Raw genomic sequence first — 461373 nt, 5'->3', positions numbered from 1 at the left:
CAAGACTTCTGGTTCTGGTGCGGAAGTGTCCGGCTCTACAGTGACGATTACCAAAGCTGGGACTTATGTCTTATCTGGTTCAAGTAAAAATGTCCAAGTTGTCGTTAAAGTTGGCGACCAAGACAAGGTTCAGCTCGTGCTGAATGGGGTCAGGATGACTGGAACAGATGCTGCAATTGTCGTAGAAAATGCAGATAAGACTTTTATCACGCTTGCAAAAGGTAGCAAGAACACGATTTCGGATTCTGCCAATCACAAGAATACAGACTATGACGCTGCGATTTACAGCAAGGATGATCTCACTTTCAACGGTTCTGGTAGTCTGACGGTAGAAGGCAAGTATGGCAATGCTATTGAGTCCAATGATGATTTGCGCATTACAGGCGGAACCTACACGATTAAAGGTTATAAAAACGCTCTTTCAGCGAATGACGCAATCAATATTAAAGACGCGACAATGAATTTGACTGCAACGGAAGATGCCATTCATGCGGATAATGATGAAGATACATCATTAGGCAATTTCTATATCCAGTCTGGAAAGATTACCATTAACGCTGGAGATGATGGTATTCACGCTTCTAATACGGCTCTTATTGACGGCGGTACGATTAAGGTAGAAAAGAGCGAAGAAGCGCTGGAAGGCAAAACCGTCACCATTAACGGTGGGGATTTAGACCTGACAGCCAATGACGACGGAATCAATGCAGCAGACGGTAGCAGTAGCGAGAGCGCTCCGGGACAAGCAACCGCTGGTGTCAGTCTGACCATCACAGGTGGTAAAGTCAAGGTTAATGCCCAAGGTGACGGATTGGATTCTAACGGGGATTTGACCATTTCAGGTGGTGAAGTCTATGTGGACGGGCCGACAAATGGTGGCAATGGCGCTCTTGACTATGACGGAAATGGCACCATTACTGGCGGAACCGTTGTAATGGTCGGCAGCAATGGCATGGCAATGGGCTTTGGCTCAAATTCTAAGCAAGCTTCCATCCTTGCGAATGTGTCTGGTAGTGCTGGGGACAAGGTGACGATTACCGATTCGTCAGGCAAAGAAATCCTCAGCTATACCGCTGCTAAAAATTTCCAATCCGTTCTCGCTAGCTCAGCTGCTATCAAAGACGGTGAAAGCTACACCATTACAGTCAATGGACAAAGCACGACCGCAACAGCTAGCCTGACTACCCAAAATGGAAACGGCATGGGCGGAGGTCCTGGCGTACGGTGACGATAGACAAAAGAGGCTGGAAAACCCAACCTCTTTCGTTTGACCTTTGCTTAATCGTCAAGGTGTGATAGTGTTTTAATCGCTAACCATTGTGATAGGATTAAAACTAAGAAAAATATATGAAATAATAAATCACGTATAATTGGCATATTTCTACAAATAAATAAAGAAATGAAAGGGGAACAAACAAACCAAATAGCTTGAAAAATAACAATCTTTTTTTTCATACTTAATAACTCCTATTTCCATGATAATATAATGGACTGTGGTAACTAGATGTATCAGCAACTCCGACATTAAAGCTACCAACCTGACCAATACCAATTCCAGCTCCGATTGAAGTGGTTGTTGATGTATTTCTATACAAATGACCGTTTAAAGTAAAGTGTATTCTATTGGCATCGGGTAAAGCGTATTGAAAATTTCCTTGGAATATTAAACTTCCAGAATAATAACCTGCATAAACAATTCGTTTTATTCCTCTAAACCAACCGCTTTTACTAACTTCACAATAAAAATAGACATGTCCTGCATTATTTGGAATATAAGAAATTAACGTATCATCTTGATATGTAGCACCACGTAACACTACATATGAAGTTTCTTCATTTAGCTGAGCATTTCTAGCTTGAGAAGTGCTCTTATTGGGGAATAAAGTACGTTCAGCTTCTGCAAAACTAACGCCTGTATTACTAACATAATTGGCTAAGATTTCATCTTTAGTAACTGTTACAACATCAAAATTTTTAACAGTAGTTTCATCAGCTTTTACAGTCGTTCCAATGCCAAAGGCTAGAACTAAGAAACTTAAAAAGCTAATAAACATTAAACCTAAACGCCTCATAGTGTTTCCTCCTTTTTATAAAATCAAATTGATAAAACTACAGCTCTAATTATAAATCCTCCCTTCTGACGAACTGCTTAAAGAATTCCCCTTTTTTCACTTTCAATATATCACAAAAATAAGAAGAAACAAGTCTATTTTTGAAAAAAATTTATGATATAATAAAGTTGATAACGTTAAAAAAACTAGAGCGAAACAACTCTAGTTTTTTGCATGCTCAGCCTAAAATCTCTAGAATCTCTGTCAAATTATCAACAGTCCAATCTGGTGCTTCTGCTGGATTCGTTACGTGGGTCAAGCGGCTAAATCTCTGTCGGATCCAAATGGTTTGCATTCCAAGTTGTTTAGCCGGAAGAATATCATTGTACAAACGGTCGCCAATCATCACAGCGCCTTCAGCTAAGCAGTTCGCTTGTTGGAGAGCTAACTCAAAAATAGCGAGATCAGGTTTTGCCAAGCCAACATCGGCAGAGGAAATCACCAGATCAATCCAAGAATCAATACCAAATCTTCCCAATCTTGCTTGCAAGTTCGGTAACTGGTTGGCAATAATCCCAATCTTGTAGTGCTGGTGGAGAGTTTTCAGCGCTTGCTTGCAGTCAGGATACAGCACCTCTAAATCAGACCTCCAAGACGGACGCTTCAGACCATAATCGTTCAGAGCCTCCGCATCGCCCTTTTTGTTTTCCTTAAAATAGTGAATCATAGTTTGATAAAATGCTGCATAAGAAATGTGAGTATCCGCAATAGCCTGCTCAATCCGATCTTGGTAGGCTTTTTCTTCATTTACCAAAGTTGAGCCAACATCAAAGAATAACCAATGAATCTGTTTCATGCGAAACCTCTAATAAAGATTGATGTCTCCGCTGACAGCTTGGATAGTAAGAGAATCTGTAGAAGTTGATACTTTATGACGGATTGTGTTGCCAACGATTTGGTGGCTCGGCTGGAGCTGATCAGAGATAGAAATGTCTCCGTGCACTGTTTCAAGATCATAGCTGAAATCATGGTGCAGCAGATGAAGTGAAATATCTCCGCTTGTTGTTTGAATAGAGGTTTTACCAGCAATTTCTAAAGAATGCGTGTCGAGATCCCCTGACACGAGAGATAGCTTACAATCCGTTAATTTGACATGTGCTAGATGAATATCACCACTGATAAGGGTAACATTGGTCTGTTGCAAATGGCAATGACGCATGGTCAAATCACCACTTGAAAGCTCAATCGTTCCTTTTTGTGTTTGAAGATGAGATACAGCTACATCACCAGAAGTTGCTTGAAGTGAGAATGACTGAAGAATCTTGCCATTCGGGATTTGAATGCAAATAGGATGATTATCAAAACCGTTTTTCATGACGTTAATAATCCAGTCCAAACCACTATAATGCGTGTTGCCTTTTTCTGTAATGTGCCACTTCTCGTTTTGAACAGTAGAAATGATTTGATTGTTGCCTTTTCCATTATAGTATTTGATGTGGAAAAAATCATCAGGTGAAGGCTCAATCAGAATATCTTGCGTGGTGACATCAATATGTAATTCAGAGATTGTTGCATAGTCTTCAAAGATATAAGCATTGTCGGTATATGATTGGTGATTGTGTGCAGATGACTGGTGTTGAGGACGAGTTGACATTTCTTCTGCTTGATTTGATGAAAGTGAGCGAATAATCTCTTCTGCTGCGTCTTTGGGATCTCCCAACTCCTCAATGACTTGTGCTTCATTTTCAGGTCCGGCTTCTTCAAAGTATTCCGTAAAATAATCCATTGCTTCTTTATAATCTGCTTCTGGCAATGTTTTCAAGTATTTCTCTAGTGCGGCTAAATAGTCAGTTTTTGTCATGGCGAATGTTCCCTTCTATGATACCGTTGACTGTCGCTGTATATAACTCCCACTCCCTTTTAAGGGTGTTTAACTGCTTTCGCCCTTCTGGAGTAAGGGAGTAATACTTCCGTTTTCGACCTTGATATTCTTGCGAGTAAGTCGTTAAATAACGATTTTTTTCTAACTTTTTCAAAATAGGATATAAGGTTGATTCCTTGATATTGGCAATCAATTTAATCGTTTGGCTAACCTCATAGCCATAGGAATCTTCGCTTTCCAAAATCGCTAGAATGAGAAATTCAATCAAGGTAGAAGATGTTGGAAAATACATGAGCACCTCCTATATATAATATTTTTATATATAATTTTTCTATACATAGTATAGTTCTTTTTCTTTTTAAAGTCAAGAAAATATATAAAATTTTTATATATTATCAAAAGTTGCTGTTAGTAGACGTATTTTTTCAGCTAACTGTGTCAAGAAGTATCTGTAATTTGTCTAGGTTTGTTGTAAATAAACCTTAATTCTAACTGAATTCCTCAATTAAAGAATGTTTTGTATTGAAAAATAGCGTTAGAAAATGGTAAAATATACTAAGTCTTATCTAGAAGTAAGACAAAAGTGATGAATATGATGAAAAAACATAAAATAATTTTTAAATTTTTTGGACAGACGCTGCTTTATTTTGTGATATTTCTAGCGTTGCTTTATTTCTTTAATTATCTTGGTCAAGGCCAAGGTGGTTTTATCTATAATGAATTTTAGGAGCAGACTGTGACCAATTCAGTAATTAACGACATGATTGAAACGATTGAGCGCTTTGCTCAGTCTCAACCAGATTTTCCAGTTTACAATGTCCTCGGAGAAGCTCATACTTATCATGATTTGAAAGTGGACTCGGATTCGCTCGCTGCAAAGATTGATAGTCTTGCGCTTCCTGAAAAGTCACCAGTGGTGGTGTTTGGTGGACAAGAATACGACATGTTAGCAACCTTTGTAGCTTTGACGAAGTCAGGACATGCTTATATTCCGATTGATAGTCATTCAGCTCTGGAGCGCGTGACAGCGATTGTGGAAGTGGCACAGCCTAGTCTCATTATTGCAATCAATGACTTTCCGCTGAAAGATGTGACGATTCCGATTCTTGATGTAACAACAGTTCAAGTAGCTTTTGCAGCCAAACATCCTTACGAAATTACACACCCTGTTAAAGGTGATGCGAATTACTATATCATTTTCACCTCAGGAACGACTGGAAAGCCAAAGGGTGTGCAAATCTCGCACGATAATTTGCTTAGCTTTACCAACTGGATGATTACAGATAAGGAATTTGCGACTCCAGCTCGTCCGCAAATGTTGGCGCAGCCACCTTACTCTTTTGATTTATCGGTTATGTACTGGGCGCCAACCTTGGCACTTGGAGGAACACTTTTTGCAGTTCCGTCTGCCATTACGCAAGATTTCAAGCAGCTGTTTGAGACTATTTTGAACTTGCCAATCGCTATTTGGACATCCACGCCGTCTTTTGCAGACATGGCAATGCTGTCTGAAGATTTCAATGCTGAAAAAATGCCAGGCATTACACATTTCTACTTTGACGGAGAAGAATTGACGGTTAAAACGGCTCAAAAATTGCGTGACCGTTTTCCAAATGCACGTATTATCAATGCTTACGGTCCGACAGAAGCAACTGTGGCTCTATCTGCCGTTGCTATAACGGATGATATGCTGACAAATATGAAACGCTTGCCGATTGGCTATACCAAAGCAGATTCTCCAACTTTTGTGATTGATGAAGACGGAAACAAATTGCCAAATGGTGAGCAAGGAGAAATCATTATATCTGGACCAGCTGTATCAAAAGGCTATATGAACAATCCAGAGAAAACAGCCGAAGCATTCTTTGAATTTGAAGGGTTACCAGCTTATCATACAGGTGATGTTGGTACTATGACAGATGAAGGTTTACTGCTTTATGGCGGTCGTATGGATTTCCAAATCAAGTTCAACGGTTTTCGTATTGAATTAGAAGATGTTTCCCAAAACCTGAACAAGTCTCAATATGTGGACTCAGCTGTGGCTGTACCGCGTTACAATAAAGATCATAAAGTACAAAACCTTCTAGCCTATGTCATCCTGAAGGACGGGGTTAAGGAACAATTTGAGCGTGAGATTGACATCACCAAAGCTATCAAAGAAGATTTGCAAGATATTATGATGTCTTATATGATGCCTTCCAAATTCCTTTATCGGGATTCCTTGCCATTGACACCAAATGGTAAGATTGATATTAAAGGTTTGATTAGCGAGGTCAACAACCGATGATGGATTTCATAAGACAGCTTCCTCACTTGGAACCGTACGGGGATCCGCAGTATTTTGTTTATATCATTTTAGCCGTTTTGCCAATCTTTGTTGGTTTATTCTTCAAAAAAAGATTTCCCATTTACGAAGCTCTGGTCAGCTTTGCTTTTATCATTTTTATGCTGACTGGACCGAAGTTAACGCAAATTTATGCGCTACTGTTTTACGTTATTTGGCAGATGATTTGGGTTTGGTCTTACAAAATTTATCGAAAAGCAAGAGACGGCAAGTGGATATTCTACTTGCACATTGCTCTCTCTATCTTGCCGCTTTTCCTTGTAAAAGTGATGCCAGCGATTTATGGACATCAATCACTCTTAGGCTTTTTGGGAATTTCTTATTTGACTTTTCGTTCAGTAGGAATGATTATTGAGCTGCGAGATGGCGTACTAAAAGACTTTAGCTTATGGGAATTTCTACGTTTTATGCTCTTTATGCCGACTTTTTCAAGTGGACCGATTGATCGTTTTAAGCGGTTCAATCAAGATTATGAAAATATCCCTGAGCGTGATGAACTGCTAGATATGTTGGAGCAATCCGTTCAATACATAATGCTTGGCTTTCTATACAAGTTTATCTTGGCACATATTTTAGGCTCAATGATTTTGCCTCCTCTCAAGCAATATGCAGTGCAAATGGGTGGTATCTTCAACCTGCCAACTCTAGGAGTGATGTATGTATTTGGATTGGATTTATTTTTTGACTTTGCGGGTTATTCCATGTTTGCCCTCGCTATTTCCAATCTAATGGGCATTAAAAGTCCGATTAACTTTAATAAACCTTTCGTTTCGCGCGATTTGAAAGAGTTTTGGAATCGTTGGCACATGAGTCTGTCTTTCTGGTTCCGTGATTTTGTATTTATGCGGCTGGTCACAGTACTTATCCGAAATAAAGTATTTAAAAATCGGAACACCACTTCAAGCGTAGCTTATATCATCAACATGCTAGTCATGGGCTTTTGGCACGGTGTGACTTGGTATTACATTGCTTATGGACTCTTTCATGGTCTAGGGCTCGTTATCAATGACGCTTGGGTGCGAAAGAAGAAGACCGTCAATAAAGAACGGAAAAAGAAGAATTTGCCACCATTGCCAGATAACAAATGGACACAAGCAGTGGGGATGTTTATCACTTTTAATGTTGTAATGTTTTCATTCTTAATCTTCTCAGGATTTTTGAATGACTTATGGTTTAAAAAATAAAAAAGGAGTTCTCTAATGGACGTAAAAGCAGAAGTATTAGAAATTATTGATGATTTGTTTATGGAAGATGTATCAGACATGATGGACGAAGATTTGTTTGATGCAGGAGTCCTGGACAGTATGGGTACTGTGGAATTGATTGTTGAGCTAGAAAACCATTTTGACATCCATGTTCCCGTCTCAGAATTTGGTCGTGATGATTGGAATACGGCTAATAAAATTATTGAAGGTGTAACGGAGCTTCGCAATGCTTAAACGATTGTGGCTCATTTTAGGTCCAGTTTTCTGCGCCCTTTTGATGGTGGTGGCTTTACTATTTTTCTACCCAACCAAGCAACAACATGATTACCAAGCTGAAAAGCGCTCAGCCGTTACTTTGACGGCGGGAAGTTTCAAGGGAAGAACACAAAAAGTACGTACTTTGACAGATAAAAAGCACCGCTTTGTTCCTTACTTTGGTTCAAGTGAATGGCTGCGCTTTGACAGTATGCATCCTGCGGTTTTGTCAGAAAAATACAACCGCAATTACCGTCCGTATTTTTTGGGGCAACGTGCCGCAGCGTCTCTTACACAATATTTTGGTATGCAGCAGCTGCTTCCTCAACTGAAAAATAAAACAGTCGTGTATGTGGTCTCTCCTCAATGGTTTACCAAAAAAGGCTACAGTCCAGCAGCATTTCAACAATATTTTAATAGTGATCAATTGACCAGTTTCTTGCGTCAGCAAGAAGGAGATATTGCTGCTCAGTATGCGGCTAAGCGTCTCTTACAACTGTATCCGACAGTGGCTATGAAAGACAATGTAAAAAAAGTCGCTGCTAATCAGAAACTGTCAAATTTTGACAAGCAATATATTCGTCTTATTAGTCGTTTGAATCAGCGGGAGGATGCTCTTTTTAGCTCACTATTTGCCGAACGCAATGCAAATTATGAAAAATTGGTTCAGCCTCAAGTCAAGCGTTTACCAAATAAATTTTCCTACGAGGATTTAGAAAAATTTGCTATTAAAGATGCACAAAAAAACACTAACAATAATAACTTGGGAATTGATAATAAGTTCTATCGTCGCCGTTTGCGAAAGCATTTAAAGAAGCTCAAAGGTGCGCAGGAAAAGCTATCCTATGTCAAGTCTCCTGAGTATAATGACTTACAGCTTGTTTTGAAGCAATTTGCCAAGTCAAAAACGAATCCAATCTTTGTTATTCCCCCTGTCAATGCAAAGTGGATGGCCTATACTGGTTTGAGTCAAGAAAAGTATCAACAAGCGGTGAAGAAAATTCGTTATCAGTTGGAAAGCCAAGGTTTTACCAATATTGCAGACTTTTCAAACGATGGTGGGAAACCTTATTTTATGCAGGACACCATTCACATGGGCTGGCTTGGCTGGCTGGCGTTTGATAAGGCTGTCAATCCTTTTATTTCCAATCCAAAGCCTGCTCCGACTTACCGGATGAATGATCGATTCTTCAGCAAAGAATGGGCAAATTATGACGGAGCAATTGAGAATTTTAAATAAGAAAAATAAAACACGAACACAAATTAACTAGTTGGTTGCTAGTTTGCTTGTCCGTGTTTTATTTTTGGGAACTATATAGCAGTTTACACCAATTACAATATGTAGTATTTTAAAACAAGATTTTGTAAATTTGACAACTATACTTTGCGGTTGTGTAAACAGGTACATAATTCCCTTAATTTTTATATGGAGAACTAGAGAATTTTATGAATCTGTTCGTTTTTCTATTGTATTTTGGAAAGATAGCTGTTAATCCAAGACGTATTGCTCTATTGCTTGAGCGACTCCTCCCTCATTGTTTGTCAGAGTGACTATAGTAGCTTGCTCTTTGACTGCTTTAGGAGCATTTCCCATAGCCACTCCTAAACCGGCCAATTTCAGCATGGGGAGATCGTTGAAGTTATCACCGATTGCCATGACTTGCTGGAGAGGGATTTGGTAAAAATGAGCAATCTCTTGAAGAGCATTTTCCTTAGAAACCTGTTTAGCTGTAACTTCTAGATAATTCTCTTTTGAAAGATAAAAGGCTGTTTTAGGAAAATCTGTGTTTTGCAGATAGTCGTGAAGATTTTGAATGATGACTGTTTCACCTATCAGAAGAAGTTTGTGAATAGAAGCATAATGTTCTACAACAGAAACTAGAGATTGAAGGATAGGATTTTCACCGGTAATATCTGCTTCTTCCTGAACCCATTTGTCAATCTGTTCAGCAAACCAATCCTTTCCTGTATAGAGATTGATAGCTACAGCTGGAAACTTCTCTTGGACGAGCTCTAGCAGACAACGAACTTCTTTTTTATCCAAAGCGTGTTCCATTAAAATATCATAATTCTGAGGATTTCCTTTGATGACAAGAGCGCCATTGTAGCAAGCCAATGGATTGTCAATGAGACCAAGCTGCTGTGCGATTGGCTCCATGCCAAGTGGTGAACGTGCAGATGCCAACACAAAAGGGATTCCTTTTTCCTGCAAAAGAGGAAGCTGTGTTTTTAGCTGATAATCAACTTGGTGTTGGTCATTTAAAATAGTACCGTCAATATCGCTTATGACAAGGCGGATAGGTCGTTTGTTCATAAAATTTCTTCTTTATAAGCATGATATCATTGTGGGGTGATAATCAGAATGTTCATTTTTCTTCTTTGTTATTATTTTAACACAAAAAAGAATTTTTGAAAGCGGTTTAACTGTTTTCTATTAAGACAAATTTAAGCAACACAAGGTATCTTATAACTAATCCTAAAAAAAACTTTTTTCATCATAATCTCCTAAACAAAAAAAGCAGTCTTTCTCGATTGCTTTTTTGTATGGAATTCATGTTATAATGAAATCATGTTATCAAAAGAATTTAAACATATCATGCAGACAGATACAGTCGCAACGGCTAAGTCCTTGTTAGGTATGCAATTGTGCTTAGACGGACAAGTGTTGGGACGAATTGTTGAGACAGAAGCCTATTTGGGAGCTAAAGATAGTGCTTGTCATAGTGCGCATGGCAAACGAACACCGAAAAACGAGTCTATGTATTTATCTGCTGGACACTGGTATGTCTATCAAATCTACGGACATCAAATGTTGAATTTAGTCACAAGAGCTGAGAATGTTGCAGAAGCTGTCTTGATTCGAGCCTTGGAATTGCCAGACGGGACATTGATTGCCAACGGCCCAGGAAAATTAACTAAATTTGCAGGGATTACCAAGGAATTTGATGGTCAAGGTTTGACCACTTCAAGATTGCAATTGGTAGAAAATGCTGTCCCGTTTCAAATTGGCTCGCGCTCTCGAATTGGCGTGACTTGCACAGATGAATGGCGAGCTGTGCCTCTAGGCTTTTATGTTATGGGCAATCGGCACGTTTCTAAAATTTCGAAGGTAGGTTTATTGCCAGATGCTAAGACATGGAAAATAGATAATTAAAAAAAACAGAGTGGAGAAAAGAGTCCAACAACTGAAAAAGGTTCACTCTCCATTCTGTTTTTGATTTTTATAAAATTTTATCAGATTTCTCTACATAAAAGAGGGCAATAATCATAATGATTGTAAGAATGAGCAAGACATATACAGCAGGTAGCCAAGAATGGAAGAAATCGGCACTATAACCAAATAGAGCTGGTCCAAAAGCAGCTAGTAAATAACCACCTGTTTGTGCTAAGCCAGATAGCTGAGCAGTTTGTTCAGGGCTACTCGTTTTTGTTGAAAAAGTAACCATAAGATATGGGAAAAGAGCACTCACAGCTGACCCAATGAGGATATTGGCAATAAGCCAATAAAAGAAATCATTCGTTTGAATTAAGAGCATGCTAATACCAAGGATACCCGCAGCAGAGATAATTGCTAACATTATCATACGATGACGAGGAGACAGCCGTGTTGTCAAGCTAGGAATGGTCATTGAAAAAGGTAGACTAATCAAGTTAAAGACAGAGGCTAAAACTCCAGCAGAAGCATTTGAAATGCCGGCTTGTGTTGCCATAGTTGGTAGCCAGGTTAGGCAAGTATAAAAAAGCAATGATTGCAAGCCACCAAAAATAATAATAGCCCAAACTTTTTTATTTTTCCAGATAGAGTTACCTTGTTGCTCTTTATTTTTGTTCATTAAGAAATGGTTATAAGATGTATTTGGTAGCCAAATCAAAAATGCTAAAAGACAAACCATTGTCAAAAAAAGAACAAGACCTTGCCATGAAGTTGCTTTTGTTATCGGCACTGCAATAGAAGAAGCAATAGCGGTTGATAGCCCCATAGAGGTTACATACATGGTTGTCAAGAGTCCAATCCGATGCGGTTGATTGGCTTGGATGACACTTGGAAGTAAAACATTAAGTACTGCAATGGAAACTCCAATGAGAATCGTCCCCACATAAAGAAGTGGTAGATTAAAAATCCGAATGAAAGATCCAATGGTAAGCAGAGCAAGGACAAGAGTAAAAAGCCGTTCGAGCCCAATTTTGCTCGCTAAATGCGCCGAAAATGAAGAACAGAGAGCAAACATGATTAAGGGCAGACTGGTCAAAAGACCGAGGGAACTAACTGAAACATGAAGTCCGTTGGCAATGTCTGTTAAGACAGTTGGAAGCGTTGTAAAGGGCGTCCGCAAAGCGACACCCACCATGATAATTCCTGGTAATAAAAAGATAGAATGTTGTTTTTTCATAAATTCTCCTAGAAGGGTTCTTAAAAAAAATTATACCATAGAGATAGTCAAAATTATAGCCCTATATTAGTGCATTAGCTCAAGATAGTAGGCTGTAATAGTGGCTTCATCGATTTTATTTCGTTGTCCCAACCACCAAGTAACTGTTTCAATAAAAGTTGTCGTGACATAGTTTTTTAAAAATGGTTCTGGTAAATCAGACTTTTGTATCAATAGCTTTTCGCGAATGAGAGGAAAAAGATAATGCTCTAGTTCTAATTTTAAACGATTGATAAAATAAATATTTTTAGACAATAATAAAGTAGCTATTTTATCTTGGTTTTTCCTGAAATGGTAAAAAATATGAGCTGTTGCGTCAAAAAGTTCACTTGCTTGGTAGCGCTCAACAAACGTATGCTGGAACAAATCTTGGCACATTTCTTCAAGTAGTGCCTCTTTCGTCTCAAAATGAGCATAGAAAGTCGACCGACCGACATCTGCAAGGTCAATGATTTCTTGAACTGTGAGGGACTCATAGCTTTTTTGATTCAAAAGAGTGAGAAAAGCCTGATAAATGGCTGCGCGTGATTTTTTAACTCGTCTATCCATCGTTTCCGAACAAATCTCCTTAAATGTACACTATCAAACGAAGCATTAGATTTGTTTCTTGTTTCCTCCGTTAAAATAGTAGATAATATAATTGAACAAAGTGTTTTGTTTTGAATACATTATACAATAAATAAAATCAAATCTCAATGTGCGATTAGAAGGAGACAATAATGAAATCAAGTAAAAATGTCTGGATTGCATTTCTGTTAAATTTTTCGTTTGCAATTATTGAATTTATCTTTGGAGCTCTATTTAATTCTAGTGCTGTACTGGCAGATGCGGTACATGATACAGGAGATGCCTTAGCGATTGGCTTGTCGGCGTTTTTTGAAAAAATTTCCAATAGACGAGATGATAGAAACTATACATTAGGCTATAAACGGTATAGTTTGCTGGGAGCTATGTTGACTTCTACCATTTTAATAGTAGGTTCTATTCTCATTCTGGTTGAAAATGTTCCCAAGCTGTTTGCGCCTGAACGGGTAAATTACGATGGTATGCTTATTTTGGGAATTTTTGCAATTGTAATCAACTTTGCAGCCAGCAGAGTGGTTAGCCATGGACATACACACAATGAATCCATTCTGAGTCTGCATTTTCTAGAAGATATTTTAGGCTGGTTGGCTGTGATCTTTGTATCCTTCATTCTTCGTTTTACAAATTGGTATTTCCTTGACCCATTGCTTTCGCTCATCATTTCGACTTTTATCTTGAGTAAAGCACTGCCAAAGTTTTGGGAAAATGTTCAAATCTTTCTTGATCACGTACCGAGTGATGTGAACTTGAATGATCTTTATGCAGAGATTCAAACAATCGAGAATATCCAAACAATCACTCAGCTAAATGTTTGGACAACTGATGGGCTAGAAAAATTTGCGATGATTCATATTTGCATGAAACATCCCGAACAACAAGCAGAAACTCAGCAGCTCATTCGCCAACATCTCAAAATGTATGGAATTACAAAAGTCACCATTCAGACAGACGAAAGTTTAGATGAGCACGAAGAATGCTGTATTGGCGAGCAACAGTGAGAAATAAAGAGTTTAAGACAGATGTTTTAAACTCTTTATTTCTATGTTTTCTTTTTTATGATTGTTGAAAATTCTACTTTCATAAGATGGTTGATTATTTTACTTATAAATTAAAATATGGAAACTAGTATCACGTATATTAAATGTAAGAATCAGCAAGGTAGCTCATTGTATCATACAGAAATTTCAATGTTCCTGCAAGGTGGTTCAAGTCAGTCTGCGAAATACAACAAAAAAGTGGAAAACCTTATAAAGATATTGATGACTTAGTTGATTTTGGCAGACCTGTTCACATAGTTCCTCACATGTTTCGACATAGCTTTGTTTCAGTTATGGCAGATAAAAATGTAAGTCTAAACGTGATTCGAAAATTTGTAGGACATTCAGAGGATAGTAGAGAGATAGAAAAAATCTATCTTCATGTTATGCAAAAAGGAAAGGATAAGATTGAACAAGCCATGATAGATTTGGCTGAAATGATTTCTTGATGATTATAAATATTTGATATTTAGTTTGAGATATAAGAAAAAAGCCTTTGAAAGATTGATTTCATCGACTTTAAATATCATTTGCGATTTCTATAAATGAGTATTCCAACAGACAAAGAGATAGTAATCAAAGCACTTATTGATAAAATTTTAATATTATCAGTAAAAATATCTACAACTTCAAGAACAGAGACAGAACCGACAAGGAACAATATGATTTCCATCATTTTATTTTTTTGTAAATCATTAAACTGGTTTCGATCTTTTAATAAGGCAAATTCTTCTTGTTTAATTTTCTCTATATATTCATCGTGCTTAAAATAAGAATTTTGTTGCAAATGGGTAAATAAATCAAAAACTGCTCGATGATTGATTCGATAGATAAAAAGAGAAGATCTTTTATAGTTGTGAATCCACTCATTAAATTTAATCAGTTGTTTATCATTTGAAAGTTTAAATTTTTCGAGTCCATCCATAATAGTTTCATCTAAACACACTAATTGAAAGAACGGAGTAGCAGAAGCTAAAAATAGACCGGCTTGTTGTAGAAAATTAGATTCAAAATCATTAGACTTGTCATCATTCCAAATGATATAATTTGCTCCTTTGTTTATGTAGTTGATAGAATCTAAATCAAAATAGTTTGTTAAATAGTATTTTGATTTCTCTTTAGAAGATAGAGATCATAAAATCCAAGTAATTTGTTGAGGAGTGTGGGAGAATCATTTCGTTATCTTTAGCTAGTAGAATTTCTTATGAAGACAAATTTGTTCTTTTTAGGTTTATAAATAATAATCAGTAGAAATACATGTTATTGGATTGAAAAATATATCGTAGATATAGGAATTCCTTAATAGAGTAAGCAATATAATGATTATCTTAAGCAACACTCTATTAAATATTGAGTTGTCTAAACGATAATAACTGTAATAGATTATTTTGTTCTATAATAAAAGAGAGTATCTTTACACTGAAATAACTGTTGAGCATAACTATTATCACACCCACCTTCGGTATATTTCTAAACAGGCCTAAGATGAAATTATCAAGACGACACATTAAACTAAATTGGCTTCGTTTGAATGAATCTAAAAAACATATTCCTAGTTATTAGCATCTCCTAAAACATTTTTTAATAATATTAAGAGAGTTCAACAAGTTATCTCTTAAAAATGATATAATTCTTGTAAGGACTTTTGATTGTAATGATTACATATCAAATTTTTATGTATAGGGATTGCAAATTCATTTTAATCAAGTTGAGTTCGACCATAATTTAAACATTTATTTTTTATGGAGCATTTTATGAAAAAAACAAAATACAGGAAATATCTGATTATAGCAACGGTAGTTGTAGCTTTAATTTTTATAGCTGAAGGGTGTCTTTATTATAGTGCAGTTGATAATGTTTTTTTTAGATTTTCTCTAAATTTTCAAAATGTTATAAAGGCATATAAACTTGATTCAGATATCAGTCAGGCAGATGCTATAAAATTTTTAGATGAAAATCAACACTTACATGTGGCGATTATAACGTATATTTATTGCCTTGCAGTGATAGCAGCACCTTTTTGTACAATTGGAGCTCTAATTATTTTTGCCAGAACCCCATATTCATATTTTATGTATCTTTTGAAAAGAAAAAAACCAATATCATTTTTAATTTTAGGTAAAGGCGAAAACAGAGATAAGTTTGTCAAATCATTATCCAAAGAGTGCAAAATTACCTTAATTGAAGAAGAAATTCTACAAGGAGATACTAAAAATAGCCTGAGAGAAATGGGAGTTTCGATCATTCAAAAATATCAAGATGAAGGATATGAGAAACTACTTAGAAAAATTCACTTGGAAAAATTTGATTATATTTTACTTTGCGATCAGAACGTACATACTAATTGTGCCTTTTTAAAAAATATAAAAGAGATTCAAAAGAATACTAGTCATTCCAAGAATAGCTCTTCTCACCAAACGATTTATTTCACTTGTAATGACCCCGCTTTCGAAAAAGTAATTTTTCAAAATAATAGTCAGGATAATTTGGATTTCAAGAATGTTCAATTATTAAATATTCAAAGGAAAGCTGTTGAAAATATGTTTGAGAAGTATCCCATTTTTCAACAGTCGAATGGTGATTATCAAACATCAGATGATGTTCATATTGGTATTATAGGATTTGGTGAGATTGGTCAACATACGTTGACTGAAGCATTATCTTTATCGGTTTTATCAGCAGACTCTACAATAATATTTGATGTCTTTGATAAAAATATGAAGAGTAAAATAGGGATTTTTCTCAATAATTTTCACCCAGATATTATTAATGAAGTATCTTATAAAGATCTTAAAATTATTAAAGGGGAAAAAATTAAACAGTATACATTATCGCTATCGAGTAAAGATGACCCTACTGAATCTTCACGCACGTTTGAAGTAGATGGAAAAATGAAAATTAGGTTTTGGGATATCGATGTGGAATCAGTGCAATTTAGAAAAATACTTTCCGACTGCCACCTGGAAGATATCTTTACTTATTTCGTAATTTCTACAGGAAACAATCATAATAAGGTAGGACTGTTAGAAAGTATACGTAAAATAAATACTAATAGTCAATCTCAAGAATTTAAAGGACAAATAATTGTTTTTGGACAACCTCTGTATTTGCAAGATGATGTATTATTCATAGAACCCGAAGAAGATATATTTTCGTATGAAGCCATTCGAAATGAAGATATCCTGAATCAAGCAAAACTTTTCAACTACAATTATACTTGCGTCCAAAATACAGGAAACCATTTGGATTCTTCTCTTGAAAATTCCAATAATATCAACGTAGAATGGGATAAGCTAGAACTGTTCCATAAAGAATCATCTATAAGACAATCAATGCATCAATCTACAAAAAGAAATTATATACTAGCAAAAAAAGAATTTTCTGACATAAATAATATCAGTGTTAAAGAAAAATTGGAGAAAATTGAACATCGTCGATGGAGTCTATTCATGATATCGAGCGGTTATAAATGGGATGCAATTAAAGATCGTTCTAAACAGACACATGATTGTATTACAAATTGGGAACATTTAAAAAAAGAACAAGATGTAAAAATATTAGAATATGATTTTACACCTTATATCATCATCCTCAAAGAAAGTAATAATAGTTAAGTGAGATTTTTTATTTCTCATATTATCTCATTTTTGTGAACAAAAAGCAGGCGATTTATAATCGTCTGCTTTTTTATGAGTTGTTTTCGTCAATAAGAAACTGAGTATAGCCATGTTTCACAAGAAAATCATATGAATTTAAAATCTCTTGTGGAATAGTAACAGGAATTTGAAATCCAAAATTAGGATAAATCATCAATCTTTGGATATCTCCTACCAATAGATTTATCATTCTGTCAATATTTGATTCGTTTTTAATATATTCATCAAAGGAAAGATTAGGAGTCTCTATAAACCATTCTACCTCTGGCCACTGTTTTTTTGCGGTTGCCAATGCTCGGCGGCTTAAGTAGTTTTTACATACAATAGTCCCCGTCGAAACCTTTATATTGCGAGATTCTAGTAATTTTTTTGTAAAATTAAAATTTTCACCTGAATTAGTCGATTTGTTTTCGATTAAGATTTTATCTTTAGGGACACCATTTTCAATACATATTTGAGCGTAAGTTTCAGCTTCAGTATTGTTCCATAACGATTTTGTTATTTTCCCATATCCTCCGCTACAGACTAAAAAGGGAGCTTTACCTTGTAGAAAAAGACTTGCAGCATGATTTGCTACACGTAGATCATGAGAGCCCATTATTAACATGAAGTCAGTACTTATCGTAGTCCTATTTTGATTATGAAAATCATATAAAACTTTAGCATTTTGTAATATTTTTTCCTGCATAATACACCTCTTATAATTCTATTAGCACAGCACTAACATCATCATGTTGTTTAACATCTATATTTTTAGATGACTTTTCCCAATTTCTAAGAGAATGAAGTGCTGAGTAGAGAGTCACTTTACTATCCAGAATATCGGAAATGGAACACAAAGAATTGCTGAAAACTCGTTCGAAACCATCTGAAAAAAGCAAACATTTATTGATTTCTTCAGTTTTATACTGGCACTCGAGAAATTGCGTTTGAAATGCCCCTGTTAGTGCTACTGTCCAGAAACCATCAGTCGTATTCATCATTTTTCGGTTTTGTGTCATTTGATTTTTGACAGCTTTCGCACTATCATTTCCTGATAATAAAGCCTCATTTCTAATTATCCTTGTTAAATTCGAAAAATGTCTAATTCTATTATCGGTTAAAATTTTTATTTCACCTGTATGAAATTGAATGATAAGAGTACAATCTCCAATTACATACCCATGGAGATAATCATCAATCATTTGAATTCCTGCTAAGACAGCACATGGCAAAGTTGCTTCATTAAACTTCTTTAAAACACTAGAGTGAGAAGCATTTAACTGATTTGTAATGTTTTTACAAATATCAGGCAAGCAAGCATTACCGTATAAAGGAATTTTTTGAGCAAGATTCTCTGAAAGCCACTCTGCTTGGGAATGATAAGGCGAAATCGGAATGACGCTGATTGGGCTTGAACCATCAATAACTCCAACAAGATTATTGCCAATAAATATTCTATCTTCACCCCATGATTTATTTGGGAAATGAAGAATTTGATCTATAATTTTCATTTTATTACCTAAAATACACAATTAAACAACATAAAATAATTATAAAAGCTATAAGAAATAAGCTGTTAAGAATGATATATCTTTTTAACCGTTCTTCTAACTTTTTATTCTCCATTTTGTAAATGATTGATTCTTTTGAAGTACTATATTGGAGAATTCTAATGAAAGAATCTGTATTTTCTCTGTCTTCCAAATCAATTGCTCTTTTTATGAAGTTAATTCCATTTGTATAATCACCAGAAAAAGCTAGAAGTTTCCCATGAATATAATGATTTTTAGGATAGTCTTCATTTAGTTGATTTGCTTTATCAATTGATTTTATAGCTTCTTGCACATGTTTCCTATATCTTAAATAATTGTTTTCTAGCCCAATTGCAACAAGCTCTGAATATGTAATGTATACTCCATAATTATTTTGGATCTGCATCCTAGTCTCATTCGCAAAACAAATCGCCTTGTCCAAACTTTCAAAATCATCTATATTTTCATCATATTTAAATTTATAGTACTGAGATAATACGATATTGTTAAAAGGATAATCCTCGAAATATGAGCTGTATTTTTCGATAAAATTATAAATTTTAGACTTTTCTTCTCGTCTGCGATAGAAGGTGAAAATAGTATAGTATGCTAGAAATTTAATGTCATTTGATTCATCAGAATTTAATAATGGGATTAACTGTTTATTGATTTTTTCTTCATTTAGCTTTTTGCAAACGTTTTTGATTTCGTCCGTAAAATGATTTTTTTTATTTTGGGAAATGGTATTAAAAATTTTAACATATTGTCCAAATTTCATATGAGTTTGGGTATTTTGAGAGAGTGAATTTTTAATTTTATTCATTAAAAAATCCCAATCATCGTCATTAGAAACTTTTATATATTGTTTCTTTAGAACAGCTCTAATATCATCAGGAATATATGAAGCCTCAGGAAGTGAGACACCGTTAAATAATATAGGAATAATAGTCTTATTTTGAGAAAGTGCTAGGGCAATTTCTTTTCTAACCCAGTCAGAATCTTGATGTATCATCAGTTGATGATTCAAGTCTTTCTTCCCAAAATAGGATTTAGTTACCACTAAAAGAACATCGTTACATTGTTCAAGATGTGTTTTAATAGCATGATCAAAATCAGCACCAGGAGGTATATTTTTTTTATCAAAAAAAACGCGACAACCAGAATTAGTTAACTTTTCTGAAAGAAAGTCAGCATTTGCTAGACCATCTTCCCGTCTGTAACTAATAAAAACATCTGTCATAAATGAATACCTCTTTTGAAACCTTTAACCATATACCATTATATCAAGAAAAGTGACAATAGAAAAGTTTTATAATCATCTTGTTATCTATTATGCTCGTAAGATTATTTAAATTTGATACTAGTAAGATTTTATGAATTTCTTTTTGACGGAATATCAGCTAATTAAAATTTCGGTACCAACAATCTATTAATATACTAGTATCATCTATATATAAGTAAGTATCGTTTTAAAAATTCAACTTAAACAAATACAATTCGTTAAAAATATCACAAACCAAAATAATTCCACTATCAGATATATACTTTCGCTTTTCTGGATTTTGTCCCTCGCTTGAATCATATAGTGTCAAACTATTTATCTGCTTAGAAATCCATTTAGGAAGTTGCTCTTCTTTAATTCCAAATCGTTCATTAGCTCTTTGAATAAAATGATCTGTCCATACATAGTCTGGTGCATATGAAAGTCCCATGACAATACTCCTCTTTAAAACTTGCGAAAAATACCTATTCTAATTGAGTCTGAAAGTTTTAAATTTCTACTTCAGCAATTGGTTTGCGATAGTTAGGCGCTTGAGCATAGTGACAATAAAGCTTCCCTAGTTCGAGTCTTGGTTGAAATACCTCAAAGTCACTAGCAAGGATATAGCAAGGTTTGTAAGTGCAACTAATTGTGATTGCTACTTCCTCTTTTAGATCCTCTAAGAATAGGTCGAGTGTTTCGTATTCATAGATACGCTCTATCTCTCCCTTACCCTCAAATAATGCCTTGACTAGAATGGATGTTCCATTACCGTAAAAGACGGTGTTAGACGCTATGCTTTCGTAGTTTCTCATTTCCATACGATAGTATCTATCTGCTCTGGTATCTCCGATTTCAATTTCTTTAGGCACGGTATAAAAATATCTGTCTTGGTTTACTGCCAGCGTGAATCGTCTGCGGACTTCAATCTGTTTTAAGTATTCGTCAACCCCACTACCGATAGTTAATACACTTCGGATAATCGAGGATTTATCTGAAGAGTGGTTTTTATCTAGCCATTGTCCTAAAAATCTGTGAAGATATACCATAATTTTTCTCTCCTTCTTATTTGTCTATATTTATATTGTAGACTATTTTTTTAAAAAAGCACAGCTCTCTACTCAATATTAACATTTTGTTATATTCAGTTAAATAGACATTGGGATAAAATTAATTATTCCATACGTTTTACTCTAAGTAATTTTGAAAAACCTAAGTATTAATTATAGTATTCATGTTTTTTCTTCATGGTAGAAACAAAAGCTAACTTTACCGGAACTGCATTTGCTCTTGAATGTTTAAAACTTAAATCTTTTGATTGTGGGATAAATCTTAATTCATTCTCCAAATACTTATACACTCTTTCAGGAATTACTAAATTACAGATGTACTTAGCTTGATCATTGTTTCGAAACATTCGTAGGTAGTACTTCTTATCAGTCTTTCCTATAAACACCTTACACTCTCCATAGTACATAGTCAGATGGTCAGAAACTTCTAATTCATTTAGGAGGAGGGATCTGCGAGGTAAATATTTTCTGATACCATCTTTATTTTCTAGAACAAATTTTAAATCAGAACCCTGGTTATTATCTTTCGAAGAGTTGGCATTCCCTATCCGAGTTGCTCTAATAGTCTTTTCTTCCAAAATACGTTCTAACAATTGCACAGCTAAGTCTGCATCAATTTTCTCATAGTATTCTTTCAACTCCATTTTCGAAGCAGAATCCAGAGTATATTCACATCCGTCACCATGAGGCGATTTGGGATGAGTCGATAAGTAGATTTTCCCTTTTTTCTCATTTATGATTAAATCCACTTTGCAACAACCAGGGCAAAATAATTGGTTTTCATATTTAAGTTTTGTGCTAACTTTATCATTTTGATACTCCTTTTGTAGTTCATGAAGTTCTAGTCTTTCATGATTGTAAATACAGTATTGAAATTTATTTTTTGTAAACGATAAATTGTAAAATATAGTGCAACAAAAAAACTCATAGTGTTTCATTGGTGTAAACTGTAAGTAACCACACAAACAGAACCCGAGGAAAAACTATGAGCTACTTCCATCTTACCATAACTGACCGAATAAAGATAGAAACCTACTTGGAATTAGGTTTGAAACCTTGCCAAATTGCAAGTAAACTTGGCGTCCATAAGTCTACCATTTCAAGAGAGTTAAGACGATGCCAAAATGGTTATTCCGCAACCTCAGCACAGGAACAGTACGATCACAGGGCTAAGCAAAAAGGTCGGAAGTCTTGTTTGACACCAAAGTTGAAAAAGGAAATTGAGAACGGTTTAAAATCCTCCTGGTCGCCTGAACAGATTTGTGGCCGCTATCAGCTTGAACAAAAGCCAATGGTAGCTTTTAAAACCATCTATAACTGGCTCTATGCTGGTTTGATTGATCTGGATTTGAGCGTCCTTCGTCGTAAAGGAAAAACTCGACAACCCAAAGAAACACGTGGAAGATTTAGGATTGGTACGCCAATTTCCAAACGTCCTAAAGAGGTCCGTAATCGTGAAACTTTTGGGCACTGGGAGCTTGATACTGTGGTGTCTTCCAGAGGCAAAAGCAAGGGGTGTTTAGCGACCTTTCTAGAGCGAAAAACTCGTTTTTACTTAGCTTTCAAGATACCAGATAGAACAGCCAAAGCCATGTTTTCAGCCATCGAAAAACTTTGTAGGCTATTTCCAAAAGAGGCTCTTAAAACCTTCACTTCAGACAGGGGAAAAGAGTTTGCCTGCTATCCTCTGGTAGAGAATTTAGGAATTTCCTTTTTCTTTGCGGATGCCTATTCATCCTGGCAGAGAGGAAGCAATGAAAACGCAAATGGCTTACTAAGAGAATATTTCCCAAAGAAAACAGATTTAGCCACTATCTCTGATGAGGATTTGAACAAGGCTTTATATGATATCAATCACCGACCACGAAAATGTTTAGGTTACAGAACTTCTTGTGAAGCTCTAGAGGATGAGTTCGAATAAATGTTGCACTTATTCTTGCAATTTATAAAACATAATAATCCTTTCTAGTTTTCATCGATTCAATCTTATTTAAAGAATACTGGAATGTGTAGTTATCTAAAGCCGCCATCTAAATTTCTTAAACAACACAAAAACGCTCTAGACAGTATGACTAGAGCGTTTTCTATATATCCGAACATCTAATTTATTTCACAAAAAATGTAGTCATCCGGTTGATTTTTATTGCAATACATTGAATTTTGAAAATTCAAGAATCGCGTTAAATCAAGTTTTTTTCGTTTCCACTGAAACGTAATGACCCACTATTTCACTTCTGTAAACACTACATGTTTACGTAATTTTGGTGAGTATTTTTTCAATTGAAGACGGTCTGGAGTGTTACGTTTGTTTTTAGAAGTAAGGTACAAGCGTTCACCAGATGCTTTGTGTTCAAGTGTGATATTTACGCGCATGATAGCTCCCTTCTATTATTCTGCTGCTGCAGCTTTGGCGATTTTACGTCCTTTGTAGTATCCTTTGAGGGATACACGGTGAGAACGTGAGTAATCTCCAGTAGTTTCGTCAAAATGTACAGATGGAGCTGTAATTTTGTAGTGAGTGCGGCGTTTGTTTTTCTTCGCTTTTGAAGTGCGACGTGCAGGTACTGCCATTTTCTTTATTCTCCTTTTAATATAAGTTCGATTCAATCTCTTTGATTTTCATCAACTGTAATAGTATATCAAAAAAATTTTGTAAAGTAAAGTTACTTGACAGATTTTCTTTTATTTTTTGGAAAATAGCAGAGCGTGCTAGCTTTTTAGAGAAAATATACTGAAACTGTCCTCAAAATCTGCTACTTGTGGTAAAATAATTATATTATATGAATGAAGAGGAAAGCTATGAAATTACAAAAACCGAAAGGGACTCAGGATATTCTCCCTCAAGAGTCTGTCAAATGGCAATATGTAGAAGAATTTGCTCGCAAAACATTTAAAAAATATCATTACGCAGAAATTCGCACCCCACTATTTGAGCATTATGAAGTGATTAGTCGTTCTGTTGGAGACACGACTGACATTGTAACCAAAGAAATGTATGATTTTTATGACAAAGGCGACCGTCATATCACATTACGCCCAGAAGGAACAGCACCAGTTGTACGTTCTTATGTGGAAAATAAGCTCTTTGCACCAGAAGTCCAAAAGCCGGTGAAACTTTATTATATGGGCTCTATGTTTCGTTATGAGCGTCCTCAGGCTGGACGTTTGCGTGAGTTTCATCAGATTGGTGTAGAGTGTTTTGGTTCCAATAATCCTGCGACAGATGTAGAGACAATCGCCATGGCAGCTCAATTTTTCAATGAAATTGGTATTCAAGGTGTAACGTTGCAGTTGAATAGTTTGGGGAATGCAGAGAGTCGCGCCGCTTACCGTCAAGCATTGATTGATTATTTGACGCCGCTGAAAGACAGTCTTTCTAAAGATAGCCAGCGTCGTCTAGAAGAAAATCCTCTCCGTGTGCTAGACAGTAAGGAAAAAGAAGATAAACTCGCTGTTGAAAATGCACCCTCTATTTTGGATTATCTAGATGAAGAAAGCCAAACTCATTTTCAAGCTGTGCGTTCGATGTTGGAAGCACTAAAAATTCCTTATGTTATCAATACCAACATGGTTCGCGGATTGGATTATTACAATCATACGATTTTTGAATTTACCGCAGCTGTGGCGGGTAATGAATTGACAATCTGTGCAGGTGGTCGCTATGATAGCCTTGTTGCTTATTTTGGTGGCCCAGAGACGGCTGGTTTTGGCTTTGGAATGGGCGTGGAGCGCCTGCTTCTTGTTCTTGAAAAGCAGGGTGTGGCATTGCCGCTGGAGGATAGCTTAGACGTTTATGTTGCAGTTTTGGGAGAAGGTGCTAATAACAAAGCGTTGGAAATTGTACAAGCACTTCGTAAGCAAGGATTTACAGCTGAACGTGATTATTTAAACCGTAAGTTGAAAGCGCAATTCAAGTCAGCAGATACTTTTTCTGCTAAAGTGTTGATAACTCTTGGCGAAAGTGAAATTGAAAGTAACCAAGTTACCGTCAAAAACAATCACACTCGTGAAGAATTAACGGTTGATTTAAATCAGATCCAAGAAGATTTTCAAACAATTTTTGAACAACTGGGGTTTTAATTTAAAAAGGGAGAAAGCCGGTCAAATGGCTTTTTTTCTCATAACTATAGTAGAATGTTGAAGTAGAAGTGGAGAGAACAATGAAAAAAATAATCATTCCGTCTGTAATTCAGTTTCTAATTGTTTTTTTGATTATAGGAGGAATTGCCTATTTTGTGAGAGGGGATTTCTTTTTTCGGTTTTTAGCACCGATTTTTGGCTTAGCAGCAGGGCTATTGCGCTTAGCATCAAGTTATGTGGTCAAGGTTTTGCATCCTGAATTATATGACAAAGAAAGTAAGAGGTGAGTCGTCATCTTCTTTTGTGAAATATTACGTTAAGATATGAAGATTTTGAAAAGCATGTCTTCTTTTTCATCGCTTTTGTGGTAAAATAGTAAAAGAATTAAAAGTTTGGAGAATAAAAATGAAACGTTCAATGTATGCTGGGCGTGTTCGTAGTGAACATGTTGGTCAAGAAATCACTTTGAAAGGTTGGGTGTCCCGTCGTCGTGACTTGGGAGGGTTGATTTTCATTGATTTGCGCGACCGTGAAGGCATCATGCAGCTAGTTATCAATCCTGAAAATGTGGATAAAGAAGTCATGGAAATCGCTGAAAGTTTACGAAGCGAATATGTGATTGAAGTGACTGGAAAAGTAGAAGCCCGTACGCAGGCGAATGATAAATTGGCAACGGGAACTGTTGAACTACACGTGGAGAATCTGACAGTTCTCAATACGGCCAAAACGACTCCATTTGAAATCAAAGACGGTATTGAAGCGAATGATGATACCCGTCTCCGTTACCGTTATTTAGACCTTCGTCGTCCTGAAATGTTGGCAAATTTGAAATTGCGAGCTAAGGTAACACATTCTATCCGCAATTACTTAGATGAGCTTGAATTTATTGATGTGGAAACGCCGTTTCTTACTAAGTCAACTCCAGAAGGGGCGCGTGATTATTTGGTACCAAGTCGAGTGAACCAAGGTCATTTCTATGCTCTGCCACAAAGCCCTCAAATTACCAAGCAACTGTTGATGAATGCTGGATTTGATCGGTATTATCAAATTGTAAAATGCTTCCGTGATGAGGATTTGCGCGGAGACCGTCAACCAGAGTTTACACAAGTTGACTTAGAAACTTCTTTCCTATCTGATCAAGAAATTCAAGATATTACAGAAGGCTTGATTGCTCGAGTGATGAAAGAAACGAAGGGGATTGAGGTTACACTACCATTCCCACGAATGAAATATGATGATGCAATGGCTTTGTATGGAAGTGATAAACCAGATACACGTTTTGAGATGCTATTGCAAGACTTGACAGATCTTGTCAAGGGAATTGACTTCAAAGTTTTCTCAGAAGCACCAGCTGTTAAAGCTATTGTTGTGAAAAATGCAGCTGACAGCTATTCGCGAAAAGATATAGATAAGTTGACAGAGCAAGCAAAACAGTATGGAGCAAAAGGACTTGCTTGGGTGAAAGTGGCATCAGGTGAACTAAATGGACCAGTTGCTAAGTTTTTGAAAGGCTTGACAAGTGACTTGACAGATGCTTTACAGCTTGAAGACAATGATTTGGTTCTTTTTGTAGCGGATACACTGGAAATTGCCAATGCAGCACTAGGTGCTTTGCGTATACGTTTGGCAAAAGAGTTGGGCTTGATTGATGAATCGAAATTTAATTACCTTTGGGTTGTGGATTGGCCAATGTTTGAATGGTCGGAAGAAGAAGGTCGTTATATGAGTGCACACCATCCCTTCACTCTTCCACAAGCGGACACAGCCCATGAATTAGAAGGTGATTTGAGCAGGGTTCGTGCTATTGCTTATGATATTGTCTTGAATGGTTATGAATTGGGTGGTGGAAGTCTTCGTATTAACCACAAAGATTTGCAAGAACGAATGTTTAAAGCCCTTGGTTTTTCTGAAGAAGAAGCTACTGATCAATTTGGTTTCTTGCTAGAAGCAATGGATTATGGTTTCCCGCCACATGGTGGACTGGCAATTGGCCTCGATCGCTTTGTCATGTTGCTGGCTGGTGAGGAAAATATCCGCGAAGTGATTGCTTTCCCTAAAAACAACAAAGCAAGTGATCCAATGACTCAGGCACCAAGCATAGTTGACGCCAAACAACTTGAAGAATTAAGTTTACAAGTAGAAACTCATGAAGAAAAGTAAGATTTACAAACGATTGCGTTATTATTTGCGCCGTCTAGCCTATGATTTTAAGTTGATACGAGTACTTAAGAGTATTTCTCGTGAGAAATACGATGAAAAGATTTCTGCTTCGCTCATTTATGGTTTTCTATCTGCGGTTGCAGTGAATCTTTTCTTTCAACCGGGACATGTTTATTCAAGTGGTGCGACTGGATTGGCACAGATTTTAGCTGCTTTAAGTACACGTTTTTTAGGATTTACTATTCCTGTTTCTGTGACTTTCTACCTCATCAATATCCCGCTGATGATTTTGGCTTGGTATCAAATTGGGCACAAGTTTACGGTATTTACTTTTATAACCGTTTCCATGAGCTCGCTGTTTATCCAGTTTGTTCCTGAAGTGAGTTTAACAAATGACCCGATTATCAATGCCTTGTTTGGTGGGGTCATCATGGGAATGGGAATCGGCTTTGCTTTGCGTTCCAATATTTCCAGTGGGGGGACGGATATTGTCAGCTTGACGGTTCGGAAGAAAACCGGCAGAAATGTGGGAAATATTTCCTTTATGGTTAATGGCATGATTATGATCATTGCCGGTGTGACTTTCGGCTGGAAATATGCACTATATTCGATGATTACGATTTTTGTGTCAAGCCGTGTGACAGATGCAGTCTTTACTAAGCAAAAGAAGATGCAGGCGATGATTATTACCAGTCATCCCGAAGAAGTTGTTGATAAAATTCATAACAAATTGCATCGTGGTGCAACCATGGTTAATGGTGCAGAAGGAACTTACAATCATGAGAAAAAGACTGTTTTGATTACAGTCATTACGCGTGCTGAATTTAATGAATTTAAACATATTATGCGTAAAACCGATCCGCATGCTTTTGTATCGGTAGCAGATAATGTTCACATTCTTGGACGTTTCGTAGAAGAATAAAATATCAGATTGGTTTGTTTAGCCAATCTGATGTTTTTTGTTATATGACTTTCAGTCTGTCTCGTGGTTTTTAGTGCGAGACAAATAAAACAGATGTTACGATTATTTAAGTACGAGAACTTGTTTTGCAGGGACAGTACAGGAATCTTTGTTAGTATTGAGAGGAACGTCAAGGCTGATCTCTGGGTAGTTGATAAAAATAGCTTGTTTATCCTGATTTGGATAGCTAAATGCTTCGTTTCCAAAGTTAATGAGGATTGTGATTTGATCTTCTTTTTCTTTAATTTTATATTCAACCACAGAATCAGTTAGCCATTCGATAGAACAGTAATCTTTAATTTCTGTTCTTGTTTCCAAACTGAGGAGCGGATTTGCTTTTCTGAATTGGACTAACTGGCGAATAAAATCTACGTCTTTCTCATATTCAATGGAGCGTAGCCAATCAAGACGGTTGATGGTGTCTGGAGCATTATAAGTATTATCCATGAGGTTTTTACTGCGGAAAAACTCTTGCCCGCTATGGATGAATGGTACTCCCTGAGCTAACAAAGTAATATGCAAAGCGAGTCGTGCATCTGCTAACCGCTCATTTAGAGAGATATCTGGCTTTTTAATTGTAAAATAATCAAAAGCCGTTGCATCATCATGGCATTCTACGTAGTTGATAGCTTGCTGGGGTGCAATAAAATGTGCTGTTTCCGTTAATCCAACATTAGCCGTCAATACATTTTCTATTGTATCTATTGGTTTAGGATCTTGGATTTGACTGCCTTCTAAAATCGTTTCTTTGATTGTATTGCGGAAGTGGTCGCTGAAAAAACCATAGTTTGGTAATTGAGCGGCGTTGAATTGATGTGCAAGCCGATTGCTATCCAGTCCGGTAGCCATACGCCACCCTTCTCCATACAAATAAACATTTGGATAAAGAAACTTCAATTCCTCTGCAATCTGCTTCATGGTTTCCATATCTAGAATGCCCATGAGGTCAAAGCGGAAGCCATCCATTCCATAAAGAGTTAGCCATTGTTTGAGGGAATGCTTAATATAGCTACGAACCATTGCCCGCTCACTTGCCACATCGTTCCCACAGAAAGTCCCATTTGTCAAATTGCCGTTGTGATCGTAGCGGAAGAAATAGCCTGGGACGATTTTTTCAAAAGCATAGGCTTTAGGATCGTAGACATGATTGTAAACGACGTCCATGATAACACTAATGTCGGCTTGATGATAAGTAGCGATTGCTTCTTGCAATTCAACGATTCTTGTATAAGGATCATGTGGATTCGTTGCAAAGCTACCGTCAGGAAGATTGTATTGCATAGGGTCGTAGCCCCAGTTATACACGAGTTCTGTATGATTTTCATCAACGCTGCCAAAATCATACAAAGGCATGAGCTGAATGTGGGTTACTCCAAGCTGTTTGATGTAATCCATTCCTAAAGTATGCTCTTGCAATTGCGGAGACTCTGTTAGGGATTTGAATTTACCAGGGTAAGAAAACTCAGCTTCTTTTTGCATGGAAAAATCTCGCACACTCATCTCGTAGATAACAGCTTTTGTTATTGGAATTTGTGTTGCTGCTCGGTGAATTGGGCGAGTAATTTTCTCTGGATTGACAACATAACTAACGCCAGAATTGCTTTCTGAAGATAAGGCATAAGGATCGTGTACTTCCACCCAATGACCATTCACTTTGTGTAGATAGTAATAAGCCGCCCCATCAAAATCTCCAGAGACTTCTGCTTGCCAAACTCCTTTTTCTCCGAGCATCATTGGGTAAATGTCATTTTGCAAATGAAGCAATACTTGTTCAGAAATTGGTGCCCAAAGCTTAAAAATAGTTGCTTGTGGAGTATAATGAGCCCCTAAATCGCTTCCGTTGTAGGTAAATGTTTGGTCAAAAATCGGTTTTCTCACAATATGGCGAAATTGTAAGAAAGTTTTATTGCGATCTTGGTCGTAAATCCAATAATGACTGGTTAAATCTAACGGCTCAAGAGGAGCAAGACGGTATTGCACGAAGTTGTCATGTTCTCCTACAGCTCTTATCCGTAAAGTTTCTGCACGATCAACCGTTTCAATTGTAAATTGTAATGGTTCGGCATAAAATTGTTTTTCTAACTCAATAGTGATGAGACTTTGGTCATCTAAATAGGCTTGGAATGTTCGGAAAGTCATAAACTTCCTTTCTTTATCGTTCGATAATGCGATGTGGAATCAATTGGCGATAGCAAATTTGTCGATTTTCTTTGGTATCATTGATAATTTGTAGAATAGTCTTGAACGAAACCCGCCCTAGCTCTAATGTGTTAATGTCTACATAAGCTGTTAAATCAAGTTTGGGTTTAATAGAGTCAAAGGCTAGAGTGGGAACAGACAATTGATTTTCATTTAAATAATTACAAACTCCTTCTGCCAGCATACTGTCTGTTGTGATAATAGCATCAATTTTTGTATCATGACTGAGAAGGCGCTTGGTAAATTGATATCCTTTGTCTTCCAAAAATTCATTTGCAAAGGCTGTATTTTGAGGGTCAAGCTCTAAGTGATAATCCTCTAGTGCTTTTTGATACCCTTTATAGCGATCTTGCGTTACAAATAGTCTTTTGCTACCACCAATAAAAGCAATATTGTGGCAGTCTTTTTTGATAAAATATTCTGTTGCGTCATATCCAGCTTGGATATTGTCATTATCCACCAAAGGAATAAACGGAGAAAGCGATTTTCCTAAAATTAAGAAAGGAAATTGTTCTTCACTGACCATTTTCACTAGTGGATCATTTTCTTGAGAGTAGAGAAAGATGAGTCCGTCTACTCGTTTGCCAAGAACCATTTGGGAAATGGCTTCCATGCGCTCTTTTTCATTTTTCCCGGTTGCAATTTGGATAGCGTAGTGATGCTCGGAAGCCACCTGAGCAATTCCGCGGAAAACAGAAGGAAAGAACGGATTTTGATAAAAAGTGTCTGAATCATCAGGTAAAACAATCCCAATGACTTGTGTGTAACTGCTAACAAGACTACGTGCATTGAGATTAGGGTGATAATTCAATTCTTTCATAGCCTTGCGGACTCTTTTTTTTGTTTCATCGCTAATGCTGGATTTGTTTTGAATCACACGGGTAACGGTAGAAGGCGAAACTCCTGCCAATTTAGCAACTTCTTTAATAGTAACTCGCATAAAAAACCTCCTACTTTTTCATTTTTTCATCACGGAAATGTGTCCGATAGAAAATAATGACGAGATAAAGAACAAAAAGAATGTTTTGAATGGTAATCATAGTGGTCATGGCTTGACCGAACAATAACCCTACTGCAACAGCAATCAAAGTTGGCAATCCCAAACAGTTCAAAGCAAAGTGATAGCATTCTTTGACTGTTTTAAAGGAGAAGAGACGGGATTTTTTCGTTAAATAAAGGAAAAAAGTAGCACCTAGAAGGATAATAAAGAAGTTTAATGCCAATAGAAATCCTGAAATCAGAATCAAAAATAGACTGACTGTCACACGATTTTGTTGGAACCAGTCTTGAGAAATGGCAGCACTCAGAGCGGCTTTATCTTTCAAAGTAGCTTGATTAATATGCTGGTATTGAATTTCTGCTAGTTTTCTTCCTTTTTTACTAATAACCAATTGCTTTGGCTCAAAAGCAAGCGTTAACTTTTCTTCTAAGGTTGTATTCTCTTTTCCAAGAATGACAGTTCCCGTTTTGCTATTGTGAGTTGCTTGCTGGCCAGAATAGCTAAATTGATGATTTTCTATTTTAGCGTTCTCTGCAATATCAGCCATTGTTTCTTTTGTTAGCGAGTCAAAAACACCGTCTACAAAAGTGGTGAGTGGGTAACTTTTGAGTGAAGAATTTTGAATCGCAATTGGTATCATGGATAAGGAAATTAAAAAGACACTAGTGAAAATCAGCTGAAACCATGTCAGCAATTTCCGATTAGCAAAAGGCTTTTTAAAACCATAAATACTGGAAAAATAATTAAATGGATAAGGTAACATAAGCATTTCTTTCTAAAATTTATAATCAGGTGACGACCAATAAACTGTGTTTATTGGCTATCATACAACTATAAATAAAAGAGGGTGGGACAAGATTATCCCTTGTCGCCACCACTTGTTAAACCAGATACAAAGTTCTTTTGTAGGAAGAAGAATAAGATACAGATTGGCAAGGCAATCAAGATAGCACCTGCTGAGAAGTAGGCAATCTTCAAATTCTTCACATCACTAACAAAGGTTTGTAAACCAACAGCAACTGTATAGAATTCTTTTTCACGAAGTAAGAAACTAGATAAGATGTAGTCTCCGAATGGTCCCATGAAAGCCCAGAGAGCTTGTACAGCAATCATTGGACGAACGAGTGGCAGTACAATTTGCCAGAAGCGTCTGAAGTGACCAGCACCGTCCAATTTAGCGGACTCATCAAGCGAGATAGGCACAGTATCAAAATATCCTTTCATGAGCCAAGCGTTCATTGGGATACCACCGCCGACATAAAGGAAGATGAGGAACCAACTGTGGTTGAGCGCATTTAACATCAAAGCCATAACGAAGAAGGCGGTCAGGGCAGCCATTGTTGGCACCATTTGAATGATTAAGAAGAAGACCAGACTTTGTTTTCTAGCTAGGAAATTATAACGACTATAAGCGTAACCAGCTAGTACAACTATACTTGTTTGGATAATCATTGTCAAGATAGCAATGATTAAAGTGTTAAAGTACCAAGTCCCATAAAGAGTTTCAGTAAAAAGCTTGCTAAAGTTTTCTAGGCTAAAATTAATATCTGTATCTAGCTTAAACGCAAGGACATTCCCTGTCTTGAAAGCAGACATAATCGTAATCAAGAGAGGATAGATAATGATAATAGATAAAGCCACTAGATAGAAATAAGTTAAAAAGTGGTTTAAACGGCGTTTAAATTTAATAGAATTATTCATCTTACACATCCTCCATATCAAATGCATGTAGTTTCTTGAACGCAATCATGGAGATTGAAATCACAATAAGAGAAATGATAAGTGTTACCGCAGCAGCCATTGAGTATTGAGGAGCTGCACCTGTTGTTAAACGATAAATCCATGAAATGAGGATGTCAGTCGAACCTGCACCACCACCAACCGTACCAGGACCGCCATCATTAAAGAGGTACATGATAGAGAAGTTGTTGAAGTTGAAAGTATACTGACTGATGAGTGTAGGAGCAGCAACTGCTAAAATCATTGGGAAAGTGATATTGCGGAATTTTTGCCATGCATTTGCACCATCAATGTAAGCTGCTTCGTAAAGATCGTTTGGAATGGATTGCAAGATACCAAGTGTCAATACATAAATGTAAGGGAAACCAAGCCAACCTTGCATCATAATTAGAGCAATTTTAGTCCAGGTTGGATCTGTTTTCCAAGGAATCAGATGTCCATTTAAGAATGGCAATAGTTTACCAAGAAGCGGAATGACTTGGGTATTGATCGCACCGATACTATCGTTGAACATGTTACTGAAAGTTAAGATAGTGATAAATGCTGGGACAGCCCAAGGCAGTAGGAAGATAACGCCGAAAATGCGTTTTCCTTTAATAAATGGTTGGTTTGCAATAATAGCGGTAAAAATACCAATAACGATTTGGACAGTTGAGGCAGTCAGTGCCCAGATAATAGTCCAACCAAGAACGGCTCCAAAAGCAGAGCGGAAAGTGCTAAGTCGCCAAATATTAGTGAAGTTTGTCACGCCAACCCAATCCAAGAGCTTGGTTGGAGGCAAATGTTGGAAATCATAGTTTGTAAAGGCGATTAAAAGAGTGACCAATACAGGGAAAATGATAGCAAAAGTCATTGCAATATATGAAGGAATAATCAATAGGTAAGGAAAACCATTAGCGTAAATTCCTTTTAACATATCTTTGAAAGTCGTAGGAACTGGATAATCATTATTCCAACGTTTCGCAATAGTATAAGCATCTTTTAGATTGAGAGCATAAAAGATGAAATAAACAATGACAAGAATAAAGTGGAATGCACCACGAATCAGCATGAAAAGAGAGTTATCGCGTCCAGGCACCTCACCGAGAGTAAATAAGTTTCCTAACTCAGGAGCAGCAATGGCGAAAAAGTAAATCAAAAATAAGATGGTAACTCCTAAAAAGATAGCCCCTTTTGCTTTTTGTTTATTATAAATTTGCCCAAGTCCTGGGATGAGGGAGAGCAGCAATGCTTTACGTGGCTGTTGTTGTGTAGTCATCAGAGTCTCCTTTTTCTAAAATATAGAACTCGACTGGTGCTGCCAATCGAGTTCTATCCTACCTCAATCTGTTTTATTTTTTACCAAATTTTTGATTGATAGTATCTTTAATCAATTTAACGGCATCATTTACAGCGGTTTTAGTATCTTTTTTACCACTTACAGCATCAAAGAGCATACTTGCTGCTGGATCCCATACAGTACTCATTTCAGAGATATTTGGCATAGGTTGAGCAGATTGGAATTGTTTAATAACAGCTGAAGTCAATTCATCATTTTTTCCTTCAGCGTATTTACGAGCCTCTGTGTTTGCAGGTACTTCGTTTGTAGCATCATAGAAAGCTTTTTGTTGTTCAGTCGAAGTCAAGAAGTTAACAAACTTTTGAGCTGCTTTGGCATTTTTAGATCCTGCAGGGATGACCCAAGCTTTACCACCACCAAAGGTTTGATAGTTTTTACCATTTGGAAGTGTAGGAATAGTGGCAACACCATAGTTCACTTTAGCTTCTTTGAATGATGCGGCTTTCCAAGGGCCTTCAATGATAGCAGCTGTTTTACCTGATTGGAATTGAGTTTGAATTAAGTTTGCGGCACCTTTAGTATCTTGCATTCCTTTTGGCCATTTTGCATACCAAGTTTTAGCGTATTCAACACCTTTGATAGAACCGTCATTTGCAAGTCCAATGTCTTTAGGATCAGTACCGTTCTTACCAAAGACGTATCCACCATTACCCGCTAACAGACCATAAGTATAATAGAAGTTTGTCCAGTCAGCAAGGAAACCAGTTGTTTTGCCATTTTCGCTAGCAAAAGCATATTTGCTGTCTTTTGCAAGTTCTTCTAATTCAGCAAATGTAGTTGGAGCTTTAGAAACAAGGTCTTTATTGTAGTACATTACTAATGTTTCGATAACGGCAGGTGCGCCATAAGTCTTACCTTTTGTAGTTACGAGTGCTTTTGTTGTGCCATCAGTCATTGAACCTTTGTCAAGTTTCACTTCTGAAAGTTGACCGTCCGAACCGAGACTACCTACGCGGTCATATGGAGACATCATAACGTCTGGAGCCTTGCCAGATTGGTTGTCAAGTGAAAGATTTTCAAGACCTTTAAGTTGGTCACCTGTCTTAATAGTAACTTTTGTACCAGTTTCTTTTTCAAAAGCAGCAGCAGCTTTCTTCATGTAGCCTTCGTATTGTTTTTCTACGTAGGCTGTAATGTTCTTGCCGTCGCTAGAAGAAGAATTACTTGTTTTACTTCCGCAAGCTACTAAAAGCAAGCTAGCCAACCCTACAGTTCCAAGAACTGCAGCACTTTTCAACATTTTACGTTTCATGATTTATTCCTCCTAAAGAATAAAATAATAAGATAACAATTTAAAATAGTTTACGCAAACGTTTTCTTAAACTATACTTAGTATACCACAAACAGAAAACGGTTGCAACACTTTTTTTAAAAATCTTGAAAATTTTTTATTTTCCACTCCAAAAATCTTGATAAAATATAGAAGAAAATGATTCAATTGTCCAAAATATTTTAAAAATTTACAAAAAAACTAGAAAAATGGTTGCACACAGACCGGAATTAAGTTATAATCAAATCAACGCAAACGTTTTCGTTAAATGAATGCAAAATTTAACAGAAAAATTTATTGAGGTGATAAGATGAAAGAGCGTCAAAGTGGTGTTCTCATGCATATTTCTTCTCTTCCAGGAAAATACGGAATCGGCTCATTTGGGAAAAGTGCTTACGATTTTGTGGATTTCTTGGTAAGAACAAAGCAACGCTACTGGCAAATTTTGCCTTTAGGCACGACCAGTTATGGAGATTCTCCTTACCAATCATTCTCTGCATTTGCGGGAAATACACATTTTATTGATTTTGACCGACTGATTGAAGAGGGTCTACTTACTGAAAGTGATCTTGACGGTTTAGACTTTGGACAAGATCCAAGAAAAGTAGATTATGCGAAAGTTTTCAACAATCGTAGACCGGTTTTAGAAAAAGCTGTGAAACGTTTCTTAGAACGCGGAGATTTAGCGGCTTATGAAAAATTTGTAGCAGATAATGCGTCTTGGCTTGAAGTATTTGTTGAATACATGGCGATTAAAGAGCATTTCGACTTGAAAGCTTGGACGGAATGGCCAGATGCAGCGGTACGTCGTCGTGAAGCGTCTAGCTTGGCAACTTATCGCGAAAAGCTAGCTGATCGATTGACCTATCATCGTGTTACGCAATATCTCTTCTTCAAACAATGGTTAGAATTGAAAAATTATGCTAACGAACATCATATTGAAATCGTTGGCGATATGCCAATCTATGTGGCAGCTGATAGTTGTGATGTGTGGGCACAACCTCATTTCTTTAAAACAGATGCACTAGGTCAACCAACATGTGTAGCAGGATGCCCGCCAGATGAATTTTCTGCAACCGGTCAGCTTTGGGGAAATCCAATTTATGACTGGAAAGCAATGGACGAGGACGGATACAGTTGGTGGATTGAACGGTTACGTGAAAGTTTCAAGATTTATGATGTAGTTCGCATTGACCACTTCCGTGGCTTTGAATCTTACTGGGAAATCCCTGCTGGCTCCGATACAGCCGCTCTTGGTAAATGGGTTAAGGGACCTGACTATGCTTTGTTTAAAGCTGTGAAGGAAGAATTGGGTGAACTAAACATCATCGCCGAGGACTTGGGCTTTATGACCGACGAAGTAATTGTTTTACGTGAAAAAACTGGTTTCCCTGGTATGAAAGTGACTCAATTTGCCTTTAATCCAAATGCTGAAAGCATTGATAGCCCACATCTTGCTCCGAATAATTCTGTTATGTACACAGGGACACACGACAACAATACTGTTCTTGGTTGGTATCGTGATGAGATTGATGATGCTACACGTGAGTATATGGCTCAATACACCAATCGCAAGGAATATGAAACAGTTCCTCATGCAATGTTACGAACTATCTTTGCTTCTGTTAGCTTTATGGCAATTGCAACCATGCAAGATTTACTAGAGTTAGATGGTTCAGCTCGCATGAATTACCCATCAACTATCGGTGGCAATTGGTCATGGCGTATGACAGCAGATGAATTGGACCCTGTGATTGAAGCGGAGTTATACAGCTTGACGAAAACATATCGTCGTTTAAATAAAAAATTATTAAAGAAAGAGAATGAATTGTAACGTTCTTTTCTAGGTAGGAGAAAAAATGTCAAATTTACAAGAATTTATCCAACAAACTTATCAAAAGGAAATTGCTGAATGTAGCAATGAAGAATTGTATATTGCCCTTTTAAACTATACAAAATTGGCTAGTGCACAAAAGCCAGTTAATACTGATAAAAAGAAATTATATTACATTTCAGCAGAATTTTTGATTGGAAAACTGTTGTCAAACAACCTCATTAATCTTGGCCTTTATGATGATGTCAAAAAAGAGTTGGCAGATGCTGGTAAAGACTTGATTGAAGTGGAAGAAGTAGAATTAGAACCTTCACTTGGTAATGGTGGTTTAGGACGTCTGGCTGCTTGTTTCCTTGATTCTATCGCAACACTTGGTTTGAATGGAGACGGTGTGGGCCTGAACTATCACTTTGGTCTTTTCCAACAAGTCTTGAAAAATAATGAGCAAACAACAGTACCAAACTTCTGGTTGACAGAGCAAAATTGGTTAGTAAAATCAAGCCGTAGCTATCAAGTACCATTTGCTGATTTCACTTTAACATCAACTCTTTACGATATTGATGTGCCTGGTTACAAAACAGCTACTAAAAACCGTCTTCGTCTGTTCGACCTTGACTCAGTAGATGCAAGTATCATTGAAGATGGGATTGACTTTGATAAGACAGATATTGCTCGTAATTTGACTCTATTCCTTTATCCAGATGATAGCAATAAGCAAGGTGAATTGCTCCGTATCTTCCAACAATACTTTATGGTGTCAAATGGCGCACAATTGATTATTGATGAAGCGATTGAAAAAGGTAGCAATCTTCATGACTTGGCTGACTATGCTGTTATCCAAATCAACGATACACACCCATCTATGGTCATTCCAGAGATGATTCGTCTCTTGACAGAACGTGGCATTTCTCTTGATGAAGCAATCAATATCGTTAAGAATATGACGGCTTATACAAACCACACAATTCTTGCTGAAGCGCTTGAAAAATGGCCACTTGAATTCTTGGAAGAAGTTGTTCCACACTTGGTTCCAATCATCAAAGAATTGGATAAGCGCGTGAAGGCTGAATACGCAGATCCAGCTGTTCAAATCATTGATGAACACGATCGTGTGCACATGGCTCACATGGATATTCACTATGGATATAGTGTCAATGGGGTTGCTGCTCTTCATACAGAAATCTTGAAAAACTCAGAACTCAAAGCCTTTTACGACATTTATCCAGAAAAATTCAACAATAAAACAAACGGAATCACCTTCCGTCGCTGGCTCATGCATGCAAATCCACGCTTGTCAAATTACATTGATAGCTTGATTGGCCGCGATTGGCACCATGATGCTTCAAAATTAGAAGACTTACTTGAATTTTCTGGTAAGGCTGATGTGAAAGCTGAACTTGAAAAAATCAAAGCTCACAACAAACGGAAATTAGCTCGTCACTTGAAAGAGCACCAAGGTGTTGAAATCAATCCTGAATCAATCTTTGATATCCAAATCAAACGTCTTCACGAGTATAAACGCCAACAAATGAATGCTCTTTATGTCATTCACAAATACTTGGATATCAAGGCCGGAAACATTCCTGCGCGTCCAATTACAGTCTTCTTTGGTGGGAAAGCTGCTCCAGCATACACGATTGCGCAAGATATTATTCATTTAATCCTTTGCTTGTCAGAAGTAATTGCTAACGACCCAGAAGTTTCTCCGTACTTGCAAGTCGTTATGGTTGAAAACTATAATGTAACAGCAGCTAGCTTCTTAATTGCAGCCGGTGACATTTCTGAGCAAATTTCCCTTGCTTCTAAAGAAGCTTCAGGTACTGGTAACATGAAATTCATGCTAAATGGTGCTTTAACGCTTGGTACGTCAGACGGTGCGAATGTTGAAATTCATGAATTAGTTGGCGATGACAATATTTATATCTTCGGTGAAGATTCTGAAACAGTTATTGATTTGTATGCCAAAGAAGCTTATAAGTCAAGTGAATTCTATGCTCGTAAAGCAATCAAACCGCTGGTTGATTTCATTGTCAGCGATGCTGTTCTTGCAGTTGGTAAGAAAGAGCGCTTGGAACGACTTTACAATGAATTGATCAACAAAGACTGGTTCATGACGCTTCTTGACTTGGAAGATTATATCGAAACAAAAGAACGCATGTTTGCGGATTATGAAGACCGTGATGTTTGGCTTGAAAAAGTTCTTGTCAATATTGCAAAAGCAGGCTTCTTCTCTGCTGACCGTACGATTGCTCAATATAACGATGAAATTTGGCATTTGAACTAGTTCAATAGCGAATAGGCCCCTTGATTGGTAGTTGAGGGGCTTTTGTTTGAAAAAAATAAAGGACACTAGTGAAACTTTTGTTTATTTTTGTTGCCATTTTTGACTGCGTACGTTATAATAAATAAAACTGAAAACTTTTTCACAACGAGGAGGATTATTGTGAAAAAACGACCAATTTATCTATATGTCTTGCTGACACTATCAGCCATTCTATCATCTTTTACATTTGTAGGAACCTTTTTTGGCAGTGAAAAAATAACGAATACAAGTTCTTATAAAGGACTGTCTGAAACGGTTGTGAAGCAAATCGTGGAAGTAACTGAAAGAAGTCTTGTCTTTCTTCATAATATTCCGCATAAAATATTAGTTGTCCTTTCAATTTTATTGTTGATTGCTGCTATTGTGTTTATCGTCAAGAAAAACATTTTATACGCTAATTTTGCCTATATTGCTTATGTGTTATTAGGAATTATTGGGACAATTTACAATTATATCGGTGGTATGCCACTCAACAATCTTTATAAGGATCAAACGATGCGTGCCACAGCAATCTCATCGACAAGAGTTTTGACCATTATTTATTTTGCATTTAATATTCTTTTCCTTGTTATTGTCTTTTTCAAGATGAAACGGCAGCAACAAGACTTAGCAAAAGAAGAATTACAATAGTTGACAAAACATATCTATCAGCTTAAAATTTTAAGAGAATGATAGATGTGTTTTATTTTTAGAAAGTGAGAAAATATGAAGATTTCCTTAGTTTATATTAGCTTAAGTGGCAACACAGCGAGTTTTATCAAACGTTTGTCTGCTTTTTTGCAAGAGCGACATGAAAATGTTGAGATTGAGCAGGTGGATATAAAAGATATGGTGAAAGAGGAGCGACCATTTTACGCCATGTCTCAGCCCTTTGTAGCCTTTTTGCCAACCTACTTAGAAGGTGGGAATGGTTTGGATAATGGAGATGTGGAGATTCTTACCAATGATTTAGGTGACTTTATCGCTTTTGAAGAAAATTACAAACGCTGTTTTGGCATTGTTGGTAGTGGTAATCGTAATTTTAACAACCAATATTGTTTAACAGCTAAGCAATATGCAGAGCGATTTGACTTTCCAGTCTTGGACACATTTGAACTTCGTGGCTTGAATGAAGATGTCAAACGAATTGGTCTGAAAATTGAAGAATTATACGGAATGTAATAAAAAATCCTATCGTTGTAAATACCGATAGGATTTTTTGATAGGGTTAGAAAATTACATTTTTTCTGGAGCATCAATGCCGAGAAGACGAAGAGATTCTTTTAGAACAACAGCTGTTGCGTAGCTGAGAGCCAGACGGCTGTCACGTTCAGGGCTTTCGTCCAAGATACGAGTGTGTGCGTAGAATTTGTTAAATGCTTGTGCAAGACTGATCGCATATTTTGCAATGAGTGATGGGTCATAATTGTCAGCTGCACGTTTGACAACACGGGCAAAATCTTGTAGCAGTTTAATGATTTCCCAACTTTCAGCATCATCTAGGCTGTATGTTGCTTCAGCACTTGGCCTGAAGTCAGCTTTGCGAAGGATTGATTGGATACGTGCATAAGCGTATTGGATGTATGGACCTGTTTCTCCTTCAAAGGATACCATGGCTTCCAAATCAAAGTCGTAACCGTTGCGACGGTCTGTTTTTAAATCGTAGAATTTAACAGCTCCTACCCCGACAGCACGAGCAACAGCCTCTTTGTTTTCAAGGTCAGGATTTTTGGCTTCAATTTGTGATTTAGCACGACTGATAGCCTCTTGGAGAGTTGGCTCAAGAAGGATGATATTTCCTTTACGTGTAGACAATTTTTGGCGGTTCTTTGTTACCAATCCAAAGTCTACGTGAATCATATCATCGCTCCAGTCAAATCCCATCTTCTTCAAAACGGCTTTTAATTGTCTGAAGTGATTAGCTTGTTCTTGACCTACAGCATAAATGTTTTTAACGAAGTTGTAAGTGCGAGCACGGTACATAGCTGTCGCAATATCACGTGTAATGTAAAGTGTTGCTCCGTCAGATTTCTTAATCATAGCTGGTGGCAGATTAACATCATCAAGGTTGACAATGCTAGCTCCTTTAGACTCTTCCAACAATCCTTTTTCTTCAAGGATTTTGATGCCTTCGTCCATCTTGTCATTATAGAAGGCTTCACCAGCCAGACTATCGAATTCAACGCCAAGCAATTTGTAGATACGGTTAAATTCTTTCAGGCTTTCGTCGCGGAACCATTGCCATAATTCAGTAGCTTCAGGATCACCGTCTTCTAATTTTTTGAACCAGAGGCGACCTTCGTCATCAAGTTCAGGATCTGTTTCGATTTCCGCATTGATACGAACGTACAGTTTTAGTAATTCATCAATTGGATTTGCTTCGACGGCTTCTTTGCTGCCCCATTTTTTATAAGCCACCATTAAAAGACCGAATTGTTTTCCCCAGTCACCTAAGTGATTGATTTTAATGGTGTTGTAACCCAATTTACGGAAAATATTAGAAAGAGCATCACCGATAACGGTTGAGCGCAAATGACCAACTGAAAATGGTTTTGCAATGTTTGGACTGGAGAGGTCAATGGTGATGTTTTCTCCATTTCCTTCATTTTGCTGACCATAGTTATTTCCTTCTTTTACAATTTCTTTGATAACTTGAGCTGAAATTTTTGATTTATCAAGGAAGAAATTAACATAAGGACCAGTTGCCACTACTTTTTCAAAGTTTGTTGAGTCAATTTTTTCTGCAATATCTGTTGCAATCGCTTGAGGCGCTTTTCGTTCTACTTTCGCTAAAGAAAAGGCAGGAAAAGCAATATCACCTAAATCTGAGCTTTTGGGTTTTTCTAGTAAATTTAAAATAGCGTCTTGGTCTAAGCTGTCAATGACCTTAGCCAGTTCACTTGCAATCAATTGTTTATTATCCATGGTTTCTCCTTTGGTCTTTTACTAGTATTTTAACATATTTTTTGACGAATCTTCAATTTTTTTGGTATAATTTTGAGTATAAATATACATTATTGAGGATAAAATGAAAAAGAGTGAACGTCATAAACTAATTAAGCGAATGATTAAGGAAGAAAAACTGAGTACACAAAAAGATATTCAGGATCGTTTAAAGGCACAAGGCATCATTGTAACACAGACAACCCTCTCTCGGGACTTACGTGAAATTGGATTGACGAAAGCCAAGAAAAACAATGAAGTTTATTATGTTTTAGCAGATGAAACAAATAAAATCGATTTGGTTGAGTTCTTGTCTTATCATGTAGAGGGTGTTTCTCGGGCGGAATTTTCCTTGGTTCTTCATACTCGCTTAGGAGATGCTTCTATTCTGGCTAACTTTGTGGATGCCAATAAAGGTGAGCTGATTTTAGGAACGGTAGCAGGGGCTAACACGCTCTTAGTTATCTGTCGTGATACAGCAGCTGCAAAACAAATGGAAGAGCAGCTCCTTGAGAAAATGGATTAAGAGAATGAATGATGAGGCTGGGACAAAGAGCTCAGCTTCCTTTGTTTATGTAGTCAACAAGACGCAGTAGCTGATTGCTCAACAGTCTCCCAGACTGTTGAGCAACCCTGCGGAGGTGAGACTACGAACTGAAAATTTTCAAGATGAGTTCTGTCCCACTCCCAGCTATGCGGATGTGGGACGATGAAATCAAGTTTCTATGCAACTATTGATTTCTATCCCACTCTTATCACTATTAACCAACAGAAAGGATGAGAATGACAAAAGAAAAACTATCTCCAGGAATGCAACAGTATTTAGATATAAAAAAAGATTATCCAGATGCTTTTCTGTTGTTTCGCATGGGAGATTTTTATGAATTATTCTATGATGATGCGACCAATGCGGCACAGATTTTAGAGATTGCTCTGACTAGCCGCAATAAAAACTCGGAGAATCCAATCCCAATGGCAGGAGTTCCTTATCATTCGGTGCAGCAATACATTGATGTCTTAATTGAAGCAGGCTATAAAGTTGCGATTGCAGAGCAAATGGAAGATCCTAAAAAAGCGGTTGGAGTAGTCAAACGCGAAGTAGTACAGGTGATTACGCCGGGGACAGTAGTTGATTCTTCAAAACCAGACAGTCAGAACAACTTTTTAGTGGCTTTGGATAAGCTGGCAGGTATATATGGGCTGGCTTATATGGATGTGGGAACAGGTGAATTTCAAGTTACAACTCTCAGTGATTTTAACATGGTCTGTGGAGAAATCCGAAACCTACGAGCGCGTGAAGTGGTCATAGGGTATGAATTGCCTGAAATGGAGCGTCAAGTATTGGAGACTCAAATGAATCTCCTTTTATCGCAAGTAGAAACTACATTTGATGATGTTCAGCTACTAGGAAAGGACTTGTCGCCGCTAGAGCACCAAGTAGCTGGAAAGTTATTAGAGTATGTTCATAAAACGCAGCTACGTGAGCTTAGTCATTTGAAACAAGTTCATCATTATGAAATCAAAGATTTCTTGCAGATGGACTACTCAACTATGGCAAGTCTGGATTTAACAGAGAATGCTCGGACAGGAAAGAAGCACGGTAGCCTTTATTGGTTGATGGATGAGACCAAGACAGCTATGGGAACGCGATTGTTGAGAGCGTGGATTCAACGTCCGTTGATTGATAAAGAGCGAATCGTCAAGCGGCAGGATGTAGTGCAAGTCTTTTTAGATCATTTCTTTGAGCGCAGTGACTTATCAGACAGTCTCAAAGGAGTGTATGATATTGAGCGTTTAGCCAGTCGGGTTTCATTTGGCAAGACCAATCCGAAAGATTTATTACAACTTGCTGCGACATTGAGTCATGTACCACAAATTAAGGGAATTTTAAAAGGAATTGACAGCCCAGTTTTGGAAGATTTGATTGCTAAATTGGATGAAATTCCTGAATTGGCGGCCTTGATTCAGTCGGCAATTTCATCGGATGCTCCAAATGTCATTACAGAGGGTAATATTATTAAAACAGGTTTTGATGAAACTTTGGACAAGTATCGAGTGGTCATGCGAGATGGAACGAGTTGGATTGCAGATATTGAGGCGAAAGAAAGAGAAACTAGTGGAATTAACAACCTGAAGATTGATTACAATAAAAAAGATGGTTATTATTTCCATGTCACCAATTCCCAGCTTGAACACGTTCCCAGTCATTTTTTCCGCAAGGCAACTTTGAAAAATTCGGAGCGTTTTGGTACGGAAGAACTGGCTCGTATTGAAGGCGAGATGTTGGAAGCGCGTGAAAAATCAGCTAATTTGGAATACGAGATTTTTATGCGCATTCGTGAGGAAGCTGGTAAATATATCAAACGCCTGCAATTCTTGGCGCAAACTCTGGCAACAGTTGATGTGCTGCAAAGCTTTGCAACTGTAGCTGAAAAGCAACACTTTGTGAGACCAGAATTTATTGAGCAGCGCTCTATCCAAATTGATAAAGGGCGGCATGCGGTTGTAGAAAAAGTTATGGGTGCACAAACCTATATTCCTAACAGCATTTCAATGGACGAGAATGTTAATGTTCAGCTAATTACAGGTCCAAATATGAGTGGGAAGTCAACTTATATGCGGCAGTTAGCAATCATTGTGATTATGGCTCAAATGGGCTCTTATGTTTCAGCTGAAAGCGCTCAATTGCCGATTTTTGATGCAATCTTTACTCGAATTGGTGCAGCGGATGACTTGGTTTCTGGACAATCAACCTTTATGGTTGAAATGATGGAAGCGAACCATGCTATTTCTCAAGCAACAGAAAATTCACTCATTCTTTTCGATGAGTTAGGAAGAGGAACAGCGACCTATGATGGTATGGCGCTTGCTCAGGCGATTATTGAGTATATTCACAATCGGACAGGCTCCAAGACACTTTTTGCGACTCACTATCACGAGTTGACAGAACTGTCAACTAGCTTGACACAACTAGAAAATGTCCATGTAGCAACCCTAGAAAAAGATGGTCAAGTAACATTTCTTCATAAGATTGAAGTTGGACCTGCTGATAAATCTTATGGGATTCATGTAGCAAAAATTGCAGGTTTGCCAAATGATTTGTTGACAAGAGCGGATCAAATATTGACACGATTAGAAAGCCAAGCAAATGAGAAGTCATCTCTTGGCATCTCTAATACATTGCCTGCGGATGCTCGTGAAAAAAATCAAGTGGCTGAGCAGATGTCTTTATTTCCAGAAATAACCGAATCACCTATTTTAGACGAGTTACGTCAGTTGGACATCTATAACATGACTCCAATGGAAGTGATGTTGGCTGTGGCAGAGATGAAGAAGAAACTTTAAAATGTTGAAGCTATAGTGGGTGTGGCTGGCTAACAGTCTACTTTGCTGAAATGTCATACCAGAATTGCAGCTAGGGTCTAATCTTCAAACCACAACAATTTAGTAAGCTATGATTGTTTTCTATCAATCTGCATTTTTAGTTGGGTTCAAATAACCGCCGTGAGTTTTTTCACAGCGGTTATTTCTTGCTATTTGCATTGTTCCTTTAAGTGATGATTGATTTTCTCAATTTTCTTTTTAGTCAGATAAGACAGGATTGCCCAAAGGATAAGATAAACAACAGTAAATTCCAAAATCAACTGTAAGATGAAAATGGGTTCACTTGGAAACCAGCCAGCTAAAAGAGCTAAGGGAATGAATCCTAGAATCATAAGCCCATAGTGACAGATAGTTGCTTTGAGGATGCTCCAATCTTTTTTGAAAAGCTCTTTTCCTAAGCTAAAGAGCAAGCCGATTAGACCCCATATTACTGCGCAATAGAGAACGACTAAGGCGCCGTGAATATGATGCTGTTCCATCCAAAGACCAACTGCTGAATAAGGGTTGAGCGGATGATAGACAGGTGCAAAAAAGTAAGAAAAGATGACGGATAAGAGGAGTCCGATAACAATGCCTCCTAGAGCATCTCTGAATAATGTTTTTTTCATAGTTGTAATTTCTCCTTTATAGCTTTGAGATAACGGCGAGATGAATACGTTATCTGACCGTTTTTCATTGCAATCTGAATCAGACCGCTGCCAGTCAATTTCAGATGATCAATCTGTTTGATATTGATGATTTCAGATTGGGAAATCTGTAGAAAATCAGTGGGAAGCAATTCCAAAACTTGATAAAGCGGAAGCCCTAAGAGATAATTGCCTGTCGCTGTTTCAGCCCAAACTTGGCGGTTTTCAATATAAACCCGCTGAATTTCAGCAGTATCTAATAGGTAAATCTCTTCCTCTTTTTTGGCTCGAATAACTTTGTTTTTACCGAGTTGTTGAGCAAATTTCATCAATTGCTGAATGGCATCTGACAAAGCCGGTGCTTCGATAATGACTTTTTCCTCTGAAAACTTTTCGTCAATATACAATTGCACTTTCATAAACATCCCTTCTTTCCAGATGTTGGTTTGTTGCTGATTTTCGTTCATACCAAGAGGTCACTAACTACCTCCCTCTTCCTAAATCTATTAAACATTATTTTGACGAGGAAAACAAGGGCTTTTACCTAAGTGGTTGCTTTACTTGTCTATTTGGTCTTTTCGAGGAAACGATGTGTGTTCCCCTCACACCAGACTTCTGATAGAAAAACAGCTTTATGTTATAATGATAGCTAGAATACTTACGGAGAAAACTATGTCAAAAATTATAGAACTAGGAAATAGATAGTTTTACAACTCATTGACAGCTCTTAACCGTTGGTATTTCTGGGTTTTATCAATATTATGTAATATTAGAAGTTGTTAGAAAATCCTTAAAAGTCCACAAAAAGGTGAACAAAAAATGGCCTTTACAGGTCATTTACAATATGAGTTCAGCAGGCAAGAACTGGCGTAGTGAATAGCTACGCTTTTTAGTTGCTTGTAGCCTTGCTGATAAGATTATTATACCATGTTATCATGCGCATTTCTGTCGCTGCGCATGCTGACTGTATCTAGGCTTGTAATTTTGTTTCTAGGGCTTGAGTTAGCACTTCAGAATAATTTACTTTTTCACGATCTGCTAATCTTACTAACCATTCAGGGACAGTCACATTCTTTCTAATGGCTTTATTGTTGCGAATAAAAGGGGTGGGGTCTGCTTGTATCATGCTAACAAAGCCGCCTTTAACGGTTAAAGTCATGATGTCACTAGGTTTTGGCATATCTAATCCTTCGTCTATGTAAGCAGCTAAAACACTCTCAAGCATTTCACGGGCATTTTTCAAGGCTTCTTCAACATTTGCTCCTTGTGTGCCTCCTCCGAACTCTGGAAATTCTACCCAATAAGAACCGTCTTCCTCTTTATGAAAAATTGCTGGATATGATTTTAACATAGTCTGTTACCTCCAAAAATGAAAGATAAGGGGGATTATTTCAGCCCCAAATCTTTCAGGATTTTGCTTTCTAGCCCTTTCCCTAAATCCTGGTTTCCATGAATTGGGATAGTCACTATATAATCAAAATCTTTATGTTTGAAATGGTGATGACTGCCGTTCTGTCGGATTTCTACCCAACCATTTTTCTCGGCTAGCTTTGCCATTTCTTTTCCTGTAAGTGGCATAGTGTACGTTACCTCCTTACATTTTCTATTATACACATTATGCGCATTGAAAGCAAGTGGAAAGAAAAAGTTTTTTAACTGATAGCATGTATAAAATACTGCAGTTTAGCATTTGGCTATAGATTGATAATAAGGTTCTAAAAACGGAACGATTTTGCGCCAAGTCTCCCTCGCGACTGTTCCCAAATAGTTCGGCGGGTCGCTGGGTAAACGCCCTTTGTTCTGCCGATAGTAAGGATTTTTAACCAAGCAACTTCACCTCCTAATCCGTCCTCCATGACACCCCTTAAAGATCTGAAAAATTAGCGCGTGATGTAAGATGATATCTTGTCGCGGCTCTCTTGCTCTCGCAAGGGTGCGGGGGGTGTTTTAAAAATTATTCTCTCTTTCCTATTGCATTCAAAAATTTCAAAAAGGGAATTTTTTGCACAGAAGAGGGCAGCGTTCTTTCATTCCGAATAAACCCTACCCCGTTCAAAAAAATAGGGGGCAAATAGCCCCTGTATCTTGGTTTGTATAAATACTGTTTCAACCCGTTACGTAAGGTTTAAAGACAAGTAATTCACCAGCTTTATACCATTCTGCAAACTCTAATAATGCCTTGCTTTGTTCTCTGTAAAATTCCGATTCAGACAAATCTAATTCCATGTATATACAGATATTGCTACACTGTCTTGCTTTGCAAAATCTTCTAATCAATATTTCTTTGTACACATCACTAGAAAGCAAACTAATAGCATTGTCTATCTCTGCTATCTCTCTTTCTGCGTCTAGCTTTTTTACTACAAAGGTTTCAAGTCCGTTGCTTGGCTGATTGTTCTTGCTACGTGGTTGGTCTGAAAAAGCACTGGCGCTCCGCAAAGTGTATTCACTCCCAGCAATTCGACACAAACGGCGATAAGCCTGTAAAATCTTTTTAGCCTTGGCTTGAGTTGCTTTTTCGTCAATCTCTCTAAACAATTCCAGCATGTTTAATATCTCCTGTGGTATAATAGTACTATCAAACATTTACCAAAAGGAGCTAGCACAAGCTGGCTTTTTTTGCCATTTTCTGCGCGTGTTCTTTGGATTATCCATAACTCAAATAGTTATTTTCCCTTTGTTCGTTCTTTGTTCAATCACGCGCTATCTTGTTAGATCCTATATTCAATACCTTACCAAAAGCCCGTTTAATTTTCAAGTCTAGCTAAACAATAAAAGAGGCACGCGCCTCTTTGTTATTTCTTAACTTGTTTAGTCTTTAATTGTCGAATTGAATACCGCTTATCTTTGATACTGTAAATCCTGAACGAATTCCCCTCTAAGCCTTTGAGAATGCGGCTATAGTTACGTTCGTTATACACTGTTTTTAATTCATCACCGCTTAGATTGGTATTGATAATTGTATTCTCACGATTGTTAAGTATATCAAATAATAAATCCTGCTCCCAATCATTCTTAGGTTTAATAACCGCATTCTTTGCTCCTAAGTCATCAATGATAAGATAGTCAGGCTTTTTCAAGAGTTCCACGGCATCAAACTTAGTAAAAGCTGCATTCTTACCATAAGTCCAACCATCTTGAATTTTATTAACAATATCTGTAAAGGTTACAAACAGAACGCTTTTAGGCTCATTTTTAGCCTTGCAGTCCTCGTTGATAGCTTTAGCCATAGCGACACTTAGATGACTTTTCCCAACGCCTGTAGAGCCTGTAATCAGCGTATTTCCATTCATACCTTCTAGGTACTTCTTTACCTGATTTTGAGCAAAGGCTAATAGCTGTTTCTCCTCTTGGGTCTCGACTATGAAATTGTCAAATGTTGCTGTTTTTAACTCATCAGGGATTACACTATCACGCATTAGGACATGATAGGTTTTTTGATAGACTTGTTGGTTTGTGGCTTCGTTAGCTAACTCTTGTTCTTCGCGCTGTATATTCTCTCTGACACATTCAGGGCAAAACTCTTGCAACTTACGTTCATCACTTCCCCTAATAGGTGTTGATATTTGCCAATAGTTCACGTTATGAATTGAGCAGACCTTATCAAGTATTTTTCTATTTTGATACTCTTTGAACTGTTCCTCCATGTTTTCACCTCCTTCTAAAACGGGACATCAGGGAAGTTGTCCTGTGTTGGTTGTGCTAATGGCTGTTTCTTAGCCTCGTAAGCTGCTTGATTTTGTTTGACTTGCTCGATAGTCTTTAATCCTTGACCTTGCCAGCGTTCAAGGATTGAGCGCGTGTATCTAATAGACCTACCGTTGTTCAATATGGTTTGTTCAAGAGCATAAAGTAACAAAGTCTGGCCGTGAGTAGCTAGTAAGTCTTCAGCCTCTGTCACCATTGTGCCACTAACAGACATTTCACCAAAAGCCTCTTTTAGTTTTTCAAAGATAATATTTTTACCAACTTCACCAGCTTTTTCTTGCTTTAGCTGTTGCTCTATCTCTTTCTCTATATCTATCTTTATCTCTGTTGGACATGAGTTGGAATTTGTCAAACTTTTTTGGACTTCTTCCAATCCCTCTTTTTTTCTCTGTTCTCGTTTATAACTTGCCCAGTTGGTCTCACTCATTACCATAGCCTTTGCCTGAGGCATTTCTGCATTTTTATCCTTATCAATTTGAATTAAACCGCATTTTGTAAAATATGCTATAGTCATTTCAATATCATCTTCTGAAACATCTAGCTTTAAGGCTAATTCTGCTTTTAAACTATCAAAGTATCCCTCGTAGTAAAGAATGCAGTCACTATCAAGACTTTCAAGCATAAGTCTGATATATATAACTGTCATAGTGTAACCACCCGGTAAAGTTTTAAGTTTTTTGATAAAGATATTATCAAAAAACTTTTTATCAATTTTTAGCCAAAAATAAACTTTTGTTTTTGCCATTGTTCCCCCTAATCTACTCCCAAAAATATCAGAATATCACTTACTTTATAAAAGACTTTGCGAGTGTCTTCTAGTGGTGGGCGATATCGTTTTAAGCCTGCTTTTTCCCAACGTGCCAAGGTTTTGGATTTTATCCCTAGTTCCTCCTTAACCTGTTGGGCTGTCATTAGTCCAAGCTGTCTTGGCTTTGGCTGCGTGTAAGACTGCAGAAAGTTAGAAAGCAAGGTTAGGGCTTCTGCCTTTAGTTGTGTTTCTGTATCTAAGCTAAATAATGCCATACTAACTGCCTTTCAAATATTTGTCTTGTTCGTTCAAGTCCCCATACATGAGGGCGCTGATTCGCTTTTGCTCATCTTGTCGCTGCCTATCTAGTGCTCTGATACCTGCCAGACGTTCGCTGTCATTTGCTGGGATATAGTAACCGCCTGCTAGGTCACGGCTTCCACAAATAGCGATATGATACTTAATTACTAAACCGCGGATAATGCCTCGAACGGTTCGGATATCTAACCCTGTGAGCTTGACAATCTCTTTGCCTGCGCGTGGTCTTTCTGCTCCCTGCGGGATAAGAGCAAGCACGCGTTTATAATTCTCTGGTAAAATTGGAAGCTTCATTCAATCGTCTCTCTTTCTTTGCTGGCTAGGATAATCTGCCCTCTTTCCCACATATCGCAAAAATCCATTAAAGTTTCTAAAACTCGTTCTAGTTGGTTTCGTTCCTCAATACTGTAACAGTCAAATTTATCTTCTAGAGAAAAATCTAACATAGTCTGATAGGCTTCTTCTAGCCAAATACCAAAGTTCTTAGCTCTTTCATTTGCAAGGTCAAACTCTTTTTTATCTGCCATGTTCTGCCTCCATAACCTCTAGCCATTTTTCAATTTTTCTGAGTTGCTTTTTAGTGATATAGCCCCTCCGCTTGTAAGCAATCGCCCAAGCATTAAACAGTTGAGTACAAATACCAGCAAGAAAGAAAAGTAGTAGCGTTAAAATTGCGCCTAGTAGTTCGCTCATTTGTTTAATGCCTCCAGTTCCTTGGGTTTGTCATTGTTTAATAGCAGAAAGGCAATTTTGTCTAGTCTTTGGCAAAGTTTTTCGTTTTGTGCATAAGCAGTCTCAATATATTTCTTAGCTATCCAGTTAAAGGTCGCTGTATCCACTTTTTGCGTTATCTCTAAGGCTTCTAGAGTTAAGTTATTCATTTCTAAGCTGTTCATGATGTCAGTTAGTTCACTACCTAAGTCGATTAGTTTTTCAGTGCTCAATAATACTGTTGTTGTTTTCGTCATGGTGTTTTACCTCGTTTAAATTTTCTTGTATTTATGCCCTTTTTAAGGGGTAGCGCCCTCCGTATGGTCAAAATGTCCTAGATATGGTATAATCTAGCTATAAATCTTTACTAAAACCCTTACGGCTTGCCTGCTGTATTGTTTTAGTATTTGTGTGAAAGGGCTTCCTACTTGGTCGGTTGGTTAAGCCTTTTTGTTTTATTCTGTTTTTAAGCACTCTAATAGGCGTTTTGAGCGGTTGAAACGGTTAGGGATATAATTATATCCTTGAGACATTTCAAGTTGATTTTGGCTATATCTTATTGGCGAAAATCAGCTTAAAATCGATTCTAGCGCTTGCTGCTTATTCAGCTTTTGAGTTATCGTTGTCATTTAAAATATATTCAAGCCCTGTTTTGATAAAATAAAGGCTAGTTAGTGCTTGTTTTTTATCACCTTGTAAAATAGCATTGTTTGCAAGGTCGATCATAGCGTATAGATGAGCTTTTTCTTGTTCGTTTGATAGATACATTTTTTTATCCTCCTTGTTGTGGTCTAAAGACCATGGATTTTATTTCCTGATAAGTCATGCCTAGCTTAATCATAGCAATAGCCATATCTTCTAAGTCTTGAAATCTGGCTAGCTCGGTACTGGTTAGGCTATCAATGCCATTATAGCCACCACGCGCCGCCATCAGTTGGCGCTTATTCATACCGCTAGCACCTTTCAGTAAAAGATTGTTCATTGTACTGTGAGCATGGTTAGGAGCAACCAGCCATATCTCTATACTGTCGTGTAAGGTTTTGCGTTTAGGTCGCTCTAAAGCACGCTGCAGCTTAAACTCTGCCACCTCGTCCCGCATTTCAAAGAATGCTTTGACAAGATTTTCTTTAAAGTTTGCGACTTGCTTGGTGTTTTTTAAGAATGTAATCAGCAAAGTTGCTTGTTGCTCGTTCAGTCGGTAAAGCTTTTCGGGTCTACCCCGCCCATTTAATTTACGCATTTCAAATGCGATTATTCCGTATCTTTCTAAGCGGTCTTTACGCTTTCTAATATGCTCTTATATAGCGTGATGACTAATAGCAGCACATTCAGCAACTATCTCGCTAGTAGTGTACGGCTCTTTCTTGCCGTCCATGTAAACTAATTCCATTGTTTGGCTCCTTTTTATTCTGGTCGGAAATTTCTTCCGAGTAGTTCAATCCCCAGTGGTGAAGCGCCACTTAAGAAATCTGTAAATGTAGTGTAGTATTGCGATTGTGTCTCTCCTTCCTATGTGTTTAAAATACTTTTGCATACTTTTTCTCAAAAAAATATGTCTTCAATGGTTATGTCAGGAAACAATGGTAATAACAAAGTTTTAAACTTTAACTTTTCAGAATCAGAAAAAGAATTTTTTCCACTCTCTTTATTGTAATAAGCTTGCTTACTTATGCCCAATTGTTTTCCTAATTGTTCTTGAGATAAACCCAACATATTTCGATAACCTTTTATCTTATTTACCATTTCACACCTCCTTTACTTTTGCATACCTTGATTGTAACCAATATTTTTTAAAAAGTCAATACTTTTCTTTACTTAAAAACAAAAAATAGTTATAATTTAAATACGAGGTAAAAAAATGGAAGTGAATAATATTGAAGTAGGAAACCGAATTAAAAGTATTAGACTTGACCAAGGTGCAACTATGGAGGAATTTGGCAAAGCATTTAATACCAGTAAGGGGACTGTTAATAATTGGGAAAAGGGGCGTAATTTGCCTAACAAAGAAAATTTGTTAAAAATAGCAAAACTAGGAAATCTCAGCGTTGAGCAGCTATTATATGGCAGTTCTGCTAGAAGTCGATATAACTGGGACTATATCCTAGATTACATGGAAAAAACTAAAGAAGAACTAGATGAAGAAGCTTTTGAAAATACCAAACAAGCTATCGATAGTGCATTTTTTATCAGATCAGACTTGAATGATATTATAAATCTATATAACTATAATCTCCGAAATCCTATTCCTGCTAAGGATTTAAACGGTATGAAAAAATTCTACGAATCACAGGCCAATCTCTTAGAGGAATATATTTCTAGTCTTGACTATACAGAGAATAATATGGATATGATCATGGATTTGGAGATTGAAGCTAACTTTAATCGGAGATATATAGACAGAATTGACCGATATCAAAAAACTGGGATTTGGGCAGAAGACTATCTTGAAGAGTTAGAAAAATTCAAGAAAAGTCAAGAGAATTGAATAATAGCAACAAAAAAGACAAGCTAGTTTAATAGTACCTAACTGAAAATAAGCGAAAAGTTTAGGCAATTACATAACCATTATATCACTTTGGAGTTTAAAAACGATTGATAGCTTACCCACGCACCACACGGGAAAGGAACTGAATCAGCATAAAATTTTACAAAATAAACGCAAAAATATTGACGAAAACATAAAAATATTTTACAATGGAGATACTTAAGGAATAGCTTTCGGAAAAACCTACGGGTCCCGATTGCGGAAGGCATCTCCAGTATAAGGAGGTGTCTTTTTTGGTTCGTCCATTCAAAAACGTACATGAACAACTAAATATTTTACACAATAGAGGACTTAAGCTAACGGATTACCAAAATAATAAACTTTATCTAATGACCAATAATTACTATTCAATTATCAATGGATATAGTCGATATTTTTGGCAAACAACAAATAAGTATTTCCTTGGTACCACCTTCGATGATATTTCCATGTTGTATTTTCTAGATAGAGAGCTTAAGTTTATTTTCTTAAAGGCTATTTTGGAAGCTGAAAAACATATAAAATCAATAACTGCATATACATTAGCAGAAAAGTATAAGGATAATCCCACGGATTATCTATCCACGGACTTCTATACTTACGACTCCAATAGTAGAAACCAAAGTCGAGATGTTACATTTTTGGTAAACAGATTTCAAAAAATCATTTCAAAATATAATAGACAACTTGGAAACAACCCAATAAAGAACCATCAAAGAAATCATGGCGGAATCCCCTTCTGGGTTATGGTGGAACATCTTACATTTGGAGAGCTAAAACTTGTAATCAAATATCTTCCAGCAATTCAAAATACAATTGCCAAACGTCATTACACCTTTATTTCTGAAAAAATGGCAATACAATCATTTTTTACCGGAAATGTACTCTTGTCCTTTATTGAAAACATTTTTGAAATTCGTAATATTTGCGCCCATGATTCACGACTTTTAGATTTCAAATGTAAAAATAACCTTGTTTATTTTCCAACTTTACATGACCGCTACGGAATTCTTCCTAACTCCCCTAGAAGTGACGTATATAATACATTCTTAACATTACAATGTTTTTTAAGTAAAACACAATATGCAATCTTACATAATACGGTATTGAAACGCCTTTTTTATCTGGACAACTACCTTTCAAAAAGAGGGTACCCAATCCATACAAATACTATTCTGAGTACGCTCGGTTTTCCTGATAATTGGCATGTCATCACTATGAAACTACCACAATAATAAACCACAGAAAGGAAGCCATGAACGAATTACAATTTTTAATCTATTCAGCAGATAACAACCAAGAAACAGCTAGCGTTATTATACGCGGGGAAACTATCTGGGCTAGTCAGAAAGAAATGGCTAGGCTGTTTGGTGTTGGTGTCCCTGCCATTAGTAAACACTTAAAAAATATCTTTGAAGAGGGAGAATTAGAAGAAAAAGTGGTTGTTTCCAAAATGGAAATAACCACAAAACACGGTGCAATTGCTGATAAAACCCAAACTAAGGATGTCAGCTATTACAATCTTGACGCCATTATCTCCGTAGGTTATCGGGTCAACTCTCAAAAAGCCACGCGCTTTTATATTTTAAAACGTTAGCAAATGTTAACATTCTATATAGCTCAAGCCTCAACACTCCTCAACAATTAGAAAACACGACCCCTTATGGCATGAAATTAGAATTAAGCAGGCGCATGATTGCTTTTTTGAAAATTTACACAAAATAATTAATCTTCTGGACAAGTTCTTAAAATAAACTGTCGTATGTTGTGCGTCTGTTTAGTTGTGATTTTACTATTCCAATTTAATGCAAACAGAAAGTGTGAAAATATGGATGAATTAATGCAACAAATGGCTGACAAGTTCGGTGATATGGTCCAAGCTGTAATCATTGAAAAGACAAAAGCCATTGATATTGATCAAACACTTCCCTTAGAACTAAATCAAAAGCAGCTAATAAAATTGCTTGGTTGCTCTACCAGTACTCTGGGGCGTTTCTTGCAGTTTAAAGATTTTCCACGAATCGACAGAGGCAGAGGAACACAAATACGCTATCCACGCGACGCTGTGCGAGATTGGTATAACAACAACTGGCATAAGTTATAATTAAAATGTGAAACAAAGCAACTCAAAAAGTTTTAAAATTTCCTGCGCGTGTGCGAATGTGTGTGCGAATAACCTGTTATTAATAAAACCTTTAATAACGCCGTTTCCTAATAGGAGATAAACTTATTTTTCCGCGCGTGTGCGAATGTGTGTGCGAATTGATTGGAGTAAAAATGATAGAATACGATATACAAAAATTGTTATTATCAGGGGAAAGCCAAAGCGTTGAATTTAAAGAAGCTAAAAATTCTTTCCCTAAAGACGGCATGAAAACAATTTGTTCATTTGCTAATACAAATAATGGTCTGCTAATTTTAGGTGTCTCAGAAAACACCAAGAATAAAGATTTTTATATTTCTGGTGTTAATAATTCCGATAAGGTATTGGATGAATTATATAGTTTACTTAATAACCCTAAAAAAATTAATAGAAATGTGGTTAATGAGGAAAGCGTCCAAATCACAAATATAAAAGGAAAAGATATCATCATTATCCCTGTTAATAAAGTAAACTACAAGGAGAAACCAATACATCTCAACGAAAATATAGCATCTACCTATTTTCGTCAAGGAACTGGTGATTTTAGGTGTTCACAAGAACAAATCAATGCGATGTTAAGAGATTCTGCAAAAGAAAGTTTTGATAGTACACTTGTTCAGGATTTCTCTATTTTAGATTTAGATAAAGAAACAATAAATCGATATAGAGAAAAGTTCGACAATATTAATGCTGAGCATCCTTTTTCAAAATTAGATAACGAGCAATTTCTTTTAAAAATAAATGCTTTACGAAGAGATCGTTCAGACAACAAAGTAAAACCTACAGTAGCTGGATTATTGATTTTTGGAACGCATACTGCGATAAAAGAGTTTATTCCTCACTATAATGTAGAATATGTTTTAAAAGAGTTTACCGAAAATAATCGTTTTAAAGACCGAGTAATTTATGACGGTACTTGGGGAGAAGATAATCTTTTTAATTTTTTCTACCTTGTTATTGAAAAATTATATCTAACTTTAAATGATAACTCGAACATTCAAGAAAATTCCATAAATCGAATTGGAATTTCAAAATTACGAATTGCTATTCGTGAAGCATTTGTTAATAGCCTTATTCATAGTGATTATAAGAGTGAAAAAGGGATAATGGTAATTAGATATTCCGACAGATATATATTCACAAATGGTGGAACACTTAGAATTGACCTAAGGGACTTTTTTAGTGGAGCGCATTCTGATCCAAGGAACTATCTAATTCAAGAAATCTTTAGGTTTTTAAATTTATGTGAAAAGGCTGGAACTGGCATACCTAAAATAATGGAAGCAGTTAAGGAAAGTCATTTAAAATATCCCAAATTACAGACTAAATTAGACTCTGTTGAATTTACATTATGGGATACTTCTCTTATAGATAACCTAGATATTGATAATGAATATGAAAAAAAAATATTAGAGTTAATAATTGAAAATCGTTTCGTAACAAGAGAGATCTTGGAAGAAAAATTAAAAATCCATAAAAATACAATTTTAAAATATTTGAAAAAGTTAGTGGAAAAACAAGCCATTGATAAATTCAGATCTGGTAGACAATATGTATATTTTATTGCACAAAACCAGGATCCTGAATTTCAAAAATATAATCATATTGATGCCATGTATTCTCTACTGGAAGAAATGAAACGAAAATAGGGGCGTTCTCGTAGCTCCTAGCATGATATAAACCCAATCTAAAACTTTTACGGCTTGCCTGCTGATAGAAAGGGATATCATGAGAATAACAGAAGTCAAAAAGAAAAACGGTACAACTGTATACCGTGCTAGTGTTTATCTCGGTGTTGACCAGGTAACAGGTAAGAAAGTAAAAACCAGCGTAACAGGACGGACAAGAAAAGAGGTTAAATCAAAAGCTCAACAAGCCCAGATAGATTTTAAACTGAATGGCTCAACCATTCAAAAGGCAGTCATGGTCAAGAATTTTCAAGAGCTGGCTGATATATGGCTAGAAAGCTATAAGCTGACCGTTAAGCCACAAACCTATGAGGCAACATTGAGCAATCTAAGAACCCATATTTACCCAGTTTTTGGGAACAGACAACTAGACAAGATAACGGCTAGTGATATACAAGTTTTTATCAATCAGTTATCAAGATATTTTGAAAACTTTGTGACAATACGGTCAATCATCAGGAGGATTTTTCAGCAAGGAATATTGCTGCAACTTGTCACCAATAACCCAGCTAGAGATATTATACTTCCTAGAAGACAAAAGAAGGCTGATGATAACAAGGTAAAGTTTATTGCTCCAGATGATTTGAAGGCTTTTCTTGATAATCTAGAAAAGAAGCAGTACAAGCGTTATGGTTTGTATTATGAGTATGTCCTTTATCATTTGCTCTTGTCTACAGGGTTACGGATTGGTGAAGTCTGCGCCTTAGAATGGACTGACATAGACCTTGATAAGAGTACAATCACCGTAAATAAAACGTATAACAAAGGCTTAAAGGCGGTTAGTACAGCTAAGACCAAGTCAGCCAATCGAACCATTAGCATAGACAAGAAAACAGTCAATATGTTGCGTCTATACAAGAATAGGCAACGCCAGCTATTTTTCGAGACCGGGGCGCGTGCTCCGTCTGTAGTCTTTGCCACCCCTACAAGAGAATATTTTGATTTGGCAATTAGGCAAAGCGCTTTAGATACCCGTTGTAAAGAAGCAGGTATCCCTCGCTTTACCTTTCACGCTTTCCGCCATACTCACGCTAGTTTATTGCTGAATGCTGGTATCTCATACAAAGAATTACAATATCGCTTAGGTCATGCCAATATTACAATGACCTTAGACATCTACAGCCACCTATCAAGAGACAAAGAAAAAGAAGCAGTAGCTTACTTTGAGAAAGCCATTAGCTCCCTTTAGTCCACAAAAAGGTGAACAAATTGAGTTTTTGATAGCTGTAAACATCATCAGAACCTTATTAAATCAACGTTTAGAAAGGGTAAAACCAAAAACTATGTCAAAAATTATAGAATTACCAGAAAATCTTGCCAATCAGATTGCGGCAGGTGAGGTCATTGAGCGACCTAGCAGCGTTGTCAAAGAGTTGATAGAAAACTCTATTGATGCTGGTGCCACTCAGATTATAGTTGAGATTGAAGAAGCAGGACTCAGGAGCATTCAAGTCATTGATAATGGTGAAGGAATTGAGCCTGAGGAGGTTTCCTTGGCTTTGCGGCGGCATGCTACTAGTAAAATCAAGAAACAAGCCGACCTTTTTCGAATTCGGACATTAGGCTTTCGCGGTGAGGCGCTTCCGTCGATTGCTTCTGTTTCACGCTTGACGATTGAAACTGCGACAAATGGTGGAACACATGGAACGCTTCTGATTGCGCAAGGTGGAGAAATTGAAACTATAGAACCAAGTAGCTGTCCTAGAGGCACCAAAATCAAGGTGGAAGATCTCTTTTTCAACACACCTGCTCGCTTAAAATATATGAAAAGTCAACAAGCAGAACTGTCTCACATTGTAGATGTAATGAACCGTTTGAGTCTAGCACATCCAGAGGTTGCTTTTATCTTGCTCAATGATGGTAAAGAGTTGACTCGGACGGCAGGAACAGGAAATCTGCGTCAAGCAATTGCTGGCATTTATGGACTGACAACAGCCAAAAAAATGATTGAAATTTCAGCATCTGATTTGGATTTTGAAGTATCAGGCTATATTAGTTTGCCAGAATTAACAAGGGCTAATCGGAATTACATTACTATCCTCATCAATGGTCGTTACATCAAGAATTTCCTGCTCAATCGAGCTATTCTTGATGGTTACAGTAGTAAGCTCATGGTTGGGCGATTCCCGATTGCTGTGATTGCTATCCAGATTGATCCTTACCTTGCGGATGTTAATGTTCATCCGACCAAGCAAGAAGTGCGGATTTCAAAAGAGAGAGAACTGATGGCCTTGATTTCGCAAGCCATTTCTGCGAGTTTAAAAGAGCAGGATTTGATTCCGGACGCTTTGGAAAATTTAGCAAAATCAACCATTAACCGAGCAAATAAGCCTGAGCAGACGAGTCTCCCACTCAAAGAAAACCGACTCTATTACGATAAAGAAAGAAATGACTTCTTTGTGAAACCACAAGTGTCAGAAGCTCAACCTTCTTTTGAGGAATCTGACCGATTAGACCAACAATCTGCTGATACAGATAAACTCAATTCAAAAGCTGCTTCTGTCAAATTTGCAGAAAGGCAATCTCCTTCTTACAATCAACTAGATCATCCAGAGCTGGATCAGGCGAGCTTAGAGAGAGCTTTAGATAAGTTGGGTGGAGAAGAAACTTCAACTTTTCCAGAATTGGAATATTTCGGGCAAATGCACGGCACCTACCTTTTTGCTCAAGGAAACGGTGGCCTTTATATTATTGATCAACATGCAGCTCAAGAGCGAGTAAAGTACGAATATTACCGCGAAAAAATCGGAGATGTAGATGCTAGTCAGCAACAGCTTTTGGTTCCCTATATCTTTGAATTTCCAGCCGATGATATGCTACGTCTGAAACAACGAATGTCTCTTTTAGAAGAAGTGGGGATTTTCCTAGAAGAATATGGGGCTAATCAATTTATTCTTCGTGAACATCCCATTTGGCTTAAGGAAGAGGAGATCGAATCAGGTATTTATGAGATGTGCGATATGCTGCTTCTAACCAAGGAAGTCTCTATCAAGAAATATCGCGCTGAGCTAGCTATTATGATGAGTTGCAAACGCTCTATTAAAGCCAATCACAGTTTGGATGACTATTCAGCGCGTGATTTGATTTTTCAGTTATCACAATGTGACAATCCCTACAATTGTCCACATGGTCGTCCCGTTTTGGTCAACTTTACCAAATCTGATATGGAAAAAATGTTCCGTCGGATTCAGGAAAATCATACCAGTCTGAGAGAATTGGGGAAATACTAAATATCCTGAAAACAGAGAGTTACCATATTCTCTGTTTTTTAGCTTTTTTCTATCCAATGTGAGGTTTTTCCAACAGCTTCAATTTTTTCTAGTTGAAAATATGATATACTAAAAGGGTTGAAAAGGAGAAGTCATGTACGAATATTTTAAAGGAATTTTAAGTAAAATCACAGCCAAATATATTGTAGTGGAGGTGGGGCAAATTGGCTATATCCTGCATGTGGCAAATCCCTATGCCTATTCAGGTCAGGTCAATCAGGAGCTTCAAGTTTTTGTTCATCAGGTGGTCAGAGAGGATGCTCAGCTCCTCTACGGTTTTCGCACAGAGGATGAAAAGCAGCTTTTTCTCAATTTGATTTCGGTTTCTGGTATTGGCCCCGTTTCTGCTCTTGCGATAATCGCAGCTGATGATAATGCTGGATTAGTGCAAGCCATTGAGCAGAAAAACATCACCTATCTGACCAAGTTTCCCAAGATAGGCAAAAAGACAGCCCAGCAGATGGTGCTGGACTTAGAAGGAAAGGTTGTGGCAACAGGTGTTGCTCCTAAGCAAGTTGCTGTTGCAGCTACTAGTGACAATCAAGAATTGGAAGAAGCCATGGAAGCCATGTTGGCTTTGGGCTACAAGGCTGCTGAGCTTAAGAAAATCAAGAAATTCTTTGAAGGCACAACAGACACTGCTGAAAACTATATCAAGTCAGCTCTCAAGATGTTGGTGAAATAGGAGGAAGCTATGACCAAACGCTGCGGCTGGGTAAAAATGAACAACCCCTTGTATGTAGCCTATCATGATGAGGAGTGGGGCAAGCCCCTCCATGATGATCAGAAGTTATTTGAATTGCTTTGCATGGAGACCTATCAGGCTGGACTTTCTTGGGAGACCATTCTGAATAAACGCCAGGCTTTTCGGGAAGCTTTTCATTTCTATGATGCTCAGAAAATTGCTCAGATGACGGATGCAGATCTGGATGGTTTGTTGGACAATCCTGACATCATCCGTAACAAGATGAAAATTTATGCGACTAGGGCTAATGCCCAAGCTTTTTTGGCTGTTCAAAAGCAGTTTGGCTCTTTTAATGACTATATCTGGTCCTTTGTCGGTTTCAAAACGATTGACAATGAAATTACGAACTACAAGGAAGCGCCAGCCAAGACAGAGCTGTCAGAAAGCATGTCTAAGGCGCTGAAAAAACAAGGCTTCAAATTTGTCGGTCCTGTTTGTGTCTATTCATTCCTAGAAGCAGCTGGACTTGTCAATGACCATGAAAATGATTGTGATTGGAAGTAGAACAATGAAAACAAGAAAATTTCTCCTCATTTTTATAAGCCTCTATACGATCTTCTTTCTAGGTAGAGGCTTGCAACTGCTTGGGATAAATTGGTTGATTTACCCCGTTTATTTCCTTTTATTTATCTTGGGAATCTTATCTTATTGGGAAGAATTAAAGGAGCAGCTAGCCCTGATTCTGACTAAAAAGAAGGAATTTCTAAAAACGATTTCCCTGTATATGGTTTTCGTTTTTCTCCTGTCCATTGCCTGCAACCTGCTTTCAGTTCTGATTAAACACAGTTTGGGCTTCCACTGCAGGGACAGAATGACGCCAATATTCAAGGTGCCTTGTTGAAAAATCCCTTTCTAATCCTTTTGATCGGCTGCTTGATTGGGCCGATTGTTGAAGAGTTTTTCTTCCGTCGCTTTTTCCTAGGCAGCTTCTTGGCAAAATTCTCTAACTGGTTAGGTATTGTGTTAACCACCTTTCTATTTGCCACCCTTCATATGCACAGCTGGGCCCTGTCAGAGTGGGTGACAGCCATTTCCTATGTTGCCGGAGGTCTTCTTCTCTCGCTCCTATATCTGAGAAAGGACAAAAATATCTGGTATCCAATTGCCCTCCATTGTTGTAACAATATTATTGCTTTCATCATTACTTTATTGTCTATAAACAAATGAAAACCTAGAAGTTCCAGACCTCTAGGTTTTTTGTTATTCTCTTTATATCCTTACTCTCCTTTCTGCATCCAAATCTTTTCCTTGATAAAGATGCGTAATTCATAGAAAAGCATAAAGAGGGTAGATATGAGGAAGCCAGCCATAAAGATATGATGCAAATAGGTAAAAATAGCAATCTCAACCAAAACGGAGAAGAGATAGAAAATGACTAAATAATGCCATTTCTTGGCCTTACTGTCTTCGATAACCTTTTTCTCCAAGCGCTCATCCTCCTTGATGAGTGTGTCCAGACTGATATCGAACTCCCGACTGATAGCGATGAGATTTCCAATATCAGGGATACCTTTTTCGCTTTCCCAGCGGGCAATGGTGGAGCGGGAAACCTTGAGTCTTTCTGCCAAAGTCTCCTGAGTGAGTTGATTTTGTTGACGAATATCTTTGAGAACTTGTGAAATTTTCATGATGCTCTCCTTTCTTCAAATAAAAATATTTAGATGATTTCCTTTTTCATCTTTATTATAAAAATAATGAAACCATTTACCAATAGCATTTCCCTAACAATCCAGTTATTCTGCATAACACCAGTCATTCTTAAAAGTTTTCCACAGCATGTTGACAAGTTTGTCAAGGAACTTGACAGCTCTTTTTATTTCCTGAAATGAAAATCAACTTTTTTAAGATTTTTTGTGATAAAATAAAATCAATTGCGAATAGTAAGGTAGGAGGTTTTATGAAAGCAGAAATTATTGCTGTGGGTACTGAAATTCTGACAGGTCAAATTGTCAATACAAACGCCCAATTTTTATCTGAAAAATTAGCGAGTCTGGGAGTAGATGTGTATTTCCAAACAGCGGTCGGAGATAATGAAGCTCGTCTGTTATCCATTTTAGAAATCGCTCGAAATCGTAGTAATTTGATCATCTTAACTGGAGGATTAGGTCCAACAGAAGATGACTTGACTAAGCAGACTTTGTCAAAATTCTTAAATCGTAGGTTGGTATTTGACCGAATGGCTACGGAGAAATTGGATCGCTTCTTCGCAAGTCGACCGGACTATGTGCGAACACCCAATAATGAGCGACAAGCTCAGATAGTGGAAGGCTCGACCTCTCTCCAAAACGAAACCGGACTTGCAGTGGGGGGCGTGATTGAAGTCAGTGGGGTGACTTATGTCGTTCTGCCTGGACCGCCTAGTGAATTAAAACCTATGGTAAATAATGAGCTGGTTCCGCTCTTAGCAACTGGTCAAAAATTGTATTCAAGAGTTTTGCGTTTCTTTGGTATTGGTGAAAGTCAATTAGTAACCCTTTTAGGGGATTTAATTGATACTCAAACGGATCCGACCATTGCTCCTTATGCTAAGACGGGAGAAGTAACTTTGCGATTGTCCACCAAGGCTACTAGTCAAAAGGAAGCGGATGTTAAGTTTACTCGTTTAGAAAAGAAAATTTTAGCAGTACAAACTTTTGAGAAACAACATTTAGCTGATCTTTTCTACGCTTATGGAGATGATAATTCTCTGGGACAAACAGCTTTTGAACTGCTGAGAAGAGCAGGAAAGACCGTCACAGCAGCTGAAAGTTTGACTGCAGGACTTTTTCAAGCAACTTTAGCAAACTTTGCTGGTGCCTCCAATGTTTTTAGTGGTGGCTTTGTTACCTACAGTATGGAGGAAAAGAGCCGAATGCTGGGCATTCCCTTGGCAGACTTGGAAAAGCATGGGGTGGTTTCAGCTTTTACAGCAGAGAAAATGGCTGAGCAGGCAAGAAAATTGACCGCTAGTGACTATGCGGTGAGCTTGACAGGTGTGGCAGGTCCAGATAGCTTAGAAGGACATCCAGCAGGGACAGTTTATATCGGCTTAGCAACCACAGAGGATGTTCAGTCTATTAAGGTTAATATTGCGGGTCGCAGTCGGACAGATGTACGTAAAATAGCCGTTCTGCATGCTTTCAATCTGCTGCGAAAAACTTTATCAAAAAACGAAAATATGCTATAATGATTAACTAGGCAAAAAAATAATTTATCACTATACAGGAGAAATAAATGGCAAAAAAACAAAAAAAATTAGAAGAAATTTCAAAGAAATTTGGCGAGGAACGTCAAAAAGCGCTAGATACTGCACTTAAAAATATTGAAAAAGATTTTGGTAAAGGAGCGATTATGCGCCTAGGTGAGCGCGCTGAACAAAAAGTTCAAGTCATGAGTTCAGGTAGCTTGGCGCTAGATATCGCTCTTGGTGCAGGAGGGTATCCAAAGGGGCGGATTATTGAAATCTATGGACCAGAGTCTTCTGGTAAGACGACCGTAGCTCTTCATGCAGTAGCGCAGGCTCAAAAAGAAGGCGGTATCGCAGCTTTTATTGATGCAGAACACGCTCTTGACCCGGCTTATGCACAAGCCCTTGGAGTTAATATTGATGAACTCTTACTTTCTCAGCCAGACTCTGGTGAGCAAGGTCTTGAGATTGCTGGGAAATTGATTGACTCTGGTGCGGTAGATTTGGTAGTTATTGACTCCGTGGCAGCCCTCGTACCACGTGCTGAGATTGATGGAGACATTGGAGATAGTCACGTTGGTTTGCAAGCGCGGATGATGAGTCAAGCTATGCGTAAATTGTCTGCTTCTATTAACAAAACGAAGACAATTGCGATTTTCATCAACCAATTGCGTGAAAAAGTTGGTATTATGTTTGGAAATCCAGAAACAACACCTGGTGGTCGTGCCTTGAAATTCTATGCGTCTGTTCGTTTGGATGTTCGCGGAAATACCCAAATCAAGGGAACTGGTGATGAAAAAGATACCAATGTTGGTAAGGAAACTAAGATTAAGGTTGTGAAGAATAAGGTTGCTCCGCCATTCAAGGAAGCTTTCGTAGAAATCATGTATGGCGAAGGAATTTCTAAAACAGGCGAGTTGATTAAAATTGCGACAGACCTTGATATTATCAAAAAAGCGGGTGCTTGGTATTCTTATAATGATGAAAAGATTGGTCAAGGGTCTGAAAATGCTAAGAAATACTTGGCGGATCATCCAGAAATTTTTGATGAAATTGATCATAAAGTTCGAGTGCATTACGGTTTGATTGAGGATGATGCCGAAGATGAAAAAAATTCAGAAGCAACTAAATCAGCAAACAAGGTGGAGGAAGTAACGCTAGACTTGGATGACGCGATTGAGATTGAGGAATAATTTTTTAAAAATAGGTCGCAAGACGGAGGGATTTTGTGGTATAATATAGTATGATAATAGTACCGTGTGGCGAAAGGAGTACTTACATGATTACAATTTATACTGTCTCAAGTTGCACTAGTTGTAAAAAAGCAAAAACATGGCTCAATGCTCACCAGTTAACTTATAAAGAACAAAATCTTGGTAAAGAAGGAATTACAAAAGAAGAGTTATTAGATATTCTAACAAAAACTGAAAATGGGGTTGCAAGCATTGTTTCTTCAAAAAATCGTTATGCAAAAGGCTTAGGTGTAGATATTGAAGAATTAAGTGTGAATGAAGTGATTGACTTGATTATGGAAACTCCACGCATCTTGAAAAGCCCTATTTTAGTAGATGACAAGCGCCTACAAGTGGGCTACAAAGAAGATGATATTCGTGCATTCTTGCCTCGTTCAGTTCGTAACGTTGAAAATACAGAAGCACGCTTACGTGCAGCCTTGTAAAGAGTGGAATTTCCGCTCTTTTTATTTTACAGTTTGTTATGTTTGGAAATGTGGTAAAATAAAAAACGAGGAGGAGTTTAATTATGAAAAGAAGCTTGATTCTATTAACCATTATTCTTACTATCTTAGCTGGATGTAGTCAAAAGAAGGAAACAAAATCAAAAACAAGCAAGCAATCAATTGATAATATGTTGCCGGTTATTGCAAGTGCTGAAAAAGAAACCGTTGTGACAAAAAACTTATCATTCCCTAAAACAGCTGAAGGGGTTCAACAAACACAAACAATTACTTACAAAGGCGATCAATTTTTAAGTTTAACGATTGAGCAAATCATGCCGATGAAAGAAGAAATGAAAAAAGTAGTTGCGGAAGTTGGAGTTGCTGAGGCGCAAAAATTATTGGAGAAATCTTTGTCTGAAGATGAAAAATTTACACAAGCAAAAAGTTTGGAAGGTTTTTCGACCTCTTTGGAAATTATAAATGAGCAAGAATTGAAGCGAATTCATACTTTTGATTTTCAAGTTTTGGATGTTAATAAAGCCGCAAATACTGAGTATTTAAAGAATATGAAATTAAAAGAATTTTTAAAAATGAAACCAAAAGAATATGTTGAAGATCAGATTGCCAGTGGTGCAACGGAAGTCAATCAATAACTTGTTAAACACGAATTGATTTTTTAGACGGCTCTTTTTGACAACGCTTACAAAAGATGGTATACTATTCTTATAAAGCTCTAAAATACAAGGAGGATATTTTTATGAGAAAATCGGTTGTTTTGTTAGGAGCAAGTTTGTTGCTACTCACAGCTTGTGGTCAAAAATCCGGTCAGAATCAGTCGGGGGATAGTAAGACTGGTTCGAGTGTTGTGAAAAAGGATTCTGTTGTGACCAAGTCTTTTCAACAAAAACAGACTGTCCAAGGGATTGAACAAACACTTACGCAAACTATTTCTTATGAAGGAAAAACCTTTAAGAAGTTTGTGATAAATCTTGAACAAATACTTCCTGAAAATATGAAGAGTGCATTAGCGGGTCAAGATTTAGAAAGCACTAAGCCGTACTTGATTTCTGCTTTTGAAAAGGCTGCAGGATTGGATAAATTTAAGTCTTTGGGCGGTGTTGATATTAAAACAGACATTACAAAAGACTATATTATTAAAGTTGCAATCAATATTGATATGAGCAAAATCAACCTTGATGAAGCATCAAAACTGGATACATATGGCTCTATGTTTTCAACTATCAAAAATTTAACACCCAAACAATATATTGAATCTGTCAAAGCAGCTGGTGCTAAAGAAGTTGCAAATCCATGATTTTATAGGTGTATATGAAACAAAAAAAGCTGAATTTATTCAGCTTTTTTCAACCCCTTTCATTTGTGAAAAGCCTTGAAATGTGCTATAATATAGGTATTCTAGTGAAAGAAGGTGTAATTGTGGGATTTACAGATGAGACAGTACGTTTTAATCTTGATGATTCAAACAAAAAAGAGATTAGTGAAACATTGAAAGATGTCTATGTGTCGCTGAATGAAAAGGGCTATAACCCAATCAACCAAATCGTAGGATACGTGCTTAGTGGTGATCCTGCGTATGTACCTCGCTATAATAATGCACGAAATCAAATTCGTAAATATGAACGTGATGAGATTGTAGAAGAATTAGTTCGTTATTATTTGAAAGGGCAAGGCATTGATCTCTAATGAGAATTATGGGGTTAGATGTTGGTTCAAAAACGGTTGGTGTCGCGGTTAGTGATCCACTTGGTTTTACAGCTCAAGGACTTGAAATTATTCCTATTGATGAAGAAAAAGGGGAATTTGGTTTTGATCGTTTGAATGGGCTTGTCCAAGAATATAAGGTTGACAAGTTCGTTGTAGGACTCCCAAAAAATATGAACAATACAAGTGGTCCGCGTGTCGAAGCAAGTCAGGCTTATGGGACTAAGATTGAGCAGCTATTTCATTTGCCAGTTGAATACCAAGATGAGCGCCTAACAACAGTAGCTGCGGAGAGAATGTTGATTGAGCAGGCAGATGTGAGCAGAAAGAAGCGGAAAAAAGTGATTGATAAGCTCGCAGCGCAGCTCATTTTACAAAATTATTTAGATCGAAATTTTTAATAAATAAAGGAGAAAACATGGCACACGATCATAACCATGACCATGAACACGAAGAACGTGAACTAATTACTTTAGTGGATGAGCAAGGAAACGAAACTTTGTTTGAAATTCTCTTGACCATTGATGGAAAAGAAGAATTTGGGAAAAACTACGTTCTATTGATTCCAGCTAGCGCAGAAGAAGATGAAAATGGTGAGGTAGAAATTCAAGCCTACTCGTTTACTGAAAATGAGGACGGAACAGAAGGCGATCTGCAACCAATCCCAGAAGATTCAGATGCTGAATGGGACATGATTGAAGAAGTTTTCAATAGCTTTATGGAAGAATAAAAAATGCGTACACTAGCTTTTCGTATTACAAACAATGAAGAGATTGAAAGGCTGTGTGAATCGTTATTTTATGGTATACGAATGAGTGGTTGGTTTAATTCCTATGTGGGGCAAGAGTGCTAACTATTCAAGTGAGTTGTGGGGTGTGACATGAACCAAAATCTGGTTCTGTTTCACTCCCTTTTTGCTGGGAGAAGAATATGAATGAAATTGAAATGTGGTTGGAAAGTCGCATTGGACTAAACTTTCGCTCTGGTTTAGAGCGAATGAGACAGGCTATAAGTCTTTTGGATCATCCGGAAGAAAATTATCCCATTATTCATGTGACAGGAACGAACGGGAAAGGCTCAACGATTGCGTTTATGAGTCAGCTATTCGTGCAGCACGAAAAGAAAGTGGGAACTTTTACGTCACCTCACATGGCAAGTGTTCACGATCGGATTTGTATCAACCATGAACCCATTTCTGATGAAGATTTCGTTCGACTGGGACGCCAAGTTCGGAAAATGGAAAGACAGCTTCGACAAACACATGCCCCACTTTCTTATTTTGAAATTTTAACCCTTATGGCTTTATTGTATTTCAAAGAAGAGCAAGTAGATGTGGCTTTAATTGAAGTGGGCATTGGTGGGCTTTTAGACACGACAAATGTAGTGGCAGGAGATATTGCGGTGGTGACGTCTGTGGGTTTGGATCATCAAGAAACCTTAGGAGACTCCATAGCCGCCATTGCGGAGCAGAAAGCAGGGATTTTTAAGGAGAAAAAAGTGGCTGTCATCGGACCACTGGCTGAAGAAGCGAGAAGGATCTGTGAACTGCGTGCGAAAAAGCTAGATGTTGTTTTGTACGAATATGGCAGAGATTTTTCGTTTTCAAAAGGACAATTTTTCAGCCCAGATGTGAATATTCCTCATCTAAAGTTAAGCCTAGCAGGTACTTATCAAGAAGAAAATGCCGCTGTTGCTTTACAAAGTTTTCTTTTGTTTATGGGGCAACACAGCTGGCAAGTGCAGATAGAGCTAGTACGAAAAGCTCTGCAAGAGACACATTGGGCAGGGCGGCTGGAATATTTTGAGCGAGGAATTTATCTGGACGGGGCTCACAATTTACCAGCTTTGTCCCGTTTAGTGGAGTTTATTCGTCAGCAAGAACGGAAAGAAATTTTTCTCTTATTCGGTGCTTTGAAACGCAAAAATTATCAGGGGATGCTGTCTTATCTAAAACAAGAATTGCCTCATGTGCAGTTATTCGTAACGACATTTGAGGATGACGGTGCAATAGATAAGCAGAATCTTACAACCGAAACCTACGTTTCCTCTTATCGGGAGTTTATTGAACAATTCATTAAAAATTCTACTGATAATCAGCTTCTTTTTGTGACAGGTTCTCTTTATTTCATTGCGGAAGTTCGTGCTTTTCTTTTGGAGAAAGAAATTGACTGATTAGAATGGTGGATAGTATAATAGAAATGTAAGCAAAGGAGGATAAAAATGGTACAATTAAAGAAATTCAGCTACATCGCATTTTTTCTGATAGGACTTATCATTTTGGCATCATGCGCCAAGTCTAACCAAACTTCACCGTCTTCTCAATCTGTCTCAAGCAGCCAATCAACTACAGTCTCAAGTGAGAGTAGTGCTTCGTCAACTATTGCGGAAAATTCGTCAGAAAAATTAGACGGTACTTATAAAGGTATGGACGAAGAAGATGAGATTACTTTGGTTATCAAAGGAAATAGTGGTACGTGGACAGAAAAAGAGCCAAACGGTAAAGAGAAAGTAAAACAAGTAAGCATTGATTCGACAAATCAGAGAATGACGATTGGTGATGACATTGATCGTTATATGATTGATGGCGATCGGTTAACGATTGAGGATATTGAGCAAGAAAATGGAGAAAATGATACAGTCGTTTTAACGAAGCAATAACCTGTCTAATGTTGGTGCAAAATTTCTTGATCAAAATTTGATATGATCTTGTGAAAACTAGGACGCGTTTGATTTAAGTTTATTGATTCATACAAGTCGATAGGAGAAGTTGCATTTGTTTTAGCGAATTATTCACAAAGGGGCTTGCTTCATGAACTTTATCTGTTGCCTTTAACTGCTTTCTAAATTGGTAGTGGACAACAATCAGTATTCTAGTTAAAATGTAGAAATAGGGAGTAGGAGAGAAAGTTGATGGTTACGAATCACAACTTTGCTTTTACTCTTTTTTGCTCTAATGAAAAAATACTTTGAATATAGAAGAATGAGTGATTCTGGCTTGATTTATTAGGAAATCCCCGTTATACTAGTACTAAGTAAAAGCAGGGGGAGAAAATGAATCTTAGGAAATTTCAGCTATTGATGTCAAAATATGGTTTTAGTATTATTATCATGGTACTAGAACTTGCACTCATTTTTTGGTTTTTCTTTTGGCTTGGTCGCTGGACACCTACTTTATGGATTGTCTTTGTGATTTTATTCAGCTTGGCAACGATTTTAGCGATTGTCAATCGCTCAATGACACCAGAAAGCAAAGTAACTTGGCTCTTGGTAGCGTTTGTTCCAGTCATTGGTCCCTTGCTTTATTTGATGTTTGGTGAGCGCCGATTGTCCAGAAGTGAGCTGAAACAGTTGAAAAATATGGATCAGATGAAATTTCGTGAGGACAATAGTTATGAGTTGCGGTTAGACTTGAAAAAGACAGATAAATCAGCTTACGGGATTATCAAGTCGCTTCTCAGCATGGATCATAATGCGGATATTTACGACGGCACGGAATCGCAATTTTTCCCTTTGGGAGAAGCGATGTTCCAGAAAATGCTGGAAGATTTACGCAATGCAGAAAAATTTATTTTTTTGGAATATTACATTGTAGAAGAAGGTATCATGTGGAATAGTATCTTGGATATTCTGCGTGAAAAGGCAGCCCAAGGTGTTGAAGTGAAGATGCTCTATGATGACATTGGCTGTATGGCAACTCTTCCGGGAGATTATACCAGCCGATTGCAGGCTATGGGGATTGACGCTCATAAGTTTAACAAAGTGATTCCGCGGATGACGGTGGCTTATAATAATCGAGATCATCGGAAAATCCTCGTCGTTGACGGGCAGATTGGCTATACTGGTGGCATCAATCTGGCAGATGAATACATCAATCACATCGAGCGATTTGGTCACTGGAAAGACGGCGGGATTCGTCTGAATGGGCGCGCTGTAAAAGCCTTGACACGGCTGTTTCTGATGAACTGGGATATCAACCGTGGGAAAATCAGTGATTTCGATCGCTATCATTTGGATAACAAAGCTGTAGATGCGCCAGGGCTCTATATTCCGTACGGAAGTGGACCGAAGCCCATGTACAAAGCTCAAGTGGGTAAAAATGTCTATCAAAATATAATCAGTCAGGCGACAGATTATGTGTATATTGCCACGCCGTATTTAATCATTGATTATGATTTGACGGAAGACATCAAAAATGCTGCTATGCGGGGGGTAGATGTCCGCATTGTGACACCTTATATTCCAGATAAAAAAATCATTCAGCTCATTACGCGAGGAGCTTATCCAGATTTAATGGCGGCTGGGGTTCGGATTTACGAATATACACCGGGCTTTATTCACAGTAAGCATGTAGTGGCTGATGATGACTTTGGTGTTGTCGGAACAATCAATTTTGATTACCGCAGCTTAGTTCATCACTATGAAAATGCTGTTTTGATGTATAAAACGCCTTCTATGTTTGACTTGAAGCGAGATTTTGAGGAGTTGTTTGAAACCTCACAAGAAATACATGAAGATACCATTAAAAATACCTGGTATCAACGCTTGATTAAAGAAATTGTCGAATTATTTGCACCGATGCTATAAAATTCTTCTTGCAATGAGAGGAATTTTTTCTTTTTTACGAATAATCTAGTAAAAGGAGGCAGAATGGTTATAGGTTTATCACGTGAAGAAAAGGAATTTTTGAAAGAGTATGTGGCTGTAAGTTATCATCGTTTTCGAGAATTGGAATACTATACTTTACTTTTGCAAAAGATGCAGAACTTGTCAGAATCAAGCTGACAGATAAGGAAGATTTTGATATACTAGATAAGACTGATATCAAGGAGAATCTTTATGTATGATACAACGCCTGAACAAGAGATGAAAGAGACAGTAGCAGAGACGCTTCACGAAGAGAACGAGAAAAAATCGATTTTTATAGAGCCAACGTCGACTCCTTTTGTCGTTTTATTTTTGTGGAGCTTATTATTGAGCGTTTTGAGTGTCGCTAATCCATTGCTAACTAATCTTGCCACAAACCTGCAATCTCAAAATTTATATGCAGGTTGGGCAATGGCGCAAGGGCAGGTTATTTATGGAAATATCTATGGAACAAGTGGTCTGCTTTATTATCTAGCTAATTGGGCGGGGGGTCTCTTCATTGGCAATATTTTCTTTGCGGTGATGCAATGCTTGGCTTTGTTTGTTGCAGGAATTTATCTGTTTAAAATCGTATATCAATTAACGGCTGTAAAAAACACTTCTATCAAAATCCTTTCTTTATTCTATTGTTTGACGCTCGCTTTAGGCTGGGGCGGCTTATACTCTAGTATTTTTGCTTTTCCTTTTGTATTTGGTGCGCTATACTTTCTGATGCGCTACGTGGCAGGAGAAGCTAGTGACAGAGGCTTTATTGGTTTTGGTGCTCTTGGTGCGCTGATGTTTATGACGGACCCAATGACAAGTCTTGTGTTTTATCTGATGGCTTTCATTGCTTTGTTAGTCTATAATATTGGGGCAAAGAAAAAAGCACGTGGTCTTTATCAATTTTTAGCTACACTTGTAGGCTTTTCGCTTGTGTTTTATCCTTTGGGATATTATACAGTTTTAAATGGTAGTTTTGGTCTCGCCATTAGTCAGATTCTTTATCCGTTGGAAAGTCTGCATTTTTCAGGGCAGCACTTGTTGTATAATGGTTTGCTTTATGGTGGACTCATTATTGGGCTTGGCGTAGTTGTGACTTGGGTGAGAAGTTTTTCATTGCCAGCGAATTCTTTGGAGCGATTTCTACAACTCTTTAGTTTTTTAGCCTCTCTCTTTCTTGTTATGTTTGTTTTCTTTTTGCCAGATCGGGGAGCTTATCAACTGTTGCCGATTTTGCCATTTTTTATGGTTCTAGTCAGTATGTGGCTTGGGAAACAGTCGTTCAATAGAGGTGGAAGGCACAGTAGAGCTCAAAAATCTTCGTCTGCTTTCGGAACTTATATCACAAAGAATGCTTTTTTACCGCTTCTAGCAATGATTTATTTAATTGGTTTTCCATTTGTCAATCAGTATGTTTTATCGATAGGTGAAACAAGTGAACGTGTTTCTGCGGCAAATTATATCAAAGATAAAGCGAAGAAGACTGATAAAATCTATGCTTGGGATAAAACAGCAGCGCTTTATCAGGCGAGTAGACACTTATCTGCAGTACCAATTTTAACACCTAGCTTGTACCAAGGAACCGATGAAAACAAAATGGCGCTAGCTAGGAGTCTGAAAGAAAATGCACCAACTTATATTTTAGTGAATAATCAAGTGCCTGTTCTTCAAGATGTGCAAAAACAAATTCAGAAAAATTATGAGAAAACTGACCTGGAACTTCATCATTTCAAGCTTTATAAATTAAAATGATTTAATCAATATCTTGTGTTTAAAATAAAATTTTAAGTTTTTTACCACAAGATATTGATTTTTTTTATGAGAGTGATATAATATGATTTATACGAATGGAGGAGCTCATGATAGCATTAAAAGAAGAAACAGTACAAGGTTTTGCTGATATTTATGTTGAAAAACGTGACGGTCGTCGTGTGGCTTTTGACGCAGATAAGATTTATAAAGCGCTTGTCAAAGCTAGTCAAGAAGTAACGACGATGACGCCGTTGTTAGAAGCAAAACTTGAAGGGATTACCAATAAAATTGTAGCAGAGGTGATTGAACGCTTCCCTGCTGGTGTTAAAATTTATGAAATTCAAAATATCGTTGAGCATGAATTGTTGCAAGCCAATGAATATGCTATTGCGGAAAGTTATATTACTTACCGTACCCAACGCGATTTTGCGCGTTCAAAAGCAACAGATATCAACTTCACAATCGGCAAATTGCTGAATAAAGATCAAGCGGTTGTCAATGAAAATGCCAACAAGGACAGTGATGTTTTCAATACTCAACGTGATTTGACAGCGGGGATTGTTGGGAAATCAATTGGTTTGCAAATGCTGCCGCCGCATGTAGCAAACGCCCATCAAAAAGGGGATATTCATTATCATGATTTGGACTATAGCCCATATACGCCGATGACCAACTGCTGCTTGATTGATTTCAAAGGCATGTTGAAAAATGGTTTTAAGATTGGAAATGCAGAGGTAGAAAGTCCAAAGTCGATTCAAACCGCGACTGCACAAATTTCTCAAATCATTGCGAATGTCGCCTCTAGTCAATATGGTGGTTGTTCAGCTGATCGAATTGATGAAGTTTTAGCGCCTTATGCTGAAAAGAATTACGAAAAGCATTTGAAGGATGCGCGTGAATGGGTCGTTCTTGAAAAACAGGAAGAGTTTGCTTGGGAAAAGACGAAAAAAGACATTTACGATGCCATGCAGTCTTTGGAATATGAAATCAATACCTTGTTTACGTCAAATGGACAAACCCCATTTACATCGCTTGGTTTTGGTCTTGGCACCAATCGTTTTGAAAGAGAAATTCAAAAAGCGATTCTTCAAATTCGTATTAAAGGTCTGGGGTCTGAACATCGGACAGCTATTTTTCCTAAATTGATTTTCACGTTGAAGCGCGGATTGAACTTAGAACCGGATAGCCCAAACTATGATATTAAACAGCTGGCTTTGGAATGCGCTACGAAACGGATGTACCCAGATGTCTTGTCTTACGACAAAATTGTGGAATTAACAGGTTCTTTTAAAGTTCCAATGGGCTGCCGTTCTTTCTTACAAGGCTGGAAAGATGAAAACGGTCAAGAAGTCAATTCTGGTCGGATGAATCTTGGCGTTGTGACGGTCAACCTTCCACGAATTGCTCTTGAATCTGAAGGCAACATGGAGAAATTCTGGGAAATTTTTAATGAGCGGATGAATATTGCTGAAGATGCGCTCGTCTACCGTGTCGAACGCACCAAAGAAGCGACTCCAGCTAATGCTCCTATTCTTTATCAATATGGTGCTTTTGGAAAACGTCTAGGTAAATATGATAAGGTGGATCAACTCTTTAAGCATCGTAGAGCCACGGTTTCTCTTGGCTATATTGGTCTGTATGAAGTGGCTACAGTCTTTTATGGTGGTGAATGGGAGCACAATCCAGAAGCCAAGAAATTCACAGTCGATATCGTTCGTGAAATGAAACGCCGTGTAGAAGAATGGTCTGACCAATATGACTACCACTTCTCTGTTTATTCTACACCGTCTGAAAGTCTGACCGACCGCTTCTGCCGTCTGGATACAGAAAAATTTGGTCTTGTAAAAGATATTACAGATAAGGAATACTATACGAATAGTTTCCACTATGATGTCCGTAAAAATCCGACACCGTTTGAAAAATTAGATTTTGAAAAAGATTATCCAGCAGCGGGTGCGTCGGGAGGCTTTATCCACTATTGTGAATACCCTGTTTTGCAACAGAATCCAAAGGCGCTTGAAGCTGTTTGGGACTACGCTTATGACCGTGTGGGCTATCTAGGAACCAATACGCCGATTGACCATTGCTACAAATGCGATTTTGAAGGAGATTTCACACCAACAGAGCGCGGATTTACTTGTCCAAACTGTGGCAATAGCGATCCTAAGACAGTTGATGTTGTCAAGCGGACTTGTGGTTATCTTGGCAATCCTCAAGCTCGTCCAATGGTGAATGGTCGCCACAAGGAAATTTCAGCTCGTGTTAAACACATGAACGGCTCGACGATTAAATTTGAAGGGCATCATGTAGAAAAGTAGGAATTCTAATGGGAAAATATCAATTAGACGATAAGGGCAAAGCGCAGGTGGCACGCTATCATGAAAAGCATTCCAAAGGCGGAGTCAATAAAAAAGATCGTGTTGCAAATTTGCGAGAACAATTCTTACAAAAAACAAAGAAAAAATAGGAGAAAGAGTGAGGTTTGCATGAAGCTAGTCTCACTCTCTTTCTATCAAGGTGAGAAAAATGGAATTAAGACGACCAAGATTAGAAGATAAAGAGGCGGTGATAGACCTCATACTAGAATTTGAAAGGTCGAATGCTGCACACGATGGCGGTTTTTGGGACAAGGAAAATTTCGTTTATGAAGATTGGATTGCTGGAAACCAAGATGCGGAAATGGGTCTCTATATTCCTAATACATGGGTGCCGGCTATACAGTTTGTTGCCTTTGATAAAGGACAGGCTGTTGGCTTTCTAAATTTACGCTTGCGTCTGAATGAACATTTACGCGGACATGGCGGTCATATTGGTTATAGCGTTCGTCCAACTATGCAGGGGAAGGGCTATGCGACCGCTATGTTGAAAGAAGGGCTTCTTGTCGCTGCTTCAAAGAATATCCACCGAGTGCTAGTTACTTGTGCGGAGGACAATTCTGCTAGTAGGGCAGTTATTTTAAAAAACGGGGGCATATTAGAAGACATCCGACAGGGCACCGAACGCTATTGGATAGATTTGAATTAGGAGTAATTTATGGAATTACGAAGACCAGAATTGGCAGATAAAGAAGCGATACTTGAAATGATTGCAGAATACAAAGAGCAGGAGCTTCTCATGAATGGCGGTGTAGAAAGCACTTGGGCATGTGCAGAAAATTACGAAGATTGGTTGCAAATCAATCGTGATCAAGAGGCAGGACTGAATTTGAAAGAAGGGCGTGTTCCAGCTATTTTGTTTGCTTCCTTTGCAGATGATCGTGCATTAGGTTTTTTAGGGCTTCGTATGACACTAAATGATTTTTACTTAGAGTTGGGCGGGCATATTGGCTATGGCATTCGGCCTAGTGAGCGGGGGAAAGGGTATGGTAAACAACAATTAGCCTTGGCTTTACTTGAAGCCAAAAAATTAGCGCTCTCTCCCGTTCTGATTACTTGCGATATGGATAATGCTGCTAGTCGAGCAGTGATTTTGGCCAATGGTGGAGTGTTGGAAGATGTACGAGCTGGGAAAGAGCGCTATTGGATAGATTTGGGGTAGAAAAATGACATGGAATACACCGAAGCCAGGTGAGTGGAAAAGCGAAGAGTTAAGCAAGGGTCGCATTATTGACTACAAAGCCTTTAATTTTGTAGATGGCGAAGGGGTGCGTAATTCCCTCTATGTTAGCGGCTGCATGTTCCATTGCGAGGGCTGCTACAATGTAGCAACTTGGTCTTTTAATGCAGGGATTCCTTATACGCAGGAGCTTGAAGAGCAAATCATGAAAGATTTGGCAGAGCCCTATGTTCAAGGTTTGACCTTGCTTGGCGGAGAGCCTTTTCTCAATACAGGTATTCTCATTCCCTTGGTTAAGCGGATTCGTAAGGAATTGCCAAATAAAGATATTTGGTCTTGGACGGGCTACACATGGGAAGAAATGATGTTGGAAACACCCGATAAGCTGGAACTGCTGAGTCTTATTGATATCCTTGTTGATGGACGGTTTGACAAAGCCAAGAAAAATCTCATGCTGCAATTTCGCGGTTCTTCTAATCAACGAATCATTGATGTGCAAAAGTCTCTCAAAGCTGGGAAAGTGATCATTTGGGATAGACTGAATGATGGCACAGAAAGTTTTGAACAAGTTAATCGAGATAAAACAGAATAATGAACAAGTGAGAGGTTGGACTTGATTCCAGCCTCTTTTTGAGTTAGTAAAAAATATCAATGGTTGCTTGGTATCTTTGCTCGTATTTTATACTTCATAGACATCTAGGCAATTGTGTGAGAGTACGATTGACGATGGTTTCGACCAGAAATAAGAAAGTGAGAAACGCTTCTTTTAATGTTTTTGAGTTCTCTCTCACTTTCTTTTGCTTGCATAATAACTAAAGCGCTTAGAGAAAACGCATTTATCATTTAAAGTTTTTGTAATTCTTAAAGAATGTTTAACTTTCAGTTATTTTATGCTATAATAGGGATAATAAAATGGATATTTTTGCATAGGAGTTTCAAATGGCCAAAAAAAGATCGCGCTCTTCTAAGAAGAAAAGCAATCGGATCTTAAATATTGCTTTACTAGTCATCTTTGCATTGTTAGCAGCATTGTTGATTTTTTCAATGTTCCGATATAACATTTTAGCCTTTCGGTACATGAATGTTTTGGTATCAATCTTGCTAGCAGTTGTAGCACTAGGGACTGGCTTTTTAATTTTTAAAAACAAAGCGCGTGTCACAACGACGATTATACTTATTTTAGCGATTCTGGCAAGTTCAGGTGCGATGTATGCGGTTAAAGAAGTGCTAGATTTGTCTAATGGCTTAAATTCAACTTCCAACTACTCTGAATATGAAATGAGTGTGGTAGTACCGAAAAATAGCGATATCAAAGATATTAGTCAGGTCAAAAACATCCTCGCTCCGACAGCAAATGACGAAAAAAATATCAAGGCATTGACAGATAACTTAGCGCAAACAAAAAAAGTCAATCTAACAGTTAATCAGTCTTCGTCTTATCTGGCAGCTTATAAGTCTTTGATGAATGGCGAAGCGAAGGCTATGGTGTTAAATAGCGTCTTTGAAAGTGTGATCGAAAATGAATATCCAGATTATGCTTCAAAAATTAAGAAAATCTATACCTACAAGATTAGTAAAAAAATAGATAATGCTCAATCACCAACGACAAATAACGATGTATTCAATATTTATGTTAGTGGCATTGATACCTATGGTCCTGTTTCGTCTGTATCTCGCTCGGATGTAAATATCATCATGACGGTGAATCGCAAGACGAAAAAAGTGTTGTTAACAACAACACCGCGTGATGCTTACGTACCGATTGCTGATGGCGGCAACAATCAAAACGATAAATTGACGCACGCTGGTATTTATGGGGTGGAAGCATCCATTCACACATTGGAAAATCTCTACGGCATCAAAACTAACTATTACATCCGACTTAATTTCACTTCTTTCCTCAAATTGGTGGACCTGCTAGGTGGAATTGATGTTTATAATGACCAAGAATTTACAAGCCTGCACGGGAATTATCATTTTGGCGTAGGAGATGTTCATCTAAATTCTGAGCAGGCTCTAGGCTTTGTGCGAGAACGCTATTCATTGAGCGGTGGAGACAACGACCGTGGTAAAAATCAAGAAAAGGTCATTGCGGCTATTATTAAAAAATTAACTTCGACAAGTGCTTTGAAAAATTACAATGCTATCATTTCAGGACTGCAAGATTCAGTTCAAACCAATATGAGTCTTGAAACCATGATGAGTCTAATCAACACGCAGCTGGAATCTGGTGGTAGTTATACCGTGACTTCTCAGGCGGTTACAGGAGAAGGTCGGACGGACCTTCCGTCTTATGCCATGCCGGATGCCAATCTTTACATGATGGAGTTAAATCAAGATAGCTTGAATGCAGCCAAAGCGGCAATTCAGAAAGTGATGGAAGGGAAATAAGATTGATCGATATTCATTCGCATATTGTGTTTGATGTGGATGACGGTCCCAAGACACGTCAGGACACACGAGAGCTTTTGACAGAGAGTTATCGTCAAGGAGTTCGAACGATTGTTTCAACGTCTCATCGTAGAAAAGGGATGTTTGAAACGCCTGAAGAAAAAATCGCAGCAAACTTTCATGAAGTTCAGCAAATCGCTAAAGAAGTAGCAGACGATCTCACTATTTTGTATGGTGCTGAAATTTATTATACCAGCGATATTTTAGAAAAACTCGATAAGAAAATCATCCCAACTTTAGGCGGAACGAGTTATGCTTTAATTGAATTTAGTATGACGACACCATATAGGGAAATCCACAGCGCTTTAAACAATGTGCTCCGTTTGGGAATTACACCAGTTGTAGCCCATATTGAGCGCTATCATTGCTTGGAGAATGAGACGAAAAAAGTGCAGGATTTGATCAACATGGGCTGTTACATGCAAATCAATAGCTCTAGTGTACTAAAACCCAAGCTTTTTGGCGAAAAATATAAATTCATGAAGAAGCGGGCACAATTCTTTATGGAGCAGGATTTAGTGCACTTTGTGGCGAGTGATATGCACAATTTAGGTCCACGTCCTCCTTATATGCAGGAAGCCTACCAAATTATCTCTAAAAAGTATGGCAAAGCATATGCTGATGCACTATTTCGCGAAAATCAAGAAATATTATTAAAAGACGAATTAATTTAGGAGAAGAAATGAAAAATCAAGATAATCAGACGGTTGAAATTGATGTTCTATCATTAGTTAAGACCTTGTGGAGGCGAAAATTTCTCATCGTTGTGACAGCTTTTGTAATAGCTATTATCGCTTTAGGATATAGCACCTTTATTATAAAACCTACCTACACTAGTTCTACAAGGATTTATGTAGTAAATCGGCAACCCGGTGATAATTCCACATTGACAAACCAAGATTTGCAAGCTGGGTCCTACTTGGTAAAAGACTATAAGGAAATTATTTTATCGCAAGATGTATTAGCTAAAGTGATTTCTGACTTGAAATTAAATATGCAGCCAAGTGCACTAGCTAAAAAGATCACAGTTACTGTTCCGACCGATACACGTATTGTCTCAATAGCTGTTTCAGATGGCGATGCAAAAGAAGCTGCTCGTATTGCCAATAGTCTTCGTCAAGTTGCAGCTGAAAAAATTATAGCTGTTACCAAAGTATCCGATGTAACAACGTTAGAAGAAGCAGAAATTCCAAATGCTCCGTCTTCACCAAATATTAGACGCAATACCTTGATTGGTTTTCTTGCAGGCGGGGTTTTAATCTCAGTTGTGATTCTTGTCGTTGAAGTGTTAGATGACCGAGTGAAAAAGCCAGAAGATGTGGAAGAAGCGTTGGGAATTACTCTTCTTGGAGTTGTGCCAAATATGAATAAACTATAAGAGGGGAAAACAATGCCGAGTTTAGAATTAGCTAAAAATAAAGAAAAAACGATAAAGAAAACAGAAGAATACTACAATGCCTTAAGAACCAATATTCAGCTTAGTGGGGATAATATTAAGGTCATTGCTGTCACTTCTGTACAGTCTGGTGAAGGGAAGTCAACGACTTCTACAAATCTAGCCATTGCTTTTGCACGTTCAGGCTATAATACCTTACTAATTGACGCAGATATTCGTAACTCTGTCATGTCAGGAATTTTTAAAACGCGTGATAAAATCACAGGCCTGACAGATTATCTAGCTGGTGCGACAGATTTGTCAAATGGTTTATGCGAAACAAATATTGACAATCTATTTGTGATTGAAGCTGGACAAGTCTCACCCAATCCAACAGCTTTATTGCAAAGTAAAAACTTTGGAATCATGATTGATATTCTCAGAAACCATTATGATTATATCGTTGTTGATACACCACCGATTGGACTGGTCATTGATGCGGCTATCATTGCTCAAAAATGTGATGCTAGCGTTTTAGTCGTTGAGTCAGGAAATGTAAAACGGAAAACATTGCAAAAGGCAAAAGAACAATTAGAACAAACTGGGACGCCATTTTTGGGAGTTATTCTAAATAAATATGATACACAGTTAGAAAAATATGGCTCTTACGGAAACTATGGCAATTATGGGAATTACGGAAAGAAAAAGTAGAGATTAGCATTTAGGAGTAGGGATGTTTGAAAATAGAAATGAGTTGCAAAAAACAGGAATTGCTTTTATTCAACTAATTGCAGTTTTTGTTGTGATTACGATTATAAATTTAATTTCAAACTTTAGTCTAACTAATAAAGATATTGTGATGTTAATGTTGCTACATATTGTTGCTTTTTATATTAGCAATTATAACTATCATTTTTTTCAACGTGGCTATTTAATTGAATTTACCGAGACACTGAAATACAGTGCTTTTTATGCAGTCATTATCACATTCTCTTCTTTTATGCTGGGAGGCAACTTTTCATTATCCCGTAGCAATCTCATCTTTTTTATCTTGTTGAATGCTTTGGGTGTTTATTGCATTAATCTATTGATCAAGCAATATTATGCACAAGTACATCCAAGATTAAAAAGTAGTAAAAAAGTACTCATCATTACGGTTTCCAATCGTTTAGACAGAATTTTAGAGCAATTAACCGAAGCGCGCACATTTAATGAATGTATAGTAGCAATCTCAGTATTTGATAACTCGCGTTACCAACATCCGACAATCCAAACGATACCAAGAGAACGTCTCATCGAATTTGCAACTCGCTCTGTTGTAGATGAAGTTTTTATTAGCTTGCCGAGCGATTACTATTCCATTGAAGATTTGGTTATTCAGTTTGAGAATATGGGAATCACCGTTAATGTGAATATTAACGCCTTGGATTTTCAAATTGGTGAGAAGAAGCTTCAAGAAATTGCTGGTTTTAGCGTGGTCACTTTTTCAACAAATTTCTACAATTATAGCCACATCATTGCCAAAAGAGTTTTGGATGTCATTGGTTCTCTCTTTGGACTTCTTATATGTGGAATTGCAGCGCTTTTCCTAGTTCCAATGATTCGTAAGGATGGTGGACCAGCAATTTTTGTTCAAGAACGTGTTGGAAAGAACGGTCGGATTTTTAAATTTTACAAATTTCGTTCCATGTATGTAGATGCTGAAGAGCGCAAAAAAGAGCTGATGGCACATAATACCATGAGTGGTGGGATGTTCAAAATGGATGATGACCCACGAATTACGCCTATTGGAAAATTTATTCGGAAGACAAGCTTGGATGAGTTACCACAATTTTACAATGTCCTCAAAGGCGACATGAGCCTTGTTGGAACACGACCACCAACTAAAGATGAATATGAGCAATACACACCGGAGCAAAAGCGGCGATTGAGCTTTAAACCAGGAATTACTGGCTTATGGCAAATCAGCGGTCGTAGTAGCATTACGGATTTTAACGAAGTTGTCAAATTAGATGTCGCTTATATTGACGGTTGGACCATTTGGTCTGATATTAAAATCTTACTTAAAACAATTAAAGTTGTGTTGATGAAAGACGGAGCGAAGTAGTTCTACTTCCTCCTCTCTATTTATGATGGAAGAGAGAATGGCAAAAACAGTTTATATTATCGGTTCTAAAGGAATACCAGCTAAATATGGCGGTTTTGAAACTTTTGTAGAGAAATTAACAGAGTTTCAAAAGGATAAAGACATTCAATATTATGTTGCTTGCATGAGGGAAAATTCAGCAAAGTCTGGCATTACAGAAGATTTTTTTGAGCATAATGGAGCAATTTGTTTCAATATTGATGTTCCAAACATTGGTCCAGCTCGCGCCATTTCCTATGATATTGCTGCTCTAAATAAGGCGATTGAAATAGCAAAAACGAACAGGGACGAAGCACCGATATTTTATATTTTAGCCTGCCGAATTGGTCCGTTTATTTCAAGTATAAAAAGAAAAATCAAAGCTCTTGGAGGAACTCTGATGGTTAATCCGGACGGGCACGAATGGCTACGAGCTAAGTGGAGTTTGCCTGTTCGTAAATATTGGAAATACTCTGAGCGATTGATGGTGAAACATGCGGATCTATTAATTTGTGATAGTAAAAATATTGAAAAATATATTCACAAAGACTATAATCGTTATCAACCCAAGACAACCTATATTGCTTATGGGACTGATACAACTAGATCACAACTAACATTCTCAGATGAAAAAGTGCGTTCTTGGTATGGAGAAAAGAATATCCGTGAGAATGAGTATTATCTTGTAGTTGGTCGCTTTGTCCCTGAAAATAATTATGAAGCCATGATTCGTGGCTTTATGAAGTCTAGCTCTAAGAAAGATTTTGTATTGATTACCAATGTTGAGCAAAATAAGTTTTATGAGAAACTGCGTCAAGAGACTAGTTTTGACAAAGACCCACGTGTCAAGTTTGTTGGGACGGTTTATGACCAAGAGTTGCTCAAGTATATCCGTGAGCATGCTTTTGCTTACCTTCATGGTCATGAGGTTGGTGGAACTAACCCGTCTTTGTTAGAAGCACTGTCTTCAACAAAGCTCAATCTTCTACTTGATGTTGGATTTAATCGGGAAGTAGGTGAAGCTGGAGCGGTTTATTGGAGAAAAGATGAGCTTACGCGTGTGATTGAAGAAGTGGAACGATTTGATGAAGATGCCGTTTCTGAATTGGACGAGAAATCTAGCCAAAGAATTGCGAATGCTTTTACGTGGGAAAAGATTGTTAAAAGCTATGAGAGAATATTCACAAAGGAGAAGAAATGACAACAGTGCTTGTAATGATGTCAACTTATAATGGCGAGAAGTTTTTACAAGAGCAAGTTGATAGCATTTTAAACCAAGAGGACTGTGAAGTTCGATTATTGATAAGAGATGATGGTTCAAAAGATAGAACTATCAAAATATTGGAAGATTATAGCAATAAAGATTCTCGAGTTTCTTGGTATACAGGAGAAAATTTAAGGTCTGCAAAATCATTCATGCATTTATTGATTCACTGTGAAAAATTTTACGATTATTATGCCTTCGCAGATCAGGACGATGTGTGGGATGTAGACAAACTCAGTGTAGCTATTGAAAGTCTCGAGCAACAGGAAGATCCAGCTATATATTGTAGTAACTCTATGTTGGTCGATGAGGAATTAAAAGGTGACGGAGAGTATTTGTATAAGCATGTTCCTAAATTCACTCTTAGTAGAGTACTAATTGCTGGGCAGATTCAAGGGGCTACCATGGTTTTGAATAGGGCTTTTGCTAATTATTTTGAACATAAAGAAATTCCAAATTATATTCCAATGCACGATTATTATGTTTCGGCAGTATGTTTAGCAGTTAGTGGAAAAATCTTTTATGATTCTGATAGCCATATGAAGTATAGACAGCATGGAAATAATGTTTTTGGAATTGATACCTCTTTTTTAGGGAAAGTTAAGAGAAATTTCAATACGGTTTTTCAAACAAATGACTTCTTTGACTTGCAGAGATTTAGTCAAGAACTTATAAATTTAAACCAAGCTTCCCTAGACAGTGATTCAAAAATTTTACTGAATTTGGCGAAAGATTATAAAAAAAGTTTCACAAACCGACTTAAATTGGCTTTTTACAAAGGATTAAGTTTTGGACGACTAAATCAAGCTATTAGTTTTAGGTTAGCTATTCTCTTGGGAAGATTATAAATATAGATGATGGAGATGGATAGATGTCACTAGTGCAGATAGGAATTGCTTTCTGTTTTATTGTTGCTCTAGTAGCGATGAGGGAAGAGAGAACGGTCATCAACCCTCTTTCTGTTTTTTGTTTTGTTTGGATGGCAGTTTTGTTTTTCTCGACAAATACAATGAGATTAGATTATCCTCAGAATGAAACTATAGGATGGATTATAATAGGTGTTGGTGCATATACTTTAGGTTATATCTTTCAAAGAATCTTGAAAATTCGTTTTACTTTTGGGAGTTGGACTACATTAAGAGATCAAGTAGCCATTCCTAGATACAAACTATTATTGTTTTGTGCCAGTGTGTGCATGTTGTTTTTTTTAAGAGATTTGATACTAGTTTTTTTGAATGGTGGGAGTTTTAATTTACGATATATTCAACAGTTTCTGCGTTCAAGTGATTACACTATTGTGAGTAATCCCATTGAAAATGCAATAAATTTATTATTTATCCAGCCGATTGCCTTTGCATTACCAGCTATTTGTGCAGTAGATATCTTTTATGGAGAAAAAAATAAGCACTTAATAACGATAACGGTTCTGATGCTTCTTTTTAAAATGATGTCTACAGCCAATAGAAGTGGCTTCTTATTGTTATTCATATATATATTGATAGTAGGATTGATATTTATTAGAAATAGTCGTTCTTTGAGTTTCAAAAATAATAGATTATTGAAAAGGTATAAATATTTGTTGCTTGCCATCGTAATCATAGCTAGTTTAGTACTTGTTATCACAACAATATCACGCGGAGTTGATTTGTCAACCAATATCTATTTAAATTTAACCATTCCACCTAGAATGTTTGAAATTTGGAGTAAAACAGTTCAAGAAGTAGAGCTACATGGCTATGGTGAGGCCTCATTGATGGGCTTTCTTTTCCCCATTAAGTATATCTTTAACAATATTTTGAAAATATGGGGTGCTACCAATATAAACGCTGTTTATAATATGATTCAACTGACGGATGTTCAATGGGTTTGGCCAGGTCCGAAAATTACGGCAAATGCTTATGTTTCTATGTTTTGGAATTTATACACGGATTTCCGTTATGGCGGTATCCTAGTCGGTAGTTTCTTATATGGAACAATCTCTGCGCAAAGTTTCTGGAATGCCATAAGAACTAATAATCCAAGAATGCTTAGCGTATTTTGTCTCATATTGTACTCAGTATTATATTCTTTTGTTCGTTTCCAATTTTCAGATAGTAGATTTGTATTGGCTATTATATTTATAAGTTTTTTTGCTTATAAAAAAGACTATAAATTATAAGTTGTTTAGGAGAGAAATGAAAGTATTATTTATTGAAAATGCAGGGCACAAGACAGCAGGTGCTTTTAGGAGTTTGGTATCCCTTGCTATTATGTTGAAAAAGCATGGTGTTGAGGCACACGTAGCTTTACCCAAAACGGCAGACGGAGTCTCTTTGTTAGAGGAAAATCATATTCCGTTTATTCAATTGCAAAGCTGTGCATACTCTAGAATGATGTTAGCAGAACCAAGTCTTATTGAGCAAATAAAGATGCCTGTAAAGGATCTTATATTGAAATTTTCTGCTAGAAAAATCGCAAAATATTTGAAAGACAATCAGATAGATATAGTTCATGATAATACTTCGGTTAGTTATATAGGTATGTACGCTGCTAAGTATGCCAAAGTGAAGCATGTTTGGCATATCAGAGAATTCATGGAGGAAGATTTCAATCGAAGATTTTGGAGGAGAACAGCATATTTGCAATTGATGAATAAGTCAGATGCAATTGTTGCAGTTTCTCAGGCTGTTTATGACAAATATAAAGATGAGATAGATAATAATAAGTTTAGCTTGATTTACAATGGTATAGATATTGAAAAGTTTCTCAATACAGATAGAGAGATTTTTAAATCAAATCCCATTAGTGTTCTATGTGTTGGACGCATTAGTCCAGGTAAAGGTCAAGAATTACTTATTAGAGCGGCTGGTCGTTTAAAAACAGAGTATGATAAGTCTATTACACTAAATTTAGCAGGTTCCTATCAAGAAACTCAATATAATCAGATATTGGATCTTGCTCGTTCTTACGGCATCGAAAAGTATGTGAATCTTTTAGGTCAATGTGATGATATGAGTGAAGTCTATAGCAGGAACGATGTGTTTTGTATGGCTTCGAAATGCGAGGCATTCGGCAGAGTCACCATAGAAGCAATGTTAGCAGGTTGTGCAGCACTTGGAAGTAATAGTGGTGGAACGGCAGAAATCCTAACAACGGAGACCGGACTGACTTTTTGTCCAAATGATGAAGCGGACTTGGCAAAAAAACTGAACTATATTATTGAAAATCAATCCTTAATGAAAGTAAAAGCAAAAAATGGTCAAGAATTTGCAATGAAGAATTTCACTTCTAAAAAAAATGCAGAGGAAATTTATCATCTGTACTGCAAGTTATTAGATAATTGTGAGGAAAAAACTAATTAATGTCGAATGTTAAGAAAAATTTTGCATACCAAAGTATATATCAAGTTGCAAACATCATCCTACCTTTGGTTACTTCCCCTTATGTAGCACGTGTTTTAGGAGCAAAGGGAGTAGGGGTTTACTCTTATACTTATGCTATTGCCTACTATTTTTCATTAGTTGCACTACTTGGAATTGCTAATCACGGTAATCGAGTAATAGCGGGTGTTCGCGATAATAAAAAAAAGTTAACTAAAACATTTTCTGAGTTGTTATTAGTTCATTGTATTATTGCCTTTATGGCTGTTGTAGCTTATTATATCTATTTTCTTTTTTTTGTAAAAGAGGATTATTTGTCAGCCTTTATCCAAGGGATATGGGTACTGGCATCATTCTTTGATGTCAGTTGGTTCTTTTTTGGATTAGAAAAATTTAAGCTGACAGTGACAATTAATTTAATTGTCAAGTTTGTGACTACAATATGTGTTTTTCTTTTTGTTCATCAACCACAGGATATTTGGCTTTACTGTCTTATTATGGCAGCTGGTTCCTTATTCAGTCAACTTGCCTTATGGCCATATATTCGGCAATATTTTAATCTTAGACTAGTAACATGGCAAGGTATGAGAACCCATATTATGCCATTACTTACCTTGTTTATTCCAGCGATAGCAGTTAGTTTGTATAAGTATATGGATAAGATTATGTTAGGATTGCTGACGACTAAAGCACAAGTTGGTTTTTTTGAAAATGCTGAACGTGCAATCAATATTCCAATTAGTGTAATAGCTTCTTTTGGGACGGTAATGCTTCCTAAAATGTCTAATCTTGTCACTAAAGGAGATACGGAACGCGAGAGGCATTACATAGGCCTTTCTATGGAATTCATAATGTGCCTTACCAGTGCTATGTCTTTTGGAATATTTGCAGTAGCTCACAATTTTGCGGTTGTATTTTGGGGGGATGAGTTCATTGCTTCGGGGAATCTCATTCAAGTTCTATCGATATCCATTATCTTTGTAGCTTTTGCTAATATTATTAGGATGCAATATCTGATTCCTAAAAGATTAGATGTTCCTTATATCATTTCTATTTTTGCAGGAGCGGTTATTAATTTAGTAACAAATGCCCTATTAATTAGCAGATTTGCAGCATTAGGTGCGGCTGTAGGAACTGCTGTTGCTGAATTTACTGTCTGTGCTGTCCAGGCATTCTATGTTAGAAAGCAGTTAGACATTAAACAATATATTTCAAAAACACTCCTATTCTGTGCTTTTGGTTTATTGATGGCCACTATTGTCTCTCTGGTTGGAGAATTTATTCCAAGCAGAACAGTTGGCTTATTGATGCAGATTATTGTTGGAGCGGTTGTTTACTCTATCTGTTCCTTGTTTTATTTTCGGAAAACTCAAAATAAATATATTAGGTCCTTTATTGAAAAAGTGGGGAAAAGATTTTTAAAAAGTTAAGAGGAATTTTGATAGCAATGAGCGATATTTCTAAAAAGAAGGAAAAGTTTAGATTAGATTACATAGATATTTGCAAGGGTTTCGGTATTCTTTTGATGGTTTTAGGACACATTCCTGTCTCTAAAACACCAATGATTTTGATTTATTCTTTTCATATGCCCTTATTTTTTATTTTGTCGGGCTTGTTAGTGAAGTCAGAGAGTAATTTATTAACATTCATCTCTATCAAAAGGAAATTTCAAAAATTGTTAATTCCTTATGCTTTTTTCTTTGTACCAGCTTATGTCTTATGGTTTATAGAATTAAAGCCCCAAACATTGAATCATGCTATGAAGCCACTAGTTGCTGCTATGTGGGACAATACGAATAACATGCCTATTGCTGGTGCGTTATGGTTTTTACCCTCGTTATTGTGGTGCAGCTTGCTATTTGCAATTATTCATCAAAAGCATAAGAATCCGTATGTAATTGCCATTCAAGTAATGCCTTTTGTGCTTTTTGGTTTTTTTATGGAAGTTCATTATAAAGGAGTTTTACCTTGGGCTTTTGGGATTTCAAGCATAGGCTTGCTGTTCTATTTTTATGGTTACCTATTAAAACATTATTTACAGCTTCTATCTGATAAATATAGTTTGTTTTTGCTTTTGCTTTCCTGTTTAACTGCACCATTAATACTGTCTAATGGTTTGGTTAGCATGCGTACAGGAACCTTTCATAATATTTTTCTATTTATTTACGGTTCTGTCTTATTTGGAACAACTGTAATTGTATTTTCCTATAAGTTGAGCAATAGTTTCCTGAATCAAACCTTTGTGATAAAGTTAGTAAAACAGATAGGTGAGGGGTCTATTGTTTATCTCTGCTTAAATGAAATATTTATAAATATCTATAAAGCAATTTTTAATAAATTGGGCTTGTCTTCGCAACTGATTTTATTGTTCGCTTTTGCAGGTACAATAATCTCACTATTTATATGTGAGAGAATTTTTATGAAGACCAAATTAAAAGTAGTTTTAGGAAAAAAATAAGAATAGCACAAGTGGTTACAGTCCAAAATCTATTTTGCAAGAAGCTGATAATATTTTAGATTACTTGGTAGAAAAGATTGTCGTTATTCAATATGGAAAGGAATTTTTTTATGAGCGTTTTTGCAAAATTGATAAAGACAAAAGGTGGAGATATTCTAAAAGATTTAATCAGATCAAGAGTTCTTTTTAGGACGATAGCTCTTTTACCGTTGGTTGGTTTTTCAAAAAAATCTTTAGAAATAGTTCGTCTAAATAATAGTAATGTGGTTCTTTCAAGATTGAGAAGGAAATATAGGTTAACTATTAAAAAATTTAGGGAAGAAAATCAGTATTCACTTGTGTATCATCAACAACATAGAAGTTCTTCCAAAAAGATATGGATTTGTTGGTTTCAAGGTTTAAATGATGCACCCCATGTAGTTCAAGAGTGTATTGCTTCGGTACGAAAACATCTGGTTGATAGAGAAGTGGTTGTTTTAACAGATGAAAATTACCACCAGTATGTAACTTTTCCAGACTATATAACAGAAAAAATAGAACAGGGGTCTATTTTAAAGGCGCACCTTTCAGATTTATTAAGATTGGAATTGCTAACCAAATATGGTGGAACTTGGATTGATGGGACAGTATTTTGTTCGAGTTCAGACATTCCTTCCTATATGCTAGATTCTGATTTATTTTTATTTCAAAACTTAAAACCTGGTCTTGATGGGCAAGTCTTGGCAATCTCCAATTGGTTTATTACTGCTAGCTATTCTAATCATCCTCTTTTGAATATAACAAAAGATTTGCTTTATGATTATTGGAGGAATCATAATAGTGCCATTGATTATTTTATTTTTCATCACTTCTTTCAAATAGCAATTGAAGAGTTTCCTGAATACTGGAATCAAGTAGTTCCTTTCAACAACTCAACTCCTCATATTTTACAGTTGCGTATGTTTGAGGAGTACGATGAAAAAATATATCGTGCGATTATTGAGCAAACACCATTTCATAAGTTAACTTATAAATTTGAAGACGAAAAGTTGGAAATACCGAACACCTATTATAAAAACTTATTTTGACAAAAATGATAATAGCTATTTTGGAATTGTTAGCAAGAATAGAATCTTATTAAGATATTATAGAAAAGGTATAAAATGAAAGAATTAACTACTCGCGAGATGCAAGAAGTATCATTGGAAATTTTACATATAATTGCTGGCATCTGTGAAAAGCAACATTTTCGTTATGCTTTGATTTATGGGACTTTAATTGGGGCAGTTAGACATAAAGGTTACATCCCTTGGGATGATGATGTTGATATCATGATGCCACGACCAGATTATGATCGCCTATTACATTATTTGAAGGAAAACATAGCTGATTATCCACATTTAAAAGTATTTAATCGTGAAGAGTGCCTAGAATATCCGTATATGATTACTCGAATCAGTGATCAAAGATATCGAATTAAGATGGAAAATGAGAAATCGTTCGGATTGGGAGTTTTTATCGATATATATCCTTATGACGGATTGGGAGATACTAAACAGGAGGCGGTTGCCTTTGGCATGAAGGGAGATCGTTTATCCTCGTTTTGCTACCAAGCGACTAGGGAACATTTTGCTATTGAAACGACAACATCAACTGTTAGGAAGGTTATTAAATATCCAGTTTATCTTTTCTCTAAAATGATTGGGAAAAATTACTTTCAAAATCAATTAGATAAGTTAGCGAGAGTTAAAAATTATGACAACAGTAAATTTGTTGGTTGTGTGATTTGGCTGTCATGGGGAGAAAAAGATATCTTTCCGCGTGAGTGGTTTGATGAGACTATTTTGGTTCCTTTTGAGAAATATGAATTTAGAATTCCTAAAGAGTTTGATAAGGTTCTTCGGCATGAATATGGAGATTATATGACCTTACCTCCAGAAAAGGATAGAGTAGGGCATCACTATTTTAAAGCTTATAAAAAATGATGGTTTACTAGGCAAAGAAAGAAGAAATTATGAGATTATTTTATTTTATATATAATTGGAGTAGGAAATTAAAGGGTGGAGTTTTTCTACTTAGAGTTTTGTATGGTTTTGAGTGTCCACGTAAAGCTAAAATAGGGAAAAATGTAAATTTTGAACATCGTGGGTTAGGAACAGTTGTAAGTAGCAATGCTATAATTGAAGACAATGTGACTATACAACATCATGTAACATTAGGGATTAAAGATGTTGATGATAGAATTATCATAGGTGAAAACTGCTTTATAGGGGCTCATGCATTTATTTTAGGAAATGTGAAAATTGGTGCTAATTCTAAGATTGGAGCAGGAACCATGGTTTTACATGATGTTCCAGCGGGCAGTACAGTGGTTAATCCTGTGGAACTAAAAGTACTAAATTCAAAAGCAATCATTCGTTAATAGAGTAAATTTAAAATCGGCTATTTAGAACAGTTTTTAAGTAGATAAGAATAGTAAGTTAAATAGAAGATAATAAGTAACTTACTACTCCATCAAAGTTTTTGTTCGGTCCTTTCTTGAAAATGAAAAAGGAGTTATTATTAGGTTTCGTAATGATAACGAAGTTCATTGAGCATTGGGGAATTCTTTGAATCAGCTTTCTAAGAATTTAGAGGCTGTTTCACTGTGTGTGAATAAAAGAGTGATCATGAACTTCCACTTATTCTTTTGCGGGAATTTCCAGTGATTTTTCATAGCACGATATTCAATAGAATTCTTGTCAAAGATTTTCACAATGATAATTCTGTGGTATTCTTAAGTTGTTCTATATGAATCCTTTTAATGATGGTTTAGGCACTTTTCATTATAAGTCATATAGGGCTTTTTTTATACACTCAAAAAGCTCCATAACTCCTCATGGATTTATCCACTACAGTAATTACAGAGCTTTATAAATTTAATCAATCTCTCTTAAAGATATCTCTGGTGTAAACTTTTTCTTTTACATCTTCTAAGGTTTCATCAAAACGATTGGCAATAATCACTTGACTAAGGTCTTTAAATCTTTTAAAATCATTGACTATCTGACTGCCAAAGAAAGTAACACCATCCTCAAGCGTCGGTTCATAAATAATAATTGTAACTCCTTTAGCTTTTAAACGTTTCATAACCCCCTGAATAGAGGATTGTCTAAAATTATCTGAGTCGCTTTTCATTGTCAAACGGTAAACACCTACCGTAATCTCTCGTTCCTTAGCTGGCTCATAGGATTCATTACCAACATAAGCTCCTGCAAGCTCTAAAATTCGATCTGCAATATAATCTTTTCTTGTACGATTGCTTTGTACAATCGCTGTCATCATATCCTGAGGAACGTCAGAATAGTTTGCAAGAAGTTGCTTGGTATCTTTTGGAAGGCAATAACCACCATAGCCAAAAGAAGGATTGTTGTAATGGTCACCAATACGAGGGTCTAAACTCACCCCCTTAATAATCGCTTGAGTGTCCAAATTCTTCATCTCAGAATAGGTATCTAACTCATTGAAATAAGATACACGCAGGGCAAGATAAGTATTCGCAAAAAGCTTTACCGCTTCAGCTTCTGTAAAGCCCATATACAATGTCTCAATATCCTTCTTTAAAGCGCCTTCCTGAAGCAAAACCGCAAAAGTTTTAGCAGCACTTATCAAACGCTCATTGCTTTTATCTGTTCCTAAAATAATTCGACTTGGGTACAAGTTATCATAAAGTGCTTTTGACTCACGCAAAAATTCAGGACTAAATAAGATGTTTTCAGTCTGAAATTTTTTCCTTGCTGACTCGGTATAGCCCACAGGAACGGTACTTTTAATCACCATGATGGCCTCAGGGTTGTATTTTAGCACTGTTTTAATGACAGACTCTACAGCAGATGTATCAAAAAAATTCTTTTTTGGATCATAATTCGTCGGAGCTGCAATGACCACAAAGTCTGCATTCTGATAAGCTTTTTCTGCATTTAATGTAGCCAAAAGGTTCAATTCTTTTTCTGCCAGATATTTCTCTATATAATCATCTTGGATAGGTGACTGTTTCTGATTGATCAATTCAACCTTCTTAGGAATGATATCCACTGCTACTACTTGATGATGCTGAGCTAACAAAACTGCGATAGATAAACCAACATAACCTGTACCTGCTACTGCTATTTTCATATAAGTATCCTCTCCATTTGCTTAATCAATTATAATTATACATTATTTATAAGAAAAAAAATAGTTTGCTGGTCAACATCACTTTAGGATTTTTGATTATTTAGATTTTCAAGTTATTGACAAGCGTAAAAAATTAGAGTACAATCATATTGTTCAAAAAATGAACAAAGGAGTGCGCCATGAATGACTTGTTTACTGTTTTATACGAACTCAATCAAAATAGATACTTGTCTCAACGAGAAATATCAGATAAAACTAATATTTCTCTGGGAAAAATTAACAATATCCTTAAATTATTAGAAGAAGAAAACTACTTGTTAATCGAAAAGAGAAAAAAGAATATTTATCATTTGACTGAAGCTGGCTTACAGCTATTGGAACGTTTCTTAAGAGAAGAACAGCAAAAAAAAATTTCATTGAGCAATGATAAAAAAGTTATCACGAATGCTGTCATCCTATTAGCTGGACAAGCACAAGAAATTAATATTCCTGTTGGATTACTACCTCTAGATAATGAAACCATTTTAGATAGAAGTATTCAATTATTGATTTCATCAGGTATTACCAATATCGTATTAGTTGTAGGTTTTGCCAAAGAAATGCTAATTCCGATTGAAAAAAAATATCCTCAGATACACATAGTTGTTAATCAACAATTTAAAACGACCGGAACAATGGCCTCTTTAGCAAAAGCAAAATCCTTTATAAATGATGATTTTTTACTGATTGAAGGAGATCTAGTATTTGAAGAACGTGGGTTAACACAACTCCTTCACTCTAACGATACTAGTAGTATTTTAATTACTAGTGTGCGTGAAAACTATGATGAAGCCATGGTTGAAATTCAAGGAGAACAAATTTCTAAGATAAGCAAAGATATCCATCAATTTAATCATATTGATGGAGAGATGATTGGAATGTCTAAATTCTCTTTTCCTTTTTTTGAAAAAATGTTAACTATTTTTTCAAAAAATGAAAATCCTCTTGTTAATTATGAGTATATCATGATGGATGTTGCTAGAGATTATCGTTTAGGATATGTCCGCGTAGATGATTTTATCTGGGGAGAAATTGATGATCAATCACAGATAAAATCTGTCACACAAATCATTTACCCACGCATTCTTCAAAAAGAAAAACGATTAGAAATTGACACTGTTCGCACGTTCATAAAAGATAAACTAGATGTTACAGATAAAGATATTGATTTATTAGAAAGTGCCGGTGGCATGACCAATAAAAATTATAAGGTCATTCTAAATGGACAATCCTTTATCGTCCGAATTGCTGGAAATGGGACTGATCGCTTTATTGATCGTACAGCTGAAAAAGAAAACAGCATCATTGCTCAAATTTTGGGACTTGATGTCGAGACAACTTATTTTGATGCTGAGACAGGAACTAAAATTAGTCAATTTATCACAGGTGCAGAAACACTGAATCCAGTAACAGCGGCTTATCCTAAAAATATGAAATTAACAACTAATTTATTGAGAAAACTACATCATTCTGGTTTAGAGTTCAGCAATGAATTTAATGTATTTAGAGAAATTGAAAAATATGAGCATTTAGCAGATGAAATGGCTGCCACTTATTATGAAGGATACCAGGTCTTACGGCCTCTCGTTTTATCCTTGGAAAAAGATTTATTAAAAATGGGAATTGAAAAAACCCCATGCCATATTGATACTGTACCAGAAAATTTTGTTAAAGATAGTCAAGGAAAAACTTTTTTAATTGACTGGGAATACTCTGGAATGAATGACCCTGTATGGGACTTAGCGAACCATAGTATTGAATGTAATTTTACAAATGCTCAGGAGCAACAGTTACTAGAAACTTACTATCAAACCAAAGAACTTCCTCCACTGATTGAATTAAAAGTTCTTGCTTATAAAATTTGTTCTGATTTTGTCTGGTCAGCTTGGACAATTTTTAAAGAAAGTAGAGGTGATAACTTTGGTAGTTATGGAAAAGACCGTCTGGAGCGCGCTTGGAAAAATATGACCTTGTATCAGGAAAAAAGAGAGGATTATCATGAACTCTTATCGTAAAGGAATTTTCAGTGGTTTATTATCGGGACTACTATGGGGAGCAGATACAGCCTTTAATGGATGGGTGTTACTCGCCGTTCCATTTTCATTGGTTGACAAACGTTTAGTGGCTGCATCGTTACTTCTAGCTTTTTTCCATGATCTATTTTCTGCTTTATATTTAACAATTTTGCAGGGTATAAAAGGTGAACTACGAACGACTATTTCAAAATTCAAACTCAAAAGTGCTTTATTTGTAATGTTTGCTGCTTTATTTGGCGGTCCTATTGGCATGCGTGCTTATTTATATGCCATTGATACAATTGGAGCTGGATATACTGCAAGTATCTCCGCTCTATATCCAGTTGTAGCTGCCGTTTTAGGAGCTCTATTTTTAAAGGATTATTTAACCAAAAAAGGATGGATAGGACTGCTTCTATCTGTACTAGCTATCAGTATATTAGGATATTCTCAGCTTAACTCTTTAAATGAACAAGCAGTTTGGGGTTTCATCGCGGCCTGTATTTGTGCTGGCGGTTGGGCATCAGAAAGCGTTATTTGCGCCTATGGTATGAAAGATGATATTACTCCAAAAGAAGCACTGTTCATACGGCAATGGGTATCCAGTATCGTTTACTTTTTCTTTATCGTTTTTGAAGGGCATGCTTTGTTTAATTTTTACAGCGTATTAAGTCGTCCTATTACTTTTGCTATCATCGCCTTAGCGCTTATCGGTACTACATCCTACCTTTTCTACTATCAAGCTATTGATACAATCGGACCCGTCAAAGCAACAGGAATGAATGTCACCTACTCTATCTGGGCTATTATTTTTAGTATCTTACTAATTGGTGGACATTTTGACATAAAGTTGATTTTATGTAGTATCATGATTATCATCGGTACTCTTTTCATCTCAAAAGAGTGAACCATAACATTGTATAAATCAGAAAGTAGGTTATTATGAGAGCTATTATTTTAGCTGCTGGCATGGGAACTCGTCTCCGACCAATTACTCTAACGACTCCCAAATCTTTAATCAAGATAGGAGACGAAACCTTGATTGAACGACAAATCCATTTCTTACGAGAAAAAGGCATAGATGAAATTATTATTGTTACAGGTCACTTAGCCGAAAAATTTGAATTTTTAAAAGATAAATATCAAGTAACTTTAGTACATAATGACAAATATGCTATTTATAATAATTTTTATACAATGTATTTAGTCAAACAGTATCTATCAAATACTTATGTTATTGATGCCGATAATTATTTAGTTGATAATTTTTTATCAAACAATCTAGAAACTTCTACTTATTTTTCTGCTTATAAAACAAATTTTAAGCAAGAATGGGTTCTTCACACCAATAGTGATTCTTTTGTGACAGATATCACTATTGAAGATGGAGAAGGACCTATTATGTGCGGAGTTTCCTATTGGAATTCTACAGATGGTGCTTTATTACAAGAAGCAATTGAAAAAAAATTTGAGTTAGGAAATTATGCAGATATTTATTGGGATAATATCGTTCTAGATCAGCTCCCTAACTTAAACGTTAAAATCCAATCTATTTCCCATAACAGTATTTTTGAAATTGATAGTCTAGAAGATTTGCAACATCTACATAATGTATTAGGATACTCCCAATATCAAAGTGATAAATAACGAATTCTTACAGAAAAAGAAGCAGAAAACTGTGTGCTGACTCCAAAATAATTGTTGAAAGGATTTGGTTTTGTATTGAACAGGACTCAATCCTTTTAATTTTGTTTTGATTCGCTTGTGATTGTAAGAATCAGCTTTAAAATAATAGTCATCATCGAAAAGCATCCTCATTACCAAACAACTATAGATTTGATTAAAAATTCTCGTCTTAGCTAAATATAATTTTTACATATAACTTACAAAAAATGCAAAAAACAAATTGAAACACATGATATAATAAATTATATTATAAATTCAAAGGAAATGTTACTATGTCTAAAATGAAAAAAGCTACACTTATCATTGGTGGAGTCGGCTTAGCATTTTTAATGTCTGCAACTCCTGTATCAGCAATCACATCTTCAAACACTTCAAAGTTGTTGCAACATAAACAAAACAACATAAACAAAGATATCACTATCAAAGTTTGGAAAACAGAAGATGAAGTTAAGTCTGGAAAGCCTTTATTTACTTATAGAACAACATTCAAAGGACAATTAGGGCAAAATTATATCACTGAAATTTTAAAAAATATGAAAGGTGATATCTTATCCAAAAAATTGATACGAACTTATGGATATAATGAAGAAACTAAAGATTTCCACTTTTTTCTTGCTGACCTAGGTGGTTTAAATATTGGTGATAATGAGCGTACCCCTTATAAAATTGAAATAAAAACAAATAAGGACGGTACAAAATATCAAGAAGTGAGTTATACCACCCCTACAACATCCCCTCACTATTATTATACTGATAAAACAGGGAAAGAAGTAAGCGGCAAAACAATAGTCTCTCCAGATGATGCTATTTATGATACCTATCTTAATAAAAAACCTGTTCTCTTAACCAAGGATAGCAATCTTGTGGAACCAACTTCAGTTCTAAAAGAAAATCAACAAAAAACTTTCAATCTTAAGCGCGGGAAAGACTTTTCAATCTATTTAGGGTATGGAAAAGATGTTCAAATAGACTGGGAGCAAGTTCGAAAACAGCTACCAGAAGGCTTAACAGTAAAAGTTACGAAAAATGGTGGTGGTTCACAAATAACCGGTTCTCCTAAAAAAATAGGAAACTACACTGTTCCAATTACACTAAGATTACCGAAAAAAAATAAAGTTACCGAAAATACTACTGTCAAACTCGTTTTCAATATTCAAGGAAAAAAGAATAGTTGGGGACAGGATGCTAAAGGTGATTGGTTCTATTACAAAGCAGATGGCACTCTAGCGAAAAACCAATGGATTAACAATACCTATTGGGTCGGGCAAGATGGAAAAATGGCGAGAAATTCTTGGGTTGACAACGGAAAATACTATGTAGGAGCTGATGGTAAATGGGTGAAAGACGCTCATAAACCTGGTTGGCATAAGGATGCCAAAGGTGATTGGTTCTACTACAAAGCAGACGGCACTCCAGCGAAAAATCAATGGATTGACAATACCTATTGGGTCGGGCAAGATGGAAAAATGGCGAGAAACGCTTGGGTTGACAACGGGAAATACTATGTAGGAGCTGATGGTAAATGGGTGAAAGACGCTCATAAACCTGGTTGGCATAAGGATGCCAAAGGTGATTGGTTCTACTACAAAGCAGACGGCACTCCAGCAAAAAACCAATGGATTGACAATACCTATTGGGTCGGGCAAGATGGTAAAATGGCTAGAAACGCTTGGGTAGACAATGGAAAATACTATGTAGGCGCCGATGGTAAATGGATTCCTAACCATCTTAAAAGATCTTAATAATATTAAATAAGATTTACTTTTTTTGCAATATCATAAGCATTCCCTTAGTAGTATTGGTACTTTGTCAATTGTAATGAGTGGCTTATAATGAAACCTTAGAGAGAATCAATCTGATTCTCTCTTTTTGTCTTGCGAAAACCACTAGCTATGCTAGTGGTTCCGTGGAGCTTCCAGCGAGGTAATAAAAATCCCTCCCCAAATGATAAGTATAGAAGTGGTTTCCCCACCACCCCATCAGATCATAAAGGAGGTACCTCATGAGAGAGGATAATGAAAGTTTATCACATAATCGTTGGAATTGTAGTTATCATATCGTTTTCGCACCCAAATATAGTCGCTAAATTATATATGGCAGATACAAGTCCAGTATCGGCAAGATTATTTGTGATTTGTGTGAGCGTAAGGGAGTGACGATTCATGAAGCGAATGTAAGTTCGGATCATATTTACATGTTAGTGAGTATTCCTCCGAAACTCAGAGTTGCAAGTTGTATGGGTTATTTAAACGGTAAGAGCAGTCTCATAATTTGATGTTCAAAACGATGAGAATTTTAGTTGATTTTCTTTCTCTATATTTTTCCGATAGGGAGTTATCTTCTCGTCCGGAAAACAGAACATGAAACGATTTATTATTCAACGACATCTTTGAAGATATTTGAAGGAAGGAAAATGTTGTATCGGCAACGATTGTTGTATTTGGTAGATAGTTGGGTGGTTAAGCAAGGAGTTCATTATTTATGTTATCGGTTGGTGGAGACAGGGGATTTTTATTACTTTATCTGGCAACCTCATACGAACTTATTACGATTAAATGGTGAGTCACCGCAAGACTTTATTCGAGACAGAACCAAGGCTTACATTCGGAACTTAGCCAAAAATTCAGTTACGAGTTTGGAGGGGAGCGGTTTTGAGAATCAAGAGCAGACCAAAGGAGAGCAAGAACCATTTTCATGGAAGAAACGAACGCGAAAGAAACTGTATAAGGACTTGAGGTGATTTGGAAAATCATTTGTCAAATAAAAATTCCTAAACTAAATAGGAATAGTTTAGGAGTTTCACTAGTGAAAAAATAATTTGTGACTGATAGATAAAGTTAATTCAAATCTTACTACAAGTATACTTTTTCATCTTTTAATATCAAAATAGCGGGCATGGGCAGTTGTTTCCAAAAATCATAATGGATTTGTCCATCAAAATAGCTGAGCAGGATACAAATCAGATTGCCGTGAGAACTGATGATGATGTGTTCATCTTAGTGATTTTCTTCTAATTCTTGCAGAAATGATAGAGCTCGGTTTTGAGCTATGAGATTTGATTCGCCACCCGGTAGAGAACTGTCAGGATTTTGCCAAAGTTGCTTGAGTGTAGTTTCAAATGTTTGGTCGGAAACCTGCTGACTGCTTAGTTTTCGTTCAATCAATCGCTTATCAAGTTGAATCGGAAGCCCAAAGGTTAGTGCCAAAGGCTCAATCGTTTCAACTGCTCGTTGGTAAGGACTAGAATAAATAGCAGAGATTGGCTTATTCTCTAGTATTTTTAATTGTGAGAGGGAAGTGAGTCCCTTTTGTGACAAAGGGCGTGTCCATTCGTCAGGTGTGTAAGTTGAGTGCGCGTGACGGACAAAATAATAAATGTTGTTCATGTAATCTAGTATATCACAACATGTGAAAATTCTATAAATAAGCAAGAAATAATGCTTATTTAAGAAAAACTTTAACTTTGTCTTACGGATAGTTAATAAGAGCTTGGTAAACTTTAATCAACCATTAAAAATAATCAAAGGAGTAAATAATATGGTTGACAAAAATCATCGTCCAAATCATGAAAGATATACCAAATGGTCTATTCGCCGCCTGAGTGTGGGTGTAGCTTCGGTTGTTGTAGCAAGTGGGTTCTTTATTCTCATTAGTAATCCTGTAAATGCACAAGTTGGTACGCAAAACAAGGTGGTCACGACAGCCCCGTCAAATAGTCCAACAGAATCTGGGAAATCCATACTTGATTCGAAAGTAGGACAATCTGAAAAACCAACAGCTGACAAGAAAGAAACGCCAGATGCAACTAAGCCCTCACAAGATTTGTCTGGCAGAACAACTCAAACACCAGATAAAAAGGTGCAAGAAAAACAAGAAGTTACAAAAGAAAACAAAGTAGGCAAATCCATTGCAGAAGCTGCGAAAAAAATCCAAAAGGCGTCAGAAACAGTTGTAAAAGAAGCAACTCCAAAAGCGCAAGAAGATCCATCTCTTGCTCAAGCTAAGCAATCTGTAACGGACAATATCAAGGGCAGTACAGATGTTCCTGCTTCCTTCTTACAAAACGCGACCCACCCCGGTCCCTTTACGGCAGGCGTGAACGAAGTCATTCCGTATGAACTCTTCGGTGGTGATGGTATGCTGACACGTCTCTTGTTGAAATCTTCAAATGGCGCCCCATGGTCAGATAACGGCACGGCAAAACACGCTGGCTTACTACCTTTTGCCAACATTCCAAAAGGTAAATATTTCTATCAAGTGTCACTCAATGGTAATGCGGCCGGCAAACAAGGCAAAGTTCTCTTGGATCAACTGAAAGCGAACGGCACACACAGTTATACCGCAACCGTCACAGTTTACGGTGCAACTAAGGATGGTAAGGCAGACTTGAACAATGTTATCGCAACACGTCAAGTAAATCTGAATTTGAATGGTCAAAAAGCGCAAGAAGATCCATCTCTTGCTCAAGCTAAGCAATCTGTAGCGGATAATATCAAGGGCAGTACAGATGTTCCGGCTTCTTTCCTAGCCAATGCGACCCACCCTGGTCCCTTTACGGCAGGCGTGAATGAAGTCATTCCGTACGAACTCTTCGGTGGTGACGGGATGTTAACACGTCTCTTGTTGAAATCTTCAAATGGCGCCCCATGGTCAGATAACGGCACGGCAAAACACGCTGGCTTACTACCCTTTGCCAACATTCCAAAAGGTAAATATTTCTATCAAGTGTCACTCAATGGTAATGCGGCCGGCAAACAAGGCAAGGCCCTCTTGGATCAATTGAAAGCGAATGGCACACACAGTTATACCGCAACCGTCACAGTTTACGGTGCAACTAAGGATGGTAAGGCAGACTTGAACAATGTTATCGCAACACGTCAAGTAAATCTGAATTTGAATGGTCAAAAAGCGCAAGAAGATCCATCTCTTGCTCAAGCTAAGCAATCTGTAGCGGATAATATCAAGGGCAGTACAGATGTACCAGCTTCCTTCTTACAAAACGCGAACCACCCTGGTCCCTTTACGGCAGGCGTGAACGAAGTCATTCCGTATGAACTCTTCGGTGGTGATGGGATGTTAACACGTCTCTTGTTGAAATCTTCAAATGGCGCCCCATGGTCAGATAACGGCACGGCAAAACACGCTGGCTTACTACCCTTTGCCAACATTCCAAAAGGCAAATATTTCTACCAAGTGTCACTCAATGGTAATGTAGCCGGCAAACAAGGCAAAGCTCTCTTGGATCAACTGAAAGCGAACGGCACACACAGTTATACCGCAACGGTAACGGTTTATGGTGCAACCAAAGATGGTAAAGCAGACTTGAACAATGTCATCGCAACACGTCAAGTGAACTTGAATCTGAACGGTACTACGACTGCTGACCAAGTGAAAAAATCCGTAGCAGATAACATCAAAGATAAAATTGATGTTCCTGCAAGTTATTTGACAAATGCAGTCTATCCAGGACCATTTACAGCTGGTGTCAACCAAGTCATTCCGTATGAGCTCTTCGGTGGTGACGGTATGTTAACACGTCTCTTGTTGAAATCCTCAGATGGCGCACCGTGGTCAGATAATGGTAAAGCAAACCATGCAGGTCTCCTACCACTTGTAGGTTTAGAAAAAGGCAAATATTTCTATCAAGTTGCTTTAAACGGTAATACGACTGGCAAAGAAAATCAAGCACTTTTAGATCAATTAAAGGCTAATGGAACGCATTCTTATAAAGCAACAGTCACAGTTTATGGTGCAACTAAAGACGGTAAAGCAGACTTGAACAATGTCATTGCGACGAAATCTGTGACCATTAACCTAAAAGCTGAAAAGAAAGCGGACTCTAATGGGCAATCTCAACAAGATCAAAATGGTCAGGCACAAAACCAAGGTAAAAAAGCAGATCATGACGGAAGCAAACATTCAAATAAAGGTGGCACACCTTCTGCAACAACTTCAAAAGGTGGACAAGCTAGGGCAAGTAAAAAATCGCTTCCTAATACAGGTCAAAAATCTTCTCTTGCTTTAACAGTTTTAGGACTTCTTGGCCTAAGTGCAGCAGCTATTTTAGCACTTGTTGGCATGAAACGCAGAGAAAAGAAGTAATTCTCGCATTTGTGAGCAATAACGCTTGAATCAAGTATAGAAATAGTGTTATACTTTTTCGTGGTATAACACTATTTTTCACAATAGAGGTAAGAAAATGGCAAAGAGAATTTTATTAGTAGATGATGAAGTAGAGATTACCGAGATTAACAAACGTTATTTAATACAGGCTGGTTATGAAGTGAATGTAGCGCATGATGGTCAGGAAGCCTTAGAGATTTTTCAGAAATATTCGATTGATTTGATTATTACAGATATTATGATGCCCAATATGGATGGCTATGATCTGATTGGGGAAGTACAATACCTTTCTCCAGAGCAGCCTTTCCTTTTTATCACGGCTAAAACATCTGAGCCAGATAAGATTTATTCTCTCAGTATGGGGGCAGATGATTTTATCACCAAACCTTTTAGTCCGCGAGAGTTGGTGTTGCGAGTCAATAATATCCTACGTCGCATTCACCGTAGTATGGGAACGGAAGAAACACTACAGCTGGGTGATCTGGTGATGAATCACGAAACGCGCGAAGTAAGTGTTCATGATCGTCCGCTAGATATCACCATCAAATCGTTTGAGTTGCTATGGATTCTTGCTAATAATCCTCAACGTGTTTTTTCTAAAACAGAGCTTTATGAAAAGGTGTGGCAAGAGGACTTTGTGGATGACACAAATACGCTCAATGTTCATATCCATGCTTTGCGGCAGGATTTAGCGAAGTATAGTACTGAAAAAACGCCCACTATTAAGACTGTTTGGGGGTTGGGCTATAAGATAGAGGTTTAAAATGAAATTAAAACACTTTATTATTGTGGGTTACCTCATTTCCACAACCATCACAGTTGTTGCCATTATCTGGTCTGTCAACACCATGCTAATTTCAAAAAGTGATATTTATTTTATTATTGGGATTAGTATTCTAGCAAGTATTACAGGTGCATTGGTCAGTCTTTTACTGTTGAGCCGCGTTTTTCTCTCTTTGGATAAATTAAAACAGCTCATCAAAGGTATTTCAGATAAGAAGTTTGAAACGGTCAATACAATTAAAAATCCAACAGAGTTTAAAGAATTAGCAGATGCTTTCAACGAAATGTCAACGGATTTACAAGATACTTTTGCTTCTTTAGAAGAAAGCGAGAAAGAAAAGGGCTTGATGATTGCTCAGCTCTCACACGATATTAAAACGCCTTTGACATCTATTCAAGCGACGGTGGAGGGAATGTTAGATGGTGTGATTGCAGCTGATGAGCAGCAGTATTATCTCAAAACCATCAGTCGGCAGACCGATCGCCTAAATAAACTGGTGGAAGAGTTGAGCTTCATTACGTTAAATACCATGCATGAACCAGATACACCGATAGAAAAAGAGGAGATTTTTCTTGATAAGCTCTTGATTGATATTATGTCGGAGTTCCAATTGGTGATTGATAGAGAAGGCCGAGATATTCGAATTTCGGTGCAGCCAGAATCAGCAAAAATTATTAGCAATTATGATAAACTTTCACGGATTATTCTCAATCTTGTGAGCAATGCTTTTAAGTATTCGGAAGCAGGCACTAAGCTTACTATTGATGCGGTGGTTGAAAATAAGCGCTTGATTTTAACGGTGGCAGATGAAGGTCAGGGAATTAAGTCAGAAGATTTGGATAAGATTTTTAAACGACTTTATCGGGTGGAATCTTCTCGCAATATGAAAACTGGCGGGCACGGTCTAGGACTCTATATCGCACGTGAATTGGCACGCCAATTGGGTGGTGATATTTTCGTGCAAAGTGAGTATGGACAAGGTAGCAGTTTTTCGCTTGTATTAGATTTATAAAATGAAAGTGAGATAGACTAGAAAAATGAACATTTCGGGTTATCTCATTCTTTATTTTTATTAGTTAGTTTGCAGTCTTTGAAAAATCCGATATTTCCTACTGTATGGCGCATGCTCCGAAGGCCGTCCAAGAAGCAGCTACGTATGTAGTACTTTGCAGATGCAGTGAAACATTTGGAGAAGTTGTTGTATCAAAATAGTATAAAGGCTTAAGAAAATTTTCTTAGGCTTTTTGTGTGCTGCCATTATCCTTAATCAAAAAATTTTTTTGGTTTCATGTTATAATAAACCTATGGAAAACAAGAATAAATTACTGTTGATTGACGGTTCGTCCGTCGCTTTTCGTGCTTTTTTTGCACTTTACAATCAAATTGATCGATTCAAGAGTCCGTTCGGACTTCATACCAATGCTATTTATGGCTTTCACCTTATGCTCAATCATTTAATGGAGCGGGTGCAGCCGACTCATATCTTGGTGGCTTTTGATGCGGGGAAGACCACCTTTCGGACAGAGATGTATGCTGATTACAAAGGTGGTCGGGCTAAAACGCCGGAGGAATTTCGTGAGCAGCTTCCTTTTATCCGAGAAATGCTGGATAAGTTAGGTATTCGCTATTACGACTTGGATCAGTATGAAGCTGATGATATTATTGGAACTCTGGATAAAATGGCTGAAAACACGCCTGTACCCTACGATGTGACGATCGTGAGCGGAGATAAGGATCTAATCCAGCTGACCGATGATAATACTATTGTGGAAATTTCTAAAAAAGGTGTGGCAGAATTTGAGGAATTTACACCAGCCTATCTAATGGAAAAAATGGGAATTACACCAGCCCAGTTCATTGATCTCAAAGCTCTTATGGGTGATTCTTCGGACAATATCCCTGGTGTGACGAAAATCGGTGAGAAAACGGGACTCAAGCTTCTCTTGGAATACGGCTCTCTGGAAGGCATTTATGACAACATTGACCAAATGAAGCAGTCTAAGATGAAGGAAAATCTCATCAATGACAAGGACATTGCTTTCTTGTCTAGAACACTTGTTACCATTGATACCCAAGCTCCCATCGAAATCGGTTTGGAAGATATCCTCTATCAAGGTCCGAATATCAAACAATTAAGCAGATTCTATGATGAAATGGGCTTTAAACAATTTAAGCAAGCGCTGGAAGCGGAAGTAGAGCCAGAAGAGGCGGCCGACATTGCTTTTGAGGAAGTGACGGAAGTCCGTCCAGAAATGCTCAGTAAAGATGATTTTTTCTACTTTGAAATGTTGGGGGACAATTACCACATAGACGAGATGGTGGGCTTTGCGTGGGGAAATGCACAGCAGATTTATGCCAGTCAGGACATCAACCTTTTGCAGCAACCAGCTTTCAAAGAATTTCTGGGAAACACAGCCCTCAAGGTTTATGATTTTAAACGCTCCAAGGTCTTACTCAGTCGCTTAGGTATTGAGCTTTCGCAACCATCGTTTGACAGCCGTTTAGCTAAGTACCTTCTTTCAACCGTTGATAACAATGAAATTGCAACGATTGCTAATCTTTATGGCAAGACTAGACTCGTTGAAGATGAAGTGGTTTATGGAAAAGGAGCTAAGCGGGCACTGCCTGAAAAAGCTATTTTATTGAGCCATTTAGCCAGAAAAGTCACAGTTCTCGTTGAAACGGAAAAGCCTATGACGGACTTGCTACGTCAGCACGATCAACTTAATCTCCTGTACGAAATGGAGCAGCCGCTAGCTTTTGTCCTTGCTAAGATGGAAATTGCTGGTATCAAGGTAGAGCGCGAAACATTGCAAACGATGCAGACTGAAAATGAGGAAGTTTTAGCTCGACTAACTCAGGAAATTTATGACTTAGCAGGGGAAGAGTTTAATATCAATTCGCCTAAACAGTTGGGAGGCATTCTCTTTGAAAAACTGGGTCTGCCAACATCTTTCACTAAGAAAACCAAAACAGGCTACTCTACGGCAGTAGATGTATTGGAACGTTTGGCACCGATTGCACCGATTGTGGAGAAGATTTTGGACTATCGGCAAATTGCTAAAATTCAATCAACCTATGTTATGGGGCTACAGGATTGGATTTTAGCAGATGGAAAGATTCATACTCGTTATCTTCAAGATTTGACCCAGACAGGAAGACTATCTAGCGTGGATCCCAATCTGCAAAATATTCCAATTCGTTTGGAGCAAGGACGCTTAATTCGGAAAGCTTTTGTGCCGGAGTGGAAGGATAGTGTCTTGCTCAGTTCCGACTACTCACAAATTGAGCTGCGCGTTTTGGCGCATATTTCGGGTGATGAACATTTAATTGAAGCATTCAGACATGGAGCTGATATTCACACTTCGACAGCTATGCGGGTTTTTGGTATTGAAAAGCCAGAGGATGTGACACCAAATGATCGCCGTAATGCTAAAGCTGTCAACTTTGGTGTTGTTTACGGGATTTCTGATTTTGGACTTGCCAACAATCTGGGGATTAGCCGTAAAGAAGCTAAATCTTATATTGATACTTATTTTGAACGCTATCCTGGAATTAAGAATTATATGGAAAATGTGGTACGAGAGGCTCGAGATAAAGGCTATGTAGAAACTCTCTTCCACCGTCGTCGGGAGATTCCAGATATTAATTCTCGTAATTTCAATGTCCGAGGATTTGCAGAACGAACAGCAATCAATTCGCCGATTCAGGGCAGTGCAGCTGATATTCTCAAAATTGCTATGATTCGGCTGGATCAAGCTCTGACAGATGGGAATTTTAAAACTAGGATGTTGCTGCAAGTTCATGACGAAATTGTGCTGGAAGTACCTGAAAACGAACTGACCGCTATCAAAACGCTGGTCAAAGACATCATGGAATCTGCCATTGAACTTGTTGTACCCTTGAAAGCGGACGAAAGTGCTGGCAAGACCTGGTATGAAGCGAAGTAGAATCAAAAGTACCCCAAAGAGCTATATCATTCTGATTTTTTAGCTGTGTTCAGTTCAGATCAGAAACTTTCAAGGCAAATACATCAACTTTATAAAATATTTGTGTTTCTGGTTCAAAAAGGGACGGTATGGCTCGTTATACATGAAAGATTACGGAGAAAATTTTATGACCTATCATTTCCAAAATCCCAGCGATGGGGTTATCAAACAGTATTTAAAAAATAGCAAGGTGATTGCGGTTGTTGGCTTGTCGGATCGCGAGGAGGCAACTAGCCATCGTGTATCCAAAGAGATGCAAGAGAGAGGCTATCGGATTATTCCGATTAATCCACGAGCAGCTGGTAGGAAAATTCTAGGCGAGACTGTGTATGCCAGTCTAAAGGACATTCCTTTTTCTATTGACATTGTAGATATTTATCGTCGCAGTGAATTTCTGCCAGATGTGGCGCGTGATTTTCTGGAAGCAGATGCTACAATTTTCTGGGCGCAGTTGGGTCTGGAGAATGAAGAAGCGGAGCAGATTCTGCGGGCAGCTGGTCGGGATGATATTGTCATGGATCGCTGTATCAAGCAGGAGCACACCCGTCTAATTTTCGGAGAATAAATGGCAACATTGGTGATTATCAGAGGTAATTCTGGTTCAGGAAAAACGAGTTTGGCAAAAAAATTGCAAGAATACTATGGCCGAAAGACGCTGCTCATCTCACAAGATATCGTTCGTCGTGATATGCTGAAAGAAAAGGTCAAGCCGGAAAATCTATCAATCTCTTTGACAGAAACGATCGCCCGCTATGGCTATGAGCGAGATTTGTTGGTTATCGTTGAAGGTTTTTATGAAACAGATATTTATGGGCAGATGCTAGAAGAACTGCGTGACCTCTTTTATCCAAAAGTTCTGTCTTACTATTATGATTTGACTTTTGAAGAAGCGGTTCGCCACCATCAAACAAGGAGCAAGAAAGCAGATTTCAGTCCAGCTGATATGAAACGTTGGTGGAAAGAATGTGATTTCTTGGGTTGGGAGGAAGCGATATTTACAGATCAAGTTTCGCTGGAAGATGCTTTTCAAAAAATTTCCAAAAATATCAATTTGTTATAAAAAATTAAGGTTGATTTAAGCTAACTTGGTTATACTATATTTATCAAATGAAGACCTCCTAACTTTGTTTGATAGAAATCCTAAACTTTTTCATAATAATCTCCCTAATAAAGTCACCCAATTGGTGGCTTTTTTGTGTAGAGTTTATGGTATTTCCTGAGGGCAACTTATGTAAAGTGAATTGAAAGCAACTTAAAAGACCTGAACAACTGTCCAAGTCTTTGTAAGGTTAATTTTATTTTTCAGAGTTAGAAAAATTAAGAAAAAATCGGAGTTTGTTCTTTTTCCTTTCTGACAGCTTCATAGAAAAGAGTCTGAGCTGTATAAATGTAGGGATAAACATAAATAGAAGCAATTCCAAAAGTAAGGGCACTTAGCAAGTACCAGCCAATAAAAGTTAAATCAAGTACAAATCGCTTGCCTTTATATCCTTTCATCATCTGGCGGCTTGTACGAATAATTTTAAAGGCGCTCTCATAGCTCTGGTTTTCTAATGTATCACAAAGAATAAATTCTACTTGCGAATAAGCGTAATATTGAGGAAGTGCAATAATAATACCGATTACCATCAAAATAAAACCGATGAGAATATAAAGTAACAATGTCCCAACAGTTGTTTGAAGTGCAGTATTTTGTGAGAGAGCTTGAGAATTGGGGAGGAGTTTTATGACACTAAAACTAGCCAGAATCATCATGCCGCTTCCAATCCAGACGAAAATATTCCACAGAAATAGTAATACACGTTTGAGCAAAAGTGTCATGAAAACAGGACCAATTACTTTACTATCAAAAGTCCGAACTGAATCTGTAAAATGTACCTCTTGCCGTTTTACACGAATGACTTCCAGTAAGGTCCAAAAAGTAGCCGTCAAAAAGAAGGATACGATAAAACTAATCGCGATTGGGAAAAGAGAACGATTGATTCCGTGGACAATCGTCTTTTGAATGCCATATTGTAAGATATTATTGGAAAAGGTATCTGAAGAATAATTGTAAACAACGGAAATAATCGCCGTTAGAATTGGTACTAAAAAGAGTGCATAGATACCTTTGGTTTGACGTTGGATACGACGAGCCTCTGCCCGCAATTCACTTAAATTCATATTTGCCTCCTAATTTGAAACATATTATACCATATTTTGGAGTCAAGTTAATCATAGCTGGCAGAAAACCTTTTGAAATTAAACATTTTTGACTTGTCTTAATTAAAGAAATGTGCTACAATCTGACTAGAGTTATATTTATCAAGATTTCACACTTGTATAAGTATGTAACACAACCAATGATTGAAAGTGCCCAGTGCTAAGAAAGCGTTAACTTGTTTCAGCTAACAAACACCATGAGGGACTCTCGTTTGTTGGGATTTTCTTTTGGGCTTCGTTAAATCAAGGTCCTGAAGGGAATAGCATGACTTCCATACAGAAATAAATTTCATAAAAAGCTGTTTTATGAAATGTTTTAATATATATATATATATATATATTAAATTTTGTCCGGAATATAAAATAAATTTGGAAAAGGAGAGGCAATGAAGAAAAAAGGCAGTATATTTTTAGTTCTGATTCTGCTTATGAACACAATTTTACAAGGAGTGAGTGGTGCTTCTCTTGCCTTCGCACAAGAACAGACTAGCCCGCCTTCTGCTCTAGTAAGTAATCCTGCTGAAACTGCCAAAAAAGAAGACTCAGAAAGTTCTAGTAGTGAAACTCAGAAAAGCACTGTCAACGAGGGTCAGGGACCCCCTAGTAGCTCTTCTAGTCAAGAAAGTAGCAGCTCAACGAGCCAAACGACTCCAGCTGCGACTACATCAGAAGATGATGATGACGAATTGCCGCCGGGACCTCCTCCTACACCGACGGCAATATCGGGTGCTCCCAAAATAACAATAACTCCTAACTCTCAGTCAGCCTATCGAACAGGTGAGGCAATTACCTCTTATGTTAACATTGATGGCTCTACGATAGGCTCCTCAACACCGTTAGAGGGGGCTTACCTAGATATTGAGATTCCAACAGCTCTGTATCAGGGCGGCAAGGTGTTAGAGACCAATGCTTATATAGAGGATATTGCTATAGGAGAACTTAAGAGCGGGAATGCAGCTGACCCGGGTCTGGTGAAAACGACAGAACTGATTAAGAAAAACGACAAAACTATTTTTCGTGTTTATTTCAACACGATCTCCTCAACTGCTCAAATCAATATGCCCTATGTTTTCAGATTTACTAAAGGCCTAGTTCCAAAAGACTATAAACTGCAACCTAAAGTTACGCTGAAGGACAAGGATGGTAATACTTTAGATACGGCAACGGATAAAGAGTATACTCCAACCTATCCAGATATGAACCTAAGGAAGGTGGTTGGTGTTAGCGATCGAGATGGTCAACTTCTCTATGGTGGGACGGCTAAGACTGGGGATCCAACTAGGATTTCTGAAACAGGCGCAGAACCAGTAGCATTCAATTTTACTTACACCGTGCAGCCAAACTCAGGTCAGCAGCGGATGATGCAAAAAGTCGTCATCAAGGACAAGTTGCCGACTTATACGAACAGTAAAGGTCAAACGGTTACTGCTAAATTTGACCAAGCTCTTAATCCTGATTGGACAGATAACGGTGATGGGACAGTCACTTATACAAAGACTTTTTCAGAAAGTGAATTTGATACGGACTTCCGTCATAATATTGATGTCAGCAAGGCTACATTGTACCTGTCTTTCCCAGATGCTCAATACAAAAAGGATAATGGAGACAAACCTGATTTTACAAATAAGGCAGAGATTACAGCAACTCCTTTCAATCCGTCAGCAAATGAGCAATATACTACTAATGACGACATCACTTTTAATCTCATTGCGGATAATTTTGATGGAACAGGAATTCTTGCAAAAAGAACAGAACATGAAACAGTAAACTATGATGTGCCGGGACTTTATGCACAGCGACTAGACTATACAGTTAAGGTAGAAAATAAGTTATCAAAACCACTTAAAGAAATTGTGCTGACTGAAGATGCTAGTAAATTCGACCCAAGGCTGTATTTCACTAGCGTCGGTTCTTTCTTTGAAAGACAAGGCTCAAATAGTAAACCTATCAATGACAAGATAGAAATCCGTGCCTATAAGAGCAATGGTAAGTTTGATACTTTTACGCCAGGACAGCAGATTAATGAAGAAGCACAAAATGAGCTAAATGCCGCTGCCGAAAAGATCCGAAATGGAGAAATGACAGAATCGGCAGCGCCGGCTGTCACTCCAAAATACACTAAAATAACTATCCACTTTATTAACGGATATGAATTACCAGTTGGGAAGTACATTGATGGTTTCGTCTATATGGCTTTCAAAGACCCTTATCATGTTCCCTACTCTCCTGAAAAAAACATTAAAAATGTGGTAAGCCTTGATGCTAAAGTAACGAACTTTAAAAATCAAGATGTTTCAATTAATACATCCGCTGAATGGAGTAAGCAATTCGTACCGTTTCAAGAAAAGATTAGACTTTCAAAAACGACTGACCAAACAGGTAAAACAGGTTTAGTAGGAGAATCACTTTTCTTCTTCTTAGGGTTACATCTTGAACAACTTTCCAAAGCACGCTATCTGAAGAATCCAACGCTTGTTGATCTCCTTCCTAAAGGAGTTAGTATTGCACCAGGTGTAGACAAAACAAAAGCGGAAGATATGCTTGAAGCAATTGGGCTAGCAAATCTGGACATGATTGATAAATTTTCAGTCATTGAAAACTATCGTGGTACTGGTCGTACAGCTATAAAGATAAGGCTAAAATCAGGTTTAGTAAAAGACTTAAATAATGGTGCGGGTTATAGCTTTAAATTAAAGAATTTTGTCATTAATGATGAAATTATCAAATCCACATCGGAGACACCAACTTTTAACAACGATAATGAACTTTATTTTTACCAAGACAATGGGCAACCGTTCCCAGATGCCATTCAAGCAGATTCGGGTCAGATTGTGAATGATGACAAAGATATCAACATGAATGGCGAAACGACGGATAAAATTGTAAAAACAACTTCAAAAGTTTTGGGAAATACAGTATCAAGTCGACAAAGTTTCAAATATATCCGTAGTACGGAACCTCTGGTTGAAGGTGGAGCTTTGTACTATGGCAGGTCTTTCAGCAAGGCTGAGATTGAAACAGATTACAGTGGTGTGACTACTAATTCAGGTCACTTCCAATATGACCTACAAATTCAAAATTATATCAATCAACCTTTGAATAAAGTTGAGCTCTATGATGTTCTTCCCCACGTCGGTGACGGTAGAACGAAGGGAGCTGAAAGTACGGCTTTCTCCAATACCTTGACTGGACCGGTCAAGATGGAAATGGCAGGAAACGACGTAACAGATCAGTTTGATATTTATTACCGGACGGATAAGTATCCAACCATGGACGCCGCTACGGAGATGAATAGTCCAAATTGGACAAAGGCCCCAAGCAACTACAAAGATGTCACAGCAATCAAGATTGTTTCTAAAACGGGTACTGTTATTCCTCAAGATAAATTGCTCCATGCTCTTCTTGATATGAAAGTTCCGGCTTATGATAAGGATAATAATATCGGTGGCAAAATTGCTATCAATACTTTCCACGTAAGATATAATGGCGGGACAAACTTTGGTGAGTCCAATGAGGTTACCAACAGAGTCAACAAGCGGATTACCATTCCGGTTGAGAAGAAGTGGCATGATTCTGAAACAACACATTCTAAAATAACGGCACAGCTCTACGCTACTTGGAAGGAAGACGGTGTTGCAAAAGAAGAGCTTAAAGAAGAAAAAGAGCTCTCTGACAGCAATCACTGGAAAGATTCTTTTGGGCCACATTTAGATGAAGAATTTGCAACTAAGTATCTTCAAAAAAAGGTAGGTGGTAAAAAAATCACCGACTTTAAGTACGTGGTCAGGGAAAAGGTGATTCCGTCTGGATATGATGTCGATTATAGTGGTGACGCTCAGAATGGCTTTGTCATCACCAACACGAGGCATCCGTCGATTAAAATTAGGAAACTCTGGTATGACAAGGACGGCAATCAGATTGCGAATGACCAGCTACCTAAGAAACTAGAGGTTAAGTTGTACCGGACAACGAACGGACAAACTCAAAATGGAGAGCTTGTTGAGACGATTCAGTTAGAGCGGACTGCGACTGCTCCATATCTCTGGGAATCTACAAAACGCTACCCACCTAAGGACAAGACCACCGGTAAGTACTACACCTACTACATTGAAGAGGTTGTTCCAAAGTATTATTTGGAAATCAGTGATGCGTCTGAAAAGAAAGTTACCTTTACGGATGCAAATATCGGAGAAACAGCAACTTTGACGGTGAAGAACAAGGTGAACCCGACTTATCCAAATACGGGTGGCTCAGGTATCCTACCATATATCTTGATGGGAACTTTAACATTAACATTGGCAGTAATTTTACATTATATGCAAAAAAATAGAAAGGCTTTTTAGGAGGCAACACAATGAAAAACGTAAAACGATATTTCCTCTCGTTTTTAGCAGCTCTTAGTATCGTGCTTTTAGCATTTGGGGCAGATAAAACTTTTGCGACTACGGAAGAAACATATGACATCGTCTTGACTAAGGTTAAAATGGCGAACTTAAATGATTGGCCAAAACAAACTGGTGCAGATGGTACAAAATATACAGGGCAACAGTTAAACATCCAAAATTATTTTGGTGCAGGTTCAGAGACACTTGAAGGTGTTTGGTTTGAAGTTCATGAATATGATGAAAGTGCGCCCGGCCATGTTGGTGCAATGGCTACGGGGACTAAAGTTGAAGGCTTGACAGATTCTAATGGTCAGATTACTTTCACAGGTCTTAGAGCTGGCAAGTATATGATTGTTGAGAAGAAAGAAAAATCAACCCTTGCTTCAAAGGAACAACTTGCAAAATCTGCTGCGGTTCCAATGGAAATTGAGTTACCAGTCTTTAAGGCTACCGGTGGATGGTACACAACTGGTAATGATGCTGTTCACGTTTATCCCAAAAATACCGTTGACAAACCAAGTATTGACAAAGTAGTTAGCGAAGACGCTAAACACGATACTGCTCTTGTTGGTGAAACAAAGATCTTCAAGGTCACTTCTACAATGCCAGAAGGTATTAAAGACTATAAAGTTTTAACATTCACCGATAAGTTCTCAGCAGGTTTGACTTACACAGGCAACCTTGTTGTTAAAAATGGTGGCACTGTTGTAGATCCTTCTAACTATTCAACTACTGGTACAGATGCAGTTGGTACAAAAGGAGCAACAATTAGCATTGCTTTCAATGAAAATTACATCAAAACATTAAATCCAAAAGATGTTATCACTATTACTTATGACGCAGTCATCAATGAAGAAGCGGTTATGGGTGCAGCCAACCCCAATGATGTTAAGTTGACTTATGGTACTAACCCTAATTCAACGAAAAAGGTTGAACCAACTACTCCTCCAGAACTCCACACTGGTGGTGCTAAGTTTGAAAAAGTTGACAAAGCGACATCAGCTAAACTTGCAGGGGCTAAGTTTGTTGTTACAAATGAAGCTGGTGACAAGTATTTGAAACAAACAGCTGCATCAGGAACAACTCCTGCTAAAAATGAGTGGGTTGCTAATAAAGCAGATGCAACTGTCATCACGTCAGCTTCTGATGGTACTTTTGAAGTTAAGGGGCTTCCTTATGGTAAAAAAGGAGATGACAACGCCACTGGTGAAACTAAGTACAAATTGGTCGAAGTTGAAGCACCAACTGGTTATGCTTTGTTGCAACAACCAGTTGAGTTCACCATCTCATCAACAACTTACACAGGTAGAATTAACCAAGTTAACAACAACAAAGTCACTATCCCACAAACGGGTGGTATCGGTTCAGCTCTCGTGATTGCAGCCGGTGTCTTGGTTGTTGGTTTAGGTTTCATTGCGAAACGTCGTTCAGCTAAGTAATAAAATGAAGAAGTAAGGACAATCCTTACCTCTTCACTAGGGTATTTAAAACAGTTGAATATCCTAGTGAAGAGTGCAAGTACTATGTTTTAGGAGGATACTATGACAAGAAAAAGAATATTGAGCAGTCTGCTATCCATACTTACGGTCATTATTATTTTGGTAACTTTGCGGCCATTTACAACCGTCTCATCTCAGGAAAATCAAGCCTCATCAGATGCAACCTACGATATTGTTTTAACCTTGGTTAAGTTAAAAGATTTGAATGGTTGGCCCAAAGGTGGAGGAAAAGATAGTTATTCTGGGCAGCCTTTAGATATTGAGAATTATTTTGGCAGTGAAGCCTCAACCATTGATGGCGTTGCTTTTGACATCCACAAGGATAAGGCGGATGGAGAGCTTGTTCAAACAAAGATAACTGAAAATGGCGGTCGACTCACCTTTAGTGGTTTGAAGGCAGGTAAGTACTATATTGTTGTCAATAAAGAAAAATCAAAGTTAGCAGGAAATCAGACGTTGGGTGATGCGACACCAGTTCCATTAGAAGTGGAACTGCCTGTGACAAAACCCGATGGCAGCTATTTCACGGTAGGAAATGACGCCGTTCATGTCTATCCCAAGCAGGTTTTAAAACAGAGAGAGGACAAGACAAGCTTTAAAGTTCGGAAAGAATGGAAAGGTAAAAAGTTAAACAGTATCACTGTTCATCTCAAACAAAATGGGCAAGTCATTGATGAAATTGAGCTGAGTGACAGCAATAACTGGGAACATACCTTTATGAACTTGGAAAAAGCAGATGCGACAGGGAAAGACTACACCTACACAGCTGAAGAAGATGTTCCTAATGGCTATACAGCAACTTATCAAAACATGGCAGATAAAACTGGCACGGTGATTACCAATACTCTGGTGCCACCGACTACGCCAAGAACACCGATTATCAAAACGGGAACCTTAGCCATTTATTGGTTTTTAGGATTTGCCGTCGTTTTAATCGGACTAGGATATAAGCTTTATAAAAGCGAGAAAAAACACTGATTCATCAGTGTTTTTTTATGATATTCCATAGTCGCTTGGTGAAAAAGAGAAAAATCGCTGTTCCGACAATCACAATCAAATAAGGGGCAAGCCTTTGTAATTTGAAACCAAGTTTGATATGTTGGTTGCTAACAAAGGAAATCAAGGGATTAGCAGATACGTTTTGCTTTTTTTCGCTATCTGAAACAATCCTTTTTGCATTGACAAGCAGACGTTTGTCATAGCTTGGTTCGTTCACACAGGTCATAAGCGTGACCATATCCTCGTTTTCAATCGGTTTGAGTTTTTCGCTCTCGTATTCATCGATGACCTCGCTATCGGTCACTTCGTATTCTAAATTTTTCCCAAGAATATCGAAATAAATTCTATCTCCCTTTTTGAGGGAGGGGAGGAAGTAGAAAGACATGCCATTGTAATTAATTCTATGTCCTGCAATAATCGGTCGCTGTCCTTTTATACCCAAGGGGGCAGATGTTCCGACAAGGGTCGCTACTCCCTTTAGGAGCTTATCATAGTCGGCGTCAAGATAAAGGTCGAAATGTTGTCCTAAAGCAGGAATGCTCATGCGTCCCGCAACTTGATTGGTATCTAGCAGATCTGAGTAGGGCGTCTTTTGCTTGGCGTCGGTCTCTTTTTTTGTTAGGAAAATATCTTGGATAGCTCCGGTGACAGTGGTTTGTTCTAAGGCTGTTCGTTGTTTTTGGAATGTTTTCTCGCTGGTCTGCTGATAGGTGCGCTGAGCATTGGATTGCCAAATGTCCTCTTTAATCATAGATAAAAAAGGAAAGAGGAAGAGCGCAATTCCAATTAACAGGAGGCTCAGCCCAAGTAATTGTTTTTTCTTTTTCATGAAAGTGATGTTTCTTTTCCTTTCTTTCTTAACATTTTAAAGAGTAGATAGCCTAAGAGTAGGAGGATGAGTCCGGCAGCAAGAAGGATAAACCATTTGTATTGGGCAAAAAAGTCAATCTTTGTTTTTTCCTTCTTTTCAGCTTCGTGGAAAGGAATGCGCTTGCCTTGAACGAGTAGGCGATGAGAATTGATCATATAAGGCGTGCAAGTCAAAAGAGTGGCACGATCTTCGCCCCCTTTAACCAGTATTGGTTTGAAATCAGTGGGCTCAACGGTTAAAATCTTATCCACCTGATAAGCCAAGGTTTCCTTGAGATTAGTGATGTAAAAGACATCTCCAACCTTCACCTTATCCAGGTCAGTGAAAAGTCTGGCTGTGGGCAGTCCCCTGTGGGCGGTGATGACCGTATGGGTGCTAACTCCACCGACAGGGAGGCTAGTTCCTTCTAAGTGGCCTGCTCCATTTTGCAAGACATTCTCAGATGAACCTGCTCGGATGGGAATTTTTTGATTGATAGAAGGAATCGTGACATAGCCAATTTTTTCTTGCAGTTGCAACATGCGAGCATATTCGGCTACACCTTCCTCTTTTTTTCTGCTTGAGAAAGGGTCTCCTATTTTTTCTGGGGACAAGGTGCTGTTATAGGCTTTAGCGAGTTCAATGCGTTTTTCAACATCTTGATCAGCTAATTTACCTTTCTCGTCGTCAAATTGCTTTGTTTCCTGCATAGTCACATATTGGTAATAAATCTGACTGACAAAGGGATAACAGATCATCAAGCAACCCAGAATGGTAAGTATCTTATAGGTTAGTTGTAACCATTTTTTGTTTTTCTTTTTTCTTGACATGATAGTTCTTTCTATGCTTTTTTCGATTTCCACTTATTCCAAGCCAAAATAATGAAAATGAGGAATAGAATTGCGAAAACGACTAGATAAAGCGGTGGAATAGAGATATGACTAATCGGACTTTTCACTTTTTCTTCACTTGGTTTGTAAGGGATACGGTGGCCTCGCACAAGTAAACGGTGTGAATTGATCATATAAGGAGTACAGGTCAGCAAAGTCACGTAGTCTTTGTCAGGTACAATATTTAGAGAGTCAAACTGGGTCGGCTCGATCACCGTTATGGAATCAACCTCGTAGGCAAGTGTTTCAGCGATATTTTGAATGAAAAATTTATCGCCTACCTTCATTTTATCCAAGTCGGTAAAAAGGCGATTATTGGGCAAGCCCGTGTGGGCAGTTAGAACAGTGTGGGCGTTCTGACCACCAATCGGCAAACTGGTTCCTTCGAGGTGCCCCACCCCTTTTTGTAAGACTTCTTCACTTGAACCGGCATAAATTGGCAGGTCAACATCAATTTTAGGAATGGAGATTCTACCTATTTTTTCATGAACAGTCAGCATTCGAGCATATTCTGCTTGCCCTTTAGCGTTTTCTTCTTTGGTATAGGGATCTGTTATTGTCAAATTTTGTAAAGAGCGGTTGTAAGCAGTAGCTAGTTTTATCCGTTCCGTCACGTCTTCAGAAGTTAATTTTTGTGCAGACGAATCAAAGTCCTTAACCTCTTGTTTGGTCTGGTAATTGTAATAAATTTGGCTAATAACAGGGTAACTGATGATGAGGATACCGGCTATAATCGTTAAGTTTGTCAATAAATTAAAAAATTTTTTCATTATATTCCTTTGATGTTAGCAATTATTTTTGTCGCTGGTAAGACTATTATATTTTTATCTATCTAACCATTATATCATAATTGGCAGCTATATTTGCTGATTCGTTCCTAAAAAAATCCTAGCCCCAATTTCTGCCTCCTTTTTCAAAAAATGCTATACTGGTCATAAGGAAATAAGTGAGGTATTTTATGTACGAATTTCAAAATCCTAGTGATTACATGATTCAGACCTATTTGGAGACGAGTAAAGTGATTGCAGTAGTCGGACTTTCTGACCGCGAGGAAACGACTAGCAATCGTATTTCAAAGATCATGCAGGAGCTGGGTTATCAGATCATTCCAGTCAATCCCAAGTTAGCGGGTCAAAAGATTTTAGGCGAGACGGCTTATGCGCGTTTGCAGGATATTCCTGTTTTCGTGGATATTGTCAATATCTTTCGGCGGAGCGAATTTTTACCGGGTGTGGCGCGTGATTTTATTGAGACAAATGCTAAGATTTTTTGGGCGCAGTTGGGACTTCAAAGTCAAGAGGCGGAAGAGCTTTTGAGGGTGGCAGGTTGTGATCATATCGTTATGAACCGTTGCATCAAGCGTGAGTACAATCGTCTGGTGAAGGAGATTGACTAATGGCGCAACTAGTCATCATTCGGGGGAATTCTGGTTCTGGGAAAACCAGCCTAGCTAAAAAATTACAAAATCATTTTGGTCGTAGGACGCTTGTGATTTCGCAAGACCTTGTCCGGCGTGATATGCTCAAGGAAAAAGTAGAACCAGATAATTTATCCATTTCTCTAACAGAAACGATTGCTCGTTATGGATATGAGCATGATTTGCTGGTGATTGTTGAAGGTTTTTATGAAACGGATATTTATGGTGACATGTTGGAGCACTTGCGTCAGCTTTTTGACAACAAGGTTTTAGCCTACTACTATGACTTGTCTTTTGAGGAGACAGTTCGTCGGCATATGACGCGTTCAAAAGTATCCGAATTTAGCCCTGCTGACATGAAGCGTTGGTGGCTTGATAAAGACATTCTCGGTTGGAAAGAGGAAATCCTGTTTACAGATGATGTGACTTTGAAACAAGCTTTTGAGCAGATATGTTGGCAGCTAGAACGATAAAAAGAGGTTACGAAGTAACCTCTCAGATTGAAGACAAACTGGAATTTTAATCCAGTTTGTCTTTTCTTTTACTATTGTTATCACAATTGGTCTTGATAGGATTACTTTTATGCAAAATAAAAAGACTATTCCAGCCATTATCTTACTATATTTTTTCATATTCAAGCACGCTAAAGTAAGCCCAAGGGTTGCCTCCATTTTGGACTTTCCTTTTAGTCTCGTATAACGTAAGTTGGGATATTCTTTAGCTGTTCCAAACAAGTGCTCAATGGTTTCTTTGCGCTGTTGATAGCGTTCCTTCATCTCTCTTTGGTGTCGGATGTCTTCACAAACCTCTAAATCATCTTTCCATAGATGACGAGTGATTACTTTTTGATGATTTTTTGATTGGGTACAAACCGATAATAAGGGACAATACTGGCATACAGCTGGATTACTTTTATACTCACGATAGCCGTCTCGAGTAGTCGTTGAATAGGATAAGGGGTGATTTTCTGGACAGAGGTAAACATCATAGTACTCATCATACATAAATTCTTTTGGCCGAAGCATGTCTTTTTTATTACGAGGTCTTGTATAAGGAAAAACGGGTATGACACCTAGTGTTAAGAAGTAAGGAGCGATGCTTGGGGTTTTATAGCCAGAATCAGCGATAAGATAGTGAGGATTCAATGCTTTAATCTTGTCAAAGAGTTCAGGAAATGCCTGACTATCATGGATATTCCTAGCGTGGATACTATAGCCTAGTGCCCAGCCATGTTTATCGCAAGCTACTTGAGCATTGTAAGCAAAAACCTCTTTATGGTCACCCTTATGAAACCAGCCACTATCTGGGGCGGTTGGAGAGATTTTCTTACTGATGGGCTCTTTTTCTTTGGCGAGCCCTAGCGACTTTTTTCCCTGTTTGTCCCTGTCTTTGGCAATTTCTTTTTCCAATTGGTCACTCATAAATTTAGCTTGCGCATCAACTTCTTGATTGATGTATTTGTGATTGTTCGCTGCTGCCTTGATATGAGTCCCATCCACAAAGATTTCAGTGGGGTCAATCAAACCAGCATTGAGGCAGAGCCCTAAGATATGAGCAAAAATTGCTTCAATGACTTGTTTATCCTGGAAACGACGACTGTAGTTCTTGCCGTATGTTGTGAAATGAGGCACCTTATCTTCTAAAGTTAACCCAAGAAACCAGCGGTAAGCCACATTGACTTCAATTTCTTTGATGGTTTGACGCATGGAACGAATACCAAAGAGACATTGAATCATTGGAATTTTGACTAACATGACTGGGTCTAAGCTAGGACGACCATTATCCGCACAATAACTGTTTTCAACCAATTGATAAATAAATGAGAAATCAACTGCACGATCCATTTGACGTAAGAGATGATCTTTAGGAACCAACTCATCTAGGCTGTAGAACCCGACTTGATTTCGATTATAGTCAGGATTTTCTTTGTGGAACATAGCAATACCTCCCAGAATACCTTACCTTTATTATAACTCTAGATAAACAGAAAAGTCCTTAGAAAAGTGAATTTCTAGGACTTTGTCTTCAATCTGAGAGGTTACGAAGTAACCTCTTTGTTTTACTGCTCAATCGAACTACTTATTGTATTATCACTGTTAGACTCAAGTGCAGGTTCTATTCCTTTTGTTGAACGTAATTTTTCATAAAATACGGTCGCAGCAAGTGTTTGATAAGGAATGACATAAATTCCCACTAAACCTAAGGTCAGCCCTGTCAAAATGTCCCAACCGATAAAACTAAAGTCTAACTTGAACCGTTTCTACTTGTAGCCTTTCATTAATGACTTACTTTCGCGAATAACCCCAAGCGGTCCTGCATAACGTCCCTCGGAAATCTGATCGTAAAGCACCCACTCTGTTTGAGAATAAGCATAATATTTAGGTAGGTAGATGGCTAGCCCAATCATGGCGAGTGGGATACTAACAATAATTATAATTATCGCTAAAGCAATCAGCCCATTATTTAGAAGGTAATCGTTGTTTAATGCGTTGGGAACTTGTTCAAAAGATTGACGAACTATGCTGCCCCAATGTTCAATTCCTCCATTAGCCGCAACGATAAACCACATCAATACATAGATGAATACCCCAAGGGTAAAAGCTGAGATTGACACTGTCCATACTAGACTCCAGAGAAAAAGTAATACTTATTTAACAAGTACTGTTACAAAGATCTTTCCAATCAAATCACTTTGAAAACCACGAAGAGAATCTTTAAAGCTAACAATTTCTGTCTGCTTACGGACTAGCTTAATTGTTTGGAAAATAATAGACGCCAGTGCAATCGCTAGAACAAAATTGAGGACAATAGAAAAACTAGTGGCACTAGAAAACAGAGCATATAGTTGTCCTGGATTCATAATACTTGTAGGATTCCCTGCCTCTGCCCGACTGTTCATAATTGCAATGGTCACATTTAATAGAGAGACTGCGATTGGTATTAGAAAGAGGGCGTAAATTCCGGGTGTCTCGCTCAATAGTTGTCGTGCTTTAGCACGAATCATTTTACTTGTTGGGAATGGCATTAAAGGTTTCATATTATCTCCTCACTATAAAATCTTTTTTCTAGTATAGCATAATTTACTGACAGCGAGTGTATTTTTTGGTAAAATAGGCTGTTAACACAAACTAGGACTGTCTTTCCTAGTCTCGGAGGTAAAAAATGTCAGATTCGCCGATTCAATATCGCCTAATCAAAAAAGAAAAGCACACAGGAGCTCGTCTGGGTGAGATTATCACGCCGCACGGCACCTTTCCCACGCCTATGTTCATGCCGGTCGGTACCCAAGCCACGGTCAAGACCCAGTCGCCTGAAGAATTAAAAGAAATGGGCTCAGGGGTTATCTTGTCCAATACCTATCATCTCTGGCTGCGTCCGGGAGATGAGCTGATTGCGCGGGCAGGTGGTCTGCACAAGTTTATGAATTGGGACCAAGCTATTTTGACCGATAGCGGTGGTTTTCAGGTCTATTCCTTGGCGGATAGTCGCAACATCACGGAAGAGGGTGTGACTTTCAAAAATCACCTCAATGGCTCCAAGATGTTTTTGTCACCAGAAAAAGCGATTTCCATTCAAAATAATCTGGGCTCAGACATTATGATGTCTTTTGATGAGTGTCCACAGTTTTATCAGCCTTATGACTACGTCAAAAAGTCTATCGAGCGCACCAGCCGTTGGGCAGAGCGAGGACTCAAAGCTCATCGTCGTCCGCATGATCAAGGTCTCTTTGGCATTGTGCAGGGAGCTGGTTTTGAGGATTTGCGTCGCCAATCTGCGCAGGACTTGGTCAGTATGGACTTCCCCGGCTACTCCATCGGCGGTCTAGCTGTCGGAGAGTCTCACGAGGAGATGAATGCGGTGCTGGACTTTACGACGCCCATGTTGCCCGAAAATAAACCGCGCTATCTGATGGGTGTAGGGGCACCAGACAGCCTGATTGATGGCGTCATTCGTGGGATTGATATGTTTGACTGTGTATTGCCGACCCGCATTGCTCGAAACGGCACCTGCATGACCAGCGAGGGACGTTTGGTTATTAAAAATGCCCAATATGCCGAAGACTTTACGGCTCTTGACCATGACTGCGACTGCTATACCTGTCAGAATTACAGCCGCGCCTATATCCGCCACTTGCTCAAGGCAGACGAGACCTTCGGTCTGCGCCTGACCAGCTACCACAATCTCTATTTCCTTGTCAATCTAATGAAGAAAGTGCGCCAGGCTATTCTCGATGACAATCTCTTGGAATTCCGCGAAGACTTCGTCGAGCGTTACGGTTACAATTCATCTAAGAGGAATTTTTAGGATATAAAATAAACTCGTTAAGTCAAGCTTAACGAGTTTTCTTCAAATTACTTATTTTTGGGGAAAAGTTAAAAAATCTTCCTAAACCCCTTGCAATATTGCCGCGCGTGTGGTATCATACTATGGTGCTGTGAAAAACAGTCTATAGCTTTGATGCAAGAGGTTGCGACACGCTCGGTTGCATTGCCACGTGATCGCCTGTCGGTTTTCTTGTGGAGCTAGCCTATTATCTTAAATAGACGAAAAAGGAGAAAAAGATGGCAAACAAAAAAATCCGCATCCGTTTGAAAGCTTACGAACATCGTACACTTGACACAGCGGCTGCAAAAATCGTAGAAACTGCTACTCGTACAGGTGCTGAAGTTGCAGGTCCAATCCCACTTCCAACTGAACGCAGCCTCTACACAATCATTCGTGCGACTCATAAATATAAAGATTCTCGCGAACAATTTGAAATGCGTACGCATAAACGTTTGATCGACATCATTAACCCAACTCAAAAAACAGTTGACGCTTTGATGAAATTGGATCTTCCAAGTGGTGTGAACGTAGAGATTAAACTTTAATCACAAGCAAACAAAAAGCTGAGAAGCTGGTGTTCGATGAAATTGAACACGGGCTAAACTCTGTGTGAAAAAGATAAAATTGTCTAGGCTCGTCGAGCCGTCACCGATTTTCCTATTTTCACTTTGAGTTTGACGCCCTTTGTATCTTGGTTTGAGCATAAAAAACGCTCGTTAAAAACTTTTTGAAAAAACTATAGAAAAGGAAACATTTTCTCATGACAAAAGGAATCTTAGGGAAAAAAGTGGGAATGACTCAAATCTTCACTGAAGCTGGCGAATTAATCCCTGTGACTGTTGTTGAAGCAGCTCCAAACGTTGTTCTTCAAGTGAAAACAGTTGAAACAGATGGTTACAACGCAGTTCAAGTTGGTTTTGACGATCTTCGTGACGTATTGAGCAACAAACCTGCTAAAGGACATGTAGCAAAAGCTAACACGGCTCCTAAGCGCTTCATTCGTGAATTCAAAAACATTGAAGGCTTAGAAGTTGGTGCAGAAATTACAGTTGACACTTTCGCAGCCGGCGATGTTGTTGATGTAACAGGAACTTCAAAAGGTAAAGGTTTCCAAGGTGTTATCAAACGCCACGGTCAATCTCGTGGGCCAATGGCTCATGGTTCTCGTTATCACCGTCGTCCTGGTTCAATGGGACCAGTTGCGCCTAACCGTGTTTTCAAAAATAAACACTTGGCAGGTCGTATGGGGGGCAACCGTGTGACGATTCAAAATCTTGAGATCGCACAAGTTGTTCCAGAGAAAAACGTTATCCTTATCAAAGGTAACGTACCTGGTGCTAAGAAATCTCTTATCACGATCAAATCAGCAGTTAAAGCTGGTAAATAATAAGGAAAGGGGAAATCAGTCACAATGGCAAACGTAAAATTATTTGACCAAACTGGTAAAGAAGCTGGTGAAGTAGTTCTTAATGATGCAGTGTTTGGTATCGAACCAAATGAATCAGTTGTATTTGATGTTGTCATCAGTCAACGTGCAAGTCTTCGTCAAGGAACTCACGCTGTTAAAAACCGCTCTGCAGTATCAGGTGGCGGACGCAAACCATGGCGTCAAAAAGGAACTGGACGTGCGCGTCAAGGTTCTATTCGCTCTCCACAATGGCGTGGTGGTGGTACCGTATTTGGTCCAACTCCTCGTTCATATGCCTACAAACTTCCACAAAAAGTTCGTAGATTGGCACTTAAATCAGTTTATTCTGAAAAAGTTGCTGAAAACAAATTCGTAGCTGTAGACAGCCTTTCATTTACAGCTCCAAAAACTGCTGAGTTTGCGAAAGTACTTGCTGCGCTTAGCATTGATTCAAAAGTACTTGTAATTCTTGAAGAAGGAAATGAATTTGCTGCACTTTCAGCTCGTAACCTTCCAAATGTGAAAGTTGCAACTGCAACAACTGCAAGTGTTCTTGACATCGTAAATAGCGACAAACTTCTTGTTACTAAAGAAGCTATCTCTACAATCGAGGAGGTTCTTGCATAATGAATTTGTATGACGTAATCAAAAAGCCTATCATTACAGAAAGCTCAATGGCTCTTCTTGAAGAGGGTAAATACGTATTTGAGGTGGACACTCGTGCTCATAAGCTTCTTATCAAACAAGCAGTTGAAGCTGCTTTTGATGGAGTGAAGGTTGCAAACGTGAACACAATCAATGTAAAACCAAAAGCAAAACGTGTAGGGCGTTATACTGGTTTTACAAATAAAACTAAAAAAGCTATCATCACTCTTACAGCTGATTCAAAAGCAATCGAGTTGTTTGGTGCTGAAACAGAATAATCTAAGGAGGAAATATCGTGGGAATCAGAGTTTATAAACCAACTACAAATGGTCGCCGTAATATGACTTCTTTGGATTTTGCCGAAATCACAACGAGCACTCCAGAAAAAACTTTGCTTGTTTCTTTGAACAACAAAGCCGGTCGTAACAACAACGGTCGTATCACTGTTCGTCACCAAGGCGGCGGACACAAACGCCACTATCGTTTAATTGACTTCAAACGCAATAAAGATGGTGTTGAAGCAGTTGTTAAAACAATTGAATACGATCCAAATCGTTCAGCGAATATCGCTCTTGTACATTACACTGATGGTGTAAAAGCTTATATCATCGCTCCTAAGGGCCTTGAAGTTGGCCAACGCATCGTTTCTGGACCAGAAGCAGATATCAAAGTCGGAAACGCTCTTCCACTCGCTAATATCCCAGTCGGTACATTGATTCATAATATTGAATTGAAACCAGGTCATGGCGGTGAATTAGTACGTGCTGCCGGAGCTTCTGCTCAAGTGTTGGGACAAGAAGGGAAATACGTCCTTGTTCGTCTTCAATCTGGTGAAGTTCGTATGATTCTTGGCACTTGCCGTGCCACAGTTGGTGTTGTCGGAAATGAACAACACGGTTTGGTTAATCTTGGTAAAGCAGGACGTAGCCGTTGGAAAGGTATTCGCCCAACAGTCCGCGGTTCTGTAATGAACCCGAACGATCACCCACACGGTGGTGGTGAAGGTAAAGCACCAGTTGGTCGTAAAGCACCATCTACTCCATGGGGCAAACCTGCTCTTGGACTTAAAACTCGTAACAAGAAAGCGAAATCCGACAAACTTATCGTTCGTCGTCGCAACGAGAAATAATCTAAAACAATCTATCCGCCAGCTCGGTAGCGCTGATTGTCAGTGCAAGCCGTTGTGGTACATATTTTAAAGGAGAAAACATAAAAATGGGACGCAGTCTTAAAAAAGGACCTTTCGTCGATGAGCATTTGATGAAAAAAGTTGAAGCTCAAGCCAACGACGAAAAGAAAAAAGTCATCAAAACTTGGTCACGTCGTTCAACGATTTTCCCAAGTTTCATCGGATATACAATTGCAGTTTATGATGGACGTAAACATGTTCCTGTTTACATCCAAGAAGACATGGTAGGGCACAAGCTTGGTGAATTTGCACCAACTCGTACTTACAAAGGTCACGCTGCTGACGACAAGAAAACACGTAGATAAGAGAGGAGAAAAACATGGCAGAAATTACTTCAGCTAAAGCAATGGCTCGTACAGTGCGCGTTTCACCTCGTAAATCTCGTCTAGTTCTTGACAATATCCGCGGGAAAGACGTCGCTGACGCAATCGCAATCTTGAAATTCACACCAAACAAAGCTGCTGGCATTGTCGAAAAAGTGTTGAACTCAGCAATCGCTAATGCAGAAAACAACTTTGGTTTGGAAAAAGCAAACTTGGTAGTATCTGAAGCTTACGCAAACGAAGGACCAACAATGAAACGTTTCCGTCCACGTGCAAAAGGTTCAGCTTCACCAATCAACAAACGCACTAGCCACATCACAGTGGTCGTTGCAGAAAAATAAGGAGGTAAAATCGTGGGTCAAAAAGTACATCCAATAGGTATGCGTGTCGGTATCATCCGTGACTGGGATGCCAAATGGTATGCTGAAAAAGAATACGCGGATTACCTTCATGAAGATCTTGCAATCCGTAAATTCGTTCAAAAAGAATTAGCTGACGCAGCTGTTTCAACTATTGAAATCGAACGCGCAGTAAATAAAGTAAACGTTTCTCTTCACACTGCTAAACCAGGTATGGTTATCGGTAAAGGTGGAGCAAACGTTGATGCACTTCGTGCAAAGCTTAACAAATTGACTAGTAAACAAGTCCACATCAACATCATTGAAATCAAATCACCAGATTTGGATGCTCATCTTGTTGGTGAAGGAATTGCTCGCCAATTAGAACAACGTGTTGCTTTCCGTCGTGCTCAAAAACAAGCAATCCAACGTACCATGCGTGCGGGAGCTAAAGGAATTAAAACTCAAGTATCTGGCCGCTTGAATGGTGCTGATATCGCTCGTAGTGAAGGGTATTCTGAAGGAACTGTTCCGCTTCATACGCTTCGCGCAGATATTGATTACGCTTGGGAAGAAGCAGATACTACTTACGGTAAACTTGGTGTTAAAGTATGGATTTACCGCGGAGAAGTTCTTCCAGCTCGTAAAAACACTAAAGGAGGTAAATAACCAATGTTAGTACCTAAACGTGTTAAACACCGTCGCGAATTTCGTGGTAAAATGCGCGGTGAAGCTAAAGGTGGTAAAGAAGTAGCATTTGGAGAATATGGTCTTCAAGCGACTACTAGCCATTGGATCACAAACCGCCAAATCGAAGCTGCTCGTATCGCTATGACGCGTTACATGAAACGTGGTGGTAAAGTTTGGATTAAAATCTTCCCACACAAATCATACACTGCCAAAGCTATCGGGGTTCGTATGGGATCTGGGAAAGGTGCTCCAGAAGGTTGGGTTGCACCCGTTAAACGTGGTAAAGTGATGTTTGAAATCGCTGGTGTGCCTGAGGAAGTTGCTCGTGAAGCGCTTCGTCTTGCAAGCCACAAATTACCAGTTAAAACAAAATTCGTGAAACGTGAAGCTGAATAAGGAGAAGGCATGAAACTTAATGAAGTAAAAGAATTTGTTAAAGAACTTCGTGGTCTTTCTCAAGAAGAACTCGCGAAGCGTGAAAGAGAATTGAAGAAAGAATTGTTTGATCTTCGTTTCCAAGCAGCAACAGGTCAATTAGAACAAACTGCACGCTTGAAAGAAGTGAAAAAGCAAATCGCTCGTATCAAAACTGTTCAATCAGAAATGAAATAATAGACTTGGGAAAGGAGAAATTCTAAAATGGAACGTAATCAACGTAAAACGCTTGTTGGACGCGTCGTTTCTGACAAGATGGATAAAACAATCACAGTTGTAGTTGAAACAAAACGTAACCACCCAGTCTATGGTAAGCGTATTAACTACTCTAAAAAATACAAAGCGCATGATGAAAATAACATCGCTAAAGAAGGCGATATTGTTCGTATCATGGAAACTCGTCCGCTTTCAGCTACAAAACGCTTCCGTCTTGTAGAAATTGTAGAAGAAGCAGTTATCATCTAATCAAACCAGAAAGGAGAAAACTTAAATGATTCAAACAGAAACTCGTTTGAAAGTTGCTGACAACAGCGGTGCCCGCGAAATCTTGACAATCAAAGTTCTTGGTGGTTCAAAGCGTAAATTCGCTAGCATTGGTGATGTCATCGTTGCATCTGTAAAACAAGCTACTCCTGGTGGTGCGGTTAAAAAAGGTGACGTTGTAAAAGCGGTTATCGTTCGTACTAAATCAGGTGCTCGTCGCAAAGATGGTTCATACATCAAATTTGACGAAAATGCTGCAGTGATTATCCGTGATGATAAAACTCCTCGCGGAACACGTATCTTTGGTCCAGTTGCACGTGAATTGCGTGAAGATGGATTCATGAAGATTGTTTCACTTGCTCCAGAAGTACTTTAATCAAAAACAAACTAAGTCCCCTATCTTCGACAGATAGGGTGCCCTTCAGGGCGTAAGAAATCAAAGGAGAAACCAATGTTTGTAAAAACTGGCGACAAAGTTCGCGTGATTGCTGGTAAAGACAAAGGTGTTGAAGCCAAAGTCGTTGCCGCACTTCCAAAAGTAAATAAAGTTGTTGTTGAAGGTGTAAATATCATCAGGAAACACCAAAAACCTAATAACGAAAACCCTCAAGGTGCTATCGTAGAAAAAGAAGCACCAATCCATGTGTCTAATGTTCAAGTGTTGGACAAAAATGGTGTTGCAGGACGTGTTGGCTACAAGTTTGTAGATGGCAAAAAAGTTCGTTACAATAAAAAATCAGGCGAAGTGCTTGACTAATCACGAAGGAAAGGAGAAGTATAATGGCTAATCGTTTAAAAGAAAAATATCTTAAAGAAGTAGTTCCTGCTTTGACTGAAAAGTTTAACTACTCATCTGTTATGGCTGTGCCAAAAGTGGATAAAATCGTTTTGAACATGGGTGTTGGTGACGCTGTTTCAAATGCTAAAAATCTTGAAAAAGCTGCTGAAGAGCTTGCTCTTATCTCAGGTCAAAAACCACTTATCACTAAAGCTAAAAAATCTATCGCCGGCTTCCGTCTTCGTGAAGGTGTAGCGATCGGTGCTAAGGTAACTCTTCGTGGTGAACGCATGTATGAATTCTTGGATAAATTAGTTACTGTATCACTTCCACGTGTTCGTGACTTCCACGGTGTTCCAACAAAATCATTTGATGGACGCGGAAACTACACACTTGGTGTGAAAGAACAATTGATTTTCCCAGAAATCAACTTTGATGATGTTGACAAGACTCGCGGTCTTGACATTGTTATTGTAACAACTGCTAACACGGATGAAGAATCACGTGAATTGCTTACAGGCCTTGGAATGCCTTTTGCAAAATAATCTAGGAGGTAAATAAATTGGCTAAAAAATCAATGATTGCTAAGAACAAACGCCCTGCGAAGTTCTCTACGCAAGCTTACACTCGTTGCGAACGTTGTGGCCGTCCACATTCAGTTTACCGCAAGTTTAAACTTTGCCGTGTTTGCTTCCGCGAGTTAGCATACAAAGGACAAATTCCGGGCGTTACCAAAGCTTCTTGGTAATTATAGCTTCCATTTTCGTCATGAGTCGTTGTTATTCGCTCTTACTTAACTCAAGTTATGCCTACGAGCGAATGCCTAGACTTATCTAAGAAATGAAATCTATAAACAAAACTTATGAGCCTAGCTCAATCATTAACTAGCAAGTGAATTATCAAACTACTAGTAAGAGGAGAAAAATAAAATGGTTATGACTGACCCAATTGCAGACTTTTTGACACGTATTCGTAATGCGAATCAAGCAAAACATGAAGTGCTAGAAGTACCTGCATCAAATATCAAAAAAGGGATTGCTGAAATCCTTAAACGCGAAGGTTTTGTGAAGAACGTTGAGTACATTGAAGATGATAAACAAGGCGTTATTCGTGTATTCCTTAAATACGGTCAAAACGGTGAAAAAGTTATCACTGGTTTGAAACGTGTTTCAACACCAGGACTTCGTGTTTACAAAAAATGTGAAGATCTTCCAAAAGTCTTGAATGGACTTGGAATTGCGATTATCTCAACATCTGAAGGCTTGTTGACTGACAAAGAAGCACGCCAAAAGAATGTTGGTGGGGAAGTAATCGCCTACGTTTGGTAATTGCATGATACAAAGAGCGTGACGGACAAAGTGAAAATAGGAAATCTAGCGATGAATGTCCGCATTCAAGATAGATTTATCTTTTTCACACAGGCCGTAGCTCGTGTTCAGATTGGCAAAACTGATTTGAATGATATATTTGAATAAAACGTTAGAACTATCATACAAACTGTGATAGTTCCCCCGTGAAAACTGGCCGTCCTTGGACGACCTGACAATTTAACAGGAGAAAGAATAACATGTCACGTATTGGTAATAAAGTTATTGTATTGCCTGCTGGTGTCGAATTGACAAACAAAGACAATGTAGTAACTGTAAAAGGACCTAAAGGAGAACTCACTCGTACGTTCTCTAAAGATATTGATATTCGTGTGGAAGGAACTGAAGTAACTCTTCACCGTCCAAACGATACAAAAGAAATGAAAACAATCCACGGAACAACTCGTGCTCTTTTGAACAACATGGTTCATGGTGTATCAGAAGGATTCAAGAAAGAACTTGAAATGCGTGGGGTTGGATACCGTGCTCAACTTCAAGGTAAAAAATTGGTACTTTCAGTTGGTAAATCTCATCCAGATGAAGTGGAAGCTCCTGAAGGTATTACTTTTGAACTTCCAAATCCAACGACTATTGTTGTGAACGGAATCTCAAAAGAAGTAGTTGGACAAACTGCTGCTTATATCCGTAGCTTGCGTGCTCCTGAACCATATAAAGGGAAAGGTATCCGCTACGTTGGTGAATTCGTTCGCCGTAAAGAAGGTAAAACAGGTAAATAATGTTAAACGGTTGTTCTTCAACCGAAATAATTATTTCCAATTTTGTGCTTAGGCACACAATAAAATTAAGAGGTGAAAATTGTGATTTCGAAACCAGATAAAAACAAAGTCCGCCAAAAACGCCATCGTCGCGTTCGCGGAAAACTCTCTGGAACTGCTGATCGCCCACGTTTGAACGTTTTTCGTTCTAATACAGGCATCTACGCTCAAGTAATTGATGACGTAGCGGGTGTAACGCTCGCAAGCGCTTCAACTCTTGACAAAGAAGTTTCAAAAGGAACTAAGACTGAACAAGCCGTTGTTGTTGGAAAACTCGTTGCTGAACGTGCAGTTGCTAAAGGTATTTCTGAAGTGGTGTTTGACCGCGGTGGATATCTATATCACGGACGTGTAAAAGCTTTGGCTGATGCAGCTCGTGAAAACGGATTGAAATTCTAATAGGGAGGACACTAAAAAATGGCATTTAAAGACAATGCAGTTGAACTTGAAGAACGCGTGGTTGCGATTAACCGTGTTACAAAAGTTGTTAAAGGTGGACGTCGTCTTCGTTTTGCAGCTCTTGTAGTTGTTGGTGACCGTAATGGTCGTGTTGGCTTTGGTACTGGTAAAGCTCAAGAAGTACCAGAAGCAATTCGCAAAGCCGTTGAAGATGCAAAGAAAAACCTAATTGAGGTACCAATGGTTGGTACAACAATTCCTCACGAAGTAACATCTGAATTTGGTGGAGCTCGTGTCTTGTTGAAACCAGCTGTAGAAGGTGCTGGAGTAGCTGCTGGTGGTGCTGTTCGTGCCGTCATTGAATTGGCAGGTGTAGCAGATGTAACATCTAAATCACTTGGTTCTAACACTCCAATCAACATCGTTCGCGCAACTGTTGAAGGTTTAAAACAATTAAAACGCGCTGAAGAAGTTGCTGCCCTTCGTGGTATTTCAGTTTCTGACTTAGCATAAGAAAGGAGATTCACATGGCTCAAATTAAAATCACTTTGACAAAGTCTCCAATCGGACGCATTCCGTCACAACGTAAAACTGTTGTAGCACTTGGACTTGGCAAATTAAATAGCTCAGTTATCAAAGAAGATAATGCTGCTGTTCGTGGTATGATTACAGCAGTATCACACTTGGTAACTGTTGAAGAAGTTAAGTAAGCAATCATTTTGCTAACAAAACTTTAAATTGAAATAAACTAGGGGATGAGAGGATTTTCTCAGCCCCTTAAACTAAATATATGTATAGGCGAGTTTATACTGAGGACACCTTTTTCTCAGTATAAGCGCTAGCATTTTACAAAAGAGGAGAAAAAATATAATGAAACTTCATGAATTACAACCTGCTACAGGTTCTCGTAAAGTCCGCAACCGTGTTGGACGTGGTACTTCATCTGGTAATGGTAAAACAGCTGGACGTGGTCAAAAAGGTCAAAAAGCTCGTAGTGGTGGTAAAGTTCGTCTTGGTTTTGAAGGTGGACAAACACCATTGTTCCGTCGTATGCCAAAACGCGGTTTCTTGAATATCAATCGTAAAGAATATGCAATTGTAAATCTTGATCAATTGAATATTTTTGAAGACGGGGCAGAAGTAACTCCAGTTGTCCTTATCGAAGCAGGGATTGTAAAAGCTGAAAAATCTGGTGTTAAGATTCTTGGTAACGGCGAATTGACAAAGAAATTGACTGTGAAAGCAGCTAAATTCTCTAAATCAGCCGAAGAAGCTATCACTGCTAAAGGTGGTTCAGTGGAAGTCATCTAAGCGAGGTGACCTATGTTTTTTAAACTATTAAAAGAAGCATTAAAAATCAAACAGGTTCGTTCAAAAATTCTCTTTACAATTTTTATTGTATTAGTATTTCGAATTGGTACGACGATTACTGTTCCAGGTGTTAATGCAAAAAGCTTGGAAGCTCTTAATGGGCTTTCATTTCTAAACATGCTCAGCCTTGTGTCAGGTAATGCTTTGCGGAATTTCTCAGTATTTGCATTAGGAGTTAGTCCGTATATTACCGCCTCTATTGTTGTTCAATTGCTACAAATGGATATTTTACCTAAGTTTGTAGAATGGGGCAAGCAAGGTGAAGTTGGACGAAGAAAGTTAAATCAAGCAACGCGCTATATTGCCTTAGTCTTGGCGTTTGTTCAATCTATCGGTATTACAGCAGGTTTCCATACCTTGTCTAGTGCTAAGTTGGTGGCAACACCTAACTGGCAAACTTATTTGCTGATTGGATTCCTTTTGACAACAGGTTCTATGATTGTGACTTGGTTAGGGGAACAAATCACGGATAAAGGCTATGGTAATGGCGTTTCTATGATTATCTTTGCAGGTATCGTAGCAGCAATTCCAGGAATGATTAAGAGTATATATGTAGACTACTTTGTCAATGTACCAAGCAGCCGTATTACTTCATCTATCATTTTTGTGACTATTCTGATTATAGCTGTTTTACTCATTGTTTACTTTACAACCTTCGTTCAACAAGCAGAATACAAAATTCCAATCCAGTATACAAAGATTGCGCAAGGTGCGCCTTCTAGCTCATACCTTCCTTTGAAGGTCAATCCAGCAGGTGTTATTCCGGTTATCTTTGCAAGTTCAATTACTGCCGCACCCGCAGCTATTTTCCAATTCTTGACAGCTACAGGTCATAATGCACAGTGGGTTCGAGTGGCCCAGTCCTTGTTTGCAACAACAACCGCAAGCGGAATTGTGATGTACGCACTCTTGATTATTTTGTTTACATTTTTCTATACATTTGTACAAATCAATCCAGAGAAAACTGCAGAGAATTTGCAAAAGAGTGGTGCTTATATTCATGGTGTACGTCCTGGTAAAGGAACAGAAGAGTATATGTCTAAGCTGCTTCGTCGCCTGGCGACAGTTGGTTCACTTTTCTTAGGCTTTATTTCGATTTTACCGATTTTAGCAAAAGATTTGTTTGGATTGACAGATGCTGTTGCTTTAGGTGGTACTAGTTTGCTGATTATTATTGCAACTGGTATTGAAGGAATGAAACAGCTTGAAGGTTACCTTCTGAAGAGAAAATATACTGGCTTTATGAATACAACAGAATAGAAACAGAGTAAAGAAAGATATTCTATACTTTAAAAGCAATTTGCGTTAAAGTACGAACGCAGTGGTTGATGATGAAAATGAGCTTTTGTTTTCATCCTAAATCAACTATGTTGCGGGGTGGGAGAGCAAATCGAAAATCATAGATTTTCTGAAGTCTGTCCCACTCTTTCTATTTTGTTTTTAAACAAGTTTACTAAGAATTTGTAATAGATTTATTTAAAAACAAAAAAGGAGAAGGATCATGAATCTTTTGATTATGGGCTTGCCAGGTGCAGGCAAGGGGACTCAAGCGACCAAAATCGTGGAGGAATTTGGTGTTGCGCATATCTCAACAGGGGATATGTTCCGTGCAGCCATGGCAAACCAAACTGAAATGGGTGTGCTTGCGAAATCATATATTGACAAAGGTGAATTAGTGCCAGATGAAGTGACCAATGGAATTGTCAAAGAACGTTTAGCACAAGATGATATTAAAGAAAAAGGCTTTTTATTAGATGGCTACCCACGCACCATTGAGCAAGCTCACGCACTGGATCAGACACTTGCTGAACTTGGTCTTGCTTTGGATGGGGTTGTCAATATCGAAGTGGATCCTAACAGCTTGCTAGAGCGCTTGAGCGGACGGATTATTCACAAAAAAACGGGAGAAACTTTTCATAAAGTCTTCAATCCACCAGCAGATTATAATGAAGAGGATTATTACCAACGTGAGGATGATAAACCAGAAACCGTGAAACGCCGTTTAGATGTCAATATCGCTCAAGGAGCACCAATTATTGAGCACTATCGTTCTCAAAGCTTGGTTTATGATATTCAAGGAAATCAAGAGATTGATGATGTATTTAAAGACATTGAAAAAGTCTTGTTAAAGTTAAAATAAAAGCGTTTTTTACACTTGCAATATTTGACAAGTAGTGATACAATAAATTAGTCTGACTTATAATTGTTACCTCTGTGCTCAGAGGAATGAATCGAAATTTAGGGGGTGCTTTTGCGTGGCAAAAGACGATGTGATTGAAGTTGAAGGCAAAGTAGTTGATACAATGCCGAATGCAATGTTTACGGTTGAACTTGAAAATGGACATCAGATTTTAGCAACAGTTTCTGGTAAAATTCGTAAAAACTATATTCGTATTTTAGCGGGAGACCGTGTTACTGTCGAGATGAGTCCTTATGATTTGACACGTGGACGGATCACTTACCGCTTTAAATAATCGAAATACTTGGAGGGATAAGAAATGAAAGTAAGACCATCGGTCAAACCAATTTGCGAATACTGCAAAGTTATTCGTCGTAATGGTCGTGTTATGGTGATTTGCCCAGCAAATCCAAAACACAAACAACGTCAAGGATAATAGAAAGGAGAAAAAATGGCTCGTATTGCTGGAGTTGATATTCCAAATGACAAACGTGTAGTTGTTTCACTGACTTATGTATACGGTATTGGTCTTCCAACATCTAAGAAAATTTTAGCAGCTGCTGGAGTTTCAGAAGATATTCGTGTGAAAGATTTAACATCTGATCAAGAAGACGCTATCCGTCGTGAAGTGGATGCCATCAAAGTTGAAGGTGACCTTCGTCGTGAAGTAAACTTAAACATCAAACGTTTGATGGAAATCGGTTCATATCGTGGAATCCGTCATCGTCGTGGACTTCCTGTACGTGGACAAAACACTAAGAACAACGCTCGCACTCGTAAAGGTAAAGCTGTTGCGATTGCTGGTAAGAAAAAATAATATAAGGAGGTAAAAAGTCTTGGCTAAACCAACACGTAAACGTCGTGTAAAGAAAAATATCGAATCTGGTATTGCTCATATTCACGCTACATTTAACAACACTATTGTTATGATTACTGATGTGCATGGTAACGCAATTGCTTGGTCATCTGCTGGAGCTCTTGGATTTAAAGGTTCTCGTAAATCTACACCATTTGCTGCCCAAATGGCATCTGAAGCTGCTGCAAAGTCTGCACAAGAACACGGTCTTAAATCAGTTGAAGTTACTGTTAAAGGTCCAGGTTCTGGTCGTGAGTCAGCTATTCGTGCGCTTGCTGCCGCTGGTCTTGAAGTAACAGCTATTCGTGATGTGACTCCTGTGCCACACAATGGTGCTCGTCCTCCAAAACGTCGCCGTGTATAATCATAAACCATTACACTGCTTTTCGTTTAAGAGGGAGTAACTAAATGATTGAGTTTGAAAAACCAAATATAACAAAAATTGATGAAAATAAAAACTACGGCATATTTGTAGTAGAACCACTAGAACGTGGTTATGGTACAACGCTTGGGAACTCACTTCGTCGTGTACTTCTTGCATCTCTACCAGGTGCTGCTGTAACATCTATCAATATTGAAGGTGTATTACACGAATTTGATACAGTTCCAGGTGTCCGTGAAGACGTGATGCAGATTATTTTGAACGTCAAAGGGATTGCTGTAAAATCTTACGTCGAAGACGAAAAGACAATTGAGCTTGATGTTGAAGGTCCTGCAGAAATCACTGCTGGTGATATTTTGACAGATAGTGATATTGAAATTGTAAACCCTGATCATTATCTCTTTACAATTGGTGAAGGTGCTAGCTTAAAAGCTATTATGACTGTAAATACAGGTCGTGGTTATGTACCAGCTGATGAAAATAAAAAAGATGATGCACCAGTAGGAACACTTGCGGTAGATTCAATCTATACGCCGGTTAAAAAAGTTAATTATCAAGTGGAACCAGCTCGCGTTGGTAGCAATGATGGTTTTGATAAATTAACTCTTGAAATCATGACAGATGGGACGATTATTCCAGAAGATGCTCTAGGTCTTTCTGCGCGCATTTTAACGGAACATTTAGACCTGTTTACTAACTTAACTGAAGTAGCAAAATCTACTGATGTAATGAAAGAAACAGAAAAAGTTTCAGATGACCGTGTGTTGGATCGTACAATTGAAGAATTAGATTTGTCAGTTCGTTCGTACAACTGTTTGAAACGTGCTGGTATCAATACTGTATTTGATTTGACAGAAAAAACCGAACCTGAAATGATGAAAGTAAGAAATCTAGGACGTAAGAGTCTTGAAGAAGTGAAAGTAAAACTTGCTGATCTCGGTCTTGGATTAAAAAACGATAAATAAAGGAGGAAAACATGGCTTACCGTAAACTAGGACGCACTAGCTCACAACGTAAAGCAATGCTTCGCGACTTAACCACTGACTTGATTATCAACGAATCAATTGTGACAACAGAAGCTCGTGCTAAAGAAATCCGTAAAACAGTTGAAAAAATGATTACTTTGGGTAAACGTGGTGATTTGCATGCTCGTCGTCAAGCAGCAGCTTTTGTTCGTAACGAAATTGCATCAGAAAACTATGATGAAGAAACAGAAAAGTATACTTCAACTACTGCTCTTCAAAAATTATTCTCTGATTTAGCTCCTCGTTATGCAGAACGTAACGGTGGATATACTCGTATCCTTAAAACTGAACCACGTCGTGGTGATGCTGCTCCAATGGCAATCATTGAATTAGTATAATTTTTATCAATTTTGTTGAGTGTTATGATGATGGAGTAATGTTACTCTTAGTCTAGCTCTGGTCTACCGCTAGGATTTTTCCTAGCGGGAACACTCATCTTATGATAAGAAACGTAGACGCTTGTTTACGAAATTGCTTTTACAAAAAAACAATTTCGTAAGCAGGCGTTTTTTAGAATTTCATAATCGATGACTCACTACAGAACTTATAGAATTATCATGCTGAATTTATCACAGCTACTAGTTTTAACTTTATCTGCTGAAAAGTATGTAAAAGTACCTGAAGAGATAGATAGGTGTATTAAGAAGTACGAAATAGAAACCAAAAAGAGTAGAATAGCTACCAGAAAACAAAAGGTTTCTCCTTCATGCTATCCTTAAAAGGTAAGAGCAAGGAAGGAGAAGGAAATGGAGTTCAAGGAGTTGTATGGGAAGGTAAGGGGGAGTGTATTAAAGTGCCGTCGGGATTATTATGTTCACCTGTGGGAATTAAGCGATTGGGACCAAGAGGGCATGTTAGTACTCTATCAGTTGGTGAGTCGCTATCCGCAGCTGGTAGAGTCAGAAAGTCAGCTCTATGTTTACTATAAGACCAAGTTCCGCAATCATATCCTGGACATCCTCCGTAAACAGGAAAGCCAAAAACGCAAACTGGACCGTCAAGCTTATGAAGAAGTGAGCGAGATTGGTCACAAGCTCAGTCTAAAAGAACTGTATTTGGATGAATTGGTGATTCTCCGAGACCAGCTAAAGAGCTATCAAGCTCAACTGAGCCTAGAGAAACAAGAGCAGTACGAGCGCTTACTAGCTGATGAACGGTTCAAAGGCCGCCAAGCTATGATTCGAGAATTAAGGGTCTACTTAAAGGACTATAGCGATTAAGATAAGTCAGAACTTTCCCCTTTTCAAAGGTTATAAATTTCGAATGATTTTCTTCGTGCATTTGGCATGAAAAAACAGAAATTCTCTTGTAAAATGGAAGAAATTTTGATATGATAGTAGATGTCGTGTAATCGGCAAATACTCATTTCAGATGAATTGTGAAGCCGTTGCCTACGGGTGGTCTTGCGAGTTGAAATCTGGGAGAGGAAAAAACAAAAAAAGGAGACATTACTCATGGCAGTAATTTCAATGAAACAACTTCTTGAGGCTGGTGTACACTTTGGTCACCAAACTCGTCGCTGGAACCCTAAGATGTCGAAGTATATCTTCACAGAACGTAACGGTATCCACGTTATCGACTTGCAACAAACTGTAAAATTTGCAGATCAAGCATACGACTTTATGCGTGACGCAGCTGCTAATGATGCAGTTATCTTGTTTGTTGGTACAAAAAAACAAGCTGCTGATGCTGTAAAAGAAGAAGCAGAACGTGCTGGTCAATACTACATCAACCACCGTTGGTTGGGTGGAACACTTACAAACTGGGAAACGATTCAAAAACGTGTTGCTCGTTTGAAAGAAATCAAACGTATGGAAGAAGACGGAATTTTTGATGTTCTTCCTAAAAAGGAAGTCGCTCTTCTTAACAAACAACGCGCTCGTCTTGAAAAATTCTTGGGTGGTATCGAAGAAATGCCACGTATTCCAGATGTGATGTATGTTGTGGATCCACATAAAGAACAAATCGCTGTTAAAGAAGCTAAGAAATTAGGTATTCCAGTTGTAGCGATGGTGGATACAAATACAGATCCAGATGACATTGATGTGATTATCCCAGCTAACGATGATGCTATTCGTGCTGTTAAGTTAATCACTGCGAAAATGGCTGATGCGATTATCGAAGGCCGTCAAGGAGAAGACAACGTTGAATCAGTAGAAGCAGAATTAGCTGCAGCTGATTCACAAGCAGATTCTATCGAAGAAATCGTTGAAGTTGTCGAAGGCTCAAACGAATAATCAAGTAACGAACCTATGGGGCGGGGCCTAGCCCTCCCCTTTTTATTAATAAAATCGTAATATCTTAATTGGAGGATCAAAATGGCAGAAATTACAGCTAAGCTTGTAAAAGAATTGCGCGAAAAATCTGGTGCTGGTGTCATGGACGCTAAAAAAGCACTTGTAGAAGTAGATGGCGATATCGAAAAAGCAATTGAATTGCTTCGTGAAAAAGGTATGGCAAAAGCTGCTAAAAAAGCAGACCGTGTTGCTGCTGAAGGATTGACGGGTGTCTATGTAAACGGCAATGTTGCCGCTATCGTTGAAGTGAACTCAGAAACAGACTTTGTAGCAAAAAATGCTCAATTCGTTGAATTGGTAAACGAAACAGCTAAAGTAATCGCAGAAGGCAAACCAGCAAACAATGAAGAAGCACTTGCTTTGACAATGCCTTCAGGTGAAACACTTGAAGCTGCTTATGTTAGTGCAACTGCTACCATCGGAGAAAAAATCTCATTCCGTCGTTTTGCAGTTGTTGAAAAAGCAGATGATCAAGTATTTGGAGCTTACCAACACAATGGTGGACGTATCGGCGTTATCACAGTTCTTTCAGGCAGTGACGAAGATCTTGCAAAACACGTGGCAATGCATGTTGCAGCTATGAAGCCTTCTGTTCTTTCATACAAAGAATTGAGCGAAGAATTTATCCATGATGAATTGGCTCAAATGAACCACAAAATTGATCAAGACAACGAAAGTCGTGCAATGGTTGGTAAACCAGCGCTTCCACACTACAAATTTGGTTCTAAACTTCAATTGACGGATGAAGTGATTGCACAAGCTGAAGAAGACATCAAAGCTGGTCTTGCGGCTGAAGGCAAGCCAGAAAAAATCTGGGACAAAATTATTCCTGGTAAAATGGATCGCTTTATGTTAGATAATACAAAAGTTGACCAAGCTTACACATTACTTGCGCAAGTTTACATCATGGACGACAGCAAGACTGTTGAAGCATTCCTTGAAAGTCAAGGTGTGACAATTGCAAGCTTCACTCGTTTTGAAGTAGGTGACGGTATTGAAAAAGCTGCCAACGATTTTGAATCAGAAGTAGCTGCAACTATGGCTGCTGCACTTGGACAAAACTAAGAATAAAAAAACAAACATATAAAATAACATGAGATAGGATTCCTGCTTTTCCCTGTTTTGTGGTATTTATAAGAAGTCTCATATGAATCTTTCCAAAGCTTTGTTGCTTTTAATGGTGATTCGTATGAGGCTTTTTCTAAATTTGGAATATGTGATAGATTCCTCATTGTCCAGAGCCTTTCGTTTTAATAAAATACTAAGAGTTCTGGGATTAGGGAACCTATTTTAGAAAACTGAAGTTTACATTGTGTCAAAAAAACACTTACGAATATATGGGCTTTCTATTTATTTGAGGTATAATAGTAATTGTAGTATAATATTGATATTTATGCTCTAAGCTTATAAAAAAATTAGAAGAAGGAGAAATTTGTAATGAAGGCAAAGAGATGGATAGGCTTCTTTTTATCTTTACTAACGATTTTTACTGTTTTAGGATTTTGGAACGTCCAGCGGGTTTCTGCTGCTGACGTTACCAATAAAGCCCATTTCGAGAATTTGAAAGTCACAGTTGCTGAAACTGGGAGTGACTCACACATTATTATCGGTCCAAGCACAAAAACTGTTGAACTAAAATACTCGGGCGACTTCTCATTTCCTAATGTAGAGGTAAATGACATCAAGCCGGGAGATTACTTTATAGTAAAAGCTCCTGACAATTTGGATTTACAAGATCAGACGCTAGATCTCATCGATAAAAATTCAAATACAAAGATGGGAACTGTACAGGTAGATAGCAAGAAACACCAGTTGCTTTTTACTTTCAATGACAAAGTCAAGGACAAGCAAAACATCCGTGGGAGCTTTGTTGCGACTGCGCAGCAAACAGTTGAAGGAGTAACTAAGAAGGTCACCTACACTTTGCCAGGAGGCGTGACGCAAGAAATCGAATTTGAGGTGAAAAAGCATCCTGTATTACCCCATACCGGCGAATTGATTCATAAACAACCTCAGAATGATCCGAAATCGCCTAAAATTATATGGAGTGTACGGATTAACCGTTCTAAGACAGATATGGGGAACCACACTATTAAGATTACAGATAATATCGGCTTAGGAGCCTTTGCGTCTTATATTGAGAAAAGCTTTGAGCTATCTGAAGTAGTGTACGAGACGACAGATACCAACTATGCTGGTATAAAGAGTAGAATTAAAGAGTATAAAATAACAATGGATCCTGAGGAGTATAAAAAGGATTCAGACAACACGGCCCTGCTGACTTTTGTCAATGGTAAACGTGGATTTGAATTGCTTATGCCGACCAATATGGGGACCAAGAGTTTTTACCTAAGATATCTCACCACCTCGCCAGCAGACGAATCAGAGGTAAAAAACTCCATTCAGTACTTGCGAGATAACGAACCTCAATTAATTTGGAAACAACGGGAAGACTCAATCAATACAAAAACCTCGCACGATATAACTATTAAAACTGTTAAGTCCGTAGGTGCCAACGTTACTGCTGATATTGCTGGAAAGATCAAAATCACTAAATTCGATGAAGCGGATGCAGATGTTAAGTTGGCAGGCGTTGTCTTTGAAATCCGTGAGAAAACCACTAATAATTTGGTTGATACCGTTACAACAAATGCGGATGGAATTGCTCTTTCAAAGGCTCTCAGTGATGGTAAGTATATTGTTAAGGAAAAAACTCCGAAATCAGGCTATCAGGTAAATAGTCAAGAGTTTGAAGTGGAGATGAAAGATGGAAAAGGTGTTCCCCTTAATATCTCTAACAAACGTGTGACAGTTGACTTTGAAGCAACCAAGACTTGGAAAAACGGAAAAGCAACTGACTACAAAGAAGTCAAACTCGGTTTGTATGTGCACAAAGAAGGACAAACTGTTGCAGATGCAAAACCTGTCTCAGGGAACTATACTCCTGAAGTGACAGAGTCTAACGGTGTCTACACTTATAAGTGGAAAAATCAACTTCCTGAACGTGATGTTGATGGAAGCAAGCTAGTTTATTCTGTTCGAGAACTTGAAGATCAGACGGGTCTTCCTCTGAAAGAAGGAGAGAAAGTCAAAGCAGGAGAGAACAACTACCTTGTATCTTACAATGCAGACAAGACTCAAGTAACCAATACTTACGAAGTTCCAAAGATAAACGTGACGGCTAAGAAAGTCTGGGTTGGCGGTCAGGAACGTGTTCGCCCAACTACCTACTTCAAACTTTACCGCACACTAGAAGGTGGAACTGAAGAAGCAGCACCTAATGCTGAACTTAAAAAAGTTCCTACAACAGATGGTACGGTTAAATGGACAGGTCTTCCGGCTACAGATCAAAACGCTAAGAAGTACACCTATAGCGTGAAAGAAGTTGATGACAAAGGTGAACTGATCACTAAAGTGGATGGTTATACTCCTAGCCAAATAGACCCTCTTACTATCAAAAATACCTATAGCGCTTCACCAGCTGAGGCTGTAATTGAAGCTAAGAAAAAATTGGAAGGTCGTCCAACAGAGCTTCAAGACGAAGAATTTGAATTTATCTTGAAAGATAATGATGGAAAAGAAGTTCAAAGAATCAAGAATAAAGGTACTAATGCTGATGGAACTGGTTGCGTAGTCTTCAATCCTATTAAATTTACAAAAGAAGGACATTATCAGTACACCATTGTGGAAGCAAAAGCAGGTGAAACTGAAAATGGTATCACCTATGATAATAGAACAGTTCCTGTAATTGTACACGTCTATGATAATGGAAGAGGTCAACTGGTTGCTTGGGTTGAGAAATTCGAAATTTCTCAAGTAGCACTTCCAGCAGCTGATTTTTCAACTTCAGCACCTGGTTCTAATCTTGTACCACCAATCTCTGGTGCCATCAACACCATTACAGATGCCGGAATTCAAACATTCACAAATACGTACAAAGCTACCAAGGTCAAAGTGCCTGTTGCTGCGACGAAATCATTCATCAACAAGAACACTGATAAGCCAATTCAGCTTCAAGGTGGGGAATTCGAATTTGCCTTGTTCGAGAAAAATGGTACAGATCCAATTCAAACAACAACAAATGATGCAACTGGAAACATTAAGTTTGAAGATTTAGAATTCAATAAAGCTGACACTTATCATTACACCATCGTTGAAAAGAATGCTGGGACAACTGATAAAGGAATCACTTATTCTAACAAGACTATCGAAGTAACGATCAAAGTTGTTGACAACGGTAAGGGAGCGCTTGAAGCAACTGTTACCTATGACAATAACGACAGCACTTTCGAAAACACCTATAAGGCTGAAAATGCCAAAGCTGTTCTTGAAGTAGATAAGAAACTAAGTAATCGCAATCTCGAAGCTAACATGTTCGAATTTACATTGACAGACCAAGTTGGTAACGTTGAAAAAGCGAAGAATGGTGCTGACGGAAAAGTTAAATTCTCAGAGTTGACATTTGATGAAGCAGGTACTTACACTTACACCATCAAGGAAGTAAACGCTGGCACAACGGAGAATGGTATCACCTACGATGCTAAGACCGTCACAGCTAAAGTAACTGTAACCGATGATGGTCAAGGTAAATTGCATGCGGCTGTTGAATACAGCAGTGATGGTACAGCTAATAGCACAACCTTCACTAATGTCTACACCCCAGCAGGTGACACATCCGTTACTCTTGGTGCGAAAAAAGTTCTTGAAGGTAAAACTCTTGAAGCAGGTAAATACAGCTTTGTCTTGAAGAAAGCAGATGGAACTGTTGTCGAAACAGTAACCAACGCTGCAGATGGAACAGGGACCTTATCAACAATCGCATCTAATGAGAGCGAAGTAGGAACTCACAAGTACACTATCTCAGAAGTTGCTGGATCTGAAACAGGAATCACTTACGATAAGACCGTTCAAGAAGTTGAAGTAACGGTTGAAAAAGTAAGCGCAACTGAATTGAAAGCAACTGCCTCAAAAGAAGCAAAAGATCTTGTATTTACAAACAAATACACCCCAGCAGGTGACACATCCATTACTCTCGGAGCTAAGAAAGTTCTTGAAGGTAAAACTCTTGAAGCAGGTAAATACAGCTTTGTCTTGAAGAAAGCAGACGGAACTGTTGTCGAAACAGTGACAAACGCTACAGATGGAACAGTGACCTTCTCACCAATCTCATATAATGAGAGCCAAGTGGGAACTCACAAGTATACCATCTCAGAAGTTGCTGGATCTGAAGCAGGAATCACTTATGATAAGACTGTTCGAGAAGTAGAAGTCAAGGTTGAAAAAATCAGTGCTACTGAATTAAAAGCAACGGTTTCGAAAGAAGCGAAAGATCTTGTCTTCACTAACAAATACACACCAGCACCAGCAACCAAAGTAAAAATTGCTGGTAAGAAAGTGCTAGAAGGTAAAACACTGGAAGCAGGCAAATATAACTTTGCCCTGAAAAAGACAGATGGCAGTGTCGTTCAAACTGTTACTAATGATGTGGACGGAAACTTTGCTTTTGACGAATTGACTTACGATGAAAACCAAGTAGGAACGCATAAGTATACTATCTCAGAAGTTGAAGGAACAGAAACTGGGGTAACTTATGATAAGACTGTTCGAGAAGTAGAAGTCAAGGTTGAAAAAATTAGTGCTACTGAATTAAAAGCAACGGTTTCGAAAGAAGCGAAAGATCTTGTCTTCACTAACAAATACACACCAGCACCAGCAACCAAAGTAAAAATTGCTGGTAAGAAAGTGCTAGAAGGTAAAACACTGGAAGCAGGTAAATATAACTTTGCCCTGAAAAAGACAGATGGCAGCGTCGTTCAAACTGTTACTAATGATGTGGACGGAAACTTTGCTTTTGACGAATTGACTTATGATGAAAACCAAGTAGGAACGCATAAGTATACTATCTCAGAAGTTGAAGGAACAGAAACTGGGGTAACTTATGATAAGACTGTTCGAGAAGTAGAAGTCAAGGTTGAAAAAATCAGTGCTACTGAATTAAAAGCAACGGTTTCGAAAGAAGCGAAAGATCTTGTCTTCACGAACAAATACACACCAGCTAAAATGCAAATTCCAGTGAAAAAAATCTGGGATGATGCCGATAACCAAGATGGCAAACGTCCAACTAAGATTACTGTTAAACTCTTGGCAGACGGTCAAGATACAGATAAAACCCTTGAACTATCAGAAGCCAATGGCTGGGCAGGTAACTTCACGGATTTAGATGCAGATAAAGGCGGAGCTCCGATTGATTACAAAGTAGTTGAAGTGAGTTCAGTAGCTGGTTATACAAGTGAAATCAGCGGAGATGCTAAGACAGGCTTTACTATTACTAATAAATACACACCAGAAACAATTGATATTAAAGCCACAAAGAACTGGGATGACGCTAATAACCAAGATGGTAAACGTCCGAAATATATTACGGTTAATCTCTTGGCAGATGGTGAAAAAGTAGCTTCCAAAGAAGTGAAAGCGGCAGCTGACGGAACGTGGTCTACAGTCTTTACAAAACTTCCTAAATTCAAAGCAGGCAAGGTTATTAAATATAGCCTGACCGAAGAAGTCGTTTCTGAATATACTAGCGAAATCAATGATTTCAATATTACCAACAAATACACACCAAAAATGATTGATTATCAAGTGACGAAAACTTGGAATGACAATAATAACCAAGATGGCAAACGTCCAGACCATATCACGGTTCACTTGATGAAGACAATTGGTGGTGTGACTACCGAAGTTGAGAAATATGATATCAAAGTCGCTGAAGCAGACCCAGCGAATGGCAATGTTTGGAAACATACCTTTACTAATCTTCCAAAATACGAAGCAGGTCAAGAAATTGTCTATTCTGTCAAGGAAGATGCTGTAGCAGGATATGAAACATCTATCAAGGGTCAAGAAATCACAAACACCCATGAACCAGAAACAATCGTCATTTCTGGTAAGAAAGTCTGGGAAGATGCTAACAACCAAGACGGCAAGCGAACCAAAACAGTCAAGGTTCAAATTCTGAAAGGCGGCACAATCGTTGATGAAATTGAAACTTCAGAAGAAAAAGGTTGGGCCTTTGAGTCAAAACCATTACCGAAGTATGAAAACGGTAAAGAAATCAAATATGATGTCAAAGAAGTTGCCGTAGAATCTTACGAAAAGCCAATAGTTGAAAAATCTCAAGATGGCAAATACACAATTACCAACAAGCGTACACCAGAAAAGGTAAACTTAACGGGTCAAAAGACTTGGAATGACGCCAATAACCAAGATAATATTCGTCCTACTGAAATCAAAGTTCGTTTATTGGCAGATGGCAAAGATACTGGCAAAATGGCGACAGCGAGTGCAGCAACTGGATGGAAATACAGCTTTGAAGGTTTGGATCGTTACAAGGATGGCAAAGAAATTGTTTACTCTGTTGAGGAAGTAGATGTACCAAAAGGTTATCAATCTAAAGTGAATGGAATGAATTTGGTCAATAGCCACACTCCAGAGGTGACTTCAGTCAGCGGTCAAAAGACTTGGGACGATGATAATGACAAAGACGGTCTTCGTCCAAAAGAGATTCAAGTAAGATTGCTTGCAAATGGCAAAGATACGGGCAAAGTAGTGACAGCAGGCGAAGCAACTGGATGGAAATATAGCTTTGAAAAACTTGCCAAATATGAAGCAGGTAAGGAAATCACTTATACGGTGGAAGAAGTTTCGGTACCAGAAGGTTACACACCGAAGGTAGATGGTATGAATATCACGAATCGTCATACACCAGAGAAGCCACAAATTCCACAAACCCCACCAAGTACACCAGAGAAGTCGAAGAAGAAAATTCTCCCTTCAACAGGTAGTCAAAATTCATTCTTTGCATTACTTGCAGGTCTGTTCACCTTAAGTGGAGTTGCTTACTTGTTAAAGAAGAAGGCGTAATTCTATCATCAGATAGATCGAGTAAAGTCCACTAGATAAATCTAGTGGACTTTTAAGGGTTCTTTGTCAATTGAAGTAGGTGACGGTATTGAAAAAGCTGCCAATGATTTTGAATCAGAAGTAGCTGCTACAATGGCTGCAGCTCTTGGTCAAAACTAAGGCAATCAATAGTTAGTGTTTAAATCATAAATAAAAAGGTTAGAGAGCTGATATAACTCTCTAGCCTTTTCTAATAGTGCCTGCGATTATTTTACAATTTTTTTCGTGAATCCCTTGTGAGAAATCACAGAGTCTACAAAGATTAAAACGATTAAAGAAATTAGTAGATAGGTAATTTCGGAGTAGGTAAAAGCGATTCGATATGTTTGTGTAAAGAGAATAGCACAGACACTTACAGCAATGATGGCTAAATCAATTGTCCATTTTGTTTTAGGGTTTATTGAAGACGGTTCAAATAAAAATGGAGCAAATAAGCAGATGACTAACGGGACGACTTGGACATCCACATAATCAGCAGAAATAACTGTAAAAAAGAATAAAGTTGAAACCAACCAAACCAGTACATGACGTGTATATTTGAACCAATCCATTTTCATTCATTTGGCCTCCTTTTATTATTATCGTCAAATTTTCATCTATATTATAACGCTTTAAAATTAAAAGGCAAGCGTTTACACTCGAATTATTCCTATTCTATAAGCTTTTTCACTTGCTTGAATAATCAGACTTTTCAGTTTTTCATTTAGGTCTTTTTCTTTCAAAAACAAGAGATTTTCGGTATAATATTAGTCAAAGATAGTCAATGTCAGTTGCTCATTTATGGAGCAAAAGAAAGAACTGGAAGAAAGGGTTGTCATGAGCCATAAGAATACGTCAGACAGTATTGAGGAATATATCAAAGCGCTTTTAGCTCAAGCTGGGATTGCAGAGTTGAAGCGCAGTGAAATTGCAGATGTTTTTCAGGTTGTTCCAAGTCAGATAAATTATGTCATCAAGACACGTTTTACGGAAAGTCGTGGCTATGTTGTTGAAAGCAAGCGCGGTGGAGGCGGCTACATTCGGATTGGTCGGATTGAATTTTCCAATCACCATGAGCTGCTTTGTGATTTGCTGCATAGCGTTGGAGAGCAAATCAGTCAACAGGTCTTTACAGATATCATTCAGTTATTGTTTGATGAAAAAATCATGACAGAACGAGAAGGGAATCTTCTTTTAGCGACGACAACAGATAGAATATTGGGAACAGATGCTGCACGAATTCGTGCGCGGATGTTGAAGAAAATTTTACAACAAGTTGATAGAAAAGGGAAAAACTAATATATGAAATATTCAAAAGCTTTGACAGAAAGTATTGAGTCGGCGCAGCTGCTAGCAAGCCATTTTGAAACAGATTATTTGGAGTCTTGGCATTTGTTGATTGCCATGGCGAATAATCCTTATAGTGTTGCGGGTTCTGTTTTAAATGATTATCCGCTTGAAATTGATGATTTTGAGAAAGCAGCCTTTCATATCACAGGAAAGATTTATCAACAAGAGGGAAGCTTTACCATTTGGCCATTTTCTCATCGTATGAAAGTGTTGTTTTTGACAGCTAAGCGAATTGCAGAGGCTGTGCATGCTAAGAATCTTGGGACAGAGCATGTGTTGTTAGCTATGCTGTTTGACCGAGGAAGTTTGGCGGCACGTCTCCTTGAATTTACAGGCTTTAGCTATGAGGATAAAGAAGGCGTTTTGCGCATGACCGATCTTCGGAAAAACTTAGAGCATAAGGCTAGCTGGGGTAAAGAAGATATAAAGGCTATTCGCCACTTAAATAAAAATACTGCCGCAGCAAAACAAACGATGGCCAATATGATGGGTATGCCTCCTTCTACCAGCGGCGGGCTAGAAGACTATACCCGTGATTTAACCGAAATGGCTCGTGCTGGTCTTTTAGAACCGGTCGTTGGGCGTGATGAAGAAATTTCGCGTATGCTTCAGATTTTAAGTCGCAAGACGAAAAACAATCCAGTTTTGGTAGGAGATGCAGGAGTTGGGAAGACAGCATTGGCCCTTGGTTTGGCACAGCGTGTGGCTGCTGGTCAAGTGCCAAATGAGCTTGCAAAGATGAGAGTTCTGGAGCTGGATTTGATGAATGTGGTAGCTGGAACTCGTTTTCGCGGCGATTTTGAAGAGCGAATGAACAATATTATCAATGATATTGAAACAGACGGGCATGTGATTCTCTTCATTGATGAGCTTCATACCATTATGGGTTCTGGCAGTGGGATTGATTCGACATTAGATGCAGCGAACATTCTCAAGCCAGCTTTGGCTAGAGGAACACTTAGAACGGTTGGCGCAACGACACAAGAAGAGTACCAGAAATATATTGAAAAGGACGCAGCTCTTTCACGGCGATTTGCCAAAATTACTATTGAAGAGCCGACGGTAGCCGATAGTATTGCGATTTTACAGGGGCTCAAGAAAAGTTATGAAGAACACCACAAGGTGGTGATTACAGATTCAGCGATTGAGACAGCTGTTAAGTATGCTCATCGTTATCTAACAAGCAAACATCTACCTGACTCGGCGATTGATTTGTTAGATGAAGCTGCTGCAACGGTACAAAATAAAGGTCCGCAAAATCATGTAAAAGCAGAATTGAGTGCAGCAGACACGGCTTTAATGGCAGGCGATTGGGAAAAGGTTGGCGCTTTGTTGGAGAAAGAAAGTCAGCCAATTGTCTACAAACTAAAGGTTAAAGACGAGGATATTTTGGTAACACTCAGCGGTTTATCGGGCATTCCTGTGCAAAAGTTGACGCAAACAGATGCGAAGAAATACCTCCATTTAGAAAAGGAACTGCACAAACGGGTCATTGGGCAAAATGAAGCAATTTCTGCTATCAGTCGAGCGATTCGGCGCAATCAATCCGGCATCCGCACCAGCAAACGTCCAATTGGTTCCTTTATGTTCTTGGGCCCAACCGGGGTTGGAAAAACTGAGCTGGCTAAGGCTTTGGCGGAAGTCCTCTTTGATGATGAGTCAGCGCTGATTCGCTTTGATATGTCCGAATATATGGAGAAATTTGCTGCCAGTCGTCTCAATGGAGCGCCTCCAGGTTATGTCGGTTATGAAGAAGGGGGTGAATTGACTGAAAAAGTTCGCAATCGTCCTTATTCGGTGCTCCTCTTTGACGAGGTGGAAAAAGCTCATCCTGATATTTTCAATGTGCTTCTTCAAGTCTTAGATGACGGGGTGCTGACCGACAGCAAGGGACGTAAGGTGGATTTTTCTAATACCATTATCATTATGACCAGCAATCTTGGTGCGACAAGTTTGCGGGACGATAAGACGGTCGGTTTTGGAGCGCGTGATGACCGCTTTGATCATGAAAACATGGAAAAACGGATGATGGAAGAGCTCAAGAAAAGTTATCGTCCGGAATTTATCAACCGGATTGATGAAAAGGTTGTTTTCCATAGCTTGACTAGCGAAGACATGCAAGAAGTGGTAAAAATTATGGTGAAACCACTCATTGTCAGTCTCGCTGAAAAAGGAATTGAGCTGAAATTCCAACCTAGTGCTTTGAAACTTCTGGCTAAAAAAGGTTACGATCCTGAAATGGGAGCAAGGCCACTTCGCAGAACTCTACAAACTCAGGTGGAAGACCATTTATCAGAATTACTTTTAGCAGGTGAGCTAAAAACGGGACAAAGCTTGAAAGTCGGTGTCAAGGCTGGAAAATTGAAGTTTGAAGTGCTCTGAGTTTCTATTCGAAGCATTCATCAGAAAGTAGATAAGGTATTTTAATATGAACATTCGTGAAATGGTAGAAGAAGATTACGACCAAGTTTACCAATTATGGCTGTCATGTGCAGGCATGGGATTGAATGATTTAGATGATTCAAAAGAGGGAATTGCTCGGTTTTTGCAGAGAAATCCTCAAACTTGTCTGGTGGCAGTAGAAAATCAAACGATTATCGGAGCGATTTTAGTTGGTTCGGACGGACGAAGAGCCTATATCTACCATACAGCTGTTCATCCGAACTATCGCAGGAGAGGGATTGCTAGACAGCTGGTTGAGACAGTTTTAACCGTCTTAGATGATTTGAAAATTCATAAGGTTGCCTTGGTTGTTTTTAAAAGAAATACAGAAGGAAACCAGTTCTGGGAAAGATTAGGTTTCTCTGTTCGAGAAGATCTCATTTACCGCAATCAAGCAAGGACTGAAATGACTCGGATAGATACCTAGTAGAAATTGCTCTTTAAATAAAAAGCACCAACCATTTGGAAATAATCTTCCAGATAATTGGTGTTTTTTGATGTTTAAATTTGCAGCAACTCTTCAATTTCTGCAAGACTGTTGGCTTGGGAAATAGCACCGCGGAGTTTGGCAGCACCAGCTGTTCCGCGGAGGTAATGAGGTGCTAAGCCACGAAATTCTCTAATGGCGATATGCTCGCCCTTGAGGTCAATTAGACGTTTCAAATGATCGTAAGCGACTTGCATTTTATCCTCAAAGCTGAGATCAGGCAGGATTTCTCCTGTTTCAAAATAGTGGTTAATCTGATGAAAAAGATACGGATTGCCCATAGCAGCGCGCCCAATCATGACAGCATCTGCCCCCACTTCTTCTATACGCTGTTGAGCATCTTGGACAGTACGAATATCGCCATTGGCAATAAAAGGAATCTTGGTTAAGGCTTGCGCAACATTGTGGAGGGTTTCAAGATCAGCGTGCCCAGTGTACATTTGTTCGCGTGTACGACCGTGCATAGCAAGAGCCGCCACACCAGCAGCTTCAGCTGCAAGAGCATTTTCCACAGCTAGTGAGGCATCTGCCCAACCAGTACGCATTTTCACGGTTAACGGAATATCTAGAACAGAACGAACTTTATTGATAATGGAATAGATTTTTTCTGGATCTTTGAGCCATTTTGCCCCAGCTTCGTTTTTAACAATTTTATTGACGGGACAGCCCATATTGATGTCCACAATATCTGTTTGGGTATTTTCTTGGATAAACTCGGCTGCGCGCGCCAAACTATCTTCGTCACTGCCAAACAACTGAATGGAAACGGGATGTTCTCCTTCATCAATATGCAGCATGTGAAGTGTCTTTTCGTTGTTGTACTGAATGCCCTTGTCTGAGACCATTTCCATGACGACAAGTCCTGCGCCAAGCTCTTTTGCAATCGTCCGAAAAGCCGAATTGGTCACACCTGCCATAGGAGCGAGAACCGTTCGGTTGGGAATTTTCACATCGCCAATCAGAAAAGAGGTGTTAAGATTTGTCACGAATGAGTTCCTCCAAGTCTTTTTCGTCAAAATGATATGTGCTTTGGCAGAATTGGCAAGTGATTTCAGCACCGTGGTCTTCATCTCGCATTTCTTCAAGATCTGACTTAGGTAGACTTGAGAGGGCATTTAAAAACCGATCTTTGCTGCAATCACATTGGAAGCGGAGTTCTTCTTCTGACAATCGTTTGTAAGGTTCGTTGCCGTAGATAGCTGAAAGCAAGGCTTCAATATGGTTTTCAGATTCCAAAAGTGTTGAAATAGCAGGCATTTCTTGGATTCGTTTTTCAAAGCGGGTGATTTCTTCTTCTTTGGCACCTGGAAGGACTTGCAAGAGGAAACCACCAGCAACCTTGACCTTGTCATTGGCATCTAGTAGAACATTCAACCCGACGGCTGACGGAGTTTGCTGGCTTTCTGTTAGATAGAATGCTAAATCTTCGCCAATTTCACCGGATACAAGCGGAGTCATAGAATGATAAGGATTTCCAGTTCCATAGTCTGTAATGACGAGGAATTCGCCATTTCCAACGAATGGTCCGACCAACACTTCACCTGTTGCAGTTTTTTTAATGTCCACACCGGAATTTTGCACATAGCCTTTGACAGTACCTTTTGTATCTGCGACGGTGATAATCGCACCGAGAGAGCTTGTCCCTAGTACTTTGACGGTGATTTTTGTATCTCCTTTTTCGTTTGCGGCAAGGATTTGACTGGCAATGAGTGTGCGGCCTAACGCTACGGTTGAGCTAGCAAGGGTCTGGTGTTTTTCCTGAGCCGTTCGAACAGTTTCGGTACTATCTAGTACATAAGCTCGGAAAGCTCCGTTTTCTGAAATAGTTTTAATAATCTTATCCATACCTTTTATTGTAACATAAAAAAGAAAAGGGAGCGGGACAAAAATCGGTATTTCGTAAGAAAGTGATTTTGTTGTCCTGCCCCACATAATTGACGAGGTTGGTCATTATTTACATGGCAAAGAGTTAGTGCTATATACTGTTACTTTGTTTGGATGAAACAGCATACCACAAGAGTTTATTTTTGTCTTACTTCCATGTTTCAGCCCGTTATTTCTCACTTGTAGTCGGTTCATCCACTTCTTTTTGGATTTCTTTTCCCTGATCTAGCAGAGCCTGGATAATTTTTTGGTCGCGTAGTTTAACAGAGTCATTAATGGTTTCAGCGGATTTGATTACAGTTGCTTCAAGGAGAGCGCGTTTTTCCCGTCCTTTATCAATGGCAGAGATGATTCCTTGGTTTTGAGCGACTAAGCTTTCAGCTAATTTGGTGACGGATTCGACAGCGATTGTTGGATTTTGGGAAATCCTCTCCATTTGTGGAATGACTTCTTTGCTGGTTTCAGCTAGCATTTGCAGCGCTGCATTGTTGGCATTAGAAATAGCGTCTGCTACTTGACCAGATTTCATTGATTGCTGCAGGATTCCTAGTTGAGCGATAGAGAGCTTCATAGTCGGAATGGTATTGCGACGGAGCATGCCAAGTTTTTGGCGCATATCAGAAGATACTTTTACGAGATTACGCATTTGCGGGGTAGTGGCCCAAGCGACATATAGACGGCTGATGTATTCTGTATGTTGTTGTTCTAATGTATTAACAACCTCAGTTAAGCGAGCCAATTCTTGTGATTTGGTTTGGTAATCGAGAGTGGCAGTATCTAATTGTGCCACCTCATTTTGAAGAGTCGAGGCACGCGCACCAGCTTCTTTTTGAGTGGCTTCGATAAAGGAAATGACACCGACTAGATTTTCAATGGATTTGGTGTTGTCTTCAATTAACATTTCGGCAGAAACGATATTGCGTGCGAGCAGATCTTCTTGCTTGACGACAGTGGCAGCCATACTATCCATTTTTTGCTCAATATTTTGTGAATCAAAATAGAACTCTTGCAAGGTGTTCTTACTTTGTTTAAAGAGTTTTTCTAAAAAATTTGGCTTTTTATCTAGTTCTGCAATTTGAGTATCCTTATATTTAGCAACAAAACCATTTAACTCTTTATTAGTATTTTTTAGCAATTCATCGACTTGTGGGATTTGAAGTTTCTTTTGCTCGGCTAAAATGCGATTAACAGTATTATTAACTTCTTCGACTGCAGCCTGCCCAAAATCTAAAAGAGTATTTTGATCGGAAATAAAGTTATCTACCAGCTGAGGGGCTTTTGCTATAATCGCATCTTGTTGTTCAGGAGTTAATTTCTCCAAAAAAGTTAACTGCCCATTTGCTTGAGTTCTGGTTGATTCAATGATTTCGGTGGTTTTATCCGTTTTCGTAATGGCATTGTTAGCGATTTTGTCAATGTCGAAGTTAAATTCTTGGCTCATAAGGTCTCCTTTTGATGTTATAGTTCTGTGTTCGTTTCTTTTTTAGTTAAAATCCGCAAGCTGATGTCAAAATCTCGTAGATCAGCTTCGTTGAGCTGACGGAGTGTTTCGTCCAAGTCTAAATCAAACTGCTCAATAGCCGCTTTGGCGCTGGACAGTCGTTCTTCGGCATTGTAAAAATCTTTCGGGGAAGCCTTGATTTTTAGGTAGCCTTCCAAAATATCCTCATAATGCTCCATTTGAGATTGATGAATAGCGGTTAATTCTTCCTTGTTGTTGCTTTCTGATTGAGAAATTTTCTTGAGAATAGCTTCATGGTCGGTTTGGATATTGTGAATGGTTTCGAGCAATTCTGGTGCTAATTCTTCAAGGCTTGACTTTGTACTCTCAGCATTTTGCGTGCGGAGGTTGTAAAGTTGAGCATGAATGTCTGCTGTTACGTCTTGCACTTTCCGTTGAATCCGCTGGTAAATCTCAGGTGAGATATGTTTTTTCAAAGTATCAGCCCGTCCTTGAATATAGCTTAATTGAGGCAAGAGCTGTTCAGCCAACTGTTGGTATTTTTCATAAGCCTTTTCTTCTAGATAAGCATCTAATTGTTTGATTCGACTATCTGCGGCACCGATTTCCTCTTTCAAATCTTCAATTTGCTGACTGGCGCTAGGTCCTGTGATTTTTTTCGGCTGATGGGTTGCATAGTAGTAAATTCCGTAGCTTACACCGACAGCAAAGAGGATCGGGATGAGGTACTGCATAATAATACCAACTGCGATAAAAATAAGCAATATACCAATCCATCTTCTAGAACGTACATTTCTATAATCTCTTCTGGACATAAATTATCTAATCCCGTTTCTTCTGAAATTTCTAAGTCTATTTTAGCATAAAAAAGCATCAAAGACGGGACTGAACGATATTTTTAATAAAAAGTTTGGCTGAAAATAATCATGGACTGCTCAGATTTTTCAAAAATATCTTGACTTAGAGTGCACTCCAAGGTATATAATAAAAGTGTAAATATTTTATCTTTTTGATGAATGTGGAGCATCATCTTTTTAATAGAGAAAGGAGCAATAAGATGAAAGCAGCAGTTTTTGTAGAATCAGGAAAAATGGAGGTAAGAGAGGTTGCGCGTCCAGGTGCTGTTGTCGGACGCGTCGGTGTGCCACATACAGGAGACATCAATATCGGTGACTACTGGATGGTCAACTTGGCAATGGCTGGTGGATCAGCTTCTTGTACAACTTATGACAAAGAAATCTTGCTAAAAGCAGTTCTAGACGGTCAAATCAATCCTGGTAAAGTTTTCACTCAATCTTACAAATTGGAAAATATTGACCAAGCGTACAAAAATATGGCTGACAGAAAAACAATTAAAGCGATGATTGTGATGAATTAAGAACTCCGAAAGAGGTTGGTAGAATCCGACCTCTTTTATGGTTGTGAATGTTAGTCCAATAGTTCTCAAATACCTTCATTTTTGATAAAATAAAAGAAAAGCAGTTAAAAGGGGAGAAAATCATGTCTTTAACTAGTCAGATTGTTACAGCTGAATTTCCGGATTTAGAAAAAGTAGAACAACTCAATACAGAAGCCTTTCCTGAGGAGGAGCGTGCACCGCTATCCGAGTTGCTACGCTATGGAGATGGGGAATATTCTCATTTTTTTGCCTTTTATGATGGCAATGAATTTGTCGGTTTTGCCTTTTCAGTTTACAATGAAAGAGCCTTTTATATCAGTTTTTTTGCGATTATGCCTCATTTGCGTAGTCATGGTTATGGCGGGAAGATTATTGATAAGTTGGTGGATTTTTATCAAAGAACCATGGTTTTAGAAGTAGAACGGCTGGATGAGCCTTGTGATAATCTAGAACAACGAAAAGCTCGAATGGATTTCTACAAGAGAAATGGTTTTCGCTCTTCGCACGCCTACTTAGAATACGACGGTTTAAGTTTTGAAATTCTTTATAAAGGACCGTTTTTTGATGAAAAAGCCTATCGGGACATTTTCAAAAAGATTCAAGAAGATGGTTATTTTGAATTTGAAATCAAGCATGGACATGGCAGGGACTGGGAATAAACTAAGAATCACTATCGAATATTTCTATTTTTCGTTGATCTACCTAAAAACGAGCTGTTGTTTTCGGCTCGTTTTACAGTGTATCTAGTGTTTAATGGATTTCTGGGAAAAGTTTAGCCAATATTTTAGGTGTAATGCTTTGACCGGGACCTTCTGCACAATAAGTATGCATATACATAGAAGGATTGAAATTGAGCTCAATGCAGGTACAGTTAGGATTGTTTTTGCTGGCTGGAAGTGGGCTATCTGGGATAATTAAATCCACACCGCAGACCCAAGCTCCCATAGCAGTTGCCATTTCTGCTGCCAGTTCCTTATAGGAGGTGTGCATGGTTTCAGTCACATCTACTGAGTCTCCACCAGTGGATATATTAGAATTGCGACGGAGAAAGACTTGAACCCCTTGCGGTAGGATATCATCTGCTTTATAACCTTGCTGGGCTAGCATGAGCAGCTCAATCTCACCAAGCTCAATCATTTCCAGTGGAGAGCGATGGTCGCGCCCTCGTAGGGGATTGGTATTTTTAAAAGCTACCAGTTCTCGAATGGTGTGCCGACCGTCTCCTACAACATTGGCTGCTAAGCGCAGAAGCACCGCCTCACATTTGCCGTCTAGGACAAAGAAACGGTACTCGGTTCCTGCGATAAATTTTTCGACAAGGACAGAGCTGTCCTCTGAAAAGGCAATTTCCAATGCTTTTTGGTAACTGTTTCTGCTGGCTGGTTCCTGAAAAATAGAAATTCCTAACCCGAAGTTGGTGGATTTGGGTTTGACAACAATCGGCATATTTTTGATAAGGGGATAGTAAGCTAGCCCTTCTTCCAGAGTGGAGAATTCAGCTCCAGCAGGAACAGGAAAACCAGCAGCAGATAAAATTTTCTTAGTCACCGTCTTATTTGCCATCGCAAGAGGCACGATATAGTTGTCCTTTGAGGTCATATTGCCATTTTTGACATACTCGATGTGATCTTTATGTTGAAGTTTTAAAAACTGGTCACTTTCGTCCAATATTTCGACCTGCAACCCTTTTTGAATCGCATCAAAGAGCAGCATCTGGGTAGAGAGCTCCATTTCCTCGTAGCCTTTCAGAGCGTATGGAGCAGTCCAGGCGTAGTGGTGATATTCTTTAGCTTTTTCCAAACCAAAGGCTTCTAAGGATTGGTTATAAATATAAGGCAAGAGCTGGGCAGAAAGGGTCAGACTGGGATTAGCAACTGCATCTTTCACATGATGAAGCAGGTCTTGATAATAGGAGCTTAATCCGAACTGGTGGATGACAGCTTGCATGGCTCTAAGGAGCAGATTACTATCAGCTTCAACAGGCAAAGGAGTCAGAGGGTGGCTAAGAGCGATTTTTTCATTTAGATCATGAGCTTGCTCTAGGATTTCATCAGGGTCTGCTATATCATCTAGCCAGAGCAAGGCAAGCAAAAAGAGATGAACCGTGTCCATAGTTTCTTGGCTGATTCCCAGCACCTCAAAAGGATTGAGGTCAAAGCAGCGGAATTCCAAATAGGTAATGCCTTTTTCCAAGTAACGCCGATTTTCTTTTTGCCCACGGAAGCGGACGGGTGTGTAGCATTCTTTCTCGGCAATTAAATCGCCTTGTGCCACGTATTTCTCTATATCGCTCACATAAGACTCTAGTGAAGCATAGGAAATGTGAATCTTTTTATCATTTACATATCCCGAATCACTGTTGCGGATAGAGCGTACAGGCTGAGAAATCTTTCTCGTCAAAACCCCTTCTTCAGCAATTGGTGCTGCCCCGTATAAATAAGTCAGAAACCAGCGGAACCGTAAAAAGTTTCGAGCCAATTTAAGATAGAGGTCATTTTTAAAAAGACGGATATTTTGGTAATCACTGACCTTGAAAAGAGCTTGAATCAAGTCTGGTCCCAACTCCATGTTGTAGTGAATGCCTGAGATAGCTTGTAGTGTTTTTCCATATTTTTTCGCCAACCCCTCTCGATAATGGTGCTCAAAATCATTTTCTAAATGAGCGATTTGAATTTCTGCTGGTGACAATTTTGGAGGCATAGAGAGCGGCCAGATTGCTTCGCTTTTGGAAATGGTGCGTCCAGCTACATCAGTAATGGCAGTGAGAAAACGCCTTGCTTCTTTTGTAGAAGGAGCAATTGGAGTGATGAGTTCTAACTGCTGCTCGCTAAAATCTGTCTGAATCGTTGGATGAAAATTGCGACTGCCAAATGCTTTTGGATGAGAAGTTTGTGCTAATTTCCCGTCTTGATTGACGCGCAAGCCCTCCCTTTCCAACCCGAAAGTAGCTTGTAAAATAGGTGCATCTGCTGCTAATTTTTCGAATAAGTGATTGATGTTCATGGGAAATACCTGTTTGTTTTCTAATACTTTTAGTCTATTATAAAAATGCTCAGAAAACAAATTTCTACTACGTTTTCCGAACCTTTTTTAAAAGAAAACGATTCTATTTTAGATAGGATAAGAATTTTCCAAAAGAGGGGGCCTCAAACTTCGTCATTTGCAAACAACTGCGATAGTCTTATCTTGAAAAAAGAAGGAATTTTTCTTATAATAGAGTGTAAGACATAATTGCAGGTGAAACTCCTGCCATGTAGACAAGAAAGGACGAGCGCTTAGCTCAGACAAGATTATGACATCAGTTGTAGTTGTAGGAACCCAGTGGGGAGATGAAGGAAAAGGAAAGATTACAGATTTCCTTTCAGCTAATGCCGAAGTGATTGCCCGTTATCAAGGCGGAGACAATGCCGGTCACACCATTGTAATTGACGGTAAAAAGTATAAATTGCACTTGATTCCGTCAGGTATTTTCTTCCCAGAGAAAATCTCTGTTATCGGAAATGGAATGGTAGTCAATCCAAAATCTTTGGTAAATGAATTAGCTTATTTGCATGGCGAAGGTGTCACAACAGATAATCTGCGCATTTCAGATCGTGCACATGTGATTCTTCCTTATCATATCGAGTTGGACCGTCTGCAAGAAGAAGCCAAAGGCGATCACAAAATCGGAACGACTATCAAGGGGATTGGTCCAGCTTATATGGACAAAGCAGCTCGCGTGGGAATCCGCATTGCGGATTTGTTGGATAAAGATATTTTCAGAGAACGTTTGGAGCGTAACTTGGCTGAAAAAAATCGTCTCTTTGAAAAACTCTACGACAGCACAGCTATCCAATTTGACGATATTTTTGAAGAATACTACGCTTATGGTCAGCAGATTAAACAATACGTGACAGATACGTCGGTTATCTTGAACGATGCTCTTGATCAAGGTAAACGTGTCCTTTTTGAAGGAGCGCAGGGAGTTATGCTAGATATTGACCAGGGCACTTATCCATTTGTTACCTCTTCCAATCCTGTTGCAGGTGGTGTGACGATTGGTTCCGGTGTGGGTCCAAGCAAAATTGACAAGGTTGTTGGGGTTTGCAAAGCCTATACCAGTCGTGTTGGTGACGGGCCATTTCCTACAGAACTGTTTGATGAAGTAGGCAACCGCATTCGTGAAGTCGGACATGAATATGGAACGACCACAGGGCGTCCTCGTCGTGTTGGTTGGTTTGATTCGGTTGTTATGCGTCACAGTCGCCGTGTGTCTGGGATTACCAACCTTTCTCTCAATTCAATTGACGTTTTGACGGGACTGGATATAGTTAAAATCTGTGTAGCTTACGACCTAGACGGGGAACGTATTGACCATTACCCAGCTAGTTTAGAGCAGCTCAAACGCTGCAAACCAATCTATGAAGAATTACCAGGCTGGTCAGAGGACATTACAGGCGTTCGCAGTTTAGAAGAGTTGCCAGAAAACGCCCGCAACTACGTCCGCCGTGTGAGTGAACTTGTTGGTGTTCGCATTTCCACTTTCTCTGTTGGACCAGGTCGTGAACAAACTAATATTTTAGAAAGCGTTTGGTCAAGTTTGTAATAGAAATTATAGTCGGAAGCGAGTTCAAGCTCGCTTTTTATGCGTAAAAAACAAAGAATTTAAAAAATTTTAAATAATACATCTCTTCTTAAGTTAATTTTAAGCTAGCGGGTTTATACTAACATCATCAGATGAAGACCTCCTAACTTTATTTGATAGAAATCCTAAACTTTTTCATAATAATCTCCTGAAAGTCGCTGTAAGGTGGCTTTTTTTCTTTCTCTTTGTCTTATGATATAATGGAAAGCAGAGTGAAAATGAACTGAAGAAGAGATGAGAAGATGGAATATACTCGCGAAGAAAAAGAAGAATTCATGCTAGAAGCCTTGAAAGAAGCAGAGATTGCGCTTGCTAATGATGAAATTCCGATTGGTTGTGTTATTGTCAAGGACGGGAAGATTATCGGTCATGGGCACAATGCGCGTGAGGAATTGCAGCGAGCGGTCATGCATGCTGAGGTGATGGCGATTGAAGAAGCCAACGCTTATGAAAAAAGCTGGCGCTTGTTAGACACGACTCTTTTTGTCACCATTGAGCCTTGTGTCATGTGTAGCGGTGCTATTGGTCTAGCTCGCATTCCGCAGGTTATTTACGGAGCAAAAAATCAAAAATTTGGTGCTGCCGGTAGCCTCTATGATATTCTAACAGATGAGCGACTTAATCACCGAGTTGAGCTTGAAAATGGGATTTTGGAAGCAGAATGTGCTCAGATGATGCAAGATTTTTTTAGAAAGAGGAGACAAAAATGAAGCGTTTTGTTAAGAAGGCTATGCTCTTATCCAGATAGTAGCAGAGTTAATGTTATTATTGGTAGATTAGCAATTTTTCGCTCTGAACATCTATTCTTTTTTGAGAAAAAGAAAATCTTGATTGGCACAAAAACAAATTTATGGTATAATACTTATCGGAGCAACAATTCTGCGTGAAGCGGGTCAGGGGAGGAATCCAGCAGCCCTAAGCGAGTGTGAATTGTGTGCTCTTTTTATAGTATGAAGAATAGGAACAATTGCTAAAGTGTGTGTTGAAAGAATTTTTCAAAAGACAACATTCAGTGATGAATCAATATCATTTTTCAGTAAAGGAAAGACATATGTATTACATGGGTGAAATTTTTAGAGAATTGCGAACAGGTCGGCACATCTCTCTTAAAGCCGCAACAGGAGAAGAATTTTCCTACTCCATGCTTAGTAAATTTGAAAATGGGACGTCAGATATTTCGGCTTCAAAACTGTTAATTGGTCTAGAGAATATCAGAACAGAATTAGAAGAATTTGTCTATTTGGTGCGTGGCTTCCAGCCCACTTCCTATACTTTGTTAAAAAATAAACTGTGGCAAGCTCAAGAAAAGAAGGATATGAATACATTATGGGAAATGTACCACAATGAAATGATTCAATATCAGTCTGAACAGGAAGAAAAGTATATCCTAAATGCGATTGTCATCAAAGGTCACATGTTTTTCTTAGATGAAACCATTCAAGCAACAGAGATTGAGTTGAATTTTTTATATGATTATTTATTTTCTGTTGAAATTTGGGGAGAGTATGAATTACACTTGTTTTCAGATATTGCCGCCTTGCTCCCTCTTGATCTTTACTTTCGATATGTTCGAGAAATGCTTCAAAAGGTTGATTATTTAGGAGATTTACAGAAGAACAAAAACTATATTTACACGATTCTTTTAAATGGTTTGTTTAAATCCATTGCAGAAAAAAGTTTAACAAAAGCTGCTTATTTTGATAAAAAAATCAAAGAAAAATTTTTTGATGAAAATGATGCATACCTGAGAATTGTCTATTTATTTGCAGATGGACAGCATGATTATATTTTGGGAAAGAGAGATGGAGGTCTTACAAAAATGAAAAATGCTATATCAACTCTTGAAATCATAGGTTGCAAGCAGAGTGCTGATTATTACTCCAAAAATATGTCTGATTGGTTAAAAGAATGTGAATAAATGACAATCGGAACTTTTTTGCAAAAAAAATTAAAGTGAGGAAATGAGTCTATGGAATAAAAAAATAGACTGCTTTCCTTATTTTTTTGCCCAAAAATAGAGTTGAATATATGACAATTTTGTTTTGGAAGTCGCTTTTCAAGTTATACTTAGTGCAACAAAAGTTTGAAAGGAAACTTGATATGAAATTATTCTTCTCAAATGCATTATATAGAAGTATTACGCTCTCTCGGATGCTTAACCTAATGGGGTCTTATTTATACAATATTGTGTTTGTGATTTATGCTGCTAGTCTGCCTTATGCCAATACAGCTGTGTTTATTGCAAATATCATTACAATTATTCCTACACTTTTCACATTTTGGATAGGAGTACAAGCTGATAGGACAGGTAGAAAAGGCGATTTCATGATTGTTATCGGCTTTGTTCAGGCACTTCTATTTACAGGAGTAGCTTTTCTGATTTCTAATAAGACATTTCTTATTTTTGCAATCATCTGTTTGTTGAATGTGATAACAGATATGTTAAGTGACTATGCTGGTGGGTTAAGAATGCCGATTTTGCAAAAGAATTTAGAAAAAGATGATTTATTTGAAGCCTATTCCTTTACGCAATTTATCACTTATTTATGCAGCATTACTGGACAAACAGTAGGGGTCTGGTTGCTCGCAACTTCAGACAATAATTTTGCACTAGTTGCCATAATTAATGCGCTGTCATTTTTAGCTTCTTCTTTAGTGCTTTTGCACAAGCGTCGTCAATTAACTCATGAAGCTGTGGTAGCAACTCCTGAAAAAACTTCTCTTTTTACGCAATTTAAAATGCTTTATCAAAATATGGAGTTGATTTTTCAAGAATCCGAAAATGCTTCATTCATTCACTTGTTACTTGCAATTTTAACCCTGAATATGATAGGAGGAGCTGTTAATAGTATTTACAATTTTTATTTTTTAAAACATGCCATTTTTCACCTGACTTATGCACAATCTCTCCTAATCGTAGAAGTCGTTTTGCTGGTTGGCGCCATTTTAGGAAGTTTAACACCTCACGATTATTTTTCAAAAAAATCATTTTCCTTTCTGCTCATAATGAATAGTTCTTCATTTGGACTAGTTGGTATCAGCAACTTAGTAGGACTGCCACCAATCATTGGGATTATTATCTTAGCTTTTTCCGCTTACATAATAGGGAAATCCACGCCTAAACTGGATGCTATGTTAATGGCAAATCTACCGTCTGATGTCTTGGCTCAAAGCAATAACTTTCTCGGATTGTTGTTTACCTTCTCTTTGCCTTTAGGAACAGTCCTCTTTTCAGTTCTCTCTGCCTACAATATCTACTTGTGCTGGTTTATTTTTGTTGTCTTTTCACTGTTGGCACTTTTGCTGTCTCTGCAAAATAATCGACTCAAAAAAGGAAACATTAGTTAAACTCTAGAACCTAAGATTAGGCTACTATTTATTTTCCTCTATTTTTTATTTTAGAAGTATTCTGTGGGTGATTATTTTTTGATTTACGCAAACGATTGCTTTAAAGGTTGGTATGAGATTGCGATTTTTGAAAGTTAATTATAAAAAAACAATTTGGAAACGTTTTAGTCAAGAAAATTGCTTGATAAAAAAGTAGTAAAGCGGTATCATAGTAGAGAAGAAAAATTGGAGGACTATAATGACACATATTCAGTTTAATTACTCAAACGTGCTTGGAAAATTTGTTGCACCGCATGAAGTAGATTACATGCAAACACAAGTTTCTGCGGCAGATGAACTGTTGCGCAAAGGAACTGGTGCAGGAAGTGACTTCCGTGGCTGGCTTGACCTTCCAGAAAACTATGACAAAGAAGAATTCGCTCGCATTTTGAAAGCGGCAGAACAAATCAAATCAGACAGCGATGTTTTGGTCGTGATTGGGATTGGTGGGTCATACCTTGGAGCAAAAGCAGCGATTGATTTCTTGAGCAATCATTTTGCAAACTTGCAAACCAAAGAAGAACGCAAAGCTCCACAAATCCTTTATGCTGGAAATTCTATTTCATCTACTTACCTTGCAGACTTGGTAGAATACGTTTCAGATAAAGATTTCTCAGTTAATGTGATTTCTAAATCAGGGACAACGACAGAACCTGCTATTGCTTTCCGCGTCTTCAAAGAACTTTTGATTAAAAAATATGGTGAAGCTGAAGCTAACAAACGTATCTATGCGACAACTGACCGCCAAAAAGGTGCAGTTAAGGTGGAAGCAGATGCCAATGGTTGGGAAACATTTGTGGTGCCAGATGACATTGGCGGACGTTTCTCTGTATTGACAGCAGTAGGACTTCTACCAATTGCAGCATCAGGCGCAGACATCAAAGCCCTTATGGAAGGTGCTAATGCTGCTCGTAAGGACTACACTTCAGACAAGATTGCAGAAAACGAAGCTTATCAGTACGCAGCTCTTCGTAATATCCTTTATCGCAAAGGCTATGCGACTGAAATTTTGGTTAACTACGAACCATCTCTGCAATACTTCTCAGAATGGTGGAAACAATTAGCTGGTGAGTCAGAAGGAAAAGACCAAAAAGGTATTTATCCAACATCTGCTAATTTCTCAACAGACCTTCACTCTCTTGGGCAATTCATCCAAGAAGGTGCGCGTATTATGTTTGAAACAGTTGTCCGTGTGGACAAACCACGCAAAAACGTGACGATTCCTGAATTGGCAGAAGACTTAGACGGACTTGGATATCTTCAAGGAAAAGATGTTGACTTTGTTAACAAGAAAGCGACAGACGGTGTACTTCTGGCTCATACTGACGGTGACGTGCCAAATATGTATGTCACTCTTCCAGAGCAAGACGCCTTTACTCTTGGTTACACTATTTACTTCTTTGAGCTTGCTATCGCTATTTCTGGTTACTTAAATGCTATTAACCCATTTGACCAACCAGGTGTAGAAGCATATAAGAAAAATATGTTTGCTCTTCTTGGAAAACCAGGATTTGAAGAATTGAGCAAAGAATTGAACGCTCGTTTGTAATTTGTATACAATGGAACGACTTCTGAAAAGGAGTCGTTTTTTATACGCCAAGCATATAATTGAGTGAAATTTTCACAAAAACAGAAGAAAAAGATAGAAAGAAAGCGCTTTATTGTGTATAATAAAAGCAGATTATACAACGGAGGCGCTTTATGTCACAAGAAACTTATATCATGGCGATTGACCAAGGAACAACCAGCTCACGGGCGATTATTTTCAATAAGAAAGGTGAGAAGGTTGCTACGAGTCAAAAAGAGTTTACTCAGATTTTTCCACAGGCGGGCTGGGTTGAGCACAATGCAAATGAGATTTGGAATTCTGTGCAGTCGGTCATTGCAAATGCTTTTATTGAAAGTGGCATCAAGCCCACAGAGATTGAAGCAATTGGCATTACCAATCAACGGGAGACAACAGTTGTGTGGGATAAGAAAACGGGTTTGCCCATTTACAATGCCATTGTCTGGCAGTCTCGGCAAACAGCTCCTTTAGCAGAAAAGCTCAAGCAAGATGGATATGTAGATTTCTTTCATCAAAAAACAGGTTTAATCATAGATGCTTATTTCTCTGCGACCAAGGTACGCTGGATTTTAGATCAGGTAGAGGGCGCGCAGGAACGTGCAGAGCGAGGAGAATTGCTTTTTGGTACGATTGATACCTGGTTGGTTTGGAAATTAACGGATGGTGCGGCTCATGTGACAGATTATTCAAATGCAGCGCGGACCATGCTATACAATATCAAAGAGTTACAATGGGATGATGAGATTTTATCCTTGCTCAATATTCCTAAGGCTATGTTGCCAGAAGTTCGCTCGAATTCAGAAATTTATGGCAAAACAGCACCCTATCATTTTTATGGTGGAGAGGTACCAATTGCAGGAATGGCGGGCGATCAGCAGGCAGCTCTCTTTGGGCAATTAGCATTTGAGCCAGGAATGGTGAAGAATACTTATGGGACGGGCTCTTTCATCATTATGAATACTGGTCAGGAATGCAATTTATCAAAAAATAATCTTTTGACGACTATTGGTTATGGGATAAATGGCAAAGTGACTTATGCTTTGGAGGGTTCGATTTTTATTGCGGGTAGTGCCATTCAGTGGCTTCGTGATGGGCTTCGTATGATTGCTAGCTCACCTGAGTCTGAGCGATATGCAAAAAATTCCACCAATGAAAATGAAGTGTATGTTGTTCCAGCTTTTACGGGACTTGGAGCGCCTTATTGGGATCCAGAAGCAAGAGGTTCTATTTTTGGCTTGACACGTGGAACGAGTAAAGAAGATTTTATCAAAGCAACTTTGCAATCCATTGCTTATCAAGTGCGCGATATTATTGACACCATGCAAATGGACACAGGTACAGCAATCCAAGTTCTGAAGGTAGATGGTGGTGCTGCCATGAATGATTTTCTCATGCAGTTCCAAGCAGATATTTTGGGAATTGAATTAGCGCGTGCGGCAAATTTGGAAACAACAGCTCTTGGAGCAGCTTTTCTGGCAGGTCTTGCAGTTGGCTATTGGAAAGATATGGAAGAACTCAAAACATTAAATGCAGTTGTGGAAACGTTCCAACCTGCTATGCTAGAAGCAGAGCGCCAAAAATTGTACAAAGGCTGGAAAGCAGCAGTTGCAGCTACGCAATTTTTTGCAAAAGAATCTAGCAAATAGTTGAAAAATATAACTATGAGTTACAAGTGTCGGTAATCATTTAGTATAAGATACAAGAGGAGGGACTAGGAGACAATCTTAGTCGCTCTTCTTTACTTTACTAACTCTTTTAGCATTAAATTTTCAGAATAAAAGTGAATTACATGCGTTCTTGTATCAGTTGGATAGAGTAAAACGGTGAATATGCCTGCTCTTATTGGTTTTTTTGAAAATTATGGTATAATAGATATAATTTTGGTAGATGGAGTTGAGTTTTGAAGAAAAGCTATCGCGTCAAGAGCGAGAAAGATTTTAATGCGATTTTCAAAAGTGGGCAAAGTTTTGCCAATAGAAAATTCGTCATTTATACATTAGAAAAGAAGCAAAAACACTTTCGAGTTGGAATATCCGTCAGTAAAAAGCTAGGAAATGCGGTAATGCGCAATAAGATTAAACGCCGTATTCGACACGTTTTGATAGTTCATCAAGCAGAGTTAGCAACGCTTGATTTTGTCGTTATTGCACGAAAAGGTGTGGAAATTCTGACTTATCAAGAATTAGAGCAAAATTTGCTTCATGTACTAAAAATAGCAAAAATTTATCAGGAAGGTTTGAGTAGTGAAAAAGAAAAGTAAACTGGTGGGGCTTTTAATTTTAGCTTCGCTCATCTTAACAGCGTGTGGGACGAGTGAGGTTACAGCGAGTTCGCCGGATTTATGGGAGAGATTTGTCTATTTCTTCGCCGTAACGATTCGTTTTCTGTCATTCAATGGAAGTACAGGAATTGGGATTATCCTTTTCACATTGATTATTCGGACAGTTCTTTTGCCTGTTTTCCAATTGCAGATTAATGCTTCTCGGAAAATGCAGGAAGCGCAGCCGTTAGTGAAAGAATTGCAGGCGAAGTATCCAGGACGCGACATGGAAAGTCGCAGTCGTTTGGCAGAAGAAACACAAAAGCTGTATAAGGAATTAGGAGTAAAGCCATCGGCATCATTTTGGCCCTTGCTCATTCAAATGCCTGTGTTGATTGCCTTGTATCATGCCTTGACACGCGTTGAATTTCTCAAAGTAGGGCATTTTCTCTGGCTGAATCTGGGCGCGACAGACCCCTATTATATTTTGCCGGTTTTAGCAGCCGTTTTCACCTTTTTGAGTACTTGGTTGAGCAATAAAGGAATGGCGGAACGCAATGGCTTGATGACAGGAATGATGTTTGTCATGCCGCTGTTTGTCTTCTTCTTTGCCATGAGTGTAGCGAGTGGGGTTGCTTTGTATTGGAGCACATCGTACGCGTATCAAGTGTTCCAAACGCTTTTACTGAGCAATCCATATAAAATCATTGCAGAAAGAGAAGCGAAAGCGACTGCTGAGCGAGAACGTGAAGAAAAGAAAAAACGTGCTTATCGTAAAGCACAAAAAAAGAAAAAGTAAGGAGGCGCTTGTATGGTATTATTTACAGGAGCGAGTGTTGAAGAAGCCATTCAAAATGGCTTGCGCGAGTTAGATATTCCACGGATGAAAGCACATATCAAAGTGATTTCTCGTGAGAAAAAAGGATTTTTAGGATTATTTGGCAAGAAATTAGCCCAAGTTGATGTGGAGCCCATTAACGAAACGACGGTGGTAAAGGCAAATCAAAAGGCTGTCAAAGGTGTTCCGGAAGCAATCAATGCTCAAAATGAGCCCGTTAAAAGCGTGAGTGAAGCAACTGTTGACTTAGGACATGTTGTTGCAGCCATTAAAAAAATCGAAGAAGAAGGCAAGGAAATCTCAGATGATGTGAAAGCTGAAATTTTGAAGCACGAAAAAGAAGCCAGCACGATTCTTGAAGAAACAGGCACAATTGACTTATTGAAAGATAGTGACATCGTAAATTTTCAAAAATCGGTCGCTCAAGAAGAAAAGCCAACTGACAAGATTATTGCTTTTGGGCAGGCTGTAGAAAAGCACTCGGAAGTCCAACCGATAGCTGAGGAGCCGGCTGATTTTGAAGATTTGGGCATTCAAGTGGAAGAAGATTATGATGTTGAAGAAGTTGTTGCGAGTGTGACAGGTTATGTGCAAAACATCGTGGACGAAATGGACGTTGAAGCTAGCATTGCAAGTGCTCATAATCGTCGGACAATCAATATGCAGATTGATACCAATGAGCCTGGTCGCATTATCGGCTATCACGGAAAAGTGCTGAAAGCTCTTCAATTGTTGGCACAGAATTATCTTTATAATCGCTATTCTAAGAGTTTTTACATTTCTATCAATGTTAATGATTATGTAGAACATCGAGCAGAAGTTCTACAAAGCTACGCTCAAAAATTGGCTGACCGTGTGTTGGAATACCAGCATAGTCAAAAAACCGACCCAATGTCCAACAATGAGCGGAAAATTATCCACCGTATCATTTCTAAAATGGACGGACTTACCAGCTATTCAGAAGGTGATGAGCCAAATCGTTATGTTGTCGTGGATATTGACAGTGAATAATAAACTGAGGACTGGGAAGAATTTCTTTTCAGTCTTTCTTTCCGCTTGATCTGCTATTTGCGGCACTTGGGATTGAGAAGAAGGGAGCTTATATGTCTATTTTTCTAGCTATTGAAACATACTTAGCATTACAAGGAAATAAATATATTTCTCCTGATAAAGCGGGAGAATTGAGAGAAATGATGCTTGATTTTAAACGGAAAGGTCAGGCAGCACGCGCGGAATTTTCGGACTTGGTTAAGCAATTTCAAAGATTTTATCCAAAATTAACTCTGGAGCGTACCAGCAACTGGATGAATCAAGCACAAATTTTGCGTCCCCATTTTTGGAACTATTTGTGTGGTTATGGCGATATCACAGAACCAATGTTTGCTCTGCGTTTATATGGGAAACCAGGAGATTTTGGAGTATCGTTAGAAGTTAGCTTTATCGAGCGCAAGAAAGATGAAACCAGTCTGACGAAGCAAAATCGAGTGTTGCAGGTGCCAATCACAGCTCCAGTTTATTACTTGACTCAAATAAATGGTATCAGTCAACGATTTGCTGGGGCAGAAGAGAATCGGCAGTATTTGAGCCGACAAGTAAAAATAGGGCAAGTTCGTAAAGTCTTAGTAAAATACGATGTAGATTTAGCCCAAGCCACATCGGTAAGACAAGTGTTGGAGCAACTCCAGAAGGCTATGACAACTCTCATTCCTTTTTATGAGGCAACCAGAGAATTATAAGAGGTTTAAGCAACCTTTTTTTAGATTTAGCAAAAACAATTTCGCGCTGCTATTGACAAAAGGCTTAGAATCATATAGAATAGTAAAGTATGTTTAGTAACTGATCACAATAGCCGGCTAAACGAATACAAGAATCTAAGAGGAGGTATTCAAAGTGAAACGTACTTATCAACCAAGTAAAATCCGTCGTGCGCGCAAACACGGTTTCCGTCATCGTATGGCAACTAAAAACGGTCGTCGCGTGCTTGCTAGCCGTCGTCGTAAAGGACGCAAAGTTTTGGCTGCATAATCCAAACGAATACAAGATGAAGAACCAACGGAAACTCGAGACCGCTGGTTTTTTTGTTGGAGAACAAAGGGACAATCTGCATTTGCTCAGAGATTTTGATATAATAGAAACTGATATAAAGAGGAATGAATGATGAACATTTTTGACACACATACACACCTCAACGTGGACAATTTTGCAGGCAAAGAAGCTGAAGAAATTGTTTTTGCACGCGAGTTAGGTGTTACCAAGATGAATATTGTGGGTTTTGATGCAGAAACCATTGAAAAGTCGCTAGCGCTGTCTCGTCAATATGATGAGCTTTACAGTACGATTGGCTGGCATCCGACGGAGGCAGGTTCTTACACGCAGGAAGTGGAGGACATGCTTGTCAGTCATTTGCATGCTCCCAAAGTTATTGCCCTTGGTGAAATTGGATTGGATTATCATTGGATGACAGCACCGAAAGAGATGCAAGAGCGAGTTTTTCGGCGGCAGATTCAATTATCAAAAGATCTTGACTTGCCTTTTGTAGTGCACACTCGTGATGCCTTGGACGACACATATGAGATTATTAAAAGTGAAGGTGTTGGTCCTCGTGGCGGCATTATGCACTCTTATTCAGGTTCTTTGGAAATGGCAGAGCGTTTTATCCAGCTTGGTATGATGATTTCATTTTCGGGTGTGGTCACGTTTAAGAAGGCTGTAGATGTGCAGGAAGCTGCGCAAAACCTCCCTTTGGATAAAATCCTAGTTGAAACTGATGCACCTTACTTAGCTCCTGTTCCAAAACGTGGTCGTGAAAACCGGACGGCTTATACTCGCTATGTTGTAGACAAGATTGCAGAACTTCGTAGTTTGACTGTCGGAGAAGTTGCGCAAGCGACCTATGAAAATGCGCTGCGAATATTTAATTTGAAAGAAGATTGATGAAAGAAAAAATTTCTCAAGTCATCGTTGTAGAAGGTCGAGATGATACAGCTAACCTTAAAAGATACTTTGACGTAGAAACTTATGAAACGAGAGGGTCTGCGATTTGTCAAAAAGACATTCAACGCATCAAACATCTCCATAACTTGCATGGAGTGATCGTTTTTACCGATCCAGATGTCAATGGCGAGCGGATTCGTAGAATGATTATGACCGCTATTCCTAGTGTTCAACATGCTTTTTTAAGGCGTGATGAGGCAGCTCCCAAGTCTAAAAGTAAAGGAAAATCATTAGGTATTGAGCATGCTTCTTATGAAGATTTGAGGACAGCTCTTTCGCAGGTGACTAAGAATTTTGGGAAAACGACTGATTTTGACATTACGCGCTCAGATTTGATTCGTTTAGGATTTCTAGCTGGAAATGATAGCCGCAAACGTCGTGAGTTTTTAGGGAAAGAACTCCGTATTGGCTATTCAAATGGGAAACAATTGCTTAAACGCTTGGAATTATTTGGGATAAATTTAGCAAAAGTTGAGAGCGTGATGGCGCATTATCAAGAAAGTGAAAAGTAAAGGAATAGTATGAAAAAATGTATCATAACAGGTGGAAATAGCGGGATAGGTTATCAAGCAGCTAAACAGCTAGCTGATAAAGGCTGGCAGGTAACGATTTTTTGTCGTAGTAAAGAGAGAGCTGAGAGCGCCTGTGAGACAATCATTAGTGAAACTGGTAATTCTCATGTCAGCTACCTATTAGCAGATCTTTCTGACTTAACGAGTACCAAAACAGCTATTGAAAATTATATCCAGACTCAAGGAGCGCTTGATGTCTTGATAAATAATGCTGCTGACTTTGATTTATCAATTAAGCAACCAGTTTTAACCAAAGATGGATTGGAAAAGCAGTTTGCGACCAATGTTGTAGCTCCTTTTTTGCTATCCCAGTCTTTTATTCCCTTATTGAAAGAGTCCGAGAGTGGTCGCATTCTCAATATTTCATCGCAAGGTTTACAAGCCTATCCTTTTATTAAATTGAATTTTGATAATCTAAAGGGCGAACAATCTTACACCCATTCAAAAACTTATTACCAGAACAAATTAGCGCTTCTGATGCTGACCTTAGCGATGAGAGCAAGGTACAAAGACGTTACAATTCAGGCTATCAGAGTACCTAGTGTTAAGGTAGATATGAAGCGTTATAGTCACCTTTCTTCCTTTATGAAAAACCTATACAAACTGAAATCTCGATTCTCAATTTCGCCTGAAGAAATGGCACAAACCTATGTCGCTCTCGCCACGGGAAACAGCTATAACGGCTTTTTATACAATGAAAAATGCCAAGAGGTCAAAGCCAATCGCTCGGTTTATGATCAAGAGGCACAAGAGAAACTCTACCGAATTTTGACGCAACTAACCACAGAGAAGACCGGAGAATGATAGTCGAATATTATAGCGTTTAGTATGTTTTTTAAGCATGATGAGTGGTAAGAGGGATTTAGCTGGCGATAATATGTCAACTTTGATATTTACAAAAGATTATGTTTGAAGTGCTTGACAGTGATGATGACTGATGTCACTAATGAAACATTATGTACTACTGGTTTCACATGAAGTTGATGTCCAAAAATGTTGTGAATTCTGAGTTGAAGAATTCTGCATGGGCTATCCAAATGAGAAACAATTGCTCAAACGACTAGAATTATTTGAGATTGGATTGACAGATGTTGAGATGGAATGAAAAAAATACGAAAGGAAGCGAGATGGCAAATAGAAGCTATATTTATTTAAAAAACGGAGATGAGGCACGTGTTTTAGCGGAGGGAATTTATACGATTCCTTATTTCTGGCAACTATTTTGGGGTGAAGAAGAACTGCAAGCAGCCATTGATTTGTGGCAAAAAGCAGAAGAGCTTGAAAAAAAAGATAAAGAGAAGGCAGAAGAATTTTATCGGACACAGGATATGGGGATTGCTCTTTCTGTTGAAAATTTTCATCAGAATGCTCGTCGCAATCGCTCCTTTTTAGAGCAGCATGCTCCACAGACTTTGCAACTGTACGATGACTTTGTGTGTTACATTACTGTAAATATCAAAGAGGGTGATACGCTAGGATTTGACGTTTTAGAAATTATTTCTATGGACGAGTTGCCTATTGCTTCTGACAAACTTTTAAAAAATGTCCGTGCTATTCAGCAAAATCAACCGAAAGATTTGGATTTTTCTTTAACAGATAAAGATTTGCTTGGGATAGCTATGGGTTTCCCAGATGATTATGCTTCAGACATGTTGCCAGTAGATAATATTCTAAATTCGGTTGCCTACCAAGATGAGTTGAAGAAAGGTAAAAATCAAAAAAACAAGCAAATGACTGATGTGACTGAATCTACTTCAACAGAAACTAAACGCCGTATTCATCCGGCATTTTGGATTTTGCTTGTGCTGGGAATTATGCGAATTTTATATATTTTATTCAGATAACAGATAGAAAAGAGATTTATGAGAATTGCGGATTATAGTGTGACGCGGGCTGTGCTTGAGCGTCATGGCTTTACTTTTAAAAAATCGTTCGGTCAGAATTTCTTGACTGATACCAATATTTTACAAAAAATTGTGGACACAGCTGAGATTGATGAGAATGTTAATGTTATCGAAATCGGACCAGGCATCGGGGCACTGACTGAGTTTTTGGCGGAAAATACAGCCGAAGTTATGGCTTTTGAAATTGATGATCGCTTGGTGCCGATTTTGGCAGATACTCTGCGGGATTTTGACAATGTGCGCGTGGTCAATGAAGATATTCTTAAGTCAGACTTGCAAGCCCGAATCAAGGAATTTGCTAATCCAAATCTTCCTATCAAAGTGGTGGCCAACCTGCCCTACTATATTACTACTCCTATCCTCATGCACTTGATTGAGAGTGGCATTCCTTTTAGTGAATTTGTCGTGATGATGCAGCGAGAAGTGGCTGATCGTATCTCGGCGCAGCCCAATAGTAAATCTTATGGCAGTTTGTCAATAGCGGTGCAGTATTATATGACCGCAAAGGTTGCTTTTATCGTACCACGGACGGTCTTTGTTCCCGCTCCAAATGTGGATTCGGCTATCCTCAAGATGGTCCGCAGAGACCAGCCAGCAGTTGGGGTCAAGGATGAAGCCTTCTTCTTCAAAGTCTCAAAAGCTAGTTTTACCCACCGCCGGAAAACCCTCTGGAATAATCTGACCAGTTATTTTGGGAAGTCTAATGAAGTCAAAACAAAGCTAGAGTCCGCTTTGGACAATGCTGAGTTATCTCCAAGTGTACGAGGAGAAGCGCTTGATTTGCAAGAATTTGCGCATTTAGCAGACAGCTTATATGACGAGGGATTCAGATAAGTTGGATAATATTGTAAACAAAAAGCCTCACTAAGTTCATTTTAGTGAGGTTCTTTATAAGGAAAGGACGGGATTTGAACCCGCGCATGAATAAAATCCATTTGCCGGATTTCGAGTCCGGTGCCGTACCAAGCTGGGCCACCTTTCCAAAATTTAGAATAAGGAATTTTTGAATGGGCTCGATAGAAGCATTCAAAATAGGGTATTTCGTTTTAGGAGAGAAAGCAAAGCGCAGCATAAGCTGCAATACCAAAACACCTAACAAAATAAAAATGCGGAAAAAGGGATTTGAACCCTCACGTCCGAATGGACACATGCGCCTGAAGCATGCGCGTCTGCCGTTCCGCCATTTCCGCTCGGTATCTATTATACCACATTGGCAACGTTTTTCATCATTTTTTTGCACTAAAAAGCAAAATACTTGTTTTTTTGATATAATGAACTTATTAAGGTTAAAGGAGTTCATTTGAAAGGAACAATTGTGAAAGCCTTGGCTGGCTTCTATTATGTAGAGTCAGAAGGCAAGGTGTATCAGACCAGAGCAAGAGGGAATTTTCGCAAGAAAGGTCAAACTCCCTATGTGGGAGATGAGGTCGAATTTTCTGCTGAGAAAGATTCTGAAGGATACATTTTAAAAATAGCAGAGCGAAAAAACAGTCTGGTACGCCCACCTATTGTTAATATCGATCAGGCTGTCGTGATAATGAGTGCCAAAGAGCCAGATTTTAATCCCAATCTTTTGGATCGGTTCTTAGTTCTTTTGGAGCAGAAAGCCATTCATCCGATTATTTATATCAGTAAATTGGATTTGTTGGAGGACGACAAGGAGCTAGATGTTTTCCTTGAGGTTTACCAAGCTATTGGTTATGATACTGCCAAAACAGTAGAAGAACTATTGCAGTTTTTAATCAGAAAAAAGACGGTCTTTATGGGGCAGACAGGAGTTGGTAAGTCCACTTTGCTTAATAAAATTGCACCGGATCTGAAATTGGAAACAGGGGAGATTTCAGAAAGCCTTGGTCGCGGTCGTCATACGACACGAGCTGTCAGTTTTTACAATCTTAATGGAGGAAAAATTGCGGATACGCCGGGGTTTTCTTCCTTGGATTACGAAGTGGACAATGCGGAGGATTTAAACCAAGCATTTCCTGAAATTGCTGAAGTCAGTCGCAGCTGTAAATTCCGAACCTGTACCCATACGCATGAGCCAAACTGTGCGGTGAAACCTGCCGTTGAAAATGGAACAATTGCAGCCTTTCGATTTGAAGATTACTTGCAATTTTTGAGTGAAATTGAACATCGTCGTGAAATCTATAAAAAAGCAGTTAAAAAGCAACCTAAATGAGGAGGAAGCCAAATGAAATCTTATAAAATTGCACCGTCTATTTTAAGTGCAGACTATGCAAACTTTGAATCAGAATTGAAAAAATTAGAAGCCGCAGGGGCAGAGTACGCTCATATTGATATTATGGACGGACATTTTGTTCCCAATATCAGCTTCGGTGCGGGTGTGGTAGCGAGCATGCGACCACACAGTAGATTGGTATTTGATTGTCATCTTATGGTCTCCAATCCAGAACACCATATTAAAGATTTTGCTCGTGCGGGTGCAGATATTATCAGCATCCACGCTGAAGCAACACCACATATTCACGGAGCTTTGCAAAAGATTCGGGCAGCTGGTGTCAAGGCAAGTGTTGTTATCAATCCGGGAACGCCTGTTGAAGCGGTGAAAAACGTACTTAATCTAGTTGACCAAGTCTTAGTAATGACTGTCAATCCGGGCTTCGGTGGACAAGCTTTTCTACCAGAAACAATGGATAAAGTACGCGAATTAGTCGTTTTGAGAGAAGTGAACCAACTAGACTTTGATATTGAAGTAGACGGTGGTATTGATGATGAAACCATTCGCATTGCCAAAGAGGCCGGTGCTAATGTCTTTGTGGCAGGTAGTTATGTGTTCAAAGGTGATGTAGCTCGTCAGGTTCAAACCTTGAAAGAAGCATTGCATGATTAAAATTGCTCTCTTTGCTGGTGGGACGATAGATAGCTTTCAAATGGATTTTGACCTCTTTATCGGAGTAGATAGGGGAAGCCTGTTTCTCATTGAACAAGGCATTTGCCCAGATTTAGCGGTCGGTGATTTTGATTCCGTTTCGGAGAAAGAGTTGGCTTTGATTTGTTCTCAATCTAAAGAGGTACTTCAAGCACAACCTGAAAAAGATGATACGGATTTAGAGTTGGCAGTTAAAGCTGTTTTTGCACGTTATCCACAGGCGCAAGTGACAATTTTTGGTGCTTTTGGCGGGCGCTTGGATCATACTTTGGCAAATATTTTCTTGCCAAGTAATCCAGAAATTACTCCTTATATGCAGCAAATTCGACTGTGCAATGCACAAAATGAGCTCCGCTATTGCCCTCAAGGGCGTCACGAGATAAAGCCAGTAGCTGGTATGAACTATTTAGCTTTTATGCCTGTGGACGACGGTCGTTTGACCATTGAAGGCGCCAAATATCCTTTAAACGAATCCAATTATTTTTTTAAAAAAGTGTATGCTTCTAACGAATTTATAGATGAGCCCGTTTTTTTAGAGTGCCAATCAGATTATGTTATTGTCATTTATAGCAAAGACAGGAGTTAGTATGGAGTTTATAATTATCCTCTTATTGCTGGGAGATCTTATTGTGACCTTTCTTTTGTGGCAAAAGAATCAGCAACAGACAGACCAAGCGAAGAAGATTTTTGAAGATCAAGCCGATCAATTATCTGATCAGTTGGATTACCGTTTTGAGCAGGAGCGGCAGCAACGCCTTCTAGCACAGCAACAACTGGAATTGGCTCTGGGAGATCGTTTGGGTGAGGCGCGTACGGATTTACATCGAAATTTAACGGAAATGCGGTTAGAGATAAGCGAGAATCTAACTAAAAATCGTGATAAGACAGACGAACGAATGCGTCAGATTCAAGAGTCAAATGACCGTCGTTTAGAGCAAATGCGCCAAACAGTGGAAGAAAAATTAGAGAAAACGTTGCAGGCGAGATTGCAAACGTCTTTTGAAACAGTTTCAAAACAATTAGAGTCGGTCAATCGTGGCTTGGGAGAAATGCAAAATGTAGCGCGTGATGTTGGCACTCTAAATAAGGTGCTCTCCAATACTAAAACGCGTGGAATTTTAGGCGAGTTGCAACTTGGTCAAATCATTGAAGACATTCTGACACCGAGCCAGTATGAACGCGAATTTGCGACGGTTGCAGGATCCAGTGAGCGCGTAGAGTATGCGATTAAATTACCGGGACAAGTGGAAAAAGAATATATCTATTTGCCGATTGATTCCAAGTTTCCGCTTGCTGACTACTATCGCTTGGAGGATGCTTACGAATCAGGAAACAAAGAAGAGATTGATTTGTATCGTAAGTCTTTGCTAGCGAGCGTCAAACGTTTTGCCAAGGACATCAATAAGAAATACTTAGCGCCTCCTGCAACAACAAACTTTGGCGTGATGTTTTTACCAACGGAAGGGCTTTATTCAGAAGTCGTTCGCAATCCGGAATTCTTTGACAGTTTGCGTCGAGACGAGCAGATTGTGGTCGCAGGACCGTCTACGTTGTCTGCCCTACTCAATTCGCTTTCGGTTGGTTTTAAAACGCTCAACATTCAACGAAGTGCAGATGACATCAGTAAGGTTTTGGGCAATGTCAAATCAGAATTTAATAAATTTGGTGGCATTTTGCTCAAGGCACAAAAACATCTGCAACATGCTTCTGGCAATATTGATGAATTGCTGACGCGCAGAACCAATGCTATCGAGCGAACTTTGCGCCATATTGAAATTTCGGACAAATCGGACTTCAACGGTCTACTAGATTTCCAAGATGAAGAGGAAGAATATGAAGATTAACCAAATGAAAAAAGACGAGCTGTTTGAAGGGTTTTATCTCATCAAATCTGCTGAACTTCGTCAAACAAGGGCAGGGAAAAACTATTTGGCATTCACCTTTCAAGATGACACTGGAACGATTGAAGGGAAATTGTGGGATGCACAACCGCACAATGTGGAAGAGTTTACTGCTGGGAAAGTCGTTCACATGCAAGGGCGCAGAGAAGTGTATAACAACACCCCTCAAGTCAATCAAATTACCTTGCGATTGCCTAAAGTTGGCGAACCAAACAATCCGGCTGATTTTAAGGAAAAACCACCGGTTGATGTCCAGGAGTTACGTGACTATCTCTCGCAAATGATTTTTAAAATTGAAAATCCAGTTTGGCAGCGTGTGGTACGGGCTTTGTATGCTAAATACGATAAAGAATTTTACTCCTATCCAGCAGCGAAAACCAATCACCACGCTTTTGAGGCAGGACTTGCTTTTCATACTGCGACTATGGTGCGGCTAGCAAATGCTATTGGTGAGATTTACCCGCAACTAAATAAGAGTTTACTTTATGCAGGAATTATGCTCCATGATTTAGCAAAGGTACTGGAATTGACAGGCCCAGAGCAAACAGAATACACTGTTCGAGGCAATCTCATCGGACACATCGCTTTGATTGATGAAGAAATAACAAAGGTGTTGGCAGAATTAAAAATTGACGACACTAGAGAAGAGGTCATTATTCTCCGTCATGTTTTGCTAAGTCATCACGGCCTGTTGGAATACGGTAGTCCAGTGCGTCCGAAAATCATGGAAGCTGAAATTATCCACATGATTGATAATTTAGATGCGGAAATGATGATGATGACTTCGGCTCTAGCCTTGGTTGGCAAGGGGGAGATGACCAATCGAATCTTTGCTATGGACAACCGCTCTTTCTATAAGCCTAATTTTGATAAGTAAAAAACGAAAAACGAATGTTATTGCAAAAATAATGTTCGTTTTTTGGACTGATTATGATATAATGAAGAAAATAAAATAAATTGGTGAAAAAATGAAATTAAGAAGAAGTGAACGCATGGTAGTTATTTCTAACTACCTAATCAATCATCCGTACGAATTAACAAGTCTCAATACATTTGCTGAAAAGTATGAGTCCGCAAAATCTTCCATTTCCGAAGATATTGTCATTATCAAACGTGCTTTTGAAGAAATGGAAATTGGGCACATCGAAACCATTACAGGAGCAGGAGGAGGCGTTATTTTTACTCCCTCTATCTCGGATAAAGAAGCTAGAGCAATGGTGGAAGACCTCCGCACGAAATTGTCTGAAAGCAATCGAATTTTACCCGGTGGCTACATTTACTTATCGGATTTGCTGAGTACGCCTTCTATTTTAAACAACATTGGGCGCATTATTGCCAAGACGTTTCGAAATCAAAAAATTGATGCCGTAATGACTGTTGCCACAAAAGGAGTGCCGTTGGCAAATGCAGTGGCAAATGTGTTAAATGTTCCATTTGTCATTGTCCGTCGCGACTTGAAAATCACAGAGGGCTCGACGGTTAGCGTCAATTATGTGTCAGGTTCGAGCGGTGACCGTATTGAGAAGATGTTCTTGTCGAAACGCAGCCTGAAAGCTGGAAGCCGTGTTTTAATCGTAGATGATTTCTTAAAAGGTGGTGGGACAGTCAATGGCATGATTAGTCTTTTACGAGAATTTGATTCAGAGTTAGCTGGTGTAGCGGTCTTTGCGGAAAATGCACAGACAGAACGTGAACATTTGGATTACAAATCATTGTTGAAAGTGACAGCTATTGATGTGAAGTCCAACAAAATTAGCGTAAAAGTTGGCAATATTTTTGACAAATAGATGAGGTGAGAATTTGAAAAATATATTGGATAAATTGGATCAAAGCTCTTTGTGGCTAAGAATTTCGATTGTTACAGCTTTGGCGCTTATTCTTGCTGCTGGATTGTTTTTCGTTAAAAAGCAAGATGACGCGACGCGTGCAGCTGCTCCGACTGTAAGGCAAACCATTTCAACATCAAAATCTTCAGAATCGAAAGCAGAAAAAGAGAAAAAAGAGCAAGCCAAAATTGCACAAGAGGCAGAAGAGGCTGTTAAAAAACTGGAAGCGGAGCAGATGACAGCTAATGTAACGCCTGCTCAAGAAAAAGTGGACAAGTTGAAAGACGAAGCTCAAAAAGCTCAACTTCAACAACGGATTAAGGCAGTTAGTGACGCGATTGCTGCGCGTGCAGCCAGCGAAGCAGCTGCTACAGAAAGTCAAAATGCTGTAACGCCTCAAACAGATACAGGGCAAACGTACCAACAAACTTATCCTCAAACCTATCAAGCTCCAGCAACTTCAGCTACCACAGGACAGGCTGAGACCAATTCAGCTCAAACTCCAACGACTAACGGAAACGGAGCAAGTGTCCCAACCACAAATACTACTGGACAATAGCTGGGATTTCAATAGGAAAACTATAAAAAATATATTGACAAAGAAAGTGCCGTCGTGTTATACTAATAGACGGTACTTTTTACTTTTGGTCTCTCAAAAGTGTACAGAGACGTGCTGACAAATGTTGCAAAAGTACACACAGATGATAGCTGTCACCAAGTGTATCATCACCAAAATTAAAAAAATACAGGAGAAATGTAGATGCCTACAATTAACCAATTGGTTCGCAAACCGCGTAAATCAAAAGTAGAAAAATCTAAATCACCAGCTTTAAACGTTGGTTATAATAGTTTGAAGCGTGTACCTACTCGTGAAAACTCACCACAAAAACGTGGTGTAGCAACTCGTGTTGGTACTATGACACCTAAAAAACCGAACTCAGCTCTTCGTAAGTTTGCTCGTGTACGTTTGAGCAATCTGATCGAAGTAACTGCATATATCCCAGGTATCGGACATAACTTGCAAGAACACAGCGTTGTGCTTCTTCGTGGTGGACGTGTAAAAGACCTTCCAGGGGTACGTTACCATATCGTTCGTGGTGCACTTGATACTGCAGGTGTAACTGATCGTAAACAAGGCCGTTCTAAATACGGTACGAAAAAACCAAAAGCATAAGGAAAGGGGATAAAGATCAATGAGTCGTAAAAACCGTGCGCCTAAGCGCGAAGTATTGCCAGATCCGCTCTACAATTCAAAATTAGTGACACGTCTTATCAACCGCGTTATGCTTGATGGTAAACGTGGTACAGCAGCTTCAATCGTATATGGTGCTTTTGAGCAAATCAAAGAAGCTACTGGAAATGATGCACTTGAAGTATTTGAAACAGCTATGGAAAACATCATGCCTGTACTTGAAGTACGTGCTCGCCGTGTCGGTGGTTCTAACTACCAAGTCCCAGTTGAAGTTCGTCCAGAACGTCGTACAACTCTTGGACTTCGTTGGTTGGTAACTATTTCACGTTCACGTGGAGAACACACTATGCAAGATCGCCTTGCAAAAGAAATCATGGATGCAGCTAACAATACTGGTGCAGCTGTTAAAAAACGTGAAGATACTCACCGTATGGCTGAAGCTAACCGTGCTTTTGCTCACTTCCGCTGGTAAGATTGCTTCTCTTTTTAGAGAATTGCAAAAGCTCTTTCAAAGGCTTAGTACTCTTACTAATTAGCATGAGTAATCAACAAGCGGGTAGGATTTGCCTACTCGCTTTTCTTAAAATATGTTATAATAAACTGTAAATAAAATAATAGGAGAAACAACCAAATGGCTCGCGAATTTTCACTTGAAAAAACTCGTAACATCGGTATCATGGCTCACGTCGATGCTGGTAAAACAACAACGACTGAACGTATTCTTTACTATACCGGTAAAATCCATAAAATTGGTGAAACACACGAAGGTGCTTCACAAATGGACTGGATGGAACAAGAACAAGAACGTGGTATCACCATCACATCTGCTGCAACAACAGCACAATGGAAAGATTACCGTGTCAATATTATCGACACACCAGGACACGTGGACTTCACTATTGAAGTACAACGTTCACTTCGTGTATTGGACGGTGCTGTAACTGTTCTTGATTCACAATCAGGTGTTGAACCTCAAACGGAAACAGTTTGGCGCCAAGCAACTGAATATGGCGTTCCACGTATCGTATTTGCTAACAAAATGGATAAAATCGGTGCAGACTTCCTTTACTCAGTAAGCACTCTTCACGATCGCCTTCAAGCAAATGCTCATCCAATTCAATTACCAATCGGTGCAGAAGATGATTTCCGTGGTATCATTGACTTGGTTCGCATGAAAGCTGAAATCTATACAAATGACCTTGGAACAGATATTCTTGAAGAAGATATTCCGGCTGATTATCTTGAACAAGCCCAAGAATGGCGTGAAAAATTGGTAGAAGCAGTTGCTGAAACTGATGAAGACTTGATGATGAAATACCTTGAAGGGGAAGAAATTACTGAAGCAGAACTAAAAGCTGCCATCCGTAAAGCAACTATCAATGTTGAATTCTTCCCAGTCCTTGCTGGTTCTGCTTTCAAGAACAAAGGTGTTCAAATGATGCTTGATGCAGTTATTGACTACCTTCCAAGCCCACTTGACATTCCAGCTATCAAGGGTGTAAATCCAGATACTGAAGAAGAAGAAACTCGTCCTGCATCTGATGACGAACCATTTGCAGCACTTGCTTTCAAGATTATGACAGACCCATTTGTTGGTCGTTTGACTTTCTTCCGTGTGTACTCAGGTGTCTTGAACTCAGGTTCATACGTTTTGAATACCTCTAAAGGAAAACGTGAACGTATCGGACGTATCTTGCAGATGCACGCTAACCACCGTAACGAAATCGAAACTGTTTACGCAGGTGATATCGCTGCAGCTGTTGGTTTGAAAGATACTACAACTGGTGACTCATTGACAGATGAAAAGGCAAAAATTATCCTTGAATCGATTGAAGTTCCAGAACCAGTTATCCAATTGATGGTTGAACCTAAGTCAAAAGCTGACCAAGACAAGATGGGTATTGCCCTTCAAAAATTGGCTGAAGAAGACCCAACTTTCCGCGTTGAAACTAACGTTGAAACTGGTGAAACAGTTATCTCTGGTATGGGTGAACTTCACTTGGATGTCCTTGTAGACCGTATGCGTCGTGAATTCAAAGTGGAAGCAAACGTAGGTGCTCCTCAAGTATCTTATCGTGAAACCTTCCGTGCCCAAACATCAGCACGTGGATTCTTCAAACGTCAATCTGGTGGTAAAGGTCAATTCGGTGATGTTTGGATTGAATTTACTCCAAACGAAGAAGGAAAAGGCTTTGAATTTGAAAATGCTATCGTTGGTGGTGTCGTTCCACGTGAATTCATCCCAGCTGTAGAAAAAGGTTTGATTGAGTCAATGGCAAATGGTGTTCTTGCTGGTTACCCAATCGTTGACGTGAAAGCAAAACTGTATGATGGTTCATACCACGATGTCGACTCATCAGAAACAGCCTTCAAAGTTGCTGCCTCTCTTGCTCTTAAAGAAGCTGCTAAGACTGCGCAACCAGCCATTCTTGAACCAATGATGCTTGTTACCATTACTGTACCAGAAGAAAACCTCGGTGATGTTATGGGACACGTAACAGCTCGTCGTGGACGTGTTGATGGTATGGAAGCTCATGGTAACAGCCAAATCGTTCGTGCTTATGTTCCACTTGCTGAAATGTTCGGTTATGCAACAGTTCTTCGTTCAGCATCACAAGGACGCGGTACTTTCATGATGGTATTTGACCACTACGAAGATGTACCGAAGTCAGTACAAGAAGAAATTATTAAGAAAAACAAAGGTGAGGCTTAATCAAGTCAAGCCCATACGTCCGCACCGTAATTGCGGGCGTTTTTTATAAACAAAGGAAGCTGGGACAATGTACTCAGCTTCCTTTGTTTATATAGTCAGAATTATAAAACGCAGTAGTTTGGAGAAGCTCTATTGACTTTAGTCAATGTAGAGTTTCCCATGCACAGTTGATTAGGCGCTTTAGCGCCAATCAATCACTGCTGAGTGGGACTCTAATACGTTGATAAATCAACTTGTACAGCCCTACTCAACCGTACAGAGGTGGGACGATGAAATCAAGTTTCTACGAAACTACTGATTTCTGTCCCACTCTCTTTTTGCATATCTTCCACTTAGCTTCCGGAAATGAAAGAGAAATGAAAATCTTTGAAAGAAATGATATTCCTTGTTAATAATGCTGAAATCAGTTGCAATTTTAAGGGATAAAGTATATAATAGATATGTTGAAAGGTGATTTGTAGCAACTCAAGTTACTCTTTTCACATAAAAATTTTTTGATTTTCATAAGGAGGAAATCACGAATGGTAGTTAAAGTTGGTATTAACGGTTTCGGTCGTATCGGTCGTCTTGCATTCCGTCGTATCCAAAACGTAGAAGGTGTTGAAGTTACTCGTATCAACGACCTTACAGATCCAGTTATGCTTGCACATTTGTTGAAATATGACACAACTCAAGGTCGTTTCGACGGTACTGTGGAAGTTAAAGAAGGTGGATTCGAAGTTAACGGTAAATTCGTTAAAGTTTCTGCTGAACGTGACCCAGAACAAATCGACTGGGCTACTGACGGTGTAGAAATCGTTTTGGAAGCAACTGGTTTCTTTGCTAAGAAAGATGCAGCTGAAAAACACCTTAAAGGTGGAGCTAAGAAAGTTGTTATCACTGCTCCTGGCGGAAACGATGTTAAAACAATCGTATTTAACACTAACCACGATGTTCTTGATGGTACTGAAACAGTTATCTCAGGTGCTTCATGTACTACAAACTGCTTGGCTCCAATGGCTAAAGCACTTCAAGACAACTTCGGTATCGTTGAAGGTTTGATGACAACAATCCACGCTTACACTGGTGACCAAATGATCCTTGATGGTCCACATCGTAAAGGTGACCTTCGCCGTGCTCGTGCTGGTGCTGCAAACATCGTTCCTAACTCAACTGGTGCTGCTAAAGCTATCGGTCTTGTTATCCCAGAATTGAACGGTAAACTTGATGGTTCAGCTCAACGTGTTCCAACTCCAACTGGATCAGTTACTGAATTGGTTGCTGTTCTTGAAAAGAATGTTACTGTTGATGAAGTAAATGCAGCTATGAAAGCAGCAGCTAACGAATCATACGGTTACACAGAAGATCCAATCGTATCTTCAGATATCGTAGGTATGTCATTTGGTTCATTGTTTGATGCAACTCAAACTAAAGTTCTTGATGTTGACGGAAAACAATTGGTGAAAGTTGTATCTTGGTACGATAACGAAATGTCATACACTGCACAACTTGTACGTACTCTTGAATACTTTGCAAAAATCGCTAAATAATTCATCAGTATAGAGAAGAGGGGTTCGCCTCTCTTTTTTGTTGTCATTCGCTCCTCGGTTCAGACTTGTGGAAGTTGGGAGTTGAATATATATAAAAATCAAATTAGAATGTTGATAAAACTCCAGAGTTTCCACTCGTTTGGTCGTTATGACCAAGCTACAATAAAAACAACTTGACTTTACCTAAATCAAGTTGTTTTTTTTACTATGTAAGGATTGTATTGTTAGATTTCTTCATCTGGTGTTAAAATCATTGGGATGATAATGGGCTCACGCTCCGTGTTTTCATATAAAAATGGTCTGAGAGCATTTACGATAGCACCATTGACTGACTGAATGCTAGCATCTTTATTTTTTAATGCAATACGAATCGCATTGAAAAGAATACGCTGGCTGTGACGAATGAGATCGCCTGATTCACGCATATAGATAAAACCGCGACTAAGGATATCGGGACCAGCCAAAATCATTTTTGATTTAAAGTCAACGGTAGCTACTGCAAGGACAACGCCATCTTCGGAAAGGTCACGTCTGTCGCGGAGGACTGCAGCACCGATTTCTCCGATACGATTACCGTCAACATAAATATCTTGGGCATTGAAACTTCCTGCGATGCGAGCCGAATTGGCAGTTAAAGCAAGGACGTCTCCATTACTCATGATAAAGATATTCTTTTTAGGGATGCCTGTATCCATTGCAAGTCCAGCATGAACTTTTTGCATGCGGTATTCACCATGGACTGGCATGAAATACTTAGGTTTTATCAAACGGAGCATCAATTTTTGCTCTTGTTGTCCACCGTGTCCAGATGTATGGATGTTATTGATTTTTCCATGGATAACATCAACGCCAGCTTCTGAAATGGTGTTGATGAGCTTATTGACACTAGTAGTATTTCCGGGGATAGGACTAGAAGAGAAAATCACTGTATCACCTGGTTGGAGTTGGACTTGACGATGGGTTCCATTCGCAATGCGTGAAAGGGCTGCCATCGGTTCCCCCTGACTTCCTGTACACATGATTAGGATTTCGTTTGCGGGATAGTCTTTAATTTCATTTGGTTCAATGAACGTCCCTTTTGGGGTTTTGATATAACCTAGTTCAATTCCGTTGACAATGGCTTTTTCCATTGAACGTCCAAAAACAGCAATTTTCCGGCCAGTTTTAACCGCAGCATCCGCAGCTTGTTGGAGACGGAAGATATTTGAGGCAAAGGAGGCAAAAATAATCCGCCCGTGAATGCCTTCAATGATTTTCATGATAGACTGACCAACGACTTTTTCGGAATTTGTGAAAGTTGGAATTTCTGCATTGGTGGAGTCAGAAAGAAGTGCTAAAACACCATCTTCACCAAGTGCTGCCATTCGATGCAAATCTGCTGGCTCGCCAACAGGTGTAAAGTCAAACTTGAAGTCACCCGTACAAACAATTTTCCCTTGAGGTGTGTGGATGACAATTCCCAAAGGCTCTGGGATGGAGTGAGTTGTGCGGAAGAAGGTTGCTTTTAAATTTTTAAATTGAAGTTCGGTATTTTGATTGATTTCGTAGAGTTTAGCGTCACGTAAAAGTCCGTGCTCTTCCAATTTACCACGAATCAGTGCAAGGGCAAGTGGTCCAGCATAAATAGGAACATTTGCTTGCTTGAGAAGGAAGGGAATCCCTCCGATGTGGTCTTCATGACCGTGAGTAATTAACACTCCTTTGATACGGTCAATATTTTCTACGATATAAGAATAGTCAGGAATGACATAATCAATCCCTAAGAGGTCATCTTCAGGAAATTTAATCCCTGCATCAACGATGATAATCTCATCTTGGTATTCAATCCCGTAGGTATTTTTCCCGATTTCTCCTAAACCACCAATGGCAAATACACCGACTTCTTCGGATTTTAAAGTATATGACATGGTTTAGAGCTCCGTAATTGTAAAGTTGCCTGATTCTTTTTCGTATTCTAAATGTTTGTCAGACAAAAGTGTAATCAATTCAACATTGTAAGGTGTTTTTTCTTCGACGAGTTTCCGGGCTTTGATGCGTCCTTCTAATTCGTTTTTGGCGTCAATATCCAAGTAGAGAGAATGCGTGTTTTCCCGACGTGGATTGCGTTCTTTTGTTTCTTGATAAAAAACTTTGTAAATCATTTCAATTCCTTTCTCATTCATGATCAATCTACCAGAAAATAGCCACCTTATTTTCAAGGGCGGTCTTCATCTATTTGATTTTCCGAGTAATAGATTGATTTTGATACGTTACAATTACAATCATTATATCATAAAAAGGTTATTTAGTAAAAGAAAGAAGTGAGAAAATCTAGGAAAGCGATTTTCAAAAGGTCTTGTTTTTTTGGAAATCATATTAAGGAAATCCGTATTTTTTGTAGTATAATAGAAAGTAGATTGTCACAAAGGAAAGATAAGAATGAAAGTTTTAGCTTTTGACACATCCAGCAAAGCCTTAGCAATTGCGATTTTAGAAGATGATAAGTTGCTTGCTGAGATGACGATAAATATTAAGAAAAATCATAGCGTTACATTGATGCCGGCTATTGATTTTTTAATGGAAAGTTTGGATTTGAAACCAAGTGACTTAGGTCGCATTGTAGTTGCAGAAGGTCCTGGTAGTTATACAGGTTTGCGAATTGCTGTGGCAACGGCCAAAACGTTAGCACATACGCTTAAAATAGATTTGGTGGGAGTTTCTAGCTTGCGGATTCTGGTGCCAGAGGACATTGACGGCTTGGTCATTCCTCTCATGGATGCTAGACGAAACAATGTCTATGCTGGTTTTTATGAAAATGGCAGAGCAACTCAGCCGGAAGCTCATTTATCTTTTGAAGAAGTTTTAGAAAAAGCCAAGTCTGCTTCTCAGGTAACTTTTGTAGGAGAAGTGGAAAATTTTGTGGAGCAGATTCAATCCGCTTTGCCAGCAGCTCTTATCAAAGCAACCCTGCCAAGCACTGTGCTCCTTGCTAAAATCGGTCTGCAACTATCAGCTCGTTCTGTTCATGATTTCGTGCCGAATTACCTCAAGCGAGTGGAAGCAGAAGAGAATTGGCTCAAAAACCATCAAGAAACGAACGATTCTTACATCAAGCGCTTATGATTGAGATTAAAAAAGATGAAAAAAAGCGGGTTGCTAATTTAGCGGAGCAAATTTACCAAGTATTGAAAGATGTGTATGCTGTCAGTCCTTGGAATATAGAGCAGATTGAGAAAGATTTACAAAATCCTTTGTCGGTTTATGTTTTGGCTTTAGAAGCCCAAAATTTAATCGGGTTTCTGGCTTTTCAAGAGTCGGACTTTGAAGCAGAAGTTTTACAAATTGCGGTTAAGAAAGCCTATCAAGGACAAAAAATTGCGACCGCTTTGTTTGAACATCTGCCAATTGACAAAGAGATTTTCCTCGAAGTGCGAGAATCCAACAAAGCAGCTCTGCTATTTTACAAAAAAGAGAAATTTATAGAAATCGCTCGGCGTAAGAATTACTATCATGAGCCAATGGAAGATGCGATCGTAATGAAAAGAGAAAACAATGAATGATAAATATATTTTAGCTTTTGAGACCTCCTGCGATGAGACTAGCGTAGCGGTTTTAAAGAATGACGCTGAACTCTTATCCAATGTTATTGCGAGCCAGATTGAGAGCCATAAACGTTTTGGTGGCGTGGTACCGGAAGTGGCTAGCCGTCACCATGTGGAAGTTATCACGGCTTGCATTGAGGAGGCTCTTGCGGAGGCTAGGATTACAGAAAAAGAAGTGACTGCAGTAGCAGTAACTTATGGACCGGGACTAGTCGGTGCTCTTTTGGTCGGGCTGGCAGCTGCCAAGTCTTTTGCGTGGGCACATCATTTACCGCTTATTCCTGTCAATCATATGGCAGGTCATCTGATGGCAGCCCAGAGCGTGGAGCCTTTGGAATTTCCCTTGCTGGCTCTCTTGGTCAGCGGCGGTCATACTGAGCTGGTCTATGTCAGTCGGGCTGGTGATTATCAGATTGTCGGGGAAACACGCGATGATGCAGTTGGAGAAGCTTATGATAAAGTTGGTCGTGTGATGGGATTGACTTATCCAGCAGGGCGTGAGATAGATGAATTGGCCCATAAAGGACAGGATATTTATGATTTTCCGCGGGCCATGATCAAGGAAGACAATCTGGAATTTTCTTTTTCCGGTCTCAAGTCGGCCTTTATCAACCTGCACCACAATGCCCAGCAAAAGGGAGAAGTCTTGTCTAATCAAGACTTGTCAGCAAGTTTTCAGGCAGCGGTCATGGATATTCTCATGGCCAAGACTAAGAAAGCTCTGGAAAAATATCCAGTCAAGACTCTGGTCGTTGCGGGAGGTGTTGCTGCTAATCAAGGTTTACGTGAACGTTTAGTAGCTGAAATGACAGATATCAAGGTAATCATACCGCCTTTGCGTCTCTGTGGGGACAATGCAGGAATGATTGCTTATGCGAGCGTCAGTGAGTGGAACAAAGGGAATCTTGCAACATTGAGCTTGAATGCTAAGCCAAGTCTGGCATTTGACACAATGGAAGAATAAATATGATTGGAAAAAGTTTTAAGGATGGGGCTAAGGCAGCGATGCCAACGGCTCTTGGGTATATTAGTATTGGACTAGCTTGTGGAATTATTGGTGCCTCTTATGTCAGTCCTCTTGAAATGGCACTCATGAGCAGTTTAGTCTATGCAGGAAGTGCTCAGTTTGCTATGCTAGCACTTCTTGCGATTCACGCACCGGTAACAGCTATTGCTCTGACAGTTTTTTTAATCAATTTGCGGTTGTTTTTGCTGAGCCTTCATACATCAACCTTTTTTCGGCATGCCGGTCTATTGCAAAATATCGGTATCGGAATACTCTTGACAGATGAAACATACGGCGTTTTACTAAGTGAGCGTGTCCATACAAAGGATATTTCGCTTCAGTGGATGTACGGCAATAACATTACGAGCTACCTTGCTTGGATTGTCGGATCTGTGGTCGGAACGACATTAGGAAGTCTTTTGCCAAATCCAGAAATGTTTGGCTTGGATTTTGCGCTGGTGGGCATGTTTATTGGGATTTTTTCTTCCCAATTTTTAGTGATGCTCCATAAAACAAAACTTCAAAAACTTTTGGTGATTTTAGTTGTGGTCACTTTGTCATTCTTTGCTCTGATAATGGTAATCTCTTCTTCATTAGCTGTGTTATTTTCAACCTTATTAGGCTGTGCTGTGGGGGTAATACTAGATGATAAATAATTATATATTTGTCGCCATTCTTCTCTCAGCCTTGGTGACGTGGCTAGCGCGGGTGACTCCTTTTATCTTGGTAAAATATCGCGGCTTACCTAAAGTTGTAGAACGATTTTTACAGTATTTACCAGTCTCTATTATTTTTGCATTGATTTTATCCAGCCTTACAAATGGGAAGATAGGGCAGTTGCCAACCTTTAAATGGCTAGATTTAATAGCTGTCTTTCCAACAATTTATATTGCTTTTCGCTATCGTAACTTAGTAGTGACCGTGATTTTTGGTGTGATATTGGTAGCTATTCTGCGATTTATCTTTTAACTTTATAGAAATAACTCTGTCTTAGAAAATCACTAAAGCGGAGTTTTAGTTAAAAATGACCGTTTAAGACCTAAAACAGACCATTCAGAATTTTAATGAGTTTTTTATTTAGATTGGGTACAATGAGAGTTTGTTGTAAAGTAGATTTGCGGTTACTATTTTCATTTCCAAAGGTTTTTTTCCCGAGTCTGCCAAAAGCAGTATTGAGACTTACTTCGCAAACTCTATCTATAACCTCAAGTCAGTGCTTTGAGCAATTATCTACTTCGTTAAGAATTTTGGATATCAAAAAGTAAGGCAGGGATTATATTTTCCCTGCCTTTTACAAGCTATTGTTTTCCCAACAAATATAGTGATTGGAAAAGCGCTTTTGATTTTAATCAATTAGAGTTCCTTGGAACAATTGATTAGGAATAGGTGCCACCCATCACAGCTATCTGTTAGTTTTCTTTTTTGTCTAATTTCTTGCCTAACTCAATAATGTATTGCTTCATATCGTCTTTGACTTGAGGATGTTTGAGGGCATAGTCAATAGATGTTTTCATAAAGCCAAATTTGTCGCCGACATCATAACGGTCACCTGTGAACTCACGAGCGAATACTCTTTGTGTTTTGTTGAGAGTATCAATAGCATCTGTCAGCTGGATTTCATTTCCGGCACCTGGCTTTTGTGTTTCTAAGATGGAGAAGATTTCAGGCGTCAGTAGGTAGCGTCCGATAATGGCGAGATCACTTGGTGCGTCTTCTGGTTTTGGCTTTTCAACAAAAGTTTCAACGCTGTAGAGCCCATTTACTCCTTCACCTTGTGGATCAATAACACCGTAAGAAGAAACTTCGTCGTGTGGCACTTTCATGACAGCAATAGTTGAAGCGTGTGTTTCTTCGTAATCGTTCATCAATTGCTTGGTAAGTGGTACTGCTTTGTCATTTGTAATGTCCATTAGGTCATCACCTAGCATGACAACGAAAGGTTCATTCCCAACGAAAGCTTTGGCTTGTAAAACAGCGTCTCCAAGCCCACGTGGATGGCTTTGCCGAATGAAATGAAGACCGATACCAGTCGTTTCATCTACGAGTTTTAAAAGATCAGATTTACCTTTTTCTTTGAGGTTGTACTCCAATTCAAAATTTGAATCAAAGTGGTCTTCAATGGAGCGTTTGGATTTTCCAGTTACAACCAGAATGTCTTTGATACCGGATTTTAACGCTTCTTCAACGATAAATTGAATAGTTGGTTTGTCAACAATAGGCAGCATTTCTTTTGCGAGCGCTTTTGTGGCTGGCAAGAAACGAGTTCCAAGTCCAGCAGCAGGGATAACAGCTTTTCTTACTTGAGTCATATGACCCTCCTTTTTTGTAGTAGCTAATTACGACCATTCGTTTTCAGCTTTGAATTCATTATTCATTATATCATAAATGGCGTCTTTTATGTTAAGGCTTTCATAAATCACGTGATAGATTGCTTGAGTAATTGGCATATAGACACCCAGTTCTTGTGCGAGTTCGTAAGCAGCTTTGGTGGTGGAAATGCCTTCGATAACCATGCCCATGTTGGCTTCAATATCTTCTAACTTTTCGCCACGACCAAGAGCATCACCAGCGCGCCAATTACGTGAGTGAACGGAGGTTCCTGTGACAATTAAATCTCCTACTCCGGATAAGCCACTATATGTTAAGGGACTAGCACCAAGTTTGACGCCAAGACGAGTAATTTCTGCTAAGCCGCGTGTGATAATCGCAGCTTTTGCATTATCACCGTAACCGAGACCATGAAGGGCACCTGCTCCGACAGCAATGATATTTTTTAGTGCGCCGGCTGTTTCTACGCCGATGACATCTGTATTAGTGTAGAGACGGAAGTAGTGATTGCTGAAAAGTTCTTGAACATATTTTGCTGCTTCTAAGTCTTTTGAAGCTGCTGTGATAAGAGTAATATCACGAACGATAGTTTCTTCAGCATGGCTTGGTCCAGATACGACAACCACTTCGCTTCGTAAATTTGGAGATAATTCTTCTTCTAAAATTATGGAAAGTCGTTTGTGAGTATCGGGTTCGAGTCCTTTTGAAGCGTGCATGATTTTAACTGGATGATCAAGCACCTCGGCGACTTGTTTGGCTACAAGACGTGTAACCTTGGTTGGAACGACGAAAAGGATAGCATCCACGCCATCAAGGGTTTCTTTTAAGTCGTAATACGCTGTAATCTTTTCATCAAGAACAATATCTTTAAAATAACGTTTGTTAGTGTGGTGCTCGTTGATTTCAGTAATTTGTTCAGCAATATTGCCCCAAATGCGAACTTCATGTCCATTGTCATTTAATACTTGTGCCAAGGCAGTACCCCATGAACCAGGGCCTAAAACAGCAACTGTTTGTTTTTTCATGTTCTTCTCCTTATAGAGTTTTCTAATTTCATTTTACCATAGAAAGCGATAAATTTCTTGTTTAGTAGCAGCTTGTTTTTATAAGTTATTATTTTATAAGAATAAAGTCTGATTAAAGTGCATAAAAAGAGTGTAATGAGGCAGGAATTGTAGCTAGTATAAAAACTATTTATCACAACCTTTAAAAAAATCAATTGGACGACTAGCTGAGGAAGTGGTAAGCTTGTGTATATCAATGAGGAGGGAATCGTATGAGCAGACCGATAGTTGGAGTGACCGCTAATCTTTGTCCTGTTGATAAGGAAGGTAAAAATATTCACTCGTCCGTTTCTAGTAAATTTGCTGAGAGTATCAGAATCGCTGGCGGATTGCCTATGATTATCCCTGTTGGTGACAAAAATTTGGTGAGGGATTATGTTGAAAGTATTGATAAATTGATTTTGTCTGGCGGACAACATGTGCACTCCACTTTTTACGGAGAAAAGCAGACGATTGAGAGTGATGATTACAATATGGTGCGAGACGAGTTTGAGCTGGCTCTGTTAGCAGAAACTATTCGACAGGAAAAACCAATTATGGCGATTTGTCGAGGCTTGCAGCTAGTCAATGTTGCTTTTGGTGGAACGCTGAATCAGCATATTGACAACCATTGGCAGGGCTTACCTTTTGGAACTTCTCACTCTATTCAAACTGATAAAGGCAGCATTGTTGAAGAATTGTTCGGTCGTGCTAGTCAGATTAACTCTGTCCACCGACAAAGTATTAAAGATTTGGCGCCTAATTTTCGCGCAACAGCTTTTGATCCTAGGGATAGAACCATTGAAGCGATTGAGTCGCTAGATGATAGTCGCATCATTGGGCTTCAATGGCACCCAGAGTTTTTAGTCAATGAAGAAAAAGGAAATCTAGAACTTTTTCAGTATCTTTTGCAGAAATTGTAAATTTAAAATACGGCTTAAGCTTCATTTAAGAAAATCATTTTATAATAACATCATCAAATGAAGACCTCCTAACTTTATTTGATAGAAATCCTAAACTTTTTCATAATAATCTCCCTATAAGGGCCACCAAAGAGGTGGTCTTTTTTCTACCATTTGTCAAGCAATTCAATGTTTTTCAGTCAAAGAATTGATGATTGATTTGATTTTAATAGTTTATCCTAGCCCTTTTCGGCTCTTTTGATTGGAAAAAGAGTACACAAAAACAACACCTTATCTAGCTATTTTTTTCATAAGGTGTTACAATGATAGAGCATAGACGGCTTTAATGATTTTGGGTTAAAGTGTAATCGTAAAGTTTGTTATGCGTAATGAGGTAATACATTGTCCTTATGAGGCGATGCATTGAGGCAATCGTATGAGGCTTAGTTGAAGTCGTCTGCGATTGTCTTTTTCGTTTCTCATAAAAGTCCGCAATGTGGCAAGGATTGGTATGACTGGCCGAAGCAATGTTGTGAATGGTCTTGAAGAGAATCTTTCTGGCATAAGGATTGCCCCGCTTGGTGATATGTTCTTGAGCCAGAAAGTTTCCAGATTCGTAGTGTCTCAGATCAATTCCAATAAAGGCGTTGATTTGATTGGGAGACTGAAAACGGCGAATATCTCCTAATTCGCCTATGATAGAGGTGGCGGTTGTTTCAGCGATACCAGGGATGGAGAGAAGAATCTCGTATTCTGGTAGAGGTTTGGCCAGCTCTACCATTTTGTCTAAGATAGTCTGTCTGCGTTCGGTCAATCGTTGGAGTTCTCCTGCATAGTAACGAACCTCTTCAATCATTGGAGAGTTTTTCTTGGCAGCACAATAAGACTGTTTGGCTAACCCAATCAGTTTATCAACGAGATATTCCACTCGTTTATCAGAAATCCGCTTTGAAGTGGATTGGTGGATGATTTCGGCTAAGTCCTCCTCGGACAAGTCTAAGACGAAAGCTTTGCATGGGAATGCCCTCACCAGCTGCCAGTATTGTTCACCTGTTGGCGCTGATAAAATAGACTCTATTTCTGGGAAGGTCACTTGCAGTACTTTGTGAAGGCGGTTCTTAGTACGAACGGTATCCTCTGTCAGATTCTGATAGAAACGACTCAAATCCCGCAAGTCTTGATAAACCTCCTCTTGAACATAGGTCGGTTTACGATTGAGCACAAATTGAGATTGTGCTAGTTTTTCAGCGTCAATCTTATCTGTTTTACGAACTCGCAGGCTATCCAGTTGCTTCTTAGTTTCCAAAGGATTGAGCCGTGTATAAGTGTAGCCCTTTTCCTCCAGAAAAGCTTGGAGCCGCTCCTGTAGCTTCAAAAACAATCTCTGGTGTTTGGACTTGCTTCAGGTCTTCCAAGAGACGGCGGAATCCAATGGTATCGTTGGGCATGGTGTAGCCATGAACCGTCTCACTGTTGACTAAAATAGCCACCTCTGAACTTGCCTTGCTCATATCAATTCCAAACACAGTCCGCATGATAATTCCCTCTTTGTCTTGAATGATACCTTATTTTAGTGATGTCATTTTCAATACACGACGTCAAGCGTCCCACATACTTTGAACAGATTCCCACTAAAACAGGTGTCTTGCTAGTTTTTTGTACGACGTCTAGCGTCAAAAACACCCACGACTTAACAAGACACCTCTACTTTAACATAAAGAAAAAGCAGTGAGTACCATCTCCCGTCGGAGATTTCCTCACTACTAATCTTAGTATGTTTTATGTAGAAAAAAAGTCCCATATGACCTATAATGAAAAGCGACGAAACTACTCATTAGAAAGACTCATATGGAACAACTCGATTTTATCACAAAACTTCTTGGAATTGAAGACCAAAATATCAAAATAGACAATCTTTTTGATGCCGGTACTCACAAAGAAATCCTGGCCCACCTTGACTATGATGCCCCTCCATGCCCTGCCTGCAAGGGACAGATGACCAAATACGACTTCCAGAAACCTTCTAAAATCCCTTATCTGGAGACAGCAGGATACAAAACCCTTATCCGACTCAAAAAGCGGCGCTTTCGCTGTAAAAACTGTGGAAAAATGGCCGTCGCTGAAACCTCCCTCGTCCAGAAAAATCACCAGATTGCCGCTGCAGTCAAACAAAAAATCGCTCAATTATTGGTTGAGAAGCAAGCCATGACTGATATTGCGCACAGGCTCTCGATCTCAACTTCAACCGTCATTCGCAAGCTCAAGGAATTCAAATTTGAAACCAACTGGCAGAAACTGCCAGAAATTATGAGCTGGGATGAGTATAGCTTCAAGAAAGGGAAGATGAGCTTTATCGCTCAGGATTTTAATACCAATGAGGTCCTAACCATCCTGGACGGCAGAACCCAAGCGGTCATTAGAAACCATTTTCTACGCTATCCTAGACAGGTTCGTATGAGGGTCAAAGTGATGACCATGGACATGTTCAGTCCTTACTATCAGCTGGCCAAGCAGCTTTTCCCGCATGCCCAAATTGTTCTCGATCGTTTCCACATTATCCAGCACCTCAGCCGAGCTATGAACCGTGTCCGCATCCAAATCATGAACCCATTCGACCGAAAATCTCAGGAATACCGAGCCCTCAAACGCTATTGGAAACTCCTCCAGCAGGACAGCCGCAAGCTCAGCCATAAGCGTTTTTACAGGCCAGCTTTTCGGGCGCATTTAACCAATCAGGAGATTCTCCATCAGCTGCTCAGCTATTCGGACCAACTTCGACAGCACTATGAGCTTTATCAGCTTCTGCTCTTTCACTTTCAGGAAAAGCAAACTAATCATTTCTTTGACCTAATTGAGGAGAATCTTTCAGCTGTTCACCCAATTTTTCAAACCGTCTGTCGGACTTTCCTGAAGGACAGAGACAAGATTACCAACGCCTTGGAACTACCCTACTCCAACGCTAAGCTGGAAGCACTAAACAATCTCATCAAGGTCATTAAGCGCAACGCTTTTGGATTCAGGAACTTTGACAACTTTAAGAAACGCATTCTCATCGCTTTGAACATCAAAAGAGAGAGAACGAATCTCGTCCTCTCTAAAGCTTAGCTGACATCAACCCACTACAGTTGACAAAGAGCTACTTTTTTCTATCATTCTCCAAAAACATTTTGAATATCCTCATCCGTTATTCCAATCATAGGGTTGATTTTCAAGAAATTTTCCTCAGTCAAGATATATTTTTCCACAGTTGTTTCCAAATTATTCACAGAAGTGTGTATAACTTTTTCATCAGTTAGGAGGTCTGAAAAGCGTTGGATTAGATAGGTATTGCGAGCTGTGCCAGTGTTTTTGACAGCAAAGTCAAAGGCAGACTTTTCCCCAAGAAGAATCAATTTGCTCTTGGCACGGGTGATAGCAGTATAGATAAGATTGCGTTGCAGCATACGGTGGCTGCTGGATGTAATCGGTAAAATGACTACAGGAAATTCACTACCCTGAGATTTGTGGATACTCATAGCGTATGCCAGACGAATTTTATACCATTCGCTGCGTGGGTAAATGACTTCATTGCCATCAAAGTTGATAGTCAGCTCGTCCTGTTTAGAGTCCGTATATTTTGCTGGCAGCAAATCAGTGATATAACCCAAATCGCCGTTAAAGACATTGCTTTCCGCATCATTGACCAGATGAATCACCTTGTCGCCTTGTCGATATTGACAATCAGTTGCTTCAAAAATGATTTGTTCTGTTTCGACAGGATTGATTAGATTTTGCATGAGTTGATTGATGTGGTCAATCCCAGCCTGTCCGCGGTACATAGGCGCAAGCACCTGCACATCTTGAGCTGGAATGCCGCTGCGGAGAGCAGCCTCTACGATGCGCTCGATCATCTGTGGAATATGCTCGTTGCGCGCTTCAAAATAAGAACGGTCAGCTTTTTTTTCTATAAAATCAGGTGGCAGAATGCCTTTTTGAATCTGACTGGCTAAGGTGACGATAGTAGAGTCTTTGCTTTGTCGATAAATTTTTTCTAATTTGGTCTGCGGAAGAAGAGGGATTTTCAGCAAATCTGCTAACACTTGTCCAGGACTGACAGAGGGTAGTTGGTCGGCATCTCCGACGATTAGGAGTTTGGTGTTTGATGAAATGTTGCTGAGGAGTTGATTGGCTAACCAAGTATCTACCATTGAAAATTCGTCCACAATAATAAAGTCTGCGTCCAAATAATCGTCTAAATGGCTGGTGTCGTCGTCTCCTGTCATGCCTAAATGCCGATGAATTGTAGCGCTTGGAAGCCCTGTTAATTCATTCATGCGTCTGGCAGCACGCCCAGTAGGAGCTGCTAGCAGGATAGGCAAATCCTGAGATTTGCGCAAATCCAACCCATTCAGCAGAGCATAAACAGCAATGATTCCATTGATGACGGTCGTTTTTCCTGTTCCAGGGCCACCCGTTAGGATAAAAATTTTGTGATTGATAGCGTCACAAATTGCTTGTTTTTGAGTCACATCATAGGAAATGGCAAACTCATTTTCGATTTGAGCAATAGCAGCTTCGATCTTTTTCGGTTCAAACTTGTTTTGCTTCCCTTTTTCTAAAATGCGCAAGAGATTGCTACGAATCCCTTCTTCGGCAAAAAAGAGACTGTTTTCAAAAATCTTTGTATCAATATTTTGAACTTTATCTTCTTCAATCAAATGTGCCAGCTCATCCGCAACAGAACTTGGGTCTAACTCAATCTGACGGGAACTTTCGAGGAGTTCAATCGTATGTTCCAGAAGTTCTTTTGCTTCAAGATAGGTGTCGCCTTTTTCCATAGATTGAGTGAGGAGCGTGTGAAGCAACCCAGCACGAAAACGCTCTGGAGCGGTACCTTCAATCCCTAAGCTTTGTGCCAGTTGGTCGGCAATTTTAAAACCAATTCCTTGAATGTCTTCTACCAATTGGTAAGGATAGTGTTCCACGATTTCTAAGGTTTCTTCCTTGTAGAAATCTTGCACTTGAAAAGCTAGTTTGTTGGGGATACCGTATTCAGATAGCTTGGCAAGGATTCTCTCGGTACCGTAATTTTGTCTTAGTTTCGTGAGAAAGGCTTCGCGATTTTTGGCAGAAAGACCTGCAATATCCTTTAATTTTTCTGGCTCTGCTAAAACTTTGTCAATCGTGTTATCGCCATAGAGATCCACGATTTTTTGCGCTGTTTTTACACCAATCCCTTTAAAATGGTCGCTTGAAAAATATTTGACTAAGCCTTTGCTGGTTGGCTTTGCCCGCTCATAGCGTGTTATTTTGAGCTGTTCCCCATATTTAGGGTGTTGCACGAGGTTTCCCCAAAAAGTATAGTCTTCGCCCTCCATAATATCCGCCATGGTGCCTGTGACAATAATCTCAAAATCATCAAAATCTGCATCGGTGTCGTCAATATCTAACAGCAGAATCCGAAAGAAACTGCTGGGATTTTCAAAAATAATGCGTTCAATAGTGCCTGAAAAGTAAAATTCCATCATCTTCCTGTATCAATGTTAAAAGAATGGGAGTGGAACAGAACTAAAAATCAAAAATTTTTAGTTCGTAGTCCCACCCCCACAAGGTGCTTAAACAGTTGTCAAGCTGTTTAAGGTTGCAAATGAAGAAAACGAAGTTTTCGTCAAAGGTGCTCTTCCAAGCTTGAAAAGCGAACAGCTTTGATACTTGCTTCGCAAGTTTTATCTGCCACCTCAAAGCAGTGCTTTGAGCAATCACGGTGGCTTGCTTCACAAGTCTGATTTCCAACCTTCAACAATTCACTAGATTGTTGAAGCTGCGTTATTCGTTTATTCCTAAATCTGATAGAAGCTGGAACACTTTTTGTCCACCTCCAACGAATCAAAATAGACTTGTTTGGGATTAAAAAGTGCCAATTCTATTCAAAGGCCAGAAGCGGAATTTTGCTTCGCCCTGCAATTGACTGGCTTTAAAGGTTCCTACCTGACGGCTGTCTTTTGAAACAAGACGGTCGTCTCCTAAGAGCAGGTATTCGCCTTTTGGAACTTCAATAGTGAAACTAGTGTTGCCGTTTGCGTCCTGCGTAAAGGCTTGAGCTTTGTCTGCTAAAGATTGGAAGAAACTATTGTAGGAATAGGTTTTCTGCAATTTATCATCTTTAAACTTCGTGAGGTAATTGTTAAGATAAGATTCGTTGGTCTTTTTGCCATTTACATACAATTGGTCGTTTTCGTAGCGGATAGTGTCTCCAGGAAGACCGATCACCCGCTTGACAATTTGCTTGGTTTTTCCATCTTCGTCTTTTTCACTTGCAACGACAATATCAAAGCGATTGACAGGCAGGTGTTTGACAACAAATAAATACTCTCCATTAGCTAAGGTTGGATCCATTGAATGCCCGTCTACCTTGACAGGAACCCAGAAAAAGGCGCGTGATAAGAAAAGAACGGCCATAAAGAGGATAAAAAATCCCCATTCTTTCATAAATTTTGAAAAAGTAGTTGATTTTGCTTGCATAACTTACCTTTCTAGAAGTTTTTTTGCTTTTTCAGTATTTTTAAAATGTAGTTTCGCACTCACTTCTAAACTCTTCATACCATAGGCTTGAAGAAGCTGACTTGCGACTTTATCGGACTTTGCTCCTGCTCCGCTAGGCAATTCGTAGCCGAGCTCTTGGCTTAAATTTTCAAGATTTTCTAAAAAGAGGTCGCGTGCAATCATGGAACTGACTGCTACGGCTAAGTATTTCCCTTCTGCTTTTTTCTCTAATGTAATAGGATTTGAAAAGCGATTGCTTTCCTGCTGGAGATATTTTTGATAATTTTTGTCGCTCGTGAAGGCATCAATGACAATTTTTTCTGGTTGCACTCCCGTTTGTAGTAACAGATAAATAGCTTGATTGTGAAGGGCAACCTTGACAGACACCGCATTGTAGCCAGAAGCGATAACTTGGTTGTATTTTTTCGGGGACAATAGCAGAGCTTGGTGCTGGATTTTTTCTTTCAACAGAGGAACGATTTGCCTGATTTTCTGGTCTGTTAAGGTTTTAGAATCGCCAACGCCCAATTTTCGTAAAAAATCATGCTGCTCTGGTGTGACAAAAGAAGCCACAACAGCGAGCCCGCCAAAATAAGAGCCATTTCCCACCTCATCTGTTCCAATCAGAGGACAATTTTGCCGATGAGATGTCGTTTTTTCTTTGGACGCTTGATAGCCAAAAAATTCTGCTGCCTGTCCGGCTGTTTCCCCTTGAAAGAGGACTTTTCCTGAAGTATAGACGGAGACAGTTGCCTTATCAAGCTTAAAAAGATAGCGAATGTAGGGATTTTTGCTAGCGACAAGCTGTGTCTGATATTGTGTGACAAAATCTTGAATTTGTCTCTCGCTTGGTTGCAAGGTAATACTTTCCATATTGTTATTGTACCATAAAAGTTATAAATTTCTTTAAAAACTGACAAAATCTCTTCCTTTTGGTATAATATTTTGAGGTGATTTTATGGCAAACTTAAATCGATACAAATTTACTTTCGGAAAGAAGAGTGTAACCTTAACAACAGAACACGATAATTTATTCATGGAAGAAGTTGAAAAGGTTGCGACAGAAAAATATCACGCAATTAAAGAGAAGATGCCTGCGGCAGATGATGAAACATTAGCTATTTTGCTGGCGGTTAATAGTTTAGCGACGCAATTGTCACGTGAGATTGAGTTCGATGACAAGGAGCAAGAGCTGGAAGAACTTCGTAAAAAAGTGCTAGAAGCCAACAAGCAAAAGGTAAGTGAGCAAGAGGGCGCCCTATGATTTCATTAGTAATTTTGCTGATTTTAGCTTGGAGTTTTTACATTGGCTATTCGCGCGGAATTGTTTTGCAGGCTTATTATACTGTTTCGGCGGTTATTTCAGCAATTATTGCAGGGCAACTGTACCAATCTCTGGGTGAACAAATCAATCTTTTAGTTCCCTACGCCAGTGCACAGGAAGGAACATTTACCTATTTCTTTCCCAGCAGCCAATTGTTCCAGTTGGATAAGGTTTTTTATGCCGGTCTGGCTTATTTAGCAGTTTATACGATTGTTTATAGCATAGCCCGTTTTATTGGGATTTTTATTCACTTGGTGCCAAACAAGAAAGCCAATGAGCGTTGGTACAATGTTGCTAGTGGTGCTTTAGCTGTTTGCGTCACTTTATTTGGAATTCAAATGCTGCTGACCGTTTTAGCAACGATTCCCTTACCACTTGTTCAAAATCATCTCAATGCCAGTGGTTTAGCTCGTTTTATCATCAGTCACACACCAATTACTTCAGGAATGTTGAAACAACTCTGGGTGACCAAAATCATCGGATAAATACAAAGACTCAGTTGGTGGTGCTAGCTGAGTTTCTTTTTCATCAGGAAAGATAAGAATATGAATAGAAAAATTTTAGAAACATTAGAATTTGGGAAAATCAAGGCGCTCTTTGAACCCTATCTTCTGACAGAACAAGGGTGCTTGGAATTGCAGCAGCTGTTCCCATCCAATAAACAGGAAAGGCTGGAGACAGCATTCTTAGAAATGACGGACATGCAGCAGATTTTTGTACAGCATCCGCATTTTAGTCTAGCTGCGACCCAAGACATTACGGGCTTGACCAAGCGCTTGGAGCTGGAAGGCGACTTAAACATTGAAGAATTTCTCGCTCTGAAGCGGGTTCTGGCTGTCACGCAAGAATTGACTGATTTTTATGAGGATTTGGAAAATGTTGAGTTGCAAAGATTGAACCGACTTTTTGAAAATCTGGTTCCTTTTCCGAGCCTGCAAGGAGCGCTGCAAGCGATCAATGAAGGCGGATTTGTTGAAAGTTTTGCGAGTGATACTTTGGCTCGCATTCGCCGAAAAATTCAAGAAAATGAAGTTCAAGTGAGAGATATTTTGCAAGATATTCTCAAAACCAAGGGCGATATGTTAGCAGATCAAGTAGTAGCCAGTCGAAACGGTCGCAATGTTTTGCCGGTCAAAAATACATTCCGCCATCGTATCTCAGGCGTGGTGCATGATATTTCTGCCAGTGGAAACACGGTGTATATTGAGCCGCGGGCAGTGGTCAATCTCAATGAAGAAATCACCAATGCACGTGCAGACGAGCGCTATGAGATTTTGCGGATTCTGCAAGAGTTATCAGAACGCATTCGTCCGCATGCTGCTGAAATTACCAATAATGCTTGGATTATCGGACATCTAGACTTTGTTCGAGCTAAGGTGCGTTTTATGCAGGAGAGAGGAGCGGTAGTACCCAAGCTGTCTGACCGTCAGAATATTCGACTGCTCCATGTTGCTCATCCCCTGATAGAAAATGCAGTAGCCAATGACCTGTACTTTGCGGCGGATTTGACTGAGATTGTCATCACGGGACCCAATACAGGCGGAAAGACGATTATGCTCAAAACCCTAGGCTTGGCTCAGCTTATGGCGCAGTCCGGTCTGCCTATTTTGGCAGATGAAGGGAGCCGAGTGGGGATTTTTGACCAAATCTTTGCGGACATTGGAGATGAGCAGTCTATTGAGCAGAGCTTATCGACTTTCTCTAGCCACATGACCAATATTGTTGCCATTTTAGAGCAGTCAGACGAAAATTCTTTGGTGCTTTTGGACGAGCTGGGAGCTGGAACCGATCCGCAGGAAGGAGCAGCTCTTGCTATGGCAATTCTTGAGGACTTGCGGCTACGACAGGTCAAGACAATGGCGACGACCCACTACCCAGAGCTCAAAGCCTATGGGATTGAGACTGAGGGAGTGCAAAATGCCAGCATGGAGTTTGATACAGATAGCCTAAGACCGACTTATCGTTTTATGCAGGGAGTGCCGGGTCGCTCCAATGCTTTTGAGATTGCAAGGCGTTTAGGTCTGTCTGATAGAGTGGTCAAGGATGCTCAAGAATTGACTGACACGGACAGCGATGTCAATCGCGTTATTGAGCGCTTGGAAGAGCAGACCTTGGAAAGCCGTAAGCGCTTAGACAATATCCGTGAGGTGGAGCAAGAAAATCTCAAATTTAACCGAGCACTCAAAAAACTTTACAATGAGTTTAACCGAGAGAAAGAAACCGAACTCAATAAGGCAAGATTGGAAGCGCAGGAAATCATTGATGTGGCGCTGACCGAGAGTGATACGATTCTCAAAAATCTCCATGATAAGTCTAGTCTCAAACCGCATGAGATTATCGAAGCTAAAAGCCAGCTGAAAAAATTAGCTCCGGAAACGGTGGACTTGTCACAGAATAAAGTGCTGAAACAAGCTAAAAAAGCACGGAAACCAAAGGTGGGAGACGATATTCTGGTAATTAGCTACGGTCAGAGAGGGACGCTTGTCAATCAGCTCAAGGACGGCCGCTGGGAAGCACAAGTTGGGCTCATTAAAATGACTTTGGAGGAAGCAGAGTTTAACCTGCTCAAAGCTGAAAAAGAACAGCCCAAGAAAAAGCAGGTCAATGTGGTGAAACGAACGACAACAAGTGGGCCAAGAGCCAGACTGGATTTGCGAGGCAAGCGCTACGAAGAAGCTATGCAAGAGTTGGACGCTTTTATTGACCAAGCCTTGCTCAACAATATGGCTCAGGTGGACATTATTCACGGGATTGGGACTGGCGTCATTCGCGAAGGCGTCACCAAATATCTCCGCCGCAATAAGCATGTCAAGAGTTTTGGTTATGCACCGCAAAATGCTGGTGGCAGCGGAGCGACGATTGTGGTGTTTAAGTAATGCAGAGTTGGTGAACAAAACTGTTCATGGTAAAGAAGAAAGATTGAAAAGAGGAAACATTTATGAGACAAAAAGGAATACAAGATTCTTGTACAACGATTCTGGTTGGGAAAAAAGCGAGTTATGATGGTTCAACTATGATTGCACGTACAGAGGATTCGCAAAATGGTGTGTTTACGCCCAAGAAATTTATTGTTGTTAACCCAGAAGATCAGCCGCGGCATTATAAATCAGTGCTGTCAAGTTTTGAGATAGATTTGCCGGACAATCCAGTTCGCTACACCAGTGTACCGGACGCTCTTGCAAAAGACGGGATTTGGGGTGAAGCTGGTATCAATGTCTACAATGTAGCCATGAGCGAGACCGAGACGATTACCACCAATAGCCGAGTGCTGGGAGCAGATCCTTTGGTGGCGACTGGTATCGGAGAAGAAGATATGCTGACCTTGGTGCTGCCTTATATCAAAACGGCACGTGAGGGTGTGTTGCGCTTAGGGAAGATTCTTGAAGAATACGGCACCTATGAGTCAAACGGGATTGCCTTTTCTGACGTGGATGAAATTTGGTGGTTGGAGACAATCGGCGGACATCATTGGATAGCTCGCCGTGTGCCAGATGACGCCTATGTGACCAATCCAAACCAGCTGGGAATGGATTATTTTGAGTTTGACAATCCAGAATATTTCCTCTGTGATTCTGATTTGAAAGACTTTATTCGTCGCAATCATTTGAATCTCAACTATGACGGGGAATCTTTCAATCCGCGCTATGCTTTTGGCAGCCAGCGTGACAAAGACCGTCATTACAATACACCGCGTGCTTGGGATATTCAGCGTTTTCTCAATCCAGAAATCGAGCAAGACCCGCGCTCCTTTTTCCTTCCTTGGTGTCAAAAACCCTACCGCAAAATCACGATTGAAGATGTCAAGTATGTCCTTAGCAGCCATTACCAAGACTCTCCTTATGACCCTTATGGCTTAGAAGGCACACCTCACAGCCAGCGGACTTTCCGCACGATTGGGATTAACCGCACAAGTCAAACATCTATCTTGCAGTTGAGACCCAATAAACCCCAGGAAACGACGGGTATTCAATGGTTGTCCTATGGCTCTATGCCTTACAATACAGCCGTTCCTTTCTTTACTCAAATTTCTACGACGCCGACTTATTTTGCGAATACAGGTGAGAAAGTCTCTACGGATTCGTTCTATTGGACAAATCGCTTAATCGCTGCTTTGGCTGACGCGCATTTTTCTAGTCATCTGGGAGATTTGGATGATTATCAGGAAACGACTATGGCTTTGGGACATGAAATGTTAGGGCGCGTGGATTGTGCCTTGGAAAAGGGAGAAATAGTTGATTTTGAAGCAGAAAATCAAGCCCTAAGCGATAAGATTCAAGAAGCAACGGACCAACTTCTGAATAAAATCTTGCTAGACGCCAGCAATCTGATGACCAATCATTTTTCTTTGAGCGACTAACCTATGGAATGAGAGGAGTTAGCTTTTCACTCCGTAGTAAATTCTGATATTACAGAAGATTTGTCTCAGGTAATTTCCAACGGATAGAAGTTTATTTTCGGAATGATTGAACGCTAATCTGCGGAGGAGCTTTTCGCTCCGTAGCAAATATTTTGCAAATGCTTCCTTTTAGTGTAGAATGATGTCAAGAAATGAAATAGAGCGATGACATCGGTCATCGTCAGAGGAGAATAATATGGTAGCAGCAGTTACAGATGCAAACTTTGCAGAAAAAACAAAAGACGGACTTGTCCTCATTGACTTTTGGGCAGCATGGTGTGGTCCTTGCCGCATGCAGGCACCGATTTTGGAAAAATTAGCCGAAGAAGTGCATGAAGACGAATTGAAGATTTTCAAAATGGACGTGGACGCCAACCCAAATACACCAAGTGAATTTGGAATCATGTCAATCCCGACCCTCATCTTCAAGAAAGACGGGCAAGTGGTGAAGCAAGTTGTCGGTGTTCATACCAAAGAACAATTAAAAGCTATTGTAGCCGAATTAAGTTAAAAAAGAAAAGGCTTGAACGAAAGTTTCAAGTCTTTTCTCTTTTTAAGATTAGAAGAGTATTTTTGACGTAAATTCACTTTCGTCATCCACACCCTTTTGCCAATAGAAAAATGCACAAATCGATGCTATAATGAAAATGAAGAAAGATTGTTTCAATCAGAAGGGGCGGTCAAATTATGGGAACGTTTGGAATAGTAGCTGTATTCGTCATTATTGTACTTTTATTCATTTGTATCTACCTTCTTTTCAAAGTTATCTTCAAAAAATAAAGTTAGAAGTTAAGCAGGAAATAATTGCAAACAAGACAATTTCATTTCGTCCGCGCGGCTGACAAGGCAAACTGATTGTCGTTCACTCCGTCCGCTCGGCGGACGAGATAAACTTCTTTTGATTCATGCTGTCCGCCGGGCGGACGGAGCAAACCAAAAGTAAGGGAGACTTTCCGCCGGGCGGACGAAGCAAACGAAAAGTAGTTGAGGTCATCCGCCGCGCTGACGGAAAAAGGAGAAGTCATTGAAACGGTCGCTTTAAGTGATAAGTAAAAAAGGAAAGAAGGAATTTATGAAGCAAGAAAAGCTCATTGGACTTAAGATTAGTAATCTTCCTTTCCGTGCTCAATAACAGCCGCAAGCACTATGCGGATATTTTTGCCCGCCGCAAGGGGAAAGTGCCTAAGGCAGAATTGGGTTAATTAAAAAATGAGGCTGGGACATTTCCAATCTCATTGTATTACGTTTTTTTCCTTTTTCTCCAAGTACTTTTTTCTGCAACTGCGGTAAAGAGGGCATCCGTTGAGGAATTGAGCGCCGTTTCACAGGAATCTTGGATAACTCCAATGATGAATCCTACCCCAACGACTTGCATGGCAACATCATTTGAAATCCCGAAGAGACTACAAGCAACAGGAATGAGCAAAAGAGAGCCACCTGCCACTCCGGAAGCGCCACAAGCAGAGATAGCGGCGACAATGCTGAGGATTAATGCTGTCGCAAAGTCAATCGAAATGCCTAATGTATTGACTGCAGCAAGGGTGAGCACATTGATGGTAATAGCTGCTCCAGCCATGTTAATAGTGGCACCAAGTGGGATAGAAACGGAATAGGTATCTTTGTTGAGTCCTAGTTCTTCACAAAGTTTCATGTTGACAGGAATATTAGCAGCTGAACTACGTGTGAAGAAAGCTGTTACACCACTGACTTTTAAACACCGCCAAACAAGTGGGTAGGGATTTTTTCTCATCAGAACAAAAGCAATGAAAGGGTTGACGACCAGAGCTACAAAAAGCATGATAGCGATTAAAACTGCTAACAAGCTGCCATAGTTAGCCAACACTGCCAACCCTTTGTCAGAAATCGTTTTAAAGACTAAACCAAGAATTCCAAAAGGAGCCAAATTGATAATCCATTCAACGACCTTAGAGGTTACACTTGCCATAGTTTGCAAAAGCTCTTTACTGCTTTTGCTGGCTTCACGCATGGCAAGTCCAAATACCACAGCCCAAGATAATATTCCAATATAGTTTGCGGTGATGAGAGCATTGACTGGATTGTCCACTACTTTGAGCAACAAATTACTGAGGACTTGCCCAATCCCATCTGGTGGTGTAATCTTGGTCTTTGACGCTGTGAGTGTGATGTGTAAAGGAAAAAGGTAGTTAGCTAGCACTGCGACTAAAGCTGCTGAGAATGTTCCCAAAAGATACAAGATAATGATAGTTTTCATGTTGGTTTCTTGCCCTTTTCGATGTTGTGATAGAGCATTGGTCACCAAAGCAAAAACCAACAGTGGAGCAATGCCTTTTAAGCCACCAACAAATATATCTCCTAATAACCCAATTGCTGATAGCTTAGGAAAGGTCAAGCCAAGGACAGCCCCTAATGCAATCCCGATAGCAATACGCTTAATCAAACTAGATTTTTTCCAAGCTAAAACTATTCTTTTCATATCATATAATCCCTTCATGATCATAATGTCTCCCATTATAGTATAAATATTCTGAAAAATCAATCTGTTTTAGATAGAATACACTGGGGGGAGTTAGCATTCCCCTGATTCAATTAGGCTCAGATATGGTATAATAGAGATAAATACGAGGAGGTGAAGTATGCTCTCAGTAAACAAGAATGTATTCTATCGCTACTTTGAAAAACTCAACTGGTCTCATTTGGTAGATGATGTCTTTAGCAAGCTCGTTTCACTTTTGCTCTTGCTAGCTCTCTTTTACCTTGCTAAAAAGCTGGTACATGTACTCGTAAGAAAGATTATCTCACCCTCTTTGAAACTCTCCAGTCAAGACGAAGGGCGGCAAAAGACCCTCACTCGTTTGATTGAAAATTTGCTGAATTACACTCTTTACTTTTTTTTGATTTATTGGATATTGGCGATTTTAGGCTTGCCGGTGTCAAGTTTACTGGCAGGAGCTGGGATTGCTGGGGTGGCAATCGGGATGGGAGCGCAAGGCTTCTTGTCTGATTTAGTCAATGGTTTCTTTATTTTGTTGGAGCGGCAGTTGGATGTCGGAGACAGCGTTCGTCTGACTAATGGCTCGATTAAAATCGCAGGAACAGTCGTGAGCGTCGGGATTCGGACGACACAAGTGCGCGATGCAGATGGCACTTTGCATTACGTTCCTAATCGCAACATTACCGTCGTCAGCAATCTCTCACGCGGCAATATGCGAGCGCTCATTGATATTCCATTATACGCTCAGACGGATTTGGAGAAGGTCACTCGGATTATCCAGCAGGTCAATCAAGAATATGCGGGCGATCAAGTAGAAATTTTGCAGGAACCAGTGATTCTAGGCCCTCAACTCGCAGACAATGGACAATTTTATTTTCGTATTAGTATCACCGTCCAAAGCGGTAGCCAAAGCACCGTTTATCATCAATTTTACAGACTGTATCATGACGCTCTATTAAAGGGAGGAATTGATTTGCCAACGATTTATGCGCCAGCATAGGCAGAAAGGAGATTACTATGGAAGAACAAGTACCGCATGAAATAACGACCCCTGACGGTCATGTCTATCGCTTGAAACAGCCTTTGTATAAACAGCCTTTGTTTTGGACGACAATCATTAGCTGTGTCATGCTCTTTTGCATCACCCTCATGGTGGCTGGTTTAAGTATTGTCAACCTTGCTTTTCTAGGACATGGCACTCGAACTGAAATGTATCAAGATAATTACAAACATCATCGCCTGGGAGATAGCGTTCGTTTTGAAAATGGTCTGAAAGTTACTGTCCAGTACATTCACGTGGATTCTAAAGAGCGAATGGAAGGTCAAGCAACAGGTGCGATGATTACGGCTAAGGTTATTATCGAAAATACCTCTAGCGAAAAGCTCCCACTCAATGTTTATGACTTTGATTTACAAGACGAAATGGGCGAATCCTATGTAATGGATGATGCCATTTTTGAGGCCAACAAAATCAAAGAGGAACTCGTAGCGGGTGAAAAGGTAGAATGGAAGCTGATGTATGACGGTGAGGACGGCGCGCAGCAGCCTTACACTCTCACTTATGACAATGTCAAGTGGGGAGAAACCCAAAGCGTGAAGTTTTAGAAATTTTCAGCAGAAGAACAATAAAAGGCTGTGGACAAATTCGTCCACAGCCTTTTATCCTGTATATTCGTTTAAACAATTCCTTGAGCAATCATAGCGTTGGCGATATTTTCAAAAGCAGCAATGTTTGCTCCTGCTAGATAGTCTTTGCCAAGATTGTAGTTTTCAGCAGTTGTCTTAGCAGTGTTGAAGATGTTGGTCATGATGTCTTTCAGACGAGTATCTACTTCTTCACGCGTCCATGAGAGACGGAGACTATTTTGGCTCATTTCAAGAGCAGATACAGCCACCCCACCGGCATTGGCAGCCTTGGCAGGACCATAAAGGAGACCATTTTCTTTGTAAACGACAATGGCGTCAAGATTACTTGGCATGTTAGCACCTTCTGATACACAGAATACGCCTTGCGCTACCAAGCGTTTTGCTGCTTCACCATCGATTTCATTTTGAGTGGCACATGGCAGGGCAATGTCAAATGCACCTTCGTAAGTCCAGACAGAGCCTTCGTGATAAGTAGCACTAGCTCTGTCAGCAGCGTATTCTGTCAGACGAGCACGACGTTTTTCTTTCACATCTACCAGAAGATCAAAGTCAATTCCGTCCTTGTCAATGATATAACCATTTGAATCAGACACAGAAATGACTTTAGCACCAAGAGCTGTTGCTTTTTGCACAGCATATTGGGCGACATTTCCGGCACCGGATACAACAACGGTCTTTCCGTCAAAACTTTCACCGTTTGCTTTAAGCATTTCTTGCGTATAGTAAACAAGACCGTAACCAGTTGCTTCTGGGCGAATCAGAGAACCTCCAAAACCAAGTGGTTTACCAGTCAAGACACCAGCATCAAATTGGCGTAGGCGTTTGTACTGACCGTAAAGATAGCCAATCTCGCGTCCGCCAACCCCAATATCACCAGCAGGAACGTCAAGAGAAGGACCGATGTATTTTTGCAATTCTGTCATGAAGCTTTGGCAGAAACGCATCACTTCAGCATCTGTCTTGCCTTTCGGATCAAAGTCAGATCCACCTTTACCACCGCCGATTGGCAGTCCAGTCAAAACATTTTTAAAGATTTGTTCAAATCCAAGAAATTTCAAAATCCCTTGATTAACCGTTGGGTGGAAACGAAGACCGCCCTTATATGGCCCAACTGCGGAATTAAATTGTACGCGGTAACCGCGATTGACTTGAACCTTGCCGTCGCGATCAACCCAAGGAACACGGAAACTAATCACACGTTCTGGCTCGGTAATGCGCGCCAAAATGTTTTCTTCAATGTATTCAGGATGTTTTTCAAAAACTGGTTCAAGCGTGTTTAAAAATTCTTCTACCGCTTGCAGAAATTCTGCTTCGTGAGCATTGCGAGCTTTCACAGCTTCAAAAGTGCTTTGGATATATTCTTTAGCAGTTGTCATAGATTTCTCCTTAAATAAGATACGAGGACGAGTAAAAGTCGTACAAAAATAGGAGGCTAACGCCGTGTTTGATAAACACAAGGAAACCTATCTTTTTTGCTAGACTTTCCATCCGAGTTCAGTTGCAATAAGATACTAAGACTGTAAAAAAACAAAAGCAATCACGTCGCTATGCTCCTTAATATCCACGTCCGTAATTCCCTATGCTCGAACGGTCATGGGAAAAAGAGGTAGCTCAACAAAAGTTGCTTTGCAAGATTTGTTAGACTTGTCTGTTCTAGCTATCAATGGTCTTAGCCCAATCACAGAACGAGACTTTCGTCCTAGTTCTGTGTGTGTTATCTTTTGTTACATGTGCCATTATAACAGAAAACAAAAGAGCTGTAAAGAAAAAAGTTGAATTTTCTGAAAATTCCGACTTAATATTCAAAACAAACTCTTGCTCAGCAAAGATTCAGTTGTTTATCCCGAACGTTTCTTCTTTCTATTCCGTTAAAAGAGTCATATTTCTGCTTTTAGTGGTACAATAGAAAAAATGAAAGGAGCATTTCATGCTATCAACTCAAACACAAATTGCTGGTTTTTCTTTTGACAACTGCCTGATGAATGCGGCTGGCGTTGCCTGCATGACGATTGAAGAACTAGAAGAAGTTAAAAACTCAGCTGCGGGAACTTTTGTGACTAAGACAGCAACCTTGCAAGCGCGAGCAGGAAATCCTGAACCTCGTTACCAAGATGTACCACTAGGTTCAATCAATTCAATGGGACTACCCAATCATGGATTGGATTATTATTTGGAGTATTTGTTAGACCTACAAAAAACAGAGTCCAATCGAACCTTCTTTTTGTCGCTGGTAGGTCTGTCGCTAGAAGAAACCCACATCCTTTTGAAAAAGGTGCAGGATAGTAACTTTAAAGGCTTGACTGAGCTCAATCTATCTTGTCCAAATGTTCCTGGAAAGCCACAAATCGCTTATGATTTTGAGGCGACAGAGAAGATTTTGAGTGAAGTATTTGCCTATTTCACTAAACCGCTGGGCATTAAATTGCCACCATATTTTGATATGGCACATTTTGATCAAGCGGCAGCAATTTTTAACAAATTTCCTCTTTCTTTTGTCAACTGTGTTAACTCAATCGGAAATGGTCTTTATATTGACGATGAAACAGTTGTTATTCGTCCGAAAAATGGCTTTGGCGGAATTGGTGGTGAATACATCAAACCGACTGCCCTTGCTAATGTTCATGCTTTTTATCAACGGCTCAATCCTACAATCCAAATCATCGGTACAGGTGGTGTGTTGACGGGTCGAGATGCTTTTGAGCATATTCTCTGTGGAGCTAGTATGGTGCAAGTCGGAACAACGCTGCACAAAGAAGGTGTAGGAGCTTTTGAGCGTATTACTGAGGAGCTGAAAGCAATCATGTTAGAAAAAGGCTATGAAAGCATAGAAGATTTTCGTGGGAAGTTGAACTATCTGGATTAAACCAGAGTGGTATTTAACAGTTCATTGCCATATCATTCTCAAGAAAGTTCTAATCAAATTCTTATAACATTTTAGGAATTTGTGAGAAAATAAGAACAAAGAAATGAGGTGTTTTTATGGCTGAAATTTATCTAGCAGGTGGCTGCTTTTGGGGCTTGGAAGAATATTTTTCCCGTATCACAGGTGTGACTGATACAACTGTCGGCTATGCCAATGGGCAGGTGGAATCTACCAATTACCAGTTGATTCATCAAACCGACCATGCTGAAACAGTTCATGTGACTTATGATGAAAATTTGGTTAGCTTACGAGAAATTTTGCTCTATTATTTTCGGGTGATTGATCCGCTGTCTATCAATAAGCAAGGAAATGATGTCGGACGTCAGTACCGCACAGGGATTTATTACATAAACGATACGGATGTGTCAGTCATTAGCGAAGTCGTAAAAGAGCAAGAACGGCAATTTGGCCAGAAGATTGCGGTGGAGGTAGAACCGCTGCGCCATTATGTATTGGCAGAGGATTATCATCAAGATTACCTCAAGAAGAATCCTAGTGGTTATTGCCATATCAATGTCAATGATGCCTACCAGCCTCTAGTAGATCCAGGACAATATGAGAAACCGAACGAAGCAGCTTTAAAGGCAGATTTGTCTGAAGAATCCTACCAAGTCACTCAACATGCCGCAACCGAACGACCATTTCATAACGAATATTTTGCAACGTTTGAAGAAGGCATCTATGTAGATGTGACAACGGGAGAGCCACTATTCTTTGCCAGTGATAAGTTTGATGCTGGTTGTGGTTGGCCGAGTTTTACAAGACCGATTGCCAAAGATGTGATCAAGTATTATCAAGATAAGAGTCACGGCATGGAGCGAATTGAAGTGCGATCGCGCTCAGGAAATGCGCATTTAGGCCACGTTTTCACAGACGGTCCACAGGAACAAGGCGGACTTCGCTACTGTATCAATTCAGCAGCGCTACGCTTTATTAAAAAAGAAGACATGGAAGCTGCAGGATATGGCTACTTGCTTTCATATATGAAGTAAGATCAGTAGAGTAAACAGGGACTGAGCTAGACGGCTCTGCTTATTTCGCAACTACTCATAAATGTGTGGATAGAGCGACTAGCAGTTTCAAAACTAATTACAGACTAAACAAATGTTGTAGTGATTGATTGCTCAAAGTATTGCAGATAGGATTTGCGGAGTAAATTTCAATGTTTTTCCTATTTTTTAAAGCTTGCTATTTGGTGTGGATTTTGCTACAATAACTAAAAAATTCAATGAAAACATATAATCTCCATAATAGGGTTGGAGAGTTTCTACCGTCTTACCGTAAATAAGCGTGGCTTTGTCCTTAGTTATGTTGTCAGATACAAATAGAGCATAGGGTAATGTGAAATGATCGTCCCATACGACTTTTGTTTTTGCGATTGCTACGCTGACAAATGCATAGTAATTGAATGCCTTGTGACTCTTATTTAAAGGAGAAGCGATGAAAGCATTTAAACAGGTGAATTTGGTGACATGTGACGTAGATTTTCATGTCTATCGAAATGGGCTGCTGGTGGTAAACGGGGACAAGATTGTTTATTGTGGGAATGAGGACGCTACTTGGGAAGCGCGGGCAGATGAGACAGTAGATTGTGAGGGAGCTTGGCTTATGCCTGGTCTAGTCAATTGCCATACCCACTCTGCTATGACCACACTGCGTGGCATTCGAGACGACAGCAATCTCCACGAATGGCTAGAAGATTATATCTGGCCGGCAGAAAGCGAGTTTACACCAGAGGTCACAACAAGAGCTGTCAAGCTGGCACTTACAGAAATGCTTCAGACTGGGACGACGACTTTTAATGATATGTACAATCCCAATGGTGTTGAAATTGGGCAGATTCATGAAGTGGTGGCACGCTCTAAAATGCGTTGTTATTTTTCACCGACTTTGTTTAGCTCCGATATGGAGACGACGGAAGAAACCTTGGCGCGTACTCGGACTATTATTGAGGAAATTCTGTCCTACAACGATGACCGCTTTAAAGTAATGGTAGCACCACATGCGCCATATAGTTGCAGTAAGGAGTTGCTAAAAGGAAGTTTGGAGCTGGCGCGTGAATTACAGCTGAAATTGCATATCCATGTGGCAGAAACACAAGCAGAAAATGGCATAATTTTAGAGCGCTATGGAAAACGCCCACTTGCTTTCTTGAAAGAATTAGGCTATCTGGAACATGAGGGGATTTTTGCCCACGGTGTGGAGTTAAATGAGCGAGAAATTGCAGAACTAACAGCCTCTAAGATTCATATCGCCCACAACCCCATCAGCAATCTCAAATTAGCATCTGGCATTGCTCCCGTAACACACTTGGTTCAGGCTGGCGTGACAGTCGGACTTGCAACGGACTCGGTCGCTTCTAATAATAATTTGGATATGTTTGAAGAAAGTCGTACCGCTGCTCTTTTACAAAAAATGCGCACAGGTGACGCCACTCAATTTACCATTGAGCAGGCTTTGAAAACAATGACAATTGAAGGTGCCAAAGCACTCGGCATGGATGATCAAATCGGCAGCCTAGAAGTTGGCAAACAAGCAGATTTTTTAATCATTCAGCCAAAAGGAAAAGTGCACTTGTACCCAGAGGAAAATATGCTCTCCCACCTTGTCTATGCTGTCAAGGGAAATGATGTTAAAGATGTCTATATAGCAGGTGAGCAAGTTGTAAAAGACGGACAAGTCCTGACGATGGATGTAGTTATGTAAAAATGAAAGTTCTAAAGGAATCTTTGAAGAACCTCTTTGACACAATAGAGGTTCTTTCTTTATAAATATTTCAGACAAGTTAGTAAGTCCATCTTGTATTGTATAGTAAAAATTAGAGGTTCGTGACAATTGTTTTGACCTCTAATTTTTGTAATAAGTATAACAAGTTTATGAGCCATAATGAAGCTAAATGGATAAAAACTCCTTTTGCAAACAAAGAGCAACGCCAGCGACTGCGCCAGTAAAATCACTATAAGGCTCGATAATGAGTTCAGGCAAGTCTTTGAAGAGTAGTTTTGGTTGTTGTGAGATTTCTTGATAGAAAGCTGCAATGACTTTGTCATCAGTCAAGATGGGACTGTGCAGATAAATTTTCTTTGCATCAATCATCATGCTAAGGTTTAGCAGGGATTGTGCTAAATACTTAAATGCCAAATGAAGGAGATTGAGAATAGCTTGGTCTCCTAGCTTGTAGGCTGTGAGAATGGTTTGAATCGTGATCTCTTCTTTATCTGTGACAAGCGATTTTAAATAGGTCAACTCGGCAGTTTCAAAGATGATTTTTGCTTTTTTTATCAGCCAACTTTCACTAGCATAAGTCTGCAAACAGCCTCTGCGTCCGCAACCACAGACTTCTCCGTCAGGACAAACGACGGTATGACCAATTTCACCGATGACAATATTGCTTTTGCCGTAGATTTTGCCATTGTACATGTAAGAGCAGTGCATACCCCGTGCAAAATGAAAATAGATAAAATTCTCATCCAGCTGGTAAGCAGAAAAAAGGCGCTTTGCTAGTGCCATGCAATTGACATTATTAGAAAAGTAAATTGGAAAAGAAAACTCGTTTTTAATCTTTGCTAGATCAAATTGTTTCCATGTTTGATTGTTTGTTGTAATCAAGTCATTGTGCAAATAGCGTCCAGGGATAGCTACTCCCACGGCTTGAATTGTATAGGAATTGTTCCGAAAAATGAATTGTTCAAGTAAATGACAAAACAAATCAGCGCCTTCTGCTAGAATTTTTTCCGAGGTGACGGTTGCTTTATCTTTATCAATCACATTTCCTGTATTATCACTCAACACAAAAGAAAAGTATTTTTCAGACAGTTCACAGCCGATGAAATAAGAGTGCTGTTTTTTAATACCCAAGAGGATTTTCTTGCGTCCGACTTTTGCGTGTTCTTCATCTTCCCCCAGCTCATACAGCAGTTTTTCTTGGATCAAACTTCCTGTAATCGCACTAACTGTGGCAGGAGTAATGCCAGTCTCTTTTGAAATATCAATGCGAGAAATTGGCCCCTTGGCGTAAATTTTATCTAAAATAATCGCTCGTAACTCAGCTTGTTTTTTTGTTTGATTCATTATCTACCATCCTTCCCTGCATCTATTATATATTGATTATAAAAAATTATCAAATATAAGTGAAAGCGCTTGACTTTCACGGAAAATCGTTTTAAAATATAATTAAAAAGCGAGATAAAGTTGGTTTTGTCTGCTATTTAATAATATATTATAACCAAAGGAGATTGTAAAGATGGACAAATTTTTACAAAAGAAGTTAATGCCCATTGCCATTAAGCTGGGAAATAATAAAGGCTTAGTGGCAATTCGGGATGGAATTACGCTTGCAGTACCATTATTGTTGATTGGTTCTTTGTTTATGGTTATTGCTAGTTTTCCTGTTCCAGGATGGGAAGCGTATTTGACAAAAATTGGGGTTTCTGCCTATCTATGGAAAGGCGTGGATAGTAGTTTTGGTCTGATTGGTTTGGTAGCCAGTTTTGGGATTGCCTACTATATGAGCCGCCAATACAAAGTGGATGGGATTCCTTCTGGGATTATCTCGCTTGCTGCCTTTATCACAGTGACACCATTCCTTGCTACTAAAACAGGAAACGGTGTTCCTACAGCATTTTTAGCTTCACAAGGCCTTTTTGTAGCAATTATTCTTGGTTTGGTAAATGGTTACATCTATCAATGGTTTATCAATCATAATGTCCAAATTAAGATGCCTGATGGTGTTCCGCCAGCAGTTTCAAAAAGTTTCAGTGCGATTATTCCAGGAGCAGTGATTATCACAGGTTGGTTGCTGGTTTATGCCCTCTTGGCTAGCCTAAAACTGCCAAACCTGCATGCTGTAGCGCAGACTGTCTTAGGAAAACCGCTAGGTCTACTAGGTAATAATTTATTTGGTTTGATGATTCTAGTTGCTTTAAATAGTTCATTTTGGTTTGTTGGACTTCATGGAGGCAATGTTGTCAATGCGGTTATGAAACCATTGTGGCTTTCGAATCTCGATGCCAATAAAGTTGCTTATCAAGCAGGGGAAAAACTACCGCATATCTTTACCAGTGTCTTTATGGATAACTTTGTCTTTATTGGTGGCGGAGGTGCTACCATTGGACTTGTATTGGCACTTGGTTATTTAGCGAAAAAGAAAAAATCAAGCAAACAAATCAAAGCACTGGCACCTATTACGGTAGTTCCAGGCTTGTTCAATATCAATGAGCCAACCATGTTTGGTGTGCCAATTGTATTAAATATCTTGCTTCTGTTTCCATTCATTTTGGCACCGATTGCGAATCTCATCGTTGCGTGGTCATCCATGGCAAGTGGTCTTGTACCGTTAACATATACTGACCCAGGTTGGACAACTCCTCCGATTATTAGTGGCTTGTTGGCAACGGGAAGTTTTAAAGCGTCTATTTTACAAGTTGTTCTTATTGTAATTGATATTTTAATCTATATTCCATTTGTAATTGCTATTGAAAACCGCTTTAAAGCAGAAGAAAATCAGTAGGGAGATGAGAATATGAAACGATTAATTAGTGCAAATCCTTCGGAAATTTTGAATATGACAGCCCAAGAGCTCAAGCAAAGCATTCAAGCGAGTGAAGGGCGGGTTGTCTTATCTGAAAATGTGGTCATTCGTGAAACCTTTGTCGGAGACATTACCAATGCTGAAATTGCAAAAGCTTTCGGTGCAGATATGATTTTACTGAATTGTTTAGATGTTTTTCAGCCAGAAATATTTGGCTTAGATTGTAAAAAAGAGCAAATTGTTCACGAATTGCATCGCTTGGTGGGAGCTCCGATTGGAGTGAATTTAGAACCTGTTGATTTGGAAGCTGATATGTTGGAAGAAGTACAAGTGATTGCTGCCGGTCGGCAAGCTAGTCAGACTTCTTTTGAACAAATTGAAAAATTAGGCTTTGATTTTGTCTGCTTAACAGGTAATCCAGGAACAGGAGTTAGCAATAAAGAAATTATTGATGCAGTAAAATTAGCTAAGCAGCATTTTTCAGGTTTGATTATAGCTGGGAAAATGCACGGTGCAGGGGTATCCGAGCCGGTTGCAGATCTTCAGACAGCTGAGAAATTATTAGACGCGGGTGCAGATGTGATTTTGGTGCCAGCCGTTGGAACGGTTCCTGCTTTCAGCGATGAGGAAATGAGAGCTGTCGTAGATTTAGTACATAGTAAAAAAGGTTTAGTTTTAAGTGCTATTGGCACTAGCCAAGAGACATCAGATGTGGATACGATTAAACAAATCGCACTTCGTAATAAAATTTGTGGTGTGGATATTCAACATATTGGGGATGCAGGCTATGGTGGTTTGGCAGTAGTGGATAATATTTATGCACTAAGTAATGCTATTCGAGGGCTTCGGCATACAGTGTCTCGTCTAGCAAGGTCTGTCAATCGATAGGAAGTAATTATTTGATAAAATAGAAGGAGTAAACATGGCTAAAACAACCATTATGTTAGCATGTGCTGCGGGCATGAGTACCAGCTTGCTTGTGACAAAAATGCAAGCTGCGGCAGATGAAAAAGGATTAGATGCAGAGATTTTTGCAGTCCCAGCTCAAGAAGTGGACGATATAATTTTGGAGAAAAAAGTAGATGTTTTGTTATTAGGACCGCAAGTTCGGTATCTATTAGAGCAATTTACGGAAAAATTGAAGGATAAAAACATTCCAATTGGAGTTATCCCAATGGTGGATTATGGCATGATGAATGGTTCAAAGGTATTGGCATTAGCTGAGGAACTGATCGGAGGCTAGAGGTTCGATATGGAAAATTCAAATTTAGAAAGTATCATGTCCCTCATTATGTATGGTGGCGAGGCAAAGAGCAATGCTTTTGAAGCGATTCAAAAAGCTAAAAAAGGCTGTTTTGAAGAAGCGCGTGAAAAATTAAAATTAGCTAACAAGGATTTAATATCAGCTCATAAATCTCAAACCGAAATGCTGACACAGGAAGCTCAAGGTGAAAAGATTGAGCTTAGTCTTTTGATGGTGCATGCTCAGGATCATTTGATGACAAGTTTGACTTTCATTGACTTGGCAAAAGAAGTCGTTGATGTGTACGAGCGGCTGGCAAATGAGATGAAGTAAAAAAACGGTTTTACACATTCTTATAAATCAAAACTTTGGTTGGTGATAATCCAATCAAAGTTTCAGACTGAAGACAAGGCTCTTAGAATTCATTTTCTAAGGGCTTTTCTTCTCGATTTGTGTTACGATAAAGAAAACGCTCGCGAGGTGCTGTTATGTTTCACAAAGAAAGACCAGATTATAACCGTAACCAATATGGTTTTATACGCTTGACCAGCTCGTCCCAGAAGACCACTTTCTTCGTAAGATTGAGGCTGTGATTGATTTTGACTTCATCTATGATTTAGTGGAAGATAGCTATAGTTCTGATAATGGTCGTCCCAGTCTTGACCCTGTTATGTTGGTCAAGATTCCTCTGATTCAATGCTTCTATGGGATTCGTTCTATGCGCCAAACCATTAAAGAGATTGAGGTGAATACGGCTTATCGCTGGTTTCTTGGTTTGACTTTGGATGATAAGGTGCCTCATTTCACAACCTATGGTAAGAATTACAGTCGGCGTTTCCAAGACAAACAGGTCATTTCTGAGATTTTTAATCAGGTGTTGCATCAAGCTCTGATGGCCGGTTTAATTGACCCAAGTGAGATTTTTGTAGATGGCACGCACATTAAGGCAGCCGCTAACAATCACAAGTACCGCAAGGAAATGGTGGTACAACAGGCTAAATTTATGAGTGACCAACTGGAATTTGAGATTGATTGTGATAGGAAAAAACACGCAAAAAAGTTGCTAAAGCCCGCCATAAAAAGCGAAGCTAAGGAGAAGAAAATCTCTACGACTGATCCAGAAAGCGGCTGGTTTCACAAGGGTGACCATAAAGAAGTCTTTGCTTATTACACTGCCCAAGTCGCTTGTGATAAGCATGGCTGGGTACTCGCTTATAGTGTGGAGGCAGGCAATGTCCATGACAGTCAGGCTTTTCCTGCGCTCTTTACCAAACTTGAGCTCTTCAGTCCACAATTTCTTATCGCTGATTCAGGTTACAAGACGCCAAGTATTGCCAAGTTTTTGTTAGAAAAGACCATCACTCCTGTTTTTCCTTACACCAGACCAAGAGGCATCAAAGGGAAGCTTCGCCCTAAAGATTTTGTTTACGATGAGTATTATGATTGTTATCTTTGTCCTGAAAACCATGAATTAACTTACCGAACTACAACTCGGGATGGCTATCGCGAGTACAAGAGTGATCCCCAAATTTGTGTTACCTGCCCTCTATTATCCATCTGTACAGAGAGTCAAAACCATCAGAAAGTTGTCACCCGTCATATTTGGAAGGACGAGATGGAAATCTGTGAAGATATCCGCCACCGTAGGGGGATGAAAGAGCTATATCAGAAACGCAAAGAAACGATTGAGCGACTCTTTGGAACAGCCAAGGAGTATCACAATTTACGTTATACACGAGAAAAAGGCAAGCCCAAAATGGAAGATAAGGTTGGGCTGACTTTGGCATGCTTAAATATCAAAAAATTGGTTAAAATAATGGCGGGTAAGCCTTTTTATTTTTGGAAAATTTGGTTTTATCCCCATTTTTTACTGCAAAGATTAGGAACATCAAAAAAGACAAACCACAAAAGCAAGTTTGTCTTCAGTCTGAAACTTTGGTTGGTGATAATCCAATCAAAGTTTTTTAATTGTCTTACTTCGTTATTGAATGGTAGCTCTATCTCTAGTTTGATAACGATTTTTTCAAATTTTAAAAAAACTTTTAGAAACCGCTTGCATTTTTAGAAACTTGTGTTATACTTAATTCATGGATTGTTACTGGTCATGCAGGCAAAACCTAGACAAATACGAGATATGAAGTAGGGGAACTACTTTCTATTTGGTATGTGTTTAGGTTTTTTTGTTATCGTTGTTCTATATTTATATGTGCAACAACACAGCTGACCTAAAAAATAAAGGAGGTCCATTATGGCAAAAGATTATACTGACTTAGCTCAGGATATTGTTGCTCACGTTGGTGGCAAGGAAAATATCATCAAGTTAGTGCACTGTGTGACGCGTTTGCGTTTTTCTCTGAAAGATGAGAGCAAGGCAGACACGAAATACTTGAAAAATAGAGACGGTATTGTAACGGTTGTAAAAGCTGGTGGACAATACCAAGTGGTGATTGGGAACCATGTGCCAGATGTGTATGCGGCGGTCATTAAGGAAGCAGGCATTTTTGGTGAGGGAAGTATTGATGTGGATGAGGGAGATGTTCCGCAAGGAAATCTATTTGACCGATTTATCGCTTTGGTGTCAGGACTTTTCCAACCAATGCTGGGAGCTCTTTCTGCAGCTGGTATGATCAAAGGTGTAGTTGCCATTATGGCAGCTTGTGGTGTTAAGTCGACAGACGGTGCTTATGTCATCTTAAATGCCGCTGGTGACGGATTCTTCCAATTCTTACCATTGATTCTGGCTTTGACTGCTGCTAAGCGGTTTAAAATGGAAAAATTCACAGCGCTTGCAATTGGCTTTGCCTTGGTCTATCCAAATATCGCAGCTAGCTTTACAGCTGCTAAACCACTCTACACGCTATTTGCAGGAACTTTTATTGAGTCAAAAATCTACGCAACTTTCTTAGGTTTGCCGATTATCTTCCCTGCTTCTAGTTATCTATCAACTGTATTGCCAATCATTCTAGCAATTTGGGTCGGCTCAAAAATTGAAAAATTCTTTAAACGAATTATTCCAGATGTTGTCAAAGTCTTTGTTGTTCCATTCTTTGTTATCTTAATCACGGTACCGTTATCATTTCTTGTCATTGGACCAGTCATGACATGGGCTTCTGATATAGTCGGTGCTATTTTCACAGGTATTTATAGCTTCAGCCCAATTATTTATGGAATTATTCTGGGTGCTTTGTGGCAAGTGCTGGTTATGTTCGGTCTCCACTGGGGATTGGTGCCGCTTGCAATTTTGGAATTACAAAAAGGACCAGGTGTCATTCTTGTAGCTTCTATTGCTATTTGCTTTGCGCAAGCAGGAGCATTGCTCAATATCTTCTTGCGTACAAAAGAAGAAAAAGTCAAACAGTTGGCTATTCCAGCTTTTATCTCGGCTTTGTTTGGGGTAACAGAACCAGCTATTTACGGGATTACCTTGCCAATGCGAACACCATTTATTATGACTTGTATTGCTGGTGCAGTTCAAGGGGCTTATCTCGCTTTCTTTAATGCCAAAATGCAAGTAATGGGAGGAATGGGACTCTTTGCGATTCCGTCTTTCATTGATCCAAAAGACTCACTATTACTCATTCACTTCCTTGTAGCAATTGCAATCAGCTTTGTTCTTGGATTTGTATTGACCCAATTTACAAAGATTCCAACTCTTTATGGTGGGGCACAAGAAGTCGCTGCTGAAGAAATCAGTCAGCCAGTTGAAGAGATTGCTCCTGAGCAAGTCATCACAGCTCCGCTTAGCGGGAAAGTGGTCGCACTCGAAGATACGCCTGATGCTGTTTTTGCAAGTGGCGCAATGGGTCAAGGTGTAGCAATTGAGCCTAGCGTTGGCGAAGTTGTCGCTCCTGCTGACGGTGTGATTCGTCTGCTTTTCCCAACCAACCATGCGATTGGCTTAGCGACTGATGATGGCGCTGAAATCTTGGTTCACGTGGGCATGGATACAGTCGCTCTTGAAGGAGAAGGCTTTATGGCACATGTTACTCAAGGCTCAAAGGTCAAGGCGGGTCAATTATTGCTAAGCTTTGATATAGATGCTATCAAGAAAGCAGGTTATCCTGTTACAACTCCAATCATTGTAACCAATACAGCTGATTATAAGACAGTTGAAGCATTAGCTGGCGGCGATGTGAAACTAGGCGATGATTTGCTGAAAGTAAGTAAATAATCTAAGAAAAGGACAAGCAAAACTTGTAGAGTTCTAAACAGTTGTCGAAAAAATCAACTAGAGCTACTACAAGCATGCCTCGTCCTTTTTATTATTTATCATTTCCTGCGTCATGTCTGCTTTTTTGTGCTACAATAGAGCTATAGGAGAGCAGGAGATGAAAAGATCAGAACGGAAAATACAGTCAGCAACTAATTGGCAGTTTATTTTAGGCTTGCTTTGCGCCGTGTTTGTAGCAGCAAGTGTGATTTTAGTAGCTGAAAAAATAAACGATAGCATTACGATTAAGGGAAAGTCGGCAAAAACAGGTGTTGTACAAAAGAAAAAAATATCTTCTTCCTCAAATGGTGTACAGACGGCTCGTATCATGGCAAACGGAGATCTGCTATATCATGATCTTCTATATATGAGCGCCTTACAGTCAGACGGGACGTATGATTTCACAGAGAATTATCAATATGTCAAATCTTGGTTGAAAAAAGCGGACTTGGTATTAGGAGACTTTGAAGGGACGATTCGACCAAATTATCCTTTGGCGGGCTACCCACTGTTCAATGCACCAGAGTCGGTGGTATCCGCTATCAAAGACGCTGGTTATCAAGTCGTGGATTTGGCGCACAATCACATTTTAGATTCTCAATTGGAAGGTGTTACCACAACAGCGGAGGCCTTTGAAAAACAAGGCATTACACCAATTGGGGTTTACACTCATGAAAATCGAGATAAATCGTCACTTGTCATTAAAAAAGTAAATGGGATTAAAATTGCACTTCTAGCTTATTCTTATGGGTTTAACGGCTTGGAGGAAAATATCTCTCATGCAGACTATAATCATCATTTGTCGGATTTAAATGAAGAAAAGATGAAAAAAGAAATTGAGCGAGCCGAAAAAGAGGCTGACATTACCGTTGTCATGCCACAAATGGGCGTGGAATACCAGTTAGAGCCAACGGAGGAACAAGTCACTCTTTATCATAAGATGATTGAGTGGGGAGCGGATATTATTTTCGGCGGGCATCCGCATGTTGTTGAGCCGTCAGAAGTCGTCGAACAAAATGGACAAAAGAAATTCATTATCTATTCTATGGGAAATTTCATCTCCAATCAGCGTATTGAGACGATGGACGGTGTGGAAAATAAAAAATGGACAGAACGCGGCGTGCTCATGGACGTGACAGTTGAGAAATCACAGAAAGGGACGATTATCAAGAAAGTACAGGCGCATCCAAGTTGGGTTAGTCGTGTGGCGAAAGGAACGTATTCACCAGAAGGCTATCCTCTCTACACCTATCAGACCTATATTTTAGAAGATTTCATTGAAGGTGGAAAATACCGTGACAAACTAGACCAAGCCACCAAAGAACGAATTGACACTGCTTATCAGGAAATGAATGAGCATGTCAATTTGAAATGGAACGAATAAGTTTATTCCTTTAGAAAAAAGACCAGAGATTCTTGCGTTGAGAATTTCTGGCTTTTTGTTTTTGGTAAAATTCAATAGTATAGAGGATTTTTACCATGCATAATTTGGTTCAGTACAACTTACCATTGCATTTAGCAATTCTTCTGGACTCACAATTTTTAACCCTCCATAAACAGAATCTTGGACTAAATAAGATGGATCTAAATAATAGACATAAGCAACATCTGAACCATCTTCTGTTAAGACATATCCTACACCGATAACATTATGCTCTCCACTTTTGCCGGGATATATTTTGCTATTATTGAAAGTGTAGTACATTGGATAGCCGCCATTGATATTTTGAATCAGGCGTTTTTTGAATAATCTCATATCTTCTGAATCAGAATTAGGATTGGTTACAGTTGCTAAACGATATCCTGCTTGATTTCCTGATGGTACATCGTAGCCAAACAAATGGCGATTTAAAACTTTTATAGCATTGCTATTATGAGTTCCAAAAGTTTCATCTGTTCCCATTTCATTGGCTAGCTGGGCTTGGTCAACCTGAAGACCTTGACTTGCCAGTATCATAGATACGGTTGCTGGTGCGCAGTAATTCCACCGTCGTTGGACAATTGTAGAGATATTTAGTTGAACCTTTTCCCCTCCTACATGACTTTTTGGGTCGGTACTATCTATAGATTCAGAGGGGACTGTTTTATTAGTAGCTGAAGAATTGTTTTCTCCAGCAGTTGAGGTTTGAGAAGAACTTGTCTGGCTTGAACTAGAAGAATTTTGTTGAGAGGCAGAAAAATGAGAACGTTGTGTTTGCTTGGCTTTAACAGTATCTGATGGTTTTGCTGGTGCTGTGTTTCCATGAACACACGCAGTAATCACAATGAAGGCTAATAAGAAAACAATTGACGAGTATATGACTTTTTTCATAATTCTTCCCCCCTTATTTCTCAAAACTATAATGCCGTATTTCTAATTTTTGTGAATTCGTTTACATTTTTAGTGTACCATTTATGTTAAAGTTTTTCAATTTTTTCCGAGTTGTAAAAAATCTTATTCAGCCACCCAGAAAACTGCCTCCCTAACCAGAGTGCAAAAAAGAGATTACTGATGACAATGAGAATACCAATGAGACTGAAAAAGAGGAGTTCAACTGTGTTGACATGAAGTAAAGTGGTGGTTTTCCAAATGATAATACTGCTAACAGGTAAACACAGGATAGAGGTTGCAAGAGCTGGTATATAGCGCCTGATCCAGATAGCTTGCAGGATATGAACCACCAGATGAAGAGCAAAAGCGACGAATCCGCCCAGCCAGATGAGATAAAGTAGGCGAGTGTGGCAAATAAGAGCAAAGAACGAGACGAGGAGTACCACGACAAATTCCTCTGCCACAGCTAGCGCGAAGCCTTCTGTGGATAAGCCTTTGTGGGTATTTAGAATGAAAGCAGCTTTTTTCGCTAGCAGTTTTTCGTTTCGTTCTATCCACGGCATGAAGCCGATGATTTCTTCCAAATCATGAAAAATGAATAGTAGCGGAAACAACCAGATAGTATCTTTCATTGAATGTCTCCTTGTTATTTTTTCCGATATTGACTAGGAGTTATTTGGTAATACTTTTTAAACTGACGATTGAAGTTAGAGAGATTGTTAAAGCCAGACTGTGTAGCAATTTCTAGGACGGGCAAGGTAGAGTGTTGCAAGAGTTCAGCCGCTTTTCGCAAGCGAAATTGAATCACGTATTCCATGCAAGACACACCCAGATGTTTCTTAAAGAAATTCATAAAATGGGTATCGCTATAACCACAAATTTGAGCAAGCTGATCAATCGTGAGCTCCTCTTGATAATGACTTCCGATGTAGTCAATAATGGTACGGATTTTTTCTTCCTTGCGATAGCCTTCTAAAGATTGCTCTTTTGAAATCACATAGCCATTTTCAAATAAGAGAAAAAAGAGTTGGTTGAGCTGGGCTTTGAGCTGAAATTCAAAATACTCTGTACGATAATAGCCTGTTTTCATGGCATCAAGTAAACACTGCCGAATGTCTGCATAGGCTGGCTGATTGGGCTTGATGACACGAACAAAATCCAGCTGACCATTATAAAGTGGCTGCAAATATTCAATACTAGCTTGATCCATCGCAGAATAGCCCATTAAGTCTAAATGAAAGTTAATCGCATCCATATAGTGGCGTTGATTTTCAATCGGGTGAATGGAGTGAAGAGCATTGGGACGAATCAGGATAATATCACCTGCTTCACTATTAAAGTAATCATAATCAATGTGAAACTGCGCAGTTCCCTCATGAACATAAACCAGTTCAACATCCGTATGCCAATGAAAGAGAATGTCCGGCTGACCGTTTTTTGTAATAGTTCGTGTGAGAGAATAAGGAGTGCCTTGATTTTTGTAAACGATATCTTTGTGTAATGTTCCCAGATCCATAAGTGTTGCCTCTTTCGTAGAATAATACCAATTTATAAGAGAATTGTGTTAGAAAATACTCTTGTCTAAGATTATAATATAATTAAGTGAAAAATAAAAGAGGTAAAAGTCATGAGTAAATTTCCAGCAGATTTTCTTTGGGGCGGTGCAACAGCTGCCAATCAATACGAAGGAGCTTACAATGTGGACGGGAAAGGTCTTTCGATTCAAGATGTAACACCAAAAGGCGGCATGCCAGCTAAAGCAGGTGATCTCAATCCTTTGATTACAGATGAGCCAACAGCAGACAATCTCAAATTAGAAGGGATTGACTTTTATCATCGTTACAAAGAAGACATTGCCCTTTTTGCAGAAATGGGCTTCAAGGTCTATCGTACTTCCATTGCTTGGTCACGGATTTTCCCAAATGGTGATGAAACGGAGCCAAATGAAGCAGGTCTAAAGTTTTATGATGACCTCTTTGATGAATTGGCAAAATATGGCATTGAGCCTTTAGTGACTTTGTCGCACTATGAAACACCGCTATACTTGGCACGCAAATACAATGGTTGGGCAAATCGTGATTTGATTGGTTTTTATGAGCGCTATGTTCGCACTGTCTTTACTCGCTACAAAGACAAGGTGAACTATTGGTTGACCTTTAATGAAATCAACTCCGTTCTTCATGCGCCATTTATGAGTGGAGGGATTGCAACACCAGTAGAAGAATTGTCCAAGCAAGACCTTTATCAAGCAGTTCATCACGAACTAGTGGCATCAGCTCTTGCAACGAAGATTGGACATGAAATCAATCCAGACTTTAAGATTGGTTGTATGGTACTAGCCATGCCAGCCTATCCAATGACGCCAAAACCAGAGGACGTACTGGCTGCCCGTGAGTTTGAAAATCAAAACTATCTCTTTTCAGATATTCATGCGCGTGGTAAATATCCAGCATATATGAACCGTTTCTTCAAGGAAAATGGAATCGAGATTCAATTTGCGCCGGGTGATAAGAAATTGATGGCAGAACATACCGTGGACTTCATCTCCTTCTCTTATTATATGAGTGTGGTTCAAGCTCATGATCCAGAAAGTTATTCTTCTGGTCGTGGAAATGTTCTAGGTGGTCTGCAAAATCCTTATCTGGCAAGTTCTGAATGGGGTTGGCAAGTTGACCCAATTGGTCTGCGTCTGGTCCTCAATGCTTTCTATGACCGCTACCAGTTGCCACTCTTTATCGTAGAAAATGGTCTCGGTGCTAAAGATGTCTTGGTGGATGGCCCTAATGGTCCAACTGTTGAAGATGATTATCGTATTGATTATCTTAAACAACATTTGCAACAGGTCGGCGAAGCGATTGAAGATGGTGTTGAGCTCTGGGGCTATACCACTTGGGGCTGTATTGACCTCGTGTCTGCTTCAACAGCTCAGATGAGCAAGCGTTACGGATTTATCTATGTTGACCGAAACGACGATGGAACAGGGACTTTGGCTCGCTACAAGAAGAAATCATTTGACTGGTACAAAGAAGTTATTGCAACGAATGGAGGAAAACTCTATGAAGATTGAGCATGCAGCCCTTTATGTTCAAGATTTAGAAGGAGCGAAATGCTTCTTTGAAACCTATTTTGAAGCAAAAAGTAACCAGCTCTACCATAATCAGAAAACGGGTTTTCAATCTTACTTCCTCAGCTTTAACGAAGGGGCGAGATTGGAAATCATGACCCGAAAGGAAGGTTTAGCGGAGAACAACCAAGAACTTCTCTTTTTGGGCTACCATCATTTGGCTTTCAGTCTAGGAAGCAGAGAAAAGGTAGATGAATTGACAGCTAGACTCCAAGCAGACGGTTATCAACTTTTAAGCGGTCCACGTCTGACGGGTGATGGCTACTATGAAAGCTGCATTCTGGCTTTAGAAGGCAATCAGATTGAGTTGACCGTATAATTGATAAATTTGCTCCTTATAAATAGAGAGTGGGAAAAAATCAGTCATTCGAAGAATTTGATTTTTCAGCAAGTCCTAGTTTCTAGTTGCTGACCTAAAACAGTCCAGTGGACTGTTTTACTCCCACCTCCGCACAGTTGGTTAGGATAGCCGCTATCGCCGGTATAACAAGGGATAAGGCTATTCAACCAACCACTGCATCTTGCAAGCTAAACGATAAATGCATGAGGCTGAGATACTTTTTGCTCAGCCTCGTTTTTCATGTTAAACAGATGAACTGAAAGTTGTAACATAGACGTTATTAGAAAGAAAATGTGCAAGTGCAATTCTCTGTTATTTTTACCTTAAAAATTTCTCAATAGAGAAATCATTTTAATAGTATTCTTTTTCAGTGGTATTTATTGCTGGAAATCAAAAAGACAAACCTCAAAAAGAAGTTTGTCTCGCATTTTATAAGGGATCACTAAATAGTCACAAGAGCTGTTGTCGCGTACAACTTAATCCCAAAACTTTTTAGCGATTTCTTGACCTTGTTTGATTTTAGCCCATTGTTGTGGAATAGCTAGTTCATTACCTGAATCGCAGGAAGCAAAACCGCATTGATGTGACAGCAGGAGACGTTCCTTAGGAAGGATGGTGCTGGCTTGTTCTAATAAACGAAGCACACGTTCTTCATCATCAAGATCAGTTGTCTTACTGGAAAGGAGTCCAAGAACAACCTCAGCATCTTTATCTTTAAGAGAAGCAAGAGCCTTCAAGTCGCCAGATACATCACTGTCCCATTCCAAGAAAAAGCGGTCATAGTGTTGATCACGTAAGAATTTTTCCGCAATGGCTTCATAAGTTCCGCCTGAGGCAGAACGGCTTTCATAATTTCCGCGGCAGTTATGTGTCCAAACTTTGAGTCCTAATTGATGCCCGTAATCAGCTACCTCGTTATTGATCGCAATGAATTCATCAGCTAAATCAGCCAGCGCAGCATTACCGTCGGCAAAAAATGAAGCAGGATTTGATTCGTCAAAAAGTTCCCAAAGGCAATCATCAAACTGGATGATGGCCCCGCCAACTTCTTTATATTCTGTCAAGAATTCTTTGTAGGCCTTGATAAGACCGGCCTTTAATTCTTCATTTGTTTTGTAAACTTGATCATCGCCAGCCAGCCCGTCAAAGATAGCCAGTTCAGTATAAGCATGCGCAGGTCCCCAAATCGTTAATTTTGTTTGCGTATCACCAGCTTCTTCCTTGAGCAATTTGTAAATGTCTAAGAAATGATGATTCTTCCCTGAAAGAGGTTCTGTGATGCGGATACCGATGTCTTTGCGGGTCTCGTATTGTCCGCCGTCATGATCTTGGAAAGTGTAACCGTGGTCTGCAATATAGCGTTCAATACCTTTAAGACCCCAAACAAAGTCTAAATGCCACATGGACTTAGAATATTCACCATCTGTCAAAATATCAATACCATTTGCCTTTTCATCAGCAATGATCTTTTTAATCTCTGCTGTCTCCGTTTCAAGATAGCCGGGAAAACTGTCGTAAAATGGATAGTGAATATCATCACGATGTTCGATTTTATTTTTGTAGGCAAGTAGGTTGGCTGGGCGGAGTAAGGAGCCAACGAGCTGGAATTTTGATTGTGTCATGTCAAAAGCCTCTTTCTAAATTTCTTACTTTTTATTGTACACAAGCTAAGCACTTTTGAAAAATAGTTAATTTAGAGGAAGGGATATAGCTTAAAACTATATCTGAAAGACCAATCTTTGCTTGACTACAATTGTTTCCTCTTCACCCCTCTTTTTTGGTAAAATAAAAGAAAAAACTTTGTTTGCTATTTTGCTATTTTTTAAATGTGCTATAATCCTTTTGAATAGGATGTAAATATAGCCAATCCTGTCCTGCATTATCCAAGCGGAATTACAGAAATGGTAAAAGGATAGTTGTACGTCATGAAATAAATGAACGATGGGATTTGAATTTGAAATGAATGATTGTTAAAGGTGATAACATGACAATTAAGATGGTTGTGACCGATATGGACGGAACGCTCTTAGATGAAAAAGGGGAATTCGATCGAGGTCGGTTGAAAAATATATTGGATGAGCTGGACAAGCGGGAGATTCGGTTTGTAGTGGCAACGGGCAATGAAATTCACCGAATGCGCTTGCTATTTGGGGATTTGCTGGAGCGCGTGACCCTGATTGCTGCAAATGGTGCGCGGATTTTTGATAAAAACGAGGTACTGCTGGGTACATGTTGGTCTCAAGACTTAGTTGCACAAGTCTTGTCTTACTTTGAAGGGAGAGAACGTGATGTGCACCTCGTCGTCACAGCTGAAAATGGTGCCTTTGTCAAAACGGGGACGGTTTTCCCTATGATTGAAAAAGTCATGACAGCAGAAATGGCGCAAGAATTTTACCGAAAGATAAACTTTGTTGAAACATTGCGTCCAGACGATTTCCCACAAGTTCTGAAAATGAGCATGGTGGTAAACGAGCAAGTAGCAGTTCAGGCTACTCGACAGCTCAATCAGGATTTTGCAGACACATTAAACGCAGTCACAAGCGGCTATGGAGCGATTGACATTTTGCAAAAAGGAATCCATAAAGCTTGGGGGTTAGAGCAATTGATGCAAAAATGGGAAATTCAAGAGCAGGAAATCATGGCCTTTGGAGATAGTGAAAATGACATTGAAATGCTGCAATTAGCAGGGATTTCCTATGCTATGGAGAATGCAGATCCTAAAACCAAGGCAGTTGCCAATCACCTTGCACCAGCAAATACAGAGGCGGGTGTCCTGACAGTATTAGAGAGCTATTTGAGCAAAGGAGAGAGTTAATGGCTGTCCAATTATTAGATGAATGGCTTTTGAATGAGCAAGAGCAGGTCAGACAAAAGTACCAAGATTTGAATCGTATATCCCTTGAAGACCCTGATGTACTTTTTCTGGGAGATTCCATTGTTGAATATTTTCCATTGCATGAGTTATTAAAAACATCAAAAACACTAATAAACCGTGGAATTCGAGGGTATCGATCCGATTTGTTGCTAGAGCATTTAGAACCTCTTTTATTTGGGCAGGCAGTTGATAAGGTCTTTCTCCTTATCGGTACCAATGATATTGGCAAGGAAATCCCGCAGCAGGAAACAGTAAAAAATGTGGAAAGCATCATCCAAACGATTGCTAGGAATTATCCTCTTGCAGAAGTTTGTCTTTTATCTGTCCTACCAGTCAATGAAACTGCTACTTACAAAAAGCGCGTTCATCGGAGAAGTAATCAAAAAATTCAAGCCCTCAATCATGCTTATCAAGAGTTAGCTTCTGCTTATATGAATGTGACCTTTTTGAATATCTATGACAATCTGCTAGATGAAGCAGGACAATTAAAAGAATCATTTACCACCGACGGGCTGCATTTGACGGTCGCAGGCTATCAAGTGCTGGCAGAGCGAATAGCAGAACAGTTGTAATCTTTGAGTCAACTATAGATTGGCAATTTTGAACTCGTTTCAATAGATATAATACCAAAAAATTATTATTATCATAAAAATTTAATTTTATATATTTTAACTCATATGATATAATGAAAAATAATTATAAACTGTTGAAGGAATAGTATGAGTATATTATTAGCTACAAGATTAAAAAGTAAACGATTGGAATTAGGGTTATCCCAAAAAGAATTAGCCGAAGGGGTATGTGAGCAAGGTCAGATTAGTAGAATGGAAAAAGGCAAGTATATGCCTGGTTCGGATCTTTTATATTCATTATCGAAAAAAATGAATGTAACAATGAATTATTTTTTTGATGATAGTGTACTTGATGAGACATCTAAGTTGGTACAATTCAAAGAGCTGGTAGAATCCTTTCTAGTAAAGCGTGAGTATGATTCATTAAAATATTTATACAGTTTAGAAATTGATAAACAACATAGATTGCCACTATCAGACCAAAATTATCTTGAATGGATAGGGGCAATTGTTTCATTTCATTGTGATAATAAAAGAGAAGAGGCTATTAAAAAATTAGAACAAATGCTTGTGCGATTAAATAAAGATGAGTTAATGTACCTTCGTATCTCTAATACCTTGCTTAATTTCTTTTTAGAAGAAAAAAATAATGATGAATTTGAAAAATGTTATCAAGCAGTACTACCTAAACTTCAAAGTATTGACTTTACTCATATAATAGAGTTGAAAATTTATATTAAAATTAGATATAATTTTTGTCGCTATCTTTGGAAAAGCTCTCAGATTGAAAAGGGAATAGAGGAAACGCTTGATGTTATTGAAAAATGTAATGAATACAGTTGTAGTTATTTATTAGCAGATTTATACTGTATATTAGCAAATATTAGCGAGGATTTTTCTAGCCAAAGTATTGTAAAACACTATTTTACGCTTTCACAAGTATTATATAAACTAAGCGGTAATGAAAAAATGGCGTTGACGCTTGAAAAGTATCTTCGTGATAATTTTCAAAAAGTGTAAGTTAAAGATAAATTTTAGAAAACACGAATAATCTTATGTCCAGTTGATTATGGGGCTAATTTTATTCGTGTTTTATTTTTTGAACTGCTACCTTAAAACTAAGTGAATATATCCAAACATGTGAGATAATTATAGTCATAATTACAAAAAAAATAACTATTTTTATAAAAATCTATTGAAATAGTTTATTCAAAGGTATATAATGTGTACCTAGAAAGGAGATTTAATTCTGTGAAAAACATAAAAAATGTTATCAAAATTTTGTTGTTCCTATCAGGAATATGAGAACAAGGTAATTGTTACAAATAAATTACAAATATTTCTAAAATATGTTGATTTTTACAAAACAAAGTTGTATAATGATTTTGGAATTTAAGGATTCCTGAAAAAGAAGGGAAATACAATGAAAAATTCATATAAATTAGCAAGTGTAACCATGTTGTGCTCTATGCTCTTACTTGGTGCTTGTCATAAAAACGAAGTCAAAAGTGGGACAAATGGACATTCAGTAAAAACAACAAAAAGTAGTAGCTCTAAAAAGACAAAAGCTTCTCAAAATAACAAAACGTCTACTAATGATAATAAAACAACTGATAAAGAGCAAGACAATTCGGTTACAAATGCTCAATCATCAGAGATTAGTAATTCAAATAGCCAAAATAGTGCAAGTAGTCAGCAATCTTCGACTTCTTCAATTGTTCAATCTCAAGGAGGAGGTACTCAAGTGACCTCTGGAACTCTTGAACTGTACCAAGACACGCCAGTTTATGCTTCACCAGATAAATCAAGCGAAGTTGCTTATACTTATCCTAAAGGAAATGTTGATTGGGATCAGTATGTTTTTGAAAACGGTGAAAATTGGTATAGTTTTGTAGTTTCTAATGGAACAGAGTCTAAGCGTTACTACATAGCCTATTCAGATGTAAAACATTAAAGATATTGTTAACCTTTTTTCTTGGACAAGAGAAATATTACAAATAAATTACAAACATTTATAAAATGTGTTAATTTTTACAAAACAAAGTTGTATAATGATTTTGGAATTTAAGGATTCCTGCAGGCATAGCTGATCCTATTACAGGAAATGTCTCTAATACAGATCGTATTTTGATTGGGCAAGATGAAAATGCCAATGCACATACCTTTTATAGAAATTAAGATGATAAACATAAATTAGAAAGTAGGACAAGTGATGAAAAAAAGAATGTTTGATCACGAAGAACAACGTTTTTCCATTCGTAAATATTCGTGCGGTGCGGCTTCTGTTTTGATTGGATGTGTCCTCTTTATGGGCGGTCAAACCGTGTTAGCTGATGAACAAGCCACGACTGGAACAGTACCAGAAGCGGCTCAAGTTGGCACAGTAAATAAGACTCAAAACACAATTGAATCAACTGATGTGTCTTCTCAATCAGCAGCAACTCAAAAAGAAACTGCTGTAACAACAACTGCGCCAACTAGTTCTTCAGCGGATAAAGCTGTTTCTGTAGCTACAGAGACGACACCTTCTCAACCAACGACTGTTGATGCAGCGACACAGACAGAAGACGAAACAACAAATTCATCTGTTGATGCAACAACAGACACAGCTACCCCTTCAACAACTGCAAAAATTGAAAAGAGTCCTGTCGAAAAAGAAGCAGGAAAAGAAGAAATTGATGTTGCGAAATTGATGGATAAAACGCAAACAGCGCACGAAGCACGTCTGGCAGAATCCAAAGTAGCGCAAAGTGTACCTTCTTTACCAAGTCAGGGCTATTACACTTATACGAAACGTACGGAAGTGAAGAATGAACCAAAAGCAAGTGCAGCATTGCAATTTTATGTGAATGCGGGGGATCGCGTTTTTTACGACCAAGTTTTGATTGCAGATGGATACCAATGGCTAAGTTACCGCTCTTATAGTGGAGCTCGTCGCTATGCGGCTATTAACAAGCTGATTCAATCTGAACCTCAACAGCCAGCAAAGCAAACACCTTCTTCAACAGGAACTTTCCCTTCTAGAGGAAGATATATTTTCTCTGGAACGACAGAGGTTAAGAATGAAGCCAAATTGTCAGCTCCGACACAATTTACTTTTAATAGAGGCGATAGCGTTAACTATGATAAAGTGCTGGAAAATGATGGTTATCAATGGATTAGCTATATTTCTTATAGTGGAATGCGTCGTTATGCAGCTGTTACAAAGTTAGCTCAGCCAGCACCTCAAAGACCAGCTCAAAGTCAAGTGACAGGTACGATTCACATTGAAAATAAGACCTCGCAAGGCTTTGATGTGGTGGTGACGAATGTCAACTCGACCAAGGGTGTGAAGACGGTGAAGTTGCCTATTTGGTCTAGCCAAGGCGGTCAAGATGACATCATCTGGTACGATGCCACTAAACAAAATGACGGCACTTATAAATTGAGTGTGGACATTCGTCGTCATAAGAATAACTACGGTGACTATAATGTGCACATGTATTACGTTCAGTCAGACGGCAGCTTGCAAGGTGTGACGGGTACCACGACTAAGGTGGAAGAACCTAAATATAGTGTGACCGGCACGATTCACATTGAAAATAAGACTTCGCAAGGTTTTGATGTGGTAGTGACAGATGTTAGCTCCACCAAAGGCGTGAAGACAGTGAAGCTGCCTGTTTGGTCCAGTCAAGGCGGTCAAGATGACATCATCTGGTACGATGCAGCCAAGCAAATAGACGGCACCTACAAGTTGAGTGTGGATATTCGTCGCCATAAAAATAATCGAGGCGAATACAACATTCACATGTATTACGTTCAGTCAGATGGTAGCTTGCAAGGTGTAACGGGTACCACGACTAAGGTGGAAGAGCCAAAATATAGTGTGACTGGCACCATTAACATTCAAAATAAGACATCTCAAGGCTTTGATGTCCTGATTACAAATGCGTCAGACAGCAATGGAATTTCTAGAGTGAAAGTTCCTATCTGGACAGATAAGGATGGTCAAGACGATATTATTTGGTATGATGCCACTAAGCAAAGTGATGGAAATTATAAAGTTTCTGTCAATGTTGACAAGCACAAGGGGGAATATGGCGAATATAATATTCACCTTTACTACATTGAATCAAATGGCAAAGTAAGAGGTGTTAGCGGTACCAAGACAACCGTAGTGGCACCAAGTTCTGCAAGAGAATCCATTCCGTCTCAAGGAGTTTATACTTTTAAAAAGGAAGTTGAAGTCAAAAATAGTCCCACAATGACGGCTAAGACTGAATTTACCTTTGCAAGAGGAGAAAGAATTCGCTATGATAAGGTATTGGACGCAGATCATCATCAATGGATTAGTTATGTTAGCTACAGTGGTACACGTCGCTATATCCCAATTGCAACCTTAACAAATGAAGAAGCTCCCAAACCTGTTCAGGTGACTGGCACGATTCACATTGAAAACAAGACTTCGCAAGGTTTTGATGTGGTGGTGACGAATGTCAGCTCGACCAAGGGTGTGAAGACAGTAAAGCTGCCTGTTTGGTCCAGCCAAGGCGGTCAAGATGATGTGATCTGGTACGATGCTGCTAAGCAAAATGATGGCAGTTATAAGTTGAGTGTGGATATCCGCCGTCATAAAAATAATCGTGGTGAATATAACATACACATGTACTATGTTCAGTCGGACGGTAGTTTGCAGGGTGTAACGGGTACTACGACTAAGGTGGAAGGATCTCAAACGAGTGTAAAAGAAGTACAATATAATGGCTCTTACTACTTTGTCCAAGGAAAATATGACGAGATTGTAGTGGCAAATAAAAAACATCCGATGGCTGCTAACTACAATCCTGGTGAAAATCCAACTGCAAAAGCTGCCTTTCTTCGATTAAGAAATGATATGATTGCTCAAGGCTATAATGTTGGTTATGCTTACAGCGGATTTAGAAGTTATGATTATCAAAAGGTTCTGTATCAAAATTATGTGAACAAAGATGGTCAAGCTGCTGCGGATCGTTACTCTGCACGTCCGGGTTATAGTGAGCACCAAACAGGTCTTGTCTTTGATTTAACGGATAAAGCGGGCAATCTTTTAGAGGACGCTGCTGCAAGTAATTGGTTGAAGAACAATGCACATCGCTACGGTTTTGTAGTCCGTTACCAACCAGGGAAAGAAGCTTCGACAGGATACATGCCAGAAGCATGGCATATTCGTTACATCGGTAAGGAAGCTGATGAAGTTTACCATTCTGGTTTGAGTTTAGAGGAATATTATGGCTTTGAAGGTGGAGATTACGCTTCATCAGTAACCCCGTCAAAACCAACGACTCCGTCTCCCCAAACACCCTCTATCCCTGCTCAAGGTGTATATCGTTTTACAAAACGCTCCTCTATCAAAGCAGAAGCTAGAATGTCAGCTCCTGAATTGGCTTATTATGATGCCGGGCAATCGGTCACTTATGATAAGGTTTTGAATGCAGATGGTGCGACATGGATTTCTTACATTGCTTTTAGCGGAAAGAGACGGTATATTGCTGTTGCTTAATTCAAACTTTACAACATCTACGGTTGGGAATCCGTAGGTGTTTTTTTATATTTGAAAAGCATTGTTTATTATGTCACAAACTTAGATAAAGCATAAAAGGAAATGCTGTTGTGTATAAGCTTTTTGATATTTTCTGAGATTGTGAAAATCTGTGAGCAAATTTTTTGTAAACGAATTCAAAAAGTATTATGATATTACCGTAACTAAAAAACAGATTTTGAAATTGCAATTCCATTCTCTGAGATGGAGGATTATTATGTCTAATGTGAAAACAGTGCCCGCTGCTGTTGCTATGCTTCGTGTATTAGAAGCATGGGGTGTGGAAAATGTTTACGGTTACCCTGGTGGTTCTGTCAATTCAACTATGAATGCGCTGGATCTGGAAAAGGAAAACATTCACTTTGTTCAAGTTCGTCACGAACAAGTTGGAGCTCTTGCAGCTGCAGCTCATGCTAAATTGACTGGAAAAATAGGCGTAACTCTTGGATCTGCTGGCCCTGGTGCTGTCAATCTTTTAAATGGCTTGTACGATGCGCGGGAAGATCATGCTCCGGTTTTGGCTTTGGTTGGTCAAGTTCCTAGCACAAATATGAATTATGATTATTTCCAAGAGTTTTCTGAATTACCGATGTTTAGTGATGTTGCGGTTTACAACCGAGTGGTTATGACACCAGAAAGTCTCCCCTATGTTGTCGATAAAGCGATTCGTGAGGCTTATAAACATAATGGTGTAGCTGTTGTTATCATGCCAAATAATTTTGGTTATGTAGAAATTCCAGATGTAGATTATGCTTCTCATACAGCAGAAAAAAACTTACCGTTGCCACAAGCAACGGATGCCGAAGTGGATCAATTTCTTGAACTAGTAAAAGCAGCTAAGCGTCCTATTTTTCATGTAGGTTCTGGTATCGGGAACAATGCCCAGTTATTGATAGAACTGTCTCAAAAATTGCAAATTCCGATTGCTGTAGCGGGTCTGGCTAAGGGCAAAATTCCAGATGACTTTGAAGCCAACTTAGGAACATTGAATCGTGCTGCTTCTAAGGTTGGTGATGAAGCTTTTGCGGCGGCTGATCTGGTGATTGCTCTTGGGACAAACTTCCCATTTGCCAACTTAGTTTATCGTTCTCATGATTTTAAGTTTGTTTCTATTGATATTGATGCTGCTAATTTTGGTCGTCATCACTACTTGGATTTAGGAATTTTATCAGATTCTGGAAGTTTTCTGAAAAAAGCCTTGGAACGTAGTGAAGCGGTCGCTCCGCAACCATTTTATCAAGCAAGTGTGGCAGCCATGAAAGATTGGAAAGCTTATCTGGCACGTTTAATGCAAAAAGCAGACGGACCACTAGAGTTTGAACAAGTTTATCGCGAAATCAACCGCATTTCAGATGCCAATGCTGTCTATGGTATTGATGTTGGGGACAATATTATCAATAGCTTCCGCTTCTTAAACTTTACACCAGAGAAGAAATGGACCATCTCCGCTCTTTTTGCCACCATGGGTTATGGTGTACCAGCTTCTATCGCAGGTCAATTTGCTTTTCCGAATCGCCAAGTTTTCAATATTGCTGGAGATGGTGCATTCTCGATGGTGATGCAGGATCTGACGACCCAAGTCAAATACCAGTTGCCAATTATCAATATTATCACTTCTAACAATTCACTCAACTTTATCAAGTCTGAACAGGAAGATCTGGTCATGAACTTTTCAGGCGTAGATCTCTACGAAGTAGATTTTGCGAAAGTTGCAGAAGGAATGGGAGTAGAGGGAATAACAGTTAAAACTTTAGAGGAATTGCCAGCTGCATTTGACCGCGCACTTGAAGTTTCAAAATCTGGGAAGCCTGTTTTGATTGATGCTAAAATCACAGACAAACGTGGTATCCCTGTGGAAGAGTTGGAATTGGATATTGTTGATGGTGACTTTGTAGAAAAAATTTCTGCTGGTTATCAAGAAACACATGGTCAAATGAGTCCAGAAGAATTCTTTGCGGCTTATGATGGGCAAGAGCTGCGACCTATTACAGCTTATTTCAAAGAATATGGTGTCAAGCCATAACGTGAGCCACAGCTTATCTTAATTTTTACGACCTTTATAGTAGTTAGAGTGGGAAGGCATCCCCTCTAACTCTACTATAAATTGCAAAAGCTGTTTCACTTCATTAAATTGGTATAAATTTTATACGAATTCTTATTATTCTGATCTGTTAGATAGACTGATTGAGTTTTTTGCTTCGAGAGAATGAAAGCGCTTGCTTCAAAGGCTCGATTGAATTCTCTCTATGGATATGTGCATATAAGACAGGAGGAAATATGATGTCTTACCAAACTAGTAGTGCTGAAGGCCCAGTTGATTTCATTAACACTTATGATTTAGAGCCCATGGCTCAGAAGGTCATTCCCAAAGCTGCATTTGGCTATATTGCAAGTGGAGCCGAAGATACTTTTACTCTGCGGGAAAATATTCGTGCTTTTAACCATAAGCTAATTGTGCCTCATACACTTCGCAATGTGGAAAATCCAAGTACAGAGATTGAATTTGACGGGGATAAACTATCGTCTCCAATTATTCTAGCTCCGGTAGCGGCTCATAAGCTAGCGAATGTACAAGGAGAAGTGGCTTCAGCAAAAGGTGTGCATGAATTTGGCTCTCTTTATACCACCAGCTCTTATTCAACAGTCGATCTTCCAGAAATTTCGCAAGCTCTTCAAGGAACCCCCCATTGGTTCCAGTTCTACTTTAGTAAAGATGATGGCATTAACCGTCATATCATGGATCGAGTCAAAGCTGAAGGATATAAAGCAATTGTCCTGACAGCCGATGCAACTGTTGGAGGGAATCGTGAAGTGGATAAACGCAATGGCTTTGTTTTTCCAGTTGGCATGCCGATTGTAGAAGAATACCTTCCTGATGGTGCAGGCAAGACAATGGACTTTGTTTACAAATCAGCTAAGCAAAAATTATCCCCTCGTGATGTGGAATTTATCGCATCTTACTCAGACCTTCCTGTCTATGTCAAAGGTCCACAATGCCGTGAAGATGTAGAGCGCTCGCTTGATGCCGGTGCTTCTGGTATTTGGGTGACCAACCACGGTGGACGGCAAATTGACGGCGGTCCGGCAGCATTTGATTCATTGCAAGAAGTGGCTGAAACAGTTGACAAACGTGTACCAATTGTCTTTGACTCAGGTGTCCGTCGTGGTCAGCATGTCTTTAAGGCACTCGCTTCTGGGGCAGATTTAGTGGCTATTGGACGACCTGTGATTTATGGTCTAGCTCTTGGTGGTAGTGTGGGTGTCCGCCAAGTCTTTGAGCATATCAATGATGAATTAAAAACAGTGATGCAATTATCTGGTACCCAAACGATTGAAGAAGTAAAACACTTCAAACTTCGTCATAATCCTTATAATCCAACTTTCCCAGTAGACCCACGGGATTTGAAATTGTACTAAAATGGATAAATTATCATCCAACTCTCTTTGGCGTTTCAAAGGGAGTTTTGTTATGCTAAGCGATAGAGAAATGAAGTCAGATACCCGATTTTAATAACAATATTCAGTTCTAAATGACAAAAGTTAGCAAAAGTCGTTAATGCACTTGGAAAATAGAATAGTATCACTATTTGACAGTATTTTATAAGAAAACTTCTTCTTTGTTTGTTATAATATAAAGTGTAGAAAACGTTTTATATTATAAGGAGGAAGATATGACAGAAAAATTGACTTTTCCAGATGGATTTTTATGGGGCGGAGCGACCGCTGCCAACCAATGTGAAGGGGCCTATGATGTTGATGGTAGAGGTCTTGCAAATGTCGATGTGGTGCCGATTGGTGCGGATCGTTTCCCGATTATTGCTGGTAAGAAAAAGATGTTTGACTTTGAGGAAGGCTATTTCTATCCGGCAAAAGGGTCCATTGATATGTATCATCATTTTAAAGAAGATATTGCGCTTTTTGGCGAAATGGGCTTTAAAACTTATCGACTCTCTATCGCCTGGTCTCGGATTTTTCCAAAGGGAGACGAGTTGGAACCTAATGAGGCAGGCTTGAAATTTTACGAAGACCTCTTTAAGGAATGCCATAAGTATGGCATCGAGCCTTTGGTGACTATTACCCACTTTGACTGTCCTATGCACTTGATTGAGGAGTACGGGGGTTGGCGCAGTCGCAAAATGCTGGAATTTTATGAGCGTCTTTGCCGCACGCTCTTTACTCGTTACAAGGGTTTGGTCAAATACTGGCTGACCTTCAATGAAATCAATATGATTCTCCATGCACCGTTTATGGGAGCAGGACTTTACTTTGAAGAAGGGGAAAATGAAGAACAGGTCAAATACCAAGCAGCTCACCATGAATTGGTAGCCTCAGCTATTGCTACCAAGTTAGCCCATGAGATTGACCCTGAAAACAAGGTTGGCTGCATGCTGGCGGCTGGTCAGTATTATCCAAATACAGCCAATCCAGCAGATTACTGGGCAGCTTTGCAGGAAGATCGAGAAAGCTATTTCTTCATTGATGTCCAGTCCAGAGGAGAATATCCAAACTATGCTAAGAAAAAATGGGAGCGTCTGGGTATTGAAGTTGAAATGACAAAAGAAGACCTAGAATTGCTTAAGACCTATACGGTGGATTTCATTTCCTTCTCTTATTATTCCAGCCGGGTGGCTTCTGGTGATCCAAAGGTCAATGAAAAAACTGCCGGAAATATCTTTGCCTCGCTTAAGAATCCTTACCTAGAAGCTTCTGAGTGGGGCTGGCAGATTGACCCGCTGGGCTTGCGAATTACTCTTAACGTCATCTGGGATCGCTATCAAAAACCCATGTTTATCGTGGAAAACGGTCTGGGAGCAGTTGATACACCGGATGAAAATGGCTATGTCGAAGATGACTACCGCATTGACTACCTAGCTGCCCATATCAAGGCGATGCGTGATGCAATCAATGTAGACGGCGTAGAACTTCTAGGATACACCACTTGGGGCTGTATCGACCTAGTGTCAGCCGGTACTGGCGAGATGAAAAAACGTTATGGCTTCATCTATGTTGACCGTGACAACGATGGAAACGGCACACTCAAACGTTCCAAGAAGAAATCCTTTGACTGGTATAAAGAAGTCATTGCGACTAATGGGGCAAGTGTGAAATAGAGCAATTGGAGCGTGAGACAGAATTTAAAATCATTTTAATCGGCTCTCTTATTTCAAGAATTCGGTGAGAGTGGGACAGAAATCAGTAGCTTCGTAGAAACTTGATTTCGTCATCCCACTCTCTTTTTTGCTTTCCGTTGACTTCCGTCTTTTTCCTTGCTACACTAGGGATAAGAGATTTTGTTGGAAATGGAAGTAATATGGCTACTATTTTAATCATCGAAGATAATAACGATATCCATGAAATTTTAAAAGATTTGTTTCAAGCTGAACATAGAGTCTATTCAGCTTATTCTGGAACGGAAGGACTGCTTGTTTTTGCGCAGCAGAAGATTGATTTGGTGCTGCTGGATATTATGTTGCCGGGAAAAAATGGTGATCAAGTCTTAGCAGAAATTCGCAAAAGCAGTCAGATTCCAGTGGTCATGCTGACAGCTTTGGGTGAGAAGCCGCTGGTTAGTCAGTATCTGTTGGACGGCGCGAATGATTACATCGTCAAACCGTTCGATCTGGACGAGCTTTTTGCGCGTGTGACAGTGCAGTTGCGTAACCACCTTTCACAAGAGCAAGCAACGGAAATTCAAGGGATAAAAAATATCCGTCTTTCACCAGATACATTTGAAGTGGTCAATGGCGAGAAGCGAGTTCGTTTGGGGAAGAAGGAGTATCAGATACTTCAAACCTTGCTTCGTCATCCGAAGAAAATTTACACAAAAGAAGAATTATTTGAATTGGTTTGGGGAGAACCCTACCTGCCGGGAGATAATACACTGAACACTCACCTTAGCAATCTTCGTAAAAAATTGGCCCAAGTAGATAATTCGGAAGAATATATCGAAACGATTTGGGGACTGGGTGTACGACTTAAGGAGGACTGAGAATGCTTGAATTTATACTAATTATGTTCATCGGTCTGCTTGGGTTCTTGCTCGTGCGTTATCATATTGCAGTCCGTAATCTTTCACAACAGATTCGTGAGAAACGGGAAACTGGTAGTCAGATACGCTTAACACCTCAATATCATGGTCAAACAATTATTGAGGTGGCAAATGAAGTGGAAAAACTCTTTCAAGAAGTAGAACAAACACGTTTTATTGCTCGCCAGGAGAAGAAAACTTTGGATATGGCTATTAGCAATATTGCTCACGATATTCGCACACCCTTGACCATCGCTAGCGGTTATACCCAACAGCTTATAAAGGAAAAAGAAGAAAATAAACAGCTGTTGAAAATTGCGACCAATCTGTCCGTTGTTTCCAATCGTTTGGAAGCGCTCATGGAATATCGTCGTCTTATGGAAGGGGCTGTTCGGCCGCAGTTTCGACAAATAGATATTTCCAAACTGGTTGCAAAGCAAATGCTTTCTTTTTATGATGCCTTTCAAAAGCAAGGAATTGAATTGCAAGTAAATTTGCAGGAGGGGTTAGTAATAAAGACAGATCCAGAAATTTTGGAGCGAATTGTCCAAAATATGCTAAGCAATGTCCTCAAGCATGGAAAGGAAACTGCCCAGCTATCTTTAATCCGAAAAGATGCGGCTATTCATTTAAGTGTAAAAAATATAGTCCGTCAGCCAATTCAGCATTTGGAAAAATTAACCAATCGCTTTTATTCTGAAAACCTCTCTAACACGGAAGAATCTTCTGGTTTAGGACTTTATATCACTCAACAACTAGTAGATATTCTTGGCGGTGATTTAACCATGAAAGCTAAAGGAAATTGGTTTGAATTACTTGTCCGTTTGTGAATATTTTATACAGAAAAACAGCTAATCTTTGACTAGCTGTTTTCTTTTGTTATAAATCTTTTCTTTTAAATACCTGTATACCACTAAATGTAAAAAGAAGTGTGATGAGAAGAGCGATGGTTATGGTTTTGAATACCATATCCTGTTTAGAAACCATGTCAAAATAGAATTGCATGTTCAAGTATTTCAACCAGTCAATATCTGGATAAAAGGCAGTTGGCAGACTTAGCAGGGAAACACCGATCAAATAAGTGAAAATAGCAGCTATAATAGAGTTGGTAGCATATAGTACGAAAGAAACAAGACTAACCCAAGCTAGGGTACAAATAAATTGAACCCCTATCGTAATGAGAAAATTAGAAAGAAAATGTTTGGGTGCGGTTCCCATACCATTGATGAGCGTAGCTGGAATAAATGAGGAATAGGTTAGAATCAATTGAAGTACGATGAGAGTTGCCAGAACAAGGAATTTAGATAAATAGAATTCTGCCCGTGAAATACCACTAGTAATAGAATTTTTATATAATTTCTGAGTGAGATCAATTCCAATCAATAAAACAACAAGGATAATAGTAAAGATAATGGTATTACTAAGATTATCAGAGGTTTTAGTGATAGCCTCAAAGCCAGTCCAGCCTCCGTTATCACCCAGTTTTTCAAAAGCTTTTGTATCTGTATGAACTCCGATACTTCCCACAACACCGTAGAGCACACCTAATAAGAGTGTGGTGATAAAAAGGATTTCTGTAATCCAAAAACCTTTTGAACGGAAAAGACGATAAAAGTCTGCTTGAATAATATGAATCATGATAAACCTCCCTCTATTCTACTAGATCTGTAAAGTATTTTTCTAAATCTTGACGAGCATAGTAGATTTCATTGATAGCAATATTCGCCTTTCCTAGCTCTTGAATAATCTTGTTGATTTCGTGCGAGTGAGTGAAAATATGCAGCTCGTCTGTTGCATTTACAACTTTGAGGCGGTAGCCTAGTTGATCGTGAAGAATTTTGCTTGCTTCAGCAAGATTATTTGTTTTCAAAACGATATAATCTTCATTATCTTCTTCAAATTCTACTTTCGTAATTTCTTTGATGAGATGACCATTTTCGATGATGCCGAATTTTGTAGAGACCAAGTATAGCTCGCTTAAAATATGACTGGAGATGATGAAGGTCATATTTAATTCTTTATTGAGGCGTTGCACCAACTGGCGGAATTCTTTGATTCCGACAGGGTCAAGCCCGTTAATCGGTTCATCCAAAATCATCAAATCTGGTTTTGACAGAAGAGCAATAGCAATGCCCAAGCGCTGTTTCATGCCAAGAGAAAAGTCTCGGAATTTTTTCTTGCCAGTATTGGTTAGTCCGACGTAAGAGAGAGTTTCTCGGATAACCTTATCCGCATTTGGGATATGCCGTATCTTGCAGCAATAGTTTAAGTTTTCATAGGCCGTCAAGTGATTGTAAGCAGCGGGTGCTTCAATGACAGAACCGACTCGCTTGAGAGCGTGCGTCCATTCGGATTTATTAGAAGAACCAAAGAGAGCAATCGTACCGCTATTGGGCTGAATCAGCTGGGTAATCACTTTGATAAGCGTTGTCTTACCGGCTCCATTTTTCCCAATCAGCCCGTAAATTTCTCCTTGCTTCACAGTGAGACTGACATCATCCAAAGCGAGTTGTTGTCCAAATCTCTTGCTGATGTGTTTCACATTTACAACAGTTTCCATAACGTGACCTCCATTTTTTCTATCGTAGAGTTTCCCTCTTTTCACTATTTAGTATACAAAATGCTTGTCAAATAAGTCTCAAGCAATTCTCAAATATTTCTAAAATTTAAAAAATCTGAGAAAACCTCAGATTTCACAATTTTGTAGGATAAATCTTTCAATCATAGCGGCCATTTCTTGAGGGTGGTCTGTGTTAAGTGTATGATTTCCACCTGAAAGTGTCACAAAATCTGCTTGTGGTAAAGCTGCAGCTAATTTTTTAGAGGAAGGCAGGTTAGGCCAATCTTTGCTGCCACAGATGATGAGGCTGGGAAGTTGTATTGCACTTAGTTGACTTGATAAATCTAAATTTTTCAAGTCTTTTAACAGGCCAACAAAAGATTTTTTATGAAGCCCCTCTTTTTTGAATAGGGAGTCTGGTAGGCAAGAGAAGATAAGCAGCTGGAGTTTATAGAGTAGATTGGAGCTTAGTTTATATTGAGTTCCTGATAAAACGAGTGCTTGGAGCTGAGGGAATTGTTGCCCCACCTTTAAGGCAAGAGTTCCACCGAGAGACAATCCAACTAGAACAAATGGTTCGTTAATGGCTTGAAGTTCCTGACAAAGGTGTTGTTCTAGCTGAGAGACTGTAATGATGTTGTTATTTGTGTAAAAGAGGTCTAAAGCCTCGGTGTCATATTGTGGCAGAAGTTCACGGACTTTATCCCAAGAGTGTTTATCCTGTCCAAGACCGTGTAAAAAAATGATTTTCATGAGTGACTCCTTTTTATTTTCAACAAAAGAGATGGGAACGATTGTAAGAGTAAACCTATTAAAATCTATCATAAATTGGATTACTTGATATCATTATAGCATAAAGACGGTGCTTGTGTTGCGATAGAATTAGACGATGACCTACTTTAAGTGGATAAAAAGACCTTCTAAAAAATAAAATTGATCGCAGTGTTTTTGTATCAAATTCCTACTTTGGGATAAAAAGGGTTAGATTGATAAGGAGGAAAATCAAGAAGCAAGCAAGGGTGGTACTTTTTGGTGTTTCCAAATGTCGGTAATAGCTTCGCTTGATAGTCTCATCAAATCCGTGGGCGTACATAGCTTCTACATAGGAATCACGCCAGTTAAAAGCGATAAAAATTGCTTTGATATAAAAGATTGGTGACCAGAAATGCAAGGTTTTACCCCGCAAGAGACTAGCTTCGCGAACAGCTTGGATTTCTTTTTGAATAACTGGAATAGCGTTTAAGACAACGAGCAGCCCGTAAGTAAAGTGACTTGGAAATCCCTTCTGATGCCAGTAGCGCAAGAGTTGATTGAGATTGACGCCGTATAAAAAGGTCATTCCCAGAGCCGCTAAAGCAAAGGAACGTGTAAACAGAACGCTTGCTTGACTTTTATCGCCGTGAAGCTGGATAGCCCAGAAATTTGCCAATGCCGGAAGCAACGGCAGAAGGAACACCCAGAGAATGCCCCACCATTTCCTAAGGTAAGTAAGGTAGATAAGTGCCCCTACGACAACAGCGCAGTTGAGCCATGTTGAGCGGACAAAGGAAATTTCTAGCGTCAATACAATGAGAAGGAGCAAGAGTGCTAGGACATTTGTTTCTTCTTTTTTCATAGCGCTCTCCTTTCTATCAGTCCGTGAGATGTCAGCTCTACCAAGTAATCGCTAATGCCGTCCAAGGGTTCTAAGCGATGAGAAATAATAATAAAGCTCTGTTGTGCAGCTTTTTCTCTGATCCAATTAGCAAAAAAAACACAGGCTTTTTTATCTAAACCAGTAAAGGGCTCATCCATGAGTATGACAGGAGTTTCTAAGGTCAAGATAGCCAATAATTGAATGATTTTTTTTTGCCCACCACTCAAGTGGAAAAGACTAGAATCCATTTTCCTGTCTAAACCAAACAAAGTTAAGGCCTCTTGTGTCTTTGCTTGGTTTTCGCTGGAAAGAGAGGGAAGGTTTAATTCCTCTGCGGGTGTCGTCCGAATGAATTGCTTTTCAGCATCTTGAACAACGGCAGTAATATGGCGATACAATTGCTTGTTCTTCTTAATTTTTCGGCCCTGATAACTCATATTGCCTTTGTACTTTTGCAATTGCAAAATGGCACGAAAAAGAGTTGATTTACCGGCACCGTTAGACCCGATGAGAGTCGTAACACCTTGCTGAAAAGTAAAATCCTCAATCGTAAAAAGTATTTTTGAGTCAAATTGACAGGAAACATGTTGCAGCTGTAAGAAAGGGCTTCGCTGAGTATGTTCGCATACCAACTGATAGCTTGGAGGAGCCTTTTTTAAAAGAGCTACATCTCGTTCAAAAAGTTCGCCATTTTTTAACTCAACAAGGTGGTCAACGCAGTCAGCATAGAGACTGCGGTCGTGGTCGCACAGAATCACCGTTTTCCCCATTTTTGTCAAATCAGCTAACAGATGAATCAAGCGCTTGCGTGCTTCTTGATCAACAGAAGCAAAGGGCTCGTCCAATAGAATAATCTGCGAATCCATAGCCAACAGAACCGCCAGAGAGACTTGTTGTTTTTCTCCGCCAGATAAGGTTAGAAAATTACGATGGAGCAGGTGTTCTACTTTCCCAAGAGTGATAGCATGCTTGATTTTTGCATCAATCTGTTCAGCAGGCGTTTGGAGATTTTCCAAAGTAAAAATCAATTCCTCATAAAGGGTTGTCATGGTGAATTGACGGCTTGGATTTTGAAACATCATACTGAGGTAGGTGACTCGTTCATGAATAGGTAAATGAGATAATAGTGTATCACCTAGTTTGACCTCTCCAGAGAAGTCTAGTTCGTTGAAATTCGTTAAAATCCGAAAAAGGGTTGATTTGCCAGCACCGGTATCACCAATCAAGAGCGTCATTTTTCCTGTTTCAAAGGCGAAGGTTAAATCTTTAAAGACATCTCTAAAATAAATGTGCTCTAATGTTAGTTTCATCTTATTTACCAGCAGCTTGGTTAATCTTGTCGTAAAGATTCATAATGATTTTGACTAGAACGGCGCAGAAAAAGAATACAGAGAAGAAGCGAACAATAAGCAATGCTAAGACAAAACCGGGTTTGAAAGCGTAGTAACCAATTTTGAAATATTCATAGGTAAAGCTCAAAAGAGTCGTACCAATGGCGCTATAAGTCAGCGATAGCCAATCATAGCATTTGTATCGCGTCGCTGCAAAACCAAGCTCACTACCAAAACCTTGAATGAGCCCAGAAATCAACGTGCTCATGCCAAATTGGCTGCCATATAGTATCTCTGCGAGGGCTGCAAGCACTTCTCCAATCGTGGCGCTACCAGCTTTGTGAATGAGCATAGCTGACATAGGAGCTGCCATACACCAAAGACCAAACAAGACTTCATTGGCGAAAGGCTCCAAACCTGCTGGTGCTAAAATAGCTGTCAAAATGTTGTAAAGAAAACCTGAACCGACAAAAATCCCACCGAAAAGAATAGCTAAAAGAGCTAAGAGGATAACATCTCGTAAACTCCATTTTTCAAACATAAAAAAAACTCCTTCTAACAGAGCAGATGAGGAGTTTTGGCACGACAAAATAAAATCTAATCACATAAATGATTAGAACGGTTTGGTCTTTCTTATACATTTCCCTGCGGCAGCATTAACTGCATCAGGTTCCATGGGTATAATCTCAGCCTCGGCACCCCAAATGTTCTTTGCTTTTTATTATGTTGCTATTCTAACATCTATTTTTTAAAATAGCAAGCAAAGGATTTCCAAAAATTTTAATGTATGCGACTACCATAGCTTTAAATTATATCAAATCATAAAATGTTAAACGACACGCGATGAAATCAATGTTAAATATATATTTGGAATCTTGTTATAGTTAAAAACTATAACAAGATTCCTAGAAATTCCAATTATACAGAGCTTAGATTTTCTGTTAAGATAGTGTCAACAAGAAATTTTGGAGGATGACTATGTCAACTACGATTATTGGCTTCCCGCGTTTGGGAGAATTCCGCGAATTAAAATTCACAACTGAAAAATACTTTAGGAATGAAATTTCAGCTCAGGAACTCCTGGCTGCTGCCAAGGAGCTGCGCGCCAAGCACTGGAATATCGTCAAAGAGCACGGGATTACAGAAGTACCGTCCAACGATTTTTCTCACTATGATAACGTTTTGGATGCTGCCTTCCTCTTTAACGTAGTGCCGTCCTCTGTTCAGGGCCTGGATCTGTCTGATTTGGAGCGTTATTTTGCCCTGGCCCGCGGCTATCAAGGAGAAAAAGGGGACGTACGTGCCCTGCCCATGAAAAAATGGTTTAACACCAACTACCACTACATTGTGCCTAAGTTTGAAAAGGATACTCAGGTTAAATTGTCCGGCAGCAAGATCTTTTATGAATTTGCGGAAGCCAAGGAACTGGGCCTGGATACCCGTCCGGTCCTGGTAGGTCCCTTTACCCTTCTGCAGCTGTCCGACTTTGAAGAAGGGGTAGAGGCTGCCCAGTTTGTGGCTGCCATGGCCAAGGCCTATCAGGAAGTCTTTGCCAAATTGGCCGACCTAGGAGCTGAGCGCATCCAGCTGGATGAGCCAAGCCTGGTCAAGGACCTGTCCGCCGAAGAGAGGGTCCTCTTCCTTGATCTCTACAGGAAAATCCTGGCTGACAAGAAGGGACTGGAAGTCCTGATTCAGACCTATTTCGGCGATGTTCGGGATATCTACTCTGATTTGATCGAACTGCCGGTAGACGCTATCGGTCTGGACTTCGTCGAAGGCAAGAAAACCTTGGAGCTGGTCAAGTCCGGCTTCCCGGCCGACAAGACCCTCTATGTCGGGATTGTCAACGGTAAGAATATCTGGTGCAATAATTATGAAAAGAGCCTGGCTGTCCTGAAGCAGATTCCGGCTGAAAAGCTTGTGCTGACCAGCTCTTGCTCCCTCCTGCATGTACCTTTCACCACAGCCAATGAAGACTTTGAAGAAGCCATCCTCAAGCACTTTGCCTTTGCGGCTGAGAAGTTGAATGAGCTTCGGGACCTAGATGCCATCCGCAATGGTGGCGGAGCAGAAGCCCTGGCTGCCAATAAGGAACTCTTTGCGACAGAGCGTGTCGGTCAAAATGCTGAATTGGCAACTCGTATCGCTGGATTGACAGATGCAGACTATACTCGTCTGCCGACCTTCGCAGAACGCGAAGCCATTCAGAAAGAAGCCTTCAAACTGCCGGCCCTTCCGACGACAACCATCGGTTCCTTCCCTCAGACCAAGGAAGTTCGGGCCAAGCGCCTGGCCTTCCGCAAGGGAGAACTGTCCCAGGAAGACTATGACAAGTTCCTGGCTGAGCAGATCGACGAATGGATCAAGTGGCAGGAAGAAGTTGGTTTTGATGTTCTGGTTCACGGGGAATTCGAGCGCAATGACATGGTAGAATACTTCGGTCAAAACCTGTCCGGCTACCTCTTCTCCAAGAACGGCTGGGTGCAATCCTACGGTATGCGTGGGGTGAAACCGCCGATTATCTGGGGAGATGTAACCCGCCTCAACCCGATTACTGTTAAATGGTCCAGCTATGCTCAAAGCCGGACCGATAAGCCGGTTAAGGGAATGCTGACGGGACCTGTAACTATCCTCAACTGGTCCTTCCCACGGGAAGATATTTCCATCAAGGACTCTACCCTGCAGATTGCCCTGGCCATCAAGGATGAAGTTCTGGACCTGGAAGCTGCCGGCGTTAAGATTATCCAAATCGATGAAGCTGCCCTGCGTGAAAAGCTGCCGCTCCGTCGTAGCGACTGGTATGAAGACTATCTGGACTGGGCTATTCCGGCCTTCCGTCTGGTCCACTCTACCGTAGCACCGAATACCCAGATCCATACCCACATGTGCTACTCAGAGTTTACCGATATCATCCCGGCCATTGACAACATGGATGCGGATGTCATCTCTTTTGAGGCCAGCCGCTCCAATCTGAAAATCCTGGATGAGCTCAAGGCCAAGAACTTCCAGACAGAAGTGGGACCTGGAGTTTACGATATCCACTCTCCTCGTGTACCAAATGAAGAGGAAATCGACCACACCATCGAAGCCATCCTGACCAAGGTGCCGAACTGCAAGCTCTGGATCAATCCTGACTGCGGTCTGAAAACGCGTGGCATTACTGAAACCAAGGCCAGTCTGGTCCGCCTGGTAGAGGCAGCCAAGGCAGCGCGTGAAAAACTTTAATCAAAAAATAAGAGCTGACAGAAGGGCGGACCTGAACCTGCCCTTGCTGTCTTATACTCTTCGAAAATCAACATGATACTTTGCCAGTTTCAACAGTCCAGTGGACTGTTGAAAGTTGCGGATAAAGGGAATGCAGTTCCTGTCAAAAACTGTCTGGGAGACTGTGAGAGGTTGCAAATAAAGAAAGCGAAGCTTTTCTCTTATGTAACTCCAGTACTTTTGATGCAAACTAGGTTTGCTTTATCTGCAACCTCAAACTCTTTCCCAAAGAGTTTGACCGACTCGCTTTCGCGTCTAATTTTGATTTTCATTGAGTATTAGCAAAGGAATTGTAAAACATGTCTATCCAAAGCCCGTCTCTCTCTTTTGAAGTATTTCCTCCCAATCCAGCAGTAGGCAATGAAAAGATTATGGCGGCCCTGAAGGAAATGCAGGATCTGGTGCCTCATTTCATCAGTGTTACAGCGAGTAATAATAAGTTCAATATTGAAGAAACGACGGTGCGTCTGGCGGACTTTATCCGCAATGACCTGCACATCCCGACCATTGCTCACCTGCCTGCGGTTTATCTGACTAAGGAAATGGTTACAGAAACTCTGACAGCACTTGATAAGGTAGGTGTTCATAAAGTATTGGCACTCAGAGGGGATATCCTCCCTGATGTGGAGCCCCAAAAGGATTTCGTCTATGCAACAGATTTGATTGAGTATATTAAGAAAGAAGCTCCTCACTTTGAGATTGTGGGGGCCTGCTATCCGGAAGGTCATCCGGACTCGCCCAATCAAATCTCAGATATCCAAAATCTCAAAAAGAAGGTGGATGCCGGCTGTTCCAGCCTTTTAACACAGCTTTTCTTTGATAATGAGAGCTTTTACGATTTTCAAGATAAATGTATCTTAGCAGGGATTGAAGTGCCCATCCATGCAGGGATTATGCCGATTTTAAACAGAAATCAGGTTCTTCGTTTGCTCAAAACCTGTGAAAACATTTATTTACCACGAAAATTTTGCTCTATTCTAGATAAATATGAACACGATCCAGAGTCGCTCAGAGCAGCAGGATTAGCTTATGCGATTGACCAAATTGTTGACTTAGTCACTCAAGATGTGGCAGGCGTTCATTTATATACGATGAACAATTCCGATACTGCTCATCGAATTTATCAAGCGACGCATACATTTTTTAATAAGTAAGCATGTCCTGACTTGTTTTGGGAACAGGATGTTCTGACCTTTGTTGTTCTGCAGTTGCAGCTAGAAACTTTGAAAGAGTGCTGAAAATGCGCTCTTTTTGGTTTTCTGATAGATAGGAAATATTAAATAATGAAAGAATAGTATCATTATCTCTGACTATTCTACAAGAAAAGGGTTTCAAAAAAAGAGTATAATAGAAGTAATCAAAGAATGAGGTGAATGAAATGACAGAAAAAAGGTTTCCGAAGGGCTTTTTATGGGGTGGTGCGACTGCTGCCAATCAGTATGAAGGTGGCTGAAATTTAGGTGGGCGTGGTCCGGCTACATCTGGTACAGCTAAAGCAGTGCGACCTGAAGAACGTCAAAATTTAGAAGGTTTCTCTGCGCCCATGACCAAAGCAAAAGTAGAAGCTGCTCTTAATGACAAGGAAGGACTCTACCCTAAGCGCTGGGGCTCTGACTTTTATCATCATTACAAGGAAGATATTGCTCTTTTCGCGGAAATGGGCTTTAAAACCTTCCGCCTCTCTATCGCTTGGAGTCGAATTTTTCCCAAGGGAGATGAAACCCAGCCTAATGAAGAAGGCTTGGCTTTCTATGACGCAGTTTTTGATGAACTCAATAAATATGGCATTGAACCTTTGGTGACGTTATCACACTATGAGACACCGATTCATTTGGCATTAGAGTACGGTGGCTGGAAGGATCGCCGAGTTATTGGCTTTTTCGAGTGCTATGTGTGGACAGTTTTTGAACGTTATAAAAATAAGGTGAAATATTGGCTGACATTTAATGAAATCAATATTATGGGCATTTCTGGCTATGTTAGCGGCGGACTGCTTTTTGAAGACAGGAAACAAAATTTCCAAGACTTGTATCAAGCAGCACATCACCAGTTTGTAGCTAGCAGTTTAGCAGTCAAAGCAGCGCGAGAAATCAACCCAGACTTCAAAGTCGGTATGATGCTTGCTCGTATGCAAGCTTATGCGGCTACCTGCAATCCTTTGGATGTCATGGAGGAGATTCAGAAAGACCATGAAAATCTTTTCTTCTCGGATGTACAAGTCAGAGGGAAATACCCAAGTTATGCTCAACGCTTTTTCAAACAAAATGGCATTGAATTGCAGATAGAAGATGGTGACTTAGAGCTTTTGGCGCAATACCCAGTTGATTTCATGTCCTTTAGTTATTATATGTCCTCTGTGGTACGCGCTCAAGAGGAAGCATCTGGTGAAAAGACTGCTGGTAATTTTTCAATGGGTGAAAAAATCCTTATCTAGAAGCCTCTGATTGGGGTTGGCAAATTGACCCGGTGGGTCTGCGCATTACCCTTAATAAGCTCTATGACCGCTATCAAGTGCTACTTTTCATCGTGGAAAATGGTCTGGGAGCGTTGGATAAGGTAGAAGCAGATGGTGCTATTCATGACAACTATCGAATCGATTATCTCAAGGCGCATATTAAGCAAATGTACGAAGCGATTGAGGACGGAGTGGAGCTTATGGGTTACACGCCTTGGGGCTGTATTGACTTGGTTTCTGCTTCCACTTCTGAGATGAGCAAGCGCTATGGATTTATCTATGTGGATGCAGATGATGAAGGAAATGGAAGTTATGACCGCTCCCGCAAGGATTCCTTCTTCTGGTACCAGAAAGTGATTGAAACAGACGGGGCAGCAGCCTTAGAAGAATAGAAAGGTCAACAGATGAGCAGAAAAATTATCTTTTTAGATGTAGACGGAACTTTGGTGGATTATGACAATCGCATTCCAGAATCCGCTATTCAGGCTATTCGTCAGGCGCGGGAAAATGGGCATCTGATCTATGTCTGTACGGGACGTAGTAAGGCGGAAATGCCTCAGGAAATCTGGGATATTGGTCTGGACGGTATGATTGGCGGGAATGGTTCTTATGTGGAGCATGAAGGCCAGGTTATTATGCATCAGCTGATTCCTTTAGAAGTGGAAAAGAGAGTTGTAGACTGGTTGCATGAGAGAGGATTGGAATTTTATTTAGAAAGTAACAACGGTCTCTTTGCTAGTGAACATTTTCGTGACGCAGCACGTCCGGTCATGAAACTTTATGCCAAGAAAAAAGGCAAAACAGATGCGGAAGTTGAACATCAAGAGGTTGAAGATGTGATGCACGGCATGGTCTTTGGTGGCGAGCTTTACCGAGATGATCTGAATAAAATCAGCTTTATTCTCACTTCTTATCAGGATCACTTGGACTCTAAGGAAGCTTTTCCAGAGCTCAAGGCTGGTACATGGGGTGGTCGTGGAGAGGAAGCTCTCTTTGGCGATCTAGGAGTTAAGGATATTACGAAGGCACATGCGATTGATGTACTGCTAGAGTATTTGGGGGCAAAAAAAGAAGATACAATTGCTTTTGGAGATGCCAAGATTGACATTCCGATGTTGGAATATTGTCAAATTGGGGTTTCTATGGGCAATGGCGGCCCAGAAATATTAGCCATGGCGGATATGGTGACAGATGATGTGGCCGAGGACGGTCTCTACAATGCCCTTGAAAAATTAGAACTTCTTTAGAGGAATATTTTATGACAAAAACACTTTATTTGATGCGACACGGGCAAACTTTATTCAATAAGCGGCATCGGATTCAAGGTTGGTGTGACGCCCCTTTGACGGACTTAGGAGTGTATCAGGCTCAGGTGGCTGGGCAATATTTTAAAAATGCAGCAATTACGTTTGATGCGGCTTACAGCTCAACATCTGAGCGAGCTTGCGATACTTTAGAAATTGTTACAAATGGTAGTCTTCCTTATCAGCGAGTTAAAGGCCTCAAGGAATGGAATTTTGGAACCTTTGAAGGAGAAAGTGAAGACCTCAATCCTCCTTTGCCATATGAAGATTTTTTTGTGACCTATGGTGGCGAATCTCAAGACCAAGTTCGAGAGCGCACGGCTGCAACCATCCTACAGCTCATGCAAGAAACGAAAGGCAAGTCTGTTCTCATGGTATCTCACGGTGGTGCTATGGCTAATTTTGCTCGTGCTTGGAAAGATAATTGGCAACTGGATGAGTTGGGTCACATGACAAATTGTGGTATTTTGAAGTTTACTTTTGAACATGACCAATTTTACCTAGAAGAAGTGATTGGTCACGATTTTAGCGGCTGGGAGGAAGCGTAAATGAAAGATTTATATTTGATGCGGCATGGACAGACTTTTTTCAATCAAGAGGGCTTGGTGCAGGGAGTGTATGATTCACCGCTGACTGATTTAGGTATAGAGCAAGCCAAGCAAGCGCGAGCTTTTTTCGAGAAAAATGGCATTGAATTTGGCGGTATCTACTCTTCCACTCAAGAGAGGGCTTCTGATACCTTGGAAATTGTGACTGGTCGAACAGATTACACCCGTCTCAAGGGGGTGAAAGAGTGGAATTTTGGACTTTTTGAAGCTCAGCCAGAAAGATTGCAGCCCAAGTTTCGAGCTGGTGCGGTGTCTTTTGAAGATTTATACGTGCCTTATGGGGGTGAAGATGTGGCTCAAGTAGGAGAACGCATGCTGACCTCTCTGACAGAAGTCATGAAAAAAACGCCTGCTGTTGAGAATCCAACATTGGTCGTCAGTCACGGTGGCGCTATGTGGGCTTTTTATCTAAAAGTAGGCTATTTGCCTGATCCTAATATTTATTTCAGTAACTGTGCCATTTGTCATTACCAATATGAAAATGACCAGTTTCTGCTTCGACAAGTTATTGACCCATTGGCTAAAACGGTCTATGACTTGTAACGGCAACTTACTTATTATCGTTTGATCTCTTATAGAGAAAATAGCATAGAGTGGCTGTTTAATAGTTGAATAAAAGAAAGAAAATGATGACCAAAACCATCATTTTCTTTCTTTTTATATATAATTTTCTCAAATTTCCTTTTTCTGTAGGTGATTGCATTAGTAAACTATCCTGGGCTCAAGTATTTTACGAAACATCTCGAAGAATTTTTCGAGATCTGCAATATTATAAAAGCTATTCTTCTGTTACCCACACGCTTCTGGTGAAGATCATGGAGAGTAGGGCTAATCCAGCAAGTCCTACTCCTACGTACCAGTAGGGGAGGTCCATTGTGGTGGAGCGTCCAGACAGGTTGACAATGCCACGAAAGAGAACGCCAGTAGCAATGGTTGCAACCGCGGAATTCCAAAGATTGAGACTGAGCCGTGAAAGATTGGGGATGATTTTTTGAAAAATCAGAAGTACCATCCCTCCTACCAGTGGCGCTCCAAAGAGATAATGCATATAAACTGAAGTCTCACCAAAGCTGAAGTGCTCGTAAATACGACTAAAAATGAAGAAAAATATTGTGATTAAGGCATAGACAACGGCTGTCTTTTTGAACCGTTTCTTGCTTGCTTTAGTAACCGATGTAGACAATGTCACTCACCGCCCTTTCTGAAATTGTTCCGTTTGTTGTTGGTTTATTGATGACCTTACCATTGAAGTAAAGAGTAGACGATCCTCCTCCGTCAAGGTTATAAGCTGTTTTCACCCCGTAAGATTTCATAACTTCTGCGAGTTCATAGAGAGAAAGTCCCGCGCTTTCTGAAGTTCGACCGTCTGATACAACGATAATATAGTGATTTTTGTCAATCATTCCAATAGCTGTACGCGGATTGGAAGACATGGATTGCCCCACTTCCGAATTGCTTGAAACAGCAATCTTACCGTTTTCAACCAAAGTTGGACCAAAAGCGAGAAGGTTTACAACACCTTTTTTAACCAAGTCATCAGCAGAAACATCATTTTCGTAAACAATTCCGAAGCTCCCATCTTTATAAATTGCTAAGTCACTGTTGCTAGCATCTTCTCGTACGGTATTTCGATAGACAACACTGTTACGGATGACATAGCCAGTCGTGTTAGCTCCGTAGTAGTCTCCGTTGATAGCAAGAATGGCATTGTTATTGGCTGCTGTGACAGAAGTCTTAGCAGTCACGTTATTTCCATAAGTATTTTGCGCTAGAGCGGTTTTGAGATATTCAGGCGAGCTGACCGTAATATCTGCAATGTACACTTTCGTGTTGCTGACGGTTTTTGTAGTAATCTTTACTGAAATATTATCGTCTTTATAGCTCGTATCAGTCGTTGTAGCATTTGTTGTGGCTTTAGCAGCAGTTGTACTTGTCGAGCTTGAAGAAGATTTTACAGTTGTAATAGACTCTGACAAGACAAAGGTTTTTAGCATTGAATAGGTAAATGATCCTGTTAGCAAAATACCAAAGAGACTGGCATAAGCATAGGATTTTTTAAATAATTTCATAATAAGGTATGAGTCCTTTCCTTGAAAATAATTTTTTTTTGCACGAGCCAAGATAGGCAAAAAAGTAGAGCGCCGACAAGGATTTTAACAATCAGCAAATTGAGACCGAAGCTGGCATAAAAGAGTCTAATCAAAAGGGTGTCAAGGATAAACAGGCCCAAGGCTAAACCGAAATAACCAGTCCCTGTTTTGGCGACACTGTCTTTATTTTTAAAGACCAGTTTTTTATTTGCGGAATAATTGAAAATCGAGCTCGTGACACGAGCCACTCCGTTTGCCAGTAAAATTTTGAGACTAGTTGGTACCGCAGCAAGCACAAAGAGGGCGAGAGCATAGACGATATAGTCAACCAAAAAACTACTAATTGAAGAGAGAGCAAACTTAAACATATCTTTATAAATCATAAGCCCGTCTCGTACCGGTCTAAAGTGAGAAGCTTGATTGTCATTGATATAAACCGTCTCAATTGGAACTTCAATGATAGGGTATTCTTTGGAAGCAGCTAGCAGCATATTCATTTCATATTCATAACGCCGCCCTTCAACCTTCAACATAAATGGAATCATGTTGGTTGTAAATCCACGAAGTCCTGTTTGGGTGTCTGTCACGGAAACACCAGTCTGTTGCTTAAACAGAAATCGTGTTAATTTATTTCCAAAAGCCGAACGTAAAGGAACGTTACCAGAAAAAGATCGAGTTCCCAAAATCAACCGATTAGGGTTTTCTTGAGCCTTTTTGCTCACTCGGAAAATATCCCAAAGTTTGTGTTGACCGTCTGCATCAGCTGTGACCACTGCCCCATATTGACCTAAGGAATCAATATAAGAAAAAGCTGTTTTCAGCGCTTGCCCTTTCCCTTGATTTGTTGTATGGCATAGAATAGTAGCATATTTCTGTGCTTCTCGAAAAATGGAATCATCGTTAGCTGGACTGCCGTCATTTACCACGATGATTTGCAGCGAGCTCTTTTCCTTCACCTTTTGCAACAAATGAATAAGATGAAGGTCAGGTTTGTAAGCAGGAATGACTAAATAGTTCATGGGTTTACTCCTTTCTTAGAAAAGTGATAGAAAATTTACACAACAGTATATAGAGCATAGCTTAAAACTAACTGATATCAGCTTTTTTTAAGGTTTTGAAGTGGAATGGGTAATGGAGTATAGGAAAAAACTGTGCTTTTTACAAAAACAAAAATCGAATTTTTCTTGCTATTTCCCAGAATGTTTAGTATAATAGTTATTCGTGAGAAAACCTCACTTACCCCTTGCAATGTCTGGGGGTCATTAGACCAAAAGGAGGAAAAATCAATGGCTAAATACGAAATTCTTTATATTATTCGTCCAAACATTGAAGAAGAAGCAAAAAACGCTTTGGTAGCACGCTTTGACTCTATCTTGACTGACAACGGTGCAACTGTTGTTGAATCAAAAGACTGGGAAAAACGTCGTCTTGCATACGAAAACCAAGATTTCCGTGAAGGACTTTACCACATCGTGAACGTTGAAGCTGAAGATGCTGTCGCTTTGAATGAATTTGACCGTCTTTCAAAAATCAACGCTGACATTCTTCGTCACATGATCGTCAAACTTGACGCATAAGAAGGGTTACTATGATAAATAACGTTGTACTTGTGGGTCGGATGACCCGAGATGCCGAACTTCGCTATACGCCGCAAAATCAAGCGGTCGCAACTTTTACTCTTGCTGTCAATCGCAACTTTAAAAATCAAAGTGGCGAGAGAGAAGCAGATTTTATCAACGTTGTGATTTGGCGTCAGCAGGCAGAAAATCTTGCAAATTGGGCTAAAAAAGGAGCCCTCATCGGAATTACTGGTCGTATTCAGACACGTAACTACGAAAATCAGCAAGGTCAACGTGTCTATGTGACAGAAGTGGTAGCTGATAATTTCCAATTGTTAGAAAGCCGTGCCAGCCGTGAAGGTCAATCTTCTGGTAGCTATACTTCTAATAACTTCGGAAATTCATCTTCCAATTTTGGGAACTCAACTTCTGTTAACCAAGTCCCCAACTTTTCTCGTGATGAAAATCCATTTGGGAATACCAATCCAATGGATATCTCAGATGACGATCTACCATTTTAATGGACAAACAGAATAAATATATAAAGGAGAAAGAACATGGCTCAACAACGTCGTGGCGGATTTAAACGCCGTAAAAAAGTTGATTACATCGCAGCAAACAAGATTGAATATGTTGATTACAAAGATACTGAGCTTCTTAGCCGTTTCGTTTCAGAACGTGGGAAAATCCTTCCTCGTCGTGTAACAGGAACTTCAGCTAAAAACCAACGTAAAGTAACAACAGCTATCAAACGCGCTCGCGTAATGGCTTTGATGCCTTTCGTAAACGAAGACTAAAATATAAAAATGAGCATGAATTTCATAAAATCATGCTCATTTTTTAAAACTCAATCAGCAACTAAATAGGTTGCTTTTCTTATGCTCAAAATTGTTTGAAACGGTTACTAAAAATATTTATCAGATCTTATTCAAAACATCCACTTGTTGAAACAAGCGGATGTTTTAATAAAAATATGACTAAAGTTGTTTTGGTGCGGTTAAAGCACTGCGGATATTGAATTTCTTTTTGAGATAGAAACGCAGTGCCAACGTTCCACCACCGAACACAAGGATAAATAAGTTCGGCAGTTTTGGATTTAAAACTGCTGGCAACAGGAAGGTTGTTCCGTAAAGAACAACAGCCCACAAAATCGTAGCAGCTGAAATGATAAGAAGCGATTTGAAAAATGGTGGTTTTTGACTTTGGTCTTGGTCAGCATAATAAAAACGGTAAATAAAGTAGTACATTCCGTAAAATACGAGTGCCCCCACCGCGCTACCAAGTACAATCGTCACAACGCCATAATTGCTAGGATTTTTGGAGAATAAGTTAACACTACTATTTAAGATAGCAAATAAACTAAAGACAAATAAGAAAGCATCCATAATCATGAGATAAGGGTTGGTATTTTCTTGAACGGTCTGAGCTTCTTTTTGTTTTGCTTCTGAGAAATTGGCTGCCCAAACAGTAGGTGCTCCATAAAGTCCGCGAGCGGTAATTCCTTTTGCTTGATTTTCAAGAATCGTGGGAATAATTTCTTCTAGTAAAACTTTAATTTCTTCGTCTGTCTTTCCATCTTTGATGAGTTGATGGGTTGCGATGCGGATGAATTCTTGATTCTTTTTGCTGAGTTTATCCAAAGAAACTTGTGTCATAAGATCTCCTTTTAATTAAAATAATTTTTTGTGAATAAGGTAAACAGTCAGAGAAACACTTATCGCAAAGGCGATAAAAATAATAATCCAAAAAGCGTGCGGTTCCCCGTTGAGTGGCAAGTCATTGTTTTTGAAGTTCATTCCATAGGCTGAAAAAATCATGGTTGGAATGGACATGACAATTGTCACCAAAGCCAGAGCTTTCATGATGTTATTTTGATTATTTGAAATGATAGAAGCAAATGTATCGGTCATGCTGTGCAAGATATTTCCATAAATATCTGCCATCTCAATCGCCTGCTGGGTCTCGATGAGTGTATCTTCCAGCAAGTCCTCATCTTCTAAATATTTCTTAATATTGCTTGTAGCGCTAGTTAATTTTTTAATCACACGCTCATTGGTTTTTAAGGACGCTTTGAAATAGACAATCGTTTTTTCAAGCTCCATGAGTTCAATCAATTCTTCATTGCGAGTGGACTTGTGCAGTTGACTTTCAATCTGCTCACTCTTGCGGTCAATGGAGCGCAGCGCTGTCAAATACAGCTCGGCGTTTCGGTAAAGAATTTGGAAAATAAAGCGCGAACGCATGAAAGTATAGAAATTACGCAGTCGTCGATTGATAAAAATATCCAATAAAGGGAGTTTTTCCAAACAGGTGGTAATAATCGCCTCTTCGGTAATAATAATCCCTAGAGGGATGGTTACATAGTAAGTCTGATTATTTCGCTCCTCTGTAATTGGAACATCCACAATAATCAAGGTATATTCATCTTCGATGGTAACACGAGACATTTCCTCTGCGTCAAGGGGTGCTCGTAAGTCCGTAATATCAATGTCAAAGGCGTTGGCAATTTCAGTAGACTCACTTTGAGAAGGGTTGACTAAATTGATCCAAGTCCCCGACTCAAGCGTATCAATTTCTTTAAGTTCAGTTGTTGTTGATAGAAAGACTTGTTTCATGTTTTCCTCCTTCAGTTATTTGCACACCGTACTATTATACTATAAAATTCCGAGTTTTTGGGTAAAAGATTGTAGAAAATTTTGTTATAATAAAAAGAAGTTTAAAATAAAGTGTGGTAAGAATGCAGGATAAAATTATCATTCATGGAGCACGAGCTCATAATTTAAAAAATATTGATGTCACAATTCCGCGAGACAAGTTGGTTGTCGTGACTGGTTTGTCTGGTTCAGGCAAATCTAGCTTAGCTTTTGACACTCTCTATGCAGAGGGGCAACGTCGCTATGTAGAAAGTTTGTCTGCCTATGCCCGCCAATTTTTGGGCAATATGGAAAAACCAGACGTGGATTCAATTGACGGACTTAGTCCAGCTATTTCTATTGACCAAAAAACGACCAGCAAGAATCCGCGGTCAACGGTTGGAACAGCAACAGAAATCAACGATTACCTTCGTTTGCTCTATGCACGTGTGGGTACTCCTTACTGTATCAATGGGCATGGAGCTATTACTGCTTCTTCTGTGGAACAAATCGTCAATCAAGTTTTGGAATTGCCAGAGCGTCAGCGGTTGCAAATCCTAGCACCCATTGTTCGCAAGAAAAAAGGGCAACACAAGACAATTTTTGAGAAAATTCAAAAAGACGGATACGTGCGTGTGCGCGCGGACGGAGATATTTATGATGTCACAGAAGTTCCAGAGCTTTCTAAAACGAAAAAACACGATATCGAAGTAGTGGTGGACCGAATTGTTATTAAGGACGGTGTACGCAGTCGGTTGTTTGATTCGATTGAAGCAGCCTTAAGAATTGCGGACGGTTACGTGGTGATCGATACGATGAATGGCAAGGAATTACTCTTTTCCGAGCATTATGCTTGTCCAGTCTGTGGCTTTACGGTACCTGAGTTGGAGCCTCGCCTCTTTTCTTTTAATGCACCATTCGGCTCTTGTCCTGATTGTGACGGTCTGGGTGTGAAGTTGGAAGTGGACTTGGATATGGTGGTTCCTGACAGTAGTAAAACCTTGCGGGAAGGCGCCTTAGCTCCGTGGAATCCTATTTCTTCAAATTACTATCCTCAAATGCTAGAGCAGGCAATGACCGAATTTGGTATTGATATGGATAAGCCATTTGAGGAACTGACAGAAGACGAGCGGCAGCTGATTTTCTTTGGCTCTGAAGGGCGAGAATTTCATTTCCATTATGAAAATGAATTTGGTGGTGTGCGAGATATTGACATTCCTTTTGAAGGCGTCGTGACCAATATCAACCGTCGCTACCATGAGACCAATAGTGATTTCACCCGTACCCAGATGCGGCTTTATATGAATGAGCTGACGTGTGCAAGCTGCCATGGTTATCGACTGAATCCACAAGCCTTGTCTGTTAAAGTGGGGGGTGAAGGTGGTCTTAATATTGGCCAAGTATCTGATTTGTCTATTGCAGATCATTTAGAATTACTTTCTCATCTGACTTTGACTGAAAATGAAGTGGCCATTGCAACACCGATTATCAAAGAAATCCGCGATCGCTTGACTTTTCTTCATAATGTCGGACTTAATTATCTAACTCTGTCTCGGTCTGCGGGAACATTGTCGGGTGGGGAGAGTCAGCGGATCCGCTTGGCGACTCAAATCGGCTCTAATCTCAGCGGTGTTCTTTATATCTTAGATGAGCCTTCTATCGGTCTTCATCAGCGGGATAACAATCGCTTGATTGCCAGTCTCAAAAAAATGCGTGATTTGGGTAATACCCTCATTGTGGTTGAACATGATGAGGACACCATGCGTGAAGCTGATTGGTTGATTGATGTTGGACCTGGAGCAGGTGTTTTCGGTGGCGAAATTGTTGCGGCAGGCACGCCTGATCAAGTTGCGAAAAACAAAAAATCCATTACAGGTCAATACTTGTCAGGTAAACGCAAGATTGAAGTTCCGCTAGAACGCCGAGTTGGAAATGGGCGCTTTATTGAAATCACAGGTGCGCAAGAGCACAATTTGCAAAATATCACAGCTCGTTTCCCTCTAGGAAAATTCATTGCTGTGACGGGGGTTTCTGGTTCCGGAAAGTCTACTCTGGTTAATTCGATTTTGAAAAAGGCGATTGCGCAAAAGCTCAATCGAAATTCAGATAAACCAGGGAAATTTAAAAAGATTTCAGGCATTGAGCATATCGATCGTTTGATTGATATTGACCAAAGCCCGATTGGACGGACTCCTCGCTCCAATCCTGCTACTTATACTGGGGTTTTTGATGATATTCGTGACCTTTTTGCCAAGACCAATGAAGCCAAAATTCGCGGTTATAAAAAGGGGCGCTTTAGTTTCAATGTCAAGGGTGGACGTTGTGAGGCCTGCTCTGGGGATGGGATTATCAAGATTGAGATGCACTTTTTACCAGATGTTTATGTCCCTTGTGAGGTTTGTCATGGAACACGGTACAATAGTGAAACCTTGGAAGTGCACTACAAGGAGAAAAACATTACTCAAGTTTTGGATATGACAGTTAATGATGCAGTCGAATTTTTTAAGCATATTCCTAAAATTGAGCGGAAACTTCAGACCATCAAAGACGTAGGACTAGGATATGTAACGTTAGGACAACCTGCCACAACTCTGTCTGGTGGGGAGGCTCAGCGGATGAAACTAGCCAGCGAACTTCACAAGCGCTCAACAGGTAAGTCTTTCTATATTCTGGATGAACCAACTACAGGTCTGCACGCGGAGGATATTGCGAAACTTCTCCAAGTGCTATCACGTTTTGTAGATGATGGCAACACGGTTCTTGTCATCGAACATAATTTAGACGTGATTAAAATGGCAGACCACATTATTGACCTTGGACCAGAAGGTGGTATTGGCGGAGGTACTATTATTGCTACTGGTACACCGGAAGAAGTAGCTGCAAACTCTGCTAGCTATACTGGCCAGTATCTAAAAGGAAAGTTAAAATAAGATTTAAAAGACTCTGCTTTTTTAGGCAGAGTCTTTTTTATAATAAATTACGAATTTTTTCTTTTATAAATGGGTTAAGAGGATAGTGTTTATCCAGATATTCTAGGAGTGCTTGAGCAGACTCAGAAATGCGTTCGTAACCTTGCAAAAAGTGAGGCAATTGCTTGGCTTCCTTGGGATAACCTTCTTCAAATCGTTTGTTGGTATTAAAGATATCTATAAAATTAGATCTAGAAGTTGTTTCCAAACTGATTAGTTCAGTCCAAAGCTTGACGGATCTGTTTTGGATGAAATCATAAGTAGCTAATTTTTCGCCTCGCTGATAGCGACCTAGCCCTAAATATAGATTACATGAAATTTCTCCCAACAGCCATTCACGGTCTCTGTTTTCTTTTGATGGCAGTCTTTGTGGCTGACAGATTGTTTCATCAAAACCAACCTCCTTCCAGATAATCTTGCCTTCAGCGAAGGGAATGTTTACTAGTTCATGAGCTTCAAAGACAGCAAATTCACAAAAAACATCATCTTCAAATAGAACTTTATGTCCGTCCACTGTATTTTGGTAGTGAAATGCAATTGGTTCTAGCTTACTTAACCAGGTTAGGTCTTGGATATAGGTCTGCTTGTAGCCATCTTTTACAATAACAAAGAAGTCTAAATCTGAGTATTGATCTAATCGTTCTCTTTCTGTTCCGCAAGAACCAAGTGCCAGCAAAGCTAGTGCTTGTTTCGAATCTTTTAGAGACTGACCAATCTCATCTAGTCTTTGTAACAGTAATTCAGTTTTATTCATATCGTTACCTCATTCTTTCTTGTTTAACGAAAATTATACATTTAGCGCTTTCAAATGTCAATTTCATCTAATCCTAACTATATAGATTGTATTATTTTCGGTATTTTTTTGCTATAATAAATTGAATCATTTTACGGAGGAATTTTTATGTTATCAAGAGTAAATAAATTAGAAGCAGCACTTGCGCAAACGGATTGTGATGCTGTCCTTGTGACCAATCTTAAAAATATCTATTATCTGACGAGTTTTAGCGGAACTGAAGCAACTGTTTTTATCAGCAAGAATCGCCGAATTTTTCTGACCGACTCACGCTATACCTTGATTGCCAAAGGTGTGGTAAAAGGTTTTGATATTGTCGAAACACGTGATGCTTTGTCAGAAATTGCGAAGATCATTGCAAATGATAAAATAGAAACTATTGGATTTGATGACGAAATTTCTTATCATTATTTCAAAACTCTCGAAGAACTTTTTTCAGATTATAAGCTGACAGCAATGACTGCTTTCATTGAAAATCTACGCATGATCAAAGATGAAGGAGAAATTGCCACGATTCGAAAAGCTTGTCAAATTTCTGACCAAGCCTTTCTAGATGTCTTGGATTTTATCAAGCCGGGGCAAACAACGGAGCTACAAGTCATGAACTTTTTAGATGCTCGCATGCGGCAGCTTGGCGCGTCAGGAGCCTCTTTTGACTTTATTATTGCATCAGGTTATCGCTCTGCTATGCCGCATGGAGTAGCTAGCGAGAAGGTCATCCAAACAGGTGAAACCTTGACAATGGATTTTGGTTGTTATTATAATCACTATGTTAGCGATATGACGCGAACTATTCATGTTGGTCATGTGACGGATGAGGAGCGCGAGATTTACGATATTGTATTACGGAGCAACCAAGCTCTGATTGAAGCGGCGAAAGCTGGTATGAGTCGCATTGAGTTTGATCAAGTACCGCGCAAAGTGATTAACGATGCAGGTTACGGACAATATTTCACACACGGGATTGGGCATGGGATTGGTCTTGATATTCATGAGATTCCTTATTTTGGGAAATCCTCTGAGCCGATTGAAGCAGGTATGGTCTTAACAGATGAGCCAGGTATTTATTTGGACGGAAAATACGGTGTGCGGATCGAAGATGACATTCTCATCACAGACACAGGTTGTGAGCTTTTAACGCTTGCGCCAAAAGAGTTAATTGTTATTTGAGAATTGTCAATGTTTATGATAAAATAAAGAGAAATCTATTTTAAAAGAGGTAATAATAATGATTGAAGCAAGTAAGCTGAAAGCTGGTATGACGTTTGAAACAACGGACGGAAAATTGATTCGTGTCCTTGAAGCAAGCCACCATAAACCAGGTAAAGGGAATACTGTTATGCGTATGAAATTACGGGATGTACGCACAGGTTCGACTTTTGACACAACTTACCGTCCTGAAGAAAAATTTGAACAAGCAATTATTGAAACGCGCCCAGCACAATACTTATACCAAATGGATGACACAGCTTATTTCATGGATACAGAGTCATTTGAGCAATATGAAATCCCAGTAGCGAATGTAGAGCAAGAATTGAAATTTATTCTTGAAAATTCAGAAGTGAAAATTCAATTTTACGGAAGCGAAGTTATCGGTGTTACAGTTCCAACGACTGTAGAATTAGTCGTAACAGATACACAACCTTCTATTAAAGGAGCAACGGTGACAGGTTCTGGTAAGCCAGCTACTCTTGAAACAGGTCTTGTGGTCAACGTACCGGACTTTATCGAAGTTGGACAAAAATTGATTATCAATACGCAAGAAGGAACTTACGTTTCTCGTGCATAATTTATGTTGAGAACTAGAAGTTCTTAATTACTATCAAATTCAGACTGAGAGCCTGACAAATATTGAACAGACTCCTTGAATGTCTTTGTGTCTTAAGAAAGGACAAGTTATGGCAACTGAACAATTAGGCGAAATCGTTATCGCACCGCGTGTCTTAGAAAAAATTATTGCCATTGCAACGGCTAAAGTGGACGGTGTTTACTCTTTCGCAAATAAAAGCATGTCTGACAGTCTTGCAAAACGTTCTTTAGGACGTGGCGTCTATCTTCATACCGCCAGTGATGGCGAAGTAACTGTTGACATTTATTTATACTTAGAATACGGTGTAGGGGTGCCAGCAGTAGCTGTTGCTATTCAAAAAGCCGTTAAAAGTGCTGTTTCTGATATGGCAGAAGTTGAATTATCCGCAGTGAACATCCATGTAGCGGGTATTGTGCCTGAAAAAACACCAAAACCAGATTTAAAAGATTTGTTCGATGAGGATTTCCTCAATGACTGATGTACAACTGGAAGCAAGAAGAGAACTACGTGAACGTGCATTTCAAGCATTAATGAGTTTGGAATATGAAAAAGATATTGTAGAAGCGTGTCGTTTTGCATATCTCTATGATAAAGATATGACAAACGATTCTGATGTGGAAATTCCAGCCTTTTTATTGAACCTCGTCACGGGTGTTGAACAGTCTAAAAACGAGTTGGATGACAAGCTTAGCCAGTACCTAAAAGAAGGTTGGACTTTGGAACGTCTTACATTGATAGAAAAAAATATTCTTCGCTTGGGATTGTTTGAGATGACAGAGTTTGATACACCTCAACTAGTCGCAATCAATGAAGCAATTGAGCTATCTAAAAAATTCTCAGATGAAAAATCGAGCAAGTTTATCAATGGTATTTTAAGTAAATTTGTTATAGAATAAATTTTAAGAAGAAATGAATACAGGATTGAGAGGACGAACTTCGTTCTCTCTTTTTCAATTTTATCCGCTAAACAGCTTCAGAAAACCTCTGAAGTGACAGGGATGCTGCTCACTAGACCCAGAAGAGATGCAATAAGATAAAAAATAGATAGAAGAAAACCAAAGGGTTCTCCTTCATGTTATCCTTAAAAGGTAAGTAAAAGGAAGGAGAAGGAAATGGAGTTCAAGGAGTTATATGCCAAGGTGAGAGGAATTGTGCTGAAGTGTCGGAGGGAATATTATGTCCACCTGTGGGAATTAAGCGATTGGGAACAAGAGGGCATGTTGGTGCTCTATCAGTTGGTGAGTCGCTATCCGCAGCTGGTAGAGTCAGAAAGTCAGCTCTATGTTTACTATAAGACCAAGTTCCGCAATCATATCCTGGACATCCTCCGTAAACAGGAAAGCCAAAAACGCAAACTTGATCGTCAAGCTTATGAAGAAGTGAGCGAGATTGGTCACAAGCTCAGTCTAAAAGAACTGTATTTGGATGAATTGGTGATTCTCCGAGACCAGCTAAAGAGCTATCAAGCTCAACTGAGCCTAGAGAAACAAGAGCAGTACGAGCGCTTACTAGCTGATGAACGGTTCAAAGGTCGCCAAGCTATGATTCGAGAATTAAGAGCCTACTTAAAAGACTATAGTGATTAAACTAAGTCAGAACTTTTCCCTTTTTAAAGGTCATTTTCATTTTGCTACCTCTAGAAGATTTAATTCACTTTTTTTCATTTTCCTCTTGACATGAAACGCGTTCCAGATTGTACAATGAAGTCAAGCTAGCGAAGAAATAAGATTTGAACTTGGAGTGGAGCGCAAATCCATAAAGAAAAGGAGAGAAAAATCATGCAAACAAGAACGATTAAACGTATTTTTACTGATATGGATGGGACGCTTTTAAATTCAAAGGGGCAAGTTTCCGAAAGGAATGCCAGATGCATTCGCAGAGCAGCCATTCCGATTACGCTGGTCTCTGCGCGTGCGCCAATGGAGATGCGTGAGGCTATTGAATTGTTGGGTTTGCAAGGTTCGCAAGTGGGCTTTAATGGTGGTTTAATTTATGAGGTTGTCAATCATCAAATTCATCCGCTGCACACCAAGATTGTTTTCAAGCAGACCGCGGCAACGATTTTACAGGCTGTGCGGTAGCATTTTCCACAGGTCAGTCTCAGTTATTATGACTTGAATCATTGGTATTGTGATACAATAGATGAAGGAATTCGTTACGAATACGACTTGACTCATCAGGCACCGACCCAAGTTCATGATGAAGATTGTTTTCTTTCAGCTTGTGATAATCTTTTTAAAATCATGATGATTAGCTTTGAAGAGGAAGAAATGCAAGATTTGCAGGCTTATCTGAATAGTCTAGGACTAACTAGTGTTACAATTCTGCGTTCTGGTCGATTTTATTTAGAAATCACCAGCAAAGAAGCTCGAAAATCATCAGGGATTGATTACATTAGCCGGAAAGAAAATCTAAAAAAAGAAGAAACAGCTGCCTTTGGTGACGGTCACAATGATATTCCCATGCTAGAAATGGTTGGTTTTCCGATTGTTATGGCCAATGCCTTTAAGGATGTGAAGGCACATGCTTTTAAAATTACCAAAAGTAACGATGAGGACGGAGTTAGTTACGGAATTCACAGGTATCTCGTCAGTTAATCTTGAAAATCAGAAAGGAACTCGATGACCAATATTCGAGAAATAGCGAAGTTGAGTGGCTATTCGGTGTCCAGTGTGTCGCGCGTGCTTAACAATCACCCATATGTATCAGACGAGGCACGGGAGAAAATCCTGCAAATTGTCAGAGAACTGGACTATACTCCAAATCTAGTCGCAAAAGAACTGAGTTTGGGCAATACTTATAAAGTGGGTGTAGTCATTCCTCATGTGCGTCACACTTATTTTACCAAGCTCATCAACGGTATGTTGGATCAAGCGCAGAGAAGTGCCTATAATTTGCTGCTTTTGCCGTCTCAGTATGACAAAGAACTAGAGATTCAGTACCTGGAACAATTGCGAGGTCAGGCTTTTGATCATTTGATTTTCACCTCACGAAGCATAGATTTGGAAACCATTGCTTCCTATGCTAAGTACGGAAATATTGTCTGCTTAGAAAAGGTAAACCATTCTCAACTGAGTAGTGTCTATGTGGATCGCAAACCAGCTTGCAGAGAAGCTTTTCGCTGGTTGAAAGAACTGGATTATCAACATTTATCCCTTATTTTCACTCGTAAAGACAAGCGCAGTTCTACCTATCGGATGGTCAAAGACGCTTATGATGAGGTCTATGGATTGGAGCATACTCCGGTGATTATCGAAGGGGTTGCTATAGAAGAAGACGCTTATCAGAAAGCTTCTGAATTGTGAAAACACCCAGAGATAGACTGTATTTTTTCAAATGGGGACGACATAGCAGCTGGATTTATGCGGGCTTACGAAGAAGCTGGGAAACAGCTCCCTTTCATCATGGGGCAAGAAAATATGCTGGCCGGACGTCTCTTGGGTCTCTCTACCATAGACAACAAATCCTATCAGCTGGGTCAGGAAAGTTTCAAGCAGGTTTTATCTGAAGAGAAAAAAACCATTGTGCTCAAATCGGAATTTATAGAACGGTGAAAATTCTGTAGTTTTGCAAAAAGATATTGTTTGTAGTCTAACTTGTATCGTTTTTTATTTGAGGTGATGCAAAGTCTCATTAGAGTGAAGTCAATCCTGATAACTTTGATGTAGGAATGTTGTGTTTGATCTAAGCCTAGAAACGGCTGATATCACGAATTCAGAATGACAGGCATAAACTGGATTTTAGAAGCTACGAAAGGATGTGTTTAGCGAAATTAAATTTAAGAGATAAAAAACGAATCCTTAAAAAGTTTCTTGATTGTATTCTATAGCAATTCCCCCTGGCAGAATACAGAATTCTGTTAGGAGGATTTTTGATATAAAAATGCATGAAATTACTTGACAAATTATATATATAATTTGTACTGGAGAGGTTTTAATTATATTATGAAAATAGGAAAAATTGTACCATTTGTTTTGTTGCTTTTGATTGTCATTCTTTTTCCGCTGAATCCTTATATAGCAGCTTTTATCGCTGTGATGAGTCTAGGGATAGCATTTTTGATTCGGAGAAATAGAATATAAAAATAGTGAAGAATTTCATAAAAAAAGTTTTAGGAGCTAAGATTTACGTTTGGATTGTGTTAGCCGTTCTTGCTACTTTTTTTGTCGTCGCAAAAACTTATAATATTATTGGGTATTTCCAAGGGAAAAATGCTTCAGATGAGCGGAGTCAGATTTACACTCAAATCACGCATCTAGAGAAAGTCAACGAAAGTGTCTTTTTAAATGTCGGAATTCAAAGGGTTGAAACGATTGAGAAAGATAAGAAAATACCTGGAACTAATATCAGCATTCCACTGTCTATAAAGAAGGCTATTATTATTCTTAATTATAATGCTAAATTCGGGATTAAGGAAGCAGTGAAGGTTAGAAAGCTTGCGGAACATCAGTATGAATTAACTATTCCTAAATATAAAGTGATAGGAGTAGAGGTTCCAGATAATCCAAAATATCGATATAAACTATATGATACAAGAGGACAGCTGTTGAGTGGAGCAACCGAAAATATTGATACGGGAGAATATGTATCCAGAGGGCTTAGTAGTAAGGAGCAAGAAGGGTATATCAAGCAGTATAAAAAAATTATCACAGAGTCAGCAGAACATTACTATACAAATATTGTGAGGAGTATTGATCCAGAAGCTAAAGTCACATTTAAAAACGTGAATGGGTGAATGGATAGTAAGAAAATGAGTTTTAATGGCTGGGCGAAGATTAGTATGAAAGCAAAAAAGGCTTAGAATCTGGTTTAAATAAACCTTGATTTTAAGCCTTTTATAGTGTCGTTGGTTATCTATTTATGCCCCAAAATGGCGTTTTTGTCCGATCTCTTTAGAATAAACAGTCTTCTTAACACTGACTAGAATGACGGCGTCTAGGGGATAAGTTAAGTATTAGAAGGTTTAATATTTACTATTTTATTTTACTTTGTTGCATAATTACGGTATATTAGGTATAACATATTTTATTGGAGGCATGCTAAATGAATCATCAATGGGATAAACATAAATTTTTATTTATGATCTGTACAGTATTGCTACTGGTTTTAGGGAGCATAGTCTATTTTCTTGTTCATTCTAGGACAGATGGCACTCCTAATGAAAAACAAGTGGCATCATTTACAACATCTTCGCTGTCGGCTAGTTCTGACAATCAAGTTAACATCACAGGGGATTATATGGCCAATACAGGTGATAAAGCCCGACTTGATAGGAATGGTAAGCAGAATGGTAAGCAATGGACGATTGGCTACCAGACTCCTGATGGTGCTGTTTCAGGACAATTTACGACAGAGTGGAAAACGGAAGGGGATGCTTTAGTTGCAACGGATAAAATGAAAAAGTCAGATGGAAATACAGATTTTACAATAACGATACGTATTTTCAAATATAAAGCAAAAAAGAATCATCTGATTACCATCACTATGTCTGATGGAAACCCAAATCACGAAATGGCTTTTGCAAATCAAAAGGATTTCTTTGAGTCAAGCAAGGAGGGTAAAAAAGAGCCCCCTAATCAACAAGATTTAGATATTGCAGCCATTATGAAAGGTGATTATAGGACTTTGGCAGGATACTGGAAGAATGAGGAAGGCAGAGAAATAACTATAAGCTCAGACGGAAAAACGAACAGAAATGAGAATATCTCTCCCAATTTAATCTCCACTTCCAAGTTTCCAACACTCAATATACGATGGGGTAATACAGGGGCTCTGATTGCCTTATTTAAAATTGGTTTTAAAAATCCGTATGGTGATAAATCTGATACCAGCAGACCAAGATTGTTGCTCGGTCAAAATATCGGAAATGAACCTGCTGATCAGTATTATTATAGGCAATAAGGATAAATACTAAGTTATTTTTCTTTCTTGAAGAAAAGATAATGAAAAGCTCTTGACTTGTAATCAACAATAAGTGGTATAGGGATTCTAGTTTTCCAACAGTTCACCATTTTTTGCGAATCTACTTTTCTCCTACATTTGGTCAGATAATTTGCAAAATTAATATGAAAGCGCTATAATTTTGACAGATTAATATTAGGAGGATTGGTTTTATGAAATCATCTAAAGCCACAATCACAATTTTTTCAGCTCTTGCTTCGGTTATTTTATTGACCAGTTGTGGGACAAAAGCAACTGATAATAAGGCTACGCAAAGCAACACATCTGACAATAAAGTTACGATGACTTATGATCAATTGCGGTCAAGGGAAAACACCATGTCCACTCTTTGGTATCAAAAGTCAGATGAAGCTAAAGCGTTGTACCTGCAAGGTTATAATGTTGCGACGAATCGTTTGAAAGAATTGTTGCAAAAACCGACAGATAAGCCTTACTCAATCGTTCTTGACTTAGATGAAACGGTATTAGACAACAGTCCTTATCAAGTTCAAAATGTCAAAGACGGTACGGCCTTTAATCCTAAAAATTGGGATGCTTGGGTACAGAAAGCTTCAGCTAAAGCTGTTCCTGGTGCCAAAGAATTTCTCCAATATGCACATCAAAACGGTGTTCAAATTTACTATGTTTCTGACCGTGATGCGAGCCAGGTAGACGCGACAATTAAGAATTTGGAAAAGGAAGGTATTCCAGTACAAGGGAAAGATCATTTGATGTTTTTAGAAAAAGGTGTGAAATCAAAAGAAGGTCGCCGTCAGAAAGTACAAGAAACGACGAATTTGGTCATGCTTTTAGGTGATAACCTCGTTGACTTTGCAGATTTCTCAAAAACATCAGCAGAAGAACGTAGTAAGAAATTAGAAGAATTAAAGAACGAATTCGGTGAAAAGTTCATCATCTTCCCAAATCCAATGTACGGTTCATGGGAAAGCACCGTTTATAAAGGTAAAAAATTAGATGCGAAAGGCCAAACTGAAGAACGCCAAAAAGCATTAGAAGGATATAAAAAATAAAAAGGAAAACAGACTCAATGTCAACTGTAGTGGGTAACCTATCGCTAAGTACGAGAGAGAATCAGATTGGTTCTCTCTTTTTTGATGTTCAAAGCGATGAGAATTTTCGTTTTAAAATTGTCAAAGTTCCGGAAACCAAAAGCTTAGCATTTGACGTCCTTGATGAGATGATTGGTTTATATTAAAAACAATGAGGGGATATTCCTTATCTATTTTTTAATCGAAAATTCATTTGTTTTATGGTAAAATAGTTTCATTACAATACGAGGAAAAAAGATGTCATCTACGTTTGAAATTTTAATGAATCAAATCAATATGCCACTTGATATGAGACAATCAAGTGCCTTTTTACATGCAGAAATTGAGCAAGTTTTAGTGCATACCGTCAGTCATGTCTGGGAATTTCAGTTTGCTTTTGGAGAAATTTTACCCATTGAGTTGTTTCAAGAATTAAAAAAACGTTTAAATGAAGAATTTTCTAAGACGGGCAACCAAGCTATTTTTGAAATTAAGGCTGCCAATCAAGATTTTACAGAGGAGCTGTTGCAGGCTTATTACAAAGAGGCTTTTACAGAAGGACCTTGCGCCAGTCAGGGCTTTCGTAGTATGTACCAACAGTTAAAGGTACACGCGGACGGCGATCAGCTCTGGATTGAGGGCCCCTCCAGTATTGATACGGAGCATTTTCGGAAAATCCATTTGCCAAATTTAGGCAAGCAATTGGTGAAGTTTGGCTTTCCGCATTTTCACTGTCAGGTCAAAGCAAGTGATGCCTTGACTCAGAAACAAGTCGAGACTTTCCAAGCTGAAAAAGAAAAGATTGTGCAAGCGGCTAATGATGAAGCTCTCAAAGCTGTCGAAGCGCTGCAACAAATGGCACCACCACCAGCTGAGGAAAAACCAAGCTACTCTGATTTTCAAGCACGAAAAGCGGCTGCTCGACCAAAGCTGGACAAGGCAGAGATTACGCAGATGATTGACATCCAGACCGAGGAAAATCGCATTGTCTTTGAAGGTATGGTCTTTGATCTTGAGCAAAAAGTTACCCGCACAGGGCGTGTGCTGATTAACTTTAAGATGACTGATTATACTTCTAGTTTTGCCCTTCAGAAGTGGTTTAAAAACGAAGAAGAAGCCAAAAAATTTGACATCATTAGGAAAAATTCTTGGTTGCGTGTGCGTGGCAATATTGAAATGAATAACTTCACGCATGACTTGACCATGAATGTCCAAGATGTGCAAGAAGTGACACATTATGAGCGGAAAGACTTGATGCCAGAAGGTGAGAAACGGGTTGAATTCCACGCGCACACCAACATGTCAACCATGGATGCTCTTCCAGAAGTGGAGGAATTGATTGCGACAGCCGCTAAGTGGGGACATAAGGCAGTTGCGATTACTGACCACGGCAATGTACAGAGCTTTCCGCATGGCTATAAAGCTGCTAAAAAAGCTGGTATTCAGCTGATTTATGGCATGGAAGCTAATATCGTGGAAGACCGAGTTCCTATTACCTATAACGAAGTGGATATGGAACTCAAGGAAGCCACTTATGTTGTCTTTGACGTGGAAACTACCGGTTTGTCTGCTATTTACAATGACTTGATCCAAGTAGCGGCAAGTAAGATGTACAAGGGGAATGTCATTGCTGAGTTTGACGAGTTTATCAATCCAGGTCATCCTTTGAGTGCTTTTACGACAGATTTGACGGGGATTACAGACGAGCATGTCAAAAATGCGAAGCCACTCGAGCAGGTCTTGCAAGAATTTCAAGACTTCTGTCAAGATACGGTACTTGTTGCCCACAATGCTACTTTTGACGTGGGATTTATGAATGTCAATTATGAACGGCATGGGTTGCCACAGATCACGCAACCAGTCATTGATACCTTGGAGTTTGCCCGTAATCTCTACCCAGAATACAAGCGCCACGGTTTGGGACCATTGACTAAGCGTTTTCAAGTATCGCTTGATCATCATCACATGGCTAATTATGACGCGGAAGCGACAGGACGCCTGCTCTTTATTTTCATTAACGATGCGGCAGAAAAACGAGGTGTCACCAATCTTCAAAAGCTAAACACAGATTTGGTGGATGAAAACTCCTATAAAAAAGCGCGAGTCAAACATGCTACGATTTATGTAAAAAATCAAACGGGTTTGAAGAATATTTTTAAATTAGTCAGTTTGTCTAATACAAAGTATTTTGAGGGCGTGCCGCGGATTCCACGAACAGTTTTGGATGCGCACCGAGAAGGCTTGATTTTAGGAACAGCCTGTTCAGAAGGAGAAGTGTTTGACGCGGTTGTTTCGCAAGGCGTCGATGCTGCAGTGGAAGTTGCGAAATACTACGATTTTATTGAAATCATGCCGCCAGCAATTTATGCACCGTTGATTGCTAAAGAGCAGGTCAAGGATATCGAAGAGCTTCATACCATTATTAAGAATTTGATTGAAGTGGGAAATCGATTAGACAAGCCTGTTCTTGCTACAGGTGATGTGCATTATATCGAGCCTGAAGAAGAAATTTATCGAGAAATTATCGTCCGCAGTCTAGGGCAAGGAGCGATGATTAACCGTACCATTGGGCATGGCGAAAATGCTCAACCAGCACCACTTCCAAAAGCGCATTTCCGCACAACCAATGAAATGCTGGATGAATTTGCCTTCTTAGGTGATGAATTAGCTCACAAAGTGGTTATTGACAATCCAAATCAATTGGCAGCAACCTTTGAACCAATTGAAGTGGTGAAAGGTGACCTCTATACGCCATTTATTGACAAATCAGAGGAAAAAGTCGCTGAAATGACTTATGCCAAAGCCTTTGAAATTTATGGAAATCCGCTGCCGGATATTGTAGACCGACGAATTGAGCGGGAATTATCCTCCATTTTGGGGAATGGATTTGCCGTGATTTATCTGGCTTCGCAAATGTTGGTACAGCGTTCAAATGAGCGTGGCTATCTGGTGGGTTCACGTGGTTCGGTCGGCTCTAGTTTTGTGGCGACCATGATTGGGATTACTGAGGTAAACCCTTTATCTCCTCACTATGTTTGTGGCAAATGCCAGTATTCAGAATTTATTACGGACGGTTCTTACGGTTCAGGCTTTGATATGCCAGATAAAGATTGTCCGCATTGTGGATATAAGTTGAGTAAAAATGGACAGGATATTCCTTTTGAAACCTTCCTTGGCTTCGATGGTGACAAGGTGCCTGATATTGACTTGAACTTTTCTGGTGAAGATCAACCGAGTGCTCACTTGGATGTCCGAGATATTTTTGGTGAGGAATATGCCTTTCGTGCTGGTACGGTTGGTACAGTCGCTGCCAAAACAGCTTATGGTTTTGTGAAAGGGTATGAGCGGGATTACAATAAATTTTACCGTGACGCAGAAGTAGAGCGATTGGCGCAAGGTGCAGCAGGTGTCAAACGGACGACTGGACAGCACCCTGGAGGAATTGTGGTTATTCCAAATTATATGGATGTCTATGATTTCACACCAGTTCAGTATCCGGCGGATGATTTGACGGCAGAGTGGCAAACGACTCACTTTAATTTCCATGATATTGATGAAAATGTCCTAAAACTCGACGTTCTCGGTCATGATGATCCGACCATGATTCGGAAGTTGCAGGATTTATCCGGCATTGACCCAAATGAAATTCCAATGGATGACCAAGAAGTTATGGCTCTCTTTTCTGGAACAGATGTTCTCGGAGTAACGCAGGAGCAAATAGGTACGCCGACTGGTATGCTGGGGATTCCTGAATTTGGAACCAACTTCGTGCGGGGTATGGTGGATGAAACTCATCCAACGACCTTTGCGGAATTGCTTCAATTATCAGGATTGTCTCACGGTACTGACGTATGGTTGGGCAATGCACAAGATTTGATTAAGCAGGGAATTGCTGACCTGTCCACCGTTATCGGTTGTCGGGATGACATTATGGTCTATCTGATGCACAAGGGCTTAGAGCCTAAAATGGCCTTTACCATTATGGAACGGGTGCGGAAAGGCATGTGGCTCAAAATTTCTGATGAAGAGAGAAATGGCTATATCGCTGCTATGAAGGAAAATAATGTGCCTGAGTGGTACATTGAATCTTGTGGAAAGATTAAGTACATGTTTCCCAAAGCTCACGCGGCTGCCTATGTGATGATGGCCTTGCGGGTGGCCTACTTCAAGGTGCATCATCCGATTTATTACTACTGTGCCTACTTTTCTATTCGTGCCAAAGCCTTTGACATCAAAGTCATGAGTAGTGGGCTAGATGCAGTGAAGCGCAAGATGAACGAAATCGCTGAAAAACGCAAAAATAATGAAGCTTCCAATGTTGAAATTGACCTTTATACAACTCTAGAAATCGTCAATGAAATGCTGGAAAGAGGCTTCAAATTTGGCAAACTCGATCTTTATAAGAGTGATGCGACAGAATTTCTTATTGACGGAGACAGCTTAATTCCTCCATTTTCTGCTATGGATGGTTTGGGAGACAACGTTGCAAAACAATTGGTTAAAGCGCGTGCCGAAGGAGAGTTTCTTTCAAAAACCGAGTTGCGCAAGCGCGGTGGCTTATCCACTACTCTAGTTGATAAAATGGATGAAATGGGGATTCTAGGCAATATGCCAGAAGACAATCAGCTCAGTCTCTTTGATGATTTATTCTAAGATCTTTTCTTTTGATGAATGTGGGAAACTTTCATCAGAGACAGCTGCCATTAAACTAAAATTTTCGCTCGTTTGTTTGCAAAATATGATTGGTTTTGCAGCTTCATGGTAATGACTTCCTGCGAGTAGCTGGCTGTTTTTTGAAAGGTTCTACTAAAATAGTCAAAGTAGAGTGGAAATTTTACTACTTGTAAAGTTTTTTACAAAATTTTATAGATTACGGTTGTTCTTTGTAAGCTATTTACACAAATAGAAAGGATACATTATGAAGTTAATGATTTCAGCTGAAGATAAAAAAGCCCTAAGAGATTTTCATTATTCACTAGAATTTTCTGGAAAAGTAGTACTTGCCTCGGTGGCGTTGGTCAGTTTGGCTGTGTTAGCAAGTCGTGCCTGTTCTTCCAAAAAGAAGAAAAGCTGCTGTTTGCATAAAAATAGTGCAAAAGTGAGAATAATAAAATAATCAGGAAGGATAACTAAATGATTGGGAGTATGTTTGTCGGCTTCATTATTGGTCTAATTGCAGCAGCAATCACCAATCGTGGAGAACGAATGGGCTGTATTGGCAAGATTTTACTAGGTTGGTTTGGAGCCTGGCTTGGGCAAATGCTATTTGGTAACTGGGGACCTCATCTGTCAGATACAGCGATTATTCCATCTGTGTTGGGAGCGATTATTCTTTTAGCTATTTTCTGGGAAAGAGGAAGCTGACTTCTAAAAATAGGAGTGAGACCGATACCTACAATTGCTAGTGCAGTCGCTCACAAAGGAATTAAAATTTGAAAATGTTAATCTCAGCTATCTTATTTCAAAACTTCGGTGCAAAATGTCTCGTATAGTCTCACCCCACAAGGTGACTTAACAGTTTTCCCTACTGTTGAGGTAATGAATGCAGAAAACGAAATTTTCATCAAAATTGCTCTTTGGAGTTTCAAAAGCGAATGAAGATGAGACTTGCTTCACAAGTTCTATTTACCACCTCAAAACGGTGCTTTGTTTTGTGCGATAGCAGTTGCGTTAAAATTGCTTGTCATCCTAAAGTCATGAGTCTGAGACAGATTCACACGATAACTACAAAAAAGAACAACCTTGATTTTCTGTTTATCAGAAGCCAAAGTTGTTCTTTTTATTTGTATTCTTGAGTTATAGTGCTTTTATAAAGAAATTTTAATTGGGAATGCTGTTATATCAGAGATTCCCTTTTATTTATTATTCAATCACTAACATACCGTCTTTGATTGCGAAGGGTTCTTTTTCATTGATGCGGTCATAGAACATGATGCCGTTGGTGTGGTCAATCTCGTGTTGAACCACGATTGAGTTGTATCCTTTGAGTTTGATACGGTGTTTTTCACCTTCTTTGTCAAAATATTCAACAGTGACGCGTGCATGGCGCACGACATAACCAGGCACTTCGCGGTCAACTGACAAGCAGCCCTCCCCTTCAGCTAGTGCGGCATCTTGAACAGAATGTGCCACTACTTTAGCGTTGTACATAACCGTTTGCAAAGCATAGGCTTCCTTTGGTGGATTGCCCTCTTTATCTGGCAGGTTTGGCACCAATACGGCAATAATCCGCTTTGACAGATCTAGCTGAGGTGCAGCTAGACCAACGCCGCCTCGAAGTCCCATTTTTTCAGCCATCACAGGATCTTGTGAATTCCTCAAAAATTGGAGCATTTTTTCACCCAAGATAACTTCTTGCTCGGTAAGTGGAAAGGTGACATCCTTGGCGACTGCCCGAAGCGTTGGATTCCCTTCGCGAATGATGTCATTCATATCAATCAAATGAGCTGGTTTTGTTAATTTTTCAATAACAGACATGTTTTCTCCTTCGTTCTAAAAATGGATTTTCATTCCAAATTAAATTCTTCGTATATGATAAATATAACACAAAATAGAGGAGAAAGAAAGGAATCGAAATAGCGTGTAATGAATATGTGGAGAAAACACGAAATAAATTAGTAAAAAATTAGTCTATTTTGCTTGATATTTTTAGCAAAAATATGTATGATATTTAGTTGGATACCTAAAATATTATTAGTAACAAAATAAATTACTTTTTAGGAGGGACAAAAAATTGAAAATTCTACTATTTGGAAATACGGGATATGTAACCAAAAAGTTTATACAAGAAGCTTTTCCAAAGGATACGGTTTATCTTTTGGGAGAAACAGATTTAAAAAGTTCAAAAAAATTAAAATTGACAGTTTTTCCGAAAACAAAAGAAACCATTTTAGTAGAAGTTTTAAGAACCTATCAATTTGACCAAATTCTTTATTTTTCTAATTTGCTAACTTATAAGAATCAACGAGTAGGGGAGCTAGAACGGCTGCAAACTTTTTTACATCGTACCGAAGAATTATCTCATTCGAAAATTCTTTATGTGACAGGACCAGAAGTGCTTAATGATCCTCAGGAGCTAGAAAGGGCGGCAGAGGAGATTTGCCTCAATTGGTCCAAGACAAATGGGCGATCTCTGAAAATAGTTCGTAGCCCTTATTTGTATTCTTCCAAATTGCCAGAAGATTATTTGTATCAGTTGTTTGACAGTCTTCACCAAAATAAAACAGTTCATATTGGAGAACATCCAGATGAAATTGCGAATTTTATCAATTCAGAAGATTTAGCAGAGCTAATCAGCAAAATTTTTGATAGTTGGAATGACCAAACAGAAATCTTAACTATTTATAACCCCTTTCAGATTACATTTCAGCAATTTGCGGCGAAATTAGAAGAACTGTCTCTCTCTAAAAGTGCCATAGAGATTGATTCAAAGTCAACTGAACCTTATCTTTATCGCTCGACAGATGAAGATAATTTAAGACAACGTTATGGCTGGTTTATTCGTTACTCGGTTCTAGATGATCTATCAGATCTTTACAAAGATTTCGTAAAAGAAAATAAGACGTCTAATCATCTGGAATTCAATCATTTGAAAAAAGCTATTTATCTGATGCGGTCTCATAAGGTTTATCAAAAGGTAGCTGAAATTTTGCTTGCTTTTTTACTATCAGAAGGTTTGAGTACGCTATTAAATGGTTTCAATCAATTCAAAATGATTGATATTCGCTTATTTTTTGTAACCTTGATTAGTACAATCTTTGGAACTTTATATGGCATTTTTGCTGGTCTCCTTTCAATACTAGGGTTATTTGCAGCCAATATCTTCTCGGGAGGAAACTGGCAATCAATCGTCTATAATACCGATAGGTGGATTTCCTTTGCGGCTTATATGTTCGTTGCTCTTATTTGTGGGATTATCCAGATGAAGTACCAAGATGAGAAAGAAATGCTAGAAAAAGAAAATCAGCTGCTAAATGAAAGAAATGAACTCTTATCTATCTCCTATGAGGATGCAGTTTATGATCGTGAAAAGCTCGTTCAGCAAGTCGTTAGCAATCAAAATGGTGCGAGCAAACTATTCTCTATTTTTCAACAATTGGATAAGCCGACAGTAGAAGCCGTTTTAAATGAAACGAAGAAAGTTATTGAGGAGCAATTGGGAGCAAATAAAGTCAACATTTATTCATTATCTAATTCTTCTGACTTCAATCTAAGTAACTACCCGACATTAGCAGAAGAGTTAAAAAATGATGAAGTTTGGATAAATAAGAATCTTCTTCCAGATTATCCATTTTATGCATTAGAAATAAAAGCTGTTTCAGGATTAAAGTACCTCCTGTGGATTGAAGATGTTTCTTATAATCGTTTATCGCTCTCTCGCCTCCACTTTTTGCAAATGATTGGTGGAGTAGCAGCTTCCATGTTAGATAAAGCGGGTTATCATCAAGCATTTGCAAACATTAAAAAGACGATGTCTTTGGAGAATAATTCTAACTCAATCAAACACGGAGGTTGATAAATGGAATACATTATTTCTATTTTTTGTGTGATTTTAGATTTGGTTCTATGTATTCATTCTTACTATTTGCTCCAATATAAAAAAATCAAACTACCATTGTTTTATATTGTTTTTCCTATTGCAATACCGTTTCTAGGTTATCTTTTGCTTTGGCTTTTAAATCTATCCAGACATGACGATAAATCAAATGTGTCTCTTCTGGCAAAAGAGGTAGATGTTTGGACGGAGATAAGTGGAATTGAAAACAAGAACGAACTAGGAAATGCATATGAGGATGTCGAAGAACTCATTCCGTTAGAAGAAGCGCTGTTGTTGCAAGATAAGGAGACAGCACGGTGGATGTTAATGGAAATGGTTAGTCGGACTCCAAATCGTTTTATTGATTTGTTGTTTTTGGCTCGTAAAGATGAAGATACAGAAGTTGTACATTACGCTACAACTTTGATTGCGGAGGTGTCACGACAGTACGATGTTCGTTTGCAAAATTTAAATAAAAAGTATCGTCAAAATCCTAATGATTTCCAAGTTTTAACAGAGTATTGTGCTACCTTAGCAAGTTACTTGCAAAAGGGACTTGTCACTAAACGGTTGGAAACACTACTTAGAACAGATTATTCAAATCTTTTGGAGAAAAAGATACAACAAAAAGAAGAGTTGTCGGATTATCTGAATTTCATTAAAAATGAATTGTTGCTCAAACATTATAATCGAGTTAAAGATTATTTAGATTTGATTTCACAAAAGTGGACACAACAAGAAGACATTTATATGTTATATCTGCAATATTATTATGAAACAAAACAAGGGGAAAGGATAAAAGAATTAGTAAAGGCTATAAAGGAAGATTCAATTTACATCTCAAAAGAGAATCGAGAACAATTAGCTTTTTGGCAGTCTTAAAGGTTGGAAGGAATGAAAAAGAAGAAAAAAACATTGGCTTATTCAAGAGAATCCATTATAGTGGTGGTTATTTTTCTTTTGTTAGCCGCATTTTTATGGATTCAAAAAAGTGGGGAGCGTTATACGGTTGCTACAAGTAAAAATACCTATCTAAAAGGGAATATTCCTACTTCTAAAACAGTTTTTGAAAGCTTGGCAAAAGAAAATCTTGTCCTTTATGATGAGAGCAATGATACCAGTAGACGAGCGAAAGAACAATTCTCGCAGATTCTTAAAGACATGAAGCAAGGCTATCAATTGGTTGATATTTCAAAAGATTCTCTTCCTAGTTTTTCAAATTATAAAAAAGTTATCGTACTTTTAAGCGATTTAGAAACTCTGGGAGAAAAAACGCAGGAAATGGTTGACTGGGTTGAGCAAGGCGGAAATGTTCTCTTTGGTGTTACGCTAGTTAAGGATAATGCTTCTGCATCCATTGAGCAAAAATTAGGAGTAACGAATTCCAGTGCTGAGAATTCTGTGGTAAACAAAATGTATATTGATAAAGACTTCATGATTGGTGGTGGGAAAAGTTATCCAATTGATGGAGGATTTGAATCGGCTTGGACGGTCTCTCTTTCATCAGACACCAAAGTTCACGCTTGGACAGATAATGAAGCGCGTATTCCTCTCGTTTGGGAGAAAAAGTATGGCAAAGGGAAGTTTGTCGTAGATAATTTTGGAATTTATGAAAGAGCAGTTCGTGGGATTTATGCGGCTTCTTATAGCTTGTTGACAGAAGCAACAGCTTATCCAGTAATTAATGGTGCTACGTTCTATTTGGATGATTTCCCTTCACCAGTACCAGCAGGAGATGCTACCTACATTAAGCGAGATTACAATACAAGTATTTCTGATTTTTATACGAATATTTGGTGGCCGGATTTATTGAAGTTATCTGAAAAGTACGGTATCAAGTATACTGGTGGTGTCATTGAAAATTATGAAGATGATACATCAGGAAATGTAACGGCACAAAAAGATATAGAGCGCTTTAAGTATTTTGGAAAATCTCTTTTAGCAAATGGCGGAGAGATTAGCTACCACGGTTATAATCACCAGCCACTTTCTCCAAAGGATGTTGATTATGGAGATGAATTTCCAACATACAAGACTTGGAAAGACAAAAAAGCAATGGAATCTTCTATTCGTGAGTTGATTCGATTTACGAAGGAGCTCTTTCCAAAAGGCGAAAAGTCTGTCTATATTCCACCTTCAAATGTTCTTTCAAAAGAAGGAAGAGAAGTGTTGAGAGCGAAATTCCCAGAGATTAAAAGCATTGCCAGTAACTATTTCCCAGGAAGATTTACCTATTCTCAAGAATTTGAGGTAGCTGATGATGGACTGATTGAGCAACCACGGATTGTTTCAGGTGCATCATGGGACAATTATTCTAAGTTGACTGTTTTTTCAGAGCTGAATATGCATTATGTAATGACCCATTTCCTCCATCCAGATGATGTGATGGACGAAGATCGAGGTGCAAAACTTGGCTGGGCAAAATTATATAAAGATTTTAGTGATGAGATTGCATGGGTTGATAAAATGGCACCTAATATTAGAGATTTGACGGGTTCTGAAATGGCGGGAGCCATTCAACGCTATGGTATTTTAAGTGTTCAGCAACAGAAGACTGATACTGGTTTGGAATTAAATCTTGGGAATTTCCATGATAATGCCTACGTAATGCTTCGGTTGAATGAAGGAAAACCAGGAAAAGTGACAGGTGGGAAATTAGAGCATTTGACTGGTAATCTTTATTTATTGCATGCTACGTCTGCAAAAGTAGCGATTGAATTGAAATAAAAAGAGAAAAGAAAATAAAAATGAGAATCTGTTTGGTTTTAGAGGGCTCTTACCCTTATGTACATGGTGGTGTATCCACTTGGATGCACCAATATATCACAGAAATGAAAGAACATGAATTTATCATTTGGGTTATTGGGGCCAATGAAGAACAAAAGGGAAAATTTGTCTATGAATTTCCTGAAAATGTCGTAGAAGTTCATGAAGTATTTCTGGATAGCTTAGGTAGCTCAAAAATAATAGAGAAAAAAATTGAAGAACTATCTCGTGAAGAGTATGACGCTTTAAAACAATTAGTTTTTTGTGCAAAACCTGATTGGTCTCTTATATTTGATCTGCTACAAGAAGGAAAAATTCAGCGAGATAATTTTTTAGCGAGCGAAGAGTTCTTTTCCATGATTCAAGAGCTATGTGAAGAAAAATATGCTTCACAGCCTATGTCAGATGTCTTTCATACCATTCGTTCCATGCTTTTTCCTCTGTTGAACCTCTTATCAAGCAGTATTCCTTCTGCGGATGCGTATCATGCTATTTCTACAGGGTATGGTGGTATTCTAGCTACATTAGCAAGCACACGTACGCGAAAGCCGTTACTTCTAACGGAGCATGGTATTTATACACGTGAACGTGAGGAAGAAATTATTCGTGCAGATTGGATCTTGCCCTCTATGCGTAAGCAATGGATTGATTTCTTTTATATGTTATCAGATGCTATTTATTCTAAGGCAGATTGTATTACGAGTCTTTTTTCAAAAGCTTGTGAAACACAAATTGCTCTTGGTTGTGATGCGAAAAAATGCCGAGCTATTTCAAATGGTATTGATTATGAAAGCTTTTCTAACATTCCTTTTGAAAAAGATGATGATAGTTGGATTAATATTGGAGCTGCTGTCAGAATGGCTCCAATTAAAGATATTAAAACTATGATTTATGCTTTTTACGAAGTATCAGCGCAGATGTCAAATGTTCGCCTTTATATCATGGGTGGGGTGGATGATGAAGCCTATGCAGAAGAATGCTACACTTTAGCTCGTAAATTAAAATTAGAAAATCTGATTTTTACAGGACGTGTAGATGTCAAGGAATACTTAAAAAAGATGGATTTCATGATTCTAACAAGTATATCAGAAGGACAACCATTATCTATTTTGGAGTCAATGGCTGCTGGAAAACCTTGTGTTACAACAGATGTCGGCTGTTGCAAAGAATTATTAGAGGGGCGCGAGGATGATGGACTGGGAGTAGCTGGTTACTGCGTGCCGCCAACGGATTTAATGAGTTTAGCTCATGCTATGCTTGTTATGGCAAGTTCAGAAGAAAAACGTCTAAAAATGGGACAGATTGCTAAAAAGAGAAGTGAGCAATTTTACCAGTATCATCAAATGATTGAACAATATAGACAATTATATAAGGAGTATGTAAAATAATGGCAGGGTTGGGATTTGAGCTGCGAAAAGTGTATAATAAAGGTAACTTCCTTGCAAAACAAAAAGCTTATGGTTATGCAGGAGTTGTATATGTCGGACCGATGCTTCTTGGGATTTTGCTTATTTTAGCAGTTGTCGGTCTAAGTGTTCTAGGTCACTTCGGGAATGGTGAACGCGATCATTTGCTGGGCTTGATTTCGTATTCTATATTAGCTTCTCTAGCAATTACCAACCTCTTTTCAATGATTGTCACTCGCTATGTAGCAGATATGCTTTATGAGAAAAAGTTTGAAAAAGTGCTATCTTCTTATTTTTCCTCTGGAGTCGTGATGCTAGGTCTTGGAGTTGTGACTTATGGAGTTTTTCTCTTGATTTCAGGGATTCCTTTGTTAGAAATCATCTTAAATTTGGTCTTGTTTAGTGAACTATGCCTAATTTGGAATGCCGTGAATTACTTAACAGCTGTAAAAGATTACCGTAGTATTCTAAAAACTTTTGCTATAGCAGTAGGTATTACTATTGGAGTTGGTTTAGTGGCGCTGGCATCGGCTATTCCATATGGTTTGCTCCTTAGTGTTTGTATATCTTATGGCTTCATTCTTGTACAAATGATTCGTATTTTGTACAGGCACTTCCCCAAAAATTATGCCGCCAATTTTGAATTCTTAATTTGGTTTGATCGATATTTAGATCTTTTCAAAGTAGGCATTTATATGTTTATTGGACTTTTTTCCCATATCGTCATCAATTGGTTTGGCCCACTCGGCAAGGGAATCGGAGGATTGTTTCATACATCACCGGTTTACGATGTCCCTGCCATGTTAGCTTATCTGGTTACTTTAGTATCAACTGTAAACTTTGTGGTCTCTGTTGAGGTGAAGTTTTATCCTAAATTTAGGAAATATTACCATATGTATGAAGGAGTGGGAAGCGTTAAGAAAATCAACCAGAGCGAAATTGAAATGATGAATGTTCTTCGGAATGAATTAAAGTATTTATCATGGAAACAGCTTCTGGCTACTTTATTAGCCATGTTTGTGGGAATTGTTCTATTGACAGTTTTACCGCTCGGTTTTAACAGTCAGATGAAAGGTTATTTTCAAACACTTTGCTTAGGTTACGGGCTTTATGCTGTAGGAAATGTCAATCTATTGATGCTACTTTATTTTGTTGATTATGAAGGGGCAAAGAAATGTGCGAGATGGTTTGCAGGAATCTCTGTTATTTTTAGTATCCTTACCCAATTTATGGATACATCTTTTATTGGATATGGCTTCTTATTAGCTGCTCTTGTACTTTATCTTACGGCGAGTACGCGATTGAGCGAATATACAAAAGATCTTCCCTATCGTATCTTAGGAAGTCAAGAAGTCGTTTATCGTGAAGAGGAAGGCTTCTTTACGAGGTTATTCACTACTTTGAAAGCGAGGTCGAAGGATGGATAATAAATGGACTAAATTTTTACTGGTTTTTGGATTCATGGCACTTGCATTTATTATTTTAGCTATTTCTGATAGTGGTGGAAACAAAACGAAGCAACCAACTACAAAACATGTAAAAAAAGAAAAAGTGGCAAACATCAACGATCGTCATCTTCGAGATAAAGAATCTTTGTATGCCCAAAAAGACCCAGATGTTATTACTATGTATTTGACAGTGAGACGCGGAAATACTGCGGAGAACACCGATCACTCTTGGCGAGAAATCAATCAATATTCTGCTTATGATTATGAAAAAATGGGAGTGAAACGCTATCAGGTTGCAGGGCTTTTACAAGTAGGAAATGAAAAAGGTCCTGTTGCGGGTGAATTTGGATTTGAGGAGCAAGTTCCAAATGCGACCGTTCAAATTCGAGGACAAAGCTCCAGCCGTTCAAAGCAGAAAAGTTATAAGATAGAAATCAAAAAAAATAAAGGGACTTGGGAAGGACAGCGAACGATCAATTTGAATAAGCATCCTTATGAATCTCTTCGTTTTCGAAATAGGTTAGCTTTTAAATTGATGGAGGGCATTCCGCAAATTGTTGGACTTCGCACTCAATTTGTCCATTTGTATGTAAAAGATGAAACTGGTTCAGGTTCAAAGAATTTTGAGGACTATGGACTATATACACAAGTTGAACAACTGAATAAAACAGCTCTTGAAGCGCATGGATTAGATAGAGCTGGTCAACTTTATAAGTTGAACAACTTTGAATTTTATCGGAAGGCAGATGCTATTCGAAAGGAAAATGACCCAAAGTTCGATAAGAAAAAATTTGAAGAACTCTTAGAAGTTAAGGGGGATCATAATCATACCAAGCTTATTGATATGTTGGATAAATTGAATGATAAGTCAACGACAGGCGATAAAATATTAGAAAAATATTTTGATGCCGAAAATATCCAATATTGGTTAGCTTTTCAGATTTTAATGGGAAACATTGACAGTCAAAATCGGAATATGTTCCTTTATAGCCCACAAAATGGAACTCGTTGGTATATTTTACCTTGGGATTTGGACGATTCTTTACGGAAAGGCGAGAGAGAACTTCGTAGGTCGGGTGCGCTGGGACAAAATTCTTGGCGTTATGGTGTGAGTAATTATTGGGGGAATCTCCTTTTTCAACGATTGCTAAAATCTGAAAGATTTAGAACGGGTTTGGATAAAGTGGTTGATAAATTATATAGAAATCAACTTAGTCCTAACAGTATCGGTGACTTGAGCAAGCAATATGCGAATATTGTCAAACCATATTTAAGTCGTATGCCAGATGTGGAGCGTATGCCTATAAAAGAGGAGCAATATGACAAGATTTTAAATGAATTACCAAAGGAAGTTGAAAAAAATTATCAAGATTATAAAAATAGTTTGCAGTCTCCTCAACCATTTTATATTGACCAGCCAAGAGTTAAGAATGGGGAACTGGTTCTTAAGTGGATGTCATCATATGATTTTAACAATAAAGAAATCACTTATCATGTAGAATTAGCTAAGGATCCTAACTTTAAAGATAAGATCCTTGACAAGAAAGGTCTAACAGAGATAAGTGTCACTACAAAACATCTTCCAAAAGGTCAATATTTTATGCGCGTGATTGCTACAAATTCTGATGGTAAATCTCAGGCTGCTTTTGAACAATATCGTGTGGATACTACCAGTCTTTTTGGCGTTTTAAGTTTTTATGTGATGGAAGATGGTAAGATAAAGGTTGATGTTTATGAAAATAAATAAAGAAGAACAGTTTCGTCATGAAGGGAAATACCTGATTGGTCTGAAAGAAAAAGAACTATTGACGCAACGCTTTGGCTCCATCCTATCTTTGGATAGACATGCTCAAAATGGTGGCTATACCATTCGCAGTCTTTACTTCGATGATTATTGGAATAGTGCTTATGAGGAAAAAGAAGCGGGAATTTTGATGCGTAAAAAATACCGTATTCGGATCTATAATTTTAGTGACCGAAGTATCAAATTGGAGCGCAAAAAGAAATTTGGACAGTATATTTATAAGGAAGCTGCACCTTTGACACGAGAAGAAACAGAGAAAATTATTGATGGAAATTATGATTTTCTTCTTCATAGTCCCTATTTGCTGTGTCGAGAATTTTATGTTGAATGTGTGGCAAATATGATGCGTCCTCGTGTCATAGTAGACTATGAGCGAGAACCTTGGGTTTATGATACGGGGACAGTTCGTTTAACATTTGATTCAAATGTTCGTGCTGCTATTGGTAGCTATGATATATTTGATGAAACCTTACCAACTTTACCTGTTTTATCACCGGGGAAGTTAGTTTTTGAAGTAAAATATACAGAATTGCTTCCCCAAATGATAAAAGAGGTTATTCCCCCCCAAGCTTCCGAGTTTCTTGCCGTATCCAAATATGTATTGTGTTATGAAAAAACAGCCTACTTGCATGATTTCGGATACTGGTATGATACAGACTACTAGTAGAGGAGAAAAAGATGAGTGTTCAAGATATCATTAAAAAATCTGTCTTACGATCAGAGAATTTTACTACCCAAAATATTGGGAAAATTGTTGCGACCTTACTATTAGCCATTGCATTGGGAGCCTTTATTTACTTTGTTTATCAACGATTTTTTACCGGCGTTGTCTATTCTAGAAGTTTTGCCATGACCTTGGTTGGAATGTCTATTTTAACAGCGATGGTAACACTAGCTATTAGCTCAAACATTGTTATTTCACTTGGTATGGTAGGGGCGTTGTCTATCGTTCGTTATCGTACGGCGGTTAAGGATCCGATGGACTTGCTTTATCTGTTCTGGGCTATTACAACAGGAATTACCGTTGGAGCGGGTATGTATATTTTAGCCTTAGTAACAGCAGCTGTCATTTTTGGCATGTTAATCATTTTTAGTAAAATGCAAGAACAAGGAAAAGTCTATATTGCTGTTATCCATTATCAAGGAGATGAAGCTGGCGATAAAGTCATTCAGACCTTTGGAAAAATGAAATATTTTGTGAAATCAAAGACAATGCGAGGAGAGACCGTTGAAATGGCAGTAGAAGTCTTTTGTCAAAAAGAGGATTTCACTTTTGTAGAACAAATACGTAATATTGAACAGGTTTCGGACGTAACACTAATCCAATATAATGGTGAATACCACGGATGATGAGAATGAGTAAAATAATATCAATTTGTTTGAGCGTTTTAGCAGCCCTATTTATTTGCATAGCAATTTTTTCCCCGTCCTTGAAAAAAAATAGAAAACGAGTGGAGCAGAATTTCACCTACTCCGATAAAGTGGTGTCCAATCCTTTAATGGGCTACGCTCCTTCAGCGAAAGAACCAGAAGTAACCAAAGATATTCAGTTGGTCTATATGGATGTGACTTGGAAAGAGCTGGAACCTCAAAAAGGAGTATATGCTTGGGAAGCCTTAGAAGAAAAAAATCAGCTCAAACGTTGGCTAAAAGAAGGCAAACATGTTGTTTTACGCTTTGTTTTGGACTATCCTCGGAAAGCCACTCATGAGGATATTCCTTCTTGGTTAATCAAAGAAATGTCTGATCCGGGAGACCGCTATACTTCTTCCTATGGGAAAGGCTTTTCTCCGAATTATGAAGATAAAAAGCTGATCCATTATTATCAAAAAGCGGTTGCTGAAATGGGACGGCGATGGTCTGGTTCTGGACAAATTTCTTTTATTGAACTAGGCGTTTTAGGGCATTGGGGAGAGTGGCATGTCAATGGCGAAGCTAATATTCGGAAGTTGCCAGAAGCTGATGTTCGTGAAAAATACATTACCCCTTGGATAAATGCTTTTCCAGAAGCGAATATTTTAATGCGGCGTCCGTTCGTAGCCGCTAAGAAACATGGATTTGGTCTTTATAATGATGTAGTTGGAGATGAAGAAAGTAAAAAAGTTTGGCTCAATTGGATTCAATCTGGCGGAGATTATGATCAAGAAGATGCAAAAAATGGTTTAGTCCCTATGCCAAATGCCTGGCAAACAGCCCCTATAGGTGGTGAATTAACCAGTTCAGCTACTATGAAAACTCTCATGGGGAAAAAGCTGAAACAGATCATCAAAGAACTTCAGGAATCTCATACTACCTTTTTGGGTCCTAAAATTGCTGAAATGATAGACAATGACGATAGTAGCTATAATGAACTGTTGAAAAATATGGGTTATCGTTTGTGGGTTCCACAGATGACACTTACTTCTAGTAAGAAATCTACTCAGTTATCCATAACATTAGCAAATAAAGGCGTTGCTCCCTTTTATCGCAATTGGAAAGTGAAGATTTACGTTCAAGATAAGTCAGGCGCTATTGTTGAAAGTAAAACTGTACCAATTGAATTGACAAAAATCTTACCTCATAAAGCACAAAAAGTAAAAATTTCTCTTTCAACTGCTAACTTGACTGAGCAGGGAAGAGGTTATAAAGTTGCTTTAGGAATTGTTTCTCCTCTCACCAAGAAACCAGCTGTTCATTTTGCTAACAAAGGACAGGAAAGACAAAAATTGCTGACCTTGTATGAAGATTGAAACTAAACAAACCAACGTTGTATTCTTATTTATGGCGTTGGTTTTTTATGTCAGAATTAGATTGCGTCTTTTCATAAAAAACTGTATGATAGGGATAGTGTGATTTTAGAAAGAAGATAAGATGAAAAGATTCATGGAGAAGGCTAGTATTCTGGCTTTATCATTTGTGTTGACAACGGCATTTTCAATTTCCAGCGCCTTACCGGCAATGTTTCAGTTTTATAAGAATTATTCTTCTAGTCAGGTAGAGTTATTAGTCTCCTTGCCATCTATTGGGATTATGTCTTTATTGCTTTTTAATAGTATTTTAGAGCGTTTTTTATCTGAGCGGCAAATGATTATACTAGGGCTATTGTTATTTTCTCTTTGTGGCCTCATCCCATTTTTCAATCAAGCTTATGGTCTCGTTTTTGCTTCGCGATTTATTTTTGGTTTAGGGCTAGGTATGATGAACCCTCGAGCAATTGCGATTATTAGTGAGCGCTTCCAAGGGAGAGAGCGTGTGCAGATGTTGGGCTACCGTGGGTCAGCAGAAGTTGTAGGGATGGCTTTGTTGACTTTAGCGGTCGGGCAACTCTTGCGTTTTGGTTGGACAACTACTTTTCTGGTTTATACAGTTGGCTTTATTATTTTAGCACTATATCTTTTGTTTGTTCCTTATGAAAAAAGCAAAGTCGATAAACATGAGCATCTCAAGTCTGCTCAGAAAATGACCACAAAACAAGTGCATTTAAGCATATTGTTGGCTTTTATAGCTGGAATGATTGTGTGTACCAATGTCGCTATCAATTTACGTATTCCAAGTCTTGTCTTACAGAATAAAATGGGAAGTGCTGAAACAGCGAGCTTAATTCTCAGCTGTATGCAGCTTGTCGGGATTCTAGCTGGCGTTAGCTTTGCCAGCTTAGTGAGTATGTTGAAAAATCGCTTATTGACAGTAACGGGAATTGTTTTTGGTTTCAGTCAAGTGATGATTGGTTTTTCGAGCCACATTTGGTTCTTAAGTTTAAGTGCTCTGTTGGCTGGTTTTGCTTATAGCGTATCTCTAACAGCTGTATTTCATATTGTATCAGAGAAAATTCCTGCCCATTTGGTCAATCGCGCAATAGCGATTGTTGTCTTGGGTTGCAGTAGTGGTGCTTCAGTATCAACATTCGTCCTATCCTTGATTGGAAGCATTTCTTCTGTTCCAACCTTTATTTTTAGTGTACTAGGGGTTCTCATGATAGCAGTATCCATTTTAGCTGCTTTTGTCACTCATCAACAAAATGAGGAAAAAGATGCGATTAGATAAGTTTTTAGTAGAAATGGGGCTTGGTTCACGAACAGAAGTCAAACGCCTATTGAAAAAGAAGCAAGTTTTGGTTAATGGAAAAATAGAAACATCTGCGAAAATTCAAATAGATGAAAATCAGGACGAAATTTCGGTTAATAACCAAGTTTTGATCTATGAAAGATTTGTCTATTATCTTTTAAATAAACCCAAAGGTGTCATTTCTGCTACCGAAGATGATAAGCATCGAACGGTTTTGGATTTATTGAATGAAAATGCACGCCAGAAAGAAGTCTTTCCAGTTGGACGACTTGATATTGACACTCACGGACTTTTGTTATTAACCAATAATGGTGCTTTGGCACATGCGATGTTGTCTCCTAAAAAGCATGTAGCAAAAGTTTATCGTGCAAAGGTAGATGGGATTATAACTGAAAAAGATGTGGAGCATTTTGAAGCAGGAATAGAGCTCAAGGACTTTACCTGTCAGCCTGCAAAATTGACCATATTAGAAGTGAATGAAGAGCAGCAAACTTCTCTGGTGGAGATTATAATTTCTGAAGGAAAATTTCACCAGGTGAAGCGAATGGTTCAGGCTTGCGGAAAAACGGTAACAGATTTGGAACGCCTTTCTATGGGACCGCTTATGCTGGATGAGCGTTTGGAATTAGTCACTTTCCGCCGTTTGACAAAAGAAGAATTAGAAAAACTCACTATTTTTGGTGTAGAACTCTAAGCCGGAATGTCCCATTTGACAAAACCTTTCCTTCTTGGTAGAATAAGAATGTCGTTAAAGACAAATAACTTTTTCTTGGTATTAGGTGGGCCAAGCCTAACACTCGGATGAAGCGTAAAGAAAAGGAGTCTATCATGGCAATCTCAAAAGAGAAAAAAAATGAAATCATTGCACAATATGCACGTCACGAAGGTGACACAGGTTCAGTTGAAGTACAAGTAGCTGTTCTTACTTGGGAAATCAACCACCTTAACGAACACATCAAACAACACAAAAAAGACCACGCTACTTACCGTGGTTTGATGAAGAAAATCGGTCGCCGTCGTAACCTTCTTGCATACTTGCGTAAGAACGACGTTAACCGTTACCGTGAGTTAATCAACTCTCTTGGACTTCGTCGCTAATCTTGCGTCTAAAACGTTTCTATACTTCGTTGGCTTCGCCTCGATGTACCATCAGTACAATCTTCGGCTTGTCGCCTTGTCTATAAACGTTTTATCCAGCAAGAATCATGATGCTAAGGGCGCCAAAAATCCGTATGAAAATAGGGAAACGATACAGTGTTTGATGAACACAAGGAGTTTCATCTTTTTCACTAGGATTTTAGCCCGAGCTCAAATTAGCTCTCTGATTTCAGAGAGTTTTTTATTTTGTGACTTTTAGTCCGTCTCGCTCCGTAAGGTGCGAGACAAATAAACCACTTGCTATTGATATGCCCCCTGTCAAGTAGACAGGTAAAATATCTAATAATAGTGTCTGTTTTATAAGGTCAGTCGTACAAATAAATGTACGGCTGATTTTTTATGCAGACCACTTGGACTTGTACTGTTCAATTTTGTTATTCTTAGCGATTGGGTATGACAAAGGATGTTCTGATGTTAAGGCAGAGTTTCTTACTTCTCAAGGCGTTTTACAGTCGTATCTGCTTTGTGGTCGTTCATGACTATAAAATCAGATATAATCTTTGATGGCATATCGGAGGGAGGTCTCATCTGAAATATCATACATCTGATACATTTCTGATTTTATAATTCCCCAAAAACCTTCTATTGGGCCGTTATCAATACAATGACCTACTCTTGACATGGATTGAATCATATCAGTATCTTTCAACTTTTTTTGAAAGTTCTTATTAGTATATTGAAACCCTCTATCGCTGTGTAATATAGGCTTAGCTGTGGGATTTTTTTCAATGGCTTTGTCAAATGTTTTGAAGACTAACCGATTATCATTTCGACCACTTATGACAAAAGCAATAGGATAACGATCATATAAATCAAGTATGGCACTAAGATAGAGTTTCTTATGAGAGTTAGGGATCTTAAACTCTGTAACATCTGTTACCCATTTTTTGTTCGGAGCAGTTGTATAGAAGTTTCTTGCTAACTTGTTCTCTGCAGTTTCGTCAGGTTTAACAGTCTTGTATTTTTTCTTTTTCTTACGGATAAGGGCGTGAATATCGAGTTTTTTCATAATTCGGTGAATTCTCTTTCTCGAGTAATTCGTATGATTGAAATGATTAATCCAATCGGTCATTCTTCGGTATCCCAAGATATGTGAGAAACGTTCGTCATATTCTTTAATTAATTCCGCAATTTCTCTGTTTAATTGTTCTTGTTCTGGAACTATTCGATGTTTCCATTTATAAAATGCAGACCTTGTAATTCCGAGCTGATGGCACATCCAACTAATGCTCCACCCTTTGTTTGTGTTAAAGTGTTCGATCGCTAAGTATTTTGATTCATAACGCTGTTTACCTAGTCTCACATCCTTCCGAATTCTTTCACTTTTTTTAAGAGTTCAACAGTCATATCCTTCTCTTCTAACTGACGTTTTAAGCGCACATTTTCTCTTCGTAAACGTTCTAATTCATCAACCTCATCATCTAGTTTGTGACGACCTCTTTTATCAATTAATCCTTCGTCACCATCACTATCATACTTCTTCATCCACGAGTATACTTGGCTATAAGAAACATTATAAAGTGCCGCTGTTTCCTTATAATTGCGATTGTGTTCAATACAATAGTCGACAATCTCTTTGCGTTCATCAAATAGTGGTTTTACGTCTTGCTTTTGCCATATAGACCTCCTGTTTTGGATTGTAATCCTTAAGTTCTATATTGGCATTATACATCCTAATCCAATTTCGTAAAAGCCCTGAAGAAATATCATATTGATGAGCTAAATCAACAGATGAAGCCTCACCACTAATATATTTTCTAACAAGTTCCATTTTAAATTCTTTTGAATAGGAACGATTTTTTGTTTTCTTTGTCAATCCTAAAATCCCATATTTTTTATAAATAGCAGCCCAATCTTGAATCGTCCTTGTGGAAATATGAAGACAGTTACATATTTCGGACCTAGAACGATTACCATTAATATAATCAAGACAAGCTTGTTCTTTCTCGTATGGGGTGAATTTTTCTCTTCTAGACATAAAAATACCTCTTAAGTAGATTTTGGTTATTTACCATGTCTACTTAAGAGGTATCATATCAATAGCGGGTGGTTTATTTGTCTCGCACCTTCGAAGCGAGACGGACTAAAGTCACATAAAAAAAGAGTCTGGGACAATAGTCCCTTTGCTACAAAAAAAAGCAACGGATTTGCCGTTGCTTTTTGCATGGTTACGATAGCCTTGCTAAAATAGAATTGCTCAATAAACCATTTAGAAAGGCTATCCCATGCATATTCACTATAACACAAATCAAACGACTTTACCACTAGAACTTGCTTGCATTTTACCACAAGACCATCTTGTCTTTACCATTGAAAAAGTGGTGAATGCCTTGGAGTATAGTCACTTCCACGCTTTCTATCATAACTTCGGTCGCCCGTCTTATCACCCTAAAATGCTTTTAGCCGCTCTACTATTTGCCTACTCGCAAGGGATTTTCTCTGGACGAAAAATCGAAAAAATGATGATTGAAAATCTGGCTATGCAGTACCTAACAGGACAGTTGGTTGTCAGCTATCGCACCATCAATCGATTTCGAGTCGCTGAAGGAATGGAAGAGCTCATTCGTGATCTTTTCATTGACCTCAATCTTCGTTTGAAATTAGAAGAGTTAGTGACTTTAGATTGTCTGTTTATTGATGGCACTAAGATTGAAGCCAACGCCAACAAGTATAGTTTCGTGTGGAAAAAGGCAACGGACAAGTTTTCCCTCAAACTTCAAGAACAGATACAGGTCTATTTTCAAGAAGAAATCACACCCCTTATCCATCAGGCCATTAGGCTGGACGAAGAAGAACCGATTGCTTCAGAGCAGTTGATTGAATTCGCTCAAGTCCTCGAAGAAGAATTGGAAAAACTGAACCAAGACATTGAGGAGACCCCCGTTAAAGGGAAGGACGAACGTAAAACCCAACGTCGGAAACTCAAGAAAGTCTTGCGTAAAGTCAAGGATGATTTTTCAGTACGTGCTGAAAAATATGAAGGCTACCAAGAGACATTTGAAGGGCGTAACAGCTTTTCCAAAACAGATACAGATGCCACTTTTATGCGGATGAAAGAAGACCACATGAAGAGTGGTCAACTCAAGGCTGCTTACAATCTTCAAATCGCTACTGAAAATCAATTTGTTCTTCATTATGATGTCTTTTCAAATCCGACAGACACCAAGACTCTTCTGCCATTCCTTGAAACCTATCCGCATGACTTGAAGACCGTTGTCGCAGATGCTGGATATGGAAGTGAAGAGAACCTCCTTCGTTTAGATGAAAAGGAGGTGAACCACCTGATTAAATATGCCATGTTTGATCAGGAACAGAAGAAAGGGTATAAACAGTCGGCTAGAAACTTAGCGAATTGGTACTATGATGACAAGGAGGATAGCTACACTCATCCTGACGGGTGGTGCTATCGTTTTCATCATATCAAACATCAGAAAACACAGGCGGACTTTCAACAGGAAATCAAGGTTTACTACGCTGATGAACCTAAATCAGCCCCTCAAAAGGGACTATATATCAACGAACGTTATCAACACTTAAAAGCTAAAGAATGCCAAGCGCTTTTATCTCCCGAAGGTAGACAGATTTTCGCTCAACGTAAGATTGATGTGGAACCCGTCTTTGGGCAGATAAAGGCTTATTTGGGTTACAAGAGATGTAACCTAAGAGGCAAGCGTCAGGTGAAAATTGACATGGGTTTAGTGCTCATGGCCAATAATCTCCTTAAATACAATAAGAGAACGACTCAAACTTAAAAAGTTAGAGTTCCATAATTGGGAATCTCTAGCTTTTTTGTGACTGAGAACTATTTTGTCTCAGACTATTCAGATTGAAGACAAACTGGAATTTTAATCCAGTTTGTCTTTTCTTTTACTATTGTTATCACAATTGGTCTTGATAGGATTACTTTTATGCAAAATAAAAAGACTATTCCAGCCATTATCTTACTATATTTTTTCATATTCAAGCACGCTAAAGTAAGCCCAAGGGTTGCCTCCATTTTGGACTTTCCTTTTAGTCTCGTATAACGTAAGTTGGGATATTCTTTAGCTGTTCCAAACAAGTGCTCAATGGTTTCTTTGCGCTGTTGATAGCGTTCCTTCATCTCTCTTTGGTGTCGGATGTCTTCACAAACCTCTAAATCATCTTTCCATAGATGACGAGTGATTACTTTTTGATGATTTTTTGATTGGGTACAAACCGATAATAAGGGACAATACTGGCATACAGCTGGATTACTTTTATACTCACGATAGCCGTCTCGAGTAGTCGTTGAATAGGATAAGGGGTGATTTTCTGGACAGAGGTAAACATCATAGTACTCATCATACATAAATTCTTTTGGCCGAAGCATGTCTTTTTTATTACGAGGTCTTGTATAAGGAAAAACGGGTATGACACCTAGTGTTAAGAAGTAAGGAGCGATGCTTGGGGTTTTATAGCCAGAATCAGCGATAAGATAGTGAGGATTCAATGCTTTAATCTTGTCAAAGAGTTCAGGAAATGCCTGACTATCATGGATATTCCTAGCGTGGATACTATAGCCTAGTGCCCAGCCATGTTTATGGCAAGCTACTTGAGCATTGTAAGCAAAAACCTCTTTATGGTCACCCTTATGAAACCAGCCACTATCTGGGGCGGTTGGAGAGATTTTCTTACTGATGGGCTCTTTTTCTTTGGCGAGCCCTAGCGACTTTTTTCCCTGTTTGTCCCTGTCTTTGGCAATTTCTTTTTCCAATTGGTCACTCATAAATTTAGCTTGCGCATCAACTTCTTGATTGATGTATTTGTGATTGTTCGCTGCTGCCTTGATATGAGTCCCATCCACAAAGATTTCAGTGGGGTCAATCAAACCAGCATTGAGGCAGAGCCCTAAGATATGAGCAAAAATTGCTTCAATGACTTGTTTATCCTGGAAACGACGACTGTAGTTCTTGCCGTATGTTGTGAAATGAGGCACCTTATCTTCTAAAGTTAACCCAAGAAACCAGCGGTAAGCCACATTGACTTCAATTTCTTTGATGGTTTGACGCATGGAACGAATACCAAAGAGACATTGAATCATTGGAATTTTGACTAACATGACTGGGTCTAAGCTAGGACGCCCCTTATCCGCACAATAACTGTTTTCAACCAATTGATAAATAAATGAGAAATCAACTGCACGATCCATTTGACGTAAGAGATGATCTTTAGGAACCAACTCATCTAGGCTGTAGAACCCGACTTGATTTCGATTATAGTCAGGATTTTCTTTGTGGAACATAGCAATACCTCCCAGAATACCTTACCTTTATTATAACTCTAGATAAACAGAAAAGTCCTTAGAAAAGTGAATTTCTAGGACTTTGTCTTCAATCTGCAGAGTAGAATTTCATTCTACTCTGTTTTAAAGTACGACGGGCATGTCGTACATCTGAGGTGAAAGTCCTCCGCGGGCACCCGCTACCGGTGAACCCAATAGCGACTCCCAAGCCTGACTATCGCGAGGTAGCAAGGAGAGGAAGGGATAGCGAAATCGTGGCTCTACGAACAGAAACGTGATAACAAGGCGTATATAGGGGAAGAGGGGGCTTGAAACCCTAAAGTCCAAAAAGGTAGTCGTAACCTATGTGCGTAAATCACGAGAGTAAACGAGGAAAGATGTACGACTTATCCCGTGAGGTCTCATGAGCGTCAAAGACGTAGTAACAACGAATCATGAGAAGTCAGCCGAGACCATAGTAGTGATGAAACTTCTGTAATAGAAGTGGAGCGAAGGGTCGAACAATTAACCGAAGTATACCTACTTCACACGTGTCTGTAAAACGAATAGTCTGATAGAACTGGATGCGGTCACGTATTGACTAGAGGAAAGTTCACTAATATAAGATGTCCTCAGACACCGAAACAAGAAAGGAATACACACATGTCAGAACTACTAGATAACATTCTATCTCGTGAGAATATGTTAGAAGCCTATAACCAAGTGAAAGCCAATAAAGGCTCAGCTGGAATTGATGGCATTACTGTTGAAGAGATAGACAACTACCTTCGCCAATATTGGCGACCAACCAAGGAACTGATAAAACAGAGGAAATACAAACCTCAGCCAGTTTTACGAGTAGAAATTCCGAAACCTAATGGGGGAGTCCGTCAGCTCGGTATTCCAACTGTCATGGACAGAATGGTTCAACAGGCAATTGTTCAGATTATCAGTCCTCTCTGTGAACCTCACTTCTCTGAAACGAGTTATGGTTTCCGACCCAATCGGTCATGCGAAAAAGCCATCATCAAGTTATTGGAGTACCTTAACGATGGCTATGAGTGGATTGTGGATATAGACCTTGAGAAATTTTTCGATACAGTTCCTCAAGATAGGCTGATGTCACTTGTCCATAACATTATTCAAGATGGTGATACCGAATCTCTGATTCGCAAGTATCTTCATTCGGGCGTAGTCATCAACGGACAACGACATAGAACGTTAGTAGGAACACCACAGGGAGGAAATCTATCTCCACTCCTATCTAATATCATGCTTAATGAGCTGGACAAGGAATTGGAAAGTAGAGGACTACACTTTGTTCGTTACGCAGATGATTGTGTCATAACTGTTGGGAGTGAGGCGGCAGCTAAACGTGTTATGTATTCAGTTAGTCGCTTCATTGAAAAACGTCTCGGACTGAAAGTCAATATGACTAAGACCAAGATTGTGAGACCAAGTAAGTTGAAGTATCTTGGCTTTGGCTTCTGGAAGTCATCTGAAGGTTGGAAAAGTCGCCCGCATCAAGACAGTATACAGAATTTCAAGAGAAAGCTTAAGCAATTGACCATACGGAAATGGAGTATTGACTTGGATAGCCGTATTGAGAAACTCAACTGGCTTATCCGAGGCTGGATAAACTATTTCTCCATGACAAACATGAAATCTGTTATGGAAAGCATTGATGAACGCTTGCGAACACGAATTAGAGTTATCATCTGGAAACAATGGAAGAAGAAATCTAAGCGACTTTGGGGACTTCTTAAACTAGGCGTACCAAAGTGGATCGCAGATAAAGTATCTGGCTGGGGTGACCACTATCAGTTGGTGGCACAAAAGTCAGTCCTAAAACGAGCTATATCAAAACCAGTCCTCATTAAACGCGGACTGGTTTCTTGCTTAGATTACTACTTAGAACGACATGCGTTAAAAGTTAATTGAACCGCCGTATGCCGAACGGCACGTACGGTGGTGTGAGAGGGACTCGAAAGTAGCCCCTACTCGATTTTCCTTCAGCTGCGCACCATTTTCCTTGGGCAAAAGGCAGATCAACTGAAATGGTGATAACCACTGTATTGTCCAAATCAGACAGTCCTTGGTTGAAGTGGCGGGTTTGAGTAGAGCAGACGTCTGTATCAATGGACGGAATGATGCTCAGCACCTTCTTTTTGCCCGCGAAATCAGCCAGCGTCTTTTTGCTGAGGTCGGTTGATGTGAGTGAAAAGTCAGGTGCAGTGTCACCGACTTGAGGTTGCTTCCCTGTAAAAGTAACAGGATTTCCAAGAAAGGTTGTCATAAAAGTCCTCCAAATGAAATTTCTACTCCAGTTGTACTATATTTGAAAGAACTTTCTAAATAATTTGTTTGGAAAATTTAGGTCTTTTATTCTTACAAAAATGTAAGAATAAAAGGCTTTTTGTAAGCTTAAGTTATGGTAAGAATAAAAAGACCGTATTATACTAAAGTTATCAAAATGATAGGAGTAGGAAAATGAGAAATGTGATTGAGTTAAACCAAGTTACAAAAGTTTATGGCGATGCCAAAACAGTTAGTCTGGATAAAATAACCGTTAAGGAAGGAGAGATTTATGGTTTTTTAGGCCCAAATGGCGCTGGAAAAACGACCACGATGAAAATGATTTTATCTCTCATTCAACCGACTTCGGGGGAAATTTTAGTTTATGGCAAATCAGTGAGAGCTAAAACAGACTATTTGAATAGCATTGGATCAATGATTGAGGAACCATCTTATTATCCGAATTTGACAGGGTATGAAAATCTTTTAGTTTTTCAAAAGATGATTGGTTTTGACAAAAGAAATATTTGGCCTACACTTGAGCTTGTAGGCTTAGCTGAGGAAAAGAATAGGAAAAAATTAGTTAAAGCCTATTCTTTGGGAATGAAACAACGATTAGCCTTGGGTTTTGCTCTTGTTAAGAAACCTAAAATTTTGTTATTAGATGAGCCAACGAATGGACTTGATCCTGCGGGAATTCATGAAATTCGTCAATTAATTATCCGACTTGCTAAAGAGGAAGGTATCACTGTATTTATCTCCAGTCATATCTTATCAGAAATTGAACATTTAGCTGATCGTGTTGGTATTATTAACAGGGGGCAACTCGTCTATGAAGGAGATGTTGAAACGATAAAGTCCAATATGTGGATTGAAATTAGTGGAGACTTCTCACAACATAATATGCTTCAATTTTTGAATCAACAGACTAAAGTACCTATTCTTGAGGTTAAAAATGGGCAAATGAAGCTAAAAAATCTACCAGATGATCGAATTGCTTTACTCGTGAAAGAACTAGTCAGAGCGGGATATCCAATCTTTAGGGTTGTCAGAGAAAAAGAAAGTCTAGAAGATATTTTTCTAACATTAACAAAGGAGGCCTAGTATGGTAAAAGCATTGCAAATTGAGCTTCTAAAATCGAAGCGTACAAAATCTTTCGCTATTGCGATTGCGATACTTGGATTTGGATTTTTATGGACTATTCTTGTTTCAAAGGAAAAACTAACTGAGGTAGCGTTTTATTTCTGTAATCAGGATATCTATACCTTCGTTTTACCTCTGGCAATTAGTATATTTGCTTCGCGAATTGTGAGTAATGAGAAAGAAGGACGGACTTTTAAATTACAAGCAAGTAATGGCAGAGGAGTGAGTGGAATTTTTCATGATAAACTTTACTTCTCAACGCTATTCTTTATGGGCTTAGCAGTTATCTTTACAGGGCTTTTGGGAATTTATATAAGCTTGTTTAAGTGGCAGACTGTCTCTTTACAGTTGTTATTACTACAGGTACTCAGACTTTCCTTGTCAAGTTTTGTTCAAATATGTCTTTACATTTCTATCGCGATGTACTATGAAAAGCAAGGGCTGGTGTTATCTATGGGGTTTATTGGTTCCTTTGTCGGGATGATTTTTCAAGCGAGAACAGATCAATGGTGGGCCTTTTTACTTCCTTGGGAGGGAACAGGATTTTTGGCTCCCTATAAGTTTAGCTATAATTCTGTTACAAGTACTGCTGTCTATACACTTGATAATCAGCTTTTATTAAAGATCGGTATCTACATACTTTATGCTACACTTGTCTATGCACTAGCTAGAGGGGCTATTCAAGGTAGAAAGGGGATGATGATATGATAGGATATATATCTGCAGAGTGGCGAAAGTTACATAAAATGCAATTACTTGGAATTGGAATCTTGCTGTTGAGTATATCTAGTTTTATAGGCTTGAGCACTTATTTTCTTAATCGTTCTGTATTTGTGGAAGGAACTCAGACTTGGGTCATGTGGGGGCAGCTTACCTTATTAAATAGCCAGATATTTTATCCAGCATTATTAGCGATTTTTATGGGGATTAGCATGATGCCAGAATTTGAACGGACAACTCTTGAAATGTTGCGTGTCAATCAGGTGTCTCTTTCTAAATTGGTAATAAGCAAGATTCTTACAGTATTATTCGTAACAGTTCCCTTACAACTTCTTTTGGTCCTTATCTGGAGCGTAGCACTGAGCTTTGAACAGATACAGGTTATTCCAGAAATAGCTGTTCACCTCAAATGGGTATTTTTATCCTTGATAGGCTCTATCAGTATAATGATGGTACAGGCTTTTATCCTATCAAAGACTCGAAATTTTGCAAAATCTGTCGCTTTTTCAGCTATTGGCTCCATTGGCGGTTTTCTTCTTTTGTTTGTAGGAGAGGGATTGAGCCGATTTTATCCCTATTCTCAGATTATGATTGCTTTACGTAGTCGTGCTTTAACAGATATGTCATGGATGGAATTGCTTATTTTTGTTTTAATTAATGCAATTTATAGTATATTGTTTTTTGGTCTGACTGTCAGAGAGTTAAGGAAGTAAGCATAATTTAAAACACCTTGATGACTGCTGATATGATACCTCTTAAGTAGATTTTGGTTATTTACCATGTCTACTTAAGAGGTATCATATCATATGCGGGTGCGCAATGTTGGTTATATCCAAAAACTCCAAATGCGATACAATAAAGATATTCAGGATTACGATAAAGCGAAAGGGGAAAATATGACGTAAAAAGGTATATAGTTTATCTTATACAAAATAAAAGGGAGTGAGACAGAACCCATTTTGAAAAAAATCTAGTCCGTTGTCTTACTCCTACGAGGATGATTAGGCGCTCTTCCGAGCTTGAAAAGCAATAGGCTTGAGGACTTGCTTTGCAAAATCCACCAATTCAAAGTCGTGTTTTTGACACATCCTTATGGATGTTTTATTTCCGACATCCAATAATCCAGTAGACTATTGGAGTGGTTAGCTGTAGCATCGTTAATTTATTAAACGGTCTCCTTTGAAGCTAGAAACTTTCGTCCCAGTATCCAATCATGTGTGCTTGTAAACTACTTGTTTGATGGGAATTATGATGGAAAACAATGTCCCTTGTTACAAGATCTCATTTCTCTTTTTAATATATTGTAGAGATGTATTTTACCAAGGCAATCCCGCTTCTGCAATTTCCTTCTTTGAAGCATATTGACCATTTGGGCGATGCCATCTGCCCCTCTTATCTCTAAAATAGCCACTAGCAGCTATAGCCTCTTGTTGTTGAGATGCTGCTTGTCTCTCTGCCTCTTGTCGAGCTTGCTCAGCTCGTTGCTGAATTGCATTTTGTACAAGATTAATTCGATGTTGAAGAGCTCCTTTTTTATTTGGATCGGTAATTTGCTCAACGGCAGCTTGAGCTGGAGCAATGTTCTCGGCTACTTGATTATCCTCAAGTTGTTTAACAGCCTGTTCACCTTGCTGGGTGATGCGCTGAATTTGAGCTTCTTTTTGAGCCTGTTCTTCTTTAGCTTTTCTCTCTGCCGCCTCTTTTTGTTTTCGCTCTTCCTCCGCTTTCTTCTCTTTCTTTTCTTTTTCGAGTTTTTCTTCTTTTTCTCTACTAGAATCGGAGTTTGAGGAGGAACTGCTTGCTTTTGAAGAGTTTGAAGATGAAGTTCTAGATGTAGATGGCACTACTTGGGTTTGACTTTGTTGGCTTTCAGAGGATTCAATATTGAATTTACTTACTGTATAGCTTCCTAGTATTCCTATTATCGCTACAGCAATTGCTATATTTCTTTTGAAAACACTTGGATTTCGCTTGGCGAAATACCAAATACCAAAAACACCACCTAGAAACATTAATGGCATTGTAATTGGAGACAATAAGATGATTAGAACAACACTCATGATAGCAAGAACGATGTTGAGCCTAGAATTATTTTTCCACTTTTTCATATTTCCCTCACATAAATTGGTTTTCGAAAATATCATATCACAACTTGTTATCGCTTTCAATAACTAGGAAGTGAAATTTTTCAAATTACCACAAACTTAAAAATTTTGTTTTAAATCAATTCATATAAAACAGCTTCAAATTGAAATCTGAAGCTGTGTAGATAATCTATTCTCCTAATTCCTCGCTGTAGGTAATAATCTGATCAACTGTATCAGACAAGAACTGAATTGTGTCGCGGAGTGGTTTGTCTGTGGAAATGTCGGCTCCGATGATACGAGCAGTCTCAAGTGGCGTTTTACTTCCACCAGATTTGAGGAAGGTTAGCCAATCGTGAGCGCCATTTTTGTCATTTTTCAAATGAAGATAGCCGGTAGTAGAGATGACAAGTCCAGCAGAGTAGGTATAGCTGTATAGCCCCATATAATAGTGACTTTGCCGCATCCAAGTGAGCGCAGCATCATCGTCGATTTCGACTGCATCCCCCCAAAACTCGGTAAGAACTTCTTTCATAATACTGTTAAGCTTCGTTGCTCCAAAAGTTTCGCCTGCTTCAACGAGATTATAAACCCGGCGTTGGAAGGCTGCTTCCAAGAGATGGGTGATAAAGTTATGGAAGTAAGTGTCCGTTAGACGGTGAGCGAGTGCAAATCGCTTTTGACGTGGATTGTCAAATTGATGTTCCAAATAGTCGCTAAGTAAGAGTTCGTTGAAGGTAGAAGGAGCTTCTACGTAATAGGTCGACATGTGGGTATTGAAATAGATTTGACTATTGTCAGAGAAGATGAACTGACCAGAGTGACCAATTTCATGAATCAGAGTATACACATCACTCATACGGCCTGTCCAGCTCATAAGAACATAAGGATGCACGCGATAAGGATCAGTGGCATAGCCGCCAGAGTCCTTGCCAGCATTCGCTGCAAAATCCACCCAGCGCTCTTTTTGGTAATTGGCAATTTCGCGTGTATATTCTTCTCCGAGTGGAGCAACGGATTTCATCACTAAGTCATAAGCGTCCTCAATAGTGACATCAGGATTGAGTGCACTGTCCAAGTCCAGCTTCCAATCTGCAAAGGTCATTTTTTCGAGGCCGTTGATCTTAGCAACGTGCTTGAGGAACTTTTGTGCAACAGGTGCAAATTCAGTCATGATGAGGTCAATTTGCCGATCGAACATAGAGCGATCTACCTCTTGCTCAGCCAAAAGATAGTCAAAGACAGAGTCATAGCCTTTCATATCTGCTAGAAGCTTTTCAGATTTGACCTGAGCCAGATAGGCAGCAGCAGCAGTATTTTGGTGCTGACGAAGGCCTTCTGAGAAAGAGCGGAAAGCTTTTTCACGGATTTGAGCATTTTCGTGGTTTTGATAGAAATTCTCATAGGTAACAAAGCTGTTTTTATAAACTTTGCCGTTTACTTCGAAGTCAGCCATGGCAAAGTCGCCAGCCCGCATCCTAGTGTAAATATCCTGTGGACTGTAAAAGACTTCACCTAGATTGGTCAAGGCTTTTTCAATATCCGCTCCCAGATAGTGGGCTTTTTTGATTTTAGCTTGGCGAATTGCGGCAGTCAAATGTGTTAGTTGTTCGAGACGATTAAGAATTTCTTCGTCAGCATTGACCAAGGCTGCATCAAAGAAGCTGAGAGCAACGCTAGCTTCTGTTTCGAAATCTGTACCAGCTTGCGCAATCTGTGCAAAGTTTTCATCACCGTAGTCCGTTGTTTGTGGCATAAAACTGTAGTTGCCGATATGACTTCTTTGAATATAGATTTGTTCCAATTCAGCAAAGGCCTTTTCAAAATCCTCAAAAGTATGAAGGTTGTCCTTATAATCCCGTATGAACTGGTTAATGTCTTCACGAGTTTTTTCAATCGCCCGTAGGAAATCTTCACGGTCTTGATAGAGAGCTGTTAAGTCCCACAGTTCCTTTTCTGGAAACTCAGAACGTTGTTTTTGTTCAACCATATCTATTCTCCTTGTTACTAGCTTTCTTTCTAGTATAGCAAAAAATAAGAATAATAGATAACATTTCAAAAATTCTTGCTAAAAAGCTATTTTAAGGCTTTTTCTTTTGGTGTAAAATATGATAAAATAAAGTTTATACGTGCTTGATACAAAGATGAGGATAGACAAAGTATAAAAAACACTTAAACTTTCTATCAACAGTCGTGGCTATGGAAAAAGGTGTGTTGAACAGGATAATGAGTTATTTTATTGAAACAAAGCTTGTGCCTAATTATGCAAGCAGAAATTTTTGGAGTGGAACTCAGGATTCATTTTTAATATCCTAAATCTATCTTGATCTTTGTAGGCAAGACGTATAAAAAATTAGAAATTGAGCATAGACTCAAAGAGGAATAATTATGGTAAAACAAATATTTAAAACCACTTTTGCTGGCAAAGAATTAGTGGTTGAAACTGGACAAGTGGCGAAGCAAGCGAATGGTAGCGTAGTGGTGCGCTATGGTGAAAGTACCGTTCTGACAGCAGCCGTTATGTCAAAGAAAATGGCGACTGGCGATTTCTTCCCGCTTCAAGTCAATTATGAAGAAAAGATGTACGCAGCTGGGAAATACCCTGGTGGCTTTAACAAGCGCGAAGGACGCCCTTCGACGGATGCGACTTTGACCGCTCGCTTAATCGACCGTCCCATTCGTCCCATGTTTGCGGAAGGTTTCCGCAATGAAGTTCAGGTTATCAATACCGTTCTTTCTTATGATGCGGATGCTTCAGCACCTATGGCAGCTATGTTTGGTTCATCTCTTGCGTTATCAATCTCAGATATTCCTTTTAATGGTCCAATTGCTGGTGTGCAGGTTGGCTATGTCAATGGAGAATTGGTCATCAATCCAAGTCAAGAACAAAAAGAAGCTTCGTTATTGGAATTAACCGTTGCAGGAACTAAAGAAGCGATTAACATGGTGGAATCTGGTGCCAAAGAATTATCAGAAGAAGTGATGCTGGAAGCCCTTTTGAAAGGTCATGAAGCAGTGAAGGAATTGATTGCTTTCCAAGAAGAAATCGTGGCAGTAGTTGGAAAAGAAAAAGCAGAAGTTGAGCTTCTTCGTGTTGATGAAGAATTGCAAACAGAAATTGTAGCCGGCTATAATGCTGATCTTCAAAAAGCCGTTCAGGTAGAAGAAAAATTAGCTCGTGAAGCCGCAACGCAAGCAGTCAAAGACGAAGTAATAGCCCTTTACGAAGAAAAATATGCTGACCACGAAGAATTTGACCGCATCATGCGTGATGTGGCTGAAATTTTAGAGCAAATGGAGCATGCAGAAGTACGGCGTTTAATTACTGAGGACAAGATTCGTCCAGATGGTCGTAAGGTAGATGAAATTCGTCCATTGGATGCTGAAATTGACTATCTGCCACGAGTGCATGGCTCTGGTCTCTTTACTCGTGGGCAAACGCAGGCTTTATCTGTCTTGACCTTGGCGCCAATGGGTGAGACGCAAATTGTGGACGGACTTGATCCAGAATACAAGAAACGCTTTATGCATCATTATAATTTCCCACAATATTCTGTAGGAGAAACGGGACGCTATGGAGCACCTGGTCGTCGGGAAATCGGTCATGGAGCTCTTGGTGAACGTGCACTTGCGCAAGTTCTCCCTAGTCTAGAGGATTTCCCTTATGCAATCCGTTTGGTAGCAGAAGTTCTTGAGTCAAATGGTTCATCTTCACAAGCCTCGATTTGTGCTGGGACACTTGCTCTTATGGCCGGTGGGGTACCAATTAAAGCACCTGTAGCCGGAATCGCTATGGGGCTCATTTCAGATGGTAGCAACTACACGATTTTAACAGATATTCAAGGCTTAGAAGACCATTTCGGAGATATGGATTTCAAGGTAGCCGGTACACGTGAAGGAATTACTGCTCTTCAAATGGATATCAAGATTGAAGGAATTACTGCTGAAATCTTGCAAGAAGCATTGGCTCAAGCTAAGAAAGCACGTTTTGAAATTTTAGATTTGATTGAACGTACGATTCCAGCTCCTCGCACAGAACTCGCTCCAACTGCTCCGAAGATTGACACCATTAAGATTGATGTTGATAAGATTAAGATTGTCATTGGTAAGGGCGGTGAAACGATTGACAAGATTATCGCAGAAACAGGTGTCAAGATTGATATAGACGAGGAAGGAAATGTTTCTATTTACTCTAGCGATCAAGATGCGATTAACCGTGCCAAAGAAATCATTACAGCGCTTGTGCGTGAAGCAAAAGTAGATGAAGTGTATCATGCAAAAGTTGTTCGGATTGAGAAATTCGGTGCTTTTGTCAATCTCTTTGACAAGACAGACGCCTTGGTGCACATCTCTGAAATGGCTTGGACGCGTACCAATAAGGTTGAAGATTTGGTGCAACTTGGTGATGAAGTAGATGTCAAAGTTATTAAGATTGATGAAAAAGGTCGTGTGGACGCTTCTATGAAAGCTCTTCTACCACGTCCTCCTAAAGAAGAGAAAGCAAAAAAACATCATCATAAAACACATAAAGAGCATAAAGCTGTTCAAGAAGAAAAGGCGCAAGACTAGACAGGTTGCTAAGTATTTGCCTTCAGTCTAAAGCTAGAAAGGAGTCATCATGGGTTGGTGGAAAGAGACGATAGCGATTGTGAAAGAAAATGATCCGGCAGCTCGCTCCTCACTTGAGGTGCTGTTGACTTATCCTGGGATTAAGGCTTTGGCTGCTCACCAACTTTCTCACTTTCTGTGGAATCATGGATGTAAACTTTTAGCTCGGATGCATAGCCAATTTTGGCGCTTTTGGACTCAGATTGAGATTCATCCGGGGGCACAGATTGCTTCAGGTGTCTTTATTGACCACGGGAGTGGTTTAGTGATTGGCGAGACGGCCATTGTAGAAAAAGGAGTGATGCTCTATCATGGTGTCACTCTTGGAGGAACAGGGAAAGATTGTGGGAAACGTCATCCGACAGTTCGTCAAGGTGCGCTTATTTCAGCTCATGCGCAGCTAATTGGTCCGATTGAAATCGGTGAAAATGCCAAGGTAGGAGCGGGTGCAGTAGTGGTAGCAGATGTACCAAGTGATGTGACAGTTGTTGGTATACCGGCTAAAATCGTCCGTGTGCATGGTCAAAAAGATACTCCAACTATCAAGAATTTAGAAGAAATCCGCGAAGAAAGTTATTATTCGTCTAAATTGTAGTGAGAGATGGTTGAATGTAGGCTCAAAAGAAGGTGTATATAGCGTGCTATTAGAAGAATTTGAAGATGTAGTTGGGGTTATCGAACCAACAGATAGGCAGATTATTGATAAGGGAGAGGTTTGTAAAACTATCATCTTGTCCTTTAACGGGGAAATTTTGCAAGGCTTGATTGAATCAGAAGAAGTCTATCTGGGAGGCTATTTAAAAAATCTTAACGGTCAATTTCCTTGGTATATATATAAATGTGATGGAAATCGAGTGGCGGTCATGACGGCACTTATTGGAGCTCCGATGGTAGTCGGCCAGCTAGAGGAGTTGGCAGCTAGAGGTTTCAAGAATTTCGTCATTTTAGGTTCCTGTGGCGTTTTGGATCGCTCAATTGAGGCGGACAAGATTGTCTTGCCTGCTGCTGCTTTGCGAGATGAAGGGACTAGCTATCACTATGCCCCGCCGGGTGATGAAATCGCCTATGACGAATCCCTGTTGGTTGAGCTGGAAGCTATCTTTGGTAAGCACGATATCGAGCATATCCGAACCAAGTCTTGGACGACAGATGCTTTTTATCGGGAAACACCTGATAAAGTTAAACGCCGTCTAACAGCGGGAGCCCAAGTAGTAGATATGGAAGCTTCGGCTATTATGGCTTGGAGTCAATTTCGTAAAGCTCAGGTTTATCAGTTCTTCTATACAGCAGATTATGTGGATCACCACAATAAAATCTGGGATGCCCGCCGTGAAGAGCGGACGGCTGATGCCATGACTTTTTTCACGATCGCTTTGACAATAGCAAAGGAACTAGAAAGGAACTGAGTAGAAACAGAAAGTTTGACACTAGATGACTGCTTCTGCAGTTGATTTTATCTACTTTCCAGTCACTCTCAGTATCGTAAAATATGATCAAAATCTATGATACTATGACTCGCAGCCTACGTGAATTTGTGCCCATTGAGGAGGGCAAGATCCGCATGTATGTCTGCGGTCCGACGGTTTATAACTACATCCATGTCGGCAATGCCCGCTCAACAGTAGCTTTTGACACGGTTCGCCGCTATTTTGAGTATCAAGGCTTTGAAGTCAACTATATTTCCAATTTCACGGATGTAGATGATAAGATTATCAATCGGGCCAAGGAAGAAGGCATCACTCCCAAAGAAGTGGCGGACAAGTATATCGCCGCATTTCGCGAAGATGTAACCGCTTTGGGGGTCAAGCCGGCTACTCAGCATCCGCGTGTGGTTGACTTTATGGGAGATATCGTCCGCTTTGTGGCGGACTTGATTGAAAAAGGCTTTGCCTATGAGAGTCAAGGGGATGTCTATTTCCGAGTGGAAAAGTCTCACAATTATGCCAAACTAGCTAATAAAACCTTGGCTGATTTAGAGTTAGGCGCTTCTGGTCGGACAGATGAGGAAACCACCCGCAAGGAAAATCCAGTGGACTTTGCTCTCTGGAAGGCGGCTAAACCGGGCGAGATTTTCTGGGACAGCCCTTGGGGAGCAGGTCGTCCAGGTTGGCATATCGAATGTTCCGTCATGGCGACAGAAATTCTGGGAGATACGATTGATATTCACGGTGGCGGAGCTGATTTAGAATTTCCGCATCATACTAATGAAATCGCTCAATCAGAAGCTAAAACTGGAAAGACTTTTGCCAACTACTGGATGCATAATGGCTTTGTCAATGTTGATGATGTCAAGATGTCTAAGTCTCTGGGTAACTTCATTACCGTCCACGATGCCCTTAAAACCATTGACGGACAAGTTTTGCGTTTCTTTTTTGCAACTCAGCACTACCGCAAGCCTATCAATTTTACAGAAAAAGCCGTTCACGATGCGGAAGTAAATCTGAAATATCTGAAAAATACTTACGAGCAACCCTTTACGGGAACGGTCGATCTGACAGACTTGCAGGTTTTTCTGGATAAATTCACCACTGCTATGGATGAAGATTTCAATGCAGCAAATGGCATTACAGTCGTTTTCGAACTAGCTAAGTGGATTAATTCCGGTCACTACAATCAAGAGGTGAAAAGCGCTTTTGCTGAGCTTCTGCAAGTTTTTGGTATTGTCTTTACAGCAGAAGTACTGGATGCGGATATTGAAGCCTTGATTGAGCAGCGCCAAGCTGCGCGTGTTGCCAAGGACTTTGCAACAGCTGATAAAATCCGTGATGAATTGGCAGCTAAAGGGATCAAGCTTTTAGATACCAAGGACGGAGTGAGGTGGATCCGTGATTGATGTCAATCTTATAAATGGTATTGCCTTGGCTTTTGAAGGTGATGCTATTTACTCAACTTATATCCGCCGTCACTTGATTTTCCAAGGATTAACCAAGCCGAACCAGCTACACAGAGAAGCAACCAAGTATGTGTCAGCTCGCGCGCAAGCTAACCTCATTTCTCAAATGTTGGAAGAAAAAATTCTGACCGAAAAGGAAGAAGATATTTACAAGCGTGGACGCAATGCCAATAGCCATACAAAAGCTAAAAATGCTGATATTGTGACCTATCGCATGTCGACAGGTTTTGAAGCCGTTCTGGGATATTTACACATGACCGATCAAATCAAGCGTTTAGAAGAGCTGATTGATTGGTGTATTGTGAGAGTGGAGGGCGCACAGCATGATAAAAACTGATTTTTTAAAATGGTTCCCTCAAGGGAGGCTTCAATCCAATCCAAATGCAAAAGAGGATGAAGTGGCAATTCCCATTTCAAGTAATCAATGGTTGTTATTAAAAAAAAGCAGTCTGACAGAGCGAGAGCAAGAACTTATTTCTTTACTGACTGGGAAAGACTCTGCATTTGATGGTGGACCTTGGTATGATTATTTGGTTCATAACCGTGGCAAAATGCCTCAAAACGTTCAAAAGCTACAGTTCGTCCATTGTCATTTATTCCATTATGAAAAGGAAACGATTGGGTCTTGGTTGGAAATGATGCGAACCATACTGCCTAATAGAATAGCAGATTTTCAGCTGTCCTCTCAGGATTACATCTTTGTGCTAGATCAAACGCAATTAGTCCCTGTAAAAGATGTTCTCCGTGATACTTTATCGGCTATCGAATATGACTTTAGCTTAACTCTGACGATTCAAATCGGGCAAATTTGGCCTCTAATTTTTGAAGAAAGTTATTCAGAACTTTTTCAAGCGGAACATGCTCTTTTTATCAAATGGTGGGAGCAGGTTCAGCATTCCAATGTGCATTCTTTTTCCCAACTCTTTTTGTGGGGGATTGGGCAAAAGGATTTCATATTGCCAATTTTAACGAAGAAACTTCATCAATTGATTGAAAGTCAAGATCAGCTCGTTGATATTATTGCAGCTTTGTGGGAAAACACGGCAGTTGTGACAAAAGCTGCCCAACAGTTGTATATTCATCGGAATACTTTGCAGTATCACATCGATAAATGGGAAGAATTGACGGGCTTACAGCTAAAAGACCTGACAGATTTGACTTTGTGTTACCAAATTGTCATCAATGATTTAGTGTAATGTTTTGTGCACCCTGCACAAAACATTTTTTTTATTTTGTTCACTTTGCCATAGGATAATGAAGCGTTTTCATATATAATAAAATCATAATAACAAAGGAGTTCTATTTTATGGTAGAATTAAATTTAAAAAATATTTACAAAAAATATCCAAACAGCGAACACTACTCTGTAGAAGATTTCAACTTGAATATTAAAGATAAAGAATTTATCGTTTTCGTAGGTCCTTCAGGATGTGGGAAATCTACTACGCTTCGTATGATTGCTGGTCTTGAAGACATCACAGAAGGTGAATGTTCAATTGACGGACGCGTGGTGAACGATGTGGCACCAAAAGACCGTGATATTGCTATGGTTTTCCAGAACTATGCTTTGTATCCACACATGACCGTGCATGACAATATGGCTTTTGGTTTGAAACTTCGTAAATACAGCAAGGATGATATTGAAAAACGTGTAAATGAAGCAGCGGATATTCTTGGTTTGAAAGAATTCTTGGATCGTAAACCAGCTGACCTTTCAGGTGGTCAACGTCAACGTGTAGCCATGGGACGTGCCATTGTCCGTGATGCAAAGGTATTCCTTATGGACGAACCACTTTCTAACTTGGATGCGAAATTGCGGGTATCCATGCGTGCAGAAATCGCTAAAATTCACCGTCGTATCGGAGCAACAACTATCTATGTTACCCACGACCAAACAGAAGCGATGACCTTGGCTGACCGTATCGTTATCATGTCTGCAACGAAAAACCCTTCAGGAACGGGTACAATCGGACGTGTAGAACAAATCGGTACCCCACAAGAAGTTTACAAAAACCCAGTTAATAAATTTGTTGCAGGCTTTATCGGAAGCCCAGCGATGAACTTCATCAATGTAACTTTGAAAGGTGATGAAATTGTAGCACAAGACCTTTCTCTGAAAGTACCAGAAGGTGCCTTGAAGGTACTTCGTGAAAAAGGCTATGAAGGCAAGAAACTCATCTTTGGTATTCGTCCAGAAGACATCAATACAGAAGGTGCTTTCCTTGAAACATTCCCAGATTCAGTAGTTCATGCTAAAATCTCTGTATCTGAATTGCTTGGCTCTGAATCCCACTTGTATTGCCAAGTTGCAGACAATGAATTTATTGCTAAAGTAGATGCTCGTGATTACCTCAAAGCTGGAGCAGGTATTGACCTTGGCTTTGACTTGAACAAAGCACACTTCTTTGATCCAGAAACAGAAAAGACAGTTTACTAATTTACAACGCCTCTAGAATAAATTAATAAGAAAATGCAGGATGCCTTGTTTTATGCAAGACTCCTGCGTTTTTTTATAGAAGTTAACTATAAGGTGATTTATAAATAAGAAGAAGCATTTTAAAATTTATGTTATACTAAAGCTATGGAAAATAACGATATTGTCTACGGTGTACATGCTGTGACGGAAGCTCTCATGGCCAATACTGGGAATAAACTCTATATTCAAGATGACCTACGTGGGAAAAATGTTGCTAAGATGAAAGATTTGGCAGCAGAAAAAAAGGTTTCTATTTCTTGGACAAGCAAAAAAACACTGCAAGAAATGACAGACGGTGCCGTTCATCAAGGTTTTGTCTTGCGTGTTTCAGAATTTGCCTATACAGATTTTGAAGCGATGTTGAAAATGGCGGAGCGAGAAGAGAATCCTCTGCTGCTCATTTTAGATGGTCTAACAGACCCACATAATTTGGGCTCGATTCTGCGGACAGCTGACGCGACAAATGTTACAGGCGTCATTATTCCTAAGCATCGGGCGGTTGGTGTTACGCCGGTCGTCGCAAAGACCTCTACTGGTGCGGTGGAGCATATTCCCATTGCTCGTGTGACCAATCTCAGCCAAGCTCTGGATAAACTAAAACATGCAGGTTTTTGGATTTTTGGCACAGATATGAATGGCACCCCTTCGACTAAGTGGAATACGGCAGGTAAACTGGCTCTGATTATCGGCAATGAAGGCAAGGGCATTTCTGCTAATATTAAAAAGCAAGTTGATGAAATGATTACCATTCCTATGAATGGACATGTGCAGAGTCTTAACGCTAGTGTGGCGGCGGCTATTCTCATGTATGAAGTATTTAGAAATCGCCTATGAAACGGAAAATTTTATTAGTAGATGGCTACAATATGGTAGCATTTTGGCAGGAGACTCGTTCTCTCTTTAACAAAGGGGAATTAGACGCAGCACGAACTATTCTGCTCAACAGACTCAGCAATTATGCTAGTTTTGAAAAGCTAGAAATTATCTGTGTTTTTGATGCTCAGTATATGCCGGGAATTCGCCAGACTTATGATGAATTCAATGTTACGGTTGTGTTCACTGAGGAAGAAGAAACAGCAGACGATTACATTGAGCGTTTGGCAGCTGAACTCAACAACCCTATAAATCAAGTATCTGTGGCAACGAGCGACTTAAATGAGCAATGGACTGTCTTCGCACAAGGGGCTTTACGTGTATCGGCTCGTGAACTAGAAAAGCGAGTAGCTGTTACAAAGTCGGATCTGAATCAAATGAGCCAACAGCTTCAAATGGGAAAACCACCTTTGCGTCCTATGGACAATCCAACCTTGCGCGATTTACAGAAAATGATGGAGAAAAAGAAAGATGACTTTTAAAATTTTAACGGATTCAACCGCAGACCTTCCAGAAAGCTGGGCTTTGGAAAATGATGTTCAAATCCTTGGTTTGACTATTCAGTTGGACGGAATAACTTATGAAACAGTCGGAGAGAAGAAGCTAACGAGTGAGCAGCTCCTCTCTAAAATGGAAGCAGGGAGTCAACCAACAACCAGCCAAATCAATGTCGGTCAGTTTGAAGATATATTTCGTGGTTACGCTGAAATTGGTATGCCAGTTCTTTATATTGCGTTTGCTTCAGTCTTGTCAGGAACTTATCAGAGTGCGGTTATGGCACGGGATATGGTTTTGGAAGATTTTCCAGAAGCGGTTATCCGGATTATTGATACCAAGGCGGCATCTATGGGAGAAGGTATTCTGGTGATGAAAGCGGTGGAAGCGAAAGCTGCCGGTCAAAGTTTGGAACAAGTAGTAGCCTTAATAAAATCTTTAGTGCCAAAAGTGAAAACGTATTTTCTAGTAGATGACCTAAATCACCTCATGCGGGGCGGACGAATTTCAAAGACCGCAGCTCTTATGGGAAGTTTAGTCAATATTAAGCCGATTATTGCTGTGAAAGCCGATGGTAGGCTGGATTCTGTGGCTAAAGTTCGCGGAAAGAAAAAGGCCCATGCTGAAGTGGTGCGCATGACCTTGGAAGGCATTTCTGACCCACGCGTGGTGATTGCTTATGCTGGAGCAGACAGCCAAGAGGTGGCTCAAGTCTTAAAAGAGCAACTTCTTATGTCAGAGCAAGTCAATGAAGTTTTAATTTTACCATTAGGACCAGTCATTTCCACTCACACGGGTCCTGGAACTTTGGGACTATTCAGTATTGCCCATGAAAATCAAGATTAAGCGAAATGAAACCGTTCTTTCATAAATAATTTATCAAATATATTGACTTTTACCCCTAAAATTTGGTATGATAGTAGGCGGTATTGTTTACCCCATTTGTAGGGCCCCGGAACCTTCCAAATAACTTGCGGACCGGAACATCCGCCTTGTAAACAAAAACGATATTCATATAGGAGAAATCATGAACAAAACAACATACATGGCTAAGCCAGGTGAAGTTGAACGTAAATGGTACGTGGTAGACGCTACTGATGTACCTCTTGGACGCCTTTCTGCCGTTGTAGCAAGCGTACTTCGTGGAAAAAATAAACCAACTTTCACACCTCACACTGATACAGGTGACTTTGTGATCGTTATCAATGCTGAAAAAATAAAATTAACTGGTAAAAAAGCAACTGATAAAGTCTACTACACACACTCAATGTATCCAGGTGGATTGAAATCAATCACTGCTGGTGAACTTCGTTCTAAAAATGCTGTTCGTTTGATTGAGAAATCAGTTAAAGGTATGCTTCCACACAATACTCTTGGCCGTGCTCAAGGTATGAAGTTGAAAGTATTCGTAGGCGCTGAACACACTCACGCTGCACAACAACCAGAAGTTCTTGATATTTCAGGACTTATCTAAGGAAAGGAACAAATAAGCTATGTCACAAGCACAATATGCAGGTACTGGACGCCGTAAAAACGCTGTTGCACGCGTTCGCCTTGTTCCAGGAACTGGTAAAATTACTGTAAACAAAAAAGATGTTGAAGAATATATCCCACATGCGGATCTTCGCCTTGTCATCAACCAACCATTCGCAGTTACTTCAACTGTTGGTCAATACGATGTTCTCGTAAACGTTCTCGGTGGTGGCTACGCTGGTCAAGCAGGAGCTATCCGTCACGGTATCGCCCGTGCCCTCCTCCAAGTAGACCCAGACTTCCGCGACTCACTCAAACGCGCTGGTCTTCTTACACGTGATGCCCGTATGGTAGAACGTAAGAAACCAGGTCTTAAGAAAGCACGTAAAGCTTCACAATTCTCAAAACGTTAAGAACAGCTTTACAGCAACGATTACAGACACTCAATGTTTACCTCATTGGGTGTTTTTTCGTGCACTTTTTGAAAAACTCACCTCAAAATTCACCTTATTTTTACCTTATTTATTTTTGAGTTCTCTGTAAGCAGTTTCGCCAGCACTAAGTGGAACAACATTTGAAGTATTAACATAAATCTTTGTTGTACTCAAATCACTATGTGTTAAAGCTTCTGAAATGGATTCCAGAGACATTCCTGCCTTCTTAGCTAAAGTAGCACCAGTATGCCTTAACATGTGAGGAGTGGCATGCCTAAGATTTTTATGGCGACGTTCTACAGATTTCATCTTGTTATTAAGGTAATCTGCATGCAGAGGGCTATTCACATTGCCTTTAGTGTCAATATAAGTAAATACATATTGTTCTGGAGTTTGAATGATACCAAATTTTGCTAATTCTGATTTTTGTTGAATTTTCCATTGATATAAGAGAACAGTTAGCTCTTGAGGAATAGCAAAAATTGTTTTCTTTTCTCCTTTAGTAGACTTAGGCTTCTTATATTTATCCAAGGCTTGGATTAAACCAATTTCAGAGGTATCTAAGGAGATATGTTTCCACTGTAAAGCATAGCTTTCCGATTTACGGTCGTTTAAGATAAAAGTTGTAAAAAATAAAACATAGTCTTTAAGCGACAATTTTTTGTTTTCTAGGTCTTCTTGGAACATTTCAAACCATTCCCGTAACTCACTTAAAGTAAGGTATAAATCTTCATCACGCTTAGCTTCTTGTAATTTGATTTTTTTAGTAGCCTTAATACGACTGATTGTTTTAGATAGGCGATTCATTTCAATATATTCTAATTCCTCTGCCCAGTCAAAAATAGAATTAACATAACTACGTATGACCTTGAAATTGGCATATTCATTTGCTTTAGCAGTCATCAAATTTAAAACAACCGTTTTATTCTGATTTAAAAATTTAATGGAATAATTTCCAAATATTGGTAAAATATGTAATCTAAAAACAGTTTCTGTATTGTTAACTGTTGGAAGAGTGGGTGGTTTATTTGTTGAAGTCGTTTGACCTGCTTTATAGGCTTCCCACCAGACATTATGATAAAAATCTTTGAAGAGAATATCGCCATTGATTGCTTGATGTGGTAATGCACCCCCTTTTTGGATAGTGTTAATATCTATTAAAATTTGTAATTCAGCTTCTTTAGCCTCCTTTTTTGTTTTAAAACGCTTATCGTAGTAATGTCCTGAAATTCCCAAAGAAGGTCTAGCTTCTGTTGGAACATAGAGTTTTAAACGATAAGAACCATTTGAAGTTTTTGTAATTGTCATAGTAATCTCCTTTTTACTGAGCTAGAAAATTACCCTGACTTTATTATAATGAAATCAAAAGTGATTTTCCAGTTGTATCATCCATCTACGGATACTATCTTTATCAAATCGAATTGTTTTTCCAATCCGAATATGTGGCATTCCCTTTCTTATCCAGATATCCAGCGTGTTATTTGAAATTCCCAGATACTGACAGGTCTGCTTTTTATTTAAAAAAGGACTAATTTGTCCTGAATCTTCTTTAACGGTTTCAATCTCATTTTTAATAAGATTTGCAACAAAAAGTTGAATTTCTTTTGTTTGTTCTTCTGGTAAAATAACTTGCATAGTTTCCCCCCCTTTTAGGCAATAAAAAAAGCAAGAGCTATAAAGCCCTTACCTTAAGGAGATTATGAAAAAGAAAAGTTTTAGGATTATTTATAATATAATCGTATAATCTTAATTTTCTCTTAAAAATTTTTCAAATCTCTGTTGGTCATTTTCTGTTAACTTTCCGATTAAGCGAACTTGAACAAGTTCTACGTCTAAATCATAAAGTTGAACGGTATCAATCCAAGATGGTTTCACTAATCCTGCCTCTTCCCATTCTTTTATTTCAAAGTATTTTGAACGGATATAAGATGATTTACGGGAATACTGACTAGTGATACGGTAGGTTCTGATAACTTCTTCATTATTTGCAATGACTAGAGCAGGACGTCTTTTAGCTCCTGTCCCATCACTAAAAGCGATAGTTGCTACCAGAATATCATATGGGTTATAGTTGTCCATGTCTTTCCTCGTATTCTGGATAGTCTTCATCAAAGAAATCTGCGATTGCTTCTGGATTAGAAGCAGTCACTTTGATAACATTTGAGTTTGCCAAAGCTAGTCTTTCTAAAGGATTATCAGAAATAGCATGGACTTGTTTTCTTAAATCAAATGGCAATCCATTCACCTCCTTTGATTTTTGTAAGAACATCACGAAAGCGTCACCTACAGAAGTTCCTAAGGATTTGTATAGTACCGATACTTCATCTAGTAATTCTGAATCTACTCGCTTTTGAAACATTTTTTTAGTCATACAATCACCTCTTTTGTACTTCAATTGTACGACAAATGTAGTTTTTTGTCAAATTTTTACTTCCCAATCACGTATGTAAATTGGTTAGCTGTTGCTTTATCAAATGTGCGGTAAGAAACAACTCCAAGTCCTTTAGCGTTTGCTTCTGAAATGAGAATAGACCCGTCTGATTTGACCTGCTCCACGAAAACTACGTGACCATAGGTTGGGTCAGAACCAGCCTGACCAGGAGAGAAAGATATCGCACTATGCTCTGTTGGTGTATGTGTGGTTTGGTAGCCTGCTTTCTGCTTCCAATCCCCACCATTGCCCATATAAGGGTCAAAGTTAACGCCTACCTCTTTGGCTCGATTATAGACAAACCACGTACATTGTCCCCAAGGATAAGTCGCAGAAGTGTAGTTAGAGGTGTTGATTGCTTTTGTAAGGCTATATCCAGCAGGTACTCCATCAGAAGTTACGCCTCCACCATCTTGTGTTTTGGCATTGGCTGTATCACCTGTTAAAGTGTCTTTGAAGAGGTTATACCATTTTCTCGCATTCTTTTTCAGGGGCTCATTGTCAACTGTAGTGGGTGACTTATCACTAACATCTAGAGAGAATCAGATTGGTTCTCTCTATTTTGATGTTCAAAGCGATGAGAATTTTTGTTTTAAAGTTCTTGAAGTTTCGAAAGCCGAAAGCTTGACGCTTAATGTCCTTGATGAGTTTGTTAGTGGCTTCTAGCTTGGCGTTAGAATAAGGGAGCTCCAGGGCGTTTGCGATGTAGGATTTGTATTTCTTGAAGGTCTTAAAGACAGCGGTAAATATAGGATTGACAAAGGGAAGGTTGTCGTCAATCAGTGCCATAAAATGGTCGGTATTCTTCTCTTGAAAATGGAATAATAAGAGTTGATACAGCTCATAGTAATAGCGGAGCTCCTCCGATAAATCTAGAATTTTCTTAACAATTTCTTTTGGAGTCAAGGTTTGCCTAAAGGTTCGTGAATAAAAGCGTTTGTCAGAGAGTTTGCGACTGTCCTTTTGCAGGATTCTCCAGTGATTCTTCATGGCTCGATAAGGGAGAGAATGCTTGTCAAAGGTCTTCACCATGGCAATTCTGGTCGCCATCATAGCCCTGCCAAGGTGTTGGACGATATGGAAGCGGTCAAGCACGATTTTAGCTTTGGGGAGTGAAACAGTCTGGGGAGAGACTGTTTCAGCCTGAGCCTAAAAATAGGAGAGCGAAGGGTCTTAGGATTGGAATGTAAGCCCCAGACATGTCCACAGTAATGGCTTTAACCGCCTCACGAACAGTTCTAGGATAGCGATAAAAGTAGTTTTTGATGGTGGTTTGTCGGTTGTTTTCAAGGAGAGTGACAATCTTTCTGGTCTCAAAATCTTGAGCAATGAAAGCTAGTTGTCCCTTGTTTCGAGAAAATTCATCTACTGATAGAACCTCAGGAAGACGAGTAAAGTCTTCCTTGAAGGTGAAAGCTTCCAGTTGACGTTGGACAAGAGATACTGAAAGGTGGAGTCTCTTAGCGATGGCAGTATTAGTTAACTTTTCGGTATGGTATTGTGTGATTTTCTGGCGGACAGGCTTTGAGATTTGGCAATGCTTCTTGACTAAGCTGGTCTCAGAAACTGTTACACGACGACAGCCCTTACATTGAAAGCGTCGCTTCTTGAGTTTGAGAACTGTTGGCATGCCTTGGACATCAAGGATTGGGATGGTAGAGGCTCGTTGAAAGTCATACTTGCTCATCTGACTTTTGCAGTGAGGGCAGAGTGGAGGCTGATAGTCTAGGCTAGCCTCAATCGTGATGTGGGTATCGACCTTAAAAACCGTCTTGATTTTGATATTTTTGTCTTTTAATCCGATGAGTTCTGTGGTATTCTTAAGTTGTTCCATAAGGTCTTCCTAATGAGTTGTTTAGTCGCTTTTCATTATAAGTCTTATGGAGCTTTTTTGATACACTGAAAAAGCTCCATAATCTCCGTAGTAGATTTACCCACTACAGAAATTATAGAGCCACTTTTTCAGAGCCTTTTTGTAGGCGTTACTATCTTTTTTATAGTATTCTCTTTTAACTCCCGTTAAATTAGCTGTAAAAACACCATCTTTATAAGAATAGTTTTCAGTTGTTCCAAAAGAAGTTTAAAAGTTTTCTTATCTGTATTTAAAGTGATAGTGAATCCCCATTACTCTCAACAGTTCCACTGTCATAATCTTTTCATTTCGATTATCACTAATCCAATAATAATCCCCATCAAGGCTTTTTTGTTTTGAGCATGGTATTAAGAATATGGTTGCTAAGCCAAATAGAAGGATACTAACTATCTTTTTCATTACTTCCAGTTTCAAATGCCTTAGAATCTGGGAATAAAAATGTCAGGACCTCTCAGTATATAGGACAACAAACTAGCCGTTTGGGTAGGTTAGGACTTATTTAAGCCCACACCTATATATTATAAATAATGCTAAAACTTTTCTTTTTCATAGTCTCCTTGAAACAGTCAATATATTGTTACTAGCTGTTTCTTTTTTTCTTTGATTAAAAAGTATATGATATACTAATATTAACAAAGCGATACTTAAAATAGGAGTTCGATATGAAAGAAATCAGATTTGATAAAGTTTCAACAAAAGTTGCTGAAGAAACATTTTCTAAGATTATTTTACAAAAATTGCAAAATACAGAAGAGGATATCTTTCAAACTTTTTTTCTAAATGGTGTATGGGGGAGTGGCAAAACAACTTTCCTAAAAAAAGTGGAAGGGCAAGCAAAAAGCACTAAATTTATTTACTTAAAGCTTTGGGAAGCACATGATGAGAGAAGTGTGACTGCGATAGCTTTTAGTCTCTTACATCCATTTTTATATTATCTACTTAGATTTTTAATTGTGATTGCAGTAGTTACTAGTGTCTTAATGACTCCTGCTATAAATTTAGGATTACTAAGTTATTTAAAGGACTTATTAATCTTTTTAGGTCTACCAATTTATTTTCACAATTTTCTCATCATACTTAGCACTATAATTGCTTTAATAGTTACGGTTTATCAACTTTTAAAAGTAAAATCTGATTCAATGTATATATGTCTTTTGCCAAAATTTTTGTCAAATAATAAGGTGCTTGTAATTGATGATTTTGATAGAATCACGACTGATAGACAGAATGAAGCCTATAAATTATTTAACATACTACATGGAAAACTTCCAATAATATTTGTAGGAGACTATCAAAAGATTGCTAAAAGTGATGATGAAAGCGGAAAGTTTTTACAAAAAATTATTGATGAATTTTATCAGCTAATCACATCTCTAATTCGTAAAGAAGAAAGGTTAAGTATCGAAAAAGGTGCTTAACCTTTCTTTGCAAAATACTGTTAAGCAACATGAAAAGCCGATATAGAAAAAATGGCTTAAAAATGATAAAATATTATTAGTTAATGTAGACTAACTTCCGTTTGTGAGGTGTTCAAAATGGAATATATTGACATAAATAAAGATAAAGAAAAAATAGTTTTACTCATACATCCGATGCTTTCTTCTGCTGAGGGAATGAAAAAGTTAATTGCCGATAATATTGGAAATGAGTATAGATACATTATTCCGGATCTGTCTGCTCATGGTAAATTGATAGATAGGAAGTATTTGTCGGTAAAACAAGAAAGTGAGAATTTATACAATTATTTTAAAGAAAATGATATTGCTGAAGTTTCTCTTGCTTTTGGAGCATCAATAGGTGGAGTAGTGTTATTGGAATTATTAAAGCATAAGGATATAAAGATAGTTAAAGCCTTATTTGAGGGCTGTAGTTTATGTCAAAATGCGAGTATTTTAGAGTTTATTATAAGAAATATTTTTCTATATGAACGGAAAAAAGCGATTAAAAATAGTGACTCAGCTAATAGAAAAATTATAAGCATATATGGAGAAACAAAGGGACGAATGATGACTGAAAATCTAATCAGAATAGATAAACAAAGCATTAAAAATATCTGCCATGATTGTGCATTTGTAGATCTTCCGAAGTTATCAGAAGCAGAACAAAAGAGGTGCATATTCTGTTATGGATCCAAAGAAGTTAATTTAAAATATGCAAAGAGAGCTATTTCAAAAGAGTATCCATATGCAGCGTTAAGAATATGGAAGGGACAAAACCATTGTACAAAGATAACAACGAATGTAGAAGAGTATTGCAAAATGATAAAAGCTGAGATTGATTAAAACATATTGTTGAAAAGAGGGTGTTAGCAGTGAATGATAAAAGCAATAAAAAGTTTTGGAATAAATTCGCCAAGCTGTACGCTCCTTTTATGAAGAAGGATAAAGGAGTTTATGATAATGTTTGTGAGTATATTCGTCCTTACTTGAATAGAAATATGAACGTACTTGAACTTGCTTGCGGTTCAGGGCAACTGAAATGAATTTGATACATGGAGGGCTTGCACCCATCGGCGTTATGATTGCTTATAAAAAGTAATATTAAAATTGGGATTTTGGAGGAGAGTTAGTGAACATACATGAGTTTGGAGCTGATAAAAATAAAATAATTGTGTTGATTCATCCTTCATTAGTCATGTGGGACTATTTTGAATACATTTTATCTATACTTAAAGAAGAGTATCATATTATTGTTCCTGCACTTCCCGGATATGATGAGGAGAATCCAAACGAAAATTTTACAAGTGTAGAAGAAATTGCCGATAATTTATTAGGATGGCTGAAAGAACATAAAATTGAGAAAGTTGATCTTTTGTATGGTTGCTCTATGGGCGGTTCTATCGCTTTAAAAATGTTCTCCAATCACGGAATTAAAATAAGGAACATTATTTGCGATGGAGCAATAACACCATATCAGCTTCCTTGGATTGTTACAAGAATGATTGCCATAAGAGATTTTCTTATGATTTCTATAGGTAAAATTGGAGGGTTAAAGCTTCTTGAAAAATCATTTTCTACAGATGAATACAGCGAAGAGGAATTGAAGTATGTTGCTAAAGTCCTTAATTTTATTAGTTATAAAACGATATGGAGAACATTTGAATCTTGCAACAACTATGTTATGCCAAAGAACGTGTCAGAACATAGCGATCGTATTCAATATTGGTATGGTGATAAAGAGTCTAAAGCCCGTGCATGGGATATCAAATATATGAAAACTTATTTTCCAAATACTGAGTTTATTAAATTTGAAAACATGGGTCATGGCAGCATGGCAAGTCTTTATCCTGTGAAAATGGCTAATCAATTCAGAGATTTAATGGAAGTTAAGAAATAAAATAATTTGCCATTTTTGGAATTAAGGAGGTATGCATTGTGAGTGTTAAATATAAATTAACGGAATTTTTATTTCGTCATACTGTAAAACCTATGATGAAAAAAGTAATAAAAAATCCGGATGAATGTTTTGCTAAACAAGAAAAGAAACAGAAATCTAAACTCCCTCTTGAAAAACTTCATAAATCTTATGATTTTGAAGAAAAGTGTACAAGCGGAACTTTGTATTATGTCGTCAAACCAAAAAATAAAGTGGCAAATAGGCTTGTATTATATTTCTTTGGTGGTGGATATACCATTCCGGGAGATTCCGGTGATTTTGAGTTTGCTCAAGATATGGCTAATCAAAGTCAGGCTGAAGTTTGGATTGTATGGTACCCGCTTTTTCCAAAAGCAACTGGCTTGCAAATTATCGACGCAGGTCTAAACGTTTATAGCGAGGCACTTAAGGCGTTTAATGCAGATGATATTATATTTTTTGGTTTATCAAGTGGAGCAAGCCTTGCACAAAATATATGTTTGCATATTCTTGAAAACGACATGAGATTATCAATGCCAAAAAGATTGATTATGCACTCTCCGACCTTTCGTATTCCTCCAACTAAAGAACAGATGAAAGAGATGGAGAGACTTGATAAGTTTGATTGCATTATTCCGGCTTGCTACATGAAAGAACAAGATCAAGTAATGCAAAGAATAAATTTAAATAATGTGGAATATATGAAATCGCCAATTGAGTACTCATGGAAGGGGCTACCTGACATGTATATCATTTATGGTTCTTATGAAGTGTTGATAGCAGAGCTGCCGGAGGCAAAAGAAAAAGCTAAAATGGATGGCGTGGTTATGAAAACATACATAGGAGAAAGAATGATGCATGCTTGGGCGGCGGCAGGATTTTTACCTGAGGCAAAGGAAGTAAGAAGAAATATATATGCCGTAATAAGGGGAGATAGAAATGACGGCTTTCTCTTGTAATATTCTACAGGTAGTTTTCAGAAGAAAAGTGGATATTGTGTGGTGATTGATAATTATGTATATGACGATACTGCTTGCCGTTATTATGATGATTGGATTGTTCTTATTGCTGTGGGCAGGAGTTGGATTTATTCAAAACAAAGACTTCTTTTCTTCGTGTCCTAAAGAAGTGTTTGATGTTATTGAACCAAAGGAAAAACGCTTTCGTGGTCAGAGTTTAGTTGGATGGATATTAGCTATTATTGCAATACTATTCATGGGGAGTTCAATTATCGTTGGTGCAGTGGATGGTGTTCAAAATAACTTTACTTACATTCAGTTTTTCATTAGATTTCTGATGATACTTCTTTTGTTGAAAGCCTTTGATATTGTATTTTTTGATTGGATACTTTTGTGCAATCGAGGTTTTAGTTTTTTTGAACATTATTATCCGGAAGTGGTAGATAAGCTTAGTCCTAAACTCTTTGGATATAACAAAAGGGAACACATTATTCAAGTGTTATTTATGATTATCGGATCGTTAGTCATTGCATGGATATGCACATTATTTTAAAAACTAAATTCAAATTAGTAGGAGGTGTTTATACTTGGAAGAAATAAAAATGCAAGAAAAAATAAAACCTATTTTGAATGGTGCTGCGGAAACGATGCTTCAGAGTTTTTATGCAAGAGCACAATATTCCAAGAGCAAAAGACATAAATTTTATGATGCCAAAGCGGTGGAATTGGTTGAAAAAATTGATTACGATTTTACCGCCGCCACAAATGATTCCCTTATGAGTTATGGCGTGATTGCAAGAACGCTTGTATTTGATGAACTGGTAAAAGAGTTTATTGACGAAAATCCAACCTGTACAGTCGTAAATATTGCTTGTGGACTTGACACGAGATTTTATCGCATGGATAACGGAAAAGTCACATGGTACAACCTTGATTTGCCTGAAACAGCTGAGGTAAGGAATCAGATTTTTGCAGAATCCGGCAGAGTTTCAAACATCGGTATTTCAGCAACGGATTCGGCGTGGGCAAAAGAAATAAAAGCAGATGGGAACATTCTGTTTATCATTGAGGGCTTGTCAATGTACTTGACAAGGGAAGACAATGCCCAAATGCTCAGAATTATTCGAGAGAATTTTGACAATGCTTATGTTCTTATGGAGTGCCTGTCAAAAAGGTGGGTGGCGAAAGAAAATGTTGAAAAGTCCATACAAAAAACAGGAGCAAAATTTATATTTGGAGCGGATTCCTTTGATGATATTAAGGATATTGCAAGAGGTTTCCGTAGTGTAAAGGATGATGATATTACGAGGGGGATGTCTGCTATATTTCCAGTGCTTAAGCTTATTAACTGGTTGCCGATTGCTCACAAACTATCACAGAAAATCTTGATATTTGAGAAAGTGTGATGTTATCGTTTTGGTTGCCATCATGAAGTACACACTGCGATAGGTAAATTATAGCTTATATAACTAACAACTAATATGAAAACAGTGAATTGAAAGGAACAGTTTACTGTTTTTTTATTTGAGAAAAATTGAAACGGAGGAATGAAAAATGAAGAAAGAAAACACATTACAGGAAGTACAGGAACAAATTTTTGAACTTCAGCAAGAAAGACAAAAGTGCGATGTAAAGCTGAAACAATTACAAAATCAAGGTAAGAAATTAGAAAAACTTGCAAACGAAAAGGAACGAAAAAGAAGAAATCATAGACTCATATAAAGAGGATTGATAGTAGAAAGAGTGGTTAAAAATCCTCTTATGTTTACCAATGAGGATATAGACCTTTGTAACAGAGATATATTTTGACAAAAAGAGCAAGGAAACATTTCAAGATAAGTTATTCAAGGTAATACATTCAAAGGGTAAATAGTAGTGAGTAGAGAAATATGACAGTAGAAAAATATCGAAAAAAAATGCTATAATATTAGTCAATATAGATAAACAAATCAGAAGTTGAAGAAGTAAAAGATGATGAAGATATTGATATACGGTGCGGGAGTAATCGGCTCATTATATGCTGCATTGCTCTCAGAAAATAAAGATAATGATGTAGCTGTATATGCCAGAGGAAAAAGGCTTGATGAACTCCGTATAAACGGGCTGAGATACAGCAAAAATGGGGAAGTACATACAGCCGATATCGAAGTGGTCGAAGCCGTTAAGAATGATGATATATTCGATTACATTTTCCTAACGGTCAGAGAAAATCAACTGTATAAAGCCTTAGAAGAACTGCGGAATAATACAAGCGGTACGATTGTAACGATGGTAAATTCGCTGGATGATTACAAGAAATGGGAAGATATATGTGGAAGCGGTAGGATAATTCCGGGGTTTCCCGGAGCCGGTGGCAGTATAGATAATGGGATTCTTAATGCAGGATTAACCCCAGCAATTGTGCAGCCGACAACATTTGGGGAAATATCGGGTGAAAGAACCATACGTATTACTGAACTCGCAGATTTATTTCGCAGATCCCGTATACCTTATCAGATCGTTTCGGATATGCATTTATGGCAGCTTTGCCATCTGGCAATGGTCGTTCCGATAGCAGATGCCTATTATGAATCGAAAGAGCCTGAGAAAGCAGGAACAGATTCGACTCTAATGTCAAAGACGGCGGAAAAGATCTGCAGGAATATGAAGTGGTTGAAAAAACATAAAGGCAAACTCAGTCCAGGGAAATTTTACATATTTCTCATATTGCCGAAACATCTAATAAAAATCGGACTGGCGTTTGCTTTTAAAAGTAAGTTTGGAGATGTGTTCATGTATCGCCATTCAATGAAGGCTCCGGATGAAATGAGAGAATTGCACAGACAGTTTTACGGTTATATAAAAGAACGGTCATAAGCGACGAAAATCCCAGTTTGTAGAACTAACAATTTAATAAAAATTACCACAGGAACAGTAAATCAAAAAAAGGTTTACTGTTTTTCTTTACTCAAAATTAGAAAGGGAGGAAACGAGAAAATGAAAAACATTGAAGAAAAAATCTTAATGGCAGATGAAGAAATCAAGCAGTTACAAAACAAAAGGAAAAAGCTCATCAGTCAGCAGAAACAGGAAGAACGAAAAAAGAGAGATAAAAGGATATATGAAAAAGGGGCAGTCTTTGAAAGTATTCTCTGATTTATTAAATTATGAACTTTTTAAAAGAGGAAAGAGAGAACTAGTTGATGTTAAACAGCTAATTACGATAGATTATATTTTTTTATTTTATCCAAAATATTACCTCGAATTGAAGGATTTTGGTATGTTGCTTTTGGATGAAGATATCGAAGAAATTCGTCTTGTTGAAACTATGCATTCCTCACAAAATCGCAAAAAAGATATAAAGGATATTTCTTTGTTAACAAAAGAATCAAATGAAATGCTTCATAATCAAGAAAAATTATCTTCTGAGAAATATAAACCTTATATATACTTTCTAATAACTAGAACTTTTGATGGATACAAAGAAAAGGAAGATGATGTTAAACATTTGATTGATGAGCTACCTGATAACGAGTTCATTCAATATTGGGAATTAATGAGAATGATAAGAGGCAATACTATTTATACAAATTCACTCGATTTTGATACAGGCAATAGAAAAAATTACTACGAAATTTACGAACTAAATAGAGAACGATTTAAAAGCATAGCTGATAGAAAAGGAATTATTTTTAAAGTTGATACTCAAACTGTCTGATGATTTTGATTTGTATATTTCTAATCCACACGAACCTTTATTGTAACAACTGACAGAAGTAGAAGCCAAATGGCATGTGAAACTCCTTTTAATAACAAGAAAATGACCTAGAGAAAATCTCTAAGTCATTTTTTTATATTTTTCTTATAGGCTTCACTATTTTTTTTATAAACTGTTTGTTTATTTCCTCCTGTTAGGAAGTTTCCTGTATCAAATGTTAAAGTCCCATCTTTTTTAATATCATAGGATGCAACATATTCTCTTCCAGAAGCTGAAAAAGTAAATGTTTTATTTTGAGAATCTACATTAGTTATCGGATGATTGTGATTTTCATGATATGTTCCTTGATTTCCTTTAATTTCAAGTACTAGATAATCATATTGGTTATAATATTCTCCGTCAAGAGTATTTTGCTTGGAACAAGATATTAGAAATATAGTAGCAATTCCTAAAAGTAATAGACTAAGTAATTTTTTCATTTTCCAAACCTCCTTTTATAATATTATACTAGAAAAATATTACAATTATGATACGATATGAAAAATAAGCAAGTAGTAGCTACAACTCTTGCTTATTTTTATTCTAAAGAAGAAATTGTTTTAATTCTTCCAATTTTGAATTATTATCATAAACGAATAATGGAATCTTTTCTAATCGAGCAAATTCGATTACTCGCTTTTGTTCTCTGGCTTGAAAAGAATCAATCAAATCTTTGTCCCAATGACTGTTATCCCTCTTCATCAATCGCTTTTGAATAGTGGAAGGAACTTCTATCTTTAAAATGATTCTATTAATTTTTAATTCATCTTCATGAAATGGATAAGCTGCTAGCTCTTGTTTCCATAGCTCTTGATTATTAGCTATGTTCTTTGAGAAGCTTGCCAAACAAGAGGGGATTGAAGTTTTATGTGCAGAACGTTTCTTTACGGGTAGTTTGATAGAGCAATCAACCATACGTATAGCCATTCGCTCTCCAGACACTGTAGAAGAACTGGAGGAAGGATTAATCACCCTAAAAAATCTGTATTCACAATTATAAAAGAGACAGAGCAGTATCAGTCCAAGAAAACTTTGCCCTTCAGCAGTATTGCGACAGATACTGAGGTTCTTTCAACTATTCAATCCTAAGTCTTTCGTCCAATCACTGTGTCAAACTATTTTTCCAAATATATTAAAACAAGGCTGGGTATAACATCCCAACCTCAATTTCTTATCTGGGAACTTTAAATTTTTTAATTAGTGTGTCTTGTCATTATTTTTGGTCAATTTTTAAAATTTCAATGCTATTAAGTAAGTGACAAAGCCCTGCCAACTCTCAATTTTTTTGTTTTAAGCAACTTTATATTTAATCAAAATAAAAAAGGCATCTTGTCTAGTAAGATAACCTCTAGCCCAGTATTCTATTTTTTGAAGTGTTGAGAAATTTACCTTATTTAAATGAAATTATTTGAAATTATATAACATAAAGTGAAAAGTGCATAGTGATAAAAGTGCAGAAATAAAGGCTTTTAGTATTTAAAGAGATGTAGGTGCCACCAACCAGGTCTTAAGAAAGCTCGTAAAGCTAGCCAGTTCTCAAAACATTAAGAACCAGCTACAATACAGCATTTACAACACTTCATGGTTCCCACCAAGGGGTGTTTTTTAGTGATTTTTAGCAAAATTCACACCACTTTTCACACCAAATTCACACCATTATTTTTTTAGGTTTCGGTAGGCGATTTCTCCAACGGCCATTGGAACGATGGTAGAGGTGTTGATGTAGTTTTTAGTTATGCAGTTGTATTTATGAAGTTTTACCATAGTGCTTCCTATTTTACCCATTATTTTTACGCTAATGTTTGTCATCATCAGTCATATAAGTAGTAAATTGTAGTCTGATGATTACTTTAAAAGTAGATAAATCATTTCTTTCTTTGCTGAATTCTAAATTATATGAAAGTCAGAGCACTGTTTAAATGTTGCTGTTACAAACCAAGGAAAAAGAGATACAAAAATAGCCTTTACAAACATATTGATTGTATGGGCTATTCTGTCAAAAATTACCAGCTAGGAAAAATAGCTATATTCTAAAAGCTCGATTTTTCGGGCTCTTTTTTCTAGTCTATATGATTATCTTTGTCTAGTGAGATGTATTGGTCAAGAGAAGAATGAACAAGGGTTAAAAATTTTTCTTTGAAGACTTGTGGTGGGAGTGGCTTTTCTTGGGCTATCCATACTTCAATGTTGGCAATCACATAATGCACCAGTAAAGAGATGATAAAGTCATCTGGCAAATCAATAAGGGATTGATTCGGTTTGATATTTTCAAGTGCCCATTTTGTGTAAATCTTTTTTAAATAATTGGTCCAATAAGGATCCGCTGAGCTAGAATACAGCATTTTTAGCCATTTTCGATTTTCATAAAGAATAGGGAAAATATTATCTGCAATGAAAAGAAAGGGGTCTTTATTTGTTAGTGTATTGTATTCTAAAAAAGCCTCATAAATAGGTTTATCAATGTTCTCATGAATTGATTCAATAATATCGTCAACATTATGGAAATGATGTTTATAAATTGCTTGGCGTGAAATGCCAGCTTTCTTGGCGAGGTCACTCATTGAGAGATTGACTTCATCAGGATTTTGCATTGCCAAGTCATAGAAAGCATCCAAAATCTTTTGTTGATTACCTTTTACCATATAAAACAACTCCTCTCTCTTTTTAGTATAATGAAAATGAAGAAAGAATTCAATTTAAAGCATAAAAATGGCTGTCAGAAAATTTGAGGTGCTTTCTATGTAATTAAAACAGTTCAATTTTTAATAGGGACTTGCTGATTTTTATGAAAAAATAAAATACCGGGCATCTGATGTCTTCTATTTATAAAAAACAAACTTCCTCGAACATTAACTCCGAGGAAGTTTTGAGTTAGAAAAGAGAATTTTTATTCTTCTTTTTTCTTTAAATGGAGCAAGTAGCCACTGACAAGAATGAACATGCTAGCAATGATGAGATTGCTTTGGCTTTCTTTATTTCCAGTTTGAGGAAGTTGAGCTTTTTTAGCAGTGCTCATCATTTGAGGTTGAGGAGTGTAGCGTAGGGTCGTAGCTTGAGCTGCCTGAGGTTTTTGATTGATGATCTCAACAACTTCAGTAGAAGGTTTTTGTTCTTTCTCAAGATCTTTCAGTTGAGCTAATTGACTGCCAAAGATAGCATTGGATACCCAACGGTAGAAATGAATTGTATGAAGACGATTTGTTGGATTACCAGCATAGATAAAGAGTGGTTGTTCTTTGTAGTTACCAGAAATAGCTACAATTTTATTGGCTAGCTGTTCATTACCAGGCCACCAACCAGCGATATAATAATCACTGCCAGCAATTGAAGCTAATGTCTTGAAATTTGCAGGTACTTTAGCAATCCAATTTCCAGAGTTAGAATAGAAAAGATCATTCTTATTGTAACCACTAGTCAACGGATCTTTGTCATCAATGATCGCTTTCATCAAGCCTTCATAATCACCACCATTTTTGAGTTGTTCTGCGTCAAAGCCGTCAACCACACCGAGTTCTTCAAGGCGTTGCATAGCAGTTCCGCCTACTACAATAGTTGGCTTCAGACCAAGGAGGGACTTGTCAAAGTTGTCACTTTCTAAAACAATCACATCAGCTTCTTCAGGGGTATTGACAATGTCAAATCCTAAATTCTTCAAAGCAAGAGCGGTATGAGCAGGAGTATCCACACCAGCCCAATAGTATTGATGAGGCGGTGCATAAACTTTTAGAGCTTTTAAGGTTTGCCCTTGAGGAGTTTTATAAAGGGCATCTCCATAGATTGCATAGTTTTTCAGCAGGTTGGCAAAAGTAGGTGTATCCACGATGTAGCCATCGTCTGTCAAATAAACTTTCTTACCGTCTCGGATTGCACGATTGACAGCGCGAACGGCACTTTCTGAAGTATTGGCAATGACATAATATGGTGCTTTGTGGTCAATTTCGCTAGTCCGAGTAGCACGAAGAGCAGTTACTTTACCGAGTTTACCGTCAAAGAGTTTTTCTTTAAAGACTGCTACTGCTTTGAATCCCCTCATATCCGGGAAATTAACCAGCAATTCTGCATACATAGCAGCCCAAGCAGATTCGTTGGAGCCCTTGTAGAGGATATGGTTGGCATAGCCACGTTTAGCTTGTGCCATGTCAACAACCAAATCACCCTTCTTATAACTGCCAGTGTCTTCCTTCAATTCTTGAATGACAACACCATTTCTCTTGAAGTATTCAATCATATTGAAAGCTTGTTGAGAGTCATTGGATTTGTCAAGTTCCATTGGAATGACATAGTAATCAGGGAAGAATTTCTTTTGTCCATGTTTGATACGACCGACTACTTTACCGTCTGGTCCAACTAATTCATTTTCAGCTTTTGGATCTTCAACCTTGTTGATGCCACGGAGATAGAAGTTGAGGCGCATTTCCATGAGTTTATCAGGATCTTGGGACAGGTAAGAGATACCTCCAAGGACAGCGTGATAACCAGCTTTATAGGATTCTTGATTGCCCTCAGGGATTTCAACGGTATGTCCTAATATTCCGTGGTACATAGCATAGACACCAGTGTAGCCAGAGAAAGAGTCATCCCAGCCATCGCCCCAGTCTAACTTCGGAATGATGTAGTGATCATACTTGGAATTGGTAACACCAGCCCGGCCCATGTGGTGGGCATTTTCCAACATATTTTTTGACAAAAGGTCATATTCAAAGTTTGGATCATGCGGTGGAGTAGCTGGCTCAATCAGGAAGTCCTTGACAAAACCGTGGATGTCGTAAAGTGCAATTGGATTCCATTTGTTGATGAGTCCAGCAACAGTCCGGGTTTCTGGGTTGGCCTGATAGCTAGTATCGCGGTTTGGATCGATTCCGTTAGCTAGGGCACGGGTATTGGCAACATCTCCGTCAGGATTTTCTGTGAAATCAAAGAGGAAAATAAATTTCTTGAGAAGGTCTTTAACGGAGAGGGTTACAATTTTTTGTGTTCCATCTGCTTGAGTTGTTTTAAAGCTGATCTGGTCTTGGGTTGCAAATGTATTGAACAAGCCGGTAATGATATCGATAGCAGGTTGCTCATCAGCATGTGTATTGTTGATGAGAATAGGAAGTTTGTAGTCTAATTTGCCGTCTTTGAGGGCAGCTAACATTTCAGCAGGTTTGGTTAGCGCCATTTTATTGGTTGAGTTTAGGTAATCATCAATGCTTTTTTGATCAGAACTGATAATGCCTAACTTAATTTTCCGTCCTTGAGCGCTGGTACCAATGTCTTCAATTTGAACAAGGCGGTCATTTTTAGCTTCTTGTCGACTTTTTTCGATAGCAGCTAACATTTCTTCGTGAGTATGGAAGTTTTCATATGGTCGGAAAACAAGTGTTTTTCGAATCGTCAGACCGGATTCTTCATCTGTTCCAACGAGTTCATGATTTCCGATGAATTGCCGATAGGTTCTGCGGATATTGTTTGGTGTCCGAAGACTTAAGTCATTTCCAAATAATTCATTGAATTTGAGAGAAAGTTTGAGGTCAGAGCCATTGGTTGTTTCCTCAATGGTGACAAAGGAATCTCCTGAAAAGTCTCCTTTTTCCATATTCCAAGTTTTCCATTCAGCGATTGGCTTATTATCTAATTTCCAAGTCACCTTGCCAGCAGCGGCTCCTTGTTCCTGTACAGTCTCAGTAATGGTAGCTTTTTCAGACATATGGACTGTACTATCAGCTAATTGAACCTTCTTTTCTTCTGTTCCAGCTGCTCGTGTTTCTGGTTTTGCAGGTGTTGCAGGAGTCACTGTTTCGGATTCGTTTGTAGTAGAAGTCGAACTGTCTATTGAAGGAGCACTTTCTGATTTCTGTGCTTCTTCTTGATTGGTTGTTGTGAGAAGCTGAGCTTCAGCTGATGAAGAATCTGGCGTTGCCGTTGCTTCTGATGCGTTTGTTTCTGTACTTGACTTTTCGGCAGGGACCACCGTTTCTGTCTTGTTAGTAATAGGCTGTGTCTCCGTGCTATCTTGCGTATCTGCAGCAGCAGTTCCTTGCGTTAAAACTGCAACAAGAACGGCAGCTGACAAGCTGAGAACATTTGTGTACAACCGTTTCTTATATGAATTTTTCATAAGAAACCTCCTTTATGAAATTTGAGGGCACCAAAAATAACGAAAATAGCTCTTAGTTATTCTCTGTTATTTTTCTCCCCTTATTATTTGAAGTATACAAAGATAGTATACCAGAAAGTGTAAACGGTTTCAATCAAAAGTGTAGACAAAAAATAGAAATGTATCAAAATAAATAGATATGTAATGAATTTTGGCAGGAATTGAATAGCAGAAAATCCCAAAGCACACACTAAAGACTATCAAAGAATAAACTTCACCTCGAAAGTCTGACAATGTTCTAATGAAGAAGGTTAGAGATAAGACTTTTGCAACTGAAATATTCTTTGCCCCTGATAGCAAGGAAATCTTTCAAGATAAGTAGTTAAAGATTATACATTTTAAAAAGAATGAAGAAAAAGTAGATTGTCTTTGTATCGATTTCTGGGAGCGAGTAGGAAATTTGACGATGGGGAAATTGTCTTAAAAGTGGTATGATAGCATATATATTAAAGATTTTAGGAAGGTGGGATATTATGAGAAATTCACTATGTGAAAAAATAGTATGGTATGACTCTCGGTTTTAGAGTTGACAGCAATCAATAAAGAAGTAATAGTGAAGCGGCGTAAATAAATTAGAATTTGTGGGAGGAATCATAGTGAATGAATTTAACGAATATGTACGTGAATGTTTTTCTACAGTTGGTGATATTACCATAAAATCCATGATGGGCGGATACCTTGTATATTTTAATGGTAAGCTGATAGGTGACATTTGTAATAATGAACTGTTTTTAAAGAGAACGCCGACATCGGACAGACTTCTTGCAGATTCAGAACTGCGTTATCCGTATGAAGGGTCAAAGACTCTGATGCACGTATTCGACAAATTTGAGGATGCGAATTTGATTGTAGGATTACTGGGAGGAATGTATACGGAACTGCCCGAGAAGAAACCTAAGAAAGCCAAATGAGATTGACAAACTTCAGTTTGTTGAAATTAAATAATTAAATAAAAACAATAATATAGCAAATTACAAAACAGTAAATCAAAAAAATGGTTTACTGTTTTTCTTGCTCAAAATGGGAATGAGGTCAAAAGAAAAAGCATCAATAAATCAAAAAGATACTTGACAAAACGCTTTAGGACAGAGCAAACCAGTTTTCGGGTAGCCTGTCCGACCCTCGGATGAAGTGAACGAGTTTTCGTTCAGTCCGTTGACCGAGATGACGAGCTTATCTTCGCCGAGTATCACGACAAGGCCAACCAGCTTTTGAAGAAGGCCAGCAGGCAACCAAGATTTTGATTGACCAGATCGAGGGGCGTCATCAAGAAGAAAAACAACAAGTGCTGGATTGTAGTATTCATTGGAAAGAATCAACAATCAATTGATAACGATTAAGCAGAGCTTAAGGGCAAAAGTCGTATTTTTCTCTTTCGGTTTATGCAAATTTCCTTTACTTATGCTACAATAGGAAAAAGGATGTTGATTGGAGTAAAAAAATGAAAGCGATTATTACGGTTGTTGGCAAAGATAGAACGGGGATTGTGGCAGGAGTTTCGAGCAAAATTGCAGAGCTTGGGTTGAATATTGATGACATTTCGCAGACTGTTTTAGATGAATTCTTCACTATGATGGCAGTCGTTTCTAGTGAAGAAAAGAAAGATTTTACAGAACTGCGCAATGAATTTGAAGCCTTTGGCAATACACTCAATGTCAAAATTAACATTCAAAGTGCAGCGATTTTTGACGCTATGTACAATATCTAATAGAGGTGAAAAATGGATATAAAGCAAGTTACTGAAACCATTTCCATGATTGAGGAGCAGAATTTTGATATTCGGACGATTACCATGGGAATTTCACTTCTCGACTGTATTGATACGGATATTGAGCGAGCAGCGGAAAAAATCTATCAAAAAATCACCACGAAAGCTCAAGATTTGGTGGCAGTTGGTGATGAAATAGCTGCGGAGCTGGGCATTCCCATTGTCAACAAACGTGTATCGGTGACCCCGATTTCCTTGATTGGCGCTGCGACAGATAGTGATGACTATGTGCCTCTAGCAAAAGCGCTGGATCGAGCAGCAAAAGAAATCGGTGTTGACTTTATCGGTGGTTTTTCTGCTCTGGTGCAAAAGGGTTATCAAAAAGGAGATGAAATCCTTATCCGTTCCATTCCGCGAGCTTTAGCGGAGACTGATAAGGTTTGCTCATCTGTTAATATTGGGTCCACCAAGTCTGGGATTAACATGACGGCGGTTGCAGATATGGGACGTGTTATCAAAGAAACTGCAGAACTTTCTGACATGGGGGCAGCGAAACTGGTTGTCTTTGCTAATGCGGTCGAGGATAATCCTTTTATGGCTGGGGCCTTTCATGGCGTTGGCGAAGCTGATGTCGTCATCAATGTAGGTGTGTCAGGACCTGGTGTCGTCAAACGTGCCCTTGAAAAAGTTCGCGGCGAAAGTTTTGATGTAGTGGCGGAAACAGTCAAGAAAACAGCTTTTAAAATCACTCGGATCGGTCAGCTTGTCGGACAGATGGCTAGTGAGCGCCTAGGTGTGAAATTTGGAATTGTTGATTTAAGTTTGGCACCAACGCCAGCTGTTGGGGATTCTGTCGCTCGTGTTTTGGAAGAAATGGGATTGGAAACGGTCGGTACGCATGGAACGACGGCAGCTTTGGCTTTGCTTAATGACCAAGTCAAAAAAGGTGGCGTCATGGCTTGCAATCAGGTTGGTGGTCTATCAGGTGCCTTTATTCCTGTATCAGAGGACGAAGGTATGATAGCAGCGGTTCAAAACGGTTCCCTCAATTTAGAAAAATTAGAGGCCATGACCGCAATTTGCTCGGTTGGATTGGATATGATTGCCATTCCAGCAGACACGCCTTCTGAAACCATTGCTGCCATGATTGCCGACGAAGCCGCTATCGGTGTTATCAATCAAAAGACAACAGCGGTACGAATTATTCCAAAAGGAAAAGAAGGCGACATGATTGAGTTTGGCGGTCTTTTAGGGACGGCACCAGTGATGAGAGTCAATAAAGCTTCATCAGCTGATTTTATCGCGCGTGGTGGACAAATTCCAGCACCGATTCATAGTTTTAAAAATTAAAATGAGAGTGGGACAGAAATCAGTAGTTTCGTAGAAACTTGATTTCATCGTCCCACCTCCGCACGGTTGAGTAGGACTGTAAAAGTTGATTTATCAACGTATTAGAGTCCACTCAACCACTGCGTCTTATAATTATGACTATATAAGCAAAGGAAGCTGAGCACTTTTGTCCCAGCTTCTTCTTTTGAAAAGGAGATTGAAATGGCAAAAACGAAATTATACATTATTCGTCATGGAAAAACGATGTTTAATACAATTGGTCGGGCGCAAGGTTGGAGTGATACGCCGCTTACGGCTGAAGGGGAACGTGGCATCCATGAATTAGGAATTGGTTTGCGAGAATCAGGACTTACATTTACAAGAGCTTTTTCCAGCGATTCTGGGCGGACAATTCAGACCATGGGGATTGTCCTTGAAGAGCTCGGTTTAACAGGCAAAATTCCTTATACCTTTGACAAGCGAATCCGCGAATGGTGTTTTGGCAGTTTCGACGGTGCTTATGGTGGCGATCTGTTTCATGGCGTGATTCCACGAGTGCTGGATGTTGAAGACTATAAGAAACTAACCTTGCAGGAATTAGCAGACGGTCTAGTCGAAGTGGATACAGCTGGCTGGGCAGAACCTTGGGAAAAGCTTAGTGGACGTATTCTAGATGGTTTCACAGCTATTGCGCAAGAGGTAGAAGCTGCTGGTGGGGGCAATGCTCTTGTCGTCAGCCACAGCATGACAATCGGTGCCTTTACTTGTTTGATTGATCCGTCTATTATTTTAAATCCTGGCGTACAAAATGGCAGTGTAACGGTCGTGGAGTATGAAAATGGGAAATTCACCATTCAAGCGTTAGGAGACATGTCTTATCGCCAAGTAGGTGCTAAGATATTGGAAGGGCAGAAATAATCGCAAAAACGGGAATGTGAGAAAAGTTGATTTTCACGAATTGTGGCTTTCATCTTACTCCTGATTTTTCTTTCATCTCTCAAACGATTTTCTGCAAAAAATGATATAATATAGTAAGAAAAACGGAGGTAAAATATGGCAAAAACAAGATTATACATTGTTCGCCATGGGAAGACCATGTTTAATACAATCGGTCGGGCACAAGGCTGGTCTGATACGCCTTTGACCGCTGCAGGAGAACGTGGCATTCGTGAGCTAGGAATTGGGCTTCGCGAGTCAGGACTTCCATTCAAAAAAGCTTTTTCTAGCGATAGCGGGCGGACAATTCAAACCATGGGGATTATTTTAGAAGAACTTGACTTGACAGGGCGCATTCCTTATCGCACAGATAAGCGAATTCGCGAATGGTGTTTTGGTAGTTTCGATGGAGCTTACGATGGTGAGCTGTTTATGGGAGTGATGCCCCGTGTTTTCAATGTAGAGCATGTTCATCAATTGAGTTACCCTGAGCTGGCTGAAGGCTTGGTAGAAGTTGATACAGCTGGTTGGGCTGAGAGTTGGAAAAAATTGAGTAGCCGTATTTGGGAAGGATTTTCAGATATTGCCAAGGAAATCGAAGCTGCTGGTGGAGGCAATGCACTGATTGTTAGCCACGGTATGACCATTGGAACATTTGTGTACCTCATTGACCAAACAAGACCACATGGTTTAGACAATGGGAGTGTGACCGTCATTGAATACGAGAATGGTCAGTTTACAGTTGACTGCATTGGAGATATGTCTTATCGTGAGGTTGGCAAGAAAATACTGGATGAGATTGAGTAAGAGTCGTTTTTAGTAGTGCAATTCGTGTGAATTTGCTGCGGTTTTATTTAACATTGAGGAAAGTTTAAGATTTATAACATCTTCTATAAGATATTTTGTAGGTCCTTAGACTGATTTTTAGCACTCTTTTTAAAAGAGTGCTAATTTTTTGAGTTTTTGTCTTGACTTTAAAAATGAACCGTGTATAATAGAATCATAGGTTAGCACTCAGGTGTTTAGAGTGCTAAAAAGAAAATCTCATATTCCAGCTGAAAGCTGAAAGGGGTGATGTCATGGTAACGGAACGTCAGAATGAGATTTTAAACTTGATTATTGACATCTTTACAAAGACCCATGAGCCAGTCGGATCTAAAGCCCTACAAGAATCAATCCAGTCTAGCAGCGCGACGATTCGTAATGACATGGCTGTTCTTGAAAAGCAGGGGCTTTTGGAAAAAGCACACACATCAAGTGGACGCAAGCCAAGTGTTGCGGGTTTTCAATACTTTGTCAAACATTCCCTTTCCTTTGATCGTCTTGCTGAAAATGAACTCTATGAAGTAATCAAGGCATTTGACCGTGAATTCTTCAAACTAGAGGATGTTCTTCAACAGGCAGCAGACGTTCTTTCAATGCTAAGTGGATGTACGGTGGTAGCACTTGATGTAGAACCGAGTCAACAACGCTTGACAGCTTTTGACATTGTGATTCTCAGCCAGCATACAGCTTTAGCAGTCTTTACTTTGGATGAATCCAATACGATTACCAGCCAATTCATGATTCCCCGTAATTTCTTGCGAGGTGATTTGATTCAGCTGAAAGAATTGATACAAGAGCGTTTCTTAGGACAGACAGTTCTTGATATTCACTATAAGATTCGGACAGAGATTCCACAAATTATTCAGCGTTATTTTACAACGACCGATAATGTTATGGATCTTTTCGAGCATATCTTTAGTGATATTTTCAAAGAAAATGTCATTGTATCTGGTAAGGTGAAGTTGCTAAATTTTTCAGATCTAAAGAGTTATCAATTCTTTGACCAACCGCAAAAAGTGGCTTTTGAAATTCGAGATAGTTTAGCTGAAGATCAAATGCAGACGGTGCGCGTGGCGGATAGCAGAGAAAGTAGTCTGGCGAATTTGACGCTCATCTCTAGCAAATTTCTCATTCCTTACCGGGGATTTGGCATGCTAGCGGTCATTGGACCAGTCAATTTAGATTATCAGCGAGTTGTCAGTCAACTCAATGTTGTCAATCGCGTTTTAACGATGAAGCTCACAGATTTTTATAGATATCTGAGTAGCAATCATTATGAAGTGCATTAAGGCGACAAAGCTGATAGCTATAGATAGAAAAATAATCAAAAGATCATAAGGAGGTGCCTAGTGGCAGAAGAAAAACAGCAAGAAGAAGTAAAAAAAGAGGACGTTTCAGTAGAAGAAACGTCTGAAGAAACAACAGAGGTAGCTCCTGAGAAGTCTGAATTGGACTTGGCGAATGAGCGCGCAGACGAATTTGAAAACAAATATCTTCGTGCAGCTGCTGAAATGCAAAATATTCAGCGCCGAGCAAATGAAGAACGTCAACAATTGCAGAAATATCGTAGCCAAGACTTAGGGAAAGCAATCCTTCCTTCGCTGGACAACTTAGAACGTGCCTTGGCAGTTGAAGGATTGACTGATGATGTCCGAAAAGGGCTAGAAATGGTACAGGAAAGTTTGATTGCCGCTCTTAAAGATGAAGGAATTGAAGAGGTTCCGATAGACGGTGAGTTTGATCACAACTTCCATATGGCTATTCAGACGGTGCCGGCAGATGATGATCACCCAGCTGGAAGCATCGCACAAGTCTTCCAAAAGGGCTATAAACTCCATGAACGTCTCCTAAGACCAGCTATGGTAGTAGTAGCAGAATAAAAAATCTCGTCCGAAACGACGGTAAACTATGAAGAAAGAAAATATATTTTCGCTCTGCTAAACCGTGAGCGAAGCGAACAATTAGCGACACTCTTCACCGTGGTGCTCTCTGCGCAAACTTTAATAAAGAGATTGACTTAATCAAGCTCTGATGACGCCGCCACTTAAGAAGAGTATCAAAAAAGAAATTCTAAAATAAAGAGGGAAAAATAATGAGTAAAATTATTGGTATTGACTTAGGTACAACAAATTCAGCGGTTGCAGTTCTTGAAGGAACTGAAAGCAAAATTATCGCAAATCCAGAAGGTAACCGTACAACACCGTCAGTTGTGTCTTTCAAAAACGGTGAAATCATCGTTGGTGACGCAGCAAAACGTCAAGCGGTGACAAATCCTGATACGATTATCTCCATTAAATCAAAAATGGGAACTTCTGAAAAAGTTTCAGCAAATGGGAAAGAGTATACTCCACAAGAAATCTCAGCTATGATTCTTCAATATTTGAAAGGCTATGCTGAAGATTACCTTGGTGAAAAAGTAACCAAAGCAGTTATCACAGTTCCTGCTTACTTCAACGATGCCCAACGTCAAGCAACTAAAGATGCTGGTAAAATTGCTGGTCTTGAAGTAGAACGGATTGTCAACGAACCAACAGCAGCAGCCCTTGCTTATGGTTTGGACAAGACAGATAAAGAAGAAAAAATCCTTGTATTTGACCTTGGTGGTGGTACATTTGACGTGTCAATCCTTGAATTAGGCGATGGTGTCTTTGATGTGCTAGCAACTGCAGGGGACAATAAACTCGGTGGTGATGACTTTGACCAAAAGATTATCGACTATATGGTAGCAGAGTTCAAGAAAGAAAACGGTATTGATTTGTCAACTGACAAGATGGCTCTTCAACGTTTGAAGGATGCGGCTGAAAAAGCTAAGAAAGACCTTTCTGGTGTAACTTCTACTCAAATCAGCTTGCCATTCATCACTGCGGGAGAAGCTGGACCGCTCCACTTAGAAATGACTTTGACTCGTGCAAAATTTGATGACTTGACTCGTGACCTTGTGGATCGCACAAAAGAACCTGTTCGTCGTGCATTGTCTGACGCTGGTCTTAGCTTGTCAGAAATTGATGAAGTTATTCTTGTTGGTGGTTCAACACGTATCCCTGCCGTTGTGGAAGCAGTAAAAGCTGAAACTGGTAAAGAGCCAAACAAATCAGTAAACCCTGACGAAGTAGTTGCTATGGGTGCAGCTATTCAAGGTGGTGTCATTACTGGTGATGTCAAAGACGTTGTTCTGCTTGACGTAACACCATTGTCACTTGGTATTGAAACAATGGGTGGTGTCTTCACTAAACTGATTGACCGCAACACAACGATTCCAACATCTAAATCACAAGTCTTCTCAACTGCAGCAGACAACCAACCAGCTGTTGATATCCACGTTCTTCAAGGGGAACGCCCAATGGCAGCAGATAACAAGACTCTTGGACGTTTCCAATTGACAGATATCCCAGCTGCTCCTCGCGGAATCCCTCAAATCGAAGTAACATTTGACATTGATAAGAACGGTATCGTGTCTGTTAAGGCTAAAGACCTTGGTACGCAAAAAGAACAACACATCGTTATTCAATCGAACTCCGGTTTGACAGACGAAGAAATTGACCGCATGATGAAAGATGCAGAAGCAAACGCTGAAGCAGATAAAAAACGTAAAGAAGAAGTAGATCTTCGTAACGAAGTGGATCAAGCAATCTTTGCAACTGAAAAGACAATCAAAGAAACAGAAGGAAAAGGCTTCGACGCAGAGCGCGACGCTGCCCAAGCTGCCCTTGATGACCTTAAGAAAGCTCAAGAAGATAACAACTTGGATGACATGAAAGCAAAACTTGAAGCACTCAATGAAAAAGCGCAAGCCCTCGCTGTGAAACTTTACGAACAAGCGGCTGCAGCCCAACAAGCTCAAGCAGGAGCAGAAGGTGCAAGCCAAACAAGTACAGGCGACAACAAAGGTGATGATGTCGTAGACGGTGAGTTTACGGAGAAATAAGACGCCAAAGCAGCTCATCTGCTAACGCTTGCCGCTATAAGGCGGTCAAGCTAGGCGGCTTACTAGATCGAAAACAAAGAAAAAATCGTCTTTGCTTTCTCCCATCGTAACGATGAGACAGGAGTGCTTCAGGAAAATCCTGAAACCTCCTTTGTCACATCTTGGCAAGAACGATTGCGGATTATAATTTAGTGCTTGCTCAATCTTACTTGTAGCCGATTTGTAACAGATAAATTCAGGGGTTGATAAACCAACCTCTGTTTTTGGATAAAGAGGAACTGAACCCAACCTAAATATTGGTTTGTTTCGTAACAATAACAGAAAGGAACAAAGAGTGTTCATGGAATTGAACACGAGCGGAAAGCTCGGAAATTAGATAAACCTCTTAAGAAATCAGGATTTCTTGTCGGTTTCCTAAATTTCAGTCGCTTTCTGTTCGCTCTTAGTATCTTATATGAACAATACAGAATTTTATGACCGTTTAGGCGTTTCAAAAAACGCATCTCAGGATGAGATTAAGAAAGCCTATCGGAAATTATCAAAGAAATATCACCCAGACATCAATAAAGAACCGGGTGCTGAAGAGAAATACAAGGAAGTCCAAGAGGCCTATGAAACCTTGAGTGATGAGCAAAAACGGGCAGCCTATGACCAATATGGTGCTGCGGGAGCTAACGGAGGCTTCGGCGGTGGAGCTGGCGGTTTTGGTGGCTTTGACGGTTCTAGCTTTGGAGGTTTTGAAGATATTTTTTCTAGCTTCTTTGGTGGAGGTGGTGCAAGTCGCAATCCCAACGCACCTCGTCAAGGAGATGATCTTCAATATCGGGTCAACCTTAAGTTTGAAGAAGCGATTTTTGGTACAGATAAAGAAATTAAATACAATCGTGAGGCGACTTGCCATACTTGTCATGGCTCTGGTGCGAAACCGGGAACTAGTCCAATAACTTGTAGTCGCTGTCACGGATCTGGTGTCATCAATGTGGATACGCAAACCCCACTTGGAATGATGCGTCGTCAAGTCACTTGTGATGTCTGCCATGGGCGCGGACAAGAAATCAAAGACCCTTGCCAAACCTGCCATGGAACAGGACATGAAAAACAAGCCCATAGTGTTCATGTAAAAATCCCTGCAGGTGTTGAAACTGGTCAACAAGTTCGCTTGTCTGGTCAAGGGGAGGCCGGTTTCAACGGTGGACCGTACGGAGATCTATATGTCGTCGTTCAGGTGGAATCAAGTGATAAGTTTGAGCGGGATGGATCAACCATTTATTATAAGCTCAATCTCAATTTCGTTCAAGCAGCTTTAGGTGACAGCGTGGAAATACCAACCGTTCACGGTGATGTGGAATTAACCATTCCAGAGGGAACACAAACCGGCAAACGCTTCCGCCTGCGTGGAAAGGGAGCACCGAGCCTTCGTGGCGGCAGCATGGGAGACCAGTATGTCACAGTCAATGTTGTAACACCGACAGGACTTAACGACAAACAAAAAGCAGCGTTGAAAGAGTTTGCAGAAGCTGGTGATATGAAAGTCAATCCGAAGAAAAAAGGTTTCTTTGATAAAATGAAAGATGCCTTTGAGCAATAAGAAAAGAGCAGTTTGACGCTGCTCTTTTATATTATAAGGATAAAATTGTGTGTTTTTCATCTTTGGTGATGACGCGCTTGATACCAGTTGGTTGTGTGGAAACAAGTTTTGCTAGAAAATTTGGGTAGGCTTGATACTCATCCATTCGATCTAGTGGAATCCATTCAACTGTTTCACGAGGAGAGAAGCTTGGGAACTGCTGGCCTTTTGACTTCATCAAGTAATAAAAGGAAATTTCATGGCAATTCAGACCAGCTAACTTGCCAGAATTTTGTTGGAAAAAATTTTCGTGAATGAACAGCAATCGATCGATTTCGTAGTCCTGTCCAGTTTCTTCCTTAATTTCTCGAAGAATAGCTTCTTCTGAAGTTTCTCCTAGCTGAACAGCTCCACCTAAAGGATAAAAATAATCCTCGTTTGGATTGGTCATAAAAGCAAGCGCGCCTTCTTCAATAATGACGGCAGCAGCTTTGTAACGAAATCGAGATTTCTTTTTGCAAAAAGTAATATCAGTCATTTATCTTTCCTCCGTATTCTAGTGTAGCATATTTTCAATGAAAACCTGTCCCCGGACAGTTTTGTTTTTACAGTCTTGCGAGGGGCTTTTTTTCTTGTTACAATAAACACATGACACGATATAAAGCGATTATTTCTTACGACGGTCATGGCTTTGCTGGTTTTCAGCGGCAACTTCATGCTCGTAGCGTTCAAGAAGAGATTGAAAAGACTTTAACCAAAATCAATAGTGGGGCATCGGTCGTAATCCATGGTGCAGGACGTACAGACAGCGGTGTTCATGCGCTAGGACAAGTTATTCATTTTGATTTACCACAAAAAAGAGATGGAGAAAAACTACGTTTCGCACTTGATACGCAGACACCAGAAGACATTGATTTTATTAGCGTAGAAGAAGTTAATGAAGCTTTTCATTCAAGATATTGTAAACACAGCAAGACCTATGAATTTATAGTGGATATCGGGCGTCCTAAAAATCCTATGATGCGCTATTATGCAACCCATTACCCTTATCCGCTTGATTTGAGTTTGATTGAAGAAGCTATTGAAAAGTTAGAAGGAACTCACGATTTTACAGGTTTTACAGCGTCAGGAACTAGCGTGGAAAATAAAATACGGACGATTACAGAAGCGAGGCTGGTATTTGATGAAAAACGCAACTTTTTGATGTTTACTTTTTCCGGCAATGGATTTTTATATAAGCAAATCCGCAATATGGTCGGAACATTGCTGAAGATCGGCAACGGTCGAATGCCAGTTGAGCAGATTGATAGAATTTTAACAGAGAAAGATCGTCATTTGGCTGGACCGACTGCAGCGCCAAACGGACTTTATCTAAAGGAGATACGATATGAAGAATAATCTTATTCTGGCAATTTCAGGGAATGATATTTTTAGTGGTGGCGGACTGCATGCTGATTTAGCGACTTACACGGTCAACCAACTACATGGTTTTGTGGCGGTGACTTGCTTGACCGCCATGACGGAGCAAGGTTTTGAGATTATTCCTGTAGACACGACCGTCTTTGCTCAGCAGCTCAACTCTCTCAAGGATGTCCCTTTCTCAGCTATTAAATTGGGGCTTTTGCCCAATGTAGAAGTGGCAGATTTGGCTTTGGATTTTGTGAAAGCTCATGCAGAGACTCCTGTTGTGTTAGACCCTGTCTTAGTTTGCAAGGAAAGCCATGATGTGGAGGTTTCAGCGCTTCGAGATGAACTGATTAAATTTTTCCCTTATGCAAGTATTATCACGCCTAATTTGCCAGAAGCCGAACTCTTGACTCAAAAAGAATTGCGAACATTAGAAGATGTAAAAGAAGCGGCTAGACTTCTACATTCTATGGGCGCTAAATCCGTTGTTATCAAAGGAGGAAATCGCTTAGATGCTCAAAAAGCGATAGATGTTTTTTATGATGGCGAGCGGTTTCAAATTTTAGAATCACCTGTTTTAGACAAGAATAATACTGGTGCGGGCTGTACCTTTGCTTCAAGCATTGCCGGTCAGCTATTATTAGGGAAGTCAACTTTTGAAGCGGTTCAAAATTCAAAAGAATTTGTTTACCGAGCTATCCAACATTCAGATCAATATGGAGTTGTTCAATATGAAAAAGAATCAGACGCATAAACTTGTCCTTTTATCTATGATTGCTGCTTTGACAGTTGTTTTGGGATATTATTTAAAAATTCCAACGCCAACGGGAATTTTAACTTTTCTTGATACAGGAATTTTCTTTGCCGCCTTTTATTTTGGCAGAAAAGAAGGAGCAATTGTTGGTGGTTTAGCCGGATTTCTTATTGATTTGATTTCGGGTTATCCGCAGTGGATGTTTTTTAGCATGATTTTTCATGGTCTACAAGGTTATTTTGCGGGTTTTAAAGGGAAAAGTCGTTATCTTGGTTTAGTATTGGCGACGCTTGTTATGGTAGGGGGGTATGCTGTTGCTTCCACAATCATGCATGGTTGGGGAGCAGCTTTTCCAGAAATATTTCCTAACTTCTGCCAAAATACCTTGGGAATGATTGTCGGAGCTATCTTGAATAAATTGTTGGCAGATGTTTCGAAAAAATAAAGTAAATAAGGGGCATTGTGCCCTTTTTACTTTTAAGAATTTCAGTTTGTAAAAGCAATAAAAATCATTTATAATACAATTAAAACGAGGTGAAATCATGGATTTACAAAAACTTAAAGAACAAACACAAACAATTTTAGCAGATGTTTTAGAAAAATCAGTTCTTTCTGCTGGTGATATTTTTGTGCTTGGACTTTCTTCCAGTGAGGTGATTGGAGGGCATATTGGAAAAAATTCCAGCCAAGAAGTGGGAGAAGTCATTGTCAAAACCATATTGGATATGTTATCCGAGCGTGATCTTTACTTAGCTGTTCAAGGCTGCGAACATGTTAATCGAGCCTTGGTTGTGGAGCGAGAGTTGGCTCAAAAACGAAATCTAGAAATTGTCAATGTCTTGCCCACTCTGCATGCCGGTGGAAGCGGGCAGTTAGCTGCTTTTAAATATATGAACGATCCAGTTGAGGTGGAATTTATCATGGCTCAAGCGGGGCTAGATATCGGAGATACGGCGATTGGTATGCATGTTAAACACGTTCAAATCCCAGTTCGACCAATTTTACGAGAACTAGGAGAAGCGCATGTGACTGCGCTTGCCAGTCGTCCGAAGCTAATCGGTGGAGCGCGAGCTGCTTACCAAAAAGATAAAATTCGGAAAGCATAAAGAGCAAAATCAGCAAATGGACGGAAAATCGTTAAATTTTTCATTAGAAAATTTGTGAAATAACGTGTATTTATGGTATAATTGATTGTATTCAATAAATTTTAAGGAGAAATGACAGAATGTCTGTATCATTTGAAAACAAAGAAACAAATCGCGGAGTTTTGACATTTACAATCAGTCAAGAACAAATCAAGCCAGAATTGGATCGCGTGTTTAACTCAGTTAAGAAAACTCTGAATGTACCAGGTTTCCGTAAAGGTCATCTTCCTCGTCCGGTGTTTAACCAAAAATTTGGGGAAGAAGCTCTTTACCAAGACACACTGAACGCTCTTCTCCCAGCTGCTTATGAAGCTGCTGTTAAAGAAGCAGAGATCGAAGTTGTTGCCCAACCACAATTTGATGTGGCGTCTATGGAAAAAGGTCAAGATTGGACCATTACTGCGGAAGTGGTTACAAAACCTGAAGTAAAATTAGGTGAATATAAAAATTTAGAAGTATCTGTTGATGTCTCTAAAGAAGTATCTGACGCAGATGTAGACGCAAGAATTGAACGTGAGCGCAACAATTTAGCAGAGCTTGTATTGAAAGAAGACAAGGCTGCTAATGGCGACACAGTTGTGATTGACTTTGTTGGAACAGTTGACGGTGTTGAATTTGATGGTGGTAAAGGAGATAATTTCTCACTTGAACTTGGAAGTGGTCAATTCATTCCAGGTTTTGAGGATCAATTAGTTGGACATGCTGCTGGTGAAACAGTAGAAGTAAACGTGACATTCCCAGAAGACTATCAAGCAACAGACCTTGCAGGTAAAGATGCTAAATTTGTGACTACGATTCATGAAGTCAAAGAAAAAGAAGTTCCAGAACTAGATGATGAACTAGCGAAAGACATTGATGAAGATGTTGAAACACTTGACGAATTAAAAGAAAAATACCGCAAAGAATTAGCTGAATCAAAAGAAATTGCTTTTGATGACGCAGTTGAATCTGCAGCACTTGATCTTGCAGTAGAAAATGCAGAAATCGTTGAGTTGCCAGAAGAAATGGTTCACGAAGAAGTTCATCGCTCTGTGAATGAATTCCTTGGAAACATGCAACGTCAAGGTATTTCACCAGATATGTATTTCCAAATCACTGGTACAACGCAAGAAGACCTTCACAAGCAACATGAAGCTGATGCTGAAAAACGTACTAAAACCAACCTTGTGATTGAAGCTGTTGCGAAAGCAGAAGGATTTGAAGCAAGTGATGAAGACATTGAAGCAGAAATTGCTTCACTTGCCGCTGATTACAATATGGAAGTAGAACGCGTTCGTCAACTTCTTTCAGCAGATATGTTGAAACATGATATTGTGATTAAAAAAGCCGTTGAATTGATTACAAGTACTGCAAAAGTAAAATAATCGAGCGATAACATAAGGCAAGTTCAGTCAGAGAATTGGCTGAATTGCCTTTTTGCTTCTTTTTTTATAAAAGCGGAAGTCATTTTGGTAAAAATGGTGATTTTCTTGAATAGAGGATAAAATTCTTTTGACGAAAGAAGATTTTTATCGTACAATAAAAAGTAGCGAAAAATTCAATAAATTAAATATTTGAGAGCCAACAGGGCAGAAGCCCTCAGACTTAAAAGGAGATTGACTTTGGAATTAGAAGTATTTGCTGGACAAGAAAAAAGTGAACTTTCTATGATTGAAGTAGCGCGTGCTATCTTAGAAACACGTGGTCGCAATCATGAAATGTATTTTAATGATCTTGTCAATGAAATTCAAAATTACCTTGAAAAATCAAATAGTGATATTCGTGAAGCCTTGCCGCTTTTTTATACAGAGCTAAATGTAGACGGCAGTTTCATTCCTCTTGGAGATAACAAATGGGGCTTGCGTTCATGGTATGCGATTGACGAGGTGGATGAAGAAATTATCACACTTGAAGAAGACGATGAAGAAACTCCGAAGAAACGGAAGAAGAAACGTGTGAACGCCTTTATGGACGGTGATGAAAATGCTATTGATTACAGTGATGATGATCCAGAGGATGAAGACTCATACGAAGCTGATCCTGCTCTAAGTTACGACGAGGACAATCTGGACGACGAGAAGAGTGAAGTTGAAGCGTATGATGCTGAAATCAATGAAATCGCACCTGATGATTTAGGTGAAGAAGTCGAACTCAATGAAGAGGACGAAGATTATTCTGACGATGAAGTAGATGGAGAAGATGAAGAATAGTCAAATTTAATGATGTATTCTTATTTTCTCATTTGACAAAAGTTTTATTCTGCGATATTATAATATCGGGCACTTCTTTTAAGAAGTCGAAGCTCCCTAGCTCTAGGGAGCTATTTTTGTTTTGCTATTCATGAACACGTCTTAAAAAGCAATGGACGTTGTATTTTAGATAAGGAGTATTTATGGCAACAAAATATATTTTTGTTACAGGTGGTGTAGTTAGTTCGATCGGTAAAGGGATTGTGGCAGCAAGTCTTGGTCGTCTCTTGAAAAACCGTGGCCTTAAGGTGACTATTCAAAAGTTTGACCCATATATCAATATTGACCCAGGAACGATGAGTCCTTACCAACACGGGGAAGTATTTGTGACGGACGATGGTGCAGAGACAGACTTGGATCTGGGGCACTATGAACGCTTTATTGATATTAACCTAAATAAATATTCAAATGTCACAACAGGTAAGATTTATAGTGAAGTTCTTCGCAAAGAACGTAAAGGTGAGTATCTTGGAGCAACTGTCCAGGTCATTCCACACATTACAGACGCTTTAAAAGAAAAGATTAAACGTGCTGCAACGACAACAGACTCTGATGTGATTATTACAGAAGTGGGAGGGACTGTTGGAGATATCGAAAGCTTGCCATTCTTAGAAGCGCTTCGTCAAATGAAGGCAGATGTCGGAGCAGACAATGTGATGTATATTCACACGACCTTGCTTCCTTATCTTAAGGCAGCCGGGGAAATGAAAACGAAGCCCACTCAGCATTCTGTAAAAGAATTGCGTGGTCTGGGTATTCAACCGAATATGCTGGTCATTCGCACTGAAAAGCCAGCAGGTCAAAATATTAAAAATAAATTGGCGCAATTTTGTGACGTAGCACCAGAAGCAGTGATTGAGTCGCTAGATGTGGAACATTTGTATCAAATTCCGCTGAATTTGCAAGCACAAAACATGGACCAAATCGTTTGTGATCACTTGAAGTTGGACGTGCCAGAAGCAGATATGACAGATTGGTCTGCTATGGTTGATAAAGTCATGAACTTGAAGAAACAAGTGAAAATTGCGCTTGTTGGGAAATATGTGGAGTTGCCAGATGCGTATATCTCTGTTGTAGAAGCTCTCAAGCACTCTGGTTATGCCAATGATGCAGAAATCAAGCTGAATTGGGTCAATGCGAATGATGTCACAACGGAAAATGTCGCCGAATTGTTGAAAGATGCAGACGGTATTATTGTGCCAGGTGGATTTGGTCATCGCGGAACCGAAGGAAAGATTGCGACCATTCAATATGCGCGTGAAAATAATGTGCCAATGCTTGGAATTTGCCTTGGTATGCAGTTGACTTGTGTTGAGTTTGCTCGCCATGTGTTAGGATTTGAAGATGCTAATTCTTCAGAACTAAATCCAGATACGAAACATCCTGTTATAGATTTGATGCGGGATCAGATTGATGTAGAAGATATGGGAGGGACGCTTCGTTTAGGACTTTATCCGTCTAAGTTGAAACGCGGTTCCAAAGCGGCTGCAGCTTATGACAATCAAGAAGTTGTTCAGCGTCGTCACCGTCACCGTTACGAATTTAACAATGAATTCCGTCAACAATTTGAAGAAGCAGGATTTGTCTTCTCAGGAGTTTCACCTGATAATCGTCTGGTAGAAATTGTAGAAATTCCAGAAAATAAATTCTTCGTTGCGTGTCAATACCACCCAGAATTATCCAGCCGCCCTAATCGTCCAGAAGGACTTTATACGGCTTTTGTCACAGCTGCGGTTGAAAATAGTGAAAAATAATAGAATGGGACAGGCTTCCATGATTGGTATCACAATCTGGGGCCTATTCCAGTCTTTTTAATATCTTTTATAAATAGAAAGTCTTATCAGTATAACAAATTGGTGCAAGTTTTTAAAGGAAAGCTACAACTAGATTGTCATAAAAAGCAGCAGTTTAGCAATAAAATAAGACTTTTTGCAAAGGATTTAATAGTTAATCAATTCCCTAAATTATTATTTGGAGGTAGACTATGATAAAATTTATACTTGATGAAAGTCTCGTAGCGCTTGGAATTAAAAATGTGGTAATTGGCATTGCCAAAAATGTAGATCCACATACGCCTTTATCCGCTTCATTTTTGGAAAAGCAAAAAGAAATGGAAAAGTGGGTCTTGAAATGCAATGTGGATGAAGTGTCTGATGATGCAGTCATTCAAGGCTACAAAGATTTGTTGCAAAGTGTTGGTCGCAGTGTCAAGAAGAATCCTCCCACTGTTTTAGCGCTTATTCGGAATATTCGACATCGTGGTTCTATTCCGCATATTAATAGTATTATTGATATTTATAATGTTGAATCTTTACATTCTCTATTAGCCATCGGTGGGCATGATTTGGACAAAATAGCAGGGCAAATTGAATTTACGGTTAGTCAAAAAGAAGATGTGTTTCTACCGATTTTATCTACGGAAAAACACGTTTCACAGACTGATTATGTTTATCGTGATCAAAAAGGAATTTTAGCATGGCTAGATGTTCGTGACGGAGAAAACTATAAATTTGATGACGAGACAAAGAATGCTATTTTTATCATTCAAGGAAATGCTCATACATCTGTTGAAATGCGTTTAGAAGCACTGAAGCGCATTGAGAACAATTTAGCAGAATGTATGCCGAATCTGGATTTTGAAACGTATGTCATTCACCCAGAGGGGAAATAACCTAAAAAGCAATGTATCCATCAATAGGATACGAGAAGTGAGTCCGTTGTTTGAAAGCATTTGGAATACAATCACATTTTTTAGTAAAAGATTTGTTTGAAAATTCTTTACTTTTTATGAAGATATAGTATAATTAGAATATATCATACTTTTCGGAGGTAACTATGAAAAAAAGTAAAATCATCGCAGTTGCGGGGCTAGCTCTTTTAACGTCTGGTCTTTTAGCTGCTTGCTCGGGTTCGAAATCGAGCTCAGCTGAAACAAAATTTGGTTATGTGTATTCTAGTGATCCAGAAACTTTGGATTATGTAACATCAGGAAAAGCAACCACTAGCGATCTTGTGACAAATGGAGTTGACGGATTGTTAGAAAATGACAAATATGGAAATCTTGTACCATCAATGGCTAAGTCATGGACTGTATCAAAAGATGGTTTAACCTATACTTATAAACTTCGTAAGGGTGCCAAATGGTACACATCAGAAGGGGAAGAATACGCAGAAGTTAAAGCGCAAGACTTTGTAACTGGTTTGAAACATGCTGCCGATAAAAAATCTGAGGCGCTTTATTTGGTTCAAAACTCAATTAAAGGTTTAGATGCTTACGTGAATGGTCAAACAAAAGACTTTTCAACGGTAGGTGTGAAAGCAGTTGATGATTATACTGTTCAGTATACATTGAACAAGCCAGAACCATATTGGAATTCTAAGACAACCTCTGCCATTATGTGGCCAATCAATGCCGAATTTTTGAAATCTAAAGGAAATAAATTTGGCCAATCAACAGACCCTAACTCAATCCTTTATAATGGACCATTCTTGATGAAAGCTATCACAGCAAAATCTGCGGTAGAATATGTTAAAAACAAACATTATTGGGATAAAGATAAAGTAAATGTTGATAGCATCAAGTTGGCTTATTATGATGGTCAAGACCAAGATTCATTAGCACGTAACTTTAAAGATGGTGCTTATACGTATGCACGTCTCTTCCCAGCAAGTTCAAACTTTTCAACTTTTGAAAAGGACTTCAAAGACAATATCTATACATCAGAAGCTGGTGCAGGAACAGCAGTTTTAGGACTTAATATTGACCGTCAAACGTACAACCACACTGCTAAAAAAACAGATGAAGAAAAAAATTCAACGAAAAAAGCATTGTTGAATAAAGACTTCCGTCAAGCGCTGAACTTTGCGCTTGACCGCGACTCTTACGCTGCACAAGTCAATGGTAAAGAGGGCGCTGCTAAAGCAATCCGCAATATGTTTGTACCGTCTGACTTTGTCCAAGTTGGAGAAAAATCATTTAGCGATGTTGTAGAAGAAAAATTAGCTAGCTATGGTGATGACTGGAAGGGTGTCAAATTAGCAGATTCACAAAACGGTTTGTACAATCCAGACAAAGCAAAAGCGAAATTTGCAAAAGCAAAAGAAGCATTGCAAGCTCAAGGTGTGCAATTCCCAATCCACATAGATGTTCCTGTAATTGAAACTTCTAAAAACTTTGTTGCTCGTATGCAATCTATGAAACAATCTATTGAAAAAGTGCTTGGCAAAGAAAATGTTGTCATGGACTTGAATATGATGTCAGAAGATGATGTAATGAACATCACTTATTATGCTCCGAATGCAGCTAGCGAAGATTGGGATCTCTCAGGTATCGTTAGTTGGACTCCTGACTATCAAGACCCATCTACTTATCTTGACATTTTGAAATCAACATCTTCTGATAATACGAAAACTTGGTTTGGATTTGACTCTGGTAGTGAAAATGCTGGTGCTAAAGCAGTTGGCTTGGACGAATATAATAAATTAGTCGATGAAGCAGGTGCAGAAACAACAGACATTGCAAAACGTTATGAAAAATATGCAGCAGCACAAGCTTGGTTAACAGACAGTTCACTTGTCTTACCAACAATGGCTTCAACAGGTGCCGGAACTTTTGTGTCACGCATTCAACCGTTCTCAGGTGCATTTGCGCAAACAGGTAGTAAAGGTAGCTCAACCTACTTCAAATACATTAAAGTCGGTAACGATACTGTCACTAAGAAAGACTATGAAGCAGCTAAGAAGAAATGGCAAAAAGAAAAAGCCGAGTCTAATAAAAAAGCTCAAGATGAATTAGCTGATCATGTAAAATAATACATTTATAAAAGCAGGTGAAACTCACTTAAAAGTGGGTTTCATCTGCTTTTTTCTATCTATAAAATTGTAAGATTAACATAATCCCTTTGATACTAGGTTTTAAAAATATGTCATAAAATTTAGAAAATTCTATTTACTTTTTATATTTTGTGTGCTAGAATGTATAAAAATAATGATTTTGGGAGGAATATTCATGAAGAAAAGTAAAATCATTACCCTAGCAGCGCTAGCCTTGCTTGCAACAGGAACCCTAGCAGCTTGTTCTAGCTCTAAAACAGGCTCAGGGAACAAAACATTCTCATATGTTTATGAGCAAGATCCAGATAATTTGAACTATTTGACAACTGGGAAAGCAGCTACTGCAAATCTTACCAGCAATGTTATTGACGGACTTTTGGAAAATGACCGTTATGGAAATCTAGTTCCTTCTGTGGCGAAGGATTGGATCGTCTCTAAAGATGGCTTGACTTATACTTATACACTTCGTAAGGGTGTGAAATGGTACACATCAGAAGGCGAAGAGTATGCAGAGGTTAAGGCACAAGACTTTGTAACGGGCTTAAAATATGCTGCAGACAATAAATCTGATGCTATTTACTTGGTGCAAGATTCTGTTAAAGGCTTGGATGCTTACATGAAAGGTGAAAATAAAGATTTCTCTTCTGTCGGTATCAAAGCAGTCGATGATTACACGGTTCAATACACTCTTAATCGACCAGAAAGTTTTTGGAACTCAAAAACAACAATGGGTGTTCTAGCACCAGTTAATGCAGAATTTTTGAAATCAAAAGGCAATAAATTTGCACAAGCAACAGATCCATCTAGTCTTCTTTATAATGGACCATACTTGCTAAAATCTATCACAGCAAAATCATCTGTCGAATTTGCGAAAAATCCAAACTATTGGGATAAGAAAAATGTGCACATTGATAACATCAAGTTGTCTTACTATGATGGTCAAGATCAGGACAAACTTGCTAAAGGATTTAGCGATGGTTCATTTACTAATGCCAAAGTATTTCCAACAAGTCCAAGTTATGCTTCTGTCAGCAAGAAATACAAAGATAACATCGTTTATACTCCGCAAGATGCAACGACTTACCTAGTAGCTACAAACATTGACCGTCAATCTTACAAACATACTTCAAAGACAACAGATGCTCAAAAGACTTCTACTAAGAAAGCTTTGCTAAATAAAGACTTCCGTCAAGCCATTACATTTGCATTTGACCGCACAGCTTATGCGTCACAAGTAAATGGTAAAGATGGTGCAACGAAGATGCTTCGTAACCTCTTTGTACCACCAACGTTTGTTCAAACAGATGACAAGAGCTTTGGAGAATTAGTCAAAGAAAAATTAGTCAGCTACGATGAAAGTTGGAAAGATGTCAACTTAAATGATGCGCAAGACGGACTTTACAATCCAACCAAAGCCAAGGAAAAATTAGCCAAAGCTAAAGCGGCGCTTCAAGCAGACGGCGTTCAATTCCCAATCCACATTGATATGCCAGTTGACCAAACAGCGACTAATAAAGTTCAACGCGTGCAATCATTGAAGCAATCAATTGAAAAGAATCTTGGTAAAGAAAATGTTGTAATTGATATTCAACAAATGTCTAAAGATGATGTAAATAATATTACTTACTTTGCCGAATCTGCAGCGGCAGAAGATTGGGATCTTTCTGATAATGTTGGTTGGAGTCCAGACTTCCAAGACCCATCTACCTATCTTGATGTTATCAAACCTTCAAGCGGGGAAAGCACTAAGACTTATCTAGGATTTGATGCAGGCACGAACAACGCTGCTGCAGCACAAGTTGGTATGAACGAATATGAAAAGTTGTTGAATGAGGCTGAAAAAGAAACCAACAATACGAATGCACGTTATGAAAAATATGCTGCAGCCCAAGCTTGGTTGACTGATAATGCTTTGGTTATTCCGACAACAACCTTGACTGGTCGTCCAATTCTTTCTCGCACAGTGCCATTTACTAATCCATTTGCTTGGTCAGGAAACAAAGGGAATAGTGAAATCATTCTATATAAATATCTTGAACTCCAAGATGAGCCTGTTACACAAGATCAGTACAAGAAAGCTATGACTAAATGGAATAAAGAGCGATCAAAATCTAATAAAAAAGCTCAAGAAGAACTTGCAGATCATGTTAAATAATTGAAAAAAATTAGATAAAATTTAACAGAAAAACAAAAAAAGTTCAATTATGATAAAAATATTCTGACAATTGATTTTACAATTGACCAGAATTATGATATAATTTTAAACAATCAGTTTAAAAATTGAAGGTATTCTAAAGTTGAAAATAGGTATTTGTCGTAGGTATGGCATTTCTCTAACTCTTCCTTCGGTCTTGGCTGACAGGTTATGTTTAATAACTTAACCATAGTTATTAAAGTGGAATATCTGATGTGACTCATGCTGAATCATTAAAATAAAAAAGAATTAGCAGATCATGTAAAATAAACTTCTCATCAGAACTTTCTCTAACAGGAGGGAAAGTTCTTTTGGGATTTTAAAGGAAACGGTAAATGAAGAAATATATTTTTATGCGTATCTTACGCTCTTTAGTATCTATTTTCATGGTAACAACGCTGACTTACACCATTATCTATACTATGGTGCCTAGGAAGTTGATTTTCAAACAGGACCCGAACTATAACAAAATAGCGACAACTCCTGATAAAAAAGCCAATTACGAAAATACGATTTTTGAGCGTATGGGTTACATTGACTACTATGATACGAAGGAATTGCAAGAAAAAGCTAGTAAAGAGAATTCCTCTGTAACAGTAGAACCTACTAATGCAAATAAAAAAATCTATGAAGCTTACATCAAAAAGCTGGGACGCGGTTGGAAATTGCAGCAATTTAAAGAAAGCAAGCAATTTTATGCAACTCGTGAAGTTCCAGTCTATGAACGCGTTCTTGGTTTCTATGGTAATTTGATTCAAATTGACCATACCGGTGCTGTGAAAGATGCTTCTAATCCGAACTTGAAGCGATATATTCGCATTGAAAACGATCCTGCTATTGGTTGGTCCGTTGTTGGTTCTGGAACGAAACATAAATATTTATTGTACTTCAATAGTCAGTTTCCATATATCCACCAAAATTTTGTGAGATTAAATCTGGGAATCTCCTATCCAACCTATGCCAATCTTCCTGTTTTACAGGTTATTTCACAAGGGCAAGGTCAAACAAAAACATCAGAAGTTCAATTCCCAACAGGAAAGAAAACTTCATCTGTTAATATTTATACGCGTACATATAAGTCTCCAAAACAAGCTGATGCACGCGATGTTGCTAATTACGGAAAAGATGACCCTTATACGGCAACAGAGAGCAATTATCAATATCCATCGATGATTGTGAGCTCTTCTATTGTTGGTTTGATTGGATTGGCTTTGTCTTACTTAATTGCCGTTCCACTTGGATCTTATATGGCTCGCTTTAAAAATACGTTATTTGATAGTATTTCAACCGGTGCATTGACTTTCTTGATGTCACTGCCAACTATTGCTTTAGTTTATATCATTCGGCTGATCGGTTCAGCGATTGGCTTGCCTGATTCATTCCCTATTTTGGGAGCAGGTGATTGGCGCTCTTATGTGCTGCCGGCAGTCATTCTTGGACTCTTGAGTGCGCCTTGGACAGCCGTTTGGATTCGTCGTTATATGATTGACTTGCAATCACAAGATTTTGTTCGTTTTGCACGTGCAAAAGGTCTTTCTGAAAAAGAAATTTCAAATAAACATATTTTCAAAAATGCCATGGTGCCACTTGTATCCAGCATTCCAAACTCAGTTATTGGGGTTATTACAGGTGCAACTTTGACTGAAACAGTCTTCGCTTTCCCTGGTATGGGTAAGATGTTGATTGACTCTGTTAAAGCTTCAAATAACTCTATGGTCGTTGGTCTTGTCTTTATCTTTACATGTCTTTCTATCTTCGCTCTTCTATTGGGTGATATTCTGATGACAGTACTTGATCCACGTATTAAATTAACATCAAAAGGAGGTAAATAATGGCTACAATTGATAAGACTAAGTTCCAATTTGTCAAACGCGATGATTTTGCCTCTGAAACGATTGATGCTCCAGCCTATTCTTACTGGAAATCAGTTATGCGTCAGTTCCTAAAAAAGAAATCAACAGTTATCATGTTGGGAATTTTGGTCGCTATTATTTTGATGAGTTTCATTTATCCGATTTTCTCAGATTTTGACTTTAACGATGTCAGCAAGGTGAATGATTTCGGTGCGCGTTATATTAAACCAAATGGTCAATATTGGTTTGGTACAGATAGCAACGGGAAATCCCTTTTTGACGGAGTATGGTTTGGAGCTCGTAACTCTATCCTCATTTCTGTCATTGCAACTGTGATTAACTTAGTTATTGGTATTGTGATTGGTGGTATCTGGGGAATTTCCAAAACCGTTGACCGTATCATGATGGAAGTGTACAATATCATTTCTAACATCCCATCTCTCTTGATTGTCATTGTCTTGACTTATTCAATTGGTGCTGGTTTCTGGAACTTGATTTTTGCTATGACCATCACAGGTTGGGTTGGGATTGCTTATACGATTCGTATCCAAATCATGCGTTATCGCGACTTGGAATATAACCTTGCCAGCCGAACTTTGGGTACGCCAACACTGAAAATCATTGTAAAAAATATCATGCCACAATTGGTTTCTGTTATTGTGACCACGGCTTCACAACTGCTGCCAAGTTTCATTTCTTATGAAGCATTTCTATCGTTCTTTGGTTTGGGGCTTCCTGTCACAGTACCAAGTTTGGGACGGTTAATTTCAGATTATTCACAAAACGTGACAACAAATGCGTATCTTTTCTGGATTCCATTGACAACCTTGATTTTGGTTTCCCTCTCATTATTCGTTGTCGGTCAAAACTTAGCGGATGCTAGTGATCCACGTACACATAGATAGGAGTAAATATGACACAAGAAAAAAATGTAATATTGACTGCTCGCGATATTGTCGTGGAATTTGACGTTCGTGATAAGGTCTTAACAGCTATTCGTGGTGTTTCGCTTGACCTCATTGAAGGTGAAGTTCTTGCACTTGTAGGGGAATCTGGTTCTGGTAAGTCTGTTTTGACAAAGACATTTACAGGAATGTTAGAGGAAAATGGTCGAGTTGCTCAAGGAACGATTGATTACCGGGGGCAAGATTTGACAAAATTGAAGTCTAATAAAGATTGGGAACCTATACGCGGTGTTAAAATTGCGACAATCTTCCAAGATCCGATGACGAGTTTGGACCCTATTAACACAATTGGTAGCCAAATTACAGAAGTGATTATCAAGCATCAAAAGAAAACGCCAAAAGAAGCAAAAGAAATGGCTGTTGACTATATGAATAAGGTCGGCATTCCTGATGCTGAAAAGCGTTTTAATGAATACCCATTCCAATATTCAGGAGGAATGCGTCAACGGATTGTTATCGCTATTGCGCTTGCTTGTCGACCTGATATCCTTATCTGTGATGAACCAACGACAGCGCTTGACGTTACGATTCAGGCACAAATCATTGATTTGTTGAAATCTTTGCAACACGAGTATGAATTCACAACTATTTTTATCACCCACGACCTGGGAGTGGTAGCAAGTATTGCAGATAAGGTTGCGGTTATGTATGCTGGTGAAATCGTTGAATACGGAACAGTAGAAGAAGTCTTTTACGATCCACGTCATCCTTACACTTGGAGTTTGTTATCTAGTCTGCCTCAGTTGGCAGATGATAAGGGTGAGTTGTATTCAATTCCTGGAACGCCGCCATCTCTTTATTCACATTTACAAGGAGATGCATTTGCCTTGCGTTCAGATTATGCGATGGAAATTGATTTTGAGGAAAAACCGCCTCAAATCTATGTGTCAGATACGCATTGGGCAAAAACATGGTTGCTTCATGAAAATGCTCCAAAAGTGAATAAGCCAGCTGTTATTGATGATTTGCACGAAAAAATTAGCTTAAAAATGGGCTTTGCCCATTTAGACGCCTAGGAGGAAGGAAATGCCTGAAAAATTAGTAGAAGTTAAAGATTTGGAAATTTCCTTCGGTGAGGGAAGCAAGAAATTTGTTGCTGTTAAAAATGCTAATTTCTTTATCAATAAAGGAGAAACGTTTTCACTTGTAGGAGAATCTGGTTCTGGTAAAACGACAATTGGTCGTGCGATTATTGGTTTAAATGATACGAGTCATGGAGAGATTTTCTTTGAAGGGAAAAAAATCAATGGCAAAAAATCAAAAGAAGAAGAGTCAGAAATCATTCGTAAAATTCAAATGATTTTCCAAGACCCTGCTGCTAGTTTGAATGAACGTGCGACAGTTGATTATATCATTTCGGAAGGCTTGTATAATTTCCATTTATTTAAAGATGAAGAAGAACGCAAGAAAAAAGTGAAAGATATTATTCATGAAGTTGGATTGTTATCAGAGCATTTAACACGTTACCCGCATGAATTTTCTGGTGGTCAACGTCAGCGGATTGGGATTGCCCGTGCGCTTGTTATGGAACCAGATTTTGTCATTGCAGATGAGCCGATTTCAGCGCTTGATGTCTCTGTGCGCGCGCAAGTTTTGAATCTTCTTAAGAAATTCCAAAAAGATCTAGGCTTGACTTATCTTTTCATTGCCCATGATTTATCAGTTGTACGTTTTATCTCAGACCGTATTGCTGTTATTTATAAGGGTGTGATTGTAGAAGTGGCTGAAACAGAAGAACTCTTCAATAATCCAATCCATCCTTATACGCAGTCATTGCTATCTGCTGTCCCAATTCCAGACCCAATATTGGAGCGGAAGAAAGTATTGAAGGTTTATGATGCTGCTCAACATGATTATTCAGTAGATAAGCCAGAAATGGTTGAAATTCGTCCAGGACACTTTGTCTGGGCTAATAAAGCAGAAGTTGAAAAGTATAAAAAAGAATTGTAAATAGATCTTCAACTTTGTTGACAATTAAAGAGGTTAAATAAGAACTTAGTCTCTAGTTAAAATTAAGGAATGAACGACAATAAAAAAGCTTAAAACCAACGTTTTTGATAACATGGTTTTGAGCTTTTTTACTATTTTTGAGCTTTTATGCTATACTAATTTTAGTAGAAAAAAGGAGAAATGTTATGTATCAATTGATTGCATTTGACATGGATGGAACGCTTTTGACCAGTCAAAAGACGATTGCTAAAAGTAGTATTGCAGCTATTGACAGAGCGCATGCAGCTGGAAAACAAGTTGCACTTTCAACAGGGCGCTCTCTGTCAGAACTAGGTCTTTATAAAAAAGATTTGCGAGGAATTCGCTATGCTATTCTTGCAAGTGGTGCATTGATTTATGATTTGGAGGCCAAATGCGTTTTAGCCAAGCAAACCTTGCCTGCTTTAGCAGTGGATAAGGTGAAGGCGATAGCAGAAGCTCAAGATTTGATGCTGGTTTGTATGATTGACGGACAAGGCTATCTTCAAAAATCACATTTTGAGGATATTGCTAACTACTATATGGAAATCTATACTGAACTTTATGATAAAACAGCTATCTTGGTGGATAATATTTACGATTTGTTAGTGAAGGAAAGAGAACATTTTGACAAAATCAATATTTATCACTTTACGGCAAGGGATCGAGATCAATCTTATGAAACTTTATTGTCTGAAAAAATAACAATGATAAAAGCATGATTCGCGAAGCAGGTTTTGGTGTTGCTATGGGAAATGCCAATGAGAATATCAAAAATTTAGCAGATATTGTTGTGGCAGACAACGACCACGGTGGCTGTGCGCAGGCTATTGATGATGTGCTTCTGGCAGAAAAATATAAAGACAACGAATAGACACTAAAACCCACTTAAGTATTGAGAAATCTTAAGTGGGTTTTCACTATCTTACAGAATTAAATACTCTTTCCTGAAGAGAGGTGCACGGGAAGAAAGTAGCCGGTTGTCACAACTTCTTCACCAGCAATTTTTCGGAGCAACAAATCTACCAGCAAACAAGCTATATCTTTCAATGGTTGCTGTATGGTGGCTAGTTGGGGATAGTAGTTTTCTACAAAATAAGTTCCGTCGTAGCCGATGACTTTTAGATCCTCTGGAATTTTGATTTCCAATTCTTGAGCAACTTTCATGATTAAAATGGCTGTCAGATCATCTGAAGCAAAAATGGCATCAGGCTCTCTATGTTTTAAAATATTTTTGATTTCCATTTCTTTGCGAATAGGAGAGAAGTCACTTGATACATTGATAATTGGTGCATCAGGTAGAATGGAAGCAAAACCTGCATGGCGGAGACCTGTCGGGGAGTTTGAATTATCATTTCCGGTAATCATAATGATATTTTGGGCACCGGATTTGACCAAGGTTTCTGCAGCCAAGACACCACCAGCATAGTTGTCCGAAGATACAACAGGAATGGAAGGGGATAAGTTGCGGTCAAAAGAGATAATGGGAGCTGTTACACGGTCATAATCAGAGATGCCTAAGTTGTGGCTGCCTGAGATAATGCCATCCACTTGATTGGCTTCTAGCATCTCCAGATACTCTTTTTCCTTACTTGAATTGTGCTCGCTATTGCAGATGATTGTCTTGTAGCCTCTTTTGAATAACTCATGTTCTAATTTGTCAATGAGTTCGGCATAAAAGACGTGACTGATATTTGGGAAAATCAGTCCAATCAGCTTAGCGGATTTTCCTTGTAAGCCACGAGCGAGATTATTGGGCTTGTATCCCAACTCGCGCATGGCCTCATTGACTTTTGTAATCGTTTTTTCTGAGAGGTAACCTTTTTTGTTAATTACACGAGACACAGTGGTTGGGCTGACCCCAGCAATTTTTGCAACATCAGTTAACTTCGCGACCATAATCTAACTCATAGTAAGTTCCAGTTGGATTTCCCTCGCTGATAAAAATACCGTTTTGGTTTTCATGAGGGAAAACGCGGCCTGAAAATACTTTTTCTCCTTTGTTAATAAAAATTTCAAAAACTGACTTATCAATGAAGATAGTAGCGGTTGTAGCTTGGTTTTCAATCGTACAACTACGAACGGTACCAAATTCAAGAGCGTATTGCTCACCGGCTTGACTACGGTCAACTGTTACTTGACCATTTTTGATGTCAAAGCAAATGCGTAGCCCCTTATGCTCTTGATCTGCAAAAAGGACGATCTCAGTTTGTGAATCAGTTGTAAATTCTAGTTCTAATTCATAGCAGTTCTTTGTTTGCGCTTGGTTAGCAAACGTTTGGATATTATCTGTGCGTAAGGATGTGATAGCTGGGACAGGGTATTGATAGAGTTTACCGTCTTTTAGGGTTAATTCTTTGACCAAAGAGAATGTTCCTTGGTGGTCGAAACGGTCAGATGGATAGGCAATATCTGGCAAACCCAGCCAGCTGACAGCTAAGGCACGGCCATCTGGAGCATTGAAAGCTTGAGTGGCGTAGCATTCAAATCCATAATCTAAATTTTGCAGAGGACTAGGTTTAATAATTGTTGCTTTCTTTATGTCAAACGATTGACCTATTTTATACATATTTGGATAAATATTGTCATAAGGGACAATTTCTTTTGATAAACCTTGAGGACAGTAGAGCAAAACAGGCTTCTCATCAATAAAGACAAGATTTGGGCACTCCATCATGTAGGCGGTGTTATCATTTTCAAAGTGTAAATTACCGACTTCTTCCCAGTTTGTATAATCGTTGTCAACCGCTTTATAAAGCTTGATATAGCCTTTTTTGTCAAGGTTTTGTCCCCCAACAATGGCATAAAATTGTCCGTGGTAGTTAAAAATCTGAGGATCACGGAAATGATCTGTAGTGTCCTGAGGCTGTTCAATCAAGATCTTGTTTAGTTTTTGAATATGTCCGTCTTTGTCCAGCAAAGCGCCGATTTGGTAAGGGTGACGAACCCAATTCTCATCACGGACATTCCCAGTATAGAATAGGAAAAGTTTGTCGTCAAACTGCATAGCAGAGCCAGAGTAAGCACCGTGACTGTCTAATGGGGTGTCTGGCAGAACACGAACACCGGTTTCTGTGAAGTGTACGAGGTCATTACTTTCCAGTTGTACCCAGGACTTGAGCCCATGAGTTGCACCAAATGGAAAATTTTGATAGAAGGCAATCCATTTTCCGTCAAAATAGGAAAAACCATTTGGGTCATTCAGCAGTCCCGTATCAGGCTCTACGTGGTAGGTAGCACGCCAAGGTGATGTAGCGATTTTATTTTTTATCTGTTGGATTTCGTTTTCAGTCCATTGTTCATAGCGTTTGTAACGTTGTTCAGTAGTCCAAGCCAATCTTTTGTCCTCCAAGATAGTTTTCTTACTTATATAGTAAACGTTTTCTCTGAAAAAATCAACTTTTTAATAGAAAAAAATTAAATTTCTGCAAAACGCTTGACATATTTTGAAATCATGTTAAAATAATAGTCGTAGGAGCGATTAAATCGCTTTCATAAATTTTAATTATTTTCAATAAGGAGATGCAAATGGAAAATAAGGACATTGCAAAAGCAGTCATTGAGGCCATTGGCGGACGTGACAATGTAAGTAGTGTTGCTCACTGTGCGACCCGTCTGCGTGTCATGGTCAAAGATGAAGCTAAGATTGATAAAGACAGAGTTGAGAATCTTGAAAAGGTTCAGGGAGCTTTCTTTAACTCAGGTCAATATCAAATTATCTTTGGTACTGGTACAGTGAATAAAATCTATGATGAAGTGGTAGCGCTTGGTTTGCCTACGTCTTCAACTGGTGAGCAAAAAGCAGAAGCAGCTAAAAAGGGGAATTGGTTCCAACGTGCCGTTCGTACATTTGGTGACGTATTTGTGCCAATCCTGCCAGCAATCGTAGCAACAGGTCTCTTCATGGGGATTCGTGGTGCGATTAATAATGATACGATTCTTGGGTTATTTGGAACAACTTCAAAAGCCTTTGCTGCGTCAGACTTCTATACTTACACAGTTGTGTTGACAGATACAGCATTTGCCTTCTTCCCAGCTTTGATTTCTTGGTCAGCTTTCCGTGTATTCGGTGGGAATCCAGTGATCGGTATTGTACTTGGTTTGATGTTGGTAAATACCGCTCTTCCAAATGCTTGGGATGTAGCTTCTGGTGCTGCAAAGCCAATCATGTTCTTTGGTTTCATTCCAGTAGTTGGTTATCAAAACTCAGTATTGCCAGCCTTCTTCATTGGACTACTTGGTGCGAAACTTGAAAAATGGTTGCATAAGAAAATTCCAGATGTGCTTGATTTGCTTGTTGTACCATTCTTGACCTTCCTTGTGATGTCAGTTCTTGGGCTCTTTGTCATTGGTCCAATTTTCCACTCACTTGAAAATGTCATTCTTGCTGCGACAAAAGCTATTCTTGCCTTACCGTTTGGCTTAGCTGGTCTCATCCTTGGCGGTGTGCATCAGCTTATCGTGGTAACTGGTGTTCACCATATCTTCAACTTACTAGAAGCACAATTGATTGCAAATGAAGGAAAAGATGCCTTTAATGCGATCATCACAGCTGCTATGACTGCCCAAGCGGGTGCAACTCTTGCAGTTGGTGTAAAAACAAAATCTAAAAAACTAAAAGCTCTTGCCTTCCCGGCTGCTCTCTCTGCAGGTCTTGGAATTACTGAACCAGCTATTTTCGGGGTAAACTTACGTTATGGTAAACCATTTGTACTTGGTCTTGTTGCCGGTGCTGCTGGTGGTTGGTTAGCTTCTATTCTTGGACTTGCTGGTACTGGATTTGGTATTACTATTATCCCAGGTACGCTTCTCTATCTGAATGGTCAAGTTCTTCAATATATCTTTATGGTACTTGTAACTACTGGTCTTGGATTTGGTTTGACTTACGCATTTGGTTACAAAGATGCTGAAGAAGAAGTGACTGAAGCAAAAGAAGTAGTAGAAGCTAATGAAGCAGCTGCGCCAGTCCTTTCTGATGAAACAATCGTTTCTCCAATCGTTGGTCAAATGGTTGACTTGAAAGATGTCAATGATCCAGTATTCTCTAGCGGTGCTATGGGACAAGGAGTTGCGGTGAAACCTAGTGAAGGTGTTGTGTATGCTCCTGCGGATGCAGAAGTGACAATCGCATTTGCAACTGGTCACGCTTATGGCTTGAAAACGACAAAAGGTGCTGAAATCTTGATTCACGTAGGTATTGACACAGTTTCTATGAACGGTGACGGATTTGATCAAAAAGTTGCTCAAGGTGATAAGGTGAAAGCTGGCGATGTTCTTGGTACATTTGATGCTGCGAAAATTGCAGCCGCTGGTCTTGATGACACAACTATGGTGATTATTACCAACACAGCTGATTATGCTTCTGTTACTCCTGTTGCAGAGGGTACAGTAGCGAAAGGCGATGCTGTGATTGAGCTAAAAGCCTAACCTTGTAATGTGATAAGAGGCTGAACAAAAAGTTCAGCTTCTTCACTTTTAGTTAACAAAACACATTAACACAGCGGTTGATTGTTTTCTTTGCTCGCTTCATGTCTCAAAGTTGTCAATCAACTGTGCAGGAGTGGGAAACGAACTCTTTCCGGTTCTTTCCCACTCCCTTTTCTTTGAAAAAGAGAAGAAAAAGTAAGATTTTTACTCAGAAGTCATACGAGGATATGCTATAATGAATAGAGAAGAAAACAAAATTAAAAGAGGTTTTGAAATGACAAAATTGTATGGAAGCCTAGAAGCTGGTGGTACAAAATTTGTGTGTGCAGTTGGGGATGAAAAATTTGAAGTAGTTGAGAAAACACAATTTCCAACGACCACACCGATTGAAACGTTGGATAAGACGATTGCATTTTTCTCTCGTTTTGAGAATTTAGCCGGTCTTGCAGTTGGTTCTTTTGGACCGATTGATATTGACCCTAATTCAAAAACGTATGGTTTTATTACAACGACACCTAAACCACACTGGGCAAATGTCGATATTGTCGGTGCTTTGCGACGTGCTTTAAATGTACCGATTTACTTTACGACAGATGTTAATAGCTCTGCTTATGGTGAAGTAGTGGCACGAAATAATGCAGGCGGACGAATTGAAAATTTGGTCTATTATACTATTGGAACGGGAATTGGTGCTGGCGCCATTCAACGTGGTGAATTTGTTGGTGGGACGGGTCATCCAGAAATGGGACATTACTACGTTGCAAAACACCCAATGGATGTAGAAAAAGAATTTAATGGGGTGTGTCCTTTCCATAATGGCTGTTTAGAAGGGCTGGCTGCTGGACCTAGTTTAGAGGCTCGGACAGGTATTCGAGGTGAAAATATTGAACTAAACAGTTCTGTTTGGGATATTCAAGCCTACTACATTGCGCAAGCAGCAATTCAAGCAACGGTGACATTCCGCCCTGATGTGATTGTCTTTGGTGGAGGTGTTATGGCGCAACAGCACATGTTGGATCGTGTTCGTGAAAAGTTCACAGTTTTGTTGAATGGTTATTTGCCTGTTCCAGATGTGCGTGATTACATTGTGACGCCAGCAGTTGCAGGAAATGGGTCAGCAACACTTGGAAACTTTGTCTTAGCTAAAAAAGTCAGCGAAAAAGCCAAAGGATAATTGAGTAATTGAGAGCAAGTGAGTGAATATTGAATAAGCTTGCTCTTTTTTGATGAGAAAGAAAATGATTAAACCAATTGTAAAAGATATGTTGTTCTTGCAGCAGAAAGCACAACCAGCATGTAAAGAGGATGTCGGAATTGGACAAGATTTGTTTGATACCTTAAAAGCAAATCAAGATAAGTGTGTCGGCATGGCAGCCAATATGATTGGAGTTCAGAAACAAGTTATTATTTTTATGTATGGTATGGTGCCTGTTATCATATTCAATCCTATTTTGAAAAGAAAGTTATCTCCTTACCGAGCGGAAGAATCCTGTTTGTCACTTGCGGGTAGTCGTTTGACGACTCGTTATAAGGAAATTACAGTTGACTATTTGGATCAGCATTGGCAAAAGCAAACACTGACTTTGAAAGATTTTCCCGCACAAATCTGCCAGCATGAACTGGATCATTTGGAAGGGATTTTGATTTAATAATCTGACGACTCAGCTTTTATAGAGCTGAGTTTTAATTTGTTTGGAAATTAGTTCTCATAGAAACTTTTTCCTTGACATTCACTTAGAATATAGTAAAATAGTTCTCATGAAAACCATTTGGTTCTCTAGAGAACTATTTGAAAGGAAGTCAAAATGGAAAAACCATTATTGGAATTCAAGCGATTTGGGCGAAAAACGCATCTTATGATTCAAAAGATTGCCAAAGAGCGAGGAATTGAATTTATGGCGGGTCCACAGGGGCAGGTATTGCATTTTGTGAACCACCGCGAAGATTGTGACAAGATGACCTTTATTAAAGATATTGAGCAGGAGTTGGGCATTACTAAGTCCGTTGCCAGTAATTTAATGAAGCGGATGGTGAAAAATGGCTTGATTTATCTGGAAGTGAGTGAGACCGATAAACGCGCTAAGATTATTCGTTTGACGCCGGAATCAAAAGAACGCATGGATAAAATTCGTGATTTCTTTGATGAAATGGATCGTTGTCTGTTAGCTGGCGTTTCAGAAGAGGATCTGGTCATTTTTTTTCAGGTAATGGGAAAATTTTACCAGAATATTGAAAAATTAGAAGAAGGAGAAACGAATGTTTAAATTATTTAAACGTTTAACTGCTAAAGAAGTAGGGATGATTGTCATTAGTATCTTGTTTACTTGTTTAACAGTTTATTTGGAATTAGAGGTTCCAACTTATATTTCAAAAATTACGGAACTCCTACAGACGAGAGGGACAGTAGTTTCTGACCTGTGGAATCCAGGTTTGAAAATGATTGGCTTATCTTTTGCGAGCTTTCTAAGTGCAGTAGTAGTTGGCTTTATAGCGGCTAGATTAGCAGCTAGCTTTACGACGAGTTTGCGGTCGGATATTTTCAATCGTGTACTGGATTATTCAGATGCCGAAATTAAGAGATTTTCTATTCCGAGTCTTTTGACCCGGACAACCAATGATCTTACGCAAATTCAACTTATGATTACAATGGGCTTGCAAGTTGTGACTCGTGGACCGATTATGGCGATTTGGGCGATTACGAAAATCATTGGGAAATCAGAATATTGGCTCTGGGCAGTTATTGTGGCGGTAATTGTGAATATTATCATGACAACAGTTCTGATGACGCTTGCCTTTCCAAAGCAATCCGTTATTCAACGGTTGACTGATAAGTTGAACAGTATTACGCGTGAAAGTCTAACAGGGATTCGTGTTGTTCGGGCTTACAATGCTGAAGACTATCAAGATGACAAGTTTGCAGGAGCCAATGATGAAGTGACTCGTTTGAATCTCTTTGTCAGTCGTCTCATGGCAATTTTAAATCCAATTATGATGGGGATTTCGAGCGGATTGACTTTAGCGATTTATTGGATTGGGGCTTACTTGATTCAAGACGCAGCTTTACCAGAGCGATTGCCTATCTTTAGTGATATGGTAGTCTTTATGTCTTATGCCATGCAAGTGGTAATGGGCTTCATGCTCATGGCGGCTCTTTTTATCATTCTACCTCGTACCTTGGTGTCTGCTGGACGGATTAATGAAGTGCTTGATTTATATTCAACGATTGAGTCTCCAGAACACCCTAAAGAAGCTAAAGATATTAAAGGAGAAGTGGTATTTGACAATGTGTCTTTCCGCTATGCTAAAAACTCTGAGGCTGTCATTGAGCATGTCAGCTTTACAGCAAAAGCAGGTGAAACCGTAGCTTTCATTGGTTCAACCGGTTCTGGGAAATCTACTCTAATTAGCTTAATTCCTCGTTTTTATGATGTGACAGAAGGAAGAATTTTAGTAGACGGCGTAAACGTCAAAGATTATCAGCTAGAAGATTTGCATAATAAAGTTGGCTACATTCCACAAAAAGCTGTCCTCTTCTCTGGTGATATAAAGAGTAATTTGGACTTTGGACAAAGCAATGAAAGTCCATTGGATGATGAAAAAATGTGGGCTGCGTTGGACTTGGCACAAGCGAAATCATTTGTTGAAGAAAAAGAAGGTGGTCTGCACTCAGAGGTCGCACAAAGCGGGACCAATTTCTCTGGTGGGCAAAAGCAACGTTTGGCAATTGCGCGTGCGCTTGCTCGCAAGCCTGAAATTTTGATTTTTGATGATTCATTTTCAGCGCTGGACTATAAGACAGACCGCATTTTGCGGGAAGAATTAGCGAAAAAAGTGAAGGACACAACCAGATTGATTGTGGCGCAGCGGATTTCAACGATTATGGATGCTGATCAGATTTTGGTACTGGATAAAGGAAAAGTAGTCGGTCAGGGTACTCATAAAGAATTGCTGGCAACGAACGCAGTTTACCAAGAAATTGCTTACTCACAATTATCAAAGGAGGAATTGGAAAATGGAAAATAAAAAATCATCTTTATTTAGCCAAGTGAAACCTTATCTCAAAGGTTTTCAGCTTCCATTGCTCATTGCATTTGTGGGAGCGGCAGTGTCTAGTATTATTACAGTTTATGGACCGGACAAATTAAAAGAAATTACCAACCTTATCACAGAGGGAATGCGAAGTCAGATTGATTTGAAAGCAATCTCCAACATTGCTCTTTTCCTAGCGATTTTGTATGCAGCAGGTGCTTTGTTAAATTACGTTCAATCTTTTATCATTTCATCTGTTATTCAGCATTTCTCCAAGCGTTTGCGGACTGCTATTGCTGAAAAAATCAATAAATTACCATTGCGGTATTTTGACAGCCATTCTCAAGGGGATACTCTTTCACGGGTCACCAATGACGTGGATACGGTCGGACAGTCTTTGAACCAAAGTTTAGGAGCAGTCATATCCTCAAGTTTACTTCTTATTGCTGTTCTCTTTATGATGTTTTACAACAATGTCATCCTTTCCTTTGTAACGATTGGCTCAGTCTTGATTGGCTTTGTCTTTGTTGCTTTGATTATGGGCAAATCTCAACGATTTTTTCGAGCACAACAAGAAAATCTTGCCAGCGTTAATGGCTATGTAGAAGAAATGTACTCTGGGCATAATGTCATTGTCAGCTACAATGCCGCAGAGGAATCTAAAGCAGCCTTTCAAACGCTCAATACGAATCTTTACAACAGCATGTGGAAATCCCAATTTATTTCAGGGATTATGATGCCGCTTATGATGTTTGTAGGGAACTTCGGTTACGTTATGGTTGTTTTGGTTGGAGCGAGCATGGCCTTGAATGGCGATGTCACTATGGGAACGATTGTTGCCTTTATGGTGTATGTACGGACTTTCTCTCAACCGTTGTCACAAATTGCGCAAGGGATTACCACTCTTCAACAAGCTAGCGCTGCTATGGGACGCGTGTTTGAATTTTTAGCAGAGCCTGAAATGGAAAACGATGAGCACAAGGCGCAACAACTCACGACCTTAAAAGGCGATGTTGCCTTTGATAATGTATTCTTTGGTTACAATCCAGATCGAACGATTATTCATGATTTTTCTGCCAATGCAAAAGCAGGGCAAAAGATTGCCATTGTCGGTCCGACCGGTGCTGGGAAGACGACGATCGTCAATTTGCTGATGAAATTCTATGAGATTGAGAAAGGGCGGATTACGATTGATGGTATTGATACGAAGCAAATGAAACGCTCTGAGGTACATGATGCCTTCTCCATGGTTCTTCAAGACACTTGGTTATTTGAGGGAACGATTAAGGAAAATTTGATTTACAATCAGAAAAATATTTCTGACGAAGCAGTTGTGGCAGCTGCCAAAGCTGTTGGGGTTCATCACTTCATTAAGACTTTGCCAAAAGGATATGATACGGTGCTGGACGATACTGTGAGCCTCTCTGTTGGGCAAAAGCAATTGCTAACCATTGCGCGTGCCCTTCTTAAGGATGCTCCATTGCTTATCTTGGACGAAGCGACTTCATCTGTTGATACACGGACGGAAGAGCTGATTCAAAAAGCGATGGATAAACTAATGGAAGGACGGACTTCCTTTGTCATTGCTCACCGTTTGTCAACGATTCGTAATGCTGACTTAATTTTGGTTATGCGAGATGGCAATATCATTGAACAAGGCAATCACGAACAATTGATGGAACAAAACGGCTTCTATGCTGATCTTTACAATAGTCAATTTGATGAAGACGCAGAATATGCGTAAAGGAAATGACAAACGATAAATTGCAATAGGGACTCTTTCTAGTCAAAATTTGACCGGAAAGAGTTTTTTGTTATTAAATTTTTTGAAAAGTATAATCTTTATATATAAAAGACTAGACATTTAACAAAAACTGTGCTATACTAATATCAATGATAGGTAATTCGTTAATAAAAAATTACCTAATATACAATATTTTAAGGAGAATTTTCATGGCAAAAGCGTTAATTATCTGTGCGGCAGGGATGTCTTCCTCTCTTATGGCAAAAAAGACAACTGAATACCTTCAAGGTCAAGGACAAGACATTACCGTTGAAGCAATTGGTGCAACAGAAGGAAATAAAGTGATTGAATCTGCAGCGTTTGATCTTTATTTAATTAGTCCTCAAACAAGAATGTATTTCAAACAATTTGCTGACCTCGGTGAAAGAGTTGGACGCCCAGTTGTTCAAATTCCGCCTCAAGCCTATGTGCCTATCCCAACAGGGGTCGCAGCCTTAGCCAAAGTGGTAACGGACAATCTATAAAGAGGGTTTTATGAATACAGAAGAATTACAAGTAGCAGCGTTTGAAATCATTCTTCATAGTGGAACGGCGCGTGCAACAGTACACGAAGCATTTGCAGTGATGCGTCTTGGTCACTACGATGAAGCCTCTCAAAAATTGGAAGCTGCGAATACAGAGTTGGTTGAAGCGCATCACGCGCAAACGAAATTGTTGCAAGATTATGCAAGTGGTGTTGAGATTAAGATCGAGATTATCATGGTTCATGCACAAGACCATTTGATGACAACGATGACATTACGTGAAGTGGCATTAGAAATGCTTGAATTATATAAAAAGCTAGAAGAAAAATAATTTATTGCTAAACCTCCTAAGAATAAACTTATAACATTTGTGCAAACTAGTTACATGTTATAGGTTTATTTTTTATTTTTAAGATAACTCAAACTCCCCAAGGGTTCCGATACCTTGGGGAGTTTTGCTAAATTCAATCTTCAAAACCGTTTTTGTCAGACAGTTCTTTAAAGAAATAACCCGATTTTTTAATCGTTCGTTTACCTTGTTGGTCTAGGTCAACGGCAATAAGTCCATAGCGATTTTTATAGGCATTGCACCAGGACCAATTGTCCATACAGGTCCAGAGATGATAACCAAGGCAGTTAGCTCCTTCGTTAATTGCTTGATGAAGGTAACGGAGATGATCTTTGATAAAGTAAATACGGTAATCGTCCTCGATTTGACCATTGGCATTGATATAGCGCTCCTCACCTTCAACGCCCATACCATTTTCTGAGATGTAGCAAGGAATATTACCGTAGTTATCACGAACGTTAATCATAATATCGTAAATCCCTTTTTCATAGATTTCCCAACCGCGATAAGGGTTCATTTTTTTATTCGGCATATCGTAGTAGTCAAAGAAATCATCTGGCATAGGATTCTGCGGATCTTTACCGGCAGGATTTTCTTTTGCTTTAACCCGACGTGGCTGGTAATAATTGACACCAAGCAAATCAATGGTGTTTTCTTTAATAGTCTGCAAATCCTTACTTGTGTGTTCTGGCACCATGTCTAATTCCTTAATAAGGGCAATCAAGTCAGCCGGATATTCGCCCTTGATAGCAGGATCTAAGAAAGAGCGGTTAAAGAAAGCATCCGCAATCTGAGCAGCTTTGACATCTTCGGGATTGTTTTCATCACGCGGATAGCTTGGAGTTAAGTTAAGGATGATCCCGATTTTTCCGTCTTGGTTTTCATGATAGGCTTTGACAGCTAAGCTACTGGCGAGCATTTCATAAAAAGCCACTTGAACAGCGTGTTTCATGTTGACTTCGTTAGGATAATGGAAGTTATAGAGGTAGCCACCTTCAACAGGGACAATCGGCTCGTTATGTGTAAACCAATATTTGACACGGTCTCCAAATAACTCAAAGCAGGTTTTTGCGAAATTTACATAAGCATCAACCGTTTCCCGATTGAGCCAACCGCCTTTTTCTTGCAGTGCCATTGGCATGTCAAAATGGTACAAGTTGATAAATGGCTCAATACCATTTGCAATCAGTTCATCAATGAATGAGTTGTAAAAATCCACAGCTTTTGGATTAACAGCACCAACGCCTTCAGGGATTAGGCGACTCCATTGGATAGAAGTGCGGAAAGAATTATGCCCTGTTGCTTTCATCAATTGCACATCTTCTTTGTAATACTGATAATTATAAGAAGCTTTATCTGGGCCAATATGATTGAAGAATTTTTCGGGCTCTTTATCGTACCAATAGTCCCAGATATTCTCTCCCTTTCCGTCCCCCTCAAAACGCCCTTCTGTTTGCGGACCGCTGGAAGCAGTCCCCCAGAAAAATCCCTTTGGAAATGTTAGAAATGTCATATATTTTCTCCTTTAAAAAATTCTCTATAATATAATTCTATACTTTTTTAGAAAAAAGTCAATCTTTTATTAAAAAAGTATAGACATTTTACAAAAAATATAGTATAGTTAGAGTATCAAAAAAAGAAAAAGAGGGAAGATTGATGAACAAGTTTCTAGATCAAATCGGTGATAAGTTGTTGCCATTGGCAAACAAGCTCGCTTCCAATCGTTATTTGGCTGTTTTACGGGATGCTTTTATGCTCTCCTTTCCATTAACGATGTTTGGCTCAATCGTAGTAGTATTTAACAATTTGCCATTTTTTAATGATGCAACGAAAGCAACTTTATCTAATCTGTTTGGTAGCGGTCAAAGTGCAACAATGTCTATTATGACAGTGTTTGTAACGTTTGGTATTGGCTATTATTTATCAAAATCTTATGATGTAGAGGGAATCTTTGGAGGAGCCGTTTCCTTTTCTAGTTTTCTTCTTTTGACACCTTTTTATACCATGTCAGAAAAAGGTGAAAAAATTTCAGGCGTCTTGAGTTTAAACCGTTTAGGGGCAAAAGGGATGTTCCTTGGAATGCTGGTTGCATTTTTGGCAGCGGAAATCTACTGCTGGGCAACGAAAAAAGGTTGGCAGATTAAAATGCCAGACAGCGTTCCGCCTGCAGTAGCCAAGTCGTTTGCGGCTTTGATTCCTGCCGTATTGACTCTTTCCATATTCTTGTTTGTCAATGCTGGTTTGACAGGATTTTTCAATGCAAATCTTCATGATATTATTTATAAGGTTATTCAAACGCCGCTGGTTGGCTTGGGAAGTAGTATCTGGGCAACTTTAGTGGCAATCTTCTTTGTTCAATTTTTATGGTTCTTTGGACTTCATGGACAAATTCTTGTTAATTCTGTCATGGATCCAATTTGGAATACATTGATGTTGGATAACTTAGAGGCTTATCAGGCTGGCAAGCATTTGCCACACATTATTTCCAAATCATTTATGGAAACCTTTACTGTTGGTTTAGGTGGTTCTGGGATGACGCTAGCTGTAGTTATCATTATGGCTTTTATTCTGAAAAAGAAAATGTATAAGGACGTTGGACGACTTGCTCTTGGCGCGGGGTTATTCAATGTCAATGAACCAGTTATCTTTGGCTTGCCAATCGTTTTGAATGCGACTATTCTGATTCCATGGGTTTTAGCACCGATTGTTGTGACTGCGTTTAACTATATTGTGATGGCAGTAGGAATTGTTCCAGCTCCAACAGGAGTGGCAGTTCCTTGGACGGTGCCCGTATTCTTTAGCGGAATGCTAGCAACCAATTCCATTTTAGGTGGTGTCCTTCAGTTAGTGGATATGGTGATTGTTGGATTGATCTGGTATCCATTCCTTCGTATGCTGGACAAACAACCTGATTCTGTATTATAATGAGATGAAAGACAGATTTGCAGGAGCTATCTTATGCCTAAATACGAAGAAATCGCCAATATACTTCGAGATAGAATTGCAAGTGGAGTCTACCCAGTAGACTCCATGTTGCCTATTCAGTCCGAATTATCAAAAGAATTTGGCGTCAGCCGAATGACCATCAAAAAAGCCGTTGAGATTTTAACCATTGAAGGACTCATTTTTTCTAAACAAGGAAATGGAACGAGAGTGTTAAATTCCTCCTTTTGGGATAAAGAAGATTCAAAATTTCGCTTGAATAACTACAATGGCTTGAGTCAAGATTTAAAAAATGATGAGCGAAAATTAACGAGCCAGATTATTCAATTTGCAGTTGAATTTCCAGAAGCTGATCTTGCAGAGCGCCTGCAAGTGGAAGTAACGGCACCGGTTTACAAAATCATACGTTTGCGTCTGTTGGATGAGCAACCTTATGTGTTGGAACACACGTATATGCCGTGTGACTTGGTACCAGGATTGAATGAGGAGATTTTGCTTCAGTCTATCTATGCTTATCTATGGGATGAGTTAAACTTAAAATTTGCCGGGAGTTATCGCCATATCACAGCTGAAAAGCCAGATGAATATGACAAAACCTATTTAGCTTGCCAAGAGACAGACCCGATTTTACAGGTGGAGCAAGTTGTTTATCTGGAAAATGGACGTCCGATTGAATATTCGAGAAGTCGCAATCGCTTTGACACGAGAGGATATTCTCTTTTAGATGTTAAAAATATTTAAGTCATTATTTGTACAATGAAAAGGAGGAAATGATGTCAGAACCATTATTTTTACAATCTGTTATGCATGAAAAAATCTGGGGAGGAACGAGGCTACGAGATGAATTTGGCTATGAAATTCCCAGTGATAAAGTAGGCGAATATTGGGCGATTTCGGCTCACCCGCATGGCGTATCTACCATAAAAAACGGTCGTTTTGCTGGTACGGGCTTAGATCAGCTCTATGCAGAGCATCGAGAGTTATTTGGTAATAGTAGTGAGCCTGTTTTTCCGCTTTTAACCAAAATTTTGGACGCTAATGATTGGTTGAGTGTTCAGGTTCATCCAGATGATCATTATGCTATGGAGCACGAAGGAGAATTAGGAAAAACGGAGTGCTGGTATGTGATTGCTGCAGATGAAGGAGCAGAAATTATCTACGGGCACAATGCCAAATCACGAGAAGAATTACGCCAGCAGATTGAAAAGAAAGAATGGGACAAGCTCTTAACCAAAGTGCCAGTCAAGGCTGGAGATTTTTTCTATGTTCCAAGTGGTACTATGCACGCGATTGGCTCAGGTATTTTGATTTTAGAAACGCAACAGTCTAGCGACACTACCTATCGTGTCTACGACTTTGACCGAAAAGATGCTAAAGGCAATCTGCGCGAGCTGCATTTGGAAAAGTCCATTGATGTGCTCAATATCGGTGCGCCAGCCAATAGCCGCCCAGTTACGCTGAAAGCAGATGATTTGACGTCAACGCTTTTAGTAGCTAGTGATTTCTTTGCTGTTTACAAATGGGAAGTATCAGGAAAAGTGGATATCGAGAAAACAGTTGCTTATTTACTAGTAAGTGTGCTAGCAGGGCGAGGTGTGCTGACCGTAGATGGAGAAACGTATCCAATCGCAAAAGGAGACCATTTTATCCTGCCAAGCGATGTGGAAGCATGGACTTTTGAGGGACAAGACCTTGAAATGATTGTTAGTCATCCGTAATAGCTTTTATAGAACATCAGAGGTTGAGGAAAAGTCCTTGACCTCTTTTATCATAAGGTAAAGCATTATGGCGTAGTTCTCTACTGTTCTACAGATTTTTAAAGGTATCTGTGAAACAATCCTATCTGTATAATCCTTATATTTTTGCAGGAATTGTCAGTTATATTAAGAAATGATGTCATTTTCAGAAAACGTTGATACTATTTCAGAAAAGCGTTATAATAGCTGATATTGAAAATTTAGGAGAAAAAGATGTTTTCCAAGTTGAAGAATATTTTTATTGGTCGACCTTTAAAATCAAGCGATGAGGGAGATGAAGGGAATTTACTCACTAAGCTACAAGCCTTGGCTATGCTGTCAAGCGATGCTCTGTCTTCGATTGCCTATGGTCCTGAACAAGTTGTTTTGGTTTTGGTATCCGTATCTGCTGGTGCAATTTGGTGGTCTTTGCCAATCGGTATTGTGGTGCTGATTTTGCTGGCTAGTTTAACCATTTCATATCGTCAGGTGATTCATGCTTACCCACAAGGCGGTGGGGCTTATATGGTCACAACGGAAAATCTTTCCCCTAAAGCTGGTCTAGTTTCAGGTGGTAGTTTGCTAGTTGATTATATGTTGACAGTAGCGGTATCTGTTTCGTCTGGTGCGGATGCGATTACGTCAGCAATTCCTGCTTTGCATCCGTACAATTTGCACATTTCGATTATTTTAGTGTTGGTTTTAATGCTAATGAACTTACGCGGACTGCGAGAATCTGCGGTTTCTCTGATGATACCAGTCTATTTGTTTATTGCAAGTACTGTTTTCTTGATTGGCTTTGGTTTATTGCAATTATTACTGGGGAACTTATCCTACCATGCAACAGCTCCTATCGGAAAATCTATTTCGGGTGTCAGCTTAGTGCTCCTGCTACGCGCTTTCACGAGTGGTTCGGCTTCTCTGACAGGTGTGGAAGCTATTTCAAATTCTGTACCATTTTTCAAAACACCCAAAGCTGAAAATGCAGCGAAAACCTTGGCAATTATGGCAGCCATTTTAGGTTTCATGTTTGCTGGTATTACTTTTTTAAACTACTGGATTGGCATTGTTCCGGTAAAAGGCGTTACAACGCTCGCTCAAATGGCGCAAGCTATTTTGGGAAATTCACCTGTTGGACGACTTCTATTTTATATTTTCCAATTATCAACAGCTCTCATCCTTGCTGTAGCGGCTAATACAGGCTTTTCGGCCTTTCCCATGTTATCCTACAATATGGCAAAAAATAAATATATGCCACACATGTATATGGAAAAAGGAGCACGCCTTGGTTATTCAAATGGGATTCTGACTTTAGCTATCGGTGCTATTCTTCTTTTGCTAATTTTTAATGGGAATACTGAACGGCTCATTCCACTTTATACCATTGGTGTATTTGTGCCTTTTGCTCTTTCTCAAACGGGAATGGTCGTGCATTGGCGCAAGCAGTATGGAAAACATTTCTTGAAATATTCAGTAGCAAATATTTTAGGCGCTGCTATTTGTTACACCATTGTAGCAATTTTGCTACTTTTTCGTTTGCGAGATATTTGGCCATTCTTTCCGATTATCATCGTTTTATTATGGATTTTCTTGAGTATCAAAAATCATTACAATAAAGTGGCGAAACAGCTACGTTTGAATGAAGAAATTGAACACGTAGACTATGCAGGAAATCTGGTTTTGGTGCTTGTTGGAAATGTCACGCGTGTTAGTGTCGGTGCGATGAATTATGCGCGTAGCATTGGTGATGAGGTGATTGCCATGCATGTATCTACCAAAGAAACACAAGAAAAAGATGAAGAAGTAGCCAGTGAATTTAAACAATATTTTCCAGATATTCAATTTGTAAATGTGGAAACAAGCTACCGTAATATCATCAGACCAACCGTACAGTATGTAACAAAAATCGCTCGTGGTGCGCAGAAGAAAGGTTATACCGTAACGGTATTAGTGCCACAGTTCATTCCAAATCATAGTTGGCAAAACATGCTACATAATCAAATGAGCTTGAAATTGAAATATTTCCTCAAATGGCATGAAAATGTCGTTGTAGCCAGTTATTCTTATCACTTAAAAGAGTAAGAACATAAAACGGCAGTTTTGAATGGAACTGCCGTTTTTATCCTTTTATTTTCTTGAAAGATATAGTGAAAAATGCTATAATGAAAAGAACATTTTAAAATAAGAATTGTAACAAGTAAGGAAAGAAATGGCGAATATTTTAAGAAAAATTATCGAAAATGATAAAGGTGAATTAAGAAGATTAGAAAAAATGGCAAAGAAAGTCATGGCGTATGAAGATGAAATGGCTGCTTTGTCAGATGAAGCTTTGAAAGCAAAGACGGATGAATTTAAACAACGGTATCAAAATGGCGAGTCATTAGATGACTTGCTTTATGAAGCTTTTGCGGTTGTTCGTGAAGGTGCAAAGCGTGTGTTAGGACTTTTCCCTTACCCAGTACAGATTATGGGTGGGATTGTCTTACACCATGGAGATGTGCCAGAAATGCGTACAGGGGAGGGAAAAACCCTGACAGCGACCATGCCAGTTTATCTGAACGCCTTGTCTGGAGAAGGGGTTCACGTTGTCACAGTAAATGAATATCTGACAGAGCGTGACGCAACGGAAATGGGGGAACTGTACTCTTGGTTGGGGCTTTCTGTCGGTATCAATCTTGCTGCCAAGTCATCCGCAGAGAAAAAAGAAGCCTATGAATGTGATATCACGTATTCAACCAATGCAGAGATTGGTTTTGACTATTTGCGTGACAACATGGTAGTGCGCGCTGAAAACATGGTGCAACGCCCGCTCAACTACGCTTTGGTTGACGAAGTAGACTCCATTTTGATTGACGAAGCTCGTACGCCTTTGATTGTGTCAGGACCAACTTCGTCTGATACGAACCAACTTTATCACATGGCGGATAGCTTTGTGAAGTCTCTTAATAAAGATGACTACATCATTGATGTGCAGTCTAAAACCATTGGACTTTCTGACTCTGGGATTGATAAAGCAGAAAGCTACTTCAAGTTAGAAAACTTGTATGATATTGAAAATGTAGCACTGACTCACTTTATTGACAATGCCCTTCGTGCAAACTATATCATGCTGTTAGATATTGACTATGTGGTGAGTGAAGAGCAAGAAATTTTGATTGTGGATCAATTTACAGGTCGGACAATGGAAGGTCGTCGCTATTCTGATGGACTCCACCAAGCAATTGAAGCTAAAGAAGGTGTACCAATTCAAGATGAAACGAAGACCTCAGCTTCTATCACTTACCAAAATCTGTTCCGTATGTATAAGAAATTGTCGGGGATGACGGGAACGGCCAAGACAGAAGAAGAAGAATTCCGCGAAACTTATAACATTCGAGTTATTCCGATTCCTACCAACCGTCCGGTGGCTCGTATTGATCACCCAGACCTTCTTTATCCAAGTATTGAATCAAAATTTAAAGCAGTTGTCCAAGATGTGAAAGCTCGTCATGAAAAAGGACAACCTGTACTTGTTGGGACAGTTGCTGTTGAAACGAGTGATTATATTTCTAAAAAATTAGTCGAAGCTGGAGTTCCTCATGAAGTATTGAATGCGAAAAATCACTATAAAGAAGCGCAAATCATTATGAATGCTGGTCAGCGAGGTGCTGTAACGATTGCAACCAATATGGCCGGTCGTGGTACAGATATTAAGCTTGGTGAAGGTGTTCGTGAGCTTGGTGGACTTTGTGTTATTGGTACAGAGCGCCATGAAAGCCGTCGTATTGATAATCAACTTCGTGGTCGTTCAGGTCGTCAAGGAGATCCTGGTGAATCACAATTCTACCTATCACTTGAAGATGAACTTATGCGTCGCTTTGGATCGGAACGGATTAAAGCTGTTTTGGATCGCATGAACCTTAGCGAAGAAGAGTCTGTCATCAAATCTCGTATGCTGACGCGCCAAGTAGAAGGAGCTCAAAAGCGTGTTGAAGGGAACAACTATGATACACGTAAACAAGTCCTTCAATATGATGATGTTATGCGTGAGCAACGTGAAATTATCTATGCGCAGCGCTATGATGTCATTACGGCTGATCGTGATTTGGCACCGGAAATTCATGCCATGATGAAGCGAACAATCAACCGTTTTGTGGATGGCAACAGTCGTGCAGAACAAGATGAAAAATTAGAATCAATTGTTAATTTTGCAAAATACAATCTTGTTCCAGAAGAATCTATTGAAATCGCAGATTTAGAAGGCTTGTCTGATGAAGATATCAAGGCTGATTTATACAAACGTGCCTTGGAAGTTTATGATAGTCAAGTAGCAAAACTTCGCGATGAAGAGTCCGTCAGAGAATTCCAAAAAGTTCTGATTTTACGCGTTGTAGATAGCAAATGGACTGATCACATTGATGCTTTGGATCAACTTCGGAACGCAGTTGGACTTCGTGGTTATGCTCAAAATAACCCAGTCGTTGAATACCAAGCTGAAAGTTTCCGTATGTTTAATGACATGATTGGTTCGATCGAATTTGATGTGACGCGTTTGATGATGAAGGCTCAAATTCACGAGCAAGAACGTCCACGTACGGAGCATCATATCAGCACAACAGCGACACGCAATATTTCAGCACAACACTCTGGCTTACCTAGCGATATTGATTTGACAAAAGTGAAGCGCAATGACTTGTGTCCATGTGGTTCTGGTAAGAAATTTAAAAATTGTCATGGACGCCACAGATAAGTAGTGTAAAGAGGGGAAGATTATGACATTTAAGGCAACTAGCGAGCCAATTGATGTAGCAAAGGTTCGCAATTTATCAAAGTTGGAAGGAGAGGCTTTAGCTGAAAAAGAGGCACGAGATCGCGAGTTAAATGCCATTATTCGTGGAGAGGATGACCGCATTCTGTTGGTTATTGGTCCATGTTCTTCTGATAATGAGGCTGCTGTTCTGGAATACGCAAAACGTTTATCTGCCCTCCAAGAAGAGGTGAAAGACCGTATTTTCATGGTCATGCGTGTTTATACGGCAAAACCTCGTACTAATGGCGATGGTTATAAAGGATTGATTCATCAACCGAATGCTAAGGCTGCTCCAAGCTTAATCAACGGGATTAAGGCTGTTCGGAATTTGCATTATCGTGTCATTACGGAGACAGGAATGACGACAGCCGATGAAATGCTCTATCCAGAAAATCTTCCGTTGGTAGATGATTTGATTTCATATATGGCTGTTGGGGCGCGTTCTGTGGAAGATCAGCAACACCGTTTTGTAGCGAGTGGAGCTGATGTTGCGACTGGCTTGAAAAATCCTACGTCTGGCAATCTTAATGTCATGTTTAATGGGATTTATGCAGCGCAAAACAAGCAAAGTTTCTTGTTTGCTGGTAAGGAAGTAGAAACTTCAGGGAATCCTCTGGCACATGCTATTCTGCGTGGTGGACTTGATGAGTATGGAAAAAACATTCCAAATTATTACTATGATAATTTGCTAGACACGATTGACCAATATGAAAAAATGGGCTTGGAAAATCCTTTTATCATCATTGATACCAATCATGATAATTCTGGAAAACAGTATTTAGAGCAGGTGCGGATTGTCCGTCAAACCCTAATCAACCGTGATTGGAATGAGAAAATCAAAAAAGTTGTACGTGGCTTTATGATCGAGTCTTACTTAGAAGATGGTCGTCAAAATGAGCCTGAAGTGTTTGGAAAATCCATTACAGACCCTTGTTTGGGTTGGGATAATACAGCACAGCTTGTACATGAGATTTATGATACATTAGGAAAATGATATGACATTTATTGAAAAGGGTCAGAAAATTGATATTGATCGTATTAAAGAGACGACACGATTATCTGAAGCAGCTTTGATCATTAAGGAAAAGCGAGATAAAGAACTGGCCGCTATTCTCCGTGGAAAAGATGATAGACTTTTGTTGGTCATCGGTCCGTGTTCTTCGGATAACGAAGACGCAGTTTTAGAATATGCTCGTCGTTTGTCTGATTTGCAAAAGAAAGTAGCAGACAAACTCTTTATGGTCATGCGTGTTTACACAGCAAAACCTCGAACCAATGGTGACGGTTATAAAGGATTGGTTCACCAGCCAAATGTAAAGGCGGCTCCAAGTTTAATCAATGGGCTTAAGGCGGTTCGTAATCTGCATTATCGTGTTATCACAGAGACTGGATTAACAACTGCTGATGAAATGCTGTATCCGTCTAATTTGATTTTAGTAGATGATTTGGTGAGTTATCATGCTGTCGGAGCACGATCTGTGGAAGATCAAGAACATCGCTTTGTAGCGAGTGGTCTTGACGCACCTATTGGAATGAAAAATCCAACGTCAGGTAATATGAATGTTCTGTTCAATGCAATTTATGTAGCGCAAAATAAGCAAACTTTCCTATATCACGGTCAGGAAGTAGAGACATCTGGCAATTCTTTGGCGCATGCTATTTTGCGTGGGTCTATAAATGAATATGGTAAAAATATTCCCAATTTCTATTATGAAAATCTCTTAAATGATATTCAACAGTATGAAGAAATGGGACTAGAGTACCCTTTTATTATGATTGATACCAATCATGATAACTCAGGCAAACGTTATTTAGAACAAATTCGGATTGTCCGTCAAACCCTAATCAATCGTGACTGGAATGATAAAATCAAAAAAGTTGTACGCGGATTTATGATTGAGTCTTACTTAGAAGACGGCCGTCAAAATGAGCCTGAAGTGTTTGGAAAATCGATTACAGACCCTTGTTTGGGTTGGGATAATACAGTCAGACTGGTCAAGGAAATTTATACTACCCTATCTAAAAATGAAAAATAAAAAAGATGGGGAGTGGATTTGTAAAATCTGATAGTATTAGCGCATTAAGTTTTATTTTAGAAAGTAACTGAGTCTGGCACACGTTTGTGTCCCAGCCTCTTTTTAAAAAGATGATTAAAGGACATGGTATTGATATAGAGGAAATTTCTTCTATTCAAAAAGTTTACGAAAAAAATGCTCGCTTTGCCCAAAAGATTTTGACAGCTGCAGAATTTGACCGATTTGAAAAGCTGACGGGCAAGCGAAAAATGGAATATTTGGCGGGACGTTGGTCTGCTAAAGAGGCTTTTTCTAAAGCGTGGGGGACTGGTATTGGCTGTGTCACTTTTCAGGATTTAGAAATTTTAAACGATGAAAAGGGAGCGCCCGTTTTTACCAAATCGCCTTTTTCTGGCAAGGTCTGGGTGTCGCTCAGCCATGCAGGAAATATTGTTACAGCTAGTGTTATTTTGGAGGAACATCATGAAAACGAGTAATCATCGACCTACTAAGGCCGTTGTTGATTTAGCTGCTATCAGCTTTAATATTAAGCAAATTGCTGCCCACATTCCAAACGATGTGGAAAAGTGGGCTGTGGTGAAGGCAGATGCTTATGGTCACGGTGCGGTTGCTGTTACACGCTATATTGAGTCAATTGTAGATGGCTTTTGTGTTTCCAATATTGATGAAGCTGTAGAGTTGCGTGATGCTGGCATTACGAAAAAGATTTTGGTATTAGGAGTGTCAGATGTTCATGCCATTTCATTGGCAATTGAGCGCAAAGTGACCTGTACGGTTGCTAGTTTAGAATGGATTGATTTGCTCTTGAAGTCAAATATAGATGTAGCTAGCTTGGTTGTTCACATAAAAATTGATTCTGGAATGGGACGGATTGGTTTTCGAGATAGTCAAGACGCTCAAGAAGCCATTCATCGTTTGGAAAAAGCGGGTGCTCAGGTAGAAGGCATCTTCACCCATTTTGCAACAGCTGATGAAGCAGATACCCATAAATTTGAGGCACAGTTGGCACGTTTTAAAGAAATTTTAGAGCAATTAGAAACCGTTCCACCGATTGTTCACGCTAGTAATTCTGCAACGACTCTTTGGCATGCAGAGACTGTGATGAAAGCGGTGCGTCTGGGTGATATTATCTATGGTCTCAATCCTAGCGGTCGTACCTTGCAGCTTCCTTATGAAATGAAGCCGGCTCTTTCTCTGGTGTCGGAATTAGTTCATGTCAAGCAGCTGGAAGCAGGGGCAGATGTGGGATATGGAGCTACTTATACAAGTGAAAATTCGCAGTATATTGGAACGATCCCGTTAGGATATGCAGACGGTTGGACACGAGATATGCAAGGTTTTAATGTTTTGATTGACGGGCAACCTTGTCCTATTGTTGGGCGTGTGTCTATGGATCAGATTACTGTTCGTCTACCTAAAGCTTATCCTATTGGTACACCTGTTGTTTTTATCGGAGAAAGCAGTAAAAAATCTATTTCGGCAACAGATGTAGCAGAAAAACGAGGAACAATCAACTACGAGGTGGTTTGCTTGATTAGTGATCGTGTGCCTAGAGTTTATAAAAATTGATTGAAACTAAAAAGCAGTTGGAAAAATCTAGAAAGCTATTTTCAGCATGGTTGTTCCAATCTGCTTTTACAAACTCTTGAAAAACAGAACTGAAAGAGGAATTATGAATTTACACCAACCTTTAACGGTTCTGCCGGGTGTAGGACCGAAATCTGCTGAAAAATTTACTAAGCTGGGAATTGAAAGCCTGCAAGATTTGCTGCTCTATTTTCCCTTTCGCTATGAAGATTTTAAAAGTAAGAATGTGTTAGAACTGGAAGATGGTGAAAAGGCAGTTATTTCAGGGGTGGTGACTACACCAGCAAATGTCCAGTACTATGGCTACAAGCGCAATCGCCTGCGTTTTACCATAAAGCAGGGAGAGGTGGTACTTGCAGTCAACTTCTTTAATCAACCTTATCTAGCAGACAAGGTGGAGGTTGGCTCAACCATTGCTATTTTCGGAAAATGGGATAAGGCAAAGGCTAGTTTGACCGGGATGAAAATTCTAGCACAAGTAGAAGATGATTTGCAGCCTGTTTATCGAGTGGCACAAGGGATTAGTCAAGCTAGTTTGGTGAAGGTCATTAAGACAGCTTTTGACCAAAGCTTAGAACTTCTGTTGGAAGAAAATCTGCCTCAAATTCTGCTGGAGCGCTATCAGTTAGTGGAACGTAGTCAGGCTGTACGAGCAATGCATTTTCCAAAAGACTTAACAGAGTACAAACAAGCCTTGCGTCGGGTCAAGTTTGAAGAGCTTTTTTATTTTCAAATGCAATTGCAGGTTCTCAAATGTGAAACAAAAGATGTTAGTCAGGGCTTAATTATTCCTTGGCAGGCAGACTTGCTAGAAAATAAAAAAGCTACTCTACCTTTTGAGCTGACAGTTGCTCAAGAGCGCAGTCTAAACGAGATTTTACAGGATATGAAATCGCCAGCTCACATGAACAGGCTCTTGCAGGGAGATGTCGGAAGCGGAAAGACGGTGGTTGCAGGTTTAGCTATGTATGCTACTTATACAGCTGGTTTGCAATCTACTCTCATGGTACCGACTGAAATCTTGGCAGAGCAGCACTTTGATAGCTTGAGCCAACTTTTTCCTGAACTGCGGATAATTCTGTTGACAGGAGGAATGAAGCCAGCAGAACGCAGACAGGCACTAGAAGCTATTGAGGTTGGTCAGGTGGATATGATTGTCGGCACTCATGCTTTGATTCAAGAAAGTGTGATATATCATCAGCTCGGTCTGGTGATTATTGATGAACAGCACCGCTTTGGAGTGGGGCAGAGGCGAATTTTGCGAGAAAAAGGAAATAATCCTGATGTCCTCATGATGACTGCAACGCCCATTCCTAGGACGCTTGCTATTACTGCTTTTGGCGATATGGATGTGTCCATTATTGATCAAATGCCAGCAGGACGTAAGCCAATCATCACCCGTTGGGTCAAGCATGAGCAGCTGGAAGTAGTTCTGGATTGGTTGCTAAAAGAGCTGCAACGAGGTGCTCAAATCTATGTCATCTCTCCTTTGATTGAGGAGTCAGAAGCGCTGGATCTGAAAAATGCGATTGCTTTGGAAAAGGAACTAAAGGCTTATTTCGGTGACAAAGCTCATGTAGCACTACTACATGGTAAAATGAAGAGCGATGAAAAAGATGCCATTATGCAGGATTTTAAGGAAGGGAAAACGGACATTCTGGTTTCCACGACTGTTATTGAAGTCGGTGTCAATGTGCCCAATGCTACGGTCATGCTAATCATGGATGCGGATCGATTTGGGCTCAGTCAGCTTCATCAGTTACGTGGTCGAGTAGGTCGTGGGAATAAGCAGTCTTATGCGGTTCTCGTGGCTAATCCCAAGACGGAATCTGGCAAGAAACGCATGAAAATCATGACGGAAACAACTGACGGTTTTGTCTTAGCTGAGGAAGATTTGAAAATGCGTGGTTCTGGTGAAATCTTTGGCACTCGTCAGTCTGGTTTGCCGGAATTTCAGGTAGCGGATATTTTGGAGGATTATCCAATTTTAGAAGAGGCCAGAAAGGTCGCCAGTCAAATTGTGTCCACTCCTGATTGGCGAACGAATGCAGACTGGTATATTGTAGCACTTCATTTGGAACAACAGGATTATTTGGATTGATTTGAGTCTATCATCATGTATAAAACAAAAAAACTTCACCATTTTCATTTGGATGAAGTTTTTTAAATTAAGTTTTCTGAAAGAAATCTATAAGTCTGCTTTAAGTTTTTCGGGCTATACTAAATTCATCAAAAAGAAAGAGGTAAGTCCAATGACAGTAAACATTAAAGTAAATTATAACAAAACATTCAAAAAAACAGGAAAGGAATCAAAAATATATGGCAAATAACTAAAAACAAAAGAGCTAAAAACTTTTTTTCATAAATCTCCTAAACATAAAATATCCTAAGAAGCTTCGAAATATCGGAGCTTTTTATCTATGTAAGAACCTAGCCTTCCATGTAGTCTTTTAATTCTTGCCCTTGAAGTCTAGCATTCAGGGCGATTAGCAGCTTGATACGAGCTTTAGGAGCATTCAGCTCTTTGACAAACATGATTCCTGATTCGTGTAACTTTACACCGCCTCCTTCATAAGCGTAAACTGGCTCTGCAATCCCGTTAAAGCAACGTGATACAAGTGCAATTGGCAATCCAGAATTCGCAAGTTTTCTGAGCTTTTGGGCAACTTCTTGTGGTAGATTTCCAGCGCCAAAGCCTTCAATGATGAGACCGTCTATCTTTTCCAAGTCTAGCATATCAAGCAGTTCAGTTTTCATTCCAGCATAGGCTGGGATAATCGGTACTAACCCAGAAATTTTATCTAAATGAAAACGAACGCGTGGTTCAGCTGTTTTGAAATAGAGGATTTCTTGCTTCATAATCAGTCCGAGTGGTCCATGAGTTGGCGTTTGAAAAGTGCTGACATTGGTCGTATGCGTTTTTGTCACGTATTTGGCAGCATGGACTTCATCATTCATAACCACTAGAACGCCTTTTCCGCGTGCTTTGTCATCACTTGCTACACGAAGTGCAGATAAGTAATTGTAAACTCCGTCACTTCCTAGTTCATTGGAGCTTCGCATGGCACCGGTCAAGACGACAGGAATATCTGGAAGTTCCATGGTATCCAAAAAATAAGCTGTTTCTTCCAGAGTGTCCGTTCCATGAGTAATGACAACCCCGTCAAAATGCTTCCCGTCTGTCTTGATTTTTTGATACAATTGCAGCATGTGCTGTGGTGTTATGTGAGGGCTAGGAATATTGAAAACATCAAGAACTGTCACTTGAATACCTTCTAGAGGAACTGTGACATGGTTCATGGGATTGTGTTCAGTTGTGACGACTTTTCCAGTAATGTCCGCCTGCATGGAAATAGTACCGCCAGTATGTAAAACTAAAATTTTTTTGGTCATAAGTGAGCTTCTCCTGAATCTATGCTATAATTATTGTATCATAAAAGAAAGAGATGAGAAATGAATGGAAATTAAAGCAGTCTTTTTTGATATTGATGGGACGTTAGTAAATGATAGTCGGACAGTCTTGAAATCCACAGAACAAGCGATTCATAGTTTAAAACAGCAAGGTATTTTAGTTGGTTTAGCGACAGGTCGGGGTCCATTTTTTGTTCAATCTTTTATGGAGCAGTTGGATTTGGACTTTGCAGTAACCTATAATGGACAATATATTTTTTCAAAAGATAAAGTCATTTCTGCGAAGCCAATTGATAAAACCAGTTTGCGTCACTTGATTCAGTATGCTCGCCAGCATAAAATAGAAATTTCATTTGGGACAAAATCAGGAGTGGTTGGCTCCAAAATCATGAGCTTTGGCATGAGCAAGTTTTCTCAATGGACCAGTCACTTTGTTCCGAAGAAGATGACACACTTGGTCAATAAAAGTTTCAACAATGTGATTAGTAAGGCACTTCCTCAACAACAGGATGATTTATTGAAATCTATTCAAGAGCCGATTTATCAAGTACTGATGCTGGCAACACCAAAAGAAACACAAGCTATCGAAGTAGATTTTCCAGATTTAAAGTTTACTCGTAGCAGTCCTTTCGCAGCTGATATCGTCAATCAAGGAATGTCAAAGTTAGAAGGAATTAAGCTGGTCGGAAAAGAATACGGTTTTGACATCAATCAAGTCATGGCTTTTGGTGATTCTGATAATGATGTTGAAATGTTAGCGGGGGTTGGTATGTCCATCGCCATGGGAAATGGAACCAGCCGAGTGAAAGAAGTTGCGAAACACACAACCAGCAGCAATAGTCAAGACGGGATTCATAAGGCTTTGGAGCATTTTGGCATTTTGGCCAGTGAAAAAGTCTTTGTCAGTAGCGACCACCACTTTAATAAGGTCAAAGAATTTCATGGGATAATGGATGAATGCACGCAGGAAGAGCCCATCCTGTGGACAACAGAAGGTGCTCGTCATCGTGCAGGTTTCAAGGTAGAAGAATTAGTAGAATTTTTACGGGCAGCCAGTCCGTCAGAAGAAATTTTCAATCAGTCTGTTCAATCTTTGCACGAAGCTGTGAACAAAGCTGCTGAAAAAGTCAAAAAGAAGAGCAAAGCAGAGATGTCCTTAGTTGGGCAAGTAGATGCACTGATTGATATGTTGTATTTTACTTATGGTAGTTTTGTTTTAATGGGAGTAGATCCTGAGCGTTTATTTGAAATTGTACACCAAGCGAATATGGGGAAACTCTTCCCAGATGGTAAAGCGCACTTTGACCCAGTTACTCATAAAATTTTAAAACCAGATGATTGGGAAAAAAATTATGCACCGGAGCCTGCTATCAAAAAAGAGCTTGAACGTCAAATTCAAGCTTATCAACGGAATTGTGAAAAAAATGAAGAATAAAAAAGAGGAGAGACTGGTTTGTACTGACCCCGAAAAGTTAGACAATTAATTTATCCAAAGGATTTAGTTCTGTATTGCACAGGGCTAAGTCCTTTTAGTTTTACCTTAATCCGTTTGTTGTTGTAATAATCAATATAGTCTACAATAGCTTGTTCCAATTGCTCAAGTGAGTGAAACGTCTTCTCATAACCATAAAACATCTCAGACTTAAGAATACCAAAGAAGGACTCCATCATACCGTTATCTGGACTGTTTCCTTTACGTGACATGGACGGTTGGATTCCTTTATCCTCTAAAAAACGATGATAATACTGATGTTGATACTGCCATCCTTGATCACTATGAAGAATGGTATTCTCGTAATGTTCCTCTGTGAAGGCTTGTTCTAGCATATCTTTCACTTGTATCAAATTCGGTGACGTAGAAAGATTATAGGCGATATTAAAGCCATCTAAGATTGGCGATAAGTAGAGCTTTTGACTGCTTGCTGGAATGGCAAACTCTGTCACATCTGTGTAGCACTTTTTCATTGGTTTGGATGCTTCAAACTGGCGTTGAATAAGGTTATCTGCTTTCTTGCCAACTTCTCCTTGATAGGAAGAATACTTACGTTTACGACGAATTCGAGCACTTAAACCAAGAGCCTTCATCAGACGTTGGACCTTTTTATGGTTCACTACAAAACCACGATTCCTTAATTCGAGTGTTATTCGGCGATAACCATAATTTCCTTTATGCTCAGTAAAAATAGCTTGAATTTCAGCTTTAATATCATGATTTTTATCGCTTTTATCTAGTTGCTTTAGCTGGTAATAATAGGTTGAACGAGCTAGCTTAATAATCTTTAGAAGAATCTCTAAGGCAAACTCTGTCACTAATCCTTGAACAATTTCTGCTTTTCTTCTTGATCCTTTTCGTCCCTCAATCGGAGTTCTCTCAACTTTTTTAGAATGGCATTCTCCGCTCTTAAATAGTCTAATTCTTCCTGAAGTCGCTCTAGCTCTGTCATCTCTTCGGGTTTCTTCTTTGGTTTACGTCCCATTTTAGGCGGTCTCCCTCTTGTTTTCTCAACAATAGTATACCCGTTTTTCTTATATTGTGCTATCCAATTAGGCAACATTCCAACACTTGGAAGAGCATAATCTAGAGAGACCCTTATTTGTGAACGACCTTCAAGTAGAACTTCATCAATGATCTCTTGTTTTAGTTCAGGTGAATAGTAACAATTCTTTCCTTTTTTGACGATTTCCATTCCATAACGATCAATCAATTTAATCATGTACTGAAGATTGGTAATTTTTATCCCAAATATATTTGAAAGCTCTTTGAAGCTGCGCCCTTGTTTTCTAAGTTCATAGATCTGAACTTTATCTTTATAAGTTAATTTCATAATAAAAACACCCCAAAAGTTAGATTTTTTTCTGTCTAACTTTTGGGGTCCAGTTCAGTTTATGCCAATCTCTCTTTATCTTTGTATTATAATGTTTTTTCCTTATCACGAACAACAAGTAAGTCAACTTTTGCATGACGCAAGATGTATTCAGATGAGGAACCAACCAGTAACCGTTCAAAGGCATTGAGCCCAGTAGCACCGACCATGATGAGATCAACTTTTTGTTCTTCTGGAATATCAGTGGCAAGAAGGGTTTTCGGATTTCCCATTTCAACAACTGTGACAACATTTCCCACGCCGGCTTCTTTGGCTTTTTCAGCATATTGATCCATGAGTTTCTTTGCATCTTCTTGCAATTCTTCATAGACTTCTGCATCAAATGTAGAAACGCTTTGCAAGGCACGTGTATCAATCACATGGGCGATCGTTAGGCGTGAATTATTTCTAAGCGCAACATTTACACCCTTTTCAAAGGCAAGCTCAGCTTCGTGAGAACCGTCAACAGCGACCATAATGTTTTGATATCTTTGTAGCATAGGAATACCTCCATTCTTTCTTTAGTTATATTGTAACCCTTTACATGAAAAAAGTAAAGCATTTTCATGCAGACTTTACAAGAAGTTTTTTAGATTTTTTAGAAAAATTGCGTTATAATAAATTGACTCTTTTGAAATGAGGAAAAATTCGATGAAAGAATTTAATAAATCAACAAAATTAGAACATGTGGCTTATGATATTCGTGGTCCTGTCTTAGAAGAAGCCATGAGGATGCGCGCAAACGGTGAGAAAATCCTCCGTTTGAATACAGGAAACCCAGCTGAGTTTGGTTTTACAGCGCCAGATGAGGTGATTCATGACTTGATTATGAATGCACGTGATAGCGAGGGGTATTCTGACTCGAAAGGGATTTTTTCTGCTCGGAAAGCTATTATGCAATATTGCCAGTTAAAGAATATTCCAAATGTTGATATTGACGATGTCTACCTTGGAAATGGAGTCAGCGAGCTGATTGTCATGTCTATGCAAGGTTTGCTAGACAATGGCGATGAGGTATTGGTTCCGATGCCGGATTATCCACTCTGGACCGCAGCGGTCAGTTTAGCAGGAGGGAATGCAGTTCATTATCTTTGTGATGAAGCTGCTGATTGGTACCCAGATATTGATGACATTAGATCGAAAATTACTTCTAATACAAAGGCTATTGTCGTTATCAACCCCAACAATCCGACAGGAGCTTTGTATCCTAAAGAGGTGTTGGAAGAACTTGTTGAAGTTGCGCGGCAAAACAACTTGATTATTTTTGCAGATGAGATTTATGACCGTTTAGTGATGGACGGTGAGAAACATACGGCTATCGCCAGTTTGGCTCCTGACCTCTTTTGTGTCAGCATGAACGGCTTGTCTAAATCACACCGTATCGCGGGTTTTCGTGTCGGGTGGATGGTGTTATCTGGTCCTAAATATCACGTGAAAGATTATATTGAAGGGCTAAACATGCTATCCAATATGCGTTTGTGCTCAAACGTCTTATCTCAGCATGTGGTACAAACGTCGCTTGGTGGTTATCAATCAGTTGATGAATTGCTGCTTCCTGGTGGGCGCATTTATGAGCAACGAAACTTTATTTACAAGGCTATCAATGAAATTCCAGGCTTGTCGGCAACAAAACCTAAAGCTGGTCTTTATATTTTTCCTAAAATTGATAGGGAAATGTATCGAGTAGATGACGATGAGCAATTCGTGCTTGATTTCTTAAAGCAAGAAAAGATTTTGCTGGTGCACGGACGAGGCTTTAACTGGAAAGATCCAGATCATTTCCGGATTGTTTATCTGCCTCGTGTAGATGAACTGGCACAAATTCAAGAAAAGATGACTCGTTTCCTAAGACAATACCGGAGATGATGAAGAGCAGCCGAAGGTTGCTTTTTTTGTTGCTGAAATAAAAGAGTAATAAACTTAGCAGGACTAATTGCACACAATTGTATCTCAATAAACAATTTTCAGATAATTGTTGAAGATTAAAGCGCTTTATGATATAATCAATAAGATTATATGCGAGGTAAATTATGGCAAACTTATTAGCAAAAACACGAAAAATTACATCTATTTTGCGTCGTTCAGATGAGCGATTACAGGATGAATTACCTTACAATGCAATTACCCAGCAGTTAGCTGAAATTATGGATTGCAATGCCTGCATTGTAAACAGTAAAGGGCGTCTTTTGGGGTATTTCATGCGCTACAAGACGAATAATGACCGAGTGGAAGCATTTTATCAAACGAAAATCTTCCCAGAAGAATATGTTCGCACAGCGAATTTAATGTATGACACAGAAGCCAATCTTCCTGTCAATCATGATTTGTCAATTTTTCCTGTCGAAACCAAAGATGAATTTCCAGATGGCTTGACGACAATTTCACCTATCCACGTTTCAGGGATTCGCTTAGGGACCTTGATTGTTTGGCGCAATGATAAAGAATTTGACGATGATGATCTAATCTTAGTAGAAATTGCAAGTACAGTGGTTGGTATTCAGTTACTCAATTTCCAACGAGAAGAAGATGAAAAAAATATTCGTCGCAGAACAGCGGTAACCATGGCTGTGAATACTTTGTCTTATTCAGAATTACGAGCTGTTTCAGCTATTTTGGGTGAATTAAACGGCAATGAAGGTCAGTTAACAGCATCGGTCATTGCGGATCGTATTGGCATCACTCGCTCAGTGATTGTCAATGCTCTACGCAAACTAGAGAGTGCAGGTATTATTGAAAGTCGCTCTCTAGGAATGAAAGGAACCTATCTTAAAGTCCTTATTCCAGATGTCTTTGAAGAGATTAAAAAGAGAGATTACTGATGACAAAAGCATTGATTTCGATTGATTATACGGTGGATTTTGTAGCGGATGATGGGAAATTAACAGCAGGTGTGCCAGCTCAGTCAATTTCTGAAACCATTGCACAGGTAACAAAGGCTGCTTTTGATCGAGGAGATTATATCTTTTTTGCAATTGATGCCCATGATGAGGGGGATAGTTTTCACCCAGAGAGTAAACTCTTTCCGCCACACAACATCAAGGGGACTAGTGGACGTAACCTTTATGGATCATTGGCTGATTTCTATCAGGAGCATAAAGCAGATTCTCGCGTCTTTTGGATGGATAAACGACATTATTCTGCTTTTTCGGGGACAGATTTGGATATTCGCTTGCGAGAAAGAAAAGTAGATACGGTAATTCTGACAGGTGTTCTGACGGATATTTGCGTTCTCCACACAGCTATTGATGCCTATAATTTAGGGTATCAAATTGAGGTGGTAGAGTCTGCTGTAGCTTCTCTTTCGGAGGAAAATCATAAATTTGCACTAAACCACTTGCAAAATGTTTTAGGTTCGACTATAATAGATAACAATTTAAAAGTAAAAAAGCAGTAGAGTAGGCTTGTTGACTTGAACAGAGAGTGCTGAAAGCTGAGAGCAGCACCAAGGAAGCAAAATCCGAAGAACATACTGTCAATGATATAATGGTTTTTTCTATGCTATTTATGGTAAAGGATGATATTGTCTAAAACTATTATATCATTGCAAGAAATTTGTGTGAATCAAAGCGCAAACGTCTGCTCACGTTACGAGCTAGAGGTTGCAATGCAACGAATAACAGTGGTACCACGGCTTTCGTCTGTTTTACAGGCGGAAGCCGTTTTTCTATAGCTCTGAATGTTTTAGCGTTTAGAGCTATGGTCATAGATTCACGTAGTAAAGTCAATGTTCCTTATAATTCTTAGTACTTAGAGGAGCGGTGGTAATTTTGTCAGTTGGACAAAAGCCGTAAACAAAAAATGCTTCCTACTTTTAGTATCTAGAGCTACGGGCGTAGATTTCTATAAGTAATTTGCGGCAAGTTGACGATTTAACTGAAATGAATTTAGAAAGAGGTAGAGAATATGAAAGAAGTTTTTATTGGAAACTACGGTTTGGAACAAGTTGGTCAGAAAATGATAGCGACTGGGTGGGTTGCAAATATCCGAAATCATGGGAAATTGGCTTTTATAGAGCTACGAGACCGAGAAGGACTGCTTCAAGTTTTTGTCGCAGGTGATAGTCCGGCTTTTACTGAAATTGAACATCTACATAAAGAAGATGTGATTGCTGTTACAGGAGAAGTTGTCGAGCGAGAAGCCCGCTTTGTCAACAAAGCTATCAAGTCTGGACAGGTGGAGCTGCGAGCAGAGGCAATTCAAATCCTTGCAAGTAGTAAGCCTCTTCCTTTTGAACTCGATCAGCACGCCCATACAGGAGAAGAGTTGCGGCAGAAGTACCGCTATCTGGATTTGCGTCGGAGTAAGATGACAGAGAACCTCAAACTTCGTCATCAAGTAACCAGCACAATTCGTGACTACTTAAACGGTAAGGATTTTCTGGAAGTAGAGACGCCTTATTTGACGAAGTCCACGCCAGAAGGAGCCAGAGACTTTTTGGTTCCTAGCCGAGTTTTTAAAAATCAATTTTATGCCTTGCCTCAAAGTCCGCAAATGCTGAAGCAACTCCTAATGGGAGCTGGTCTGGAGCGTTATTATCAAGTTGTTCGCTGCTTTCGAGATGAGGATTTACGGGGAGACCGTCAGCCTGAATTTACTCAGGTCGATATGGAAATGAGTTTTGCTAGTGAAAAAGACATTCGCATGCTTGTAGAAGAGATGCTCAAAGCGGTTGTCAAGAAAACTCATGGTTTGGAACTGACAGAGGCTTTTCCGACTATCAGTTATGAAGAAGCCATGAACCGCTTTGGTACGGATAAGCCGGATACGCGTTTTGGTTTGGAACTGAAAAATCTGACCGCTCTCTGTCAGGATAATTCCTCTCTTTTGCTGAAGCAGGCTTTTGCTCGTCACGAAGAATTATGGGGTATCTGTGTTCCTGATGCTGCGGATTCTTTCACGAAGAAGCAGCTCAGTCATTTCTATCAAGAAATGAAAGAATTTGGAGCTAGTAGGTTTGCTAGTCTTAAAGTGGAAGCAGGTGAACTTCAAGGGGATTTGGCTTCGACTTTTGAAGCAGAAGCAGCTGCCTTCCTAGACCGATTGGAAGCGCAAGACGGTGATTTGCTTTTACTGGTCATTGCCAAGAAAAGACAAGCTCAGGAAGCCTTGGGGCACTTGCGATTGGAGATTGCCAAACAATTAGATTTAATCGATCAGAGTCAACTGAACTTCCTTTGGGTATTAGATTGGCCTTTGCTAGAGTGGAATGAGGAGCAGGGACGCTATCAAGCTATGCACCACCCGTTCACCCAAGGAATTTTTGAAAATGAGAAAGAAGATTTAGCTTCAATCAAAAGTCATGCCTATGATATTGTCCTTAATGGTTATGAAATTGGGGGTGGTAGCCTGCGGATTCATGATCGAAAGAGTCAAGAAGCTATGTTTGAACTCTTGGGCATGGAAAAAGAAGATTACGAGCGGGACTTTGGTTTCTTTCTAGAAGCCTTGGAGTACGGCTTCCCACCACACGGTGGCCTGGCTCTAGGCTTGGATCGCTTGGTTATGATTTTGGTTGGGGAAGAAAATATCCGCCAAGTCATCGCCTTTCCTAAAAATGGAACTGGTTTTGATCCGATGCTAGAAAGTCCCAGCCAAGTAGATGCGAGTCAAGTGAAAGAACTTCATTTGGAATTGAAGAACTAAGCCTATTTGTGATAAAATAAGAAGATGATTGTTTTTCGGTTATGCTGAAAAATAAAAGAAGAGAAAGGAAACAGAGATGAAAATTACTCAAGAGGAAGTAACGCATGTTGCCAACCTGTCAAAACTCGCTTTTTCACCTGAAGAAACAGCAGAATTTGCGACAACTTTGTCAAAAATTGTGGACATGGTGGAGTTGTTAAACGAAGTTGATACAACTGGTGTGCCTTTTACATCAAACGTGGCAGAAAATGTCAACTATATGCGTGAAGATGTAGCAGTTGCAGGTTGGAATCGAGAAGAACTTTTCCAAAATGTGCCTGAAAAAGAGCGAGGCTATATCAAAGTGCCTGCTATTCTAGATGACGGAGGAGACGCCTAATGACTTTGAATCAAAAAACAATTGAAGAATTGCATGATCTCCTTGTCAAAAAGGAACTTTCCGCAGTTGAGCTGACGAAAGCTACTCTGGAAGATATTAAGAGTCGAGAAAGTGCAGTTGATAGCTTTATTACGATTAGTGAAGAAGAAGCATTGGCGCAAGCAGCAGCAGTAGACACGAAGGGAATTGATGCAGATAATCTTATGAGCGGGATTCCACTAGCTGTTAAGGACAATATTTCTACTAAGGGGATTTTAACGACAGCTGCGTCAAAAATTCTTTACAATTATAAGCCAATTTTTGATGCAACCAGTGTCGAAAAACTCCATGAGAAAGATATGATTGTCATTGGTAAGACCAATATGGACGAATTTGCCATGGGTGGCTCCAGTGAAAATTCTTATTTTAAGACTACAAAAAATGCTTGGGACACTACCAAAGTTCCCGGTGGTTCATCTGGTGGTTCAGCGACAGCAGTTGCTTCTGGTCAGGTTCGCTTGTCTCTAGGTTCTGATACCGGTGGCTCGATCCGTCAGCCAGCTTCCTTTAACGGAGTGGTCGGACTGAAGCCAACTTATGGACGAGTTTCTCGCTTTGGGCTCATTGCTTTTGGTAGCTCGTTGGATCAAATCGGACCTTTTGCTCAGACGGTCAAAGAAAATGCTCAGCTTTTGGGCGTAATTGCAGGCAATGATAAAAAAGACTCAACCTCTTCTCAACGAACTGTTCCTGATTTCACTAGCAAGATTGGTCAAGATATTAAAGGATTGAAAATTGCTCTTCCAAAAGAATATATGGGTGAAGGGATTGATGAAAAAGTCAAGGAACGCATTTTGGCAGCTGCTAAACATTTGGAAAGTCTGGGAGCGATTGTTGAAGAAGTCAGCCTGCCGCACAGCAAATATGGGGTAGCGGTTTACTATATCATCGCTTCCTCTGAAGCCAGCTCTAACTTGCAACGTTTCGATGGGATTCGTTATGGCTATCGGGCAGATGAGATTGAGAACTTAGAAGATGTCTATGTCAAGTCTCGTAGCCAAGGTTTTGGTGAGGAAGTAAAGCGCCGGATTATGTTGGGAACATTTAGTCTATCTTCTGGTTATTACGATGCTTATTTCAAGAAAGCAGGTCAAGTTCGGACGCTCATTATGCAGGATTTTGCCAAGGTATTTGAAAAGTATGATTTGATTTTAGGACCAACTGCACCAACGGTTGCTTACGACTTAGGAACTCAAAGTCACGATCCAGTAGCGATGTATTTGGCTGACCTTTTGACAATTCCGGTCAATTTGGCAGGGCTTCCTGGTATTTCTATTCCAGCAGGCTTTGCGGACGGACTTCCGGTTGGTCTGCAATTGATTGGAAATCATTTTGATGAAGAAACGATTTATCAAGTGGCAGCTGCTTTTGAAGCAACGACAGACTACCACAAGCAAAAACCAGTCATTTTTGGAGGTGAAAAATAATGAACTTTGAAACGATTATTGGACTGGAAGTCCACGTTGAATTAAAAACAAATTCAAAAATTTTCTCACCAGCACCGGCTCATTTCGGAGAAGATCCAAATACCAACACCAATATCATTGACTGGTCTTTCCCAGGTGTCTTGCCGGTGATGAACAAGGGAGTTATTGATTACGGTATTAAGGCTGCTCTGGCGCTCAATATGGACATTCATCAAAAGATGCACTTTGACCGCAAGAATTATTTCTATCCAGATAATCCGAAAGCTTACCAAATCTCTCAATTTGACGAGCCAATTGGCTACAATGGCTGGATTGAGATCGAATTAGAAGACGGTACGACTAAGAAAATTCGCATTGAGCGGGCTCATTTGGAAGAAGACGCTGGAAAGAACACTCACGGCAGTGATGGTTATTCTTATGTTGACCTTAACCGCCAAGGCGTGCCGCTGATTGAGATTGTTTCAGAAGCGGATATGCGAAGTCCAGAAGAAGCCTATGCTTATCTGACAGCTCTCAAGGAAATCATCCAGTATACTGGCATTTCTGATGTCAAAATGGAAGAAGGGTCCATGCGCGTGGATGCCAATATTTCTATCCGTCCTTATGGTCAAGAAGAATTTGGAACCAAGACAGAACTAAAAAATCTTAATTCCTTCAACTTTGTTCGCAAAGGTCTGGCTTTTGAGGAAAAACGTCAGGCTGAGATTTTGCGCAGCGGTGGTCAAATTCGTCAAGAAACCCGTCGGTATGACGAAGTAACGGGTGAAACCCTGCTTATGCGGGTCAAGGAAGGCTCGGCTGACTATCGTTACTTCCCAGAGCCTGACCTACCAAACTTTGAGATTGATGATAGTTGGATTGAGTCAGTGCGCTCAGATTTACCAGCCTTTCCAAAAGAACGTCGGGCTAAGTACAAGGCAGACTTTGGATTGTCAGACTATGATGTCAAGCAATTGACAGCAACGAAGAGTATCTCTGACTTCTTTGAAGCTGCAGTGACAGCGGGCGGAAACGCAAAATCTGTGTCAAACTGGCTCCAAGGTGAGGTTGCTCAATACCTCAATGCTGAAGATAAAACGATTGAAGAAATCGGTTTGACACCAGTCAACTTGACTGAAATGTTGAGTTTGGTGGCTGACGGTACGATTTCCTCTAAAATTGCCAAAAAAGTCTTTGTTCATTTGGCGAAGAATGGTGGTTCAGCCAAGGAATACGTTGAAAAAGCTGGCTTAGTGCAGATTTCTGACCCAGCACAACTTCTGCCAATCATCCAGCAAGTCTTTGCAGATAATGAAAAAGCAATCAACGACTACAAGGGTGGCAACAAGAATGCAGCCAAGTCCCTGATCGGTCAGCTCATGAAAGCTACCAGAGGTCAAGCCAATCCACAAGTAGCTCAAAAACTTCTTAATGAAGAATTGGCAAAGTTGTAAAATCTAAAAAAATCAGTCGTTTCGGCTGATTTTTTGTGCTATAATCATAGAATGGAAAAGCTTGGGGGTAGGATATGTCAAAAATAGCAAAAGGCACCATTTTAACCTTAGTCGCAGGAATTGCATGGGGATTGTCTGGGACGAGCGGACAATACTTGATGACGCATGGATTTCCTGTTTTAGTTTTAACGAATATTCGACTTTTAATTGCAGGATTTCTGTTGGTATTGTATATGGTGCTAACTAATCGTAGAAAATTGGTTGAAATGCTAAAAGATCAAAAAGCGATGATGTCTTTGACGCTGTTTGCTTTATTAGGATTGTTGCTCAATCAATTTGCTTATTTAAAATCTATTTATGAAAGCAATGCAGGAACGGCAACCGTTTTACAATATGTCTGTCCGGTGGGAATCCTTGCTTACACTTGTCTCAAAGACTGTGTTGCACCTACTGTGACAGAAGTATTGTCTATGATATTAGCGGTTGGTGGAACCTTTTTGATTGCTACCCATGGACAATTCAATCAGTTATCTGTCACACCTACAGGACTATTCTGGGGATTGTTTGCAGCCTTTACTTACGCTTTGTATATTCTTATTCCGATTCAGCTGATAAAGATGTGGGGCAGTATTTCAGTGATTGGAGTGGGTATGATGTTAGCAGGCATTGTCTTAACGCCATTTAGCGGTATTTCACATTTTCATTGGCAGTTGTCAACGGAAGTATATCTGGCTTTAGTAGGGATTATTCTAGTAGGGACAATTATCGCCTATACGCTATTTCTCAAAGGAACTAGTTTGGTTGGACCGGTAAAATCTAGCCTTCTAGCAGCTGTTGAGCCTATATCGGCTGTATTTTTTGCCTTTCTCATAATGCACGAGCAATTTTACTTTTTGGATTTTGTCGGGATGTTCATGATTTTATCAGCAGTTGCCTTGATTTCTATAAAAGATTTGATATTGGAAAAACGAAAAGGCATTTTATAAAAAGACAGAGCCGTTTGTTTCGCTCTGCCTTTTATTTTGAAAATAATTGCCAAAAGAAATCAATAATATATGTCAAACCGTAAGTGTAGATGACTAGTGTGATTGGTTTGCACAAAATGATAATCATCATATATTTCTTAAAGGTCATCTTTGTTAAGGCTGCTAACATACAAAGAAAATCCGCTGGGCTGATAGGCCAAATCATCATAAAGATGAAAAAACGCTCAAAACGATTGTCTTCATCCAGCCAACCGATGTACTTATCATAGGTGCGTTTGCTGACGACCGATTGGACAAAAGCAGAACCGTAGGTACGCGCTAGGTAAAAAATAATAGCACAGCCGATGACGATGCCGATATAATTATAAATGGTTCCAATGATATGACCATAAATAAAAACACCAGCAACCGAAGTCAAAGCTCCAGGAATAATAGGAACAACTGTCTGTAAGATTTGTAAGAAAATAAAGAGTGGCGGTCCCCAAATGCCAGCTTGCTTAATAAAGTCTGACAGAGTTTCTTTGGATTGTAAAATGCCAGTATAATAGGCCCAGATACAGAAAATTACTGTTCCAACTGCTCCAACAATAGAAGACCAGTTGATAAATTTTTGTAAAAGAGGGGAGACGGCAGTCATTTTCTTACTCGTATTTGCCATAAGTTCCTCCGTGTTAAATTCTCTATTCTTACTATAACATTTTTAAACATTTTTTGGCAAATTGTACATAAAATCGATGAAAAAATCTAGGGTGCGAAAACTCTTTTTTTATGTTAAAATAGGTAGAAGTATAATGTTTGGAGAGAAATGTGGCAATTGAAAACTACATGCCTGATTTTGCGATTGAGGCAGTTTATGATTTGACAGTTGAAAGTTTAAAAAAACACGGTATCAAGGCTGTTTTGGTGGATTTAGATAATACTCTTATCGCATGGAACAATCCCGACGGAACGCCAGAAATGAAGCAGTGGCTCCATGATGTGCGCGATGCAGGGATTCGGATTATTGTGGTGTCCAATAACACTAAAAAACGAGTCAAACGAGCAGTTGAAAAGTTTGAAATTGACTATGTCTGTTGGTCTATGAAACCATTCACTTGGGGGATTGATCGGGCGCTGAAAGAATTTCATTTTGAGAAAAATGAAGTAGTCATGGTGGGAGATCAGCTCATGACGGACATTCGAGCTGCTCATAGAGCCGGAATTCGTTCGATTTTGGTTAAGCCACTGGTTGAGCATGATTCGTTAAAGACCCAGATTAACCGAGCTCGTGAGCGTCGTGTGTTGAAAAAAATCACCGAAAAATATGGACCGATTGAGTATAAAAAAGGAATTTAAGTATGGAAGACATTCTCTGTATTGGGTGTGGAGCACCGATTCAGACAAAATATAAGGATAGGCTTGGCTACACCCCTCAGTCGGCTTTGGAAAAGGGAATGGAGACAGGTGAGCTGTATTGTCAGCGCTGTTTCCGTCTGCGTCACTACAACGAAATTACCGATGTGCAATTGACAGACGATGATTTTCTCAGACTTCTCCACGAAGTCGGCGACAGCAATGCTCTCGTAGTCAATGTAGTAGATATTTTTGATTTTAATGGTTCGGTGATTCCGGGTTTGCCACGCTTTGTGGCTGGTAACGATGTGCTGTTGGTCGGGAATAAAAAAGATATTCTCCCTAAGTCGGTTAAGACGAGCAAGGTTGCCCAATGGCTGACGGAGCGGGCTCACGAGGAAGGACTGCGCCCTGTTGATGTAGTTTTGACTTCAGCTCAAAACAAGCAAGCGATTAAAGAATTGATTGAAAAGATTGAGCAATATCGGAAAGGCCGAGATGTTTATGTGGTCGGCGTGACCAATGTTGGTAAGTCCACCCTTATCAATGCTATTATTCAGGAAATTACTGGGGATAAGGAAATCATTACGACTTCGCGTTTTCCAGGAACTACACTGGATAAGATTGAAATTCCGCTGGCTGACGGCAGTCATATCTACGACACACCAGGGATTATCCACCGCCACCAAATGGCTCATTATCTGTCTGCTAAAAATCTCAAATATATCAGTCCGAAAAAGGAAATCAAGCCCAAAACATATCAACTCAATCCTGAACAAACCCTCTTTTTAGGGGGCTTGGGACGCTTTGATTTTGTGTCGGGTGATAAGCAGGGCTTTACGGCTTATTTTGACAATGAGCTCAAATTGCACCGTACCAAGCTTGCGGGAGCGGGAGAATTTTATGAAAAGCATGTTGGCTCTTTGCTAACACCGCCCTCTAAAAAAGAAGTATCAGATTTTCCTCAGTTAGTCAAACATGAGTTGAAAATTGAAGCCAAAACAGATGTAGTTTTTTCAGGCTTGGGCTGGATTCGTGTGACAGGACCAGCAAAGATTGCAGCCTGGGCACCAGATGGAGTAGCAGTAGTGATCCGCAAAGCCATTATCTAAGGAATTCTAGTAGAAAACCGTCACAGTTAAACCAATTTTTAGAAAGGAATTGAACACGAGCTAAAAACTCGGAAAATAGCTAAATTCTCTTAGAATCATTGATTCTTCGCTGAATTTCCTAGTTTTCTGTAGGTTTTGACGCTCTTTGTATCTTATCATGTCATTAACATCAAAACAACGGGCTTTTTTAAATAACCAAGCTCATAGTCTCAAACCAATCATTCAGATTGGCAAAAACGGTCTCAACGACCAGATTAAAACGAGTGTCCGTCAAGCTTTAGATGCTAGAGAATTGATTAAAGTAACTCTTCTGCAAAATACAGATGAGAACATCCATGAAGTAGCAGAAATTCTCGAAGAGGAAATCGGTGTGAATACTGTTCAAAAAATTGGTCGCACTTTAATTCTGTACAAGCAGTCTAGCAAAAAAGAAAACCGCAAAATTTCAGTAAAGGTAAAAGAAATTTAGAGGAAGCAGCCTATGGCAATTGAATTACTGACTCCTTTCACCAAGGTGAAGTTGGAACCAGAAGTAAAAGCAAAAAAAAGAAAGCAAGTTGGGATTTTAGGCGGAAATTTCAATCCAGTTCACAATGCCCATTTGGTCGTAGCTGATCAAGTTCGGCAACAATTATGTTTAGATCAGGTCTTGCTGATGCCTGAGTATGAGCCACCACATGTTGATAAGAAATCAACGATTGATGAGAAGCACCGACTGAAGATGCTGAAGTTGGCAATTGAAGGCATTGAAGGTCTGGGAATTGAAACCATTGAGTTAGAGAGAAAGGGTATTAGTTACACCTATGATACGATGAAATTCTTGACGGAAAAACATCCAGATACAGATTATTATTTCATCATCGGAGCGGATATGGTAGATTACCTTCCCAAGTGGCATCGAATTGACGAATTAGTTGATTTGGTGCAATTTGTTGGTGTTCAGCGTCCCCGTTATAAAGCTGGTACCTCTTATCCAGTTATCTGGGTAGATGTGCCGTTGATGGATATTTCTTCGAGTATGGTTCGAGATTTTCTGGCTCAAGGTCGGACGCCTAATTTTCTCCTACCCAAGCCAGTTTTAGACTATATTGAGAAAGAAGGGCTTTACAATAATGGGATATGAAACTTACGTGGGAATTTCTCGTGAGCAGCTTTTAGTCAAAATGCAGCATCTTTTACCAGAGAAACGTTTTAAACATTGTCTAGGAGTGGAACAAGCAGCGATTGACTTGGCAGAGCGCTTCGGTGTAGATGTAGAAAAAGCTGGTTTGGCAGGTCTGCTCCATGATTATGCAAAAAAGCTCTCTGACGAAGAATTTCTGGCACTGATTGATAAGTATGCTCTGGATCCAGCATTGAAAGATTGGGGAAATAATGTCTGGCATGGCATGGTCGGCATTTATAAAATTCAGGAAGATTTAGGATTGACAGATCCAGAAATTTTACGAACTATCGAAGTTCATACCGTAGGTTCTGCCCAAATGTCCGATTTAGATAAGGTGGTCTACGTAGCAGACTATATTGAGCCTAATCGGAACTTTCCAGGAGTGGAGCAAGCACGTGAAATTGCTAAAAAATCGTTAAATAAGGCGGTTGCCTACGAAACAGCGCGGACGGTAGAGCACCTGGCACATAAGGGCTTGCCTATCTTCCCACAAACCATTGAGACTTATAATGCGTATGTTGGCTTTATGAAAGATGACAAATGAAAATGGCTCTGTTAGTGATTGATATTCAAACAGCCTTGATAGAGGCTAAACCGTATGCTGTTGATAACTGCTTATCTGTCTGGCAAAAAGCAATCGCCACTTGTCGTGAGAAAAACATTGAAGTGATTTATGTCCGCCACAATGACGACGAACGACTGACAGGAAGTCATGGCTGGGAAATTTACGGAGTTATTGCTCCAGAAGTTGGCGAAAAAATCTTTGATAAACATTATAATAGTGCTTTTAAAGAAACTCATTTACAGACTTATCTGGATAGCCAAGCTATTGAGCGGCTGATTATCATTGGCATGGCAACGAATTATTGCATTGATACGACTGTTAAGGTAGCGTTTGAGTTTGGTTATGATTTGGCAGTTGTTAAAAATGGCACGACTACCTTTGCTGAAAGAGAAATTACAGCAGAACAATTAATACAGCATTATGAAAACGCTTGGAACGGACGTTTTGCCCAAGTGGCTGATTTAGAAGAAATTTTAAAAGAGGATTAAATGGATAAAAAAGAACTATTAGAAATTGTTGTAAAAGCAGCGGATGAAAAACGAGCAGAAGACATTACTGTGCTAGATTTGCAAGAATTGACGACGATGACAGACTATTTTGTCATTGCCAGCTCTATGAATAGCCGTCAACTAGAAGCGATTGCTGATAATATTCGTGAAAAAGTTACAGAAGCAGGGCAATCAGCTAGCCATGTAGAAGGAGACTCTGCTGGAGGCTGGGTGCTTTTGGATCTAGGCGGGGTGGTTGTTCATATTTTTTCTGAGGAAATGCGGAATCACTACAACCTTGAAAAACTCTGGCATGAAGCCGTTGGTGTGGATGTGACACCATTGCTTGAGAAACAAACCTTGTAGATAAAAAACGATGAGGGTTGAGGACATTGTCCCAACCTCTTTCAATGAGAAGAAAGGAAGAGTACCTTTTTGGTACTTCTAGATAAGATGACAACTTATGAAACCTTCGCATCAGTCTATGATGCTATTATGGATGATAGTCTTTATGATAAATGGACCGATTTTTCGCTCCGCCATTTTCCAAAAAATAAGAAAAAGCTCTTAGAATTAGCTTGTGGAACAGGGATTCAATCCGTACGCTTTGCCAAAGCTGGCTTTGATATGACGGGATTGGATTTGAGTGATGAGATGCTTGAAATCGCTCGTAAACGTGCCAAAGAAGCAGGTGAAGCTATTGAATTCAGACAGGGCAACATGCTTGATTTGTCGCAAGCTGGGAAATACGACTTGGTGACTTGTTACTCTGATTCAATTTGCTACATGGCCGATGAAGTTGAAGTCGGTGATGTCTTTCAGCAAGTTTACAACTGTTTGAACGAAGGCGGCGTTTTCATTTTTGATGTGCACTCAACTTACCAGACAGATACCGTCTTTCCTGGTTATTCTTACCATGAAAACGCTGATGAATTTGCCATGGTCTGGGATACATACGCCGATGAGGCGCCACATTCAGTCGTGCATGAATTGACCTTTTTCTTGCAAGACGAAGACGGGCGCTTCACACGTTACGACGAAGTCCATGAAGAGCGCACTTACGAAATTTTGACCTATGATATTTTACTAGAAAAAGCTGGATTTAAAATTGTTAAGGTTTATGCAGATTTTGAAGACCAAGCACCGAAAAAAGAAAGCAAACGTTGGTTTTTTGTGTGTGAGAAGTGAGGGAAATAGTAGAGTGATAAAGTAGTAGTTTTAAATGGCAATGAAAGTAAACAAACAATAATATTGTTATGTTTGAGGTAGTTAAAAAGAAAAGAGGATAACAATGCTTGGTAATTTAGAAACTTTAGATGTAATACTTCGTGAAAATTTATTGAGAATTCCAGATTATCAAAGGGGATATTCATGGAAAAATAAAGAAATACAAGATTTTTGGGAAGATATAGAATTAATTGATGAACATCGTAATCATTATGCGGGTGTTTTAACTTTTGAACAAGTAGATAGTAAGATTTATAGTAATTGGAATAAAGAAAAATGGTTAATAACTGAAAGACGTATGAAACCATTCTATATCGTTGATGGGCAACAGCGTTTGACTACCGCTGTTATACTACTAGTCACTATTTTAGAAGTTGCTAAGGAGTATCATACTGATAAAAAATTAGATACCAATAGAACAATTGAATCTATATATAGTGATTACATAGCGCAAGAAAAAGATGGGAATAAAACATATAAATTTTTGTACGATAATACTAGTGATAGTTTAGCTTTTTACATTAAAGAAATTTTAAAAGATGATTTTCCAGTAAATACTGATTTTGTTGTGGAGGAAAATCAGTATTCCAATAATTTGAAAGATGCTAAAGAATTTTTTACCATTCAGTGTAAAAAATTAAGTTTTGAAAATCTTGATAAATTACTAAAGAAACTTTTATACAATATTGTTTTTAATAAGTACATAATTGATGAGGAATTAGATATTTTTGTTACATTTGAGACAATGAATAATCGAGGAAAGCCTCTATCAAAACTGGAGTTGTTGAAAAATAGATTGATTTATTTAACGATGCTTTTACAAACTAATGATAGTGCAAAAGCTAATTTAAGAGAACAAATTAATGAGTGTTGGAAAAAACTATATAGATATTTAGGTTTGGAAGAGCTCAATTATACTAATGATACTTTGTTAGGAACTAGTATATTTAGGCGAGGATTAGATGATTCTTTTTTGGTACAACAAATAGATTGTTATAAACCTTTAAAAAAGTATATTAGCGCAAAAGAAGAAGAGGGAAAAATCCAAAATTCAAATAGTAAAGTTGATTTTCTATTGGATAATTATTTTACTGCTAGCAATGTGATTAATAAAGTTATCAGTATAAATGACATAAGAAGTTATATTGATGATTTAGCTAATAAAATAACATTATGGGTTTGGTTAAATAATCCTTTTCAGTATTCAGCAATTAGTTTTGAAGAGGCTAAATTGTTAAATGGAATTAAGATCTTACTCAATTCTAGAAAAAATAATTTTATTTTTAACGCAATATTCCCTGTAGATTCACTGAAGAGAATTATTTTCTCTTTGTATGGCGATGAGAATTGTGATGAAAAAAAACGGATAGCAATATTACAACAATTTGAATCTGCTTTACTTATAAGATTGTTTTTGAGTAATTTAAAATATAAAGGCAATTATGATAAAATGTTCTCATTTATTGAATTGAGTGAATTCTCTATACAATTGCGAGATTTTGGTGAAAATGAAGAATATGATTATTTGGATTATCTCAATAAGTTAAGAATAACAGTTAATAAGTTGAAACAAGCATTTGTTACTGGAAAATTCTTTAATAATACAAAAGTAGATTCGTTTTACTTTTATAAAAATAATAAACGAGTTGCAAAATATATTCTGTATAATTTAGAAGCTTATTTAATTGAAGAGGCAAGAGACCCAGAGTATGAGAAAAAAATTAGTGAACTCTTTTCTCATTTTGAGAGTGATTTTTATAATATCGAGCATATATATCCTAAAGCAGGTCGAAATACATATTGGGATCGTCAATTTGGTGATTTTACAGATAAGGAAAAAAATAAGTTCAAACATTCCTTACCAAATTTATTGTTGATTGGCAAAAAAAAGAATGGTTATCTTGCTGATAAATCATATCCAGACAAAAGAAAAAAAGGAGATTGCTGTTATGAGTTTGGTATTTTATCAGAGAGAAAGTTGGCAAGAGACTTTGAAGATTGGACTGTTGAATCTATTTATCAAAGATCTGAATCTTTGAAAAAATATATTAATAGACGCTGGGGAATTGCTTTCGCTAATAATGATATTTTTAAACAATTTATAGGATTGAAATGATAATTCTATTATGTAATTCGATATGAAACTATTTAAAAGTGTTGGAAAAACATTTACAAATAGGAATTGTTGAAGAAATTTGTTAACTAAATTATAGATATAAAATTATTTATCTATTCTTTGTTGAAACTGATAAAACAAAAGTAGGGTCTTATAACTTTCTAATTGATTAATGAAATAATGGAGTATGAATAGTAAATAGGAGCGCCACATGACTATCACCGGTATCATTGCAGAATTCAACCCCTTCCACAATGGTCATAAATACTTGCTAGAGCAGGCTAAAGGTTTGAAAATTATTGCTATGAGCGGTAATTTTGTCCAACGTGGTGAGCCTGCGATTGTGGATAAGTGGACACGCGCGGAAATGGCTCTGCGAAATGGCGCTGATTTGGTGGTTGAATTACCATTTTTGGTGGCTGTTCAGTCAGCTGACTACTTCGCACAAGGAGCAGTAGATATTTTAGAGCGCCTTAGTGTGAATAAGTTGACCTTTGGCACGGAAGAGGTCTTAGATTATCAACACTTTTCACAGATTTATATAGATAATCAACAGAAAATGGTGGACTACGTACAAAGTTTGCCAGATGATTTGTCTTATCCACAGAAAACACAGAAAATGTGGGAAAAGTTTGCTGGTGTGAAATTCACAGGCAATACACCCAATCACATTTTAGGACTTTCTTATGCCAAAGCTTGTGCTGGAAAGGCTATTGAGATTCTTCCAATCAAGCGTCAAGGAGCTGGCTATCATTCGCAAGTCGTAAATTTAAAATATGCCTCAGCTACGGCTCTTAGAGAGCGTCTTAATTATCCAGATTTTCTGGAGAAATTTACCCCGGCTCATGAACTGCTGATTCAGTCTCCCAAAGTGACCTGGTCAGCACTTTATCCTTTGCTGCGTTACCAGATTATCAGTCATCCCGATTTGACGAGTTTTTATCAGGTTAATCGAGAACTTTCGGTACGCTTGCAGGAAGCAGTGAAAACCAGTTATAGCGTAGAGGAGTTGGTCGAACAAGTCGCAACCAAGCGATATACGAAAGCACGAATCAGACGAATTCTGACTTATATTTTGGTCGGTGCAAGAAATGATCAGTTGCCTAGCGGTATTCATATCTTGGGCTTTACTCAAGCAGGTCGAGAACATCTTAAAAAGATGAAAGGGAAAACAGACTTCGTCAGTCGCATCGGTCAAGAACCATGGGATTCCTTAACCCAGCGAGCTGATTGTATTTATCAGCTAGGGAATGCCCAGCTAGAAGAGCAGAATTTTGGGAAAATCCCGATAATGGTAGATTGATGCAAAAATTATTTTATAGAGCTGGTTATTGTCAATAATTTGCTAGTGAAATTCAACCTGACTTGTGATATAATAAAAAAGATTGAAAAAGTGAAAATCTAAAGGAGAACATCCAATGGGACGTAAATGGGCCAATATTGTGGCGAAAAAAACTGCCAAGGACGGTGCAAACTCAAAAGTTTATGCTAAATTTGGTGTTGAAATCTATGTAGCAGCTAAAAAAGGAGAGCCAGATCCAGAATCGAACTCAGCTTTGAAATTTGTTATTGAACGTGCGAAGCAAGCGCAAGTGCCAAAGCATGTTATTGACAAAGCGTTAGATAAGGCAAAAGGAAATACAGACGAAACCTTTACTGAAGGACGTTATGAGGGCTTTGGTCCAAATGGTTCAATGCTTATTGTGGATACACTAACTTCAAATGTCAATCGTACCGCAGCAAATGTTCGTTCTGCCTTTGGTAAAAATGGTGGAAACATGGGAGCGAGTGGCTCAGTGTCTTATATGTTTGATAATAAAGGTGTGATTGTGTTTGCAGGAGACGATGCAGATAGCGTCTTTGAACAATTGTTAGAAGCAGATGTAGACGTAGATGACGTTGAAGCAGAAGACGGTACTATCACCGTTTATATAGCACCAACAGATTTGCACAAAGCCTTGACTGCTCTCCGCGAATCTGGTGTAGAAGAATTCCAAGTTACCGAATTGGAAATGATTCCACAATCTGATGTGGTATTATCAGGCGAAGATTTAGAAACATTTGAAAAGTTGTATGCTGTTTTAGAAGACGACGAAGATGTCCAAAAGATTTATACAAATGTAGAAGGATTTTAATAGTGAAGAAAGAGTCCGACAGCTACTGCGTCAAGAGTTTTTTACTAATACAGATTGAGACTGAGATAATTTTGTCCCAGTCTCTTTTTTTGTTACTTACTAATCTCTCAGTGTTTTTTAAGAAATTTAGTTATAAGACCGTAAGTATGTTGAGCTAGTATCTTCTTTACTTTGATAGAGTAGACATGAAGTTTGGTAGAAAAGGTGGCTAGCTAATAATATGTAGTTGAAGAGTGAGGTTGGTTTCCAAGACTGCTTGTTGTAGCTTAGTTTATTCTAAAAATTCAAATAAGGAGCGTAAAAAGCAGACAAACCAGTGATAAACTATAAGTTGAGAGAAGTAAACTATTGGTCGATTGAGTTTGTAAGAAAAGGTGCTACAATATAATTAGCAAATGGAGGGAGGAAAAATCTGATGAAAAAACAAACACTAGGTATGATGATTTCATCATTAAGGAAAGCAAAAGGGATGACACAATTAGAACTGGCTGAAAAGATGGGGGTCACTGATAAGGCTGTTTCAAAATGGGAAAGAGATTTATCCTATCCAGATATTAATACCATTCCTAAATTAGCAGACCTGTTTGATACATCGGTAGATGAGCTGATGCAAGGACAGACAGTGATGAAAGAAAACAAGAAAAATAGAAAATCTGATATTGTTGACACCGTGTTGAGAGGACTTGGAGTAGCCATGGGGATTGTTGTAGTGGTTTTATCTGCTTTAGGAAAAGTGGACACTAAGGCTGCACTGACAATGCTTGGACTTGGTTTAGCCAGCTTTTCTATCTCCTCACTAAAGGATAGAAACGAATGAGAATAATTGTTAAAGGCGTTGGTGAAATAACTATCGCCTTTTCTGGTAAGTTTTCATATTCAGGTCATCTAGAGATTTTACATGGGGTTATATTACAATGGTAATAAGATTCTCGCAAGCGTCTGGGAACAGGGGAAATGGACGCTTTTAAGCATATCAATCCTAAGTTTTTAGTATGGTAAAGAATTATTCGGGTGCACAATTTGTCAAAGACCTTGTAGCTAGATTATCGTGGCAATTATTGCCTTACCATTGTCAATTGCTTTAGCGATTGCTTCGAGGGTCAATCTAGAGCAAGATCTTTATACAGCTGTTGTAGTTGGTTTTTTCATTTCCTTTTTTAGGTGGGAGTCGTGTTCAGATTGGTGAGCCAACAGCCGCTTTGGTTGTTATCATTTATGGAATTATTGCGCAATACGTTCTGGCTGGTCTGACAGTGGCTGCTTTCTTAGCTGGTCTTATGCTCATCGGCATAGGTTTGTTGCATTTTGATGATCTGATTAAATTTATTTCAAAGACCATCACTGTTGGATTTACCCTTGAAATTGCCGTTGGAATCATCGTTGGACAAATCAAGGACTTATTTTGTCTGAACAAGGTAAAAATGTCTTAATTCTTCGTATGCGCAGTGTGTCTGCAATGGATATTTCAGGATTGGATGCTCTTGAAGAGCTCCTTGGCAAATGTCAACGAACAACCTTATCATGTCATGGAAAAAGCAAGCTTTATTGATAGAGTTGGTGCAGACAACTTTTGTGCTAATATTGATGTCGCTTTAACGCGCGCAGCTAGTTTAGAAAAGTAATTGAGTTTTCCACTATTCGTCAAATGTATCAATGGTTGGTAAAAATCTGATTTCGTTTAGCTCTACTTGATAAAGAAAATCTATCACTTTGATAAAAATCAAATAATAGTCAAGAAGGAAAATATTTGATATGATAAGATTTATCTTAATGAAAGAGGTTATTATAGGAATATGAAAAAAGTGTTAAAATATTCTTCTTTAACAGCCCTTGGGCTTTTGACAATAGGAGCTTTAGCAGCGTGCTCCAATTCAAAATCAACGACTTCATCTGGAAAAACAGAAATTAAAGTCGCAACGAATGCTTCACCCAAGCCGTTTAACTATGAAGAAAATGGTAAACTAACAGGTTATGAAATCGAAGTCGTTCGTGCGATCTTCAAAGATTCTGACAAATACAAGGTAAAATTTGAAACAACAGAGTGGTCAGGTATTTTCGCAGGTCTGGATAGTGATCGCTACCAAATGGCGGTCAACAATATCAGCTATACAAAAGAACGTGCAGGAAAGTATTTGTATGCAGCTCCAACTGCTAAAAATCCAAACGTTTTAGTGGTGAAAAAATCTGATAAAAGCATTCAATCGCTGGATGATATTGGTGGGAAAACAACAGAAGTTGTACAAGGGACAACGACTGCAGCACAATTAGAAAAATACAACCAAGAACATTCTGGCAATCCAACGAAAATTAGCTATACAAAAGCAGATTTTCAACAGATTATGAGTCATTTAAACGACGGTAAGTTTGATTATAAGATTTTTGATAAAATTGGTGTAGAAACAGTCATTAAAAATCAAAAACTGGACAACTTGAAAGTGATTGATTTACCAAGTGACCAACAACCTTATGTTTATCCACTTTTAGCAAAAGGACAAGATGAGTTGAAAACATTTGTTAATAGGCGTATTCAAGAGTTGTATAAAGACGGAACTCTGGAAAAACTATCCCAAAAATTCTTTGGCGGTAGTTACTTGCCAGTAGAAGCAGATGTGAAATAAGAGAATGTAAAGCCAGCTAGTTTCAAAGTTTCAGCTGGTTTTCTTACACAAAACAGTTATAGTTTATAACTATACCCTTTGTTATGAAATAACAATTTGTCAATCAGGTAAATATGTGCGATACTATTTTCATAAGATTTTTAAAGGAGACAGAAAATGAAATTTAAAAAATGGTTTGGAATAACAGCTCTAGCAGCTGTAGCAGTGATTGGCTTAGCAGCTTGTGGTTCAGAAAATAAAAGTGACGACGCCAAAACGATTAAAGTTGGTGTAATGACAAAGAGTGACTCAGAGGAAAAACGCTGGGACAAGATTCAAGAATTGTTGAAAAAAGATAATATCAAGTTGAAATTTACAGAATTTACGGACTACTCGCAACCAAATAAAGCGGTCGCTGATGGTGAAGTGGATATCAATGCTTTCCAACATTACTATTTCTTGAACAACTGGAACAAGGAAAACAAGCAAAACTTAGTTGCAACTGCTGAAACTTATATCTCACCAATTCGCCTCTACTCTGGTACCAAAAATGGAAAAAATAAATATACGAAAGTAGATCAAATTCCAAATGGTGCAGAAATTGCAGTTCCAAATGATGCGACAAATGAAAGTCGAGCGCTTAATTTATTGCAATCTGCAGGATTGATTAAATTAGACAAGTCTGGAAATGAATTGGCAACTGTGGCAAATATCAAAGAAAATCCGAAAAAATTGAAAATTACAGAATTGGATGCTAGTCAAACAGCTCGCTCATTGACTTCAGTAGATGCAGCCGTTGTAAACAATACATTTGTAACAGAAGCAAAATTGGACTATAAAAAAGCCTTGTTCATTGAACCGAAAGATAAAAATTCAAAACAATGGTTTAACATCATTGCAGCTAAAAAAGATTGGGAAAAATCTCCAAAAGCAGATGCCATTAAGAAACTCATTAAAGCTTATCATTCAGATGAAGTGAAAAAAGTGGTTGAAGAAACATCAGACGGTTTAGACCAACCGGTTTGGTAATCTTTATTTCATTAGCTGTATTTCAGTCTAAAAACTCAGTTGGAATTACCGACTGAGTTTTGTCGCCATTCTATAAGGAGAAAATATGACATTTTCAAGTGAAGAAGAGCAAATTAAAAAATTTGAACAAGATATAGTAACACAAGAATATATCGCCATTTTACGAACTTTGATTGCTAAAAAATCAATCTTCGCTCAACAAGTCGGTTTACAAGAAGTGGCTGCTTATCTAAAAGAAATCTTTACAAGAGCTGGTGCGGAGGTGGAATTAGATGACAACTATACAGCGCCATTTGTGATAGCGAAGTTTAAAAGTTCAAACCCTACAGCTAAGACAATTATTTTTTATAATCACTACGACACGGTTCCGGCAGATAGCGATCAGATTTGGACAGATGATCCATTTACCTTATCTATTCGAGACGGTGGCATGTATGGTCGCGGAGTAGATGATGACAAAGGACATATTATCGCGCGTTTGACGGCTATGCAAAAATATTTACAAAAGCATAAAACGTTACCTGTCAATGTCATTTTTATGATGGAAGGAGCAGAAGAGTCTGCTTCTGTTGATTTAGAAAAATACCTAGCCAAACACAAGGTGCTTCTGCAAGGGGCAGATCTTCTCGTTTGGGAACAAGGAATTAAAAATTCTTTGGGTCAACTAGAAATTTCTGGTGGGAACAAGGGAATTGTGACCTTTGATATGAAGGTCAAAAGTGCGGAAGTGGATATTCATTCTAGCTTTGGTGGTGTGATTGATTCGGCTTCTTGGTACTTGTTGAACGCCCTTGCTAGCTTGAGAGATAAGGATGGATGTATTCAGGTAGAAGGGCTTTATGATCAAGTAATCACACCTAATCAACGAGAGTTAGCTTTAGTGGAACAATACGCTCAGCGCAGTCCAGAAGAAGTAGAAACTATTTATGGTTTGGAATTACCTTTATTACAAGAAGAGAAAAAATCTTTTTTAAATCGAATTTTCTTTGAACCATCTTTGAACATTGAAGGAATTACTTCTGGTTACCAAGGTCAAGGAGTGAAGACGATTCTTCCGTCAGAAGCTTCGGCAAAAGTAGAGGTTCGCTTAGTGCCAGGACTGGAACCACATGGAGTATTGGAACTGATTCGCAAACAACTCGACAAAAATGGTTTTGATAAGGTAGAATTAGTTTATACTTTGGGAGAAATGAGCTATCGTAGTGATATGAGTGCGTTGCCGATTTTAAATGTCATTGAACTAGCTAAGAAATTCTATCAAAAAGGAGTTTCTGTCTTACCAACTACAGCAGGTACAGGACCGATGCACACGGTATTTGAAGCACTTGAGGTACCAATGGTCGCCTTTGGACTTGGAAATGCGAATAGTCGAGACCATGGCGGTGACGAAAATGTCCGCATTGTAGATTATTACACCCATATTGAATTAGTAGAGGAGCTGATTGCAAGTTATGAGTAAAGAAATGATTCAGTTAGATCACATTGATGTAACCTTTCAACAAAAGAAACGTCAGATTCAAGCAGTTAAAGATGTGACGATTCATATTCAAGAAAGAGATATCTATGGAATTGTCGGTTATTCTGGGGCTGGGAAATCAACCTTGGTTCGTGTCATTAACCTACTGCAAGTTCCAACGAGCGGGAAAATTATTGTAGATGATGATGTTCTTTTTGACAATAAAGTAACCTTGACAGCAGAACAGCTGCGCCGCAAACGTCAAGACATCGGCATGATTTTTCAACATTTTAATCTGATGAGTCAATTGACGGCAGAAGAAAATGTCGCTTTTGCGTTGAAACATTCTGGTCTATCAAAAGAAGAAAAGAAAGAAAAAGTGCGTACCCTGTTGGAGTTGGTCGGTTTAGCCGATCGTGCTGAAAATTATCCTTCTCAGCTTTCCGGAGGGCAAAAACAGCGGGTTGCCATTGCGCGTGCTTTAGCAAATGACCCTAAAATCTTGATTTCTGATGAATCAACCTCAGCTCTAGATCCAAAAACAACTAAACAAATTTTAGCTCTTTTACAAGATTTAAATCAAAAGCTGGGATTAACAATTGTTTTGATTACTCATGAGATGCAAATTGTCAAAGACATCGCTAATCGTGTCGCAGTTATGCAGGACGGTCAACTGATTGAAGAAGGTTCTGTTTTGGATATTTTCTCTAATCCTCAGCAAGACTTAACCAAAGACTTCATCGCGACTGCAACAGGAATTGATGAAGCTATGGGCAAGATTGAGCAACAAGAAATTGTCAAACATTTGGCGAAAAATAGTCTCTTGGTGCAAATGAAGTACGCAGGAACCTCTACAGATGAACCCTTGCTGAATGAAATTTACAAACATCATCAAGTTACTGCCAATATACTCTATGGAAATATTGAAATTTTAGGTGGAACACCTGTCGGAGAATTGGTCGTTGTTTTATCTGGTGAAAAGGAAAATCTAACAGCGGCTAAAGCAGCCATTCGTGAAGCTGGTGTTCAATTGACAGTATTGAAGGGAGAAGCATAGATGGAAAACTTTATTCAAACATACTTGCCGAATGTTTATCGAATGGGTTGGAGCGGTCAAGCTGGCTGGGGAACAGCTATTTACTTGACGTTATATATGACAGTTATTTCTTTTATTATTGGTGGATTATTGGGGTTAATTGCAGGGCTTTTTCTTGTTTTGACTGCTCCAGGTGGTGTCTTGGAAAATAAAATAGTTTTTTGGATTTTAGACAAAATCACGTCTATCTTCCGCGCCATCCCATTTATTATTTTGTTAGCTGTTCTTTCACCTTTTTCACACTTGATTGTGGGGACTAGTATTGGACCAAACGCAGCTATTGTACCACTTTCTTTTGCCGTATTTGCTTTTTTTGCTCGCCAAGTTCAAGTTGTTCTCGCCGAATTGGACGGCGGTGTTATTGAAGCTGCTCAGGCAAGCGGAGCGACTTTCGGTGACCTAGTTGGTGTCTATCTACGTGAAGGTTTGCCAGATTTGATTCGTGTGACAACAGTCACTCTTATTTCTCTCGTTGGCGAGACTGCAATGGCTGGTGCTGTCGGTGCTGGAGGAATCGGGAATGTTGCGATTGCTTATGGCTTCAATCGCTATAATAACGATGTAACTATTTTAGCAACGATCATTATTATTGTACTTATCTTTGCCATTCAGTTTGCTGGTGATTTTTTGACTAGAAAATTAAGTCATAAATAGGATAGCTGAGATGATTGTTAGAGATAAACAATAAATATATAGAAAAATGATATAAAAGTTCTATGATAATAGGTCATAGAATTTTTATTTTATACATATTTTCTATTTCGTATGACCAGCGCAAGTACTTATCTGAGGCGTTTTTTCATATCATCAGCTGGCTAACTTCATTTCAGAACTTTTCTTTTTCAAAGGTCACAAAAAACAAGAAAAATAAAAAAAGATGAAAAAAGGTATTGACAAGAAGAGAAGGAGGTGATATACTAAGATAGTTGTCGCTTGAGGGGCGACAAAGACCTTTGAAAACTGAACAAGACGAACCAATGTGCAGGCGACTGTTTAAGAACAGTCCGTCAAACATTAAAAAGAAACAATAAATCTGTCAGTGACAGAAATGAGTGAGAGCTCAAACTTTATATGAGAGTTTGATCCTGGCTCAGGACGAACGCTGGCGGCGTGCCTAATACATGCAAGTAGGACGCACAGTTTATACCGTAGCTTGCTACACCATAGACTGTGAGTTGCGAACGGGTGAGTAACGCGTAGGTAACCTGCCTATTAGAGGGGGATAACTATTGGAAACGATAGCTAATACCGCATAACAGTATGTAACACATGTTAGATGCTTGAAAGATGCAATTGCATCGCTAGTAGATGGACCTGCGTTGTATTAGCTAGTAGGTAGGGTAATGGCCTACCTAGGCGACGATACATAGCCGACCTGAGAGGGTGATCGGCCACACTGGGACTGAGACACGGCCCAGACTCCTACGGGAGGCAGCAGTAGGGAATCTTCGGCAATGGGGGGAACCCTGACCGAGCAACGCCGCGTGAGTGAAGAAGGTTTTCGGATCGTAAAGCTCTGTTGTTAAGGAAGAACGAGTGTGAAAATGGAAAGTTCATACTGTGACGGTACTTAACCAGAAAGGGACGGCTAACTACGTGCCAGCAGCCGCGGTAATACGTAGGTCCCGAGCGTTGTCCGGATTTATTGGGCGTAAAGCGAGCGCAGGCGGTTAGAAAAGTCTGAAGTGAAAGGCAGTGGCTCAACCATTGTAGGCTTTGGAAACTGTTTAACTTGAGTGCAGAAGGGGAGAGTGGAATTCCATGTGTAGCGGTGAAATGCGTAGATATATGGAGGAACACCGGTGGCGAAAGCGGCTCTCTGGTCTGTAACTGACGCTGAGGCTCGAAAGCGTGGGGAGCGAACAGGATTAGATACCCTGGTAGTCCACGCCGTAAACGATGAGTGCTAGGTGTTAGGTCCTTTCCGGGACTTAGTGCCGCAGCTAACGCATTAAGCACTCCGCCTGGGGAGTACGACCGCAAGGTTGAAACTCAAAGGAATTGACGGGGGCCCGCACAAGCGGTGGAGCATGTGGTTTAATTCGAAGCAACGCGAAGAACCTTACCAGGTCTTGACATCCCGATGCTATTTCTAGAGATAGGAAGTTTCTTCGGAACATCGGTGACAGGTGGTGCATGGTTGTCGTCAGCTCGTGTCGTGAGATGTTGGGTTAAGTCCCGCAACGAGCGCAACCCTTATTGTTAGTTGCCATCATTGAGTTGGGCACTCTAGCGAGACTGCCGGTAATAAACCGGAGGAAGGTGGGGATGACGTCAAATCATCATGCCCCTTATGACCTGGGCTACACACGTGCTACAATGGCTGGTACAACGAGTCGCAAGCCGGTGACGGCAAGCTAATCTCTGAAAGCCAGTCTCAGTTCGGATTGTAGGCTGCAACTCGCCTACATGAAGTCGGAATCGCTAGTAATCGCGGATCAGCACGCCGCGGTGAATACGTTCCCGGGCCTTGTACACACCGCCCGTCACACCACGAGAGTTTGTAACACCCGAAGTCGGTGAGGTAACCGTAAGGAGCCAGCCGCCTAAGGTGGGATAGATGATTGGGGTGAAGTCGTAACAAGGTAGCCGTATCGGAAGGTGCGGCTGGATCACCTCCTTTCTAAGGAAAAAACGGAAGCCATTGAGTTTGTCTTGTTTAGTTTTGAGAGGTCTTGTGGGGCCTTAGCTCAGCTGGGAGAGCGCCTGCTTTGCACGCAGGAGGTCAGCGGTTCGATCCCGCTAGGCTCCATTAGGATAGAATCCTACTGAACTTAATAAAGAAGTGAAGTTGCATATGAGACTAACTTCTTAGGAAAAAAGATAAACTTCCTTGTGTTCGACGAACACAGCGTCAGTTTCCTATTTTTCTACAGAAGTTTTCGCAAGCGAACCGTCTCTTAATATCCTAAGATTAGCACATTGAAAATTGAATAACGATATCAAATAGTAACAAGAAAATAAACCGAAAACGCTGTGAATATTAATGAGTATATGACTGAGAGGTCAAAGATAAGGTTAAGTTAGTAAGGGCGCACGGTGGATGCCTTGGCACTAGGAGCCGAAGAAGGACGTGACAAACGACGAAATGCCTTGGGGAGCTGTAAGTAAGCGTAGATCCAGGGATATCCGAATGGGGGAACCCAGCAGGTACTACCTGTTACCCATCTCTGTTAAGGAGATGAGGAGGAAGACGCAGTGAACTGAAACATCTAAGTAGCTGCAGGAAGAGAAAGCAAAAGCGATTGCCTGAGTAGCGGCGAGCGAAAGGGCAAGAGGGCAAACCGAGAAGTTTACTTCTCGGGGTTGTAGGACTGCGATGTGGACTTAAAGATTATAGAAGAAAACCTTGGGAAAGGTTGCCAGAGAGAGTAAGAGCCTCGTATTTTAAATAGTCTTTATACCTAGCAGGATCCTGAGTACGGCGGGACACGAGGAATCCCGTCGGAATCTGGGAGGACCATCTCCCAACCCTAAATACTCCCTAGTGACCGATAGTGAACCAGTACCGTGAGGGAAAGGTGAAAAGCACCCCGGGAGGGGAGTGAAAGAGAACCTGAAACCGTGTGCCTACAACAAGTTCGAGCCCGTTAATGGGTGAGAGCGTGCCTTTTGTAGAATGAACCGGCGAGTTACGTTATGATGCGAGGTTAAGTTGAAGAGACGGAGCCGTAGGGAAACCGAGTCTGAAGAGGGCGCCATAGTATCATGACGTAGACCCGAAACCATGTGACCTACCCATGAGCAGGTTGAAGGTGAGGTAAAACTCACTGGAGGACCGCACCAGGGCACGTTGAAAAGTGCTTGGATGACTTGTGGGTAGCGGAGAAATTCCAAACGAACTTGGAGATAGCTGGTTCTCTCCGAAATAGCTTTAGGGCTAGCGTCGACAGAAAGATTCTTGGAGGTAGAGCACTGTTTGGGTGAGGGGTCCATCCCGGATTACCAATCTCAGATAAACTCCGAATGCCAAAGAATTATGGTCGGCAGTCAGACTGCGAGTGCTAAGATCCGTAGTCGAAAGGGAAACAGCCCAGACCACCAGCTAAGGTCCCAAAATAATTGTTAAGTGGAAAAGGATGTGGGGTTGCACAGACAACTAGGATGTTAGCTTAGAAGCAGCTATTCATTCAAAGAGTGCGTAATAGCTCACTAGTCGAGTGACCCTGCGCCGAAAATGTACCGGGGCTAAAACAATTTACCGAAGCTGTGGATCCTTTAGGGGATGGTAGGAGAGCGTTCTATGTGTGGTGAAGGTGTACCGTGAGGAGCGCTGGAACGCATAGAAGTGAGAATGCCGGTATGAGTAGCGCAAGACAGGTGAGAATCCTGTCCACCGTAAGACTAAGGTTTCCAGGGGAAGGCTCGTCCGCCCTGGGTTAGTCGGGACCTAAGGAGAGACCGAAAGGTGTATCCGATGGCCAACAGGTAGAGATTCCTGTACTAGAGTATAGAGTGAAGGAGGGACGCAGTAGGCTAACTCAAGCGTGCGAATGGAAGAGCACGTCTAAGCAGTGAGGTGTGATAGGAGTCAAATGCTTCTATCTGTAACATTGAGCTGTGATGGGGAGCGAAGTTTAGTAGCGAAGTGAGTGACGTCACACTGCCAAGAAAAGCTTCTAGCGTTAATTTATACTCTACCCGTACCGCAAACCGACACAGGTAGTCGAGGCGAGTAGCCTCAGGTGATCGAGAGAACTCTCGTTAAGGAACTCGGCAAAATGACCCCGTAACTTCGGGAGAAGGGGTGCTCAGTGTAACTGAGCCGCAGTGAATAGGCCCAAGCAACTGTTTATCAAAAACACAGCTCTCTGCTAAATCGTAAGATGATGTATAGGGGGTGACGCCTGCCCGGTGCTGGAAGGTTAAGAGGAGTGCTTAGACGTAAGTCGAAGGTATGAATTGAAGCCCCAGTAAACGGCGGCCGTAACTATAACGGTCCTAAGGTAGCGAAATTCCTTGTCGGGTAAGTTCCGACCCGCACGAAAGGCGTAATGATTTGGGCACTGTCTCAACGAGAGACTCGGTGAAATTTTAGTACCTGTGAAGATGCAGGTTACCCGCGACAGGACGGAAAGACCCCATGGAGCTTTACTGCAGTTTGATATTGAGTGTCTGTGCCACATGTACAGGATAGGTAGGAGCCAAAGAGATCGGGACGCCAGTTTCGATGGAGGCGATGTTGGGATACTACCCTTGTGTTATGGCCACTCTAACCCGGATAGGTAATCCCTATCGGAGACAGTGTCTGACGGGCAGTTTGACTGGGGCGGTCGCCTCCTAAAAGGTAACGGAGGCGCCCAAAGGTTCCCTCAGATTGGTTGGAAATCAATCGCAGAGTGTAAAGGTATAAGGGAGCTTGACTGCGAGAGCAACAACTCGAGCAGGGACGAAAGTCGGGCTTAGTGATCCGGTGGTTCCGTATGGAAGGGCCATCGCTCAACGGATAAAAGCTACCCTGGGGATAACAGGCTTATCTCCCCCAAGAGTTCACATCGACGGGGAGGTTTGGCACCTCGATGTCGGCTCGTCGCATCCTGGGGCTGTAGTCGGTCCCAAGGGTTGGGCTGTTCGCCCATTAAAGCGGCACGCGAGCTGGGTTCAGAACGTCGTGAGACAGTTCGGTCCCTATCCGTCGCGGGCGAAGGAAATTTGAGAGGATCTGCTCCTAGTACGAGAGGACCAGAGTGGACTTACCGCTGGTGTACCAGTTGTTCTGCCAAGAGCATCGCTGGGTAGCTATGTAGGGAAGGGATAAACGCTGAAAGCATCTAAGTGTGAAACCCACCTCAAGATGAGATTTCCCATAACGTTATGTTAGTAAGAGCCCTGAGAGAAGATCAGGTAGATAGGTTAGGAGTGGAAGTTGTGTGAGCAATGGAGCGGACTAATACTAATAGCTCGAGGACTTATCCGAGAAGAAGTAATGAGAACGTGAAGAAAAGCGTATGATTTATCTAAATCACTAGCTTTTTAGTTCGAATACAATTACTTAAGTAATGAAGGCAGATCTAGTAAGGATCTAGCTGGAGTACAATTTCATTGAGAAAGATAGCGTAGAGGTAAATCTTTTACAATTTGAGACGTTATTCAATTTTGAGTGTGTTAGATACTCAGCAGTTAAGTGACGATAGCCTAGGAGATACACCTGTACCCATGCCGAACACAGAAGTTAAGCCCTAGAACGCCGGAAGTAGTTGGGGGTTGCCCCCTGTGAGATATGGTAGTCGCTTAGCAAGGATAGGAAGTAGAGATACTTCCTTTTTGGGAGTTTAGCTCAGCTGGGAGAGCATCTGCCTTACAAGCAGAGGGTCAGCGGTTCGATCCCGTTAACTCCCATTTCTTTAAGCGGAAAAGCTTAATAGGTCCCGTAGTGTAGCGGTTATCACGTCGCCCTGTCACGGCGAAGATCGCGGGTTCGATTCCCGTCGGGACCGTTTTAGTGTATAGAGATACATTAGAGAGACTCGTTAGCTCAGTTGGTAGAGCATTTGACTTTTAATCAAAGGGTCACTGGTTCGAGCCCAGTACGGGTCATAGTCACAGGCGGGTGTGGCGGAATTGGCAGACGCACCAGATTTAGGATCTGGCGCTTAACGGCGTGGGGGTTCAAGTCCCTTCACCCGCATAGGAGATAAGCCGGCTTAGCTCAGTTGGTAGAGCATCTGATTTGTAATCAGAGGGTCGCGTGTTCAAGTCATGTAGCCGGCATTAAAGGAAAGAAGCGAATGCGAACGTAGTTCAGTGGTAGAACATCACCTTGCCAAGGTGGGGGTCGCGGGTTCGAACCCCGTCGTTCGCTTGAGGAAGCCGGGGTGGCGGAACTGGCAGACGCACAGGACTTAAAATCCTGCGATTGGAAACAATCGTACCGGTTCGATTCCGGTCCTCGGCATAGGAAAGAGCACCCTTAGCTCAACTGGATAGAGTACCTGACTACGAATCAGGCGGTTAGAGGTTCGACTCCTCTAGGGTGCATAGAAAAGAAGTCTCCTAGGACTTCATTTTTTCTATCTATACGGGAAGTAGCTCAGCTTGGTAGAGTACTTGGTTTGGGACCAAGGTGTCGCAGGTTCGAATCCTGTCTTCCCGATATTTTATTTGATATTAGATGAAATAGGTGTTAGTTTTTAACATCTGGAGCCTGGGACAATAATGTCTCGATTCTATCAAAAAAAAGCAACGGTTTTGCCGTTGCTTTTTGCATGGTTGCGATAGTCTTGGTAAAATAGAATTGCTTAATAAACCATTTAGAAAGGCTATCTCATGCACATTCACTATAACACAAATCAGACAACTTTGCCACTAGAACTTGCTTATGTCTTGCCCCAAGGTCACATCGTCTTCACTATCGAAAAGGTCGTCAATACACTAAAAGCCGGTCAGTTTCAGTCTTTCTACATGATTTTGGTCGCCCTTCCTATCACCCAAAGTTACTTCTGTCTGCCCTCCTCTTTGCTTATTCCCAAGGAAGTTTCTCTGGCCGTAAGATTGAAAAGATGATGGCAGAAAATCTAGCCATGCAGTACTTGACAGGGCAGTTGGTTGTCAGCTACCGGACCATCAACCGTTTCCGTGTAGCTGCCGGGATGGAAAATCTGCTGCGAGAACTCTTTATCGAGCTCAATCTTCAGTTGAAAATGGAAAAGTTGGTAACACTTGATGGTCTCTACATTGATGGCACTAAGATTGAGGTCAACGCCAATAAGTATAGTTTCGTTTGGAAGAAAGCGACAGAGAAATTCTCCGCTAAACTTCAAGAACAGATGCAGGTCTATTTCCAAGAAGAAATCACCCCTCTTATCCATCAAGCCATTGAACTGGATACACAAGAGTCCATCTCCTCAGAACAGTTGACTGAGTTCGCTCAACTTCTTGAAGAAGAATTGGCTGGACTGAGCCAAGACATTGAGGAAACACCAGTTAAAGGTAAGGACGAGCGTAAGACCAAACGCCGCAAGCTCAAGAAAGTCCTGCGTAAAGTCAAGGATGATTTTTCAGTGCGGGCCGAAAAATACGAGATTTATCAAGAGACCTTCCAAGGTCGAAAGAGTTTTTCTAAGACGGATCATGATGCGACTTTCATGAGAATGAAAGAAGATCCTATGAGAAATGGACAACTCAAACCTGGCTACAACCTACAAATCGCTACTGAAAATCAGTTCGTCCTTCACTATGACATTTATCCAAATCCAACAGATACCAGAACGCTCTTGCCTTTTTTAGAAACGTATCCACATGAGTTAAAAACGGTTGTCGCCGATGCGGGCTATGGTAGCGAGGAGAATCTTCTCACCTTGGATAGGATGGGCGTTGACCACTTGATTAAATATGGTCTTTTTGACAAGGAACAGAAGAAAAAACACAAAGAATCTAATAGGAATTTGGCTAACTGGACTTACGATGGAACAGCTGATTCCTACACCCATCCAGAGGGTTGGGTATACCAGTTTGACCATCTCAAACACAGCCATACCACGATAGGTTTCAAGCAGGAAATCAGGGTTTATAAGGCAGAACAACCTGACTTGGCTCCGCAAAAGGGACTTTATGTCAATGAGCGATATCAAGTCTTAAAACGAAAAGAAAGCCAAGTGCTTTTATCTGACGAAGGCAGTCACATCTTTGCCCAACGTAAAGTTGATGTGGAACCTGTCTTTGGTCAGATAAAGGCTTGTTTGGGGTACAAACGGTGTAATCTCAGAGGCAGACGTCAGGTTAAAATTGACATGGGCTTGGTTCTCATGGCCAATAACCTACTGAAATATAACAAGAAATTAACTAAAAACTAAAAGAGAGACTTACACCAAATGTACTGACCCCGAAAAGTTAGACAATTAATTTATCCAAAGGATTTAGTTCTGTATTGCACAGGGCTAAGTCCTTTTAGTTTTACCTTAATCCGTTTGTTGTTGTAATAATCAATATAGTCTACAATAGCTTGTTCCAATTGCTCAAGTGAGTGAAACGTCTTCTCATAACCATAAAACATCTCAGACTTAAGAATACCAAAGAAGGACTCCATCATACCGTTATCTGGACTGTTTCCTTTACGTGACATGGACGGTTGGATTCCTTTATCCTCTAAAAAACGATGATAATACTGATGTTGATACTGCCATCCTTGATCACTATGAAGAATGGTATTCTCGTAATGTTCCTCTGTGAAGGCTTGTTCTAGCATATCTTTCACTTGTATCAAATTCGGTGACGTAGAAAGATTATAGGCGATATTAAAGCCATCTAAGATTGGCGATAAGTAGAGCTTTTGACTGCTTGCTGGAATGGCAAACTCTGTCACATCTGTGTAGCACTTTTTCATTGGTTTGGATGCTTCAAACTGGCGTTGAATAAGGTTATCTGCTTTCTTGCCAACTTCTCCTTGATAGGAAGAATACTTACGTTTACGACGAATTCGAGCACTTAAACCAAGAGCCTTCATCAGACGTTGGACCTTTTTATGGTTCACTACAAAACCACGATTCCTTAATTCGAGTGTTATTCGGCGATAACCATAATTTCCTTTATGCTCAGTAAAAATAGCTTGAATTTCAGCTTTAATATCATGATTTTTATCGCTTTTATCTAGTTGCTTTAGCTGGTAATAATAGGTTGAACGAGCTAGCTTAATAATCTTTAGAAGAATCTCTAAGGCAAACTCTGTCACTAATCCTTGAACAATTTCTGCTTTTCTTCTTGATCCTTTTCGTCCCTCAATCGGAGTTCTCTCAACTTTTTTAGAATGGCATTCTCCGCTCTCAAATAGTCTAATTCTTCCTGAAGTCGCTCTAGCTCTGTCATCTCTTCGGGTTTCTTCTTTGGTTTACGTCCCATTTTAGGCGGTCTCCCTCTTGTTTTCTCAACAATAGTATACCCGTTTTTCTTATATTGTGCTATCCAATTAGGCAACATTCCAACACTTGGAAGAGCATAATCTAGAGAGACCCTTATTTGTGAACGACCTTCAAGTAGAACTTCATCAATGATCTCTTGTTTTAGTTCAGGTGAATAGTAACAATTCTTTCCTTTTTTGACGATTTCCATTCCATAACGATCAATCAATTTAATCATGTACTGAAGATTGGTAATTTTTATCCCAAATATATTTGAAAGCTCTTTGAAGCTGCGCCCTTGTTTTCTAAGTTCATAGATCTGAACTTTATCTTTATAAGTTAATTTCATAATAAAAACACCCCAAAAGTTAGATTTTTTTCTGTCTAACTTTTGGGGTCCAGTTCAAAATGTGGCTCTCTCTTTTATTAGCTGAGAAATCTTTTTGTCTCAGGCTCTTTTTCTTTTTGTTCAATATAATTGTAGCGGGGAGATGCCAGCGAATATTGAATAGAGGTGAAACAATTTGCTTTTCTTTTCTATATTCAAATGTCGCTGGCTGATTTGTTATCAATTTCTTGAATCATATGTTACATTCTGGAGAGATCTGAAATTTTATAAATATTATGTTAGAAATTATTATATTTTAATAGTAATGTTACCCATGGTGCTAGTTAAACTCAAAATAGCTCAAATTATAAGCCAATAGGATTTGTTCAATCCTCAACTGTAGTCCAGCTACTCCTCTGGCGAAGGTGTGTTCCATATCAAAGAGAGCACATAACTCAGAAAAGCGCGTTTCAATGGTTCGCCTCATAGCCAGTAATCTCCAGTTGTTATGCTGGCTCGCTCCTTCCATGTTCTGACGCAGTGGGGTCCATAAGTGATACCCTCTCTGTTTCAACCGATTTTTAAGAGCCTGACTGAGATACCCTAAATCTGCTAAAATCACAGATTGTTGGCAGCCTTCCAATAAATCCTCCACCGCTTTGATATCATGAACAGAAGCTGAGGTGACAATATAGTTCAGAATATAGCCAGATAAGGTAACGAGCATGTGAACTTTGAAACCGTAAAACCACTGGTGTTTTGACGCATTGTAGCCAATGTCTACCAATCCTTCGAAAATACTTGCTCTATGGTTACGAACAGACTGACAAAGTGGTAGGGGAGAACTGTCTACGATGGCAATCGTATCGGAGGAGATTTGGTCATTCATCGCCTGTCGAATGAGTTGTAGCAACCAAATCAACTGTCTTGAGCGACGATTAAAGCGACTTCTTTCAAGCAGTCGACCACAGGGAAATAGTTGGCAGATTCGGTGAAAATGATGTTGGGATTTGATTCTTAGTTCAGCTTGCAAGAGCAGTAAGACTAATAGAGATTCATCCGAAACTTTTGACAAGCTGACATTACGGCGATGCTTCAATGAATCAGGGTAATAATCCCGATAAAGCTGATGACAAATTTTGGATAATTGCTTCATATTCCATTGTAAATGATGGGATTTAGCGGTATACTGTAAGTGGCTCATTGGGACAACCTCCTGTTTGTTTCGTCACTTACAGTATAGTCCAAATGGGCTTTTTATGGTGTTTTGAGTTTAACTAGCACCACGGGTTAATGTTATTTTTTAATATTAGAGATTTGTACCAAGTTTGAATTAGAATGATATTTTTTGTTAAAGTAGCTATTCTGTATTTAGTTATTGGGGGATATGGGCAAATAGCTATAGAGAGTATTTATCAACGTGATAAAAAATAGATATGGATAAGAAACTTAATTTATGTTATGATATAAGTGTAATAAAGGAGAGAAAATGCAGAATAATTTACTGGTATTACAGTCAGATTTTGGTTTGGTAGATGGGGCTGTATCAGCAATGGTCGGTGTGGCCTTAGAGGAATCCCCAACGTTAAAAATACATCATTTGACTCATGATATTACGCCTTATAATATTTTTGAGGGAAGCTATCGTTTGTTTCAAACGGTGAATTATTGGCCGGAAGGGACAACGTTTGTATCCGTTGTGGATCCAGGTGTCGGTTCTAAGCGTAAAAGCGTGGTTGCCAAAACTGTACAAAATCAGTATATTGTCACGCCAAATAACGGAACGCTTTCGTTTATCAAGAAACATGTGGGAATTGTTGCGATTCGTGAGATTTCGGAAGTGGAAAACCGGCGGAAGAATACGGAACATTCTTACACGTTTCATGGCCGAGATGTTTATGCTTATACTGGTGCGAAGTTAGCAAGCGGACACATTACATTTGAAGAAGTGGGCCCAGAATTAAGTATAGCTGAAATTGTAGAAATTCCTGTTGTGGAAACGACAATTGGGAATGATTTTGTTAGTGGGGCTATTGATATTTTAGATGTTCGTTTTGGTTCGCTATGGACGTCTATTACACGTGAGGAATTTTATACTCTTAGTCCTGAATTTGGTAATCGGTTTGAGGTCACGATTTATAATAACGATATGCTGGTCTATCAGAACCAGGTGACTTATGGGAAATCTTTTGCGGATGTACGGATTGGTCAGCCGATTTTGTATATCAATTCTCTTTATCGTGTTGGTCTTGCTATCAATCAGGGGTCTTTTGCGAAGGCCTATAATGTAGGAGTCGGAGCGCAATGGAGTATTGAAATCAAGCGGATTGAAAAATAAATAATAAAGGAGATTATTATGAAAAATAATTCAATAAGAAGTGTTGTCGCAACGGGGATTGGTGCAGCTCTCTTCGTCGTTATTGGAATGATTAGTATTCCAACTCCTGTGCCAAATACCAGCATTCAATTGCAGTATGCTTTGCAGGCCTTGTTTAGTGTGATTTTTGGTCCAGTGGTTGGATTTTTAACGGGCTTCATCGGGCATGCCTTAAAAGATTCTTTGCAATATGGAAATCCTTGGTGGTCATGGGTCATTGCCAGTGGTTTGTTTGGCTTGATTGTTGGACTGTTTCGGAAAAGAATCCGTGTTACACAAGGTATTTTTGAAGCAAAAGATATTGTATCGTTTAATGTGATTCAATTGTTGGCCAATGCTGTGGTGTGGATTGTCATCGCCCCGCTTGGTGATATTTTGATTTACAATGAGCCTGCAAACAAGGTGTTTGTCCAAGGTGTTGTTGCAACGATTTCTAATGGTTTGACCGTTGCCATTGCGGGAACAGTGCTTTTGCTAGCTTATGCCCGCACGCAAATCAAATCAGGAAGTTTGAAAAAAGATTAGTGACATGAAGCGAGAATGAGACGGAGTGAAGGTTTGAAAATGATTCTTCCTACTCTCACCACTGCGTTGTTGGTTTATTGCACAGTATGCTTTGAAGCTGGAGATGTTTGTTCCAGCTTTTTTATTTTTAATTTCAATAAAATATCACACAAAATGTAATTTATATATTGCATTTTATATAATATAGTGTGTAATAGTAGTGAAGAAGGAGAGTGGATCATGAAAATGATTCAAAAAGTAAGAGATTTTTATTTTCATGAGTCTCAGTTTTAGTTGCTTAACTCATGATTTCACTCTGCACGCTACAAAGAAAAATGGTTCTGACTCAGAGGATAAAGAGAATGGCAAAAAATCTTAAACTAAAAATGGCTCGGGTCGAGCATGATTTGACCCAGAGAGATTTGGCAGATGCGATTGGTGTCACGCGACAAACGATTGGTTTAATTGAAGCGGGGAAATACAATCCTAGTCTCGGTCTCTGTATTGCAATTTGTAAACGATTGGATAAAACATTAGATCAATTATTTTGGGAGGAAAATAAAAATGAAAATTAAAAAGAAACGAGTCCTTCAAGATGAGCGAACGATACAGATGGAACAAAAATTAGGTAATGAGATTGCTTTTTTAGCGGTTATCTTGTTGTTGACATCTATCTTTATTAAAATGACATTTTTACATCTATCAATTGCAGCGTAGCTACCGGAAATTGTGATAATAGTAGGAATGGAGCTTTATGCGCTTATTCGTTCTTGGAAGCTTGGTTTGGCAATTCGTCAGTATGATTCAGAAAAAGGATTGAAAAGTCGTTTAGTAAACGGATTTACGGTGGCATTCATTATTTTATCTGCTTCTTTTGTTGGCAAGTTCTCTAAAATACAGCTATATTTGAATCAGCACTCAATTTTAAAATTTTTAGTTATTCTAGTGACGATTGCTTTGGTTTCTTGTCTTTTGGATAGAGGAGTTGATTGGTTGAACACCAAACGTCAGAGACAATTAGAAGAATAGCAAAGGAGAGCAGATGAAATTCATAAAACGTCAGATTTTGGATGAGCGAGAAGAGCAACTGGTCAATAAAGCAGGAATGGAAGCTTTTAGTTTTCTGATGGCTAGTAATCTTACCTTTTATATTGGAAGTATTTTTATCCATTCGGGCAAGGTCTATACACAGCTATTCCTGTTCTCAAGTCTCATTGCATTCCTATACTTTTTGGAGAGTTGCCGGCGGCTAGGAGCTAATTATTTTAATAGTTTCACCTTCACTATTTGGGGTGTTATGGCAATGACGGCTTTGGTGACGGTTGTGATTTTGGTGCAGAATTTTCAAATCAATCATACTGTTTATCAGAATAATCCATTGCATGCCAAGTTTTTAGTTGTGATTCCGATTACGTTTCTGATTTACCTTCCAATCATGATAGTGTTCAATCTGATACTAGAAGTTATTGGAAAATGGCAGAAGATGCGATTTGAGAAATATTTAGCGGATTTAGAAGATGAATCATGAGCAAAATAAAGGATTGTTTTGGCGGCGAAAAGGACGAGCGTATTCGGCAAGGGACATACAAGGCTGAAGCCTATGCGTTTCGATTTTTACTGGTATTTTTGATAATTGCAATCAGTATCAAGTTTTTCTTTCTTGATTCTCCAATAGAAAGTTATGTTGATGAATTAGCAGCTGTTTTGCTTGCTGGATGTGTTCAATTGGCTTTTAAATAAATACAATCAACACCGTCGAGACAAGATTGATATGGAAATAGAAGATTCTGAATAAAAGAGGATGGAATTCTTTTGGGAGAGAAACAGTTCATTGTTATGATACAGATACAGAGGCAGGGACAATATGCTCCCTGCCTTGCTTTATAATGGTAAAACGCGCTGTGATTGAGCTTTTCATTTCCTTTTTAGGTTTAAGAAAGTACCTAATGCAGAAAATATTGTCTGGGTAAGCTGTCAGAGGGTCAGACGGAGTAAACTGGTATTGGTTTATGTCATCCGAGGGTCGGACGGAACAAACTAGTTTTAGTTCATGTTATCCGAGGGTCGGACGGAGCAAACTGATTTTGGTTCATGTCATCCAAGGTTCGGACAGAGCAAACTGATTTTGGTTCATGTCATCCGAGGCTCGGACAGAGCAAACTGATTTTGGTTCATGTCATCCGAGGCTCGGACAGAGCAAACTGATTTTAGTTCATGTTATCCGAGGTTCGGACAGAGCAAACTGATTTTGATTCATGTTATCCGAGGCTCGGACAGAAGAAACGAGTTCTTGTTTGCTCCGTCGACCGAATCGAGCATTTTAACCATTATCACATGTTCTCATTAACCGTGTAGGGTTGGCAAGAAGCTGAACGCTTGTTGTTTGGTCAGATTCTTTTTCACGTTCAAGGTTTAATTTAGCGGTAATGTTCGCAGACTTCAAAATTGATTTTCATCTTATTTTCTTTTATGCTACAATAGAATGAGTAAGTACAAGAGGAGAAGTGGATGATTTTAGAGGAATTTGATGAAAATCGTCAGGCGATTATCAATCCAGAAGATTTGGTCGAGGCGTTGCCGGATTTTCCAGAAACAGTAGTATCTTGCTTTGCTCGTGAGACCTTTAAGCGCATGCTGGCTGATTTTCAGCATGAGTTGCTAGCTTCTACTTCTATGGCAAATATTGAGATTCCTATTTACAAGGTTTTTGTGGAAGAAAGAGAAATAGCTCTGTTTAATGCACCAGTTGGGGCATCTGCCTGTGTGGCGATTTTGGAAGATTTGATTGCCTTTGGAATGAAGAAGCTGGTTCTCTTTAGGACTTGTGGGGTTTTGGATGAGGATATTAGGGAAACATCTATTATCGTGCCCCATACTGCGATTCGTGATGAAGGGACCAGTTATCATTATCTGCCGGCTTCTGATGAGGTAGAAGTAAATGTCGGTTTGCGGGATTTTTTACGGTCATTTTTAGCTGATAAAGGAATTTCTCATACAGTTGGAAAAGTTTGGACGACAGATGGCATTTATCGGGAAACGGCTGCGAAACTTCGGACGCGAAAAGATGCGGGAGCGATTTGTGTAGATATGGAATGTGCGGCGGTTGCAGCTTTGGCAGCTTTTCGTGAGATTTCCGTTTGCCATTTCTTTTATGCGGCGAATCACTTGTCAGAAGAAGCCTGGGATATGCGCAATTTAGCCAATCATGCAGACCTAGATGAGAAAGACAAAGTGGCTAACTTGGCAATGCAAATTGCCCTTGCCTTATAGAGAACATGCTATGAAAAAACCAATTATTCAATTTGAAAACTTTAGTTTTCAGTATCAAGCACAGACAGAACCAACCTTGAAAAATGTTGATTTGACGATTTATGAGGGAGAAAAGGTCTTGATAGTCGGTCCTTCTGGTTCGGGAAAGTCCACTCTTGGACAATGCTTAAATGGCATTATTCCAACTATTTATCATGGAGAAATGACTGGGAATCTGTGGATTCAAGGTAAGTCTGCGTTTGGCAGCAGCATTTATGACTTGTCCAATCTTGTTAGTACTGTCTTGCAAGATACGGACGGACAGTTTATCGGACTGAGTGTTGCAGAAGATTTGGCCTTTGCTTTGGAAAATGATATGATGGATTTGCCGACGATGAAAGACAAGGTGCATTTGTGGGCGGAGAAATTGGATTTGTTATCGCTGTTACACCAGCGTCCCCAAGACTTATCTGGTGGGCAGAAGCAGCGGGTCAGTTTGGCCGGGGTGCTGATTGACGAAAGTCCGATTTTGCTCTTTGATGAACCTTTGGCAAACTTAGATCCGAAGTCGGGACAGGATACGATTGAGCTGATTGATCAGATTCATGCGGAAGCAGGAACAACAACGATTGTTATCGAGCACCGTCTGGAAGATGTGCTGTATCGGTCTATTGATCGAATCGTCCTCATCAATGACGGACAAATTCTCTTTAACGGCAGTCCTGATGACCTGCTGCATACGCAGTTATTAGCCGAAAATGGGATTCGAGAGCCGCTTTATCTGACCACCTTGCGTCAGCTTGGTTTTCAGCTGGAAAATTCTGCACAGTTAGCAAATTTAGCTCAGATAGATGTCTCTACTGTTCAGTTTTCGGGTGAAAAAGTCTCTATTCAAAAATCACAGGCCCAGGATGATTTGCTGAAGTTGAAAAATGTCCAGTTTGCCTACGGTGAGAAAAAGGTTTTACAAGATATTGATTTTACAATCTCTAAAGGCGAAAAAATTGCCATTGTCGGGAAAAACGGTGCTGGAAAATCCACGTTAGCCAAAGCGCTCTGCCAGTTTATCGCAACAGAAGGAAGCTATACTTGGCAGGGAAGAGACATCAAAGGCGACTCCATTAAAGAGCGGGCAGAACGGATTGGTTACGTTTTGCAAAACCCAAATCAGATGATTTCAACAACCATGATTTTTGATGAAGTTGCCTTGGGATTGAAGCTGCGTGGGATTGCAGAAGATGAGATAAAAGAGCGTGTATTGGCTGTGCTGAAAAACTGTGGTTTATATGAATTTCGGCATTGGCCCATTTCTGCTCTGTCTTTTGGGCAAAAGAAGCGGGTGACCATTGCTTCGATTTTAGTGTTAAATCCAGAGATTATCCTTTTAGATGAGCCAACGGCTGGCCAAGATCAACGCAATTATACAGAAATCATGAATTTCTTAGATGAGTTGAACCAAAAAGGGCATACGATTATCATGATTACGCATGATATGCAGCTGATGCTGGATTATTCTGACCGTGCGGTTGTGATGTTAGACGGAAAGATCTTGGCAGACAAAACACCGGCCGAAGTTTTGACAGATAAGACTTTGATTCATGCAGCGAACCTTAAGGAAACGTCTATCTTTTCCTTGGCTAAGAAATTAAACGTTAATCCACTAGCTTTAACAGAATTTTATATGCAAGAAAGGGAGGAAAGCCATGCTTAATCAGCAAAAACTTATTGGTTACCATGCGGGAACGACCTTTTTGCATCGCCTATCCGGAGCGAGTAAGTTACTGTTTTTCATTTTGGTATCAACTGCAGCGATGATTAGTTACGATACTCGCTTGCTGTTGGTCATTGCGATTGGCTCACTCTTTCTTTTTAGAGTTTCGAACATTCATTTTAAAGATGTATCGTTTGTTTTGGCTTTTGCAGGTATTTTTGCCGCTTTGAATCTTATCATGGTTTATCTGTTTGCTCCTCAGTACGGAGTGGAGATTTATGGCCAACAGACGGTCTGGTTCAGCGGATTAGGCAGTTATACCGTAACTGCGCAGGAAATCTTTTATCTGTTTAATCTGTTCTTGAAATATCTCTGTACCATTCCTTTGGCAGTTATTTTTCTAATGACCACTCACCCTAGTCAGTTTGCGTCCAGTATGAATCAAATCGGAATTCCTTATAAAATTGCCTATTCTGTCAGTTTGACGCTGCGCTATATTCCTGACTTGCAGGAGGAATTTTACCTGATCAAAATGTCGCAAGAAGCGCGTGGACTGGAATTGTCCAAAAAAGCAAAATTAAGCCAGCGTATCAAAGGGAACCTGCAAATCATTATTCCATTGATTTTTAGCTCACTGGAACGGATTGATACGATTGCAACAGCCATGGAATTGCGGCGTTTTGGTAAAAATAAAAAGCGGACTTGGTACACTTATCAGGCTTTTCAGAGATTGGATATTGAAGTGATTTTGCTGGCTATTTTATTTTTACTACTCAGTTTTTTACTCTTTTTTGTTAATCACGGTCGCTTTTACAATCCTTGGCTATAAACGAAAATTGAAATGTACATAGGAGGAAGAAAATGATTGCATTGTTAACAGGAGCTTCAGCTGGTTTTGGTGAAGCTATTTGTCGTCGCTTGGTGGCAGAAGGTCACCGAGTGATTGGAGCAGCGAGAAGATCAGAAAAATTAGCGCAACTTCAGCAGGAATTGGGCTTTGCGAACTTTTATCCGCTTCAAATGGATGTGTCGGATACAAAAAGCGTGGATCAGGCTTTAGAACATTTGCCAGAGGATTGGCGAACGATTGATATTTTGGTCAACAATGCAGGTCTGGCATTGGGCTTAGACAAGGCTTATGAAGCAGATATGCAAGATTGGCTGACGATGATTCAGACCAATATTATTGGTTTGGTTTATCTAACACGTCAGATCCTACCGCAAATGGTAGAGCGAGATAGCGGATTGATTATCAATCTAGGTTCGACTGCTGGAACGGTTCCTTATCCAGGTGCCAACGTCTATGGAGCTAGTAAAGCATTCGTGAAGCAATTTTCTTTGAATTTACGTGCTGATTTGGCAGGACATCATATTCGTGTTACTAACATTGAACCCGGTCTTTGTGAGGGAACAGAATTTTCAAATGTCCGATTTAAAGGGGACGATCAACGAGCTGAAAAGTTGTATGAAGGAGCTCATGCTATTCAGCCAGTTGATATTGCCAATACTGTTGCTTGGATTGTTGGACAGCCTCCTCATGTCAATATCAACCGGATTGAAATCATGCCTGTTTCACAAACGTTTGGAGCGCAGCCTGTTTTTCGAGAAGAATAGATGAGATAGAATGGGGAGAGTATGACAGAAATAAACCTTTTGTTTTCAATTGATGATCGCTATGTAGAGCAATTTAAAACGACTTTGTATTCAGTTTATTTGAATACACCGTCAGCTTTGCTGCATGTATTTGTCTTGCAAAAACAATTGTTAAAAAGGAATGTGGAGATTGAGGAATTTTGTGAGGCACTAGGGATCATCTATGAACCAGTCGTGATTGGTGAAAAAGCTTTTGAAGATGCTCCAAGTACTGATCGGTATCCAGAAACAATCTACTATCGCTTGCTGGCACATGAATACCTTCCTCAAGATTTGGATCGGATTCTTTATTTGGATGCAGATATTTTATGTTTGAACGACATTTGTCCTCTTTATGAAATGGAGTTGGGAGCTTCTTTGTATGCTGCGGCTAGTCATGGATCAGATGACAATATGACAGATTTAGTCAATAAGCTGCGCTTACAAAATTTTGAGGCAGAAAGTTATTATAATTCAGGCGTTTTGCTTATGAATTTGACCGCCATTCGAAAAGAAGTGAAACGAGAAAAGATTTTAGAATACATTGCTCAAAATAGTTTTAAACTCTTTTTACCGGATCAAGATGTGCTAAATGCCTTGTATGGGCATTTGACAATTCAAATTCCAGATGAATTGTATAATTATGATGCACGCTACAATGTGCTGTATTATGCTCGGAGTAAAGGAGAGTGGGACTTGGATTGGATGATTGAGAATACCGTTTTTCTTCACTTTTGCGGTCGAGATAAGCCTTGGCTGACAGAATACCACGGACGCTATGCTGCACTTTATAAGCATTACCAACATCGCAGCCGAAAAGTTGGCAGATAAAAACGAAACCAACCAATTAAATGGTTGGCTTTTCTTTTTATAACGGCCGTTTATTAGGCATCCCTGCTTTGCGCGGGTATTTATTGGGAGTTTCTTTTTTTTTGCCAACAACCGTGATATACCGCGGGTCGCCATTGGGGAGTTGGTAATGAATGTTTTCTTCGACTTTGCTGAAAAGAAGGCTAAGCGCGGTTTTTGCTTCCGTTAATTCCTCAGGAGCATTGCTGGCTTTGAGCGCTAAAAGGCGACCACCAACTTTAAGAAAGGGAATGGTCAGCTCGGCTAAGACCTGCATACGAGCAACAGCGCGTGCAGTGACAATATCAAACTGGGCGCGAAAGTCTTTATCTTGAGCAAAATCTTCTGCCCGACCATGATAAAAATGAACTTTTTCCAGACCTAATTCGTCAGCCAAGTGATTTAAAAACAGAATACGCTTGTTTAGAGAATCAATAATCGTCACATCTAGCTCTGGATAGAGGATTTTCATCGGAAGACTCGGAAAACCTGCTCCAGCTCCAATGTCCAGCAGTTTAATGCCTTTATTGTCAATCAATCCCTGTAAAATTGGCGCAATGGAATCATAAAAATGCTTGAGATAAACTTCCTTTTTGTCAGTAATAGCTGTCAGGTTGATATTTTCATTCCATTCAACGAGCAGTTCAAAATAGCGTTCAAATTGCTGCTTTTGTCGGTCTGTGAGTTCAATCTGGTGTTGTTTTAAGAGTTCATAAAATTCTTCGGGTGTCATCATTTGTCCTTACTTGTATCTTCTTGTTTCTATTATACCAAATAATCAGAAGAGAATCTTTAAAATTTCTCTTTTGAAGAAGTCTAAATTTTTATTCTTTTCATTTTTCTGGTATAATGTCTATAATAAATTTAAAGGAGAATGATTATGTGGATGATTATTTTAGCTATTGTAGTGGTACTAGTGCTGTTTGTAATTGCTAGTTACAATGGTCTTGTCAAAAGCCGCATGCAAACCAAAGAAGCATGGAGTCAGATTGATGTTCAATTGAAACGTCGAAATGACTTGTTGCCAAATTTGATTGAAACGGTCAAAGGGTATGCCAAATATGAAGCATCAACGTTTGAAAAAGTAACAGAACTGCGTCGGCAGGTGGCTGCTGCAACAACTCCAGCAGAAGCTATGAAAGCAAGTGATGCCTTGACGCGTCAGATCTCAGGAATTTTTGCTGTTGCAGAAAATTACCCAGAATTACAAGCAAGTACAAATTTTGTAAAATTGCAAGAAGAATTAACTAATACTGAAAATAAAATCTCGTATTCTCGTCAGCTTTATAATAGTGTAACAAGTAATTATAATGTGAAGTTAGAAACATTTCCAAGTAATATTATTGCTGGAATGTTCAGTTTTAAGCCAGCAGATTTCTTGGCTGTTCCAGAGGAAGAAAAATCCGTACCAAAAGTTGATTTTAGCGGTTTAGGTGACTAATATGCTCTTTGATCAAATTGCTAGTAATAAAAGACGAACGTGGGTTCTCTTGATTGCATTTTTTGCTCTCTTAGCGATTATTGGTGCTGCAGTTGGCTATTTGTGGTTCGATTCGATTCTTGGCGGAGTGTTGATTGCCTTTATCATTGGAGGGATTTATGCTTTTAGCATGATTTTTCAGTCTACCGAGGTTGTCATGTCCATGAATGGTGCTCGACAAGTCACGGAAGCTGAGGCTCCTGATCTTTATCATGTGGTAGAAGATATGGCAATGGTAGCCCAAGTTCCTATGCCACGAGTGTATATTGTTGAAGACTCATCACCCAATGCTTTTGCAACAGGCTCAAAACCTGAAAATGCTGCAGTAGCAGCGACAACAGGTCTGTTGAATATGATGAATCGTGAAGAATTAGAAGCTGTTATTGGACACGAAGTGAGTCACATTCGTAATTATGATATTCGAATTTCAACGATTGCAGTAGCTCTAGCAAGTGCTGTGACGATGTTGTCCAGTATCGCAGGACGCATGATGTGGTTTGGTGGTGGCAGCCGACGTCGAAGCAATGATGATCGTGATAGCAGCAGTGGTTTAGGAATCATCATGCTGTTGTTATCCTTGATAGTCATTGTTCTTGCTCCTCTAGCGGCAACTTTGGTGCAGTTGGCTATTTCGCGCCAGCGGGAATTTTTAGCTGATGCCTCCAGTGTTGAGCTGACTCGTAATCCACAAGGTATGATCAATGCCTTGCAAAAGTTAGATGGAAGTGAGCCCATGCATCGCAAGGTTGATGATGCTAGTGCAGCTCTCTATATCAATGACCCTAAAAAGCCAGGTGGTTTGCAAAAACTTTTTCACACTCACCCTCCGATTAGTGAGCGGATTGAACGTTTGAAAAATATGTAAAAATAACTCTCCTAATGACATAACTGGGAGAGTTTTCTTATCTGTTTTTCCAAGCAAGTCCAAGGGCGAGTACTCCTAGTAGAGTAAATACAGTCCAACAAATAGTCATATTCCAAACAGCAAGAGCTGTAAAAAGAGTAGTTCCGACAGGAAGGGAGAGACTAAAGAGAAGGGATAAAAAAGAGCTGGTCTGTGCGAGAACATCAGAAGGAAGGCTGTTGAGAAGAAGAGCATTGAGCTTGGGATTGACCTTCGCTGCCAGATACATGAGGAACATGGTGGAAAGAAGAGTAATTAGTTGAGAACCAAAAAATATTTGATTTAATCCAATAAGAACAATGGGAAGGATTGCCCATAAAACAATTTGGGCGACGGAGAGTTTAGCAAAGTAGTCTCTGGGAGTGAGACTTCCGAGAACCATACCTGCCATGACTACTACTTGAATGAGAAATAGTGATTGACTGAAAGTGAAATTCCAGAAAGGACGATTTAAAAGGCTGAGGTTAAAGATGGCATTTAAGCTGCCACCCAAGGCATTAATAATGGCAATGCTGGCTAGGAGCAGTATAAAATTGCTTTTTTCTTCTTTTTGGAAAATTTCTTCGCCCAATTTAAAAATTTCTTTAGCTTGAGTAAGGAAAGAAGTCTTTTTCTCTAATTTTTTGACAGTGACAGGTGCATGAGTTAGCTGTTTGCGGTAGAAATAGAGGACAGTTGAAGAAAGCAGGAAAGCTAGGGCATTGATAGAGGCAACGAAAAAGAAATTTTGATTGCTAATGGCGAGTAGCCATACTCCCAGAGCTTGCCCCGAAATAGAACAAATGATAGAGAGAAATTGAGTAAAACTATAGGCTTCCATACGATCTTCTTCAGGAATATTTTTCTGGAAAATAGGCATTTGCAAACCGCCGCGGTAGTCACTGAGAATATCTGAGATGATGTTAATTAAGCAAACAAAGGAAAAAGCGATTAGACTTTTTTGATAAGTCAGCATTGCAACAAGGACAAACAATATTGCTTGAATGTAGCCTGTGGCAATCAGCCAGTACCCTTTTTCGTGCGTTTGGTCAGCCCGCTTACCGACATAAACAGTAAAAAGGATAGGAGCAAGTAAGATAATATTGGCAGTTCCAACTGCGAATTTAGCATGGGGCAGACTTGCTGCAAAAACTACAAAAACAAGATTGTAAATAGAGGCTCCTAAGTAGTTGAAAAAGCGAGAAAGAGCTATGACACGAAAAAGTGAATTTTTAATCAATAGTTTCATCTGCTTTATCTCCTGAATATTTTTTGACAAGTTGTTTAGCGAGGCTAGGACTTTTGAGTTGAAACCTTTTACCCTGTGTGACAAATTCCCAAACCTGACGAATATCACTCTTTATGGTTCGCTTAACAATTCGACTTTCACTTGATGTGAGAGTAATTCTTTTCTTTTCAATGTATATATTCATAAATTGTTCTCCTAAAAGCTTTATTGCCACCATTATAGCGGGGTATAACAGGGTTTTCAAGGTCTTTTAGCCAAGTGGTGTCAAAGGGAAAGTGACTGGTAGAAAACGGCAGGGTAAGTTGCAAAGAAAGGCGCACAAACAGAAAGAAAATGCTATAATGGTTTAAGGAATATTGGAGGAAAAGTATATGCTAAATATTCATGAAATTCGTAAGAACCCCGATGGACTAGACTTTGAAGTGAATTTTGACTTAGTTGCTGATTTAAAAGGGCGTAACCCTGAAATTTTGGGTATCCGCGATGTGCTTGCAAGAGGCAAGGCTCAGTATGAGGACGGTCTTTACTTTTTAGACTATGATTTGTCCTACACGATTACTCTGGCGTCCAGCCGCAGCATGGAGCCTGTTGAGCGCAAGGAAACTTACTTGGTCAATGAGATTTTCATGGAAAATCATGGCGAGAAGATCAGCCAAGACTTGATTGATGATGACCTCGTTTTGGGGCTTGAGGGCGATGAGATTGATCTGGCAGAAAGTGTAGCGGATAATATCTTGCTCAATATCCCGCTTAAGGTCTTGACGGCTGAGGAAGAAGCAGGGCAGGATTTTCCAGTGGGACAAGACTGGCAGGTCATGACCGAGGAAGAATACCGCCGCCAGCAAGAAGAGCAAAAAGCAAGCAAGAGCCCTTTTGCTAGACTGAAGAACCTGTTTGATGAAGAAAATTGAGTTAATAATCCAGATAGAAGAAACACACAAATATATATTTGTGTGTTTTAATATTTTTAAATGTTAGGATTTATTCTTTTGACGTGGATATCTCTTGGAAAATTGAAAGTAACTAAGAATAATTATAACAATAACTGAATGATACCACTGATAATTCCTAAGCAGCCTAATCCAATGCAAATCCATCCAATTGTTCGCTTTTTGGAAGACGAGTTGTTTTTTGAAAATAAAAACATGCCTATTCCTACTACTAAGATGATAAATCCAAAAATCATATTGATTTGCAAACCGTTTTTACCAAAAATGCTTTCAAGCACAGTATTAACTGTATTATCTAAGGTCCGTTCCATTATTCTACCTCCATATGGTTTATTTTTTTAGTAAGCAACAATGACACACCAATTCCACCCAAAACAGTAAGGCACATTAAGATAAGAGCGGCTACATCATTTTTATTGCTATTTCCTATAAAACTAAACAGGATATTACAAAATAAAGAGGAAAGAAAGACAGCCGACAAAATGGTAGTTGGTATAGATTTTTTCAAAAAACCAATACCTACAGCTATAATCCCAGTTGATGCTGCTATCATGGACATGATGATTGTTATTTTGATTGCTCTCATCATAAGAGAGACAGTCCATGTGCCTTCAACCAAAGGACTAATGGACTCTGTGATGCCAAATATGCCAAAGGCTAGCACATTACAAGATACCATTGCCATGAGCGTAAAAAGAAAGACAACCATTAATTTTGAACATAATATTTTATCTCTTCTGATAGGGTAGGAAAATAATAAAATAGCTCGTTTATCTTTGTATTCATCAATGATAAACCGTGTACACATGGTGGCAGAGAGTGTTGCGAAGACAGCCATACTTAGTGTTGAAAATAAGGAAATAATTTTAGGATATCCTGCAAATATTTGTAGATCTGGGTCTGGATTTATTTGAGGGGCATATGCAAACAAGTAAATAAAGCCAAGCATTACAATAAAGGTAACGCTACTTGCAATTACATATGTTTTGATATTATTTCTTTTTAATTCTAATTTTATCAATTTAAACAATTTTTTCACCCCCACTCATGATATTGAAGAAATAGTCTTCCAGTCCATTTGGGAATTGATTTTCTATTGCAGACAAGCTAACTTCCTCTACAACGGTGCCATTCACAATGACACCGATAGTATCTGCAATATGTTCTATTTCACTTAATATATGGCTAGATACTAGAATGGTCATACCTTGTTCATTCTTTAGTTGCAAGAATAATTCTCGCATTTCTCTGATTCCCATAGGATCCAGACCATTTATTGGTTCGTCTAAGATGAGTAGTTCTGGTTCATGGACAATGGCTCGCGCGATTGCTAAACGTTGTCGCATGCCCAAAGAAAATTTAGATACTGGCAAGGTTCCAGTGTTATTTAGCCCAACCTTTTGCAAAGCAGAGACACAATCTTTACCTTCTTTTCCCATATAGGAGAGATGGATTTGTAAATTTTCCTCGGCTGATAAATGTTCATAAAATACAGGCGTTTCAATTAAGGTGCCTATTTCTGATAGGATTTCATTTCGCTGTTTTCCAATATCTAATCCCAAGATTTGTATCTTGCCCATTGTTGGTATGAGTAGCCCGGACAGTAGTTTAAATACAGTTGTTTTTCCAGCTCCATTTGCTCCTAGAAATCCGTAGATACTTCCTTTTTCTACGTGAATATTGCAAGCTCTGATAACCTCTTTTTTATCAAAGGTTTTGGTTAGATTGTCTGTTTCGACTGCTAAATTATGTTTCATTGTTACCCTCCTTAAAATATAATCTGTGCAATAAGTTCATGAATTTTTCAATGAGCGTATCATTCAATACATCAATGCCTAGAGAAGCCATTAGGGTTTGTAAGAAATTTAATCGTGTTAATAGCTTCTCTTCATCACAAGTAAATACCGCAGGGTCACACCACACATTTAATAATAGCAAAAAGATTTCTGCGCATTCATCAGGATATTTTGTAACAATAGATCCATCATCAATCCCTTTTTGAATAATTTTAGAAAGAAAAGGAGCATCGTTATTTACACAATCTTTCATGTAGGAGATAACAAATTCTGCACTTTTCATTTTTGAAACCATGGCATCATCTAAATAATGAATTTCTTGATTTTCAATAGTCTTTTCTAAAATAAGTGACAATTGTTCTTTTCCGCTCAGAGAGCTTGTTTGGGATAGTAAGAGCTTCATTGTCCCTTTTGTAGCTTCAGTTTGCCTTTTTGTTACAGCATTTATAACATCATCTTTCGATTTGAAATGATGATAAATGGCACCTTTTGACACATTTGCTGCTTCTGCAATATCTCGCATACTGGTTTTATCAAAACCTTTTTCTAAAAATAATTTGGTTGAAACAGTTAAAATGGTTTCGATAGTAACCTTTGAATCATACTTTTTTTGCATATTATTTACCTTCTTTTTCAAAATACATACCGGCTGGTCGGTTTTTATTATATAACAAAAGGTCTTTTTTGTCGAGCAGTGAAAAATATTTTGTTCACCTAGTTGCAGTTTCGCTCTTTTTATAATTCATATCATGGCAAAGTACTTTCAATTATGCTTGCAAAATGTTACAATAAGACTAGTAACTATAAATAGGAGTAAGACATGACAAAAGCGAATTTTGGTGTTGTTGGTATGGCTGTTATGGGGCGTAACCTCGCCCTTAATATTGAATCTCGTGGCTATACAGTAGCAATTTACAACCGGTCAGCGAATAAAACAGAGGATGTGATTG

The 461373-nt window shown here is 39.1% G+C and carries 430 protein-coding genes, 12 tRNA genes, 3 rRNA genes, 1 other RNA gene, 31 pseudogenes and 2 riboswitches (2 of these 479 running past the window's edge); of the genes and pseudogenes, 352 read left to right on the top strand and 125 right to left on the bottom strand.

Annotated features, from left to right (window positions below; all coding sequences use genetic code 11):
- Positions 1–1228: the 3' portion of a carbohydrate-binding domain-containing protein gene (locus SanJ4206_RS09580; RefSeq protein WP_022525254.1), read on the top strand. 233 nt of this gene lie to the left of the window's left edge; 1228 of the gene's 1461 nt are visible here — the last part of the coding sequence; its start codon lies off the left edge, out of view; its stop codon occupies positions 1226–1228.
- Between the two features lie 50 nt (positions 1229–1278).
- Here the strand turns inward: SanJ4206_RS09580 and SanJ4206_RS09875 are convergent, their stop codons facing one another.
- From SanJ4206_RS09875 to SanJ4206_RS09560, 5 genes are all read right to left on the bottom strand, one after another.
- Entirely contained in the window at positions 1279–1455 is a 177-nt protein-coding gene (locus SanJ4206_RS09875) for a hypothetical protein (RefSeq protein WP_022525253.1), read from the bottom strand.
- Between the two features lie 2 nt (positions 1456–1457).
- Positions 1458–2072: a hypothetical protein gene (locus SanJ4206_RS09575; protein ID WP_003027853.1), complete on the bottom strand. Its 615-nt coding sequence runs from the start codon at positions 2070–2072 to the stop codon at positions 1458–1460.
- Between the two features lie 217 nt (positions 2073–2289).
- The gene (locus SanJ4206_RS09570; RefSeq protein WP_003027852.1) at positions 2290–2907 is read right to left on the bottom strand and encodes an HAD family hydrolase; all 618 of its coding nucleotides are present in this window, start codon (positions 2905–2907) and stop codon (positions 2290–2292) included.
- Between the two features lie 9 nt (positions 2908–2916).
- Positions 2917–3912 carry a DUF4097 family beta strand repeat-containing protein gene (locus SanJ4206_RS09565; protein WP_003027851.1) on the bottom strand — a complete coding sequence of 332 codons (996 nt, stop codon included), beginning with the start codon at positions 3910–3912 and terminating at the stop codon, positions 2917–2919.
- Entirely contained in the window at positions 3899–4225 is a 327-nt protein-coding gene (locus tag SanJ4206_RS09560) for a PadR family transcriptional regulator (RefSeq protein ID WP_003027850.1), read from the bottom strand. The genes SanJ4206_RS09565 and SanJ4206_RS09560 overlap by 14 nt, the downstream gene beginning before the upstream one ends.
- 303 nt (positions 4226–4528) lie before the next feature.
- Here SanJ4206_RS09560 and SanJ4206_RS09555 point away from each other — a divergent pair, with 303 nt between their 5' ends.
- The 5 genes from SanJ4206_RS09555 to dltD are packed head-to-tail and all read left to right on the top strand — an operon-like array spanning position 4529 to position 8977.
- Positions 4529–4660, top strand: a complete 132-nt coding sequence (locus SanJ4206_RS09555) for a teichoic acid D-Ala incorporation-associated protein DltX (protein ID WP_003026731.1) — start codon at positions 4529–4531, stop codon at positions 4658–4660.
- A gap of 33 nt (positions 4661–4693) precedes the next feature.
- Positions 4694–6220, top strand: a complete 1527-nt coding sequence (dltA, locus tag SanJ4206_RS09550; RefSeq protein WP_003027848.1) for a D-alanine--poly(phosphoribitol) ligase subunit DltA — start codon at positions 4694–4696, stop codon at positions 6218–6220.
- Positions 6217–7461, top strand: a complete 1245-nt coding sequence (dltB, locus tag SanJ4206_RS09545) for a D-alanyl-lipoteichoic acid biosynthesis protein DltB (protein WP_003027847.1) — start codon at positions 6217–6219, stop codon at positions 7459–7461. Before dltA ends, dltB begins: the two co-directional genes overlap by 4 nt.
- Before the next feature lie 15 nt (positions 7462–7476).
- Positions 7477–7716, top strand: coding sequence for a D-alanine--poly(phosphoribitol) ligase subunit DltC (gene dltC, locus SanJ4206_RS09540; protein WP_003027846.1), 240 nt, complete (start codon positions 7477–7479; stop codon positions 7714–7716).
- Positions 7709–8977 carry a D-alanyl-lipoteichoic acid biosynthesis protein DltD gene (gene dltD, locus SanJ4206_RS09535; protein WP_003027844.1) on the top strand — a complete coding sequence of 423 codons (1269 nt, stop codon included), beginning with the start codon at positions 7709–7711 and terminating at the stop codon, positions 8975–8977. Before dltC ends, dltD begins: the two co-directional genes overlap by 8 nt.
- 249 nt (positions 8978–9226) lie before the next feature.
- On the opposite strand, the gene SanJ4206_RS09530 is transcribed toward dltD, so the two are convergent.
- Complete coding sequence (locus SanJ4206_RS09530; RefSeq protein WP_003027843.1) at positions 9227–10051, bottom strand: Cof-type HAD-IIB family hydrolase; 825 nt, start codon at positions 10049–10051, stop codon at positions 9227–9229.
- A gap of 255 nt (positions 10052–10306) precedes the next feature.
- Between SanJ4206_RS09530 and SanJ4206_RS09525 the strand changes: the two genes are divergently transcribed.
- The gene (locus tag SanJ4206_RS09525) at positions 10307–10891 is read left to right on the top strand and encodes a DNA-3-methyladenine glycosylase (protein WP_003027842.1); all 585 of its coding nucleotides are present in this window, start codon (positions 10307–10309) and stop codon (positions 10889–10891) included.
- Between the two features lie 67 nt (positions 10892–10958).
- Here SanJ4206_RS09525 and SanJ4206_RS09520 read toward each other — a convergent pair whose 3' ends face one another.
- Together SanJ4206_RS09520 and SanJ4206_RS09515 are read right to left on the bottom strand one after the other, a co-directional pair.
- Complete coding sequence (locus tag SanJ4206_RS09520; protein WP_003027841.1) at positions 10959–12128, bottom strand: CynX/NimT family MFS transporter; 1170 nt, start codon at positions 12126–12128, stop codon at positions 10959–10961.
- A gap of 66 nt (positions 12129–12194) precedes the next feature.
- Entirely contained in the window at positions 12195–12716 is a 522-nt protein-coding gene (locus SanJ4206_RS09515) for a TetR/AcrR family transcriptional regulator (RefSeq protein WP_003027840.1), read from the bottom strand.
- 170 nt (positions 12717–12886) lie between these two features.
- Here SanJ4206_RS09515 and SanJ4206_RS09510 point away from each other — a divergent pair, with 170 nt between their 5' ends.
- Positions 12887–13750, top strand: a complete 864-nt coding sequence (locus SanJ4206_RS09510; RefSeq protein WP_003027839.1) for a cation diffusion facilitator family transporter — start codon at positions 12887–12889, stop codon at positions 13748–13750.
- Positions 13751–13882: 132 nt separating this feature from the next.
- Positions 13883–14238: pseudogene (locus SanJ4206_RS09505) on the top strand (tyrosine-type recombinase/integrase); the annotation flags it as partial.
- Positions 14239–14315: 77 nt separating this feature from the next.
- Here SanJ4206_RS09505 and SanJ4206_RS09500 read toward each other — a convergent pair.
- Complete coding sequence (locus SanJ4206_RS09500; RefSeq protein WP_003027837.1) at positions 14316–14714, bottom strand: hypothetical protein; 399 nt, start codon at positions 14712–14714, stop codon at positions 14316–14318.
- Positions 14715–15543: 829 nt separating this feature from the next.
- Here SanJ4206_RS09500 and SanJ4206_RS09495 point away from each other — a divergent pair.
- The gene (locus SanJ4206_RS09495; protein ID WP_232202915.1) at positions 15544–17403 is read left to right on the top strand and encodes a hypothetical protein; all 1860 of its coding nucleotides are present in this window, start codon (positions 15544–15546) and stop codon (positions 17401–17403) included.
- A gap of 73 nt (positions 17404–17476) precedes the next feature.
- On the opposite strand, the gene SanJ4206_RS09490 is transcribed toward SanJ4206_RS09495, so the two are convergent.
- The 6 genes from SanJ4206_RS09490 to SanJ4206_RS09465 all read right to left on the bottom strand — a co-directional run bounded on the left by SanJ4206_RS09490 (position 17477) and on the right by SanJ4206_RS09465 (position 22228).
- On the bottom strand, positions 17477–18133 hold the full coding sequence (locus tag SanJ4206_RS09490; RefSeq protein WP_003027835.1) for a YdcF family protein: 657 nt from the start codon (positions 18131–18133) through the stop codon (positions 17477–17479).
- 10 nt (positions 18134–18143) lie between these two features.
- Entirely contained in the window at positions 18144–18938 is a 795-nt protein-coding gene (locus tag SanJ4206_RS09485) for a protein phosphatase 2C domain-containing protein (RefSeq protein ID WP_003027834.1), read from the bottom strand.
- A 4-nt stretch (positions 18939–18942) separates the two neighbouring features.
- A complete protein-coding gene (locus tag SanJ4206_RS09480) occupies positions 18943–20199 on the bottom strand; it encodes a toll/interleukin-1 receptor domain-containing protein (RefSeq protein ID WP_003027833.1) in 1257 nt (418 codons plus the stop codon).
- Between the two features lie 229 nt (positions 20200–20428).
- Entirely contained in the window at positions 20429–20671 is a 243-nt protein-coding gene (locus tag SanJ4206_RS09475) for a hypothetical protein (RefSeq protein ID WP_003027831.1), read from the bottom strand.
- Positions 20672–20729: 58 nt separating this feature from the next.
- Positions 20730–21269 (bottom strand): hypothetical protein, encoded by a 540-nt coding sequence (locus SanJ4206_RS09470; protein ID WP_003027830.1) that lies wholly within the window; start codon positions 21267–21269, stop codon positions 20730–20732.
- 170 nt (positions 21270–21439) lie between these two features.
- Positions 21440–22228 (bottom strand): hypothetical protein, encoded by a 789-nt coding sequence (locus SanJ4206_RS09465; protein WP_037606462.1) that lies wholly within the window; start codon positions 22226–22228, stop codon positions 21440–21442.
- A 47-nt stretch (positions 22229–22275) separates the two neighbouring features.
- Between SanJ4206_RS09465 and SanJ4206_RS09460 the strand changes: the two genes are divergently transcribed.
- Entirely contained in the window at positions 22276–23211 is a 936-nt protein-coding gene (locus SanJ4206_RS09460) for an IS30 family transposase (protein WP_022525488.1), read from the top strand.
- 302 nt (positions 23212–23513) lie between these two features.
- On the opposite strand, the gene rpmG is transcribed toward SanJ4206_RS09460, so the two are convergent.
- On the bottom strand, positions 23514–23663 hold the full coding sequence (gene rpmG / locus SanJ4206_RS09455; protein ID WP_003026692.1) for a 50S ribosomal protein L33: 150 nt from the start codon (positions 23661–23663) through the stop codon (positions 23514–23516).
- Positions 23664–23678: 15 nt separating this feature from the next.
- Positions 23679–23861: a 50S ribosomal protein L32 gene (rpmF, locus tag SanJ4206_RS09450; RefSeq protein ID WP_003026691.1), complete on the bottom strand. Its 183-nt coding sequence runs from the start codon at positions 23859–23861 to the stop codon at positions 23679–23681.
- Between the two features lie 228 nt (positions 23862–24089).
- On the opposite strand from rpmF, the gene hisS reads away from it, so the two are divergent.
- The 4 genes from hisS (at position 24090) to SanJ4206_RS09430 (ending at position 28452) form a co-directional block, all read left to right on the top strand.
- Positions 24090–25370: a histidine--tRNA ligase gene (gene hisS / locus SanJ4206_RS09445; RefSeq protein WP_022525225.1), complete on the top strand. Its 1281-nt coding sequence runs from the start codon at positions 24090–24092 to the stop codon at positions 25368–25370.
- 80 nt (positions 25371–25450) lie between these two features.
- Positions 25451–25657 carry a hypothetical protein gene (locus SanJ4206_RS09440; protein ID WP_003027825.1) on the top strand — a complete coding sequence of 69 codons (207 nt, stop codon included), beginning with the start codon at positions 25451–25453 and terminating at the stop codon, positions 25655–25657.
- Between the two features lie 118 nt (positions 25658–25775).
- Positions 25776–27530 carry an aspartate--tRNA ligase gene (gene aspS, locus SanJ4206_RS09435; RefSeq protein ID WP_022525224.1) on the top strand — a complete coding sequence of 585 codons (1755 nt, stop codon included), beginning with the start codon at positions 25776–25778 and terminating at the stop codon, positions 27528–27530.
- Positions 27517–28452 carry a YitT family protein gene (locus tag SanJ4206_RS09430; protein WP_003027823.1) on the top strand — a complete coding sequence of 312 codons (936 nt, stop codon included), beginning with the start codon at positions 27517–27519 and terminating at the stop codon, positions 28450–28452. Before aspS (SanJ4206_RS09435) ends, SanJ4206_RS09430 begins: the two co-directional genes overlap by 14 nt.
- A 102-nt stretch (positions 28453–28554) precedes the next feature.
- Here SanJ4206_RS09430 and pulA read toward each other — a convergent pair whose 3' ends face one another.
- The 6 genes from pulA to SanJ4206_RS09400 all read right to left on the bottom strand — a co-directional run bounded on the left by pulA (position 28555) and on the right by SanJ4206_RS09400 (position 36021).
- Complete coding sequence (pulA, locus tag SanJ4206_RS09425) at positions 28555–30630, bottom strand: type I pullulanase (protein WP_003027821.1); 2076 nt, start codon at positions 30628–30630, stop codon at positions 28555–28557.
- 13 nt (positions 30631–30643) lie between these two features.
- A complete protein-coding gene (locus SanJ4206_RS09420; RefSeq protein ID WP_003027820.1) occupies positions 30644–31630 on the bottom strand; it encodes a LacI family DNA-binding transcriptional regulator in 987 nt (328 codons plus the stop codon).
- Positions 31631–31640: 10 nt separating this feature from the next.
- Positions 31641–32453 carry a hypothetical protein gene (locus SanJ4206_RS09415; RefSeq protein ID WP_022525223.1) on the bottom strand — a complete coding sequence of 271 codons (813 nt, stop codon included), beginning with the start codon at positions 32451–32453 and terminating at the stop codon, positions 31641–31643.
- Between the two features lie 95 nt (positions 32454–32548).
- Complete coding sequence (locus SanJ4206_RS09410; protein ID WP_003026676.1) at positions 32549–33391, bottom strand: sugar ABC transporter permease; 843 nt, start codon at positions 33389–33391, stop codon at positions 32549–32551.
- Position 33392: 1 nt separating this feature from the next.
- Positions 33393–34688, bottom strand: a complete 1296-nt coding sequence (locus SanJ4206_RS09405) for a sugar ABC transporter permease (protein WP_003027817.1) — start codon at positions 34686–34688, stop codon at positions 33393–33395.
- A gap of 73 nt (positions 34689–34761) precedes the next feature.
- Positions 34762–36021, bottom strand: coding sequence for an extracellular solute-binding protein (locus SanJ4206_RS09400; protein ID WP_022525222.1), 1260 nt, complete (start codon positions 36019–36021; stop codon positions 34762–34764).
- Positions 36022–36349: 328 nt separating this feature from the next.
- Between SanJ4206_RS09400 and malQ the strand changes: the two genes are divergently transcribed.
- The 4 genes from malQ to nrdI all read left to right on the top strand — a co-directional run bounded on the left by malQ (position 36350) and on the right by nrdI (position 41357).
- Positions 36350–37873 carry a 4-alpha-glucanotransferase gene (malQ, locus tag SanJ4206_RS09390; protein WP_003027815.1) on the top strand — a complete coding sequence of 508 codons (1524 nt, stop codon included), beginning with the start codon at positions 36350–36352 and terminating at the stop codon, positions 37871–37873.
- A gap of 25 nt (positions 37874–37898) precedes the next feature.
- Complete coding sequence (glgP, locus tag SanJ4206_RS09385; RefSeq protein WP_003027814.1) at positions 37899–40157, top strand: glycogen/starch/alpha-glucan family phosphorylase; 2259 nt, start codon at positions 37899–37901, stop codon at positions 40155–40157.
- 159 nt (positions 40158–40316) lie between these two features.
- Entirely contained in the window at positions 40317–40826 is a 510-nt protein-coding gene (locus tag SanJ4206_RS09380; RefSeq protein ID WP_003027812.1) for an ABC transporter permease, read from the top strand.
- A 75-nt stretch (positions 40827–40901) separates the two neighbouring features.
- Positions 40902–41357: a class Ib ribonucleoside-diphosphate reductase assembly flavoprotein NrdI gene (nrdI, locus tag SanJ4206_RS09375; protein WP_003027811.1), complete on the top strand. Its 456-nt coding sequence runs from the start codon at positions 40902–40904 to the stop codon at positions 41355–41357.
- Between the two features lie 54 nt (positions 41358–41411).
- Here nrdI and argS read toward each other — a convergent pair whose 3' ends face one another.
- Positions 41412–43100, bottom strand: a complete 1689-nt coding sequence (gene argS, locus SanJ4206_RS09370) for an arginine--tRNA ligase (RefSeq protein ID WP_003027810.1) — start codon at positions 43098–43100, stop codon at positions 41412–41414.
- 103 nt (positions 43101–43203) lie between these two features.
- Here argS and argR point away from each other — a divergent pair, with 103 nt between their 5' ends.
- Positions 43204–43644: an arginine repressor gene (argR, locus tag SanJ4206_RS09365; RefSeq protein ID WP_003027809.1), complete on the top strand. Its 441-nt coding sequence runs from the start codon at positions 43204–43206 to the stop codon at positions 43642–43644.
- Positions 43645–43901: 257 nt separating this feature from the next.
- Complete coding sequence (gene mutS, locus SanJ4206_RS09360) at positions 43902–46463, top strand: DNA mismatch repair protein MutS (protein WP_022525220.1); 2562 nt, start codon at positions 43902–43904, stop codon at positions 46461–46463.
- Positions 46464–46651: 188 nt separating this feature from the next.
- Here mutS and SanJ4206_RS09355 read toward each other — a convergent pair whose 3' ends face one another.
- From SanJ4206_RS09355 to SanJ4206_RS09290, 16 genes and pseudogenes are all read right to left on the bottom strand, one after another.
- Positions 46652–47110, bottom strand: coding sequence for a DUF3021 domain-containing protein (locus SanJ4206_RS09355; protein WP_003027807.1), 459 nt, complete (start codon positions 47108–47110; stop codon positions 46652–46654).
- A complete protein-coding gene (locus SanJ4206_RS09350; protein WP_022525219.1) occupies positions 47107–47547 on the bottom strand; it encodes a LytTR family DNA-binding domain-containing protein in 441 nt (146 codons plus the stop codon). Before SanJ4206_RS09350 ends, SanJ4206_RS09355 begins: the two co-directional genes overlap by 4 nt.
- 551 nt (positions 47548–48098) lie before the next feature.
- Positions 48099–48479 (bottom strand): type II toxin-antitoxin system HicB family antitoxin, encoded by a 381-nt coding sequence (locus SanJ4206_RS09345; protein ID WP_003027805.1) that lies wholly within the window; start codon positions 48477–48479, stop codon positions 48099–48101.
- 35 nt (positions 48480–48514) lie between these two features.
- The gene (locus SanJ4206_RS09340) at positions 48515–48706 is read right to left on the bottom strand and encodes a type II toxin-antitoxin system HicA family toxin (RefSeq protein WP_003027804.1); all 192 of its coding nucleotides are present in this window, start codon (positions 48704–48706) and stop codon (positions 48515–48517) included.
- A 135-nt stretch (positions 48707–48841) separates the two neighbouring features.
- Positions 48842–48955: pseudogene (locus tag SanJ4206_RS10030) on the bottom strand (phage terminase small subunit P27 family); the annotation flags it as partial.
- A 279-nt stretch (positions 48956–49234) separates the two neighbouring features.
- On the bottom strand, positions 49235–49675 hold the full coding sequence (locus SanJ4206_RS09330) for an ArpU family phage packaging/lysis transcriptional regulator (RefSeq protein ID WP_022525218.1): 441 nt from the start codon (positions 49673–49675) through the stop codon (positions 49235–49237).
- Between the two features lie 248 nt (positions 49676–49923).
- Positions 49924–50775 (bottom strand): ATP-binding protein, encoded by an 852-nt coding sequence (locus SanJ4206_RS09325; RefSeq protein ID WP_003027802.1) that lies wholly within the window; start codon positions 50773–50775, stop codon positions 49924–49926.
- Positions 50776–50789: 14 nt separating this feature from the next.
- Positions 50790–51581 carry a phage replisome organizer N-terminal domain-containing protein gene (locus tag SanJ4206_RS09320; RefSeq protein ID WP_003027801.1) on the bottom strand — a complete coding sequence of 264 codons (792 nt, stop codon included), beginning with the start codon at positions 51579–51581 and terminating at the stop codon, positions 50790–50792.
- An 8-nt stretch (positions 51582–51589) separates the two neighbouring features.
- Positions 51590–51859 (bottom strand): MerR family transcriptional regulator, encoded by a 270-nt coding sequence (locus tag SanJ4206_RS09315; RefSeq protein ID WP_003027800.1) that lies wholly within the window; start codon positions 51857–51859, stop codon positions 51590–51592.
- Between the two features lies 1 nt (position 51860).
- On the bottom strand, positions 51861–52196 hold the full coding sequence (locus SanJ4206_RS09310) for a hypothetical protein (RefSeq protein WP_003027798.1): 336 nt from the start codon (positions 52194–52196) through the stop codon (positions 51861–51863).
- Positions 52193–52429, bottom strand: coding sequence for a hypothetical protein (locus tag SanJ4206_RS09305; protein ID WP_003027797.1), 237 nt, complete (start codon positions 52427–52429; stop codon positions 52193–52195). The genes SanJ4206_RS09310 and SanJ4206_RS09305 overlap by 4 nt, the downstream gene beginning before the upstream one ends.
- Entirely contained in the window at positions 52419–52595 is a 177-nt protein-coding gene (locus SanJ4206_RS09870; RefSeq protein ID WP_003027795.1) for a hypothetical protein, read from the bottom strand. The genes SanJ4206_RS09305 and SanJ4206_RS09870 overlap by 11 nt, the downstream gene beginning before the upstream one ends.
- Positions 52592–52870 carry a hypothetical protein gene (locus SanJ4206_RS09300; protein ID WP_003027794.1) on the bottom strand — a complete coding sequence of 93 codons (279 nt, stop codon included), beginning with the start codon at positions 52868–52870 and terminating at the stop codon, positions 52592–52594. The genes SanJ4206_RS09870 and SanJ4206_RS09300 overlap by 4 nt, the downstream gene beginning before the upstream one ends.
- Positions 52871–53213: 343 nt before the next feature.
- Positions 53214–53381 (bottom strand): hypothetical protein, encoded by a 168-nt coding sequence (locus tag SanJ4206_RS09865; RefSeq protein ID WP_003027793.1) that lies wholly within the window; start codon positions 53379–53381, stop codon positions 53214–53216.
- Positions 53382–53385: 4 nt separating this feature from the next.
- A pseudogene (locus SanJ4206_RS09295) lies at positions 53386–54003 on the bottom strand (Rha family transcriptional regulator).
- 152 nt (positions 54004–54155) lie between these two features.
- Positions 54156–54356: a helix-turn-helix transcriptional regulator gene (locus SanJ4206_RS09290; RefSeq protein WP_003027791.1), complete on the bottom strand. Its 201-nt coding sequence runs from the start codon at positions 54354–54356 to the stop codon at positions 54156–54158.
- 115 nt (positions 54357–54471) lie between these two features.
- Here SanJ4206_RS09290 and SanJ4206_RS09285 point away from each other — a divergent pair, with 115 nt between their 5' ends.
- The 10 genes and pseudogenes from SanJ4206_RS09285 to SanJ4206_RS09240 all read left to right on the top strand — a co-directional run bounded on the left by SanJ4206_RS09285 (position 54472) and on the right by SanJ4206_RS09240 (position 64149).
- Positions 54472–55098: a helix-turn-helix domain-containing protein gene (locus SanJ4206_RS09285; protein ID WP_003027789.1), complete on the top strand. Its 627-nt coding sequence runs from the start codon at positions 54472–54474 to the stop codon at positions 55096–55098.
- A 284-nt stretch (positions 55099–55382) separates the two neighbouring features.
- Positions 55383–56372: an Abi family protein gene (locus SanJ4206_RS09280; RefSeq protein WP_003027787.1), complete on the top strand. Its 990-nt coding sequence runs from the start codon at positions 55383–55385 to the stop codon at positions 56370–56372.
- A 20-nt stretch (positions 56373–56392) separates the two neighbouring features.
- Positions 56393–56716, top strand: a pseudogene (gene rhuM, locus SanJ4206_RS09275) (RhuM family protein); the annotation flags it as partial.
- Between the two features lie 249 nt (positions 56717–56965).
- Positions 56966–57241, top strand: coding sequence for a MerR family transcriptional regulator (locus tag SanJ4206_RS09270; RefSeq protein WP_022525216.1), 276 nt, complete (start codon positions 56966–56968; stop codon positions 57239–57241).
- Between the two features lie 173 nt (positions 57242–57414).
- Entirely contained in the window at positions 57415–58929 is a 1515-nt protein-coding gene (locus SanJ4206_RS09265; RefSeq protein ID WP_003027783.1) for an RNA-binding domain-containing protein, read from the top strand.
- Between the two features lie 79 nt (positions 58930–59008).
- Complete coding sequence (locus SanJ4206_RS09260) at positions 59009–60157, top strand: tyrosine-type recombinase/integrase (RefSeq protein WP_003027782.1); 1149 nt, start codon at positions 59009–59011, stop codon at positions 60155–60157.
- Positions 60158–60251: 94 nt separating this feature from the next.
- On the top strand, positions 60252–62198 hold the full coding sequence (mutL, locus tag SanJ4206_RS09255; RefSeq protein ID WP_037593386.1) for a DNA mismatch repair endonuclease MutL: 1947 nt from the start codon (positions 60252–60254) through the stop codon (positions 62196–62198).
- 133 nt (positions 62199–62331) lie between these two features.
- Positions 62332–62922, top strand: a complete 591-nt coding sequence (ruvA, locus tag SanJ4206_RS09250; protein WP_003027779.1) for a Holliday junction branch migration protein RuvA — start codon at positions 62332–62334, stop codon at positions 62920–62922.
- Positions 62923–62931: 9 nt separating this feature from the next.
- Positions 62932–63486, top strand: a complete 555-nt coding sequence (locus SanJ4206_RS09245; RefSeq protein WP_003027778.1) for a DNA-3-methyladenine glycosylase I — start codon at positions 62932–62934, stop codon at positions 63484–63486.
- A gap of 4 nt (positions 63487–63490) precedes the next feature.
- Positions 63491–64149: pseudogene (locus tag SanJ4206_RS09240) on the top strand (CPBP family glutamic-type intramembrane protease).
- Positions 64150–64199: 50 nt separating this feature from the next.
- Here the strand turns inward: SanJ4206_RS09240 and SanJ4206_RS09235 are convergent.
- On the bottom strand, positions 64200–64610 hold the full coding sequence (locus SanJ4206_RS09235) for a helix-turn-helix domain-containing protein (RefSeq protein WP_003027775.1): 411 nt from the start codon (positions 64608–64610) through the stop codon (positions 64200–64202).
- Positions 64611–64879: 269 nt separating this feature from the next.
- Here SanJ4206_RS09235 and SanJ4206_RS09225 point away from each other — a divergent pair, with 269 nt between their 5' ends.
- The 32 genes from SanJ4206_RS09225 (at position 64880) to SanJ4206_RS09075 (ending at position 94914) form a co-directional block, all read left to right on the top strand.
- Positions 64880–66148, top strand: coding sequence for a competence/damage-inducible protein A (locus SanJ4206_RS09225; RefSeq protein ID WP_022525214.1), 1269 nt, complete (start codon positions 64880–64882; stop codon positions 66146–66148).
- A 47-nt stretch (positions 66149–66195) separates the two neighbouring features.
- Positions 66196–67341 carry a recombinase RecA gene (gene recA / locus SanJ4206_RS09220; protein ID WP_003027772.1) on the top strand — a complete coding sequence of 382 codons (1146 nt, stop codon included), beginning with the start codon at positions 66196–66198 and terminating at the stop codon, positions 67339–67341.
- 86 nt (positions 67342–67427) lie between these two features.
- Entirely contained in the window at positions 67428–67826 is a 399-nt protein-coding gene (spx, locus tag SanJ4206_RS09215; RefSeq protein WP_003027770.1) for a transcriptional regulator Spx, read from the top strand.
- An 83-nt stretch (positions 67827–67909) separates the two neighbouring features.
- On the top strand, positions 67910–68479 hold the full coding sequence (locus SanJ4206_RS09210; RefSeq protein ID WP_003027769.1) for an SP0191 family lipoprotein: 570 nt from the start codon (positions 67910–67912) through the stop codon (positions 68477–68479).
- 104 nt (positions 68480–68583) lie between these two features.
- Complete coding sequence (locus SanJ4206_RS09205; RefSeq protein WP_022525213.1) at positions 68584–69141, top strand: SP0191 family lipoprotein; 558 nt, start codon at positions 68584–68586, stop codon at positions 69139–69141.
- A 122-nt stretch (positions 69142–69263) separates the two neighbouring features.
- Positions 69264–69530 carry an IreB family regulatory phosphoprotein gene (locus tag SanJ4206_RS09200; protein WP_009569646.1) on the top strand — a complete coding sequence of 89 codons (267 nt, stop codon included), beginning with the start codon at positions 69264–69266 and terminating at the stop codon, positions 69528–69530.
- Positions 69530–69949: a Holliday junction resolvase RuvX gene (gene ruvX / locus SanJ4206_RS09195; protein WP_003027766.1), complete on the top strand. Its 420-nt coding sequence runs from the start codon at positions 69530–69532 to the stop codon at positions 69947–69949. The genes SanJ4206_RS09200 and ruvX overlap by 1 nt, the downstream gene beginning before the upstream one ends.
- Before the next feature lie 17 nt (positions 69950–69966).
- The gene (locus SanJ4206_RS09190) at positions 69967–70278 is read left to right on the top strand and encodes a DUF1292 domain-containing protein (protein WP_003027765.1); all 312 of its coding nucleotides are present in this window, start codon (positions 69967–69969) and stop codon (positions 70276–70278) included.
- Positions 70279–70478: 200 nt separating this feature from the next.
- The gene (locus SanJ4206_RS09185) at positions 70479–71720 is read left to right on the top strand and encodes a bifunctional folylpolyglutamate synthase/dihydrofolate synthase (protein ID WP_003027764.1); all 1242 of its coding nucleotides are present in this window, start codon (positions 70479–70481) and stop codon (positions 71718–71720) included.
- A gap of 48 nt (positions 71721–71768) precedes the next feature.
- Complete coding sequence (locus tag SanJ4206_RS09180; RefSeq protein ID WP_003027763.1) at positions 71769–72206, top strand: SP_0198 family lipoprotein; 438 nt, start codon at positions 71769–71771, stop codon at positions 72204–72206.
- 393 nt (positions 72207–72599) lie between these two features.
- Positions 72600–74132: a cardiolipin synthase gene (gene cls / locus SanJ4206_RS09175; protein WP_157622121.1), complete on the top strand. Its 1533-nt coding sequence runs from the start codon at positions 72600–72602 to the stop codon at positions 74130–74132.
- Positions 74133–74195: 63 nt separating this feature from the next.
- Complete coding sequence (locus tag SanJ4206_RS10055) at positions 74196–74330, top strand: hypothetical protein (protein WP_003027761.1); 135 nt, start codon at positions 74196–74198, stop codon at positions 74328–74330.
- Positions 74331–74384: 54 nt separating this feature from the next.
- Entirely contained in the window at positions 74385–75926 is a 1542-nt protein-coding gene (locus tag SanJ4206_RS09170; protein ID WP_003027759.1) for a hypothetical protein, read from the top strand.
- A gap of 107 nt (positions 75927–76033) precedes the next feature.
- On the top strand, positions 76034–78244 hold the full coding sequence (gene nrdD, locus SanJ4206_RS09165; RefSeq protein WP_022525211.1) for an anaerobic ribonucleoside-triphosphate reductase: 2211 nt from the start codon (positions 76034–76036) through the stop codon (positions 78242–78244).
- A gap of 8 nt (positions 78245–78252) precedes the next feature.
- A complete protein-coding gene (locus tag SanJ4206_RS09160) occupies positions 78253–78393 on the top strand; it encodes a hypothetical protein (protein ID WP_003027756.1) in 141 nt (46 codons plus the stop codon).
- A 59-nt stretch (positions 78394–78452) separates the two neighbouring features.
- Positions 78453–78950 carry a GNAT family N-acetyltransferase gene (locus SanJ4206_RS09155; protein ID WP_003027754.1) on the top strand — a complete coding sequence of 166 codons (498 nt, stop codon included), beginning with the start codon at positions 78453–78455 and terminating at the stop codon, positions 78948–78950.
- A 9-nt stretch (positions 78951–78959) separates the two neighbouring features.
- Positions 78960–79463: a GNAT family N-acetyltransferase gene (locus SanJ4206_RS09150; protein ID WP_003027752.1), complete on the top strand. Its 504-nt coding sequence runs from the start codon at positions 78960–78962 to the stop codon at positions 79461–79463.
- A gap of 4 nt (positions 79464–79467) precedes the next feature.
- Positions 79468–80073 (top strand): anaerobic ribonucleoside-triphosphate reductase activating protein, encoded by a 606-nt coding sequence (gene nrdG / locus SanJ4206_RS09145; protein WP_003027750.1) that lies wholly within the window; start codon positions 79468–79470, stop codon positions 80071–80073.
- 347 nt (positions 80074–80420) lie between these two features.
- A complete protein-coding gene (gene cpsA, locus SanJ4206_RS09140) occupies positions 80421–81872 on the top strand; it encodes an LCP family glycopolymer transferase CpsA (protein ID WP_022525210.1) in 1452 nt (483 codons plus the stop codon).
- A 2-nt stretch (positions 81873–81874) separates the two neighbouring features.
- The gene (cps4B, locus tag SanJ4206_RS09135) at positions 81875–82606 is read left to right on the top strand and encodes a capsular polysaccharide biosynthesis protein Cps4B (RefSeq protein ID WP_022525209.1); all 732 of its coding nucleotides are present in this window, start codon (positions 81875–81877) and stop codon (positions 82604–82606) included.
- Positions 82607–82614: 8 nt separating this feature from the next.
- Positions 82615–83310 (top strand): CspC family polysaccharide chain length determinant protein, encoded by a 696-nt coding sequence (locus tag SanJ4206_RS09130; RefSeq protein ID WP_157622119.1) that lies wholly within the window; start codon positions 82615–82617, stop codon positions 83308–83310.
- Positions 83311–83322: 12 nt separating this feature from the next.
- A complete protein-coding gene (locus SanJ4206_RS09125; RefSeq protein WP_003026604.1) occupies positions 83323–84018 on the top strand; it encodes a tyrosine-protein kinase in 696 nt (231 codons plus the stop codon).
- Between the two features lie 22 nt (positions 84019–84040).
- Positions 84041–85414 (top strand): sugar transferase, encoded by a 1374-nt coding sequence (locus tag SanJ4206_RS09120; RefSeq protein WP_003027744.1) that lies wholly within the window; start codon positions 84041–84043, stop codon positions 85412–85414.
- A gap of 37 nt (positions 85415–85451) precedes the next feature.
- Entirely contained in the window at positions 85452–86633 is a 1182-nt protein-coding gene (gene cps2T / locus SanJ4206_RS09115) for a beta 1-4 rhamnosyltransferase Cps2T (protein WP_022525207.1), read from the top strand.
- Positions 86630–87544, top strand: a complete 915-nt coding sequence (locus SanJ4206_RS09110; RefSeq protein WP_003027742.1) for a glycosyltransferase — start codon at positions 86630–86632, stop codon at positions 87542–87544. The genes cps2T and SanJ4206_RS09110 overlap by 4 nt, the downstream gene beginning before the upstream one ends.
- A gap of 23 nt (positions 87545–87567) precedes the next feature.
- Positions 87568–88854 carry an O-antigen polymerase gene (locus tag SanJ4206_RS09105; protein ID WP_003027741.1) on the top strand — a complete coding sequence of 429 codons (1287 nt, stop codon included), beginning with the start codon at positions 87568–87570 and terminating at the stop codon, positions 88852–88854.
- Between the two features lie 16 nt (positions 88855–88870).
- Positions 88871–90037: a glycosyltransferase family 4 protein gene (locus SanJ4206_RS09100; RefSeq protein ID WP_022525206.1), complete on the top strand. Its 1167-nt coding sequence runs from the start codon at positions 88871–88873 to the stop codon at positions 90035–90037.
- Positions 90037–91485, top strand: coding sequence for a flippase (locus tag SanJ4206_RS09095; protein WP_003027739.1), 1449 nt, complete (start codon positions 90037–90039; stop codon positions 91483–91485). The genes SanJ4206_RS09100 and SanJ4206_RS09095 overlap by 1 nt, the downstream gene beginning before the upstream one ends.
- A gap of 17 nt (positions 91486–91502) precedes the next feature.
- A complete protein-coding gene (locus SanJ4206_RS09090; protein WP_003027738.1) occupies positions 91503–92513 on the top strand; it encodes an acyltransferase family protein in 1011 nt (336 codons plus the stop codon).
- A gap of 110 nt (positions 92514–92623) precedes the next feature.
- Positions 92624–93580, top strand: a complete 957-nt coding sequence (locus SanJ4206_RS09085; RefSeq protein WP_022525202.1) for a capsular polysaccharide synthesis protein — start codon at positions 92624–92626, stop codon at positions 93578–93580.
- Between the two features lie 75 nt (positions 93581–93655).
- On the top strand, positions 93656–94477 hold the full coding sequence (locus tag SanJ4206_RS09080; RefSeq protein WP_003027736.1) for a LicD family protein: 822 nt from the start codon (positions 93656–93658) through the stop codon (positions 94475–94477).
- Positions 94478–94506: 29 nt separating this feature from the next.
- A complete protein-coding gene (locus SanJ4206_RS09075; protein WP_003027735.1) occupies positions 94507–94914 on the top strand; it encodes a serine O-acetyltransferase in 408 nt (135 codons plus the stop codon).
- Between the two features lie 500 nt (positions 94915–95414).
- On the opposite strand, the gene SanJ4206_RS09070 is transcribed toward SanJ4206_RS09075, so the two are convergent.
- On the bottom strand, positions 95415–96647 hold the full coding sequence (locus SanJ4206_RS09070; protein WP_003027733.1) for a nucleotide sugar dehydrogenase: 1233 nt from the start codon (positions 96645–96647) through the stop codon (positions 95415–95417).
- A 179-nt stretch (positions 96648–96826) separates the two neighbouring features.
- Between SanJ4206_RS09070 and SanJ4206_RS09065 the strand changes: the two genes are divergently transcribed.
- Genes SanJ4206_RS09065 through SanJ4206_RS09055 form a run of 3 tightly spaced genes read left to right on the top strand, consistent with a single transcriptional unit; the run spans position 96827 to position 100348 of the window.
- Positions 96827–98701 (top strand): phosphotransferase, encoded by a 1875-nt coding sequence (locus SanJ4206_RS09065; RefSeq protein ID WP_157622117.1) that lies wholly within the window; start codon positions 96827–96829, stop codon positions 98699–98701.
- Positions 98685–99608, top strand: a complete 924-nt coding sequence (locus tag SanJ4206_RS09060) for a DMT family transporter (RefSeq protein ID WP_003027731.1) — start codon at positions 98685–98687, stop codon at positions 99606–99608. Before SanJ4206_RS09065 ends, SanJ4206_RS09060 begins: the two co-directional genes overlap by 17 nt.
- 35 nt (positions 99609–99643) lie before the next feature.
- Positions 99644–100348, top strand: a complete 705-nt coding sequence (locus SanJ4206_RS09055; RefSeq protein WP_003027730.1) for a sugar phosphate nucleotidyltransferase — start codon at positions 99644–99646, stop codon at positions 100346–100348.
- A gap of 57 nt (positions 100349–100405) precedes the next feature.
- On the opposite strand, the pseudogene SanJ4206_RS10120 reads toward SanJ4206_RS09055, so the two are convergent.
- Positions 100406–100480, bottom strand: a pseudogene (locus SanJ4206_RS10120) (IS3 family transposase); the annotation flags it as partial.
- Between the two features lie 179 nt (positions 100481–100659).
- Between SanJ4206_RS10120 and SanJ4206_RS09045 the strand changes: the two are divergent.
- From SanJ4206_RS09045 to SanJ4206_RS09035, 3 genes and pseudogenes are all read left to right on the top strand, one after another.
- Positions 100660–102129: a PspC-like choline-binding domain-containing protein gene (locus SanJ4206_RS09045; RefSeq protein ID WP_051415241.1), complete on the top strand. Its 1470-nt coding sequence runs from the start codon at positions 100660–100662 to the stop codon at positions 102127–102129.
- Between the two features lie 260 nt (positions 102130–102389).
- A pseudogene (gene tnpA, locus SanJ4206_RS09040) lies at positions 102390–102659 on the top strand (IS200/IS605 family transposase); the annotation flags it as partial.
- Positions 102660–102800: 141 nt separating this feature from the next.
- Positions 102801–103127 (top strand): hypothetical protein, encoded by a 327-nt coding sequence (locus tag SanJ4206_RS09035; RefSeq protein ID WP_003029552.1) that lies wholly within the window; start codon positions 102801–102803, stop codon positions 103125–103127.
- A 112-nt stretch (positions 103128–103239) separates the two neighbouring features.
- Here the strand turns inward: SanJ4206_RS09035 and SanJ4206_RS09030 are convergent.
- Positions 103240–103773 (bottom strand): annotated as a pseudogene (locus SanJ4206_RS09030) (histidine phosphatase family protein).
- Positions 103774–103924: 151 nt separating this feature from the next.
- On the opposite strand from SanJ4206_RS09030, the gene SanJ4206_RS09025 reads away from it, so the two are divergent.
- The 6 genes from SanJ4206_RS09025 to SanJ4206_RS08995 all read left to right on the top strand — a co-directional run bounded on the left by SanJ4206_RS09025 (position 103925) and on the right by SanJ4206_RS08995 (position 112343).
- The gene (locus SanJ4206_RS09025; protein ID WP_041331426.1) at positions 103925–106489 is read left to right on the top strand and encodes an SSURE domain-containing protein; all 2565 of its coding nucleotides are present in this window, start codon (positions 103925–103927) and stop codon (positions 106487–106489) included.
- Between the two features lie 97 nt (positions 106490–106586).
- Positions 106587–107273, top strand: a complete 687-nt coding sequence (locus tag SanJ4206_RS09020) for a response regulator transcription factor (protein ID WP_003029545.1) — start codon at positions 106587–106589, stop codon at positions 107271–107273.
- A gap of 1 nt (position 107274) precedes the next feature.
- Complete coding sequence (locus SanJ4206_RS09015; RefSeq protein WP_003029543.1) at positions 107275–108306, top strand: sensor histidine kinase; 1032 nt, start codon at positions 107275–107277, stop codon at positions 108304–108306.
- A gap of 292 nt (positions 108307–108598) precedes the next feature.
- Complete coding sequence (polA, locus tag SanJ4206_RS09005) at positions 108599–111244, top strand: DNA polymerase I (RefSeq protein WP_003029541.1); 2646 nt, start codon at positions 108599–108601, stop codon at positions 111242–111244.
- 166 nt (positions 111245–111410) lie between these two features.
- The gene (locus SanJ4206_RS09000; RefSeq protein ID WP_006270495.1) at positions 111411–111848 is read left to right on the top strand and encodes a CoA-binding protein; all 438 of its coding nucleotides are present in this window, start codon (positions 111411–111413) and stop codon (positions 111846–111848) included.
- Positions 111849–112343, top strand: coding sequence for a kinase (locus SanJ4206_RS08995; protein ID WP_003029538.1), 495 nt, complete (start codon positions 111849–111851; stop codon positions 112341–112343).
- Positions 112344–112600: 257 nt separating this feature from the next.
- Here SanJ4206_RS08995 and SanJ4206_RS08990 read toward each other — a convergent pair whose 3' ends face one another.
- The gene (locus SanJ4206_RS08990) at positions 112601–113446 is read right to left on the bottom strand and encodes a DUF975 family protein (RefSeq protein ID WP_003029535.1); all 846 of its coding nucleotides are present in this window, start codon (positions 113444–113446) and stop codon (positions 112601–112603) included.
- A gap of 425 nt (positions 113447–113871) precedes the next feature.
- Here SanJ4206_RS08990 and SanJ4206_RS08985 point away from each other — a divergent pair, with 425 nt between their 5' ends.
- The 3 genes from SanJ4206_RS08985 to SanJ4206_RS08975 all read left to right on the top strand — a co-directional run bounded on the left by SanJ4206_RS08985 (position 113872) and on the right by SanJ4206_RS08975 (position 120347).
- Positions 113872–117828, top strand: coding sequence for a Cna B-type domain-containing protein (locus SanJ4206_RS08985; RefSeq protein ID WP_022525399.1), 3957 nt, complete (start codon positions 113872–113874; stop codon positions 117826–117828).
- Between the two features lie 11 nt (positions 117829–117839).
- Positions 117840–119309 carry a SpaH/EbpB family LPXTG-anchored major pilin gene (locus tag SanJ4206_RS08980; RefSeq protein ID WP_106083883.1) on the top strand — a complete coding sequence of 490 codons (1470 nt, stop codon included), beginning with the start codon at positions 117840–117842 and terminating at the stop codon, positions 119307–119309.
- 102 nt (positions 119310–119411) lie between these two features.
- Positions 119412–120347: a Cna B-type domain-containing protein gene (locus tag SanJ4206_RS08975; RefSeq protein ID WP_106083882.1), complete on the top strand. Its 936-nt coding sequence runs from the start codon at positions 119412–119414 to the stop codon at positions 120345–120347.
- 4 nt (positions 120348–120351) lie between these two features.
- On the opposite strand, the gene SanJ4206_RS08970 is transcribed toward SanJ4206_RS08975, so the two are convergent.
- From SanJ4206_RS08970 to SanJ4206_RS08960, 3 genes are read right to left on the bottom strand one after another with little or no spacing between them, the layout of a single operon-like run.
- Positions 120352–121197, bottom strand: coding sequence for a class C sortase (locus tag SanJ4206_RS08970; RefSeq protein WP_022525395.1), 846 nt, complete (start codon positions 121195–121197; stop codon positions 120352–120354).
- Entirely contained in the window at positions 121194–122048 is an 855-nt protein-coding gene (locus SanJ4206_RS08965; RefSeq protein WP_022525394.1) for a class C sortase, read from the bottom strand. The genes SanJ4206_RS08970 and SanJ4206_RS08965 overlap by 4 nt, the downstream gene beginning before the upstream one ends.
- A gap of 11 nt (positions 122049–122059) precedes the next feature.
- Positions 122060–122878, bottom strand: coding sequence for a class C sortase (locus SanJ4206_RS08960; RefSeq protein WP_022525393.1), 819 nt, complete (start codon positions 122876–122878; stop codon positions 122060–122062).
- A 188-nt stretch (positions 122879–123066) separates the two neighbouring features.
- Between SanJ4206_RS08960 and SanJ4206_RS08955 the strand changes: the two genes are divergently transcribed.
- Together SanJ4206_RS08955 and SanJ4206_RS08950 are read left to right on the top strand one after the other, a co-directional pair.
- Complete coding sequence (locus SanJ4206_RS08955; protein WP_003029528.1) at positions 123067–123504, top strand: CoA-binding protein; 438 nt, start codon at positions 123067–123069, stop codon at positions 123502–123504.
- The gene (locus SanJ4206_RS08950) at positions 123504–123998 is read left to right on the top strand and encodes a kinase (protein WP_003029526.1); all 495 of its coding nucleotides are present in this window, start codon (positions 123504–123506) and stop codon (positions 123996–123998) included. The genes SanJ4206_RS08955 and SanJ4206_RS08950 overlap by 1 nt, the downstream gene beginning before the upstream one ends.
- Here SanJ4206_RS08950 and SanJ4206_RS08945 read toward each other — a convergent pair.
- The 4 genes and pseudogenes from SanJ4206_RS08945 to SanJ4206_RS10015 all read right to left on the bottom strand — a co-directional run bounded on the left by SanJ4206_RS08945 (position 123987) and on the right by SanJ4206_RS10015 (position 126562).
- A complete protein-coding gene (locus SanJ4206_RS08945; RefSeq protein ID WP_022525392.1) occupies positions 123987–125462 on the bottom strand; it encodes an IS1182 family transposase in 1476 nt (491 codons plus the stop codon). The genes SanJ4206_RS08950 and SanJ4206_RS08945 overlap by 12 nt on opposite strands.
- Positions 125463–125584: 122 nt before the next feature.
- Positions 125585–125773, bottom strand: a pseudogene (locus tag SanJ4206_RS10025) (DUF975 family protein); the annotation flags it as partial.
- Positions 125774–125785: 12 nt separating this feature from the next.
- Complete coding sequence (locus SanJ4206_RS10020; RefSeq protein WP_022525390.1) at positions 125786–126139, bottom strand: DUF975 family protein; 354 nt, start codon at positions 126137–126139, stop codon at positions 125786–125788.
- A 33-nt stretch (positions 126140–126172) separates the two neighbouring features.
- Positions 126173–126562, bottom strand: coding sequence for a DUF975 family protein (locus SanJ4206_RS10015; RefSeq protein WP_003029488.1), 390 nt, complete (start codon positions 126560–126562; stop codon positions 126173–126175).
- Positions 126563–126687: 125 nt separating this feature from the next.
- Between SanJ4206_RS10015 and tgt the strand changes: the two genes are divergently transcribed.
- The 34 genes from tgt to SanJ4206_RS08765 all read left to right on the top strand — a co-directional run bounded on the left by tgt (position 126688) and on the right by SanJ4206_RS08765 (position 152712).
- Positions 126688–127830, top strand: a complete 1143-nt coding sequence (gene tgt / locus SanJ4206_RS08935) for a tRNA guanosine(34) transglycosylase Tgt (RefSeq protein ID WP_003029487.1) — start codon at positions 126688–126690, stop codon at positions 127828–127830.
- A 257-nt stretch (positions 127831–128087) separates the two neighbouring features.
- Positions 128088–128396 (top strand): 30S ribosomal protein S10, encoded by a 309-nt coding sequence (rpsJ, locus tag SanJ4206_RS08930; protein WP_002894478.1) that lies wholly within the window; start codon positions 128088–128090, stop codon positions 128394–128396.
- Positions 128397–128611: 215 nt separating this feature from the next.
- Positions 128612–129238, top strand: coding sequence for a 50S ribosomal protein L3 (gene rplC / locus SanJ4206_RS08925; RefSeq protein WP_003029484.1), 627 nt, complete (start codon positions 128612–128614; stop codon positions 129236–129238).
- A gap of 24 nt (positions 129239–129262) precedes the next feature.
- The gene (rplD, locus tag SanJ4206_RS08920; protein ID WP_003029483.1) at positions 129263–129886 is read left to right on the top strand and encodes a 50S ribosomal protein L4; all 624 of its coding nucleotides are present in this window, start codon (positions 129263–129265) and stop codon (positions 129884–129886) included.
- On the top strand, positions 129886–130182 hold the full coding sequence (locus tag SanJ4206_RS08915; protein ID WP_003029482.1) for a 50S ribosomal protein L23: 297 nt from the start codon (positions 129886–129888) through the stop codon (positions 130180–130182). Before rplD ends, SanJ4206_RS08915 begins: the two co-directional genes overlap by 1 nt.
- Positions 130183–130199: 17 nt before the next feature.
- Positions 130200–131033 (top strand): 50S ribosomal protein L2, encoded by an 834-nt coding sequence (gene rplB / locus SanJ4206_RS08910; RefSeq protein ID WP_003071334.1) that lies wholly within the window; start codon positions 130200–130202, stop codon positions 131031–131033.
- A gap of 86 nt (positions 131034–131119) precedes the next feature.
- A complete protein-coding gene (rpsS, locus tag SanJ4206_RS08905) occupies positions 131120–131398 on the top strand; it encodes a 30S ribosomal protein S19 (protein ID WP_000533765.1) in 279 nt (92 codons plus the stop codon).
- A 14-nt stretch (positions 131399–131412) separates the two neighbouring features.
- Positions 131413–131757 (top strand): 50S ribosomal protein L22, encoded by a 345-nt coding sequence (rplV, locus tag SanJ4206_RS08900; RefSeq protein WP_003029479.1) that lies wholly within the window; start codon positions 131413–131415, stop codon positions 131755–131757.
- 12 nt (positions 131758–131769) lie between these two features.
- Positions 131770–132423: a 30S ribosomal protein S3 gene (rpsC, locus tag SanJ4206_RS08895; protein ID WP_003029478.1), complete on the top strand. Its 654-nt coding sequence runs from the start codon at positions 131770–131772 to the stop codon at positions 132421–132423.
- Positions 132424–132426: 3 nt separating this feature from the next.
- Positions 132427–132840: a 50S ribosomal protein L16 gene (gene rplP / locus SanJ4206_RS08890; protein ID WP_003029477.1), complete on the top strand. Its 414-nt coding sequence runs from the start codon at positions 132427–132429 to the stop codon at positions 132838–132840.
- A 9-nt stretch (positions 132841–132849) separates the two neighbouring features.
- Positions 132850–133056, top strand: a complete 207-nt coding sequence (rpmC, locus tag SanJ4206_RS08885; protein WP_003029476.1) for a 50S ribosomal protein L29 — start codon at positions 132850–132852, stop codon at positions 133054–133056.
- A gap of 27 nt (positions 133057–133083) precedes the next feature.
- Positions 133084–133344, top strand: a complete 261-nt coding sequence (gene rpsQ / locus SanJ4206_RS08880) for a 30S ribosomal protein S17 (protein WP_003040634.1) — start codon at positions 133084–133086, stop codon at positions 133342–133344.
- Positions 133345–133369: 25 nt separating this feature from the next.
- Complete coding sequence (gene rplN, locus SanJ4206_RS08875) at positions 133370–133738, top strand: 50S ribosomal protein L14 (protein WP_003040810.1); 369 nt, start codon at positions 133370–133372, stop codon at positions 133736–133738.
- A gap of 75 nt (positions 133739–133813) precedes the next feature.
- Positions 133814–134119 carry a 50S ribosomal protein L24 gene (gene rplX, locus SanJ4206_RS08870; RefSeq protein WP_003040618.1) on the top strand — a complete coding sequence of 102 codons (306 nt, stop codon included), beginning with the start codon at positions 133814–133816 and terminating at the stop codon, positions 134117–134119.
- 23 nt (positions 134120–134142) lie between these two features.
- Complete coding sequence (gene rplE, locus SanJ4206_RS08865) at positions 134143–134685, top strand: 50S ribosomal protein L5 (protein ID WP_003040778.1); 543 nt, start codon at positions 134143–134145, stop codon at positions 134683–134685.
- Positions 134686–134702: 17 nt separating this feature from the next.
- Entirely contained in the window at positions 134703–134888 is a 186-nt protein-coding gene (locus SanJ4206_RS08860; RefSeq protein WP_001085699.1) for a type Z 30S ribosomal protein S14, read from the top strand.
- A 181-nt stretch (positions 134889–135069) separates the two neighbouring features.
- A complete protein-coding gene (gene rpsH, locus SanJ4206_RS08855; protein WP_003026535.1) occupies positions 135070–135468 on the top strand; it encodes a 30S ribosomal protein S8 in 399 nt (132 codons plus the stop codon).
- A gap of 239 nt (positions 135469–135707) precedes the next feature.
- A complete protein-coding gene (rplF, locus tag SanJ4206_RS08850; protein ID WP_003029474.1) occupies positions 135708–136244 on the top strand; it encodes a 50S ribosomal protein L6 in 537 nt (178 codons plus the stop codon).
- Positions 136245–136325: 81 nt separating this feature from the next.
- Positions 136326–136682, top strand: coding sequence for a 50S ribosomal protein L18 (rplR, locus tag SanJ4206_RS08845; RefSeq protein WP_003040651.1), 357 nt, complete (start codon positions 136326–136328; stop codon positions 136680–136682).
- Between the two features lie 18 nt (positions 136683–136700).
- Positions 136701–137195: a 30S ribosomal protein S5 gene (gene rpsE, locus SanJ4206_RS08840; protein WP_003029472.1), complete on the top strand. Its 495-nt coding sequence runs from the start codon at positions 136701–136703 to the stop codon at positions 137193–137195.
- Positions 137196–137209: 14 nt separating this feature from the next.
- A complete protein-coding gene (rpmD, locus tag SanJ4206_RS08835; protein ID WP_003029471.1) occupies positions 137210–137392 on the top strand; it encodes a 50S ribosomal protein L30 in 183 nt (60 codons plus the stop codon).
- A gap of 160 nt (positions 137393–137552) precedes the next feature.
- The gene (gene rplO / locus SanJ4206_RS08830; protein ID WP_003029470.1) at positions 137553–137993 is read left to right on the top strand and encodes a 50S ribosomal protein L15; all 441 of its coding nucleotides are present in this window, start codon (positions 137553–137555) and stop codon (positions 137991–137993) included.
- Between the two features lie 12 nt (positions 137994–138005).
- On the top strand, positions 138006–139313 hold the full coding sequence (secY, locus tag SanJ4206_RS08825) for a preprotein translocase subunit SecY (RefSeq protein WP_003029469.1): 1308 nt from the start codon (positions 138006–138008) through the stop codon (positions 139311–139313).
- A gap of 241 nt (positions 139314–139554) precedes the next feature.
- Positions 139555–140193, top strand: a complete 639-nt coding sequence (locus tag SanJ4206_RS08820) for an adenylate kinase (RefSeq protein WP_003029467.1) — start codon at positions 139555–139557, stop codon at positions 140191–140193.
- Positions 140194–140308: 115 nt separating this feature from the next.
- Positions 140309–140527, top strand: coding sequence for a translation initiation factor IF-1 (gene infA, locus SanJ4206_RS08815; RefSeq protein ID WP_001029883.1), 219 nt, complete (start codon positions 140309–140311; stop codon positions 140525–140527).
- Between the two features lie 24 nt (positions 140528–140551).
- Complete coding sequence (gene rpmJ, locus SanJ4206_RS08810; RefSeq protein WP_001808836.1) at positions 140552–140668, top strand: 50S ribosomal protein L36; 117 nt, start codon at positions 140552–140554, stop codon at positions 140666–140668.
- A 15-nt stretch (positions 140669–140683) separates the two neighbouring features.
- The gene (rpsM, locus tag SanJ4206_RS08805) at positions 140684–141049 is read left to right on the top strand and encodes a 30S ribosomal protein S13 (protein ID WP_002262317.1); all 366 of its coding nucleotides are present in this window, start codon (positions 140684–140686) and stop codon (positions 141047–141049) included.
- 19 nt (positions 141050–141068) lie between these two features.
- Positions 141069–141452, top strand: coding sequence for a 30S ribosomal protein S11 (gene rpsK / locus SanJ4206_RS08800; protein WP_001118385.1), 384 nt, complete (start codon positions 141069–141071; stop codon positions 141450–141452).
- A gap of 44 nt (positions 141453–141496) precedes the next feature.
- The gene (locus tag SanJ4206_RS08795) at positions 141497–142435 is read left to right on the top strand and encodes a DNA-directed RNA polymerase subunit alpha (protein WP_003029466.1); all 939 of its coding nucleotides are present in this window, start codon (positions 141497–141499) and stop codon (positions 142433–142435) included.
- Positions 142436–142446: 11 nt separating this feature from the next.
- A complete protein-coding gene (gene rplQ, locus SanJ4206_RS08790) occupies positions 142447–142833 on the top strand; it encodes a 50S ribosomal protein L17 (RefSeq protein WP_003026513.1) in 387 nt (128 codons plus the stop codon).
- Positions 142834–143241: 408 nt separating this feature from the next.
- Positions 143242–143715 carry a sigma-70 RNA polymerase sigma factor region 4 domain-containing protein gene (locus tag SanJ4206_RS08785; protein WP_022525389.1) on the top strand — a complete coding sequence of 158 codons (474 nt, stop codon included), beginning with the start codon at positions 143242–143244 and terminating at the stop codon, positions 143713–143715.
- A 234-nt stretch (positions 143716–143949) separates the two neighbouring features.
- A complete protein-coding gene (gene rpsB / locus SanJ4206_RS08775) occupies positions 143950–144732 on the top strand; it encodes a 30S ribosomal protein S2 (protein ID WP_022525388.1) in 783 nt (260 codons plus the stop codon).
- A gap of 81 nt (positions 144733–144813) precedes the next feature.
- On the top strand, positions 144814–145857 hold the full coding sequence (gene tsf / locus SanJ4206_RS08770; RefSeq protein ID WP_003026508.1) for a translation elongation factor Ts: 1044 nt from the start codon (positions 144814–144816) through the stop codon (positions 145855–145857).
- A gap of 372 nt (positions 145858–146229) precedes the next feature.
- Positions 146230–152712, top strand: a complete 6483-nt coding sequence (locus tag SanJ4206_RS08765) for a Cna B-type domain-containing protein (RefSeq protein ID WP_157622115.1) — start codon at positions 146230–146232, stop codon at positions 152710–152712.
- A 245-nt stretch (positions 152713–152957) separates the two neighbouring features.
- Here SanJ4206_RS08765 and SanJ4206_RS08760 read toward each other — a convergent pair whose 3' ends face one another.
- Positions 152958–153308 (bottom strand): hypothetical protein, encoded by a 351-nt coding sequence (locus tag SanJ4206_RS08760; RefSeq protein WP_003028725.1) that lies wholly within the window; start codon positions 153306–153308, stop codon positions 152958–152960.
- A gap of 259 nt (positions 153309–153567) precedes the next feature.
- On the opposite strand from SanJ4206_RS08760, the gene SanJ4206_RS08755 reads away from it, so the two are divergent.
- The 3 genes from SanJ4206_RS08755 to SanJ4206_RS08745 are packed head-to-tail and all read left to right on the top strand — an operon-like array spanning position 153568 to position 156949.
- Positions 153568–154029 (top strand): CtsR family transcriptional regulator, encoded by a 462-nt coding sequence (locus SanJ4206_RS08755; RefSeq protein ID WP_037582641.1) that lies wholly within the window; start codon positions 153568–153570, stop codon positions 154027–154029.
- 3 nt (positions 154030–154032) lie between these two features.
- On the top strand, positions 154033–156462 hold the full coding sequence (locus SanJ4206_RS08750) for an ATP-dependent Clp protease ATP-binding subunit (RefSeq protein ID WP_003028723.1): 2430 nt from the start codon (positions 154033–154035) through the stop codon (positions 156460–156462).
- A gap of 46 nt (positions 156463–156508) precedes the next feature.
- The gene (locus SanJ4206_RS08745; protein ID WP_022525384.1) at positions 156509–156949 is read left to right on the top strand and encodes a GNAT family N-acetyltransferase; all 441 of its coding nucleotides are present in this window, start codon (positions 156509–156511) and stop codon (positions 156947–156949) included.
- Positions 156950–157023: 74 nt separating this feature from the next.
- On the opposite strand, the gene dusB is transcribed toward SanJ4206_RS08745, so the two are convergent.
- From dusB to SanJ4206_RS08725, 4 genes are all read right to left on the bottom strand, one after another.
- The gene (gene dusB / locus SanJ4206_RS08740) at positions 157024–157995 is read right to left on the bottom strand and encodes a tRNA dihydrouridine synthase DusB (protein WP_003028719.1); all 972 of its coding nucleotides are present in this window, start codon (positions 157993–157995) and stop codon (positions 157024–157026) included.
- Positions 157982–158854: an Hsp33 family molecular chaperone HslO gene (gene hslO / locus SanJ4206_RS08735; protein WP_022525383.1), complete on the bottom strand. Its 873-nt coding sequence runs from the start codon at positions 158852–158854 to the stop codon at positions 157982–157984. Before hslO ends, dusB begins: the two co-directional genes overlap by 14 nt.
- A 208-nt stretch (positions 158855–159062) precedes the next feature.
- Entirely contained in the window at positions 159063–160334 is a 1272-nt protein-coding gene (locus SanJ4206_RS08730) for a toxic anion resistance protein (RefSeq protein ID WP_022525382.1), read from the bottom strand.
- 17 nt (positions 160335–160351) lie between these two features.
- Positions 160352–161170: a coiled-coil domain-containing protein gene (locus SanJ4206_RS08725; protein ID WP_003028712.1), complete on the bottom strand. Its 819-nt coding sequence runs from the start codon at positions 161168–161170 to the stop codon at positions 160352–160354.
- Between the two features lie 287 nt (positions 161171–161457).
- On the opposite strand from SanJ4206_RS08725, the pseudogene SanJ4206_RS08720 reads away from it, so the two are divergent.
- Positions 161458–161733 (top strand): annotated as a pseudogene (locus SanJ4206_RS08720) (alcohol dehydrogenase); the annotation flags it as partial.
- Positions 161734–161855: 122 nt separating this feature from the next.
- Positions 161856–162413 carry a GNAT family N-acetyltransferase gene (locus SanJ4206_RS08715; RefSeq protein ID WP_003028708.1) on the top strand — a complete coding sequence of 186 codons (558 nt, stop codon included), beginning with the start codon at positions 161856–161858 and terminating at the stop codon, positions 162411–162413.
- Positions 162414–162504: 91 nt separating this feature from the next.
- Here the strand turns inward: SanJ4206_RS08715 and gshAB are convergent, their stop codons facing one another.
- Positions 162505–164757: a bifunctional glutamate--cysteine ligase GshA/glutathione synthetase GshB gene (gene gshAB, locus SanJ4206_RS08710; RefSeq protein WP_003028707.1), complete on the bottom strand. Its 2253-nt coding sequence runs from the start codon at positions 164755–164757 to the stop codon at positions 162505–162507.
- A 289-nt stretch (positions 164758–165046) separates the two neighbouring features.
- Between gshAB and SanJ4206_RS08705 the strand changes: the two genes are divergently transcribed.
- The 17 genes from SanJ4206_RS08705 (at position 165047) to rsmA (ending at position 180734) form a co-directional block, all read left to right on the top strand.
- A complete protein-coding gene (locus SanJ4206_RS08705; RefSeq protein ID WP_003028706.1) occupies positions 165047–166339 on the top strand; it encodes an adenylosuccinate synthase in 1293 nt (430 codons plus the stop codon).
- A 281-nt stretch (positions 166340–166620) separates the two neighbouring features.
- A complete protein-coding gene (tadA, locus tag SanJ4206_RS08700; RefSeq protein WP_003028705.1) occupies positions 166621–167088 on the top strand; it encodes a tRNA adenosine(34) deaminase TadA in 468 nt (155 codons plus the stop codon).
- A 152-nt stretch (positions 167089–167240) separates the two neighbouring features.
- Positions 167241–167327, top strand: an RNA gene (gene ffs / locus SanJ4206_RS08695) — signal recognition particle sRNA small type.
- 102 nt (positions 167328–167429) lie between these two features.
- Positions 167430–168296: an Rgg/GadR/MutR family transcriptional regulator gene (locus SanJ4206_RS08690; protein ID WP_022525379.1), complete on the top strand. Its 867-nt coding sequence runs from the start codon at positions 167430–167432 to the stop codon at positions 168294–168296.
- Between the two features lie 182 nt (positions 168297–168478).
- On the top strand, positions 168479–169726 hold the full coding sequence (locus tag SanJ4206_RS08685; protein WP_022525378.1) for an MFS transporter: 1248 nt from the start codon (positions 168479–168481) through the stop codon (positions 169724–169726).
- Positions 169727–169964: 238 nt separating this feature from the next.
- The gene (locus tag SanJ4206_RS08680; RefSeq protein WP_003026484.1) at positions 169965–171314 is read left to right on the top strand and encodes a glucose-6-phosphate isomerase; all 1350 of its coding nucleotides are present in this window, start codon (positions 169965–169967) and stop codon (positions 171312–171314) included.
- Between the two features lie 152 nt (positions 171315–171466).
- Positions 171467–172978 (top strand): glycerol kinase GlpK, encoded by a 1512-nt coding sequence (glpK, locus tag SanJ4206_RS08675; protein WP_003028700.1) that lies wholly within the window; start codon positions 171467–171469, stop codon positions 172976–172978.
- Between the two features lie 254 nt (positions 172979–173232).
- Positions 173233–173592, top strand: coding sequence for a ribonuclease P protein component (gene rnpA / locus SanJ4206_RS08670; RefSeq protein ID WP_003028698.1), 360 nt, complete (start codon positions 173233–173235; stop codon positions 173590–173592).
- Positions 173576–174391 carry a YidC/Oxa1 family membrane protein insertase gene (locus tag SanJ4206_RS08665; RefSeq protein WP_003028697.1) on the top strand — a complete coding sequence of 272 codons (816 nt, stop codon included), beginning with the start codon at positions 173576–173578 and terminating at the stop codon, positions 174389–174391. Before rnpA ends, SanJ4206_RS08665 begins: the two co-directional genes overlap by 17 nt.
- Before the next feature lie 12 nt (positions 174392–174403).
- Positions 174404–175441: an RNA-binding cell elongation regulator Jag/EloR gene (gene jag, locus SanJ4206_RS08660; protein WP_003028695.1), complete on the top strand. Its 1038-nt coding sequence runs from the start codon at positions 174404–174406 to the stop codon at positions 175439–175441.
- 92 nt (positions 175442–175533) lie between these two features.
- Positions 175534–176166: a hypothetical protein gene (locus SanJ4206_RS08655; RefSeq protein ID WP_003028692.1), complete on the top strand. Its 633-nt coding sequence runs from the start codon at positions 175534–175536 to the stop codon at positions 176164–176166.
- 154 nt (positions 176167–176320) lie between these two features.
- Positions 176321–176455, top strand: a complete 135-nt coding sequence (gene rpmH, locus SanJ4206_RS08650) for a 50S ribosomal protein L34 (RefSeq protein ID WP_003026476.1) — start codon at positions 176321–176323, stop codon at positions 176453–176455.
- Positions 176456–176584: 129 nt separating this feature from the next.
- On the top strand, positions 176585–177364 hold the full coding sequence (locus tag SanJ4206_RS08645) for a TatD family hydrolase (RefSeq protein ID WP_003028689.1): 780 nt from the start codon (positions 176585–176587) through the stop codon (positions 177362–177364).
- Positions 177364–177936 (top strand): ribonuclease M5, encoded by a 573-nt coding sequence (rnmV, locus tag SanJ4206_RS08640; protein WP_003028687.1) that lies wholly within the window; start codon positions 177364–177366, stop codon positions 177934–177936. The genes SanJ4206_RS08645 and rnmV overlap by 1 nt, the downstream gene beginning before the upstream one ends.
- A 9-nt stretch (positions 177937–177945) precedes the next feature.
- Positions 177946–178800: an SDR family NAD(P)-dependent oxidoreductase gene (locus tag SanJ4206_RS08635; RefSeq protein ID WP_003028684.1), complete on the top strand. Its 855-nt coding sequence runs from the start codon at positions 177946–177948 to the stop codon at positions 178798–178800.
- Between the two features lie 323 nt (positions 178801–179123).
- The gene (locus SanJ4206_RS08630) at positions 179124–179840 is read left to right on the top strand and encodes a hypothetical protein (protein WP_022525377.1); all 717 of its coding nucleotides are present in this window, start codon (positions 179124–179126) and stop codon (positions 179838–179840) included.
- An 18-nt stretch (positions 179841–179858) separates the two neighbouring features.
- Positions 179859–180734 (top strand): 16S rRNA (adenine(1518)-N(6)/adenine(1519)-N(6))-dimethyltransferase RsmA, encoded by an 876-nt coding sequence (gene rsmA, locus SanJ4206_RS08625; protein ID WP_003028680.1) that lies wholly within the window; start codon positions 179859–179861, stop codon positions 180732–180734.
- A gap of 59 nt (positions 180735–180793) precedes the next feature.
- Here rsmA and SanJ4206_RS08620 read toward each other — a convergent pair.
- Together SanJ4206_RS08620 and SanJ4206_RS08615 are read right to left on the bottom strand one after the other, a co-directional pair.
- Positions 180794–180882, bottom strand: a tRNA-Ser gene (locus SanJ4206_RS08620).
- A gap of 125 nt (positions 180883–181007) precedes the next feature.
- Positions 181008–181090, bottom strand: a tRNA-Leu gene (locus SanJ4206_RS08615).
- Positions 181091–181200: 110 nt separating this feature from the next.
- Between SanJ4206_RS08615 and rsgA the strand changes: the two genes are divergently transcribed.
- The 11 genes from rsgA (at position 181201) to gap (ending at position 191951) form a co-directional block, all read left to right on the top strand.
- Positions 181201–182079, top strand: coding sequence for a ribosome small subunit-dependent GTPase A (gene rsgA, locus SanJ4206_RS08610; protein ID WP_003028677.1), 879 nt, complete (start codon positions 181201–181203; stop codon positions 182077–182079).
- 12 nt (positions 182080–182091) lie between these two features.
- The gene (gene rpe, locus SanJ4206_RS08605) at positions 182092–182751 is read left to right on the top strand and encodes a ribulose-phosphate 3-epimerase (RefSeq protein ID WP_003028674.1); all 660 of its coding nucleotides are present in this window, start codon (positions 182092–182094) and stop codon (positions 182749–182751) included.
- A complete protein-coding gene (locus tag SanJ4206_RS08600) occupies positions 182744–183376 on the top strand; it encodes a thiamine diphosphokinase (RefSeq protein WP_003028670.1) in 633 nt (210 codons plus the stop codon). The genes rpe and SanJ4206_RS08600 overlap by 8 nt, the downstream gene beginning before the upstream one ends.
- A gap of 1 nt (position 183377) precedes the next feature.
- On the top strand, positions 183378–184634 hold the full coding sequence (locus SanJ4206_RS08595; protein ID WP_022525376.1) for a DNA recombination protein RmuC: 1257 nt from the start codon (positions 183378–183380) through the stop codon (positions 184632–184634).
- Entirely contained in the window at positions 184624–185568 is a 945-nt protein-coding gene (locus SanJ4206_RS08590) for a 3'-5' exoribonuclease YhaM family protein (protein ID WP_022525375.1), read from the top strand. Before SanJ4206_RS08595 ends, SanJ4206_RS08590 begins: the two co-directional genes overlap by 11 nt.
- Before the next feature lie 91 nt (positions 185569–185659).
- Complete coding sequence (gene purR / locus SanJ4206_RS08585; protein WP_003028665.1) at positions 185660–186478, top strand: pur operon repressor; 819 nt, start codon at positions 185660–185662, stop codon at positions 186476–186478.
- A gap of 13 nt (positions 186479–186491) precedes the next feature.
- Positions 186492–187076, top strand: a complete 585-nt coding sequence (locus SanJ4206_RS08580) for a hypothetical protein (RefSeq protein ID WP_003028664.1) — start codon at positions 186492–186494, stop codon at positions 187074–187076.
- Between the two features lie 201 nt (positions 187077–187277).
- Positions 187278–187691 carry a 30S ribosomal protein S12 gene (rpsL, locus tag SanJ4206_RS08570; protein WP_003026451.1) on the top strand — a complete coding sequence of 138 codons (414 nt, stop codon included), beginning with the start codon at positions 187278–187280 and terminating at the stop codon, positions 187689–187691.
- Between the two features lie 19 nt (positions 187692–187710).
- Entirely contained in the window at positions 187711–188181 is a 471-nt protein-coding gene (rpsG, locus tag SanJ4206_RS08565) for a 30S ribosomal protein S7 (RefSeq protein ID WP_003026449.1), read from the top strand.
- 159 nt (positions 188182–188340) lie between these two features.
- The gene (gene fusA / locus SanJ4206_RS08560) at positions 188341–190422 is read left to right on the top strand and encodes an elongation factor G (protein WP_003028662.1); all 2082 of its coding nucleotides are present in this window, start codon (positions 188341–188343) and stop codon (positions 190420–190422) included.
- Positions 190423–190943: 521 nt separating this feature from the next.
- A complete protein-coding gene (gap, locus tag SanJ4206_RS08555) occupies positions 190944–191951 on the top strand; it encodes a type I glyceraldehyde-3-phosphate dehydrogenase (protein ID WP_003026445.1) in 1008 nt (335 codons plus the stop codon).
- A gap of 224 nt (positions 191952–192175) precedes the next feature.
- On the opposite strand, the gene rnjA is transcribed toward gap, so the two are convergent.
- Both rnjA and SanJ4206_RS08545 read right to left on the bottom strand, forming a co-directional pair.
- The gene (rnjA, locus tag SanJ4206_RS08550; RefSeq protein WP_003028658.1) at positions 192176–193858 is read right to left on the bottom strand and encodes a ribonuclease J1; all 1683 of its coding nucleotides are present in this window, start codon (positions 193856–193858) and stop codon (positions 192176–192178) included.
- A 3-nt stretch (positions 193859–193861) separates the two neighbouring features.
- The gene (locus SanJ4206_RS08545) at positions 193862–194092 is read right to left on the bottom strand and encodes a DNA-dependent RNA polymerase subunit epsilon (protein ID WP_037582642.1); all 231 of its coding nucleotides are present in this window, start codon (positions 194090–194092) and stop codon (positions 193862–193864) included.
- 277 nt (positions 194093–194369) lie between these two features.
- Between SanJ4206_RS08545 and tsaB the strand changes: the two genes are divergently transcribed.
- The 5 genes from tsaB to SanJ4206_RS08520 are packed head-to-tail and all read left to right on the top strand — an operon-like array spanning position 194370 to position 197507.
- Positions 194370–195053 (top strand): tRNA (adenosine(37)-N6)-threonylcarbamoyltransferase complex dimerization subunit type 1 TsaB, encoded by a 684-nt coding sequence (gene tsaB, locus SanJ4206_RS08540; protein WP_003028649.1) that lies wholly within the window; start codon positions 194370–194372, stop codon positions 195051–195053.
- A complete protein-coding gene (gene rimI / locus SanJ4206_RS08535) occupies positions 195050–195490 on the top strand; it encodes a ribosomal protein S18-alanine N-acetyltransferase (RefSeq protein ID WP_003028646.1) in 441 nt (146 codons plus the stop codon). Before tsaB ends, rimI begins: the two co-directional genes overlap by 4 nt.
- Positions 195483–196496: a tRNA (adenosine(37)-N6)-threonylcarbamoyltransferase complex transferase subunit TsaD gene (gene tsaD, locus SanJ4206_RS08530; RefSeq protein WP_003028642.1), complete on the top strand. Its 1014-nt coding sequence runs from the start codon at positions 195483–195485 to the stop codon at positions 196494–196496. The genes rimI and tsaD overlap by 8 nt, the downstream gene beginning before the upstream one ends.
- A 2-nt stretch (positions 196497–196498) precedes the next feature.
- Positions 196499–197194 carry an AzlC family ABC transporter permease gene (locus SanJ4206_RS08525; RefSeq protein ID WP_003028640.1) on the top strand — a complete coding sequence of 232 codons (696 nt, stop codon included), beginning with the start codon at positions 196499–196501 and terminating at the stop codon, positions 197192–197194.
- The gene (locus tag SanJ4206_RS08520; RefSeq protein ID WP_003028637.1) at positions 197184–197507 is read left to right on the top strand and encodes an AzlD domain-containing protein; all 324 of its coding nucleotides are present in this window, start codon (positions 197184–197186) and stop codon (positions 197505–197507) included. The genes SanJ4206_RS08525 and SanJ4206_RS08520 overlap by 11 nt, the downstream gene beginning before the upstream one ends.
- Positions 197508–197947: 440 nt before the next feature.
- Here the strand turns inward: SanJ4206_RS08520 and galU are convergent, their stop codons facing one another.
- The gene (gene galU / locus SanJ4206_RS08515; RefSeq protein ID WP_003028634.1) at positions 197948–198847 is read right to left on the bottom strand and encodes a UTP--glucose-1-phosphate uridylyltransferase GalU; all 900 of its coding nucleotides are present in this window, start codon (positions 198845–198847) and stop codon (positions 197948–197950) included.
- A gap of 27 nt (positions 198848–198874) precedes the next feature.
- Positions 198875–199891, bottom strand: coding sequence for an NAD(P)H-dependent glycerol-3-phosphate dehydrogenase (locus SanJ4206_RS08510; RefSeq protein ID WP_003028632.1), 1017 nt, complete (start codon positions 199889–199891; stop codon positions 198875–198877).
- Positions 199892–200142: 251 nt separating this feature from the next.
- On the opposite strand from SanJ4206_RS08510, the gene SanJ4206_RS08500 reads away from it, so the two are divergent.
- Entirely contained in the window at positions 200143–200832 is a 690-nt protein-coding gene (locus tag SanJ4206_RS08500) for a gamma-glutamyl-gamma-aminobutyrate hydrolase family protein (RefSeq protein ID WP_003028628.1), read from the top strand.
- Between the two features lie 322 nt (positions 200833–201154).
- On the opposite strand, the pseudogene SanJ4206_RS08495 reads toward SanJ4206_RS08500, so the two are convergent.
- Positions 201155–202346: pseudogene (locus tag SanJ4206_RS08495) on the bottom strand (IS110 family RNA-guided transposase).
- A gap of 313 nt (positions 202347–202659) precedes the next feature.
- On the opposite strand from SanJ4206_RS08495, the gene SanJ4206_RS08490 reads away from it, so the two are divergent.
- Entirely contained in the window at positions 202660–203916 is a 1257-nt protein-coding gene (locus SanJ4206_RS08490; RefSeq protein ID WP_157622113.1) for an ISL3 family transposase, read from the top strand.
- A gap of 44 nt (positions 203917–203960) precedes the next feature.
- On the opposite strand, the gene recD2 is transcribed toward SanJ4206_RS08490, so the two are convergent.
- From recD2 to rnhC, 3 genes are all read right to left on the bottom strand, one after another.
- The gene (recD2, locus tag SanJ4206_RS08485) at positions 203961–206315 is read right to left on the bottom strand and encodes an SF1B family DNA helicase RecD2 (RefSeq protein WP_022525468.1); all 2355 of its coding nucleotides are present in this window, start codon (positions 206313–206315) and stop codon (positions 203961–203963) included.
- A gap of 382 nt (positions 206316–206697) precedes the next feature.
- Complete coding sequence (gene lepB / locus SanJ4206_RS08475) at positions 206698–207312, bottom strand: signal peptidase I (RefSeq protein WP_003028620.1); 615 nt, start codon at positions 207310–207312, stop codon at positions 206698–206700.
- Positions 207313–207315: 3 nt separating this feature from the next.
- Positions 207316–208206, bottom strand: a complete 891-nt coding sequence (gene rnhC, locus SanJ4206_RS08470) for a ribonuclease HIII (RefSeq protein ID WP_004224413.1) — start codon at positions 208204–208206, stop codon at positions 207316–207318.
- A gap of 85 nt (positions 208207–208291) precedes the next feature.
- Here rnhC and SanJ4206_RS08465 point away from each other — a divergent pair, with 85 nt between their 5' ends.
- The 5 genes from SanJ4206_RS08465 (at position 208292) to trxA (ending at position 213564) form a co-directional block, all read left to right on the top strand.
- Positions 208292–208597, top strand: coding sequence for a hypothetical protein (locus tag SanJ4206_RS08465; RefSeq protein ID WP_004224416.1), 306 nt, complete (start codon positions 208292–208294; stop codon positions 208595–208597).
- Positions 208594–209142, top strand: coding sequence for a CvpA family protein (locus tag SanJ4206_RS08460; protein WP_003039514.1), 549 nt, complete (start codon positions 208594–208596; stop codon positions 209140–209142). Before SanJ4206_RS08465 ends, SanJ4206_RS08460 begins: the two co-directional genes overlap by 4 nt.
- 60 nt (positions 209143–209202) lie before the next feature.
- Positions 209203–211533, top strand: coding sequence for an endonuclease MutS2 (locus SanJ4206_RS08455; protein ID WP_004224418.1), 2331 nt, complete (start codon positions 209203–209205; stop codon positions 211531–211533).
- 62 nt (positions 211534–211595) lie between these two features.
- Entirely contained in the window at positions 211596–213014 is a 1419-nt protein-coding gene (locus SanJ4206_RS08450; RefSeq protein WP_004224420.1) for a C69 family dipeptidase, read from the top strand.
- 235 nt (positions 213015–213249) lie between these two features.
- Entirely contained in the window at positions 213250–213564 is a 315-nt protein-coding gene (trxA, locus tag SanJ4206_RS08445) for a thioredoxin (RefSeq protein WP_003032965.1), read from the top strand.
- A 729-nt stretch (positions 213565–214293) separates the two neighbouring features.
- Here trxA and sstT read toward each other — a convergent pair.
- Positions 214294–215508: a serine/threonine transporter SstT gene (gene sstT, locus SanJ4206_RS08440; RefSeq protein WP_100069427.1), complete on the bottom strand. Its 1215-nt coding sequence runs from the start codon at positions 215506–215508 to the stop codon at positions 214294–214296.
- Positions 215509–215668: 160 nt separating this feature from the next.
- Between sstT and SanJ4206_RS08435 the strand changes: the two genes are divergently transcribed.
- Together SanJ4206_RS08435 and SanJ4206_RS08430 are read left to right on the top strand one after the other, a co-directional pair.
- Positions 215669–216526 (top strand): mechanosensitive ion channel family protein, encoded by an 858-nt coding sequence (locus tag SanJ4206_RS08435; protein ID WP_004224434.1) that lies wholly within the window; start codon positions 215669–215671, stop codon positions 216524–216526.
- Between the two features lie 17 nt (positions 216527–216543).
- Positions 216544–217131: a DUF4352 domain-containing protein gene (locus SanJ4206_RS08430; protein ID WP_004224436.1), complete on the top strand. Its 588-nt coding sequence runs from the start codon at positions 216544–216546 to the stop codon at positions 217129–217131.
- A 71-nt stretch (positions 217132–217202) separates the two neighbouring features.
- Here the strand turns inward: SanJ4206_RS08430 and gdhA are convergent, their stop codons facing one another.
- The gene (gdhA, locus tag SanJ4206_RS08425) at positions 217203–218549 is read right to left on the bottom strand and encodes an NADP-specific glutamate dehydrogenase (protein WP_004224438.1); all 1347 of its coding nucleotides are present in this window, start codon (positions 218547–218549) and stop codon (positions 217203–217205) included.
- A 551-nt stretch (positions 218550–219100) separates the two neighbouring features.
- Between gdhA and SanJ4206_RS08420 the strand changes: the two genes are divergently transcribed.
- The 3 genes from SanJ4206_RS08420 (at position 219101) to SanJ4206_RS08410 (ending at position 222802) form a co-directional block, all read left to right on the top strand.
- Positions 219101–220036 (top strand): dihydroorotate oxidase, encoded by a 936-nt coding sequence (locus SanJ4206_RS08420; protein ID WP_004224442.1) that lies wholly within the window; start codon positions 219101–219103, stop codon positions 220034–220036.
- 116 nt (positions 220037–220152) lie between these two features.
- Positions 220153–221088 (top strand): peptide-methionine (R)-S-oxide reductase MsrB, encoded by a 936-nt coding sequence (gene msrB, locus SanJ4206_RS08415; RefSeq protein ID WP_022525466.1) that lies wholly within the window; start codon positions 220153–220155, stop codon positions 221086–221088.
- A 222-nt stretch (positions 221089–221310) separates the two neighbouring features.
- A riboswitch (purine riboswitch) is annotated at positions 221311–221413 on the top strand.
- Between the two features lie 123 nt (positions 221414–221536).
- On the top strand, positions 221537–222802 hold the full coding sequence (locus SanJ4206_RS08410; RefSeq protein ID WP_004224445.1) for a TRZ/ATZ family protein: 1266 nt from the start codon (positions 221537–221539) through the stop codon (positions 222800–222802).
- A 186-nt stretch (positions 222803–222988) separates the two neighbouring features.
- On the opposite strand, the gene SanJ4206_RS08405 is transcribed toward SanJ4206_RS08410, so the two are convergent.
- The gene (locus SanJ4206_RS08405) at positions 222989–224167 is read right to left on the bottom strand and encodes an ROK family transcriptional regulator (RefSeq protein ID WP_004224448.1); all 1179 of its coding nucleotides are present in this window, start codon (positions 224165–224167) and stop codon (positions 222989–222991) included.
- A 172-nt stretch (positions 224168–224339) separates the two neighbouring features.
- On the opposite strand from SanJ4206_RS08405, the gene SanJ4206_RS08400 reads away from it, so the two are divergent.
- The 7 genes and pseudogenes from SanJ4206_RS08400 to SanJ4206_RS08370 all read left to right on the top strand — a co-directional run bounded on the left by SanJ4206_RS08400 (position 224340) and on the right by SanJ4206_RS08370 (position 232463).
- Entirely contained in the window at positions 224340–225605 is a 1266-nt protein-coding gene (locus SanJ4206_RS08400) for a PTS sugar transporter subunit IIC (protein WP_004224450.1), read from the top strand.
- A gap of 12 nt (positions 225606–225617) precedes the next feature.
- Positions 225618–226514, top strand: a complete 897-nt coding sequence (locus SanJ4206_RS08395; protein WP_004224453.1) for a DUF7916 family protein — start codon at positions 225618–225620, stop codon at positions 226512–226514.
- A 34-nt stretch (positions 226515–226548) separates the two neighbouring features.
- Positions 226549–226869 carry a PTS sugar transporter subunit IIB gene (locus tag SanJ4206_RS08390; RefSeq protein ID WP_004224457.1) on the top strand — a complete coding sequence of 107 codons (321 nt, stop codon included), beginning with the start codon at positions 226549–226551 and terminating at the stop codon, positions 226867–226869.
- Positions 226870–226878: 9 nt separating this feature from the next.
- Entirely contained in the window at positions 226879–227202 is a 324-nt protein-coding gene (locus tag SanJ4206_RS08385; protein WP_004224460.1) for a PTS lactose/cellobiose transporter subunit IIA, read from the top strand.
- Between the two features lie 155 nt (positions 227203–227357).
- Positions 227358–228837 (top strand): annotated as a pseudogene (locus SanJ4206_RS08380) (IS1182 family transposase).
- Positions 228838–229117: 280 nt separating this feature from the next.
- Positions 229118–231040, top strand: a complete 1923-nt coding sequence (locus tag SanJ4206_RS08375) for a beta-glucoside-specific PTS transporter subunit IIABC (RefSeq protein WP_004224468.1) — start codon at positions 229118–229120, stop codon at positions 231038–231040.
- A 157-nt stretch (positions 231041–231197) separates the two neighbouring features.
- Positions 231198–232463 (top strand): CapA family protein, encoded by a 1266-nt coding sequence (locus tag SanJ4206_RS08370; protein ID WP_022525337.1) that lies wholly within the window; start codon positions 231198–231200, stop codon positions 232461–232463.
- Positions 232464–232553: 90 nt separating this feature from the next.
- On the opposite strand, the gene SanJ4206_RS08365 is transcribed toward SanJ4206_RS08370, so the two are convergent.
- The 3 genes from SanJ4206_RS08365 to SanJ4206_RS08355 form a co-directional block, all read right to left on the bottom strand.
- Positions 232554–233390 (bottom strand): C39 family peptidase, encoded by an 837-nt coding sequence (locus tag SanJ4206_RS08365; protein WP_003039356.1) that lies wholly within the window; start codon positions 233388–233390, stop codon positions 232554–232556.
- An 86-nt stretch (positions 233391–233476) separates the two neighbouring features.
- Positions 233477–234022: an HXXEE domain-containing protein gene (locus tag SanJ4206_RS08360; RefSeq protein ID WP_004224476.1), complete on the bottom strand. Its 546-nt coding sequence runs from the start codon at positions 234020–234022 to the stop codon at positions 233477–233479.
- A gap of 14 nt (positions 234023–234036) precedes the next feature.
- Complete coding sequence (locus SanJ4206_RS08355; protein ID WP_003039856.1) at positions 234037–234906, bottom strand: AraC family transcriptional regulator; 870 nt, start codon at positions 234904–234906, stop codon at positions 234037–234039.
- A gap of 111 nt (positions 234907–235017) precedes the next feature.
- Here SanJ4206_RS08355 and SanJ4206_RS08350 point away from each other — a divergent pair, with 111 nt between their 5' ends.
- Complete coding sequence (locus SanJ4206_RS08350) at positions 235018–236457, top strand: glycoside hydrolase family 1 protein (RefSeq protein ID WP_004224481.1); 1440 nt, start codon at positions 235018–235020, stop codon at positions 236455–236457.
- Positions 236447–236833 (top strand): VOC family protein, encoded by a 387-nt coding sequence (locus tag SanJ4206_RS08345; protein ID WP_004224484.1) that lies wholly within the window; start codon positions 236447–236449, stop codon positions 236831–236833. Before SanJ4206_RS08350 ends, SanJ4206_RS08345 begins: the two co-directional genes overlap by 11 nt.
- A 497-nt stretch (positions 236834–237330) precedes the next feature.
- Here the strand turns inward: SanJ4206_RS08345 and SanJ4206_RS08340 are convergent, their stop codons facing one another.
- The gene (locus SanJ4206_RS08340) at positions 237331–238476 is read right to left on the bottom strand and encodes a cobalamin-independent methionine synthase II family protein (protein WP_004224487.1); all 1146 of its coding nucleotides are present in this window, start codon (positions 238474–238476) and stop codon (positions 237331–237333) included.
- Between the two features lie 362 nt (positions 238477–238838).
- On the opposite strand from SanJ4206_RS08340, the gene SanJ4206_RS08335 reads away from it, so the two are divergent.
- From SanJ4206_RS08335 to SanJ4206_RS08290, 10 genes are all read left to right on the top strand, one after another.
- The gene (locus SanJ4206_RS08335; protein ID WP_022525332.1) at positions 238839–239669 is read left to right on the top strand and encodes a Cof-type HAD-IIB family hydrolase; all 831 of its coding nucleotides are present in this window, start codon (positions 238839–238841) and stop codon (positions 239667–239669) included.
- Positions 239669–240301, top strand: coding sequence for an SGNH/GDSL hydrolase family protein (locus SanJ4206_RS08330; protein ID WP_004224494.1), 633 nt, complete (start codon positions 239669–239671; stop codon positions 240299–240301). The genes SanJ4206_RS08335 and SanJ4206_RS08330 overlap by 1 nt, the downstream gene beginning before the upstream one ends.
- A gap of 147 nt (positions 240302–240448) precedes the next feature.
- Entirely contained in the window at positions 240449–241321 is an 873-nt protein-coding gene (locus SanJ4206_RS08325) for a helix-turn-helix domain-containing protein (RefSeq protein WP_004224496.1), read from the top strand.
- 403 nt (positions 241322–241724) lie between these two features.
- Positions 241725–242255 (top strand): SH3 domain-containing protein, encoded by a 531-nt coding sequence (locus SanJ4206_RS08320; RefSeq protein WP_022525331.1) that lies wholly within the window; start codon positions 241725–241727, stop codon positions 242253–242255.
- Between the two features lie 258 nt (positions 242256–242513).
- The gene (gene ldcB, locus SanJ4206_RS08315; RefSeq protein ID WP_004224505.1) at positions 242514–245819 is read left to right on the top strand and encodes an LD-carboxypeptidase LdcB/DacB; all 3306 of its coding nucleotides are present in this window, start codon (positions 242514–242516) and stop codon (positions 245817–245819) included.
- Between the two features lie 256 nt (positions 245820–246075).
- Complete coding sequence (gene spxB / locus SanJ4206_RS08310; RefSeq protein ID WP_022525330.1) at positions 246076–247881, top strand: pyruvate oxidase; 1806 nt, start codon at positions 246076–246078, stop codon at positions 247879–247881.
- Between the two features lie 257 nt (positions 247882–248138).
- A complete protein-coding gene (gene lctO / locus SanJ4206_RS08305; RefSeq protein WP_003030539.1) occupies positions 248139–249275 on the top strand; it encodes an L-lactate oxidase in 1137 nt (378 codons plus the stop codon).
- A gap of 254 nt (positions 249276–249529) precedes the next feature.
- Positions 249530–250969: a 6-phospho-beta-glucosidase gene (locus tag SanJ4206_RS08300; protein ID WP_004224514.1), complete on the top strand. Its 1440-nt coding sequence runs from the start codon at positions 249530–249532 to the stop codon at positions 250967–250969.
- 200 nt (positions 250970–251169) lie between these two features.
- Complete coding sequence (locus SanJ4206_RS08295) at positions 251170–251847, top strand: response regulator transcription factor (protein ID WP_004224516.1); 678 nt, start codon at positions 251170–251172, stop codon at positions 251845–251847.
- 2 nt (positions 251848–251849) lie between these two features.
- The gene (locus tag SanJ4206_RS08290) at positions 251850–252716 is read left to right on the top strand and encodes a sensor histidine kinase (RefSeq protein WP_004224521.1); all 867 of its coding nucleotides are present in this window, start codon (positions 251850–251852) and stop codon (positions 252714–252716) included.
- A gap of 49 nt (positions 252717–252765) precedes the next feature.
- On the opposite strand, the gene SanJ4206_RS08285 is transcribed toward SanJ4206_RS08290, so the two are convergent.
- The 6 genes from SanJ4206_RS08285 to SanJ4206_RS08260 form a co-directional block, all read right to left on the bottom strand.
- Complete coding sequence (locus SanJ4206_RS08285; RefSeq protein ID WP_157622111.1) at positions 252766–253524, bottom strand: ABC transporter permease; 759 nt, start codon at positions 253522–253524, stop codon at positions 252766–252768.
- Between the two features lie 13 nt (positions 253525–253537).
- Complete coding sequence (locus SanJ4206_RS08280; protein ID WP_157622109.1) at positions 253538–254446, bottom strand: ATP-binding cassette domain-containing protein; 909 nt, start codon at positions 254444–254446, stop codon at positions 253538–253540.
- Positions 254447–254572: 126 nt separating this feature from the next.
- The gene (locus tag SanJ4206_RS08275; protein WP_049533355.1) at positions 254573–255199 is read right to left on the bottom strand and encodes an alpha/beta fold hydrolase; all 627 of its coding nucleotides are present in this window, start codon (positions 255197–255199) and stop codon (positions 254573–254575) included.
- 208 nt (positions 255200–255407) lie between these two features.
- Positions 255408–256061 (bottom strand): energy-coupling factor transporter transmembrane component T, encoded by a 654-nt coding sequence (locus SanJ4206_RS08270; protein ID WP_004224528.1) that lies wholly within the window; start codon positions 256059–256061, stop codon positions 255408–255410.
- Complete coding sequence (locus tag SanJ4206_RS08265) at positions 256058–257392, bottom strand: ATP-binding cassette domain-containing protein (protein WP_004224529.1); 1335 nt, start codon at positions 257390–257392, stop codon at positions 256058–256060. The genes SanJ4206_RS08270 and SanJ4206_RS08265 overlap by 4 nt, the downstream gene beginning before the upstream one ends.
- Before the next feature lies 1 nt (position 257393).
- Entirely contained in the window at positions 257394–257954 is a 561-nt protein-coding gene (locus SanJ4206_RS08260; protein ID WP_004224531.1) for an ECF transporter S component, read from the bottom strand.
- Between the two features lie 84 nt (positions 257955–258038).
- Positions 258039–258126, bottom strand: a riboswitch (TPP riboswitch).
- A 265-nt stretch (positions 258127–258391) separates the two neighbouring features.
- On the opposite strand from SanJ4206_RS08260, the gene metE reads away from it, so the two are divergent.
- The 6 genes and pseudogenes from metE (at position 258392) to SanJ4206_RS08230 (ending at position 265590) form a co-directional block, all read left to right on the top strand.
- Entirely contained in the window at positions 258392–260641 is a 2250-nt protein-coding gene (gene metE, locus SanJ4206_RS08255; RefSeq protein ID WP_022525326.1) for a 5-methyltetrahydropteroyltriglutamate--homocysteine S-methyltransferase, read from the top strand.
- A gap of 338 nt (positions 260642–260979) precedes the next feature.
- Entirely contained in the window at positions 260980–261834 is an 855-nt protein-coding gene (gene metF / locus SanJ4206_RS08250) for a methylenetetrahydrofolate reductase [NAD(P)H] (RefSeq protein ID WP_004224536.1), read from the top strand.
- A 224-nt stretch (positions 261835–262058) separates the two neighbouring features.
- Positions 262059–263527: pseudogene (locus tag SanJ4206_RS08245) on the top strand (glycoside hydrolase family 1 protein).
- A 12-nt stretch (positions 263528–263539) separates the two neighbouring features.
- Positions 263540–264382, top strand: coding sequence for a Cof-type HAD-IIB family hydrolase (locus SanJ4206_RS08240; protein ID WP_004224548.1), 843 nt, complete (start codon positions 263540–263542; stop codon positions 264380–264382).
- Positions 264383–264393: 11 nt separating this feature from the next.
- Complete coding sequence (locus tag SanJ4206_RS08235; RefSeq protein ID WP_004224551.1) at positions 264394–264987, top strand: histidine phosphatase family protein; 594 nt, start codon at positions 264394–264396, stop codon at positions 264985–264987.
- The gene (locus SanJ4206_RS08230; RefSeq protein ID WP_004224553.1) at positions 264988–265590 is read left to right on the top strand and encodes a histidine phosphatase family protein; all 603 of its coding nucleotides are present in this window, start codon (positions 264988–264990) and stop codon (positions 265588–265590) included. It abuts the gene before it with no gap.
- A 235-nt stretch (positions 265591–265825) separates the two neighbouring features.
- Here SanJ4206_RS08230 and SanJ4206_RS08225 read toward each other — a convergent pair whose 3' ends face one another.
- From SanJ4206_RS08225 to SanJ4206_RS08215, 3 genes are read right to left on the bottom strand one after another with little or no spacing between them, the layout of a single operon-like run.
- Positions 265826–266236 carry a hypothetical protein gene (locus tag SanJ4206_RS08225; RefSeq protein ID WP_022525324.1) on the bottom strand — a complete coding sequence of 137 codons (411 nt, stop codon included), beginning with the start codon at positions 266234–266236 and terminating at the stop codon, positions 265826–265828.
- The gene (locus SanJ4206_RS08220; RefSeq protein ID WP_004224557.1) at positions 266211–267116 is read right to left on the bottom strand and encodes a phosphodiester glycosidase family protein; all 906 of its coding nucleotides are present in this window, start codon (positions 267114–267116) and stop codon (positions 266211–266213) included. The genes SanJ4206_RS08225 and SanJ4206_RS08220 overlap by 26 nt, the downstream gene beginning before the upstream one ends.
- Positions 267113–268156, bottom strand: coding sequence for a bifunctional glycosyltransferase family 2/GtrA family protein (locus SanJ4206_RS08215; RefSeq protein ID WP_004224559.1), 1044 nt, complete (start codon positions 268154–268156; stop codon positions 267113–267115). Before SanJ4206_RS08215 ends, SanJ4206_RS08220 begins: the two co-directional genes overlap by 4 nt.
- A gap of 267 nt (positions 268157–268423) precedes the next feature.
- Between SanJ4206_RS08215 and rpsF the strand changes: the two genes are divergently transcribed.
- Genes rpsF through rpsR form a run of 3 tightly spaced genes read left to right on the top strand, consistent with a single transcriptional unit; the run spans position 268424 to position 269493 of the window.
- Positions 268424–268714, top strand: a complete 291-nt coding sequence (rpsF, locus tag SanJ4206_RS08210) for a 30S ribosomal protein S6 (RefSeq protein WP_157622107.1) — start codon at positions 268424–268426, stop codon at positions 268712–268714.
- 11 nt (positions 268715–268725) lie between these two features.
- Positions 268726–269217, top strand: a complete 492-nt coding sequence (locus SanJ4206_RS08205) for a single-stranded DNA-binding protein (protein WP_003039831.1) — start codon at positions 268726–268728, stop codon at positions 269215–269217.
- 36 nt (positions 269218–269253) lie between these two features.
- Entirely contained in the window at positions 269254–269493 is a 240-nt protein-coding gene (rpsR, locus tag SanJ4206_RS08200; protein ID WP_000068664.1) for a 30S ribosomal protein S18, read from the top strand.
- 180 nt (positions 269494–269673) lie between these two features.
- Here the strand turns inward: rpsR and SanJ4206_RS08195 are convergent, their stop codons facing one another.
- Positions 269674–270351 (bottom strand): DUF1129 domain-containing protein, encoded by a 678-nt coding sequence (locus SanJ4206_RS08195; RefSeq protein WP_004224566.1) that lies wholly within the window; start codon positions 270349–270351, stop codon positions 269674–269676.
- Positions 270352–270366: 15 nt separating this feature from the next.
- On the bottom strand, positions 270367–271311 hold the full coding sequence (locus SanJ4206_RS08190) for a magnesium transporter CorA family protein (protein ID WP_003026319.1): 945 nt from the start codon (positions 271309–271311) through the stop codon (positions 270367–270369).
- A 122-nt stretch (positions 271312–271433) separates the two neighbouring features.
- Between SanJ4206_RS08190 and uvrA the strand changes: the two genes are divergently transcribed.
- Entirely contained in the window at positions 271434–274259 is a 2826-nt protein-coding gene (gene uvrA, locus SanJ4206_RS08185) for an excinuclease ABC subunit UvrA (RefSeq protein WP_004224567.1), read from the top strand.
- Between the two features lie 37 nt (positions 274260–274296).
- On the opposite strand, the gene SanJ4206_RS08180 is transcribed toward uvrA, so the two are convergent.
- A complete protein-coding gene (locus SanJ4206_RS08180) occupies positions 274297–275052 on the bottom strand; it encodes a hypothetical protein (protein ID WP_157622105.1) in 756 nt (251 codons plus the stop codon).
- 147 nt (positions 275053–275199) lie between these two features.
- On the opposite strand from SanJ4206_RS08180, the gene SanJ4206_RS08175 reads away from it, so the two are divergent.
- The 12 genes and pseudogenes from SanJ4206_RS08175 (at position 275200) to SanJ4206_RS08125 (ending at position 283872) form a co-directional block, all read left to right on the top strand.
- The gene (locus tag SanJ4206_RS08175) at positions 275200–276261 is read left to right on the top strand and encodes a M24 family metallopeptidase (RefSeq protein ID WP_049517623.1); all 1062 of its coding nucleotides are present in this window, start codon (positions 275200–275202) and stop codon (positions 276259–276261) included.
- 58 nt (positions 276262–276319) lie between these two features.
- Positions 276320–276880, top strand: a complete 561-nt coding sequence (gene efp, locus SanJ4206_RS08170) for an elongation factor P (protein ID WP_003026309.1) — start codon at positions 276320–276322, stop codon at positions 276878–276880.
- Between the two features lie 109 nt (positions 276881–276989).
- Entirely contained in the window at positions 276990–277379 is a 390-nt protein-coding gene (locus SanJ4206_RS08165) for an Asp23/Gls24 family envelope stress response protein (RefSeq protein WP_003037725.1), read from the top strand.
- Entirely contained in the window at positions 277372–277797 is a 426-nt protein-coding gene (nusB, locus tag SanJ4206_RS08160; protein ID WP_003037723.1) for a transcription antitermination factor NusB, read from the top strand. Before SanJ4206_RS08165 ends, nusB begins: the two co-directional genes overlap by 8 nt.
- Before the next feature lie 216 nt (positions 277798–278013).
- Positions 278014–278487 carry a sigma-70 RNA polymerase sigma factor region 4 domain-containing protein gene (locus tag SanJ4206_RS08155; protein WP_022525320.1) on the top strand — a complete coding sequence of 158 codons (474 nt, stop codon included), beginning with the start codon at positions 278014–278016 and terminating at the stop codon, positions 278485–278487.
- 192 nt (positions 278488–278679) lie between these two features.
- Positions 278680–279498: pseudogene (locus SanJ4206_RS08150) on the top strand (HAD family hydrolase).
- A gap of 24 nt (positions 279499–279522) precedes the next feature.
- Positions 279523–280206 (top strand): LacI family DNA-binding transcriptional regulator, encoded by a 684-nt coding sequence (locus SanJ4206_RS08145; RefSeq protein WP_022525317.1) that lies wholly within the window; start codon positions 279523–279525, stop codon positions 280204–280206.
- A gap of 57 nt (positions 280207–280263) precedes the next feature.
- Positions 280264–280455, top strand: coding sequence for a type 1 periplasmic-binding domain-containing protein (locus SanJ4206_RS08140; RefSeq protein WP_022525316.1), 192 nt, complete (start codon positions 280264–280266; stop codon positions 280453–280455).
- Positions 280456–280845: 390 nt separating this feature from the next.
- Complete coding sequence (locus tag SanJ4206_RS09860) at positions 280846–280983, top strand: hypothetical protein (RefSeq protein ID WP_187152427.1); 138 nt, start codon at positions 280846–280848, stop codon at positions 280981–280983.
- Positions 280980–281636: a DUF4230 domain-containing protein gene (locus SanJ4206_RS08135; RefSeq protein ID WP_037593447.1), complete on the top strand. Its 657-nt coding sequence runs from the start codon at positions 280980–280982 to the stop codon at positions 281634–281636. Before SanJ4206_RS09860 ends, SanJ4206_RS08135 begins: the two co-directional genes overlap by 4 nt.
- Positions 281637–281944: 308 nt before the next feature.
- Positions 281945–282802: a DUF6287 domain-containing protein gene (locus SanJ4206_RS08130; RefSeq protein WP_022525314.1), complete on the top strand. Its 858-nt coding sequence runs from the start codon at positions 281945–281947 to the stop codon at positions 282800–282802.
- Between the two features lie 212 nt (positions 282803–283014).
- The gene (locus tag SanJ4206_RS08125; protein WP_022525313.1) at positions 283015–283872 is read left to right on the top strand and encodes a 5'-nucleotidase, lipoprotein e(P4) family; all 858 of its coding nucleotides are present in this window, start codon (positions 283015–283017) and stop codon (positions 283870–283872) included.
- Positions 283873–283916: 44 nt separating this feature from the next.
- Here SanJ4206_RS08125 and SanJ4206_RS08120 read toward each other — a convergent pair.
- Positions 283917–284048, bottom strand: a pseudogene (locus tag SanJ4206_RS08120) (ISL3 family transposase); the annotation flags it as partial.
- Positions 284049–284148: 100 nt separating this feature from the next.
- On the opposite strand from SanJ4206_RS08120, the gene SanJ4206_RS08115 reads away from it, so the two are divergent.
- The 3 genes from SanJ4206_RS08115 to SanJ4206_RS08105 all read left to right on the top strand — a co-directional run bounded on the left by SanJ4206_RS08115 (position 284149) and on the right by SanJ4206_RS08105 (position 289254).
- On the top strand, positions 284149–288543 hold the full coding sequence (locus tag SanJ4206_RS08115; protein ID WP_022525311.1) for a PolC-type DNA polymerase III: 4395 nt from the start codon (positions 284149–284151) through the stop codon (positions 288541–288543).
- Positions 288544–288808: 265 nt separating this feature from the next.
- The gene (locus SanJ4206_RS08110; RefSeq protein ID WP_003039358.1) at positions 288809–289006 is read left to right on the top strand and encodes a hypothetical protein; all 198 of its coding nucleotides are present in this window, start codon (positions 288809–288811) and stop codon (positions 289004–289006) included.
- 17 nt (positions 289007–289023) lie between these two features.
- Positions 289024–289254 (top strand): GlsB/YeaQ/YmgE family stress response membrane protein, encoded by a 231-nt coding sequence (locus SanJ4206_RS08105; protein ID WP_003039588.1) that lies wholly within the window; start codon positions 289024–289026, stop codon positions 289252–289254.
- 498 nt (positions 289255–289752) lie between these two features.
- Here the strand turns inward: SanJ4206_RS08105 and def are convergent, their stop codons facing one another.
- On the bottom strand, positions 289753–290367 hold the full coding sequence (def, locus tag SanJ4206_RS08100) for a peptide deformylase (protein ID WP_003039413.1): 615 nt from the start codon (positions 290365–290367) through the stop codon (positions 289753–289755).
- Between the two features lie 256 nt (positions 290368–290623).
- Between def and SanJ4206_RS08095 the strand changes: the two genes are divergently transcribed.
- The 12 genes from SanJ4206_RS08095 to rpsO all read left to right on the top strand — a co-directional run bounded on the left by SanJ4206_RS08095 (position 290624) and on the right by rpsO (position 304992).
- A complete protein-coding gene (locus SanJ4206_RS08095; protein WP_004224618.1) occupies positions 290624–292405 on the top strand; it encodes a hypothetical protein in 1782 nt (593 codons plus the stop codon).
- Between the two features lie 3 nt (positions 292406–292408).
- Positions 292409–293308 (top strand): hypothetical protein, encoded by a 900-nt coding sequence (locus tag SanJ4206_RS08090; protein WP_004224619.1) that lies wholly within the window; start codon positions 292409–292411, stop codon positions 293306–293308.
- Positions 293309–293320: 12 nt separating this feature from the next.
- Complete coding sequence (locus tag SanJ4206_RS08085; RefSeq protein WP_003039652.1) at positions 293321–295153, top strand: DUF2194 domain-containing protein; 1833 nt, start codon at positions 293321–293323, stop codon at positions 295151–295153.
- 20 nt (positions 295154–295173) lie between these two features.
- Entirely contained in the window at positions 295174–296580 is a 1407-nt protein-coding gene (pelF, locus tag SanJ4206_RS08080; RefSeq protein WP_004224620.1) for a GT4 family glycosyltransferase PelF, read from the top strand.
- On the top strand, positions 296580–298025 hold the full coding sequence (gene pelG / locus SanJ4206_RS08075; RefSeq protein WP_004224623.1) for an exopolysaccharide Pel transporter PelG: 1446 nt from the start codon (positions 296580–296582) through the stop codon (positions 298023–298025). The genes pelF and pelG overlap by 1 nt, the downstream gene beginning before the upstream one ends.
- Entirely contained in the window at positions 298018–299793 is a 1776-nt protein-coding gene (locus SanJ4206_RS08070; RefSeq protein ID WP_004224625.1) for a CotH kinase family protein, read from the top strand. The genes pelG and SanJ4206_RS08070 overlap by 8 nt, the downstream gene beginning before the upstream one ends.
- On the top strand, positions 299780–300514 hold the full coding sequence (locus SanJ4206_RS08065; protein WP_022525169.1) for a polyphosphate polymerase domain-containing protein: 735 nt from the start codon (positions 299780–299782) through the stop codon (positions 300512–300514). The genes SanJ4206_RS08070 and SanJ4206_RS08065 overlap by 14 nt, the downstream gene beginning before the upstream one ends.
- Positions 300515–300528: 14 nt before the next feature.
- Positions 300529–301200 (top strand): DUF4956 domain-containing protein, encoded by a 672-nt coding sequence (locus SanJ4206_RS08060; protein WP_004224631.1) that lies wholly within the window; start codon positions 300529–300531, stop codon positions 301198–301200.
- Positions 301201–301301: 101 nt separating this feature from the next.
- Positions 301302–302579: a DUF4832 domain-containing protein gene (locus tag SanJ4206_RS08055; RefSeq protein WP_022525168.1), complete on the top strand. Its 1278-nt coding sequence runs from the start codon at positions 301302–301304 to the stop codon at positions 302577–302579.
- 121 nt (positions 302580–302700) lie between these two features.
- The gene (locus SanJ4206_RS08050; protein ID WP_004224639.1) at positions 302701–303873 is read left to right on the top strand and encodes an MFS transporter; all 1173 of its coding nucleotides are present in this window, start codon (positions 302701–302703) and stop codon (positions 303871–303873) included.
- Positions 303860–304588 (top strand): pseudouridine synthase, encoded by a 729-nt coding sequence (locus tag SanJ4206_RS08045; protein WP_022525167.1) that lies wholly within the window; start codon positions 303860–303862, stop codon positions 304586–304588. Before SanJ4206_RS08050 ends, SanJ4206_RS08045 begins: the two co-directional genes overlap by 14 nt.
- 134 nt (positions 304589–304722) lie before the next feature.
- The gene (gene rpsO, locus SanJ4206_RS08040; protein ID WP_001018251.1) at positions 304723–304992 is read left to right on the top strand and encodes a 30S ribosomal protein S15; all 270 of its coding nucleotides are present in this window, start codon (positions 304723–304725) and stop codon (positions 304990–304992) included.
- 547 nt (positions 304993–305539) lie between these two features.
- Here rpsO and SanJ4206_RS08035 read toward each other — a convergent pair.
- From SanJ4206_RS08035 to SanJ4206_RS10005, 3 genes are read right to left on the bottom strand one after another with little or no spacing between them, the layout of a single operon-like run.
- The gene (locus SanJ4206_RS08035; protein ID WP_004224646.1) at positions 305540–306355 is read right to left on the bottom strand and encodes an IS3 family transposase; all 816 of its coding nucleotides are present in this window, start codon (positions 306353–306355) and stop codon (positions 305540–305542) included.
- Entirely contained in the window at positions 306352–306609 is a 258-nt protein-coding gene (locus SanJ4206_RS10010; RefSeq protein ID WP_230937728.1) for a helix-turn-helix domain-containing protein, read from the bottom strand. The genes SanJ4206_RS08035 and SanJ4206_RS10010 overlap by 4 nt, the downstream gene beginning before the upstream one ends.
- Before the next feature lie 28 nt (positions 306610–306637).
- A complete protein-coding gene (locus SanJ4206_RS10005) occupies positions 306638–307030 on the bottom strand; it encodes a transposase (RefSeq protein ID WP_004224648.1) in 393 nt (130 codons plus the stop codon).
- Positions 307031–307277: 247 nt separating this feature from the next.
- Between SanJ4206_RS10005 and SanJ4206_RS08020 the strand changes: the two genes are divergently transcribed.
- On the top strand, positions 307278–308804 hold the full coding sequence (locus SanJ4206_RS08020) for an IS1182 family transposase (protein ID WP_004224651.1): 1527 nt from the start codon (positions 307278–307280) through the stop codon (positions 308802–308804).
- Between the two features lie 65 nt (positions 308805–308869).
- Here the strand turns inward: SanJ4206_RS08020 and SanJ4206_RS08015 are convergent, their stop codons facing one another.
- A complete protein-coding gene (locus SanJ4206_RS08015) occupies positions 308870–310315 on the bottom strand; it encodes an IS1182 family transposase (protein ID WP_157622103.1) in 1446 nt (481 codons plus the stop codon).
- Between the two features lie 642 nt (positions 310316–310957).
- Between SanJ4206_RS08015 and ltrA the strand changes: the two genes are divergently transcribed.
- On the top strand, positions 310958–312235 hold the full coding sequence (ltrA, locus tag SanJ4206_RS08010) for a group II intron reverse transcriptase/maturase (protein ID WP_004224222.1): 1278 nt from the start codon (positions 310958–310960) through the stop codon (positions 312233–312235).
- Between the two features lie 67 nt (positions 312236–312302).
- On the opposite strand, the pseudogene tpx reads toward ltrA, so the two are convergent.
- Positions 312303–312590 (bottom strand): annotated as a pseudogene (gene tpx, locus SanJ4206_RS08005) (thiol peroxidase); the annotation flags it as partial.
- A 194-nt stretch (positions 312591–312784) separates the two neighbouring features.
- On the opposite strand from tpx, the pseudogene SanJ4206_RS08000 reads away from it, so the two are divergent.
- The 4 genes and pseudogenes from SanJ4206_RS08000 to SanJ4206_RS07990 form a co-directional block, all read left to right on the top strand.
- Positions 312785–313487: pseudogene (locus SanJ4206_RS08000) on the top strand (ABC transporter ATP-binding protein); the annotation flags it as partial.
- A gap of 107 nt (positions 313488–313594) precedes the next feature.
- A pseudogene (locus SanJ4206_RS10115) lies at positions 313595–313693 on the top strand (ABC transporter ATP-binding protein); the annotation flags it as partial.
- A gap of 1 nt (position 313694) precedes the next feature.
- The gene (locus SanJ4206_RS07995) at positions 313695–314441 is read left to right on the top strand and encodes an ABC transporter permease (protein ID WP_004224213.1); all 747 of its coding nucleotides are present in this window, start codon (positions 313695–313697) and stop codon (positions 314439–314441) included.
- On the top strand, positions 314441–315166 hold the full coding sequence (locus SanJ4206_RS07990; protein ID WP_026129853.1) for an ABC transporter permease: 726 nt from the start codon (positions 314441–314443) through the stop codon (positions 315164–315166). Before SanJ4206_RS07995 ends, SanJ4206_RS07990 begins: the two co-directional genes overlap by 1 nt.
- A gap of 603 nt (positions 315167–315769) precedes the next feature.
- On the opposite strand, the gene SanJ4206_RS07985 is transcribed toward SanJ4206_RS07990, so the two are convergent.
- Both SanJ4206_RS07985 and pepF read right to left on the bottom strand, forming a co-directional pair.
- Positions 315770–316561, bottom strand: coding sequence for a hypothetical protein (locus tag SanJ4206_RS07985; RefSeq protein ID WP_022525163.1), 792 nt, complete (start codon positions 316559–316561; stop codon positions 315770–315772).
- Between the two features lie 166 nt (positions 316562–316727).
- Positions 316728–318527, bottom strand: coding sequence for an oligoendopeptidase F (gene pepF, locus SanJ4206_RS07980; RefSeq protein WP_157622101.1), 1800 nt, complete (start codon positions 318525–318527; stop codon positions 316728–316730).
- A 398-nt stretch (positions 318528–318925) separates the two neighbouring features.
- On the opposite strand from pepF, the gene pnp reads away from it, so the two are divergent.
- The 12 genes from pnp to rpsI all read left to right on the top strand — a co-directional run bounded on the left by pnp (position 318926) and on the right by rpsI (position 329768).
- Positions 318926–321106 (top strand): polyribonucleotide nucleotidyltransferase, encoded by a 2181-nt coding sequence (pnp, locus tag SanJ4206_RS07975; protein WP_004224202.1) that lies wholly within the window; start codon positions 318926–318928, stop codon positions 321104–321106.
- A gap of 49 nt (positions 321107–321155) precedes the next feature.
- Positions 321156–321740, top strand: coding sequence for a serine O-acetyltransferase (gene cysE / locus SanJ4206_RS07970; RefSeq protein WP_004224199.1), 585 nt, complete (start codon positions 321156–321158; stop codon positions 321738–321740).
- 43 nt (positions 321741–321783) lie between these two features.
- Entirely contained in the window at positions 321784–322551 is a 768-nt protein-coding gene (locus SanJ4206_RS07965; protein ID WP_037582534.1) for a nucleoside phosphorylase, read from the top strand.
- 83 nt (positions 322552–322634) lie between these two features.
- Complete coding sequence (gene cysS / locus SanJ4206_RS07960) at positions 322635–323978, top strand: cysteine--tRNA ligase (RefSeq protein WP_037593347.1); 1344 nt, start codon at positions 322635–322637, stop codon at positions 323976–323978.
- Positions 323971–324375, top strand: a complete 405-nt coding sequence (locus SanJ4206_RS07955; RefSeq protein ID WP_003039549.1) for a Mini-ribonuclease 3 — start codon at positions 323971–323973, stop codon at positions 324373–324375. Before cysS ends, SanJ4206_RS07955 begins: the two co-directional genes overlap by 8 nt.
- Positions 324362–325234: a helix-turn-helix domain-containing protein gene (locus tag SanJ4206_RS07950; protein WP_022525161.1), complete on the top strand. Its 873-nt coding sequence runs from the start codon at positions 324362–324364 to the stop codon at positions 325232–325234. The genes SanJ4206_RS07955 and SanJ4206_RS07950 overlap by 14 nt, the downstream gene beginning before the upstream one ends.
- Positions 325235–325344: 110 nt before the next feature.
- A complete protein-coding gene (locus SanJ4206_RS07945) occupies positions 325345–326475 on the top strand; it encodes an ABC transporter ATP-binding protein (protein ID WP_022525160.1) in 1131 nt (376 codons plus the stop codon).
- Between the two features lie 144 nt (positions 326476–326619).
- Positions 326620–327348: a 23S rRNA (guanosine(2251)-2'-O)-methyltransferase RlmB gene (gene rlmB, locus SanJ4206_RS07940; protein ID WP_022525159.1), complete on the top strand. Its 729-nt coding sequence runs from the start codon at positions 326620–326622 to the stop codon at positions 327346–327348.
- A complete protein-coding gene (locus tag SanJ4206_RS07935) occupies positions 327345–327869 on the top strand; it encodes an NYN domain-containing protein (RefSeq protein ID WP_004224185.1) in 525 nt (174 codons plus the stop codon). The genes rlmB and SanJ4206_RS07935 overlap by 4 nt, the downstream gene beginning before the upstream one ends.
- Positions 327859–328728 carry a DegV family protein gene (locus SanJ4206_RS07930; RefSeq protein ID WP_003039559.1) on the top strand — a complete coding sequence of 290 codons (870 nt, stop codon included), beginning with the start codon at positions 327859–327861 and terminating at the stop codon, positions 328726–328728. Before SanJ4206_RS07935 ends, SanJ4206_RS07930 begins: the two co-directional genes overlap by 11 nt.
- Positions 328729–328909: 181 nt before the next feature.
- Positions 328910–329356 carry a 50S ribosomal protein L13 gene (gene rplM / locus SanJ4206_RS07925; RefSeq protein WP_003039862.1) on the top strand — a complete coding sequence of 149 codons (447 nt, stop codon included), beginning with the start codon at positions 328910–328912 and terminating at the stop codon, positions 329354–329356.
- A 19-nt stretch (positions 329357–329375) separates the two neighbouring features.
- Entirely contained in the window at positions 329376–329768 is a 393-nt protein-coding gene (rpsI, locus tag SanJ4206_RS07920) for a 30S ribosomal protein S9 (protein ID WP_003035124.1), read from the top strand.
- A gap of 105 nt (positions 329769–329873) precedes the next feature.
- Here the strand turns inward: rpsI and SanJ4206_RS07915 are convergent, their stop codons facing one another.
- The 6 genes and pseudogenes from SanJ4206_RS07915 to SanJ4206_RS07890 all read right to left on the bottom strand — a co-directional run bounded on the left by SanJ4206_RS07915 (position 329874) and on the right by SanJ4206_RS07890 (position 334054).
- Positions 329874–331097, bottom strand: coding sequence for a site-specific integrase (locus SanJ4206_RS07915; protein ID WP_157622100.1), 1224 nt, complete (start codon positions 331095–331097; stop codon positions 329874–329876).
- Between the two features lie 54 nt (positions 331098–331151).
- Entirely contained in the window at positions 331152–331424 is a 273-nt protein-coding gene (locus tag SanJ4206_RS07910; RefSeq protein WP_004224179.1) for a helix-turn-helix domain-containing protein, read from the bottom strand.
- A 111-nt stretch (positions 331425–331535) separates the two neighbouring features.
- Positions 331536–331868: a type II toxin-antitoxin system PemK/MazF family toxin gene (locus tag SanJ4206_RS07905; RefSeq protein WP_002299685.1), complete on the bottom strand. Its 333-nt coding sequence runs from the start codon at positions 331866–331868 to the stop codon at positions 331536–331538.
- Positions 331855–332160 carry a hypothetical protein gene (locus tag SanJ4206_RS07900; protein WP_000162871.1) on the bottom strand — a complete coding sequence of 102 codons (306 nt, stop codon included), beginning with the start codon at positions 332158–332160 and terminating at the stop codon, positions 331855–331857. The genes SanJ4206_RS07905 and SanJ4206_RS07900 overlap by 14 nt, the downstream gene beginning before the upstream one ends.
- A gap of 56 nt (positions 332161–332216) precedes the next feature.
- Positions 332217–332711, bottom strand: a pseudogene (locus SanJ4206_RS07895) (CHAP domain-containing protein); the annotation flags it as partial.
- Between the two features lie 34 nt (positions 332712–332745).
- A pseudogene (locus SanJ4206_RS07890) lies at positions 332746–334054 on the bottom strand (transposase).
- Between the two features lie 701 nt (positions 334055–334755).
- On the opposite strand from SanJ4206_RS07890, the gene SanJ4206_RS07885 reads away from it, so the two are divergent.
- The 12 genes and pseudogenes from SanJ4206_RS07885 (at position 334756) to SanJ4206_RS09995 (ending at position 342103) form a co-directional block, all read left to right on the top strand.
- Positions 334756–335511, top strand: a complete 756-nt coding sequence (locus SanJ4206_RS07885) for a P-loop NTPase fold protein (RefSeq protein ID WP_003041884.1) — start codon at positions 334756–334758, stop codon at positions 335509–335511.
- A gap of 117 nt (positions 335512–335628) precedes the next feature.
- The gene (locus SanJ4206_RS07880) at positions 335629–336375 is read left to right on the top strand and encodes an alpha/beta hydrolase (protein WP_003041915.1); all 747 of its coding nucleotides are present in this window, start codon (positions 335629–335631) and stop codon (positions 336373–336375) included.
- 29 nt (positions 336376–336404) lie between these two features.
- On the top strand, positions 336405–336575 hold the full coding sequence (locus SanJ4206_RS07875; protein WP_005542046.1) for a methyltransferase domain-containing protein: 171 nt from the start codon (positions 336405–336407) through the stop codon (positions 336573–336575).
- An 86-nt stretch (positions 336576–336661) separates the two neighbouring features.
- Positions 336662–337429, top strand: coding sequence for an alpha/beta fold hydrolase (locus SanJ4206_RS07870; RefSeq protein WP_004224168.1), 768 nt, complete (start codon positions 336662–336664; stop codon positions 337427–337429).
- A 38-nt stretch (positions 337430–337467) separates the two neighbouring features.
- Positions 337468–338406, top strand: a complete 939-nt coding sequence (locus SanJ4206_RS07865; protein WP_003041966.1) for an alpha/beta hydrolase — start codon at positions 337468–337470, stop codon at positions 338404–338406.
- 55 nt (positions 338407–338461) lie between these two features.
- On the top strand, positions 338462–338959 hold the full coding sequence (locus SanJ4206_RS07860; RefSeq protein WP_004224161.1) for a hypothetical protein: 498 nt from the start codon (positions 338462–338464) through the stop codon (positions 338957–338959).
- 34 nt (positions 338960–338993) lie between these two features.
- Complete coding sequence (locus SanJ4206_RS07855) at positions 338994–339812, top strand: class I SAM-dependent methyltransferase (RefSeq protein WP_022525158.1); 819 nt, start codon at positions 338994–338996, stop codon at positions 339810–339812.
- Positions 339813–339960: 148 nt separating this feature from the next.
- Positions 339961–340191 (top strand): annotated as a pseudogene (locus SanJ4206_RS07850) (DUF3847 domain-containing protein); the annotation flags it as partial.
- Between the two features lie 13 nt (positions 340192–340204).
- The gene (locus tag SanJ4206_RS10110) at positions 340205–340279 is read left to right on the top strand and encodes a hypothetical protein (RefSeq protein ID WP_080554318.1); all 75 of its coding nucleotides are present in this window, start codon (positions 340205–340207) and stop codon (positions 340277–340279) included.
- Positions 340280–340377: 98 nt separating this feature from the next.
- A complete protein-coding gene (locus tag SanJ4206_RS07840; RefSeq protein ID WP_004224153.1) occupies positions 340378–341262 on the top strand; it encodes a ketopantoate reductase family protein in 885 nt (294 codons plus the stop codon).
- Positions 341263–341382: 120 nt separating this feature from the next.
- Positions 341383–341541 carry a hypothetical protein gene (locus SanJ4206_RS09855; protein ID WP_003041906.1) on the top strand — a complete coding sequence of 53 codons (159 nt, stop codon included), beginning with the start codon at positions 341383–341385 and terminating at the stop codon, positions 341539–341541.
- The gene (locus tag SanJ4206_RS09995) at positions 341507–342103 is read left to right on the top strand and encodes a hypothetical protein (RefSeq protein ID WP_037620922.1); all 597 of its coding nucleotides are present in this window, start codon (positions 341507–341509) and stop codon (positions 342101–342103) included. The genes SanJ4206_RS09855 and SanJ4206_RS09995 overlap by 35 nt, the downstream gene beginning before the upstream one ends.
- A gap of 125 nt (positions 342104–342228) precedes the next feature.
- Here the strand turns inward: SanJ4206_RS09995 and SanJ4206_RS07830 are convergent, their stop codons facing one another.
- Both SanJ4206_RS07830 and SanJ4206_RS07825 read right to left on the bottom strand, forming a co-directional pair.
- Complete coding sequence (locus SanJ4206_RS07830) at positions 342229–342582, bottom strand: hypothetical protein (protein WP_004224146.1); 354 nt, start codon at positions 342580–342582, stop codon at positions 342229–342231.
- Positions 342583–342685: 103 nt separating this feature from the next.
- Entirely contained in the window at positions 342686–343042 is a 357-nt protein-coding gene (locus SanJ4206_RS07825; protein WP_371319432.1) for a hypothetical protein, read from the bottom strand.
- On the opposite strand from SanJ4206_RS07825, the pseudogene SanJ4206_RS10105 reads away from it, so the two are divergent.
- Positions 342972–343142 (top strand): annotated as a pseudogene (locus SanJ4206_RS10105) (aminotransferase-like domain-containing protein); the annotation flags it as partial. The gene SanJ4206_RS07825 and the pseudogene SanJ4206_RS10105 overlap by 71 nt on opposite strands.
- A 656-nt stretch (positions 343143–343798) precedes the next feature.
- Here the strand turns inward: SanJ4206_RS10105 and SanJ4206_RS10100 are convergent.
- The 3 genes and pseudogenes from SanJ4206_RS10100 to SanJ4206_RS07805 form a co-directional block, all read right to left on the bottom strand.
- Positions 343799–343876: pseudogene (locus SanJ4206_RS10100) on the bottom strand (site-specific integrase); the annotation flags it as partial.
- A gap of 326 nt (positions 343877–344202) precedes the next feature.
- A complete protein-coding gene (locus SanJ4206_RS07810; RefSeq protein ID WP_157622098.1) occupies positions 344203–344784 on the bottom strand; it encodes a TetR/AcrR family transcriptional regulator in 582 nt (193 codons plus the stop codon).
- 245 nt (positions 344785–345029) lie between these two features.
- The gene (locus SanJ4206_RS07805; RefSeq protein WP_022525155.1) at positions 345030–348242 is read right to left on the bottom strand and encodes an LPXTG-anchored zinc carboxypeptidase; all 3213 of its coding nucleotides are present in this window, start codon (positions 348240–348242) and stop codon (positions 345030–345032) included.
- A gap of 635 nt (positions 348243–348877) precedes the next feature.
- On the opposite strand from SanJ4206_RS07805, the gene SanJ4206_RS07800 reads away from it, so the two are divergent.
- The 10 genes and pseudogenes from SanJ4206_RS07800 to dnaJ all read left to right on the top strand — a co-directional run bounded on the left by SanJ4206_RS07800 (position 348878) and on the right by dnaJ (position 358592).
- Positions 348878–349192, top strand: a complete 315-nt coding sequence (locus SanJ4206_RS07800) for a TfoX/Sxy family protein (RefSeq protein WP_022525154.1) — start codon at positions 348878–348880, stop codon at positions 349190–349192.
- A gap of 247 nt (positions 349193–349439) precedes the next feature.
- A pseudogene (locus tag SanJ4206_RS07795) lies at positions 349440–349611 on the top strand (substrate-binding domain-containing protein); the annotation flags it as partial.
- Between the two features lie 111 nt (positions 349612–349722).
- Positions 349723–349989, top strand: a complete 267-nt coding sequence (locus SanJ4206_RS07790) for an ACT domain-containing protein (RefSeq protein WP_003026213.1) — start codon at positions 349723–349725, stop codon at positions 349987–349989.
- Between the two features lie 12 nt (positions 349990–350001).
- Complete coding sequence (locus SanJ4206_RS07785; protein ID WP_004224133.1) at positions 350002–351339, top strand: PFL family protein; 1338 nt, start codon at positions 350002–350004, stop codon at positions 351337–351339.
- Between the two features lie 201 nt (positions 351340–351540).
- Complete coding sequence (locus tag SanJ4206_RS07780) at positions 351541–352236, top strand: histidine phosphatase family protein (RefSeq protein ID WP_004224131.1); 696 nt, start codon at positions 351541–351543, stop codon at positions 352234–352236.
- Positions 352237–352371: 135 nt separating this feature from the next.
- Complete coding sequence (locus SanJ4206_RS07775; RefSeq protein WP_022525153.1) at positions 352372–353061, top strand: histidine phosphatase family protein; 690 nt, start codon at positions 352372–352374, stop codon at positions 353059–353061.
- A 272-nt stretch (positions 353062–353333) separates the two neighbouring features.
- On the top strand, positions 353334–354368 hold the full coding sequence (hrcA, locus tag SanJ4206_RS07770; RefSeq protein WP_004224128.1) for a heat-inducible transcriptional repressor HrcA: 1035 nt from the start codon (positions 353334–353336) through the stop codon (positions 354366–354368).
- A gap of 60 nt (positions 354369–354428) precedes the next feature.
- Positions 354429–354959, top strand: a complete 531-nt coding sequence (gene grpE, locus SanJ4206_RS07765) for a nucleotide exchange factor GrpE (RefSeq protein WP_004224126.1) — start codon at positions 354429–354431, stop codon at positions 354957–354959.
- Between the two features lie 212 nt (positions 354960–355171).
- Positions 355172–357004 (top strand): molecular chaperone DnaK, encoded by a 1833-nt coding sequence (gene dnaK / locus SanJ4206_RS07760; protein WP_004224124.1) that lies wholly within the window; start codon positions 355172–355174, stop codon positions 357002–357004.
- Positions 357005–357458: 454 nt separating this feature from the next.
- Entirely contained in the window at positions 357459–358592 is a 1134-nt protein-coding gene (gene dnaJ, locus SanJ4206_RS07755; protein WP_003039670.1) for a molecular chaperone DnaJ, read from the top strand.
- A gap of 31 nt (positions 358593–358623) precedes the next feature.
- Here dnaJ and SanJ4206_RS07750 read toward each other — a convergent pair whose 3' ends face one another.
- A complete protein-coding gene (locus SanJ4206_RS07750) occupies positions 358624–359109 on the bottom strand; it encodes an NUDIX hydrolase (protein ID WP_004224118.1) in 486 nt (161 codons plus the stop codon).
- Between the two features lie 110 nt (positions 359110–359219).
- On the opposite strand from SanJ4206_RS07750, the gene truA reads away from it, so the two are divergent.
- The 15 genes and pseudogenes from truA to SanJ4206_RS07675 all read left to right on the top strand — a co-directional run bounded on the left by truA (position 359220) and on the right by SanJ4206_RS07675 (position 376792).
- Positions 359220–359969, top strand: coding sequence for a tRNA pseudouridine(38-40) synthase TruA (gene truA / locus SanJ4206_RS07745; RefSeq protein ID WP_004224115.1), 750 nt, complete (start codon positions 359220–359222; stop codon positions 359967–359969).
- Positions 359959–360732, top strand: coding sequence for a bifunctional hydroxymethylpyrimidine kinase/phosphomethylpyrimidine kinase (locus tag SanJ4206_RS07740; RefSeq protein ID WP_004224111.1), 774 nt, complete (start codon positions 359959–359961; stop codon positions 360730–360732). The genes truA and SanJ4206_RS07740 overlap by 11 nt, the downstream gene beginning before the upstream one ends.
- On the top strand, positions 360710–361177 hold the full coding sequence (locus tag SanJ4206_RS07735) for an ECF transporter S component (protein ID WP_004224110.1): 468 nt from the start codon (positions 360710–360712) through the stop codon (positions 361175–361177). The genes SanJ4206_RS07740 and SanJ4206_RS07735 overlap by 23 nt, the downstream gene beginning before the upstream one ends.
- Positions 361178–361274: 97 nt before the next feature.
- Positions 361275–361838 carry a TIGR01440 family protein gene (locus tag SanJ4206_RS07730; protein ID WP_004224107.1) on the top strand — a complete coding sequence of 188 codons (564 nt, stop codon included), beginning with the start codon at positions 361275–361277 and terminating at the stop codon, positions 361836–361838.
- 119 nt (positions 361839–361957) lie between these two features.
- Positions 361958–363241 carry a trigger factor gene (tig, locus tag SanJ4206_RS07725; protein ID WP_004224106.1) on the top strand — a complete coding sequence of 428 codons (1284 nt, stop codon included), beginning with the start codon at positions 361958–361960 and terminating at the stop codon, positions 363239–363241.
- Positions 363242–363478: 237 nt separating this feature from the next.
- Positions 363479–364066, top strand: coding sequence for a DNA-directed RNA polymerase subunit delta (gene rpoE / locus SanJ4206_RS07720; protein WP_022525152.1), 588 nt, complete (start codon positions 363479–363481; stop codon positions 364064–364066).
- A gap of 182 nt (positions 364067–364248) precedes the next feature.
- Complete coding sequence (locus SanJ4206_RS07715) at positions 364249–365859, top strand: CTP synthase (protein ID WP_004224101.1); 1611 nt, start codon at positions 364249–364251, stop codon at positions 365857–365859.
- Positions 365860–366089: 230 nt separating this feature from the next.
- On the top strand, positions 366090–366776 hold the full coding sequence (locus SanJ4206_RS07710; protein ID WP_004224098.1) for a B3/B4 domain-containing protein: 687 nt from the start codon (positions 366090–366092) through the stop codon (positions 366774–366776).
- 164 nt (positions 366777–366940) lie between these two features.
- Positions 366941–368917: a peptide ABC transporter substrate-binding protein gene (locus SanJ4206_RS07705; RefSeq protein ID WP_022525151.1), complete on the top strand. Its 1977-nt coding sequence runs from the start codon at positions 366941–366943 to the stop codon at positions 368915–368917.
- Between the two features lie 196 nt (positions 368918–369113).
- Positions 369114–371093 (top strand): peptide ABC transporter substrate-binding protein, encoded by a 1980-nt coding sequence (locus tag SanJ4206_RS07700; protein ID WP_022525150.1) that lies wholly within the window; start codon positions 369114–369116, stop codon positions 371091–371093.
- Positions 371094–371467: 374 nt separating this feature from the next.
- Positions 371468–372964 carry an ABC transporter permease gene (locus tag SanJ4206_RS07695; RefSeq protein WP_022525149.1) on the top strand — a complete coding sequence of 499 codons (1497 nt, stop codon included), beginning with the start codon at positions 371468–371470 and terminating at the stop codon, positions 372962–372964.
- Entirely contained in the window at positions 372964–373890 is a 927-nt protein-coding gene (oppC, locus tag SanJ4206_RS07690; RefSeq protein WP_003026180.1) for an oligopeptide ABC transporter permease OppC, read from the top strand. Before SanJ4206_RS07695 ends, oppC begins: the two co-directional genes overlap by 1 nt.
- A gap of 8 nt (positions 373891–373898) precedes the next feature.
- Positions 373899–374966: an ABC transporter ATP-binding protein gene (locus SanJ4206_RS07685; RefSeq protein ID WP_004224088.1), complete on the top strand. Its 1068-nt coding sequence runs from the start codon at positions 373899–373901 to the stop codon at positions 374964–374966.
- 10 nt (positions 374967–374976) lie between these two features.
- Positions 374977–375900, top strand: a complete 924-nt coding sequence (locus tag SanJ4206_RS07680) for an ATP-binding cassette domain-containing protein (RefSeq protein ID WP_003031730.1) — start codon at positions 374977–374979, stop codon at positions 375898–375900.
- A gap of 185 nt (positions 375901–376085) precedes the next feature.
- Positions 376086–376792: pseudogene (locus SanJ4206_RS07675) on the top strand (HAD family hydrolase).
- 59 nt (positions 376793–376851) lie between these two features.
- Here the strand turns inward: SanJ4206_RS07675 and SanJ4206_RS07670 are convergent.
- Both SanJ4206_RS07670 and SanJ4206_RS07665 read right to left on the bottom strand, forming a co-directional pair.
- A complete protein-coding gene (locus SanJ4206_RS07670; RefSeq protein ID WP_003039503.1) occupies positions 376852–377817 on the bottom strand; it encodes a LacI family DNA-binding transcriptional regulator in 966 nt (321 codons plus the stop codon).
- Positions 377798–379255 carry a sucrose-6-phosphate hydrolase gene (locus SanJ4206_RS07665; protein WP_022525148.1) on the bottom strand — a complete coding sequence of 486 codons (1458 nt, stop codon included), beginning with the start codon at positions 379253–379255 and terminating at the stop codon, positions 377798–377800. The genes SanJ4206_RS07670 and SanJ4206_RS07665 overlap by 20 nt, the downstream gene beginning before the upstream one ends.
- 191 nt (positions 379256–379446) lie before the next feature.
- Here SanJ4206_RS07665 and SanJ4206_RS07660 point away from each other — a divergent pair, with 191 nt between their 5' ends.
- The 8 genes from SanJ4206_RS07660 to SanJ4206_RS07625 all read left to right on the top strand — a co-directional run bounded on the left by SanJ4206_RS07660 (position 379447) and on the right by SanJ4206_RS07625 (position 387973).
- On the top strand, positions 379447–381345 hold the full coding sequence (locus tag SanJ4206_RS07660; RefSeq protein WP_022525147.1) for a sucrose-specific PTS transporter subunit IIBC: 1899 nt from the start codon (positions 379447–379449) through the stop codon (positions 381343–381345).
- Between the two features lie 274 nt (positions 381346–381619).
- Complete coding sequence (gene scrK, locus SanJ4206_RS07655) at positions 381620–382519, top strand: fructokinase ScrK (protein WP_037582535.1); 900 nt, start codon at positions 381620–381622, stop codon at positions 382517–382519.
- 64 nt (positions 382520–382583) lie between these two features.
- Complete coding sequence (locus tag SanJ4206_RS07650; RefSeq protein WP_022525146.1) at positions 382584–382994, top strand: peptide deformylase; 411 nt, start codon at positions 382584–382586, stop codon at positions 382992–382994.
- A 156-nt stretch (positions 382995–383150) separates the two neighbouring features.
- Positions 383151–383609 carry a MarR family winged helix-turn-helix transcriptional regulator gene (locus tag SanJ4206_RS07645; RefSeq protein WP_004224071.1) on the top strand — a complete coding sequence of 153 codons (459 nt, stop codon included), beginning with the start codon at positions 383151–383153 and terminating at the stop codon, positions 383607–383609.
- On the top strand, positions 383602–385368 hold the full coding sequence (locus SanJ4206_RS07640; RefSeq protein WP_003027425.1) for an ABC transporter ATP-binding protein: 1767 nt from the start codon (positions 383602–383604) through the stop codon (positions 385366–385368). Before SanJ4206_RS07645 ends, SanJ4206_RS07640 begins: the two co-directional genes overlap by 8 nt.
- The gene (locus SanJ4206_RS07635; RefSeq protein ID WP_003027423.1) at positions 385358–387118 is read left to right on the top strand and encodes an ABC transporter ATP-binding protein; all 1761 of its coding nucleotides are present in this window, start codon (positions 385358–385360) and stop codon (positions 387116–387118) included. Before SanJ4206_RS07640 ends, SanJ4206_RS07635 begins: the two co-directional genes overlap by 11 nt.
- 209 nt (positions 387119–387327) lie before the next feature.
- Positions 387328–387642, top strand: a complete 315-nt coding sequence (locus SanJ4206_RS07630; RefSeq protein WP_022525145.1) for a PTS cellobiose transporter subunit IIB — start codon at positions 387328–387330, stop codon at positions 387640–387642.
- 10 nt (positions 387643–387652) lie between these two features.
- Positions 387653–387973, top strand: coding sequence for a PTS cellobiose transporter subunit IIA (locus SanJ4206_RS07625; protein WP_003027417.1), 321 nt, complete (start codon positions 387653–387655; stop codon positions 387971–387973).
- Between the two features lie 133 nt (positions 387974–388106).
- Here SanJ4206_RS07625 and SanJ4206_RS07620 read toward each other — a convergent pair whose 3' ends face one another.
- The gene (locus tag SanJ4206_RS07620; RefSeq protein ID WP_003027414.1) at positions 388107–389504 is read right to left on the bottom strand and encodes a glycoside hydrolase family 1 protein; all 1398 of its coding nucleotides are present in this window, start codon (positions 389502–389504) and stop codon (positions 388107–388109) included.
- Between the two features lie 143 nt (positions 389505–389647).
- Here SanJ4206_RS07620 and celB point away from each other — a divergent pair, with 143 nt between their 5' ends.
- The 10 genes from celB to recG all read left to right on the top strand — a co-directional run bounded on the left by celB (position 389648) and on the right by recG (position 403183).
- Positions 389648–390916, top strand: a complete 1269-nt coding sequence (gene celB, locus SanJ4206_RS07615) for a PTS cellobiose transporter subunit IIC (protein WP_003027411.1) — start codon at positions 389648–389650, stop codon at positions 390914–390916.
- Positions 390917–390949: 33 nt separating this feature from the next.
- Entirely contained in the window at positions 390950–391675 is a 726-nt protein-coding gene (locus SanJ4206_RS07610) for a GntR family transcriptional regulator (protein ID WP_003027408.1), read from the top strand.
- Between the two features lie 32 nt (positions 391676–391707).
- Entirely contained in the window at positions 391708–392652 is a 945-nt protein-coding gene (gene manA, locus SanJ4206_RS07605) for a mannose-6-phosphate isomerase, class I (protein ID WP_022525144.1), read from the top strand.
- Between the two features lie 252 nt (positions 392653–392904).
- On the top strand, positions 392905–394752 hold the full coding sequence (locus tag SanJ4206_RS07600) for an APC family permease (protein ID WP_003027404.1): 1848 nt from the start codon (positions 392905–392907) through the stop codon (positions 394750–394752).
- A gap of 127 nt (positions 394753–394879) precedes the next feature.
- Entirely contained in the window at positions 394880–397399 is a 2520-nt protein-coding gene (gene secA, locus SanJ4206_RS07595) for a preprotein translocase subunit SecA (protein ID WP_003027401.1), read from the top strand.
- 22 nt (positions 397400–397421) lie between these two features.
- The gene (locus SanJ4206_RS07590) at positions 397422–398453 is read left to right on the top strand and encodes a 3-deoxy-7-phosphoheptulonate synthase (RefSeq protein WP_003027398.1); all 1032 of its coding nucleotides are present in this window, start codon (positions 397422–397424) and stop codon (positions 398451–398453) included.
- A 1-nt stretch (position 398454) separates the two neighbouring features.
- A complete protein-coding gene (locus SanJ4206_RS07585) occupies positions 398455–399495 on the top strand; it encodes a 3-deoxy-7-phosphoheptulonate synthase (protein ID WP_003027395.1) in 1041 nt (346 codons plus the stop codon).
- A 110-nt stretch (positions 399496–399605) separates the two neighbouring features.
- A complete protein-coding gene (gene acpS, locus SanJ4206_RS07580) occupies positions 399606–399971 on the top strand; it encodes a holo-ACP synthase (RefSeq protein WP_003027392.1) in 366 nt (121 codons plus the stop codon).
- On the top strand, positions 399958–401064 hold the full coding sequence (gene alr, locus SanJ4206_RS07575; protein ID WP_003027390.1) for an alanine racemase: 1107 nt from the start codon (positions 399958–399960) through the stop codon (positions 401062–401064). Before acpS ends, alr begins: the two co-directional genes overlap by 14 nt.
- Positions 401065–401167: 103 nt before the next feature.
- Positions 401168–403183 (top strand): ATP-dependent DNA helicase RecG, encoded by a 2016-nt coding sequence (recG, locus tag SanJ4206_RS07570; RefSeq protein ID WP_022525142.1) that lies wholly within the window; start codon positions 401168–401170, stop codon positions 403181–403183.
- A 329-nt stretch (positions 403184–403512) separates the two neighbouring features.
- On the opposite strand, the gene SanJ4206_RS07565 is transcribed toward recG, so the two are convergent.
- Positions 403513–404475 carry an asparaginase gene (locus SanJ4206_RS07565; RefSeq protein ID WP_003027384.1) on the bottom strand — a complete coding sequence of 321 codons (963 nt, stop codon included), beginning with the start codon at positions 404473–404475 and terminating at the stop codon, positions 403513–403515.
- Positions 404476–404539: 64 nt separating this feature from the next.
- Here SanJ4206_RS07565 and SanJ4206_RS07560 point away from each other — a divergent pair, with 64 nt between their 5' ends.
- Complete coding sequence (locus SanJ4206_RS07560; protein ID WP_003027382.1) at positions 404540–405928, top strand: Cof-type HAD-IIB family hydrolase; 1389 nt, start codon at positions 404540–404542, stop codon at positions 405926–405928.
- Between the two features lie 50 nt (positions 405929–405978).
- On the opposite strand, the gene SanJ4206_RS07555 is transcribed toward SanJ4206_RS07560, so the two are convergent.
- Positions 405979–407318, bottom strand: a protein-coding gene (locus tag SanJ4206_RS07555; protein ID WP_100069415.1) for an IS3 family transposase whose coding sequence is annotated in 2 segments (ribosomal slippage) — positions 405979–406886 and positions 406886–407318 — 1341 coding nt in all. Because the reading frame shifts where the segments join, the coding sequence is not laid out codon by codon here.
- Between the two features lie 86 nt (positions 407319–407404).
- On the bottom strand, positions 407405–407857 hold the full coding sequence (locus tag SanJ4206_RS07550) for a universal stress protein (protein ID WP_003028799.1): 453 nt from the start codon (positions 407855–407857) through the stop codon (positions 407405–407407).
- 151 nt (positions 407858–408008) lie between these two features.
- Between SanJ4206_RS07550 and SanJ4206_RS07545 the strand changes: the two genes are divergently transcribed.
- From SanJ4206_RS07545 to SanJ4206_RS07510, 8 genes are all read left to right on the top strand, one after another.
- The gene (locus SanJ4206_RS07545) at positions 408009–409223 is read left to right on the top strand and encodes a pyridoxal phosphate-dependent aminotransferase (RefSeq protein WP_003039623.1); all 1215 of its coding nucleotides are present in this window, start codon (positions 408009–408011) and stop codon (positions 409221–409223) included.
- Positions 409224–409387: 164 nt separating this feature from the next.
- Positions 409388–410176: a GTP-sensing pleiotropic transcriptional regulator CodY gene (gene codY, locus SanJ4206_RS07540; RefSeq protein ID WP_003028802.1), complete on the top strand. Its 789-nt coding sequence runs from the start codon at positions 409388–409390 to the stop codon at positions 410174–410176.
- A complete protein-coding gene (locus tag SanJ4206_RS07535) occupies positions 410176–410751 on the top strand; it encodes a cysteine hydrolase family protein (RefSeq protein WP_003028804.1) in 576 nt (191 codons plus the stop codon). The genes codY and SanJ4206_RS07535 overlap by 1 nt, the downstream gene beginning before the upstream one ends.
- A 509-nt stretch (positions 410752–411260) precedes the next feature.
- On the top strand, positions 411261–413000 hold the full coding sequence (gene aspS / locus SanJ4206_RS07530) for an aspartate--tRNA ligase (protein WP_157622096.1): 1740 nt from the start codon (positions 411261–411263) through the stop codon (positions 412998–413000).
- 76 nt (positions 413001–413076) lie between these two features.
- Positions 413077–413379, top strand: a complete 303-nt coding sequence (gene gatC, locus SanJ4206_RS07525) for an Asp-tRNA(Asn)/Glu-tRNA(Gln) amidotransferase subunit GatC (RefSeq protein ID WP_003028817.1) — start codon at positions 413077–413079, stop codon at positions 413377–413379.
- The gene (gatA, locus tag SanJ4206_RS07520; protein ID WP_003028819.1) at positions 413379–414845 is read left to right on the top strand and encodes an Asp-tRNA(Asn)/Glu-tRNA(Gln) amidotransferase subunit GatA; all 1467 of its coding nucleotides are present in this window, start codon (positions 413379–413381) and stop codon (positions 414843–414845) included. The genes gatC and gatA overlap by 1 nt, the downstream gene beginning before the upstream one ends.
- Positions 414845–416278: an Asp-tRNA(Asn)/Glu-tRNA(Gln) amidotransferase subunit GatB gene (gene gatB / locus SanJ4206_RS07515; protein WP_003028821.1), complete on the top strand. Its 1434-nt coding sequence runs from the start codon at positions 414845–414847 to the stop codon at positions 416276–416278. Before gatA ends, gatB begins: the two co-directional genes overlap by 1 nt.
- A gap of 74 nt (positions 416279–416352) precedes the next feature.
- Positions 416353–417264, top strand: a complete 912-nt coding sequence (locus SanJ4206_RS07510) for a DMT family transporter (protein ID WP_003028823.1) — start codon at positions 416353–416355, stop codon at positions 417262–417264.
- 31 nt (positions 417265–417295) lie between these two features.
- Here the strand turns inward: SanJ4206_RS07510 and SanJ4206_RS07505 are convergent, their stop codons facing one another.
- Positions 417296–417922, bottom strand: coding sequence for a TVP38/TMEM64 family protein (locus tag SanJ4206_RS07505; RefSeq protein WP_003028826.1), 627 nt, complete (start codon positions 417920–417922; stop codon positions 417296–417298).
- A gap of 149 nt (positions 417923–418071) precedes the next feature.
- Here SanJ4206_RS07505 and SanJ4206_RS07500 point away from each other — a divergent pair, with 149 nt between their 5' ends.
- The 32 genes and pseudogenes from SanJ4206_RS07500 (at position 418072) to SanJ4206_RS07350 (ending at position 440675) form a co-directional block, all read left to right on the top strand.
- Positions 418072–418599 (top strand): YqeG family HAD IIIA-type phosphatase, encoded by a 528-nt coding sequence (locus SanJ4206_RS07500; RefSeq protein WP_022525446.1) that lies wholly within the window; start codon positions 418072–418074, stop codon positions 418597–418599.
- Positions 418600–418601: 2 nt separating this feature from the next.
- On the top strand, positions 418602–419708 hold the full coding sequence (yqeH, locus tag SanJ4206_RS07495; RefSeq protein WP_003028829.1) for a ribosome biogenesis GTPase YqeH: 1107 nt from the start codon (positions 418602–418604) through the stop codon (positions 419706–419708).
- Between the two features lie 157 nt (positions 419709–419865).
- Entirely contained in the window at positions 419866–420177 is a 312-nt protein-coding gene (yhbY, locus tag SanJ4206_RS07490; RefSeq protein WP_003028831.1) for a ribosome assembly RNA-binding protein YhbY, read from the top strand.
- Positions 420178–420189: 12 nt separating this feature from the next.
- Positions 420190–420831: a nicotinate-nucleotide adenylyltransferase gene (locus SanJ4206_RS07485; protein WP_003028835.1), complete on the top strand. Its 642-nt coding sequence runs from the start codon at positions 420190–420192 to the stop codon at positions 420829–420831.
- Positions 420821–421417: a bis(5'-nucleosyl)-tetraphosphatase (symmetrical) YqeK gene (yqeK, locus tag SanJ4206_RS07480; RefSeq protein WP_157622094.1), complete on the top strand. Its 597-nt coding sequence runs from the start codon at positions 420821–420823 to the stop codon at positions 421415–421417. Before SanJ4206_RS07485 ends, yqeK begins: the two co-directional genes overlap by 11 nt.
- A complete protein-coding gene (locus tag SanJ4206_RS07475; protein ID WP_003028840.1) occupies positions 421414–421926 on the top strand; it encodes a cysteine hydrolase family protein in 513 nt (170 codons plus the stop codon). Before yqeK ends, SanJ4206_RS07475 begins: the two co-directional genes overlap by 4 nt.
- Complete coding sequence (gene rsfS / locus SanJ4206_RS07470) at positions 421927–422292, top strand: ribosome silencing factor (RefSeq protein ID WP_003028842.1); 366 nt, start codon at positions 421927–421929, stop codon at positions 422290–422292. It begins immediately after the preceding gene.
- Between the two features lie 87 nt (positions 422293–422379).
- Positions 422380–423114, top strand: a complete 735-nt coding sequence (locus SanJ4206_RS07465; RefSeq protein ID WP_003028847.1) for a class I SAM-dependent DNA methyltransferase — start codon at positions 422380–422382, stop codon at positions 423112–423114.
- A 103-nt stretch (positions 423115–423217) separates the two neighbouring features.
- A complete protein-coding gene (locus SanJ4206_RS07460; protein ID WP_003028850.1) occupies positions 423218–425269 on the top strand; it encodes a DUF262 domain-containing protein in 2052 nt (683 codons plus the stop codon).
- A 211-nt stretch (positions 425270–425480) separates the two neighbouring features.
- Positions 425481–426572: a nucleotidyltransferase gene (locus tag SanJ4206_RS07455; RefSeq protein WP_003028852.1), complete on the top strand. Its 1092-nt coding sequence runs from the start codon at positions 425481–425483 to the stop codon at positions 426570–426572.
- A gap of 115 nt (positions 426573–426687) precedes the next feature.
- The gene (locus SanJ4206_RS07450; protein WP_003028853.1) at positions 426688–427404 is read left to right on the top strand and encodes a YebC/PmpR family DNA-binding transcriptional regulator; all 717 of its coding nucleotides are present in this window, start codon (positions 426688–426690) and stop codon (positions 427402–427404) included.
- Positions 427405–427819: 415 nt separating this feature from the next.
- Positions 427820–428221 (top strand): helix-turn-helix domain-containing protein, encoded by a 402-nt coding sequence (locus SanJ4206_RS07445; protein WP_003028855.1) that lies wholly within the window; start codon positions 427820–427822, stop codon positions 428219–428221.
- Between the two features lie 137 nt (positions 428222–428358).
- Positions 428359–428816 (top strand): annotated as a pseudogene (locus SanJ4206_RS10070) (SulP family inorganic anion transporter); the annotation flags it as partial.
- Positions 428817–428897: 81 nt separating this feature from the next.
- A complete protein-coding gene (locus SanJ4206_RS10050; RefSeq protein ID WP_255261429.1) occupies positions 428898–429026 on the top strand; it encodes a hypothetical protein in 129 nt (42 codons plus the stop codon).
- Positions 429027–429197: 171 nt separating this feature from the next.
- The gene (locus SanJ4206_RS07435) at positions 429198–430022 is read left to right on the top strand and encodes an amino acid ABC transporter substrate-binding protein (protein ID WP_003028861.1); all 825 of its coding nucleotides are present in this window, start codon (positions 429198–429200) and stop codon (positions 430020–430022) included.
- A 156-nt stretch (positions 430023–430178) separates the two neighbouring features.
- On the top strand, positions 430179–431030 hold the full coding sequence (locus SanJ4206_RS07430) for a MetQ/NlpA family ABC transporter substrate-binding protein (RefSeq protein ID WP_003028865.1): 852 nt from the start codon (positions 430179–430181) through the stop codon (positions 431028–431030).
- Between the two features lie 85 nt (positions 431031–431115).
- Complete coding sequence (locus tag SanJ4206_RS07425; protein WP_003028867.1) at positions 431116–432489, top strand: M20/M25/M40 family metallo-hydrolase; 1374 nt, start codon at positions 431116–431118, stop codon at positions 432487–432489.
- A complete protein-coding gene (locus SanJ4206_RS07420; RefSeq protein ID WP_003028871.1) occupies positions 432482–433543 on the top strand; it encodes a methionine ABC transporter ATP-binding protein in 1062 nt (353 codons plus the stop codon). Before SanJ4206_RS07425 ends, SanJ4206_RS07420 begins: the two co-directional genes overlap by 8 nt.
- On the top strand, positions 433544–434236 hold the full coding sequence (locus SanJ4206_RS07415; protein ID WP_003028872.1) for a methionine ABC transporter permease: 693 nt from the start codon (positions 433544–433546) through the stop codon (positions 434234–434236).
- A gap of 413 nt (positions 434237–434649) precedes the next feature.
- A 16S ribosomal RNA gene (locus SanJ4206_RS07410) occupies positions 434650–436205 on the top strand.
- A 56-nt stretch (positions 436206–436261) separates the two neighbouring features.
- Positions 436262–436334 (top strand) — tRNA-Ala (locus SanJ4206_RS07405).
- A 264-nt stretch (positions 436335–436598) separates the two neighbouring features.
- Positions 436599–439499 (top strand): 23S ribosomal RNA (locus SanJ4206_RS07400).
- A gap of 203 nt (positions 439500–439702) precedes the next feature.
- Positions 439703–439818, top strand: a 5S ribosomal RNA gene (rrf, locus tag SanJ4206_RS07395).
- Together the 16S, 23S and 5S rRNA genes with 10 tRNA genes alongside form the textbook arrangement of a ribosomal RNA operon.
- A gap of 30 nt (positions 439819–439848) precedes the next feature.
- Positions 439849–439921: transfer RNA gene (locus tag SanJ4206_RS07390), tRNA-Val, on the top strand.
- Between the two features lie 25 nt (positions 439922–439946).
- A tRNA-Asp gene (locus tag SanJ4206_RS07385) sits at positions 439947–440019 on the top strand.
- A 27-nt stretch (positions 440020–440046) separates the two neighbouring features.
- Positions 440047–440119, top strand: a tRNA-Lys gene (locus SanJ4206_RS07380).
- 9 nt (positions 440120–440128) lie between these two features.
- A tRNA-Leu gene (locus tag SanJ4206_RS07375) sits at positions 440129–440210 on the top strand.
- 10 nt (positions 440211–440220) lie between these two features.
- Positions 440221–440293, top strand: a tRNA-Thr gene (locus SanJ4206_RS07370).
- A 19-nt stretch (positions 440294–440312) separates the two neighbouring features.
- Positions 440313–440384 (top strand) — tRNA-Gly (locus SanJ4206_RS07365).
- A 7-nt stretch (positions 440385–440391) separates the two neighbouring features.
- Positions 440392–440477, top strand: a tRNA-Leu gene (locus SanJ4206_RS07360).
- Between the two features lie 9 nt (positions 440478–440486).
- Positions 440487–440560, top strand: a tRNA-Arg gene (locus SanJ4206_RS07355).
- A gap of 41 nt (positions 440561–440601) precedes the next feature.
- Positions 440602–440675 (top strand) — tRNA-Pro (locus SanJ4206_RS07350).
- 30 nt (positions 440676–440705) lie between these two features.
- Here the strand turns inward: SanJ4206_RS07350 and SanJ4206_RS09980 are convergent.
- Positions 440706–440888, bottom strand: a pseudogene (locus SanJ4206_RS09980) (hypothetical protein).
- Between SanJ4206_RS09980 and SanJ4206_RS07345 the strand changes: the two are divergent.
- Positions 440882–442374 (top strand): annotated as a pseudogene (locus SanJ4206_RS07345) (IS1182 family transposase). The pseudogenes SanJ4206_RS09980 and SanJ4206_RS07345 overlap by 7 nt on opposite strands.
- A 50-nt stretch (positions 442375–442424) precedes the next feature.
- Here SanJ4206_RS07345 and SanJ4206_RS07340 read toward each other — a convergent pair.
- Together SanJ4206_RS07340 and SanJ4206_RS07335 are read right to left on the bottom strand one after the other, a co-directional pair.
- Positions 442425–443764, bottom strand: a protein-coding gene (locus SanJ4206_RS07340; RefSeq protein ID WP_100069415.1) for an IS3 family transposase whose coding sequence is annotated in 2 segments (ribosomal slippage) — positions 442425–443332 and positions 443332–443764 — 1341 coding nt in all. Because the reading frame shifts where the segments join, the coding sequence is not laid out codon by codon here.
- A gap of 319 nt (positions 443765–444083) precedes the next feature.
- Positions 444084–444947, bottom strand: a complete 864-nt coding sequence (locus SanJ4206_RS07335; protein WP_037607457.1) for an IS982 family transposase — start codon at positions 444945–444947, stop codon at positions 444084–444086.
- Between the two features lie 285 nt (positions 444948–445232).
- Between SanJ4206_RS07335 and SanJ4206_RS07330 the strand changes: the two genes are divergently transcribed.
- The 12 genes and pseudogenes from SanJ4206_RS07330 to SanJ4206_RS07280 all read left to right on the top strand — a co-directional run bounded on the left by SanJ4206_RS07330 (position 445233) and on the right by SanJ4206_RS07280 (position 454047).
- Positions 445233–446081, top strand: coding sequence for an SAM hydrolase/SAM-dependent halogenase family protein (locus tag SanJ4206_RS07330; protein WP_003029899.1), 849 nt, complete (start codon positions 445233–445235; stop codon positions 446079–446081).
- Positions 446082–446096: 15 nt separating this feature from the next.
- Positions 446097–446645: an ECF-type riboflavin transporter substrate-binding protein gene (locus tag SanJ4206_RS07325; protein WP_326845526.1), complete on the top strand. Its 549-nt coding sequence runs from the start codon at positions 446097–446099 to the stop codon at positions 446643–446645.
- A gap of 341 nt (positions 446646–446986) precedes the next feature.
- The gene (locus tag SanJ4206_RS07320; protein ID WP_022525079.1) at positions 446987–447199 is read left to right on the top strand and encodes a helix-turn-helix transcriptional regulator; all 213 of its coding nucleotides are present in this window, start codon (positions 446987–446989) and stop codon (positions 447197–447199) included.
- Positions 447189–447653 (top strand): annotated as a pseudogene (locus SanJ4206_RS10065) (DUF6773 family protein). Before SanJ4206_RS07320 ends, SanJ4206_RS10065 begins: the two are co-directional and overlap by 11 nt.
- 13 nt (positions 447654–447666) lie before the next feature.
- Positions 447667–448152, top strand: coding sequence for a DUF6773 family protein (locus tag SanJ4206_RS07310; RefSeq protein ID WP_003029906.1), 486 nt, complete (start codon positions 447667–447669; stop codon positions 448150–448152).
- On the top strand, positions 448149–448364 hold the full coding sequence (locus tag SanJ4206_RS07305) for a DUF6773 family protein (protein ID WP_003029907.1): 216 nt from the start codon (positions 448149–448151) through the stop codon (positions 448362–448364). The genes SanJ4206_RS07310 and SanJ4206_RS07305 overlap by 4 nt, the downstream gene beginning before the upstream one ends.
- Positions 448365–449132: 768 nt before the next feature.
- Positions 449133–449894, top strand: coding sequence for a nucleoside phosphorylase (locus SanJ4206_RS07300; protein ID WP_003029909.1), 762 nt, complete (start codon positions 449133–449135; stop codon positions 449892–449894).
- Between the two features lie 10 nt (positions 449895–449904).
- Positions 449905–450756 (top strand): annotated as a pseudogene (locus tag SanJ4206_RS10095) (ATP-binding cassette domain-containing protein); the annotation flags it as partial.
- A 24-nt stretch (positions 450757–450780) separates the two neighbouring features.
- A pseudogene (locus tag SanJ4206_RS10090) lies at positions 450781–451584 on the top strand (energy-coupling factor ABC transporter ATP-binding protein); the annotation flags it as partial.
- Positions 451577–452413 carry an energy-coupling factor transporter transmembrane component T family protein gene (locus tag SanJ4206_RS07290; protein ID WP_003029911.1) on the top strand — a complete coding sequence of 279 codons (837 nt, stop codon included), beginning with the start codon at positions 451577–451579 and terminating at the stop codon, positions 452411–452413. The pseudogene SanJ4206_RS10090 and the gene SanJ4206_RS07290, both read left to right, overlap by 8 nt.
- A 32-nt stretch (positions 452414–452445) precedes the next feature.
- Positions 452446–453198: an SDR family oxidoreductase gene (locus tag SanJ4206_RS07285; RefSeq protein ID WP_003029913.1), complete on the top strand. Its 753-nt coding sequence runs from the start codon at positions 452446–452448 to the stop codon at positions 453196–453198.
- A 21-nt stretch (positions 453199–453219) separates the two neighbouring features.
- Positions 453220–454047 carry a glycosyltransferase family 8 protein gene (locus tag SanJ4206_RS07280; protein WP_003029914.1) on the top strand — a complete coding sequence of 276 codons (828 nt, stop codon included), beginning with the start codon at positions 453220–453222 and terminating at the stop codon, positions 454045–454047.
- A gap of 37 nt (positions 454048–454084) precedes the next feature.
- On the opposite strand, the gene rsmG is transcribed toward SanJ4206_RS07280, so the two are convergent.
- Positions 454085–454798, bottom strand: coding sequence for a 16S rRNA (guanine(527)-N(7))-methyltransferase RsmG (gene rsmG / locus SanJ4206_RS07275; RefSeq protein WP_037608037.1), 714 nt, complete (start codon positions 454796–454798; stop codon positions 454085–454087).
- A 147-nt stretch (positions 454799–454945) separates the two neighbouring features.
- Between rsmG and SanJ4206_RS07270 the strand changes: the two genes are divergently transcribed.
- Together SanJ4206_RS07270 and htpX are read left to right on the top strand one after the other, a co-directional pair.
- Positions 454946–455506 (top strand): LemA family protein, encoded by a 561-nt coding sequence (locus tag SanJ4206_RS07270; protein WP_022525077.1) that lies wholly within the window; start codon positions 454946–454948, stop codon positions 455504–455506.
- A 1-nt stretch (position 455507) separates the two neighbouring features.
- Entirely contained in the window at positions 455508–456410 is a 903-nt protein-coding gene (gene htpX / locus SanJ4206_RS07265; protein WP_003029919.1) for a zinc metalloprotease HtpX, read from the top strand.
- A 37-nt stretch (positions 456411–456447) separates the two neighbouring features.
- Here htpX and SanJ4206_RS07260 read toward each other — a convergent pair whose 3' ends face one another.
- The gene (locus SanJ4206_RS07260) at positions 456448–457677 is read right to left on the bottom strand and encodes an MFS transporter (protein WP_003029922.1); all 1230 of its coding nucleotides are present in this window, start codon (positions 457675–457677) and stop codon (positions 456448–456450) included.
- Complete coding sequence (locus SanJ4206_RS07255; protein WP_003041551.1) at positions 457661–457861, bottom strand: hypothetical protein; 201 nt, start codon at positions 457859–457861, stop codon at positions 457661–457663. Before SanJ4206_RS07255 ends, SanJ4206_RS07260 begins: the two co-directional genes overlap by 17 nt.
- A gap of 187 nt (positions 457862–458048) precedes the next feature.
- Between SanJ4206_RS07255 and SanJ4206_RS07250 the strand changes: the two genes are divergently transcribed.
- Positions 458049–458588 (top strand): DUF177 domain-containing protein, encoded by a 540-nt coding sequence (locus SanJ4206_RS07250; protein ID WP_003029925.1) that lies wholly within the window; start codon positions 458049–458051, stop codon positions 458586–458588.
- A 122-nt stretch (positions 458589–458710) separates the two neighbouring features.
- Here SanJ4206_RS07250 and SanJ4206_RS07245 read toward each other — a convergent pair whose 3' ends face one another.
- Genes SanJ4206_RS07245 through SanJ4206_RS07230 form a run of 4 tightly spaced genes read right to left on the bottom strand, consistent with a single transcriptional unit; the run spans position 458711 to position 461039 of the window.
- Positions 458711–458938, bottom strand: a complete 228-nt coding sequence (locus SanJ4206_RS07245; protein ID WP_003029926.1) for a hypothetical protein — start codon at positions 458936–458938, stop codon at positions 458711–458713.
- Positions 458938–459666, bottom strand: a complete 729-nt coding sequence (locus SanJ4206_RS07240) for an ABC transporter permease (RefSeq protein ID WP_003029927.1) — start codon at positions 459664–459666, stop codon at positions 458938–458940. The genes SanJ4206_RS07245 and SanJ4206_RS07240 overlap by 1 nt, the downstream gene beginning before the upstream one ends.
- Positions 459650–460384 (bottom strand): ABC transporter ATP-binding protein, encoded by a 735-nt coding sequence (locus SanJ4206_RS07235; protein ID WP_003029928.1) that lies wholly within the window; start codon positions 460382–460384, stop codon positions 459650–459652. Before SanJ4206_RS07235 ends, SanJ4206_RS07240 begins: the two co-directional genes overlap by 17 nt.
- Complete coding sequence (locus SanJ4206_RS07230; protein ID WP_003029929.1) at positions 460374–461039, bottom strand: TetR/AcrR family transcriptional regulator; 666 nt, start codon at positions 461037–461039, stop codon at positions 460374–460376. Before SanJ4206_RS07230 ends, SanJ4206_RS07235 begins: the two co-directional genes overlap by 11 nt.
- Before the next feature lie 204 nt (positions 461040–461243).
- On the opposite strand from SanJ4206_RS07230, the gene gndA reads away from it, so the two are divergent.
- On the top strand, positions 461244–461373 hold the 5' end (the start) of the coding sequence (gene gndA, locus SanJ4206_RS07225; RefSeq protein WP_003029930.1) for an NADP-dependent phosphogluconate dehydrogenase. It continues 1295 nt past the right edge of the window; 130 of the gene's 1425 nt are visible here — the first part of the coding sequence; the start codon lies at positions 461244–461246; the stop codon falls past the right edge of the window.

The sequence above is a fragment of the Streptococcus anginosus genome, assembly GCF_001697145.1.
Taxonomy (GTDB): domain Bacteria; phylum Bacillota; class Bacilli; order Lactobacillales; family Streptococcaceae; genus Streptococcus; species Streptococcus hominis.
The sequence above is the reverse complement of the archived record's forward strand: the minus strand, read 5'-3'. Positions and strand labels throughout refer to the sequence as shown.

Excerpts from the sequence above, each read along its gene's own strand:
- SanJ4206_RS08390 (WP_004224457.1), top strand. The coding sequence starts at position 226,549 with ATGGCTAAAACAACCATTATGTTAGCATGTGCTGCGGGCATGAGTACC.
- SanJ4206_RS07260 (WP_003029922.1), bottom strand. The coding sequence starts at position 457,677 with ATGAAACTATTGATTAAAAATTCACTTTTTCGTGTCATAGCTCTTTCT.
- rplV (WP_003029479.1), top strand. The coding sequence starts at position 131,413 with ATGGCAGAAATTACTTCAGCTAAAGCAATGGCTCGTACAGTGCGCGTT.
- SanJ4206_RS09870 (WP_003027795.1), bottom strand. The coding sequence starts at position 52,595 with ATGAGCGAACTACTAGGCGCAATTTTAACGCTACTACTTTTCTTTCTT.
- SanJ4206_RS07735 (WP_004224110.1), top strand. The coding sequence starts at position 360,710 with ATGAAAAAGAATCAGACGCATAAACTTGTCCTTTTATCTATGATTGCT.
- SanJ4206_RS08490 (WP_157622113.1), top strand. The coding sequence starts at position 202,660 with ATGGAACAACTCGATTTTATCACAAAACTTCTTGGAATTGAAGACCAA.
- SanJ4206_RS08330 (WP_004224494.1), top strand. The coding sequence starts at position 239,669 with ATGGCTGTCCAATTATTAGATGAATGGCTTTTGAATGAGCAAGAGCAG.
- rpsF (WP_157622107.1), top strand. The coding sequence starts at position 268,424 with ATGGCTAAATACGAAATTCTTTATATTATTCGTCCAAACATTGAAGAA.
- SanJ4206_RS07485 (WP_003028835.1), top strand. The coding sequence starts at position 420,190 with ATGGCAATTGAATTACTGACTCCTTTCACCAAGGTGAAGTTGGAACCA.
- SanJ4206_RS08545 (WP_037582642.1), bottom strand. The coding sequence starts at position 194,092 with ATGATTTACAAAGTTTTTTATCAAGAAACAAAAGAACGCAATCCACGT.
- msrB (WP_022525466.1), top strand. The coding sequence starts at position 220,153 with ATGGCTGAAATTTATCTAGCAGGTGGCTGCTTTTGGGGCTTGGAAGAA.
- SanJ4206_RS08955 (WP_003029528.1), top strand. The coding sequence starts at position 123,067 with ATGTACGAATTTCAAAATCCTAGTGATTACATGATTCAGACCTATTTG.
- SanJ4206_RS09075 (WP_003027735.1), top strand. The coding sequence starts at position 94,507 with ATGAGATTATTTTATTTTATATATAATTGGAGTAGGAAATTAAAGGGT.
- SanJ4206_RS09865 (WP_003027793.1), bottom strand. The coding sequence starts at position 53,381 with ATGTATCTATCAAACGAACAAGAAAAAGCTCATCTATACGCTATGATC.
- SanJ4206_RS09155 (WP_003027754.1), top strand. The coding sequence starts at position 78,453 with ATGGAATTAAGACGACCAAGATTAGAAGATAAAGAGGCGGTGATAGAC.
- SanJ4206_RS08915 (WP_003029482.1), top strand. The coding sequence starts at position 129,886 with ATGAATTTGTATGACGTAATCAAAAAGCCTATCATTACAGAAAGCTCA.
- SanJ4206_RS08125 (WP_022525313.1), top strand. The coding sequence starts at position 283,015 with ATGAAATCATCTAAAGCCACAATCACAATTTTTTCAGCTCTTGCTTCG.
- pelG (WP_004224623.1), top strand. The coding sequence starts at position 296,580 with ATGGCAGGGTTGGGATTTGAGCTGCGAAAAGTGTATAATAAAGGTAAC.
- SanJ4206_RS09015 (WP_003029543.1), top strand. The coding sequence starts at position 107,275 with ATGAAATTAAAACACTTTATTATTGTGGGTTACCTCATTTCCACAACC.
- metE (WP_022525326.1), top strand. The coding sequence starts at position 258,392 with ATGTCAACTACGATTATTGGCTTCCCGCGTTTGGGAGAATTCCGCGAA.
- SanJ4206_RS09190 (WP_003027765.1), top strand. The coding sequence starts at position 69,967 with ATGGCACACGATCATAACCATGACCATGAACACGAAGAACGTGAACTA.
- SanJ4206_RS08450 (WP_004224420.1), top strand. The coding sequence starts at position 211,596 with ATGAGACAAAAAGGAATACAAGATTCTTGTACAACGATTCTGGTTGGG.
- SanJ4206_RS09500 (WP_003027837.1), bottom strand. The coding sequence starts at position 14,714 with ATGGATGGACTCGAAAAATTTAAACTTTCAAATGATAAACAACTGATT.
- SanJ4206_RS08765 (WP_157622115.1), top strand. The coding sequence starts at position 146,230 with ATGAAGGCAAAGAGATGGATAGGCTTCTTTTTATCTTTACTAACGATT.
- SanJ4206_RS07935 (WP_004224185.1), top strand. The coding sequence starts at position 327,345 with ATGAAACGGAAAATTTTATTAGTAGATGGCTACAATATGGTAGCATTT.
- tgt (WP_003029487.1), top strand. The coding sequence starts at position 126,688 with ATGTCAGATTCGCCGATTCAATATCGCCTAATCAAAAAAGAAAAGCAC.
- manA (WP_022525144.1), top strand. The coding sequence starts at position 391,708 with ATGTCAGAACCATTATTTTTACAATCTGTTATGCATGAAAAAATCTGG.
- SanJ4206_RS09485 (WP_003027834.1), bottom strand. The coding sequence starts at position 18,938 with ATGAAAATTATAGATCAAATTCTTCATTTCCCAAATAAATCATGGGGT.
- SanJ4206_RS09405 (WP_003027817.1), bottom strand. The coding sequence starts at position 34,688 with ATGACTACACAACAACAGCCACGTAAAGCATTGCTGCTCTCCCTCATC.
- SanJ4206_RS07830 (WP_004224146.1), bottom strand. The coding sequence starts at position 342,582 with ATGAAAAAATTACTTAGTCTATTACTTTTAGGAATTGCTACTATATTT.
- SanJ4206_RS09210 (WP_003027769.1), top strand. The coding sequence starts at position 67,910 with ATGAAAAGAAGCTTGATTCTATTAACCATTATTCTTACTATCTTAGCT.
- SanJ4206_RS07625 (WP_003027417.1), top strand. The coding sequence starts at position 387,653 with ATGAATACAGAAGAATTACAAGTAGCAGCGTTTGAAATCATTCTTCAT.
- SanJ4206_RS09305 (WP_003027797.1), bottom strand. The coding sequence starts at position 52,429 with ATGGCAGATAAAAAAGAGTTTGACCTTGCAAATGAAAGAGCTAAGAAC.
- SanJ4206_RS08260 (WP_004224531.1), bottom strand. The coding sequence starts at position 257,954 with ATGTTTGAAAAATGGAGTTTACGAGATGTTATCCTCTTAGCTCTTTTA.
- SanJ4206_RS08045 (WP_022525167.1), top strand. The coding sequence starts at position 303,860 with ATGCGATTAGATAAGTTTTTAGTAGAAATGGGGCTTGGTTCACGAACA.
- rsfS (WP_003028842.1), top strand. The coding sequence starts at position 421,927 with ATGGATAAAAAAGAACTATTAGAAATTGTTGTAAAAGCAGCGGATGAA.
- SanJ4206_RS09350 (WP_022525219.1), bottom strand. The coding sequence starts at position 47,547 with ATGAAAGTGCAATTGTATATTGACGAAAAGTTTTCAGAGGAAAAAGTC.
- scrK (WP_037582535.1), top strand. The coding sequence starts at position 381,620 with ATGACAAAATTGTATGGAAGCCTAGAAGCTGGTGGTACAAAATTTGTG.
- SanJ4206_RS09475 (WP_003027831.1), bottom strand. The coding sequence starts at position 20,671 with ATGGGACTTTCATATGCACCAGACTATGTATGGACAGATCATTTTATT.
- uvrA (WP_004224567.1), top strand. The coding sequence starts at position 271,434 with ATGCAGGATAAAATTATCATTCATGGAGCACGAGCTCATAATTTAAAA.
- SanJ4206_RS08405 (WP_004224448.1), bottom strand. The coding sequence starts at position 224,167 with ATGAATCAAACAAAAAAACAAGCTGAGTTACGAGCGATTATTTTAGAT.
- cps2T (WP_022525207.1), top strand. The coding sequence starts at position 85,452 with ATGGCAAAAACAGTTTATATTATCGGTTCTAAAGGAATACCAGCTAAA.
- acpS (WP_003027392.1), top strand. The coding sequence starts at position 399,606 with ATGATTAAAGGACATGGTATTGATATAGAGGAAATTTCTTCTATTCAA.
- SanJ4206_RS08085 (WP_003039652.1), top strand. The coding sequence starts at position 293,321 with ATGAAAAAGAAGAAAAAAACATTGGCTTATTCAAGAGAATCCATTATA.
- sstT (WP_100069427.1), bottom strand. The coding sequence starts at position 215,508 with ATGAAAAGAATAGTTTTAGCTTGGAAAAAATCTAGTTTGATTAAGCGT.
- SanJ4206_RS08970 (WP_022525395.1), bottom strand. The coding sequence starts at position 121,197 with ATGAAAAAGAAAAAACAATTACTTGGGCTGAGCCTCCTGTTAATTGGA.
- SanJ4206_RS08235 (WP_004224551.1), top strand. The coding sequence starts at position 264,394 with ATGACAAAAACACTTTATTTGATGCGACACGGGCAAACTTTATTCAAT.
- SanJ4206_RS08175 (WP_049517623.1), top strand. The coding sequence starts at position 275,200 with ATGTTATCAAGAGTAAATAAATTAGAAGCAGCACTTGCGCAAACGGAT.
- SanJ4206_RS08140 (WP_022525316.1), top strand. The coding sequence starts at position 280,264 with ATGCGGGCTTACGAAGAAGCTGGGAAACAGCTCCCTTTCATCATGGGG.
- secY (WP_003029469.1), top strand. The coding sequence starts at position 138,006 with ATGTTTTTTAAACTATTAAAAGAAGCATTAAAAATCAAACAGGTTCGT.
- SanJ4206_RS09105 (WP_003027741.1), top strand. The coding sequence starts at position 87,568 with ATGTCACTAGTGCAGATAGGAATTGCTTTCTGTTTTATTGTTGCTCTA.
- lepB (WP_003028620.1), bottom strand. The coding sequence starts at position 207,312 with ATGCAAGCAAAATCAACTACTTTTTCAAAATTTATGAAAGAATGGGGA.
- SanJ4206_RS08050 (WP_004224639.1), top strand. The coding sequence starts at position 302,701 with ATGAAAAGATTCATGGAGAAGGCTAGTATTCTGGCTTTATCATTTGTG.
- SanJ4206_RS09095 (WP_003027739.1), top strand. The coding sequence starts at position 90,037 with ATGTCGAATGTTAAGAAAAATTTTGCATACCAAAGTATATATCAAGTT.
- SanJ4206_RS10055 (WP_003027761.1), top strand. The coding sequence starts at position 74,196 with ATGGTTATAGGTTTATCACGTGAAGAAAAGGAATTTTTGAAAGAGTAT.
- SanJ4206_RS07305 (WP_003029907.1), top strand. The coding sequence starts at position 448,149 with ATGAGCAAAATAAAGGATTGTTTTGGCGGCGAAAAGGACGAGCGTATT.
- pnp (WP_004224202.1), top strand. The coding sequence starts at position 318,926 with ATGGTAAAACAAATATTTAAAACCACTTTTGCTGGCAAAGAATTAGTG.
- SanJ4206_RS08945 (WP_022525392.1), bottom strand. The coding sequence starts at position 125,462 with ATGTTCCACAAAGAAAATCCTGACTATAATCGAAATCAAGTCGGGTTC.
- tsf (WP_003026508.1), top strand. The coding sequence starts at position 144,814 with ATGGCAGAAATTACAGCTAAGCTTGTAAAAGAATTGCGCGAAAAATCT.
- SanJ4206_RS08195 (WP_004224566.1), bottom strand. The coding sequence starts at position 270,351 with ATGACACAAGTTTCTTTGGATAAACTCAGCAAAAAGAATCAAGAATTC.
- polA (WP_003029541.1), top strand. The coding sequence starts at position 108,599 with ATGGAAAACAAGAATAAATTACTGTTGATTGACGGTTCGTCCGTCGCT.
- mutL (WP_037593386.1), top strand. The coding sequence starts at position 60,252 with ATGTCAAAAATTATAGAATTACCAGAAAATCTTGCCAATCAGATTGCG.
- SanJ4206_RS08985 (WP_022525399.1), top strand. The coding sequence starts at position 113,872 with ATGAAGAAAAAAGGCAGTATATTTTTAGTTCTGATTCTGCTTATGAAC.
- nrdG (WP_003027750.1), top strand. The coding sequence starts at position 79,468 with ATGACATGGAATACACCGAAGCCAGGTGAGTGGAAAAGCGAAGAGTTA.
- rplM (WP_003039862.1), top strand. The coding sequence starts at position 328,910 with ATGAACAAAACAACATACATGGCTAAGCCAGGTGAAGTTGAACGTAAA.
- rpsO (WP_001018251.1), top strand. The coding sequence starts at position 304,723 with ATGGCAATCTCAAAAGAGAAAAAAAATGAAATCATTGCACAATATGCA.
- gatC (WP_003028817.1), top strand. The coding sequence starts at position 413,077 with ATGAAAATTACTCAAGAGGAAGTAACGCATGTTGCCAACCTGTCAAAA.
- SanJ4206_RS09560 (WP_003027850.1), bottom strand. The coding sequence starts at position 4,225 with ATGTATTTTCCAACATCTTCTACCTTGATTGAATTTCTCATTCTAGCG.
- SanJ4206_RS08400 (WP_004224450.1), top strand. The coding sequence starts at position 224,340 with ATGGACAAATTTTTACAAAAGAAGTTAATGCCCATTGCCATTAAGCTG.
- SanJ4206_RS08265 (WP_004224529.1), bottom strand. The coding sequence starts at position 257,392 with ATGAAACTAACATTAGAGCACATTTATTTTAGAGATGTCTTTAAAGAT.
- SanJ4206_RS09525 (WP_003027842.1), top strand. The coding sequence starts at position 10,307 with ATGTTATCAAAAGAATTTAAACATATCATGCAGACAGATACAGTCGCA.
- yqeK (WP_157622094.1), top strand. The coding sequence starts at position 420,821 with ATGGGATATGAAACTTACGTGGGAATTTCTCGTGAGCAGCTTTTAGTC.
- rplX (WP_003040618.1), top strand. The coding sequence starts at position 133,814 with ATGTTTGTAAAAACTGGCGACAAAGTTCGCGTGATTGCTGGTAAAGAC.
- rplO (WP_003029470.1), top strand. The coding sequence starts at position 137,553 with ATGAAACTTCATGAATTACAACCTGCTACAGGTTCTCGTAAAGTCCGC.
- SanJ4206_RS09150 (WP_003027752.1), top strand. The coding sequence starts at position 78,960 with ATGGAATTACGAAGACCAGAATTGGCAGATAAAGAAGCGATACTTGAA.
- SanJ4206_RS08290 (WP_004224521.1), top strand. The coding sequence starts at position 251,850 with ATGCTTGAATTTATACTAATTATGTTCATCGGTCTGCTTGGGTTCTTG.
- SanJ4206_RS07715 (WP_004224101.1), top strand. The coding sequence starts at position 364,249 with ATGGCAACAAAATATATTTTTGTTACAGGTGGTGTAGTTAGTTCGATC.
- SanJ4206_RS09265 (WP_003027783.1), top strand. The coding sequence starts at position 57,415 with ATGATAGAATACGATATACAAAAATTGTTATTATCAGGGGAAAGCCAA.
- ruvA (WP_003027779.1), top strand. The coding sequence starts at position 62,332 with ATGTACGAATATTTTAAAGGAATTTTAAGTAAAATCACAGCCAAATAT.
- SanJ4206_RS09180 (WP_003027763.1), top strand. The coding sequence starts at position 71,769 with ATGGTACAATTAAAGAAATTCAGCTACATCGCATTTTTTCTGATAGGA.
- SanJ4206_RS09515 (WP_003027840.1), bottom strand. The coding sequence starts at position 12,716 with ATGGATAGACGAGTTAAAAAATCACGCGCAGCCATTTATCAGGCTTTT.
- SanJ4206_RS07560 (WP_003027382.1), top strand. The coding sequence starts at position 404,540 with ATGGAAATTAAAGCAGTCTTTTTTGATATTGATGGGACGTTAGTAAAT.
- dnaK (WP_004224124.1), top strand. The coding sequence starts at position 355,172 with ATGAGTAAAATTATTGGTATTGACTTAGGTACAACAAATTCAGCGGTT.
- SanJ4206_RS08130 (WP_022525314.1), top strand. The coding sequence starts at position 281,945 with ATGAATCATCAATGGGATAAACATAAATTTTTATTTATGATCTGTACA.
- SanJ4206_RS07805 (WP_022525155.1), bottom strand. The coding sequence starts at position 348,242 with ATGAAAAATTCATATAAGAAACGGTTGTACACAAATGTTCTCAGCTTG.
- SanJ4206_RS07775 (WP_022525153.1), top strand. The coding sequence starts at position 352,372 with ATGGCAAAAACAAGATTATACATTGTTCGCCATGGGAAGACCATGTTT.
- SanJ4206_RS08070 (WP_004224625.1), top strand. The coding sequence starts at position 298,018 with ATGGATAATAAATGGACTAAATTTTTACTGGTTTTTGGATTCATGGCA.
- SanJ4206_RS08435 (WP_004224434.1), top strand. The coding sequence starts at position 215,669 with ATGCTCTCAGTAAACAAGAATGTATTCTATCGCTACTTTGAAAAACTC.
- SanJ4206_RS09130 (WP_157622119.1), top strand. The coding sequence starts at position 82,615 with ATGAAAAATCAAGATAATCAGACGGTTGAAATTGATGTTCTATCATTA.
- SanJ4206_RS07565 (WP_003027384.1), bottom strand. The coding sequence starts at position 404,475 with ATGACCAAAAAAATTTTAGTTTTACATACTGGCGGTACTATTTCCATG.
- SanJ4206_RS09325 (WP_003027802.1), bottom strand. The coding sequence starts at position 50,775 with ATGGAGGAACAGTTCAAAGAGTATCAAAATAGAAAAATACTTGATAAG.
- SanJ4206_RS08300 (WP_004224514.1), top strand. The coding sequence starts at position 249,530 with ATGACAGAAAAATTGACTTTTCCAGATGGATTTTTATGGGGCGGAGCG.
- SanJ4206_RS09205 (WP_022525213.1), top strand. The coding sequence starts at position 68,584 with ATGAGAAAATCGGTTGTTTTGTTAGGAGCAAGTTTGTTGCTACTCACA.
- SanJ4206_RS07695 (WP_022525149.1), top strand. The coding sequence starts at position 371,468 with ATGAAGAAATATATTTTTATGCGTATCTTACGCTCTTTAGTATCTATT.
- SanJ4206_RS08240 (WP_004224548.1), top strand. The coding sequence starts at position 263,540 with ATGAGCAGAAAAATTATCTTTTTAGATGTAGACGGAACTTTGGTGGAT.
- dltD (WP_003027844.1), top strand. The coding sequence starts at position 7,709 with ATGCTTAAACGATTGTGGCTCATTTTAGGTCCAGTTTTCTGCGCCCTT.
- SanJ4206_RS08730 (WP_022525382.1), bottom strand. The coding sequence starts at position 160,334 with ATGAGCCAAGAATTTAACTTCGACATTGACAAAATCGCTAACAATGCC.
- SanJ4206_RS09315 (WP_003027800.1), bottom strand. The coding sequence starts at position 51,859 with ATGGCATTATTTAGCTTAGATACAGAAACACAACTAAAGGCAGAAGCC.
- SanJ4206_RS09110 (WP_003027742.1), top strand. The coding sequence starts at position 86,630 with ATGACAACAGTGCTTGTAATGATGTCAACTTATAATGGCGAGAAGTTT.
- SanJ4206_RS09430 (WP_003027823.1), top strand. The coding sequence starts at position 27,517 with ATGAAGAAAAGTAAGATTTACAAACGATTGCGTTATTATTTGCGCCGT.
- rpsE (WP_003029472.1), top strand. The coding sequence starts at position 136,701 with ATGGCATTTAAAGACAATGCAGTTGAACTTGAAGAACGCGTGGTTGCG.
- ldcB (WP_004224505.1), top strand. The coding sequence starts at position 242,514 with ATGAAAAAAAGAATGTTTGATCACGAAGAACAACGTTTTTCCATTCGT.
- SanJ4206_RS08190 (WP_003026319.1), bottom strand. The coding sequence starts at position 271,311 with ATGAAACAAGTCTTTCTATCAACAACAACTGAACTTAAAGAAATTGAT.
- trxA (WP_003032965.1), top strand. The coding sequence starts at position 213,250 with ATGGTAGCAGCAGTTACAGATGCAAACTTTGCAGAAAAAACAAAAGAC.
- SanJ4206_RS08090 (WP_004224619.1), top strand. The coding sequence starts at position 292,409 with ATGGAATACATTATTTCTATTTTTTGTGTGATTTTAGATTTGGTTCTA.
- SanJ4206_RS09245 (WP_003027778.1), top strand. The coding sequence starts at position 62,932 with ATGACCAAACGCTGCGGCTGGGTAAAAATGAACAACCCCTTGTATGTA.
- SanJ4206_RS08370 (WP_022525337.1), top strand. The coding sequence starts at position 231,198 with ATGAAAAGATCAGAACGGAAAATACAGTCAGCAACTAATTGGCAGTTT.
- SanJ4206_RS07420 (WP_003028871.1), top strand. The coding sequence starts at position 432,482 with ATGAGTAAAGAAATGATTCAGTTAGATCACATTGATGTAACCTTTCAA.
- SanJ4206_RS09995 (WP_037620922.1), top strand. The coding sequence starts at position 341,507 with ATGAAAAAGGGGCAGTCTTTGAAAGTATTCTCTGATTTATTAAATTAT.
- SanJ4206_RS07635 (WP_003027423.1), top strand. The coding sequence starts at position 385,358 with ATGGAAAATAAAAAATCATCTTTATTTAGCCAAGTGAAACCTTATCTC.
- SanJ4206_RS09875 (WP_022525253.1), bottom strand. The coding sequence starts at position 1,455 with ATGAAAAAAAAGATTGTTATTTTTCAAGCTATTTGGTTTGTTTGTTCC.
- glgP (WP_003027814.1), top strand. The coding sequence starts at position 37,899 with ATGTCAAATTTACAAGAATTTATCCAACAAACTTATCAAAAGGAAATT.
- SanJ4206_RS08165 (WP_003037725.1), top strand. The coding sequence starts at position 276,990 with ATGGCAACTGAACAATTAGGCGAAATCGTTATCGCACCGCGTGTCTTA.
- SanJ4206_RS09575 (WP_003027853.1), bottom strand. The coding sequence starts at position 2,072 with ATGAGGCGTTTAGGTTTAATGTTTATTAGCTTTTTAAGTTTCTTAGTT.
- SanJ4206_RS09235 (WP_003027775.1), bottom strand. The coding sequence starts at position 64,610 with ATGAAAATTTCACAAGTTCTCAAAGATATTCGTCAACAAAATCAACTC.
- SanJ4206_RS08345 (WP_004224484.1), top strand. The coding sequence starts at position 236,447 with ATGAAGATTGAGCATGCAGCCCTTTATGTTCAAGATTTAGAAGGAGCG.
- SanJ4206_RS08690 (WP_022525379.1), top strand. The coding sequence starts at position 167,430 with ATGTATTACATGGGTGAAATTTTTAGAGAATTGCGAACAGGTCGGCAC.
- SanJ4206_RS08820 (WP_003029467.1), top strand. The coding sequence starts at position 139,555 with ATGAATCTTTTGATTATGGGCTTGCCAGGTGCAGGCAAGGGGACTCAA.
- rplD (WP_003029483.1), top strand. The coding sequence starts at position 129,263 with ATGGCAAACGTAAAATTATTTGACCAAACTGGTAAAGAAGCTGGTGAA.
- SanJ4206_RS09415 (WP_022525223.1), bottom strand. The coding sequence starts at position 32,453 with ATGTTACCTTATCCATTTAATTATTTTTCCAGTATTTATGGTTTTAAA.
- SanJ4206_RS08455 (WP_004224418.1), top strand. The coding sequence starts at position 209,203 with ATGAATAGAAAAATTTTAGAAACATTAGAATTTGGGAAAATCAAGGCG.
- SanJ4206_RS07680 (WP_003031730.1), top strand. The coding sequence starts at position 374,977 with ATGCCTGAAAAATTAGTAGAAGTTAAAGATTTGGAAATTTCCTTCGGT.
- SanJ4206_RS09285 (WP_003027789.1), top strand. The coding sequence starts at position 54,472 with ATGGAAGTGAATAATATTGAAGTAGGAAACCGAATTAAAAGTATTAGA.
- SanJ4206_RS09320 (WP_003027801.1), bottom strand. The coding sequence starts at position 51,581 with ATGGCAAAAACAAAAGTTTATTTTTGGCTAAAAATTGATAAAAAGTTT.
- SanJ4206_RS09460 (WP_022525488.1), top strand. The coding sequence starts at position 22,276 with ATGAGCTACTTCCATCTTACCATAACTGACCGAATAAAGATAGAAACC.
- SanJ4206_RS08600 (WP_003028670.1), top strand. The coding sequence starts at position 182,744 with ATGATTAAAATTGCTCTCTTTGCTGGTGGGACGATAGATAGCTTTCAA.
- SanJ4206_RS08460 (WP_003039514.1), top strand. The coding sequence starts at position 208,594 with ATGATTTCATTAGTAATTTTGCTGATTTTAGCTTGGAGTTTTTACATT.
- SanJ4206_RS07945 (WP_022525160.1), top strand. The coding sequence starts at position 325,345 with ATGGTAGAATTAAATTTAAAAAATATTTACAAAAAATATCCAAACAGC.
- ltrA (WP_004224222.1), top strand. The coding sequence starts at position 310,958 with ATGTCAGAACTACTAGATAACATTCTATCTCGTGAGAATATGTTAGAA.
- SanJ4206_RS08385 (WP_004224460.1), top strand. The coding sequence starts at position 226,879 with ATGGAAAATTCAAATTTAGAAAGTATCATGTCCCTCATTATGTATGGT.
- SanJ4206_RS09490 (WP_003027835.1), bottom strand. The coding sequence starts at position 18,133 with ATGCAGGAAAAAATATTACAAAATGCTAAAGTTTTATATGATTTTCAT.
- SanJ4206_RS07630 (WP_022525145.1), top strand. The coding sequence starts at position 387,328 with ATGGCAAAAGCGTTAATTATCTGTGCGGCAGGGATGTCTTCCTCTCTT.
- SanJ4206_RS07660 (WP_022525147.1), top strand. The coding sequence starts at position 379,447 with ATGGAAAATAAGGACATTGCAAAAGCAGTCATTGAGGCCATTGGCGGA.
- htpX (WP_003029919.1), top strand. The coding sequence starts at position 455,508 with ATGCTCTTTGATCAAATTGCTAGTAATAAAAGACGAACGTGGGTTCTC.
- rpsG (WP_003026449.1), top strand. The coding sequence starts at position 187,711 with ATGAGTCGTAAAAACCGTGCGCCTAAGCGCGAAGTATTGCCAGATCCG.
- rplE (WP_003040778.1), top strand. The coding sequence starts at position 134,143 with ATGGCTAATCGTTTAAAAGAAAAATATCTTAAAGAAGTAGTTCCTGCT.
- SanJ4206_RS08205 (WP_003039831.1), top strand. The coding sequence starts at position 268,726 with ATGATAAATAACGTTGTACTTGTGGGTCGGATGACCCGAGATGCCGAA.
- rpe (WP_003028674.1), top strand. The coding sequence starts at position 182,092 with ATGAAATCTTATAAAATTGCACCGTCTATTTTAAGTGCAGACTATGCA.
- SanJ4206_RS08270 (WP_004224528.1), bottom strand. The coding sequence starts at position 256,061 with ATGAAAAAAGAAGAAACAAATGTCCTAGCACTCTTGCTCCTTCTCATT.
- SanJ4206_RS08350 (WP_004224481.1), top strand. The coding sequence starts at position 235,018 with ATGAGTAAATTTCCAGCAGATTTTCTTTGGGGCGGTGCAACAGCTGCC.
- SanJ4206_RS07230 (WP_003029929.1), bottom strand. The coding sequence starts at position 461,039 with ATGCAAAAAAAGTATGATTCAAAGGTTACTATCGAAACCATTTTAACT.
- rplQ (WP_003026513.1), top strand. The coding sequence starts at position 142,447 with ATGGCTTACCGTAAACTAGGACGCACTAGCTCACAACGTAAAGCAATG.
- SanJ4206_RS09520 (WP_003027841.1), bottom strand. The coding sequence starts at position 12,128 with ATGAAAAAACAACATTCTATCTTTTTATTACCAGGAATTATCATGGTG.
- secA (WP_003027401.1), top strand. The coding sequence starts at position 394,880 with ATGGCGAATATTTTAAGAAAAATTATCGAAAATGATAAAGGTGAATTA.
- SanJ4206_RS08965 (WP_022525394.1), bottom strand. The coding sequence starts at position 122,048 with ATGTCAAGAAAAAAGAAAAACAAAAAATGGTTACAACTAACCTATAAG.
- SanJ4206_RS09055 (WP_003027730.1), top strand. The coding sequence starts at position 99,644 with ATGAGAGCTATTATTTTAGCTGCTGGCATGGGAACTCGTCTCCGACCA.
- SanJ4206_RS08980 (WP_106083883.1), top strand. The coding sequence starts at position 117,840 with ATGAAAAACGTAAAACGATATTTCCTCTCGTTTTTAGCAGCTCTTAGT.
- rimI (WP_003028646.1), top strand. The coding sequence starts at position 195,050 with ATGATTGAGATTAAAAAAGATGAAAAAAAGCGGGTTGCTAATTTAGCG.
- SanJ4206_RS07950 (WP_022525161.1), top strand. The coding sequence starts at position 324,362 with ATGATAAAAACTGATTTTTTAAAATGGTTCCCTCAAGGGAGGCTTCAA.
- SanJ4206_RS09355 (WP_003027807.1), bottom strand. The coding sequence starts at position 47,110 with ATGAAAAAAACATTATTCAGAGATGCTCTAGGAGGCATTGTTATCGGA.
- SanJ4206_RS07670 (WP_003039503.1), bottom strand. The coding sequence starts at position 377,817 with ATGGTCGCGAAGTTAACTGATGTTGCAAAAATTGCTGGGGTCAGCCCA.
- spxB (WP_022525330.1), top strand. The coding sequence starts at position 246,076 with ATGTCTAATGTGAAAACAGTGCCCGCTGCTGTTGCTATGCTTCGTGTA.
- SanJ4206_RS08065 (WP_022525169.1), top strand. The coding sequence starts at position 299,780 with ATGAAAATAAATAAAGAAGAACAGTTTCGTCATGAAGGGAAATACCTG.
- rpmD (WP_003029471.1), top strand. The coding sequence starts at position 137,210 with ATGGCTCAAATTAAAATCACTTTGACAAAGTCTCCAATCGGACGCATT.
- SanJ4206_RS09300 (WP_003027794.1), bottom strand. The coding sequence starts at position 52,870 with ATGACGAAAACAACAACAGTATTATTGAGCACTGAAAAACTAATCGAC.
- SanJ4206_RS07285 (WP_003029913.1), top strand. The coding sequence starts at position 452,446 with ATGATTGCATTGTTAACAGGAGCTTCAGCTGGTTTTGGTGAAGCTATT.
- cpsA (WP_022525210.1), top strand. The coding sequence starts at position 80,421 with ATGGCCAAAAAAAGATCGCGCTCTTCTAAGAAGAAAAGCAATCGGATC.
- SanJ4206_RS09555 (WP_003026731.1), top strand. The coding sequence starts at position 4,529 with ATGAAAAAACATAAAATAATTTTTAAATTTTTTGGACAGACGCTGCTT.
- SanJ4206_RS07650 (WP_022525146.1), top strand. The coding sequence starts at position 382,584 with ATGATTAAACCAATTGTAAAAGATATGTTGTTCTTGCAGCAGAAAGCA.
- SanJ4206_RS09420 (WP_003027820.1), bottom strand. The coding sequence starts at position 31,630 with ATGCGAGTTACTATTAAAGAAGTTGCTAAATTGGCAGGAGTTTCGCCT.
- SanJ4206_RS09045 (WP_051415241.1), top strand. The coding sequence starts at position 100,660 with ATGTCTAAAATGAAAAAAGCTACACTTATCATTGGTGGAGTCGGCTTA.
- SanJ4206_RS07465 (WP_003028847.1), top strand. The coding sequence starts at position 422,380 with ATGACAACTTATGAAACCTTCGCATCAGTCTATGATGCTATTATGGAT.
- SanJ4206_RS07290 (WP_003029911.1), top strand. The coding sequence starts at position 451,577 with ATGCTTAATCAGCAAAAACTTATTGGTTACCATGCGGGAACGACCTTT.
- SanJ4206_RS09160 (WP_003027756.1), top strand. The coding sequence starts at position 78,253 with ATGGGAAAATATCAATTAGACGATAAGGGCAAAGCGCAGGTGGCACGC.
- SanJ4206_RS08685 (WP_022525378.1), top strand. The coding sequence starts at position 168,479 with ATGAAATTATTCTTCTCAAATGCATTATATAGAAGTATTACGCTCTCT.
- SanJ4206_RS07730 (WP_004224107.1), top strand. The coding sequence starts at position 361,275 with ATGGATTTACAAAAACTTAAAGAACAAACACAAACAATTTTAGCAGAT.
- SanJ4206_RS07600 (WP_003027404.1), top strand. The coding sequence starts at position 392,905 with ATGTTTTCCAAGTTGAAGAATATTTTTATTGGTCGACCTTTAAAATCA.
- SanJ4206_RS09065 (WP_157622117.1), top strand. The coding sequence starts at position 96,827 with ATGAATGACTTGTTTACTGTTTTATACGAACTCAATCAAAATAGATAC.
- SanJ4206_RS07235 (WP_003029928.1), bottom strand. The coding sequence starts at position 460,384 with ATGAAACATAATTTAGCAGTCGAAACAGACAATCTAACCAAAACCTTT.
- yhbY (WP_003028831.1), top strand. The coding sequence starts at position 419,866 with ATGTCATTAACATCAAAACAACGGGCTTTTTTAAATAACCAAGCTCAT.
- SanJ4206_RS08060 (WP_004224631.1), top strand. The coding sequence starts at position 300,529 with ATGAGTGTTCAAGATATCATTAAAAAATCTGTCTTACGATCAGAGAAT.
- aspS (WP_022525224.1), top strand. The coding sequence starts at position 25,776 with ATGAAACGTTCAATGTATGCTGGGCGTGTTCGTAGTGAACATGTTGGT.
- pepF (WP_157622101.1), bottom strand. The coding sequence starts at position 318,527 with ATGGTTGAACAAAAACAACGTTCTGAGTTTCCAGAAAAGGAACTGTGG.
- spx (WP_003027770.1), top strand. The coding sequence starts at position 67,428 with ATGATTACAATTTATACTGTCTCAAGTTGCACTAGTTGTAAAAAAGCA.
- SanJ4206_RS07645 (WP_004224071.1), top strand. The coding sequence starts at position 383,151 with ATGGAAAAACCATTATTGGAATTCAAGCGATTTGGGCGAAAAACGCAT.
- SanJ4206_RS07900 (WP_000162871.1), bottom strand. The coding sequence starts at position 332,160 with ATGACTAAAAAAATGTTTCAAAAGCGAGTAGATTCAGAATTACTAGAT.
- galU (WP_003028634.1), bottom strand. The coding sequence starts at position 198,847 with ATGACTCAAGTAAGAAAAGCTGTTATCCCTGCTGCTGGACTTGGAACT.
- rpsB (WP_022525388.1), top strand. The coding sequence starts at position 143,950 with ATGGCAGTAATTTCAATGAAACAACTTCTTGAGGCTGGTGTACACTTT.
- SanJ4206_RS09465 (WP_037606462.1), bottom strand. The coding sequence starts at position 22,228 with ATGAAACACTATGAGTTTTTTTGTTGCACTATATTTTACAATTTATCG.
- SanJ4206_RS08295 (WP_004224516.1), top strand. The coding sequence starts at position 251,170 with ATGGCTACTATTTTAATCATCGAAGATAATAACGATATCCATGAAATT.
- SanJ4206_RS07430 (WP_003028865.1), top strand. The coding sequence starts at position 430,179 with ATGAAATTTAAAAAATGGTTTGGAATAACAGCTCTAGCAGCTGTAGCA.
- SanJ4206_RS08975 (WP_106083882.1), top strand. The coding sequence starts at position 119,412 with ATGACAAGAAAAAGAATATTGAGCAGTCTGCTATCCATACTTACGGTC.
- glpK (WP_003028700.1), top strand. The coding sequence starts at position 171,467 with ATGTCACAAGAAACTTATATCATGGCGATTGACCAAGGAACAACCAGC.
- SanJ4206_RS08990 (WP_003029535.1), bottom strand. The coding sequence starts at position 113,446 with ATGAATTTAAGTGAATTGCGGGCAGAGGCTCGTCGTATCCAACGTCAA.
- SanJ4206_RS08745 (WP_022525384.1), top strand. The coding sequence starts at position 156,509 with ATGAACATTCGTGAAATGGTAGAAGAAGATTACGACCAAGTTTACCAA.
- SanJ4206_RS07930 (WP_003039559.1), top strand. The coding sequence starts at position 327,859 with ATGACTTTTAAAATTTTAACGGATTCAACCGCAGACCTTCCAGAAAGC.
- SanJ4206_RS07710 (WP_004224098.1), top strand. The coding sequence starts at position 366,090 with ATGATAAAATTTATACTTGATGAAAGTCTCGTAGCGCTTGGAATTAAA.
- SanJ4206_RS08725 (WP_003028712.1), bottom strand. The coding sequence starts at position 161,170 with ATGTCCAGAAGAGATTATAGAAATGTACGTTCTAGAAGATGGATTGGT.
- rnhC (WP_004224413.1), bottom strand. The coding sequence starts at position 208,206 with ATGGAAAGTATTACCTTGCAACCAAGCGAGAGACAAATTCAAGATTTT.
- SanJ4206_RS09400 (WP_022525222.1), bottom strand. The coding sequence starts at position 36,021 with ATGAAACGTAAAATGTTGAAAAGTGCTGCAGTTCTTGGAACTGTAGGG.
- dltA (WP_003027848.1), top strand. The coding sequence starts at position 4,694 with ATGATTGAAACGATTGAGCGCTTTGCTCAGTCTCAACCAGATTTTCCA.
- SanJ4206_RS09090 (WP_003027738.1), top strand. The coding sequence starts at position 91,503 with ATGAGCGATATTTCTAAAAAGAAGGAAAAGTTTAGATTAGATTACATA.
- SanJ4206_RS08590 (WP_022525375.1), top strand. The coding sequence starts at position 184,624 with ATGAAGATTAACCAAATGAAAAAAGACGAGCTGTTTGAAGGGTTTTAT.
- SanJ4206_RS09070 (WP_003027733.1), bottom strand. The coding sequence starts at position 96,647 with ATGAAAATAGCAGTAGCAGGTACAGGTTATGTTGGTTTATCTATCGCA.
- rpmC (WP_003029476.1), top strand. The coding sequence starts at position 132,850 with ATGAAACTTAATGAAGTAAAAGAATTTGTTAAAGAACTTCGTGGTCTT.
- SanJ4206_RS07995 (WP_004224213.1), top strand. The coding sequence starts at position 313,695 with ATGGTAAAAGCATTGCAAATTGAGCTTCTAAAATCGAAGCGTACAAAA.
- SanJ4206_RS07330 (WP_003029899.1), top strand. The coding sequence starts at position 445,233 with ATGCAGAATAATTTACTGGTATTACAGTCAGATTTTGGTTTGGTAGAT.
- SanJ4206_RS07415 (WP_003028872.1), top strand. The coding sequence starts at position 433,544 with ATGGAAAACTTTATTCAAACATACTTGCCGAATGTTTATCGAATGGGT.
- SanJ4206_RS07585 (WP_003027395.1), top strand. The coding sequence starts at position 398,455 with ATGACATTTATTGAAAAGGGTCAGAAAATTGATATTGATCGTATTAAA.
- SanJ4206_RS08795 (WP_003029466.1), top strand. The coding sequence starts at position 141,497 with ATGATTGAGTTTGAAAAACCAAATATAACAAAAATTGATGAAAATAAA.
- SanJ4206_RS09000 (WP_006270495.1), top strand. The coding sequence starts at position 111,411 with ATGACCTATCATTTCCAAAATCCCAGCGATGGGGTTATCAAACAGTAT.
- SanJ4206_RS09120 (WP_003027744.1), top strand. The coding sequence starts at position 84,041 with ATGTTTGAAAATAGAAATGAGTTGCAAAAAACAGGAATTGCTTTTATT.
- SanJ4206_RS07705 (WP_022525151.1), top strand. The coding sequence starts at position 366,941 with ATGAAAAAAAGTAAAATCATCGCAGTTGCGGGGCTAGCTCTTTTAACG.
- hisS (WP_022525225.1), top strand. The coding sequence starts at position 24,090 with ATGAAATTACAAAAACCGAAAGGGACTCAGGATATTCTCCCTCAAGAG.
- SanJ4206_RS09480 (WP_003027833.1), bottom strand. The coding sequence starts at position 20,199 with ATGACAGATGTTTTTATTAGTTACAGACGGGAAGATGGTCTAGCAAAT.
- SanJ4206_RS08635 (WP_003028684.1), top strand. The coding sequence starts at position 177,946 with ATGAAAAAATGTATCATAACAGGTGGAAATAGCGGGATAGGTTATCAA.
- SanJ4206_RS07610 (WP_003027408.1), top strand. The coding sequence starts at position 390,950 with ATGCCTAAATACGAAGAAATCGCCAATATACTTCGAGATAGAATTGCA.
- SanJ4206_RS07300 (WP_003029909.1), top strand. The coding sequence starts at position 449,133 with ATGATTTTAGAGGAATTTGATGAAAATCGTCAGGCGATTATCAATCCA.
- gap (WP_003026445.1), top strand. The coding sequence starts at position 190,944 with ATGGTAGTTAAAGTTGGTATTAACGGTTTCGGTCGTATCGGTCGTCTT.
- celB (WP_003027411.1), top strand. The coding sequence starts at position 389,648 with ATGAACAAGTTTCTAGATCAAATCGGTGATAAGTTGTTGCCATTGGCA.
- SanJ4206_RS07840 (WP_004224153.1), top strand. The coding sequence starts at position 340,378 with ATGATGAAGATATTGATATACGGTGCGGGAGTAATCGGCTCATTATAT.
- SanJ4206_RS08285 (WP_157622111.1), bottom strand. The coding sequence starts at position 253,524 with ATGATTCATATTATTCAAGCAGACTTTTATCGTCTTTTCCGTTCAAAA.
- SanJ4206_RS07455 (WP_003028852.1), top strand. The coding sequence starts at position 425,481 with ATGACTATCACCGGTATCATTGCAGAATTCAACCCCTTCCACAATGGT.
- SanJ4206_RS08520 (WP_003028637.1), top strand. The coding sequence starts at position 197,184 with ATGATAAATAATTATATATTTGTCGCCATTCTTCTCTCAGCCTTGGTG.
- jag (WP_003028695.1), top strand. The coding sequence starts at position 174,404 with ATGGTATTATTTACAGGAGCGAGTGTTGAAGAAGCCATTCAAAATGGC.
- SanJ4206_RS08320 (WP_022525331.1), top strand. The coding sequence starts at position 241,725 with ATGAAAAATTCATATAAATTAGCAAGTGTAACCATGTTGTGCTCTATG.
- SanJ4206_RS08145 (WP_022525317.1), top strand. The coding sequence starts at position 279,523 with ATGACCAATATTCGAGAAATAGCGAAGTTGAGTGGCTATTCGGTGTCC.
- tig (WP_004224106.1), top strand. The coding sequence starts at position 361,958 with ATGTCTGTATCATTTGAAAACAAAGAAACAAATCGCGGAGTTTTGACA.
- SanJ4206_RS07445 (WP_003028855.1), top strand. The coding sequence starts at position 427,820 with ATGAAAAAACAAACACTAGGTATGATGATTTCATCATTAAGGAAAGCA.
- SanJ4206_RS07435 (WP_003028861.1), top strand. The coding sequence starts at position 429,198 with ATGAAAAAAGTGTTAAAATATTCTTCTTTAACAGCCCTTGGGCTTTTG.
- gatA (WP_003028819.1), top strand. The coding sequence starts at position 413,379 with ATGACTTTGAATCAAAAAACAATTGAAGAATTGCATGATCTCCTTGTC.
- SanJ4206_RS08420 (WP_004224442.1), top strand. The coding sequence starts at position 219,101 with ATGCTATCAACTCAAACACAAATTGCTGGTTTTTCTTTTGACAACTGC.
- SanJ4206_RS09260 (WP_003027782.1), top strand. The coding sequence starts at position 59,009 with ATGAGAATAACAGAAGTCAAAAAGAAAAACGGTACAACTGTATACCGT.
- rpsS (WP_000533765.1), top strand. The coding sequence starts at position 131,120 with ATGGGACGCAGTCTTAAAAAAGGACCTTTCGTCGATGAGCATTTGATG.
- alr (WP_003027390.1), top strand. The coding sequence starts at position 399,958 with ATGAAAACGAGTAATCATCGACCTACTAAGGCCGTTGTTGATTTAGCT.
- nrdD (WP_022525211.1), top strand. The coding sequence starts at position 76,034 with ATGATAGCATTAAAAGAAGAAACAGTACAAGGTTTTGCTGATATTTAT.
- SanJ4206_RS07905 (WP_002299685.1), bottom strand. The coding sequence starts at position 331,868 with ATGGACAACTATAACCCATATGATATTCTGGTAGCAACTATCGCTTTT.
- SanJ4206_RS08645 (WP_003028689.1), top strand. The coding sequence starts at position 176,585 with ATGATGAACATTTTTGACACACATACACACCTCAACGTGGACAATTTT.
- rpmJ (WP_001808836.1), top strand. The coding sequence starts at position 140,552 with ATGAAAGTAAGACCATCGGTCAAACCAATTTGCGAATACTGCAAAGTT.
- SanJ4206_RS08230 (WP_004224553.1), top strand. The coding sequence starts at position 264,988 with ATGAAAGATTTATATTTGATGCGGCATGGACAGACTTTTTTCAATCAA.
- SanJ4206_RS07810 (WP_157622098.1), bottom strand. The coding sequence starts at position 344,784 with ATGGTAAAAGGTAATCAACAAAAGATTTTGGATGCTTTCTATGACTTG.
- hrcA (WP_004224128.1), top strand. The coding sequence starts at position 353,334 with ATGGTAACGGAACGTCAGAATGAGATTTTAAACTTGATTATTGACATC.
- SanJ4206_RS09060 (WP_003027731.1), top strand. The coding sequence starts at position 98,685 with ATGAACTCTTATCGTAAAGGAATTTTCAGTGGTTTATTATCGGGACTA.
- rnmV (WP_003028687.1), top strand. The coding sequence starts at position 177,364 with ATGAAAGAAAAAATTTCTCAAGTCATCGTTGTAGAAGGTCGAGATGAT.
- SanJ4206_RS07750 (WP_004224118.1), bottom strand. The coding sequence starts at position 359,109 with ATGACTGATATTACTTTTTGCAAAAAGAAATCTCGATTTCGTTACAAA.
- efp (WP_003026309.1), top strand. The coding sequence starts at position 276,320 with ATGATTGAAGCAAGTAAGCTGAAAGCTGGTATGACGTTTGAAACAACG.
- SanJ4206_RS09860 (WP_187152427.1), top strand. The coding sequence starts at position 280,846 with ATGAAAATAGGAAAAATTGTACCATTTGTTTTGTTGCTTTTGATTGTC.
- yqeH (WP_003028829.1), top strand. The coding sequence starts at position 418,602 with ATGGAAGACATTCTCTGTATTGGGTGTGGAGCACCGATTCAGACAAAA.
- rplP (WP_003029477.1), top strand. The coding sequence starts at position 132,427 with ATGTTAGTACCTAAACGTGTTAAACACCGTCGCGAATTTCGTGGTAAA.
- SanJ4206_RS07685 (WP_004224088.1), top strand. The coding sequence starts at position 373,899 with ATGACACAAGAAAAAAATGTAATATTGACTGCTCGCGATATTGTCGTG.
- SanJ4206_RS08340 (WP_004224487.1), bottom strand. The coding sequence starts at position 238,476 with ATGACACAATCAAAATTCCAGCTCGTTGGCTCCTTACTCCGCCCAGCC.
- rplN (WP_003040810.1), top strand. The coding sequence starts at position 133,370 with ATGATTCAAACAGAAACTCGTTTGAAAGTTGCTGACAACAGCGGTGCC.
- SanJ4206_RS07790 (WP_003026213.1), top strand. The coding sequence starts at position 349,723 with ATGAAAGCGATTATTACGGTTGTTGGCAAAGATAGAACGGGGATTGTG.
- SanJ4206_RS07915 (WP_157622100.1), bottom strand. The coding sequence starts at position 331,097 with ATGACAATTACAAAAACTTCAAATGGTTCTTATCGTTTAAAACTCTAT.
- SanJ4206_RS08760 (WP_003028725.1), bottom strand. The coding sequence starts at position 153,308 with ATGAAAATGGATTGGTTCAAATATACACGTCATGTACTGGTTTGGTTG.
- rpsI (WP_003035124.1), top strand. The coding sequence starts at position 329,376 with ATGTCACAAGCACAATATGCAGGTACTGGACGCCGTAAAAACGCTGTT.
- SanJ4206_RS09510 (WP_003027839.1), top strand. The coding sequence starts at position 12,887 with ATGAAATCAAGTAAAAATGTCTGGATTGCATTTCTGTTAAATTTTTCG.
- truA (WP_004224115.1), top strand. The coding sequence starts at position 359,220 with ATGACACGATATAAAGCGATTATTTCTTACGACGGTCATGGCTTTGCT.
- SanJ4206_RS08715 (WP_003028708.1), top strand. The coding sequence starts at position 161,856 with ATGTCTTTAACTAGTCAGATTGTTACAGCTGAATTTCCGGATTTAGAA.
- hslO (WP_022525383.1), bottom strand. The coding sequence starts at position 158,854 with ATGGATAAGATTATTAAAACTATTTCAGAAAACGGAGCTTTCCGAGCT.
- SanJ4206_RS07510 (WP_003028823.1), top strand. The coding sequence starts at position 416,353 with ATGTCAAAAATAGCAAAAGGCACCATTTTAACCTTAGTCGCAGGAATT.
- SanJ4206_RS08510 (WP_003028632.1), bottom strand. The coding sequence starts at position 199,891 with ATGAAAAAACAAACAGTTGCTGTTTTAGGCCCTGGTTCATGGGGTACT.
- pulA (WP_003027821.1), bottom strand. The coding sequence starts at position 30,630 with ATGACTTTCCGAACATTCCAAGCCTATTTAGATGACCAAAGTCTCATC.
- aspS (WP_157622096.1), top strand. The coding sequence starts at position 411,261 with ATGAAAGAAGTTTTTATTGGAAACTACGGTTTGGAACAAGTTGGTCAG.
- SanJ4206_RS07460 (WP_003028850.1), top strand. The coding sequence starts at position 423,218 with ATGCTTGGTAATTTAGAAACTTTAGATGTAATACTTCGTGAAAATTTA.
- lctO (WP_003030539.1), top strand. The coding sequence starts at position 248,139 with ATGTCTTACCAAACTAGTAGTGCTGAAGGCCCAGTTGATTTCATTAAC.
- rpmF (WP_003026691.1), bottom strand. The coding sequence starts at position 23,861 with ATGGCAGTACCTGCACGTCGCACTTCAAAAGCGAAGAAAAACAAACGC.
- SanJ4206_RS07780 (WP_004224131.1), top strand. The coding sequence starts at position 351,541 with ATGGCAAAAACGAAATTATACATTATTCGTCATGGAAAAACGATGTTT.
- SanJ4206_RS08110 (WP_003039358.1), top strand. The coding sequence starts at position 288,809 with ATGAAGTTAATGATTTCAGCTGAAGATAAAAAAGCCCTAAGAGATTTT.
- rpsL (WP_003026451.1), top strand. The coding sequence starts at position 187,278 with ATGCCTACAATTAACCAATTGGTTCGCAAACCGCGTAAATCAAAAGTA.
- SanJ4206_RS08375 (WP_004224468.1), top strand. The coding sequence starts at position 229,118 with ATGGCAAAAGATTATACTGACTTAGCTCAGGATATTGTTGCTCACGTT.
- SanJ4206_RS07280 (WP_003029914.1), top strand. The coding sequence starts at position 453,220 with ATGACAGAAATAAACCTTTTGTTTTCAATTGATGATCGCTATGTAGAG.
- rpsM (WP_002262317.1), top strand. The coding sequence starts at position 140,684 with ATGGCTCGTATTGCTGGAGTTGATATTCCAAATGACAAACGTGTAGTT.
- SanJ4206_RS08430 (WP_004224436.1), top strand. The coding sequence starts at position 216,544 with ATGGAAGAACAAGTACCGCATGAAATAACGACCCCTGACGGTCATGTC.
- SanJ4206_RS07590 (WP_003027398.1), top strand. The coding sequence starts at position 397,422 with ATGACATTTAAGGCAACTAGCGAGCCAATTGATGTAGCAAAGGTTCGC.
- SanJ4206_RS07910 (WP_004224179.1), bottom strand. The coding sequence starts at position 331,424 with ATGCAAGTTATTTTACCAGAAGAACAAACAAAAGAAATTCAACTTTTT.
- SanJ4206_RS08995 (WP_003029538.1), top strand. The coding sequence starts at position 111,849 with ATGGCAACATTGGTGATTATCAGAGGTAATTCTGGTTCAGGAAAAACG.
- SanJ4206_RS08155 (WP_022525320.1), top strand. The coding sequence starts at position 278,014 with ATGGAGTTCAAGGAGTTATATGCCAAGGTGAGAGGAATTGTGCTGAAG.
- dltC (WP_003027846.1), top strand. The coding sequence starts at position 7,477 with ATGGACGTAAAAGCAGAAGTATTAGAAATTATTGATGATTTGTTTATG.
- SanJ4206_RS07640 (WP_003027425.1), top strand. The coding sequence starts at position 383,602 with ATGTTTAAATTATTTAAACGTTTAACTGCTAAAGAAGTAGGGATGATT.
- SanJ4206_RS09185 (WP_003027764.1), top strand. The coding sequence starts at position 70,479 with ATGAATGAAATTGAAATGTGGTTGGAAAGTCGCATTGGACTAAACTTT.
- SanJ4206_RS09080 (WP_003027736.1), top strand. The coding sequence starts at position 93,656 with ATGAAAGAATTAACTACTCGCGAGATGCAAGAAGTATCATTGGAAATT.
- SanJ4206_RS09495 (WP_232202915.1), top strand. The coding sequence starts at position 15,544 with ATGAAAAAAACAAAATACAGGAAATATCTGATTATAGCAACGGTAGTT.
- SanJ4206_RS08500 (WP_003028628.1), top strand. The coding sequence starts at position 200,143 with ATGAGCAGACCGATAGTTGGAGTGACCGCTAATCTTTGTCCTGTTGAT.
- SanJ4206_RS07535 (WP_003028804.1), top strand. The coding sequence starts at position 410,176 with ATGACAAAAGCATTGATTTCGATTGATTATACGGTGGATTTTGTAGCG.
- SanJ4206_RS09020 (WP_003029545.1), top strand. The coding sequence starts at position 106,587 with ATGGCAAAGAGAATTTTATTAGTAGATGATGAAGTAGAGATTACCGAG.
- SanJ4206_RS09570 (WP_003027852.1), bottom strand. The coding sequence starts at position 2,907 with ATGAAACAGATTCATTGGTTATTCTTTGATGTTGGCTCAACTTTGGTA.
- SanJ4206_RS08705 (WP_003028706.1), top strand. The coding sequence starts at position 165,047 with ATGACATCAGTTGTAGTTGTAGGAACCCAGTGGGGAGATGAAGGAAAA.
- SanJ4206_RS09340 (WP_003027804.1), bottom strand. The coding sequence starts at position 48,706 with ATGCCACTTACAGGAAAAGAAATGGCAAAGCTAGCCGAGAAAAATGGT.
- tsaB (WP_003028649.1), top strand. The coding sequence starts at position 194,370 with ATGAAAGTTTTAGCTTTTGACACATCCAGCAAAGCCTTAGCAATTGCG.
- rlmB (WP_022525159.1), top strand. The coding sequence starts at position 326,620 with ATGGAAAATAACGATATTGTCTACGGTGTACATGCTGTGACGGAAGCT.
- SanJ4206_RS10015 (WP_003029488.1), bottom strand. The coding sequence starts at position 126,562 with ATGAAACCTTTAATGCCATTCCCAACAAGTAAAATGATTCGTGCTAAA.
- SanJ4206_RS07250 (WP_003029925.1), top strand. The coding sequence starts at position 458,049 with ATGCTAAATATTCATGAAATTCGTAAGAACCCCGATGGACTAGACTTT.
- SanJ4206_RS08360 (WP_004224476.1), bottom strand. The coding sequence starts at position 234,022 with ATGAAAGATACTATCTGGTTGTTTCCGCTACTATTCATTTTTCATGAT.
- argR (WP_003027809.1), top strand. The coding sequence starts at position 43,204 with ATGAAAAAGAGTGAACGTCATAAACTAATTAAGCGAATGATTAAGGAA.
- SanJ4206_RS08465 (WP_004224416.1), top strand. The coding sequence starts at position 208,292 with ATGGCAAACTTAAATCGATACAAATTTACTTTCGGAAAGAAGAGTGTA.
- nrdI (WP_003027811.1), top strand. The coding sequence starts at position 40,902 with ATGAAGATTTCCTTAGTTTATATTAGCTTAAGTGGCAACACAGCGAGT.
- SanJ4206_RS09410 (WP_003026676.1), bottom strand. The coding sequence starts at position 33,391 with ATGAATAATTCTATTAAATTTAAACGCCGTTTAAACCACTTTTTAACT.
- SanJ4206_RS08215 (WP_004224559.1), bottom strand. The coding sequence starts at position 268,156 with ATGAACTATTTAGTCATTCCTGCTTACAAACCTGACCTTCATCTTATT.
- SanJ4206_RS09125 (WP_003026604.1), top strand. The coding sequence starts at position 83,323 with ATGCCGAGTTTAGAATTAGCTAAAAATAAAGAAAAAACGATAAAGAAA.
- SanJ4206_RS09270 (WP_022525216.1), top strand. The coding sequence starts at position 56,966 with ATGGATGAATTAATGCAACAAATGGCTGACAAGTTCGGTGATATGGTC.
- rpsH (WP_003026535.1), top strand. The coding sequence starts at position 135,070 with ATGGTTATGACTGACCCAATTGCAGACTTTTTGACACGTATTCGTAAT.
- SanJ4206_RS08115 (WP_022525311.1), top strand. The coding sequence starts at position 284,149 with ATGTCATCTACGTTTGAAATTTTAATGAATCAAATCAATATGCCACTT.
- SanJ4206_RS08220 (WP_004224557.1), bottom strand. The coding sequence starts at position 267,116 with ATGAAATTATTTAAAAAATCCTATGCTTATGCCAGTCTCTTTGGTATT.
- rsmA (WP_003028680.1), top strand. The coding sequence starts at position 179,859 with ATGAGAATTGCGGATTATAGTGTGACGCGGGCTGTGCTTGAGCGTCAT.
- SanJ4206_RS07320 (WP_022525079.1), top strand. The coding sequence starts at position 446,987 with ATGGCAAAAAATCTTAAACTAAAAATGGCTCGGGTCGAGCATGATTTG.
- SanJ4206_RS08960 (WP_022525393.1), bottom strand. The coding sequence starts at position 122,878 with ATGAAAAAATTTTTTAATTTATTGACAAACTTAACGATTATAGCCGGT.
- rsmG (WP_037608037.1), bottom strand. The coding sequence starts at position 454,798 with ATGACACCCGAAGAATTTTATGAACTCTTAAAACAACACCAGATTGAA.
- SanJ4206_RS07740 (WP_004224111.1), top strand. The coding sequence starts at position 359,959 with ATGAAGAATAATCTTATTCTGGCAATTTCAGGGAATGATATTTTTAGT.
- SanJ4206_RS09100 (WP_022525206.1), top strand. The coding sequence starts at position 88,871 with ATGAAAGTATTATTTATTGAAAATGCAGGGCACAAGACAGCAGGTGCT.
- SanJ4206_RS08105 (WP_003039588.1), top strand. The coding sequence starts at position 289,024 with ATGATTGGGAGTATGTTTGTCGGCTTCATTATTGGTCTAATTGCAGCA.
- SanJ4206_RS07475 (WP_003028840.1), top strand. The coding sequence starts at position 421,414 with ATGAAAATGGCTCTGTTAGTGATTGATATTCAAACAGCCTTGATAGAG.
- SanJ4206_RS08365 (WP_003039356.1), bottom strand. The coding sequence starts at position 233,390 with ATGAAAAAAGTCATATACTCGTCAATTGTTTTCTTATTAGCCTTCATT.
- fusA (WP_003028662.1), top strand. The coding sequence starts at position 188,341 with ATGGCTCGCGAATTTTCACTTGAAAAAACTCGTAACATCGGTATCATG.
- metF (WP_004224536.1), top strand. The coding sequence starts at position 260,980 with ATGTCTATCCAAAGCCCGTCTCTCTCTTTTGAAGTATTTCCTCCCAAT.
- SanJ4206_RS07985 (WP_022525163.1), bottom strand. The coding sequence starts at position 316,561 with ATGAAAAAGTGGAAAAATAATTCTAGGCTCAACATCGTTCTTGCTATC.
- gdhA (WP_004224438.1), bottom strand. The coding sequence starts at position 218,549 with ATGACAACTGCTAAAGAATATATCCAAAGCACTTTTGAAGCTGTGAAA.
- SanJ4206_RS07860 (WP_004224161.1), top strand. The coding sequence starts at position 338,462 with ATGTATATGACGATACTGCTTGCCGTTATTATGATGATTGGATTGTTC.
- nusB (WP_003037723.1), top strand. The coding sequence starts at position 277,372 with ATGACTGATGTACAACTGGAAGCAAGAAGAGAACTACGTGAACGTGCA.
- SanJ4206_RS08680 (WP_003026484.1), top strand. The coding sequence starts at position 169,965 with ATGACACATATTCAGTTTAATTACTCAAACGTGCTTGGAAAATTTGTT.
- SanJ4206_RS08750 (WP_003028723.1), top strand. The coding sequence starts at position 154,033 with ATGAAATATTCAAAAGCTTTGACAGAAAGTATTGAGTCGGCGCAGCTG.
- SanJ4206_RS08655 (WP_003028692.1), top strand. The coding sequence starts at position 175,534 with ATGTCTATTTTTCTAGCTATTGAAACATACTTAGCATTACAAGGAAAT.
- SanJ4206_RS08280 (WP_157622109.1), bottom strand. The coding sequence starts at position 254,446 with ATGGAAACTGTTGTAAATGTGAAACACATCAGCAAGAGATTTGGACAA.
- SanJ4206_RS09225 (WP_022525214.1), top strand. The coding sequence starts at position 64,880 with ATGAAAGCAGAAATTATTGCTGTGGGTACTGAAATTCTGACAGGTCAA.
- tadA (WP_003028705.1), top strand. The coding sequence starts at position 166,621 with ATGGAATATACTCGCGAAGAAAAAGAAGAATTCATGCTAGAAGCCTTG.
- SanJ4206_RS09035 (WP_003029552.1), top strand. The coding sequence starts at position 102,801 with ATGTTGTATCGGCAACGATTGTTGTATTTGGTAGATAGTTGGGTGGTT.
- SanJ4206_RS08595 (WP_022525376.1), top strand. The coding sequence starts at position 183,378 with ATGGAGTTTATAATTATCCTCTTATTGCTGGGAGATCTTATTGTGACC.
- SanJ4206_RS08785 (WP_022525389.1), top strand. The coding sequence starts at position 143,242 with ATGGAGTTCAAGGAGTTGTATGGGAAGGTAAGGGGGAGTGTATTAAAG.
- recD2 (WP_022525468.1), bottom strand. The coding sequence starts at position 206,315 with ATGGAATTTTACTTTTCAGGCACTATTGAACGCATTATTTTTGAAAAT.
- SanJ4206_RS07550 (WP_003028799.1), bottom strand. The coding sequence starts at position 407,857 with ATGCTACAAAGATATCAAAACATTATGGTCGCTGTTGACGGTTCTCAC.
- oppC (WP_003026180.1), top strand. The coding sequence starts at position 372,964 with ATGGCTACAATTGATAAGACTAAGTTCCAATTTGTCAAACGCGATGAT.
- SanJ4206_RS07450 (WP_003028853.1), top strand. The coding sequence starts at position 426,688 with ATGGGACGTAAATGGGCCAATATTGTGGCGAAAAAAACTGCCAAGGAC.
- purR (WP_003028665.1), top strand. The coding sequence starts at position 185,660 with ATGAAATTAAGAAGAAGTGAACGCATGGTAGTTATTTCTAACTACCTA.
- tsaD (WP_003028642.1), top strand. The coding sequence starts at position 195,483 with ATGAATGATAAATATATTTTAGCTTTTGAGACCTCCTGCGATGAGACT.
- cls (WP_157622121.1), top strand. The coding sequence starts at position 72,600 with ATGAATCTTAGGAAATTTCAGCTATTGATGTCAAAATATGGTTTTAGT.
- SanJ4206_RS07335 (WP_037607457.1), bottom strand. The coding sequence starts at position 444,947 with ATGAGCCACTTACAGTATACCGCTAAATCCCATCATTTACAATGGAAT.
- SanJ4206_RS08325 (WP_004224496.1), top strand. The coding sequence starts at position 240,449 with ATGAGTATATTATTAGCTACAAGATTAAAAAGTAAACGATTGGAATTA.
- SanJ4206_RS09330 (WP_022525218.1), bottom strand. The coding sequence starts at position 49,675 with ATGCTGGAATTGTTTAGAGAGATTGACGAAAAAGCAACTCAAGCCAAG.
- SanJ4206_RS08335 (WP_022525332.1), top strand. The coding sequence starts at position 238,839 with ATGACAATTAAGATGGTTGTGACCGATATGGACGGAACGCTCTTAGAT.
- SanJ4206_RS07245 (WP_003029926.1), bottom strand. The coding sequence starts at position 458,938 with ATGGAACGGACCTTAGATAATACAGTTAATACTGTGCTTGAAAGCATT.
- SanJ4206_RS08410 (WP_004224445.1), top strand. The coding sequence starts at position 221,537 with ATGAAAGCATTTAAACAGGTGAATTTGGTGACATGTGACGTAGATTTT.
- SanJ4206_RS07505 (WP_003028826.1), bottom strand. The coding sequence starts at position 417,922 with ATGGCAAATACGAGTAAGAAAATGACTGCCGTCTCCCCTCTTTTACAA.
- recG (WP_022525142.1), top strand. The coding sequence starts at position 401,168 with ATGAATTTACACCAACCTTTAACGGTTCTGCCGGGTGTAGGACCGAAA.
- codY (WP_003028802.1), top strand. The coding sequence starts at position 409,388 with ATGGCAAACTTATTAGCAAAAACACGAAAAATTACATCTATTTTGCGT.
- ruvX (WP_003027766.1), top strand. The coding sequence starts at position 69,530 with ATGAGAATTATGGGGTTAGATGTTGGTTCAAAAACGGTTGGTGTCGCG.
- SanJ4206_RS08755 (WP_037582641.1), top strand. The coding sequence starts at position 153,568 with ATGAGCCATAAGAATACGTCAGACAGTATTGAGGAATATATCAAAGCG.
- SanJ4206_RS07700 (WP_022525150.1), top strand. The coding sequence starts at position 369,114 with ATGAAGAAAAGTAAAATCATTACCCTAGCAGCGCTAGCCTTGCTTGCA.
- SanJ4206_RS07620 (WP_003027414.1), bottom strand. The coding sequence starts at position 389,504 with ATGACATTTCTAACATTTCCAAAGGGATTTTTCTGGGGGACTGCTTCC.
- SanJ4206_RS08020 (WP_004224651.1), top strand. The coding sequence starts at position 307,278 with ATGCATATTCACTATAACACAAATCAAACGACTTTACCACTAGAACTT.
- rpsJ (WP_002894478.1), top strand. The coding sequence starts at position 128,088 with ATGGCAAACAAAAAAATCCGCATCCGTTTGAAAGCTTACGAACATCGT.
- def (WP_003039413.1), bottom strand. The coding sequence starts at position 290,367 with ATGTCTGTTATTGAAAAATTAACAAAACCAGCTCATTTGATTGATATG.
- SanJ4206_RS09170 (WP_003027759.1), top strand. The coding sequence starts at position 74,385 with ATGTATGATACAACGCCTGAACAAGAGATGAAAGAGACAGTAGCAGAG.
- SanJ4206_RS07310 (WP_003029906.1), top strand. The coding sequence starts at position 447,667 with ATGAAATTCATAAAACGTCAGATTTTGGATGAGCGAGAAGAGCAACTG.
- rplF (WP_003029474.1), top strand. The coding sequence starts at position 135,708 with ATGTCACGTATTGGTAATAAAGTTATTGTATTGCCTGCTGGTGTCGAA.
- SanJ4206_RS09565 (WP_003027851.1), bottom strand. The coding sequence starts at position 3,912 with ATGACAAAAACTGACTATTTAGCCGCACTAGAGAAATACTTGAAAACA.
- SanJ4206_RS07785 (WP_004224133.1), top strand. The coding sequence starts at position 350,002 with ATGGATATAAAGCAAGTTACTGAAACCATTTCCATGATTGAGGAGCAG.
- SanJ4206_RS07255 (WP_003041551.1), bottom strand. The coding sequence starts at position 457,861 with ATGAATATATACATTGAAAAGAAAAGAATTACTCTCACATCAAGTGAA.
- SanJ4206_RS09530 (WP_003027843.1), bottom strand. The coding sequence starts at position 10,051 with ATGAACAAACGACCTATCCGCCTTGTCATAAGCGATATTGACGGTACT.
- dltB (WP_003027847.1), top strand. The coding sequence starts at position 6,217 with ATGATGGATTTCATAAGACAGCTTCCTCACTTGGAACCGTACGGGGAT.
- SanJ4206_RS07880 (WP_003041915.1), top strand. The coding sequence starts at position 335,629 with ATGGAATATATTGACATAAATAAAGATAAAGAAAAAATAGTTTTACTC.
- SanJ4206_RS09310 (WP_003027798.1), bottom strand. The coding sequence starts at position 52,196 with ATGAAGCTTCCAATTTTACCAGAGAATTATAAACGCGTGCTTGCTCTT.
- gatB (WP_003028821.1), top strand. The coding sequence starts at position 414,845 with ATGAACTTTGAAACGATTATTGGACTGGAAGTCCACGTTGAATTAAAA.
- SanJ4206_RS07545 (WP_003039623.1), top strand. The coding sequence starts at position 408,009 with ATGAAAGAATTTAATAAATCAACAAAATTAGAACATGTGGCTTATGAT.
- SanJ4206_RS08630 (WP_022525377.1), top strand. The coding sequence starts at position 179,124 with ATGGCAAATAGAAGCTATATTTATTTAAAAAACGGAGATGAGGCACGT.
- SanJ4206_RS07270 (WP_022525077.1), top strand. The coding sequence starts at position 454,946 with ATGTGGATGATTATTTTAGCTATTGTAGTGGTACTAGTGCTGTTTGTA.
- SanJ4206_RS09470 (WP_003027830.1), bottom strand. The coding sequence starts at position 21,269 with ATGGTATATCTTCACAGATTTTTAGGACAATGGCTAGATAAAAACCAC.
- pelF (WP_004224620.1), top strand. The coding sequence starts at position 295,174 with ATGAGAATCTGTTTGGTTTTAGAGGGCTCTTACCCTTATGTACATGGT.
- SanJ4206_RS08525 (WP_003028640.1), top strand. The coding sequence starts at position 196,499 with ATGATTGGAAAAAGTTTTAAGGATGGGGCTAAGGCAGCGATGCCAACG.
- SanJ4206_RS08950 (WP_003029526.1), top strand. The coding sequence starts at position 123,504 with ATGGCGCAACTAGTCATCATTCGGGGGAATTCTGGTTCTGGGAAAACC.
- SanJ4206_RS08180 (WP_157622105.1), bottom strand. The coding sequence starts at position 275,052 with ATGAATAAAACTGAATTACTGTTACAAAGACTAGATGAGATTGGTCAG.
- SanJ4206_RS09345 (WP_003027805.1), bottom strand. The coding sequence starts at position 48,479 with ATGTTAAAATCATATCCAGCAATTTTTCATAAAGAGGAAGACGGTTCT.
- rpsR (WP_000068664.1), top strand. The coding sequence starts at position 269,254 with ATGGCTCAACAACGTCGTGGCGGATTTAAACGCCGTAAAAAAGTTGAT.
- rpmG (WP_003026692.1), bottom strand. The coding sequence starts at position 23,663 with ATGCGCGTAAATATCACACTTGAACACAAAGCATCTGGTGAACGCTTG.
- SanJ4206_RS08275 (WP_049533355.1), bottom strand. The coding sequence starts at position 255,199 with ATGAAAATCATTTTTTTACACGGTCTTGGACAGGATAAACACTCTTGG.
- argS (WP_003027810.1), bottom strand. The coding sequence starts at position 43,100 with ATGGATAATAAACAATTGATTGCAAGTGAACTGGCTAAGGTCATTGAC.
- SanJ4206_RS07425 (WP_003028867.1), top strand. The coding sequence starts at position 431,116 with ATGACATTTTCAAGTGAAGAAGAGCAAATTAAAAAATTTGAACAAGAT.
- rnjA (WP_003028658.1), bottom strand. The coding sequence starts at position 193,858 with ATGTCATATACTTTAAAATCCGAAGAAGTCGGTGTATTTGCCATTGGT.
- recA (WP_003027772.1), top strand. The coding sequence starts at position 66,196 with ATGGCAAAAAAACAAAAAAAATTAGAAGAAATTTCAAAGAAATTTGGC.
- SanJ4206_RS08015 (WP_157622103.1), bottom strand. The coding sequence starts at position 310,315 with ATGTTCCACAAAGAAAATCCTGACTATAATCGAAATCAAGTCGGGTTC.
- cysE (WP_004224199.1), top strand. The coding sequence starts at position 321,156 with ATGGGTTGGTGGAAAGAGACGATAGCGATTGTGAAAGAAAATGATCCG.
- SanJ4206_RS07885 (WP_003041884.1), top strand. The coding sequence starts at position 334,756 with ATGAAAGAAATCAGATTTGATAAAGTTTCAACAAAAGTTGCTGAAGAA.
- SanJ4206_RS09025 (WP_041331426.1), top strand. The coding sequence starts at position 103,925 with ATGGTTGACAAAAATCATCGTCCAAATCATGAAAGATATACCAAATGG.
- malQ (WP_003027815.1), top strand. The coding sequence starts at position 36,350 with ATGAAAGAGCGTCAAAGTGGTGTTCTCATGCATATTTCTTCTCTTCCA.
- mutS (WP_022525220.1), top strand. The coding sequence starts at position 43,902 with ATGACAAAAGAAAAACTATCTCCAGGAATGCAACAGTATTTAGATATA.
- SanJ4206_RS09085 (WP_022525202.1), top strand. The coding sequence starts at position 92,624 with ATGAGCGTTTTTGCAAAATTGATAAAGACAAAAGGTGGAGATATTCTA.
- SanJ4206_RS09855 (WP_003041906.1), top strand. The coding sequence starts at position 341,383 with ATGAAAAACATTGAAGAAAAAATCTTAATGGCAGATGAAGAAATCAAG.
- gshAB (WP_003028707.1), bottom strand. The coding sequence starts at position 164,757 with ATGAACATCAATCACTTATTCGAAAAATTAGCAGCAGATGCACCTATT.
- rplC (WP_003029484.1), top strand. The coding sequence starts at position 128,612 with ATGACAAAAGGAATCTTAGGGAAAAAAGTGGGAATGACTCAAATCTTC.
- cysS (WP_037593347.1), top strand. The coding sequence starts at position 322,635 with ATGATCAAAATCTATGATACTATGACTCGCAGCCTACGTGAATTTGTG.
- rpsQ (WP_003040634.1), top strand. The coding sequence starts at position 133,084 with ATGGAACGTAATCAACGTAAAACGCTTGTTGGACGCGTCGTTTCTGAC.
- dnaJ (WP_003039670.1), top strand. The coding sequence starts at position 357,459 with ATGAACAATACAGAATTTTATGACCGTTTAGGCGTTTCAAAAAACGCA.
- SanJ4206_RS09440 (WP_003027825.1), top strand. The coding sequence starts at position 25,451 with ATGAAAAAAATAATCATTCCGTCTGTAATTCAGTTTCTAATTGTTTTT.
- SanJ4206_RS09290 (WP_003027791.1), bottom strand. The coding sequence starts at position 54,356 with ATGGTAAATAAGATAAAAGGTTATCGAAATATGTTGGGTTTATCTCAA.
- SanJ4206_RS08355 (WP_003039856.1), bottom strand. The coding sequence starts at position 234,906 with ATGGATCTGGGAACATTACACAAAGATATCGTTTACAAAAATCAAGGC.
- SanJ4206_RS10005 (WP_004224648.1), bottom strand. The coding sequence starts at position 307,030 with ATGTCTAGAAGAGAAAAATTCACCCCATACGAGAAAGAACAAGCTTGT.
- SanJ4206_RS08395 (WP_004224453.1), top strand. The coding sequence starts at position 225,618 with ATGAAACGATTAATTAGTGCAAATCCTTCGGAAATTTTGAATATGACA.